Raw genomic sequence first — 461,373 nt, forward strand, 5'->3', positions numbered from 1 at the left:
TCTGATACTAATGAAGTTGCTATTCCTATTTGATTTCCATATGAAGCATAACCACTCGCTGCTCCAGTTGTTATTTTTCTTTGTGTTAACTTTCCTTTTAATGTTTCCTCAACACTTTCTAAAGGATTCCCAGAACCTGTAACTCTTATAGCTTGATATACATATGCTCTTCCAGATAATGGATCTCTTATGGCTCCTCCTAAACAAGTAGATGCTCCTCCAAAAGGTTCTATTTCTGTTGGGTGATTATGAGTTTCATTTTTAAACATCAATAACCACTTTTCAATACCTTTTTTACCTTCAAAATCTTCAACTTCGACATCTACATATATAGAGCAAGCATTATTTTCATCAGATATTTCTAAATCATCTAATTTACCTATTTTTCTTAAATGTTTTGCAACTATAGTTGCCATATCCATTAAAGATACATCTCTTTTTTGAGATACATCTTTTTTTAATTCTAAGTATTCATTAAACTCTTTCTCAACTAATCTACCAAATTCAGAATCTGGAAAACTTACTTTATTTATTTTTGTCTCAAATGTTGTATGTCTACAATGATCAGACCAATAAGTATCTAAAACTTTTATTTCAGTCTCAGTTGGATTTCTAAAAATTTTTCTAAAATGTTCTTGTATAAATTTAAAATCCTCAAAGCTCATTGATAGACCTAATTCATCTCTCATATTTCTTAATTCAACTTCTGTTAAAGCAGTAAAATTATCATATACTGGAACTTCTAAATTAAAAACTGTATTTTCTTTTTCTAATTTTGATAAATCTTTCTCTCTTGTTTCAATAGGATTTATATAGAATTTTTTTATTTTTTCTAAACTTTCAAGGCTTAAATCATCATTGAATATAACAATTTTTGATGTTAAAACTTCAATATTTTTATTTTCATCAGTAACTATATCAATACTTTGCTTTGCTGAATCTGCTCTTTGATCAAATTGTCCTGGCAAATATTCAATAGCAAAATATTTTTTGTTTTTTAAATCAAACTCTCTTGTTATTTTATCTGTAACTGGTTCAGATAAAACCATTTTTTCGATTTTTTTGATATTATCTTCATCTCCAGAAAGATTAAAAATATCATAGCAATTAATTAATCTAACTTCTTTTAAATCATTGATAGATAATTCCTCTCTAAATTGTTTTCCCAACCTTTTTGCTTCCAAATCAAAATTATTCTTTTTTTCAACAAAAAATCTTAAATTCAGCATATACCCTCCAAAATATTTTTTATAATAAATAAAGTCTCTTGACAGCCGTATAAATTATACGAGCTCAATGAACACAGGCTCTTCGAACTAATACGGACGTCAGAGACTAATTTTCATTATTTGATTTTATAATTTCCTATAGAATAAAAAAATCTGAGTAAATTATACTCAGATTACACTTCAAACATATATTTATAAGAATTCGCAACTATCCCAAGAAAAATAGTGTTTTTTTTTCTAGATTTTACCTTATTTTCTTTATTTAATCTATTCATTGTATCCTCCAAAAAATTATAGCATACAAAAATAATAACCATACAAAAAAATACAGTAAAATATTTTCGTAGCTGATTGATTTACGGTCAACCGTAGGGACGCTCTTCCTTATTTTGAGCTTATACGAATCTTTATTTTTTCTATGTTTCTATAATACACTATTTTTTTTATTTTGTAAATAGTAGATAAAAAATATTTTTTATTATTAAAATTATTTCTATAAAAATAAATTTTAATTTCCCAAAAGATAGCCCCGATGTCCGTATTAGTTCGAAGAGCCTGTGTTTATTGAGCTCGTAGAACTCATACGGCTATCAGGGGCTATAATAAGGTTGACAAATTGAAATTTATAAGATTGTAATATAAGAATAAGTGTGATAAGATAAAAATAGAATATATGATATAACTAATAAATTTTAGAAAGGAAAGAAAAAATGTTTACACAAGAATTATTTTATAGCACTATTTATATAGCTGGGATTTTATCGTTTTTTTCTCCATGTATTTTCCCGGTTATACCTGTTTACTTATCAATATTAAGTAATGGAGAAAAAAAATCTATTAGTAAAACCATAGCATTTGTCATTGGACTTTCAACAACATTTGTTATATTAGGTTTTGGAGCTGGAATTATAGGAGAAATATTTTTCAATGAAAAAGTAAGAATTATTGCTGGTATAGTAATTGTTATCTTAGGACTATTTCAAATGGAAATTTTAAAATTGAAATTTTTGGAAAAAACTAAAATGATCGAACATAACACAGAAAAAACTTCAATTTTTTCAACATTTTTATTAGGGCTAACATTTAGTTTAGGTTGGACACCTTGTGTTGGGCCAATATTAGCTTCTATACTTGTTGTTGCAAGTTCATCAAACGATGTAACTAAAAGTATCTTATACATGCTTGTTTATGTGTTAGGAATGGCAACACCATTTATTATATTCTCACTTGCTTCAAAAATTTTATTCAAAAAAATGTCATTCATAAAAAAATATTTGCCTCTTATCAAAAAAATTGGAGGCTTACTAATTATTATTATGGGTATATTATTAATCTTTAATAAACTAAACATTATTTTAACTATTTAAGAAAGAAGATGATTTTATGGAAATATTAAAAAAAGTATTAATTCCATTATTTTTTATATTAATTTTAGGAACTTATTCCTTTGCTAGAATAAGTCACAATCAAAAAAATATTTCAAAAGGAGAAGATATTTCAAAAATGGAAAATATAAAAGAAATATATTTAGCTGGGGGTTGCTTTTGGGGCGTTGAAGAGTATTTTTCTAGAATAGACGGTGTTGTGGATACTGTTTCTGGTTATGCAAACGGTTCTTTTGATAATCCAAGTTATGAAGATTTAGTTTACAGAAATTCTGGACATGCAGAAACTGTTCAAGTAATTTATGATAGTTCTAAAATTTCTTTGGATACTATTCTAAGATATTATTTTAAAATCATTGACCCCACAAGTTTAAATAAACAAGGCAATGATACAGGTGTTCAATATAGAACAGGAATATATTATGTTAATGATGAAGATAAAGAAATAGCTCAAATTCTTCTAAAAGAAGAACAAAAAAAATATTCTAAACCTATCGTTGTAGAATTAATAAAATTAAAAAGATTTGACAAAGCAGAAGAATACCATCAAGATTATTTAAAAAAGAATCCTAATGGTTACTGTCATATAAATTTAAATACAGCTAACGATGCATTAATAGATGAAAGCAAATATTCTAAATTAGAGGATAATGTATTGAAAGAAAAACTAAGTGATTTAGAATATCAAGTTACTCAAAATGCAGCAACTGAAAGAGCATACACTCACGAATACTATAATAAAGATGAAGATGGGATTTATGTTGATATTACCACAGGAGAACCTTTATTCAGCTCAAAAGATAAATTTGACTCAGGTTGTGGTTGGCCAAGTTTTACAAAGCCTATTGCAACTGAAGTTATAAACTATAAGGAAGATCACTCATACGGTATGGATAGAGTTGAAGTTAGGAGTAGAGTAGGTAAAGCTCACTTAGGTCATGTTTTTGAAGATGGACCTAAAGCAAAAGGTGGACTTAGATATTGTATCAACGGTGCTTCTTTAAAATTTATTCCTTATGATGAAATGGAAAAAGAAGGGTATGGAGATTTAAAAAAATATGTCAAATAACCAAATAATAATTTGATAATTTATAGTAGTAGTGCTATAATATTCCCTATAATAAAAAAATTAGGAGGTTATAATATGTCATATACATCTAGTTTAGATATATTAGAAACAGAGATTGCTATAAAAAAAGTTAAAGACTTTTTTGAAAGTCATCTATCAAAAGAATTAGACTTATTAAGAGTTTCAGCTCCATTATTCGTTATTCCAGAATCAGGACTTAATGATAATTTAAATGGAACAGAAAGACCTGTATCATTTGATACAAAGAGTGGAGAAAGAGTAGAGATTGTACATTCTTTAGCAAAATGGAAAAGAATGGCTTTATATAGATATAATATTGAAAATCACAAAGGTATTTATACAGATATGAATGCTATAAGAAGAGATGAAGATACAGATTTCATACATTCATACTATGTTGACCAATGGGATTGGGAAAAAATTATTGCTAAAGAAGATAGAAATGAAGAATATTTAAAAGAAACTGTAAGAAGAATATTTTCTGTATTTAAGAAAACAGAAGACTATATAATTAGTGAATATCCTCAACTTAGTAGAAAATTACCTGAAGAAATAACTTTCATTACTACTCAAGAATTGGAAGATAAATACCCAAATCTAACTCCAAAAAATAGAGAACATGCAGCAGCAAAAGAGTTTGGTGCAATATTCCTAATGAAAATTGGAAACAAACTTAACTCAGGTGAAAAGCATGATGGTAGAGCTCCTGATTACGACGATTGGGATTTAAACGGAGATATTATCTTTAATTATCCACTTCTTGGTATAGGATTAGAATTATCTTCAATGGGAATTAGAGTTGATGAAAATTCACTTGAAGAACAATTAAAAAAATCTAATTGTGAAGATAGAAGAACTTTACCTTATCATCAAATGATACTTAATAAAGTTTTACCTTACACTATTGGTGGAGGTATTGGACAATCTCGTATTTGTATGTTTTTCTTGGATAAATTACATATAGGAGAAGTTCAAGCTTCAATTTGGTCTCAAGAAGTTCACGAAATTTGTAGACAAATGAATATAAAATTATTATAAAAATTAAATAAAGTCTCTTGACAGTCGTATGAGTTCTGTGAGCTGAATAAACACAGGCTCTTCGAACTAATACGGACGTCAGAGACTAATAATTAATTTAAATTTTTACTTTCCTATAGAAAAATACTTTATCTAATCCTATTAAAAATCTAGTAATAATTCTTTCAATTTTAACATTTCATCTCTAACTTTTATAGCTTCTTCAAAATTTAGTTCTTCAACTAATTTTTTTATTTTCTTTTCCATTTTTTGTATTTCTTTTTCAATATCAGATTTATTTTTAAAAACTTTTTTTGTTTCACTAAATTTTTTCTCTTCTATCCCATAATCTAAATTAACTAAATCTTCAGATATTTCTTTAACTATACTTTTAGGATCAATGTTATTATAACTGTTGTATTCATTCTGAATTTTTCTTCTTCTTTCTGTTTCAATAATAGCTTCTTTCATAGAGTCAGTCATAATATCTGCATATAAAATAACCCTCCCTTCAACATTTCTTGCTGCTCTACCAATAGTTTGAACCAATGATCTTCTACTTCTTAAGAATCCTTCTTTGTCAGCTTCAAGTATTGCAACTAAAGAAACTTCAGGTATATCTAAACCTTCTCTTAGCAAGTTAATTCCAATGATGACATCTATATCTCCTTTTCTTAACTCTCTAATAATTTCAATTCTCTCTAAAGTGTCAATATCAGAATGCATATATTTTACTTTGACACCTAATTCTATGTAATAATCTGTCAATTCTTCTGCTAATTTTTTTGTTAAAGTTGTAACTAAGATTCTTTCTTTTCTAAGAACTCTTTTTCTAATTTCTTCAAGTAAATCATCAACTTGATTTCTAGTTTCTCTAATTTCAATTTCAGGATCTATTATTCCAGTTGGTCTAATTAATTGTTCTGAAATATTATCTCCCGAAACTTCTATTTCAAAATCACCAGGTGTAGCAGAAATAAATACTGTCTGATGAGATTTTTCCCTAAATTCATCAAATCTAAGAGGTCTATTATCCAATGCAGACTTTAGCCTAAATCCATTTTCAACCAATGATTCTTTTCTTGCTCTATCACCGTTATACATTCCTCTAACTTGAGGAACAGTTATATGTGATTCATCTATAAATATAATAAAATCATCTGGAAAATAATCAAATAATGTATCTGGTGTTTCACCAGGGGCTTTTCCAGACAAGTATCTTGAATAATTTTCTATACCCTTACAGTAACCTATTTCTGTTATCATTTCAATGTCATAATCTGTTCTTTGCTTTAATCTTTGTGCCTCCAAAAGCTTTTTATCATCTTCAAATTTTTTAACTTCAATTTTCAAATCAGTTTTTATTTCTTCTATTATTTTATCTTTATTATCATCATCAGTTAAATATTGTGTTGCTGGATAAATAACAATTCTCTCAAGATTTTTTTTAACCTTTTGACCTGTTAAAGTATTAATTTCAGAAATTTCTTCTATTTCATCTCCCCAATATTCAATTCTAAAAGCATTGTTCATATAGCTTGGATAAATATCAACAACATCTCCTTTTATCCTAAAAGTTCCTCTTTCAAAAGCAATATCGTTTCTATTGTATCTTAAAGAAATTAATTTCTCTATCAATTCTTTTCTTAATATACCAGTTTTTTTATCAATAGGAATAGTCTTTTTTCTATAAGTAACAGGAGAACCTAAACCGTAAATTGAAGATACAGAAGCGACTATAATAACATCATTTCTATGAATTAAAGCAGCTGTCGCTGCATTACGAAGTTTATCTATTTCATCGTTTACGGAAGAATCTTTTTCTATATATGTATCTGTAGTTTTTATATAAGCTTCTGGTTGATAATAGTCATAGTATGAAACAAAATATTCAACTGCATTATTTGGAAAAAATTTTTTATATTCAGAATAAAGTTGTGCAGCTAAAGTTTTATTAGGAGCAATAATTAAAGCAGGTCTTTGTACTTTCTCAATAACATTCGCAATAGTAAATGTTTTCCCAGAGCCTGTAACACCAAGTAAAACTTGATCTTTTACTCCATTATTTATATTTTTTACAATACTTTCTATGGCAGTAGGTTGATCTCCCATAGGTCTATATTCAGAATGTATTTTAAATAAATTTTTATTCATAAACCTTTCCTTTTTAATATTTAATCTGAACCTCTTATGAATAAAGTTTCGAGTGTTCTAGTATAATTTATAAATAAAGTCTCTAACGTCCGTATTAGTTTGAAGAGCCTGTATTCATAGAGCTCGTAGAACTCATACGGCTGTCAAGAGACTAATTTTAATATTTGATTTTATATTTTCCTATAGAAAAATAAAAATCCCTAACGTCCGTATTAGTTCATAAGCCTATGTTTAACTCATACAGCTGTTAAGAGATTCTTAATTGACTATGATGTTATATAATTTCCATTCCTTTTTTTACAGCTTCAATTTTTTCTTTATTAAAAAATTGTTCAGCTATTTTAAAAGAAAAATCTAAAGATTTTCCAGCACCAATAGCTGTAATAATCTTATTATCTACAAATACAGATGTTCCAATATAAACATAATTTTCAGTAAAGTCATCTTTAGTTGAAGTATGAGCAGTTAATTTTGTCCCGTATGCTAACTTATTAAATGGAAATATAGTTGGCCCTCCACAAATAGAAGCAATATACTTATTGTTACTCAAATAATATTTTACAATATCAACAACTTTTTGATTTTCTCTTAAATTAATATAACCAGGATATCCACCTGGAATAATTATTAAATCAGCAGTTTGATATTGTAAGTCATCTATCATAATATCAGCTTTGACTATATTTTTTTGTGAACTAGCCACAAATAAATCTTTTTCAGTAGAAACAGTTATAACTTCTCCTCCACATCTTTTTAAAACATCGACAGGAGTAAAAGCTTCTAACATTTCAAACCCATTCGCTAAAAAAACATAAGTCTTCATAAAAGCCTCCTAAAAGTTTTTAATTTCTTATTACTTTCTTTCAATTTTTCCATTATCTATTAATGAAATAATATATTGATGAGCATCAACAATGGCATTGCAATAAGCAGATTTTACTTCCCCTTCATGAAAAGAATTTAAAAGTATTTGTTGTTGCTCAGATAAATTAATTTTTAATTGTTCAATACTAATTTCTCCATTTAGATATTCAGCTTTTAAGGCATCAAACATATCACTAAAAGTTTCATCATATAATTCTTCAGCCCAGTTTTCTAACATATTTATCACTCCATTTCTTTGTATTTTTCCTTAATTAATTATCTATGTTTGTATATTTTAGATAATATCATTCATTACTAATAATGTCAACTTTATTTGAAATAGATTATATTTTTTAATTATAAGGAAAGTATAAAATTAAATAACAAAAACTAGTATTTGATACCCGTATTAGTCAGAAGAACCTCTATTCATTGAGTTTGTAAGACTCATACTGCTGTCAAAAAACTTTATTTAATAAAAAATAATTTTCTTGAAGGATAATAGAAAAAAGAATTTTTAAGTTTTCATTCTTAAAAATTCTTTAATTCTCTTAATTATAATAAATTACAATCTAAACTTTCTCATTAACACTATTCTGATAAATCTTCTATTTACTTATAACTGATTCTCTTGGAGTATAGTTTCCTGCTTTATTAAATATTTCTCTTATCAGTTTTGTTGTTGGATATTCAAAATTGCTTTCATCTTTTTCTTCAGTTTTAGTATAAATCTTTTCTAATTCTTTTTTATATTCCTCTACTTCTTTACTACTTGCTTCTTGTACTGGATATTTTTTTAAATTTGGATATTGTACATCAAGTATAGAGTTCCATTCATCAATTTGTTCTTTGAAAAGTGATAAAAACTTATCTGCATTTTCAGAGAATTTTATTTCTTTTACTACATCTCCTCTTTCTAATTTTCTAAGTTTTAAATAATCAGCTTCTGATCTAACTTCTCCAAAGATTGTATGTAATCCATTTAACATATCAGCTGGAGAATATGTGAAAAAGAATTGAGAACCTCCTGTATTAGGTCCTGCTGTAGCCATAGCTAACATTCCATGTTGATAGAAATCTAACCAACCAACAATTTCATCAGGTATTGTATACCCAGGTCCTCCTGTTCCTGTTTCAGTAGGATCTCCTCCTTGTATAATAAAATTATCAACATAACGGAAAAATTTTGTATTATCATAATATCCTCTTTTTCCTAAGTTTATAAAGTTCGCAACAGTATATGGTGCAGCATCTGGATATAAGAAGAAACTTATCTCTCCTTGAGTAGTTACAAATGTTGCTTTGATATTATTGTAATGATGTGGATCTTTAAAAATTTCTTTTGCAGATTTAACAGAACTTTTCACTGAAGCACAACTTACAAAAATAGCAAATAAGCTCAAAGTTATAAATATTTTAAATAATTTTTTCATTAAAACCTCCTAAATAACTCTTATTTTTTCTTTCTTATAAATAAAGTCTTTTATTGTAAGAAATTTTTTTGTAATTTTTTTGTAGACAATGTTAAAAGTATTGAAATACCTATTAACAAAACTGATAAGGCATTTATTACTGGTGATACTCCCAATCTTATCATTGAGTATATTCTCAATGGTAAAGTCGAAGACCCTGGTCCTGATACGAAGAAAGTAATAACAAAATCATCAAATGATAATGTTAATGCCATTAAGAATGCCGATATAATAGCAGGTAAAAGTAAAGGGATTATTACCTTTGTCAATGTTTGCTTATTAGTAGCACCTAAATCATGGGCAGCTTCAACAACAGAATAATCAAATTCTTCTAATCTCGATAGAATTATAAATAAAACATAGGGTATGTTAAATGTTGTGTGAGCTATAAATATTGTTGTTATTCCTAACTTAAATTTTACTGTTGCAAACATTATTAAAAGAGATACTCCAATAATAATATCCGGAACCACTAAAGGTAATATACTTAAATTTTTCAATAACTTTTTTCCTTTAAAATCATACCACTTCAATGCTATTGCTCCAAAAGTTCCAATAATAGTTGAAGTCACTGAAGACATTAAAGCAATTATTATACTATAATAAAAAGCTTTCCATATATTGTCAGAATACTGAAATAATTCTTTATACCATCTCAAAGAAAAGCCATTCCATATCATTCCTTTCCCATCATTAAAAGAATAAATTGTAAGTACAATAAGTGGTAAATAAAAAAATATCATTGATAATACAAAAATTACAAAAGATGTTTTTCTTTTATCTAATCTATTAGACACTTTTTTCACCTACTTTGTTATATTTTTCTTCATATTTTGAAAAAATCCATACTACTATACTAGTTAAAACTATCAAGGCACCAGAAATAGTCGATGCTAAAGGCCAGTTTCTTGTAACAGTTAAATGTTGTGCTATAACATTTCCAAGCATTAAAGAATTTGTACCACCAACTAACTTAGGAACAGCATACGAACCTAAAGCAGGTATTAAGGTAAAAATAATTGAAGTTACTATCCCTGGTTTAATACTAGGAATAAATACTTTTCTAAATGCTTGAAATTTTGTTGCTCCTAAATCTCTAGCTGCATCTAGTAATGAAAAATCAAATTTTTCAACAACTGCATATAGAGGCAATATAGCAAAAGGTAAGCTAGTATAAACAGAAATAATTACAACAGCCGGAATATTATATAGCATTTTTATTGGCTCATCTATTATATGAAATTTCATTAGAAAATAGTTTATAAAACCATTATTTCCTAAAAGAGCTATCCAAGAATAAATTCTAACTAAAAAGTTTGTCCAAAATGGTATAATTATCAAAAATAGTAGTTCTTGTTTATGCTTTGACCTAGCAATATAGTAAGATATTGGTATAGCCAATAAAACTGTAAAAATAGTTATTAAGATAGAGATATAAATTGTATTTAACAATATTTGAATAAAAACCTTATCCAAAAATATATTAAAAGTTTCAAATGATAATTTAAACTCTACTCCACCATAAGTTCCTCTTTTAAAAAAGGAATACGATAATATAATTAAAATAGGTATTAGAAAAAACAGAATAAGCCAAATATTTATTGGCAAAGAATATCCCAAACCTAATTTGCTATTTTTTTTCACTTTCCACCTCCACTAGATAGCCATCAAAAGCATCCCAAGTGATATAGGCATCTTCGTCCCACCATATAGCTTTATCATCATTGTCATCGAAGAAGGCAGCATGTTGTAAAAATATTTTAAATTTTAAATCATTACTATCTTTCAAATGTACATAATATTTACTTTGGAAACCGGAATATATATACTCATCTACATAAACTGCTAAACTGTTTATAGAATTTTTTGAGTTCTTTATTTCATTCTTTGATAATCTTATTTTTTCAGGTCTAAGAGATATAGTTACTTTATCTCCAAGTTGCACTTTTTTATCTTGTTCTATTATAATTTCTCCAATACCATCTACCTGAATTTTAGCTAATTCTTCATTTATAATTTCAGTTACTTTTCCTCCAAAGAAATTATTTTCTCCTAAAAAATCAGCTACGAATGTATCAGCCGGAGCTTCATATACTTCTGCTGGTGTTCCTACTTGTAATATTTCTCCTTTATTCATAACAGCAATCCTATCTGAAATTGATAATGCTTCCTGTTGATCGTGAGTGATAAATATAAAAGTTATTCCAACTTCATCGTGAATTAAATCAAGTTCTATTAATAAATTTTGTCTTAATTTTGCATCAAGAGCTGATAAAGGTTCATCTAATAGTAGAACACCAGGCTTATTAATTAAAGCTCTTGCTATTGATATTCTTTGCTGTTGCCCTCCTGATAATTGAGTGATTTTTTTATTACTATGTTCCTCCAAACCAACAAGTTTCAAATATTTCATTACTTCTTCTTTAATTACATTTTCTGAAACTTTTTTTAATCTTAAAGGAAAAGCTACATTCTCAAAAACATTTAAATGTGGAAAAAGAGCATATTTTTGAAATATTGTATTAACATTTCTTAAATTTGGTGGTAAATCTATAATGTTTTCATTTCCAAGATAAATAGCTCCACTATCTGGAGATATGAAACCAGCTATCATTCTTAAAAGTGTTGTCTTTCCACAACCTGATGGACCTATTATTGAAAAAAATTCTCCTTCTTCTATTTTCAAATTTATATTTTTTAAAATTTGTATTCCATCAAAACTTTTATTTACATTAACTATATTTATATCTTTTTTTTCCAACTCCTTTTAACCTCCATTTTATTCGAATTTACTTATAATTTTAACATTATTTTTTAATAATTTCAAGATGTCAGAGACTAGCTTTCACTATTTAAATTTATACTTTCTTTATAAATAAATAAAAATAAATAAAGTCTCTTGACAGCCGTATGAGTTCTACGAGCTCAATAAACACAGGCTCTTCGAACTAATACGGACGTCAGAGACTAATTTTCTTTATTTAATTTTATACTTTCCTATAAATTAAAAACTAAAGTCCTTTGACAGTTATACAATTTTTAAAAGCTCAATAAATAGAGATTTTTAAATATATATTTTAGTCAAAGGACTTTAGTTAATTTTTATATAAATTTTTAAATTAATATTAAATTATTTTTTTGCTCCAGGATAAAATTTTGGATTAGAAAAATAATCTTTAGTTTGTTTTCTAACTTGAGGGAATAAAATAATTAATGCTATCAAGTTAGGTATTATAACTAATCCCATAGCTATATCTTGTACAGTCCAAACTAAACTTATTTTATTAAGAGATCCAACTATACATAAAAATGGGAATACGTATTTTACTTTATCTGTAACTTTTGTTCCAAAAGCATAGTTAAAACTTTTTGCAGCATTAAACCATTGTCCCATTAAAGTTGTAAAACAGAATAGTAATAAAGCTATTGTTGCTAGATGTTTTAATGGAGCCCATACAGTTCCAAATGATTCTAATGCCATAACAGCCGGACTTAAATCAGTTTTATAAATTCCTGTAACACCTATAACTATTGCAGTTATTGAACAAATAATAATAGTATCTAAGAAAACTTCTGTAACTCCTGTAATTCCTTCTTCACATGGATGATCAACTATTGCAGAACCATGTGCAAATGGAGCTGTTCCTTCTCCTGCTTCATTTGAATACATTCCACGAGTAATACCATATTGTAAAGCTCTAGCCATTACATATCCTCCAGCTCCTCCAGCTGCAGCTTGCATTGAAAATGCTTGAGTAAATATTTCAGAGAATACTGCTGGAACTTGTCCTATATTTAATACTATAACTAATAATCCTACAAGTACATAAAATATTGACATAATTGGTACTAAAGAAGTAGCAATATTTGCAACTCTTTTTAGTCCACCTAAAACTATACACATTAAACAACAAATTAAAATTATTCCTGTTATCCAAGTTGGAACATCATAATTTGAGCTTAAAACTCCAGCTATTGTATTTGATTGAACTAGATTTGCTCCCATCATTTTTGTACACATTAATACTGCAATAACAATTCCTAGCCATGGAGCTTTTAATCCATCTCTAATATAATACATAGGTCCACTTAAAATATTTCCATCTTTATCTCTACCATTATACATTTGAGATAACACTATTTCACCATATTTTAAAGCCATTCCAAAGAATGCAGCAACCCACATCCAAAAAACTGCTCCCATACCTCCACTAGCAACAGCTGTAGCAACTCCAACAACATTTCCTCCACCAACATTTCCAGCAAGAGTAACCATCATTGCTTTAAATGTTGAAAGTGATCCAGAACCTTTATCCTCATTTCTTGATTTAAATGAGTCGATAAGAGTTTTCTTCATAATAAAATTAAAATGTCTAATTTGAATAAAACCATTAGTAAATGTGTATAAAACACCTAAAGCTAAAAGTACATATACTAACCATCTTCCCCATAAATATTTGTTCACTGTCGTTAAAACCAATTCCAATTGTTCCATAAAACTATCCCCCTATTTATTTTCATTGATTATTTTTCTAGTTAGATCTGGAAAATTACCTATTAAAATATCAACTTTTTTATTAATTAAATCTTTAATATCTTCTTCTTTATTAACTGTCCAAGTATTAATTTCTAAACCATTTTCTTTTAATTCTTTCACTACTTCTGGTATTAAATTATTAAATCTTGGATGATAACATTCAACTCCATGAGAAGCTGTATATGCTCCTGCATTAATTATCCAATCTTCAGATAAAAATCCATATTTTAATTCTGGAGCTATCTTTTTCATTCTTAATACTGAAAAGTGATTAAAGCTTGAAATGATAACTCTCTTTTCTAACTTATATTCTTTTATTAAATTATGAACTTTTTCTTCAATTCCTAAATATTCATTGATTCCTGTTTTTAATTCAATATTTGTAATGAAATCTAAATTTTTTATAAGCTCAAAATATTCTCTTAAAGTTGGAATTTTATTAAACCCCAGTTTTCCTGTATAAATATAGGAAGCATCAAATTTTGAAAGTTCTTCATAAGTATAATTCACAACATATCCTTTCCCATTTGTTGTCCTATCGATAGTTTCATCATGAATTATCACAACTTCTCCATCTTTTGTAAGCTGAACATCAAGTTCGGCTCCATCTGCTCCTGCTTCAATAGCTTTTTCAAATGCTAACAAAGTATTTTCAGGAAACTTTCCACTGAAACCCCTATGAGCAAAATTTTTAACCATTTTAAACACCTCTTTAAAAACCTATCTTCTAGCACACTTGTGCTTTTAACGTTTTTTATTATACAATTAACTTTTATAAAATTTCAAGTTTTTTTTAATTTTTTTTATATAAATTCTCTATTTTAGAAACTATAGTTTATTTTTCACACATTTATAAAATGAGCTTTTTTTGATTTTTTTTGGATTATATACAATCTGAAACTTTATTATTTTTTTTATTTATTCAATATATTATCAACTAGCTTTTTTGAAAAACATTTGTTATAATACGTGTGTTCTTTTATAGAATAAATTATTATTTAATAAATAAAATATAAAACCATGGAGGTATTATGAAAATAATAACTGATAAGAAAAAGGTAGCATTATATTATAAGGAGAATGAAATTAGTTATAAAGACTTTATTTCAAATACAAAAAAAATAAAATTTTTTTCAAAAATACAACAATTTACAAATAATATGATTTATATGGAAAATAGACCTGAATTACTATATAGCTTTTTTGCTACTTGGGATTCTAGAGCAACTTGTGTTTGTATTGATGCATCTTCAACAAGTGAAGAGTTAGAATATTTCATTGATAACTCAGATGTTGTTAGAATTTTCACTTCAAATGAACAATTAGAAAAAGTTGAAACAGCCTTATCTAATTTAAAAAAGGATGTAGAAATTATCAATGTTGATAAAATAGATTTTTCAAAAATATCTATTGATGAAAATTTAGAGGAAAATACTTATATCAACTCTCCAGAAAAAGATGATACAGCCCTTATTTTATACACATCTGGAACAACAGGAAAACCTAAAGGTGTTATGCTAAGTTTTGACAATATCTTAGCTAATATCGAAGCTCTTGAAGTACACAATATGTTTGAAGAAAAAGATATAACTGTTGCTCTTCTTCCAATGCATCATATTTTACCTCTTTTAGGTACTGGTGTATTACCACTTATGAGTTCTTCTACTATAGTTTTCTTAGAAGAAATCTCCTCTGCTGCTTTAATAGAAGCTATGAAAAAATATAAAGTAACTATGATTATTGCTGTACCTAGATTATGGGAAATGATGCATAAAAAGATTATGGATACTATAAAATCAAAAGGAATAACAAGATTCATATTTGCTCTTGCTAAAAAAGTAAACTCTCTAAAATTTAGCCGTATCCTATTCAAAAAAGTTAGTGAAAGTTTTGGAGGAAATATTAAATTCTTTGTTTCAGGAGGTTCTAAATTAAACGGTCAAATAACTGAAGATTTTTATACTCTTGGAATTAAAGTATGTGAAGGCTATGGAATGACTGAGACTTCTCCTATGATTTCATATACTCCTAAAGATGATATAGTTCCAAATTGTGCCGGAAAAGTTATAAAAGATGTTGAAGTTAAAATTGCTGATGACAATGAAATACTTGTTAAAGGTAGAAATGTAATGAAAGGTTACTATAAAAATCCTGAGGCAACTGCACAAATTATTGATGAAAATGGTTGGTTACATACTGGAGATTTAGGAAGATTAGATGGTCAATATCTATATGTTACCGGTAGAAAAAAAGAAATGATAGTTTTATCAAATGGGAAAAATATTAATCCAATTGAAATAGAAGAAAAAATTTCTTCTATGACAAATCTGATTGCTGAAATTGTTGTTACTGAGTACAATTCAATTTTAACAGCAGTTATTCACCCCGATTTTAATAAAATTAAAGAAGAAAAAATTGATAATATATTAGAAAAATTAAAATGGGATATAGTTGATAAATACAATCAAAAAGCTCCTGATTACAAAAAGATTTTAGATGTTAAGATTGTAAATGAAGATTTTCCTAAAACTAAAATTGGAAAAATAAAAAGATTTATGATAGCCGATATGTTAAACGGAAAAATTCAAAAAAAAGAAAGAGAAGCTGAGCCTAATTTTGAAGAATACAATATTATTAAAAAATATCTAACCGAGATTAAAGAAAAAGAAGTTTATTTTGATTCTCATATTGAAATAGACTTAGCAATGGACTCTCTTGATATAGTTGAATTTTTACACTTTTTAGAATTAAACTTTGGAGTTAAGGAAGAAAATTTAATTTCTAGATATTCCACTCTTTTAGAATTAGCAAATTATATAAAAGAAAATAAAAATCAAGAAAAAATAGGGGATTTAAATTGGAAAGAAATTATAAATAAAGATATACAAGCAGATATCCCTAGCTCAAGTATTTTTGCAAGATTTATTAAATTTATATCCTTAATTTTATTTAATACATATTTTAGAGTTAAAGTTAGTGGCAAGGAAAAACTAAGTGATAAACCTTGTATTTATATTGCTAATCACCAAAGTTTCTTAGATGGTTTTTTATTTAATTATGCTGTTCCAAATAGAATTTTAAGAAAAACATATTTTTTAGCAACTGCTGTTCACTTTAAAAGTTCTTTTAGAAAAAAAATGGCTAATCTTTCAAATGTAATTTTAGTTGATATGAACAAAGATATTGCAGAAGTTATGCAAACATTAGCTAAACTTTTAAAAGAAGGAAAAAATGTTGCTATTTACCCTGAAGGTTTAAGAACTCGTGATGGAAAATTAAATAAATTCAAAAAATCTTTTGCTATTATTGCAAAAGAATTAAATGTAGATATCCAACCTTATGTTATAAAAGGTGCTTATGAAGCTTTTCCAATTGGAAAAAAACTTCCTAAAATGTCTAATATTTCTTTAGAATTTTTAGATAGAATTGAAGTTACTAACTTAACTTATGATGAAATTGTAGAAAAATCTTATAATGTTATAAAAGATAAATTAGATTAATAGACACTTTATAATCTCTCTTGACAGCCGTATGAGTTCTACGAGCTCGATAAACACAGGCTCTTCGAACTAATACGGACGTCAGAGAATAATTTTTGCTATTTAAATTTATACTTTCTTATAGAAATATAAAATTCCCTGATAGCCTTATCAGTTCTTTGAACTAATAAAAACTTCAGGGAATATTTTTAATTTTCTAGAATATTATCTTCACTACTTGATTTTTCTTCTTTTATAGGTTCAGAATCTTCTCTAAGCATAATTCTTTCAAATTCATCTCCCATAATAGTCTCTTTTTCAAGTAAAATTCTAGTTACTTCTTCTAATTTATCTCTATTTTCCGTTAAAATTCTAACTGCCATTTGATATCTTTCATTGATAATACTTCTAATCTCATCATCAATTTCTTTTCCTGTTTGCTCTGAATAATATTTACTTTGGAACATGTCTCCTGGTTGAGTCCCATCAAGTAAAACAGGTCCAAATTTTTCACTCATTCCTAATTTTGTAACCATTTGTTGAACCATTCCAGTTGCAACTTGTATATCATTACTTGCTCCAGAAGTTATATTTTCTTTTCCAAAAATTATTTCTTCTGCAGCTCTTCCACCAAAATATATTGCTATTTCATCCATAAAATACTTTTTAGAATATACTAATTTTTGTTCTGCAGGAAGAGATAATGTGTATCCTCCAGCTTGACCTCTAGGTATCATAGTTATTTTATGAACTTTATCTTCTCCACCAACAACAAAGTTTACAATGGCATGCCCAGACTCATGATAAGCAACTATTTTTTTATCAGTATCAGATACAACCTTTGATCTTTTTTCAGGTCCCATTTGAACTTTTTCAGAAGCTTCTTCTAAATCTGCCATATTTATTTCAGTTCTACCAGATCTTGCTGCTAAAATTGCACCCTCATTTAAAATATTAGCTAAGTCTGCCCCAGCCATTCCAGCAGTTTTTTTAGCAATTATCTTGAAGTCTACATCAGAAGCAAACTTTTTATTTTTTGCATGCACTTTTAATATTTCTTCTCTACCTTTTACATCAGGCATATCAACAATAACTTGTCTATCAAATCTACCCGGTCTTTTCAAAGCTTTATCCAATACATCAGCTCTGTTTGTTGCTGCTAAAACAATTATAGTTTCTTCAGTACCAAATCCATCCATTTCAACGAGAAGTTGGTTAAGAGTTTGTTCTCTTTCATCATTTCCTCCACCTTGTCCTGTTCCTCTTTTTCTACCAACAGCATCTATTTCATCTATAAATACTATACAAGGTGCATTTTTCCTTGCTTTTGCAAATAAATCTCTTACTCTTGAAGCTCCAACTCCAACAAACATTTCAACAAATTCAGATCCTGACATACTAAAAAATGGAACTTTAGCTTCTCCAGCAACAGCTTTTGCAAGTAATGTTTTACCAGTTCCTGGTTCTCCTAATAATAGAACTCCTTTAGGTATTTTAGCCCCTATTTTTCTAAATTTTTCTGGTTCTTTTAAAAAATCAACGACTTCTTTTAATTCTTGTTTTGCTTCATCAATACCAGCAACATCTGAGAAAGTTACATCTGAAACATTTTCTCCATTTTCTTTTGCTTTTGATTTTCCCATATTGAATATTTGTGGACCACCACTACCTTTATTTATTCTTCCCATCATAAAGAAAAGTATAAATATCATAAGTAACATTGGTGACCACGATATTAATAATGAGACTAAAAATGGCATTTGAGCTGCTTCAGATGATTCAATTATAACTTTATTATTATTTATAACATTCATAAGACTTTCATCTTGACCAAGTCTTGTAGTTATAAGTCTTGCTTTATAACTATCATCTAGAGTTTTATCTGCATTTTCTTTAGTATATCCATAGATATATCCTTCTTTTTCTTCGACTCTCTTAATCTCTTTCTTTTCTATATTTTCAATAAAAGCAGTATAAGTTATATCATTAGTTTTTCCTTTTCTATTTTCTTTCATTATAGTTGGAATATAAAAGAATAAACTAACAATAAATATAAGCATCAATAAACCTTTGAAGTTAAACTTAAATCTAAAAGATTTCCCAATAGTTTTTTTCCCATCATTATTTTTATTATCTTTTTTTGAAGAAAAATTTGAATTTTTTAAAAATTCTTTTATTTTTTTATCTTCTTCTTTTTCTTCTTTATTTTCATCTTTTTTATCTAAATTTTCTTCTTTATTTGTTTGAGCTTCTGCATCATGGCTATCATTTAATTTTTCTTCAGTATTAACTTCTTTTTGCTCATGAAGATTTTCATTATTATCTTTCTGAATATCTTCATCTTTTAATTGATCATCTTTCAAATTTGTACCTCCTCAACAGTAATTAAAATATTAATAAGTTTTTGTTTAAAACAATCACTTTCTCTAACTTTTCCTTTTAATAATCCGTATATCCAAAATACTTCGTCATCAATTAAAAAAATAGGTATAAAATCTCTTTTCTCTTTTTCTATCTTTTTATTAATAAATACTTCTTTTATTTTTTTTGAATGAGTTCCTAGAAAAATTTTATCTCCATCTTTTCTAAATCTTATCTTTACTTTTCCACTATTAAAAGTTTCTTCAGCAATAACAAGTAAATATTTATCTTTGGATTTTATATCAGAATCTTTTAAATTTTGAACAATATCTATATTTATTTTAAATTTATTAAAGAAAATGAAGTTTTTATTTTTTGATGATATTTCTATTTCATTATCATTAGTTAGACTTATTTTTTTTTCTTTTAGTTGTTTTTGTTGAAAGTATATTTTATCGTAAGTTTTTATAAGTTCATATTCATTATCTAAATCTATTTTTTTACTTCCATTTTTTGTTATTAAATCAAGTATGTTATTAATTTTTTCTCTATTTATTTGTATATTTTTTTTATTTAAAATATAAGCAAATAGATTTTTTAATTGATTTTCTGATAATTTTTTAAGTTCTTCTAGTTTTAAAGAATTATTATTTTTTATAAACTTACTATAATCTAAAAGATTATTTTTATTATTCTCCCTAATTTCATTGATAATAGAAAACACCTTATCTTTAAATTTATTATTATACCTTTCTTCAATAAAAGGTATTAAATCTAGTCTTATACTATTTCTTGTAAATTCATTTTCAAAGTTTGTTTTATCTATTCTATATTGAATTTGATTTTTATTCAAGTAGTCTAATATATCTTTTTTATAAATCTCTGAAATAGGTCTAACTATATTTTCTCGTTTAGGATTTATTCCTTCTAAACCCTGTAAAGTTGTTCCTCTTATTAATTTAAATAAAAAAGTTTCAATTTGATCGTCTTTATTATGAGCTGTAGCTATTTTATTTGCCCCTGTTTCTTCTAAGACTTCTGAGAAAAGTTTATATCTTTCTTCTCTGCCAACTTCTTCCAAAGTTTTTCCTTTTTCTTTTGCCAAACTTTTTATATCTATTTTTTTATGAAAAATTCTTAAATTATATTTTTTAGCATATTCCACACAAAAAGTTTCATCATCATCTGCATCTTTCCCTCTTAACATATGATTAATATGTACCAGTAAAAAATTAAATTTAATTTTTGCTTGCATTAATTTTAATATTTCCGAAAGAAAAACAGAGTCTGGTCCTCCAGAAAAACCAACAACAACAGTATCACTATTTTCTATTAGACTATATTTTTCATTAATTTCTAATACTTTTTTTAACAATTCCATAATTCCTCTTCAATATACTATTCTTATCTAATTAGGAAATCACTAAATAATAATAAATTATTTAGTTTTTTGGAAATCCAAATGTTCCTTATATGTTTTACTAAAAAAGTGTGCTCCTCCACCTTTTGTAACAAAAAACAAGTAATCTGTTTTTGCTGGTTTATATGCAGCTTCAACTGAACTTACAGTTGGATTAGATATAGGAGCTGGAGGTAAGCCTTTATTTTTATATGTGTTATATGGAGAGACTATTTCTAAATCTTTATAATAGATTCTCTTCTTTTCATAATTATACAAAAAATTTACTGTTGAATCTGCTGATAATGTCATATTTTTCTCTATTCTATTGTAGAAAACAGATGCCATAAGAGGTTTTTCACTATCAAGTGCAGCTTCTCTTTCTAAAATTGATGCCATTATCAGTTTTTTATAAAAATCTTCTTTATCTGGATATTTATCTTCTGGAAATTTCTTTAAAAATTCATTTAAAAACAATTCTAAAGTAGATTTTTCATCATATTTTTCAGGTATAAAATAAGTTTCTGGATAAAAATAACCCTCATAGTTCTTATTTGGTGTTAGATAAGGAAATTCTATTTCATTTAAAGCACTTAAATATTTTTCTCTTTCCCCTATCCCGTTTGCAACTAATTTATCAATAACATTTTTTACTGTATACCCTTCAATGATAGTAAACTTATATCCCTTGGATTTCCCACTTTCTAAAATAGAAATCAAGTCTTTTATATTATAATCTCCATTTATTTCATAATATCCTGCTTTTATATTTTTTCCACCATTATTTAATTTAAGATAAATCTTAAAAAATACACTCTTTGCTATTGGTAAAGTTTCTAAAGATTTTCTCAAAGGTTTAGAACTATCTATTTCAAGAATAAAATTATCATACTTAGTCTTTTTTTCTATTTGATAATAACTAAATCCTAAAACCACAATAATAACCGTTAAAAAAAATATAATTTTTTTCATTTTTACCTCATTTCAATTACTTTCTATTTTTTGCTTTTTCTATTAATGGTTTTTTCCCTTTTCTATTTTCTGCAAAAGCTTCAACAATTATTTCAGCTTCTTTAAATGGAACTGATATAAAAGAAAAACTTTCGTACACTTCAGCATTTTTTATATATGCTGACTTAACTTTAGATTTTTTTATTACAAAATCTACTAATTTCTTAGGTGTCATTCCATCATTTCTACCCATAGCAATAAATAATCTTGTTTTCCCTGTATCATCCATTTTAACTGGAGATATTTCAGAATAATTACTTTCATCTAAAACATCACTAAAAGTTAATTTTAAAAGAGCAGCTACTACATTTTCAGTTTCTTCCATTTTTAATAAATCTTTAGCCATTTTTTTAAATTTCTCATAGTCATTATCTATTAAAATTTGAGCAACATCATCTCTAATTTTAAACTTTTTGGCTTGAATTATATCCTTTATTTCAGGTAAACTTTCTTTTCTTATTTCTTTTTTTACAGCCTTTTGAATTTGAAGTAATCTTCTATATTCTTGAGGAGTTATAAAAGTTATTGCTGTTCCTTCTTTCCCAGCTCTACCAGTTCTTCCTATTCTGTGAACATAGCTTTCAACTTCTTGAGGTATAGCATAGTTTATAACATGACTTAAATCATTAATATCTATACCTCTTGCAGCTACATCAGTTGCAACTAATATATTTATTTTTTTAGATTTAAATCTTTTTAATGTTACTTCTCTATAATTTTGCCCAATATCACCATGTAGACCCTCAGCATCGTATCCTCTGTCATTTAATCTTCCTACAATTTCATTAACATCTGTTTTTGTTCTACAAAAAATTATTCCATAAAAATCAGTTGTCAAATCAATTATTCTACACAAAGCCTCAAATTTATCTCTTTCATTAACTTCAAAATATATTTGTTCTGTTAAATCTGTTGTAAGTTCTCTACTCTTTACAGATAAAATTTCGTATTCTTTCATATGCTCTTTTGCAATTTTCATAATTTCTGGTGGCATAGTAGCTGAGAAAAATAATACTTTTTTATCATCGTTTGTAAATGTTAATATTTTTTCAATATCTTCGATAAATCCCATATTCAACATTTCATCTGCTTCATCTAAAATAAAGTATTTTAATTCTTTTATTTTTAATAGTTTTCTTTCAATTAAATCTATAACTCTTCCTGGAGTCCCAACAACAACATCTACTCCATTTTTTATAAGTTTTCTTTGAATATCTATTGATTGTCCCCCATAAACAGGAATTACTTTCATTTTTTTACTAGCACTCAAACTATTCATTTCTTCAGCAACCTGTAGAGCTAACTCTCTTGTTGGTGTTAAAACTATAGCTTGAATATGATCCTCATGTTCAAATTTTTCTATTATTGGTAATGAAAAAGCTGCCGTTTTCCCTGTTCCTGTTTGAGCTTGTCCTATTATATCTTTATCACTATTCAATAAAGCAGGTATTGTTAATTTTTGTATAGGTGTAGGAGACTCGTATCCTTTCTTTGATAACATTTTTAATACTTTCTCACTAAGCCCTAATTCTCTAAATTCTTTTAATTTTTCTAATTTTTCTAATTGTTCCATTATTCACTTCCTTCTTATTAATTCTTTTATTATATCATACTTTTATAAAATCCTTTAATTTTTATTGTAATATTTTTCTGAATATGTAATAATGTAATAAAGATATGGAGGGATTAAATTGAATAAAAAAATTTCTGTGTTATTAATTACGATTTTGGTATCAACAAATTTGTTTTCAAATTCTACTGAAGTAACAAAAAAAGATTTAAAAATTATTGATAAAATATATTATTTAAAATCAACTAATGAAATTTTTTCAGGAAAAGTAACTGAAGGTAGAGATAGATTTTATTATCTAGATGGCAAACCTGAAGGAAAATGGTTGGAGTTTTATAAAAATGGAAATCTGAAATCAATTATTAATTGGAAAAATGGGAAACTAACTGGAAAATATATTGTTTATGATAAAAATGGTAAAAAATCTACTGAGGCTATTTATAAAGATGGTAAAGAAAATGGAAAATATTTTTTATATTACTCTAACGGCAATATAAGAACAAAAGGAGAATATGAAAATGGAAAACCTATCGGAGTTTGGGAATACTTTGATAAGGATGGAAAATTAACTGGAAAGGCTGAAACTAAATAATCCGGTTAACTATAAGGTAGGAGATGATAATATGAATAAAAAAAGCTATTTTGGAGACTTAACATTATTACTTGCAGCTTTTATTTGGGGAACTGCCTTTGTTGCTCAAATTGCAGGAATGGACAGAATTGGTCCTTTCACTTTTAACACGTCTCGTTCGGTCATTGCAATTCTATGTTTAGGACTTTATTTATGGATTAGTAAAATTAAATTTCCTGAAAATAAAGTTGAACTATTAAAGGCTGGAGTGATTTGTGGATTTTTAATTTTTGTTGGAACTTCTTTACAACAAATAGGTTTACAATACACAACTGCTGGTAAAACTGGTTTTATAACATCTTTTTATATTTTAATAATTCCTTTTTTAGGAATATTTTTAAAGCATAAGATTGATTTATCTATATGGATTAGTGTAATTATAGGATTCATCGGACTATATCTATTAGCTGTTCCTAGTTTAACTGATTTTTCTGTAAATAAAGGAGATTTTATTGTTTTCTTGGGTTCATTTTGTTGGGCTGGACATATTTTAGTAATAGACCATTATTCTAAAAAGTTCAATCCTATCTGTCTGTCATTTTTACAATTTGTTGTTTTAACAATATTATCAGCTATTTGTTCATTTGCTTTTGAAAATGAAACCCTTACTTTATATAATATAGCTGCCTCTTGGAAAGCTATTGCATATGCTGGTTTTATGTCTTCAGGAATAGCTTACACTCTTCAAATGATAGGTCAAAAATATACCAACCCTGTAGTAGCTTCTCTAATCTTAAGTTTAGAAGCTGTATTTGCTGCATTATCTGGATATCTAATTTTAGATGAAGTGATGACTAATAGAGAATTTTTAGGTTGTGTCATAGTATTTATTTCAATCATTTTTTCTCAAATACCTAAAGATATTTTTAAGAAAAAATATGTTAATTTAAAATAACTATATTTAAAAATAGTCTCCGACATCCGTATTACTCTGGAGAGCATTTCTGTGAGCTCGAAAGAGTCATACGGATGTTAGGAGACTTTTTTATTGTATAGGAAAGTATAACAAATAAATAGAGAAAATTAGTCTCCGACGTCCGTATTAGTTCGAAGAGCCTGTGTTCATTGAGCTCGTAGAACTCATACGGCTGTTAGGGGAGACTTTATTTATTTTATAAATTAAATTCAATATATTTCAATTCTATATCATAATCTTTTAATTCTGGGAACTTCTTTAACAGAACATCTCTATAAGTAATTAATTGTGTTTCATTTATTCTTCCTGTTTTATAATCTACTATATAGACTTTACCCTTTTCATTTTCTCTAGGTTCTCTTATCATCAGTCTATCTATTCTATACTCTTTTTGATTTTCTAAGTCATAAACTTCATATTCAGAATAAATATAATCCCAATCTTTAGAAAATATTTTTGTATCCGTTTTTAAATATTTATTTATATTTTCTTTTGAAAAAATTATATTCATTTTTTCTTCTCCAAAATATGATAAATATTCTTTATAGCACAAAGCCTTTGAATACTCTATTTCACTTTCTTCAGCATATTTAATATTTTCAAAAAATGAGTGTATTAAAAGACCAATCATTCTTTTTTCTTCTGTTTCTAATAGAAATTTACTCCTATTTATTTCAATTCTCTTTTCTTCTATTTTAACTTTTTCTTTAAATATATTAACCATATTTTCCAAATCTAAAATCTCATTTTTTTCTTCAACAGCTTTTAGAGAAGAAAGATTTTTTACATAAGTTTCTGAAAATTTCCCAATAAGCTCTTTTGTTTCTATTGAAGTTTCAATCTTTTCTTTAGCATTTTTTCTCTCGATTTTTATTGTAGCATCAATAATTATCATATTATTTTTTGCCCTTGTCAGAGCAACATAAAGATTATTTATTTCTTCTTCCTCATACTTCTTATTATATCTTTCTACAACATTAGGAAAACATTTTTCAACTATTTTTCTATACTTTGGCTTATAAAAAAGAGAAAAGTCTATGTCATCATATTTTGAGTTCATTTCAAATAAAAATCCTTCATTTTTTGAAAAACCATTTTTCTGACTTCCATTTATATTTATAAAAAATACTGTCTTATATTGTAACCCTTTTGATTTATGTATTGTTATAAGCTCAATTCCTTGCTTTTCTTTTTCTTCAGAAAGTGAAATTTTATTATTTTTATAATCATTTAATAAATCAATTAGTGAATTATATTTTGAACTTAACAAATAAAATTCAGAAATATTTTTTATTTCTTTTTCCTTATTAAAATAGTCTGTTATTTTAAATTTTTCTATTATTTCATAAATCAAATCTTGAATACTTAAACTTTTATAATTTTTCTTAAAATATTTAATTTTATCTAAATATTCTATTATTTTTTTATTTATTGAATTTTGAATAATTTTATTTTCATCTTCTAAAAGTATGTAAGAAATCAAAGGATTCTTATTTGTAAGTAATTTTTTTAGCTCATTAGTTCCTATTTCACTAATCTCACTCGACAAAAAATTATAAAGAGATAATTCTGTTCCACAAACTAAATAATTTATAAGTTCACAACATTCATAAATTCCCTTATATTCATCTAAATTATTACTTCCACTTCTAATATAAGGTATTTTTTCATCTTCTAAGACACTTGCTATTTCTTTTAGAGTTTCATTTTTTCTAGAAATTATTGCTACATCTTCATAAGAATTATATTTTTTTATTTCATCTATTAAAGTTTTATAGATTATTTTTTCATCGGAACCGTTACATATTATCTCAATTTTTTTTACAAATCCTTCTTTTTTTGAATTTGCTGTTATTGGTTCAAATTTCCAATCATTTTCTACTTTTTTCTTCATAAAATAATTGTTTGTATAATCAACAATATTCTTATCACTTCTATATGAAATATTTAACGATTCTGGTTCTGTTCCTAAAATATTCCCTAAATTTTCAAAAAGTCTTTTTTCTCCATCTCTCCAACCATAAATACTTTGTTTATCATCTCCAACACATATAGCCCTATTAGCTTTTTTTATAATTTCATAAAGCATTTTCCATTGTAGTACACTAGTATCTTGAAATTCATCTATAAAAACTGTATCAATTTTCATATCAAGTGCTTCATAAAATTCATCCTTTAAGCCATCATTATCAATAAAAGAATTAGTTTCATCAAATAAAGTCATATATGTGTATGTTGAGATATCATTAAAAGTAAATTTTCTATCTCTCATTTTATGATAGTCGTATATTTTATAGATATTTTTGCATAAATCTATAATTCTTTCTTCATATGGAATAACTAATTTATCAAATAATTCTTTTGCTATTCCTTCTTCTAATTTTTCTTTTAATTCTGCCATATACAATTTTTCTTGTTCTTTTCCTTTAAAGCAATATCTACCGTCATATAAATTTGCACTACCTACAATTTTTTCAAGATTTTCTATTTTAAGCAGATAATCTTCTATCTCATCATCTGATAAAGACAAAGCTCCTATTAAAGAACTACTTACAAACTTTTCTTCATACAATTTTCCCGTATTTTTCTCATCTTTTATGTAGTTTATAGCTTCATGAAATATTTTTACAATATCTGTATTGTCATTAAACTTTTCTTTAACAATATAGTTAGCATTTCTATCTAAAGAAAATAAATACTTCCATCTTTCTGATATTAATTTTTTCATAATACTTAGAAAATTATCTATATTTTTTTCAGCATTATCTTTAAAAAACTCTTTATATTCTGAAAATACTTTTTTATTTGCAAATACCTCTTCAAGAACTAATTTATAGTATTTTTCATTTTCTTCTTCATCAATCATAGAATATTGTTTTATTTTCAATATATTAGTAGCTAAATTTTTAAAGATAACATTTATAAAGGCATCGATAGTGTATATTCTTAGTTTTTCTTTATTTTTTAAAATTTCATTGTAAATTAAAGATAATTTTTTTAAAATAGCTTTATTTATTAAAAGTTTCTTAGATTTATCTAAATTTTCTAAATTTTTAATTAAACTTAAATATTCTTCCTTTTTTTTCTCATCTATTGTCATATTTGAATTTAATTCTTCTTGAACAGTTTTATTGCTATCTTTTATATAATCGTATATTTCTACAAACTTTGAAACTTTAGAAAGTACCTCTATTTTAATTTCAGAAGTGGCTTTTTTTGTAAATGTCATAACTAATATATTTTTATAGTCAGTTCCCATACAAAGTGAATAAATGTATTCTAATGATAATCTATAAGTTTTCCCTGTTCCTGCACTTGCTTTTACAACTAAATATTCTTTATTTTTCATTATTATCACCTATTTTTTCTAAAGGAATTAAATTTTTATAATTATAATATTCTTTAAAATCATAAGCATTTTTCTTCAATGCTTTTTTCTTTGGAAGTGTATAATATTCTCCTCTTATAAATTCTGTTAGTTTTTCTTTAAACTTATCAGCCTTTTCTTTTATACTTTCTTGAATATACTTAGAAAAGTCAAAATCCTTTGTTTCATCTGATTTTGTTTTATTTTTATCTTTATTTTTTGGTTGCTCATCTATCCAAAAATTATAAGAAGCACTATAGACTGGTAAAGTTTCACTTTCATAGAACATAATAGCATAATATTCAAGTTGTTTTTCGTTAACTCCTCCAGTTTTGAAGTCTATAATATACTTTGCTCTGTCAGTTTCAATTATTAAATCTGCTCTTCCAGTTAAGATAATATCTATTCCATCAACATCATAAAAAACTTTTTCTTCATTTTTCTTTAAAGATTTTTCAGTTTCTACTCTAATGATTTTTTTATCTTTTAATTCTTCGTATAAACATTTAAAAAACTTTTCTATATTTTTTGATAATCTTTCTAAAATGATATCGTATACATAAGCATTTAAAAATCTTTCTATTTTTAATTCTTCTTTTTTGATATTTCTTTTTATGTATGGTTTTATATCCTCATCTTTTATTAATAACCTTTCTCTATCATTTAAAATATCTTTCCATTTATCTTTAAAAATTTCTTCCATAGATTTATGAACTAAAATTCCTAATATTCTTGCAGATATACCATTTTCCAATTCTGCTTCATTTGAACTTTTAACACCACAGATTTTATCTAAAAAGAAAAAAGTTTCATTCTCTTCAAGTTCAATATAATCATAGGCTCCTATATATAGTTTATTATTCACAAAATCTGTTTTTTCTTTCTTGTATGGACTATACTTTATTATATTTTTCTCAATATTTTCCCTTTTATTTTTTAAATAAATTGATTTAAAAAATTTATTTAAATTTATTTTTTCCTGTTCTACATAACTATATTTATTGATAAGTTCATATATAAAAGGAGAGTAATCAATATTTTCATCTTCATTTTTTAAAGAATAAATATTCATTTCTTCTAAGTTTAATATATTTTGGAAAAACCGATATTTTTGTATTAAAATTTCTTCCTCTCTTGTTATGATAGACAATTTCTTTTTTTGACTTTCTGTAAATAAATTGATATTAGCTTTGACTTTAGGTAAAGTTTTATTATCAGCATAAATTATAGATGGAACAGAGTCAAATTTATCATTTGACAGCATTTTCAATGTATATAAATCTTTTAAAAATGGTTTATCTTCTTTTTTTTCTTCATTTGAGTATAGAGTAATATTATTCAAAGCATTAAAGAATACTGAGAATATATTTTTTCCTAAATTATCTTTAAATATTTTTCTAAAATCTTTAAAAAATTCAACACTTTCATTCGAAGATAAAAGACCCAATATTTCATAAATTTTATCGTATATAGTTTCAAATTTCCCCTCTGTAAAATATTGTATATTTTCTTCAGTATTAAAGAAATTTAAACACAAAAATTCATTAAGTTCTAAAATGTTTTTTATTGTATTTATTTTTATTAACAGTTCAAAAATTGTTTTTAACTTAAGTTTTAAATTCATATTTTCTTCAAAAAACTTAGTAAATTGACTTGTTTCAATCAATTCCAAAGAAAGATATCTATACTCATCTTTTAAAATAGTATTTAATACTCTTATATCTTCTCCATCTAAACCAAAAAATTCCATAAATGAATTTTTAAAAATATTCTCTCTTATTAAAACTATATCTAAATAATTTTTATTTTCTTCTTTTGAAGCCAAAGAAAGATTTAATAAACTTTCTATAATTGTATAGAATTTTGTGTCATTAAGAATGTATTTATTTGAATTATCAAAAATCTTATAATCGTGATTTTTATTTTTATCTACAGCGAAATAAGTCTTAGTAGTAGATGATAAGACTTGAACTTGTAAATCTAAATCATCTGTATATGATATTAAATTTAATTTTATATTTCTATTAGGCAGAGAAATTTTTTCTAGTAAAAGTTCTTTCTCATTTATATCATTTTTTTCTATTTGAAAAACGAATTCAATTTCATTTTTTTTAGCTATTTCTTTTAATATAGATTTAAAATTATGTGGGAAATCAACTATATCATAAAATATAATTTTCTTAAATTTTTTCAAATAATCAAAATTTAAATTTTCAATTCTATCTAACCAGTCTTCTAAAATATAATTATTCTCATCTAAAAAATTATCTAGTTTATTTTTTAAATTAAAAAATAAAGAAAACTTTTCTTCTTGCCATTTAGATAAAACAACTTTTTCTAGTTCCTCTTTTTTTTCTATATATTTAAAAAATTCAAAAAAATCATTAGCAAGCTCCATTGAATCAAAGTATGAGCTAATATTATATTTTTTCTTTATTTCATCATCTAATAAAGAATAAAAAACAAAATATTTTTTTATATCTTTTAAATTTTTTCTTTTTGAAATAAAGATATAATCCCAGAACTTATCAAACGAAATAATACTACTTGTTCTAATCATTTTTTTGCTGTTGATATAAGAAAAATAAAATTTTTGTACAAAATCATTTTCAACTACGATTAAATTTTCACTATTATCGTAATTAAAAATATTTGAATAAAGTTGATTTTCTTTTTCATTGTATGGCATATAATTAAACTTTATCATTTCTTCCCCCTATATAACTAATAAAATTAAACAGTTAAATATTTCCATTTACCTCTTTTAAATACATAAAGCAATGCTAAACTTCTTACAAATAAATCTATCGTCATTACAATCCAAGCTCCAGACAATCCTAGTTTTAAAACATACAAAAATAAATATGTCGTTGGTATTCTTACCAAAAATATTCCTACAAAAGTTATAAATAATACAGACTTTGTATCTCCTGCTCCTCTTAATGCCCCACTTAAAACTAATGACATAGCAGAAAATGGTTGACATATAGATACAAGTCTTAAAGCAACAATTGATAATGCAACTACATTCTCATCTTTTGAAAATAAAGAAACTAATAAATTTGGAGCCACTAAAAATATTATTCCCATAGTTGACATCACTATAACAGCTATTATCGTACATATATAACCTTTTTTTAAAGCCTGTTTGGGAGAATTTTTCCCCAGTTCTTGCCCTACTAATGCAGTAGCTGCAAAAGAAAAAGCAAATCCTAAGTTGAAAGAAAAACTTTCTCCAACTAAAGCAATCTTGTGAGCTGCATAACTCAAATTTCCTAGTGATATAACCATCATTTCAAATATAAGCATTCCAAATCTTAAGCCTAATTGTTCTATTGCTGCTGGTATAGCTACCTTTAAAATTCTTTTTGATAAATGATAATCAAATTTCATTTTCTTTATATCTAAAGATATCCACTGATTTTTATTAATAAAAATCAAATATACACTCAAAATTAAAACAGATAATCTTGCAAAAGTAGTTCCCAAGGCTGCTCCAAATACTCCCCATTTAAATATGTAAATGAATAGATAATTACATACTAAATTTACTAATAAAGCCAATGTATTCCCCATCATCGGAATTTTATTTTGTCCCAAAGCTCTAAAAGCATAAAATGTTACTATACCGACTGTTAAAAATGGAAAACTTAAAGCAGTAATATTTTGATATATTATAGCTTCTTTCAAATTCATATCTTTAGTGTTTCCTATTAAATTTATTATCTGTTCTGAGAAAAGTAAAAATAAAAGCATCAAAAATATTCCTAAAGGCAATGCAATATAAAAACTTTGTGCAAAAGCCTTTTTTCCTTCTTCTTGATTTTTCGCTCCATATGCTCTGCTTAAAAGAGCTGCTGTCCCAGTTGTAACTGATATTAAAGCTGGTATTAAAGCATACATAGCAGCTGAACCAACTCCGACAGAACTTATAGCAGTGGCTCCCAAACTTCCAACCATTATCATATCTGTTGTAGCTATTAATGTCTGTGCCAATAAATCTAATACAGATGGAATTGCAATTTTAAATATTTTTTTTATAACTTCATTATTATTTTTTATTAATTCTTTTATCATAAATTATACCTTTTTTCCTTTAAATATTAGTATTTTATTATATCATAAAAGAAATAAAATTTATACTTTCCTTACAAATAAAAAAAGCCAATTATAGATTTTTAATAGAATCCTATAATTGACTTTCTTAATATTATATTTCTAATATAATTAAATACTATATTTCGAATTTTAAATTTGAAACAAAGGAAAAAAACTACTATTTATTTTGTAATTGTTCTCCAGTATAAATCCAATCAAATTCAACATTTTGAGTTTTGAAAAATTCTTCTGCTGCTTCTTTTCCATTATCTCTAGCTGCTGGTACTCCAGTTTCTGAGTCCACATGTAATAAGTAATCAGTAGGTGCTTTAATTTCAAGTTGTAATTTATATTTTCCAACTGGGATTAATCCTTTTTTAACATTGATTCCATAGTGTGCTCCATCATCAGCATTCATTGGCATAAAAGTTCCTGAAGTTATTTCAGTTTTTCCATCTTCAGATAATACTTTATAATTTACTGTTAAATAAGCTGGCCATATATCTTGTCCTTCTCCAAATCCATATTTAACTGCAGCTTCTGGTAATAAGTGAATATCTGCTTCTAAGTGCATATCAGATTCAGCTGCTGAAGGTTGTTTTCCTTCAGGTATCATATCAACTGCTTGGAAATATACAGCTGCTACTTGATAAGGTCCAACTACTTTTTCTTCACCAATAGGTGTTTCAGCAAATCCAGATTCTCCTGGTTTTTCAGCAGGTGCTGCTTGAGCTTCAGCTGCTGGTTGTTCTGCAGGTGCTGCTGCCTCTTCTTTCTTTTCTCCACATGCAACAAGCCCCAATGCAAGCAATGCTGCTAATAAAAATTTTAAATTTTTCATAAAAAATACCTCCCTAAATTTATAATAAAATATAAAAAACTTTGTAAACTAGTTATTTTCTGCTTCTTTTTTAGCTTTTTTTTCTTTTAACGAATTATTTAGCAACATCCAGCAAGAAGCAATTACCAACATAATTTGTGGTATTAATGTTTCAGCTCTATCATATATATTAAGCCATGTATTTTGATATCCATTCATTGCTGGTATAGTTGTACTTCCTGATATAACTCCTGCTTCAGTAAGTTCAACAACACCTTTTCCCATAAACGAAATACATAACAAGAATAATAAGATACTTGTAAATTTAAAAAATGGTTTTAATGGTAATCTAACTGTAGTATATCTAAATATAACATAAATTGCTATCAAAACTACAGTTCCTACTAAAAATCCATAAAAAGCAAACATCTTATTAGTTTGACCTCCAGTTAACATAGCTTTATAGAACAGTACTAATTCTGCCCCTTCTCTTAAAACAGCTAAAAAAGCCGAAAAAATTAAAGCTCTCCCACTGTTTTGGTCTATTGATTTTTGAACTTGAGATTTTATATATCTTGACCATGCTTCTTCTTCAGAACGAGATAAAATCCAGTTACTTACCCAGAATAAGACAGCAACAGCTAGAAACATTGTTATCCCTTCCATCATTTCTTGTCCTACTCCACCAAGTAGAATATCTATTAAAAATGCTAATATGAATGAACCTATAACTCCTGCTCCCATTCCATAATACACTTGTTTGCACAACTTTTCATTTCCTGTTTTTACTAAGTACGCAATAATAGCAACTACTACTAATATAGCTTCTAATCCTTCTCTCAAAAGTAGACCAAAAGAAGCTCCAAAAGATTTTAGTTTTATTGTTGTTTCATCTCCAGTTACCACAGAGCCACCTTTAAATAATATTTCTCCAACTGAATCTGGAGAATCTTTTGCTACAGCTCCGTCCAACACCATAGCATCTCTATAAACTTTAACAGCTAATAAATCAATTTCATCATCAAGTTCTTTGACATTTCCTTGAAGATTTCCTTTTAGTACATGCTTAATTCTACGAAATGTAGCTTCAATTTCATTAACTCTTTTTGCTGCTATATTTACCATAACATTTTTCTCGAAACCTTGTACTTCATAATAACCAAAATAAGCTCTGTTCATTGCATCATATGCTTCATCATTATTCCCAGTTTCAATTGCTTTTTTAGCAGCTTGAAATTCAACATTCATATCTTTGGCTACATCTTGCCAAGTATCATATTTTTTCTTTTGAGCTGCTTCAACATTAAGCGATGAAAATGAAACTAATAAAGAAAATATAATCCCGAAAACAAATGACATTTTTAAAAATTTCTTCACATTTACTCACCTCTAATAAAGTATTTATTACTTATGCATTCATTTCTTACTATGATATATCAATTAGTTTAAACTGTCAATATGTTTTATATACAAAATATTTATTTTTGTATTAAAATATGTTAAAATAAGTTTAAATTAATATCTATTAAGAGGTGAAAAATGAAAAAAATAAATTTTTATATTCTAATTATAATTTCATTATTTTTCTTATCATGTTCAAAAAAAAATGATGAAAATTCAAATTTAGAAAACAAACAAATTCTCTACACAGTTATGCCTAAAAATGATTATACTTTACAGATAAATAATTACTCTTCTAATGAAAGAGCACTAATATCTCAACTTTGGGAAGGTTTAACTGAATTAAAAAATAATGGCATTAGAATGGTTAGTGTAAATAAAATAGAGCATTCTCCTGATTTCAAAGAATGGACTTTTTATCTAAGAGATGATTTGAAATGGTCTAACGGAGAAAAAATTTCAGCAGATACTTTTGCTAAAAGTTGGATAGATACCTTAACAAAAGAAAATAGTTCTGATGAAATTTACAGAATGTTTGTTATAAAAGGTGCTGAAGATTTTCATAATAAAAATACCAATATTTCTACTCTTGGGATAAAAGCAGATGGAAATATTTTAAAAGTTATCTTAAATAAAAGTGTTGATAATTTTGATGAATGGGTAAGTAATCCTATATTTTATCCTATCTATGATAGAAACAAAAATTTACTTCCAACTGAACTTGTTGTAAACGGTCCTTTTAAGATAAAAGATTTTTCTAACGAACAAATTATTTTAGAGAAAAACAATCAATACTGGGATAATGTAAACACCAGATTAAAAGAAATTGTAATAAATTTAGTTGAAGACGAAATAATGGCATATGAAATGTTTTCACGTAATGAAATTGATTTTTTTGGAGCTCCTTTTTACAGTATCCCTTTTGATAGATTAAATCAAGTTAATTCTCTTCCGGAAAAAATTGTTGTTCCTATTATGAGATATCTATACATTAGTATGCCAAATATAAAAAATGAGAAAATCTTTAGTAAGAAAGAAATTAGAAAACTTATGTATGATGTTACTGACCCTGAATTTATAGGGGACTCTATTTTAAAAAATAATTCTCCTGCTATTTTTGAGCATCCTCATCCTAGTTCTTCAGTTTTAAGTGATGCAAAGGAAAAATTTGAAAAAATTAAAAATATAAACAATTTTAAAATAGAAGATCTAGTGTTTGTTGCTCATTTTAATGAAAATAATAAAATAGAAAAAAGAATACTTTTATCTACTGTAAAAGAATGGATTAGTTCTTTTAAATTTCCTATAAAAGTTACATCTAATGCAAAAAATGATGAAATTACTTTTGATATAAAGGATTACCTTGTTGGAACAAATAAGAAGGAAGATTTTTATTATTATTTAAATAAAAAATTTAATTTAAGAATTGAAAATGAAAATGATTTTTTAAATGATTTACCGGTTATACCCATTTTACAAAAAAATGAAACAATATTATTACACTCAAATGTTAGAGGATTACTCGTAAGTCCTAATGGAGATATTTATTTTAAATATATAAATATTGATTGAAATAAACAAAGTCTCTGACGTCCGTATTAGTTCGAAGAGCCTGTGTTCATTGAGCTCGTAGAACTCATACGGCTGTCAAGAGACTAATTTTAATATTTAAATTTATACTTTCTTATACAATAAAAATAGCTCTAATATTCGTATTAATTTAGAGCTTTTATTAAGCTTTTGAAATTAATACTGGTATTAGGGCTTTACTTTATTTATATAATTTTATTTTTCAAGTTTATTTTCTTTTTTATAATAACAAACATATAATGATAAACCAATAAATAACCCTCCAACTATATTTCCAAGAGTTACATAAAATAAATTATAAAAAATACCTGCATATGTTATTGTAGGATTAAACATTTTAGCTACATTTAAATAGAACATATTTGCAACCGAGTGATCATAACCAATTAAAACAAAAAGCATAATTGGTAACCATGCACCTACTAATTTCCCAATAGTATCTCTTGACATATAAGCTAAAATTACTGCCGAACAAACTAAAACATTGCATAGTATTCCTTTTAAGAAAAGAACATAAGCTGATGCTTCTATTTTACCATGAGCCATAGCATCTACAAAAGCTTGTGAATCTGGGTTGAATGCTCCTGTTTTTGCTGTTATATAAGCAATTATGACACTACCAACATAGTTAAAAATATAGACAATTACCCAATTACGAAGTAATGATTTTAGGTTGATATTTTTATTTACAAAACCTACCCCCATCAACACATTTCCTGTAAATAATTCTGTTCCTAAAGTTACAACTAAAATAAGTCCTACAGGGAACACCGATGCTCCTAGAACTTTTGCAGCTCCTGGGTCACTTTTCAATAAAGTGGAACTTGATACTATGTTTGCAACTCCTCCTAATGCTATAAGTGCTCCAGCAAATAATCCTAAAATTGCTAGTTTAAAGCACTCTTTTTTTCCCTTTTCTTCAGCTACCGTCAGTAAAAAATCTACTAACTCACTTGGTGTTTTGTGATGTACACTCATTTTTTCCCTCTCTTTCAAAATTTTATATTGATTATTATACTAAATTTTTTTTATTTTGAAAAACACTTTTTTTATTTTACTAGAAAAAATAAATTTAAAAATTAAATTCCAGAAAAAAGTACATATTAATCTAAATAGTCTATTTTTTAACTCATCTAACTCAGATATTTTAAATAAAATTATTGAAGGCATTTGAAACAATATTCTTTTAATTTTTATTTGTTAAGCAAATAAAAAAATATTTAAAGTTTATTTTTCTATTTTTTATTTTATTTTTTAATTCAAAATTTCTTTTACTTTTATTAAAAATATGCTATACTTATAAAACAATCAAATTCGTGAACATCGAAAAATTTAACTTACAAAAGAAAGAGGTGATAAAAATTAATACACATATTGTTAAACCACTTAGCTCAAAAAAAGAAAATCTATTTCTTATTTTGACTTTTTTTATTCTACTTTTAATTGCTGGTATTTCTTTGAAATTAACACATAAAGATGAATTTAAAATTGATTTGAAAGAAGGAGAAATAATTTCTTTTGATACTTTAAACAGTATTGAATTAGGTCTTTATTCTGATATTAAAAACTCTTTAACTGATATGTCACAGTTAAAAGAAGAAAGTGGAGAACTTCCAACTTTAAAAACTTTAATAGAAGAAGAAATTCCACCTTATTACAAAGATCTCACTTGGGAACAAAGAGGAGCTGTAGAGTGGAAAGAATTAAAGCACGACGGAGAAACTTTTTTACTTGGAGTAGGTAGTAATAAAGTGGGAATTTTCATAATTAAGTTAAATGAAAATCCTGAAAACAGTGATGTTTTTTACCTTCATGAAAAAGTTAGTCTTGAGAAATTAGAAACAAATTTTGAAAAATATGAAAGTCTTGCAAAAAAGGTTATTCCTTATACAGGAGGAGATGAAAGACAAAAGTTTGTTGGTAAAGAATAGTATGAAAATGATATTAGGAGGTTAAAATGAAAAAAATATTAATTTCTTTTCTATTCATATTATTTAGTAGTTTTTCCTATTCACAAGAAAAATTAAAAATTGGAATTACTTTATTGCCCTATTATAGTTTTGTTAAAAATATAGTAAAAGATAGAGCTGAAGTTATTCCAGTTGTAAAAGCAGAATCTTTTGATTCTCACACATATCAACCTAAAGTAGAAGATATTCAAAGAGCATCTACTTTAGATGTTATTGTTGTAAATGGCATAGGTCATGATGAATTTATATTTAAGATTTTGAATGCCATTGATACAAAAAGAAAAATAGTTGTTATAAATGCTAATAAAGATGTAGCTCTTATGCCAATTGCAGGAACATTGAACGATGAAAAGATTATGGATTCTCATACTTTTATCTCAATTACCGCTTCTATTCAGCAAATACATAACATTACAAGAGAGTTGATGAGATTAGATCCTAAAAATAAAGATTTCTATCAAAAAAACTCAAGAGATTATGTTAAAAAATTAAGAAAACTAAAAACAGATGCTTTAAAAGAAGTCCAAAATATAAATGGAGAAGAAGTTAGAATTGCAACTTTTTTAGGTGGATATAACTATTTGTTATCTGAATTTGGTATTGATGTTAAAGCTGTTATAGAGCCAACTCATGGTTCTCAAGTAAACATGGCAGCTCTACAAAAGATGATTGAAAAAATTAAAAAAGATAAAATTGATATCATTTTTGGAGAAAAAACTTATAGTGATGAATATACTAAAATTTTACATAATGAAACAGGAATTGAAGTTAGAAAATTAGAACATCTAACAACAGGTAAGTATACTGCTGACAGCTTTGAAAAATTTATAAAAATCGATTTAGATGAAGTTGTTAAAGCTATAAGAGATATACAGAATAAAAAAAGTAAAAATTTTAATTAAATTAATAATAATTACAAGTAGTATTTTCTACTTATAAAACAAAATGAAAAACAAAATTAGGAGGATAAAATGTTTAAAAAAATAATGGCATTTCTTATGATTTTATTTAGTTTTACTTCTTTTGCAAAAGATAAATTAAAAATAGGTGTTACTTTACAACCTTATTATAGTTTTGTTGAAAATGTTGTAAAAGATAAAGCTGAAGTTATCCCAGTAGTAAGATTAGATTTATATGATTCTCACAGTTATCAACCAAAACCTGAAGATATTAAAAGAATTAATAATCTAGATGTATTAGTTGTAAATGGTATAGGACATGATGAATTTATTTTTGATATTTTAAATGCTGCTGATAGAAAAAAAGATATTAAAGTTTTATATGCAAATAAGAATGTTTCTCTTATGCCAATCGCTGGTTCTATAAGAGGAGAAAAAGTTATGAACCCTCATACTTTTATTTCTGTAACTACTTCTATTCAACAAGTATATAACATTGCAAAGGAATTGGGTAATATCGATTCTGCTAATAAAGATTTTTATTTAAAAAATGCAAGAGATTATGCTAAAAAGTTAAGAAAATTAAAATCTGATGCCCTAAATGAAATTAAAAATTTAGGAAATGTTGATATAAGAGTTGCAACTTTACATGGTGGATATGACTACTTATTATCTGAATTCGGTATCGACGTTAAAGCTGTTATAGAACCATCACATGGTGCTCAACCAAGTGCTGCAGATTTAGAAAAAATAATTAAAATTATAAAAAAAGAAAAAATTGATATTATATTTGGAGAAAAGAACTTTAACAATAAATTTGTTGAAACTATTCATAAAGAAACTGGTGTTGAAGTAAGATCTTTATCTCATATGACAAATGGCCCTTACGAAGCAAATGGCTTTGAAAAATTTATAAAAATAGACTTAGACGAAGTTGTTAAAGCTATAAAAGATGTTGCTAAAAAAAGAGGAAATAAATAATGAATGGAATTGAAATACAAATAAAAGATTTAAATCTTATTTTATCGGGAAGTGAAATTTTAAGAAATATTAATTTAACTGTAAAATCTGGTGAAATCCATTGTTTGGTTGGTCCTAACGGTGGAGGAAAGACTTCTTTTTTAAGATGTGTTTTAGGACAAATGCCTTTTTCAGGATCTATTAAAATGAATTATGAGGAAGATAAAATTATTGGTTATGTCCCTCAAGTTTTAGACTTTGAAAGAACTTTACCTATTACAGTTGAAGACTTTATGGCAATGACATATCAAACAAGACCTTGTTTTATGGGAATTTCAAAAAAATATAAAGATGAAGTTGATAATTTGCTAAGAAAGTTAAACGTGTTTGAAAAAAAGAAGAGATTACTAGGAAATCTATCTGGGGGTGAAAGACAAAGAGTGTTATTAGCTCAAGCTCTTTTCCCAAAACCTAATCTTTTAATATTAGATGAACCTCTAACTGGAATAGATAAAATCGGTGAGGACTATTTTAAAAATATTATAAAAGAATTAAAAGAAGAAGGAATCACAATTCTTTGGATACATCACAATCTGGCACAAGTTAGAGAACTTGCCGATACTGTAACTTGTATAAAAAAAGAAGTTATTTTTAGTGGAGATCCAAAAGAAGAGTTAAAAGAAGATAAAATAATGAGAATTTTTGAATAGGAGAAATTATGCTAGAAAATTTTAGAATTTTTTTAATAAGTTTAGCAGAAAAAGGAGATATTCCTTCCTCTTTTAAGTATGGATTTGTTATTAACGCAATGATTTGTGCTTTATTAATTGGACCTATACTTGGTGGAATAGGAACTATGGTTGTTACTAAAAAGATGGCTTTCTTTTCAGAAGCAGTTGGTCATGCTGCTATGACTGGGATAGCAATAGGTGTTTTATTGGGGGAACCTTTTTCAGCACCTTATATATCTTTATTTACTTATTGTATATTATTTGGATTAATTATTAATTATACTAAAAATAGAACTAAAATGGCTTCGGATACCTTGATAGGAGTCTTTCTAGCAATGTCTATTGCTTTAGGAGGTTCTCTACTTATTTATGTATCAGCTAAAGTAAACTCACATGCTCTTGAAAGTATATTGTTTGGTTCTATCTTAACAGTTAGTGATATAGATATTTATATTTTAGTTGTTTCTGCTATTATAATTTTATTTGTGCTAGTACCTTATTTAAACAAAATGTTACTAGCAAGTTTTAACCCTAGCTTAGCTATTGTAAGAGGGGTTAATGTTAAATTAATAGAGTATATTTTTATAATAATAGTAACTATTATTACTATTGCTTCTGTAAAAATAATAGGTTCTATTTTGGTGGAAGCTCTTTTACTTATACCTGCTGCTGCTGCTAAGAATCTATCAAAATCTATAAAAGGATTTGTCTATTACAGTATATTTTTTGCTTTAGTTAGTTGTTTATTAGGTGTGTATTTACCAATACATTTTGATATATCTATCCCATCTGGTGGAGCTATAATTTTAATATCATCTGCTATATTCGTAGTAACTGTTGTTATTAAAATGATATTTAAAAAATTTGCTGAAGGAGAATAAAATGAAAAAAATATTATTTGCTATTATGTTAGCAATGTTTTCAACATTAGCTTTTGCTGAAAATATTGTTATTACATCTATACAACCTTTGTATTCATTAACTAGTTATTTAACTAAAGGAACTGATATAAAAGTTCACTCAGTATTCTCTTCTGATATTTCTATGACTATGTCTAAGGATTCTATAAGAGAAGAAGATTTCGATATATCTGTTGCAAATAAGGCTCAAGCCGTTGTTGATATTGCTAAGATTTGGCCTGAAGATGTTATCTATGGAAAAGCTAGAATGACAAAATTAGGAATTTTAGAAATTGATGCTAGTCACCCTTATGATGAAAAAATGACTAATGTATTCTTAAATGACTATTCTAATGGTAGTGTAAATCCATATATTTGGACTGGTACAAAAAATTTAGTTAGAATGGCTAATATTGTTGCTAGAGACCTTGAAAGATTATATCCTAAAAATAAAGCTCAAATAGAAAAAAATGTAAATAACTTTACAAATGATTTATTAAAACTTGAAAATAATGTCAATGAAAGATTACTTTCAATAAATAATTCTGAAGTTATTTCTCTTAGTGAAAATTTACAATATTTTCTAAACGATTTAAATATTTATGCAGACTATCTTAATTATGATGATATAACTGCTGAAAATATTGAAAAAATAGTTACAGAAAAAGGTATAAAGGTTATAGTTTCAGATAGATGGTTAAAGAAAAATGTTATAAAAGCTCTTAAAAATGCTGGTGGAGAATTTGTAATTATAAATACATTAGATATTCCAGTTGATAAAGATGGAAAAATGGATCCTGAAGCATTATTAAAAGTTTATAAAGAAAATACTGATAATTTATTAGATGCATTATCTAAATTTTAATTTGTCAGCCTTATCATAGCCCCTGATAGCCGTATGAGTTCTACGAGCTCAATAAACACAGGCTCTTCGAACTAATACGGACATCGGGGCTATCTTTTGGAAATTTAAAAAATAAGTGAGTTATTTTTCCAGATTTTAGATTAAAAATCAAATAGAGTGAGCCGAACAAATCTTGGCGTGTCTGAGCTAACTTGTTAGCAAGTTAGGGAGTTTTGCCAAATTTGTAGCGAACTCTTGATTTTTAATCGTTAAAAAATCTGGTTATAACGAACTATTTTTAATTAATAAATTAAATTTTTTTATATATTACAAGGAGGATTTTATGAAAAAAAGAATGATACTTATTATGGGACTATTAATGTCTTCACTTGCTTTTGCACATGCTCCAATAATTTCTGTTGATGATAACGGAGATGGAACTGTTTATGTTGAAGGTGGATTTTCTAATGGTGCTCCAGCTGAAGGTGTTGAAATAATAGTTGTAAAAGATAAACCTTACAATGGACCAGAAGATACATTTAAAGGTAAAGAGATTATATACAAAGGAAAATTAGGTTCTGACAACAGTATTACTTTCCCTAAACCTGCAACAGATAAGTATGAAGTATATTTTAATGCCGGTGAAGGTCATGTTATTGGAAAAAAAGGTCCTGCTTTAACTGATGCTGAAAAAGAAAAATGGAATAAAGCTGTATCAGGATATAATTTTGGAGATTGGAAAGACTTAATGATGGAAAAATAAAAATTATAAAAAGGTTGGAAATGATACTAAATAAAAGTTAATAACTATTATAAATAGTTAAAATATAATACGGAGGTATCAATATGAAAAAAAGTTTAGTTTTAATTGGTAGTATTTTATTAGCAGCGAATTTATTTGCTCACGATCATTTTCTTTATACATCTAACTTAGATGTAACTGGACAAAAAGAAGTTAAAATGAAAGCTACGTTGGGACACCCAGCAGAAGGTCCAGAAGCAGAACCAATTAGTATAGGAACTGTAGATGGAAAAACTACTCTACCAAAAGCATTTTTTGTTGTGCATGATGGAGTAAAAACAGATTTAACTTCAAAAGTAAAACCTGGAAGTATAAAAGCTAATTCAGAACATGTGGCTTTTGATGCAACTTTCACTATGGAAGATGGATTAAAAGGTGGAGGAAGCTGGGTATTTTTCATGGATAGCGGAAATACAAAAGACTCTGGATTTATGTTCAATCCAACTGAAAAACTTATTGTAACTAAAGATAATGCTGGATCTGACTACAACCAAAGAGTAGCTCCAGGATACAATGAAATCGTTCCTTTAGTTAATCCAGTTAATGCTTGGAAAGAAAATGTTTTCAGAGCAAAATTTGTAGATAAAGATGGAAATCCTATAAAGAATGCAAGAATAGATGTTGACTTTATAAATGGTAAATTAGATATGACTAACAACACTTGGAAAGCTAATCCAGAAGCTCCTAAAACAAGTTTAAGAGTATTTACTGATGATAATGGAGTATTTGCTTTTGTTCCATCTAGAAGTGGACAATGGGTAATCAGAGCCGTTGCTTCTATGGATAGAGTAAATAAAGTTGTTCATGACTCTTCATTAGTTGTACAATTTAACTAATTTGTAAATTAAATTTATAAAACAGAATAAAATAAGTCCCTAAAGTCATATAAGTTTCTCAATTTTAAAAAATACTTTTGAGAACTCATGTAAGCATTAGGGACTTTTTTTGCTCTATAGGAAAGTCTAGAATTAAATACTGAAAATTAGTCTCTGACGTCCATATTAGTTCGAAGAGCCTGTGTTCATTAAACTCGTAAAACTCATACGGCTGTCAAGAGACTTTTTTATTTAAGTTTTGAAGATTTTATTTACTTGTTATTTAAATCTATAACAGATTTAAATGATTCTAACATTTTTAAATTTGAATTTCTATCTTTTACTGCGACTCTTATATAGCTTTCATTTAGAAATTTAAAATTTGCAGCATCTCTCACTAAAATATTATTCTCTATCATTTTTTCTCTAAATTCATTTGATTTAAAAGTGAAAAGTTTAATTAAAAGAAAATTGCATTCTCCTTTAAAAACTTTAATATTTTCTACTTTTGATAATTCATTATATAAAAATTTTTTTTCTTCCAATATCCATCTTTCAGATTTATCTATATATTCTTTATCATCTAACATAACAAGACCTGCTAAATTAGCAAATGTATTAACTGACCATGGCTCTTTCTCTTCCAACATTCGCTCTTTTAAATCATCATCAAAAATTATTCCATAACCTAATCTCAGGCCTGGTATAGCAAAAAATTTTGTAAATGCTCTCATTATAAAAATATTTTTATTTTTCAACAAACAAACCGTTTTATTTTTCCAATCTTCTACAAATTCAATAAAAGCCTCATCAACAAAGATTTTTGTATCTTTTTTATTACAACTTTCAATAATTTTTTCTATATCTTCCAATTTTATGAATTGACCAGTTGGATTATTAGGATTACAAAATAGTAATAAATCATAATTATTATCTTCTATCTCTTTTTTTAAATTTAAAATATTAGGATAAAAATTATCTTTTTCTTCTAATTTAAAATATTCTATTTTGGCCTCAATCGACTTTAAAGCTCTTTCATATTCTGCAAAACAAGGTGCTAGTATTAATACTTTTTTAGGCTTTAAAGCTCTCATATACAAAAAAAGTATTTCAGTTGCTCCATTCCCGACGATAATATCATCTGATTTTATTGAATTAAATTTAGCTATTTTTTCTCTTAACTCAATATAATAAGGATCCGGATAGTTTACTAAATTATTAAAACTTTCTTTTGCTATATCTATAAATTTTTGTGGTACTCCCAAAGGGTTAATATTAGAACTATAATCTAAAATATTGCTTTTTCCTTCTCTCTGAAACTTATAAATATTTCCTCCATGTAAATCTTTACTCATTTTATTACTCCAATAATATTAATTAATATAAATGTTATAGTTGCTATGAAAGATACAACATATAAGATATTGACTGCTTTTTTTATATCTTCATATTCAAATTCTTTAGTTTTATCCCCTATAGTTGGTTTTTCATAATCTTTACCAAAATAACTAATTTTTCCTCCAAATTGTATTCCTAAAGCACCTGCATAAGCTGATTCACTCTGACCTGAGTTTGGACTTGAATGTTTATTTCTGTCTCTAAAAAATATTTTTAAAGAGTTTTTAAAATTATATCCTAATATAAAACTTGCTAAAGGTATAAATATTAAACCTGTAAGTCTTGCTGGAATAAAGTTTGCAACATCATCTACTCTTGCAGAAACTTTTCCAAAATCTATATATCTTTCATTTTTATACCCAACCATAGAATCTAAAGTATTTATTGCCTTATATGTCATAGCAAAAGGTAAGGCAAGAGAAACATCTTTTCCAAATATTGAAATTGAAAAAAAACTTCCAATAAAAGCATAAAATGCAGGAGAAGCAAAACCATCCACTGTATTTTCTGCTATTGTTTCAACTACACTCATAATAATTTTATCTAACGATAAAGTATTTGTATCTCTACTAACAAGATACGATAACTCTTTTTTAGCCTTTTCAATATCCCCTGACTTTAAAATATTATAAACTTTTTTCCCTTCATCAGCTAAACTTTTAGTTGCAAGTGTTGTCCATATAAATATTATTTCTATAATATATCCTAGTCTTGCTAATAATAATGATACAAAAAAAGTTATTCCTAAAGTTAAAATATTTAAGATAGCTCCTGTAAATATCTTATTTTTAAATTTATACAAAATTTTTTCTAAAAAACTTATTAATTTTCCTATTATTATAACAGGATGATATAGCCATCTTGGATCACCTAATATCAAATCTATAATATAAGCTATACCAAATTTTATTGTAAAGTATTCAAACATTTTTTTCTCCATTTAAAAATTACTAAATTTATTTTTTATTTATAACACTTCTCATCGACTTTTATTTTAATCAAGTATCTTATATATTTCATCTATATCAACAGATTCTCTAACTAATTTTTCTAATTTATCAAATTCTTTTAACTTATACTCTTCATAAGAAATATTATTATTAATCTCATTCAAACCTTTTCTTCTTCTAATTTCATTTAAAAGAGTATCTGTAAATTCTTTATTATCAAAAATTCCATGTAAATAAGTTGCAATAATATTATCTCTATTTACAAAAATAGTTCTATCATCGGTAGTTAAATTTTTTTCATTTCCTTCTGTAATACCTTGGTGAATTTCATAGCCCTTTATATCTAAAGTATTTAATTTTTTTAGAAATCCATTATTAACAACTAATTTCCCTTGATATTGAACCATAGTTTTTTCATTTTCCATAATAGTTTCTAAATCTAAAAGTCCTAAACCATTTAATTCTTCTATATCTCCCTCAATATGATGAGGATCTTTAACTTTATTTCCTAGAATTTGAAAACCCCCACAAATACCAAAAATAATAGTTTCAGTTCTAGCTCTTTTTATTATTTCTTCTGCAATTCCACTTTCTTTAAGCCATTTTAAATCATCTATGGTATTTTTAGAACCTGGTATTATTAATAAATCTTCATTTCCTATTTGACTTCTTTCTTTTACAAATTGTATTTCAACATCTTCAAAAATTGATAGAGCATCAATATCCGTAACATTTGAGATATGTTTTAACTTTATTACAGAAATTTTTATTTTATTAGAATTTTTATTTAACTTAAAACTTTTATATTTTTCTGTAAGACTATCTTCATCTTCTATATCTATGTCTGCATAAGGAATAACTCCTAAAGTTTTAATTCCTGTTAATTTCTCTATTATTTCAAAGCCTGGTTTTAAAACTTCCTTATTACCTCTAAATTTATTTATAACTATCCCTTTAACTCTTTTTCTATCTTCCTCTTTTAAAAGCATAATTGTTCCATAAATCGAAGCAAAAACTCCTCCTCTATCTATATCTGCAACTAAAATTACAGGTGCATCAGCTATTCTTGCCATAGCAAAATTCGAAATATCCTCTTCTTTTATGTTTATTTCTGCTGGGCTTCCTGCTCCTTCAATTACAACTATATCATTTTTACTATCTATTTTCTCATAAGTTTCTTTTAAAATTGGAATTAAATTTTTTTTATATTGGTTATATTCAACTCCAGACATATTTCCTATAGATTTTCCATTTACAATTATTTGTATTTTATTCATTGTAGAAGGTTTCAAAAGAATAGGATTCATATTAACATCAGGTTCTAAACCACTTGCTTCAGCTTGAACAACCTGTGCTCTTCCCATTTCCTTACCATCTTTTGTAATATATGAATTAAGTGCCATATTTTGTGACTTAAAAGGAGAAACTTTATATCCATCTTTATAAAAAATTCTGCACAAAGCTGTTACAAATAAACTTTTCCCTGCTCCTGATGATGTACCAACAACCATTATATTTTTATTATTCATTATTTTCACTCCATTAAATATAATATATAAAATTATTTTTATTAACTTTATATATTATACTGTAAAATTAATAAATATTGCAAATTAATATTAAATAAAGTCTCTGACGTCCGTATTAGTTCGAAGAGCCTGTATTTATTGAGCTCGTAGAACTCATACGGCTGTCAAGAGACTAATTTTGTACTTTCCAATAGAATTAAAAATGGGACTCAAATATTCTATTCTATCAATAGTAGTATATTTGAATCCCTTATTTTAAAATATATTTAAGAATTTTATACTATTTAGTTCCAAAAATTCTATCTCCACAATCTCCTAGACCTGGATAAATATAACCTTGTTCATTTAATCCTTGGTCTATTTTAGCTGTATAAATAGGAACATCTGGATGTTTATTTAATAATCTTGCTATTCCATCTGGAGCAGATACTAAACACATAAATACTATATCAGTAACCCCTTGAGATTTTAAATAATCTATTGCATAAACAGCAGATCCTCCTGTTGCAAGCATAGGATCAACAACGATTACTTTTCTGTTAGCTATATCTGTAGGTAATTTACAATAGTAGTAAACTGGTTCTAAAGTTTCTTCATTTCTATATACTCCAATATGACCTACTTTTGCAGTTGGAATTAAATCTAATATTCCAGCTGTCATTCCAAGCCCTGCTCTTAATATAGGAACAATAGCAACTTTATCTTGTAGAGTATATGCTGTTGTCTTCATTAATGGAGTAGTAACTTCTGTAGTTTCTAATTTTAAATTTTTAGTTGCCTCATAAGTCATAAGTTTTGCAATTTCATTTAAATTTTCTCTGAATGATTTTGTATCAGTGTCAACACTTCTAAGTATAGTCATTTTATGTTCTATTAAAGGGTGATTTACTTCGATTACTGCCATTTTTAATACCTCCGTTTTAATATTTTTTCTAAATAAAGTCCATTGATAGCAATATAAGTTTTATGAGCTCAATAAACAAAAACTCTTCAAACTAATACGATCATCAAGGTCTAATTTTACTTTTAATTTTATACTTTCGTGTATAATAAAAACCCATAAAAAAACAGGATAAAAATCCCGTTTTTCTAAAGTATTATTTTCCCAAGTTGAATTTTTTATTAAATTTGTCAACTCTTCCAGCTGTATCAACAAATCTTTGTTCTCCAGTATAGAATGGATGAGATTTTGAGCTAACAGCTACTTTTATTACAGGGTATTCTTTCCCTTCGAATGTTGTTGTTTCAGCAGGGACTTTTGTAGATCTAGTCAAAAATTGATGCCCAGCCATATCTTCAAAAACAACTTCTTTGAATTCAGGATGTATTCCTTTTTTCATTTTATCACCTTCCTAAAATTTATCTGATATCTCAATAATCATACCATATAAAGTTCTATATTGCAATAGCTAATTTTTAGATTTTATACAATTTCATAATTTAAAATCTTACTTTTTTCTATCAAGATATTATTTCATTTATATATAAAAAATTAAAAAAATATGTTAAAATAAAAATAAAAGATAAGGAGACTAGTTATAAAATGTCTTTAGAAAATATGAAAAAATTTATTTTTGATATAGAAATTTATCCGAATTATTTTTGTGTAGTCATAAAAGAATTTGAAAAAAATAATATTTTTGTATTAGATAGCTCTAACTTTCATAGTAAAAAAAATGAGATATTTGAACTTTTAAAAAATTCACTATTAATTTCCTATGCTGGAAATAGTTTTGATGATAAAGTTTTGAATTATTTATTCACATTTAAAAATATAAATAAAATTTCTATGAAAGAAATTCATAATAACATAAAAAATATTAATAAAAATATTCTTGTTCCTACTACAAAAAGATTTTTTTCATTTGATATTTATAGAGAATATGACTGTACTGTTGGAATTAAAGGATTTAGTTTTAATATTGGGGAAGCTATTGTGGAACCTAAAGAAAACTTTGAATTTCCAGTTGATAGAAAAAAAACTCAAACAATTATTGATTATTGCACTAATGACGTACTTGTCACAGAAAAGCTATTTATTCATATGATAAAGAATAGGGATCTTATATCTGAAAAAGAGAATATTATAAAAAAGATTTTAAGAAAAGAAAAAATTGATAACAGTGAGCTTTTTAAATATTTAAAATACACTATTAATGAGCTAATTGTAATATTTTTAACAAAAAATAATAACAAAAATTTTAAGAAAAAAAATTCTCCTTCATATTTAAAATATAATAAATATGATAATATAAAAACTTACTTTGATAATGTTAAGAGTTCTAAAGTTTGTATATTTGAACTTGAAAATACTTATTTTTATAAAATAATTAAAAAACTTTATGAAGTTAAAAAACTTAGATTAAAAGTTTTGAACTATGAGAAAATTGCTTCTTTAGATGAAAAATATTTATCCGATATTTTTGAAATTATAACCACATCAGAAGTAAGTGTTTTAAAGAAAACTGACGCTCTTTATTTTAAAAAAATAAAAACTATTTTCTTAAAAAAAATTGATTTATTTATTGAAAGAAATAATGCTAAATTACTAAAATTCAATAAAAATAAAATTTTTATTGAATTTTCAGATAATAATGAAAGACTTTCTTCTATTATTGCTTCGTATTTTAATTTATTAGGTATTGACTTTAATATTATTTTTCCACAAAAGTTTCTTAGACTAAATGATCATAAGAAAAATTTTATATATGAATACGATAATCAATTATACTTTAGTAAAAAATTTAACTATGATATTACTATAAATCCTAAAGACCATAAGTGGTTAGCAGAAGTTTTGAAACTTCACTATTTAGAAAAATTAGATATAAAAAAAGCTATAAAAGATATTTATAAAAATAATCCTGACTATTTTTTTATGTACTACACTGCTAGTTCTCAAGTATTTAAATGCTCTGAAAAAGGAAAAATTTTAAATTCAAAAACTTTATCTTCCGGAAAAAAATACAGAGTTTACTATTCAAAAACTGGAGTATTTAAACCTATTGATTTTAAGAAACTTTCCAATGATGAAACTGAAAGTTTAAAATATAAAAGTAATTTTGCTTTTGGAGAACTTGATAGTCCTTATTACAAATTAAAAACTTTTGATGATAATTTAGAAAAGTTTTTAGATTATGATGACTTTGATTTAGAAAGCTATTACCTTTATGCTAAAGAATATATAAAAAATGATGAAAATAAAGATTTAGATGTCGGAGACTAATTTTTATATTAAATTTATACTTTCCTATAAAATAAAAAAGTCTCTGACGTCCGTATTAGTTCGAAGAGCCTGTGTTCATTGAGCTCGTAGAACTCATACGGCTATCAAGAGACTATTTTTTTATATTTATTTTTATACTTTCTTATAGAATAATAAAAACCCTTAATATTCTTATGATAAACATACAAATATCAAGGGTTTTTATTTGTAAATATAATTTTTTATTATACAAATTCTTTTTTTACTTCATTTATCCAATCTTCAATTCTTTTTGGTGTTAAATCTGCTTGATTTTCTTCATCAAGAGCAAGTCCAATGAATTTTCCATTTTCAATAATTTCTGTTTCTTCAAAATGATATCCATCAACACTTGTAAATCCTACAACTTTTCCACCTTTTCTTTTTACTATATCATATAGATATTTTATACCTCCACAAAAAGATTCACCAAAAGCAAATTGATTTCCTAAACCAACAAGTCCTATAACTTTTCCAGTAAAATCAATTTCTTCTAATTTTTTTAAGTTGTTCATCCATGCTGCATGAGCTTCTCCAACTTGATAAGTAGGAGTTACTAATATAAGATTTTGAAAATTTTCAATTTCTTTTATAGCACTTTTTACATTAAATGTCTTAAAATCATCTTTTCTTAAAAAAAATTCAATCTCATCAACAACTCCAGTTGTAGTTTTTGTAAGTGTTGCATAAAAAATTCCTATCGTTTTCATATAAATTCCTCCATTAAAGTTTACAAATATCTTTTATAACTTCCCCAGCCAATATATATCCAACAACTGGTGGAACAAAAGAAATGCTTCCAACATTTTTATTTTTTTCACGACTTCCAGTAGTGTTTAAAGGTTTTTTTGGTAACTCCTTAGAATATACAACCTTTAGTTTTTTAATTCCTCTAGCTCTTAATTCTTTTCTAACAATTTTAGCTAAAGGACAAACAGATGTATTCTTAATATCAGCTACTTCAAAAGATGACGGATTCAATTTATTTCCAGTACCCATAGATGATATTATAGGTATGCCTAAATTATTAGCCAATTCAATTAAGTCAAGTTTCGGAGTAACTAAGTCAATAGCATCTATAATATAATCGTATTTTTTATCTTTAAAAAATAAATCTGAATTATCTTTTAAAAACTTTTCATGATACACAGTTAAATTTATATCTTCACTTATTGAAAGTGCTCTATTTTTTGCAACTTCTACCTTAGGAAGACCTATCGCATCACGAGTTGTAATGATTTGTCTATTAAGGTTAGTCACATCTACATTGTCAAAATCAACTATTGATAAATTTCCAATACCTGCTCTGACCAATGCTTCAAAAGCAGTACCTCCAACTCCTCCAAGACCAAAAATAATAACATTAGCATTTTTTAAAATTTCTAGATTTTCTGAGCCTATTAAAAGCTCTGTTCTTTGAGAAAACATGTCATCTCCTTAATTCCTTACTATAATAATAAATAATATCACATATTTAAAAAATTGTAAACTCAGAAAGTCAGATTTTATATTTTGTTTTTTTGTATGAACAAAGTCTCTCGATAGCCATATGAGTTCTACAATCTCAATAAAAAAGTCTCTTCAAACTAATACAGACATCAGAGACTAATTTTCATTTATCATGTTTTTTAATTATTTTATATCTAAATAAAAATAAATAAACAATCAAAATTTAATAGTAGAATTTTTATTTGAATAATTGACTTTTTTAAATAAGTACTCTATAATGTACGTATTAAAGGAGGAGATTATCTATGACAAATATAAATGCCACAAATTTAAGAAAAAATCTATTTTCTTACTTGGATTCAACAATAGAATATAATGACATTGTTAATATTAATACAAAAAAAGGAAATGTTATTATGATAAGTGAAGTTGAATATAATGGTTTGCTTGAAACTTTATATCTAACTTCTATTCCTAGTATGAAAAAAAGATTTGAAGAAGCATTAAATGCTACTAAAGAAGATTACGAGGAATTTGAATGGTAGAAGAATATAAGGTTTTCATATTAAAAAAAGCAAATAAAGATAAAGAAAAGATTAAACAATATCCAGCACTAAAAACTAATGTTGAGAAATTAATTAATCTTATAAAGCAAGATCCCTTTAAAGTCCCTCCGTCTTATGAGGCATTAGTTGGAAATCTAAAGGGCTATTATTCACGAAGAATAAATCATCAACACAGACTTGTATATGAAGTTATTGAAGAAGAAAAGAGAATAAATATAATTAGTATGTGGACGCATTATGACTTTTAAAAAAGAGAAACTCTATTATATGAATACTGGATATTTTTATTTTCTTGAAAGTCTCTTCCAGCTAATACAAATGTCAGAGACTAATTTTTACTTTTATACTTTCCTATAGAAAAAAAGGCTAGTAATTTATACTAGCCTTTTTCAGTTATTTAGTTAATTATAATAATTCGTCTTTTACTTTATTTTCTAACCAATCTTCAACTTTAGAAGTAATTTCATCTGTATCGAATGAAGCATCTATAGCTAATCCCATAAATTTATCTCCATCAATAACTGCTTCAGAAGCTTCGAAATCATATCCATCAGTAGAAGTAAATCCTACTATTTTTGCTCCTTTAGGTTCTACAGCATCATAGAAGTGTTTCATTGATTCTACATAGTTACCTCCAAATATTGCAGCATCTCCTACACCAACAAATGCTACAACTTTTCCAGAGAAATCCATGTCTGCAACTTCATCTATAACAGAAGCCCAATCATCTTGTAATTCTCCCATTCCATAAGTTGGAGAAGCTAATATAATGTTGTCGAACATTTCTATTTCATCAACACCGTTAGCTACATCAAATACTTGTGCATCTCCTAATTGAGAAGCTATAATATCTACAACTTCTTGTGTTTTTCCTCCTGTAGTTCCAAAAAAGATACCAACTGTCTTCATTAAAAATACCTCCTTAAAATGTTATTACTTAATTTTATAATTTTAGCTAATTATTGTCAAGTACTTTCAAAAAAAATAAAAAAATATTTAATTTTTAAACTTTTTTCTATTTTTTTTAGTCTATATAAATGTTAAATTCTAATAAAAATTTGATTTTATAAGACTTCATGTTATAATGTGACGTTATTTACTCTATAGGAAAGTATAAAATTAAATAATGAAAATTAGTCTCTGACGTCCGTATTAGTTCGAAGAGCCTATGTTTATTGAGCTAGTAGAACTCATACGGCTGTCGAGAGACTTTATTTATACATAAATTAATTAGGGGGAAATTGTGAAAAAGGCATCAATTATTACTTATGGATGTCAGATGAATGTAAATGAAAGTGCTAAAATAAAAAAAATATTTCAAAACTTAGGTTACATTGTTACTGATGAAATAGATGATTCTGACGCAGTGTTTTTAAATACTTGTACAGTCAGAGAAGGAGCAGCTACTCAAATATTTGGTAAATTAGGAGAGTTAAAGGCTTTAAAAGAAAAAAAAGGAACAATTATTGGAATTACAGGTTGCTTTGCTCAAGAACAAGGTGAAGAATTAATAAAAAAATTTCCAATAATAGATATTGTAATGGGAAACCAAAATATAGGTAGAATCCCTCAAGCAATTGAAAAAATAGAAAATAATGAAAGTTCTCACGAAATATACACAGATAACGAAGATGAATTACCTCCAAGATTAGATGCAGATTTTGGTTCTGATCAAACAGCATCTATATCTATAACATATGGCTGTAACAACTTCTGTACTTTTTGTATAGTTCCTTATGTTAGAGGGCGTGAGAGATCTGTTCCTCTAGAAGAAATTGTTCGTGATGTCGAGCAATATGTAAAAAAAGGAGCTAAAGAAATAGTTTTACTAGGTCAAAATGTAAATTCATATGGAAAAGACTTTAAAAATGGAGATTCTTTTGCTAAGTTATTAGATGAAATTTGTAAAGTTGAAGGAGAATTTATCGTTAGATTTGTATCTCCACATCCAAGGGATTTTACTGACGATGTTATAGATGTTATAGCTAAAAATGATAAAATATCTAAGTGTTTACATCTTCCATTGCAATCTGGTTCTACTCAAATATTGAAAAAAATGGCTAGGGGATACACTAAAGAAAAATATTTAAATTTAGTTGAAAAAATTAAAGATAGAATTCCTAATGTTGCTTTAACTGCAGATATAATAGTTGGTTTTCCTGGAGAAACAGAAGAAGATTTCTTAGATACTATTGATGTAGTAAAAAAAGTTAGTTTTGATAATTCTTATATGTTTATGTACTCAATAAGACAAGGAACTAAAGCTGCAACAATGGATAATCAAATAGATGATAATACAAAAAAAGAGAGATTACAAAGATTAATGGAAGTTCAAAATGAGTGCTCATATAACGAAAGCAAAAAATATATGGGAACAACCGTTAGAGTTTTAGTTGAAGGTCCAAGTAAAAAAAATAAAGAAGTTTTATCAGGAAGAACTTCAACTAATAAAATAGTATTGTTTAAAGGGGAGCTTGGATTAAAGGGAACTTTTGTCAATGTAAAAATAAATGAGTGTAAAACTTGGACTCTATACGGAGACATAGTATAAAATTAAAAACTATTCTTTCCGTATTTTAAAGTAAGGGGATAAAATGGAAATACTAGATAAGCTACTATTAAAAGAATTAGTAGAAATCACAAAAACTTTAGAGATAGAAAATATCTCTGGTCATAAAAAAGAAGATTATAAAAATGCTATAACAAGTTTTTTAAATGATTATGATACAGAAATCGTATTTGGACTTTTAGAAATAGCTCCAGATGGATATGGCTTCATCAGACAAACTACAAATGGAAAAGACGCTTATGTTTCAGCATCACAAATTAGAAAATTCAAATTAAGAAGAGGAGATTCTTTACTATGTGAAGTCAGAAAACCTATTGGTGATGAAAAAAATTATGCTCTAAGAAGATTAATTAAAGCTAATGGTGTTGATCTTGAAACTCTTGAAAATAGAGTTCCTTTTGAAGATTTAACTCCTTCATATCCAAATGAAAAATTTGAATTAGGTCTTGAAAAAACTAATATTTCAGGTAGAATTTTAGATTTAGTTGCACCTATTGGAAGAGGTCAAAGATCTCTTATAATAGCTCCTCCAAAAGCTGGTAAAACTACTTTTATAAGTTCTATTGCTAATTCTTTAGTAAAAGGAAAAAAAGCTGATGATGTTTGGATCTTACTTATAGATGAAAGACCTGAAGAAGTTACCGATATAAAAGAAAATGTCGAAGGAGCTCAAGTATTTTCATCTACGTTTGATGATGATCCTAAAAATCATATAAAAGTTACTGAAGAACTACTTGAAAAGGCTAAAACAAAAGTTGAGGATGGACAAAATATTGTTATATTATTAGACTCATTAACTAGACTAGCAAGAGCATACAATATTGTTATGCCATCTAGTGGAAAATTGCTATCCGGTGGTATAGATCCAACTGCACTATACTATCCTAAGAATTTTTTTGGTGCTGCAAGAAATATTAGAGGTGGAGGAAGTCTTACTATCATTGCAACAATACTTGTTGATACTGGCAGCAAAATGGACGATATTATTTACGAAGAATTTAAGTCAACTGGTAACTGTGATATCTATTTAGATAGACAACTAGCTGAACTAAGGATATTTCCAGCTATTGATATAACAAAATCTGGAACAAGAAAAGAAGAATTACTTTTAGATAAAAAACAAATAGATAACATTTGGAAGTTGAGAAGAGTTTTAAATGATTTTGACAATAAAATGAATGCAACCTCAGCACTAATAAAAGCAATGAAAATAACTAAGGACAATAATGAGTTACTGAATAATATTCCAAAAATATTATTTTAACTAGTATGGAGTAATTTTATGAATAAAAAAATAAAAAAAATTATATCTTATTTACTAATATTGCTTATAGTAATATTTAGCTTTAGGTTATATATAAATTCAGATAGAGAAATAGTAAACTATGAAAACTTTACAGATTACTTCCAAGCTGGAGAAGCAGATAACGGTGGACTAGAAATTGCCGATTCAAACTTTACAACTTTTACTAAAGACTATACTTTCATTAAAAAAGAGGAAGAAAAAGTTGAAGAAGAAAAGAAAAAACCAGTAAAAAAAGAAGTAACAACTGTTCAATACAAAGTACAAAAAAGAGATAATGTTGCTAGTATTGCTAAAAAATTTGGTGTTAGTCAAGATACTATAAAAATGAATAATACTGATGTCATGAATGGTCGATTGAAAGTAGGTTCTACTCTTACATTCCCATCTCAAAATGGTCTTTACTATAAAATACAAAAAGGAGAAACTCTTTCAAAAATAGCTAAAAAATATGGTATAAGTGTAGTTGATATTGTTGATAATAATAATATTAACCCAAAAAGATTAAAACCTGGTACAACTCTATATCTGAAAAATGTAAGTCTGAAAAAGTTTCAAGATGTTGAAGAAAGATTAATAGCAGCTAGTAAACCTAAAGAAAAAGTTAAAGAAAAGGATAAAGAAAAAGTAAAGGGGTCAAAAAAGGACTCCCACCAAACAACTGATACATCTATTCCTACAACACATGAATCAAAAGCTTCTAAAGAAACAGCTGTTGAGGAAGAAAATGACTATACACCTCATGAAAGTGAAAGCTTTGCTTTCCCTGTTAGGTATGCTGGAGTATCAAGTCCTTTTGGTAACAGATATCACCCTGTTTTAAGAAGATATATTTTACATACAGGTGTCGACTTAAATGCTAAATATGTTCCATTAAGAGCAGCTAAAGATGGTGTTGTTACTTTTGCTGGTTATATGAGTGGGTATGGAAAAATTATTATTATAAAACATGCCAATGGATATGAAACTAGATACGCTCATTTAAGTGTTATATCTACAAATGTTGGAGAACATGTTAATCAAGGAGATTTAATCGGAAAAACAGGTAATTCAGGTAGAGTTACTGGTCCACATCTACATTTTGAAATAAGATACAATGGAGTTCCAAAAAATCCAATGAAATATTTAAGATAATTAAAATAAGGTAAAAATAACTAATTTACATCTTAGTAATGAAGTATTTTTACTTTATTTTTATTTCTATAGGAAAGTATAAATTAAAATAGCAAAAATAGTTTTGATGTCCGTATTAGTCTAAAAAACCTATGTTAATTGAGCTCGTAGAACTCATACGGCTGTCAAGAGACTTTGCTTAATAGGAGAAAAAATGAGAAAAAATACTCGTGTAATTAATGTGAAAAATTTAAAAATTGGTGGTAATAATCCAATTATAATTCAATCTATGACAAATACCAATTCAGCAGATGTTGAAGCAACTGTAAGGCAAATTAATGAATTAGAGCTTGCAGGTTGCCAGTTGGTAAGAATGACTATAAACAATACAAAAGCTGCTGAGGCCATAAAAGAAATTAAAAAAAGAGTAAATTTACCTTTAGTGGCAGACATCCACTTTGACTATAAACTTGCAATTTTAGCTGTTGAAAATGGCATTGATAAATTAAGAATTAATCCAGGAAATATTGGTTCTGATGAAAATGTAGAAAAAGTTGTAAAAGTTGCCAAAGAAAAAAATATTCCAATAAGAATCGGTGTAAATTCTGGCTCAATTGAAAAAGAAATTTTAGAAAAATATGGAGCTCCTTGTTCTGATGCATTGGTCGAAAGTGCACTTTACCATGTAAGACTACTTGAAAAATTTGATTTTCACGATATAGTCATTTCTTTAAAAGCTAGTAATGTAAAAATGATGGTTGATGCTTATAGAAAAATTAGTAATATTGTTGACTATCCTTTACATTTGGGAGTAACTGAAGCTGGAACTAAATTTCAGGGAACTGTTAAGTCTTCAATAGGTATTGGTGCTTTATTAGTTGATGGGATTGGAGATACATTAAGAGTGTCTTTAACAGAAAATCCAGTTGAAGAAATAAAAGTTGCAAAAGAAATTTTGAAAGTATTAGATCTATCAGATGAAGGAGTAGAAATTATTTCTTGCCCAACTTGTGGTAGAACTGAAATAGATCTTATAGGACTTGCAAAACAAGTTGAAAAAGAATTTGAAAATGAAAAAAAGAAATTTAAAATAGCAGTTATGGGTTGTGTTGTAAATGGACCTGGAGAAGCTAGAGAAGCTGACTACGGTATTGCAGCTGGAAGAGGAATTGGGATACTATTTAAAAAAGGAAGTATTATAAAAAAAGTTAAAGAAACTGAGTTACTTGATGAACTGAAAAAAATTATTAAAGAAGATATAAAAGTTTAAACTTTTTAGATATTTTCTTCGTCTAATTTAATAAAATAACATAATGAGGTATAAAATGGATTTTGATAACATTTATGAAGAATATTTCGATAGAATCTATTATAAGGTCTTGAGTGTTGTCAAAAATGATGATGATGCTGAAGATATCTGTCAAGAAACATTTATAAGTGTATATAAAAACTTATCTAAATTCAGGGAAGAAAGTAATATATATACTTGGATTTATAGGATTGCTATTAATAAGACCTATGATTTTTTTAAAAAAAGAAAGTTGGAGTTTGAGATAAATGAAGATGTTTTATCTCTTCCTGAAGATATCAATTTTGATACTTCTTTAATCTTAGAAGAAAAATTAAAACTTATCCCTGAAAAGGAAAAAGAAATAGTATTAATGAAAGATATTTATGGTTATAAACTAAAAGAAATAGCTGAAATCAAGAATATGAATTTATCTACTGTTAAATCAGTTTATTATAAGGCTATTAAAGATATGGGAGGAAATTAATATGTCACCTAAAGAGAGAGTAAGAGCAAATGTATATAAAGCTCTTTTAGAAGAAGAAAAAAGAAGAAACAAAAAAATGTCAATATTTTCTGTTGGATTATTTTTTGTTGGAATGGTAACAGTTTCTACTTACAATTTATTTTTAGATAAACCTAATACATTGAATAACACTTCATCTGTTGCTTCTATGGTTCAGGTTGATAAAGAGGAGTTAATATCTAGTATGTATGATAATAACAATATCGTATCTAAGAAAAATGTAGAATTAAATCCAGATGAATTATTTATATACAATACACAAATTTAATTAGGGGGATAGTTTAATAATGAAGAAAATTTTTACAATGTTATTCCTTTCTTTTTCTTTATTCTCTTTTGCTTCGGAAGAAAATGGATTAGGAATAGTAGATGATGCTGACCTAAAAGCTGTTGGTGTCAAAGTTGAAAATATTAAAAAAGCTAAGGAGCTTATGAATCAAGTTTCTAGTAATTATCAATTAAAGGTTTTAGAAAGAAGACAACTAGAACTTCAAATTAATAAATATGTTCTTGATGGACCAGAAAAATATATGAAGCAAATTGATGATATGTTTGATAAAATTGGTGCTATAGAAGCTACAATTCTTAAAGAAAGACTAAAAAGTCAAATTCAAATGAAAAAATATATTACTACTGAACAATATATGAAAGCTAAAGAAGTTGCTTTAAAGAGATTAGCTAAATAATTATTATATGTTATAAAAACTATTGTTTTTTATACTATTAGTGAAAAACAATAGTTTTTTTTATTCTGTAAGAAAAAGTATAAATTTAATATTAAAAAAGTCTCTTGACGTCCGTATGAGTTCTACGAGCTCAATGAACACAGGCTCTTCGAACTAATACGGACGTCAGAGACTAATTTTCTTTATTTATAATAATAGATTTTATTTATTGGAGATGATTTTGAGTGATTTATAATCTGAATATCCTAGGATTTTTATTAATAATTTTAGCATTCTTTTTAGGAATAAAATTACCTGATTGGGATTTTAAATTAAGATTAAAACATAGAAATATTTTAACTCATAGTCCTTTTTTGACTTTTATCTTTATTTCTTTATATGAATTAAAGACTGCTTATTTTTTTAAATATTTCATAGTTGGGTTTTCTAGTGCTATTGCAGTCCACATAATATTTGATTTATTTCCTAAAAAATGGAGTGGAGGAGCATTATTAAAAATTCCAATTTTTAGTATTAGTTGCTCTAAAAAAACTACAATTTATTTTTTTTGGATAACTGTTATTTTAAGTGAATTCTTAGCTGTATTTTATATAACTGATATCAATGAATTTATATTTCTTTCAATTTTAGTTATTTATACTTTTATAAAAAAAATAAGGTATGAGAAAGTATTTTTTAGACCAACTTTAATATTTTTTACTTTATATATTGCTTTAGGTATGTTAAAATTTAATGTAATGTATAGTTACTTAATTTATTTATTAAATTAAATAGCTATAAAGGAGGATAATAAAATGATAAAAGTCGGAAAAAGACAAAAATTAGTTATAAATAACTTTTCAAATGTAGGAGCATACCTTTTTGCTGGAACAGATGATGATAAAGACAATATATTATTGCCTAACAATGAAATTGAGGGTAAAGATTTAAAAGAGGGAGATGAAGTTGAAGTTTTAATTTATAGAGATTCTGAAGATAGACTGATAGCTACCTTTAGAAAAACTGAAGCATTAATTGGAACTTTAGCTAAATTGGAAGTTGTTGATAACAATCCAAAATTGGGTGCTTTTATGGATTGGGGACTTAATAAAGACTTAATGTTACCTAATTCTCAAAAAGAAACTAAGGTTGAGATTGGAAAAAAATATCTTGTTGGTCTTTATGAAGATAGCAAAGGTAGAATATCTGCTACAATGAAAATTTATAAGTTCTTAATGCCTTCTTCTAGTATATCTAAAGGAGATATAGTAAATGCCACTGTTTATAGGATAACAGATGACATTGGTGTTTTTGTTGCTGTTGAAGATAGATATTTTGGACTTATTCCTAAATCTGAATGTTATGATGAAACTTATAATGTTGGAGATGAGTTAGTCTTAAGAGTTATTCGTGTTAGAGAAGATGGTAAAATAGATTTAAGTCCTAAGAAAATTATATCTGAACAAATGGAAAAAGATGCTGAAAAGATTTTAAGTAAAATGAAAATATTAAAAGATAAATTTTTATTTAATGATGAAAGCTCACCAGAAGATATAAAAGAATACTTTGGAATTAGTAAAAAAGCATTTAAAAGAGCCATTGGAAATCTATTAAAGAATGGTCATATAGAGAAAAAAGAAAACTACTTTATAATAAAAAAATAATTATTGAAACTGTATAATAGGGGGTATTTTATGTATTCTACAATGAAAGAAAGATTTTTTAGATATGTTAAATTTGAAACTCGTTCAGATGAAAATAGTCAAACTATTCCATCAACAGAAACTCAACTTAAATTTGCAGAAATGTTAAAAAAAGAGTTAGAAGATATAGGTTTAGAAAATATTTTTATTAACAAAGCATGTTTTGTTAATGCTACTTTACCTTCTAATATTGACAAGAAAGTTCCTACCATAGGTTTTATTGCTCATATGGATACTGCTGATTTTAATGCTGTTGGAGTCAATCCTCAAGTTATAGAAAATTATGATGGTAATGATATTGTTTTAAACAAAGAAAAAAATATTATTATGAAAGTTGATGAATTTCCTAATTTAAAAAATTATATTTCTAAGACACTTGTAACAACAGATGGTACAACTCTTTTAGGAGCTGATGATAAGGCTGGAATAACTGAAATAGTTGAAGCTATGAAATATCTAATAGAACACCCTGAAATAAAACATGGAACAGTTAAAGTAGCATTTGGTCCAGATGAGGAAATTGGAAGAGGAGCAGACTATTTTAATGTTGATGAGTTTGGAGCTGATTTTGCTTATACTATGGATGGTGGTCCTTTAGGAGAATTGGAATATGAAAGTTTTAATGCAGCACAAGCAAGTTTTAAAATAAAAGGTGTTAGTGTACATCCTGGAACAGCAAAAGGAAAAATGATTAATGCCAGTCTTGTTATAAATGAAATAATAAATATGTTCCCTAAAGATGAAGTTCCTGAAAAAACTGAAGGATACGAAGGCTTTTTCTATTTAGTTGAAGTAAAATCAACTTGTGAAGATGGAGAATTAATTTATATTATAAGAGATCATAGTAAAGAAAAATTTGAAAATAAAAAAGAATTTATTAGAAATATAGTTAAAAATATAAATGACAAATATGGAAAAGAAATAGTTACTGTCGAATTAAAAGATCAGTACTATAATATGGGAGAAATCATAAAAGATCATATGTACGTTGTAGATATAGCTAAGGATGCTATGGAGAATTTAGGTATAAAGCCTATTATTCAACCTATTCGTGGAGGTACTGATGGTTCAAAAATATCATTTATGGGCTTACCTACTCCTAATATTTTTGCAGGTGGAGAAAATTTCCATGGAAAGTATGAATTTGTTTCTTGGGAAAGTATGAAATCTGCAACTGATGTAATTATAGAAATAATAAAATTAAATGTTTTAAAAGAATATAAATAAATTTTAATTTGTTGATTTAAAAATAGTTCGTTATAACCAGATTTCTTAACGATTAAAAATCAAGAGTTCGCTACAAATTTGGCAAAACTCGCTAACTTGCTAACAAGTTAGCTCAAACACGCCAAGATTTGTTCGGCTCACTCTATTTGATTTTTAATCTAAAATCTGGAAAAATAACTCACTTATTTTTAAATTATCCAAAAGATAGCCCCGATGTCCGTATTAGTTCGAAGAGCCTGTGTTTATTGAGCTCGTAGAACTCATACGGCTATCAGGGGCTATAATAAGGTTGATAAATTAAAATTTATTTTACTTTCAGAAGGGATTGATATATGAAATTTTTACCAACAACAAGAGAAGAAATGAAGCAACTAGGTTGGGACAGCATAGATATTTTACTTATATCTGGAGATACCTATCTTGATACTTCATACAATGGAAGTGCTTTAGTTGGAAAATGGTTAGTTAAGCATGGCTTTAAAGTTGGAATTATTGCTCAACCTGAAGTTGATGTTCCAACTGATATAACTCGTTTGGGTGAACCTAATTTATTTTTTGCTATTTCAGGGGGTTGTGTAGATTCTATGGTGGCAAACTATACTGCTACTAAAAAAAGAAGACAACAAGATGACTTTACTCCTGGGGGAATAAATAATAAAAGACCTGATAGAGCTGTTTTAGTTTATTCAAATATGATAAGAAGATTTTTTAAGGGTACAACAAAAAAAATAGTTATAAGTGGTATTGAATCAAGTCTTAGAAGAATTACACATTATGACTACTGGACTAACAAATTAAGAAAACCAATTTTGTTTGATGCTAAAGCTGATATTTTATCTTATGGTATGGGAGAGATTTCCATGCTTTCTTTAGCTAAAGCTCTTCAAAATAATGAAGATTGGACTAATATAAGAGGTCTTTGTTATTTATCAAAAGAGCCAAAAGCTGAATACATATCTATACCTTCTCATGCTGAATGTCTAGAAAGTAAAGATGCCTTTAGTAAAGCTTTCCATCATTTTTATCTTAATTGTGACCCTATTACTGCTAAAGGGCTTAATCAGAAATGTGATGATAGATATTTAATACAAAATCCTCCTTCAGAAACTTATTCTGAACAAATTATGGACGAAATTTATTCGATGGAATTTGCAAGAGATGTTCACCCTTATTATAAAAAAATGGGTATGGTTAGAGCTTTAGATACTATTAAATATTCTGTAACAACTCATAGAGGTTGCTATGGGGAATGTAATTTTTGTGCCATAGCAATTCATCAAGGAAGAACTGTTATGTCTAGAAGTCAGAAATCTATTATTAACGAGGTTAAAGATATATCAAATATTCCAAAATTTCATGGAAATATTTCCGATGTAGGTGGACCTACGGCTAATATGTACAATGTTGAATGTAAGAAAAAATTAAAATTAGGTGCTTGTCCTGATAGAAGATGTCTTTATCCTAAAAAATGTCCTCATCTACAAATAAATCATAATCAACAAGTAGAACTATTAAAAGAGCTTAAAAAAATTCCAAAAATAAAGAAGATTTTTATTGCCTCTGGTATAAGATATGATATGATACTTGACGATAATAAATGTGGACAAATGTATTTAAAAGAAATTATTAAAGACCATATATCAGGTCAAATGAAAATAGCACCTGAACATACTGAAGATAAGATATTAGGATTAATGGGAAAAGATGGAAAGTCTTGCTTAAATGAATTTAAAAATAAATTTTATCAAATTAATAAAGAACTAGGGAAAAAACAATTTTTAACATATTATCTAATTGCTGCTCACCCTGGTTGCAATGAAAATGATATGAAGGATTTAAAAAGGTATGCTTCTCAAGAATTAAAGGTTAATCCTGAGCAGGTACAAATATTTACTCCTACTCCATCAACATATTCTACATTAATGTATTATACCGAAAAAGATCCTTTTACTGGAAAAAAATTATTTGTTGAAAAAGATAATGGAAGAAAACAAAAACAAAAAGATATTGTTACTGATAAAAAAAATAGTAAAAATTTTAGGAGTGACATTAATTTTTGATTTAAAATAATAAATTGAGAGTGTAAAAATTATTAAGCAACTCTAATTATAAAAAAAGTTCACAGTCTCTAATAAAGCCTCTTGACAGCCGTATGAGTTCTACGAGCTCAATGAACACAGGCTCTTCAAACTAATACGGACATCAGAGACTAATTTTCATTTTTTAATTTTATATTTTTCTACAAAAAAAAGCTGTTACAAATGTAACAGCTTTTCTATTTTATTCAAAATTATTTAAAACTATTTAGTAGCTTTATATTTTTTGATTTCTTCAGTTAAGATAGGTAAAATTTTATGTAAATCTCCAACTATTCCTAAATCTGCAACTGAGAATATAGGTGCAAATCTATCTTTATTTATAGCTATAATAAATTCAGATTCTTCCATACCTGCAACGTGTTGGATAGCTCCAGAAATTCCACATGCAAAGTAAACTTCTGGTCTAACTGTTTTACCAGTTTGTCCAACTTGTCTATCATGAGGCATATTTCCAGCATCAACTTGAGCTCTTGAAGAAGAAACAATACCACCAATTTCTTTTGCTAAATCTTCTAGTAATTCGAAGTTTTGTTTTGCTCCAACTCCTCTTCCTCCAGAAACAAGTATTTTAGCTTCAGAAATATCTACTTTATTTCCTCCTTCTTTAACAACTTCAAGTACTTTTACTTTTAATTTAGAAGTATCTAATTCTACAGAGAAATCAACGATTTGTCCTTCTCTTCCTTCTAATTTAGCTATTTTTTTCATAACTCCTGGTCTAACAGTAGCCATTTGTGGTCTATGATCTGGAGAAACTATTGTTGCCATTAAGTTTCCACCAAATGCAGGTCTTGTCATACCAAGTTGTCTTTCTTTATCTTTTAGTAATTCAAGTTTTGTACAGTCTGCTGTAAGTCCTGTTGCTAATCTTGAAGATACTCTTGGTGCTAAATCTCTTCCTAAAGTAGTTGCTCCAAATAGAACTATTTCAGGTTTTTCAGTTGTAATAACAGAGTTTAAAACTTGAGTATAAGCTTCAGTATCAAATAATTTTAATTCAGGTCTATCTACTACTAAAACTTTGTCAGCTCCAAATTCTACTAGTTCTTGAGCAAGATTTTTTACATCATGTCCAATTAATACAGCAGTTACTTTTGCTGCATCTGGATGATTAGCTTTTATTCCAGCAATTTTTGCTGTCATTTCTTCATCTTCTTCTAAAGTAGCTGCTACAACATCTATTGTATTAAATGCAGTTTCTTGTTTACCAGAAAATTCTGATAATTCATCTCCAGATTCTTTTAATGCTAATTGTTTATTAATATCGTGTGCTAATTCTGTTGCTTTTCCTAATAATTCTAATCCTACATTTTGTAGTACACCTTCTCTTTGTTCAGCATACACTAGGATTCCTTTATAATCATTTAAATTCATATTATTTTCTCCTTTGTCAATTAGATTAGATTATAAATTTTTCTTTTAATTTTTCTAATATAATATTTGCTGCTTCTTTAGCATCAACTTCATGTAATACTCCAGGTTCTTTAACTCCCTTAGTAAATGATTTATTTACTTTTGTTGGTGATCCAGCTAATCCAATTTTTGCAGGATCTACATCTATATCATCAAATGTCCAAGTTTCTATTGGTCTGTCAAATACATCAACTATAGCTCCAACATTCATATATCTTGGTTGGTTAGCTTCAGCAAGAACTGTTACTAATCCAGGAGTAGGTAATTCTAATAAGAAGTATCCATCTTCAGTTGCTCTTTTTATAACAAATGATTTTGTATCTTCTTTATATTTCATTTCTTTTACATAAGATACTTGTGGTAATCCTAAGTGTTCAGCAATTTGTGGTCCTACTTGAGCAGTATCTCCATCTATTGCTTGTCTTCCTGCAACTATTAAATCTATATTTTCTATTTTTCTAATTGCAGCTGCTATTGTATTAGAAGTTGCTAAAGTATCAGCTCCTCCAAATTTTCTATCTGTTATAAGGATAGCTCTGTCAGCTCCCATTGCATAAGCTTCTCTTAATATAGCTTCTGCTTGAGGTGGTCCCATTGTTATAACTATAACTTCTGCTCCATGTAAATCTTTTAATTTTAGAGCTTCTTCTAGTCCACCTTTATCATCTGGGTTCATAATACTAGGAACTCCATCTCTGATAATTGTTCCTTTTACTGGATCTATTTTAACTTCAGTTGTATCTGGAACTTGTTTTATACAAACTACTATTCTCATCTTTATTCCTCCACATGTAATTATTTTATAATATTAGCTGCTATTACCATTCTTTGAACTTCTGAAGTTCCTTCATAAATTTCTGTAATCTTAGCATCTCTCATCATTCTTTCAACTGGATATTCTCTTGTGTATCCATATCCACCGAATATTTGAACAGCTTTAGTTGTAACTTCCATAGCTGTTTCTGCAGCAAATAATTTAGCTCTTGCAGCATCTACTGAATATGGTAATCCATTTGTTTCTCTGAATGCAGCTTTATATACTAATAATCTTGAAGCTTCTACTTTTACATCAAGATTAGCTATTTGGAATTGAGTATTTTGGAATTGAGCTAATGTTCTTCCAAATTGTTTTCTTTCTTTTGCATATCCTATAGCTTCATCTAAAGCTCCTTGAGCTATTCCTAATGCTTGAGAAGCAATTCCTATTCTTCCTCCATCAAGAGTCATCATAGCAATTTTAAATCCTTTACCTTTGTCACCTAATAAGTTTTCTTTAGGTATTCTACAGTTTTCAAATATCAATTCACAAGTTGCAGAACCTCTGATTCCAAGTTTCTTTTCTTTTTTACCAATAGAGAAACCAGGTGTATTTGCTTCAACTATGAAAGCTGATATACCTTTTAATCCTTTAGATTTATCTGTCATTGCAAATACTACATATACATTAGCATACCCAGCATTTGTTATAAATATTTTAGAACCATTTAAAATCCATTCTCCAGTTTCAGGATCTTGAACAGCCATAGTTTGTTGTCCAGCAGCATCAGTTCCAGCATTTGGTTCTGTAAGTCCGAATGCTCCTATCCATTCTCCACTAGCCATTTTTGGTAAGTATTTTTGTTTTTGTTTTTCATTACCAAATTTTAAGATTGGCCAAGTTCCTAATGATGTATGTGCAGATACAATAACTCCAGTAGTTCCACAAGCTCTTGATAATTCTTCAACAGCCATAGCATACATTAAGTAATCTCCTCCAGCACCTCCATATTGTTTAGGTATAGGGATTCCCATTATTCCAATTTTAGCCATTTTTTCAACAGTTTCAACTGGAAATCTTTCTTCTTCATCTACCTCCGCAGCAATAGGTTTTACTTCTTTTTCAACAAATTCTCTAATCATTTGTCTAAAAAGTTCATGTGTTTTAGGTACATTAAATTCCATTATTTTCCTCCTCATTATGGATTTTATAAAAACTTTGTTTTAATTCTACATTTTATTTATACTTATGTCAAGTATTTTATATACTATTACATACTTTTTTAAAAACACTAGACATATTGTTTGTATATTGAACTTTAATATATAATTTTATTATTTTAAAATAAATATGATATAATATTACACACAAAGGAGTGATTAAATTATTATGAACAACAATCTTGAGAGTGTTATTCCTCTTTTAAATAAAAAATTAAAAATTATACAAAGGAGTGATTATTTTAACTTTTCTATTGATTCACTACTTGTTTCTGAGTTTGTATCTATAAAAAAAGATACAAAAAATATCATAGATTTAGGAACAGGTAATGCTGTTATACCCCTTTTTTTATCTAAAAAAACTTCAGCAAAGATATTTGGTATGGAAATACAAAAAATATCTTTTGAACTTGCTCAGAGAAATATTAACATTAATAATTTAAATGAACAAATATATATAATATATGATGATATGAAAAATTATAAAAAATATTTCTTAAATGGTAGCTTTGACATTGTAGTTTCAAATCCACCATTTTTTAAATTTAATGGAAATAAAGAATTATTAAATGATTTAGAACAATTAAGTATTGCACGACACGAAATAGAGATTACTTTAGAAGAATTAATACAAACTGCTTCTCTTTTAGTAAAAGATAGAGGATATTTTTATCTTGTTCATCGTGCTGATAGATTAACTGAAATTATTTCTGCTTTACAAAAATTCAATTTTGAAGCAAAGAAAATAAAATTTTGTTATACAACCGAAAATAAAAATGCTAAAATTGTTCTTATTGAAGCTATTAAAAGTGGTAAAGCTGGTTTAACTATTTTACCACCATTAGTTATTAATAAGAATAATGGAGAATATACCGAAGAAGTATTGGAAATGTTTAAATAGAGGTGAAATATGGAATATGATGTTTATGTCATGAAAATATTAACAACAGCAAATTTGATTGGAAAAATTTTACTTACAAGTGGTGCTGAAACATATAGAGTTGAAGAAACTATATCTTTAGTTTGTAAAAGATTTGGTTTAAAATCTGAGTCTTTTGTTACTATGACTTGTGTTTTAACTTCTGCTAAAAAATCTAACGGAGAAATCATTACAGAAGTTAATAGAATTTACACAATATCTAACAACCTTGATAAAATAGATAGGATTCATAAAATAATTTTAAATATTAATAATTACACTTTAGAAACCTTACAAAAAGAGATAAATATATTACAAACACAGACTATTTATAAAAATAGAACTATATTGATTTCTTATTCATTAGCCGCAGCTTTTTTTGCTCCACTTTTTGGTGGTGATTTTTATGATGCTATAATTGCTGCATTAGGTGGAGTTATTGTTTTCTATATGACAAAATTTGCTAATATATTAAAAGTTAATAACTTTTTTATAAATACATTAGGTGGCTTTCTTATAACCATATTTTCAATTTTAGCTACAAAAATAGGCTTTTTAACATCTCCTTCTTATTCTGCAATAGGAATACTTATGCTTTTAGTGCCTGGTCTAGCTTTAACAAATGCCATAAGAGACTTGATTAATGGTGATTTAATAGCTGGAACATCTCGAACTATGGAAGCCTGTCTTGTTGGTTCAGCTCTAGCTATAGGTACTGGTTTTGCTTTATTTACTATGTCTAAAATTTCTTAGGAGGAGAATATGTTATATTTACAAGTTTTATATGCTTTTTTCTCAACAGTATTTTTTGCAATAATTTTTAATTTAACTGGTAGGAAAATTTTATATAGCAGTATCAACGGTGCTTTAGGTTGGTTTACCCATCTTTTTTTCTTCTATGAATTAAAGTATACAAAAACTGCTTCATATCTTATTGCAGCTATTGTTATAACAATTTTTGCAGAAGCAGTTGCAAAAAAGGAAAAAAATACTGTAACTTCCACTTTAATTCCAGCATTAATACCCTTAGTTCCTGGTGGTGGAATATATTATACGATGTCTAATTTTGTTGAAAATAATCTTGTTCAGGCTTTTGCCAAAGGAAAAGAAACATTATTTTTAACTGTTGCTTTAAGTGTTGGAATATTTTTAGTTTCAACTTTTTCTCAAATTTTCTACAGAACTTTAAAATATAGTAAAGTTATAAAAAAATATCCTTATTTAAAAAATAAAAATAAAGTCTCTTAATAGCCATATGAGTTCTAGGAGCTCAATTAACAAAGTCTCTTCGAACTAATACGGATGTTAGAGACTAATTTTTATTTAAATTTATACTTTTCTATACAATAAAAAAGAGAATTTTTAAGTTTTTATTCTCAAAAATTCTCTCAATTATGCTAAGTCATAGTCTAAACTTTTTCATCAATACTATTTGATAAATAATATATTATCATAGCTATTTCTTAAAAAATCTCTTGGTTCTTTTACACATCAAACTTTTTAAACTCCTCAAGAATAAAGAAAAAAGATTTAGTAGTTGAATTAAAATTCAACTACTAATTTTTTTAAAAATTATAAATTATTAATTTTAACTATCATTCTTCTATATGGATCTTTTGGTAATGATATAAATTTTTTCCATCCAATTAACGCTTTTTTATACTCAATAGTAGGACATTCCCAATCTTCCCAATATCCTTGATTTTGCTCAAATTTTACTACATCCTTATATATCAAACATAGTAATTCCTCCTTCTGATACTTCTATTTCATTATTTTCTAATTTTCTTATATCTTCGAGAATAGAAATGGTTCCACGTAAAGATAAAAATCGTACTGTATTCGCAAAATATTTAGAGTAAAAAATATTATATCTTTCTGGATCTTTTATTCTAGCCACTGGCCACATAAGACTATTATAGGAAAATATAACTTTCATATTAAATACCTCCATTATAAAGTGGAAAAGCTGTAACTTTACTTTTATTTACATAACCTTTTATCTTTACTTGTATTATAAATACACAAAGTATTATCTATATAACCTCCTTATATAATAATATATTTAGATTGATAAAGGCAACCTATAATCTTTTCAATAACCCTTTACCATATCTCTTACTGCTTCTTTTAAGTCTTCTTCATTAATTGTTCGAGCTTTAAACTGTCTACCTAGTTCTTCCATTCTTGAGCCTGTTACATTATAGAAACTTGTACTCCATCTTTGTGCTCTTAGATTTTCAAATACATTTCTTTTATCTTCTCCTGGTAGATTTACAGTATTTTTTACTACATTTCCTATATCTGTAATTTCATTTTTAGCTTTTTGTAAATCTTCTTTAAAGGCTTCTGGATTTAAAGCATATTTAATAGTTTGAGATTCAATAAAGCTATATAAATAATTTTCAATTTATATAGTTTTTCTTTAAATTATTTAATTATATATTCTTTTCTTTCTGGCAAGAAGCCTTTTGTTTAAGTTCCGTTGTCAATACTTTATTTGATTCTTTTAACTTCTTCAGTTATATTTGTTATTTTTACTATCTCTTCTGAAAGATTTAAAAACTATTAAAAGAAAAATAAAAATAATCCCATAATATACACTAATACTGCTGTAATATATTGAAAAAAATAAATAAAAGTAGAAATTAGACCTATCTTAAAAATCTCATCAATTATATTTTTCCAATTTTTTATCTTTATTTTAATTTTATGAATAAAAATAAACAAAACTTCAATTGAAAGAAAAACTATAACTATAACTATTTTTCTACTTGAATAGAAAAAAAGTGGTTCTTTAGATACATAAAAAAATATTATTATTAAATTTGTTAAAATAAAATATTTTTTTAATTTATACTCTATTTTAGTTTTAAATTTTTTTTTACAAAACAGAAGTATAATATTATAAAAAATTATTAATAAAGCATAAAACATTTCAACATAGATAAATACATCTGAATAATGTAAAAATCCTACATTTTTTTCAACTAATAACTTCAAATCTAAATTTATATATATATTTCTTAATATTATTATGATTGTAGCTACTACAAAAATTTCATTAAAACTGTAACAATTCTTTTTAGTCATATATAGTAACTCCTTTTTCTTGCATAAAAGTCTCTACATTTTTTAGTATTATTCCTTTTTCAATTATAATATCTTTTGAAGAACTATAACTAAATTTATTTGTTTTTTTATCTAAAATATAATAATTTTCCTCTTCTTTTTCATCTTCAAAAGATAAAAAGAAAAATGCAAAATAACTATTATTTTCTCCAATTTTTTCTAAATTTTCAAATTCATATTCAAGAAAAATTAATTTATAGTTTTCTCTAAAAGTTTTTTCTAAAATATATTCAGTAATTTTATTTTCATCTGTAAATTTATAAATTTTTTTTTCTTTTATTATCATAAAAAATGAAGTTATTGAATAAACTAGAATTAAAATTAAAAATAATTTCTTATTTTTTAGAATTTTCATATGTATTTCCTTTACTATTAGCTTTTTTTATCTCACTTGTTATCCCAAAAAAACTTATTTCATTTAAGTTACTAACTTTTTTATTAATCTCTATTTCTTTAACTTCTGTTTCAAAATAAAATCCTTTTCCTCCTTTAAATTCTTTTTTTCTATCTTGCTTAGCATTTGATAATGGATTAATATTTTTAACATCATCAAATTTATCTTTATACTGAAATAATATTTTTATATTTACATCATATTTTCCATCTTTAGTTTTAGTAATAGTTCCATAAGTTGATTGAAATAAGGTTGTAGTACCAAATGCATAAAAATTCTCTATCTTTAGTAAAATTAACAGCATTCCTCATTTTTTCTCTATTATCATAATCTAGTGTAAAAGTTTCATTTTCATTCATTTGTTTTTCCCAATATTTAACAATTTGATCAATATTTTTTGTAGTTTCTCTTCTTAAGAAAAGTAAATCTATTTTTTTATCTGAAACAATATCATCTAATACTAATACTTCTCTTGTTTCTAATTTCTTTTTATTTTTTATGTTTACCTCTTCTTCCCTTGTTTTTAAAACTAAACTTCTAATTTCAGGAGAAGCACCATATATTGAAAGTAAATTTTTTGAGACTTCAGAAATCATAGTGCTTGTACTTATTTCTTTAGACATCTCTTTGACCATATTTCTTTTTGCATTTCTTTCATTTTCCTCTTTATTTAGTTTATACTCTCCTAATTCTAAATTTTCTTGATAAATTTCTTTATATTTTAAAATATTTTCTTTATCTTTTAATATTTTAAAATCTTTTTCCATTTTTTCAGCATTAAAATCTGCTATAGTATCAAAAATCACTTCTACTTTATCTATTTTAGGAAGTCCTTCTTCTCTATAGTATTTTTTAAATTTTAAATCTTCAGGACTTATATAATCTCCAACATTTTCCCCAAAATCAACATTAGAATAATCTTTTCCATCACTCTTTAATTCTATGGCTTTATCATTCTTACTATATTGTTTCTTAAAGTAATCATTTGTTGGCTTTCCTAAACTTTCTAAACCTTTTTGACTTCCATCTGGAACTACTTTTTGTCTTCCTTCTTTCTTTCCTATTACATGGCTTTGCTCTTCAGCTATTGTTCCTATTACTCCTGCTTTTGTACTATTAGCTGGTGATTCAGTATTTACTAGAATATATCCTATTCCTGTTTTCTTATCTATATAAGCTGTTCCATCTTTTATATATTTATTTCCATTTTTATCTACTCCAATTAATTGTGGAGAGTTACTTGGGTCTGTATAGATTACCTTTACCTTATAATCTAAATCTTCTGATACTCCTTCAAAGGCTTTTGCGATATCATCTTGATTTTCTGCTATATCTAATCTTGAATCTATTACATTTAATATTACTTTAGCCTGTCTTACTTCTCCAAGTTGTTCTAATATATTTCTGTCTTCTTTTCCTTGTAAATTTACTGTACTATCTACTGCATGGTAAATATCATGTATTTCATTTTTAGCTTTTTGTAAATCTTCTTTAAACTTTTCAGGATTTTTTATATAGTTAATTGTTTGAGATTCTATATTTATATCTGTTTTAAAATCTCTATCTTTTGTTATTTCTGTCATAGAGCCTAAATCTTTATTGATTTCATCTCCAGAAGATTTTCCTATTTCTACATTACCTATTACTGTATTCTTTGTTATTCCTTCTTGTTTTCTATCAGAATAATTTACTCCTAGACTTGTTATTCCAGAAGTTGATACTCCTACTGAACCACCTACTGTTTTTAATTTATCTACATTTTCTAAGTTATGTCCTACATATTCATCTATTGATAGTTTTCCATTTCCACTTGTACCTATCGCAGCAGCTGTATTTTCTACCTTTTCTACTTTTAAATTACTTCCATCTCCTATTATGAAAGTACTTGCATTATCTACAACTCTTCTTTCTCCATTTGTTTGTGAATAGTTTGCACTTCCTGATGGCATTCCATTTGGTGCTATACTTAGACTTCCTCCTACTGTTCTTCCTTTTGTTATAGATGTATTTTGTTTACTTTCAATAGTTAGATTTTCTATATTTCCACTAACTGTTCCACCTTCTTGATTAAATCCAGAAAGAGTCATATTTTTTGTATTATTATGTACTTCATCTACATTTACAAATCTACCATTTTGGTAAGTAGTTCCATTGGTATTCATTTTTGATTTAGAAGCTGAAATACTTACTCCATTTCCTTCAGTTTGTATTCCATCTCCATAACCTATAGTTACTCCTGTTGATATTCCACTACTTTTGCTACTTGATGAAGAATAGTTATTTAATTCAACAGCTGTCTTATTAATATTTTCTACATTATTATAGATAATTTTAGTATCTTGTGCTTGTGTTCCAACATATTCAACATTCTTTACATTTTTCTAACAGTTCATTTTCATAATAGGTATCTCCTAATCTTTTCACCCTATCCCATTTTTCTTCATAGCCTACTCTTTTTATGAAGTAATCACTTCCATAGAAACTATCTTGATTTATATATTTAAGTCTAATTTCCATAATTTAGAAAATGTAAGTAATAGATAGCCTAAAATCTTTAAGCTATCTATTCCAAACTACTACTAAAATTACATTGAAAATGATTTTAGTCCAGCACTTTCATAATAAATATGTATATTGTCTCTTTTTATTATTAAACTTTTATTTGTCTTTAAATCTTTTATATAGATATCTATATAAAATCTTCCATCCTCTAATGAATCATAAACTTCTGCATTTTTTCCTAAAATTCTTAAAAATTCCTTTTGTAATGGATAAATCTTTCTAATAATTTTTTCTTTTGTTTTTTCATCAATATAGGGTTCTGCAAAATCTTCTAATTCATTTAAATTTTTATTTATTTCTGCTATTCCTATTATTTCATCATTAAAACGAAAATTAATTTTTTTTAATTCTAAATTTATTGGTTCTGTATATTTTATATATAAATCTGTACTATACATAAAACTAATTTCTTTTAATTCAGGGTAATCTTTTAATTTTACTTTACCTGTTTGATCTAAAATACTATAATTATTTTTAGGAACTATATATGTATATTGTGATATAAAAGCTATGAAACCTAATAATAAAATTCCACTTATAGAAAATATCCATATTAATTTTTTTTTTAATTTCATTCTTCTTTCTCCTAATTTATAAACTATTTTTAGTTTATCATTTTATAAATTTCGTTTTTTCTTTTATTTTCAGCTGTTTCTTCAATTTTATTTATAATTTCTTTTAATTCATTAGATGAAACACTATCTTTTTCTCTTGTATTTAATTCCTTTTCTATTTCTCTATAATATTTTTGAATTTTATACCCAAATATAAAACCTCCTATTTCTTCTCTTTCTTCTCTTGTTGTTGGATCATTTGGACCTGTCCCATACTTTTTCCACAAATTAATATCTTTTACATGACTTACAAAATCTATTGGATTTTTTACTACACTTTTATATGTATGAAAATTGTAAGTTCCTGCAACTACTGGGTCATATACTGGTTTATTACTTTGATCTAATATTACTTCATAACCATCTTCATTTACATATTTTTTATAACGAGTTTCTTCACTAAAAATAAAATATATTATTCCATTTTTCTTCTCAATATTATGATAGATAGCCTGATTAGCCTCTATTTCTTTTAATCTTAATTTTTCTCCATTATCTCTTGTAATTTCAATATAGCCTTTTCCTATTTTATCAATAGTCTTTGCTTTTACAAAGTGTTTAGCTTGATAAAAATAATAATTTGTTTGTTCTCTATATTCATAATCTTCGTTATATTTTTTCCAATCAACCTTATATAATTTTTTTTCATCAATTTTATTGATAGTTTCCTGTATTTCTTTTTCTGTATATGGTTTATCTGTAAATTTTAGATCACGAGTTCCAATACTATCTTCATTTATTCCCAATCTTAAATCATATCTAAACAGTTTGTATCCTTCATTAGCTTTATCCCCAACTTTTTCTCCAACATCAGCATTACTTAAATCTATTCCATCTGTTGCTAGTTTTATCTTACTGTTGTTATCTTCTCCAAACTTTTTCTTTACATATTCATTTGCTGGTCTTCCTAAAGTTTCTAAACCTTCTTCATCATTTGAATTATCTTCTGCTACTTTCTTATCTTGTCTTCCTTCTAAAGCATCTTTTCCATGAGCTACTTCTTCTGTTACAGTTCCTAATAATTCCTTTATGTCTTCTATTTTATTTACATCTATTGGTATTAATACTTTCCTATTTTTTCTATCTACTATATAGGATGAACCTGTACTTCCCTTAGATTTTTTTGGCATTGTAAATTCATCTAAGTATGCTACTTCAAAGTCTATTCCTATATCTTTTCCATAGCCCTTTACTATATCTCTTACTGCTTCTTTTAAGTCTTCTTCATTAATTGTTCGAGCTTTAAACTGTCTACCTAGTTCTTCCATTCTTGAGCCTGTTACATTATAGAAACTTGTAACCCATCTTTGTGCTCTTAGATTTGCAAAGATAGTTTATATAAAAAGCTATATAAATATTTTTCAATCTATATAGCTTTTTCTGATTTTAATCTACTTCTATTATTTCTTCATATTCTTCATAATTTTCTGGAATTTTTTTCTTTCTAAATTCTATCCATTTTTTCATTAATTTTAACATACCTTTTCTTGATATTTCTGCTTTTCCCTCCTCATTATCTGGATCAAACACCCAATAAATATGAACCTTATCTTTAAGAAAATCTGCTCCCCATACTTGACCATCTAATCCTGAAGATTTTCTTTTATCTAACTCTCCACATATTTCAGTTAAATTACTTTCAAAATTACTAATATCATCTATATAACATCCTATAATAATTTCATTTTGTGTTTTATTAATAGGAGCACAAATTAAATCAATTTTTTCATGTACAGTTTTTTTTAAAATTTTTTCATAACAGAATTTAAACTTCATTTTTCCTCCTGATTAAATTATTTATTTTTATTGTAAAGGGTAAACTGTTGTATTAGGATATAGAAATCCTCTTACTTCGATTCCTGATGGAGTAGTTCCTTTCCATACATTAGGCTTAGAGTGTGAGATAGTCTTATTTTTATAAGCAAAATCTACTTCTACTTTTATTCTATTTGGTGTCCAATATTCTGGAAATAATGTCGTTTCTTGTGGTGTTATCCCATTTTTTTTACTTTTAATATCCATTGATTAGTATTCTGATCAAATACTGAAATATCCGCTGTACGCACTCCATTAGAACTTACCGAATGTAAACGTTCAATTCTAACATTATTATTGACTCCTGCTGTACTATGTCCCCCTACTGCTAATCCCCTAGCATTAATTTCTCCATTTATAATGTGTCCATCAAAATCTATAGGAGCTGTTACTTGGTTTACTAACTTATCAGCTTGTAAGTTAACATAATGCTCCTTTCCTCTAGTATTTATTACATTATTTAAGTCCTTATTTCCTGTTTTTGTCCCAACAATATTTTTAACAGGTTTTATTTTTGGAGTTTCTACTTCTATTTTTGGAATTGAAGTATTTGTAGATGAAATAATTTTTTTAGTATTATTTGTACCTCTTATGGTATCATCAACATTTATTGTAAGCCTAGTTCCATCTGCAAATACAGCTTCCACTTTTCTTGTAGGTGTTAGTAATTTTATTCCACTTCTACCAGTCTTATAAATATCATCAAAAACTGGAATAATTCCCATCGTTCTTGTAACTAATTCAAGCTTTTCTCCAGTTATTGTATCATACCCCAGTATAGCCTCTGTAATACCCTTTGCAATACCCAAAGGTGAAAAATCTAATCCTATACTTAAACTATTATTTAGAAAATTTTGATAACTTTCATTATATGGTAATACTTTATCTCTATAATTTTTCTTAAATTTTAAATCTTCAGGGCTTATATGATCCCCAACATTTTCCCCAAAGTCAACATTAGAATAATCTTTTCCATCACTCTTTAAGCCTATGGCTTTATCATTCTTACTATATTGTATCTTAAAGTAATCATTTGTTGGCTTTCCTAAACTTTCTAAGCCTTTTTCACTTCCATCTGGAACTACTTTTTGTCTTCCTTCTTTCTTACCTATTACATGACTTTGCTCTTCAGCTATTGTTCCTATTACTCCTGCCTTAGTACTATTAGCTGGTGATTCAGTATTTACTAGAATATATCCTATTCCTGTATCTTTATCTACATAAGCTGTTCCATCTTTTATATATTTATTTCCATTTTTATCTACTCCAATTAATTGTGGAGAGTTACTTGGGTCTGTATAGATTACCTTTACCTTATAATCTAAATCTTCTGATACTCCTTCAAAGGCTTTTGCGATATCATCTTGATTTTCTGCTATATCTAATCTTGAATCTATTACATTTAATATTACTTTAGCCTGTCTTACTTCTCCAAGTTGTTTTAATATATTTCTGTCTTCTTTTCCTTGTAAATTTACTGTACTATCTACTGCATGGTAAATATCGTATATTTCATTTTTAGCCTTTTGTAAATCTTCTTTAAACTTTTCAGGATTTTTAATATAGTTAATTGTTTGTGATTCTATATTTATATCTGTTTTAAAATCTCTATCTTTTGTTATTTCTGTCATAGAGCCTAAATCTTTATTGATTTCATCTCCAGAAGATTTTCCTATTTCTACATTACCTATTACTGTATTCTTTGTTATCCCTTCTTGTTTTCTATCAGAATAATTTACTCCTAGACTTGTTATTCCAGAAGTTGATACTCCTACTGAACCACCTACTGTTTTTAATTTATCTACATTTTCTAAGTTATGTCCTACATATTCATCTATTGATAGTTTTCCATTTCCACTTGTTCCTATCGCAGAAGCTGTATTTTCTACCTTACCTACTTTTAAATTACTTCCATCTCCTATTATGAAAGTACTTGCATTATCTACAACTCTTCTTTCTCCATTGGTTTGTGAATAATTTGCACTTCCTGATGGCATTCCATTTGGTGCTATACTTAGGCTTCCTCCTATTGTTCTTCCTTTTGTTATAGATGTATTTTGTTTACTTTCAATAGTTAGATTTTCTATATTTCCAGTAACTTTTCCACCTTCTTGATTAAATCCAGAAAGGGTCATATTCTTAGTATTGTTATGTACTTCATCTACATTTACAAATCTTCCATTTTGGTAAGTAGTTCCATTGGTATTCATTTTTGATTGAGAAGCTGAAACTTTAACTGCATCTATTGATGTTTGTGTTCCATCTCCATAACCTATAGTTACTCCTGTTGATATTCCACTACTTTTGCTACTTGATAAAGAATAGTTTTTTAATTCAACAGCTTTTTTAGTAATATTTTCTACATTGTTATAGATAAATTTAGTATCTTGTGCTTGTGTTCCAACATATTCAACATTCTTTACAGCATTGTAAGTTATACTTGAATTTTCATCTTTTCCCTTTATTGTTGTTACAACTGCACTTTCACTATGGGAGTTTGATTTAGAACTTGATTTATTAAATCCTAAGTTTACACCTATATTCGCATAGAAATTATTATTTGCTTGTGCTGCTTTTAGATTATCTTTTCCAACAGTATTAGTTTGATTATTTTTATCATCATCATCATCGTCATCATCATTAGAATTATTTTTATTAACAGCACTTGTAGGAAGTTTTGTTCCTTGATTAGAAGCAAGTCCACTAACTATTCCTGTGACAGTGTTAGTTGTTGAAGCTATCCCTCCAAGTATATCTCCTGACTTCATTTGATTAAATGAATCTATTCCTTGTTTTGCTCTATCTAAGGCAGGTGATTTTATTCTTACTGATAGATTTATTCCACTGCTCTTTGATGATGTTTCTATATCTCTTGTATCTTTTCTTGCTCCATAAGTAATATTTCCATTATTTATTTCAATATTACCATGTTTGAAATTTGTTGCTGTTATTTCTGCACCCTTATTAAGAGTTACATTATCTCCTAATACTAGATTAGATTTAGCATTTGTTAAATCTTTTTCTTTTAACTTACTTTCTGATTTTCCATATCCAACAGAAAATCCTCCACTTCCTATACTTCCACTAAATCCTTTTTTACTTTCTTCATAGGAATATGTGCTATTTAAAGCTATTGAATCTGTTGTTAATTTACCTAAAACTTGTGAATTATCTCCCAATATTAAATTAGAACCTACAACATCAATATCTTTTGTGATTATTCCTTGATTCTTTACATAAAGATTGCTCGCTGAATTTTCTTCATCGTGGACTTTTTCTTTTTTAGATTTTGAACTCAAGAATCCTTTTTGTTTACTTCTACTTTCTCTATCCTCTGAATCAACTTCAGATTTTACTAGAACTTTTGCATCAATTAAAGCATTATCTGCTATTACTGTTGAACCTAAAATATTTAAATTATCAGCAGAAATACTTAGATTTTCAGTTTCTAATTGAGAGCCTACATTTCTTACAAAAGCATAGGAATTAAAGTTATTATCATCTTTTCCAAACTTTTGCTCTCCACTTAATTTTAAGCCTTCAATATTTACATTAATAGCTTCTATATTTGTATTTATAGCTCTAGTTATAGCTGCTATACTTGAATAATTTTTTGCAAAAATATTTAAGTTGTTTGCGCTTATTTCTGAAATATTTTCTAGCTCCGTATGTCTTGTTCTGTTAAGTTCTCCAAAATTGTAATTAAAACCTTTTATTGTAGTTCTATTAAAAATATTTTCATTTGAAATTAAATTCAAATTATTTCTCGCAAATATTTTCGAACCTTGATTTATTATACTATTTTTTCCTATTAACTCAACATCAAAACCTTTTATTTCTGCTTGGCTATTTCCTATACTTTTATTTAAGATTTCATCTGCTTCTAAATATGTTTTTCCACTTCCACCAATAATTCCTGCATTATCAATCTTATTAGCAACTATTGTTGTTTTTTCTATTCCGGCTATTCTATTTTTCCCACTAGAGTTAATATTATTTAAAGTATCTTTTGATAAGTAAACTCTTGGCGCTAAAACATTTAAATCATTTACTTTTTGATACTCATACCAAAGTATATCTCTTTCTAAATTAGCTATCTGTTCTCTTGTTAAAGGACTTCCAATAGTTAAATTTTGTTTTTTGCTTTCAATTTCTGCATTATCAATTAATTCTTTCATTGAAAATGCTTTTCCATTTAAAAATCTTGTTCCAAGTTTTTCAAATAAGGTTTTTTCTACTAATTGATTTTCATAGAAAGCATCTCCAAGTCTTCTAACATTGTCCCACTTATCTTTATACCCTATTTTATTTAAGAAATAATCGCTTCCATAGTAATTGCTTTTAGAAATATATTTAAGTCTTGTTTCTAAAATATATTTTGATGTAGGATTTGTACTTTCAACAAATAGAGCTGATGGAATGTTTGATATTGGTTCAATTTTCCCAGTATTTATTATATTTTGAATCTCAGACATATTACTAACAACTTCAATTTCTCTATTTATATTCTTGTCAGTAATTTCTAATTCGTTATTTATAATAGAATTGCCTTGAGCAACAGTTTCTTTTTTCATTTCAGGAATAATGACAGGTTTATTTTCCCTTTTTCTTCCATTAGCTTCATCTATTGCTTGAACAACTTCATTTTTTACTTTTATATCTAGAGATTTACCCTCAATTACGCTTGGTTGACCTGTTACATAACCATATCTTCCTATGTATATTCTTTCATAAGGAACTCTTACTCTAATGCCATCATCTAAATAAGTATAGTTCTTTTTTTCTACACTTCTTTCTTTTCTTCCATTTGGGAAAGTATACTCATAAACGTAATCGTTTTGAAAATCTCTTACATAAGAAATACTATCTGTCGTCTTATGATAAGGCTTCCTTGCATTAGGACTTCTATGATTTTCAGATAAACTTAAACTTTCTTCTCCTGTTTTAACTTTTATCTTACCACCAGAAGTACTTACTAGATTTTCTAATTTATCTGCATTGATGGTTACAATCTCTTTTGTAGAAATTATTGAATCTTTATTCAAAATTTCTTTTGCTTCAATATCAATATTATCATTCGCTAAAATCTTTCCATGATGAGTCTTAGCTTTACTTATCAGTCTCTCTTTTAATGCAGTTTTTTGTATATCAGCTGTTCCTGTTCCTGTTGTATTATTTCCACCCCCTAAATCTTTTCGCATTTTTGCATCATATTTTTGAAACAATAATGATGGATGTGGATTTTCAATCATTCTTTTAGCTATTTCTTCATATTTTCTTTTCTGATTTCTTCTTGGAGCTCTTTTTGAAGAACTCTCAGTGAGACTTCTTTTTGAATATGAACTTGAAATATTTTCTTTCCACAAATTATTTACTTCATCTAAAGTTAAATAATCCACATCCCAAGTTTCATAAAAACTTTCATAACTATTGTAATCATCTACTTTCCCAATGTTCTCTACAATATCGGACTTAATTCTTAGCTTATTTTCTGCTTGAATAGTTCCAATATTATTTGTTAATTTCTTACTTTCAATGAAAATATTATTTGCTAATATTTCGCCCTCTTGGTTTTCAATAATATTTCCTGTTATATCCAAATTCTTACCGGCATAAATTGTTTTAGCCTTTTGATTTTCTATTTTTCCTAAAGAATTTATTTTCAAATCATTTTCACTTGCAAGTAAATCTTTATTTACCAAATCTTTAGTTTTAATATCTACATTAGTCCCACTAAGTATAGCTTTATTTTCTATTTTTTCATTAGCTTTTAATTTTAGATCTTGAGCTGATAAATCTTTTTTGTTTGTAAAATTTCTACTATCTATTGAAATTAAATTCTTTCCTGTTGTTTCTCCATCATTTACAACATCTTTAGCTTTTATTGTAAGGCTATTTTCTCCGTGTAATTTTGAAACTAAATTTACATCTTGACTTGTTGTTAAGATTACATCTGTTCCTGTAATTTCTCCAGTATTTGAAAAATTTTTTAAATCTTTCATTTCAATAGTATTTGAAGCTATCTTTCCTGTATTTGCCAAATCTGTTTCATTTAACTTTATTTCTTTATTTGAAACTATTTCACCGGAATTTTTTAACTCATTATTATTTGCTTCAATTTTATTTAATGCCTTAATATTTTTTGTATTAGTTAATTTATTCGTTGTTAGAACTATATTATTTAAAGCTAGTAAATCGCCTGTATTTTCAACTGTATTTACATTAGCCATTATATTATCAACTTTAATTAATGAATTATTTCCATTGTTTTTTAATTCATTTCCAATAATATTTAGATTTCCTGTTTCAATAGTATTTTCATTTATTACAGAACCTTTAGTTGTAATATTTTTAGCATGAACAATCCCTTTATTTTCTATAGCTCCTGAACTTATATCATCTTTAACAAAAATATTTTTTGTATTTTTAATATCTTTTGCTACTAATGATGAATTAGTTAAAATATTTCCACTGTTAGTTAGATTATCAATATTAATTTTTTCTTTAACTTTAATATCTCCACTATTGATAGTATTCTTTCCAGTTAATGTTAAATTTGTTGAGATATTACCTGTATTCAATATATCAGAAAAAACTTTAATACTTTTTTCAACTTCTATATCTTTAGTATTTTTTAGACTTCCAGCTATATCTAATTTTCCTTCGGTTGCAACTAATCCCTCATTTGTTAAATTTCCTACTGCAATATTTTCTTTAGCTAATAATTTTTTTGTTGTTTTTGTATCTTTAGCTGTAAAACTTCCACCAGTTACTATCTCTCCAGTATTTTCAGCATTTCCTGTAATCTTTATATTTCCACTTGCTTGAATATCTTTAGTATTATTTAATTTCCCATTTATATTAAGTGTAGAACTTGTCCCAACTACTCCAGAATTTTCTAAATTCTTAACTGAAATATCGCTAACTGCAACTAATTTATTTGTTGTTTTTACATTATCTGCTGTAAATTTTGAATTAGTAACAATTTCTCCTGTATTATTTACATTGTTAACCTTTATATCTTTTAATGTAGCTACATTTCCACTATTTATTAAATCTTTAGTTTCTAAAAATTCTTTTGTATATATATTGGCTGAATTTTCTACATTACCTTTTAATACTATTTCTTTTTCAGCTTGAGTTTTATCTCCAGCAAGTTTTATTTTTTGAGCATCTATTTTAATATTGTCTTGTGATAGTCCAGAATTAGTTTGTTCATATTCTTTGGCTTTAATATCTATTCCATTTCCTTGAACATTTTTAACTTTTACCTTACCCTCAGCTGTTATTTCTAAATTTTGTTTTAATGCAAAAATTCCACCCATATTAAGTAGAGAATTTTTGTCAGTCAGATGGATTTTAATTTGATTGGCATACATACTTCCTGCTCCAATCATATCTCCACTGATAACTAAGGTCCCACCTTTTTTATCTTTGTTTCTAATATGTTCTTCCATATCAAAAGTATGTTCGCCAGTTACTAAATCTAATTTTTCTCCAGCAACTAATTTACCTTGTATTTCTAGCAATTTAGATAAGATTTGAGATTTATCTGTACTACTTAAATCAAAACCTTTATCTCCAATTAGAATTTTTCCTTTTTCAACATCAAAATTTTTAACATTACCATCAACAAAATTTACTTTTCCTGTTGTTGCTGTGAAGTTTTTGATATTGATAGTTCCTGCTCCATTTAAGTAAATTCCATTTTCATTACTTAAAATCACATTTAATTTTTCTCTACTTAGAGCTTCAATATATCCTTCTATATCGGATCTATTCGCTCCTTTTACTTGGATAACTGCAAGATTTGCTGCTTGGTGTGGTCCTAGATTGGGATTTGAATTAATTAGTCCAGCTAGATGAGATCTTCCGATATTGTCAGCATTATTAAGAACTTGTCCTTCTTTACCGACATTGTATTCCAAAAAATTATTTACACTAACGCCTCTATGATTAGGAGTAGCAATATTTACTATTGGAATACCTGTTTGAGATTTATCTAAACTTGTATTTTGATTTGAGTTTGGATCTAAAACTAGATTAGCAGAAAAAATATTCCAACTTAGTAGAAACTGAAAAAATATAGATATTAATCTTTTGTTTTTCATTTATACTTCCTTTCGTTAAAATTTTACTTTTAATGATGTAGCAAAATATATTTCGTGATTTTTAGGTTTCAAATAGCTTGAATGTTTATGAGCTCTTCCATAACCAAAATCTATGTCTAAATATTTTGCGCTATATCTCATTCCTATTTGTATTCCTGTCGCATAGCCTGTTCCATACTTTGATTTATCTCTGTTATTTTCTATAGCTCCGTATGAATAAGATAAATATGGGCTTAAAGTTCCTAAATTTTTAGGAATTTTTATATTATATGCTAACTCTGTTCCTATATCTATTGCTTTATCTCCCATTAAATTATCACTTCTGTGATATCCTGGAACACTTCCTATTCCACCTATTGTTTGTCTTTCTGACGAATAAAGCACATCAGATGAATATGAAGCTTGTATATTTGTTCTTGAAATTAAGTTATGTGTTAAAGGTTTGTAATACATGGCTGAAAAATTATACTTTTTGAATTGAGCTTTTGGTGTTTTATCTATTTTGTTTTTATCTATCTCAGCTCCAAAATTTTTAAGTCCTTTTTCATATTGAAATCCCAAACTTAAAATTCCTTTTTTTATAGCTGTTGTGTAGTTTAATCCTATACTCGCAATAGATAATCTTCTATTTATCAATGTTGCTTCTTCTAAATAGTTTTCATTGTGCTTAGTTTTTATCCCAGCTTCAATGCTAAGTTTACTTTGTTTATTTCTCCAAATTATTTTTTCTATGTCAAAACCTACTGTGTTGTTAATTGATTGCATGTCGTATATTGTATTAAAAGTATAAAAACTACTATCTTTTACACTTTTACTTGTTGAGAATTTAAAATTGTAATCTTTGTATCTTAATATATATCTAAAATTATACATATCAAGCTGTCTTTTATATGGTAGTACATCTCCCTTGCTTGGGTCATATCCAGGAGGTCCTATTGGTAATATTCCACCTGCTGGAAGTGTATCTGAACTTTGTTTCCAGCTTCTATCTGGATTTTTCTTGTGAACAGTCATATATGAAAAAAATAGATTATCGCCAATTCCTAATGGACTGTCAATATTTAATGATATTCCTCCTCTCCAAAAGGCATTTTGATAATCTTCTCCATAGTTATTTGTATTTAATGAAAGAGTAAATTTTTCTTTCATTTCATTATTAACTTTAATTATCCAATAATTAGGCTTAGTGCCTTCAACTATATCAACTGACACATTATTTGCTCCTAAAGAATTAAAATTCTCAACAACTGTATCAATTTTTGTATTATCTAAAACATCTCCATTTTTTAAAGGAAACATAAAAAACTTTTTTAATTTATCAAGATTAGTTTCATCATTAAAAACTATATTTTCAACTCTACCAGCAACAAAATCTATCTTTAAAAGCCCAGCTAATACATCGCTATTATCAGAAATTTTAGCATAGCTTGTTACATAGCCTTTAGAAATTAATTGATTAGTTAATTCAGAAAGTAAATTTTCTAAATCATTAGAGTTTAAATCTTTATTAATATATTTTTTTACAATTTTTTCTTCTAGCAAGTCATTTAAAAGATTTTCAGAGTCAGATATTTCTATTTTTGAAATATGATATTTAAGTGTGTTCATTTTTTCTTCATTCAAAATACTTTTATTTAATTTTTCGATTTCTTCGGAAGAAAAATTTAAGATTTCAGAATTTTTAAGATTTCTTTCATTAATTCTATTTTCTTGTTCAAAATTTTGAACATCTCTTTCAATAAGTCTATCTAAATTTTCCGTGGCAAAAGAAAATGAACTAAGTAAAAGTATCAAAAAAGAAATTAATATCTTCATTATTTTTACACCTCCTTGTAATTTAATTTTGTTAAGTATACTATACTTTTTTTATGTTTGTCAAGAGATTTTTTATTTTTTTCTTTCTTCCCTAAATTGCAATAGTAAGTATCGCACTAATAATTTTTTTAGTTTAGAACTAATTTTGCTATTTAAATTTATACTTTCTTATAAAAAAATCAGAAAATAAAAACTATTTCCTGATTTTTTTCTATTTTTTATTTTAATTATTTTGCTTCTATCCAAAGAACTGCATCTTGTGATAATTCTTTTCCGTTTAATTGCATTTCTCCACCAGCACCTAGAGCTGCAAATCCCCAGTATCCTTTATGAACAGGAACGAATGAGAAATAACCATTCATATCTGCATATATAACTGTTGCAACCTTATCTTCTTGTAATTTCCCTTCAAATTTAGAATCTTTTATATTAGAATTTAAATATTCAATTTCAATTTCAGCATTAGGTACAGGTTTTCCTTCCTTATCCACTACTTGAGCTCTAAATATTTCTCCAACCCAAGTTATTGGATTACTTAAAGGTAATATTTCTGGATAACCTTCAGCTAATCTATTATTCCAATCTGTTGCTAACTCATCTTTATTTACTAAAACTTTTGTTACTTGTTGGATATATGATTCTTCAGCAGCTTCATAATAAGGAGCAGGTACTACAACTAATCCCCAATCTCCTCCACCTTTTAAACCAGTAGTTTTATCTAAATTAAATGTATATGATGTAACTTGTTTTGGAGCTTCCCCAAATTTTGAAGGTTTTAAAGCAGCTTTTAAATCTTTCTTTTCTCCATTATGTACTGAGAAAAATTCTACTACAGGATGAATTTTCCCTTTTTCATCTTTTCCGATATCCATGCTATGAGCTTCAACACCATCTGATGGATGTGTAAAAACTAATTCAAATGGTACTGAAGTTTTTCCACTAATATTACTATCAGCAGTATGTATCATTTGAAAGTGTGCAAACGAAGTCATTGATACTGACATAGCTAAACCAGCTATCATTAATTTTTTTGAAAACATTGTATACCTCCTAATATTATTTTGCTAAGCAAAGTTTTATAATATTATTATATCAGTTATAATTTTAAAGGTCAAACTATTTCTACCTTTCATTCCTACACTTTGAAAAATAAATAAAGTATTTTAACAGCTATATGACTTATTCCAAACTCAATGAACTCGGAATCTTTGACTAACAGCTCATTTTCGTTATTTAACTTTCTTTTCATATAAAATAAAAAATATTATAATTTTAAAATTTTATATGCTTTGTTTTAAAAGCTCTCTTATTTTTTTGTAATCAGGCATAAAACTCTGAACTAATGCCCAAAACTCCTTTTGATGATTCATATGAAATATATGACATAATTCATGTAAAACAACATATTCTATGCATTCTATATTTTTCTCAATAAGTTCCGAATTAAAAGTAATATAATTTCCTCTTCTATGATAAATTCCCCAAGCAGATGTCATTTTTTTTATCATAAAATAATCTATATTCTTTCCTAATAAAATTGAATATTTTTTTATATATTCTTCTAATAAATTTTTTAATTCATCTTTTTTCCATTCATTTATAACTTTTTCTATCTCAACGAAATCTTTATTTGAAGTATATAAAAATAAAATTTTTTCTGTTTTTTTTATCCTAAATAATTCAGAATCTATTATTTTTAAATTCAATATTTTTCCCAAAAACTTTATTTTCTCTTTTGAATTATTTTCATTTTTTATTTCTTGTATTTTTTTTATTTTTGAAATTGTTTTTTCTATCCATTCCTTTTTGGAATCTACAAATTTTTCTATATCTATATCTGATGTTCTAAGAGGAACAGAAACTACCACCTCTAAATTAGGATAAATTCTTAGTATAAAATTTTTAATTTTTTTTCTTTTCACTAAATATTTCAATATTTTCCCCTTATTTTTTTAATAAAATCTTGATAGCCATGAGTTCTACGAGCTCAATAAACACAGGCTCTTCGAACTAATATGGACATCAGAGACTAATTTTATTATTTAATTTTATATTTTTCTATAAATATATATAAGGGCTGTTATAAATTAAAATTTTATTAAAATATAACAACCCCTAGTATTTAATTATCACTTATCAAAGTTTTATTTATTCATTTCATATAAAGTGTAAAGTCCTTTTAGACTTAAATTTGCATCATACTCATCAATTTCATCAATTTCTGCTGATAAAATTTTCCCTAATCCTCCAGTAGCAAGAACAAATATATTTTCATCAAGCTCCTCTTTAATCTTTTTAATAATATGCTTTATTTGTCCAGCATACCCAAAGAATATAGCTGCTTGAATTTGTTTCATAGTATCAGTTCCTAAAACACTATTAGGAGTTGTAAATTTTACTCTAGGAAGTTTTGCTGTATTTCCATATAATGCATTTATTGACATATCAATCCCAGGTAAAATACCTCCACCTATATATACTCCTTTTTTTAATACATCATAAGTTGTTGCCGTTCCAAAATCAAAAATAACTAAGTTTTTATCCGGATATTTTTTCATTGCTTCGGTAATATCAATTATTCTATCAGCACCAAATCCACTATAATTCATTCCTTCTGCAAAAGTGAAAGGAATTTTTTTTTCTATGTCAACTACTATTGCTTCAACATCAAAATACTTTCTAGCAAAAAATTGAAAAATTATAATTATATTAGGTACAACTGATGATATAAGTATAGCATCAACTTTTTTTATAGAAATTTCATTATACTTTGTAATAGTATTAAAATAAGAAAAATATTCATCTTCTGTCATTTTATCGTTTGTTGCTAATCTAAAAGTAGATATAAGCTTTCCATTATCATCATATATTCCTGTAACTATATGTGTATTTCCAATATCTATTCCAATAATCATTTTATTCTCCTCTTGATAACGTAATAATATATGTTGCCTAATTATATAGTTATATTTATTTAATGTCAAGAAAGAAGAAAACAAATAAAGTCTCTTGATAGTCGTATGAGTTCTATAAACTCAATGAATACAGGCTCTTAGAACTAAAAACTAATTTTTGCTATTTAATTTTATACTTTCCTATAGAATAAAATATAGATATAACCATTAGTTTAAATCTAATCTAAATTTAACTTTTAAAAATAATGCACATTTATTTAAAAAAACAACTTGATTTTTATTTTTAAACTATGTTATATTTCCAATATAATAGTAGTAGAAAAAAGGAGAACATTATGACATTAACCGAAAGACAACATAGAATATTAGAAATTATTAAAAAAAAATCTCCTATTTCTGGAGATGAAATAGCAGAGCTATTATCCCTTTCAAAATCGGCTTTAAGAACTGATTTCTCTATTTTAACGAAATTAAATTTAGTAATTTCTAAACAAAATAAAGGGTATATTTTTAATAATAAATGTACATTATTAGAAGTGAAAAATTATATGAGTCCCCAAAATTCAATAGATATTAAAACTACTGTTTATGATGCAATTATACATTTATTTAATTTTGATTTAGGAACTCTTGTTGTCGTTGATAAAGATAAATTAGCAGGAATAATTTCTAGAAAAGATTTATTAAAATCTGTTTTAAATAATAAAAATATTGAAAAAACTCCTGTTAGCATGATAATGACAAGAATGCCAAATATCGTTTACTGTTTTGAAGATGATAGTGTTTTAGAAGCAACAAAAAAATTAATAGATCATGAAATTGATTCTTTACCTGTACTAAGAAGAGAAAATGGTAAAATTTCATTAGTTGGTAGATTTACAAAGACTAATGTTATGAAACTATATTATCAAGAGTTAAAAAGTAAAAATATTTAGGAGGAAGATATGAAGCAAGTTTATGAATTTAAAGATGGTGGAAAAGATATGTTATCAATACTAGGTGGAAAAGGAGCTAACCTAGCCGAAATGTCTAAAATTGGACTTTCAATTCCTAACGGAATAATTATTTCCACAACAGCCTGCAATAAATATTTTGAAGAAGATAAAAAGATAAATAATATATTAGAAGAAGAAATTTTTAGTAAACTTCGTGTTTTAGAATATGAAACTGGAAAAAAATTTCAATCTGAAAATCCTTTATTAGTATCAGTTAGATCAGGAGCACCTGTGTCTATGCCAGGAATGATGGATACAATATTAAATTTAGGTTTTAATGACTATGTTGCCGCAAAATTAATACAAATAACAAAAGATGAAAAATTCGTTTATTCTTCATATCTAAGATTTGTGCAAATGTTCTCAGAAATTGCCAAAGGTATAGATAGAAAAAAATTCTTACACTTGAAATCTACATCTTACATTGAACAAATAGAAGAAAGTAAAAAAATATACACAGATGAATGTGGGGAAATTTTTCCTGAAAATTTTCAAAATCAAATTTTAATAGCTGTAAAATCTATTTTTGATTCATGGAATAATGAAAGAGCTATACTATATAGAAAATTACACAATATCGATGATAATATGGGAACTGCAGTCGTTATTCAAGAAATGGTTTTTGGAAACTATAATGATAAATCTGGAACTGGTGTTCTTTTTACAAGAAACCCATCGACAGGTGAAAATAAAATTTTTGGTGAATTACTATTAAATGCACAAGGAGAAGATATTGTTGCTGGAATTAGAACTCCTGATAATATTGAACTTTTAAAAGAAACTATGCCAAACATTTATGAAGAACTTTCAGAAACAGCTAAAAAATTAGAACAACATAATAAAGATATGCAAGATATTGAATTTACAATTGAAAATGGAAAATTATTTATATTGCAAACAAGAAATGGAAAGAGAACTGCAGAAGCTTCATTAAAAATTGCAATGGATCTTGTTAAGGAAGGAATATTAACAAAAAAAGAAGCTATAATGAAAGTTGATCCAAGTTCTATTAATAAATTATTAAATGGAGATTTTGATGAGAATCATTTAAAAAATGCTACATTATTAACAAAAGGACTTGCTGCCTCTTCTGGTGTTGCCGTTGGTCGTATAATGTTTAATGCTAAAAAAGCTAAAATAAGAGAAAAAACAATTTTAATAAGAGAAGAAACATCTCCAGAGGACTTAAAAGGAATGGCTCTAGCTCAAGGAATTGTAACAGTTAAAGGTGGAGCTACTTCTCACGGAGCTGTTGTTGCCAGAGGAATGGGTAAATGTTGTGTTACTGGTTGCTCTGAAATAAAAATTGATGAAATAAATGAAACTATGACTATCGGAAATAGAGTTCTAAAAGAAGGAGACTTTATATCAGTTAATGGACATACTGGGGAAATTTTTTTAGGTAAAATCCCTTTAAAAGAAAATAGTTTTTCTGATGAGTTAAAAGAATTTGTTTCTTGGGCAAGTGAAATAAAAAGAATGACAGTTAGAATGAATGCAGATACTCCAGAAGATGTAGCTCAAGGAAAATCTTTTGGTGCAAAAGGGATAGGACTATGTAGAACCGAGCATATGTTTTTCAAAGAAGATAAAATATGGGCTATAAGAAACTTTATCTTAAGTGATAGAGGAGAAGAAAAGAAAAAATCCCTTACTAAACTTTATGAATTACAAAAAAAGGATTTTTTAGATATATTTGAAATATTAGATGGTGATGTTGCTAATATTAGACTTCTTGATCCTCCTGTACATGAGTTCTTACCAAAAACTTCAGAAGATAAAGAAAAAATGGCTAATATTTTAAATATTTCACTAGATGATCTTGAAAAAAGAACTCATAAGCTAAAAGATGAAAATCCTATGTTAGGACATAGAGGATGTAGACTTGGAGTTAGTTATCCTGAACTTTATAGAATGCAAGCTAAAGCTATCATAGAAGCAGCTTATGAAATTTCTAAAAAAGGGATAAAAACTTATCCAGAAATTATGATACCATTCATAATGGAAGCTAAAGAACTTGCTTATTTAAGGAAAGAAATTGAAACTGAGATTGAAAATTTATTTATTCAAAACAAAGAAAAAATAGAATATAAGTTAGGAACTATGATTGAAATTCCTAGAGCTTGTCTATTAGCAGATGAAATAGCTGAATATGCCGACTTCTTTTCATTTGGAACAAACGATTTGACACAAATGTCAATGGGACTTTCAAGAGATGACTCTGTTAAATTTTTAGATGATTATAGAGAAAAAGGAATTTGGGAAGGAGAACCTTTTTATTCCATAGATAAAAAAGCAGTTACTAAACTTGTTGAAATAGGAGTTGAAAACGGAAGAAGAGTAAAAAGTAATATAAAAATTGGTGTTTGTGGAGAACATGGTGGAGATCCAAAAAGTATAGAATTTTTTGAAAAAAATAATTTTGATTACATAAGTTGTTCTCCATTTAGAATACCAACTGCCATACTTGCTGCTGCTCAATCATATTTGAATAGAAAGGAATAAAATGAATACAGAAATTAAATATTTAGAATTATTATCTAAAAGTTTTAAAAATATTGCTGAAACATCTACAGAAATTATAAACTTACAAGCAATAATGAATTTACCAAAAGGAACAGAACATTTTATGACTGACATTCATGGAGAATATGAAGCTTTTAATCATGTTCTACGAAATGGCTCAGGTACTATTAGAATGAAAATAGATGATATTTATGGAGATACCTTATCTGAAACTGAAAAAAAAGAATTAGCTACTGTTATTTATTATCCAAAAGAAAAAATTGAACTTATATTAAAAAGAGATAATTTCAATGTTGAAAAATGGATTACAAATACTATTTATAAGCTAATTGAAGTATGTAGATTGGTATCATCAAAATATACAAGATCTAAAGTAAGAAAAGCTATGACTAAAGATTTTGAATATATTTTACAAGAACTTTTATATGAAAAAAAAGAGCTTCCCAACAAAAAAGAATATGTTGAATGTATTGTTGACACTATTATTTCTATTGATAGAGGAAAAGAGTTTATCATTGCAATTTCAGATTTAATCCAAAGATTAAATATAGATCATTTACATATAGTTGGAGATATATATGACAGAGGACCTAGTCCACATCTTATAATGGATAGATTAATAGAATATAATAATGTTGATATTCAATGGGGAAATCACGATATTTTATGGATAGGTGCTGCTTTAGGAAATAAAGCTTGTATAGCAAATGTTATAAGAATATGTTGTCGATATAACAATAATGATATTTTAGAAGAAGCTTATGGAATAAACTTACTTCCTCTTGCAACTTTTGCAATGAAATATTATTCTAACGATCCATGTAAAAGATTTAGACCTAAAGAGGGAATAGATAATGATCTAACTGCTCAAATGCATAAAGCTATAAGTATTATCCAATTCAAAGTTGAAGGACTTTATTCTGAAAGAAATCCTGAACTTGAAATGAGTTCAAGAGAATCCTTAAAATACATAGACTATGATAAGGGAAGTATAAATTTAAATGGAATAGAATATCAATTAAACGATTTAAATTTTCCAACTATAAATAAAAATAAACCATTGGAGTTGTCAGAAGAAGAAAGTGAACTTTTAGATAAATTAAAAATATCTTTTATGAGTAGTGAAAAACTACAAAGACATATACATTTATTATTTTCAAAAGGTTCTATGTATCTAAAACAAAATTCAAATTTATTATTTCATGCTTGTATTCCTATGGAAGAAAACGGAGAATTTAGTGAACTATACTTAGAAGACGGTTACTATAAAGGAAAAGCCTTAATGGACAAGATAGAAAATATTGTAAGGCTTGCATATTATGATAGAAAAAATGTTGAAGTAAATAAAAAATATAGAGATTTCATTTGGTATCTATGGGCTGGAAGATTATCTCCACTTTTTGGAAAAGATATTATGAAAACTTTTGAAAGATATTTTATAGATGATAAAACAACACATAAAGAAAATAAAAATCCCTATCATAAATTAATAAACAATGAAGAAATATGTAATAAAATTTTTAAGGAATTTGAAATGAATCCACAAACATCACATATAATAAATGGTCATATACCAGTAAAAGTAAAAGAAGGAGAATCTCCTGTTAAAGCTAATGGTAAATTACTTATAATTGATGGTGGTTTTTCTAAAGCATATCAAACTACTACTGGTATTGCAGGCTATACTTTAACTTACAATTCCTATGGAATAAAATTAGCCTCACATCTTGCTTTCAATTCTAAAGATGATGTCATAAAAAATGATTCTGATATGATATCTTCTCATATTGTTGTTGAACATAAAATCAAAAGAATGAAGGTAAAAGATACTGATAAAGGTAAAGAAATTCAAGCTCAAATAAATGATTTAAAAAAATTATTAAAAGCTTATAGACTTGGATTAATAAAGTCTAATTAAATTGTTTCCTTATTTTTCTTTTTTATAGAAACTGTCATTTTTGGCAGTTTCTTTTATTTTTATTAGCAAAGTATAAATTTAATATGAAAATTAGGCTCCGACGTCCGTATTACTCTGGAGAGCATTTCGGTGAGCTCGGAAGAGTCATACGGCTGTCAGGAGACTTTATTTATTCTGTAGGAAAGTATAAAATTAAATAGCAAAATTAGTCTCTGACGTCTGTATTATTTTGGGGAACTTGTATTTGTTAACTTCCTAGAATTTATACGACTAGGATATAAAGGTAACTATTTTATCATCTAAAGTTATAATAAAAAATAAATATAATGCTCAATCAGATAAAAAATCTATAATAAAAGTTTGACAAATAAAAATACATTTGTTATATTATAACTGTTATTTTATATGTATGTATTCAAGGAGGAAATAAAATGAAAAAACTTTTATTATTATTGTCAATAATTTCTACTGGAGCTTATGCAGCTTCAATAGACCATATACAAACTTATTCACCAGATTATTTGGCTAACCAGGCTCAAACTGGTATTACACAAGCGGGAGCAAATAATTATAACCCAGCAGGGACTACAAGATGGGATAAAGGGCAATATGTGCATGTTGGATTACAATTTGCTACTGGATATGAAAAAATGGAATATAAAGGAATTCAACACAAGGCTCAATTAAGACAAGCTATACCTAATGTAGCTTTAACATCTGTTGATGACAACGGAGCATACTTTTTTAACTTTGGTGGAATTGCCGGTGGTGGAAAATTAAAATATGATGGTGTTTCTGGGCTTGATGTTTTAGGAGACACAGATAAACTTGCTGGAGTTGGAGTTTATGATAAAGGTTCTGAAGTAAAAGGTTCTAACAAATATGAACAAATTACTTTAGGTAGAGCTTTTAAAGTTGATGATAAATTATCATTCTCTGTTGCTGGAAGAGTTGTTCATGGAACTAGAAATTTAAATGGAAACTTAAATGTTGGAATTAAACCTAGTCAAGAATATATGCAAAAGAAGGGTATGGAAATAGCTAAGGTTGTTGATGCTAAAACTAAGGGACTAAATTTACCTAGTGAAAAAATAGTTGCCATGAAACAACAAGCAATTGATGCAGCTAAAAAGGAAACAGCCTATGCAGTTGTTAAAGGACTACAAGGTGAGCTTGATGCAAAAAGAGAAGCATGGGGATATGGTTTCCAATTAGGTGTAAACTATAAAGCCACTGATAAATTAAATTTAGCTGCTAGATATGATTCAAGAATAAAAATGGATTTCAAATCTAAAGGACATGAAAATAAATTACCTACTGAAAAACTTTTAGGAACTGATTTAGGTTTATCTACTTTCTATCCACAATATACACCTGGAACAAGAACTAGAAGAGATTTACCTGCTATCTTATCAGTTGGTGCTTCTTATCAAGCTACAGATAATTACTTAGTATCTTTTGCAGGAAATTACTATTTTAATCGTCATGCAAAAATGGATAGAGTACAAGCTTATGGTGGAAATGAACACGGTTATGATTATAAAAATGGTTGGGAACTTGCTTTAGGAAATGAATATAAAATTAATAATAAATTCACTGTACTTGGAAGTGTAAACTATGCCAGAACTGGAGCTAAATCTTCATCATATAATGACACTGAATATGCTTTAAATTCTTATACTTTAGGAGCTGGAGTAAAATATAACTATGATGAAACATTAGCTGTTACAGCTTCAGTTGCTCATTTTATATATGATAAAAAAGATGGAGCATTTACAGAAAAATTCAAAGGTGCTAATGTAGAAAATCAAAAATATAGAAAATCTATAACAGCTGTAGGTCTTTCTGTAACTAAAAAATTCTAAATTATTTTTTATTTATTAAAGAAAGTATAAGTCTCTGATGTCCGTATTAGTTCGAAAAGCCTGTGCTCATTGAGCTCGTAGAACTCATACGGCTATCAAGAGACTTTATTTATAAAATTTTGTTAAAATAATATTAAGAATAAATTAGTTATAATTAATAGGAGAAATGTATGCCAAAGAAAATTTTATTTTCAAGAGAATTAATTATTGAAAAATCTTTTGAATTATTTAAAGAAGAAGGAATAGATGCAATAACTGCAAGGAATGTTGCTAAAATATTAGAGGCTTCTCCAGCACCAATATACAGTTCTATTGGTTCAATGGAAATTTTAAAAGATGAGTTAATAAAAAAATCTGAGAAATTATTTATGGAATACTTAACTAAAGATAGAACAGGGATAAAATTTTTAGATATTGGTATGGGAATTGCAATTTTTGCAAGGGAAGAAAAAAAATTATTTTCAAAAGTTTTTTTGAGAGATAATATTGACACATCTCTGCTAGATGGGTTTTTAAATTTAATTCAATCTGAAGTTTCTAAAGACAATAGATTTGCTTCTATCAATGAAGAAATGCAACAAGAATTATTAATTAGCTGTTGGGTTTTTGCTCATGGTTTATCAACTTTGATAGCCACAGGTTTTTTTAAAAATCCAACTGATGAATTTATTGAAAAAACTTTAAGAGATAATCCAGCTAAACTATTTTACGAATATTTAGAAAAATATTCAAAGTAAAAAATAAAGCCTCTTGATAACTGACATCAGGAGACTTTTTTACTCTATAGGAAAGTATAAAATTTGAATAATAAAAGTTAGTCTCTGACGTCCGTATTAGTTCGAAGAGCCTATGTTTATTGAGCTCGTAGAACTCATACGGCTGTCAAGAGACTTTATTTATTATCTTTTATCTTTTAAAAGGAAGTATTTCTTCTTCTTCATTTCCTTCTGAATATAATGAAGAAACTCTTGAGCTAGACACCTCAGTTTGAGTTTCATTCAAATATTGTTTTTCTCTTGGAATAGAACAGAATACTTTATTTCCAACATTTACTATCTCTGCTCTAGTAATAAAAATAGCTCCAGAAATATAGTCTAATACTCTTCTTGAATCTTTATCATCTAATTGACTTAAATTCATATTTACTATTTTATCTGCTTTAATATACTCAGCACATTTTACACAATCTTCAAATTTTGTAGGTTTTAAAAAAACTATTTCAACATTTTTTACATCTACTGACATTGATTCTAATCCTCTCTTTCATTTTTATTATAAAATACTATTTTTATTAAATAAATTCAAGATTTTTTATACTATATCAATCTTAATTTTATCTATTATAACCGTTTTTTGATTGTTATATATAACAAATCCTGCTTTTGCACCATTTGGTTTAGATACATTTTTTCTTAAAGTATAGTCTACTGATAGTCTATCTCCTACAAGTCCTTTAGAAAAATGAGCTGCTATCTGAGCTGCTTCCATGATTATTTCATCTGTTAATCTATCAGTTTTAACTATGACATGTGAACTAGGAATATCTTTCACATGAAACCAATAATCAGACTTTGAAGAAACTTTAAAAGTTAAATTATCATTTTCAATATTATTTCTTCCATATAAAATAATATAATTATCCTTTTCTATTATTCCATAATTTATAGATTTTTTTAATTTATTTTTTTTCTTTATATTTTCACTTTTTAAATATTTATAAGATATTAATTCTTCCTCTATCTCTCTTAATGCAACTACATCTGAAGCAGTTTCTATAAACAATAATGTACTTTCTAAGTACTTTATTTCATTCATTATCTCTTCTTCTCTTCTAAGTGCATTAACTAAACCTCTTTTAGTTTTATTATATTTTTTATAAATTCTATCTAAATTTTCTTTAGGACTTATTAAAGGATTTAACTCTATGTCTATTTCTTTATTATTATAAAAATCATATGCTTTTATATTAGACATACCTTTTTTTACATTATATAGAACAGAAGCTAAAATATTCCCTTGATTTTTTATATTTTCCATATTCTGAGACTCTTCTATATCTTTTTTTATCATAGATATAATTTTTTCTAATTTTTTTATTTTTTTATCTAACGTAGTTTTTAATTTATTTTTTAATAGCATAAAACTAGTTGCTTTATATTCATAATCAATAAAAAAATTAATCATATCAAAATATGTTTCAAATTTTTTTACTTCATCAAAACTAACAGGAGCTAAATCTAAAACTGTCGCTAATTTAATGATAGAATTTTCAAAATAAATTGTAGGTTTGATTTCATCTTTTAATATATTTTCAAAAATTTCATAATTTTCAAGTTTGCTTACTAATATCTTTCCAAGACCTTCAATATCCATCAATTTATTGTTTTTTTGTTTTTCATCAAATTCTTCTTTTTGAATTTCAAAAGGAGAAATTTTACTTTCAAATTTAGGTCTTTTATACTCTTCTCCTAAAAATAATGTTCTGTCACTTGTTTCTGATAAATGAAACTTTTTCAAACTATCTATAATTTTGTTATCAGCATCTGTAAAAATTATATTTGCTAATTTCCCTAAACATTCAAAATATATTTTATGTTTTTTTATTTCTCCTAGTTCATTTATTTTTGAAAAATGAAAAACTAAAATTCTATCAAGTCCTAATTGTTCTATATTAACAAGACTCGAATTCATTAAATACTTTCTCAAATTAGAAATAAATGATGAAGCTATATCTAAAATTGGTTGCTCTTTATTTTTAGTTATATAGCATATTGGCAAAGTTGGTATACAAGAAAATAAAAGTTCTATTTTACCAAAATGAAGAGATACAGAATACTCATTATTTTTAAAAATTCTATTAACTCTTTTAGACAACAAGTCTTTCTTCAATTCTTCCTTTATTTTTGAAATTGATATACCATCTATATATAGCATATTAATCAGCCTTTACTCCAATAAGATTTTTAGCATCTAGTATATCTAACATTAAAACTTCTCCATCTTCTTTTTTTATTTTAAATTGTGATTTATCTCCAGAATTTAAAACTGTTAAAAGACTGAAATTTTCAATTCCATGGCTTAAAAAATAATTTTGAACAATAGGAGTTCCTTTTATTTCTACTATAGATACTTTTGTTCCCACTTGGAAATCTGTTATTGTCATAGGTTTAAAATAGTCTGTTTTATTTCTTAATGATTCTAAAATAACTTCAAATATATTTACAAATTTTTCTAAATCATCAGCCGGAATATTTTCAGTTATAGATGCCATTATCATTTTGTGATAATTGTTATGATAAGTTAAAGCATCTATTCCTTTTTTTGTAAGAGATACAAATACTTTTCTTCTATCAGTAGTCGATCTAGCTCTATCAATATACCCTTTATCTGATAATTTTGAAATTGCAACAGTGGCTGTACCCATAGTTATTCCAATTTTATCAGCCAATTCATTCATTGTAAGCTGAGTATCTTCTCCTATTGATTCTATTATGTGTAATTCTGTATGTGTTAAAGCTTTTATTCCTCTTTTTAATGCCATATCTTCTGTTTTGTAAAATAGTTTGTAATATTCCTCTAAAACATCATTTACTCTTTCAATATTTACTGTCATTATTTCCCTCCCTTAGATTTCAATAAATCAATTCTTTCTTTATAATCTCCTGAAAACACATAAGAACCAGCTACAAATACATTAGCTCCTGCTTCTACACAAACTTTTATAGTTTCATCTGTAATTCCACCATCAACTTCTATATCTATATCAGCTCTCATTTCTCTAATTTTCTTTATTTTTTCTACAACAGCCGGAATAAATTTTTGACCTCCAAAACCTGGATTTACACTCATAACTAACACCATATCTAAGTCATTTATTACATATTTTAATACTTCTTCTGATGTTGATGGGTTTAACGAAACTCCTGCTTTTACTCCTAATGCTTTTATTTGTTGTATTACTCTATGTAAATGAATAGTTGATTCAGCATGAACAACAACTATATCAGCACCTGCTTTTACAAAATCTTCTATATATCTTTCTGGTCTATCTATCATCAAATGCACATCAAAAACTAGATCTGTATATTTTCTAACGCACTTAATTACAGGGGGACCAAAAGTTAAATTTGGCACAAAATTCCCGTCCATAACATCTATATGTACATAATCTGCACCTGCCTTATCTATAGCAACAATCTCTTCTCCTAATTTAGAAAAATCACTTGATAATATAGATGGTGCTATTTTAATTTTATCAGTCATATTTATTCCACCTTTCTTTTAATAACTCTAAAGTTTTTTTATAAAAATTATATCTCTCTTCTGATATTATATTTTCTTCTACAGATTTTTTTATACTACACCCGGGTTCGTGAATATGATTACAATCTAAAAATTTACAAGCTCCTTTTCCTGAAAACTCTGGAAATAAATCTATTAATTCCTCTCTATTTTTTATGTCAGGTAGGTCTATTGAAGAAAATCCAGGAGTATCTATAATATAGCCTCCACTTTTCATTTTCATCATATTTGAATCCCTTGTTGTATGTTTACCCCTTCTTAATCTTTCACTTATTTCACCAGTTTTTAACTTTACTTCACTTTGTAAAAAATTAATAAGACTAGATTTCCCAACCCCACTAGGTCCTCCAATCACAGTAATTTTTCCTTTAATGTATTCCTCAACTTCTGTAAGTCCTATTTTCTCTTGGCAAGAAATCATAAAAAAAGGAACATCTATATTTTTTAAAAAAAGTAACTTTTCTTTTATAACTTCTAATTCTTCTGTTGTTAAATAATCAATTTTATTTACTATTACAATAGGTTTTACATTAAAATAAAATGCTGTTAATAATAAAAAATTTATTCTATCATAGTCTATTTGAGGATTTTTTGCAGCAAATTGTATTGCTAAATAGTCTACATTTGAAACAATAGGTCTGATTAAGAGATTTTTTCTCTCTTTTATTTCTTCAATAGCATTATCTTCTGAAACTTCAACTATATCTCCTACAACACAATTATATTTATTATTTTTCTTTTTCAATACTCCTCTTAACTTACATTCTAAAACTTGGTTTTCTATTTCTACATAATAAAAACCTTGTATTTTATTTATAACTACTCCTTGTATTTTATTCATCTCCTTATTATTCTAATCCATTACTTACTAAAAATACAAATTTTTGCCCTTTTGATACAGGTTCTCCACTTTTTGGAGATGTTGCTATTACTTGACTTATAGGTAACTCAGATTTTATTCTTTTTACCTCTTGAACAGACATTCCATTTTTTTCTAATACAGCTGTTGCATCAAGATAATTCATTCCAATTAAATCATCTAAAAATACAGATGGTTCATCTTTACTTACCCATATTTTTATGTTTCTATGTCTTTTTACTATTTCTCCTTCTTCTGGCTCTTGTACAGCGACTGTTCCATAAGGTAAATCTGAATAAATTTCTCCCATTTCCCTTATGTTTAAGGCTGATCTTGATATAGTTTTTTTAGCTTCTTCTAAACTTAGACCTACTAAGTTAGGAGTTTTATAATAAAATTCATTAAAGTAAATTCTTATAAATAGACGTGAGCCTAAAAAGAATATCAACAGCAATAGAATAGCATTTACAATTATCTTAGATGTTTTTATTCCTTTTTCTTCCTTTATATTTTTTGACATTTTCATCACCTATAATTATTATTATTTAAATTATTTATTTTTGCAATAGTAATTTTAATAATATTTACTCCTTATAAAATAAAAAAATTATATTTTCATAAATATATTATCTACAAATTAATAAATTATTTTATTTAATTTTATCATATTATTATAGACATAACAAGTATATTTTTCAAAGTAATTTATTTTTTAATAGTAATTTCAGTTAAAAATTATTTTGAAAGTCAAAAATATTTTTTAATGATAGATATTAGAACAATATGGAAAAGTATGAGTATAAGAATATTATTTTTTTTTAATTCTTCCCAATATTTATTTGATACAGATTAATCTTGTACATACAATTTTTTATAGTTTCTAGCATACCTATCACCTCTTAGCTAAATTTGACATTAAATTAAGTTAAAAAAGAACGAGTTACTATATCTTATTTTTCAAGAAATGGTCTATGCTTTTTCACTTTCATAACTCATAATTAAGATCGATTTAAGAATAACTTTTTTAGAGAAATTTCAATATGGTTTTACATCAATTAAAGAAGATATAAATTTGAATACTAGCTCTTTAGAAAATTTAAATTCCAATATGGTTTTACATCAATTAGCTATTGCTTATGCTGAGGTATTAATTTCACAATTTTAAATTCCAATATGGTTTTACATCAATTGTTGAACAAAAAGTAGATTTCTCTCAATATGTTCCTGGTTTTAAATTCCAATATGGTTTTACATCAATTTTAGTAGTATTTGAAAATACAGAGCTTCAAGTGATTTTAAATTCCAATATGGTTTTACATAAATTAAAGCTATCAATGATGATGGAACACCACTAGATGAATTTAAATTCCAATATGGTTTTACATAAATCTCTATAAAAATGAAAATGCTTTAGTTGTAAGTGACATTTAAATTCCAATATGGTTTTACATAAATGAAATGATTAGAAAGAATACTTTAAAAGCAGTAGTATTTAAATTCCAATATGGTTTTACATAAATAAATTAGAAACAGAAGTTAGAAGAACTAAAGCAAATTTAAATTCCAATATGGTTTTACATAAATGTTCATTGATGCTTCTCCATACTTTATTTTAGTATCATTTAAATTCCAATATGGTTTTACATAAATTGAAAACGTTCATGTGAAAATGAGAAGAAGAAAGACATTTAAATTCCAATATGGTTTTACATAAATAAAATTCCCTCTAAAAATAAGTCATCTTCATTGCTATTTAAATTCCAATATGGTTTTACATAAATAGAAGAGAACAGGTAAGAGAAGTTCTCTAAGAGGTACATTTAAATTCCAATATGGTTTTACATAAATAAAAATAATGAAGCTAAGGAGTTAGCGACTAATTTTAATTTAAATTCCAATATGGTTTTACATAAATCTGAAAAACCTACCCAAACAATATCCCCAACTTTACGATTTAAATTCCAATATGGTTTTACATAAATAAAACTTCAAGAAACATATAAAGATTTATTTAATCCATTTAAATTCCAATATGGTTTTACATAAATCTTGTAGATAAGGATTGTTAATTAATCTCTGCGTACATTTAAATTCCAATATGGTTTTACATAAATTTGTCATCATCATGAAATTTTGCAATACTACCATTATTTAAATTCCAATATGGTTTTACATAAATAAAATAAAATTGAATTAATACAAGGTTTAAAAATAAATATTTAAATTCCAATATGGTTTTACATAAATAAGATTAATTATTTTTTATTTTCAAGGGGGGATTATTTATTTAAATTCCAATATGGTTTTACATAAATTCAAAAACTACAAAGCATTAGCTTATGCAAGTGATAATTTAAATTCCAATATGGTTTTACATAAATTTGATTGAAGAAGGAATAGAAGTTCAATTAAATCAATTTAAATTCCAATATGGTTTTACATAAATTCTGTAGAGGCTGCAAGGATAATGAAAAGATTTTCAATTTAAATTCCAATATGGTTTTACATAAATAGGCATATTAAAAACTCTTTAATATAAAATATCTTTTTTATAGTTTTTTGTCAATCTAAAACTAATAAAAAAAATTTAAAAAAATTAAAAAATCTTAATTTTTTAATTTTATTAAATCCATTTGTAAATAAAGACTTCTATCCTTTTTTCAGGATTGATATAATGTTCCACTTGTTTAACTAAAAGCTGTCCTGAAACATTCATTTCTCTTGGATAAAAACTTCCTGTATAAAAAGTATAGTAATTAAAAAAATGTATTGGGATACCAAATTGTGATATATAATTGATAAATTTAGTATTAAAATTCATTTCAGACATAATATAAAAATCATCAATCATTTCAATAGGGATATCTCTTTTTTCATCTTGTTCATTGATAAATGTTATCGTATTATCTTTTCTTTTTAAAGTTCCATTAGTGTAAAGAAAATAACTTCTTTTCATATTTGTTCCCTCCTATACAAAGCATAAATCAAAATAAGCACATTTTTTACAAATACTCTTTTTCTCTAATATAGGAGGGCTTTCTTTACCTAAAATTTCTTTAATTCCTATTATTATATTTTCTAAGTTTTCTTTGTCTTTATCAGTTAAATTAACTTCAACTGTTTGTTTTAATAATGGATAGTCTAAAATACCTTTTAACCCAACTAATCCCTTTTTTTCTAAGTAATACAAATAATATTGAACCTGTAGTATTGAAGCTGGTTCTATTGAACTACTTTTTTTATTTCATGTAATATTTTTTTTGAACGAATAAAATCAATATTTATAACCCCATCTATATTAATTTTTTTCTCATCTCTAGTATAACTATTTTCTTCCAATAGTTTCCCTAAAATAACATTTGAGTTATTTTCTTCAAGTTGAATGTCATTGGTAAAATACCATAGTTTTCTTTTACATACTTCATAATAATAAACCATCAATCCCGTTATATCCTTATCCATAATATCTATCTCCCCATAGTTTAATTGATAAAGTTTTACTTTTATGTAGTTAAAATTATTTTGAATTAATTAAATAAATTCATATGTTGGAAGCCCATCTTTGAAATCTTTTGCACTAAAGCCTAGTTCTTTATCATAGTTAGCTTCCATAATTGTTATTTTTTCAAATTTATTTATAGATTCAGATTTATATTTATTTGCATCAGCTTTTCCCTTTAAAATTTCTCCTATATATTTACTTAATTGATAATATTGAATTGAAAGAGTTTTCTTTAAAAGTTCAGTTTTAGCTTTCTGCCTTTCCTCTAAACCAAGATTTGTATCTTCAATTTTTTTTATAAGTCCCTTTATATTTTCTTCATTTTCTTCATAAATATTATATGGGATTACAGTAACACTTTGAATATCTCTAAGTTTTAAATCATCTTGTGAATTTTTATCACTATTTAAAATCATTTGATATTTAGCATAAGCTTTCTCAAATTCGTCAACAAAAGAGCTATCTTTTAAGTTTTCAAAACTTAAATTTTCTTCTATGAGTTTTATCTTATCTCCCTCATTAATTTGTTTAGAATAATTTTTAAATAATTCATTGTAGTCTTCAGAATTATCTAATTCGGTTTTAGATATAACTTTACAGTAATTTTCTAGACCTTTTTTTGAATTTTTATAAATATCTTTATCTATAAATCCATATTTTGAATCTTTTTCTTTCAAATATTTATCTTCAATTTTTAAATAAATAAAACAATTAGCTTTATCCACTGATTTTTTACCTTTACGGTTACATCTTCCAAATCTTTGGAATAGTGAATTTAAATCCTGTAGTTCTGTAAATAAATAATCAAAATCAATATCTAGTGAAGCTTCAACAAGTGAAGTTGATATCCAAATACCTTCTCCATTAAATTCAGTTTTTCCAAAATTTAAAATTTCTTGTTCTTTGCTTTCTCTATCCTCACGAATAAAGTTTGAATGTAACATGTTAATTTTATTTTTTAAATCAACTTCTTCTTTTAATTTTAAATAAATTTCTTGAGCTTTTTTTATGGTATTACAGATAACTAAAATCTTATTTGATAATTTTTTTTCTTTTCTATTTTCTCTAAATTGCCATAAAATTTGCTCTATTCCAATTTCATCATCAATAAGTACTATATTATGTCTTATTTTTTGATTGTTAGTAAATTTCTTTTTTATAAAAAGAGCTTCTTCTGTAGTTTCTTCTGGCTTATCTAAATTTTTTATCACATTTTGATTATCTTTCATCAAGTATTTATTTAAAAAATACTCAATTATTGGTGGAAAAGTAGCTGTAACAATAGCAATTTTACCTCCCATTTCTATAATTTTAGTAATTCCAAAAATTACAGCAGCCAGTAAATTTGCATCATACATTTGCATTTCATCTAAAATTATTTTTGAATAAGAAAGAGTAGCTAGTTTTGATTCATAACCTTTATATTTTAGAATAAAGTTAAATATTTGGTCTGGAGTACAAATAGTTACAGGTAGAGATAAATGTTTACCTCTTTTATTGTATTCTAAGATATCCATTTCCTTTTCATCATTATCATCGATAACAAGCTCTTTTTTATTATTCAAATAATATTCAAGAGAATTTGAATGCAATAAACCTACTCTTTCTTCTTTATTTTCTCCTTTTATTATAACTTCATTAAATCTCTTATACATTGCATTAATAGCTGTTCTAAGGGGAAGAACAAAGAATATCTTATTATTTCCTCCCCAAAGAAAGCCTCCTTCAGTTTTACCCATTCCTGTGTCTGCTATTGCAATTATATTTTTATGACTGTTTTCCTTACAAAATTTTTGCATATCATTCCAATCAGCTGATTTATCTTTTTCTTTAAATTCGTTCAACAAATTATTTAGAGCAGGTTCCAAAAAGTCATTTGGATATTCAATTTGATATCCACCACTAGCTGAATGGTCACATTTTATAAGTAAACCTAGTAATTTTATATTTTCTATTGTATTTAAATCTTGATAAGTTAAGTCAAGAGGGATAGAATCCTCATAAGTGATTATTTTCTTTGGTAAATTGCTTTTTAATAATTTATCTAAATTTTGAAAAATTTTAAAATTTATAGTACTAATTGCATCCGAATACCTATGATGAAAAATAACTGAATAAAGAACAGATAAATAATCATCTTCTGAAATAAAATCTTCAGAATTTATTAGAAAAGCTGAGATAATATTATGTTCTACTTCATTCTCCTTATCAAACTTTAAATATTTAGAGTCATATTTTTCACCATTAATTTTTTTTATATTTTCTTCTATTCTTTTTTGAAATTTAAAATTAATTTTTCCAACATCGTGATAATCAATGGCAGAATTTAAAAGTAATATTTTCTTCTTATCATTAAGATATCCTAGATTTATTAAAATGTTTTTTTGCTTTTTTAAATCTAAATTATGTTCAAAAATATTTCTATCGGGTTTTGCTTTATATTTTTTTAAAAGTTCTTCACTCAGCATTGGTGTCTCCTACATTAATAAAAATATTTAGCTAGAAAATTTTAAAACTTTCTAGCTAAATATATAATTTTTTAATTAAAGAAAATTAACTAAAATCTCTTGTTTTTCATTTTGACCTAATATTTCTAAATAATCTAATTTTACGTTATCACTACTATTTTTTGCACCAACAGCATTACAATACACAGCAGGAATTTTTATAAAGATCCTTTTATTTTTTTCAAGTTTGTAATTTTTATCTAAATAATATTTAGTTCCTCCAGCTTTGTGATCTTCATCAACAGATAGTGGAAGAATTTTTTTCGTTGTTACATCATCATTTTTTAGATACATAGAAAAATTATAAAGTCTTTTATTTTTTGAAAACTCTTGTAATTCAACTATTTTACATTCAATAACTTCAACAAAATCTTCACTTCTTCCTAAAGATTGTAAATTGAAGATATTATTTTCTATATCTTTTAAAGTTTCTTCATCAGCTTTTACATGTAAAATTAGAAAAATATCATTCAAAACTTCATAACTTTTTAAAGAGGTAACAAGATTTTGAAAATGACTATAAGGTTTAGTGTAGTTTTCATATTCAAATTTTTTAAAATCTTCTTTGTATTTTTCTTCTTCATATTTAATTTTCTTTTCTTCCTCTGAAAGCTCTTTAAATACTTTTGATTTTTTATCTTCTTTTTTCTTTTTATCAGCTATTTCTTTTTTTAAAACTTTAAATTCTTCTAATTTCTTTTTATATTCACTATTTTTTAGTTCTTCAATTTCTTTACTTTTCTCCTTTAAATCACAGTATTCTTGTAGCAATTCTTCGTTATGAACTTGAATCGTGATTCTATCTTTAAAGCTATTTCCTTGACTTTTTTTTGCTGAGGCAACTTTTATAAATGCTCCTGAAAATGCATCAGGATCAACTACTTTTACCAAATTTCCTCTATCATCTAAAGCAGAATTTAAAAAACAATAATCAGTGTAAACTTTTCTTGATAGAGAAGTAAATTTACCCTGTATGCTTACATCCATAGAGTGATATTCTGTATATCCACATATATTGTGTAATGCACCTATTATTGTTGATGGTATAGGTAAAGGATAAGTCATTTTATTATCAATTGTTCCAGCTTTTCTATAATTTGCTGAACTTTGTTTTAAGATAATTCTTAAGGCTTCCATAATATGCCTCCTATGCTCCATAATAATTTTTTACATCTTCAATTAAAGATTTAAAAAATTCTCTCATAGATGCTGGTTGTAATTCTTTGACTATTTCAGCTTCATTTGTAAAAATATCTCCTTTTAATAAAGCACAGTTAAATCCATCTTCTTTCTTTTCTTTTAGAGCTTCTCCTAAAACTAATGCTCCTTGTTCAACTCTAACTACATTTTCAAAATAGTGAGTTTTTCTTAAAGATAAACCTCCAATAGCAAAAACAGGCTCAGCATTATCTAAGTTTCCTTTTACTATTAAGCTTAAGTTTTCAATAGCTTCTAGAATAGATTTTACTCTTTCAAACTTTTCTTTATTATCAGCTTCTTTATCAGGAAAATTAGGATCTTTTCCCACTTTTTCTAAATCTATTGTTAAGCTATATACTTTTAATGATTTTTCATATTCATATTGATAAGGCATTAAACCAACTTTACCTGCATCTTTTTGAACATTTAAATTATTAGCATTGGCAAAATTAGTTGCTAAATATAGGTTATTATGAAAACGAGTTTCATTTATAAAGCTTTCTGTTGAAATTGCATCTGTTAGATAGAAAGAACTATTTCTTACATAAGTACTTTCTTTTGTATTCATGTATCCACCTTCTAAAGCACGACAGTTTGTAGCATTTAAATTTTCATCAACTTTTTTTTGTGTAGCTCCATTTGCTTCAGTTTCTAAGTCTTCATACATTCCACTTTGTACCATGATTGCATTTTTTAAACTTTCACGACTACGGATAGCATATACATTTCTATCTCTATAAATTTTTTGAACACTTGAAATATTTCCTAATCCTTCAGAATAATTTGATGTCATATTTGCTACTATTGTGATTGTTAATGCATTTTTTTTCATTTTTTCTCCTCCCTATTCTTGATCTCCATTTTCTTTATTTTTTTTACTTTCTAATCTATTTTGTTCTAATTCTAAGATAAAATAATGTATTATATCTTCATTTTGAGTTTGATTTTCTATATAATCAAAAGCAAAGCTAAAATATACTCCTGAGTATACTGATAATTGAGTTAAAACATCTAAAATCCTTTTATGATTTTTAGCAACAACTGAACTTAACAATTTTTGTCTGTATGATGCTAACTTATTTAAAGAATTATCTTTTATAAATCTTCTTACAACTTCACTTGCACAAGCTTTTATAGAACTTTTTAGATTCTTATCCATTTCTTTTCCCCCATTTCTTATTATTCGATTTACTTTAATTAATTGATTAATAGCATAGTTGTATTTAAAAAGTTTTGTTAAATTTTCCCTAGTTACATCTATTTTTATAAAACTTTCTCTATCTTTTAATAAATATAAAATACTATTTGTTAATAAACTTAGATTTAAAATAGCAGAGAACACTTCATCAAGAAGATTAAAATAATATTTATCAGTAATTTTTATTCTGATATCCAATTTTGAAAAATCTTCAATCTCTTTTAATACTTTTATACTTTCATTTCTTAAATACCAAGTTTCAAAATATTCTTTATCCCTATTTTTATAAATTATTTCCATTCCATATTTGATATAGTCAACTTTTTTTTGTAGGATATTTAAAAATAATTTTTTTAAAGGTACAGAATTTTGATTTCCTTCTGTTTCTTCATTTTTTTTCTCTTTAATTGCTTTTTCTTGTTTAAGACTTTTTAGTCTTTCTGTTTCATTCTCTTTTTCCTCAGAAAAATATTCTCTTAATTTATAATTCATATTTTCTAATATTTCTAAATCTAAATTATCATTTAAAAATATAGTTTCAAAAGGACTTCCAGTAAAAGCAAATGGGATAAAATCAAATATTTCATCATCAAAGTAATCTACACTACTAGAAACAAAGTTATAACCTGTTGCCTTAGACTTTCTATTAGGGTCAAAATAATAACCTTTGAGCCTACAAGGACTATTGTCTCCTTTTTCTAAAAGTCTACTTGTTTGACAATAATTATCATATAAATCCTTTTTATTTCTAAAAGTTTCTTTTATAATTGAATGTCTATTTTCATCAAGTAACTTCAATACTTCATCTTTATTTGTTCCATCAAATTTTGTTTTTGAAAATACTTTTTTTAAAACTGTGTTTGCTGACATATTTTCTTTTATGCTTTTTATAATTTCTGTGGTAAATTCTTTTGTATGCTTTAATTGATTTTCTAATTTTTTATGTGCCAATGCCTCTTCTGAGTAAAATCTTTCAATAAAATCTAAATAATTTTCTTCATTGATATCTTCTTTATTATATAGTAAATAACTATCAGTAATTTCATCAATAATTACCTTTTTTATCTCATATTTCTTTTCTAATTCTTTAAAATAATAAATTAATCCTGTAATAGCTGCTGAATATTTCCAATCAGAAGCAGATATTGCAGTATCAAAACCATATTCATTCTTATCAATATCATACTTCATCTTTGATCTCACCACCTAGATACTCTAAAAGTCCAAATCCTTGTGATAAACGACTACCCATACCTGTTCTATATATTTCTTCTAATAAAATTTTAGGAGCTTTTACTTTAAATCTTCCAGTTGTCACAGGAAACTTTAAATCAAAATGTTTAACAACTATTTTTCTTCCTTCTAATAGTTCACAACTAAAATCTTTAAAAATATCTTCAGGATATCCTAATCTTTTAAACCTTTCTTTCATTAACCAATTTAAAACTTCTTCAAATCTTTTATTTCCCACTGAATAGTAGATATCTTTGTTTTCTTCTTTATTATGTTCTCTTACTACAACTCCTCCACCTATTGTAGTTTGAAAAATAGCCTCCTCCCCTTTAATAATTTTTTCTTCAATTATTCTGACATCTTTTAAAATCATATGAGTATCTTTAGGTAAAGGAAATTTTTTATTTCTTTGTGATAAAAATACATTTACCAACAAGAAACCTATATTATTTTTTTCTGAACAAGATACTACAACTTTCATTTCAGGTCTTTTTAAATAAATTTCTTCTCCAAAATATTTATCCAAAGGAAAAATTACAGAAAATGAATAATCTTTTATTTGAGTTCCTGTAAAAAATTCTGGATAATATTTTGAATTATGTGCCTCTGTTAAAGACTTCTTAAAGAAACTTATAACAGTTCTTCTGATTTCTATTGGAAGTCTAACAGTACCTAATTCAAAATCTAAAATAAACCTCATTGCTCTCCTCCTTTTTATTTATTTTTATTAACTTTTAATGTATTTTTTTAACAACTTATAATTTTTAATTCCATATATTTTAGCTACTTTATTTCTTTTAATTAATTGACACACTGTATGATATAGTGTTTTAAATTGATAATTAGGATTTATATTTTTTATAAAATAAATTATTATTAATATAGAACTGAATATTCTATCATATCTGTTTAATATATTTGAAAAATCAGTATTCATTTTAGGAATAGTTCTCAATTTTAGATGAATGATAGACATATTATGAGCACATAAATTTCTAACTAATTTTATATTGTTCACATAAGAAGTAAATTCATCAACTTTAAGATTATAAGTACGAGCAATAGATACCTTATTTTTTTGTGACATCATCTCAAAAAGATATAATACTTCCCCAAAAGTTAATACTTCTGACAATCTCCAGATACTTAAATAAGTTTCAGTTGGATTATTTATAACAAAATCTTTAATAATAGAATTATCTGAAAATAATTTCATTTTATTCTGAATTTTCTTTTTAAACTTTGATTCTTCATTTTGAATTTCTTGTTTGGGTCTAGTCCTATCACACCAACTTGAAAAGTTTAAATAACCAAATGCTCCATATTTAACTCCTAAAAGATATGCAATTTTATTTTTTATTGACAATTCAATTTTTTCTGAACATTTTAAAAATTCCATTCTTAAATTTTTATCAAAATAAAAATTTTGAATTACTGCTTCAAAAGAAGTATTTTGTTTATAATTTCCACTATTGTCCATAAAAAATGTAGAAAACTGTTTAATTTTATAATAACTTATATGTTTTAATCTTTCAAGAGCTTTCTCCTTGTTTTTAACAAGCATTCCTCTACTTATAAATTTATTTAATTGTTGCTCGTAACTTAAATGGATTTCACTACAGCTCATATTAAAACCTCCATAAAGAAAAAAACCCCTGCATCGGACGTATCCGTGTCATATTGACAAGCAGGGGTATTGATCTCTTATTTATGTACTTGTATTTTAAACTATTTTATTTGCTTTGTCAATTAGAATATTATTTTGAAATTATAAAAATCTAATTTTATATTAGTATTAAAAATCTTATTTTTATCCATTAGAAATAATTATATTTTAAATTATTATAATATATTTTATGTTAACATAACTTCTCTTTTTTTTCAAGTTTATATTTTAATTATTAATAAAAATTAATATTAAATAGAAACAAAGGTGCTTCTATAATCTAGATTTTTTTAATTTTTATTTGATTTTTTATTTTAATCATAATAAAATATACAATGTATCTTCTAAATTAGAATTTAAATTTAGATATAATCTATTTTAAATATTTTTTTACGTTTTTCCAAATTGGAAGAAATCAGCAATTCATATTTACTTATTAAAAAAATAATAAGTAGAATATGAGTTGCTTTTTTTATTATTATGTTATAATTGAATAAAAATGCTAGGTGATTAAATTATGTTAAAAATTGAAAAAATAATACTTAAAAATAAAATTGTACATAAAGATAATTATTTTGAAATTGGTTATTGTGAAGAATTAAAAATTTATATGATACATATTTTTGTTTCTTGGATTGCTACTTATTATAGATATTACAAAATAGATGAAGAAGATTACAACTTATATAAAAATAATCCTCAATCATTCTATAAAAAATATGAAAATGAAATCAAACAAAATAATAATGCTTATACAGAAAACTTTATAGGCTCTTCAGCACTTAGAGATTATGATGGAGTTAAAGATTTTCAATATTCTTATCCTACAAAAAATAGAATTATAAATCCATTTCAAAATTATGTTTATATAGAAGGTATTTTATTTGGAAGAATAATATGGGAGATAGGAGAATTTTTAATTCCACCATTTCAAAAAATTATTAGAAAAGATGGAAGTTATAAATTTCCATTGAGAGAAATTTGTGAACTAAAAAATGATAGTTCAGAAAATTCTTTATGCTATTACTTTGCTTATTGATGAAAAAAAATACTTGCATAAAATTAATTATTAAGTTATTTATGTATTGATATTAAAAGATAAAATAAACTGTACTTTTTAAATTGCTCCACTATTGCACTTAAAAGATAGTTTGATAAAAAAATAATTTTTATATAAGGGATATGATACCAGTAATTAAAAGGGGTTATCTAGTGGATAAGGAAGTAATAAAAAAAGCCAATTGCAGATTTTTAAAAAAATCTTTTGCAATTGGCTATCTTTTTCTGTAAAATTTATTTGGACTAAAACATACAGAAAGGACTAATATCTCATGATTAAAGAAATGCTATCCATAGCAGATTTATCACAAATCTTAAATTTTATCAAGCCTTTTTTAACTCACAACCATTTGGAGTACATTAAAACCTCTATCAATAAGTTTATGCTTTGTCGCGATACTAAAGCTGGTTTCATTAAATATACTTGTACTGAGTGTGGGCATTATCATACTATTCCTATTACCTGTAAATCTAGACTTTGTCCTTCTTGTGGATTTAAATATTCTGCTACTTGGACACAAAAGATGACTAATGATATTCTTAATGTTTCTCATAGACATATTCTTTTTACTATTCCTGAAGAGTTAAGACCTTTTTTCTTTTACGATAGAAACTTACTTTCTAAACTAGCTACTGCTGTCAATGAAACCATGGAATATCAATTTCATAATCTCTACAAGAAAAATAATAGAAAAAATAACCTTCCTAAATCTTCTTCAGATTATTTCACTAACTCTGATATCCTTCACTATGGACTTATCACTGTTATTCATACTTTTACTTTTGGTAGAGATTTAAAATGGAATCCTCATATTCATGCGCTTGTTTCTCTTGGCGGATTTACTAAAAATTTTACTTTTAAAAAATTAGACTACTTCCATGTACCTTCTATTGCTGGACAATGAAAGTATCATGTACTTGATATTGTTAAAAATGGTAATTATCCTAATCCTAAAATTAAAAATTTAGCACTAAAAACTGTTTCTAAACTATATAAAGAAAACAAAAGATTTTTCTTTAATGTAGGCTCTTGTAATGTTAATTCTCCTAAAGGAATTATAAAATATTTAGGAAAATATCTCGCTCGTGCACCTATTGCTGAATACAAAATTATCAATTACGACAATAAAAAAGTTACCTTTTTCTTTAATGATTTAGCTGATAATAAAAAGAAAAAATATGTAACTATGGATATAGATAAATTTGTTCAACAAGTTCTTATTCATTTACCACCCAAAAATTTTAAGATGATTAATAGATTCGTTTTTTATGGGCGCAATATCACAACAAAGTTAAAAGATACAATTAAAAAGTACAAAAAAAGATTTTCTAAATCTGAATATTCTTTTTTTGTAAAACAATCTATTGAAACATTTGATGTACACCCTTTTATGTGTCCTCACTGTAAAATTATGATGGATAAACAAGAAATCTATGTAAGCGCTAATTGGTATGGTCGAACCATACATAAAATTTATTTCTAATACTTCTCTAATGACCATTTTCATTAGAGCTTTTTGTCGTGCAATTTTTTTAATTATTTTAAATATTTCTATAAATATTATCTTTTTACTTAAACCGATATCTTCACATTTCTTTTTTTATTTGACCTCTTTAAATTTATACTTTCCTATAGATTAAAAAAAGATTATTATTTATTTTATTTTTCACAAAATAATTAATAATCTTTCTCCAATTTATTTAATTTATTTTTTCTTTTATTTTCTTCTATTTACTAAGTATACAAATACATCACTTTCTTTTAAAGCAGTAGCAGAAATTCTTGCTTCTCCTTTAAAATTTAAAACTTTTTTAGGTTGTAACACATGTGTTTCTTCTTCATTTAAATAAACTTCAACTTCTCCATCAACAACTGTAAAAAATATTTCTTGTCCTGGATGATCATGAGGTTGAATTTTTTGTCCAGCTTCTAAATGTAAATGTACAACCATCAAATCATCTGAATTAAATACTGGTCCATATTCTTTTATTTCTTTTCCTAACATAGTAACACTCCTTTTATTTTTATTGTTTACAAAAATTATAAACTTTTATTTAAAAAGTGTCAACTTATTTTTGTAAAAAAGCACTTAGTTAAATAACTAAATGCTTTTTTTATCCCAATATATTTATAAAATTTTAGTCTAAATTTTCGTCAACAGAAATTTTAGATTTTTGATGTGTTAAATCATAAAAATTTACTTTTTCTAAATTATTTAAAAAGTTATTTTCTATTTTTTCTAAAGCTTCAAATATAACAGAACAACTAGTTTGTCCTGCTAAACAAGCCTTATCTTTTATAATAATTTCTGTTTCTATCGTTTCAACAGCATCTTTTAAAGTAATTTCTTTAGGATCTCTATTTAATTTATATCCTCCATTTGCTCCTTTAAATATTTTTAAAAGACCTTTCTTTTCCATTTTCTTTAGTACTCTTATACTAAATAAGTGAGGAATATTCTCATTTTCTGCTATTTCAGTTGATGTTACAACTCTATCTTTACCTTGCAATGATAAGTAGTTTAAAATTCTAAATACATACTCTATTTCATTTTTTAATTTCATTCTTTATCTCTCCCTTTTATTTTATTCGAAAACTTCCTTTGCATTTGTCACTTCATATCCAAGAGAAACTTTTATAGCAACTATAGCTACTTCAAGTTCACTTAAATCTGGTTCTCTAGTTGTAATTTTTTGTAAAGCTAAACCTGGTAATGAGATTAATTTTATAAATGGATTATTTAAATGACAACTACTATATTTTTGTAATTCATAAGATAAACTAGCTATCACTGGCATAAGAACAACTCTCAATACAACTTTTGATAAGAACTTTGCAAATATGCTTGTTGGTATAGGTAATAAAAAATCTATTACTGAAAATACAATTATTGCAATAAACATAACTATAAACAAGAAACTTGTTCCACATCTTGGATGTAATGTTGTAAATTTCTTTGCATTTTCTGGAGTTAATTCCATATCATTTTCATAAGCATAAATTGATTTATGTTCTGCTCCATGATATTCAAATACTCTTCCTACTTCTTTGGAAAAAGATATTGCCCAAATATAACCTATAAAAATTATTAATCTTAAAAATGCTTCAAACAAATTAGCATACATTCTATTATCAGAAAACAAAAAATTCCCTAATACAGAAGGTAAAACTATAAATATTCCTATCCCTAATCCTAAAGAAAAAATAGTTGTCATAACTGCTTCTTTATCACTTAATTTTTCTTCTTCCTCTCCTGATTGGTTTGCTGAGAATGTTAATTCTTTGACTCCTATTACAAGAGATTCAAATAACATCAAAACTCCTCTTATAAAAGGCTTTTTCAAAAATTCATTATTTTTTCCTATTAATTTTGTTTTTTTATAGACTATCTCTCCTGAAGGTCTTCTAACAGCAGTAGCTAAAAATTCACTACCCCTCATCATTACTCCTTCTATAACAGCTTGTCCTCCTATTGATGGTTTATTCATATATCACTCCTTCTCTATGTTATTTTATTAGTTTTAAAATAACAAAAGTTATATCATCTGATTGTTCATAATCTTTTCTGAAACTTTCTATTTCTGATAAAATTACATCTTTAATTTCTTCTGCAGAAAGCTCCTTAACTCGATATAATATTTCTTTTAATCTTTCTATTCCAAATAATTCTCTTTTACTATTTTCACATTCTATTATACCATCTGTATAAAAAACTACAATATCTCCGTTTGTAAGTTCAACATTATTTTCTTTATACAAATAATTATCTATAAATCCTATTGCTACTCCCTTAGTTCCTAATAATTCTACTTTATCTTCATTCTTCTTATAAACTAATAAAGGATTATGTCCAGCACTAGAATATGTCATAATTGATGTTTCCATATCAAACTTTGCATTCATCATAGTTATAAACATATCTTCCGTTATATCGTTATATATAATTTTATTAAATAAATTTAATTCTTTAGATGGTCCAATATTTGATACATAATTTATAGTTTTTAACATTGATCTTGATAGTGCCATTAAGAAAGCAGCTGGTATCCCTTTCCCACTAACATCAGCAATAGTAATAGATAAATTATTATTTCTTATAGAATAATCATAATAATCTCCCCCTATTTCTTTTGCCGGAGAAAAATAAGTTGATATATCTACATTTTCAATCTTTCTCAAAGTTTTTGGTAAAATTTGTTTTTGAATTGTGGAAGCTAGTTCCAACTCTTTAGAAATTCTTTCTTTTTCTAATAAATATTTATAAGTTGATGCATTGTCTATTGAAATTGAGGCCTGTATTCCTAATGCTGAAATCATCTCATTATTTATATCTAAAATCTGATCCGTATTTTGAATTAAGAAAATAACCCCTAAGTGTTTTTCTTTTACTTTTAACGGAACTATTATTACTTTTTCTCCATTTAGTATAAATATTTTTCTTGAAACATCATAATAAATTTTATTGTAATCAGAATTTGTAAACTTTTCTAATAATTCTTTTGAATATTCCAGTGGATGAATAGGACTTATATTACCTTTTACTTTTTTTGTTATCAACTTTCCATCTTCCCACAAACAAATTGCAACTCTTGTTGTTGTAGTAAGAATAAAAAAGGCATCAGCTATTGTTTCTACTATTCTATCAACATTAAACATCGATAGAGCCATTTTTGATATGTGATTCAAACTTGATAAATTTTTAACTCTTTTTTCGAGCATGTTATTTGTATATTCAAGTTGAGATGTTTTTGATACTAAAGTATTGTAGGTAGTATCCAATTCTTTTCTATACTCTTTTAATTCATTCAATGAGTTATTTAGTTCATTTTCTTGTTTTATTACTTTTTCTAAAGTTTCTATATACTCAGTTTTGATGTTATCCGGAAGTTTTTCTAATCTTTCTTTATTTTTAAGTCCAGATATGATTTTTAATTCTTCATTAGTATAATGATTTACCATTCTTTTTATATATACATATGTAAAAAATATATATATTAAAAAGGCTATAATCATATAAAAAGCGATAATCATACTGTGTCCTCCATGAAATTACCTTTTTAAACTTTTCATTACATTATATCATAAATCCAGTAATTTAAAATCTTTTTTTTATGTTCTCAGCTATTTTCTCTGGAACGATTTCTTTCAATTCTTCAAAAGTAGCATTTTTTATTCCCTTTACAGAGCCAAACCTTTTTAATAAAGCCGTTCTTCTTACTTCTCCAATACCTTCTATTTTATCTAACTCTGATGAAATAATTCTTTTGCTTCTAAGTTTTCTATGAAAAGTTATTCCGAATCTATGTGCTTCATCTCTGACCCTTTGAAATATTTTTAACGCTTCCATATCCTTGCTTAAACTATACGGAACACTTTCTCCATATTTATATATTTCTTCATCCCTTTTTGCTAAACTCAAAAGTTCACTTAAATGAATTTTTCCCAGTCTTTCTAAAATTTCTCCAGCAGAATTTATTTGTCCTAATCCACCATCTATTAATATTACATCAGGAAAATCTTTATCTGGAAGTTTTGAATATCTTCTTTCTATTACTTCTCTCATCATAGAAAAATCATCGGGTGTATCTTTACATTTGATTTTAAATTTTCTATATTCCTTTTTTGCCGCTTTTCCCTCAATAGAAACACTCATAGAAGCAACAGCATCTTTACCTTGAATATTAGAAATATCAAAACATTCTATTTTTCTAGGGTATCTTCTTAATTCTAATATGTCATGTAAATCTTTTATTCCTTTTTCAATAGTTTCTTTTTTAGAATAAAAAATCTCTATATCTCTTTCCAAATTTTTATAAGCCATTTCTAATAAATCTTTTCTTCTGCTTTTTATTTTTGGAAAATAAAATTCTTTTTTTTGCTTATTTTCAATAGAGATTGCTTTTACAACATTTTCTAATTCTCTTTCATATTTTTCATCTAAAACTAAACTTTTTGGTAACATATGTTTTGAATAATATGTCATAAATATTGCTTCATAAATATTATCGTATACCTTATCTTTCAATTCTATTGAAGTCGACATCTTTCCTAAGATTTTTCCATCTCTCATATTTAAAACACAAATAAATACTTTATCTAACATTTTTTTAAATACAAAAATATCTTCGTCTAGTTCTCTTTCGTACTGAATAATTTGTGAATTATCTATATTTTTTAGCTCTTTTATTTGTTCTCTATATACAATAGATTTTTCAAAGTTCATTTGTTCTGCCGTATCTAGCATAAGTTTATTTAATTTATTTATAAGTTCTTTTGTATTCCCTCTTAAGACTTCTCTTAAATTATTAATCTCATTATTATATTCCTCTTTTATATCCTTATATACACAAGGTCCTGTACAACTTTTCATATAATACTTCAAGCAAGGTCTTGGAGAAATTTTTTTCATATCCCTATTACAATCTCTTATTTTAAAAAGTTTCATAAATGTTTCTTTTAATTTCCATACACCAAAAGGGTAGGGTCCAAAATATTCTCCATTTTTTAAATCTAGTGCCCTAGTTGTTCTCACAATTTTTATACTAGGAAAATCTTCTTTACTAATTTTTATAAAAGGATAAGTTTTTTCATCTTTTAAAAGAATATTATATTTTGGAGAATATTTTTTTATTAAATTATTTTCTAACAATAAAGCATCTAATTCTGAATTAGTTAAAAAAAACTCTATATCTTCTACATTTCTAACAAGCTCATTAGTCTTTTCATTTTCATGAACTCTATTAAAATATGAAGTTACCCTATTTTTTAGATTTTTTGCCTTTCCAACATAGATAACTTTATTATTTTTTTTCATCAAATATACTCCAGGTGATTCCGGAATATTAATTTTACCAATGTCCAAATTCATTCTCCCTGTGACTTGTATAAATATTTACATTTTCTAATTTTGATAAATCCTGAGCCAATCTATTTACAAAACTTACAGATCTATGTTGACCTCCACTACAACCTATTGAAATAGTTAAATGTTTTTTCCCTTCTTTTATATAATTTGGAATTAAAAAATCCAAAAAAGGAAGTAATTTATCATAAAAATCATTGCTTTCTTTTTGAGAAAATACGTATTCTTGTACTTCTTTATCAAGTCCACTCTTACTTCTTAATTCTTTAATATAATAAGGGTTAGGAATAAATCTTACATCAAACATTAAATCACTATCTAAAGGTATTCCATATTTATAACCAAAAGATTGAATATGAATATTCATACTTATTTTTAAATTAAAATCTTTTTTACTTTTAATAAATTCTTTTATTCTTTTTTCTAAGTCTATTGCTTTGATACTTGTTGTATCTATTACCAAGTTAGCAATATCTCTGATAGGCTTAATAATTTCTTCTTCTTTTTTTATACTTTCAACAAGAGTATTTTCTTTTAAAGGGTGAGCTCTTCTACTTAAATTATATCTTCCTAATATAACTCCTTCTTGTGCTTCAAGATAAATTATATTCGTTTTTATTGAAGAATTTCTTAAAAAATTAATAAATTGAAAAAAATCTTCAGTCTTTTTAAAAGTTCTAATATCAATCCCAACTGCTAGATTTTCTATATCGGTTTTTATTAAAGATTTTTCAAAACCCAATGGTAGATTATCAATAGTATAGAAATTCATATCTTCTAAAATATTTAATGCTGTAGTTTTTCCAGCCCCACTTAAACCAGTTACTATTATTATATGTTTATTCATATTTTTACCTCATGAAATAAAAAATTATAAAATCTTCTAGTCATTTAAATTTTAGCTCATATATAGGCCTATTAGATTATATATTTATATTTTAAGAACTTATATTTTACTTAGCCACATTTCCTGCTACATTCATAATATCCCAAGTTGTTGCAAATGGAGGAGCATATAAGAAATCCATATTTGCTAATTCTGATATTGTCATTTTATTTTGAATTACTACTGCAAGAGCATCCATTCTAAGAGCAGCTCCTCTTTTTCCCGCTATTTGAGCTCCTAAAATTACTTTTGTCTCTGCATGATATATCAGTTTCAAATAAACATCTTCTTGTCCAGGATAGTAATCAGCATGGTCTACTCCTTCAACAAAAACTGTCTTATAATTAATATTATTTGCTTTAGCTTCTTCTTCTGTTATACCTGTTCTTGCAGCTTCAAATTCTAATACTTTTATTGCTGCTGAACCTAATGTGCCTATAAACTTTTTATTATTTCCAGTTATATTTTCTCCTATTAATCTTCCTAATTTATTTGCAGTAGTTGCTAAAGGTATATATACATTTTTGTCTAATACAGTATGATAAACAGTTGCACAATCTCCTGCTGAATATACATTATCTATATTTGTTCTTCCGTATCTATCTATTTCTATTGCTCCATTAGCAAACAATTTAATATCAGTATTTTCTAAAAAATCTGTGTTAGGTTTTACTCCTGTTGCAACGATAACTAAATTTGCAACATATTCTTTCTTAGAAGTCTTCACTCCTATGACTTTATTTTCAAAAGTCATAATCTCTAAAGGGCTTTCGTTTAGATGTAATGATACTTTTTTATGTTCATTTATATGATTTTCTAAAATATCAGTAATTTCTTTGTCAAAAGTTTTATTTAATATTCTATCTGAATGTTGGAAAATTCTAACATTTTTTCCTAATTTTGAAGCTGCTTCTGCAATTTCAACTCCTATATATCCTGCTCCAATTATAATTATGTTTTCATTTTCTTTTTTCATGATTTCTTTTTTTACTATTAATCCATCTTGAAAAGATTTTAAATTATAAACACCATCAGCTTCAATGTTTTTTATATTTTTTGGATTAGTAGCTCTTGCTCCTGTTGTAATAACAAGTTCATCATAAAAATCTTCAAAAACTTCATTTTTTACTAAATCTTTTACAAGAAGCTTTTTATTCTTAAAATCGACTTTTTCAACTTTATGTTTTAATTTTACATTTATTCCCTCTTTTAAAAATTCTTCATAAGTTCTAGCTATCATTGTTGAGCTATCTTCATAAAAATTTCCAACATAATAAGGTAAGCCACAAGCTCCCCATGAAATATCTTCCGTCATTTCATAGACAGTTATATCTAAACTCTTATCTAATCTTTTTGCCTTTGATGCTGCACTCATTCCGGCAGCAACTCCACCAATAATTATTATTCTTTTATTCATAATTAATTCCCTTCTCTCTACTTTTTAGTTTTATATTAAATAAAGTCTCTTGACAGCCGTATGAGTTCTACGAGCTCAATAAACATAGGCTCTTCGAACTAATACGGACGCCAGAGACTAACTTTTATTATTTAAATTTATACTTTCCTATAGAGTAAAAAAATAGTATAATCTAATTTTTAAATTATACTATTTATTATTTGTTTTGTAAAGTTTTCTTATCACAGGTAAAATGAAATTTTTAAGCTCATTATTTTGATTTTTTTAAAATTTTTGCAATATACTTTCCAGTATAACTTTTTTTAGACTTTGCAATTTCTTCAGGTGTTCCTCTTGCAACAACTGTTCCTCCATTTTCCCCACCATCAATTCCTATATCAATTATATAGTCAGCAGTTTTTATAACATCTAGATTGTGTTCAATAATTATTACTGTATTTCCTTTTTCTAAAAGTCGATTTAATACCTCTAATAATTTTTTAATATCTTGAAAATGTAAACCTGTTGTTGGCTCATCTAAAATATAAATAGTGTTTCCTTTGCTCATCTTTGAAAGCTCTGTTGCAAGTTTAATTCTTTGTGCTTCTCCACCAGATAAAGTTGTTGCAGGTTGCCCCAATTTTATATAGTCTAAACCTACATCTATTAAAACTTTTAATTTTCTTTCTAGTGAAGGAATATTTTTAAAAAATTCATAGGCTTCAAGCACACTCATTTCTAATACATCGTAAATATTTTTTCCTTTATAATAAACATCTAAAGTTTCTTTATTATATCTTTTACCCTTACATACTTCACACTCAACATAAACATCTGGTAAAAAATTCATTTCTATTTTTAGTATTCCTGCTCCCTGACAAGCCTCACATCTTCCACCTTTTACATTAAAAGAAAATCTTCCTTTTTGAAAGCCGTGCATCTTTGCATCTTGAGTTTCAGCAAATATGTCTCTTATATCATCAAAAAGTTTTGTATATGTTGCAGGATTTGATCTTGGTGTTCTACCTATTGGAGTTTGATCTATATTTATAACTTTTTCTACTTGCTCAAGTCCCTCTATTTTTTTGTATTCTAAAGGATATAGCTTTCCTTTATTCAGTTCATTAAACAAAATTGGATATAGAGTTGAATTGACTAATGAAGATTTACCACTTCCACTTACTCCAGTTACAACAGTCATAACTTCTAAAGGAAATTCTACATCAATATTTTTTAAATTATTTCCTTTAGCACCATAAAGTTTTATAGATTTAGTCCATTCTCTTCTAGTTTTTGGGATTTCTATTTTTTCTTTTCCACTTAAAAATTTACCAGTAACAGAATTTTTATCTTTCATAATTTCTTTTGGTGTTCCAAAAGCCACAACATATCCACCAAAAGTTCCAGCTCCCGGACCTATATCTAAAATCTTATCAGCTTGTATCATAGTATCTTCATCGTGCTCAACAACTATTAATGTATTTCCTAATTCTTTTAATCTATTAAGTGTTGCTAATAATTTATCATTATCTTTTTGATGTAAGCCTATACTTGGTTCATCTAAAACATAAAGTACCCCTGTAAGACCTGAACCTATTTGAGTTGCAAGACGTATTCTTTGTGATTCCCCACCTGATAAGGTTTTAGTTTCTCTTGAAAGTGTTAAATAATCTAAACCTACATTAGTCATAAAAGTTAGTCTTTCTCTAATTTCTTTTAGAATTTCTTTAGCAATTTTTTCTTGCTTTTCAGTTAAGTTTAAATTCATAAAGAAAGATAATGAATTTTTTATACTCATATCACAAATTTCCATTATATTTTTTTGATTAATAGTTACAGCTAAAACTTCCCCTTTTAACCTTTTCCCACCACAAACTTTACAAAGTTTTTCTACCATATACTTATTTTCTATTTCTTCTTTTTGAGCCTCTGAAAAACTTTCATAGTATCTTCTTTCAAGATTTTTTATTGCTCCTTCATAATCTTTATAGCCATGAAAATCAAATTCTCCTCCTGTGTAGTCAAATTTAAACTTTTTTTCATAGCCATAAAATATTATGTCTTTTTCTCTCTTAGTTAAATTTTTCACAGGTTTTGTAAGATCAATTTTTGCATCGTTTGCCATAGCCTTAAATATTTCCCAACTGTATCCCTTTCTAGCCATAGCTCCTGGAATATATATTCCACCTTCTTCAATAGATAATTCAATATTTTCAATTAGTTTATTTTCATCAACTTCTAATTTTTTACCTAGACCTTTACACTCTGAACAAGCTCCATAAGGTGCATTAAATGAAAATAGTCTTGGATTTAATTCCGGTATACTTACTTCTTCATGATTAGGACAAGAATAATTTTCACTATATAAAAAATCTTCTTTACCATCGTTTACAACTAATTTTCCATTAGATAATTCAACAGCAGTTTCTATGGATTGACTAAGTCTACTTTCAAAGTCTTTATCATTTTTTTTCAAAACTAATCTATCTACAACAGCCTCTATATTATGTTTTTTATTTTTGTCTAAAGTGATTTCATCTTCTAAATATAGAATTTCTCCATTTACTCTAGCTCTAACAAAACCTTTTTTAAATAAATTTAAAAATATATTTTTATGTACTCCCTTTTTATCTTTTACAACTGGTGCAAGTAATATAATTTTACTTCCTTCTTCAAATTTTGATAAAATGCTTTCAACTATTTCATCAATACTTTGTTTGTCTACAGCAGTATGACAAATTGGACAGTGAGCAGTACCTATGTGAGCAAATAAAAGTCTCAAATAATCATAAACTTCCGTTATTGTCCCAACTGTTGAACGAGGATTTCTATTTGTAGTCTTTTGTTCTATTGAAATTGCTGGAGATAGACCTTCTATACTATCAACTTCAGGTTTATTCATTTGACCAATAAATTGTCTTGCATATGCTGATAAACTTTCAACATACCTTCTCTGACCTTCAGAATAGATGGTATCAAAAGCTAATGAAGATTTTCCACTTCCACTTACTCCAGTTATTACAATAAATTCGTTTTTGGGCAATTCTATATCTATATTTTTCAAATTATGTTGCCTTGCTCCCTTTATAGTAATTTTATCTATCATTCCTTAATCCTTTCTTTTAAAATTTAAAACTTTCTCTTTATCTTCTTTACTAACCCTCAATGATTCTCTAATTTTTTGAATAGTTTTATTAATAGTCCATTTATCTAAATTTGTTTTTTTCAAAAACTTGTATGTTTCTTTTTTAAATTTTATAAAACACATTGATAAAAGCCATGCTTTAGCCATTTTTACATAATACTCTTCGCTTTTTATGTCTTCACAAATCTTAAAAATTTTATCTATGTTCTCATTATCAATATAAAAATCAAGTAACATTACTAAAACAAATCTTTGTTCCCACATATTTTCTGAATTTATTTTCGTACACAAATATTTATAAAATTCTTCTTTATTGTTAGCTATAAATTTAAAACTTGAAGGAGCTAAATCACAAATTGCCCAATTATCAATAATAGAAATATAAAAATTTATCTTCTTTAATTTTTCTTCAAATTCTTCTTTATATGAACCTAAAACTAAAGTATAAATAGCTTTTTCTTCATAATATTCTATTTTATTTTCAGAAAATAATTTTTCAAAAATTTTCAAAAAATTCTCTGCTGAATTTTTAGTTATCACTTTTGAAATTTTTCTCAAAACTTGACTTCTTATTCCTATTATATCTGTAGTTGTTGGAACTACAATTTTCAAGTTAAACTCCCTATACTTTGTATCTTTAAGTGTTCCAAGAAAATTTAAAAAATTTTCATAATCTCTCTCTGTTTCAATTTTTATATTTTCGATATCCATTCTTTCCTCTATTACCATACATTATGAGCATGACTTGTAAATCCAGAAGATGTAGAAAAATATTTTGCATCAATAGGTTGTCCATCATAAGTTAATATTTCATCTTCTGTTTCTTTTATAGCTTTTGTTGCATCATCATTTTCTACTTGATTGTTATAAACTTGACTTTCTACTGTATCTTTTATATGAAAACCATCTTTTGAATATTTTCCTTTCAATATATCACTAACAGCATAAGTACGAGCTGCAACAGCTTGAACTTTTAAAGCTTCTACTCCAAAGCTTCTAGGCATTTCACTAGGAACTACTTGTAATAAATATTTTTCTATATCTAAAGTATTTATTACTCTTAAATTTTGACCATTTGGACTCAATGTCAAAATTCCTCTGTATTTAGGACTTATTGTATGTCCTTTTTTTATAGGACTTATAGTTGTATATTCTCCCTCAGTAGCAAAATTTAAAGGTTTACTTGTTGTCATAACTTTTCCATTTTCTAAAACTAAATTTACAATTCCAGATATACTTTTCACTTCAACTTTTTCATTTTCTCCAACAGTTATATCAAAATCATCATTATAAATTCTTAGTTTTCTATCTGAAAATAAAGTTAGTCTGCTATGTTCTAAACTACCAGCACTTGTTATTCCGACTTTTATTTGTTTTTTGTCTCCTAATATATCAGCAACTTCTCCTAATTTTGCATTATAATAATATCTACTTAATATTTTTTTGTAATCTAATCCATCTTTTACTAATGTTGAAGCTGCATATTGAGACATTCCAACTCCATGACCATAGCCTCCACCATAAATATTTATGTAATCTCCATCAAATTCCAAAGCTAAATATGCTGAAGGTAATGATACTACATTAGGAACTATTGGTTTAGCTGAATATTCCCCTTCTGTTCCCTTTGCCCCATAAAGTGCAGTATTTGTAGATAACAATTTTCTTACATTAAATTCTTTTGCAATCAAAAATTTATTTTGGTCTGTTACTACTAAAAAATGTGTAATTATTCCTGATTCTCCTCTTGCAGCCACTATAATATCTTTTACATTTCCTATATTTTTTAAAGGAACTTGTTTCCACTCATCTCCTACTAAAGTCATTACATTCTTAGGATTATTTTTATACATACTTATTAGTCTATCTGGGATTTTACTAAATAATTCTCTTTTACCAATTCTTGTTTTCCATCTCCAATATGCAGAATTATCTCCATGACCTCTTAAATTTAGATTTTTAAAATATTTTAAAGCTTTAGCTTCATTATATTCTTCAAACACATCAAAATCTTCTTGTTTATTATCATTTATAGGAACTAAATATGGAATTTCACTCCCAAAAGTATTTTGAGGTATAGGTAATTTTAATTCTTTAAAGGCCGAATTTTTTAACTTTATTTTTTCTCTAACTTTTCTATTTTCATTTATTTTTATTTCCTTTATATCATTTCCTTTTACATTTTTTCCACTATAAACTTTTACATTTCCATTTGAACAAGATATCAAAAGTAATGCTGATACTAATACTAATCCTAGTTTCTTTTTCATTTTTTTCCCTTTCCATTACATTTATTAATCTATTTTTATTTTATTTTCTTCTATATATTTTATTGCTGCTTGTAAATCTTCAATAGTGTCTACTCCTATAAGTCCATGAGGAGTTTCTAAAACTTTTATCTTATACCCATTTTCTAAAACTCTAAGTTGTTCTAAAGACTCTGTTTCCTCTAAAGGAGTGCTTTTCATTTGTGAGTACTCAATTACAAAACTTCTTTTATATCCATATATACCAATATGCTTATAATAATTAGCTTTTTCTTCTTTTCTTGGATAAGGTATTACAGACCTTGAAAAATATATTGCAAAATCATTTTTATCACATACAACTTTTACATTATTTGGATTTTCAATTTCGTCTTTATTCTCTATTTTATGTTTTAAAGTAGCCATAACTAAGCTGTTATCCTTGTTAAAGCTATCTATCAAAGAATCTATCATTTCATGTTTTATAAGAGGTTCATCTCCTTGAATATTAATCACTACATTAAAATCTGACATTTTTTGACAAACTTCTGCTATTCTTGCTGTTCCATTTTCATGATTTTTATCCGTCATTATAGCTTGACCACCAAATCTTATAACTTCATTAAAAATTCTTTCATCATCTGTTGCAACTACAAGTTGATCAAGTTTTGATTTTTTAGCTCTTTTATACACCCATTCAATCATAGTATGCCCACATATATCTTTTAAAGGTTTCCCTTCAAGTCTAGTTGAAGAATATCTAGCTGGAATTACTCCTAAAAATTTCATATTTTACCTCCATTTTAAACTTATTTTACATATCAATCAAAATCTTGTATAATGTAAAATAAAAAATAAAATAATACTATTAATATTTTATTATAACAAAATATAAGGAGGTGTTCAATATATGGAAATTTATTTTGTTAGACATGGTCAAACAATTTGGAATACAGAAAAAAGATTTCAAGGTTTTTCTGATTCTCCATTAACAGAACTTGGAATAGAACAGGCTAAACTTTTAGGTAAAAAATTAGAAAATATCGAATTTGATAAATTTTATTCTAGTCCTTTAAAAAGAGCTTACGATACTGCTAATTATATAAAAGGAAATAGAGCACAAGAAGTTGAAATTTTTGAAGATTTTAAAGAAATTTCAATGGGTAAAATGGAAGGAATGCAACATGATGAATTTAAAAAATTACATCCTCAACAATTAAAAGACTTCTTTTTTGACCAAGCTCACTACGATCCAACTCCTTACAATGGAGAAAGTTTTATTGAACTAAGTGAAAGATTAAGAAAAGGATTAGAAAAATTTGTTGAATTAAATAAGAATTATAAAAGAATTTTAGTTGTAAGTCATGGTGCAGCTTTAAAAACTTTATTACATTATATAAAAGGTGAAGGTATTGAAACTTTGAGTGAGGAAGATATACCTAAAAACACAAGTTATACTATTGTTAACTATGACGGTAAAAATTTTAAAATAACTGATTTTTCAAATACAAGTCATTTGGAAAATTTATAAATAAAATAAAAAAGGAGGTTTAGCTGATACTAAATTTATATACTCTTTAAACTTATAAAAATTTATCGTGTATATATTTTAATATCTGACTTAATCATGAATATTGTTTTATATCAACCTGAAATTCCATATAACACTGGAAATATAGGAAGAAGTTGTGTTCTTACTAATACAACTCTTCATTTAATTAAACCCTTAGGTTTTTCTCTAGATGAAAAACAAGTAAAAAGAGCTGGTATGGATTACTGGCATTTAGTAGATTTAAAAATTTGGGGATCATTTGAAGAATTTTTAGAAGCTAACCCAAATATTAGATTATTTTATGCAACGACAAAAACTAAACAAAAATATTCTGATGTCAAATACGAAAAAAATGATTTTATTATGTTTGGTCCAGAATCAAGAGGTATTCCAGAAGAAATTTTAAACAAAAATCCTGAAAGATGTATTACTATTCCCATGATACCTATGGGAAGATCTCTTAATCTTTCTAATTCATCTGCTATTATATTATATGAAGCATATAGACAATTAGGATTTGAATTTTAAAATCTATAACTATATTAGGGCTTAAATCAAGTTTTTTATTCTATAGAAAAATATATAAATAAACATTAAAAATTAGTCTCTGACGTCCGTATTAGTTCGAAGAGTCTGTGTTTATTGAGCTCGTAGAACTCATACGGCTGTCAAGAGACTTTATTTATTCTATAGGAAAGTATAAATTTAAAGAGGTCAAATAAAAAAAGAAATGTGAAGATATCGGTTTAAGTAAAAAGATAATATTTATAGAAATATTTAAAATAATTAAAAAAATTGCACGACAAAAAGCTCTAATGAAAATGGTCATTAGAGAACTATTAGAAATAAATTTTATGTATGGTCCGACCATACCAATTAGCGCTTACATAGATTTCTTGTTTCTCCATCATAATTTTACAATGAGGACACATAAAAGGATGTACATCAAATGTTTCAATAGATTGTTTTACAAAAAAAGAATATTCAGATTTAGAAGATCTTTTTTTGTACTTTTTAATTGTCTCTTTTAATTTTGTTGTGATATTACGCCCATAAAAACCAAATCTATTAATCATCTTAAAATTTTTAGGTGGTAAATGAATAAGAACTTGTTGAACAAATTTATCTATATCCATAGTTACATATTTTTTCTTTTTATTATTAGCTAAATCATTAAAGAAAAAAGTAACTTTTTTATTGTCGTAATTGATAATTTTGTATTCAGCAATAGGTGCACGAGCGAGATATCTACCTAAATATTTTACAATTCCTTTAGGAGAATTAACATTACCAGAACCTACATTAAAGAAAAATCTTTTATTTTCTTTATATAGTTTAGAAACAGTTTTTAGTGCTAAATTTTTAATTTTAGGATTAGGATAATTACCATTTTTAACAATATCAAGTACATGATATTTTCATTGTCCAGCAATAGAAGGTACATGGAAGTAGTCTAATTTTTTAAAAGTAAAATTTTTAGTAAATCCTCCAAAAGAAACAAGAGCATGAATATGAGGATTCCATTTTAAATCTCTACCAAAAGTATGAATAACAATGATAAGTCCATAGTGAACGATATCAGAGTTAGTGAAATAATCTGGAGAAGATTTAGGAAGTATATTTTTTCTATTATTTTTCTTGTAGCGATTATGAAATTGATATTCCATAGTTTTATTGACAGCAGTAGCTAGTTTAGAAAGTAAGTTTCTATCGTAAAAGAAAAAAGGTCTTAACTCTTCAGGAATAGTAAAAAGAATATGTCTATTATGTTTTAGTCCAAATAAATTTTACAGAAAAAGAGAGCCAATTGCAAAAGATTTTTTTTAAAATCTGCAATTGGCTTTTTTTTATGCTATAAACTATTTATTTCTTTTGTGAAATAACATGCAACTTGATGTTTGTCCTGAACATTTTCTAAAATAGGCTTTTTAGTTTTACATTCATCTTTCACATAAGCACAACGCCCTTGGAAAACACAACCTGTTGGTAGATCGATAGGGCTTGGAACATCCCCTTCAATACTTGCAATTTTTTCAGAAAAATCCATATTGATAGAGAATAAAGAATTTAGAAGAGCTTTTGTATATGGATGATAAGCATTATCTTTTAACTTTTCACCTGGTAAAATTTCTAAAACATTACCTAAATACATAACAGCTACTTCATGAGCAAATTTTTGTATTAAAGCTATATCGTGACAGATAAAAACTATACAAAGATTTCTTTCTTCCTGTAATTTAACTAAAAGTTCAATAATATTTTTTTGTATAGAAACATCAAGAGCTGATGTTGCCTCATCACAAACTAAAACTTCTGGTTCAAGAGATAAAGCTCTAGCTATTCCTACTCTTTGTCTTTGACCACCACTCATATTTTGAGGATATTTATCTATGAAACTAGCTGGTAAGTCAACCATTTCAAGTAATTCAATAGCTTTTTTTTCTTTATCTTCTTTTTTTAATCTTCCGTAGTTTATTAAAGGCTCTGTTAAAATATCAACAACTTTCATTCTCGGATTGAAAGATGCTCCTGGATCTTGATAAACCATTTGAATATGTTGTCTACTTTCCCAAATCTCATTTTTAGAAAATTTATTAATATTTTTCCCTTTATAATAAATTTCTCCAGAAGTAGTTTTTTCTAAATTCATTAACATTCTTAAAAATGTAGATTTTCCACAACCAGACTCTCCAACAATTCCTAAAGTTTTTCCTCTAAACATACTTAAATTTATATTGTCACAAGCTGTTAAACTATTTCCTCCAGAAACTGCGAATTTTTTTGTGACATTTTTTGCTTCCATTATTAATTCATGATTTTTAGACAAATCTCTCACCATCCATTTCAGGTATAGCTTTTAACAATTTTTTAGTGTAATCACTTTTAGGATTATTTATAACGTCTTCTCTTGTTCCACTATCAACTACAACTCCATTTTGCATAACTATAATTTTATCTGCCATATATGCAGCTACTCCCATATTATGAGTAACTATAATTATACCAGTATGAAATTCATCTCTTAGTTCCATCATTTGTTTAACAATTTGAGCTTGTGTTGTAACATCAAGTGCTGAAGTTGGCTCATCAGCTAAAACAATTTCTGGTTCAAATGTAAGTGCCATAGCTATCCCAACTCTCTGTTTCATTCCACCAGAGAGTTCATAAGGATAACTTTTCATAATATTTTCTGGTTCAGGCAATCTTACTTTTCCAAGCATATTAATTGCTTTTGCTTCAGCCTCACTCTTACTCATGCTAGAATGAGAATTGATGTATTCAACATATTGTGATCCAATTTTTCTAATAGGATTTAAAGTTCCACCACAGTCTTGAGCAATCATTGAAATAACAGGACCTCTAAGTCGACGCCATTCATCGTTAGAAAGGTTTAACAATGATTTTCCATTGAAATTTATCTCACCAGCAGTAACTTTTCCCTGTCCCAATAGTCCACCTAATATAGAACGAAGAACGGTAGATTTTCCACTACCAGATTCTCCAACAATACTTATAATTTCTCCTTTTTTCATAGAAAGGGAGAAATTTTTAACGACAGCATCTTTTTCTCCATATTGTATCGTTAAATCCTTAATTTCTAACATTTTGTCTCCTTTTATTCAGTAATTGTAACATCTTTTGTTAGCCAATAGTAATCCATTGGGAACATTTTTAAATTTTGAACTTTATTATTTGAATATAAGAAAGTTGTTTCATATCCAAAGAATACTGTTGCTGCATCGTTCATTATTAGTTGTTGAATTTCAATTGCTAATTCTTTTCTCTTTTCAGGATCAAATTCAGCATTCAATTGATCTAACAATTCATCAACTTTTGCATTTTTATATCCAGATTTATTTGAAGCAGAACCACTATCCCAGTTTTCATATAAATATTTTTCAGGGTCTCCTGTATTTGCAGCAAGAACGTTCCAAATTAATAAGTCAAAGTTTCCATTATCTCTCATATCTAATAGAGTTTCATAACTTACTGTTTTTAAAGTCATTTTTATTCCGATATCTTTTAAGTTAGATTGAGCTGCTTGAGCATAAACTTTTAATTCTTCTCTACTTGTGTAGATAACAAAATTCAAGTCTAATTTTTTACCATCAGGAGTTTCAACAAATCCATCTCCATCTATATCTTTGTATCCAGCTTTTGCAAGTATTTCTTTTGCACTTTCAGGATTATAAGCATTTTCATCTTTTAATTGATCGAATCCAAAATCCAATGTAGGAGGAATTGGTGCTTTACCTGCAGTAGCTGCTCCACCTAATAAGTTTTCAACATAAGCTTTTTTATCAAGACCTCTAAGTAAAGCTTGACGTAGAGCTAAATCTTTTAAAACTCCATTTTGATTCATGAAAGCATAAGTTGATCTCAAAGATTTTAATTCTTGAACATTAATATTTTTTTCTCCTTCAAAATCAGCTTTATTTTCTATTTTCAAGTTATATGCTACTCCAATTTCTCCAGTTTTTAGAGATAATGCACGAGTGCTTTGATCGTTGATACATTTAAATGTAACTTTAGCTAAAGCAGGAGTTCCATTCCAGTAGTTAGGGTTTCTTTCAACGATAGCATATTCAGTTGGAACAAATTCTTTAAATACATAAGGACCAGTACAAATTGGTGCATTTGTTGTATATTCTTCAACGTTGTCAGATGTATCAATGATTAAGAATAAAGGATCTGCTAAACATTGAGGTAAAATTGCAACTGGTTTATCAGTAGTTATTTTTAAAGTATCTCCTTCTGCAACTATAGAAGCTGGTTTGAAGAATCCTTCTGCTCTTTTACTTTTTCTAAATGTTCTATCAAATGAAGATTTAACAGCTTCAGCAGTTAAAGGATTTCCATTTGAGAATTTAACATCTTTTCTAATTTTAAATTCCCAAGTTAATTTATCATCACTTATTTGCCAACTTTCTGCTAGCATTGGTTGCAATTCTCCATGTTCATCAAAACGAACTAAATTTTCTCCAACACCATAACGAGTAATAACCCAGCTAAAATATTGTTCAGTTGGTTCTAAAGTATCAGCAAAACTTGTAACCCCTATAACAAGCTCTCCGTTTTCAACAGGTTTTCCTGTAGCTTCTTTTTTCTCGCCACCACAAGCTACTAAAGTAAACATCATTAAAATTACCATTAGAAAAGAAAAACTTTTCTTTGTAAAAAATTTCATTAAAATTTTCCCACCTTTCATAATTTTTTGTATATTAAAATTTTATTGCAAACTATTAAAAATCTTCCTCTTTGATATCAATCAAATCTTTTATACTATCTCCTAACATATTAAATGTTACAACAACTATAACTATTGCAATTCCCGGATATAACATAAGCCAAGGAGCTTTTGCAAGATAAGTTCTTCCTTCATTTAACATAGCTCCCCATTCTGGAGTTGGAGGTTGAGCTCCGAAACCTAAGAATGATAGAGCTGCTATTTCAAGCATTAATGCTCCAATATCTGATATTGCAGTAACTAGCATAAGTGTAAACATATTAGGTAAAATATATCTTGCTAGAATATGTCTGTCTGTACTTCCTGTAAGTTTTGCAGCTTCAACATATAATTCTTTTTTTATTTTTAAAACCATACTTCTTGAAAGTCTTGCATACTTAGTCCAAGTAACAGCAGAAATGGCAATAATTGCATTTGTCATACTTGGACCTAAAAGTCCAGCTATTGCTATTGCAAGTATAAGCCCAGGAAATGAAACCATCATATCAGCAAGTCTCATGATCACCATATCAACAATTCCACCAAAATATCCTGCTATAAGTCCCATAAGAGTTCCTATGACAAATACTACAGCCACTAATGCTAAAGTCATAAACAGCGAATATCTAGTTCCATAAATAATACGAGATAATATATCTCTTCCTAAAATATCTGTCCCCAATAAATTTATATTATCTGGTGCTTTCAATGGTTTTGACATTACAGCAGCTAGAGGATCTTTAGGAGCAATTGACTTTGCAAAAAAAGCTATTAAGACAATAATAATTGTTAAAATTAGAAAAAAAGTAAATTGTTTATGTGTTTTCATAAACTTTATAATTTTCAATTAGTTTACCCCCTCAACTCTCTTGTCTAAATATTTGTAAGAAATATCAACTATTAAATTTACTACCAAGTAAATTAAAGCTATTAATAAAACATAGGCTTGAACTAAAGGATAATCTCTAAATGAAATTGCTTTTATAGCCATATTTCCCATTCCAGGATAATTATAAATAATTTCTATAACTGCAGTTCCTCCTAAAAGGCTACCAAGAGATAGTCCTAATAAAGTTATTAAAGGAATTAAGGCATTTGGTAAAACATGTTTTACTAAAATCGTACTCTCTTTTATTCCTCTCATTCTAGCACCAACAACATAGTCTTTATTCAACTCTTCAATAACAGTATGTCTTACCTGTCTTATATATTTTGCTGACATAGCAAATCCTAAAGTGAAAGCTGGTAGTATCATTGATTTAAAATCAGCTTTTCCTCCAGAAACCGTTACCCAACGAAGCATAACTCCAAAAATACTCAAGAATATCAATCCTAACCAAAAACTTGGAATAGAAAGTCCTGTGAAACTTATTGCTCTTACAAAATAGTCTTGCCACTTGTCCTTTTTAACTGCTGCTAAAACTCCAAGAGGTATTGAAATTACTATCATAAATGTTAAAGATAATAATGATAGTTTTAATGTTGGGAAGAAAGCTGTTTTTATTTTATCTACAACGGGTACTCTTAAAGAATAAGATTTCCCCATTTCCCCTTGTAATACATGACCTGCCCATCTGCAATATTGTTCTGCGAAAGGTCTATCGAGTCCTAATTCTGCTCTTGTTTGTTCTAGTAATTCTGGTGTGGGAAGGTTTCCACATTCTGTTAGCATTATTTCTGCAGGATCTCCTGGAGATAAATAAGTCAAACTAAATGTAAAGAAACTAATTCCAAATAGAACTAACAAAATTTGTAAAGCTCTGTTAACGTAATTGTTTTTAATCACTTTGCCTCCTTTAAAATTATAGTTTATACATTTTTTTATTTAAAATTTTGCAAAAAGCAAAAATAAAAACTATTGCTGTCAGACACCATGTCATTGGATAAACATAGGCAACTGATTTAAAATCTAAATTAAATTTTGATATTACATATAGTAAGGTAACTCTAAAACCACAAAGGCAAATCATAGTTACATACATCGAAACTATCGAATATCCCATTCCTCTCAGACATGAACCTAATACTTCAAGTATTGTGTACAATATATAAAAAGGGAAAGTTGTTAAAGCTATTTGTGAACCTAAATAAATAATCTCTTCGTTTTTTATAAAAATTCTCATAAAAGTATAAGAGTTTGTTAATATTATTGTTGCAATAAATATATTTATTGCTCCTGATAAAGCTATAGAAACTAAAGCTCCTTTTTTAACTCTTTCGTAATTTTCTGCTCCAACATTCTGTCCTGTAAATGTCATACTCGCTTGTCCTATTGCAACAACTGGCATCCAAATAAAATTTTCTAATTTGAAATATGTTGCATAAGCTGCAACTGCATCTCCACCATAACCATTAATATAATATTGAACTATAATATTTGATAAGGTGATAAGCATTGATTGCAATCCTGCTGGTAAACCAAAATATAAAATTTGTTTTAATAGATGAAAATCTATTTTTAAATTCTTTAAACTAAATTTTATTACAGTTTTATTTTTAAACAAATAAGTCATCACAATTATTGCAGTGACAGTCTGAGAAAAAGTTGTTGCTATGGCTACACCCGCAACTCCATTTTTTAAAAGAACAATAAAAATATAATTTGTTATTACATTTAAAATTCCACCGAATGCTAAAATATAAAATGGTGTTTTAGAATTTCCTGTTGAACGAATTATTCCTGATCCAATATTATATAAAATCATTGGTAACATACTTAAAAAATATATTTTTAAGTAAAGAACAGAGTCATCCATTATCACTTCTGGTGTATTTAAAAGCTTTAGTAAAAATTCTGACGAAAAAACTCCTAAAATAGTAAGAAAAATTCCACCAATTATTCCAAAACTTATTGCTGTATGAGAAATTTTAGAAGCTGTTTCAAAATCTTTAGAACCTATCTTTTGTGAAACTGCAACTCCAACCCCAATGGATACCCCTGTAGAAAGTCCAATTATACAAGTAAATATTAAACTACTTGCTCCTACTGCTGCCGTTGCTTCTTTACCTACAAAGTTTCCAACAAAAATCATATCAGCAGTATTATAAAGTTGTTGAATTAAACTTGCACCTAACAAAGGTAAGGAAAAAAATAATAAAATTTTCCAGATAGATCCTTTGGTCATATCTTTTACTTTATTTTTCATATAAAAAAATTCACCTACATAAATTATTAAATCTAAAATTTTTATTTAGAAATTATTTATTTATTCTATCATATATATATTAGCTTTTCAATAAAATTATTTTGCTAAACTTAATAAAATTATTAAAAAATCTGCAATTGGCTTTTTTTATTTTATTTTTTTCTTGACTTTTAAATTTTAAAAGAATATAATTATAAAAAATAAAATTTTAAGGAGGAAAGTTATGCTAAGGAGAATAATGATAAGGAAAGAAAAACAATTTAATATGTAGCCTTATCTATTTATATATTAGCCTAACTTTGCCATTTTGGTAAATAGTAAATTTAACACAGATAGCTAGTATATCTGTGTTTTTATATTTTAAAATATTGATAAGGAAGTTCTTAGATGTATTCAGTTAAAATCTGATATATCTTAATTTCCTTTTTTTATTTATAAGAAAATATAAAAGTAAATAGAAATAATTAGTCTCTGACGTTCGTATTAGTTATAAGAGCTTGTGTCCATTGAGCTTGTAGAAGTCTGCAGCTGTCGAGAAACTTTATTTATTACATAGAAAATTATAAATTTAAAAAACAAAAAAATTATAGTTTAATATTTATATTTAATTGAAAGGGGTTAGAATGGAATATTTAGAAATTTTAAAAGATACCTTTTTAACAGACGATAGATATATGTATATCGTCGATGGGCTTATCTTTTCAGTCGGAATTACATTGTTTTCAACAGTTATAGGAATTGTATTGGGACTTTTATTAGCAATAATGAAATTATCTCATTGGTATCCTTTAAAAAGGATAAAAGGTTTTCAAAACTTCAATCCTTTATCTAAAATTGCATATATTTATATTGATATTATAAGAGGTACCCCTGTTGTTGTTCAATTAATGATACTTGCAAATTTAGTTTTTGTTGGTTTTTTAAGAGAAACACCTGTATTAATAATTGGTGGAATAGCATTCGGATTAAACTCTGGTGCTTATGTTGCAGAAATTATTAGAGCTGGAATAGAAGGACTAGATAAAGGACAAATGGAAGCTGGAAGAGCTTTAGGTTTAACTTATTCACAAACAATGAAAAAAATAATCGTTCCTCAAGCTATTAAAAATATTCTTCCTGCTCTTGTAAGTGAATTTATAACTTTATTAAAAGAAACTTCAATTATAGGTTTTATTGGAGGTATAGATTTATTAAGAGCAGCTAGTATTATCACAAGTCAAACATATAGAGGAGTCGAACCTCTACTAGCAGTTGGTTTCATCTATTTAATACTTACTTCTATATTTACAATGTTTATGAGAAAAGTTGAAAGGGGGTTGAAAGTAAGTGATTAATATTGTTAATTTATCTAAAAATTTTGGAAATTTAAAAGTTTTAAAAAATATTTCAACTACAATCAATAAGGGAGAAATCATATCAATTATAGGTCCTTCTGGAAGTGGAAAATCAACTTTTCTTAGATGTATCAATAAATTAGAAGAAGCAACTGATGGGCATATCTATATTGATGGTATGGACTTAATGGATAAAAATACTGATATAAATAAAATAAGAGAAAGAGTTGGAATGGTGTTTCAACATTTCAATTTATTCCCTCATATGACAGTTTTAGAAAATTTAACACTTTCTCCTATGTTAGTAAAAAAAGAAAATAAAGAAGAAAGTGAAAAATATGCCCAATATTTATTGGATAAGGTAGGATTATTAGATAAGGCTAATTCATATCCAACTCAGCTTTCTGGAGGTCAAAAACAAAGAATTGCAATAGCTAGAGCTCTAGCTATGAAACCCGAAGTAATTTTATTTGATGAACCTACATCTGCTCTTGACCCAGAAATGATAAAAGAAGTTCTTGATGTTATGAAAAATTTAGCTGATGAAGGAATGACTATGCTTATTGTTACTCATGAAATGGGATTTGCAAAAAATGTTGGAAATAGAATTTTCTTTATGGACAATGGGCAAATTATCGAAGATTGTTCTCCTAAAGATTTTTTTGAAAATCCAACTAATGAAAGAATTAAAGATTTCTTAAATAAAGTTTTAAATAAGTAATTGTGTATCTAATTTTTATAAATTTTAAAAGGAGTGGTTTGTATGAAAAAAATTTTTAAATTAATGATGTTGGTAGTTTTATCGGTTGTTTTTTCTATTTCTCTTTTTGCAAAAGATGTTGTTTATGTAGGAACTAATGCAGAATTTGCCCCATTTGAATATCTTGAAAAAAATCAAGTAGTTGGTTTTGATATTGATTTACTAAATGCAATTTCAAAAGAAACTGGAATTGAATTTAAAGTTAAAGATATGGCTTTTGATGGTTTACTTCCAGCTCTTCAAACAAAAAAAGTTGATATGGTTATAGCTGGTATGACAGCAACTCCTGAAAGAAAAAAAGCCGTTGTATTCTCTAAACCTTACTTTAAAGCTAAACAAGTTGTTATAACTAAAGGTGTAGATAAATCTCTAAAATCATTTAATGATTTATCTACTAAAAAAGTTGGAGTAATGTTAGGATTTACTGGAGATACTGTTGTTAGTGCTATTAAAGGAGTTAAAGTTGAAAGATTTAATGCTGCTTATGCTGCAATAATGGCTCTTGCTCAAAATAAAATAGATGCAGTTGTGCTAGATTCTGAACCAGCTAAAAAATATACAGCTAATAGTAAACAATTCTCTATTGCTAATATTCCTGCTGCTGAAGAAGATTATGCAATAGCATTTAGAAAAAATGATACAGCTCTTGTTCAAAAAATAAATTCTGCTTTAGATAAAATTAAAGCTAACGGAGAATATGATAAAATCTTAAAAAAATATTTCAAATAGTGATAATAATTATTAATAACTTTTTTCATTAGAGATAGTACACTTTTAAAAGTGTACTATCTCTATTTTATTCTATAGAAAAGTATAAATTTAAATGATTATTAGTCTCTTGACAGCCGTATGAGTTCTACGAGCTCAATGAACACAGGTTCCGTCAGAGACTTTTTTATTCCATAGAAAAGTGTAAATTCAAAATAAGTTGTTAAAACTCGAACTTAAAATCTAATAAAACTTTAATTTCAATAAAATATAGAGTAAAAAATAGAACCTGTGAAAAGAAAAATGGTTTTATTGCAGAAAAAATGCTCAAATGATAGAATCTTTACATATTAAATAAAGAATAAAATCATACTTTGGATTTTATTAACCTTAAGATTGGAGTAAAAAATGGATTGGGAATTTATTACAGAACACACATCAGAATTCATACATGCTGGAATATTAACATTAAAAATAGGCTCGATTGGAATAGTCCTTTCCATCATTGTAGGAATTATTGGAAGTTGGATATTATATGAAAATTTTAAATTTTTTAAATCAATAGTAATATGCTATATAGAATTAAGCAGAAATACACCTCTTTTAGTACAATTATTTTTCTTGTACTTTGGTTTACCTAAAATAGGCTTAAAGTTTAGTCCGGAAATATGTGGAATAATAGGTCTTACGTTTTTAGGCGGAAGCTATATGATAGAAACATTTAGAAGTGCCTTAGAAACTATAGATAAGATTCAAAAAGAATCTGCAATAAGCTTAGGACTAAATAAATGGCAAACAATGAGATATGTAATTTTACCTCAATCATTTGTTATCAGCTTACCTGGAATAACAGCTAATATAATTTTTCTATTAAAAGAAACATCGGTATTTAGTGCAATAGCATTAGTAGATATGATGTTTATTACAAAAGATTTAATCGGACTTTATTATAAAACAGAAGAATCGTTATTTATGTTAGTGCTTGGATACTTGATAATATTATTACCTCTTTCACTTTTTGGTGTATATTTAGAAAGGAGGTTAAAATATGTTGGATACAGTAATTAGTCTACTGTCTAAAGGAACAAACTTTGAAAGACTTCTTTTAGGATTGTGGATAACTATAAAACTAAGTATAATATCTTCTTTATTATCAATATTTTTAGGAATACTATTTGGACTTTTTATGACAATAAAAAATAGATTCACAAAAATAATATCTCAGCTATACTTACAAACTATAAGAATAATGCCTCCATTAGTATTATTGTTCATAGCATACTTTGGAGTAACAAGAATATATGGTATACATATTTCACCAGAAACAAGTGCAATAATAGTTTTTACTATATGGGGAACAGCAGAAATGGGAGATTTAGTTAGAGGTGCTATAGAAAGTATACCTAAAGGTCAAATAGAAAGTGCTGTTGCATTAGGATTTAATAAAATACAAATAAATATTTATATTATTATCCCACAAATTATTAGAAGACTTATTCCTTTGTCTGTTAATTTAGTTACAAGAATGATAAAAACAACTAGTTTAGTTGTACTAATAGGAATAATAGAAGTTCTAAAAGTTGGGCAACAAATAATAGATACAAATAGATTTGAATATTCTAATGGTGCAATTTGGATTTATGGAGTAATTTTCTTACTATATTTCTTAACTTGTTGGCCATTATCCATATTAGCAAAATACTTAGAAAAGAAATGGAGTAAAATATGAAAGAATTAAATAAAGTCGTATTATCAGCAAAAAATATTATAAAAAATTATGGAAATTTAGAAGTTTTAAAAGGAATAAATTTAGATATTCATAAAGGAGAAGTAGTTGTAATAATAGGTGCTTCTGGTTGTGGGAAAAGCTCGTTTTTAAGATGTATGAATGGTCTTGAAGATATACAAGGTGGAGAAATTATTCTAGATGATGAGATAAAATTTTCTGAGTTAAAAGAAGATATGACAAAAATTAGACAGAAAATTGGAATGGTATTTCAAAGTTATGAATTATTTCCACACTTAACTATATTAGATAATATATTATTAGCTCCTTTAAAAGTTCAAAAAAGAAATAAAGAAGAAGTTAAAAAACAAGCTTTAAAATTACTTGAAAGAGTAAATTTATTAGATAAACAAAATTCTTATCCAAGACAATTATCTGGTGGTCAAAAACAAAGAGTTGCAATAGTAAGAGCTTTGTGTATGAATCCTGAGATAATGCTATTTGATGAAGTTACTGCAGCATTAGATCCAGAAATGGTAAGAGAAGTATTAGATGTTATGCTAGAGCTTGCTAAAGATGGAATGACTATGGTTATTGTTACCCATGAAATGCAATTTGCTAGAGCAGTAGCTGATAGAGTTATATTTATGGATAAAGGATATATTGTTGAAGAAGGAGAAGCTGAAGAATTTTTCTCTAATCCTAAAACAGAAAGAGCTCAAAAATTTCTAAATACATTTAGTTTTAAGAAATAATTGCTATATATCTGTTTATTGTATTCTTAGAACTTATACAACTATTGGAATATTATAATAAGTATTATTAATTTAAATTAAAATAAAAATAAATATGGAGGTAAAAAATGAAAATTTGGAAAAAAGTTTTAAAATTAGCAACAGTAGGAGTGGCAGTTTTTGCCTTAGCAGCTTGTGGAAATAAGACTGAAAATAACAGTCAATCTCAAGAAACAACAACTGCAAAAGCAAGAACTGTTCAAGAAATTAAAGATAGTGGTGTTATAAGAATAGGGGTATTTACAGATAAAGCTCCTTTCGGATATGTTGATGAAAATGGAAAAAATGTAGGATTTGATATCTACTTTACAGATCGTTTAGCAAAAGATTTAGGTGTTAAAGTTGAATATATTTCTCTTGATCCAGCAAGTCGTGTTGAATATGCTGAAACTGGAAAAGCAGATATAGTTGCAGCTAACTTTACTGTAACTCCTGAAAGAGCTGAAAAAGTAGATTTTAGTTTACCATATATGAAAGTTTCTTTAGGAGTAGTTTCTCCAAATGGAGCTGTTATTAAAAGTGTTGAAGAATTAAAAGATAAAACATTAATAGTAAGCAAAGGAACTACTGCAGAGTATTATTTTTCTAAAAATCACCCAGAAGTAAAATTACAAAAATATGATGCTTATACTGATGCATATAATGCTTTACTAGATGGAAGAGGAGATGCTTTCTCAACAGACAATACTGAAGTTTTAGCTTGGGCTACTTCTAATCCTGGATTTACTGTTGGAATAGATTCTCTTGGAGATGTTGATACTATAGCTGTAGCTGTACAAAAAGGAAATAAAGATTTATTAGATTGGATAAATAATGAAATTGTTGAATTAGGAAAAGAAAACTTTTTCCACGAAGCATATAAAGCTACTTTAGAACCAATCTATGGAGATTCTGCTAATCCAGATTCAATAGTTGTTGAAGGTGGAAAATTAAATTAATTAAGTTATAATCCCTCATTATAATAAATAAAATCTCTTGACAGCCGTATGAGTTCTACGAGCTCAATAAACATAGGCTCTTCGAACTAATACGGACGTCACAAGGGATAATTTTTTATTTTATCAAGAAATTAATTTTAAATAATTTTTATAAATTGTAAAATAAAGTGCCACATCTAAAATAAATAAGATTTTTTTAGAATTTTTTTAATAAATTCTCTTTTTGTGGTATACTTATAAAACATATCATTAATATAGAGGTGGAAAAATGGAAAAACAAATTGGAACTATTTGTGTTCATGGACAAAAAGATAGAAGAAATATAGATAATACAGGAGCAATTAGCTGTCCTATATATCAATCAGCAACTTTTGAACATCCAGCATTTGGACAATCGACAGGTTTTGATTATTCAAGATTACAAAATCCGACAAGAGAAGAATTAGAAAGAGTAGTTTGTGACTTAGAAAATGGAATAGATGCTGTAGCATTTAGCACTGGAATGGCAGCTGTCACAACCTTAATAGAAATATTATCTCCAGGAGATCATATTGTTGCAACTGATGATTTATACGGGGGAACTATTAGATTATTGGAAAATATTTCTAAAAAAAATGGCCTTTCTACAACTTTTATTGAAAGTGATAACATTGAAAATGTAAAAAATGCCATCAATAAAAATACAAAAATGATATACATTGAAACTCCAACAAATCCAATGATGAAAGTTACAGATTTACAGGAAGTAGCTAAAATAGCAAAGGAAAATAACTGTATATTAGTTGTAGACAATACTTTTTTAACCCCTTATTTTCAAAAACCTCTTGACTTAGGTGCAGATGTAGTTGTTCATAGTGGGACAAAATATTTAGCTGGTCATAATGACACTTTAGCTGGATTTTTAGTTACAAACTCTGAAGAACTTAAAGAAAAAATAAGATATATTTATAAAACAACAGGAGCTTGTTTAGCACCATTTGATTCTTGGCTTGTATTAAGAGGTATAAAAACTTTACATATAAGAATGGAACAACATCAAAAAAATGCTACTAAAATAGCTGAATGGTTGAAAACTCAAAAAGCTGTTAAAAATGTTTACTATACAGGTTTGGCAGAACATCCATCAATAGAAATTTCTAAAAAACAAAGCAAGGGCTTTGGTGGAATGGTATCTTTTCATGTAGATAGTCCAGATAGAGCAAAAAAAATACTAAAAGATGTAAAAATAATAAAGTTTGCTGAAAGTTTAGGTGGAATTGAAAGTCTAATAACTTATCCTATGTATCAAACACATGCTGATGTTCCTATGGATGAAAGATTATCTAGAGGTATAAATGAATGCTTATTAAGATTATCTGTTGGAATAGAAGATGTTGAAGATTTAATAAAAGATTTAAACCAAGCTATAAATGATTAATTCTCTATAAAAAAAAATCCTTGATATCTGCTGTCAAGGATTTTTTATATTCTAAAAGTATAAATTTAATTAGAAAATTAGTCTCGAGGCTGTGAACTTTTTTCTGTAAATTTTATTCTTCTATGATTAAAATTACTTAATTAAGTTTAACATATTAATATAATATTGAGCCTGTTTTATTGAGCTCGTAGAACTCATACGGCTATCCAAAGACCTTATTTATTTTAAATTCAACTTATTTTTTTTGTAAAAGATAAATCTACAATTTTTATACCATCAACTGCAGCACTCATTATTCCACCAGCATAACCTGCCCCTTCTCCTATTGGAAAAAGTCCTTTTATACTTATAGATTCTCCTTTTATATCTCTCAATATTTTTACTGGAGCTGATGTTCTAGTTTCTGGACCTATAAGATTAACTCTTCTTGAAATAAATAAATTATTTTTACTCCAATTTTCAAAAGCTGTTTGTAAATTTCTTGTAATATAATCAGGAAAAAATTCATTCATATTATATGAACATAGTTCCATTTTATAACTACTTTCTATTTCAAAACTAGTCTTTTTATTTTTCATAAAATCTATAATATTTTGGTAAATAGCTCCGTATTTACCAACGATTTCATAATTTCTTTTTTCAATTTCTTCTTGTAAATGCATTCCAGAAAAAATTTGATTTCCATAATCTTTTTCAGAGATTCCAACTACTATTGCAGAATTTGAAAATTTCCCATTTCTTGTTGAATAGCTCATACCATTTACCAATGAGCCTCCAATTTCAGAAGTGGCATTAACTATTTCTCCACCAGGACACATACAAAATGAAAAAGTTCCTCTAGTTTCTTTTTTATTGTTAAAAGCCATATTATAAGTTGCAGCTTCTAAAAGAGGATTTTTCACAGCTTCTCCATATTGCATTTTATCAATATCTTCTCTAAAATGTTCTATTCTAACTCCTATAGCAAAAGGCTTATTTTCTATTGCAACTCCTCTTTTATATAACATTTTATAAGTATCTCTAGAAGAATGGCCTATTGCAAAAATGGCCTTATCTATTGGATAAGTATAGCTATTATTAGTATTTACATCTAAAATTTTTAATCCTACTAATTCTGAATTTAATACTTCAATATCTTCTACCAAAGAATTAAAATAAAATTTTCCACCCATAGACTTAATCTTTTCTCTCAAATTTTTTACTACAGTTCTTAATACATCAGTTCCAATATGAGGTTTATAATTCCAAAAAATTTCTTCTTGAGCACCGCAATCGATTAAATCTTTAAAGACTTTTTCTATATATTCACTTTTTATTCTAGTATTTAATTTACCATCTGAATATGTCCCTGCTCCACCTTCTCCAAATTGTATATTTGAATTAGGATTTAATATTCCAGTTTTTATAAAATTGGCTGTTGTTTTGTTTCTTTTATCTACTTCTTCTCCTCTTTCAAAAACAATGGGAATATATCCATATTCAGCAAGTCTTAATGCAGAAAAAAGTCCAGCTGGTCCTGTTCCTACAACTGCTATTTCTCTTTTTGGATAAAGTGGTAACCTTTTATCGTATATTTCTTCTTGTGCAATAGAAAGTTTTTTATATTTCTCAATATTTATATCTTTTTTTAAATCAATTTCTAAAGTATAAATAAATTTTATATCTCTCTTATTTCTGCTATCTATAGATTTTTTTAGATACTTCAAACTTTCAATATTATTTTTATTTATTCCATTTTTTTCAAGTTCCATATATATTTCTTTATTTTGATCTTTATTTATAGAAACTATTATATTATTAATATTTATTTTCATTCTAATTACCTTTTCTAATTATCTTAATCAGCTAAATCATTTAAATACTGAATATTAAGATTAATTTTATCAATATATGAATTAAATACTTTTAATTCTTCAATTTTTATATTTTTTCTAGAATTTTTTATTTTTTGTGTTTCATTTTTCATTTTTTCAAATTTTTCTAAAATATTTTTTCTATCCTTATCATTTATTGGATTTTCTAATATTTTAAAATATTCATCTGATAAAACTTCGTATTTTAACTGTAATTTTTCTTCAATTTCTTTTATAGGTGTATTATCATCTATATTATTTAAAAAAGAACAAGCATTAAAAAATGCTGTTAATACAAAAACATATAAAATTTTTCTCATTTTCCCCTACTTCCAAAGATTCATTTCTATTTTTTTATCTCTTAACATAAGTTCATTTACAGCTTCTTTTGCATTTTTATTTTCAAAAAGAACCTCATAAATTTGTTCAATGATAGGCATTTCTACATTATACTTCTTAGCAGCTTCATATGCCGCTTTAGCACTATAAACACCTTCAACAACCATATTAACTTCTTTTATTGCATCTTCCAATTTGTAGCCTTTTCCTAATAAAATTCCAGCTTTTCTATTACGACTATGTAAACTAGCACAAGTTACGATTAAATCCCCTAGACCTGTTAATCCATAAAAAGTTGACAAATCTCCTCCCATAGCAACTCCTAGGATAGAAATTTCTTTTATTCCTCTTGTTATTAAGGCTGCTTTTGTGTTGTCACCATATCCCAGTCCATCTGCTATTCCTGCAGCTAAAGCTATAACATTTTTTAATGCTCCACCTATTTCTATTCCCCTCGTATCTTGGCTTGTATAAACTCTAAAATTTTGATTCATAAAAATATTCTGTAAATATTCTACTGTTTTTTTATCATGTGAAGATACAACACATGTCGTAGGTATCCCTCTTCCAACTTCTTCAGCATGACTTGGTCCTGATAAAACTGCTACTTTAACATTGGATTTTTGTATTTCTTCTTCTATGATATCAGTCATAGTATTTAAAGTATGTTCTTCTAATCCTTTAGATACATTTAATATAATTTGCTCATCATTAATTAAATCTTTTATATTACTTGATATTTTTCTTATAGCAGATGATGGAACAGCTAGAATAACTATATTTTTATCTTTAATAGCCTCTTCTAAATTATGTGTTATAAAAATTTCTTCTGGTATCTTTATATTAGGTAATTTAGTCTTATTTTCTCTAATTTCTTTCAATTCTTCTACTTCTTTTTTATCATAAGACCAAATAGTAATTTTATGTCCGTTAGTATTTAATAAAATAGCTAAAGCTATTCCCCATCCACCTGAACCAATAACTGCAATTTTTGTCATGAGTTTTCCTCCGATATATAGTAATTCTCTACTTCCAATTTTACTTTTTTTCCTTTTACAGCTTCAACAAACATAATAGATGATATACTTTTTTCAGGATAAATGAATACTATCTTTTTTATTGAAAAATTATATTCATCTAACTTTTTTATAATTTCAACGAGTCTATGTGTTCTATGAACAAAAAACAATGTCCCAATTGGCTTTAAAAATTTTTTTGCCAAAGATATAAATTCATCTAAGTTTAGTTGAATTTCGTGTCTTGAAATTGCTCTGTGTAAATTATCGTTTATTTTTTTCCCATTTAATTCCATATAAGGTGGATTGGATATTACATAGTCAAAATAATTTCCTTTTTTGTATTCTTTTACATCTAAATATTCAAAAGTTATATTTTTTTCTATATTATTTATTTTTAAATTTTTCTTAGCTCTCTCTATATTTTCTCCTTGAATATCAATTCCAATTATTTCATTCAAATATTTATTTTCAGATAAAAACAGAGGTAATACTCCATTCCCTGTTCCAATATCTAATATTTTTGAATTACTTTTATTAATAGATTTCTCAGCTAACTTAAATAATACTACCGTATCTATTCCAAATTTAAAACCATCTTTTTTTTGAATAATTTTTTTCCCATCTAAATCTTCTAAAATCTCATCTTCTCTTAGCATTTTATTCTTTCTCTAAAATTCTATTTTCAATTTCTTCTTTTGATTTCATATTTTTTAAAATACTAGCTTCTTTTCTATTAAATTTGATATCTTCTATATTAAACCTTGAAATTCCCTTATCTTGTACATCTATATAAAGAAAACCATTAAGAGGACTAATACTAACTACTTTCCCTTCTCCCATCTGAGTTCCAACACTTTGATTTACAGCCGGAAAGTCTTTTAATGCTTCTTCATATTGAGCATATTCATAATTTATACAACATAGAAGTCTTCCACAAACTCCTGATATTTTTGTAGGATTTATAACTAGCCCTTGATCTCTAGCCATTTTTACAGATACAGAATCAAATCTATTTATAAAAGTTTTACAACAAAGCTCTTTACCACAAGGTCCTATATTTCCTAATATTCTAGCTTCATCTCTAACACCTATTTGTCTTAATTCTATTCTTGTTCTAAAAATTAGGGCTAAATCCTTTACAAGTTCTCTAAAATCTATTCTTCCATTAGCAGTAAAATAGAAAATCAACTTTGATTTATCAAAAGTATATTCACTTGTTATCAATTTCATTTCAAGTTGATGTTTTGATATTTTTTCTTTACAAATCTTAAAAGCTTCCTCAGCTTCTAATTTTTGTTCTATATAAGTTTCAACTTCTTTATCACTTGCAAGCTTTAAAACTGGTTTTAAAGGTAAGACTAAATCTTTTTCCTTCATCATAATCGGATTACTTGAAGCTATACCTATTTCTTTACCTCTTATAGTTTCAACAATAACCTTATCATTTTTTTTATATTTTTCTTCTCCTAATACCTCAAAATAATATCTCTTTTTTGTGATTTCAAAGGTTACTACAAGAACTTTATGTAATCTCTCAGGATCCGTACTTATAATTACTTCTTTTTCTGTTAAATTCTCTTCTATAATATTTTCCATTTATTATTTTTTCTCCAATCTATATTAATCCTTCTTCTAAAAAACTAAAATAAGAATTTTTTGTTATAATAATATGCTCTATTAATATTGCACCAAAATTTTTTAATCCCTTTGCAATCTCATTAGTTAAATCTATATCAGATTTTGAGGGATTGATATTACCTGATGGATGATTATGAGCTAAAATTATTGACTTAGCATTTAATTTTATCACATTTTTATATATCTCTCTAGGATAAACAGAACTTCTATCTAAAGTTCCTGATGAATTTTCCTCAAATTTTATTACTTCATTAGAGCTCGATAGATAAATTACATAAAATTTTTCTATATTTCCAAAAGCTATTTTACTTCTTAAATATTTTAATAACATATCTTTATTTAAAATTTTTTCTTCTGATGAGTATTCAACCGGTTTTTCTTTTATACTTTGTTCATATAAAACAGTTGAAACATCTCCTATTAATTTTAAAAAAGTTATTGAATTTTCTCCTAATCCCTTAATATTCAAACTTTTTATATCATTGTAGTCTGCTTTTAAAACTGCATTAACAGTTTTATATTTTTTTATTAGCTCTTTTGCAATAACTTTTGTATCTTTTCTAGGTATACTATATGTCAATAATAATTCTAAAATTTCATAGTCCAAAAATGTTTTTATTCCATTTTCTAAAAATTTTTGTCTTATTCTATTTCTATGTCCCAAGTTAATATTCTCATCCATATTATCACCTATATTATCAATTAATTAAATAACTTATACACCTCTTCAGGAGATTTCATTGTATTAATCATTTCTATAGCACATTCTATCATAGGATAAGCAAATACTGCTCCTGTTCCTTCTCCTAATCTCATATTCATATTTAAAAATACTTTTTCATTAAGATGATTTAAAATTAAATTTACACCCGGTTCTTCACTTTTGTGAGTAAATAACAAGTAATCTTGTATTAATGGATTTATTTTACAAGCAAGTAAAGCTGCAACAGATGATATAAAACCATCAACTAACATTAATTTTTTATTTAATGCACAACCTATATACATTCCTACCATACAAGCTATATCTAGACCTCCAACTGATGAAATCATATCTACAATATCCATATCGAAAGTATTATATTTTTCACAGGCTTCTTTAATAACTTTTTTCTTTTTATTTAATCCTTCTTGACTAAGTCCACCACCAAGTCCTACAACTTCATCTATATTTTCTTTTAATATTGAATATAAAAGAGCTGAACTTGTAGTAGTATTAGCTATTCCCATTTCTCCATTTGAAAAAATATCGAATTCTTTTGCTTTTTTATAAATAATGTCTATTCCTATAAAAATTGCTTGTAAACATTCTTCTTCAGACATAGCTTTTTCTTTATAAAAATTATTAGTTCCTCTTCTTATTTTCTTATTAAAAAAATTAGGGTAAGTTCCTTTTATATCATTTTTTATTCCTACATCGATTAAATTAAATTCTATATTTAATTGATTTGTAAATATTCCTATTGCTGCAATTTTATTAAGCATAGCTTCTGAAACAATAGCTGTATACTCTATAGGACATGAAGAAACTCCTTCCTCTATAACTCCATTGTCAGCTGCTGCAACAATATGGCATTTTTTTTCTACTTTTTTTAATGGATACCCATATATTCCAGCTATTTTTTTACATATTTCTTCCAATATTCCCAAACTTCCTGCTGGTTTCATTTTTCTATTTAATTCATTTTGAGCTTTCTTTATATTTTCTAAATTTACCTTTTCTATACTATTAGTTAAATCAAATAAATCTTTTTTTGTTTTAAGTTCTATTTTCATATTATCCACTTTCTAAAATTATTTAATCTAATCTTGTAAGATAACAAAAATCTAAATTACCTTCAAGCACTACAACTGAACCATTTTTTATATCAAATTTCCAATAAACATCCATATTCCCAGCTATTAAATAAGCTAATATTGAGTTTATGATTCCCCAATGAGCAACAACCAAATTATCTTTTGAAAAATCTAATCTTTTTAAAAATGAAATTACCCTTTCATACATTTGAAAAGGACTTTCTCCTGTTTTATAATTAAAATTTTTCCAATCTTTTTCCATAAGTTTAGCTTCTTCCGGATATTTTGCTAAAATTTCTTCATATGTTAGTCCTTCAAAAATTCCAAAATTAAGCTCCTCTATATCCTTATCAAAAATTATATCTTTTTTTAAATGATTACAGATTTCAGCAGTTTCTTTTGCTCTTTTTAACGGACTTGAATAAATATTATCGTAAGAAATATTTAAAAGTTTTTTCTTAGCCATATTTGCTTGTTCTATTCCTAGTTCATTTAAAGATGGGTTTAATTTACCAAAAAAAACTTTATTATAATTCAATTCAGTTTGACCATGTCTTACCAATATTAATTTCCCCATTTTTTACTCCTAATATTTAATAAAGGAAAAAAGAAGGAAGATACAATATTAAAAATAAATATAAAAGAGATGTAAGTTCAACTAAAGCTCCTAAAGTATCTCCAGTTATTCCTCCAATTTTTCTTTCAATTAATTTTGAAAAACCATAAGATATAAAAATTAATATTAAAATTATAATAAAATTTATTAGCATAATTTTTTTATCAATCAAAGAGACAAAAATATAAGCCACTGTTAAAATAAAAGCAATAATAACATCAAATAACTTTGTATTATCAGCAAACATTTTCCCCATTCCTGTTGCTCTTGCATAAGGTGCAGAGGCACAACTAACAACGCTACATAGTCTAGATGCAACTGGATAAGTTAATACAGCAAACATTAAGTATTCTCCACCATATTCACTTGCAATTGAAAATAATAACACAAATTTTATTAAAAAATAAAGAATAAGTGCTAAAACTCCATTACTTCCTATTCTAGAATCTTTCATTATTTCTAGCATTTTTTGTTTACTTCTGTAACTAAAAATCCCATCAAAAGTATCTGCTAATCCATCAAGATGTAAGCCCCCAGTTATTACAATATCAACTAATATTATTACAATAACTGTTAATGGTAATACCGATACTGTTAAATTTTTTGATAAATATGAAATTCCCAATGTAAAAACTAATAATATAAATCCTATTATTATTCCTACTAATGGAAAAAATTTCATTGATTTTCCTAATTTTTCTTCCTCATATTTTAAATTAGGCATAGGTAATCTTGTCATAAATGACAAAAGTAATAAAAAGCCTTTCATTATATTCCTCCTATTATTTTTTTATTTTATTTTTACTTTAATTCCAGATATAGCTAAATATGCTTCATCTGAATAACTAGCTACAATTTGATTTATTCTTCCACAGATATCTCTAAAATATCTACCCAAAGGATACTCTGGAACAAGTCCAAAACCAACTTCATTTGTTACAAATACACAGTCTATTTCTTTTGATTTTAAATATTCTAAAAATTTTGTTATTTCAACCACAATTTCAGTTTCTATTTTATTTACGACATCTATATTCACATTGTCCCAATCTACTTCTCTATCCATTATCATAAAATTCGTAACAAAATTTGTTATGCAATCAAATAAAATTACTTGAGCTTCTAAAATATATTTATCTAAATTTGAAACCAAATTTTTATATGCTTCTATTGTTATCCAACTTTCTCCTCTTCTTTCAATATGTTTTTTTACTCTATCTTTCATTTCTTCATCAAAAGGAATTGCTGTTGCAAAATAGATTTTTTTTTCATATTTTTTTTCTTTTATATATTCTTCAGCAAACTTACTTTTACCACTCCTTGCTCCACCAGTAAAAAATATAATTTTTCCCATTTTTCTCCTTAAAAAAAGTTATAATATTTTATTTATTATACCATATTTTTTAAGAATATAAAAAATACTATTTTTAAAGTATAAAATTAAATAAAAAAAATAGTTTCTGATACCGTATTAGTTCGAAGAGCCTGTGTTTATTGAGCTCGTAGAACTCATACGGCTATCAAGAGACTTTATTTATATTATTTATATATTATTTAATTTTAAAAATATTTTTAAAATAAATTACTTGACTTATAAAATAATATGGTGTACTTTTAGGTTGATTATCAAATTTTATTTTATTTAGGAGGTTATATGTTACATTATTTAGAAGTTGGAGGTTCAATTTTATGGGTACTAGTACTTATATCAATTGGAGCATTTGCAGTAGTTTTAGAAAGATTAGTATTTTTCAGTAAGAATGAAAAAGGTGTTGGAAAAACTTTTAAAGATGATATTATCAATTTAATTTCTGAAAAAAAATTTTTAGAAGCTGAGAATCTTTGTGATACAAAAAAAAGTTGTGTGTCTAGTGCTATTAAAAGATTTATACAAAAAGTTAAAAATTTAAATAAAGAATCAACTGAAGTTCAATATTATGAGTATATTCTAAAAGAAATTGTCATAACAGAGACTGCTCCTTTTGAAAGTAAATTAAACTGTTTATCAAGTATAATAAATATTTCTCCTATGCTTGGACTTTTAGGTACTGTTACTGGTATGATAAAGGCATTTACAAACATTTCTAAATTCGGTTCTGGTGATGCAACAATAGTTGCTGATGGTATAGCTGAAGCTCTTTTAACAACTGCAGCTGGTCTTATCATTGCTATTCCAGTAATAGTTTTCCATAGTTATCTAAATAGAAGATTGGAAAAAATGGAAAATGAAATAGATGATATTGCCACTAGTATAATTAATATATTAATGTTTGGGAGATAATTATGAGTAAATATAGAAAAAGTAGATCTTCAGCTAAACCTGATTTGACACCACTTATAGATGTTGTATTCCTTTTAATTATATTCTTCATGGTAACTACAACTTTTAATAATTTTGGTTCTGTTCAAATAGATTTACCAAGCTCTACAATTCAACAAACTGAAAAAAATAAAAGTATTGAAATTATTATAGATAAAGATGGAAAATATTTTGTATCTGATAATGGTAAAATAAATCCTGTAAACTTTGATGAATTAGATGGATATTTAAAAACAGCTAAAGAAGCAACAGTTTCTGCAGATAAAGAATTAAAATACCAAATTATTATGGATGTTGTAACAAAAATAAAAGAAAATGGTGTAGATAATTTAGGTTTAAATTTCTATGAATAGGAGGTATTATGAAAAAATATATTTTAATATCTCTTGCAATTCACTTATTTTTTATTTTTGGATTTGGTTTTATGCAATTGAATGATTTTGAAAATGAGAAGTTAAATCCTGTGGTTCCGATAACATTTGTTGCAAAAAATGTTTCTGCTAATCCAGGATCGAATGTTCTAGCTGATAAAGAACATGAAGAACAAGCTGAAAAACCTAAACCTAAAAATCAAGAAATCAAAAAAGTTGAAGAAACTAAAGAACCTAAAAAAATTGAAAAAGAAATTGAAAGTAATATTTCAAATAAAAATGCAAAAGATATGAAACATGAAGAAAATACTACTAGTCAGCCTGCTTCTACTAATGAAAACTCTGGAGCTTCTTCTACTGGAAGTGGTTCTGGTTCTTCTGATAGTAATGGAGGTTTTGGTTCCAATTTTATTTCAGATGGGGATGGAGGGTATATAGCTCTAAGCTCTAAAGGAATTAATTACCAAATTTTAAATGAAGTTGAGCCTGATTATCCAGAACAAGCTGAAAATATAGGCTACTCTCAAAAAGTTACTGTTACTGTCAAGTTTTTAGTTGGTTTAAAAGGAAACATAGAGAAAACTGAAATCGTAAAATCACATAAAGATTTAGGCTTTGATGCAGAAGTTATGAAAGCTATTAGAAAATGGCGTTTTAAACCAATATATCATAATGGTAAAAATATTAAAGTTTATTTTGTTAAAGATTTTGTTTTTAATCCTCGATAATTAAACTTTTCTAATGATTAATTAAATTATAAAATATATTAATATTTTGTTATAAAAAAGTCTCTTGACAACCGTATGAGTTCTATGAACTGAATGAACACAGGCTCTTAGACTAATACGGACGTCAGAGACTAATTTTTTTACTATTTAAATTTATACTTTCCTACATATTGGTTTTTTAAGTTCAAAAAGCTCTATAAACTAATATATTCATTTAGAAGTTTAACTAAATCTCTTTACTTATCTTCTTTTACATCTCCGCCATTTTTAATAATTGCTTAACAAATTCATTTTTAGGATTAGAACAAATATTTTTAGGTATATCATATTGTTGAATTTTCCCTTTATCCAACACTAGAACCTTTGTCCCCAATTTTAAAGCCTCTGTTATGTCATGAGTTATAAAGACAATGGTTGACTCTGTCTTTTTATGTAATTCTTTTAAATCTTTCTGTAATTGATATCTTGTTATAGCATCTACTGCTCCAAAAGGCTCGTCCATTAATATTATATCAGGATTTGCTACCAAGGCTCTTGCTATTCCAACTCTCTGTTGTTGACCACCTGATAACTCATCTGGTAATCTATCTTTTAAATTTCTTGAAAGATTTAACATATCCATTTTTTCATCTACAATTTTTTCAATTTCCTTTTTATCATATTTTTTTAAATTTAACACATAAGCAATATTATCAAAAACTGTTAAATGTGGAAATAAAATATTCCCTTGAATTACATAACCTATTTTTCTTCTAAGTTCTATTAAATCTTCATCTTGAATATTCTTATTATTTATTAAAATTTCTCCCTTGTCTGCTTTTATAAGACCATTTATCATCTTTAAAATTGTTGTTTTCCCAGAGCCTGATGAACCTATGATAGTTAAAAATGTTCCACATTCAATAGTTAAATTAAAATCTTTTATTACTTCTTGTTTTCCATAATTCTTACTAATATTTTTAAATTCTATCATTGTTTCACCTCCAATAAACCTTTTTCTTGTAAATATTCTCTTGCTACATCTTCTGGTTTCTTTCCTTTACTTTCAACTTGATAATTTAAATCTGCCATTTTTTTATCATCTAAAATATTATTTAATTTTTCTAAAACTGGTTTTAACTCTGGATATTCAGATAAAATCTCACTTCTTACAACTGTTCCTGCCCTATATGACGGGTACATCTTTTTATCATCTTCTAAAACTATTACATCAGATATTGCGAGTTGACCATCTGTTGTAAATATTACCATAACATCAATTTTCTTTTCTTTCATGGCCTGATATTTAAGTCCTATATCCATATCTATTTGTTTTTTAAAATTCATATTATATACTTTTTCTAATTCTTTATAGCCATCTTCTCTTTCAAAAAAATCATATTCTGCTCCAAAAATTAAGTCATTTGAGACTTTTGCTAAATCACTATATGTTTTTAATTTATATTTTTCTGCTATATCCTTATTTACTGCTAAACCATAAGTATTATTAAAACCGTATAAATTTGTCCATTGAAGATTAAATTTTTCTCTATACTCTTTTTGAAGCTCTCCGAATTTACTTTCATTATATGCTTCATCTTTTTTTAGTACAGTCTCCCAAGAAGTTCCTGTGTATTCAGGATACAAATCAAACTCTCCCTTAACTATTGCAGGGTGTATATTAGAAGTTCCACCACCAACTCCATTTGTGATATTAACTTTTAAATTTGTATCTTGTTCAATAAGTTCAGTTAGCATTTGACCTAAAATATAGCCCTCTGTCATAGGTTTTGTTGCAATATTTATAATTTTTTCTTTCTTTGAATTTAAAGAAAAATATAGTCCAAATATAATTATAAAAAGTCCTAAAATTATTAATTTTAGATTTATTTTATATTTTACTCTTTTATGATTAGTCATTCTTTTTTCTATAAGTCCCAATATAAAATCAAAAATTAAAGCTAAAATTGCTATAAGTAAACTCCCTAGAAAAGTCATAGCTGAATTATTAGTTGTTATTCCTCTATAAATTGCAACTCCTAAGCCTCCTGCTCCAACAAATGAAGCTATACCTGCAAGTGCTATCGTCATTGTAACCATATTTCTAATACCTGACATCAAAACTGGTAATGCTAATGGCAATTTAACCTTGAATAGTTGTTGTAATTTTGTACTTCCCATTCCTTCAGATGCTTCTATTATTAGGGGATTTATAGTTATAATCCCTGTATACGTACTTCTTATTATTGGCAAAAGTGCATATATTATTAAAGCAATAAGTGCCGTTGTATTTCCAACTCCTGTGATAGTAATAAAAAATCCTAATAGTGCTATTGAGGGTATAGTATAAAGTATATTAACAGTTCCCAATATCAAACCTGAAAACTTCCTATATTCACTAATTATTATTCCTAAGATAATACCCAATAAACTAGCAATGGTTATAGCTAGTAATGAAATCAAAATATGTTCTATTGTTAAATTAAGAAAAAAGTTAAAATTCTCTTTTAATAATTGTATTACTTGATTTATCATTATCTATCTCCTTTCTATTTTTTTATTTAATTTTATACTTTCCTATAGAGAATGAAAAACTCTCGAATCTTATTAAAAAGTTCGAGAGTTTAATTTGGCCTATATTTTCATGACATATTCTATTATATTATAAGTATGATCCATAATTCTTCTATAGAAATTTATAATATCTAGATATCCAGTATTTACTTTTGGTGAAATTGTTTCCGAACTAGAAAAATGCTCTTTTTTTACTTCTTTATAATATGCTTTTGCTAGTTGATATTTTCTAATTCCTGTAGAAAAGAGTTCTTTTTCTCTATTTTCAGTCCCTTTACTTATATCTGAAAATAACTCAACAGTTAAACTATGTAATTTAAATAACATTGTTTTTCTTTTTTCATCTAGTTCAATAGAATTTTCAAATATCATATATAATCTATTAGCTATTCTATTTTGATAATCTCCTATAGTTTCATACTCATCACAAGCCAATAAATTCATTCTTGTATCTTCAATAAGATTTTGACTTAATGATTTACTTAATAAAGAAAAATTTGAATCATATATTTCTTTTTCATATAAATCTAATTTTTCTTCAGCTTCAACTATTTCTTCATTGTATTTTTGAATCTTATCCCTATCAATTAAACTTTCCTCTAATTTCAAAAATACATTTTTTATAATATCAGCCATAGATTTTACTTCTATTTTTGTCTGATCTATAATTAAATTTGGTAATGTCATTTGTAAAGAAGCTAGTTTTGTTACTCTTGTTTCATCTGTTTCTGTGTCTTTTACTATATACAATAAAAATTTATCTATAAAAGAAACAAATGGAGTTAAGACAATCACGTTTGTAACATTAAATATTGTATGAGCTGCAGCTATTGCTGGCCCAATATGCTCTTTTGAATCAATAAATATATCTAAAAATTGTAGATAATATCTAAAAATTGTTGTAACCCAAATTACCCCTATCAAATTAATTAAAGTATGAGCATAAGCAGCTCTCTTTGCATTAGGCTTAGCTCCTAATGAAGCAAGTAGTGCTGTTACTGTTGTCCCAACATTTTCTCCTAGAACCAAAGCAACAGCAGCTTGATAATCTATAAGTCCCTGTGTTGCAAGAGCTATAGTTATTCCAATTGTTGCTGCAGAAGACTGAATCAAACCTGTTATAATTGCACCAACAGCTGTAACTTTTAATAATCCAAAATACGAATCTACCTTAAACATTTTAAAAAGGTTAATTATCTCTGGTAAATCTTTTAAAGGACTTAGAGCTTGACTCATAAGTTGTAATCCAAAAAATATTAAACCTACTCCAATTATTGCACTTAAATTTATTCTTGACTTCTCTTTTTTTGTGAACATCAAAAGAATACTGGCAACTCCAACTATTGGTAACCCATATTTACCTATGTCTAATACAAGTAACCAACCAGTAATAGTTGTCCCTATATTAGCTCCTAATATCACACCTAATGCTTGTTTTAATGTCAAAAGTGAAGCATTTACAAAACCAACTGTCATAACTGTACTCACAGATGATGATTGAACTAAAGCAGTTACAATTATTCCAACTAAAATTCCTAAAATTCTATTATTAGTTAGGGAAGCTAAAATTTTCTTTAGCTTTGGTCCTGCTATTTTTTGCATACTTGAAGACATGTGTTCCATACCGTATAAAAATAAGCCTAATCCCCCAATAAGTTGTAATAATATTTTTAAATACATAATCCTCCTATCTAGCTTTAGCTAGGTTCTTTGTTATTAGTTTTCTATACTATATTTTTTTAATAAATACAAAGGTTTATATGACATCTTTGCTTCTCTTAACCCTTCATCTCCAAAGTCATCTTCTCTATTTACATACTCAATATTTTCCCATTCTTTTTCTAAATAAAACATATTTATTGCTTGATAACTTCCAACATAATCAATTAATGCCTTTTCTATATGGATAAGTACAGTATTTTGAGTTATTTTTTCTCCTAAAGTATATGCTATCACTTCATTATTTACCTTTAAAAGCCCGCCTTTGATATTTAATTTATCCCAATTATTTAAAATTTCAAGTATTCCTGTATTTTCATTTCTTAATATTTCTTCATTTGAATCAGAATAAAGATCAAACCATTTTTTTTGAAATTTTATAACTTCGTGAATATTTTCTTTTGTTATACTTTCGTATACAAAGTCATAATTTCTTTTAAAATTAGCTACTCTGTTTTTTTTCTTAGAATAGTGTCGTCCTTTTAAAGTAGATAAACTCTCAAAAGAATAAATATAGTCTTCATAATCTCTTTTTTCTTTTAAGCAAGGAAAATCATCTTTTAATTTTTCATACCAATATTCATTAAAATAATGAATTGGTACTTTTTTATCAATAAGTTTATTTATCTTTCTTTTCATCTCTTCAATATTTTCAGTGGTTTCTTCTTTAGGAAGTGGCATAAAGTAATATTCTTTTCCTTTATAAAAACTTCTTATAGTCAAAACATTATTTTCAATCTCATATTCTGTATTTTCTCCAAAGCTCCACAAAAATAAATTTGTAAAACTTAAATCACATATCTCATATCTATTTTTAGTATATTCTTCAATAGAATCTTTTGATTCTATTGTTAATTTACTCTGCATAATTTCTCCTAACTATTTTGCTAACTTATAAATTGCTTCTACATAAATTTTTAATAATGTATCTATTTTTGAAATTTCTAAATATTCATCTCTTTGATGCATTCTATCTTCTTGTTCTGGAAGTAATGCTCCAAAAGCCACAGCATTTTTTGCATATTTTGCATAAGTCCCTCCACCAATAGCTACTGGTTTTGCATCTATATCTCCTGTCATATCTTTATAAATATTCATTAAAGTTGACACTAAGAAACTATCTCTATCGACATATAGAGGTTGAGTATTAGAATGTAAAACAAATTCATATCCATAATCCTCTATATTTTTCTTTATTGTTTCTATAATATCTTCATTTTTTATTTTTACAGGTATTCTCATATCTAGCCAAATTTCAAGTTCATTATCTTCTAAAATTATTTTTCCTAGATTCAAAGTTAAATCTCCAGTTTCTCCATCAGTACATTTAACCCCAAAAGACTTTCCATCAGTTTCCATTTTTACAAATTTATCAAAAAATGAAACCAAACCTTTTAATTCTTCATTTTTTATTTCTAAACCTTTAAAAACTTCAAATAATGCTGATACTGCATTATATCCCTTACTTGGATAGGCTCCATGAGCTGGGATTCCTGCTGAATATATTTTATAAAAATTTCCTTCTTTTGAAAATTCTACTTTATTTTTATTTTCAACTGTCTTAAAAAATTCCACTGGTACTGTTGCATGAGCTTCATTCGGAACAGAATTAAATGCATTTCCACCTTTTATTACTACATCTTTTAAAGTATTAAATTTTTTCTTTATTTTTACTCTAACACTACCTTTTTCAGCATAAGTTACTGGAAAACTAGAGTCAGGTGTAAAAGCTATATCAGGGTAAGGCATTTTTAATTCACCAAAATAATACTTTAAACAAGCACTTCCACTTTCTTCATCTGCACCTAAAATCATTCTAACTTTTTTATTTAATTTTATACCAGAGTCTGCTATTGCTTTCATTGCAAAAAGTGATATTATTGCCGGACCTTTATCATCTAATGTTCCTCTTCCAAAGATTTTACCATCTGCTATAGTTCCTGAAAATGGAGGATAAGTCCAACTATCTCCCTCAGGGACAACATCAACATGTGCAAGTATTCCTAATGTTTCTTTTCCTTCTCCCATATCTATATGCATTGCATAATTATCAAATTTCTCAGCTTTAAATCCTAATTTTTTAGCCAAATCCATAAAATGATCTAATGCTTTAGCTGGACCTTCTCCAAATGGCATTCCAGGCAGAGGTGCTTCTTTTACACTTTTAACTCTAATTGCATTTTGTATTTCTTTTACTACTTCTTCTTTATACTCTAGCACTTTTTCTTTTAAATCCATATTCTTTCCTCCTTATTTTTAAAATATCTCTTTTCTTGTTTCCTCTTGTAACATTCTATATTTACTATATAAATATCTAACATACTCATATTCAAATGGAGAACTTGTTCCATAATATTCAAACGGAACACTTTTTCTTTTATCTACGCCTTTAAGTGTAGTCATTCCTATACTATTAGTATTAAATAATTCCATACTTTTATAAAAATCTGTATATCTTGAAACTCCTGTATCAACAGCCATTCCAACTCCATCTCTTAAATAACTAGGTCCAAATAAAGGTAAGACTATATATGGACCTCTCCCTACTCCATAATGAGCTAGAGTTAGTCCAAAATCTTCATAAGGCTTAGGCATTCCCATTTTAGAAGCTACATCGAACATTCCACCTAATCCTAAAATAGTATTTATACTCAATCTCCCTAAAGCTTTCATAGATTTTCTACCTTTCATTTGTAAAGTAGAATTAACTAAAGTATTTAAAACTCTAGTATTTTTAAAGAAATTTGTTACTCTATCTTCAACAAAATCAGGTGTTATATATCTATATGTATTTATAACTGGACTAACCACAATTTTTTCTAATTGATGGTTTAAATAATACATTTTTCTATTAAATGGTTCCCACGGATCTGGTTCATTAGCTATAAAATTTTGTACTTCAAGAATATTAATATTCTCTGGTTTTATTGTTTCATTATAACTGTTCTCTTCAGTATTAATTTGATTATTACTACAAGCTATAAAAATTAATGAAAATAGGAATATTGAAGATAGTTTCTTAATTTTCATATTTAAACACCCCATTTTTTATATAATTTACCATAATATCAACATTTTCTTTATAAAACATATTTCCACAATGTCCACCCTTTGGATATATTATAATTCTATCTTTAAATGTATTTTTTAAATATGTAAAATCTTCTTCACTCAATATTAACTCATCTTTATTTGTTACAGCCACAATTTTATCTGAATTTCTTAAATATTCATCTATAATATTTAGATTTGCTTCTTTTTTTAAACCTTCGAGATTAAAATTTCCATCTCTTAATTTATTATAAAATGGATAGCCTATTTTTTTTACATAATCCTCAAAATTTGCAAAATTTATTTCACTATAATAAGGTTTTAAATTTGTAAATTTATTTATACTTTCTGGATTTTTAGTGTACACTCTACTTTTAGTAAATATATCAGATATAAAATTTAAATCTATAGAGCTCAATCTAAATGCAAGTCCTATAAATGCTTTTTTTTCATCTGTTGATAAAAAATCTCCTTTTACTATTTCATAAATAGCGTCAGAGTTTAATTTATTATTTTCTCCTTGCATTAATCCTTTAGCTTTTACTAAAGTACCTTCTATTAAGTTTTGTATTCCAAGAGATTTCTTATCAGTTAAATCATCTAAATATTTATCTAATTTTACTGCTGAACTATATAAATCAACAGCTGGATTTACTAAAAATACTCTTTTAAAATTAAAGACTTTTTCATTTTCATCAATAAAAGATACAATAGCAGAGTTTGTTGCACCTAAACTATAACCCATAATATAAAATTCTGAAACATCTATTTGATTTTTTATTTTATTATAAGCAGCTTTCATAGCATTATATATATCTTCTCCATCATTTAAAAGTAAACCAGGTGCAACATTTTTTGATGCAGATATTAAAAATTGAGCACTCATAGGTGAACTAATTGACAAAGTATGATAACCAGCTGTATAAAATATTTTTTCCATATTTTTTACTCTAACTGATTTATAATCAGAACCTGTTCCTGCTAAAATAAAAATTAAAGGTGCCTTTTTATTTTTTTGCTTTGTAAAAGAAAATTTAAAATCTTTTGCATACCAAAAAACATCTGGTATATCTTTTTCATCTTTTAGTTTAACATCATAATACTTTGTTGGAATTTTTTCTTTTATTCCCGGTGTCATAAGCGTTGAACTTCCTATTATTGTTGCCGAATAAGGATTATCTATTGGAAAATTATAAGCACTTATTCCAAATGACACTATAAAAAATAAACTTACCATTAAAATTACTTTCCTCAAATCTTCCTCCTTTAAAATAATGAAATTTGATTCGTTTCATTTAAAGTAGCAATTGCTCCAATAGCTTTTAATTTATCTGCTACTGTCTGTGACATCTTTGTTCTTCTCTTTAAATCTTCAACAGAAATAAATTCTCCGTCTTTTCTTTCATTTAAAATGTTATCTATAACTGCTCCTCCAAGACCATTTACTCCTATTAATGGTATTCTAATTTTACCATCTTCAATAGTAAATTTTTTACCTTCAGACTTATAAATATCCACTGGAAGTAGTTCTATTCCTCTTGCTTCCATTTCAATTATAATTTCACAGATTGCCTGTTCTGTTTTCTGTTTAACATCTAATTTTTTCTTTTCTTGAATAATTTTATCTAATTCTTCTAATTTATTTTTTGCTAGAACTCCCTTACTCATAATTTCCATATCAAAATCATCAGCTTTTCTTGATAAAAATGCAGCGTAAAAAGCTAGTGGTTGATGAACTTTAAAATATGCTATTCTCATAGCCATCATTACATAAGCAACTGCGTGACCTTTAGGAAACATATATTCTATTCTTCTGCAAGATTCTATATACCATTCTGGAACTCCTTTTTCTTTCATAAGTTCAGAATGTTTTTGCCAACTATCTGGTTCCTTTTTAGGTTTTCCTTTTCTAACAAATTCCATTATTTTAAATGCAGTTCCCTTTTCTATTCCTTGATCTATTAGATAGTTCATAATGTCATCTCTAACAGTTATTATTTGGGATAAGGTTGCTTGTCCATTTTTAACAAATTCTTGAGCATTATTTAGCCATACATTTGTTCCATGAGATAGCCCAGATATTCTCACAAGTTCTGCAAATGTTGTAGGTCTTGTTTCTATAAGCATCTGCCTAACAAAACCTGTACCAAATTCTGGTATACCATAAGTTCCTATTTCACTTCCTATTTGCTCTGGAGTTACACCTAATGACTCTGTTGATGAGAATATCTTTAAAGTATCTTTATCAGCAAGAGGTATATCTTTAATTTCAATATTTGTATATTCTTGAAGTAATTTTATTGTTGTTGGATCATCATGACCAAGTATATCAAGTTTTACTAATTGCTCATCCATAACATGATAATCATAATGAGTTGTTGTTGATTCACTTGTTTCATCGTTGGCAGGTCTTTGAACAGGACAAAATTCATAAATCGAATTTTCTTTAGGAACAATTACCATTCCTCCTGGGTGCTGACCCGTTGTCTTTTTAGCTCCTTGACATAATCTTCCCAATCTCATAATTTCTGCTTTAGCTTGGCTTATATTATGATCTTCAAAAAACTTTTTCACATATCCTTCAGCATTTTTTTCAGCCAAAGTTGAAATAGTTCCTGCTTTAAAGACATTTTCTTTACCAAATAGTTCCTCACAATATCTATGAATTTCAGATTGATATTCTCCTGAAAAATTTAAATCTATATCTGGAACTTTATCTCCATTAAATCCCATAAAAACTTCAAAAGGTATAGAATATCCATCTTTTCTAAGCTGTTGGTTACATTTTGGACAAATTTTATCAGGTAAATCTATTCCAACTCCTTCTCTTTCTATGAACTCAGAATGTTTACAGTCTGGATTATCACATATATAATGTGGATATAAAGCATTAACTTCTGTTATCCCCATCATAAATGCTACTAAAGAAGAACCAACTGATCCTCTTGAACCAACTAAATATCCATTATCCAATGATTTTTTTACTAATTTTTGTGCTGATAAATATAGAACTGAAAATCCATTTCCTATAATTGCATTTAGCTCTCTTTCAAGTCTGGCTTTAACTATCTCTGGTAAGTTTTCACCATATATCCTGTGAGCTTTCTCATAAGTCATAGTTCTTACTATTTCTTCTGCATTATCCATTTTTGGAGGATAAAATCCGCTTGGAATCGGCTGTACATCTTCTATCATTTCTGCAATTTTATTAGTATTTTCTATTACAATTTCTTTTGCTACTTCTTCACCTAGATAACTAAACTCTTTTAGCATTTCTTCTGTAGTCCTAAAATAAAAACCGTTATCTATTCTATATTGATTTTCTCTATAAACAGTTCCACTTCCATATAATAATATCGATCTAATAATATCTTCATATTCTTCAAGATAATGTACATTTGAACTTGCAGTAACCAAAACTTCATTTCTTTTAGCTACTTCGTAGAAATATTTATTCATTTCTTCAACTTCTTCATACGAACCTAAAGCTCCTGTATTATCTTTTTCTATAACTTCATTATATGTTGATTTAGGTAATAATTCTACATAATCATAAAATTTAATATTTTCTTCTATTTTTTTTAAATCATTTCTCAAATAAAGATCAACTAATTCTCCAGTATTCATAAAATGAGCTGATAAAGAAGTTCCTATTAATAAACCTTCCCTATTTTCTTTTAATACTGATTTAGGTATTCTAGCTTTTTTATTACCGAAGTATTTTATATGAGCTTCAGAAACTAGCTTATACATATTTTTTAATCCAGATTGATTTTTAACAAGAGTTATGATGTTTTTCAAACCTTGTTTCTTTCTATTTACTTCAAATCCATTATTTATATCTTTTAAATATTCAAATCCTTGTTCTTTATATTTTTCTAAAAATATAATAAACATATTAGCTGTTGCTTGAGAGTCATCGACAGCTCTATGATGATTTTCCAATGCTAGACCTAATGTTTTATTTAAATCTCCAAGACCATATTTTTTTAAATCTGGGAATAAATCTCTTGCCATCTGCAAAGTATCTATCACAGAACATTCATAGTCAAGAGCTAGATATTTTTTTATATCTCTTTTTATAAATCCAATATCAAAAGGAGCGTTATGAGCAACCAAAACAGCTTCTCCAATAAAGTCCACAAATTCTTTTATAACTACATCAATCTTTGGCATATTTGCTACTTGATCATCTGTTATAGAAGTTATATTTGTAATATGTTCAGGAATATGTCTTCCTGGATTAATCAATTGAGAGTATCTATCTAATATTCTACCAGCTTTTATTTTAACTGCTCCAATTTCAATAATTTCATGAGTGTGAGAGTTTAATCCCATTGTTTCTATATCAAAAACAACAAACTCTTCTTCATCTATTTTTTTATCTTTTGGATTTGTTATCATAGGAGCCAAATCATCTACCATATACATTTCACAACCAAAAATTATTTTCATTTTATCTTCTTCTGTTGAAAGTTTTTTAGCAGTTTTATATGCTCCCGGAAAAGAATGAACTACAGAATAATCAGTTATTGCAACGGCTTTATGCCCATATTCTTTGGCTCTTTTTATGATATCTTCTATATCAGTTACTCCAACCATTTCACTCATTTTTGAATGTGTATGTAACTCTACCATTTTTTCTTCAGAATTATCTTTTTTATTTTTCCCAGTTTTTTCTAAAATATTTATTGTATTTATCATTATTATTTTTTCATTTGGAACAGAGTAAGTATCTGTTGAAACTTTTCCACTTATTTTTACATTAACTTCATCATACAAATCGAATTTTTCATCAGCTTCACTAAAAAATTTAGCTGTAATAGAAGTTGTTCCATCTGTTAATCTTAAAGTTCTTAATATTTTTCCTGTTTTTGTAGTTAATTCATCAGTTGAAAAAATTTCTCCTTCCACAACGCAAGATTCTCCATCATACAATTGATAAAACTCTTTCATAGAGATAGAGTTTTCTTTAATTTCTTTTGTCTTAGATCCTCTTCTAAAATCAGATTTTGCTTTAAACACTTCTTTTGTTTCAACACTTTGATTAACTGGAAGATTTTTTGCTACTTCTTCTTGAAACTCTTTTTCATTTTTTTTGATATCTTCTTTTATTTTTTCTTTAAAATCAACAACTTCTTTTGATAAATCTCCTGTTTTAAATGATACTCTATAATTATTTAAACCATATTCATTTAAAAGAATTTCAATTTTCCCTGCAATTCCCATTTCCTCTAATATATTTTTATGACTAAAGTCATTTAATTCAACAATTATAAGCTTTTCTTTGATATGTAGTTTATAAAAACGCAAAAAGGCTTTAGAGGTTGAATTTTTTACTTTCAATCGTTCTATAGCCCTATTTATAATTTTTTTTATATCCTCTTCAGTTTCCAAGTTTAAATTTTTACTTTCCGTTACAAATTCAATATCTAATTCAGAACCAAATTTTGATAAAATATCATTATATATCAAATCTATATCATTTATACAATCTAACGAAGAAACAGAGCAATTAAAAATAATTTTTTTTGCTCTTTTATTTAAAATAATACTATTAATTTTAATACTATTTAATCCTAACCTAGAAAAAAACTCTATATTTGGTTCTATAAAAACTTGTTCACTCATAACCTTTTCCTTATTCTAATTTTAAAATTATTTTTCACCAAATAACCTATCTAAAATTATTGCAACAGCTGCTCTAACTGACAAATGATTGTATTTTGAATTTCCTCTAATCGGTTCAAGTATATAATCAGACATCTCCATAACTTCATCTGTCAATCCCCAACCTGTACCAAATAACAATAAGTATGGTTTGTCATCTTCATAAATTTTCTTTGATAAATTTTCATAACTAATGCTGTTATTAAAAATTCTAGCAGATGTTGTTATAACTAAAGGTTTTTCCCCTTCTACTCTTTCAATTTCAGCAATTACAGCTTCTATACTTTCCATTACATCTGTACTTCTAAAAGCTTTTTCTCTATCCTTATTGTATTGACCTCCTGTCCCATCTTGCCAATAACCTATTATTCTTTCTGTTAATTTTTTTTGTGCATCTACTGGCACAACTAATCTATATCCTTTTATTTCATATGTCCCACAAGATCTTGAAATATCATGTATATCAAAATTAGTTACTGATGTACATACTACATCTTTATTTCTATTGTATACTGGATAATGAACTAAACTCAAATAAACTTTATTTCTCATTATTTTGTCCTTCCAATTCTTTGATTATTTCATTTAGAATTTTTCTCTCAGAATTACTTAAATCTTTTTTTTCTAACAAATCTTTTCTTCTTATATAAGTTCTTTTTAAACTTTCTCTTATTCTCCACTCTTCTATTTTTTTATGATTTCCAGATATTAAAACATCAGGTACTTTTATTCCATTAAAATCTGCTGGACGAGTATAATGTGGATAATCTAACAAACCATTAAAAAACGAATCATTTTCATAGGACTCTTTTTTTATAACATTAGGTAATAATCTAATTATAGCATCTGCTATTATCATTGCTGGTAGTTCTCCTCCAGTTAAAACAAAATCTCCTATCGAAATTTCCATATCAACTTTGTGCTCTACAATTCTCTCGTCTATTCCTTCATAATGACCAGCAATAATGGTTATTTCTTTTTCTTCTGAAATTTCTTTAACAAGTTGTTGATTTAATTTTTGACCTTGAGGAGAAGTATAAATAACTTTTCCTTTAACATCTTCCAAAGCTCTGAAAATAGGTTCTGGTTTCATTACCATTCCGTTTCCACCACCAAAAGGTATATCATCAGCTTGTTTATGCTTATCATAACAATAGTTTCTTATATCCACTATATTAAATTCAACTACTTCAGATTTTATAGCTCTAGCAATTATACTTTCACTTATAAATCCTTCGAACATTTTAGGAAATAATGTCAAGATATTTATTTTCATTTTTTTACCTTAGGTTCCTTCATACCGTCTATAGTATCAACTAAAATTTTCTTATTGTCAAAATCAATTTTCTTTATAAAAACATCAACATCTGGAATCATTGTTTCAAATTCTTCACTTTCAACAATATAAATATCATGAGCTGCTGTTTCCATAATTTCAACTAAATCTCCAAGGCACTCATTTTCTTTCACATCATACACTTTAAAACCTATCATATCACTTACTAAATACTCATCTTCTGCTATTCCTAAAATATCTCTTCTAACTTTTATCTTAGCATTTCTTATTTCAGTAGCTGCTTGTTTATTGTTTATTTCTTCAAATGAAAATATCCATTTATTAGCTACAAATTTATCTATTTTTTTGACAGTAAATATTTTTTGTTCGTCTGTTTCCAATTCAAGAAGAACTTTATTTCCCACCAGCAAATCAACATTGATTAAATCTGATACTACTTTTACTTCTCCTTTTAAATGATGAGAGCCTAAAACTTTTCCTGCTACCAAAAGTTCCATATTATCTCCTAATCTAAAAATTCAACATTAACATTTAATTTATCTTTAACTCCTGCAGCTTGCATAACTCCTCTTATAGCATTAGCTGTCAATCCATTTTTCCCTATGATTTTTCCCATTTCACCTTTTTCAACCATTACTTTAAAAGTTACAGTTGAATCTAAAATTTCATAAGTTATATTTACTTTTTCTTTTGTTTCAACTAATTCTTTTACAATATAATTAATTAAATTTTCTAAATTTTCCACAATATCCTCCATTATAGAGTACCTCTCCAAGCACCCTCTTCAATTATCTTCAACTCAACCCATTTTTGACCCAAATCAATCAAAATATCTCTCATAAAATCTTTGAAGTCATCAGTAGAAATAACACTAATTATCCCCTTCACAGGATCCAGTGTTCTCACAACTCCGGCACCTTCATAGGCTTCTACTATTTTATTTATAAAATCTATATCTTCTCTTTTACTCTGAATTAAAAATTCATAACTTTTATTCACAAAAAATCATCTACCTTCAAAAACATTAATTATTTGTATAAAATCTTCTATCGACACATTTTCTGCTCTTTCATTTTCAGAAATATTTACTTTATTTAGATATTCTTTCACAATATCTTTAGAATACCCCATTGTTGCAAAATTATTAACTATATTTTTTCTTTTATTTGAAAATGCAGCTTTTATATATTTAAAAAATAAATCTTCATTAATTAATTTTTCATATCTTTTATCTTTATAAAACTTTATTGAAATAAAAGCCGAATCTACATTTGGAACAGGTGTAAAGTGTTCTTTAGAAATAGTGAATAGATACTCTGCTTCTCCTAAATATTCAATAGCTAAAGTTAATACACTTCTTTCTTTCCCTTTTGTTGCACAAATTCTTTCTCCTACTTCTTTCTGAACCATTATATAGGCTTCATCAATTAGTTCTCTATATTTAGCAATCTTATTAATAATAGGAGAAGTTATATAGTAAGGTATATTTGCAACCACCTTTGTTGATTCTTCAATATATTTTTCAAAATCAACCTCCAAAACATCTCCCATAACTAATTCAAAATTTTCTTTATTTGAAAACTCTTTTCTTAAGAAATTTTCTAAATCTCTATCTATTTCTATACAAGTAACCTTTTTGGCTTTTTCTAATAACAACTTTGTTAAAGCACCTTGACCTGGTCCTATTTCTAAAATTTTACTCTCAGAATTTATGTTAGAAACTTCAATTATTTTATTTAAAACTTCATTTCTATCATTCAAAAAATTTTGACCATACTTTTTCTTATGTTTATATTCCATTTTCTCTCCTATTCAGGAATAACTACAGCTATATATGGTAAATTTCTATACTTTTGATCATAGTCTAGTCCATACCCTATTATAAACTTATCTGGAACTTCAAACCCTATATAATCAACATCTACTTGAACTCTTCTTCTGTCAGGTTTACTTAATAATGTACAAGTTTTTATAGTCTTAACTCCTTTAACTTTCTTAAAATAATCTATAACATATTCTAAAGTTAATCCAGTATCGATAATATCTTCAACAATTAATACATTTTTTCCTCTTAAATCTAAATCAGTGTCTTTTAGTATTTTAACGTCTCCGCTACTTACAGTTTCACTTCCATAACTAGATACATTCATAAAATCAATAATAACAGGAGTTTCTATTTCTTTTACTAAGTCACTTAAAAAAATTACTGAGCCTTTTAAAAGACCAACACAAACTACTTCTTCACCTGCATAATCTTTTTCAATTTCTTTTGCTAATTCTTTTATTCTGCTTTCAACTTTTTGTCTATCGATCAAACTTTCTATTCTATATTTCACAATAGCCTCCTAATTTATTTAATTTTGTAAATTTTAACATTTTAAATTACTTTTAGCAAGTAATTAAATTAAAAAACTACTTAAAATATTTTTAATATTAAGTAGTTTTATTTCTCTATAGTAAAGTAAAAATTGAATAAAAAATAGTCTCTGACATTCGTATCAGTTTGGAGCCTATGTTTATTGGGCTCGTAAAACTCATACAGCTATCAAGAGACTTTTTTATGAGATATTATTTTTCTATATTTTCTGAATTTTCATTTTCTTTTGACTCTTCAACTTTTGGAATAGGTCTTCCAAACATCCATTCAATATGTCTTCTCATTCCAGTCATATCAAATTTCTTACCTTTTATTTCTATGATATTATCTTCCGGTAATGCAATATGACCATCTGCTAATGGTAAATCTTTATCTAGTGAAATCTGAAATTTTATAGGTTCTACTGTTTCATCATTAGCAAATTCTAAAGGCTTAAATTCGGTTTTCACAACTCTTATCAAATTTTCATTTTCTAGAATTTCTTTTATTTCATCTTCTGAAAATTCTCTTTTAGGTGGATAATCAGCATTAAATAATCTCTTTGTCTTTAAAAATTTTAATTTTTTATCAGCACATAATTCAAATACATCTATTGTATATTTTCCTCTTTCTGTCACCAAAAAACTTCCAGTATTTAAAATTTTTCTTCCATATCCATATTCATCAGGTAATACTCCAAAACTTCCTTTTGTTATTAATTCATCACTTGGCGAATTTACTCTTATTTCAAACATTGTTGGTCCTTCTAATTCTGCAAAAGAAAGAATCATAGCTATATTATCTACTGGAAAAGGAAAAACAGGTTGAACCAAATTATCAAATATACCTAATGCATCAATTCCATTCGGTACATTTTGGCTAATATCTGCTCTAAGAGCTGTTTCTACATTTCTAAGTTTCATTTTGGTCTCCTTTTTTATTTCATACAAAATTTAATTTTTTTATAATATATCATAATTTAAATTAAAAAACTATATTTTATTTTAAAATAAAATTTAAAATAAAAAATTATATTCTAACTATTTGTGATATAATAAATAAAATAAATAAAAAATCGAGAGGTAATTTTATGAAAAAAGCTGTACTTTTAGATGTAAGTGCAATAATGTACAGAGCATATTTTGCAAATATGAATTTTAGAACTAAAAATGAACCCACTGGGGCAGTCTACGGATTTATCAATACATTACTCACTATAATAAATGAATTTCAACCTGATTATATGGCTGCTGCCTTTGATGTTAAGAGATCTTCTTTAAAAAGAACTGAAATTTTTAAAGAATATAAATCTAATAGACAGTCAGCTCCTGAAGATTTGATTCTTCAAATTCCCAGAATCGAGGAAGTGTTAGATGCATATAATATTAAAAGATATAAAATTGATGGCTATGAAGCTGATGATGTGTTAGGGAGTTTAGCTAAAAAACTCGCTAAGGAAAATATAGAAGTTGTTATAGTTACTGGAGATAAAGATTTAGCTCAATTAGTGGAAAAAAATATTTCTATCGCCTTATTAGGAAAAGGTGAAAAAGGTGAAAAGTTTGGAATTTTGAAGAATTCTGAGGACGTTATAAATTATTTAGGTGTTATACCTGAAAAAATACCTGACCTTTTTGGACTTATAGGAGATAAAAGTGATGGAATTCCAGGTGTTACTAAAATTGGAGAAAAAAAAGCTCTTGCTATTTTTTCTAAATATGATAGCTTAGAAAAAATATATGATAATTTAGATGAATTAAAAAGTATTGCTGGAATAGGTGCTTCTCTTATAAATAATATTACTAATGAAAAAGACATAGCATTTTTAAGTAGAGAACTAGCTACCATATTTACAAATCTTGACTTAAATTTCGGTATAGATGATTTAAAATACTCTTTAAATAAAGATAAGTTATATAGACTTTGTAAAATTTTAGAGTTTAAAATGTTTATAAAAAAATTAGATTTAGAGATTTCAGACAACGAACAAACTTTATTCCCAAAAGAAAATATTTTAGAAAATAAGTTTGATGAAACTAAAAAAGAAATAACTTATATCAATAATAATGAAGTAAATTTAAAATTAGATAATAGAGAACTTCTAATAATTGACAATATAGAAAAATTAAATAACATAAAAGAATATTTTGAGAAATACACAAAAATAGCTTCTATTTATTATGAAAGCAATGGCGTTGCCATTTCTACAGAAGAGAAAGATTTTTATTTTCCTCTTTTCCATAGTGGTTTATTAAGTAGCAATCTAGATAAATTAGTTTTTTCTGATTTTATTAAAACTTTAACTTTAAAATTCATATCTTATAATTTTAAGTCTTTAATAAACTTAGGAATAGAATTTAAAAATATGTACCTTGATATGATGATTGCATATCATCTTATAAGTTCTCAAACAAAAATTGATCCTATTCTTCCTATTTCAGAATATTCAAATTTAGAGGTTAAAGATTATAAGACATTATTTGCTAAAGCTCTACCAGAATCTTTAACAAATGACGAATTTGCTCCTTATATTACTGATATAAGCAAAGGTATTTTGTTTATATACAACGAAATAAATACCTTATTGCATGAAAATGACTTGTATGATGTTTTAATGGAAACAGAAATGCCTCTTATACCAGTTTTAGCACTTATGGAGAGAAATGGAATAAAAATTGATTCTAATTACTTTAAAAACTATTCTTTAGAATTAGAAAAAGAAATAAATGAAGTTGAAACTAAAATTTATGAATTGGCTGGAGAGATATTTAATATAAATTCTCCAAAACAATTAGGAGAAATTTTATTTATTAAATTAAACTTACCTAGTGGAAAGAAGACTAAAACAGGATATTCAACAGATGTTATGGTCTTGGAAGATTTAGAAAGTTGGGGATACGAAATAGCTTCTTTACTTTTAAATTATAGAAGACTCAATAAACTTAAAACAACATACGTTGATACTCTTCCTTTATTAAAGGACGAAAATTCAAGAGTGCATACCACTTTAAATCAAACAGGGACTGTTACTGGTAGACTTTCTTCATCTGAACCAAATTTACAAAATATACCGGTAAAGACTGAAGAAGGAATTAAAATTAGAGAAGGATTTATAGCTGAAAAAGGAAAAGTTCTAATGAGTATAGACTATTCCCAAGTCGAACTAAGAGTATTAACTTCTTTGTGTGAAGATCCAAATCTTATAAAAGCTTATAAAGAAGACAAGGATTTGCATGACCTTACTGCTAGAGGAATTTTTAATCTTTCAGATGATGAAGATGTTTCAAGAGAGCAAAGAATAATAGCTAAAATTATAAATTTTAGTATCATATATGGAAAAACTCCTTTCGGACTCGCTAAAGAATTAAAAATTCCGGTAAAAGATGCATCTGAATATATAGATAGATATTTTAAACAATATCCTAAAGTTACAGTATTTGAAAGAGAAATCATTGAAGAGACAGAAGAAAAAGGTTATGTGACAACACTTTTTGGTAGAAAAAGATTTATTGCCGGGATCAACTCAAATAATAAAAACATAAAATCTCAGTCAGAAAGAATGGCTGTTAATACAGTTATTCAAGGTACAGCTGCTGAAATTATTAAAAAGGTAATGATTGAAGTTGCAAAAAATATAAAAGATAAAAACGATATATCTTTACTTTTGCAAGTTCATGATGAACTTATATTTGAGATTGATGAAAATAGTATTGAAAAATATTCGACGTTTTTATCTGATATAATGACTAATACAATAAAATTAAAAAATGTTGATTTAAAAATTAACATAAATGTAGGCTCAAATTGGGCTAAAGCAAAATAAAATTATAGAAAGGAGTGATGTTCCTGTGTCATATAGCTCAAATGTGAAACAGGAGATTACTAAAAAAAATCCTGTTACTAATTTAGAATGTTTGGCAGAATTATCAGCTATTTTTGAAATAAAGTCTTTTTATTTAAAAGATAAAATTGATATAAAAATGGAAAATTCTATTTTAGCAAAAAGAGTTTATTATCTTCTAAAAAAAGTTGTTGATTTAAAATTTGGAATAAAATACTCTGTTTCTAAGAGATTTTCAGAACATACAATATACACAATTTCTTTATATTTTCAAAAAGGTTTAAAAGAATTTTTAGAATCTTTAAAATTTAGCTTTTTAGATATAATTCAAAATGAAGAAATATTCAGAGGTTATATAAGAGGGTTTTTCTTAAGTTGTGGTTATATTAAAGATCCTAAGAAAGAATATTCTTTAGATTTCTTTTTGGATAATGAAGAATCAGCTGACAAATTATATGAACTTTTATTTTCTAAAAATAAAAAAGTTTTTAAAACAACTAAAAAAAGTAAAATTCTTGTTTATTTAAGAAATTCAGAAGATATTATGGATATTTTAGTCTTAATAGATGCTATTCAACATTTTTTTGAATACGAAGAAACAACTATAATAAAAAACTTAAAAAACAAAACAATTAGAGAAATGAATTGGGAAGTAGCAAATGAAACTAAAACTTTAAACACTGGTAATCATCAAATAAAAATGATAAACTTTATTGATGATAGAGTAGGTTTAAATAGTTTAAGCTCTGCTTTAGAAGAAGCAGCTAGACTAAGATTGAATAATCCAGAAAATTCTTTACAAGAATTAGCTGATATAATTAACATATCTAAATCTGGTATAAGAAATCGTTTTAGAAGAATAGAAGAAATTTATAATTCTCTTTTATCCGAAGAAAATAATACAATTATTTAAAAGTTAGGAGCATATTTAACAATGATAGTAATAAATGATATCTTATCAACAAATTTAAATTTTAAAGATACCTATGTTGCAATAGGAAACTTTGATGGAGTTCACTATGGACATAAAAAACTTATAAAAGAAACTGTTCATGCAGCTCATGAAAAAAACTGTCAAGCAGTAGTTTTTAGTTTTGAAAATCATCCATTAGAACTTTTGCAACCAGATAAAAAATTTAACTATATAAATACCACAGAAGAAAAATTATATCTTTTAGAAAGTTTAGGAGTAGATATTGTAATTACACAAAAATTAGATAAAAATTTCTTAGACTACACTCCATTGGAATTTGTTAGAATCCTTAAAAACAAATTAAAAGTAAAGGAAATTTTTGTTGGTTTTAATTTTTCTTTTGGAAAAGGTGGTGTTGGAAAAACTGAGGACCTTGAATACTTAGCTGAATTACATAATATAAAAGTTACAGAAATGCCACCTATTACTGTTAATAATGAGTTAGTTAGTTCTAGTATCATTAGAAAAAAAATACTTGAATCTGAATTTAATCAAGTTATCGCTTTTTTAGACCATCCTATGTTGGTAATAGGTGAAGTAATCCATGGAAAAAAAATAGCAAGAAAATTAGGTTTCCCAACTGCAAATATAAAAATGGATAACCGATTATATCCTCCTTCTGGAATTTATGGAGCATATTTACAGGTAGGAGATAAAAATTCTAAAATTGAATATGGTGTAGTTAATGTCGGTTTTAACCCTACATTAAAACAAGAAATGAGTTTAGAAGTACATATATTAGATTTTGATAAAGAAATATATGGAGAAAAATTATATATACAAATCGTTGAATTTATAAGAAAAGAAAAAAAATTCGATTCAATAGATGAGCTGAAAGAAAATATTCAAGATAATGTAAATTCTTGGAAAAAGCATAAAAGAGAGATGGAAAATGGAAGTAGTTTTAAAATTAAGTAATTTTGAAGGTCCTTTTGATTTGTTACTGAATTTGATTGAAAAAAAGAAAGTTAATATCTTTGATGTAAATATATCACAATTAATTGATGAATATCTTGAAGTTTTAGAACAATCTCAAAAAGAAAATGTTGAAATTAAGTCTGATTTTTTAATTATAGTTTCTGAATTATTAGAAATAAAAACTTTAAACTTGCTAAACATTGATGTTGACAAAGAAAAAGAAAACTCTCTTAAAAGAAGATTGGAAGAGCATAAATTATTTAAAGAAATTATTCCTAAAATATCCGATATTGAAAATGAATTTAACATATCCTATTCTAGGGGAGAAAGTAAAAGAACTATAAAAAAAATTGCTAAAGATTATGATTTAACAGAAATTACAAGTCAAGATATTTTCAATATTTATAGAGCTTACTTTAACGAAGTTGAGCTTAATGATATTATGGAGTTAAATTTAACAAAACAATACGATTTAAAAGATGTTATGGATGATATACTCATAAAGGTTTTTACAAACAATATATCTATGGATAATCTTTTTTTAGAAGCTGAGAACAAATTGCATTTAGTTTATATTTTCTTAGCAATCTTGGAACTTTATAAAGACGGTAAAATCAATATTATTGATGGAGAGATAATAAAATGTTAAAAAAATCAATACATACGATGATAATAACTATGATAAGTAGAGTATTAGGACTTTTTAGAGGAACTTTAGTTGCTTATTTCTTTGGCTCTTCTGTACTTACTGATGCTTATTATAGTGCATTTAAAATAAGTAATTTTTTTAGACAATTATTAGGAGAAGGAGCATTAGGAAATACCTTTATTCCTTTGTATCATAAGAAGAAAAAAGAAGAAGGAACTAAAAAAAGTGAAGAATATATATTTTCTATTTTAAATATAACTTTTATTTTTAGCTTTTTTATAAGTATTTTAATGATAATTTTTTCAAGCTATATCATTGATTTTATTGTAGTTGGTTTTTCTGACGATTTAAAAATTATAGCTTCAAGATTATTAAAAATAATGTCCTTTTATTTTTTATTTATATCACTTTCAGGTATGATAGGTTCTGTATTAAATACTTTTGGATATTTTGTTATACCTGCTTCAACGTCAATTTTTTTTAATTTATCAATAATTTTTTCTGCTATGTATCTTACAAAATATTTTAGTATAGATGCCCTTGCATATGGAGTATTAATTGGAGGAGTTTTACAATTTTTAGTAGTATTTTTCCCTTTTCTTAAGCTCTTAAAAAAATATTCTTTTAAAGTTAATATGAAAGATACCTATGTAAAATTATTAGGAATAAAATTAATCCCTATGCTTATAGGAGTTTTTGCAAGACAAATAAATACAATAATAGACCAATTTTTTGCTTCATTTTTAGTTGCTGGTTCTATTACAGCACTTGAAAATGCAAGTAGAGTTTATTTATTACCAGTTGGAGTTTTTGGTGTTACTATATCAAATGTATTGTTCCCAAGCATTTCAAAGGCTGCCGCTAATAATGACAAAGTTGATATTAATAGAAGATTGGTCGGAGCTATAAATTTTTTAAACTTTTTAACTATTCCAAGTTTACTAATATTGGTATTCTATTCAAAAGAAATCATTAGACTTATTTTTTCTTATGGAAAATTTGGGGAAGAAGCGGTTAAAATAACTTCAGAAGCTCTACTTTTTTATTCACTAGGACTTATTTTTTATGTTGGAGTACAATTAGTAAGCAAAGCATACTATGCTGTTGGTGATAATAAAAGACCTGCAAAATTTTCTATTTTATCAATTATTATGAATATAGCATTGAATTTTATCCTAATCAAAAATTTTAAACACTGTGGTTTAGCATTAGCTACTTCAATTTCATCCGGATTAAATTTTTTCTTGTTACTTTTCATTTATAATAAATTATATGTTAAATTAGATTTGAAAAATATAATTATTTCTTTTATTAAAATATCTATATCAGCATTAATAGCACTGTTTATTTCAACATATTTTAATAATATATTCTTAAAATTAATAATTTTTTCAATAATCTTTTTAGCTTTATGGATTTATCCTATGTACAAATATAGAGAGAAAGTTTTTTATAAAAATTAATTATCTTATTTTATTTTTTATGTTATAATCATAACGAAATATAAAACTTAGGGAGGAGTTTAATGGCACTAGATTTTCTATTTAAAGAAAAAGAAGAAAAATACTTGAAACAAATAGAAGAAAAAACTTCATTACTTGAAAAAAAAGAAAAGGAAATTAAAAACTTAAAAATAGATTTAAAAGAAGTTACTAATTTGTTTAGAGAGCTAGAAAAAGAAAATGACGAGTTAAAAGTTGAACTGGAAAAGGTAAAAAATACTTTCAGTCCAAAACAACTTGAAATTTTTGAAAGAAATCTTAAAAAAAACATGGAAGATGTAAAAAAATATAAAGATCTTCTTGCTGTTTATAAGATTAATCCAGACAAACAACCTACAAAATATAGAATCGAAGTAAAAAAACTCTTTTCTGAAAAAAAGTATGAGGATATTGTAAAAAAACTTAGCGAAAATAATATTTCTTTTGTTGATGAATTGTTTCCAATAGATTTTTATACACTTTTAAAAGATGAAAAAAATATTGATGAAGCCAAAAAAATACTTGATAACTATAAAGTTGGAAAATACAACTGGGATATAAACACTGCTTTAAATAAAGGGATAAAACTTTCAAAGATATTTTCTTCTAAAAAATTATTAACTGTTTTTTCTGAACTTAATTTAGAGTTTGCAGATGATATTAGCGATTTTGATTTCTCTATACTTAAAGAATATGGATTTAAAGACTCACAAATAAATGATTTCTTAAGTAAAAGAGAAGAATACTATACAAACTTTAGAATTGTTGAAGAGGTTAAATAAAATGAAAAATATTTTATTAGGAGTTACTGGAGGAATTGCTGCCTATAAATCAGCTGGTATAATTAGCCTTTTGAAGAAAAAGGGATATAATGTTAAGGTTATTATGACAAAAAATTCTACACAAATAATTACTCCCTTAACACTAGAAACACTATCAAAAAATAAAGTTTATGTGGATATGTGGGATACTAATTCACATTATGAAGTTGAACATATTTCTTTAGCTGATTGGGCAGATATTATACTTATAGCCCCAGCAACTTTTAATATCATTGGGAAAGTTGCTAATGGAATTGCAGATGATATGCTTTCTACTGTCTTATCTGCAGTATCTGTAAGAAAACCTGTATTTTTTGCATTAGCAATGAATGTTAATATGTATGAAAATCCAATTTTATTAGAAAATATTAAAAAATTAAAATCTTACGGTTATAAATTTATAGATGCAGATGAAGGTCTTTTAGCATGTGATTATGTTGGTAAAGGAAAAATGAAGAGTGAACTTGAAATTGTTGAAGAACTTGAAAAATTTTATATTTTAAGTAGAATAGCTTCTTCTCCAAAAATGCTAAAAGGAAAAAAAATATTAATAACTAGTGGTAGAACTAAAGAAAATATAGATCCTGTTAGATACCTATCTAATAATTCTAGTGGAAAAATGGGATATTCTTTATCTCAAGCTGCCATTGATTTCGGAGCTGAAGTTATTCTTATTAGTGGTCCTACAAATTTAAAAATTCCTAATGATCTAAAAGAATTTATTCAAGTTGAATCTGCTTTAGAAATGTACGAAGCTGTAAAAAGAAAATTTAAAGATATTGATATCTTTATTTCTTGTGCTGCTGTTGCAGATTACAGACCTAAAGAATATCAAAATAAAAAAATAAAAAAATCTGACTCTGATTTAGTTATAGAGCTAGTTAGAAATCCAGATATATTGTTTGAAATGGGTAAAATTAAAAGCAAGGAACAAATATTAATCGGTTTTGCTGCTGAAACTAATGATATAAAAGAAAATGCTTTAAAAAAATTAGAAAAGAAAAACCTTGATTTAATTGTAGCTAATGATGCAAGTACTATGAGTAGTGAAACTGCTGGTGTTGAAATTATAGGAAAGAATAATTTCTCTAAAAAATTAGAAAGCAAAAACAAATTAGAAATTGCCTATGAAATTATTAAAGAAATAACTGATTTTATTTATAAAGGAACAATTTAATGAATAGAATTTTAGAAATTTTTATATTATTTTTTAAAATAGGTGCATTTACTATAGGAGGTGGATATGCTATGCTATCTCTTATAGAGGATGAAATCGTTAATAAGAAATCTTGGCTAAGTCAAGAAGAATTTTTAGATGGTATGGCAATAGCACAATCTACCCCAGGTGTACTTGCTGTTAATATATCCGTTATAACTGGATATAAAATAGCCGGTTTTCCTGGTATGATAGTTGGAATGTTAGGTGCAGTCTTACCTTCTTTTTTTATAGTTTTATTTTTAAGCCAATTCTTATTAGCCTATGGAAAAACAAATATAGTTCAAGGAATGTTTAATGGAATAAAACCAGCTATTACTGCTTTAATTGTTATATCTGTATACAAAATAGGAAAATCTGCTAAAATAAATAGTAAAAATTTTATTTTCCCTATAATTGTAGCTGTACTAATAAGATTTTTTAATTTTTCTCCAATATATATTATTATTCTAACTATGATATTAGGTAATTTATATTTTAAAATTAAAGAAAAAGAAGCTGATAAAAAATGATATACTTAAAATTATTTTATATTTTCTTTAAAGTTGGACTTTTTAGTTTTGGTGGTGGTTATGCTATTCTTCCACTTATGCAACATGAAGTTGTAGATGTAAATAATTGGATTAGTTTTCATGATTTTATGGAGATAGTTGCAGTTTCTCAAATCACTCCTGGTCCAATTTCCATAAATTTAGCTACACATGTTGGCTATAGAATAGCTAATACTCTAGGTTCTACAATTGCTACGATAAGTGTTATATTACCTTCTCTAATTATAATTACTTTAATAGTTATTTTCTTAGAAAAATTTAGTGATTTGCCAGTAGTAAAAAGAATATTTAAGGCATTGAGAATTACAATCGTTGGATTAATCTTAGCTGCTGCTATTGCTCTTTTTGTAAAAGATAATTTTATTGATTACAAGTCATACATAATTTTTGTTGCTACTATAATTGGAGGACTTTTTTTTAATATTGGTAGTATAAGTCTTATAATTTTATCAGCTTTAGCTGGTATTCTTCTATATTATTAACTTTATGAAAGGAAAAAAATGGCAAATATTTTTACAGATTATAAAATTAAAAATATACATATAAAAAATAGAATTGTTTTACCTCCAATGGTTAGATTTTCTCTTGTTTCTGATGATGGCTATGTAAATGATAACTTGATAAAATGGTATGGAATGATAGCTAGAAGTGGTGTTGGTCTTATAATAGTTGAGGCATCTGCAGTTGAAGAGAGTGGAAAATTAAGAAAAAATCAAATCGGTATTTGGGACGATAAATTTATGGATGGACTTAGTAGAATTGCAAAAGAAATACATAAATATGATGTTCCTTGTATGATACAAATTCATCACGCCGGTTTCAAAGAAGAAATTAATAATGTTCCAGAAGAAGAATTAGATAGAATACTAAAATTATTTGAAGTAGCTTTTGTGAGAGCCAAAAATTGTGGATTTGATGGCATAGAAATTCATGGAGCTCATAAGTACTTAATATCTCAATTAAATTCAAAAATTTGGAATAAAAGAACAGACAAATATGGTGAACATCTATACTTTTCAAGAAAATTAATTGAAAATACTAAGCATTTATTTAATGATAATTTTATATTAGGATATAGAATGGGGGGAAATGAACCAGAACTTGAAGATGGAATAGAAAATGCCAAACTTTTAGAAAGTTACGGTATAGATATACTTCATGTATCTAGTGGAGTTCCTAATCCAGACTATAAAAATCAATTAAAAATTAATTCTTATCCAAATGATTTTCCTGAGAGTTGGATAATATATATGGGAACAGAAATTAAAAAATATGTAAATATTCCTGTTATAGGAGTAAGTAAAATAAAAAAAGAAAAACAAGCTAGTTGGCTTGTCGAAAATGATTTATTAGATTTTGTTGCTGTTGGTAAAGCAATGATATCTCAAGATAAATGGATGGAAAAAGCAAGAAAAGAGTATAATAGAAGAATTATAGAAAAAGAAAAGGAGAAATTAAAAAATGAATAATATTTTAAATTATTGTATAGTCGTAAAGCAACAAGAAAATGGGAAATTTTTAATTACTTATCCAGATTTTGAAGGTATTTCAAGTATAGCTGAAACAGAAAAAAGTATACAAGACATTGCTAAATCAACTTTAAAATTAAAATATGAAGAATTAAAGAAAAATAATCTTGAAATTAAAGAACCTTTAAAAATATCTGAACTATCTAGGAATTTAAAAAGTGGGGAATTTATAATGAATATTTCTTTTCAACCTAGTTTTGATTTTAAAAAATTAGCTGATAGCCTAAAAGATACTCAAGTTGTTAAAGAAAAAGTTAAAAATGTTATTGATGGAGATATTAAAGAAAAATTTAATAATACCCCAGTAAGAACTTTAGGTATTACAGCCGGAGTAATTTCAATACTAAATACACTACTTTTTTCTTTAGTCGTAATTAAAGTCCCATTTTTTGGTAATTATAGTGTCAACTTCTTTAAAGGTCTAGGAGAGCTAGCTCAAATTAGTAGCGATATCAAAAAACTTAACATTTTGTTATTACTATCTGGTTTTATATTCCTTGCTATAGCAGGGCTTATAATTTTTTCTAGTTTACAATCTAAAAAAAATATTTTTAAGTATTCAACTTTTTCTCATATAGCTTTTTTTATATTATTTTATATAGTTTTATTTATAAAGATTCCAAATGATGCTAGTAAATTTATTTCAATTTCAGCTTTAAAAATATTTATTTATATAATTTCTTCTGGATTAGCATTTTATACATACAAGAGAATGATGAAATATGAAAAATAAAATGTTAGGTAAAAAAAAATTTATAGGATTTTTAGCCTTATTTTTAATTATTTTTATTGCTTTTATTTATTATAAAAATACTAGCTCATACTCACAATTTATTGAAGAAAAAGATAAACAAGTAAAAAGGACTGAATGGAAAAATTCTATTCTTGAAAGTATCAAAAAAAATGATTTTGCCCAAACTGATAAAAAATCATTATATGAACAAGTAATATCTCTTATTACAAAAGAAGAATTCTATCACTTTAAATCTAAAGTTGATGATGATAGGACTATAATAGTTGAAACTAAAGATAATACTTTAAGACAACAAGTTTTTGTTGATGATAAAATAGCTATATTATTAGAATTTACTGCTAATAAAGATTTTAGTGATTATAATTTGCTTATCACAGACTATAATACAAATAAAATTGAAACTTATAACAATTTAACTAGCAATAGTGGTACTGGACTTATTGAATTTAAAAATGGAAATAAAATAGAATTTTTACACAATAAGGGAATTATTAATGGAGAAGCGAAGCTTTATTTTACAAATGGGGATATAGAAATTTTTAATTACTTTCATGGAGAAAAAATAGGAAAAGCTATTAAATTCTATAAAAATGGAGATAAAGAAATATATAGTTACTCAAAAAATGAAACAAAAAATGGAAAATCTGTGTATTATTATTCAAACGGAGATATAGAAGAAGTTAATTATTATAATAGTGTCTTAAATGGACTTGCTAAATATACTTATTCAGATGGTTTTACTGAAGAATATATGTATGTAGATGGAAAAAGAGTAGAAGAAGATAAAGAAAAAAAGAAACTTGAAATAGAGGAAATTGAAGGAAAGGAAGTTGAAGAATCTTATGAGATTAGATAAATTTTTGGTTGAATGTGGACTTGGAACTAGAAAAGAAGTAAAAAAAATGATTTCTTATAAAGAAGTTTCTGTTAATGATTCTTTTAATGTTAAAGCTGACCAAAATATAGACGAAAATACAGATATCGTTAAATATCTTGAAGAAACTTTAACTTATAAAAAATACAGATATTACATTTTAAATAAAGAAGCCGGATATATTACAGCTACTGAAGATGGAAGAGATAAAACTGTTATGGAACTACTTCCTGAATGGGTAATAAGAAAAGATTTAGCTCCTGTTGGTAGACTTGATAAAGACACTGAAGGACTTCTACTACTTACAAATGATGGACAATTAAATCATAAATTATTGTCTCCTAAGAACCATGTAGAGAAAGTCTATTATGTTGAAGTTGAAAAAGATATAAAAGATGAAAGTATTCCTTTATTAGAAAATGGAATTGATATTGGTGGATATATAACTCAACCTGCTAAAGTAAAAAAACTAACTAATAAAAGTCTAGAACTTACGATAAAAGAAGGTAAATTTCATCAAGTAAAAAGAATGTTAGAAGCTGTAGAAAACAAGGTTGTATATTTGAAAAGAATAAAATTTGGAAAAATTGAACTAGAAAATCTAGAATTAGGAGAAGTTAAAGAAATTAAAAAAGAAGAAATTTTATAAAAATATCTTAAATAAGAGAAAGGAAGATAAAATATTATGAAAAAAATTTATTTATTACTTTTGGCTACCGTAATACTAGGTAATGCATGTACTATTGGTTTAGGAACTTCTTTTGGTTTAGGTGGTAGTGGTATCTCTATTGGAACATCTGCTAGTAAAAATATAAGTTTAAACAATAAAAAAGAAACTAACAAAAATGATGAAATAAAAGAAATTAAAAAAGAAGAAGCAAATATATCTGAAAATATACAAAATGAAAATACTCATGCAAATATTAATGAATCTAATGACATAAAAAGTGAAAACAAAAAAAAAGAAAATAAAGAAAATATTGTCAATAAAAGTTCAAAATCAATAAAAGAAGATAATATAAAAAAAAGACATAAACAAGAAAGACAAAATTAAAAATGAATATAAATAGTGTTGATATTTTTTGTGAAGTTATTGATAATTATGGAGATGTTGGTGTAGCTTATAGGTTTGCAAGAGAATTATTTAGAGTTTATCCAAATAAAAAAATTAGATTTATTGTAAATAAAACATCTGAAATAAATTTAATAAAGAAATCTGATTACATTCCAATTTTTACTTTTGATGAAATTAAAAGTCTTAACAAACCTGCTGAGCTTGTTATAGAAACTTTTGCTTGCAATATTCCAGAAAATTATATGAGTAAAATAAGAAATTCTAAAAAGAAAACTTTAATCATTAACCTTGAATATTTTTCTTGTGAAGAATGGGTGGATAGTTTTCATTTACAAGAATCTTTTATGGGAGAAAATATAAAAAAGTTTTTCTACATTCCAGGTTTATCTGAAAAAAGTGGTGGTCTTATTTTAGATAAAGAATTTTTGGAAAGAACTCAAAATGCTAAGAAAAATAAAAAAAATATCTTGTTAGAACTAGGTTTTAAAGATGATTATGATATCATTGGTTCAATATTTTCTTATGAAAAAAACTTTGATATTTTTATTGAGTATTTAAAAAAATTAAATAAAAAAATTCTATTATTTATTTTAAGTGAAAAAACTCAAAAAAATTTTATAAAATATTTTGATAATAATGATTATTATGATAAAATAGAATTTGTTAAATTACCTTTTCTCACTTATGATAAATACGAAGAACTTTTAGCTATATGTGATTTTAATTTTGTTAGAGGTGAAGATAGCTTGGGGAGAGCACTATTGTTAGGAGTTCCATTTTTGTGGCACATCTACCCTCAAGAAGAAAATATACATCTACAAAAATTAAATAGCTTTTTAGAATTATATTGTCCAAATGATATGAAATTGAAAAAAGAATTTTTAGATTATAATTTAAATAAAAATAATTTTTCATATTTTTTTGAGAATTATGATAAAATAAAACATCATAATATAGAATATAGCAAGTATTTAATAAAAAACTGTAATTTAATAGATAAATTTAAAACATTTATAGAAAATATAGGAGGAAATTAATAATGAAAATTGCACAAGAATTAAGAGCAGGAAGTACAATTAAAATAGGAAATGACCCTTTCGTTGTACTTAAAGCTGAATACAACAAGTCAGGAAGAAATGCTGCTGTTGTAAAATTTAAAATGAAAAATTTAATATCAGGAAATATGACAGATTCTGTTTATAAAGCTGACGACAAAATGGACGATATTAAATTAGACAAAGTAAAAGCTATTTATTCGTATGAAAATGGAGGATCTTATGTATTCTCTAACCCAGAAACTTGGGAAGAAATTGAATTAAAAAGCGAAGATTTAGGAGATGCCCTAAATTATCTTGAAGAAGGAATGGAATTAGAAGTTGTTTACTATGAATCAACTCCAGTTGCAATAGAATTACCAACTTTCGTTGAAAGAGAAATTACTTACACTGAACCTGGATTAAGAGGAGATACTTCTGGAAAAGTTATGAAACCTGCTAGAATTAATACAGGATTTGAAATTCAAGTTCCTTTATTCGTTGAACAAGGAGAATGGATTAAAATAGATACTAGAAACAACGAATATGTTGAAAGAGTAAAGAAATAATAAAAAATATCTTATCTAAAGAGGGATTTTTAACCCTCTTTTTATTTTTTTATAAGGAAAGATAGCTAAAATTAGTCTCTGACGTCCGTATTAATTCAAAATACCTGTATTCATTGAACTCCTAGAATTTTTTATTTATCAACAAATTTTATTTATGATTAAAAAATGTACAAAAATAGATAAAAAAAAATCAAATTTTATATCTTAATATATTGACACTTTAAAATATGTATGATAACATTAAAATGATGTATTAAAAGCATATCTTTTGAATAAAAAGTGTTTTTAATATAATTAGATATAAAATTATAATAGGGAGGATTTTATGAAAAAGATTTTATCTTTAATTATGCTTTCAACTGTCTTATTACTTTTAGTTGCTTGTGGTGGTAAAAAAGAAGGTGAAAAAAAAGAAGCTAGAGTTATTAAAGTTACTACAAAATTCGTTGATGATGAACAAACAGCAAAATCTTTAGTTAAAGTTGTTGATGCAATCAATAAAAGAAGTAATGGTAGCCTAGAACTTCAATTATTTACTAGTGGAACTTTACCTATTGGTAAAGATGGTATGGAACAAGTTGCAAACGGATCAGATTGGATTTTAGTTGATGGAGTTAATTTCTTAGGAGATTATATTCCTGATTACAATGCTGTTACAGGACCTATGTTATATCAATCATTTGAAGAATACTTAAGAATGGTTAAAACTCCATTAGTTCAAGATTTAAATGCTCAAGCTCTTGAAAAAGGAATTAAAGTACTATCTTTGGATTGGTTATTTGGTTTCAGAAATATCGAAGCTAAAAAACCTATAAAAACTCCTGAAGATATGAAAGGACTTAAATTAAGAGTACCTACTAGCCAATTATACACATTTACTGTTGAAGCTATGGGAGGAAACCCTGTTGCTATGCCTTATCCTGATACTTACGCTGCATTACAACAAGGTGTTATAGATGGACTTGAAGGGTCTATTTTAAGTTTTTATGGAACTAAACAATATGAAAATGTTAAAGAATATTCTTTAACTCGTCATTTATTAGGTGTTTCAGCTGTATGTATCTCTAAAAAATGTTGGGATAGTTTAAGTGATGAAGAAAGAACTATTATTCAAGAAGAATTTGATAACGGTGCTCAAGACAATTTAACTGAAACTCAAAAATTAGAAGATGAATATGCTCAAAAATTAAAAGACAATGGAGTTACTTTCCATGAAGTAGATGCTGAAGCATTCAACAAAGCTGTTGCTCCTGTATATGGAATGTTCCCTAAATGGACTCCAGGAATTTATGACAAAATTATGGAAAACTTAAAACAAATTAGAGAAGACATTAAAAACGGAAAATAATATTAGTATCAATAACAGAATATGATAATAAATACTAGGGCTGTTGTTATAACAGCCCTTTTCATAAATTAAGGAGTACATATGAAAGATTTTTTAAAAAAGATTGAACTATATATCGGTAGTATATTTATTAGTGTTACAACTATCGTTGTAATAATGAATGTATTTACAAGATATTTTTTAAAGTTTACTTATTTTTGGACTGAAGAAATTGCTGTTGGTTGTTTTGTCTGGACAATATTTTTAGGAACTGCAGCTGCTTATAGAGAAAAAGGTCTTATAGGGGTTGAAGCTATTGTAATTCTTTTACCAGAAAAAATAAGAGATATAGTAGAATTTTTAACATATATTTTACTAACTATTCTAAGTGGACTTATGTGTATATTTAGTTTTACTTATGTAAGTAGTTCTTCAAAAATTACTGCTGCCTTGGAACTTTCTTATGGCTATATTAACTTTGCAATTGTCATTAGTTTTGCTCTTATGACACTTTATTCTATCATTTTTACGATAGAAAGTTTTAAAAAAGCATTTCTAACAAAAGCTAATCAATAAGGGAGGAAAATATGGAAGCATTATATCCAGTTGTAGTATTATTCGTTTTATTCTTTTTAAATATTCCCATTGCTTTTGCTTTAATGGGATCAGCTTTATTTTATTTTATATTTTTAAACACAACAATGTCTATGGACATGGTTATTCAACAATTTGTTACATCCGTTGAATCTTTCCCATATCTAGCAGTTCCTTTCTTTATAATGGTTGGTTCAGTTATGAATTATTCAGGAATAAGTGAAGAGCTTATGAATATGGCAGAAGTTTTAGCTGGTCATATGAAGGGAGGTCTTGCACAAGTAAACTGTCTTTTAAGTGCTATGATGGGTGGAATTTCTGGTTCAGCAAATGCAGATGCTGCTATGGAATCAAAAATTTTAGTTCCAGAAATGATAAAAAAAGGATTTTCTAAAGAATTTTCAGCTGCTGTTACCGCAGCTTCATCTGCAGTAAGTCCTGTTATCCCTCCTGGAACAAACTTAATATTATATGCTTTAATTGCCAATGTTCCAGTTGGAGACATGTTTTTAGCAGGATATACCCCTGGAATTTTAATGACTGTTTCTATGATGATAACAGTTTATATTATTTCTAAAAAAAGAGGCTATGAGCCTTCAAGAGAAAGAATGGCAGGTCCTATTGAAATAGCTAAACAAACAATAAAATCAATTTGGGCTTTAGCTATACCATTTGGAATCATAATGGGTATGAGAATAGGTATATTTACTCCTACTGAAGCAGGAGGAGTTGCTGTTTTCTTTTGTTTCTTAGTTGGTTTCTTTGTTTATAAAAAATTAAAATTACATCATATACCAATAATTTTAATGGAAACTGTAAAAAGTACTGGTGCTGTTATGATAATAATAGCTTCTGCTAAAGTTTTTGGTTATTATATGACACTTGAAAGAATTCCTCAATTTATAACTCAAGCATTAATGGACTTTACAGATAATAAATTAGTTTTATTAATGGTTATAAACTTACTTTTATTATTTGTTGGAATGTTTATAGAAGGAGGAGCAGCACTTGTAATACTTGCTCCATTATTGGTTCCTGCTGTAAAAGCATTGGGTGTAGATCCTTTACATTTTGGAGTTATATTTATAGTAAATATTATGATCGGAGGATTAACTCCACCTTTTGGTTCTATGATGTTCACTGTATGCTCTATTGTTGGCGTACGCTTGGAAGAGTTTTTAAAAGAGGTATGGCCTTTTATAGTTGCTCTTCTTATAGTATTATTCGTTGTAACTTATTCAGAATCAATAGCATTATTTATCCCAAATTTATTTAGATAAGATTAGGAGAAGTTATGAAAAATCTACAAAATATAAAGTGTTTTTTACTAGATATGGACGGAACTATTTATCTTGGTAATGAACTAATTGATGGTGCTAAAGAATTTTTAAAGACTTTAAGAGATAAAAATATAAAATATATTTTTTTGACAAATAACTCATCAAAAAATAAAGATAAATATGTTGAAAAATTAAATAAATTAGGCATAGAAGCTAATCGAGAAGATATTTTTACTTCTGGAGAAGCAACTACTATATATCTTTCGAATATTAAAAAAAATGCTAAAGTTTTTTTATTAGGAACTAAAGATTTAGAAGAAGAATTTGAAAAAGAAGGATTCCAACTTATTAAAGATAGAAATCAAGAAATAGACTTTGTTGTTTTAGGTTTTGACACTACTTTAACTTATGAAAAATTATGGATAGCTTGTGAATATATTGCTAATGGTGTTCAATATATTGCTACTCACCCTGATTTTAATTGTCCTTTAGAAGGTGGAAAGTTTATGCCAGATGCCGGTGCTATGATGGCATTTATAAAAGCTTCAACAGGAAAAGAACCTGTAGTGATTGGTAAACCTAATAGACATATAATAGATGCTATTATTGATAAATATTCTTTGAAAAGAGAAGAATTGGCTATGGTCGGAGATAGACTTTATACTGATATCAGAACAGGAATTGATAACAATTTAACTTCAATTTTAGTTATGAGCGGTGAAACTGATGAAAAGATGTTAAAAGAAAGCCCTTATATTCCTGATTTTATTTTTCAATCAGTAAAAGAACTTAAAGAAAAAATTTAATATTCTCTTATTATAAATAAAGAAATCTCTTGATATCTGTATGAGTTCTACGGACTCAATAACACAGGTTCTTTGAACTGATACGGACGTCAGAGACTAATTTTACTATTCATATTTATACTTTCCTTATAAAGTAAAAATGGAGTATCTATTCTAGATACACCATTCATATTTATTAAATATATTTTTTTATAATTCCAACAATTTCACAAACTTTTTCTTCAGACAAATTTAAACTTTTAAATTCATCAATCATTTCTTCTATTCTAATTAAATTTCCTACTTTACTTCTAACTTCATCTTTTTTCATTTCTATAACATTTTCTATATAACTATCTAATATCTTTTTCATTTTATTCTCCTCAACTTAAATTTATAAAAGTAAAATAAAAGAGCATGTCAAAACAGATTTTTAATAATAAAAATCTAGAACATAAGCAACTTATTCTACTATCAGTAATGATAAAACTACACTTCAGTACATTTATATTACTTTCAATCTAAGTCAATGAATAAAAATAAATATTCCCAAGACAGATGTGTACATCTGTTTTATTTGCAGTCAAATTTTTATTACGGATTAAGAACATTTAACACATCTCCCTTCTTCTGTTGATATATTCATATTATATAGTATAAGATTATAAAAATCAATAGTAAAAAAGTCTCTCTTGACGTCCGTATGAGTTCTACGAGCTCAATAAACACAGGCTCTTCGACTAATATGGACGTCAGAGACTAATAAGCATTTAAATTTATACTTTCCTATAGAATTAAAAACTCTTATATATCGACTATTTATCTATTTTTAAAGCTCTAAATGAATTTAAAACAGCTATTATTGTTACCCCTACATCTGCAAAAACTGCCATCCACATATCTGCAATCCCTAAAGCACTTAGTATTAAAGCAAGAACTTTTACTCCAAAAGCTACTAACATATTTTGGTTTGCTATTTTTATAGTTTTTCTAGCTAATTTTATAGCTGTTATTATTTTACTAGGTTCATCATTCATAATAACAATATCAGCTGCTTCAATAGCTGCATCAGAACCCATAGCTCCCATTGCTATACCAATATCAGCTCTAGCTAGAACTGGTGCATCATTTATTCCATCTCCAACAAAAGCGATCTTACTTTTAGAGTTATTTTTTGATATTATTTTTTCAAATATATCTACTTTATCTTGAGGTAGAAGTTCTGAATAAATCTCATCTATTTCTATATCATTCCCAATATAATTAGCTATATTTTTCCTATCTCCAGTAAGCATAATAGTCTTTTTTATTCCAATTTTCTTCAAATCTCTTATAGTTTCTTTAGTATCTTTTTTTAATTCATCTGATATTAATATGTACCCTATAAAAAGTCCATCAATTTGAATGTACAAAACTGTTCCTATTTCTTCATTCAAAAAATTATTTGGAACGGAAATTAACTTCTCATTCCCTATCATAACTATTTTATTTTCTATACTTGCTTCAATACCCTTTCCAGATACTTCCTTTACTGAATGTATTAAACTTTTATCAATTTCTTTATTATAATATTTTACAATAGACTTTGCTATTGGATGATTAGATGAGGACTCAGCAAAAGCTACTAATCTTAAGGTTTCTTCTTCTGTGTACTTATCATTATACAGAACTATTTTTTGAACTTTAAAAATTCCCTTAGTTAAGGTTCCTGTCTTATCAAATACAATTCTATCTACTTTTGATAGACTTTCTAAATAATTTCCACCTTTTATTAAGATTCCAGCCCTTGATGCTGCTCCTATACCACTAAAAAAGCTCAATGGAATAGATAAGACAAAAGCACACGGACAAGAAACAACAAGAAAAGCTAAAGCTCTAAAAATCCACATTTTAAAATTGTAATCTCCTAATATTATTGGAGGAAATATAGCCAATAATATAGCTAAAATTACAACAATAGGAGTATAGACTTTTGCAAATCTTGTCATTAATCTTTCTGTTTCTGATTTTTTTGCAACAGAGTTTTCAACTAAATCTAAAATTTTGTTTACAGTAGAGTCAAAATATTCTTTAGTTACTTTTGCTTTAATGACACCATTAATATTTATACAGCCACTTAAAATTTTGGTCCCTTCTCTAGCTTCTAAAGGTATAGATTCTCCTGTCAATGGAGATGTGTTAATTGTTGTTTCCCCTTCAATAATTTCTGCATCAAGTGGAACTTTTTCTCCAGGTCTTATCTCTATAATATCTCCTATTTGAACTTCATCTGGCTCAACTTGCATTATTTCATTATTTTTATACAAATTTGCATACTCAGCTTTAATATCCATTAACTCTGCAATAGATTTTCTTGATTTTCCAATTGCATAACTTTGAAATAATTCTCCAACTTCATAAAATAACATTACAACAACAGCTTCAGGGTATTCTCCTATCATAAAAGCTCCTAGCGTTGCTATCGTCATTAAAGTATTTTCATCAAAATAATTTCCTCTTTTTATATTATTCACAAATTTAAAAATAACATTTTTTCCAATAATTACATAACTAATTATAATTAATATAAGCTGTAAATATTGATTTGAATTTCTTAATAACATTGAAATAGAAAATAATACTGCTCCTAAAACAAGAGTTAATTCTTTCTTCTTCATTTTTTTCTCTCTTTCTACTATGCTTTTATTATATTTATATTTGGTTCTATATCTTTTACAAGTTTTTTAACTTTTTCTACAACTTCTTCCATATTTTCACTTTCTAAAGTTAATTTAGTTGTCATAAAATTAACTATAACAGATTTTACACCCTCTATTTTTGCTATTTCTCCTTCTATTTTAGAAGCACAGTGTGCACAATCCAAACCTTCTAATTTAAATACTTTTTTCATATTATTCCTCTCCTTTTTTTTCTTGAATATGTATCAATCCTTGTTCAAATATTTCTTTAACATGATTATCTGACAAGGAATAAAAAACTTCTTTTCCAGATTTTCTAAATTTAACTAAATTTGCCTCTCTTAATCCTCTTAATTGATGTGAAACTGCAGATTTTGTCATATTTAATAGGTTTGCAATATCACATACACACATTTCATTAGAATCTAAAGCCCAAAGTATTTTGATTCTGGTTCCATCTCCAATAACTTTAAAAAAATCTGATAAATCTCCTAAAAGTTCATCCTTCGGGAAATTTTTTCTCGTTTTCTCAACAATTTCAGAATGGACACAATCACAATCACAACTTGCAGTATTTTTTGCCAATATTTTCACCTCTTATATTAAATAAAGTCTCTTGATAGCCGTATGAGTTCTACGTGCTTAACAAAAACAGGCTCTTCGAACTAATATACAGACGACAGAGACTAATTTTTGCTATTTTAACTTATACTTTTCTATGGAATAAAAAAGTCATTTAAATTTTATAATTGAATATCTATTCAACTGTATATATTATAATTGAATATGTACTCAATTGTCAAGTTTTTTTATAAACTTTCTACTTAACAATATTTAAAAAAATTTTAAAATGTATTATAATATAGAATATAAAATATTTTAGGAGGTTTTTATGGATTTATTAAAATTAATAGGTAACAGATATAGTTGTAGAAGATACTCTACTCAAGAATTAAATTCAGAAGTTCTTGATAAGGTTTTAGAAGCTGGTAGACTTGCTCCAACTTCTCACAATAATCAACCTCAAAGAATTTATGTTGTAAAAAGTGAAAAAGCTAAAGAAAAATTAATGAAAGATTTTGCTTATGACTTTAAAGCTCCTTGTTATTTAGTTTGTGGATATAACAAAGATGAAGTTTGGAAAAATGATTTTAACGGAGATAAAGAAAGTGGAGAAATTGATATTTCTATCGTTATGACTCATATGTTGTTAATGGCAGAAGAATTAGGGCTTGGAGCTTGTTGGATTGGTAGAATGAATCCAGAAACAGTTAAAAAAAATCTAGAAATATCAGATAATGTCGAAATTGTTGCTGTTTTAAGTTTAGGATATCACAGAGAAGATGATAGACCATCTAAACTTCATCAAATTCGTAGATCTAACAATGAATTAGTTAAAATTTTATAAAAAATGATTTTTTTATTCTATAAGAAAAGTATAAAATTAAACAGCAAAATTAGTCTCTGACGTCTGAGTTAGTTCGAAGAGCCTATATTCATTGAGCTCGTAAAACTCATACGGCTCTCAAGAGATTTTTTTATTTTTATAATATTATAAACATAGGAGGTTTTTTATGGTAACTGTAAGTGCATTAGGTGCTATAATTGGTCTTGTCGTTGCAATAGTTCTTATAATGAGAAAGGTTAATCCTGCATACTCTCTAATTTTAGGTTCTATTGTTGGAGGGCTTGTTGGTGGAGCTAATATAACAGAAACTGTTGGACTTATGATTTCTGGAGCTCAAGGTATGATTCCTGCTATTTTAAGAATTATTACTGCTGGAGTATTAGCAGGAGTATTAATTGAAACAGGTGCTGCAAAAAAAATTGCAGAGACTATAGTTAGTAAATTAGGAGAGTCTAAAGCTGTAATTGCCATAGTTATTTCTGCAATGATTTTGACTATGGTTGGTGTTTTTATAGATGTTGCAGTAATCACTGTTGCTCCAATAGCAATGGCAATAGCTAAAAAAACAAATTTATCTAGAACAGCTGTTTTAATTGCGATGATTGGAGGAGGAAAATCTGGAAACATTATGTCACCTAACCCAAATGCAATAGCTGCTTCAGATGCTTTTAGCCTTCCTTTGACATCTGTTATGGCTGCAGGTATAATTCCTGCTATTTTTGGTATTATCGTTACAATAATTATAGCTAGAGCCCTTACAAAAAAAGGTAGTGAAATTAAAGAAAATGAAATTAATATTAGCTCTGAAGGTGACGAAGGTCCTAGTTTCTTTGCTGCAATTTTAGGTCCTTTGGTTGCTATTATAATTTTATCACTAAGACCAATAGCAGGAATAGTTATAGACCCTTTAATTGCTCTGCCTTTAGGTGGTTTTATCGGTTGCTTATTTATGGGAAAATTAAAACATTTCAATGAATATTGTGTTTTTGGACTTGGAAAAATGATTGGTGTTGCTATATTGTTACTTGGAACTGGTACTATATCTGGAATTATAGCAAATTCTGACCTAAAAACTGTATTAGAAAACTTCTTATCATCTACTGGTGCTCCAGCATTCTTGTTAGCTCCACTTGCTGGAATACTAATGTCAGGTGCTACTGCATCTACAACGGCTGGAACTGCAGTTGGAAGTAAAGTTTTTGGTCCTAGTTTACTTGATTTAGGGCTATCTCCAATTAGTTCAGCTGCTATGATACATTCTGGTGCTACTGTTTTAGATCACTTACCTCATGGAAGTTTTTTCCACGCAACTGGTGGAAGTGTAAATATGGATATGAAAGAAAGATTAGCACTAATTCCATTTGAATCTATAGTTGGTCTTACTTTAACTATTGTCTCAACTATTATTTATGGTATTATTTTTTAATGGAGGTTTAATATGAAAATTGTAATCGCTCCAGATTCTTTTAAAGAAAGTATGACAGCTCATGAAGCTTGTATTTCAATTGAGAAAGGTATGAAAAAAATATTTCCTAATGCCGAATATATAAAAGTTCCTATGGCTGATGGTGGAGAAGGTACTACTCAATCTCTTGTCGATGCTACAAATGGAAAGATTTATTATGTTGAAACTACTGATCCTCTAGGAAATAAAATTCAATCTAAATTTGGAATATTAGGTTCTAATGATATTGCTATTTTAGAAATGGCTAGTACAAGTGGATTAGAATTAGTTCCTAGAGATAAAAGAAATCCAATGATTACTACAACTTATGGAACTGGTGAACTTATAAAAAAAGCTATGGATATGGGAGTTAAAACTATATTAGTAGGTATTGGTGGTAGTGCAACCAACGATGGTGGGGCTGGTATGCTTCAAGCTTTAGGTGGAAAATTATTAGATAAAAACAACAAACAAATAGGTTTTGGTGGAGGAGAACTATCTAAAATAACTAAAATTGATCTTTCTGAAATAGATAGTAGAATAAAAGATGTCAATTTTATCGTTGCTTGTGATGTTCAAAACCCTTTAACTGGAGAAAATGGTGCTTCTAATATTTTTGGCAGACAAAAAGGTGCTTCTGAAGAAATGGTTAAAATATTAGATGAAAATTTAAGACATTATGCCAAAATTATAAAAGAAAATTTGAATATCGATATTGAAAATGTTCCAGGTTCTGGAGCTGCTGGTGGATTAGGAGCTGGACTTATGGCTTTTCTTTCTGCTAATTTAAAAAAAGGTATTGATATTGTAATAGAATATACAGATCTAGATAGAAAAATGAAAAATGCAGATCTTGTAATAACTGGAGAAGGCAGTATTGATGCTCAAACTCGCTTTGGAAAAACTCCCTATGGAGTTATTACAGTAGCTAAAAAATATAATATCCCCAATATCACTCTTGCTGGAAATGTTGGGAAAGATATAGAGATATTATATGATTATGGTTTTGATGCTATTTTTTCAATTATGCAAGGTGTTGATACGTTAGAAAATGCTCTAAAAAATGGAAAAGAAAATCTTGAAAAGACTGCTGAAAATATTGCTAGATTTTTTAAATTTTCTTTAAGAAAATAATTTTTTAGATAAAAAAGCTGTTGCTCTTCATTGAACCTTGCAACAGCTTTTTTCATTCTATAAGAAAGTATAAATTTAAATACTTATTAGTCTCTGACATCCGTATTAGTTCGAAGAGCCTGTGTTTATTGAGCTCGTAGAACTCATACGGCTGTCAAGAGACTTTTTTATTATAAATTTTTTTTAAAATCTATCTTAGATTGAAAAATTTTTATATTTTTTTCAATCTTTTTCTTTTCTTCAGCAGAAGCCTTTTCTAAAAAATTCTTTTGATTTTCAAGTTCAGCTTCTTCAAATTGAAGATCAATTTCATCAGATGTAAAAATTTCATCAGCTATTATTGTTGCCTCATTATTTGAAATTTCTAAAAAACCACCTGTAATAAAATATGCATCTCTTTTAGTTTTATCAGGACTTTCTATTTCCATTTTTCCATAAGAAAGCTCTGCAACAAAAGGAGCATGATTAGGAAGTATTCCAATATCTCCTTCCGATGTTCTCAGTCTTAGATATCCAGCTTCCTCTTCTAGCACTTTCCTAATTTGAGTTACAACACTCACTTTTAAACTAGGCATCAGTCCCTCCTTATTTAGCTAATTCTTTTGCTTTAAGAACAGCCTCTTCAATTGTTCCAACATATAAGAATGCTTGTTCAGGAATATCATCATGTTTTCCTTCTAATATTTCTCTGAATCCTCTTATAGTTTCTTTTACTGGAACGTATTTTCCTTCCATTCCTGTAAATTGTTCTGCAACTGAGAAAGGTTGTGAGAAAAATCTTTCAATTTTTCTTGCTCTTGATACTGTTAATTTATCTTCATCAGACAATTCATCCATACCAAGTATAGCTATAATATCTTGAAGTTCTTTATATCTTTGTAATACTTCTTGTACTTTTCTCGCAACTTCATAGTGTTCTCTTCCAACTATATCTTCTGATAAGGCCTTAGATGTTGAATCTAATGGGTCAACAGCTGGATATATTCCTAATGAAGCTATATTTCTTGAAAGAACTGTTGTTGCATCCAAGTGTGAGAATGTTGTTGCTGGTGCAGGGTCAGTCAAGTCATCTGCAGGTACATAAACAGCTTGAACAGATGTTATAGATCCTGATTTTGTAGATGTTATTCTTTCTTGTAAAGCTCCCATTTCTGTTGCAAGGTTAGGTTGATATCCAACGGCTGACGGTATTCTTCCTAATAGTGCTGAAACTTCTGAACCAGCTTGAGTAAATCTAAATATATTATCTATAAATAGAAGTACGTCTTGACCATCTTTATCTCTAAAGTTTTCTGCAACTGTAAGACCAGTTAAAGCAACTCTAAGTCTTGCTCCAGGTGGCTCATTCATTTGACCATAAACTAGAGCTGTTTTTGAAATAACTCCTGATTCAGTCATTTCTCCATATAAGTCTCTTCCTTCTCTTGTTCTTTCTCCAACTCCTGCAAAAACTGAAATTCCTCCATGTCCTTTAGCAATGTTGTTGATAAGTTCCATTATAAGAACTGTTTTTCCAACTCCTGCTCCTCCAAATAGACCTATCTTTCCCCCTTTTATATATGGAGCTAATAAATCTATAACTTTTATTCCTGTTTCAAAAATTTCAGTTTCAGTTTCTAAGTCATCAAACTCAGGAGCTTCTCTATGAATAGGTAAGAATGTTTCTGCATTAAGTGGCCCTTGATTATCAACAGGTTCCCCTAAAACATTCAATATTCTTCCTAATACAGCTTTTCCTACTGGTACAGTTATAGGTTTTCCTGTGTCTATAACTTCCATTCCTCTTTTTAAACCATCAGTTGAATCCATAGCAACTGTTCTTACAACATTATTCCCTAAGTGTTGTTCAACTTCAAGTACAAGTTCTTTATCATCTAATTTTACTTTTAAAGCATTATATATTGCAGGCAACTCATCTTTAAAAGCAACGTCCACAACGGCACTTATAATTTGTGTTATAGTTCCTTTGTTCACTTACTATTGCCTCCTTACTCACATTATTTATTTAAAATTTTTATAAAGCAGATGCTCCTCCAACTATTTCAGTTATTTCTTGAGTTATTGCAGCTTGTCTATTTCTATTATATTTTATATCTAAAGTTTTTATCATTTCATCTGCATTATCAGTAGCACTACTCATAGAATTTTTTCTAGCTGAATGTTCGCTTGCAGTGTTATTTAAAATAGCTTGATATACTTGTAAATTTATAAATCTTGGTAAAAGCGAAGATAAAATGTAGTCAGTATCTGGCTCAAATATATATTCACTATTTACACTTCCTTCTATTCTTTTGATAGGAATTATTTTTTCACAAGTTAAATCATATCTTAAAGCTGAAATAAATTTATTATAGATTATATGAATTTCATCAAATATATCCTTATTATATTTATCTACAACTTCTTCTGAAATATTTTTAGCTATTCTATTCATTTCTTCAGGTGCTATTTTTGAAAAAGACTCTGAAAAATCATATTTCTTTTTACTAGCATGGTCTATGGCTTTTTTCCCTATTGGAATTATTGTTATAGTTTTATCTTTGTTTTCTGAAACTAATCTTTCTAGTGCTTTTAAAGTTGAACTATTAAAACTTCCACAAAGACCTCTATCTGAAGTAATAACTATTACTGCAATATTTTTAACTTCTTTTTTACCATCAAACAATGGATGTTTTTCATACTTTACACCAGAAGCTATATTTCCTAAAATTTTTCTCATACTTTCTTCATAAGGTCTTGATTCTACAACTAATTTAGAATACTTTTTAAATTTTGTCGTAGAAACAATTTCCATAGCATTAGTAATTTGACGAGTAGACTGAACACTTTTTATTCTACTTTTTATTTCTTTCATTCCAGCCATAATTTTACTCCTTAATTAAAACTTTTTTTGAAAGTAGCTATTTCAGATTTTACTTTTTCTTCTAAATCCTTATCCAATGCTTTTTTCTCTGCTATTTCAGTTAAAATGTTAGTATTAGATTTTAAATATTCTAGTAATTCTTTTTCAAATCTTCTAACATCTACAACTTCAATATCATCTAAATGTCCATTTATAACTGCATAGAAAGAGATTACTTGTCTTTCAACAGTAAATGGTTGATATTGTGGTTGTTTTAAAATTTCCATTATTCTATGTCCTCTTTCAAGTTGAGCCTTAGTTGCTTTATCTAAATCAGACCCAAATTGAGCAAATGTCAATAACTCTGTGTATTGTGCAAGCTCCAGTTTTACTTTTGAAGCAACTTGCTTCATAGCTTTTATTTGAGCAGCTCCTCCAACTCTTGATACAGATATACCTGCATTTATTGCTGGTCTAAATCCTGAGTTAAACAATTGTGACTCTAAGAATATTTGTCCATCTGTAATTGAAATAACATTTGTAGGTATGTATGCTGATACATCTCCTGCTTGTGTTTCAATTATAGGAAGAGCAGTTATAGAACCTCCACCTAATTCATCAGATAGTTTAGCTGCTCTTTCAAGTAATCTTGAATGTAAATAGAATACGTCCCCTGGATAAGCTTCACGTCCAGGTGGTCTTCTAAGTAGTAAAGACATCTCTCTATAAGCTACTGCATGTTTAGATAAATCATCATAAATTATTAAGACATGCTCTCCTTTTTCCATAAAATATTCCCCTATTGCTACACCAGAATAAGGTGCCATATATTGCAAAGGAGCTGCTTCAGATGCAGTTGCAGCAACTATAATTGTATAATCCATACATCCTAAATCACTTAATTTTTTATATATTTGTGCAACAGTTGATCTCTTTTGACCTATTGCAACATAAATACATTTTACATTTTGACCCTTTTGATTAATTATTGTATCAATAGCAATAGCTGTTTTACCTGTTTGTCTATCTCCAATTATAAGTTCTCTTTGTCCTCTTCCAATAGGTACCATACCATCTATTGATTTAATACCAGTTTGAAGTGGCTCAGTAACCGGTTGTCTTGATATAATTCCAGAAGCCTTTCTTTCAATAGGCATATACTTATCTGCAACTATATTCCCTTTTCCATCTATTGGCTCTCCTAGTGAATTGATAACTCTTCCTAATAAATTCTCACCAGCAGGAACAGAAACAACTTTACCAGTTGCTCTAACTTCATCTCCCTCTTTTATAAGAGAGGCATTACCAAGGATAACGGCTCCAACATTATCTTCTTCTAAGTTTAAAGCCATTCCCATTACTCCATGGGGAAATTCAAGAAGCTCTCCAGACATAGCATTACTCAAACCATATATTCTTGCAATACCGTCTCCAACTTCAAGAACAGACCCAGAAGTTTTTATTTCCAATGTTTTTTTGTAACTATCTATTTCTTTTTTTATAATAGAACTTACTTCTTCTGGTCTAATTTTCAAATTATTACACCTCCATTAAAGACCTTAACTTTTTTTCCAGTTATTTAATTCTCTACGAATAGAGCCGTCAATAACCCTATCTCCAATTTTTAGAATTCCTCCACCTAGAATATTTTTATCAATTTTTACATCTAAGTTTATTTCTTTTCCAGTTTTTTGAGATAGTTTTTCTATAAGTTTTTTCTTTTGTTCTTCCGTTAATTCTTTTGTAAAAGTTGCTTCAACATTTAAAATTCTATTTTTTGCATAATATATTTTCAAATATTCACTAACAATATATTTAATACAGTTTATTCTTTTTTTATCTAAAATATAAAGTAAAATATTTAGATTATCTTCATCAGAATTTTCAAAAATTTCACGTAACACAACTTTCTTTTTTTCATTATCAATTAAAGGGTTTATAATAAAATTTTTAAACTCAATATCTTTTTTATAAAGCTCCATAGCTGAATTTAATAATTCATATATTTCCTTTATTTGATTTTTTGCTTCTGCAATATCAAATATTGCTTTTGCATATCTTTTTCCAACTTGACTTTTTATCATTTATCTTCGCCTACCTCTTCTATAAACTTGTCAATAAGCGAATCTTCCTGTTTACTGTCAATTCTTTCATTTATTATTTTTTCTGCTAATTCAGCAGCTAAAGCTTTAACCTCATTGCTTAATTCAGCCTTAGTATCACTTTTTATTTTCTCAACTTCTAATTCAGTTGCTTTTATAATATTTTCTCTATTATCTCTAGCTTCTTTTATTAAAAGATGTGCTTCTTCTTCCGCTTTTCTCTGTGCATTTCTAACAATTTCACTAGCTTCTTTTCTTGAAGAGCTAATTTGTTCCTCAGCTTCTTTCAAAAGTTTTTCAGCTTCATTTTTATTTTTAGTTGCTTCAACTAGTTCAGTTTCAATTTTTTTCTTTCTTTCACTTATAATTTTTCCTATAGGTTCTTTAAAATATTTTTTTACAATAAATATAAGTACAAAAAAGTTTATTATTTGCCAAAAAAAAGTAGTATCAATAGATATTATTGGCACAATATCCTACCTCCTTTCATCAGTTTAAATGATAAAAATATTATCCTAATTGGCTTAAGAAAGGGTTAGCATATAATAAGATTAATGCTATAACTAATGAGTAAATACCAGTAGACTCTGCTACTGCTTGTCCTAATATCATTGTAGATATTATAGTTCCTCTTGCTTCAGGTTGTCTTGCAACAGATTCAACTGCTTTACCAGCTGCATATCCTTCTCCAATCCCTGGTCCTAATCCTGCTATCATAGCAAGTCCTGCACCTACTGCTGAACATCCTAATACTATTGTTTTTGCTGTTAATAAATCCATATTTATCCTCCTAATTTTTTATTAATTATTTAAGCTTCTATGTATTCTTTGTCTCCAATAGACCCTTGAACATATACCATAGAAAGAGTTACGAAAACAAAACTTTGTACCAATCCTGCAAATAAATCAAAATATAAGTGTAGAGCTGCTGGAACAAAATAAGGTACTGCCATATATACAAGTCCCATTATAACTCCCCCAGCAAACATATTACCAAACAATCTCATAGAGATATTCAATGGTTTTGCAAGTTCTCCTACTATATTTAATGGTAGCATTACTGGTGTTGGATCTGCAAATCCTTTTAAATATCCTAGTATCCCATTATTTTTTATATTTATAGAAATAAACATAACTGTAGTTATCATAGCTAAGCACACAGTTGTATTTAAATCTGCTGTTGGGGATCTAAATGCTGGATAAATCACTAATACTCCCTCTTGAACTCTAGCCCAAGGGACAGGGAAAAATGCAATTATATTTGACAAAAATATAAACATAAATAGTGTTGCAAAATATGTATAATATTTTTTCTTCCAAGCTCCTAATATTTGCCCAATAGTAGAGTCTAAAAATTCATATATTCCCTCTAATATAGATTGAAATTTCCCTGGTACTAACTCTAATTTTTTTGTTCCTAATTTAAAAATAAGAAAAAATATAAAGAGTATAATCCAAGTAGTAACTACGGTTGAAGTTACTGGAAGTCCAAATACCGAAAAAATTATATCCGGTCCTGAAACTAGAGAGCTTTCTGTAAACTCTATTGGTCCTAATATCATTCTTACCTCCTTTCATTAATCAAAAAATTGATTAATTACTTTTACTTTAAATATTTTTTTATTTTTTCAAGTACATTCATAAAATAAATAGTAAGTTTTACATTTAAAGTTCCTATAAATCCACTTAAAAAAAGTTTAAAGTCATTAGTTAAATATAATAGCAAGCCTAAAAAAATCATATGTAAAAAATATCTTCTGGCATAACCAAAATATGCTATTTTTTTTGCTGCTCTAATATCATTAGTATAGGCAATAGCTTTACTATCCAATGCTAACAAATAGAATGATAAAACAGAAATAATACAACCTCCTGACATTCCTAAAAACAAATACTTACTTTGAAATATCAGACCAATTAGAAAACAAATTATAGTGTTAATTATTACTATTTTAAAAATTTTCTTTATGTTTTCCATTATTCTTTTCCTTTTTTATTATTCTCACTTTTATAGAATATAAGTTTATATACTCTATAAAAACCATTCACTATTCCTAATATTATCATAAATATAAAAAAATGCCAACTTTTAAATAAATATTTTTCTACTATTTTATATAAATATATTGATATTGCTACATTTATGAAAATTGTTAAGCCTATTTGTGAAAATAAACCTAAGTATCTAAAAAAATCTTTATCGAAATAATTATTCCATTTCATTCTTTAATTTAGTTCTTTTTCAATTAAATTTGAAATATCAATTGCTAATTTTTCTACAAGTTCTGTATTTTCTCCTTCAGTCATAACTCTAATTAAAGGTTCAGTCCCTGATTTTCTAACTAATATTCTAACTTCATCTTTATATTTATTTTCAATTTCAGAAATAAAAGTTATTATATTTACATTTTTATCCCATGTATTTTTTTTCATGTTATCCACTTTAACATTTATAAGTTTTTGTGGTGCATCTTTAACTAAAGTTGCCATTTGATCTAATGTTTTTTTAGAATCTCTTAATGCTTCAACTAATTTTATAGATGAAAGTATTCCATCGCCAGTAGTTGCATACTCTTTTAAAATTATATGCCCAGATTGCTCTCCACCAATTGAAATATCATCTGCTAACATTTTTTCTAGGACATTTCTATCTCCAACATTAGCTCTTAATAATTCTATTCCATTTTCTTTTAAATATTTTTCAAAACCTATATTACTCATTACAGTTGTTACAACTTTATTGTGATTCAATTCACCTCTGTTTTTCATAGCTGTTGCAAGTATAGCTATAATCTTATCTCCATCAATAATTTTCCCAAATTTATCAACAGCTATAAGTCTATCGGCATCTCCATCATAAGCAAGTCCTAAGTCAGCTTCATAACCTACTACTACTTTAGATAATATTTCTGGATGTGTTGACCCACATTTAACATTAATATTTCTTCCATTAGGAGCATCATTTATAACAACAAGTTCTGCTCTTAAATCTAAAAATACATCTTTAGCTGCTCTATATGCTGAACCATTTGCTGTGTCTAAGACAATTTTCATATCTTTAAAATCCCCTTTAACACATTGAGATAAATAATTTTTATATAAAAAATATTCATCTTCAGCATACTTAAACTTTCCAACTTTATCTCCAGGTAACGGATCAGATAATATCTTATCTACATTATCCATATAATCCTCTATTTCATTTTCTATTTCATCAGAAAACTTATATCCTAATGAACTAAATAATTTTATTCCATTGTCTTTTGCTGGATTATGTGAGGCAGAAATCATTATTCCAGCAGCAGCTTGCTTTAATTTAGTTATATAGGCAACTCCAGGAGTTGGAATAACTCCAACGAAATCTATATATATTCCCATAGATGTTAAACCAGCTGTAAGAGCTGATCTTAGCATATATCCAGATATTCTCGTATCACTTCCCATTATAACTTTTATTTTTTCATTTGTATTTTTTGATTTTTTTCTTAAGAAATGTCCTAAAGCATACCCAAGTTTTAATGCCTTATCGACTGTTAGTTCTTTATTTGCTTCTCCTCTAATACCATCTGTACCAAAGTATCTCCCCATTGAAAAGTTCCTCCCCTATTTTTATATTTTTATTTTTTTTAAATTTAATTTTGTTGCAATAACTCCGGTGATAATTCCCATTAAAACACCAAGAGCTAAAAAAAATGTTATAAACAATATTATTGATTTACTATTTAAAGATATATTTCTAAACATTAAAAAATAAACAACTATTAACTGCAATAAATTATGTGTAAATGCTGATATACAACTTATCGCAACCAAAGATAAGTAAGCTCTAAATCTATATAAAATTATCATAAATAAAGTACTTATAAGTCCTGCACTAAAACTTATCATAAATCCTGGTGTGAAAAGTGTTCCTAACATTAATGCTTGGATAAATATTCTAAAGAATACAACTTTTATAGCCATTCTAGAGTTAAATTTTTCAAGAGCTATTAAAACCGATATATTTGAAAGTCCTATTTTCATCCAAGGAAATGGTTTTGGTATAATATTTTCAAGTAGTGACAAATAAAGCCCCAACAACACTAAAGCTATTAAATATTTTTCTTCTCTATATTCTTTAGTTTGCACAAAACCACTCCCTTATATTTTTTATTCTATAGAAAAAATTAAATAGTAAAATCAGTCTCTGATATTAGCATAAGTTTAAAGAGCCTATTTTTATTAAGCTCCTAGAACTCAACTATCAAAAAACTTTATTTATACCCATTTAATTATTACTAAACCCTTAAATCTGAATTCATTCCAATTAAATCTTTATATTTTTCTAAAATTGGTTTTATCTCAACACTTATAAACTTTTCTGTTTGTTGTGGTGCAAAACCAACAAAATTCTTAGGTTCTAATAATGATAACAACTTTTGTTTATCTAATTTAAAATAATCATCATTTACTATTCTATCAATTAAATCATTATCTTTACCTTCAATTTTTACTTGTTTTCCAGCTTCCATAGAATGAACTCTTATTCTTTCATGAAGTTCTTGTCTATCTCCACCGGCTTTTACACACTCCATAATTATATATTCCGTTGCCATAAATGGTAACTCACTCATTATTCTTTTTTCAATGATTTTATTATAAACTACCAAACCTTCCATTATATTGTTCCAAATAATTAAAATTGCATCTACTGCTAAGAATGCTTGTGGAAGTGCTAATCTTTTATTAGCTGAATCATCAAGAGTTCTTTCAAACCATTGAGTTGAAGCTGTCATAGCCGTACTTTGTTGCAATGCTATTACAAATTTTGCAAGTGAAGATATTCTTTCACTTCTCATTGGATTTCTTTTATATGCCATAGCTGACGAACCAATTTGACTCTTTTCAAAAGGTTCTTCTATTTCTTTTAAATGTTGTAATAATCTTAAGTCATTAGTAAATTTATGAGCTGATTGGGCTATATTTGAAAGTAAATTCATTATTTCAGAATCAACTTTTCTGTCATAAGTTTGACCTGTTACACCAAATCTTTTAGTGAATCCCATTTTCCCTGACACAAGGATATCTAGCTCTTCAACTTTTGAAAAATCTCCTTCAAACAAATCTTTAAAACTTGCTTGTGTTCCAGTTGTTCCTTTAACTCCTCTAAATCTTAAAGTGCTTTCTTTAAATTCTAATTCTTCCAAATCTAACAATAAAGATTGTAGCCATAAAGTTGCTCTTTTACCAACAGTTGTTAATTGTGCTGCTTGAAAATGTGTAAAACCTAAAGTTGGAATATCCTTATTTTCTAATGCAAACTTAGATAAATTATTCATAACGTTTATAAGTTTTTTCTTAAGAATAGCAAGACCTTCTTTTATTTGGATAAGGTCTGTATTATCTCCAACAAAAGCACTTGTTGCTCCTAAATGTATTATTGGCATAGCAAGGGGTGCTTGTGTTCCAAATGTATGAACATGAGCCATAACATCATGTCTGAACTCTTTTTCTTTTTTACTAGCTAACTCATAATCAATGTTATAGATATTTTTTTTCATTTCATCTATTTGCTCTTGGCTAATATTTAATCCTAACTCTTTTTCAGATTCAGCAAGAGCTATCCAAAGTTTTCTCCAAGTTGAAAATTTCATATCCGGAGAAAAATTATACATCATTTCTTTTGAGCTATACCTTTCACATAATGGGTTTGAGTAGATTTCGTTATTCATTGTTTACCTCCAATTTCATTATTATTGCATCTTCCGTTGGTTCTGAGTAATATTTTTTTCTTATTGATATTTGTTTAAAATTATTCTTTTTATAGAAGTTAATTGCCGAGAGATTACTTTCTCTAACTTCTAAAAATATATCTTTATTTTTTATTTTATCTAAAAGCTTTTGAGCACATTGTTTATTTCTATATTCAATAGCTGTGGCTATTGAGATTACTTCATAAACATCTATACTGTCTAAACTTACAAGGTATGAGCAAACATTATCATCTATAATATAAACATACACCGTATAATTTTTATCATCTAAAATACTATGTAAACTTTTTTCAGATATAGCACTATCTTTAAAGATTTCTTTTTCTAATCTTAATAATTGAGAAATATATTTTTCATCATTTTTTTTTAAAATCTCTATCATTTTTACCTCATCAATTATTTTACTATTCCTATTCTATTTAAAGGCCAAAATCTCAAAACAGCTTTTCCTCTAATTCTATTTTCAGCAACAAATCCCCACATTCTTGAGTCAAAGCTATTATCTGTATTATCTCCTAGTGCTAAATAATAGTCTTTATCTAAAATTACTTCCACTTCATTCCCATTGATTAGTTCAGATAATACTTTTTTATCATGAATAAAATCTAATATTTTCCCTGTCTCTTTTCCGTTCAAAATAAATTTTAAATTAGGTAAGTAAGCTTCTATTGCCATAGAATTTGTTTTTAATTCCTCTTGAATTTTTGCAATATCGAGAGAATATGCTTTATAAGCCTCTGTGTAATTTCCGGCTGGAATAATTTTTAGTTTATCTCCTTTTTTAGGAACAACCCATTCTTGATTTTCTATACCCAAATTACTATAATTTCTTTCTTCAATAGCTTTTCCATTGATATATAATTTTTGATTTTCAAATTTTACAGTTTCTCCTGGTAATCCCATAGCTCTTTTTGTATATAAAACTTTATTTTGAATAGGTTCTTCAAAAACTATAATTTCATTTCTTTCTGGTTTCATGAATTTGTATTTTATCATATTACCAAAAACTCTGTCTCCAACTTCTATTGTTGGTATCATTGAACCTGTTGGTATCTTAAAATTCCCTATATAAAATCTTTGTATAACAACTACTAAAACTCCAGCTACAACTATTGTTTCTATATAATTCATTGTTTTTCTTAATATTTTTATTTTTTTCTCATCTACAATTAAGAACTTCTCTACAATTTTTTCTAACCATCTCTCTCTACGAAGCTCTGCTTTTTGTGCTAATTTTTTTTCTTTTACAAAAATATAAACAAAAAATGCTGTTAATATTAAGTAAAATATCAAGTAGCCTAAGAATTTTAATGACATTTTTACCTCCAAATTTTCAACTATTTTATAATTTTATGTGATATTAATATATTCAAAATTATATAAAATTACTGCTCTTAATTATATCATAATTTATAATAAATGTATTCTTTTTATTTAGTTTAAAAATTTATATTTTTTTTGATTAAATATATTGTTTTTTGTTTCAAAAAAATATATAATAATAAAATATTAAATATAACTATATATAAGGAGGCATATTATGGAAAAAAAAGGAGATTTCTTAATTCTGAAATTAATTATCGGTGTTATTGTTGGTTTAATAGTAGGTTTTGTTGCAAACGAACAAGTTATTTCTGTTATTCTTCCAATTAAATTTTTTCGGTTGTATACTAAATGGTGTTGATAGAAAAAATTTCTATTAATGCCATTTTTTAATAAAAAAAAAATTGAGACAATGAAATTTTCCTGTTAAAATTAAATCGCTCAAAATAACCATAAAGGAAGTGATTTCATTGTCTCCATCTGATTTTATCAAAAATATCTTAAATATTCAAGATAATAATATTTCTTTTCCAGAAGAAAACTATTTTCAAATTATTAAAAAAAACGATTTCTTTATTAAAGTTTTTAAAGGATTTCTTAAATCTAATCACTGTGCTTGTCCACATTGTAACTCTAAAAATATTGTTAAAAATGGTTCAAGAATTCGTAAAGTTAGGTATATTCCTTACCAGAATTACAATATTGAACTTGAGCTTACTATACAAAGGTATATTTGTAAGGATTGTAAAAAAACTTTTTCACCTTCCACTAATGTTGTTAGTAATAATTCTAGTATATCTAATAATCTTAAATATACTATCGCGCTTGAACTTCAAAAAAATATTTCTCTTACATCTATTGCTAAGAGATATAATATTTCCGTCTCTTCTGTGCAAAGAATTATGGATACCTGCTATTCTAATTTTAAAGTTAATAGAGAACATTTACCAGAAACTATTTGTATTGATGAATTTAAATCTGTTAAAAATATTGATGGCGCTATGTCTTTTGTTTTTGCTGACTTTCAAAGTAAGAGCATTATCGATATAGTGGAAGATAGAAGACTTCCTTCTCTTACAGAATATTTTTCTAGATTTTCTTTAAAATCTAAAAATAATGTGAAATATATTTGTATGGATATGTATGCTCCATATATTAGCTTAGTTAAATCTATCTTTCCTAATGGAGAAATAGTTTTAGATAAATTTCATATTGTTAACCTTATTAACAGAGCATTTAATCAAACTAGAATATATATTATGAACTCTATTCAAGATCCTTCTTTAAAAAGAAAATTAAAGAGATTTTGGAAGTTATTATTAAAATATTACCCTGACCTTTGCGAAATAAAATACTACTGTCAAAGTTTTAAGTACAAATTAAGTAGTAAAGATAAAGTAGATTATATTCTTGATAAAATACCTGAATTAGAAATTAATTTTAATATATATCAAGATATTATCCAAGCAATTAAACATAATAATTTTAAAAAATTTGAAGGAATAGTAGAAAAATATCTTGGAAGTAAAGAAAAAATTTCTGAGAAAATGAGAGTTGCTTTAAAAACTCTTAAAAAATATATGGAATATATTAAAAATATGTTTGAAACTAATATTACTAATGGAGTAATAGAAGGTTTAAATAATAAAATTAAATCAATAAAAAGAACTGCATTTGGATATTCAAAATTTAGCAATTTTAAAAAGCGTATATTAATTCAAGAAGGAATTGTTTCAATTAATGCCTAATTTTTTTATGCAATAATGAATTTTAGTAACAATAAAAAAAGAGAATTTTCAAGTTTTTATTCTCAAAAATTCTCTTAATTATGCTAAGTCATAGTCTAAACTTTTTCATCAACACTATTTGACAAATAGCCATTTTTTCTAGGTCAAGTTATTTTCTTTGTTGTACCACTTATCATAATTGGTTTTATTGCTCCTGCAATAACTCAATTAAAATCAAATGCTAGTAAAATGTTGTTAACTATGTTGGGATTATCTTATATTTCTTCAGTAGGTGCTGCACTTTTTTCTGCAACTGCTGGATATATTTTAATTCCTAAATTAAACATTCTTTCTAATGTTGAAGGTTTAAAAGAATTACCTCAAATACTATTTAAAGTAGAAATTCCACCTGCAATTTCAGTAATGGGAGCTTTAGTTTTAGCATTACTTTTAGGACTTGCAGTAGTTTGGACTGGTTCAAAAAGAACTGAGGAACTTTTAAACGAATTTAACAATATTATGTTAATGGTTGTAAATAAGATAGTAATTCCTCTATTACCTATATTCATTGCAACAACTTTTGCTGGACTTGCATACGAAGGAAGTATTACTAAACAATTACCTGTATTTTTAAAAGTTATTTTAATTGTTTTAGTAGGACACTATATTTGGATATTCATACTATATAGTATCGGAGGGCTTGTTTCTGGTAAAAATCCTTGGTCTTTATTAAAATTCTATGGTCCTGCTTATTTAACAGCTGTTGGAACTATGTCATCTGCTGCAACACTTCCTGTAAGTTTAAAATGTGTTAAAAAATCAGGAGTGTTAGATGAAGAAATAACTAACTTTGCTATTCCTTTAGGAGCTACAACTCATTTATGTGGTTCTGTATTAACTGAAACTTTCTTTGTTATGGTTGTTTCTAAAATATTATATGGTGCTGTTCCTCCTGTTGGAACTATGATATTATTCATTGTTTTATTAGGTGTATTTGCAGTTGGAGCACCTGGAGTTCCTGGTGGAACTGTTTTAGCATCTTTAGGATTAATTATATCTGTTTTAGGATTTGATGAAGCTGGAACAGGTCTTATGATAACTATATTTGCTTTACAAGATAGTTTCGGAACTGCATGTAATATAACAGGAGATGGAGCTTTAGCACTTATTTTAAATGGAATTTTTAAAAGAAAATAAATTTAGAACATTTACAAAATTTTAATTTGTTGATTTAAAAATAGTTCGTTATAACCAGATTTCTTAACGATTAAAAATCAAGAGTTCGCTACAAATTTGGCAAAACTCGCTAACTTGCTAACAAGTTAGCTCAAACACGCCAAGATTTGTTCGGCTCACTCTATTTGATTTTTAATCTAAAATCTGGAAAAATAACTCACTTATTTTTAAATTATCCAAAAGATAGCCCCGATGTCCGTATTAGTTCGAAGAGCCTGTGTTTATTGAGCTCGTAGAACTCATACGGCTATCAGGGGCTTATATAAGGTTGATAAATTAAAATTTAAATAATAAAAATTAGACTCTGGAGTATATATTAGTTTGAAGATAATCTATTTATCAAACTTGTAAAACTAATATATCTATCTAGAGTCTTTTTTTATATTTTTTTCTTTAAACTTTGTAATTATTACAATTTTTTTAAATTTTTCTATTTTTTTCAAAAATATTTTTATTTTTTTATTTGACATTATAGTTTGAAAGTGATAAAATACTTTCGAACTATAATTAATATTTTGATAAATATTTTTGTTAAGAAAAAGGAGAAAGATACGATATGGATTTAAAAGGAAGTAAAACTGAAAAGAATTTATGGACAGCATTTGCTGGTGAATCTCAAGCTAGAAACAAATATAATTTCTATGCTAACCAAGCTAGAGAAGAAGGATATGCTCAAATAGGAGAGCTTTTTGACACAACTGCTCATAATGAAAGAGCTCATGCTAAACTTTGGTTTAAAGCTTTACATGAAGATACTATACCTGATACTTTAACTAACCTTGCTGATGCAGCTGCTGGTGAAAACTATGAATGGACTGATATGTATGCAACTTTTGCTAAAGAAGCTAAAGAAGAAGGATTCTTAAAAATTGCTAAACAATTTGAAATGGTAGCTCAAATCGAAAAAGAACACGAAGAAAGATATAGAAAATTACTTGCAAACATTCAAAATAATGAAGTATTCCATTCTGATGAAAAAGTAGCATGGGAATGTATGGAATGTGGATATATTCACTATGGAACTGATGCTCCAGGTAAATGTCCAGTTTGTGGAGTTGAAAAAGCTAACTTCAAAAGAAGAGTTGTTAATTACTAATTAAAAAAGTCTCTGACGTCCTATTAGTTCGAAGAACCTATGTTCATTGAACTCGTATAGAACTCTCATATGGCTGTCAAGAGACTAATAACTATTTTAAATTATACTTTTCTATGAAATTAATAAACCTATCTGTTTAACAGATAGGTTTTTATTATTCTATAGTAAAGTATAAAAATAAATATCAAAAAATAGTCTCTGACGTCCGTATTAGTTCGAAGAGCCTGTGTTCATTGAGCTCGTAGAACTCATACGGCTGTCAGAAGACTTTATTTATTTTCTATAAACTATACCAACACCATCAGAGATTGGTAATAAGACAAAATCATAATTTTCATATAAATAATCAATGAACTCATCTAATCTTTTTACAATGGTTTTAAATCTTTTTGGACTTTCTTTATATAGATAACCCCTGAACATTATATTATCTATAAAAATAAGTCCATTCTCATTCAATATTTTATAGGAATCTTCAAAAAATTTTTTATACTGTCCCTTAGCAGCATCTATAAAAATAAAATCAAATTTTTTATTTAATTTTTCTATTTCTTCTGTTGCATCTCCAAAAATCTGAGACACTCCTTTCAAATTGGACTTCTTAAAATTTTCTTGAGAAATTTTAAATCTATCTTCATCAATCTCTATTGTTGTTAAAGTTCCTTCTCTATCTTGTACCTCCTCCAACATAGTTATTCCTGAATAGCCTGTTGCAGTTCCAATCTCTAAAATATCCTTTATATTTTTATTAGTCTTTATTATAAACTTTAAATATTGTCTAATTTCTTTACTTATTATAGGAACATTATTTACCTCTGCATCTTTTTCTAATTCCTTAAATAATTCTAAATTTGGATTTTTATATTTGTCTATTTTTGATGATATATATTCGTTCGCTTCTTTTAATTCCTCTAACATTTACCCTCTTTTCTCAATTTTATTATGTAAAAATTATCCATTACTTCTTCTTTATAATTTATAGAAAAACCTCCAAACTTATCATAATCTCCTTCTACATTTTCAGGAACAAATAATTTTTCTACCTTAAAATCTTTTCTTTCATTTAAAAATTTTTCAATATTTCTTGTATTTTCTTCATAAGTTATAGTACATGTACTATATATCATTTCTCCATTTTCTTTCAATATATCTGCTGCTGAATTTAAAATTTCTAATTGTAAATTAGCTAACTCTTCAACATTTTCTCTATTTTTACTGTATAATATTTCAGGTTTTTTCCTTATTACACCATATCCACTACAAGGAACATCAGCTAATATTTTATCAAATTTTCTTCCTTGTTTATTAACATTTCTAGCATCCATCACAATAGGTTTTACAATAGTTATTCCCAACTTTTGCATATTATTTTCTATTAATTTTATTTTATGCTGATGAATATCTATTGCAATAACTTCTCCTTTATTTTCCATTGTTTCTGCTATTACAGCTGTTTTTCCTCCAGGTGCTGCACATATATCAAGAACTAAATCATTAATATTTGCATTTAAATTTAATGCTGCTAAATATGAAGACCCGTCTTGTGCTATTATTTTCCCAGTTTTAAATTCTTCGGAATTTATTATAAATCCAGAATTTATATAATATACTGTTCCAACTTTTTTAATTATTTGAATATTATTCTTGACTAAAAATTCTTCAAATTCCTCCTCAGAATACTTTAATTTATTAACTCTTACAGAAAGATAAGGTACTTTCTTTAAACTTATAATAGCTTTTTTTAAATTTTCCTCTCCATATTGTTTTAAGAGAACTTCACAAAACCATTTTGGAACCGAATATAGTAGCTCGTACTTCTTTTCTTCTTCTAATTTTTGTATTTCCTCATCTTTTATTCTTATATAGTTTCTTAAACTTCCATTAATAAATTTAGAAATCGGTAAACTATATTTTTTCTTAGTAAGTTCTGTTGCTTCCCAAACAACTCCTTTATTATCACTATTCATAAAAGTTATTTGATAAATTGACAATCTTAAAATATTCCTAAGCCATTCTTTTTTTATTTCTTTAGTTATTTTAGATATCATATAATCTAAAAATTCTTTGTTTCTAATAACACCGTAAAATATTTCTGTAATAAATGCTTTTTCTTTTGAATTTATATCCAAAGCTTTAAAAGTTTCATTTAAAACTATATTTGAATATCCTCCTTTATCTACCTGTGTTATAAGATTTATTGCTACTTGTTTAACATTCATATCTTCACCTTAATTTTATGAAATTAATCTTTTAATTCAAATCTATACTTTTGTTTTATATTAGGATACTTTTCTCTATCCACTTCCGAAGCAAACATATCATAAGGTCTAGCATATATTCCAAAGTCTCCATATAATGCTTGATAAACAACTAACAATTCTCCTGTTTCTGTATGTTTTGCAATATTTAAAACCTTGTATTCTTTTCCTTTAAAATGTTTATAAACTTTTTCTGTAAATATTTCTCTCATTTTTCCTGCCTATTTCTATCTAGCTATATATATTCAATAACTTTTCCAGATTTTAATGTTTTTTGTATGTCAATAACTCTTTGATTAGAACTTCCTCTCCACTTAAGATTTAAGTCTTTTAATTCGTCAACAAATTTCCCATCAATCAGGACATCACATTCTTTTATTAAAGAAATTCTAGCATCATCTTCTAGAATTTCCTCCCAAGTAAAACCTGACCAAATCCAGATATCTTTTTCTTTAAATTCTGCTTTAAATTTTTTTATAAACTTTAAAAGAGGTTCAATGTTTTTAGGATAAGTTGGGTCTCCTCCTAATATAGAAAGTCCTTTTACTATAGTCGAATATTTTCTAAAATAATTTAGAATCTCATCTTCTTCTTTAATTGTGAAAGTTGAACCATAATGCTCATTCCAAGTTTCCATATTAAAACAATTCTTACAACAATGAGTACAACCACTTACAAATAAACTTACTCTTATTCCTTTTCCATTAATCATATCTGCATATTTTATACCTGAATAATTCATTTTTATTAACTGTGTTTTACTCTATGCATTATTTCCTCTTGTTTACCTTTATTAAAAGGTCTAGCATTAGGTTGAGATAGATATCCACATACTCTCCTTATTACACTCATTTCATTTCCATCATGATTTCCACATTGTGGACAAGTGAAGCCATCTTTTGTTGCTGTAAATTCTCCTTTAAATCCACATATATGACACTTATCAACAGGTTGATTTATCCCCATATAATGTATCCCAACATTTTTTGCATATCTTAAAATATCTGGTATAGCTTCTAAGTTTTTAGTTAAAGAATCTGTTTCTATATAACTTATGTGTCCTCCCTTTGAATATTTATGCCCCAGTGCTTCCATTCTTAATTTTTCAAAAGGACTAATATTAATTCTTGAAGATACATGGAAAGAATTATCATAGTATCCTTTATCTGTGATGCCTTTAATATCCCCAAATTCAGATTTATCCACTCTTGCAAATCTATCACATAGAGATTCTGAGGGAGTTCCATATAATGCAAAACCTAAATTATATGTTTTTTTATATTCTTCAACTTTTTCTGAAATATATTTTAGTATATTAAATGTCTTTTCATAAATTTCTTCTGATTCAGAAAAATCTTTTCCATATAAAAGTTGAGATACTTCACTTAAACCAATATAACCAATTGATACAGTTGAATATCCTCCCCATATCAAATCTTTAATAGTCTCTTTTGCATTTTTTTCAGCCAATGCCCCAGACATCCAAAGTATTGGAGCTACTTCTGCCGTAGTATTTTCTAAATAATGTGCTCTAAAAATAGAATTATCTTTGCAAATTTCTAAAACTCTATCTAACTCTTTGTAAAATTCTTTTTCATTCCCTCTATTTTTTATTGCAATCCTTGGTAAATTTATAGTTGTTGCTCCTATATTAAATCTTCCAGCATATTTTTCTTTCCCCTTTTCATCTTTCCAAGGAGATAAAAAGGCTCTACACCCCATAGGATAAACCACTGTTTCTTCTTTTAACTGTTCTTTTGTAATAAATAAAATATCTGGATAAATTGATTTAGTCATACATTCAAAGGCAAGTTGTGAAATATCCCAGTTAGGATCTCCCTCATTTAAATTTAAATCTTCACACATTGCATAAACTATTTTAGGAAATATAGCAGTTTCTTTTTTAGCTCCAAAACCTGCCATTCTAGTCTTAAAAACATATTTTTGAACTAATCTTCCTTCCCATGATATCTCAGTTCCTATTCCTATTGTTGTAAAAGGAGTTTGTCCATTTACTGTTGATAAAGAGTTTATCTCGTATTCAAGTCCTTGCATTGCTTGTTTTACTGATTCTTCTGTCATATCAACTGTATAAGCAAAGGTTCTCGGATATTTATTTTTTAATTCTTGATTTGAATACTCTATATTTTTGTCTTTTAAATTTTCTATTTCTTCTTCACTTAAATTATCTATATATTTTATTCCTCTTAAAAAATGTTTCTTAAAGGTTTTTTTTATATACTTTACTAAAGCTCTATCTAAATATGGAATTGAACAGCCTCCAAAAGTATTAGATGATACAGAAGCTATAATTTGTACTATATGTCCAACTGCAACATCAACCGAATTTGGCTCAAGCATTTTTGCATTTCCTATATTACATCCACCACTTAGCATAGTTTCTATATTTACAAGTTCACAATTAGTTTCTCTGAATAAAAGATAATCTAAGTCATGAAGATGTATTTCCCCTTTAATATGAGCTAATTTTATATGTTTAGGTACTATTTTATTTAAGTAGTAGTCTCTTGATGATATCCCGGCTAATAAATCTCTTTGAACTGATATTGTCTTAGCATCTTTATTAGCATTCTCAGATAAAAGTTTTTCATTTGAAGCATCAACTAATTCTGCAATCTGTCTGTATATACCTTTTTCTTTTTCTCTAATTTCAGTCTTTATCGTTCTATAACTTTGATAGTCCATAGCAATATCTTTTTCAGAAGAAGCCATTAATTTTTTAACAACGATATCTTGAATTTCTTCAACCGATAATATTTTTTGTTCCATATTATCAATTTGATTTGCTATTTTTTCAATCAATTTTAAATTAGGTTCTTTTGAATTTTTTTCAAAAGCTTTTTTTATTGCATTCTCAATTCTACTACTATCAAATGCAACTATTTCCCCATCTCTTTTAATTACTCTTTTCATACTTTTTCTACTTAAATAATTTCAAAGTAGCCCTCCTTACTTCCAAATACTTATCTTTGTTAATTTTATCATTTTTTAGCGTTTTTTACAATATATAGTATTTGTATATTTTTGTTATACTATATATTGTTGGTATAACTTCTAGGAGGTATGATTTTTTCTTGTTTATCCATCTATCCCTTCATCTTCTTCTATTAAATAATTAATTTGTTGCCAATCATAAAATTCAACTAATTTATATGGTATTGTATTGTTTTTATGGGCTATAGCAATTATTTCATCTTGTTCAAGTTTATACACAATATGGTGTTCTTCAAAATCATCTAATAACATTTCTTTATACTCTTCATATTTTCCATTTTCTTTTAATTCTTTTATAATTTTTTTTACTTCTTCATAATCTAATCTTTCCATCTAAAATTCTCCTTTATATTGATATATAATTATAACATTTTTTTATTTAATTATAAAATTAATAAACATATGCTCTTCGAACTAATGTGGGAGTCAGAGGATAATTTTTTTACTATTTAATTTTATACTTTCTTATAACTTGAAAAAAGAGAATTTTTAAGTTTTTATTCTCAAAAATTCTCTCAATTATGCTAAGTCATGGTCTAAACTTTTTCATCAATACTATTTGACAAATAACCAATTTTTCCTATCATGATTAATATATCATATCTTTAAAGTATTATTCTTGATCTTAAAGTTATTGTTTTTTTGAAGTACATTCAATTATATTTCCATCATTTCAAGATTTATACCAATTTTACTGGTACTTCTTTCAGACTAATAATTATTATTTTATCTCACTTCTATGTTTAAAATTAATTAATAAGTATACTCATTATTTGTTAAATATTTTTTCATAAATTTTATCCATTTTTTTAAATTTCTTTTATATTCAGCATATTGTTTACCAACTTCTTCTCTTTCTTCAATTTTTTTAATAAGTTCCTCCTCTCTTTTTGGGGTATTTACTTTTTCTCTTCTTAAAATTTCTAATTCATCTAAATATTTATAATACTCTCTTCCTCTTTTTTTAAGTTCTTCTAATTTTTTATTTTTTTGGTTAATTATATCTATATGTTCTTTCTTGATATTTTCTTTTGTCCATATTATTTCATTATCCAAGTTTCTTATTTCATCAGGATAATTATAGATTGAAATTTCAATTACCAAACACCCATCCCAATCCTCAAATTCTCCACATTTCAAATCATCTTCTTCTATTTTACTAAGAACCTTGTAAACAACTGAATCATAACCTATTTCAGGCAAATCAAAAGGTTCTTCATTACTGTAATTACTTTCTTGTTGTTCCTGGTACTTTCCTATTATTTCAATCTTTTTTTCTTTCCATATAAATTTTAAAATTTCTTCTTTACATTTATTTAAAAAAATGTATAGCTCAGTATCTAAAAATTCATCTAAAAAAACAAATGTATCATCGTTCATTTATATACCTCTTTTCTATTTTGGATTTGGATTCGCTGGAACTATATGTGCAGTTCCTTTTGAATCATAATGTATTGTAAATCTACTTGTTATACTTCTTTGTCCTGTATCTTTGTCAATAAATATACCATTATATTTTCCTTGTGTATCCACTATTTCTTTAACAATTTTTCCATCTCTTTCAATTTTTTGTCCTGTACCTTGAAAATCATTAAGTATATTACTAGCTGTTTGCATATCTACTTCGCCCTTTCCTTGTTGAAAGTTATTGTGTCCAACTACATGTTTCCCTTGTTTTCCCTCATGTAATTTAACATTTTGTGATTTAACGGTAGTTGATAATTTTCCATTAGCTTCATTTAGTTCATTATTGGTAATATTATTTGGTTCCAATCCATTTTTCACTAAATTTCCTTCTGTAGATGTTACTCGATTAGGTATAAATTTACTTGCTCCTTTATACCCAAGTTCAAATCCTACTATATTAGCAAAAAATTTCATATCTTCTTTATAAAGCTTCTTATCTAAAGTTGGAGTTGAGTCATAATAATTTTTTATATCTCTTAAAATTGCTTTATCCATCTTCTCTGCTTGATTTCTAGGAATATTTATTCCATTTTTGTAGTTAAGATCACTAATTACTGTATATTCTGCTCCTTTTTGTTTATAATATTCTGGAAATCTACTACTCATATATAAATCAGTTTCTGCAGATATTCTCTTTCTTGGGTCTTTCTTAGGCTCAACTAAACCTAAAGTTGTTGGATCTGGAGCTCCTGCATCTTCTGACCAAAAGAAAAATCCTCCTATTGCCATTGAACTTACACTAGCTGTTCCTGTTATTATTTTTTCTGCTAGTTTATATCCAGCACCAGTTACAGCTCCTTCAGTAATACCTTCTTTAAAGCCATCTTTATATGCTACAGTTATATCCTCTCTATATTCTTTTGTTGTATCAATATTTCTTCTTAAGTACAAATATCTACTTTTATATGCAGCTTTTTCTAAAGTATAAGCACTACTATTCATTAATTCAAATTGAAGGGGTACTTCTTCTCTAGCATATTTTTCATATTCTCTTACAACTCCAATTTTTTCATTAATTTTTGCAATTTTTCTATCTTTTTCTATTCTTGCTTGTTCTTTTTCTTTGGCAATTTTATCCATTTCCTTTGGAGTAAGACTAGAGACAAACTCGTATCTATCAGCTATCTCTTTTAGCTTCTTTCTATATTCAGCTTCTGCTTTTGCTATATCATTTTTAGCTTCTAACTCTGCTCTATAACCATCAGCAGTAACCTCACTATCAGGATTCATTTGTGCATTATCTAGTTTAGCTATATCTATTGGATTTGCCTTATTTTTTGCTATTCTCTTTTGTATTTCTTCATAAGCTATTTCTCCTGCTACTGTTGAACGTAGTTGTCCTTTATCATTTGCTTTTCCTTTGTTATCTATTAAATCTTCTCTTATCTTCCATTCTCTTGCAAGTGACGGTCTTACTTCTTTATCTTTTGCATTTTGGTTTATAAATATCTTTTTAGTTACTTTATCATAAAAAGCTACTATTTCTTTTCCTTCTGCTTTTAACTCATCTATTCTTTCTTTTACTTTTTCTGATAATGTTGGGTCATTTGGATCAAATTTTTCTATTTCTACTCCAAGCTCTTTTTGTACTTCTTTTCTTTCTAATTTTCCTTTTGCAATAATATCCATTGCAGGTGCTGTTTGAACTCTAACTATTGCTTCCTTTATTTCTATTAGACTTCTTCTTTCTGCATCCCCTATATCTTGGCTCTTATTACCATTTATCATATTATCTATTGTTTTTACTACTGTTCTTCCTGTTGCTTTTCCTTCTATTAAAGCAATTTGAAGATCTTCTTTAAACTTTTCAGGATTTTTAATATAGTTAATTGTTTGAGATTCTATATTTATATCTGTTTTAAAATCTCTATCTTCTGTTATCTCTGTCATTGTATCTAAATCTCTATTTATTTCATCTCCAGAAGATTTTCCTATTTCTACATTACCTATTACTGTATTCTTTGTTATTCCTTCTTGTTTTCTATCAGAATAATTTACTCCTATACTAGTTATTCCAGAAGTTGATACTCCTACTGAACCACCTACTGTTTTTAATTTATCTACATTTTCTAAGTTATGTCCTACATATTCATCTATTGATAATTTTCCATTTTCACTTGTACCTATCGCAGAAGCTGTATTTTCTACCTTACCTACCTTTAGATCACTTCCATCTCCTATTATGAAAGTACTTGCATTATCTACAACTCTTCTTTCTCCATTTGTTTGTGAATAGTTTACACTTCCTGATGGAAGACCATTTGCTGATACACTTAAGCTTCCACCTTTTGTACTTCCCTTTGTTGTAGATGTATTTTGTTTACTTTCAATAGTTAGATTTTCAATATTACCAGTAACTTTTCCACCTTCTTGATTAAATCCAGAAAGAGTCATATTCTTAGTATTGTTATGCACTTCATCTACATTTACAAATCTACCATTTTGGTAAGTAGTTCCATTACTATTCATTTTTGATTGAGAAGCTGAAATACTTACCCCATTTCCTTCTGTTTGGAAACCATTATTGTAGTTAATAGTTACACCAGCTGATATTCCACTACTTTGGTAAGTAGTTCCATTACTATTCATATTTGATTTAGAAGCTGAAACTCTAATTGCATCTACTTCTGTTTTGGAAAGTATTTATATGGGAATTATTGCTTACTTACTTTTTATTTTTAAACTATATAAAAGCTGAATAAATATATTTCTATCTATTCAGCTTAACTTTATTTATTCTGCCATAATATCATACTATCTTTTATATATTTTTTTAATCATTTTTATCATAAATTTTATATTTTGAAATAATTACATCCTTTTATGTGCATTTTTTATATATACTTTCAGTTTCAAATAAAAGATGAGATAATTCTGTATCAAATGAATAACTATCAATTAGAGGATAAGTATAACTAGGCATATATTTATTTTTATCTAGTACTTGCATCATTATTTTTATTTGTCTTTTTGCTTCCTTTAAAATACCTCTTGGAACCTCATCAAAATTTCTCATTTCTATATCATAAGGAGTTAATTTGGGTTCTGGTTTTAATAATTCTTCTTCTATTCTATCTAATGTTTTTTGACATTGTTGTATAACTTTTTCTAAATTTTTTTTTCTTATGCTCATTTTCTAATTCCTTTCCTTATTTTTAAGGTTCTAATAATGTCTTATATTTCCAAGGTTGATAAATAAATATTTGCTCAGCTCCTCCTGGATAAATATAATGTGCTTCATCTAATTTCTGTGAATTTGCTATTCCTTTAAGTATTATTGTTCCTGGTTCAATTTGCCATTGTTTTATTCCTGTCATTTGATTCCAAGATGGAGGTAATGCTAAACTTTCTCTATTTGTATATGAACTAAAAATTTTAAATAAAAATCGAATCAATTTATTAGTTTTAAGATGTCTAATTCTTTATATTACTTTATCTGTATCAATTTTCTTTTACTACTACCTACTCTACATTTCATCTTTATATGGTAGTCGAACTATATTTTTAAAACATTCTTCTGAAGCTCCAAACAATTTATAATTTTTCCTAGCTGTATTTAATGACACTCTATTCGGTCCAATAATTTCATCAGGCTTCTCCTCTGACACTTTATCATATTGCCAATAGCAAACTTCACAAATATCTACAATTACTTCATCTACATTATTTATTGTTAAATAACCACAACATGGACATCTTTTTCTTTTCATAGTTGGTCTCCTTTAATTTTTATTTTGGTGCATATTTTTCAATTTGTTCTAATCAATATAATTTCCCATTCTCTGGTTTATAATAAAAAATTTTTTTCTTGTATTCATTTTCTTATTTTTTCTCTCTATTATTTTCTAATATTATTTATTTAAATTATTTTTATTCAATGACTACTATATCCTTACAATATGAATTAACTGTTTTAGTTTATATATTTTATAATCCATAGATTAGAAATTCTTTTAATCATATAAAACTGTACAATATTTTGGATTTATTTTATTTAAAATTCTTCTTAAAATTATTGCATCTTGAGGAAATTTTTCTTTTATGTCATTCCAATTATGTAAAATAATTTTTTTAGGAAGAATAGTATCATAGATAAAATCTTCAATTGCATCCCAATTATTACCACAATGTTGAGGAAGATTCAAAGCTTTTTTGATAGAAAAAATTAATTCTAATTTATTATTGGTATTGTAAAAATTTATAAAAACTTCTTCTTTTTGTTCATATCTCTTTTTTAAAATATCTATAACTACATTATCTTCATTAGAATTAATTAAATTTTCTATATATGCATCACTTATTTCATCATATATTGATTTATAATTCTTTAACATATAATTATATAAATATGTATTTATAGTAATTATATCTTCCTTTTTATTAAAGTTTGAAGATAAAATATTCCAATACACTTCTTCTTCTAAGGCATTCTGAAAACTATCTATGTCTTGATAAAAAATATTTTCAAACTGTTTATCTGAAATATATTTTTTTAAATATAAACAAATAATCCTAATATACTTCATAATTTCTCCTTTTTTTAAATAATTAGTTATTTATAAAAATCTTTTTAATTATATAAATATAGAGCTTTAAAGTTAAAACTACATTTATAACTTTCCTCTAAAATTTTTATAAAATCATATTTTATATTTTAAAACTTTTATAAATATAAAACATTAAGGCAAAATAGGAAATACTGTTTTATAGTGATCATATGTTCCATATATCAAGCCATCACTTGAATATAGAATTCTATAACCTGGATTTTTAAAATTTGAACGACTCATTATGTAGTTAATTCCCACATCAGCTTCATACCATATTCTTCCATTTTTTATTGCTAAAATCCCAGTAGAATTATTAAAAATATCTCCTCCAATAGCCTTTCCAGGTGCATAATTATTTAATGCTTTTCCTTCCGACCATCCCAATACTTTTGCTTGAGCTTTAGTAATATAATTATTTGGCAATCTTCCTGTTTTAGTAATACTATCTACTGCATCATTAGCTAATTCACTAACTCTATATTGTTCTTTTAATCTAGCATAGTTTGTTACATTATGAGCAGGATAATTCAATTCTTTTAAAGAATTATTTAATTTATAATTTGTATATATTTCCTTTCCTTTAGAAATACCTGCTCCTACTGTTTTCATTACCATAGGAATTACTACTATATCTGTTGCTGATTCAACAGAACCTCTTATAAATTCTTGTTTTCCTTCTACCTCTTCTTTTGTTCCATATTGAGTACTTCCCTTTCCTACTCTTCCAGCTTCATCTCCTAATTTAGAACCAAATCCTAAGGTTGCAGATTTAAATAGACTGTTTACTGTTGCAAATCCTTCACTTACTGCACCTTTCATATCTGAATTAAAAAATTTATCTCCTGCTTCAAGTAAATGAAGTGAAACATTTCCTATTTCATCTAAACTTTTTTTAAGATGATATCCATAAGATTTTGCTCTTGGATTACTTTCAATAACAACCTCTTTTTTTATACCATCTATTCTTTTATAATATTCTCTATCTGAATTATTTTTATTTAATGAATCTACTATAGGATCTGCTATTGCTATTTTTTTCTTTCCTTCTTTACTTTCTGCATAGATTAAATGTATACTCTTAACATGAAAATCTGGTCTAAAAATAAAGTCTTCAATTTTACCTTTATCTCCTCTCATTTCTTTTAAAATTTTAGGATTCTTTTTCCAAGCACCATTACTCATTGCTTCTATGTATTTAAGTGTATTAAAATATTGAGCTTCAACATCTTTATCTGCTAAATCTGCTGTGACCTCACTATCTTTATCCATCTTTGCTACATCAAAACTTGATGCACTTATTGGATTTTTATCACCTTTCTTTAATCTATCCTTTATCTCATCATAGGCTATCTCTCCTGCTACTGTTGAACGTAGTTGTCCTTTATTATTTTCCTTTCCTCTTCCTAGCTTTAAGTCTTCTTTTATCTTGTATTCTCTTGCTATGGAAGCTCTTACTTCTTCATCTTTTGCATTTTGGTTTATAAATATCTTTTTAGTTACTTTATCATAAAAAGCTACTATTTCTTTTCCTTCTGCTTTTAACTCATCTATTCTTTCTTTTACTTTTTCTGATAATGTTGGGTCATTTGGATCAAATTTTTCTATTTCTACTCCAAGCTCTTTTTGTACTTCTTTTCTTTCTAATTTTCCTTTTGCAATAATATCCATTGCAGGCGCTGTTTGAACTCTAACTATTGCTTCCTTTATTTCTATTAGACTTCTTCTTTCTGCATCTCCTATATCTTGGCTCTTATTACCATTTATCATATTATCTATTGTTTTTACTACTGTTCTTCCTGTTGCTTTTCCTTCTATTAAAGCAATTTGAAGATCTTCTTTAAACTTTTCAGGATTTTTAATATAGTTAATTGTTTGTGATTCTATATTTATATCTGTTTTAAAATCTCTATCTTCTGTTATCTCTGTCATTGTATCTAAATCTCTATTTATTTCATCTCCAGAAGATTTTCCTATTTCTACATTACCTATTACTGTATTCTTTGTTATTCCTTCTTGTTTTCTATCAGAATAATTTACTCCTATACTAGTTATTCCAGAAGTTGATACTCCTACTGAACCACCTACTGTTTTTAATTTATCTACATTTTCTAAGTTATGTCCTACATATTCATCTATTGATAATTTTCCATTTTCACTTGTACCTATCGCAGAAGCTGTATTTTCTACCTTATCTACCTTTAGATCACTTCCATCTCCTATTATGAAAGTACTTGCATTATCTACAACTCTTCTTTCTCCATTTGTTTGTGAATAGTTTACACTTCCTGATGGAAGACCATTTGCTGATACACTTAAGCTTCCACCTTTTGTACTTCCCTTTGTTGTAGATGTATTTTGTTTACTTTCAATAGTTAGATTTTCAATATTACCAGTAACTTTTCCACCTTCTTGATTAAATCCAGAAAGAGTCATATTCTTAGTATTGTTATGCACTTCATCTACATTTACAAATCTACCATTTTGGTAAGTAGTTCCATTACTATTCATTTTTGATTGAGAAGCTGAAATACTTACCCCATTTCCTTCTGTTTGGAAACCATTATTGTAGTTAATAGTTACACCAGCTGATATTCCACTACTTTTACCAGTAGATGAATATGAATTATTTAATTCAACAGCTGTCTTATTAATATTTTCTACATTATTATAGATAAGTTTAGTATCTTGTGCTTGTGTTCCAACATATTCAACATTCTTTACAGTATTGTAAGTTATACTTGAATTTTCATCTTTTCCCTTTATTGTTGTTACAACAGCTCTTTCACTATGCGAGTTTGATTTAGAACTTGCTTTATTAAACCCTAAGTTTACTCCTACATTTGCATAGAAGTTATTATTAACTTTAAAATCACCATCTTTAATATCTTTTAAAGTTGCTTTACTTCCATCTTTTTTAGTAATATTACTACTTAAACCTTGAACTAAACCTGTAACAGTGTTAGTTGTTGAAGCTATACCTCCAAGTATATCTCCTGACTTCATTTGATTAAATGAATCTATCCCTTGTTTCGCTCTATCTAAGGCAGGTGATTTTATTCTTACTGATAGATTTATTCCACTGCTCTTTGATGATGTTTCTATATCTTTTACATCTTTTCTTGCTCCATAAGTAATATTTCCATTATTTATTTCAATATTACCATGTTTGAAATTTGTTGCTGTTATTTCTGCACCCTTATTAAGAGTTACATTATCTCCTAATACTAGATTAGATTTAGCATTTGTTAAATCTTTTTCTTTTAACTTACTTTCTGATTTTCCATATCCAACAGAAAGTCCTCCACTTCCTATACTTCCACTAAATCCTTTTTTACTTTCTTCATAGGAATATGTGCTATTTAAAGCTATTGAATCTGTTGTTAATTTACCTAAAACTTGTGAATTATCTCCCAATATTAAATTAGAACCTACAACATCAATATCTTTTGTGATTATTCCTTGATTCTTTACATAAAGATTGCTCGCTGAATTTTCTTCATCGTGAACTTTTTCTTTTTTAGATTTTGAACTCAAGAATCCTTTTTGTTTACTTCTACTTTCTCTATCCTCTGAATCAACTTCAGATTTTACTAGAACTTTTGCATCAATTAAAGCATTATCTGCTATTACTGTTGAACCTAAAATATTTAAATTATCAGCAGAAATACTTAGATTTTCAGTTTCTAATTGAGAGCCTACATTTCTTACAAAAGCATAGGAATTAAAGTTATTATCATCTTTTCCAAACTTTTGCTCTCCACTTAATTTTAAGCCTTCAATATTTACATTAATAGCTTCTATATTTGTATTTATAGCTCTAGTTATAGCTGCTATACTTGAATAATTTTTTGCAAAAATATTTAAGTTGTTTGCGCTTATTTCTGAAATATTTTCTAGCTCCGTATGTCTTGTTCTGTTAAGTTCTCCAAAATTGTAATTAAAGCCTTTTATTGTAGTTCTATTAAAAATGTTTTCATTTGAAATTAAATTTAAATTATTTCTCGCAAATATTTTCGAACCTTGATTTATTATACTATTTTTCCCTATTAACTCAACATCAAAACCTTTTATTTCTGCTTGGCTATTTCCTATACTTTTATTTAAGATCTCATCTGCTTCTAAATATGTTTTTCCACTTCCACCAATAATTCCTGCATTATCAATTTTATTAGCAACTATTGTTGTTTTTTCTATTCCAGCTATTCTATTTTTCCCACTAGAGTTAATATTATTTAAAGTATCTTTTGATAAGTAAACTCTTGGCGCTAAAACATTTAAATCATTTACTTTTTGATACTCATACCAAAGTATATCTCTTTCTAAATTAGCTATCTGTTCTCTTGTTAAAGGACTTCCAATAGTTAAATTTTGTTTTTTGCTTTCAATTTCTGCATTATCAATTAATTCTTTCATTGAAAATGCTTTTCCATTTAAAAATCTTGTTCCAAGTTTTTCAAATAAGGTTTTTTCTACTAATTGATTTTCATAGAAAGCATCTCCAAGTCTTCTAACATTGTCCCACTTATCTTTATACCCTATTTTATCTAAGAAATAATCACTTCCATAGTAATTACTTTTAGAAATATATTTAAGTCTCGTTTCTAAAATATATTTTGATGTAGGATTTGTATTTTCAACAAATAGAGCTGATGGAATATTTGATATTGGTTCAATTTTCCCAGTATTTATTATATTTTGAATCTCAGACATATTACTAACAACTTCAATTTCTCTATTTATATTCTTGTCAGTAATTTTTAATTCGTTATTTATAATAGAATTACCTTGAGCAACAGTTTCTTTTTTCATTTCAGGAATAATGACAGGTTTATTTTCTCTTTTTCTTCCATTAGCTTCATCTATTGCTTGAACAACTTCATTTTTTACTTTTATATCTAGAGATTTACCCTCAATTACACTTGGTTGACCTGTTACATAACCATATCTTCCTATGTATATTCTTTCATAAGGAACTCTTACTCTAATACCATCATCTAAATAAGTGTAGTTCCTTTTTTCTACACTTCTTTCTTTTCTTCCATTTGGGAAAGTATACTCATAAACATAATCGTTTTGAAAATCTCTTACATAAGTTGTTGTATTATTTGCCTCATGATAAGGATGAAAAGGATCTACAAGACTAAAGCCCTCAAAACTTTCACTTAATCCTAAAACTTCTTCTCCTGTTTTTACTTTTATTTTGCCTCCAGAAGTACTTACAAGATTTTCTAATTTATCTGCATTGATGGTTACAATTTCTTTTGTAGAAATTATTGAATCTTTATTCAAAATATTTTTAGCCTCAATATCAATATTATTATTAGCTAAAATTTTTCCATGATGTGTTTTCGCTTGATTTATTAGTCTTTCTTTTAAAGCAATTTTAGGTGTTTTTGAACTTCCGGTTTTTATGGTATTATTTTCTCCTAAAAAACCTCTCATATAGTCCGGGTATTTAGAAAATAAGTAAGATGGGTAAATATGATTTACCATAATATTTTTTAATTTATCAAAATGTCTTTCTTGACCTTCTCTAGCCTCATCTCTTGCTCTTCCACCACTACTAATACTTTCCCCATGAAAGTCTGAACTTTCTCTATTTCTTTTCCACAAATTATTTACTTCATCTAAAGTTAAATAATCCACATCCCAAGTTTCATAAAAACTTTCATAACTATTGTAATCATCTACTTTTCCAATGTTCTCTACAATATCAGATTTAATTCTTAGCTTATTTTCTGCTTGAATAGTTCCAATATTATTTGTTAATTTCTTACTTTCAATGAAAATATTATTTGCTAATATTTCGCCCTCTTGGTTTTCAATAATATTTCCTGTTATATCTAAATTCTTACCGGCATAAATTGTTTTAGCCTTTTGATTTTCTATTTTTCCTAAAGAATTTATTTTCAAATCATTTTCACTTGCAAGTAAGTCTTTATTTACCAAATCTTTAGTTTTAATATCTACATTAGTCCCACTAAGTATAGCTTTATTTTCTATTTTTTCATTAGCTTTTAATTTTAGATCTTGAGCTGATAAATCTTTTTTGTTTGTAAAATTCCTACTATCTATTGAAATTAAATTCTTTCCTGTTGTTTCTCCATCATTTACAACATCTTTAGCTTTTATTGTAAGGCTATTTTCTCCGTGTAATTTTGAAACTAAATTTACATCTTGACTTGTTGTTAAGATTACATCTGTTCCTGTAATTTCTCCAGTATTTGAGAATTTTTTTAAATCTTTCATTTCAATATTATTTGAAGCTATCTTTCCTGTATTTGCCAAATCTGTTTCATTTAACTTTATTTCTTTATTTGAAACTATTTCACCGGAATTTTTTAACTCATTATTATTTGCTTCAATTTTATTTAATGCCTTAATATTTTTTGTATTAGTTAATTTATTCGTTGTTAGAACTATATTATTTAAAGCTAGTAAATCGCCTGTATTTTCAACTGTATTTACATTAGCAACTATATTATCAGCTTTAATTAATGAATTATTTCCATTGTTTTTTAATTCATTTCCAATAATATTTAGATTTCCTGTTTCAATAGTATTTTCATTTATTACAGAACCTTTAGTTGTAATATTTTTAGCATGAACAATCCCTTTATTTTCTATAGCTCCTGAACTTATATCATCTTTAACAAAAATATTTTTTGTATTTTTTAGACTTCCAGCTATGTCTAATTTTCCTTCGGTTGCAAGTAATCCCTCATTTGTTAAATTTCCTACTACAATATTTTCTTTAGCTAATAATTTTTTTGTTGTTTTTGTATCTTTAGCTGTAAAACTTCCAGCAGTTACTATCTCTCCAGTATTTTCAGCATTCCCTGTAATCTTTATATTTCCACTAGCTTGAATATCTTTAGTATTATTTAATTTCCCATTTATATTAAGTGTAGAACTTGTCCCAACTACTCCAGAATTTTCTAAATTCTTAACTGAAATATCGCTAACTGCAACTAATTTATTTGTTGTTTTTACATTATCTGCTGTAAATTTTGAATTAGTAAGAATTTCTCCTGTACTATTTACATTATTAGCCTTTATATCTTTTAATGTAGCTATATTTCCAGTATTTATTAAATCTTTAGTTTCTAAAAATTCTTTAGTATATATATTGGCTGAATTTTCTACATTACCTTTTAATACTATTTCTTTTTCAGCTTGAGTTTTATCTCCAGCAAGTTTAATCTCTTGAGCATCTATTTTAATATTGTCTTGTGATAGTCCAGAATTAGTTTGTTCATATTCTTTGGCTTTAATATCTATTCCATTTCCTTGAACATTTTTAACTTTTACCTTACCCTCAGCCGTTATTTCTAAATTTTGTTTTAATGCAAAAATTCCCCCCATATTAAGTAGAGAATTTTTGTCAGTCAGATGGATTTTAATTTGATTGGCATACATACTTCCTGCTCCAATCATATCTCCACTGATAACTAGGGTTCCACCTTTTTTATCTTTGTTTTTAATATGTTCTTCCATATCAAAAGTATGTTCGCCAGTTACTAAATCTAATTTTTCTCCAGCAACTAATTTACCTTGTATTTCTAGTAATTTAGATAACATTTGAGATTTATCTGTACTACTTAAATCAAAACCTTTATCTCCAATTAGAATTTTCCCTTTTTCAATATCAAAATCTTTAACATTACCATCAACAAAATTTACTTTTCCTGTTGTTGCTGTGAAGTTTTTGATATTGATAGTTCCTGCTCCATTTAAGTAAATTCCATTTTCATTACTTAAAATCACATTTAATTTTTCTCTACTTAAAGCTTCAATATATCCTTCTATATCGGATCTATTCGCTCCGTTTACTTGAATAACTGCAAGATTTGCTGCTTGGTGTGGTCCTAGATTGGGATTTGAATTAATTAGTCCAGCTAGATGAGATCTTCCGACATTGTCAGCATTATTAAGAACTTGTCCTTCTTTACCGACATTGTATTCCAAAAAATTATTTACACTAACGCCTCTATGATTAGGAGTAGCAATATTTACTATTGGAATACCTGTTTGAGATTTATCTAAACTTGTATTTTGATTTGAATTTGGATCTAAAACTAGATTAGCAGAAAAAATATTCCAACTCAGCAGAAACTGAAAAAATATTGCAATGATTTTTTTGTTTTTCATTTTACTTTCCTCTCTTTAAAATTTTATCTTCAATGCGCTAGCAAAATATATTTCGTGATTTTTAGGTTTCAAATAGCTTGAATGTTTATGAGCTCTTCCATAACCAAAATCTATGTCTAAATATTTTGCGCTATATCTCATTCCTATTTGTATTCCTGTCGCATAGCCTGTTCCATACTTTGATTTATCTCTGTTATTTTCTATAGCTCCGTATGAATAAGATAAATATGGGCTTAAAGTTCCTAAATTTTTAGGAATTTTTATATTATATGCTAACTCTGTTCCTATATCTATTGCTTTATCTCCCATTAAATTATCACTTCTGTGATATCCTGGGACACTTCCTATTCCACCTATTGTTTGTCTTTCTGACGAATAAAGCACATCAGATGAATATGAAGCTTGTATATTTGTTCTTGAAATTAAGTTATGTGTTAAAGGTTTGTAATACATGGCTAAAAAATTATATTTTTTGAATTGAGCTTTTGGTGTTTTATCTGTTTTGTTTTTATCTATCTCAGCTCCAAAATTTTTAAGTCCTTTTTCATATTGAAATCCCAAACTTAAAATTCCTTTTTTTATAGCTGTTGTGTAGTTTAATCCTATACTCGCAATAGATAATCTTCTATTTATCAATGTTGCTTCTTCTAAATAGTTTTCATTGTGCTTAGTTTTTATTCCAGCTTCAATGCTAAGTTTACTTTGTTTATTTCTCCAAATTATTTTTTCTATGTCAAAACCTACTGTGTTGTTAATTGATTGCATGTCGTATATTGTATTAAAAGCATAAAAACTACTATCTTTTACACTTTTACTTGTTGAGAATTTGAAATTGTAATCTTTGTATCTTAATATATATCTAAAATTATACATATCAAGCTGTCTTTTATATGGTAGCACATCTCCTTTACTTGGGTCATATCCAGGAGGTCCTATTGGTAATATTCCTCCGGCTGGAAGTGTATCTGAACTTTGTTTCCAGCTTCTATCTGGATTTTTCTTGTGAACAGTCATATATGAAAAAAATAGATTATCACCAATTCCTAATGGACTGTCAATATTTAATGATATTCCTCCTCTCCAAAAGGCATTTTGATAATCTTCTCCATAGTTATTTGTATTTAATGAAAGAGTAAATTTTTCTTTCATTTCATTATTAACTTTAATTATCCAATAATTAGGCTTAGTTCCTTCAACTATATCAACTGACACATTATTTGCTCCTAAAGAATTAAAATTCTCAACAGCTGTATCAATTTTTGTATTATCTAAAACATCTCCATTTTTTAAAGGAAACATAAAAAACTTTTTTAATTTATCAAGATTAGTTTCATCATTAAGAACTATATTTTCAACTCTACCAACAATAAAATCTATCTTTAAAAGCCCAGCTAATACATCGCTATTATCAGAAATTTTAGCATAACTTGTTACATAGCCTTTAGAAATTAATTGATTAGTTAATTCAGAAAGTAAATTTTCTAAATCATTAGAGTTTAAATTTTTATTAATATATTTTTTTACAATTTTTTCTTCTAGCAAGTCATTTAAAAGATTTTCAGAGTCAGATATTTCTATTTTTGAAATATGATATTTAAGTGTATTCATTTTTTCTTCGTTCAAAATATTTTTATTTAATTTTTCAATTTCTTCGGAAGAAAAATTTAAGATTTCAGAATTTTTTAGATTTCTTTCATTAATTCTATTTTCTTGTTCAAAATTTCGAACATCTCTTTCAATAAGTCTATCTAAATTTTCCGTGGCAAAAGAAAAAGAACTAAGTAAAACCATCAAAAAAGAAATTAATATCTTCATTATTTTCACACCTCCTTGTAATTTAATCTTGTTCAGTATACTACACTTTTTTTATACTTGTCAAGAGATTTTTTATTTTTTCTTTCTCCTCCTAAATTCTAATAGTAAGTATCACACTAATAAATCTCTTTAGTAAGTTCTTCATTAGAACTAATTCTCACTATTTAATTTTATACTTTCCTATTGAGAAATAAAAAAGCTGTTGTAATTTAATGATAAAATTATCAATTTACAACAGCTCACTGCAAACATTTAAGTCTAATTTTGATGAACTCAAAGCCTTATGGCTTCTAGATTTTAAAAAAGCAAGTGCTTTAAAAAATTTTTTTCAAGAAGTGAACCCTATATTAATTTTATTTTTTTTAATTCTTCCTCTAAAATATCTAGTAACCTATCAAATTCTTTTGCAACCGAAATAAAAGCTTCTTTGTTTGATAAATCTACTCCAGCTAACTTTAATTGTTCCATTGGATGATTATTTCCACCAGATTTTAAAAGTTTTAAATATCTTTCTCTACTATCAGGATTTTTCTTTAAATTTTCATACAATTTAGCTGATGAAGCAAAAGAAGTTGAATATTGATAAACATAAAACGGTGAATTGAAAAAATGTGGTATTCTTGACCAAATTATTTTTTGTAATTCATCTATAACAACTGTGTCTCCAAAATACTTTTTAAATAAAGTTTCCATTATTCCATCTAAAATATCTGGTGTTATAGCTTTTCCTTCTTCAATTAATTTATGTGCTTCATATTCATAGTTAGCAAATAAAGTTTGAATATAATAAGTTCCAACTATATTTCCTAAAGATTGTTCTAATAAAGCTATTTTTTCAAGACTATCATCAGAATTTTCTAACATATAATCCAAAAGCAATCTTTCATTAAAAGTTGAAGCAACTTCCGCTACAAAAATTGTATAATCAGCTGTAGGATAAGGTTGATTTTCACTAGATAACATACTATGTAATGTATGTCCTAGTTCATGAGCTAATGTGAATACATCATCCATAGTTTCTTGATAATTTAAAAGCATATAAGGGTGTACATCATAAATATTTAATGAATATGCTCCACTTCTTTTATTCTTAGTTTCAAACACATCTAGCCAACCTTCACTTATGGCTTTTTTTAATTTTTCTTGATAATCTTTTCCTAAAGGTTCAACAGAATTTAAAACCATATTTTTAGCAGTATCATAATCAAATGTCTTATTATAATCAACAATATTTATACTATTATCATAGTAATGATATTCTTTTAATTTTAATGCTTTTTTTCTAAGCTCTATATACCTTTTTAATGGAGCTACATTTTCTTGACTTGCCTCCAAAAGTGATAAAAATACTTCTCTTGGAACATTTTTATTCTCTAAAGCAACATCTAAACAAGACTCATAATTTCTAGCTCTTGAAGAAGCTACATTCTTTTGAACAATGGCTCTATAAATTGCAGCAAAAGTATTTTTACTATTTTCATAACTTTTATACAAAGCTTCAAAAGCTAATCTTCTATCGTCTTGATTTCTATTTGTAGATAATATTTTTGAGTAAACTCCATTTGAAACTGCAAGTTCCTCTCCAGTTGAAAGTTTAACAGTATTCCATTTGATATCAGATATTGAAAGTTCTGCATAAATATCTGAACTTGACCCCATAAATTGCCCATAATGTGAAAGCAATTGTTCTTTATCTTCTGATAGAATATGCTTTCTCAATCTATACATTTCACTTATAGGAAATTCTCTTATTTTTAAAATTGGATATTTTTCTATCCATTCTTTCATAGTTTCTTCTGAAACTTCTAAAAGCTCAGGTGCTATCCAAGCTGTATCTACTGCATAATCAGTATAAGCCATTTCAATTTCTTGCATTTTTACAGAAGCTATTTCATCTGTTGAATCTAAGTCTTTCAACATATATGGATATAAATATAGTTTGTCCAACACTCTAGAAATTTCTTCTATTTTTTCTTCTAATTCAATATAAGCTTCTGCTTTTTTCTTTGCTTGACCTTTAAACTTTGGAATTTCTTTCACAAGTTCTTTAAATCTTTTTAAGTCTTTATCCCATTCGTCCCAAGATAAATAAATATCCTTTAAATTCCATTTATATTTATCTTCAATTAAATTTCTATCTTTCATATTTTCCTCTTTCTAAAATCTAATTAATCAGGATAATTCAAGTTTTCCTCTTTTATATTCTTTAAAGTTTCCTCTAAAAATTTTTTAGATTCATATCTTGCCATTGGTAAATTTTGATCTAAATAATTTCCACATTCAACTTCAGTTGCTCCTGGAATTTCTCCTTCATATTTAGAAATAAAATCAAACATTTCTTTTATAAGTTCAACTATATCTATTGATTTTAGTTTTCCTTTTAATATTACGTAAAATCCTGTTCTACAACCCATAGGTCCAAAGTAAATTACTTCATTTTTCCATACTTCATGATTTCTTAAAAATGTTGCTCCTAAGTGCTCCATTGTATGCATTTCTGCTATATTCATAACAGGTTCTCTATTAGGTAATTTTACTCTTACATCAAATGTTGTTAAATAGTTGCCGTTTATTTCATCAAGTCTAGATACATAGATCCCTCTATTTAATTTTTTATGATCAACTTGAAAGCTAGCTATTCTTTCCATACTTCGTTTCCTCTCTATTCTTTTTAATTTATTTTATTTATCTTCAGGTAAGATTTTATTTAATACTATACCAACAAAAGCAGCAAGAGCTAATCCAGATAAAGAAACTGTTCCCCATATAGTAATATCTCCTATTGCAATTCCTAGTACAAATATTAATGAAGCTATTATTAAATTTCTTGAATGAGAAAAGTCTAATTTTGCTTCAACTATTGTTCTAGCTCCAACAGCTGCTATCATACCAAATAATATTATTGATACTCCTCCCATAACTGCTGTAGGTATTGTTTGTAATATTATTCCAAATTTTCCTATAAGCCCTAAGATTATTGCAATACAAGCTGCTATTCTTAAAATTGCAGGATCATATACTTTTGTTACAGCTAAAACTCCTGTATTTTCACCATAAGTAGTATTAGCAGGTCCTCCTAAAAATCCTGCAGCCATAGTTGCAAGACCGTCTCCTAATAAAGTTCTGTGTATTCCTGGATCTTTAAAGAAATCCTTTCCTACAACTGCTCCATTAGTTGTAATATCTCCAATATGTTCTATAAATACAACTAAAGCTATAGGAGCTATAGCTAAAACTCCTGAAAGAGTAAACTTTGGAATAGCTGTAAATGATACCCATGCATCATCTGATAGCCCTATCCATCTTGCATCTGATATTTTTGTTAAATCTACATCTCCCATAAAATAAGCTATTATATATCCAACAGCAACTGATATAAGTATTGGCACCAATCTAAAAAATGATTTTTTCAAAATACTAATTGAAATCATAGTTATAACGACAGCCAAAGCAATTATTAAGCTATCTGTATTAAAAGTATTATTTGAATATCCAGCCATATTTAACGCAACCGGACTTAATCTTAGTCCTATAACCATTATTATAGGTCCAACTACTACTGGCGGGAAGAAAGATTTTATTCTTTCCACTCCAAACTTTAAAACAACCAAAGACATCACAACATACACAAGACCAGCTGAAATTATTCCACCTTTCAAAATTTCAATACCTTGAGCTTTTAAAACTAAGGCAGTCGCTCCTATAAATGCAAATGATGAACCTAAAAATACTGGTACTATACCTTTTGTAACACTGTGAAATATCAAAGTTCCAACACCAGCACAAATTAATGCTATTGATGGATTTAATCCAGTTAAAAACGGAACTAGCACTGTCGCTCCAAACATTGCAAGCACATGTTGAATCCCTAATACAATCTTTGTTTGAAAATTAAGTTTTTCCATTAAAAAAATCCTCCTAAAATCTATTATTTATTTCTAAGTTTTTCATAAAATTTTTCTGTATCAATTATAAATCTTGTGTGATTTCCACTTCCAACAACAACACCATCTTCTAATACTTCCACATTGAACACTAATCTTTTTCTATCTATTTCTGTTAAAACTGATGTAATCTTAACTGTTTTTCCAACTAAAGTTCCTTTTAAATGTTTAATATTTACTTCTGTTCCAACAGTTGTAAATCCTTCTTCTAACTCTTTTTGAGCTAATTTCAAAGAAACTTCTTCCATCCAAGCTATCATTACAGGCGTAGCTAAAACTTCTACAGACCCTGATGCTGCTTTTGCAGCTGTATCATTTTCACTAACAACTCTTTCTAGCTCTAATTTCATTCCAACTTCTAACATAAAAACTCCTCCATCTTTTTTATTTTATATGAAAGTATAAAATTAAATAGTAAAATTAGTCTCTGATGTTCGTATTAGTTCGAAGAGCCTGTGTTTATTAAGCTCGTAGAACTCATACGGCTATCAAGAGACTTTTTTTATTCTTTGACTAATTTTATAATAAATAAATATAACTGTCAATTTTATTGCTAATTTATTTTAATTTTCTATAACACACAATAATTCTCCAGTTTCTAAACTTAAAATAGCCTCATCTTTTATTATGATATTACTCATTAACCTAGCTTGATATTTTTTTATATATATTTCTCCGGTTTCATACTTAAATCCTTTTAAAAAATTTATCATAACTTCACTTGTTAAAGGAATAAATGAAATTTTTTTATCTTTCATATTTTGAAATTTATAATCTTTCATTAAACTTCTTTCTACTTTAAATAATTTTTCTTTTTCTGTTAAAAAAATCATTTTTTCATATTTTGAAAGTAAATTTATATTCGAGAGTTCGTGTCCAATTTCTCCTCCAAGTCCTCCAATACAAAATATTTTTTCATATTTTTTATAAATCTCTTCTAATATTAATTCAGTATCTGTATAATCTTTTTCAGGCTTAAATTCTTTAAATAGTACTTTTTTTTCTAAATAGTATTCTTTCACTTCTCTCTTTATAGAATCTAAATCTCCCCAGACTTCCTTTGGTATCAAGCCTAATTCATAACATAAATTTGCTCCCCCATCTGCACAGTATAAATCTCCTTTATTTTCTTTCAAAAAGTCAATAAAAAATTCTTTATCTCCTTTAAGTTCTCCATTTAAAAATAGGTATGCTATTCTCATCTTTTTAATCATCGTCCTTTAATATATCTACAACAATAAATACTGGTATATGGTCAGATATTATTTTTCTCATAAGTTTAGGATTTTTTTCTGAAAAATCTAATGCTCCACTAGAGCCTGTAAATTCTTGTGTATACTTTGTACTCAAAAAGAAATTATCATACGAATTTGCTCTTCCGTTTTGACCTATTGTCGTTTTTATGGCTGGGTCAATGGCATATGTTATTTTATCTTTATGTTTATACATAGGTTGGAAAGATTCATCTAAAGCATAAAGATTAAAATCTCCAGCAATCAAAATATCATTTTCTTTCCTATCTTTATCTTGAAAATAATCATAAACATCTACCATTTTAAAATTCTCAGCTTTTCTTTTAGATTCACTATCTCCATAAATTGTATGAACTAGTATAAATGTAAAATCAAAATTTCCTATTTTAAAAGTAGCACCATACGGTTCTCTTAAAAAAGAACTTTTCCCGTTCTTATAAAAACCTTCTGACTGCAAAAATTTTACCTTATTTTTCTTATAAACATAAGCAAAATACTCTTTATATCTAGTTGACCCAACAGAGAAAGGAGAAATATGATAATCCCATTTATCATTTCCTTGTTTATTTAATTCATCTACCAATTCTTCCAAACCATCTCTATTTATAACTTCTACCAATCCAACTATATCAAAACCTTGTAAAAGTTTTGCTGTTTGAACAAAATCTTTTTTTGATTCCCCTAGCCTTAAGATGTTAAAACTTGCAATATATCCTTCTTTACTAGCAAAAGTATTTATTGAGTTAAAAAATAAAATTCCTATTGAACAGACTACAAATAATATATATTTTTTAATTTTAAAATACATTTATTACCTCCAATTAATTTTTACTATTTAAATTTATACTTTTCTATAGAATAAAAAAGTCTCTGACGTCCGTATTAGTTCGAAGAGCCTGTGTTCATTGAGCTCGTAGAACTCATACGGCTGTCAAGAGACTAATAAGCATTTAAATTTATATTTTCCTATAGAATAAAAAAAGCTGTAAAAACAGCTTTTATTTTTTTATTAACGAGTCAAGTAAAGTAATAAAGAACATACTATAAATAAAAAAGCTACAGCCTCTGTTGCTTTTGCAAGTGGTCCTCCATCTTTATTTACTCCAAATATTGTATTTGATGCTCCTAATCCCATACTAGCTGTCATTCCATGACTTCTATCCGGTTGTATTAATACTAAAACTATTAATACAAAAGCTGATAAAAATAAAAGAATATTCAATAGTGTAGACATAAATCCTCCTTACACATGACACAAAATTTTTATTAATCAATGAATTATAACATTTTATTTATTTTTTTTCAATTAAGTATTTCTTACATGTTAAAATATTTTACCAAAATAATAACCAACACACACTAAAACAAGTGAGACTAATACACTTGCTATTGCATATATCAATGCTTCAAAAAAATTATTATTTTTTAACAGGTTAAAAAACTCCAAAGAAAATGTAGAAAAAGTTGTAAAACCTCCACAAAGTCCTGTTATTAAAAATAATTTTAAAGTCCCATTAAACTGAGTGTATTTTTCAAAAAATGCAGACAAGAAGCCTATTAAAAATGCTCCAATTAAATTTATATAAAAAGTTTTTATATAAGGCAAAGGTAAATAATAGAATGAGTATCTAAGAATAGAACCAAGCATTCCACCTAAACCAACCAATAATATTTTTAGCATATTAATCTTCTTTCAATACATAAGGTGTATTTTGATAAACATAAAAATTTAACCAGTTTGCATATAAAGTATTTGAGAAACCTCTCCAAGTCAATGTTGGTCTTGTAGTTTCATCATCATTTTCAAAATAATTTACTGGTTTTTCCGGATTAATTCCCTTATTAACATCTCTAAAATACTCATTACTTAAAGTAAGTCTATCATATTCAGGGTGTCCTTGCACAAAAATTTGACTTCCTTTTAAATCCATTACTAATAATACTCCTGCTTCTGGACTTTCAGCTACAATTTTTAAATTCTCATTTTTTTCTATATCTGCCTTCATGCATTCTGTATACCTTGAATGAGGACAATTTACGTAGTCGTCCATACTTCTAACAAGTGGAATTTTTCTATCATTTATCTTATGTTTATATACTCCAGATAATTTTTTATCCATCATATGTTTATCTATTCCATAGTGATAAAATAATCCTGCTTGAGCTCCCCAACATATATGTAAAGTTGATGTTACATGTGTTTTTGACCATTCCATAATAGTTGAAAGTTCATTCCAATAATTAACTTCTTTAAAAGGCATTGTTTCAACCGGAGCTCCAGTTATTATCATACCATCAAAAGTTTTATTTTTTATATCATCAAAATAAATATAAAATTTATTTAAATGACTTTGACTTGTATTTTTACTCTTATGTGTACTTAACATTAAAAAAGTACATTCGACTTGCAAAGGTGTATTCGACAACGCTCTTAACACTTGAGTTTCAGTTTCTTCTTTAACTGGCATAAGATTTAAAATTAAAATTTGTAAAGGTCTTATATCTTGAGTTGTTGCTCTCTCTTCATCCATGACAAAGATATTTTCTGACTCAAGTATATTTCTAGCTGGTAAATCTTTTTGTATTTTTATTGGCATAAAATTTCTCCTAATTATTTTCTATCTATGTACATTCTTTCGTAATATTTTTGATAATCTCCACTTGCTACTTCATTTACCCAATCTTGATTTTCTAAAAACCATTTTATAGTTTTTCTAATTCCTGTTTCAAAATCAGTCTCTGGATACCAACCCAAATCTTTTGCAATCTTACTTGGATTAATAGCATATCTCATATCATGCCCTAGTCTATCTTGAACATAAGTTATTAAATTATAATTAATATTTGATAAATCTGTTTTTAAAACTTTTTTATAATCATCATTATTCGATATTTCTTCTTTCATTAAATCTATAACTAACTTAACAATGTTTATATTTTTTTCTTCATTATATCCACCTATATTATAGATTTCTCTAATTTTTCCATTTCTTAAAACTAAATCTATTCCTTTACAGTGGTCTTCTACATAAAGCCAATCTCTTACATTTTCACCCTTTCCATAAACAGGTAATTTTTTCCCCTCTAACACATTTTTTATCATAAGAGGAATTAATTTTTCTGGAAAATGATATGGCCCATAGTTATTAGAACATCTAGTTATATTTATTGGCATTTTATATGTTTCTCCATAAGCTATAACAATATGATCAGCTCCAGTTTTTGAGGCAGAATAAGGACTTCTCGGGTCAAGAGGAGTTTCTTCTGTAAAGAATTTTTTCCCATATGTTTTTAAATTTTTTCTATTTTTTACAACTTCTCTTACTGCTTCATCATCTATAACAAGCTCAATAGCTTCATCGTAGTCTTTTATTAAACTACCGTAGACTTCATCTGTCGAAACTTGAAGATATTTCACTCCCTCTTTATATAAAGGATATCCATTTTCATCTTTTTTTATAGTCCAAAACTTTTTAGCATTTTCTAACAAATTCTGTGTTCCTAAAATATTAGTTTCTAAGAATATCTCAGGATTTTCTATTGATCTATCTACATGAGACTCTGCAGCAAAATTTACAACATAATCTATATTATTTTCAGAAAAAATTCTTTCTATTTCTTTTTTATCTCTTATATCTACTTTTTCAAATTTTACTCTCTTATCTTCTAGCTCTTGTTTTATTGTTCCTAAATTTCCGGCATAAGTCAAGCTATCAACTACTATTACTTTTATTTCTTCTACTTTATCATATTTTTTCAATATATATTTTAAAAAATTTGACCCAATAAAACCTGCTGCTCCAGTAACTAGATATGTTTTCATACTTTACTCCTTTTTTATTATCTTCTTTTCTTTTCCTATACATTATATCACAGTTATACCTCACAAAAAATTATTTATTTAGATATTTTTCTAATTTTTCTATTTCTTTTCTTCCTTTTTCTAAACCTTTGTTATATATTTCCTTTATTTTTTCTTTATTTGTTTCTAATCTTCCAATATCCAAAACTTCATCAGGTCTTATTACAAAAATTTCTCCTTTATCCTCAAGTTCAATAATTTTTTTTAAAGTTTTTTTGTAATCATTTTCCATATTTACCAATCTTTCTACAAGTTTAGGATATTTTTTATATACTATTTTAAATAACCAATTTAATTTATCTTCTTTATACTTACCCTTAGGTCTTGTAAGTACAACTATAAGCTTATCACAACCCATTTTTTTACAATAATCTATCGGTACAGGATCTGTTATCCCACCATCTAAGTATTTTTTACCATCTATTTTTATAATTTTTGAAGCAAAAGGTAGTGCAGAAGTTGCTCTAAGATATTCCATTTGATCAAATACATCTTTTATTAAAATATACTCTGCTTTTCCTGTTTCAATATTTGTTAAAACAATATAAAAATTAATATTAGATTCAGAAAATTTTTTCTCGTCAAAAACATCTAATTTCATAGGAAGATCATAATATGCAAATTTTTTATCTAATACATTTCCAGTTTTGAACCAATTTTTTAGACTCATGTACCTTTTATCACCAGCAAATTTTATATTATATCTAACAGCTCTTTCTTTTTGTTGAGATACATAATTTACTCCAAATAAAGCCCCCGCTGAAACAGAAACCATGGTATCTATACATAAACTTTTTTCAAGGAAAGCATCTAAGACGCCAGCTGTAAATAAGGCTCTCATTCCTCCCCCTTCTAAAACCAAACCATTTTTCTTCATAAAATAACTCCTTAGTAAAAACTTTTCAATTATTATAACTAAGTTTAAAACTTTATTCAAGCTTGAAAATTTTAACTATAAAACTTTACCTAATAAGTAAAAAATTGATTTTTCTTTAAATTTATGTTAAAATTAAAGAAAAATTAGGAGGAAATAAATTTTTATGGAAAAAACAAAAATTATATTTTTTGACATTAAAGAATACGATAAAGAATTTTTTAAAAAATATGGAGTAAATTTTAATTTTGAAATGACTTTTTTGAAAGTAAAATTATCTGAAGAAACTGCTAATTTAACAAAAGGCTATGATGTAGTTTGTGGATTTACAAGTGATGATATAAACAAAGAAACTATTGATATTATGGCTAATAATGGAATAAAATTATTAGCTATGAGATGTGCCGGTTTTAACAATGTTTCCCTTAAAGATATTCATAATAGATTTAAAGTTGTTAGAGTTCCTGCATATTCTCCACATGCAATAGCTGAATATACTGTTGGACTTTTAATGTCTGTTAACAGAAAAATACATAAAGCATATGCTCGTACAAGAGAAGGAAATTTTTCAATAAATGGTCTTGTTGGATTTGATTTATATAAAAAAACTGCTGGTATTATCGGTACAGGAAAAATTGGTCAAATACTAATAAAAATCTTAAAAGGTTTTGATATGAATGTTGTTGCCTATGATTTATTTCCAAATCAAAAAGTTGCCGATGAGTTAGGTTTTGAATATGTAAGTCTTGATGAACTTTATGCAAAATCTGATGTTATTTCTCTTAATTGTCCTTTGACAAATGAAACAAAATATATGATTAATAGAAATTCAATGAAAAAAATGAAAGATGGAGTTATCATTGTAAATACAGGAAGAGGTGCTTTAATTGATTCTGTTGATTTGGTTGAAGCATTAAAGGACAAAAAAGTCGGAGCTGTTGCACTAGATGTTTATGAAGAAGAAGAAGATTATTTCTTTGAAGATAAGTCTACTCAAGTTATAGAAGATGATATTTTAGGAAGATTGCTATCTTTTTACAATGTATTAATAACATCACATCAAGCATATTTTACTCATGAAGCTCTAGAAGCTATTACACTTACAACATTAAACAATATACAAGATTTTATCGATGGAAAAGAACTTATAAATGAAGTTCATCAAAATTAATTTCCTTTTTTAATTTTATATTCTTATAAATAAAGTCTCCTGACAGCCGTATGACTCTTCCGAGCTCACCAAAATGCTCTCCAGAGTAATACGGACGTCGGAGTTATTAAACTTATACTTTCCTATAGAATAAATAAAGTCTCTTAATAGCCGTATTAGTTCTATGAGTTTAATGAACATAGGCTCTTCAAACTGATACGGACATTAGAGACTTCTTTTTTTATTTAATTTTTATTTAATTTTTATTCTTTTCTAATTCTTTATATTCATTATTTCTAAAATTTTCTTTCTATAAAGCACTCTTTGAATTTCTAAATCTTCATTTTTATTCATATCAATTTTTATTTCAGCTATAATTTTTCCTGGTTTACCATCTAAAATATAAACTCTATCACTTAGAAAAACTGCTTCATCAATATCATGAGTAATTAACAATGTGCTTAGTTCAAATTCTCTTTTTAAATTCAAATACCATTTATGTAGCTCTTTTTTTGTAATACTATCCAAAGCTGAAAATGCCTCATCTAAAAGAAAAATTTTCTTTTTAAACATGTAAGTACGAATAAGAGCAACTCTTTGTCTCATTCCACCACTCAACTGCTTAGGGTATTTTTTAGCATATTTTTCCAAATTAAATTGTTTTAATATTTCCATTCCCTCTTCTATTGCTTCTTTTTTTAAAACTCCATTGATAATCAAAGGTAAAACAACATTATCTATAACTGTTTTATGCTCAAATAATAAATCTTTTTGCAACATATATGCAACATTACCTTGATTTTTTTCACTATCTGATATATGTATATCTCCACTTTGTTTATCTAAAAGTCCAGCAATAAGATTAAATAGTGTTGACTTTCCTGCTCCACTACTTCCTACTATAGAAACTATTTCATTCTTTTTTACTTCAATATTAATATTATCTAAAATTTTATTATCTGAAAATGAATATGATAGATTTTTAACAACTAATATATTTTCCATTGCTATCTCTTTTCAAAAATTAATTTTCTAAATATTGGTTATCAAAACCTGTATTTTCTGGAATAGCTTCTTTTACTAATCCTTTTTCATTTACCCAATTATAGAAAGCATTCCAACGAATAGGGTCTATATATCCCCATTTTTCTTTATCTGTTGCATATTGTCCTGCTAAATATTCTTGAGAAGCAACTACCATTTCTTTTTTATTTTCTAATTCAGGTGCATATTTTATTAAAATTTCAGCAGCTTCCTTTGGATTTTCTATTGCATATTGATACCCTTTTTTTATTGCTTTCAATATTTTTTTAACTTCATCTTTATTTTCTTTTAAATAATCATTGTTTGCTATTATTACTGGAGAATAAAAATTCAACTCTGGAGCATAATCTCTATAATAGAAAAAGTTTGTTCCTATACCTAAATTATCTGCCATAACTTTATCCCAAGCATAATATACCGGTGCTGCATCAAAAACTCCATTTGAAATTGGTGTTATTGAATTATCATCAGTATTTGGTACTAATTCTACCTTAGATAAATCTCCTCCATCTTTTTGCATAATGAAAGATAACATCTCTTTTTCTATTGGTATATCCCATGTTCCATATCTATGTCCTTCTAAATCTTTAGGACTATTTATATTCAAGTTTTTATTTGTGATAATACCTGAAGTATTATTTTCTATAATAGCTGCTATTGCTGTTATTGGAGCTCCTTTAGCTAATTTTGAAGTCATATAATCTTGAAAATATACTCCCATAGGTGCTTTATTATTAATAATTAAATCTGAAGTGCTTTCATTTGCTGGTTGTTTAATATCTAAATCTATTCCTTCTTCAGCAAAATATCCTTTTTCCTTAGCAACAAAAAGACCTGTGTGGTTTGTATTTGGAACCCAGTCTAATAAAAAATCTACTTTTTTAAGCTCAGAAGTTTTTGCTTCTTCTTTTTTTTCTCCACAAGCTACAAGTATAAATATTGAAACAACTAAAAATAATAAATAATTAATCTTTTTCATTTATTTTCCCCTCCTCAATATATTTCCATTTAATAATTCTTTTTTCACTTCTTTTTACTATTTCCATGCTTAATAAACTTATAATAGAAACCAAAATAATTATTGCAAACATTGTATCGTAATCAAAGGCTTTTTTTGCTCTTGTCATAAACACTCCCAATCCTTCAAAACCTCCTAGCCATTCTGAAACTACAGCCGATATAAAGGCATAAGATACACTCACTCTAAGACCTGCATAAAAATAAGTTAGAGCTGTTGGTATTTTTAAATGATACAATATTTGCCATCTATTTGCTTTCATTAATTTTAGAAGATTGATTGCATCTTTATCACAATTCCTGAAACCATCTAATATACTTATTACAATAGGAAAAGTTGTAGTAAGCACAATTAAAACTATCTTTGGTGTCATATCATAACCCAACCATAATACAAGTATAGGAGCTAATGCTATTGTTGGTATCGTTTGAGTAAAAACTAATAAAGGATAAACAATTTTATTAACAAGTTTAAAGCTATCCATAATTATTGCAAGTATTGTTGCAATAGCTATTCCTAGTCCTAATCCTATTAAAGCTTCCAGCATTGTTATTTTAAAATGGAACCAAAATAATGCTCTATCTCTTATAAAAGCTCTAACTATTTCTAAAGGACTAGGAAAAATAAACTTAGGCAAGAAATTTAAATTCCCACATATTTGCCAAATAATTATCAATATAAAAATACTTATGAAACTTATATATTTATCTATAATTTTTTTCATAATTCCTCTTTAAATATACAATTCAGCTATCATACATCTAGCTGAACCTCCACCATATTTTTCTATAGTTTGAACATCAACCGGTACTATTACATCATATTTTTCAAGTGTAGCCTTTTGATTTTCTGTCAAAGCATTATAAGCTGACATAGACATTACACACACATTAACATCTTCATTATTTCTAAGTTCTAATGTATTTCCAAGAAACTTTTCAACTTGTTCTTCAGTTATAAAAATAATTTCTTTACCATCTAGTTTCAATTGATTTATGACCTCTTCTTTTTCTCTTCCACTGTCTATGCTATCAGCACATAAAATAGCATATTTTTCTCCAACAGACATCATTACATTTGTGTGATAGATTGGTTTTCTAATTTCTCCAACGGTTTGATATGAATGAAAAGCTACTTTTTTGTACCCTGCTTCCTCACAAAAAATATCTAATAATTCTTCATTAGCTCTTTCTGATAAAGAGCAATATGCTTTTTTATTTTTCCTATCTAAAACAAGTGAACCTGTTCCTTCTAAAAATATATTTTCTTTTTCTAAGTATGAATAATCAACAATATTTAAAGTATCTATATCATCAAAAAAAGTATATAAATTTTCTGTTCTTTCAAGTCTTCTATTTTCTGCAAACATTGGATAAAGAACAACTGTGTTATTATAATGAGTTGAAAACCAATTATTTGGGAAAATACTATCAGGAGTATGAGGAACTTTAGTATCTTGCATTACTTTTACGTCTATTCCAACTTTCTTCAATTTCTCAACCATTTTATCAAATTCATATAATGCCAAATTTTGAATTTCTTGAACTGGCTTATTATCTTTTTTTTGGTAATGGTTATTGATAGCCGTTTCTTCATTGAAACCAAATAAAGCTGGTCTTACCATTAAGATTTTATTTGTTATATTCTTTTTCATAATTTCCTCCATTTATTATTAAATCTTTCAATATAGTTTATTATTTTTGATAGAAAAAAGCAATAACTATTTTAATATTTTACTTTTTTGCTCAAATAATTAAAATAAAGTCTCTTCTCAGCTTTAAACCAATAAATATATTCCCCTCATACTACATTTTAAGTTTTTTTCTTTTTTTTATAAAAGCACTTGAAATACTTAAAATTTTATGGTATAAAATATACTACAATCGTATTTTATTTTATTAGGAGGCTTAAAAAATGACAAAAAAAGAATTTGCAAAATTATTATTTGAAAAAGGAGTTTTTAACACTAAAACTAAAGCTGAAGAAAGCGTAGATGTTATATTTGATTCTATCGAAAAATTATTACTTGAAGGAGAAAGTTTAAGTATAATTAACTGGGGTAAATTAGAAGTAGTTGAAAGAAAACCTAGACTTGGAAGAAACCCTAAAACTGGTGAAGAAGTTAAAATAGGAACTAGAAAATCAGTTAAATTTAGACCAGGTAAAGCATTTTTAGATAAATTAAACTAATACTTATTTAAAGACTAATTTTTAAAATTTTAACAAACTATTACATTATTTGTAATAGTTTTTTTATTTATAAGGAAAATATAATCTCTAATGTCCATATTAGTTCAAAGATCCTATGTTTATTGAGCTTGTAGAACTCATACTGCTACAAATAAATAAATAAAAAAAGTCTCCTGACAGCCGTATGACTCTTCCGAGCTCACCGAAATGCTCTCCAGAGTAATACGGACGTCGGAGACTAATTTTCATATTAAATTTATACTTTCCTATAGAATTAAAAAAGAGCTATTACTACATAATAGCTCTTTATTTTTAATTATTTGTTTATTTTACCATCCACGACTTACTATAAAGTTTGCAAATGATTGAATTACAGCTGCATTACAGAAATCTATAAATAATGATCCAACTATTGGTATTATAAAGAATGCTTTTATTGAAGGACCGTTTGCTGCTGTAAATGTTTCCATATTAGCCATAGCATTTGGAGTTGCTCCTAATCCAAATCCACAGTGTCCTGAAGCCATAACTGCTGCATCGTAATCTCTTCCCATAATATTGAAAGTTACGAAGTAAGCAAATATTGCCATTAATACTGTTTGAACTAATAAGATAGAAACTAATGGTCCAGCAAGTGCTGCAAGTTCCCATAATTTCATTGACATTAATGCCATTGATAAGAATAATGATAGAGAAATATTTCCAACTATACCAATTTCATTAAATGGTAATTCTTTTTTCATTCCATCTACTATATTTCTCATAATAGCTGCTATAACCATACAAGCAATATACATTGGTAAAACTATTCCGTGTTCTTTTAATATAGGATTTATACTTGTTCCTATTCCCATTGCAATTCCAACATAAACCACTGCAGAGAAAATTCTATCTTCACTTATTGGATGGTCTTCACCTAAAAGAGAAGCATCCATTCCATTTGCACCTTCTGTAGGTTTTAAATTATTTTTAATCATAAGTCTTCTAGCAATAGGTCCACCTATTAAACATCCAGATATTAATCCATATGTTGCTGATGCAACTGCAACAACTGTTGCTCCTGTTGCTCCTAAATCTTCTAAGTAAGGACCAAATGCTCCAGATGTTCCATGTCCTCCTGTTAGAGGGATAGATCCAGCTGCTAGACCTAATAAAGGATTTATTCCAAACATTTTTGCCATTGATACTCCTAAAATATTTTGAAGTATAACTAGAATAACTGCTGCTAATAGGAATAATGCTACCCCTACTCCACCTTTTTTAAGTATTCTCAAACTAGCTGAAAATCCAACTGTTGTAAAGAAAGCTACCATTAATAAATTTTTTATTCCAGAATCAAATTCTATTGTAAAAGTTTCACTTGTATGTCCATATAATAACAAAAGTGAAAATAATGTACCTCCGATTACTGGCGCAGGTATAAAGAATTTTTCAAAGAAAGGTACTTTTCTTTTAATCCATCTTCCAATCAACAATAAAATAATTGCAAATCCTATTGTTTGTTCCATTGTAAACTTTAGTTCTAACATATAAATCCTCCTAAACTAACAAATAATTTTTATTACAAACTAATAATACAACAAAAAAGATTATTAGTCAATATTTAGTTGTTAAAAAAAACTAATAATTACAAAAAAAATACTATTAATTCAAAAAACAAACAATAGTATTTTTTATGTTTTTTATTTTTTTATTTTTATGCTCCTATTAAACGAATTACTCCATCTACTCCAATAGGAAAACCACTTACAAACCATATTACTAAGAATAATGTCCATCCTATTAAGAAAGTTATTGAATATGGTAGCATTACAGATATCAAAGTTCCCATTCCTGATTCTTTATCATATTTTTGCATAAATGCAACTATCATTGCAAAATATGTCATAAGAGGAGTAATTATATTTGTTGATGAATCTCCCACTCTATACGCTAACTGAGTAAATTCTGGACTATATCCTAATTGCATTAACATAGGTACAAATACTGGAGCCATTATAGCCCATTTTGCTGAAGCTGAACCCATAAATAAATTTATAAAAGCTGATACCAACACAAATAAAATTACTAAAGGAATACCTGTCAACCCTATACTTTGAAGTATGTCTGCTCCTTTTACCGCAACATAAGTTCCTAAATGTGTGTAAGAAAAATATGCAACGAATTGTGAAGCAGCAAAAGCTAAAGCTAAATAACCTCCCATTGTTGCCAATGATGAGCCCATCATTTTTGCAACATCTTTATCATTTTTAATTGTTCCAGAAACCTTCCCATAAACTATTCCTGGAATTAAGAAAAATAACATTAAAGTTGGAACTAAGCCATCATGGGTCCATTGTTTTAATTCTCCATCAACTCTTAAAATTCCATTTTTAGGAAATGCCATTATCCCTATAACTATGCAGAATATTACTAAAGAAATGCCAGCCCATCTTAATGCTTTTTTTTCTTGATTTGTTAATTCATTATGGTCTACTTTTATTTCTCCTTTATACTCACCTAATCTAGGTTCAACTATTTTTTCAGTTACAAAAGTACCTAGAATAGTTATCAAAAATGTAGAGGCAGCCATGAAATAATAATTTGAAGCTGGATTTACAAAATAATCTGGTCTTAATAATTTTGCAGCTTCTGTTGTTATTCCAGAAAGTAATGGATCAGTTGTAGATAGTAACAAGTTTGCAGAAAATCCACCAGAAACTCCGGCAAAAGCTGCTGCAAGTCCTGCTATGGGATGTCTTCCAAAAGTTAAAAATACAACTGCTCCTAAAGGAATTAGTACAACATAACCAGCATCTGATGCAATATTTGACATTACTCCGGCAAGAACAACAATAGCAGTCAAAGCTTTTTTAGGTGTGGCTGTAACAACTTTTTTCATTGTTGCTCCCATAAGACCACTTCCTTCTGCCACTCCTATCCCTATAAGTGCAACTAAAACTGTTCCTAGTGGTGCAAATCCTGTGAAGTTTTTTACCATAGAAGAGAATATGTATCTTATTCCTTCTGCATCCAATAATGATTTTATTACCAGTGTAGTCTCTTTTATTACTCCTTCTTTTTTATCAAAGGCTTCATATGTAATCGAAGCTCCAGAAGAAGCAGCAATAGCAGATATTATTGCTATTACAAGACAAAATATCCAGAATAATGTTAATGGATGTGGTAATTTATTACCTCCTTTTTCAATAAAGTCTAAAAATCTCTGTATTCCTTTTTTCTTTTCTTTTTCCATAACTCCTCCTTAAAAATTTTATTTTATATGTTATTTATATTATTAAATTTATCTATTGATTGATTTATTTTTGACGGTATAGTTTGAATATAGAAAAATTTGCATTATTTTTTTAGTTGGTATATTTACTATAATAATATAAAAAAGAATAAAAAGCAACTTTTTATTCTTTTTTTATTTATAAGGAAAGTATAAATTTAAATGTTTATTAGTCTCTGACGTCCGTATTAGCTCGAAGAGCCTGTGTTTATTGAGCTCGTAGAACTCATACGGCTGTCAAGAGACTTTTTTTATTATATATAAAATTATAAATTAATAATAATTAATGGTCTCTGACATCCATATTAGTTCGAAGATGCTATGTTTATGGGCTCATAGAACTCATATGACTTTGAGACTTTTTTATAAAATATATTAAGAAGTGTTACATCTTTTTATCTCATTTACACAATTTGTTTCCCGTGAAATTCATCAGAGCTAATTAAGCTAGATAATTCACTTAGATTCTCTTTTGTAACTTTTCCAGCAACAACAATTTTTAATTTCTTATTAGATTTTCTTATCATATCATTTATCAGATCTTTCCCTTCAAGTGCTGTTGCTTTTCCACCAGAAGTTAAAATTCTTTTTATACCTATATCTATCAAAGCATCGATATAATCTAAAGGATTAGATATTTCATCTATTGCTTTATGAAAGGTTACTTCCATAGGATAAGCCAAGTCAACCAATTCTTTTGTAGTTTCTAAGTCTATCTTATTATCATTCGTTAAGCAACCTAAAACAATTCCTTTTACTCCTATTTTTTTAAATAGTTTTATATCTTCCTTCATAATCTCTATTTCATCTTTTGAATAGTTAAAATTTCCTCCTCTTGCCCTTACCATAGGGAAAATAGGAATATTTAATTTTTCTAGACATATTTTTACTGTACCATACGATGGAGTAGTTCCTCCTACAGCTAAATTTTCACAAAGCTCTATTCTATTTGCTCCTTTATTTTGAGCTTCTAATGCTTTTTCAAAAGATTCTACACAAGCTTCTTTTATCATTTTATCACCTCTATACTAAAAATTTTAAAATTGGAGCCCATACTAATGTTAAAATTCCTGCAAAAACTATCGATAATGCACTCATCGAACCCTCTATTTCCCCAATTTCCATTGCTTTTGATGTACCAACTGCATGACTAGATACTCCTATACCTATTCCCACAGCTACTGAATGTTTTATTCTAAATATTCTACTAATTAAAGGAGCACTTACATTACCTGTTATTCCTGTTACTATGATACCTACAACTGTTATAGCAGGTATTCCTCCTATCATTGTACTAACTTCAATTCCTATCGGTGTTGTTATTGATTTTGGCATAAGTGAAAATATTAAACCATCGTTAATTCCCATTAGTTTTCCTAATATAATAACTGTTATTATTCCGACAAATGAACCTGCAACAGCTCCAACTAGCACCGGTATAAAATAAATTTTAAATAAGCCCCATTGCTTATACAATGGAACTGCTAAAACTACTGTTGCTGGGGATAAAAGCATAAGTATTGTGTCTCCCCCTCTAGCATAATTTTCTGTTGGTATATTAAAGAAATATATAGTCCCTATTACAAAAATTGCAGCAACTAGAAATGGGTTAAAGATTGGAGATTGTGTTTTTTTAAATAACCATTGCCCTATTTCAAAAGCAATTAATGTCAAAATTATACCAAAAAACACATTATTGGTTAATATCTCTTTCATTTTTCTTTTTCTCCTTTCTTTCTAAATGTTCTATCATAAATTGAACAACTTTCCCTGTAACTCCCATTGTTATGACAGTGGATACAATTATTAAAACAACAAATTTTATAAAATTTCCTTGTAATAATTGATATGAATCCATTATTTTAACTGTCGGTGGCATAAAAAAAATTGTCATATTAGCTAATAAAAAATTTGCTACATTTTCTATCATATTTAATTTTATAATTTTATAGTACAACAATACAAATAACAAAAGCAGACCTATAATTGTCCCAGGTATAGGTAAAGCTAAAGTTTTCGATATAATAGTACCTATATAATTTATTATAAAAATTATAATAAATTCTCTTAACATAATTCCTCCGTATCTAAATAAAGTCTCTTTATAATCATACAAGTTCTACGAGCTCAATAAATACAAGCCCTTAAAACTAATATGAACTTCAGAGACTAATTTTCATTATTTAATTTTTATGCTTCATATAAAATAAAAAAAAGCTAAGATTTCACACATCAGAGTTAAGAAAAACTCTGTACTGTGTGTTAAATCTTAGCTCATCTAAAATTTATTAATCTCTTGGTTTCATTTGTGGGAATAAAATTACATCTCTTATTGATGGTGCACCTGTAAGTAACATTACAAGTCTATCTATTCCTATTCCCATTCCCCCTGTAGGTGGTAACCCATATTCAAGAGCTTCTACGAAACTTTCATCTATTTCTGGTGTTGCTTCATCATTTCCACGCATTGCTTCTTCAACTTGTGCTTCAAATCTTCCTCTTTGATCTGCTGGGTCATTTAATTCAGTAAAAGCATTTGCATATTCTCTTTTATTAATAAATAACTCAAATCTATCAGTAAAATTAGGATTTTTTTCATTTCTTTTAGCAAGTGGAGAAATTTCAACTGGGTGTCCATAAACAAATGTTGGTTGTACAACTCTTTCTTCACATTTTTGTTCAAAAAATTCATTTATAATATGTCCAACACTATCCATATGATCTGCAACTTCAACATGATGTTCTTTAGCTATTTTTTTAGCTTCTTCAAAAGTCATTTCTTTCCAGAAATCTACTCCAGTAACCTCTTTAATCATGTCAACCATATGTACTCTATTGAATTTTTTTAGTGATAATTGAACTCCATCATATTCTATTTCAGTAGTTCCATTTACCTCTTGACATACAGTAGATATTATACCTTCACATAAGTCCATCATATCATTAAAGTCTGCATGAGATTGATATAATTCTATCATAGTGAATTCTGGGTTATGTCTTGTAGATATCCCTTCATTTCTAAAGTTTCTTCCTAATTCATAAACTCTTTCAAATCCACCAACTATTAATTTTTTCAAATATAGTTCCGGTGCTATTCTTAAAAATAAATCTAAATTTAAAGTATTATGATGAGTAATAAAAGGTTTAGCAGCTGCTCCTCCTAAAATTGGGTGCATTAAAGGAGTTTCAACTTCTAAGAAATTCTTATCATCTAAATATTTTTTTACAGCTTTTATAATTTGAGTTCTTTTTATAAAAACTTCTCTAACTTCTGGATTCATAATCAAATCTACATATCTTTTTCTGTATCTGATTTCAACATCAGTAAGACCATGATACTTTTCAGGTAACGATCTTACATTTTTAGTTAAAAGAGAAATTCCTTTTACTCTCAAAGTTAACTCTTCAGTGTGAGTTACAAACAATTCTCCTTCTACACCTATTATATCTCCAACATTTAACATTTTAACTATATGATCAAATTGTTCTTCTCCAAGTTCATCTTTTTTAATATATACTTGGATTTTCCCAGATTGGTCTTCTATATGAGCAAAATAAACTTTTCCTTTTCCTCTTAAAGACATTATTCTTCCAGCTGTTTTATATGTTAAATTTTCTTCTGGATTATGTTTTAAAACATCTCCTACCATAAATTGTTTATCATATTTTTTTCCAAAAGGTTTTACACCATAGCTTTCTAATTCTTCAATTTTTTTCCATCTTTCTGCAATTAAAGGCTCCTTTTCTAACCTGTCAAAATATTTTTCCATATTTAGTCCTCCCAAAATTCTTATTTTATAAGTGTTTCAACTTTTTTTATCCATTTACTATCCGGAAATTCTTGTTTTAACAATTTTAAATACTTAGTCGCTTCAACTTTATTCCCTTGTTTTGCATATAAACTTGCTATATTATAATATATTTCTGACTTTTTGTCTCCTGATTTTTCTGTTGACAATGCCTTTTTTAAATTATTTATTTCTTGCTTAGGATCAGATGATACATTCTTTATTATTTTTTCAAAAAAACCGTCTTTTTTTGAATTACTTCCAAGTTCCCCAACTAAATTACTCATACTATCTTTTAATTTGGTTTTTAATTCTACTGTTGCCTCAACAGCTTGTTCTTTTAAATCCTCTAAAGTTGGCTCTGTCTTATTACCAATGTAATTATCCAATGCTTTTTTTAACTCATGATTTGTTGTATTATACATTGATGAAGGAATTACTATGTCCTTTTCTAAAGTTTTTGCAAGCTTTAAAATATAAATTTTTTCATTATCAGTAAAAGAAGTAAAATTATTTCTGATTGCTACAAAAGCTTCATTAATCACCATATCATTTTTATTTTCATAACCATATTTTAATAAAAGATAATTTACATCTTTATAATATTTCCCTGTTGGGTATAACATTTTATATAAAGTTATTGAATTTTCTAAATTTTTATTATTTTCTTTAGAATTTTTGATTATTATATCATAAATTTCATTTTCAGAAAAATTATATTTTGATTCAACTAAAATACTAATTTTTCTAGCTAATTCATTATTTAGATAAGTTGTTATTACATAATTTCCTTTATATATACTTCTAAAATTAATTTTTTTATTGGAAATGCTAGCTTTACTTATTGCATTTCTAGGTACTGAAGTTACCTTCAAACTATTTTCATTTTGAAGTGGGATAACTAATGTCTCTCCCATATAAACTATATAATTATTTTTAATTTCATCTTGGACTGATTGTACTTCAGTTTTTAAATTTGTTTTTATTTCACCTAAGTATTCATTTATACTTTCATTTGTAGTTTTCTTACTTATTGAACTGAAATCTTGTTTCTTTACAACTTCTTCTTTTTCTACTTTTTGATTTTCTATTTTTTTACTATTATTTTCATCTCCGTATGGACTATCATTTAAAGTTTTTATTTCTTTAACAGGACCTGTGCTTTGTTTATTTAGACCAAAATCTAAATTTGTACAAGCTCCTAAAAATAATGCCGAACAAAAGATTAATATTTTTTTTATTGACTTCATATAATCTCCTCCTCACTATTTTAAATGTTTTATTGACATTTTTATTGTATTAATCTCATTTTCATTACTATCATACAGTTTATAGGAAAAAAACAAGATATTATTTTTTTCATCTATTGAAAAATCTTCTCCAAGCACATAAAAATTATATTTAAAATCATTATCTTCATAAACAAAATCTTTTTTTTCTCCTAAAAAATTTATACACAAATTATTCTTTTTACTAGTTTTTCTTTCTATATAAATTTCATTGCTTTTAAATTGAATCCTATATTCATTTTTATCTGAAAACATATTTATAAAAAAACTTTCTATATTTTTTTCTAATTTTCCTATTAATTCACCGCTCAATTTCTCAAAAGTTTTTTCTCCATAACTATCTTCAAATTTTAAAATAAATCTGTCTTTAATAAGCTACCTCCTACATACCTCTTTATTTTATTTATGATACTTTATATTATTAGAAATAGAAAACCATCTATATATTTGTTCCATAAGTATGAGTCTCATTAATTGATGTGGAAATGTAAAGTGTGAAAATTTCAATTTCATATCCACTGAATCTTTTAAATTTTGACTAACTCCGTCAGAACCACCAATAATAAAGTTTATAGTACTAATCCCCGTATTTTTTAATTTTTCTATATAGTCTGACATTCCTTTTGAATCAATTTCTTTTCCTTTTAAGTCCAGTAAAATTGTATAAGTATTTTGTTTGGAGATTTTTTTCAATATCTCCTCACTTTCTTTTTCTATTGATAGTTGAATATTTCCTTCTTTTGTAAACTCTTTAACTTCAATTATTTGAAGATTGGAAAAGGCTGTCATTCTTTTTTGAAATTCAGCTATTCCATCGTTTATATACTTGTCTTTTATTTTACCAACACAAATAATATTTATATTCAATTTTTCTCCTAAAGTTTTCTTTTAAACATTTTTTCTAAGTCTGTCAAAGACATTTTAACTATTATAGGTCTTCCATGTGGGCATGTATATTCTCCAACCTCATGTAACTTTGCCACCATACTATACATCTCTTCCATTTTTAATTTATGATTAGCTTTTATTGCTCCTTTACAAGACATTGATACTATTATATTTTCTCTAATATCTACATCTTTATTTTTTGAAAGATTATTCAAAATTTCTTTTATAATATTTTCATAACTATCTCTCAAATCCATAATAGGAGTAGCTCTAACCAAAATTTCATTTTTATCAAAGTCGTCTATATCAAACCCAAAACTAGAAAAAATTTCTGTGTTTTCTAAAGCTAACTGTTTTTCTCTGGGATCTAATTCAAATCTTAATGGAACCAATAAACTTTGTTTTGGAATAGATTTATTGTAATATTCCTGTTTTAATTTTTCATACAAAACTCTTTCGTGTATTATATGCTGATCATAAATTTCAAACATTCCTTTTCTTTCAACAAGTATGAATGTATCAAAAATTTGTCCTATAACTTTAAAATCTATATTTTTTAATTCTGAAAAGTCATCAAAAACTTTTCCTATCCTAATCTCTTTTTTATTAAAATCATAAACTTTTTTTTCTTCACTAACTTCTAACTTTTCTGTATTAAAATTTGTAGGTTCTGTATTTTTTTTATCATCAAAATATTTTTCATTTAAGCTATATTCTTTAAATTTATTATTAATTCCTTCTTCAACCAATATACTAGGTTTTATCATTTCTTCTCTATCTATGACAGATAATTGATCTACTTTTTTATAGACATTATTTTCTTTACTTATTTCCTCTTTAAAATCTTCAATATTCAAAAGATTTAAATTATTTTTCTCTTTTAATTCTTCAACTTTTTGGTTGAAATTATTATGGTATGTCTCTCTTTCTTGTTCTGTATCTTCAACTTCTATATGTGGAGATATAAAGTTTTCATCATCGATAAAATATTTATCTATTTCTCCTTTTACTAGATCATAAATAGCAGATTGATTAGCAAATTTTACTATTTTTTTTGATGGGTGAACATTTACATCAATCTCTGTAGGATCGACTTCTATAAAGACTATGGCTGTGGGATACTTTCCTTTCATTAATTTTGTATGATAAGCATCAATTATTGCAGTCTCTATTATTTGAGATTTTACAGAACGACCATTTATAAATACAAAAATAGAGTCCTTATTTGATTTATATAAATTTGCATTTCCTAAAAATCCTAAAGAAAACTTTGATAAATTTTTCAAATGATTTTTTCCAAAAATTTCTAGGATTGTATTTTCTATTCCATTTCCACTAGTTTTTATACTAGTTTTCCCATCAATATTTAACTCAAATTTAGTATTATAATTAGCTAAAGCCTCTTTTAAAAATATATCTTTTATATGCACATATTCTGTGCTTTCTTTTCTTAAAAATTTTTTTCTTGCAGGTGTATTATAAAACAAATCTTTTATTTCTATTTGAGTTCCAATATTTTTTTGTACATCTTTAAGATTTGTTACTTTTCCACCAAGAACATTCATTTGGACTCCATTTTCCATTTCTTTTGTTCTTGAAGATATTATCATTTTTGAAACAGCACTTATAGAAGATAAGGCTTCTCCTCTAAATCCATAAGTTTTTATATTAAATAAATCATCTTTTGTAAAAATTTTACTAGTTGCATGTCTTTCTATTGAAAGAAGTAAATCTTCTTTTTGCATACCATGTCCACTATCACTAAGAGATAAATCTAAACCACCATTCCAAACCTCAAGTTTTATATCTTTTGCCCCTGCATCTAGTGAATTTTCTAATAGTTCCTTAATCATACTAGTAGGATTTTCTACAACTTCTCCGGCTGCTATTGCATTAGAAACACTTTCATCTAAAATTCTAATACGTCCCATATTTACCTCCAGTATTCACTTTATAACATTTGAATATTATCTATACCTGTTCTTTCTTTTATTGTCATTATTAAAGCTTGTAGTAAATTATCTGAAATATTTTTATCACTAAGCTCAAGAAAAATAATATTATCCCCATAATAAATATTTATCAAATCCAAACTTGAAGAATATTTTTTCACGATATCTGTTATTAAATTTTTTAGCATATTTTCATCTGTATCAGTTTTCATTTCCAGTTCATAAGCTTGAGGTTGACTTGAATCATTTTCCACAAAATACCCACTTATTTTTTGTAAATTTTCCTCTTCCTTTTCTATTTTCCTAACTTTTACTTCTGAAATCTTTTCCTTTGATGGCAAAACAAGATTTCCCAACCCCAGTAATACAGTTAGTGCCAATAAAATCAATGTACTATTTTTTTTATTAACTTTTATTTTTCCCAAAGTAATCACCTCGTTAAATATTCTCTTATTGAACTAGCTATTTCATCTGCTATTATTTCTTGATAATTAGAGTCTGTTAAAATAGATGAATCATATTGATTACTCACAAAACCTAATTCTATTAATACCCCAGTTCCATTAAATCCTCTTAAAACAGCAAAATTTGCACCATGAACTCCACCATTTTTTAAATTTACTCCAGTTGCAATACTAGAAGCTATTTTTTTTGCTAATCTTATAGAATTTTCTTGATTTTTCTTATAAGCTAACTCACCTGAAATTTGAACTATTTTATCACTACTTTCTCCGTATTTTTCACCTATACTATTTTCAAAATTAGCAATTCTTTCAGCATATGGAGATGATTTTTTTGAAAAATAGAAGACTTCTACTCCATTAGCACTAGTATTTTCTGAAGCATTTGCATGAATACTTACAAATAAGGCTGCTTTATTTTTATTTCCTATTTTTGGTCTTTCACTAAGAACAACAAAAAAATCAGAATCTCTTGTCATAATTACATTAAAATCCTTAGCAAGTCTATCTCTAAGATTTTTACCAACAGAAAGAACAATATCTTTTTCTCTTATATTTCCTCTCATTGCTCCTGGATCTTTTCCACCATGTCCCGGATCTAAAATTATTAAATGCTTATTTTTTAATGCTTTTTGCAAGGCTAGTTCTATTTTTTTATTATTAGAATCCATAGTATAAGCAACTTTAGTAGCTAATTGTAGAGTAATAGATACCGAATTCTTATCTTTTTCAATCATTACTTCTTCAAACAAATTAGAATTTTTCATATCTTCTTTTAATGATTCTGTAAATAATTTAAAAGACTTGTCATCTATATTTTGAATTTCAACATATATTAGTCTTGAATCTTCATCTGCACTAACTAAAGTTTCATTATCGTTTGATGCAAAATTTATTGAAAAAAGTCCATCTGTAAATTTTACATCTTTTAATTTAGCTGAGTAAGAAAATAAAGAAGTCATCAAAAATGTCGCTATAATTATTATTTTTCTTATCATATTTTTCCTTTATAATTCATTATAAATTTTTATACTTAAATTTTAATTTATCAACCTTATTATAGCCCCTGATAGCCGTATGAGTTCTACGAGCTCAATAAACACAGGCTCTTCGAACTAATACGGACATCGGGGCTATCTTTTGGATAATTTAAAAATAAGTGAGTTATTTTTCCAGATTTTAGATTAAAAATCAAATAGAGTGAGCCGAACAAATCTTGGCGTGTCTGAGCTAACTTGTTAGCAAGTTAGCGATCTTAGAAGCTTTTAATGAACTTGTTCATTTAGAGCTTCTTACTGATGCCAAATTTGTAGCGAACTCTTGATTTTTAATCGTTAAAAAATCTGGTTATAACGAACTATTTTTAAATCAACAAATTAAAATTTATGCTTTCCCAATATAATTAAAATAAATAAAAACGACAAAAATGCCGTTTTTATTTTCATTAGTTGTTTAATACAGTTGCGATAGCTGACTTTCTGAATGTCATTTTAACACCCTTATCAACTCTTACTTCAACATACTCTTCCCCAACAAATGCAATAGTTCCTTTTATTCCTCCTATAGTAACAATTTCTGTACCTTCTTTTAAAGAATTAAAAAGTTCTTGTTGTTGTTTTTGTTTTTTCTTATTAGGTCTAAGTATTAAAAAATAAAATATTGCTACCCAAACAACTACTATTATTCCTGTACTTCCATATTTAGCAAATAATTCTTGCATATTTCCTCCTTAACTACTACGTAAGATATATTTTTTAGTATAACATGAATAAAGTTCTATTGCAAATTATAAATTTTAACTTATTTTTATATTTTTCATACTAATTACTACTTTAAGTACACCTTTCCTTCTGCTATTATTTCAACTGGTCCATCTATATAAATTTCATCATTTTCAATACTATACTCTAACCACCCATTAGGTTGATTAATTCTAGCTCGATCCATTTTTTTATATTTTTTTAAATAATAACCAACTGCAGTTGTCCCAGAAGCACAACTATTTTCATATACTCCGCTCTCTACTTCTTTCACATATACATAAGGTTTCATAAATAATTTTTTATCATTAAAAAACATTATACCAAAAGCTGAATAATCTTGATCAGTTAAATACTCTTTAACTAGATCTATAATTTTTTTAAAATCTATTTCTCTACTATCTTCTATATTAAAAATAAAATGACTTATTCCAGAAAATCTAACAAGTCCTAATTTATAGCCCTCTAAATTAATTTCTTCAATACTTTTAAATTTAGGCATCTTTATCCTAGCTAAAAACTTATTTTTAGTTTCTCCTTCTCTTACATCTATATCTATTTTTTTTGTTTCACCAGAACAAGTTATACTATAATTTTTCTTTTTAGAAAAATCTTTATCTCTAAAAGCCAGAAGACTTGCAAAAGCTCTACTTGCATTTCCACAAAATTCTCCCCCCATCATTTGAAGATGATTATCCTTTATAAATCCTACTTGTTCAGCATAAAGATTTGTTTCTTTCATGATTTCTTCTGATATTTTTGGAATGTTTTTGTCCAAAATATCAAAATTATCAATAAGTATTGTAACATTTCCAGCAGGATTAATCTTAATAAAATCTAAAACTTGCACTTTTTTTTCCATAAAAATTTCCTCCTTAAAATTGTTTTTTATTATTTAATTAGTATAACATTTTTTATTTTTATTAACAAAAAAAATCTTATTTTTATGTAACATTTGTTACTGACATTTTTTTAATAATAATTTATAATATTAATAAATTTTAAATTAATTTGGAGGTAAAACTATGCACGATGGTTGTTCTGGAAAATTTGACGATGGAATGCAAATTCTAGCAAAATTAAAAATGATGGGATTTAGTGATCAAAACATGCCTTTCCCTTTAACTTTTGCTTGTAAAGAATGTGGAAAAGAAATAACAATGACTACTTTTGCATTTGAATGTCCACATTGTGGTATGATACATGCTGTTACTCCTTGTCATGCTTTTGATGCTGAAAATGTTTTAACAGCCGGAAAAAATAAGTAATATTTATAATCTATAAAGAAGATACAAACTAAAAAATCAAAAATTAGTCCCTGATACCCATATTAGTTAAACAATTTTTATTGAGCAACTATATGACCATCAAGGGACTTTATTTATTTACAAAATTTTAATTTGTTGATTTAAAAATAGTTCGTTATAACCAGATTTCTTAACGATTAAAAATCAAGAGTTCGCTACAAATTTGGCAAAACTCGCTAACAAGTTAGCTCAGACACGCCAAGATTTGTTCGGCTCACTCTATTTGATTTTTAATCTAAAATCTGGAAAAATAACTCACTTATTTTTAAATTATCCAAAAGATAGCCCCGATGTCCGTATTAGTTCGAAGAGCCTGTGTTTATTGAGCTCGTAGAACTCATACGGCTATCAGGGGCTATAATAAGGTTGATAAATTAAAATTTAAGTAGTGAAGCTATTTATTTGAAAAACTATAATTTTTGATAAAATATAGAAAAAATGTTATAATAAAAAAGTTCTAAATAAAAATAAAAGAGAGGTACATAATTATGGTAAAGAAAAAATATATAGCTCCTAATTTAATAACAGCCGGTAATATGTTTTTAGGTTATCTAAGTATAACTGAATCAATAAAAGGAAATTTTAATACAGCAATTTTATTTATATTACTTGCAATGGTCTGTGATGGTTTAGATGGTAAAACAGCAAGAACACTAGATGCTTTTAGTGAATTTGGAAAAGAATTTGATTCATTTAGCGATGCTATTTCATTCGGATTAGCTCCATCTATGTTAATATATTCAATTTTATCATCGAAAGTTCCCTCAAGTCCATTTATAGTCCCAGTTTCATTTTTGTATGCTTTATGTGGTGTTATGAGACTTGTTAAATTTAATATAATTAATATTGCATCAAGTGAAAAAGGTGACTTTAGTGGTATGCCAATTCCTAATGCAGCAGCTATGGTTGTTTCATATGTTATGATTTGTAATGTAGTTTATGAAAAATTTTTAATAAATTTATTTGATATTAAAGTTTTCATAGGTATTTCAGTTATATCTGCAAGTTTAATGGTAAGTACTATACCTTTTAAAACTCCAGATAAAACTTTTTCATTTATTCCTAAAAAAGTTGCTTTAGGACTTATTTTAGCTCTTTTAATCACTATGTACTGGACTTTAGATTACAGTGTATTTATAATTTCATATTTATATGTTTTATTAAATATAATTTCATACTTTAATAAAAGATTTTTAAGCAACGAAAATGATACTTCTGTTGATGAATTTATAGAAATTGAAATTGATGATGAAGAAAAAGGAGAGTAATATTTATGTTTTCACAAAATGATAATATAAATATCTTAGTTGTAAGATTTAAAAGAATAGGAGATGCTATATTAAGTCTACCTTTATGTCATTCTTTAAAATTAACTTTTCCAAATTCAAAAGTGGATTTTGTTTTATATGAAGATGTAGCTCCTCTTTTTGAAAATCATCCATATATAGATAATGTGATTACAATAAAAAAAGATGAACAAAAAAATATTTTTAAATATTTCAAAAAAGTCTATAATGTTACAAGAAAAAAATATGATATTGTAATAGATATTATGTCTACTCCAAAAAGTGAACTTTTTTGTGCTTTTTCAACTAAAAGTACATTTAGAATTGGTAGATATAAGAAAAAAAGAGGTTTCTTTTATAATTATAAAATGAAAGAAACAGAATCTTTAAATAAAATTGATAAATTTTTAAATCAATTACTTCCTCCATTTGAGAAAAATGGATTTAAAGTTATCAAAGATTACAGCTTTGAATTTAAATCAAGTGAGGAAGAAAAAAAGAAATACAATAATCTTTTAATTGAAGCTGGTGTTGATTTATCAAAACCAGTTGTTGCTTTCTCAATTTTTTCAAGAGTTGCTCACAAAATATACCCTATAGAAAAAATGAAAAAATTAGTTGAACACTTAATTGCAAAATATGATGCCCAAATTATATTTTTCTATTCTCCTGACCAAAAAAATGATATACAAAGTATTCATAAAGAGATGGGAAATAATAAAAACATTTTCTCTTGTATTGAAACTACTACAATTAAAGATTTAGTTCCACTATTAGAGAACTGTGACTACTATATAGGAAACGAAGGAGGAGCTAGACATCTAGCTCAAGGTGTAGGTATTTCTACTTTTGCAATATTTAATCCTAGTGCAGATAAAAAAGAATGGTTACCTTTCCCTGATAAAAAAAATACTGGTATTTCTCCTTATGATATGATTAAAATAAAAAATACATCAGAAGAAGATTTTATTAAAATGACAGCTGAAGAACAATTTAATTTAATAGATGTTGATACTATTATAAAAATGGCTGATGAACTATTTGAAAATAATAAAAAGAAATAAAGGAAGTTTTTAATGAATACAAAAATAATATCTTACGTTATATCTAATTTATTTAGAATTTTAATGTTCTTATTCCTTTTCCCCTTAGCTATAAGCATATACTATAAGGAAGGTTTAAGGATATCTATTTCTTATATAATACCAATTATAATACTGTGTATTTTTAGTTATTTTTTAGCTCAAGAGCCTCCAGAAGAGCAAAGTTTCTTTTCAAAAGAAGGATTTTTTATTGTTTCTTTATCATGGTTACTTATTTCAATATTTGGTGCTCTTCCTTTCATTATTAGTGGAAGTATCCCAAATATAATTGAAGCTATTTTTGAAAGTGTTAGTGGTTTCACAACAACAGGAGCTACAATATTACCGGAAGTAGAACATTTAAGTAAATCCATACTTTTTTGGAGAAGTTTTACTCATATTGTTGGAGGAATGGGAGTTTTAGTTTTAGTTTTAGCTATTCTTCCTAAAGGAAATAACCAGTCTCTTCATATTATAAGAGCCGAAGTTCCAGGACCAGTTGTTGGTAAGATGGTTGCTAAAATGAGTTACAATTCTAGAATTTTATATATAATTTATATTGCTATGATTATAATAATGATAATTCTTTATGTTTTGGGGGGAATGTCACTATATGATGCCTGTATCCATGCCTTTGGTACTGCTGGAACAGGTGGATTTAGTTCAAAAAATGCCAGTATAGCTTTTTATAATAGTGCTTATATTGATTATGTAACAGCTTTTGGTATGTTAGCTTTTGGATTAAACTTTAACTTATTTTATCTTTTAATTTTAGGAAATATAAAACAAGTTTTTAAAAGTGAAGAAGCTAAATATTATTTTTCTTTTATAATTATATCTACATTATTAATATGTTTAAATATATCAAATATGTATGACTCTGTCTCTCAATTAATAAGAGATGTATTTTTTACTGTATCATCAATTATTACATCTACAGGATATACAACGGCTAATTTTAATTCTTGGCCAACTTTTTCAAAAACTATACTTCTATTTCTAATGTTTGTTGGAGGTTGTGCTGGTTCTACAGCTGGTGGATTTAAAGTTTCAAGAGTTATTATTATTTTTAAACAAGTAATTCGTGAATTTAAAAAAGTAGGACATCCCAACAAAGTATTAAATATGAAACTAGAAGGAAAAACTATTGATAAAGAAATGATAAATGGAGTTAATTCGTATTTTGTTCTATACTTTTCTGTTTTTATAATTTTGTTATTACTTGTTTCATTGGATTCTTCTACATTTTTAACAGCTTTCTCTTCTGTACTATCTATATTTAACAATATAGGACCTGGATTAGATGATACAGCTGCAAACTTTTCAGTATATAGTAATTTTACAAAATTTGTTTTATCTTTAGGAATGTTATTAGGAAGATTAGAAATAATTCCACTTTTAATATTATTCTCTCCTAGTATTTATAAAAAAATTGATTAAATAAAATAACCTAATAGTTGTATTAGTTTTACAAGTCAATAAAACAGGCTCTTCGAACTAATACGGACGACAGAGACTAATAACCATTTAATCTATACTTTTCTATAGAATGAAAAAAGAGACTATTTCATATATAATAGTCTCTTTCTTTATTCTTTTATTTCATATAATACTTATTTATTTTCATAAGTAGACTTAATAAATAATTCATCTAATTGCTTATCATCAACAATATTAGGAGCTTCTGTCATTAGACATTGTCCTTTATTTGTTTTAGGGAATGGAATTACATCTCTTATAGATTCTTCTTTTAACATAACCATAAGCCATCTATCAATTCCAAAAGCTAGTCCACCATGAGGAGGAGCTCCATATTTGAAAGCATCTAAGAAGAATCCAAATTTATTTTTTGCTTCTTCTTGTGAAAGACCTAATCTATCGAATACCATAGCTTGTATTTGAGGATTAAATATTCTTATAGAACCTCCACCTATTTCAGAACCATTTAACACCAAATCATAAGTGTTAGTTCTAATATCTTCTGTTTGTCCACCTAAGAATTTTTCTAAATCTTCAGCTTTTATTGAAGTAAATGGGTGATGTTCTGCTTTATATCTTTGTTCTTCTTCATCATAATCAAACATTGGAAAATCTACAACCCATAAGAATTTGAAATCATCTTTATTAATTAACTCTAAATCTTTTCCTATTCTTAATCTTAATGCTCCTAAAGCTGAATGTACAACTTTTTTCTTATCAGCAACTATAAAAATTACATCTCCTGTTTTAGCTTCTGTTTTTTCTATTATTGCTTTCATTTCATCTTCTGATAAGAATTTAGCAATAGGAGAGCTTATTCCTTCTGCTGTAAGTTTTATGTAAGCAAGGCCTTTTGCCCCAAAATATGTTTTTACATATTCTTCATATTCAGAAATAACCTTTCTTGAGAATTTTTCATTTGCATTAGGTGCAACAACAGCTTTAACTAATCCCCCATTTTGAACAGTAGAACTAAAAGCATTAAAACCACAATTTTTAACTAATTCTGATAAATTTTTAAGTTCAACTCCAAATCTTAAATCTGGTTTATCTGAACCAAATCTATCCATAGCTTCTGCATAAGGCATTCTTTGGAAAGTATAATTTGCTTCTTCTCCAGTTACATTTTTAAATACATATTTTGCTAAACCTTCAATTTCATTCATTACATCTTCTTTTTCAACAAATGACATTTCAATATCAAGTTGAGTAAATTCTGGTTGTCTATCTGCTCTCAAATCCTCATCTCTAAAACACTTTGCTATTTGGAAGTATTTTTCAACTCCACCTATCATTAAAAGTTGTTTAAAAAGTTGTGGAGATTGAGGTAAAGCATAGAATGTTCCTGGGTTCGTTCTACTAGGAACTAAGAAGTCTCTTGCTCCTTCTGGTGTAGATTTTGTAAGTATAGGAGTATCTACATCTAAGAATCCAGCTTGATCCATATAATTTCTTATAGACATTATCATTCTATGACGCATCTTTAAATTATTTAACATCTTGCTTCTTCTTATATCAAGATATCTATAAGTCAGTCTCATATTTTCACTTAAATTATCATCTACTCCAGAAATTTGAAATGGAAGAGTTTCACATGAGTTTAATACTTCTATTTCTTTTACAAATACTTCTATTTCTCCAGTTGGAATATTTAAATTTTTATTAGATCTTTCTTTAACTTCTCCTAATACTTTTATAACAGATTCAGATTTTAATTTTTGTACATCTTCAAGTACTTTTTCTGGTAAATTTTCAGTATTAAAAACTAATTGAGTTTTTCCTTCTCTATCTCTTAGGTCAATAAAAGTCAAACTAGTACTAACATTTCTTTTCGTATCTACCCAACCAGATAGAGTTACAGTTTTTCCAATATCTCCTATTCTTAATTCTCCCAAATTATGAGTTCTATAAAGCATCTTACTCTCCTTTTATTTCTTTTATAATATTTTCAAAAGCAATTTCTTTTTGTTCTCTAGTTAAAAAGTCTTTTATTAAAACTACACCTTTATTAAGTTCATCTTCTCCTATTATTACACAGTATCTAACTGATAGTCTATCTGCTTTTTTCATATGTGCCTTCATTCCTTTAGAAGAAAAATCTATATGAACCTTTAAATTATTTTTTCTCAAATTTTCTGTAATATTCATAGCCTGTTCTATAGTATTTTCTCCAAGCCAAGCAACATAAACATCTGGATTATTTTTAGGATAATCTTCAAGTAACATCATTACTCTTTCAACTCCAGCAGCAAAACCTACAGCTGGAATATCCTTATCTCCTAATTCTTTTAGAAGATTATCATATCTTCCTCCCCCTAAAACAGTTCCTTGTGATCCTAATTTATTTGTAACAATTTCAAAAACTGTACTTGAATAATAATCAAGTCCTCTAACAAGAGTTGGATCTTCTGTAAATTTTACTCCAAAAATTGTTAGGTATTTTTTTACTTCTTCATAATGTTTTCTTTCATCTTCAAATAAATAATCAATTATACTAGGAGCTGACTTATAGTAATCCTTTCCACTATCAACTTTACAATCTAAAAGTCTTAACGGATTTCTATTAATTCTATCTTTACAATCTCCACACATATCATCTATATGACTTTGAAAATGTTCAATTAACTTTTCTCTATATATAGTACGAGATTCCTTTGAACCTACAGAATTTATTTTAACTTCTAAATCTGTTATTCCCAATTGTTTTAATAAGTTATATCCCATCGCTATGACTTCTGCATCAAGTATAGGAGATTTTTCCCCAAAAACTTCCACTCCTATTTGGTTAAACTCTCTTTGTCTTCCAGCTTGAGGTCTTTCGTATCTGAACATAGATCCTATATAATAAAATCTACTAACATCTTCTTTTGCATATAAAGAATTTTCTAAATAACATCTAACCATAGATGCTGTATTTTCCGGTCTTAATGTTAAAGATCTATCTCCTCTATCTTTAAAAGTATACATTTCTTTTTCAACAACATCAGTTGCTTCACCTATTCCTCTTTTAAACAAATCTGTTTCTTCAAAAATTGGAGTTTTTGCAAAGTTATATCCATAATTTTCAAACAAATTTTGAACCGTATTAGAAATATACATATATTTTTTTGCATCTTCCCCTATTATATCTTTTGTTCCTCTAACTGCCTTTATCAGTTGCATAAGTCCTCCTATTTATTCCCAAATTTTATTCAATTTCTCTGCTATCTTTTTTTCATTTTTATTATTTCCTGGGATATAGTATTTTTTCTTTTTATTCATATATTTTTGTTTTATAAAATTATCTGGATAGTCATGTGGATATTTATATCCAACATTATCATGACAAATATTTATTGGAACTTCTTGTACATTTCCATCTTTTATGTCTTTCAATACTGTATTTATAGCATTGTAAACAGAGTTTGATTTTGAAGATATTGCAAGATAAATCGTTGCATGAGATAAAATTATTCTAACTTCTGGCATACCTATTCTCTCACAAGCATTCATTGCTGCATTTGCAATAAGTAATGCTTCTGAATTTGCCATTCCTATATCTTCACTCGCTTCAATAAATAATCTTCTTGCTATATATCTTGGATCTTCACCACCATCAAGTAATCTCCCTAGCCAATAAACAGCAGCATCAGGATCACTGCCTCTAACGGATTTTATAAAAGCTGAAATCATATCATATTTATCTTGCTTTTTATCAAAAGAAAGTTGTCTTTCTTTAAAAATATTATAAATTTCAGCTTCTGTCATTTGAGAATAAATATTATTATACATTTCAACATAATTTAAAGCTATTCTCGAATCACCTTGAGAAATGTCAGTAATAATTTCTCTTATTTTATCTGGGACTTCTATTTTTAAATAATCAGAAGCTTTTTTTATTATTTTATCTATATCTTTATGAGATAACTCTTTAAATTCAAATATCATAACTCTTGATAAAAGAGCATTATTAATATTGTAGTAGGGATTTTCTGTTGTAGCACCAATTAAAGTTAAAGTCCCATCTTCAGTATAAGATAATAAAGCGTCTTGTTGAGTTTTATTAAATCTATGTATTTCATCTAAAAAAAGTATAGTCCTTTTCCCATATAACTCAATATTTTTTCTTGCTTTTTCTACAATTTCCCTTATATCACTAATACTTGCAGTCGTAGCATTCAATTTTTCAAAATTACAATCAAGTGTATTTGAAATGATTTGACCCAGACTACTTTTTCCACAACCAGGTGGTCCATAAAAAATAGAGTTAGATAAAGTTGAATTTAAAATTAATTTTCTTATAATCCCATCTTTTCCTAACAATTTTTCTTGACCTACAAAATCATCTAAAGTTTTTGGTCTCAATTTATATGCAAGTGGTTCTACATTTTTATAATTTCCTTGAAATAAATTCATAACAATTCCCCAAATCTTTTATTTTATATTTTAACATAAATTTAACAATAATAGAATATTTATAATTTAATCATTAGGAAAGCATAGATTTAAACAGTAAAAATTAATCCCTGACGTCCGTATTATTTCAAAAAGTATTTTTTGAATTTAAAACCTCATACGTCTGTCAAGGGACTTTATTTGCTATTCAATTTTTACTTAAATTTCATATCAAGTTCTCTTTGAACTTCTTCAATTCCTTTATTAGAGCCAAAGTTTGTTTTTACTTTTTTTAAAAAAGTCCCCATCTCATCTGCTGATCCAACTATACGATTAAATATAGCTAAATATTCTGTTATAATCGGATTATCTACATCATAAGGATATCTCATGATATGGTCTATCTCACTCCAAGCTTCTTCAAAAACTGTCCTAACTTGAATTTCAACAGAAATATTTATAAGTTTTGTAAGATCTATTCCAACAAGATAATGTACAGAACGATATCCATGTTCTCTTATAATTATTTCACAATCAATGTCTTTTATACTTTCTCTAAGTTGTTCAATATTATAATCTCCTCTCCTAATATTTACTTGAGGAGTTTCTTTCGTATCCCAAAGATTTAAAATTTCATGATGAATACTTTGCCAATCATCTTTAAAAAGATGTAAAACTCTAATTCCAATTAAATCTGTAACTATCTCTTTATAATTATCTACACTTATATTTCTATCCTTATACTTCTTACCTTTTCTAATTATTTTTTCAATTAAATGAGTTGCTTTCTTAACTCTTCTTCTAACTGAGTGAACAGCGGGTATATCTATTAGTTTTGACACAATATGCTCAGCTTCCTTTTCCAACAAAGGAACAAGTTTAACATAGTCTTCATATATCAAAACTAAATCATCCCAATTCAAGTCAGTAGATAAAAAATAGTCTTCATCAATAGAAAAGTCTTTAAAAAACTTTTCTTTATTCAACTTATCCACTGTAAGTCCTCCTCATTTTTATATTTTATTATATCTTAATTTTACTCTTCTTTTATTTATATCCACATAGCCATCTTTAAAATTTGCTTCAGTCAATGGATTATTCAATTCTATCAATTCTTCTACATCAAAAGACTGCTTTGAAAAATTCATTTTATAGACTTTTCTCAAAGTAAGGATATCTCCAACTTTTAAATCCTTTCTAGTTTTAATTTTTCCATTTATCCAACTATCTTCTTCTTTATTTTTTAAAGATTTATACATAATTTCTACATCATAAAATTGATTTTCTAAACCAGATAAATTTTTATACTTGTACAACTTTAATTCTTCTACAACGTTTTCATAAGACTTTAAAATATCTTTCAACAAACCAAACTTTAAACTTTCTATACCATTAGAAAAATTAAGCTCATACTTATCTTCAGAAAAATAAAATTTTATTGTAGTACCATTAAAAATATTTATAAATGTATCTATTATAGTTCTTAGTCTATTATTCTTAGTATTTGCATATATTTCGTATTCAAACATACCATTAGCACTTAAAGGATATGTGTCTTCGTGTGTTATCCCAATACCAAATTTAAAATCTCTTTTTCTAAATTCAACAATCTTAAATCTTGTATATTCTATAATTTTAACTGTTACAGCTTCCATTACTTCAAAACCAAAATCAACATTAGTTACTCCTAACGATTTTATTTTTATTGGCTTTAGTAGTTTTGAGAAATTTTTAAATTGAATAGGAAATTTATTTAGAAATAATGTTTTATATCTAATTTCTGAATTAGTTTCAACAAAGTCTTCCTCTAAAATATCAACAGTTATATTTCTAGTTTCTACCGGAACATCTTCATTATTTTTTCCTATTTCATTTATTTCTTCTAAGTTTTTATTTTCTTCAGTAGAGATATTTTCAACTATTTCTTCTTTTTTTTCTACTTTTGATTCAAAAATTTTTATAATTTTACTATCTTCTTTTTCAATTTCTATATTTTCTTCATTTGTTTTAATTTCATTATCTTGTTCTTGAGGATTTTGTTTATCCTCAAAATTCAGGCATAGTTCTGATCGGCATCACCAGCCTTGGTGTCTTCTTTAAAAAATATAGAATTTATCCTTGATAAAAATTCAGCATCTTCTCCTCTTATTATCTCAAAAGAATATTTCTTTAAAAAATTGTCTATATGCTCTTCATTGTTAAAAATTTTATATGTTTCAGTATCAGAATAAAAGTAAAACTTTGTTTTTTTAGAATAAGTATTATTTAAAATGAAATTTAATAAATCAACTAAATGTTTATCTTTTAAATTAAGACCTAAAAATATAGTTGGCCTTTCTTGTAATTCACTTTTTATTTTATTCCAGAACTCTTTATAAAAACTTAATGCCTTTATTCTCTTTAAGTCTTGTGTCGATATTACAAACTTATCTACTGTCTTGTAGTCTCCAAAAATTTTATAGAATGGCATTTTTGAAGACTCATCATCAGAAATTTTGAAAGGTGTACTCTTTTTTATATATTCTGAAAAATTATCTTCTAAAACACAATCATAATTTGTACTTATTATAGATGAAAAAATTTTATTTTCAAATATTTCTTTATAGAAGCCTAAATCATACTTTGTTTTTCCTGTAAATATTTTATTTACTTTTTCAACTATCTCACTTTTATCGTACAATACTGCATCTAAAAATTTTTGCACTAATTCAGGCAGAGATAAATTATTATTAATTATTACAAAATCTTTATCAATAGTCGAACACAATGATTTCTTTATATCATTTATAGATGGTGCTGATATTATTTTTGAAAATTCATCACCAATAAAAAGATTAAATTTTTTTATTTCTTTTTCTTGATTTTGTGACATCTCTATCCTCCTAAAAAAAATACAATTACTCATTTTAATTTTAACATAATTATCAATTTTAAGCTACTTTATTTAAAAAAATTTTTGAAAATTTTTGAAAAAATGTTATTATAATCTAATTAGAATATTTTTAAGAAATTAGGTGTTTTTTATGTATGATATTCAAAATATAATTTTATCTATAGTTCAATATTTTTTTGACTATATTTGGATTGCTAATCTAGCTTTTATTATAATTATTATTCTAATAGAAAGAAAAAATCCTTTGTATACAATTTTATGGATATTTTTACTTATATTAGCTCCATATATAGGGTTTTTTATTTTTCTTTTTCTTGGAATAAGTTTCAAAAAAAGGAGAGTTGCTAACAAAATATATAACTTAAAAAAATTAAAAAGTAGAAAAGAAATAAAAAATGATTATTCCGAACTTAATCGTTGGAAAAGTTTAATAACATACTTAGAGATGAGTTCTCAAAATTATATAAGTATTGATAATTCAATTCAAACATTTTTTGAGGGCAAAGATTTTTTTACAGAACTGAAAAAATCTATACAGAATGCTAAAAACACTATCAATATGGAGTATTATATTTTCAAATTAGATAAAATAGGCAAAGAAATTATAGATTTACTAATTGAAAAAGATAAAGAAGGGGTTAAAATAAATATTATTATTGATGGAGTTAATTCACATAACTCTAAATTAAAAAAATATTTAAAAAATACAGGAATAAATTTATCTTTATTCTTTAAGACCTATATTCCTTTTTTTAATCTAAGAATAAATTATAGAGATCATAGAAAAATCACAATAATAGACAATGAGATAGCTTTTATTGGTGGAATGAATATTGGAGACGAATATCTTGGTGAAAGTAAAATTGGTTTTTGGAGAGATACTTCTGTAAAAGTTTGTGGAGACATAGTTTATTCTTTAGAAAAAGAATTTTACTTTTCTTTAAGTATTGTACAAAATAAACTTGTTAGTAATGAAAATTTAGGTAAAATTTCTAATAAAGCTCTTAGTTCTAGTATAAAGAAAAATAGGACTTCCCTACAAGTTGTTAGTTGTGGCCCTAATTACGAATTTCCAGTTATAAGAGATAATTTTATTAAACTTATACAGGAAGCTAAAAAAACAATTTTAATTCAAACACCCTATTTTGTACCAGATGATCTGTTACTAGATACATTAAAAACAGCAATAATATCTGGTATTGATGTAAAAATAATGATACCATCTAAAGCTGACCATCCATTTATTTATTGGGTAAATCAATTTTATGCCGGAGAATTATTAAGATTAGGAGCAAATATTTATAGGTATGAAAATGGCTTTATTCACTCTAAAACTTTAAGTGTAGATGATGAAGTTATTTCTGTTGGAACTTGTAATTTTGATTATAGAAGTTTTTACCTTAATTTTGAAATAAATATAAATATATATAATAAAGAGATTGCAACTGAGTTTAAAAATCAATTCTATAGAGATATTTCTTATTCTCAAAAAATAACTTTAAAAAAATTTAAAAAAAGAGATATCTTTATAAAAGTAAGAGAATCTGTTTTTAGATTGCTCTCACCTTTACTATAAGAATAGGAGAAAAATGAGCGTTTACAATAATTTAACTAATTTTGAAAAAGAATTTATTGAAGATATATATTCTATTTCAATAAAAAAAATTGAAAATATAAATAGTGGTATCCTTAATTCCAATTTTTATATTTTTACAGATAACAAAAAATATGTTCTTAGAATCTTTGAAGAAACTAGAGACTATAAAGAAGATGAACAAGAGCTTATCTTATTAGAAAAATTAAAAAATATTATCCCAGTTTCTACTGCAATTAAAAATAAAAAAGAAGAATATATTTCTGTTTTAAATAATAAAAAATTTTCTCTTTTTGAGTATATTAATGGAGAAAGCATTAAAAAAACGAATCAATTTTTAATAAGGGAAATAGGAAGATATTTGGGAAAATTTCATGGATTTACTGCAAATATAAAAGCAGAAGATTTTAACAGAAGTACTAGAATTAATTTTGACTTTTACTATAAAAAAATTAAAGAAGCTAATATAAACTTTGAAAATAAAAATCTTATTTTAGAAGAAGCTAAAAAAATTGAAAATATAAACTTTTCTGATTTACCATCAGGAATAATTCACTCTGATATTTTTCCAGATAATGTACTTATGGAAAACAATAAAATAAATGCTATTATAGATTTTAACGAAAGTTACTATGCTCCTTTTATTATAGATTTGGCAATAGTTATAAATTTTTGGATTAAAATATTTGCATTTGATAAATTTGAAGAATTAGAGTTAATTAGAGATTTCTTTAATAATTACTCTCAATTTAGAAAAATCACTAAAGAAGAATTAAAAAATATGGATTTAGCTTGTAAAAAAGTAGCTTTAACTTTTGTTCTTTTAAGAGCATATAAAGAAAAAGTAGAAAAATCTTACGATACTGCCGTAAATATTGAAAAAAAATCCTATTTAGATTTGATAAAATTAATATAAAAATATTACTACAAATTTTAATTTGTTGATTTAAAAATAGTTCGTTATAACCAGATTTCTTAACGATTAAAAATCAAGAGTTCGCTACAAATTTGGCAAAACTCGCTAACTTGCTAACAAGTTAGCTCAGACACGCCAAGATTTGTTCGGCTCACTCTATTTGATTTTTAATCTAAAATCTGGAAAAATAACTCACTTATTTTTAAATTATCCAAAAGATAGCCCCGATGTCCGTATTAGTTCGAAGAGCCTGTGTTTATTGAGCTCGTAGAACTCATACGGCTATCAGGAGCTATAATAATGAAGTATTTCAAACATATCATTATATTTTTTTGTAAATTTCTATATATTTCTTTGCTGACTTATTCCAAGAATTATCTTTTTTCTTGGCATTTTTTATAATTTTTTGCCATTTTTCAGGCTTATGATAAATTTCAATAGCATATTTCAAACTGTTTAACATATCAGCTGAATTTAGCTGTTTAAATCCAAATCCATCTCCCTCTTCTGTATATTCATTGTAAGGTATAACAGTATCTTTCAACCCTCCAGTTTCTCTTACAAGTGGAATAGACCCATATCTCATTGCTAACATTTGAGATAAACCACAAGGTTCAAACACTGATGGCATTAAAAAGATATCAGAACCTGCATAAACATCAATAGATAGTTCTTGATTAAAACCTATATATGAGCAAACTCTTCCTGGATAAGCATGTTCTTTTTCTCTAAAGAAATTTTCATAATGTTTTTCTCCACTTCCAAGTAGAACAAATTGAACTCCCAAACTTAAAATTTCATCGAATCTTTCAACTATGAAATCTATTCCCTTTTGTCTATCAAGTCTTGAAATTATTGAAATAATAGGTGTATTTTCTTCTAAATTTAAACCTAATTTTTCTTGTAATTCGTGTTTTAAAGTTTTATGACTTTTTTTTGTCAAAGGATAAGATTCTTTATCTATTCCATTAACTACACCTTGCAATTTATAACTATATTTCTCAAATAATCCATGAATACCTTCTCCATATTCAACTGTTTTAATTTCATTTGCATAGCTTTCACTAACTGTGGTAATATAATTCGAATATACAACCCCAGCTTTTAAAAACGAAATCATATCATAATATTTTATTCCATCATCGTGAAAATAATTATCTCTATTTATTTCTAATAATTTTTCTATTACATCATTATAGAAAAGACCTTGAAATCTTAAATTATGAATAGTAAATATAGTTTTTATATCAAAAATATTTCTTTCTTTTAAATATATTGGAACTAGACCTGTTTGCCAATCATTACAATGGATTATATCTGGTTTAAACCCTGTTATATCCATAGTTTCAACTATAGCTTTTGCAAAAAATAAAAATCTTTCACAATCATCATATTCACCATAAATATTATCTCTTTTAAAATATCTCTCATTATCTACTAAATAATAGATATTTCCTCCATATTCTATTTCTTCTATTCCAACATATTCATTGTGATGTGCAACCCAAATTTCTTTATGACCTAAATGTTTTGCATTTTCAAAATATTTATTTTGAATTTTACTATACTTAGGCAAAATAATTCTTACATCTATTTTTTCATTTTTTAATGCTTTTGGTAATGAATAAGCTACATCTCCTAAACCACCAGTTTTTATTAAAGGATATGCTTCACTTGCTGCAAATAGAATTTTCATTTTTCCCTCCTATAATTTCTAAGTTTATTTATCACATACAAAATATGCAACTTTATAAGTTAGTTTTTTATCTTTAAAACTTCTAATTTTAGAAACAGAATTAACTTTTTGAAAGCCTGTTACTCCAGTATACTTCAGATGTTTTAATAAAGACATAGGACTATCAAATTCAAGAATCATTTCTTCATCATAAAAATTAACATTTGAGAAATATTTTTTTAAAACATCTTTTATAAAATTAACATCATGGTAATCTAAAGAAATTCCAAAATGATTTTTTATCTCTGCTAAATTTCCAGTAATATATATAGAAAAACAAAAATTATTACTCGAATTAGCTATTTTTTTTACTAACTTTTCAAAATCTTTTATCCATTGTAACACAGAACTTGAAACTATTAAATCCACTCTTGGTATTTTTATTTCTTCTATATCACCACAAATGAAATCATTGTAACTATAATTTTCAAAAAATTCTTTAGTATTAAATATATCATTCAAAAAAATCTTACTTTCTTTAAATAATTCCATATATTTTTTTGTAAAAATTCCTGTTCCACAACCTATTTCAAATATAGTTTCAATCTTTTTATTCTCTATTCCTGAGTTTTTTATAAAATTTGATAAATTCTCAGCTACTTTTTTTTGTACTATTGAGTAATTATCATAAACATTGTAATATTTATCAAATTTCATTTTTTTCACCATCCACAATATCACTAATATCTTTAAAATAAGAAAAAGGATAATGTCCACATTCTATATTTTTATAATTTATATTTTTTTCTTTACAAAATTTTTCTAATTTTAAAGCTGGAATTATTCTATCTTTTACTCCAATAAAATAAAAATCAATAAAATTTTCTTCTAATTCAACATAATTTTTTTTAAAATATTCCAATTCATATTTTATACTTTGAAATTCTTTTTGACTTTTATTAAAAGTTTTGTCTATATCCATATTTATCAAAAATTTTTCTAAATTTTCTTCTGACAATGTATTTAACGTCATATTAAACATTTTTTCATTTATGCCATATTTACCAATAATTAATGGCAGTCCATTTATTGCTATAGACTTTTTATATTTTAAATCTCTATTTGATGATAAAAATTTATTCAAATAATAAACTCCAAAAGACCAAGAAACTAATATATCATCTGTGTTTATTTGACTTTTATCAATTGTATAAGGAAAATTTATTTCAATAATTTCATATCCCTCTATGTTTTTTAATGGTTTTAAAATATTTTTATCCATACCCCAACCATTAAAGAAAAATATCTTACTCATTTATAACACCTATTTTCATCATTTCATCAGCTAAAATCACAAAAAACTTATCTAAATCTTCTTTTTCCATATCTGCCGTTAAACTAATTCTTAATCTAGCTGTATTTTTAGGAACTGTTGGTTCTTTTATAGAATAAGCTAAATATCCTTTTTCTTTCAATTTTTCAGAAAGATTTATAGTTTTCAAATTATCCCCTATAATTACACTTATTATATGAGTATCAGAAACCGTTTTTATTTTTAATTCTTTCATTTTTTTTAGGGAATAACTAACTAATTCATCTAATTTCTGAATTCTATCAGAAAAATCTAACATTTTATTTAATATAAACAAATTCCAACTATGATTTACTGGTGGTAAAGCTGTTGAGTAAATAAACTTTCTATTTTTATTAATCATATATTTTTTATAAATCTCATCACAAATAATATAAGCTCCCATTGAAGCTCCTGCTTTACCTAAAGGTATCACTAGAAAATCTACTTCATTTACTAATTTTTCATTGTAAACTATTCCATAGCCTTTCACTCCATAAGAATGTGCTTCATCTACCATCAATAAAAATTTATACTTTTCTTTTAATTTTACAATTTCTTTTATATTAGCACAATCCCCGTCCATACTGTAAATTGTTTCAGTCACTACCAATATATCTTCATATTCTTTTGTATATTTTTCTAGTAACTTTTCTAAAGCAAAGTTATCTAAATGATTGTATCTTAAAATTTTAGCTCCAGAGTTAACACAACCCTCATAAATACTAGCATGATTTAGTCTATCTGTTATAATTAAAGATTTTTTATCAAAAAAAGTTTCTATCAAAGAAGAGTTTGCATCAAAACCAGAATTAAAAACAAGGCATGATTTTTTATATATTTCTTCTACTCTTTTTTCCAAGTTCATAACAGTTTGATAAGAACCATCTATCAATCTTGATGATGATGACGATAGCTTATATTTAGTATAATCCGCTTCCTTATTAGAATAAAATTCTTTCAATAATTCTTTATTGTTAGCTAAACCTAAATAATCGTTTGATGAAAAATTAAAAAGATTCTTGTCATTAGTTTTTATAGTTCTAAATCTATTTTCAGATTTAAATTGTTCTAACTCTTTTAAAATTTCTTCCTTTAACATTTTAATTCCTTTCACAATAAGAATAAAGTATTTAATATTAATTCTTATTAAATAAAGTCTCTTGATAGCCGTATGAGTTCTACAAGCTCAATGAACACAAGCTCTTCGGACTAATATAGACGTCAGAGACTAATTTTCTTTATTTATTTTTATACTTTCCTATATAAAAAAAATTTTAAAATAGCGAACCTATATCAAATAATATTTCGGTTCGCTACATTTTTTTATTCGTTTATATAATTTTCTGGAAACATTATTCTTTCAACACCTTCAATAATAATATGAAGTATCATCATGTGTATTTCTTGTACTCTATCAGATGTTTTTCCTGGGATTATAAATTCATAATCACACATTCCCTTTAATTTTCCACCATCTTTTCCAAGTAAAGATACAGTAGTTAATCCTTGTTGTTTAGCTTGTTCTACTGCTTTAATAACATTTCCTGAGTTTCCACTTGTAGATATTCCTATAAACATATCTCCTTCTTGTCCGTATGCTTCAACCCCTTTGGAAAAAATATAATCAAAGCCATAATCATTTCCAACACAAGTGATGTGAGATGGGTCTGATATAGAGATAGCCGGCAAAGGTCTTCTTTCTTTTCTAAATCTTCCTGTAAATTCTTCTATAAAATGCATTGCATCACAATTACTTCCACCATTTCCACAAATAAGAACTTTTTTCCCTTTTGAGAAAATATCTGCTAATTTTTCTGCAACCCTTTCTGTCTCTTTTCTTTGTTCTTCTTCCTCTATAAATTTCTTTAATAACTCTAATTCTGTTTTGTATGAAGAAATTAAATTCATATTTTACCTCCTCTATCCATACTTATACTTAAATCTTATATTCTTATCTATGAGATTCCATAACAATTTTATGTGATTTCACTAATTCTACAAATTTCTTTATTTGAGATAAATCTTTTTTATCTTTAGTGTAAACTAATTCATATCCATCTTTTACTTCATCAATTTTACTAATTATTTTTAAATTTCCTTTTTTTATATCTTTATAAACAGCATAGTAAGGAAGAATTACATTCCCAATTCCTTCATATACCATTCCTTTAATTACTTCTAAATTTCCTGCTATATCAATTTTAGAAGTAAAAGAAATTCCATATTTATCTTCAATAGTTTCTATAACTTTATTATTATTAGGCACAGCACTTCTAGTTATTAAAGGATCATTTTCTATATCTTCTACATTTGCATATTGTTTTGAACTCACTAAAACATAAGGGCCTTTTTCTATAAAGATAATCTCTAAATTTGTATCGTTTATATGTTCACTGTCAATTATAATAACATCTAATTCACCTTCTTTTAAAAGTTTTAAAAGATGATTTTTATTTGAAATTATTATGCTATATTCTATTTCTTGATGGGTCATTGAAAATTCTTTCATTAAACTAGGTAATAATGGTTCTGCAATTATTGAAGAAGCTCCTATAGAAATCTTAGCTTTATCAACTTCTATGACTCTTGAAATTTCTTTTTCAGCTCTTTTTACTTTTTCAAAAATCTCTTCTGCCATTTTATATAAATTTTCTCCGACATAAGTCAATTTTATTTTTTTTGAACTTCTATCAAATAATTTTACTTTTAATATATCTTCAAACTTTTTTACTTGAATAGATACAGCTGATTGATTAATATATAGCTTTTCAGCTGCTTTTGTGAAACTTTTTGCTTTTGCAACCTCATAAAATATTTCTAAATAATGTAAATCCAAAATTATCACTTCCAAGTCTAAATATAGTATATTAATAATTTTAACATATTTTTTTTATAATTTCTATAAATTTTTAATATTAATTTTATATATAATTTTAAATAAATTTTTCTTGACTTTTATCCATCATAATTATAGAATACATAGTATTTTAATTTATAGGGAAAATATAAAATTAAATAGAAATATTAGTCTCTGACGTCCGTATTAGTTCGAAGAGCCTATATTTATTGAGCTCGTAGAACTCATACAGCTGTCAAGAGACTTTATTTAAAATAATACAATAATTTATATACATTTTACAATATAAAAGGAGGTAGATATATGTCAAAATTAGATCAAAATAAAACACCTTTATTTACTGTTTTGAAAGATGAATATGTTGGAAGAAACATTTTGCCTTTTCATGTTCCAGGACACAAAAGAGGTAAAGGGGTTGATCAAGAATTTTATAACTTTATGGGAGATGGTCCATTTTCAATGGATGTAACAATTTTTAAAATGGTAGATGGTTTACATCATCCAAAAAGTTGTATAAAAGAAGCTCAAGAATTAGTTGCAGATGCCTATGGAGTTAAACATAGTTTTTTTGCTGTCAATGGAACTTCTGGTGCAATCCAAGCTATGATTATGTCTGTTGTTAAAGCTGGAGAAAAAATCTTAGTTCCTAGAAATGTTCATAAATCTGTTTCTGCCGGAATTATATTATCAGGTTCTGAACCAGTTTATATGAACCCTGAAATTGATGAAAATTTAGGAATTGCTTTAGGAGTTAAACCTCAAACAGTAGAGAACATGCTAAAACAAGATCCTGATATAGCTGCTGTACTTATAATTAATCCGACTTATTATGGAGTTGCTACTGATATTAAAAAGATTGCTGATATAGTTCATAGCTATGACATACCTCTTATTGTAGATGAAGCTCATGGACCACATTTGCATTTCCATGAAGATTTACCTGTATCAGCCGTTGATGCTGGAGCTGATATCTGTACTCAAAGTACTCATAAAATACTTGGAGCTATGACTCAAATGTCTCTTATACATGTTAATTCAGATAGAGTTGATGTTGAAAAAGTAAAACAAATTTTAAGCTTATTACACACAACTTCTCCTTCATATCCTTTAATGGCATCTCTTGATTGTGCAAGAAGACAAATTGCTACTCAAGGTAGAGAATTACTTACAAAAACTATTGAACTAGCTAGATATTTTAGAAGAGAAGCTAATAGAATACCTGGAATATATTGTTTTGGAGAAGAACTTATTGGAAAGGACGGTTTCTTTGCTTTTGACCCAACAAAAATTACTATTTCTGCCAAAGAATTAGGACTAAAAGGTGGAGAATTAGAAACTTTACTTGTTGATGATTATAATATTCAAATGGAACTTTCTGATTACTATAACACTTTAGGACTTGTAACTATTGGAGATTCTGAAGAAAGCATTAATAGACTTCTTGATGCACTAAAAGATATTAGCAAAAGATATTTTGGTAAAGGAAAAACTTTAGAAAAGAATTTTATAAAATTACCAGAAACTCCTGAATTAGTACAAATGCCAAGAGAAGCATTTTATAGTGAAAAAAATAAAGTTTTATTCAAAGAAAGTGTGGGAAAAATCTCTGGTGAAATGATAATGGCTTATCCTCCTGGTATCCCAATAATTATTGCAGGGGAAAGAATCACTCAAGAAGTTATTGATCATATTGAAGAATTAAAAGAAGCAGACTTACATATTCAAGGAATGGAAGATCCTGAACTAAAATATATTAATGTTATTGAAGAAGAAGATGCTATTTATTTATATACAGAAAAAATGAAAAACATTTTAATTGGAGTTCAAACAAATCTTGGGGCCAATAAAACTGGTACTGAGTTTGGTCCTGATGAACTTCTTCAATCTTACCCAGATACTTTTGATGAAATGGAATTAATTTCAGTTGAAAGACAAAAAGAAGATTTTAATGATAAAAAATTAAAATTCAAAAATACTATTTTAAATACTTGTGAAAAAATTGCTAAAAGAGTTAACGAAGCTGTTATCGATGGATATAGACCTATACTTATCGGAGGAGACCACTCTATATCTTTAGGAAGTATTGCTGGTGTTTCTCTTGAAAAAGAAATTGGTGTATTATGGGTAAGTGCTCATGGAGATATGAATACTCCTGAAAGTACATTAACTGGAAATATCCATGGAATGCCTCTTGCTTTAGTTCAAGGTCTAGGAGATAGAGAACTTATCAACTGTTTCTATGAAGGAGCTAAAATTGATAGTAGAAATATTGTTATTTTTGGTGCTAGAGAAGTTGAAATAGAAGAAAGAGAAATTATAGAAAAAACTGGAGTAAAAATTGTTTATTATGATGAAATTTTAAGAAAAGGAATAGATAATGTTTTAGATGAAATTAAAGATTATCTAAAAGTTGACAATCTTCATATCAGTATAGATATGAATGTTTTTGACCCTGAAATTGCTCCGGGTGTTAGTATGCCTGTTAGAAACGGTATGACTTACGACGAAATGTTTAAATCATTAAAGTTTGCATTTAAAAATTATTCTGTAACATCTGCTGATATAACAGAATTTAACCCATTAAACGATATTAATGGAAAAACTGCTGAACTTGTTGATGAAATAGTTCAATATATGACTAACCCTGATTATTAAAATTTATAAAATTATAAAGTCTCTTGACAGCCGTGTGAGTTCTATGAACTCAATAAATACATGTTCTTCAAACTAATACGGATGTCAGAGACTATTTTTTTGTTATTTATTTTTAAATTTTAAATATGAATTTTAGGCACATTAGAATTTATCTTATTTACAATATCAACAATTTTTTCTAAATCATTCCTATCTGTAAAAATATTATCAATTGATTTCCCTAAAATATCATTTGAAAGTTTAGGAATTTCACTTTTAGAATAAGCACCATATTTCACTATGTTTTCAATTATTAAATTAATTAATTCAATTTGGTTAGAGTTAAATTTTTCCTTATTTAAAAATTCAGAAAATTCTTTATTAATAGCTTCTCTATCTAAACCAATAAGTGAACGAATAAAGATTCCAAAACCTTCATTTTCTCCATAAAGACTAGATATTTTTTTCAATTTCTGAATTATTTTCGTTCTTTAAAACTTCAAGATTAACTTCCTCATTACTATATAGAAATTGTTTTAGTTCTTTTAAATCTTCATTATCTAGCTCTATATTGTTTCTTAATTTCTTTATAGAAAGCAGTTCCTTATTTTTATCTAAGTATTTTTGAAATTTCGCTTTAGAGTTAATCAGAAAGTTTTATTTTTTGGAATTACAAAATTTTCTATTGGATATTGAATAAAAAAAGAAAATAGAGATACCCAAGCAAATTGTAATACTCCTAGAGCTGTTGGGTTATTATTTTTTACGATTCTTTCAGTCAATATTATATGAAATGTAAAAAGAGAAGTACAAATTAGACAAAGGATATCTCCAATATGAAATTTTAAATTTTTATCTAATGTTAATAGTATAATTCCAATAAGTGAAATAATAAGAACAATAAAAATACTTTTCTTAGGTCTTTCTTTATTAAGAAACCAAGAAAAAAAAGGGATAAGAATAACTGATAAACTTATTAAAAAGCTTGCATTGGTTGCAGTAGTATATTTTACTCCAATAGTCATTGTAACAAAAATTAGAAACAATAATGCTCCCAAAAAAAGAGAATAAAAAAATACTTTTCTTTTTATTGGAAATATCTTTTTATATAAAAAGACTAATGAAACTACGAATGCTATTAAAAATCTAAAACTTATTATATGAAATTCTTTTGTATAATTTAAACATATTTTAGTTAATACATAAGTCATTCCAAAAAAGATAGTGACAACAAACATGTAAATATTATATTTATAATTTTCTTGCATTCTCACACCTCTTTAAAATTTTTTATATTTGACATACATCTATCCATTCAATGTAATTTGAAGCTTTTTCAAGTTCTTCTAAAGTAAGTTCAATAGCACTGTTTGGAGTTCCACAAGCTGGTAGCATAGTTTCAAATCTTTTCATTGATTCATCAAGATAAACTTTAACATTATCCTTAATACCAAAAGGACAAACCCCACCAATAGGATGACCTATTAACTTTTCAACATCACTACCTGCTATCATTTTAGCCTTAGTTTTAAATTTAGCTTTAAACTTTTGATTATTAATTTTTGCATCTCCTGCAACAACTATAATAGTCGGAACATCATTTATTATAAACGATAAAGATTTAGCTATTCTAGCAGGTTCACATGAATTAACTTTGGCTGCTTCTTCAACTGTTGCCGTAGACTCTGTAAATTCTCTTATTTTGCTATCTAAACCATATTTTTCTAAATGTTTTCTAACTGCTTCTATTGACATTTTTATTCCTCCTAAGTCATACTATAATATATTTTCATCAAGTAGAAAATCTACTAATCTTATGATTTTAATTCCATCATGTACTCCTAGATAGCTTTCATCATTAGTGATTATTATTTTTTCAAAGTTATCTTGAATTTTATAGAATGGAGCTAACTCTCTTTCTCTTGTGCTAGAGCTAGCAATATTTTCAGTTACTTGTATGTAGATTTTTGTATTTGCATTTGTAGCAATGAAATCTATTTCATTATCTCCAATTTTACCTATTGCCACATCATATCCACGACGTAATAATTCAAAATATACTATATTTTCAATAATATGTCCTATGTCTCTATTTCTAAATCCTAATAGATAATTTCTTAGTCCAATGTCTACTATATAATATTTTCCTAAAGTTTTTAAAAATTCTTTACCTTTGATGTCAAATCTTTTTATTTCATAAAAAACATATGCTTCAAGAAGAGTTGCCACATAAGACTGTACCGTTTGAACAGCAGGTTTAGTTTCAATTAATTTTTCATTTAACAAAACATTAGAAATGGAATTAATAGAAGTATTATTTCCAATGTTATCTGCTAAAAACATTATAATTTTTCTTAGTAGACTTGAATCAGTTACCTGTCTTCTATCTTTTTGTTTTTCACGCTCTAAGATATCTCTTATTACTACACTTGAATAAATTCCATCAAGAATAGTTAGAGCCTTATCTATTTCTAAAGGAAGTTCTGTAAGACTAGGCATACCACCAAAAGTGATATAAGCATCAAAAAGTTCTTTTATTTCATATACTTCACCATTTTCATTTTCAACTTTTCTACTTATCCCTCCAGTTAGACTTTTCTTTTCAATAATTTTATATCCATGAAAGTCAATAAATTCAATAAAAGATAAAGGATAAACTTTAATCTCAATACTTCTTCCTGCTAAGTAAGTTGCATACTCACTTGATAGTAAAAAAGCATTAGAACCAGTTATATAGATATCACATTCAAAATCAACTCTAAATGAATTTATAGCATCTTGCCATTCTGGAATTTTTTGAATTTCATCAAAAAACAAACAAGCTTTTTTATCTTTAGGTAAATTACTTTTAACATAATTATATAGATCTTCAACAGTCATTCTTTTGAACTCCATTGATTCAAAATTTATTTGTATAATTTGATTTTTTTCTATACCATTATCTAAAAGATGTTTTATCATTAATTTTATTAGACTTGATTTTCCACAACGGCGAATACCAGTGATAATTTTAATAAAATCAGTATCTTTGAATTCAATTAGTTTTTCTAAGTAGTGACTACGATTTTTTAATTCACTTTCTTTTTTTAACATGAATTTCACCTCTATACAAAGTATAACATAAAATTCAATATTTTAAAAGTTTTTAGTATTGATACTAAAAAAATAAAATTTTAAAAAGTTTTTAGTATTAATATTAAATTTTTATAAAAAATGATATATTATTGATTATATATTTCATTTACTTTAATTAAAAGAAGTTTATAATAGTTATCTTACACTTTATTTTTATTAATAACTAAATTATAAACTTCTTAATTTTTTATAAATTCTTATTATAGAATTGAGTTAATCTTTCACTTATTTGTTTTACATATTCTGGTTTCCAATATGTTTGAATATGAGTTGCACCTTTTACTAAAAATAATTCTTTATTATTTGTTCCAGTTGCATTTTTAAAAACTTCTTCTGTCATATATAAACTATCAGCTTTATCACCAGCTATCATTAATAATGGCTGATTTATTAAATCTACATTAGTATTAACATCAAAAGACATTAAATCTAATAAGCTACTAACTGTATTATTAGTTTGAGAATTTGGATGTTTATGAGTTACTCCATAATATTCATAACCTTCTCTATATAGTTCAAATGGTAATGCTGCTATTTCTTCTTTTGTCATTCCATCTGCAAAAGCTGGTGTGTATCTAACTTCTCCACCTGCTGCTTCTTGTGCTCTTGCATCTGAAGCATCTTTTAAACGAGCTTGTATAGTATCCATTTGTGTACGATTATATCCATTACGTCTAACATCACCTGTATTAAACATACTTACAGTCGCTACAGTTTTAAATCTTTTATCTGTTTGTGCTACTTTTATTGAGTAGCCACCTCCACCACAAATTCCTAATAAACCTAATCTATTTTTATCTACACCAGGATATTGAGTTATGAAATCAGCTGCAGCTCTTATATCTTCCATACGATTTGCAGGTTTATCTACATAACGAGGTTTTCCTCCACTTGCTCCTTGATAAGCAGCATCAAAAGCTATTGTAACATATCCTTGTTCTGCTAATTTTTGTGCATATAACCCTGCAACTTGTTCTTTAACTCCACCATTTGGATGTGCTACCACTATTGCTGGAAATTTACCATTTGAAATATAATTTGCAGGTTTGTATACATTAGCTACAATATCTATTCCATTAATCTTATAACTTACTGTTTCTACATTTACTTTTCCTTTTTCATTTTTTGTAATTGCTCCATCATATACAAAGGTAAAAGGATTATTTCTATAATTTACTGTCATTACAATACCTCCTAATATTTTAAAAATTATAGTCAGTTGCTAATAATTTCATTAACTCCTCATCATGTTTATATTTAACTTCTGACTTATCATCAAAAATCATAACTGCTCCATTTTTAGTATTATATGGTAACCACTTTGGTAAGCCTTTCACATTAGGATTTCCTATTCTTGCAAAATTTATCCAAGCTTGACTTACTTTATCTGCTAATTTATAAGCTTCTTTTTCTCTACCTTTTATAAGTCCTTCAATCTTATCTATATTATTAAATACAAATGGAATTTCTGCTGTGTGGAAAGACATTGCCATACCCTCAACCATAAGTTAGTCACTTTTCATATCTTACACTTTGCTTTTCCCAAAATTTTATAGCACTATCTATCCAATTTTCTGCTGAAGTTCCAATGCCTAATCCAAAGCCATGCTCTACATTTTTATATTTATGAAATTCTACTTTTAAGCCTGCTTTTTTCATTTCATTAAATCTATTTTCAACAACTCTTGGATTAGCAATTCTATCTCTGTCGCCAACTGCCATAAATGTAGGAGGATCATTTAGTGTAAAACTAGCTAATCCTGTGTAAAGCATAACTATTGTATTGGGTTTAGTATAATTTTTTTCTCCAAAAGGAACTAAACCTCTTGAGCCAATTGCTGCAACCATCCTAGCTCCTGCTGAACTTCCCCATAAAGAGTAATTATTTATATTAACTTCAAATAAATCTTTATTTTCAATTATATATGATATTGCTCTTGCTAGGTCCTGAGTTGCCCTATAACCATCTTCAACTCTATATTGTAAAACAAAAGCATTATAACCTCTTTTATTTAATTCTATTGCATAAGGAAAACCCTCATGTATAGAACCAACATAGGAAAAGCCTCCACCCGCATTGATTATAGCAAAAGGTGCATTTTTATTTCCTTTAAAGAAAAATATTCCTGTATTTGCTTTGCTCTTATCTTCTTTTATTTCTTTATCGGTATAAATTTTATAGAATATCTCTTCACCCTTTTCACTTCTATCAATTATATAATTAATACTCTTCAAAGTTGTATCAGTATTTATATTATTATGATATGGTAATAAATAAGCTATATCTTTTAATTTTGAGTTTGGATTGTAACCATTTTCAAGAGGTAAAATAAATTTTGAAAACTCTTTTATACTTGGATAAGTTAAAAGGTCTTTTATTGTACTATCTTTATTTAAGTATTCTTTGTTTAACATTTTTTCTCCAACACTTGCTTCTATACTTTTTATATAGAAAAAGTTAATAATAATTAAAATTAATATACTCAGCCTTCTTATAATATTTTAGAAATTATAGTCAGGTGCTAATAATTTCATTAACTCCTCATCATGTTTATATTTAACTTCTGACTTATCATCAAAAATCATAACTGCTCCGTTTTTAGTATTATATGGTAACCATTTTGGTAAGCCTTTCACATTAGGATTTCCTGTTCTTGCAAAATTTATCCAAGCTTGACTTACTTTATCTGCTAATTTATAAGCTTCTTTTTCTCTACCTTTTATAAGTCCTTCAATCTTATCTATATTATTAAATACAAATGGAATTTCTGCTGTGTGGAAAGACATTGCCATACCCTCAACCATTGGATTATCCCAAGCAAAAATATAACTATATACAGGAGCTCCATTTTGCTCTGCTTTCAATCTAGTTGTTTTAAATGTTTGTTTTCTTAATAAGCTTTCAACATAAAGTGCATCTGTTTCTTTTCTATTAGGGTAAGCCTTTTTAAATTCTTTTGCTATTGCTTCTGCTCTATCACCATATTTTTCTTCCATTTTTTTTCTTAATTCTGTATTAGTCATCTTATTTTTATTTTCAACTTTATTATTTGATAGTACAAATGGCATTGTTTCCCATTCAGTTAAGTTAGTACCTATCAATAAAGGAATATCTCTTGATTGTTCTGAATATTTTTCTCCAACAGGTTCTACAGGAATATAGCTATCCAATTTAGGTGCCCAGCCAAGTCCTGGTTGTCCTGTTAAAACATTTTTATAACCTTGTTCTTCAGCAGTTTTTGATAATGCTTTATTTGTTGCTTCCATAAGTTTTTCATAAGGTATTTTTTGAATTTCATCAATATTTGAAGCATTTAATCCTAAATTTTCTAAAGTTAATTCTGCAACTCTTCTAGTAGCTTTTTCTGGTAAAAGTGTCATTCCCATTTTTTCTACTGCTCCACTTTCAGATATAGCTTTGTGGAATAAACCTTTTGCAGCTGGTGTTGCCATAAGAGTTAAAACTTTTGCTCCTCCTCCTGACTCTCCAAATATAGTTACATTATTAGGATCTCCTCCAAATTCTTCTATGTTATCTCTTATCCATTCAAGAGAAGCAACTAAATCCATAATTCCAGCATTGGCAGAATTTTTATATTTTTCTCCATAAGCTGATAAATCTAAGAAACCTAGTGAATTTAATCTATGATTTACAGAAACTACTACTACATCTCCTTTTTTACTTAAATTTTTTCCATCAAAAATATAATTTTCAGCAGATGAACCGCTACTAAAACCACCTCCATGTAACCATACCATTACTGGTCTTTTCTTTCCATCTTTTATACCAGGAGTCCATATATTTAAGTTATGAGAATTTTCACTCATCTCTAATTTAGGTCCTGTAAACCAACCTCCACTTGAAACCATACTCTCACCTTGTGAAAAATATGTTCCAAAAGTTACAGTTTGTTTAATACCATTCCATTTTTCTACTTTTTTAGGTGCCATAAATCTTTCGGCTCTTGCATAAGGTACACCTAAGTAAGTATATATTTCATCTTGAATAAATCCTTGTATTTTTCCACTTTCTGTTGTAGCTATTGTATTAGTATTTTGATTTACAGTATTTTCAATTTTTTTAACTACATTTTTATTTTCATTTGTTTCAGAAAATAATAAATTTCCAGTTCCAATTTGTAATAAAAATAAAGCTACTAATAACATTTTTTTCATTTTTCAACAACTCCTTTTAATCTATTATTCAATTTATTATTTTATGTTAAAATTTTTAAGCCAACTTAAAACTTCTCTTTCACTATAACTACTTGAAAATCTTTTACCTAAAAGCCATCTACCAGTACCTGCTAATTTTTCTAATCTTTTACTACTTTCTCCTGATCCTGTTGATATTGACGTAGCAAATGCTATTACTCTCTTTCCTGTAAAATCATTTTTTTCAACAAACTCATCTACCACCCAAGCGGCTTCACTCCACCAGATAGGATAACCTATAAAAACAGTATCATAAGTATCAAAATTCTTTATCTTAGCATTTTTTAATTCAACATGTACTTTATCAAGATTTTCGTGTTCTTTTACTACTCTACTATTTTTATCTCTCCAATTTAAATCTGCTTCTGTATAAGGAATTTTAGGTTCTAATTTAACTAAATCACCATTAGTTTCTTTTGCTATAATTTTAGCAACTCCTTCTGTTGTTCCTGTATCTGAATAATATACTACCAATGTCTTTTTATTATTTGTTGCAAAAGCATTATTTCCAGATATTCCAAATCCTAATAAAATTGCTATACTTAATATTAATTTTTTCATCATAATTATTCCTCCTTATAAAATTATTTTATTTTTTTCTTAACTCAGTATAACAAGAATATTAGTTTAACAGAAGTCTGTATTAGTTAGTAAGTATAAACTTTTAGTTCATACAAAAAAAGAATTTATTTCTCAATAGATTCTTTTTATTTTTTTATTATTTTTGTAATTGCATTTAAAAAATTCTCTACATTTTTACTTGGATTAGGTGAATGTAAAATTCCATATGGAGTTTTAAAATTCCAATTAACTTCAACATTTTTTAATAATGGATGTATTACAAATTGTTTATTCATACCTATTAAAATACTATTAGTGTTCTCAGCTTGATTGAATACATCTAAATTGAAAAAATCAAAATCTACAATATTAATTTGAGAATGATTTTTTTCAATTTCATCTCTCAAATTATCCATAACTAAAAAGTTTCCCCTATTTAATAACATTATATTTTCTCCATAAAAATCTTCTATATTTAGAATATTCTTATTTATTAATTTATGATTTAAAGGAATAGCACAAGACAATTTTATAGTTTCTAAATAAAATGCAGAACATCCTGCTTTTTTCAACATTTTATTATCATATATTCCTGCAACTATATCTATTTTTTCTCCAAAATTCCCTAAAATCTCTTTTGCATTTTCAGGAGTATTTTCAAAAGGAATTAATTGCAGTTTTAAATTTTCTTCTTTAATTTTAAGGTTTGCCCATAAATCTATTATAGAAGTTTCAGGTGTCATTGGTGAAGTCCCAACTCTTATAGTATTTTGTATTTTTTTTTGTATGTTTTGAGCCTTTTCAATAGCAATTTTTGAAAATTTAATAATCTGTTTAGAATCTTTATAAAAAGATTTACCAGCTTCAGTAAGTTTTAATCCTCTATGTGTTCTTATAAAAAGTTTTATTCCTATTCTGTCTTCAAGAATATTTATTTGTTTTATAATTGCAGTTGGGCTGATATATAGGATTTCTGCTGCCCTTGTAAAACTTCCACTATCAGCAACTTTTAAAAAAGTATTAAGTTGTAAATTATACATTTTATTTCACTGATCCTTTTTCTAATCATAAAATAATTACTTTATTTTATTATAAATAAAATATAATGTTAAGAGTATTATTAAAATTTTTAACATTAAAAAGAAAGAAAATTGATATCTTTTTAAAGATAAAAGTTCTCTTACTAAAGTTTTAAAGTAACTTAGGTACATTAGAGTTTATTTTATCTATAATGTCAACTATTTTTTGTAAATCATTCCTATCTGTAAAAATATTATCAATTGATTTCCCTAAAATATCATTTGAAAGTTTAGGAATTTCACTTTTAGAGTAAGCTCCATATTTTACTATATTTTCAATTATTAAATTGATCAATTCAATTTGATTAGAGTTGAACTTTTCAGTATTTAAAAATTCAGAAAATTCTTTGTTAATAGCTTCTCTATCTAAACCAACCAAAGAACGAATAAAAATACCAAAACTTTCATTTTTACCATAGAGATTAGATATTTTTTCAATTTCAGAGTTATTTTCATTTTTTAGATTTTTAAGACTAACTTCTTCATTACTATATAGAAGTTGTCTTAGTTCTTTTAAATCTTCTTCATCTAATTCTATATTGTTTCTTAATTTCTTTATAGAAAGAAGTTCTTTATTTTTATCCAAGTATTTTTGAAACTTTTCTTTAGAATTAATATATGCAGAAGCAAAAATATTTATATCTTTTACTTCTGTAGAGATATATGCATCCTCAAAATCTCCTACAACATAATTTAAATGTTTTCCATCAGTATCTAAAAATATTGTTAATGGTTCAATAATATCCTTTAAATTTTTTAATTCTAAAATATCAATATTTTTTAGATAATTTTCCTCTTTTATTATTTTCATAATATAGTTAGCATTCTTTTGAATTTCTTTTATAGTTCCCTTCTTTGCCAAACCTTTTGCAATATCAGAAATCTCCATTTTTTCATTTTCTACTTTTTTATTATCAAATAATTTAAGTTGAATTTTTAAAATGAGATTTTCAAATTTCTTCTCCATCTCAGTTTTTTCTTTAAGAGAGAAAGGCAAAGAGCTTAGATTTTTTATAATTTCATCAACATCTTTTTCTTCTAAATTTTTTAAGACATCAATATTTTTATATTTTTTTACATAAGAAATTTTAGTTCTTACTGAGATATTCTCTTCATTTAAAGAAGCTATTAAATCATATATTTCACTCACTAAATCTTCCCAAAGTTTTTTATAGTTTTCATCCATTTGATATTCTAAATTTTGAAGTTTGTAAATCATTTTAATTTTATTTTCAAAAATTCTGCTAGATAATGATTTTCCTAATTTTGTATTATCTTCATCAAAGCTATCTTTCATTTCAAAATATGAGAAATTTCTACAAAAATCCAAAATTAAAAAATCCTTCTTGTCTTGACCAACTCCATATATATCTTTACACTTTCTTGTACCTCTACCTATCATTTGCCAAAATTTAGCTTTTGATTTAACTTTTTTATAAAAAACTAAATTTAATATTTGGGGAATATCTATCCCTGTATCAAGCATATCTACAGATACAGCTATTTGAGGAAGACTATTAGGATTAACAAATCTTTCTATTAATGTTTGTGCTTTTTCAACTTTTGTTGTTATCTTTTGACAAAATTCTCCATCAAGATTTTTATATAATTTATTAAAAGTTTCTACAATATGCTCAGCATGTTTATCGTTTTTAGCAAATATTATAGTTTTTCCTAATTTATCTCCAGATTCAATTTTATAGCCTTCTTCCATAAGAGTAGTAAGCACTTTACTGGTTGTTCCTTCATTAAAAAACCACGAATTTAAACTATCTCCAGAAATTTCTTCCGGTATATTATCTTCTTCATCAAAAAGACTTTCATATTTTTCTTTTTCTTCTTCTGAAAGTTTACTATAAACTATTCCATTTTCAGGATAATTTAAAGATATTTCTCTAATGTTAGGCAATAATAAAAACTCATCTTTTGCTGCTTCAAATAAATCATAAGAGTCTGTAGGTTCTTTTGAATTCATATCAAAAACTTTAAATGTATTTCTATCTATTTCATTTTTTGGAGTTGCAGTAAGTCCTAAAATTAAGCTATCAAAATATTCAAATAAATCTCCGTATTTTTGATAAATACTTCTATGTGCTTCATCAACGATAATTAAATCAAATGCTCCTACTCCATATTTATTAGTTCCATCCTCTCTACTTTTTTCTGATTCCGTCATCATTGTTTGATAAGTTGAAAATACAATTTTTGCATTATCTCTATCTTTTTCTGATACTAAATCAACAAAAGTATAGTCAGGTAAAGAATTTTTAAAACTATTTAATGCTTGTTTAACAAGAGCTACTCTATCCGCTAAAAATAAAGTTCTTTTAACCATATTTAATTTTGACAAACAGTCTACAACTGAAATAGCGACTCTTGTTTTCCCAGAACCTGTTGCCATAACAAGTAAAGATTTTCTATTCCCTGAAATATAATTTTCTATCGCTTTTTTTACAGCTCTCTCTTGATAATATCTATTTATTATTTTTTCATTTATAGAAATATCATTTGAAGTAATCTTTTTATTCCTTCTAGCTACAATTTTTAAAAGTTCTTCTTTTCTATAAAAACCATATACTCTTCTAGGGATTGAATTTTTATTCTCATATATAAAAATTTCAAAACCATTAGTAACAAATCTTATTGGAAAGAAATTGAATTTTTTCTCTAAGGCTTCTGCATATTCTAAAGCTTGAAATTCTCCTTTTTTTGCATTACATGAAGTTTTTTTAGCTTCTATTATTGCAAGTGGAAAAGTAGAGTCTCCCCATAAAATATAATCTACATTTCCTTTTCCAGAGCCTGTACTTTTTAATCCTTCAACCTCATATTCAACCATATTCCTATCATTTACATTCCAACCTGCTTTCATAAGCAAGAAATCTATAAACAATTTTCTAGTTTCTTTTTCAGAAAAGTTACTATTGTTTATTTTTGTATTACGTTTTTTAATAGGTACTTCCTCTATTTTTTCGATATTATTTTTTACATCATCATCTGTTATCTTAATATCATTTATGTTTTCTTCTTTAAATGATGAATTTATAATATATTTTTCATCAAATTTTATATCATCACTTTTTAGAGTATTTCCATAACAATAAGCTATCCAAATTGTAAAATCAAAAATTCCTTTTAAACAATTTAAAGCAATATCTTTGCTTAAAGATAGGTTTTTATTTGTATCAGTAATTATATTTTTTAACATATGAGCAGCATCATTACCAAATTTTCTAATAAGATTGAGACCTGCTACTTGACTATCATTTTGAAATAAATCTTTAAATTCTCTTTTATTGATAAGTTCATTTAAAGAAAGTCCAGTATATGAAGTCTGAATATTTTCAAATTTATATACTAGGGCAACACAAAATTCAAGTGCCAATCTTGAGTAAATAGCACTTGTCCTAGGCTTGATATAACAATTTTTTTCAGCTTCTAAACACAGTTCATATAAATCTACAAACTCATCTTTTAAAAAATCAAAATTACTCATTAATTTTGTTCCCCCTCTTGATGTTTTAAATAAATTTATTTGAAATTGAAGAAACATTTTAACTTAACAACTTAACCAATATATTTTCTATGTGAAATTTTTACATTATTTTGGCTAACCATTGCATATTGCAAAGTAGTATCTATTTTTTGATGTCCTAATAATTGTTGAACTTGTTCTATAGGCATACCCTTATCTATTGCTTTTGTTGCTAAAGTTCGTCTAAATTTATGTGGGTGTACCTTAGTAATATTTAATTTTTTCCCAAGTTCTCTAAGCATTATTTCAACACCACTAATTTGCAATCTTTTATGTGGCTTTAAAAGAGAAACAAAAAGTGCAGAATTATCATCATCTCTTGTTTTCAAATAATTATGCAGATGAATTTTAGTTCTTGCATCAAAATATACCTTTCTTTCTTTATCTCCCTTTCCAAATACAACACATTCTCTTCCTTCAAAATCAATATCTTCTATATTTAATTTTACCAATTCTCCAACTCTCATTCCTGTTGAAGCTAAAATATCAATAATAGCTAAATCTCTCAAAGATTTACAATTATCTCTCATAATTTCCATTGCTTCATCAGAATAAGTTTCTTTTACTACTGTTCCTGTTTTTACTTTATGTATTCTTCTAACAGGGCTTTTTAAAATATAGTCTTCCTCTTCAAGCCAAGCAAAAAAGCTTGAAAAAATTCTTCTAATATTATCTATTGTTATTTTACTTGCATTTCCTTCTTTTTGATAATTATCTAAATATTCTCTTAAATCATTTGTTGTAATATGTTTAATAGACTTCTCTATTTTTTTAAATAAGTTTTCTATTGTTGCCTTATAGTATTTTAATGATTTTCTTGAACAACCTTCAACATGTTTAGCTGATAAAAAAGCTTCTAAATATTCAATATTTTGCTTTTCATCTATATCAGCACCTTCTTTTTTTACAATTTCTAAATCATATAAATAATGTGCAAGCACCTTATGTAATTTTTCCATTTGACCATTTGTTAATGTTGAAGACATAGCTTGTTTTATGTCTAAAATTAAAGTATCTACCATTTTTATTCCTCCTAAAATATTATACTTTAATTTTATCATATTCATATTTGTAAATTTGATGAATTTTTAAATCCTAAAATTCTCTTTTTTTCTTCCTCTATCAATGGTTCTACTAAAGATATGAAAGTTTCAATATCTTGATTTCTTAAAATACTCATATATTTTGCTCTATTTTCTACTGTAATAACAAAAGGAGTTAAGTTATTTTCTAACATTAAAGCAAGCATAATTAATCTTCCTGTTCTTCCATTCCCATCAGAAAAAGGATGTATTCTCTCAAATTTTATATGATATTCAAGAATTATTTTTAATTTTTCTCTATCAGAATAAGATTTTTTCAATTGAAAATTCATATTTTCAAACCATTCATTCATTTTATATGGAGTTTCACTTGGACTTGCTGTTTCAAAATTTGCTCCTCTTATATAGTTATAATCAGTTTTAAAATTTCCAGCATTATGATTTAATCTATTCAATAAAATTTTGTTAATTTCTTTTATCATATAAATATCTATTGTATTATTCTGTAATTCAGCTAGTAAAAATTTTAAAGCATCTGAATGTTTTAAAACTTCTAAAAATTCTCTCTTAGACATTGCATTGGGAATAATATCATCTAAAATAATAGTTGCAGTTTCATTTAATGTTAATGTATTTCCTTCAATTGCATTTGAATGATAAGTTATCCTTATATTTAAATCTTCTATATAGTCTTTAAAGAAGTTAGTTAATAAATTAAACACCTTTAACTCCTTTATTTATCGTAGTTTTATAAGGTTTTAAAATAATTGCTGAAATGATAAATTTCAATAAGTAGTGGAGTCTTTTTGAAATATTTTTATGAAAAATTAATTATCAAAATATTTAGATATTAAACTATCATATAAATTTTGAGCTATTTCTATAGATTTTTCAATTTCAAATTTCAATTTTTCAATTTTTTCTACTTTTTCAGCAAATTTATTTTGTAATTCTATTGGAGGTAATATTATAGAAAAATCTTCTAATTCTTTTGCATTAATATTTGCCATTCCAACAATATTTTTAGCTTTATTGTATAATAGTTTTTTCATAAATTCACTATTCATAAAAAATAATAAAAATTTAGAATGAATTAGATTAGAAGGTTTTATTCTTATTAGATAACCAGCAAAAGCCATAGGAATATCTAAATTAAATAAACCTGTCTTTCCTACTAACTCTTTACTGTTAGTTCTATTAAATAATAATTCCCCTTTTTTTAATAAAAATTTTTCTTTTTCACTATCACTAAGTTCTATATATTTTAAATCCTTATAATCCATTTCACCAGAATATGTTATATTATTCATTCTTAAAATAGGAAATTCACCTACTATAGAAGTTGCCTTTTTACTAGTTCCATATTGAGTTTGTACGACTTCTCCTAATTTTTTAATTTCCCAATTTTTATCATTAGTTTTTATATCACCAAACATCATAGTAAATAAAGATTTGTTAAAATTAGATAAAAGATTTATTTTTTTTTCATACATATCTAAAACTTCTTTTAAAGTATCTAGTTTCTTAACAATTTTATTTTGGATTTCTATTGTTGGTAAATCTAAAACAGGATTTATAAGGTTTTCTAATTTTATGTATTTTATTACTCCACCTATTGATACAGAACGCAAGGTTTCTAAATATTTATCTAAAAAATAGTAAATATATTTTATATTAACTTTTAGATTTTCTTTTTTTGTTAAAATATATGTTCGTTGATAGGCATTAAATTTCCCATAAAAATATTTTACATTTAAATTTCCATTCCCAGCAACTAAAACTGCTTCATCATCATAAGCATATGTATCTATTTTAAAAGTTTCTTCTGATGTTGTAAAAAATGGATATTTTCCTTTGTTATTAGCAGCATTAGCATCTAACTTTCCAGTTTTTATATTTACTAGTTCACCTAATTTTACTTTATTCTTCATCTAGCATCACTTTTAATTCTTTCAACTTTTCATCAATAGATTTTGAAAGTTCTTCTAATTTTTCTAAAATAACTTTAGGTTCTTCATATTCAACTTTTTCATAAACAATTTCTTTATATTTATTAATTGATAAATCATAGTCATTATCAACTATTTCTTGTTTAGAAACAAAGAAAGATTTATCAGTTCTTTTTCTATCTTTTTCACTTTCTAAGTTAGTAAATCTTTCTATAATATCTGGAATATCATTTTCTTCAACAGGATTTCTTTTATCATCAAGTGAATATCCATCAGCTGTCATATCATAAAACCAAACATTATCTGTTCCACCATTTCCAGTTTTAGTAAAAATTAAAATACCTGTTGATACCCCAGCATAAGGTTTAAACACTCCACTTGGCATAGAAATAACAGCTTCTAATTGATTATTTTCAATTAATTCTTTTCTTAAATTTTTATGTGCATTTGAAGCTCCAAACAATACTCCATCAGGAACAATAACAGCTCCTCTTCCTCCTATTTTTAAAAGTCTTAAAAATAAAGCAATGAATAATAATTCTGTTTTTTTAGTTTTTACTACTCTTGTTAGTGTATTAGAAAGTAGAGATTCATCAACACTTCCCTTAAATGGTGGATTAGCAAGGATTAATGTATAATCATTTTCTTCACTATAATCTGTTGAAAGTGAATCTATTCTTTTTAATTTAGGTGTTTTCATATCATGAAGTAATAAGTTCATTGCTGAAATACCTAACATTGTTGCATCGGTATCATTTCCATGTATCATAGAAGTTGAAAAATATTTCAAAATCTCTGGAGAAGTTGCTAAAATATCTCTGAAATTTTTCTTTATATATTCTATTGAACTTACTAAGAATCCAGATGTTCCACAAGCAGGGTCGATTATTTTATCATCAACAGTTGGTTTCATAAGTTCAACCATCATATTTATAATATGTTTAGGTGTTCTAAATTGTCCATTTTTACCAGAAGTTGATAATTTAGAAAGTAAATATTCGTATAAATCCCCTTTAGTATCTTTATCTTCAACCATTTGAGGATTATTAAATATTTCTTCAATAGTATCCATTGTATTTTGTAAAACAGCTGGTGTAGGAACTTTAAAAATAGCATTTTCCATATATTGAGAAAACACACTATCTTTATCTTCATCTAATTTTTTTATAAATTCAAAAGCTTCATTTCTAACCTTATCGTATAATTGTTTAGGGTCACCTAATTGTATAAGATTACTCCATCTAATATCTTGATGTTTTTCATCGAAAATAAATTTTTCATCAATATTTCCAAAAATACTTGCAAGTTGTTTTTCTTTTTCTTTTCTTTGTTCTTCTTGATCTAATCTCTTCATAAAAATAAGATAGGTAAGTTGTTCTATTACATCAACAGGGTTTGTTAAACCGCCAACCCAGAAATACTCCCACATTCTATCAACTTTGTTTTTAATTTCGCCAGTAATCATTTATCCCCCTCCATATTATCAATTTTAATAGTTTGACAAATTATTAAAATTTACTTTATTTTTATATAAAATAATAAAGTCTCTGACGTCCGTATTAGTTTGAAGAGCCTGTGTTCATTGAGCTCGTAGAACTCATACGGCTGTCAAGAGACTAATTTTTGCTATTTAATTTTATACTTTCCTAAAATAAAAAGAAACACAATAAACAAATTTAGTAAACTAAAATTTATCTATTGTGTTATATTATAACATAAATTAAAAAATATCTAAAATATTAATATACAAATATTTTTTTATATTTTCATAAAAACTTTTATCTATCTTTATTTTTACAATCACCTTATCTAAAAAAGATTTTTCTACATTATCAACCTCATAATCTTCTAAAACTTTTTCAAATTCAGATAATTTTTCATAAGGCAACTCTAACATAAGATTTATTTTTTCAACAAAATCAACTATCTCACTTTCACTTATAGAAAGTTTAGCTCCTTTTGCATAATTTCTTACCAGTCCTCCAGCTCCTAACTTTATTCCACCAAAATACCTTGTTACAACGACAACCAAATTAGTTACTCCCATATATGTTATTATTTCTCCAATTGGTTTTCCTGCTGTTCCACTAGGCTCTCCATCATCATCAACCTTAAAAAATTCTAAACCATTGTTAGTTATCTTATATGCCGAACAGTTATGAGTTGCATCTTTATGTTTGTTTTTTATATAATTTATAAAATCTTCTGCTTCTTCCTTAGTTTGTACTGGTTTTACATACCCTATAAAGCGAGATTTTTTTTCTTCAAATTCTATGTTTGTTTCATTTTTTATTGTTTTCATTTATTCACCTTTTGATATTTTTTAACTATAATTACAATACTTATTAATATATAAACATATAGCAATTTTGGGTTGGAGTAAGTTAGAGACATATACGGAACATCTGAAAATACTTTTATTAGATACTCCAATATATAATACAAAACTTTTATAAAAGGACTTAAAATAAAGCCTAAATAAAAATTTTCTAAAAATAATGCTATATAATTTAATGAAATATAAAATGTTGCTAAAGGTAGTATTAATAAGTTAGAAAAAATTGATAAGAATGGAATAGTTTCAAAATAATATACTGTAATTGGAGCTAAAAATAATTGTATACTGAGAGTAAAAATGAGATAATCTAATACTTTAAATCTTTTTAAATTTATCTTTCTAGCAATCGGATATATGTAAATAATAGAAATCATTGCTAAGTAAGATAATTGAAATGAAATTGAAAAAATAACTGTTGGATTTATCATAGCAGAAATATAAGCACTAATAAAAAGTGTCTTTTCCATATCCACTTTTTCGTATAATATTTTTCCAAAAATATAAATAATAACCATTATATATGCCCTAGTAAACGATGGACTTTCCTTTACTGAAAAATAGTATATCGTTGTTGTTATCAATAAAACTATTTCTATTATTTTTTTATTATTAAAAAATTTTTTAAAGAAAAAATAAAATATACTCACAACTAAGCCAATATGTAAACCAGACATAGCAAACATATGAGAAAGTCCAATATATCTTATTTTTTCCTGTAAATCTTTTTTTATTCGAGTGTTATCTCCCAATAAAATTGCCCTATTCATATTTTTTATGGAATAATAATAATTTTTTTCTAGTCTTTCAAAAACATTTGATAAATACTTTTCAAAAAAATTTCCTTCTATTTTTTGTGATTTTATTTCTTCTAAATTCAAAAAACTTAAATCGTTATAATATTTTATAGATTGAATCTGATAATATCCTAAATAATGACCATTTTCTTTTAAATTTATTCTGGCATAATATTTTTTTAAAGGATACTTCCCATTAATTTTTAAAATTTTAGCTTTTCCATCTTCTACATTCAATTCTATTTTATAAACTTCTTTCTGAAAAATTTCTGTTATTCTAATTGCTGTAGAAAATCTAAGCATAAAAGCAATAGATAAAAACATAATTATAAATAACTTTTTCATAATCAGTCTCCTGTTTTATTTTTTTTCTTCATATTTATAATAAAAAATAAAAGAAATCACAAAGAAAAATACAGAGCTCAAAGCAGATAAATAAATTCCACTTTTTTCAACTTTTGAAACTCCACTAGTTATTGCAGATAGAATGTTAACATCATTTCCCATAACTAATATTATAGGTAAACTTACTATTGAAATCAAAAATGACATCTTCATAAAGAAACCTTGTATTCCAAAAGATATACCTTCTATTCTAGCTCCACTTTCTTCACTTATTTGACTACTTATTTCACTAAGCATAGCAGGTGGAAATATAAAAGCTGCTCCAGCTAAAGGTATTCCCATCAGACCAAATAAAACAAATCCAAAACTTTCTGGAATAATTTTTCCTAAAAAATATAATAAAAATGTTACAACTATAAGCATAGCTAAGCAATACAACATAATTTTTCTGTATCCATATTTTTTAGATAATTTATTTGTTGGATAAAAACAAAGTGCTGACATTCCAAATAGTATTGCAGATGCAAGTGTTATTGCTTGTTTCCCATAACCCATAATATCTTCAACATAATAATTCATAATTGCTCTTAAATTATTAAATCCTATAAAGAAAAATAACATTCCAAATAAATATAAAATAAAATTTCTATTTTTTAAAATAATTCCTATTGTATCTTTAAAGCTGACATTTGAAACTTCTCCCGTTGAGTAATCTCTCTCTTTAACAGTAAAAACAGTTATAGCAAGTCCTATAAAAACTATTACACAAAGAGCTAAAATCATTCCCCTTATTCCAAATTGAACATCATTACCACCAATAGCTTTGATTAACATTCCTGGAAGTATTATAGCTATTGCTGTATATGACAATCTAAATACAGACTGCCAAGTTGATAAATTTAATCTATCCTCAGCTGTTCTTCCTATTTCTGGAATCAATGCATTATATGGTGCTCCAACAATAGTATAAAATGTAAAGAACAAAGATCCAACTATCATCAAATAATAAAAACTTGCTGTATCATTACCTCTTGGTGGATAAAAGAATGCTATTGTTGACAATATTAAGGGAATTGTCCCTACAGCAACAAAAGGAATTCTTCTTCCATACTTGCTATTAAACTTATCAGAAAGAAAACCAACCAAAGGATCTGTTATCATATCTACAAATCTAGAAATAGCTAAAGCTAATGAAATAAAAATTGGTGCCATTACTGGCTTTAATCCTGAACTTTCCGGTGGTAAATAAAAATACAGTATCCACTGTGCAAAAATTTGATCTACTATGGCATAGCTCACTCCTAAAGCATATAGAATTTGTATTTTTGTTGTAAGTTTTTTCATAATCACTCCTTGTCAATAATTATCGGATAAGAAATAGATTTATAACTACTTTTTATCTGATAAATATTAGAACACATTTCATTGTACTCAAATAATTTTAATTCTTCATCACTTAAAATTTCTTTTATATTTCTATTTGATGTAAGAATTTTATTATTTTTATAGACATCTTTTTTCTTTAAATAGTTTAAATATTCTTGTCCTTTTTGAGAAAATCCTAAAATTTTTACAAAAGGAATATCTTTTTTTACTCTCTCAGTTATATTTTTATCTAATTTTAATAAAATATGAATTAAAATTCTTTGTAATCTTGATACAGTTAATCTCTTTGTAAGAACTTTATTAAAAAATTCATCGAAAGACAAATTTTCTAAACAACACTTATAAATTCTATTTTCTAAACCAACTTCCATATCTTGAATATCCTTTAGAGAATCAAAATCTGTTAGAATTTTATATTTTATAATATCATAAAATTTTTTTAAATCTAAAATTTTTTCTATATTTTCTTTTAAAACTTCAAAAGAATATATAGGCATAAGCTTTTTTAAATTCTCTAATTCTTCTTTTATTTCTATATTGTTATCTTCTGAAAAAAATGAAAATAATGTCTTTCTAATATAAGAAGCACTTGCTAAATTATCTATTTCTCCATCATAATAACCAACTTTTTCTCTTTTTATTGTATATGGAACTATTTTAGAATTAAAAAAGTCTAACGACCTTAGATACTCAAGACCTAAAATGTCGTTGGACTTTAAATTCAAGTTATTAATTGCATTTGAAAAAGCATTTGGGTATGATAATCCTTCCTTCAAAAATGATTTTATTTTTTCTTGAAACTCCTTACTATCAGTTTCATATTTTATAGCCATTAATTTTTGAATATCATTATTTTCTGAACCAAATACTAATTTATTACAAAAAAGTTTATCTAGAGTTCCAATAGCTCCTCTTGCAAAGAGCTCAGCACTCTGAGTTGAATAAAAAACTGGTAACTCTACTACAATATCTAGTCCTTGAGATAAAGCTATTTTTGTTTTCTCAATTTTATTAATCAAAGATGGCTCTCCTCTTTGAACAAAATCTCCACTCATAACTGCAATTTTTATATTATTTTGAAAAAGTTTGTTAATCTCGTTAATATGATGTAGATGCCCATTATGAAAAGGATTATATTCAACCACTAAGCCAACTACATTTTCAAACATATTAACTCCTTGTTATTTCTTTAATTCTTTATATATTCTAATAGCTCCTTGAATATATGCTTTTTGTGATGTATAGTCATTAGGATATTCTGTTCTTGCATACTCTTGGATTTTTTCTAACTCTTTTTGAGCTATTCCAGATTCAGAAACTATATTTTCTATTTCTTCTTTATTCTTCTTATTTTCGTTTTCAATTTTTTGTTGAACTGCAAGTTGTTCTTCTTTTATTCTGGTAACTAAATTTTGATAATCTGCAATTTCATCATTAACTCTAGATAATTGTTTAGGATAGTTTGCTCCATACATAGAAGTTAATCTTTTTACAATTACCTCTTTATCTGTATTAGGTATCCCAGATTTATCTAATCTTTCCATCATCTCAAAATAAGAATCTTTATACCAATCATAGTTGTCTCTTCTATCTGAACCTGAATAAGTAGAAACAGCTCCACGAATAGCTCTGTCAACATTATCTGGTAGATTTTTTGTTTCCGAATAAGTTAAGCTCCCTATAACTAAGAAAGTTGTCAATAATAACTTTTTCATTTTTATACCTCTCTTTAAATTAGAATAATTCAGGTGCTTTTAAAACTTTTAAATCTTTATCTATTTCAAAAACTAATGGTTTTCCAGTAGTTAAATTTAAGTTTAGTATTTCATCATCAGATATATTTAATAAATATTTTATTAATGCTCTCAAACTATTTCCATGAGCAGCAACTATAACATTCTTTCCAGCTTCTAAACTTTTAGAAATATCTGAATGCCAATAAGGTAATACTCTTGCTATAGTGTCTTTTAAACTTTCTCCCATAGGAATTTCTGCATCAGGTACATCTGCATATCTTCTATCTGACTTTGGATAATATTCACTGTTTTCATCTATTGCTGGTGGATTAATATCAAAACTTCTTCTCCAAATATGAACTTGTTCATCTCCATATTTTTTTGCAGTTTCAGCTTTATTCAATCCTTGTAAAGCACCGTAGTGTCTTTCATTTAGTCTCCAAGATTTATTTACAGGAATATATAATTCATCCATTTCTTCTAAAACATAGTTTAAAGTTTTTATAGCTCTTTTTAAGTATGAAGTATAAGCTACATCAAAAACTAATCCCATTTCTTTTAAAGCTCTTCCAGCTGCTTTAGCTTCTTCTGTTCCTTTAGGGCTTAAATCTACATCTTTCCACCCTGTAAATCTATTTTCTAAATTCCATTGACTTTCTCCATGACGAATTAAAACTAATTTCATTATTGCCTCCTAAAATTTATTTTTTATTAATTTAAAATATTTTACTATATATACTATAACATTTCAAATATTTTTTAATCATTATTTATTTATGATTTTTTATTTCTCTATTTTGATAAATAATTTTTCTTTTTTTGCACTGTAGCTAAAATCTTATCTATAGAATAAATAGAATCTCCTGACAGCGCTTTTAGTATTTAATTTTATACTTTCCTAAAATAAATAAAGTTGACGTCCGTATTAGTTCGAAGAGCCTGTATTCATTGAGCTCGTAGAACTCATACGGCTGTCAAGAGACTAATTTTAATATTTAAAATTATACTTTCTTATATAATAAAAAATCAATTTATAATGTTGCACTTAATATAAATATATACAAAATAATATCTAATTTATTTAGTTGACTTTATATATTTAAAGTATTATAATAAACTCAATAAGTAAAGTTTTTTTGAAACTTATTTTTAATTCAATTTTACTGTTTGCTTTTAACACAATTATTTGTAATTTTTTAACTATATTTAAGGAGGTTTTTATATGTTATTTAAGACGACTGAAGAACATGAAACACTTCGTATGCAAGTTAGAGAATTTGTTGAAACAGAAATTAAACCTATTGCAGCAATACTTGACAAAGAAAACAAATTCCCACACGAAGCGATTAAGAAATTTGGAAAAATGGGATTTATGGGCTTACCTTATCCAAAGGAATACGGTGGAGCAGGAAAAGATATTTTAAGTTATGCTATAGCTGTTGAAGAACTATCTAGAGTTGACGGTGGAACAGGAGTTATTCTATCTGCTCATGTATCATTAGGTTCATATCCTATATATGCTTTTGGTACAGAAGAACAAAAGAAAAAATATCTTACACCATTAGCTAAAGGGGAAAAATTAGGAGCATTCGGTTTAACAGAACCTAATGCTGGTTCAGATGCTGGTGGAACTGAAACAACTGCTGTCAAAGAAGGAGATTACTATATATTAAATGGTGAAAAAATCTTTATAACAAATGCTGATGTTGCAGAAACTTATGTAGTTTTTGCTGTTACTACTCCTGATATTGGAACAAAAGGTATAAGTGCCTTTATTGTTGAAAAAGGTTGGGAAGGATTTACATTTGGAGATCACTATGATAAATTAGGTATCCGTTCATCTTCAACTTGTCAATTATTATTTAATAATGTTAAAGTTCCTAAAGAAAATCTTTTAGGAAAAGAAGGAGAAGGATTTAAAATAGCTATGTCTACTCTTGATGGAGGACGTATAGGTATAGCTGCACAAGCACTAGGAATTGCACAAGGAGCTTTTGAACATGCTCTTGAATATGCAAAAGAAAGAGAACAATTTGGAAAACCAATAGCTTTCCAACAAGCTGTTTCATTTAAACTTGCTGATATGGCAACTAAACTAAGAACAGCTAGATTTTTAATATATAGTGCTGCTGAATTAAAAGAACACCACGAACCTTATGGAATGGAATCTGCTATGGCTAAACAATATGCTTCTGATATAGCTCTTGAAGTAGTTAATGATGCATTACAAATATTTGGAGGTTCTGGATACTTAAAAGGAATGGAAGTAGAAAGAGCATACAGAGATGCAAAAATCACTACTATTTATGAAGGAACAAACGAAATTCAAAGAGTTGTTATAGCAGCTCATTTAATAGGAAAAGCTCCTAAATCAGATGCAGTAGCAGTTGCTAAAAAGAAAAAAGGCCCAGTTACAGGACCTAGAAAGAATATAATTTTTAAAGATGGATCTGCTAAAGATAAAGTTGTTGCACTAGTTGCTGCACTAAAAGCAGATGGCTATGATTTTACTGTTGGTATTCCTCTTGACACTCCAATTGGAAAATCTGAAAGAGTTGTAAGTGCCGGTAAAGGAATTGGAGATAAGAAAAATATGAAGCTAATTGAAAAATTAGCTCAACAAGCAGGTGCTTCAGTTGGCTGCTCTAGACCAGTAGCAGAAACATTACAATATTTGCCACTTGATCGTTATGTAGGAATGTCTGGACAAAAATTTATGGGAAATCTTTATATAGCTTGTGGAATTTCAGGGGCTTTACAACATCTAAAAGGAATTAAAGATGCAACAACAATCGTTGCTATAAACACAAATGCAAATGCACCAATATTCAAAAATGCCGACTATGGAATAGTTGGAGATGTAACAGAAATTTTACCTTTACTTACAAAAGAATTAGATAATGGAGAAGCTAAAAAAGATGCACCTCCTATGAAAAAAATGAAAAGAAATATACCTAAGGTTACATATAACCCTCATGTGTATGTATGTAGTGGTTGTGGTCATGAATATAATCCTGAAATAGGAGATGAAAATTCTGATATCAAACCAGGAACTAGATTTAAAGATTTACCTGAAGATTGGACTTGTCCTGACTGTGGAGATCCAAAATCTGGATATATAGATGCTAAATAGATAAATATAATTGAGGAGGATATCTTATGTATAATGTTAGAAAAATAACTAAAGATCTTTATTGGATTGGAGCAAACGATCGTCGTCTTGCACTTTTTGAAAATATACACCCTATCCCAGAAGGAGTGTCATATAATTCATATATGCTACTAGATGAAAAAACAGTAGTTTTCGATACTGTTGATTGGTCTGTAACAAGACAATATATTGAAAATATAGAATATTTATTAAACGGTAGAGAATTAGACTACTTAGTAGTACATCATATGGAACCTGATCATTGTGGTTCAATTGAAGAGTTAACTCTTCGTTATCCAAATTTAAAAATAATCTCTTCTGAAAAAGGATTTATGTTCATGAGACAATTTGGATATAAAAGCATAAATAGTCATCAATTAATTGAAGTAAAGGAAGGAGATAAATTCAATTTTGGTAAACATGAAATTGTGTTCCTAGAAGCTCCTATGGTTCACTGGCCAGAAGTTTTAGTAAGTTTTGATACAACTAATGGTGCTTTATTCTCAGCTGATGCCTTTGGTTCATTTAAGTCTCTTGATGGAAGATTATTTAATGATGAAGTAAATTGGGATAAAGATTGGTTAGACGAAGGACGTCGTTATCTAACAAATATTGTTGGAAAATATGGACCTCATATACAACTTTTATTAAAAAAAGCAGCTCCCATTGTAGATAAAATTAAATTTATATGTCCTTTACACGGGGTAGTTTGGAGAAACGATTTTGGATATTTAATTGATAAATATGATAAATGGAGTAGATATGAACCTGAAGAAAAAGGGATTGTAGTTGCTTATGCATCAATGTATGGAAATACAGAAAATGCTGTAGAAATTCTAGTATCTAAATTGGCAGAAAAAGGAATTACAAATATAAAAATGTTTGATGTATCTAACACTCATGTTTCTTATTTAATTTCAAATGTTTTTAAATATAGCCATTTAGTTATAGCTTCTCCTACATATAATTTAGGAATTTATCCAGTTATCCATAATTTTGTAATGGATATGAAAGCATTAAATTTACAAAATAGAACAGTTGCAATAGTTGAAAATGGTTCTTGGGCAAGAAAATCTGGAGATTTGTTACAAGAATTCTTTGAAACTGAAATAAAAGAAATGACTGTTTTAAATGAAAAAGTTGGATTAACTTCTGCAGCTAACAATGTTAACCTTGAAGAAATAGATACACTTGTTGATGCTTTGGTTGAATCTTTGAATAAATAATTATAATTTAAAATGCACTCTTATTCTTAAAAAAGAATAAAAGTGCATTTTTTTATTTTATAGGAAAGCATAAAATCAAATAACAAAAATTAGTCTCCAACGTCCGTATTAGTTCGAAGAGCCTGTGTTCATTGAGCTCGTAGAACTCATACGGCTGTCAAGAGACTTTTCTTATTTAATATATTATCTGCTCCATCTATCTAATGGGGATAAATATTGAGGATATGCTAAATACATAGCTTTAGAATTTATATTGTTTAGTTCTAACTTTGTCTTATTTTCTTTTTTAGATAAATTATCTAGTTGCATAACTCTATCAGAAACTTCTACTTGATACCATGTATCTGCATTAAAAAAGTTTGGTCTTTTCATAAAAGATGATAAAAGATTTCTTAATTTTTTAACATCTTTTTCTTTTAAATCATCTTTTTTAGAAAAATTCACAATTTTTTCCCATTCTTCTTTATCAGCAACAACTTCTTTTATATATTTTGAGGGATTATCTAAACGTGAATTTGAAGACATTACCATATATCTTACTAATCCTATCGGATCTTTGATATTTGTTTCTTCTAAGAAAAATTTTCTAGGCATTCTTTTTACATATCCATTCATTATTTCTACAAAATGATCAAAGTCTTCATCTGACATTTGTTCAGCAGGTATTTTTGATAATGCATCTAAGAAATAATACTCTTTTTCAGTCATTCTTCCATGTCTTCTTAAATTTAATATAGGATTTTCTTCTCCATACCAATCTGGTAATTTAGCTTCAGAAACCATAACTTGAGATATAGTTACATCCCAATTGTGAGCAGCTTCTTTAGTTATAGAGTATTTTTGTACTAAATTTTCTTTAGTTTTTGTTGAACTACAAGATGCAAAAGTAAAAACTATTGCTAAAATAAATAATATTTTTTTCATTTTACCCCCCTTATAATCTTCCACAACATTTATCATAAGCTTTTCCACTACCACAAGGACAACTATCTCCTTCATTTACAACTTCATTAACTTCTTCTTCATCTTCGTTGTTTTCTATTTTTTCTTCTTCAGAACTTACCATAACTTTAAACATAAATGATGAAACTTGCTCTTGAATATTTTCTATCATTACTTCAAATATTTCACTTGATATTAATTTATACTCAGTTACAGGGTCTCTTTGTCCATAAGCTCTCAAATAGATACTTTCTCTAAGACCATCTAAAGATTTTAAGTGTTCTCTCCATCTATTATCAACAACTTCGAATAAAATATACTTTTCTAGTTTTCTCATAAAATCTGAACCTATTTGAGCTTCTTTTTCATTGTATCTATTTTCTAAAATAGTATAAATTCTTTCTGCATATTCTTCTTTAGTCATTCTTAGATATGCTTTATCATCTTCTTCTTCATAGTTATAGTAATCTTTTAAATATTCATTTAATCCATTAATATCCCAATCTTCTCTCATTTCTGTAGAGAATCTAGCAAAAACTTTTTCTGTAACATTTCTCTTTAACATTCCTAAAATTCTATCTTTTAAATTAGATATAGCTAAAGCTTCATTTCTACTTTGATATATAGCCGTTCTTTGCTTATTCATAACATCATCAAATTCAAGTAAGTTCTTTCTTATACCAAAGTTTCTAGCTTCTATTTTCTTTTGAGCTTTTTCTATAGCTGAATTTATCATTCCATGAGTTATTGGTTCTCCTTCTGGAAGTTTTAATTTATCCATCCAAACCATTACTCTCTCTGAACCGAATAATCTCATTAAATCATCTTCAAGTGAAAGATAAAATTCTGATTCTCCCGGGTCTCCTTGTCTACCAGATCTTCCTCTTAATTGGTTATCTATTCTTCTTGATTCGTGTCTTTCAGTTCCTAATATGAATAATCCTCCAAGAGCCAATACTTTCTCTTTTTCTTCTTTACATTGCTCTTGATATTTTTCTAATACCTCTGTATAATTTTCAGCATCTCTTGAACCAACTTCTGCTATTGCCATAAACTCAGCATTTCCTCCAAGCATAATATCAGTTCCTCTACCTGCCATATTTGTTGCTATTGTTACAGATTTATATCTTCCAGCTTGAGCAACAATTTCAGCTTCTTTTTCATGATACTTTGCATTTAATACATTATGAGGTATATTCTTTTTCTTTAATAATTCTGATAATTCTTCTGAACTTTTTATAGAAATTGTCCCTACTAATACAGGTTGTCCTTTTTCATATAATTGAACTATTCTGTCAACTATTGCATTTATTTTTTCATTTTTTGTCTTATAAACAAGATCTGCATCATCTTTTCTTTGTACAGGTAAATTTGTTGGTATTACGATAACTTCAAGACCGTAAGTATGCATAAATTCTGTTGCTTCTGTTTCTGCTGTACCTGTCATTCCAGATAATTTTTCATACATTCTAAAATAATTTTGAAGTGTAATTGTTGCTAATGTTTGGTTTTCTCCGGCAATATTTACTCCCTCTTTAGCTTCAATAGCTTGGTGTAAACCATCAGAATATCTTCTACCTTCCATAGCTCTTCCAGTAAATTCATCAATTATTACAACTTCTCCATTTTCTCTTACTAAATAATCTCTATCTCTTTTAAATAACTCTTTAGCCTTTAAAGCTTGATTTAAATAATGAGTTAATTCTACATGTTCTGGAGAGTATAAATTATCTATTTTCAAGATTTTTTCTACGTTCTTAACTCCCTTTTCTGTAAAAACTATAACTCTCGATTTTTCATCAACTTCATAATCTCCCCATTTTTCATCTGGTATATCCATTGCTTTCTTTTCTTTTATATTTTTTATTTTTTCAGTTTCATAGCTTCTCTTAAGCATTGAAACAACTTGGAAAGAAATTTGATACCATTTTACTTTATCTTCAGCAGCTCCAGATATTATAAGAGGAGTTCTTGCTTCGTCTATAAGTATAGAGTCAACTTCGTCAACTATACAAAAATTTAAAGGTCTTTGAACTTTTTTATCCAAAGAATCAACCATATTGTCTCTCAAGTAATCAAAACCAAATTCTGAGTTTGTACCATAAGTTATATCAGAATTGTATGAGTTTTTTCTTTGTTCAGTTGGTAATCCGTTTAAAATAACTCCTGATGTCAATCCAAGAAAACCATATAATCTTGACATTTGATCTCTGTCTCTCTTTGCTAGATAGTCATTTACTGTAATTACATGAACACCTTTTCCAGCAAGAGCATTTAAATAAACTGCTGAAGTTGCAACTAAAGTTTTCCCTTCCCCAGTTTTCATTTCTGTTATTTTCCCTTGATGTAAAACTATTCCACCAATCAATTGAACATCATAATGTCTTAATCCTAAAACTCTCTTAGAAGCTTCTCTTACTGTTGCAAAAGCTTCAACTAAAATATCATCTAAAGTTTCTCCATTTGCTAGTCTTTCTTTAAAAATATTAGTTTTATTTTTTAGCTCCTCATCTGAAAGTTTTTCGTATTCTGGCTCCAAATCATTAATTTTTGCCACTATTTTTCTTAAGTTTTTTACTTCTCTATCATTTTTAGTACCAAAAATCTTTTTTAGTAAGCTACTAATCATTCTAAATCTCCTTTTTAGTTTATTTTTTATACTCTAACATAATTTATAACCTTAGTCAAATTTTATCTTTTAAGTCAATAAATTCGTCTTCAGTTAAAATTTTTATTGTTTCTATTTCTTGTGCTTTTTTTAGTTTACTTCCTGCTTTTTCTCCAACAATCAAATAATCTAAGTTTTTACTAACTGCACTAAGATTTTTTCCTCCAAGCTTTTCTATTTCCTCTTTTATTTGATCTCTTGTGAAGTGTTTTAAAGTTCCGGTAAATAAAAAAGTTTTTCCAGAAAAATTTGAATTTATACTTTCTTCAGTTTTACTTTCACTTAATTCAAACTTTAATCCTTGTTCTTTTAAACCCGATATAATTTTTTGAGATTTTTCTTTTAGAAAAAACTCTATAATTTCTTTAGCTGCTATTTCTCCTATTCCTTCTATTTGAATTAATTCTTCAAATGTCATAGACATTAATTTATCTATATTTTTAGAATTTTTAGCCAAAATTTTTGATGCAACTTTACCAATAAATGGTATTCCTAAAGAATATATTACTTTATCATATTCTCTTGCTTTACTACTTTCAATAGAATTTAAAAGATTATCTATACTTTTTTTACCCATTTTATCTATTTGTTCTAAATCATCTCTATGATTTTTCAAATTAAAAATATCAACAACAGTCTTTATATAGCCCAAATCTATGAACTTTTCAACTATTTTTGAGCCTAAACCCATAATATTTAAAGCATCTCTTGAAACAAAGTACTCAATTTCTCCTTGAATTTTTGCTGGACACTCATCATTGACACATTTTATATCAACTAAACCTTCTTCTCTTTCAAGTTTATGAGAACAAACTGGACATTCAGTAGGTTCTTCTATTATTTTTTCAGTTCCAACTCTTTCTTCTTTTATAGCTTTAACAACTTGTGGTATAATTTCGGCTGCTTTTTCTATAAAAACCCTATCTCCTATTCTTATGTCTTTTCTCTCTATTTCATTTATATTATGTAAACTTGCTCTTTTTACTTTGCTTCCTGACAATTCAACTTCTTGAAGTTCTGCAACGGGGGTTAATTTACCTGTTCTACCGACTTGCCAAGTTACCCCTTTTAAGAGAGTTGAAACTTGATGTGCTGGAAATTTATAAGCTATTGCCCATCTAGGTGTCTTACTCGTATAGCCTATCTCTTCCCACAAATCTATTTCATCAACTTTTATTACTAGACCATCAGTTTCATAAGGTAAATTTTCTCTTTCTTTTCCCCAATACTCTATTCTATTTTCAATCTCTTTAGAATTTTCTAAAACTTCAAAAATTCCAGTTGTTTTAATTCCTAAACTCTCTAAATATTTTATACTTTCACTATGAGAATGTAAACCTAACTTTTCTGCTTCTACTAAAAAATAAAAATAAGCATCTAAGCCCCTTTCTCTCACAATATTTGAATCAAGTTGTCTTAGTGTTCCACTTGCAGCATTTCTTGGATTAGCAAAAACTTCCTCTCCTTTTTCTAATCTTTCTTTATTTAGTTTTTCAAAGTTTACCAACGGTAATACAACTTCTCCTCTTATCTCTATATCTATTGGTTCAGACAAAATTTTCATAACACTTTCAATTTGCATTATATTTTCAGTTACATCTTCTCCAACAAAACCATCTCCACGAGTAACTGCTTTTATAAGTTTTCCTTGTCTGTAAGTTAGACTGATAGAAAGTCCATCAAGTTTAACTTCTAAACAATATTTTAACTCTTTTTTTTCAGAAATTCTTTTTTTTATTCTTTCTATAAAGTCTACAATCTCTCCAGTATTATAACTATTTGCTAGACTTAACATTGGATGTTCATGTTCCACTTTTTTAAATTTATTTTCTCTAACACTTGCTCCAACTGACATTGTTGGAGAAAATAAATCCATACATTCAGGATTTGCTTTTTCCAATTCATTTAATTTTTCTAATAACTTATCATATTCATAGTCAGAAATTAAACTTTCGTTCTCATTATAATAGCTTTCACTATATTTTTTTAAAAGTTCTCTCAAATCTCTAATTTCTTTTTTTATATCCATAGTTTCCCCTAATTTATTTTTGTTTTATTATACCATAAATTTAAAAATGCACCTTTACTTTTTTAAGGTGCATTTTATTCATTCTACAGGAAAGTATAAAAATAAACATCAAAAATTAGTCTCTGACGTCCGTATTAGTTCGAAGAGCCTGTGTTCATTGAGCTCGTAGAACTCATACGGCTGTCAGGAGACTTTTTTATATTTTGAAAAAAACTCTTTTTATTCTTTTTATAAATTTTTATACACTTAATAAAAATTTTACTTAAATTTTTATTTTAAAGTAACTTTTAAAATTGGTTCTCCAATTTTTACAACTTTTCCAAGTGATAATACTTCTATTTTTTCAACTCTATCCATATTATTAATTATAACTGGAGATTTTGTAGATGGAACTTTTTGACTAATTAAATCAAGGTCGTATTTTATAATTGCCTCTCCTTGCTTTATAGCTCCAGCATCTCTAAGTTTTGTGAATCCTTCTCCCTCTAATTTTACTGTGTCTATCCCAAAATGTACTATCATTTCTAACCCTTCAACAGATTCAAAAATAACTGCATGGTTAGTTGGAAATACATTCATTAACTGTCCGTTGATAGGAGAACATATATTTCCTTTATCTGGCTCTATAGCACACCCATCTCCTACCATTTTTTGAGCAAAAGCTTCGTCTGGAACCTCACTTAAAGGTATTACTTTTCCATTAAGTGGTGAATATACAATAACTACTTCACTTTCTTTTTGTTTTTTAAAAAAATCAAATAATCCCATAACATTTAAGACGATTTAAATCTTCTTCAATCGTCTTTTCCTCCTTTACTATTTTTTTCTTTTTATTTCTTGAACTTCTTCTTTAGCATTTACATCTTTAAATTCTAATTTAAAATCTTCATTAGAAATTAAAATTAATTTATCTCCCTCTAATTTTATACTTTTGTTATCTTTTAAAATAGTAAGAAATTTTAATTCTAAAATCATATCTTGTTCTTTACCATCCATCTTAGTTGTTCCCATATTTTCTATAACTAATTTCCCACCATTTATTTCATATTGACCAAAATATCTATTAATACCACTGTATCCAAAAAATCTATCTCCTTCAAAACCTATGCTAACTTCTTTGTTATACTCATCTCCAAGTATTTTAAATTCTCTTCCATTTAGTTCTTGTTTTAAATTTGGAAGTATTGTATCTGTAACTTTACTAACTCCTGATTTCAAAGATGATATTTTATCACTTATTTCTGCTGTCGTACAAGCAGTTAATGCTAATACTAGAGTGCTTAATATCAAAATTTTTTTCATTTGCTTTCCCCCTAATTATTTTTCTTCTAATTACTTCTGATTTATTATACAATATTTTTTTGAATTATGATAGTATAGTATTTTTGTTTTTATATGATAGAATATAAAATAATAAGTATTAACCTTAATAAAGATTAAGTTTTGGAGGATTTATGATTTATTTTATTTATGGGAATTCTCCCACTATAGAATTTGAAACCGAAAAGATTACTGCTGAAATTTCTAAACAACTAGAAGGAATTAGTCCTGTTTTTTTTGATTGCTCTCAAAAAGAAGAAGAAAATTTTATAGAAACCATTCAAGTGAACTCAATTTTTTCAACTACAGATTTTTTAATTTTAAAAAGAGCAGAGTTACTAAAAAGTTCAGGTATTCAAAAACTTTTTAAAAGTATGAAAAATTTTAATTTAGATAGAAAAGAAATAATCATCACGTACAATGTTCCTATTCAGTATAATAAAGTTGTTTCTGAATATGAGCTAACTAAAGCTACTATAAAAAATATAGAAGAACTTGCTAACTTTAAAAATTTTTTAGTTTTAAACTCTGAAAATTTAGTTTTAGATTACATTAAGAAAAAACTAACTATTAATGAAAAAGACAGTAAGCAATTAGCTGAACTTTTAGGAGATGACTATTATCATATAAAAAATGAAGTTGATAAGATAGTAACTTTTTTAGATGGAGAAGAATTTTCATTAGATAAAATTAAGAATATAGTAAGTTTTGATAAAGAACATAATTTAAAAGAATTAATTGATAATTTTTTTAAAGATTTTGATTGTAAACCTATTTTAGATTTTTTAGAAAAAAATAAAGATATGTATCTTGCATTTATTTATGCTTTTAGTGAAGAATTAATAATATTTTTAAAACTAAGTTCTCTTATTAATGATGGTAAAATTTCAAAGTCTATGAATTATAATGTTTTTAAAGAAATATACGAAGATTTTTCAGATATTTTTATTGGAAGAAACTTTAAAGTTTCTCACCCTTATACTGTGTATTTAAAACTTTCTAATTTTCCTTATAATTTTCCTTATAATTTTAATATCAATTTTTTAGAAGAAAAATTAAAGGAACTTTTATATATAGAATATTTTATGAAGAGTGGAGAAAAAGACATTGACATTGAAGTTGAGCTTTTTTTAAAATGCTTTATAAAATAGTTAAATTTATTTGTGTCTTATTATTTCTATTGTGTTCTGTTTTAGTGTTTTTTAGAAATACTTTCTTTCTTTTTTTCTTTTTGATATAATAAAAATATAAAATATTTTTAAGGAGGTTTTTTATGAAAAAAGTTTTATTAGGATTATTTGTACTAGCTTCAGTTTCTGCTGTAGCAGCTGAAGGAGTAAATGTATACGGAAGATTAGGACTTGATGTTTATTCTCATTATAATAAAATTGTAGATGAAGATAATGGCGAAACTATGTTAAAAGCTAAAGGAAAACTAGCTCCTAGTATAGCGGTGGAAGTAACTAAAGATTTAGGTTCTAATTTTGAAACAGGACTTGGATTAGGATATGTATGGCATGGTAAAAGGGATTATAAAATCAATAATGTAGTTGGAGATGATGGAAATGAATATGAAGAAGATAGGGGAAAATATCCAGCAATAAATTCTATTCCTTTATATGTTACTGGTAAATATAAATTTGATACTGGTTCAGATATAAAACCTTATGTTAAAGTTGACTTAGGATATTCTTTCAATAAAATGAAAAAATCTATGATAGGAACTGGAAAAAATCTTACTACTGGAGATACTGGAACAGTTACAGTAGAAGGATTAAAAGCTAAAAATGGTCTTTATGCAGGAATAGGGGTTGGACTTGAATACAATAATGTAACTGCTGATTTATCTTATGTATTTACTGGAGCAAAATATAAATATACAGATGAAAGTGATGCAGATAAAGCAAACAACAGTGCTGTAAGATTAACTGTTGGTTATAAATTCGCATTCTAATTCTTAAAATAGAATAAAAAAATTAAGTCCTTAGTATTTGTATTAGAAATTTTTATACAAATGCTAGGGACTTTGTTATTATTTATTTAGTCTCTGACGTCTGTATTAGTTCGAAGAGTTTATATTTATTGAACTAGTAGAACTCATGCGGCTGTCATGAGACTTTATTTATTATCTTTATTATGTTTATTGTGTTTAATGTATTTAATATGTTCTGTTTTCGACTTTTTTATAATATTTATTCTTAAATGCTTGTTTTATTTTGTTTTTTTTGATACAATAAAAATATAAAATATTTTTAAGGAGGATTTTTATGAAAAAAGTTTTATTAGGATTATTTGCATTAGCTTCAGTTTCTGCTGTAGCAGCTGAAGGAGTAAATGTATACGGAAGATTAGGTCTAGATGTTTATTCTCATTATAATAAACTTGTAGATAGAGAAGATGGACAAACTTTATTAAAAGCTAAAGGAAAAGTGGCTCCTAGTATAGCACTTGAAGTAACTAAAGATTTAGGTTCTAATTTTGAGGCAGGGCTTGGATTAGGATACGTATGGCATGGTAAAAGAGATTATAAAGAAACTGATGACAAAGATGAATACACTGCAAAATTTCCAGCAATAAATTCTATTCCTTTATATGTTACTGGTAAATATAAATTTGATACTGGTTCAGATATAAAGCCTTATGTTAAAGCTGACTTAGGATATTCTTTCAATAAAATGAAAAAATCTATAGCAGTAACAGAAAAAGACCTAACTACTGGAGAAACTGAAACAGTTACAGCAGAAGGATTAAAAGCTAAAAATGGTCTTTATGCGGGAATAGGAGCAGGGGTAGAATACAATAATGTAACTGCTGATTTATCTTATGTATTTACTGGAGCAAAATATAAAGATATAGATGGTGATACAGCTAAAGCAAACAAAGGTGCTTTAAGATTAACTGTTGGTTATAAATTTGCATTCTAATTCTTAAAATAGAATAAAAAAATTAAGTCCCTAGTATTTGTATTAGATACCTTATACAAATGCTAGGGATTTTATTTATTAGGAAAGTATAAAATTAAATAAAAAAATTAGTCTCTTGACAGCCGTATGAGTTCTACGAGCTCAATGAACGTAGGCTCTTCGAACTAATACGGACATCAGAGACTTTATTTGTGTCAAGAGACTTTATTTACCCCATATTAGAGAATCTTTCTATAGACTTTGCAAATTTTTCTATAGTTTCATCTAATTCTCCGTTTTCAATTCCATCTTTTATACAATGTTTTATATGACCTTCAAGAATTATTTGTCCACATTTATGTAAAGCAGACTTTGCTGCATTAATTTGAGATAGAATATCTTCACAAGGAACATCTTCTTCTATCATTCTCTCTATAGCTTGTACTTGTCCACCAATTTTTCTAAGTCTTCTATGTAAATTATTAGAATCCATACATTGTTTCATAATATCTCCTCCTTATTTCAATTTAATTTTTTATTAGGTATTCTATAAATGTCTATTTCTCTCTCCAATATTTTTTCTACGATTGCTTGAAAATATTTACTTTCTCCTGTTACAAAAAATATTAATTTTCCCTTTTCAGATTTTGTATTCAATATATTTAGACTTTTTAAAGTTCTTTTTACTTCCTCAACTGCTTGAAAAGCAGGGTCTACTATTTTTATGTTCGTATGTTGTTCTATCACATCTCTAATAAGTGGATAGTGTGTACAACCTAAAACTAAAGTATCTGCGTTTTCAGGAATTTTTGAAAGATACTTATTTAAAAGCTCTTCAGAATTGCTAAAAGTTTCCCAACCTTTTTCTATCATATTAGGAAATTCTTTACAAGCAATCTCTGTAATATTTAAATCACTATCTAAATTATCAGCCTGTTTTTTGTAACCATGAGCTTCAGCTGTAAACTTTGTAGAGATAACAGCTACATTTTTATTTATTGTATTTTTTATAGCTCCCTTTACCCCTGATTCAATTATACCAATTATTGGTAAGGAAAAATTTTCTCTCAAATATTCAATGGCAGCTATAGAAGCAGTATTACACGCAACTACAACTAATTTACAATTATTCATTAAGAAAAATTTTAATATTCTTTCACATAATTTTTGTAAATCTTCTTTTGTTTTTCCAGAACCATATGGAAAATTTCCATTATCTCCATAATAAATATAATCTTCATTAGGAAGAGCTTTTATAAGTTCTCTTAAAACTGTTGTTCCTCCTATTCCTGAATCAAATATACCAATTTTTCCACTTTTATCGTTCATTTTTTCTTCCTTTTTTTATAAATTTAGCTTAGTTTTTATTTATAGAATATTATAAATTTAAATATCAAAAATTAATTCCTAACATAGAAACTCATACAACTACTTAGGAACCTTATTATAATAACATAATTTTCATATAATAGCAATTTATTATCTTATTCTGTTCTAAGTGCATCAATAGGATTAAGTCTTGCCGCTCTTCTTGCCGGACTAACTCCAAATATAACTCCTACAATAACAGATATTCCCATAGATACTACTATTGATACTAAAGAGAAAACAGGTTTTATTTGAATTATAGCTCCTATTAAAAAACTTAATAATATTCCTATTACTACTCCTGCAATACCACCTATAACTGTCAAAAAAATTGCTTCAAATAAAAATTGTTTTAAAATATCCCTATTTTTTGCTCCCAATGCTTTTCTTATCCCAATCTCTTTCGTTCTTTCTACTATAGTTACAAGCATAATATTCATTACTCCAATACCACCGACTAAAAGAGATACACTTGCTGCTAAAGTAACAAATAAACTAAGTGTTGATAAAACTCTATCAAAAGACTCAATGTCACTAGATAATGCATTAGTTACATATAAGTTTTTATTATTTTTATAAAATTCAAGTATTGATTTTGTTTCGAGCATAGCTTTACCTAATTCTCCACCATCTTTTACTTCAATTATCAAAGTATCAAATACATCTGGATCTTGATTAAATGAATTAGAATAAGTTTTATATGGCATTCTCAAACTAATAGCAAAATCTTCATCTTCTCCAAATAATTTCCCAAATGATTCATATGGATTTCTATACACACCGACTATTTTATATTTATATCCTGCTTTTTTTCTATCTTTACTCACCTCAAGATATTGACCTAAGGCTTTTTTTTCTTCTCCATAAAGGTTCTTAGCTGAAAGATTATCAATTATTATTACTCTTTCATTACTTGCATATTCAAAAGGTAAAAAATTTCTACCAGCAATTATTTTAACTGGAGAAATTTTCTCAAAATCTTCCGTACTTATATCTCCAAAAGCAAATCTAGGTCTGTTATCTTTTGTTACTCTAAATCTTTCTTCAATGCTTACTGCAACACTCTTAAATTTATTTGTTTTTTTCAGCATATTTACTGTTTCTTGAGTAAAATAATCTTTGTATTTAAAATTTTCAGATCTAAAGTCTATAGTTACAGTAAATTTACCATAACCTATTTTTTTTAAATCTCCTAAAATATTATCTCTTCCACCATTTCCTATTGCCCACATAGCTATAACTGACGATATGCCTATTATTATTCCAAGCATAGTCAACATCGTTCTTAACTTATTGCCTTTTAGTGTAAGTAAACTATCTTTTAAAATATCTAGAAAACTCATATTATCTCACCATCTTTAAAAACTAATTTTCTTTGAGCACTTTCTCCTATATTAGGTTCATGAGTTACAACAATAATAGTTTTCCCTGATTTATTTAATTCTTTCAATATTTCCATAACTTCTTCTTCAGATTTACTATCTAAATTCCCAGTTGGTTCATCTGCTAAAATTATGCTTGGTTCATTTATTAATGCCCTAGCTATTGCAACTCTCTGTCTTTGACCCCCAGAGAGTTCATTAGGTCTATGATGCAATCTTTCTTTTAAGCCCACCATTTCTAAAAGTTTTACAGCTCTTTCGTATCTTTCTTTTTTAGGAACAGATGAATATAGTAAAGGTAATTCAACATTTTCAACTGCTGTTAATTTAGGCAACAAATTAAATGTTTGAAATATAAAACCTATTTTCTTATTTCTTATTTCACTCAATTCATCTTCTGAAGATTTAGATATGTCAATATTATCTAAAATATATTCCCCTTCATATTGATTATCTAAGCAAGCTAAAATATTCATCATAGTGGATTTTCCACTACCACTACTTCCCATTATTGCTAAAAATTCACCTTTTTGCACTTGAAAGGAAATATTTTTTAATGCCTGCAATTCCATTGTACCATTTTTATATTTTTTATTAATATTATTAATTTTTATTATTTCCATTCATTTTCCTTTTTTATTTACTGTACCAATTTCAATCCATCTTTTAGTTTATCATCTGGAGTTACTATCAAATTTTCTCCTACTTCAAGACCAGAAGTTATTAAAATATTTTCTCCTACTACATTTTTTATTTCTACTTTTTTCTCTCTCACAATATTTTCCTTGTCCAAAACATAGACATAATATTGTCCATCTCTATTTTGTAAAGCTATTTTCGGTATAATTATATTCATACTATCTGATTTTATATCCAAAACAGCTTTTATTTTAAACCCAGGTGTAAGATTAGGAATTTCTTCTTTTGTTTTAACATCTGCTTCCAATACATTTTCAGAAGTTAAAGTAGATGCTGTTGAAAGTTTTGAAATTTTAACTATCTCTCCATCATAAAACTTATTATCTTCAGAAATATCTTGTCTTACCCTTATACTTTGTCCAACTTTTACAACTTCCGAATTATATTCAGGTATTTCAATAACTATTCTCAAATTAGAAGAATCTATAATTTCTAAAAGAGAATTATCTGTGTCAACTAAGTAATTAGCTTGAGCTTTTAAATTAGACACAACTCCATCAACAGGGCTTCTAACTTCTTTTACAGTCTTACTCAATACTTCGTTTAATTCCTCAATGTTTAATTCAGAAATTCTATAGCTATCCTCTAAGTTTTTTATTTCATCTTTACTAGCTCCACCTATTTTATATAATTCTCTAGTAGTGTTCAAATCTCTTCTTATTTTTGATAAATTTATTTGTTCTTTTTCAATGTTTCTATACAGTTTATTTTTTTCATCATCATCAAATGTCATTAATACTTGATTTTTTTGAACAAAATCTCCATTTTTTATAAAAACTTCTTTAACTTTTAATTTCTTATCAACAAATATCCCTATTGGATTATTTGCAGTAATTCTTCCATTTAGATTTAGTGAACCTATGTTATCGCTTTTTTCAGTTATCATATATGAATAATCTTTTACACTAACTTTTTCTTTTGAACTTTTACCAAAAAAATAATAAAAACAAATCAAAACTATTGTCACTATAACTACATATATTTTTTTACTTTTAAATATTTCTTTCACTTCAACTCTCCACTAATTTCTTATTTTAACTTTATACATAAAAGCATTTAAATCATTTTTTACTTTTTTTGTTGCAATTCCTTGAGATAAATACTTATTATATTCATCAATAACATCTAAATAACTTGCTCTATTAAGTTCATATTCCTTTTCTTTAATTTTATATTTTTTATATAAATTTTCCAACTTTTTATCACTAATAGAAGCTAATTTTTTCAACTCTACATATTCAGCTTTTAATTTCAATTTTTCATCTTTTATTTTTTTTGTTTTTTCTTTTAATTCATTTTCAATTTTTTCTACTTCTAATTTATTTGTTTTATATTCACTATCAGTTGAAAATAATTTTTTTGAGAACTTTATAAAACCAGTATCTTGATTTCTGTAATATCTATCCTCTCTTAAATTCTTATCCACTCTCTCATAACCTAAATATAAATCTGGCATAAATCTATCATAATTACTGTATTTCTCTTTTTCTTTTGCCACTTTCAAGCTATTTTCAAGTTCTTCAATATCAGTTTGCATATAATTCTTTAATAAGTCTTCAAAATTTTCTTGTAGACTTTCAAATTCTCCTAAACTATATTGATTAAAGTCCACATTATATTGATTTTTTGCTATCTCATACAAACTTTTTATTTTTTCTTCCAATATATTTATTCTAATTTCAGCCTCTTCTACTTCTAACTCTATACTTTCAACATTTATTTTTGGACTTGCTCCTAATTCATAAGACTTTTTAAGTTTTTCAAATTCCAATCTATAATGCTCATAAGAAGATTTCCTATATTCTAACTCATCTTTTGCATTCAAAATATCTTGATATAAATTAACCAATTCAATTTTTTTATTTTGAATATTTTTTTTGTAAGATAAGTCATTTAAGTTTAAATTCAGCTTATTAATTTTTAAATCACTATCATACTTAGAATAAAATAAATCTTTTAAATTTTTTTCAACTCCATAGCTTACATAAGAATTGTCTTTTTCAACAAAATTGTAGTTCACAAAAAAATTACCATAAGTCATTCTATTTTGAATGCTTTTATCGTATTTTTTAATTTTATCCTCAAAAACATTTTCAGAAACATTATAAGTACTTGTAATTGTTACTCCGTTATAATCTCCTAGTTTATCATCTTTTATTCTTACATTTATATTATCTTGTGTATTTTTAAAATTTTTATATTCGTAGTTTTCTCTATCATTTTCAATTTTTGTTAACAAGCTAGAAAAATTTAAACTGTTTTCTGTTGCAAACACCAAATTTGAACTTAATAGAAAAAATAAAATAGTTTTTTTCATAAATTCCTCACATTAATTCTCTTTTAATTTTTTTAAAGCATTTTCATATCTTTCAATAAACCAATCTTTCAATTCCTTAGGCTCCAAGATTATAGCATCGTCAAAAAAATATGAAAAATATCTTTTTACTTGTTCTTCAGATGCCTCAAATTCATAAATATTATTTTCTGACGAAATTAATTTTGGTCTATTTACTTTTATTGATTTTAATAATTTTTCTCCATTTTTACTCAACCAAATTTTTATATTATTTCCTTTTGATAGAAAAGGGTCAAAATTTTTAATAACATTTTCAATATATTCTTTATCTTTCCAATTTCCATTTTCTGATATAGTATAGACTTGCTTCAAGTAATTTAACTTATAATTTTTATATTTTCCCTCTAAAACATCATAACAAAATATATAATTAGCTATTTCTAAATCAGAACTTCCTATATAATAAGGAGTTATTTTTACTTTTCTATCGTCATTAAAAGTTATATAAACATTTTTTTTATCTTTTATGGCTAAATTCAATCTCTCAAAAAATTCTTTAAAAATAAAAAGCTCTCTTTTATTTTTTGGATTTGTTGCATATCTTATAAGTAGAGACCTCATAAATTCAGATTCATTTTGAGCATTATTTTCTCTCAAAACATCATAGTAAATCAAACTATTCTGTTTATTTAAATTAAATTGTATGCTCTCTTTTTTCTGTTCTTCTTCCACAAGATGAGGATTTCCCTTTAAATCTTTATACTTATCATTTAAGTTAAAAAATATAAAGTTCATGAAATAGTTACTTGTCATATTAAAATCTTCAATATCATTTTTGACTATTTCATAAATATTTTGTGGTAAGGTAACTTTTATCTTTTTACTCAAATTTTTCCTCCAATTTTTGTGCTTTCCTATAAATTAAATAAATTCTCTTGACAGCCGTATGAGTTCTACAAACTCAATGAACACAGACTTTTTCGAACTAATATGGACGTCAGAGACTAATTTTGCTATTTAATTTTATACTTTACTATAAAAATATAAAATACAATACTTACTAAAATTTATTTAATTTATGAAAGAATATATTTCCCCAACAAATTATATTCTTTTTCATTTAATATTACTTCAATTAATATTCCATTATCTGCATACTCTTCACTTTTTACTATTGCATTTCTGTGTAACATAGCCACCAAATCCGTATTTGAATAAGGTATTAAAACTTTACAATTATAAGAAGTCATAGGTAGATATTCTTGAATCAAATCTATTAATTCTCCTAAATTTTCTTGTGTTACTGCACTTGTAACTATGATGTGATAATTAGGATATTTTTCTTTAATTTCATTTATTCTTTCATCAACAATATCTTGTCCTTTTCCCTCTATAGCTTTATCTATTTTATTTAAAACTAATATTTTCACTTTGTCCAAGCACTTTAATTCAGTCAATACATTTTCAACTGCCTCAATTTGTTCAAATATATCTTGAGATGCTAGGTCTGCTACATGTAATATTAAATCTGAAAATATGACTTCTTCCAAAGTCGATTTAAATGATTCTATTAAATCATGAGGCAACTTTTGAATAAATCCAACTGTATCGGTTAGAGATATAACCCTCTTATCTTTTAATGCTATTGTTCTTGTAGTTGTATCAAGTGTTGCAAAAAGCATATCCTTTGATAATACTTCTTCTTTTTTTAAATTTTTATCACTAGGATACAAGTCTACTAATATATTTCTAAGTGTAGATTTACCAACATTTGTATAACCAACTAAAGATACTTTTGGCATTCCAGAATCTTCTCTTTTTTCTCTTTGAGTTGCTCTTATCTTTTTAACGGCTTCCAACTCATTTTTTAAGTAAGTTATATTTTTTTTGATAATTCTTCTATCAATTTCAAGTTTCTTTTCCCCTGGTCCTTTTGTTCCAACTCCACCACCAAGTCTTGACATTGTTATTCCAAAACCTATAAGTCTATTTGCTCTATATTTTAACTGAGCTAACTCAACTTGTAGTTTAGCTTCTCTTGTTCTTGCTCTTCTTGCAAATATCTCTAAAATTAATGTAGTTCTATCTATAACTTTGCAACCCGTAAATTCTTCTAACATTTTTAATTGTAAGCCACTTAATTCTTCATCAAATATTATTAAATTTGCTTTTCTTATTTGCCTAACCAATGAAAGCTCTTGAACTTTACCAGAACCTATCAAAAAAACAGGGTCAACTTTTTTTCTTTTTTGAAAAAATTTCCCTACAACTTTAACATCACAAGCATAAGCAAGCTCTTCTAATTCGTCCAAATACTTCTCTTCATCTATTCCAACTAAAATAGCATATTCTGAATCATCTTCTTTTATTTCTCTTTTTCTTAAAAGCTCTTCAACTTCTTTTATCTCATCTAAATAGTCAAAACTATTTAAATCAGTTAAAGGAGTTCTGTCATAACTAAGTTCATCATTTACTATACTACAAATGGCAACTTCATATCCAGTTATTCCATTATCAGATACACCTATTGACACTATGCAATCTAGTTTTAATTTTATTAAAGCAGAGACATCTACTGAAGATAGATGTGGATTTCCTCCAGGGTGAGTATGAACTATTCTAACTCCAGATAATTTTTTATCATATACTGGAATTAAGGGTAAATTAACTGTACTACTATCCCCTATTGAAATATCTATAACATTTCCATTTCTATCTATAGCAATATTGATTTCTCTATTTATTTTATTACTAATCTCACTTATATAATTTGCCGTTTCCTCGTCAAGAATCTTACCTTTTTCTATTTTCTTTTCATAAATTTTCTCCAAATTTTCAAGTACATAATCTTTTAATCCAGAAATATTACCATTTATCATAATATACCTCCTTGCTAAGAAACAATGTATTTTTCTTTTATTTTAGTTATAGTTTCATAAATATTTGTATTACTGTCTATATCTATTATGCAATCTGCTGACATCATATATAAAAATTTTCTTTTCTCCAAAAGTTCTTCTATTAATTTTCTTTTATCTTCACTATCATTTAGTATCGGTCTTGTTGTATTATTTTTTAATCTTAAATAAAGACAATCTATTGTTGCATTCAAAAAAACAATGAAAGATGTTTCTTTAAGTCTTTTAACATTTTCATTGTCTAATATAGAACCTCCTCCTGTTGCTATAACACAATTATTTCTTAAAGCTTCTTGTGAAATTACTTCTCTTTCTAAATCTCTAAAATAAATCTGCCCTTTCTCTTCAAAAATTTTTGCAACAGATTTTTTTTCATGAGCTTCTATAACTTTATCTATATCTACAAATTTCATTTCCATTAATTTTGCTAATGCTTTTCCTATGGTTGTTTTTCCACTTCCCATAAATCCTATTAAAGTTATATTATCCTTCATATTTTTCCTTCAGATTTTTAAATTTGATTAATTATGTTTATTATATCATAAAATTTTAATAAATAAATAAAATCCATTGACAACAGTCTGAATTTTACGAGCTCAATGAACATAACCTTTTTTACTATTTAATTTTATACTTTCCTATAAATAATAATCAAAGACTCCTGACAGCCGTATGACTCTTCTGAGCTCACCGAAATACTCTCCAGAATTAATATGGACGTTGGAGACTAATTTTCATATTAAATTTATATTTTTTTATAAAATAAAAACTGTATCCAAAATTTTTAAATAAAATTTTAAATACAGTTTAAATTAATATTTTTTATTTTTATAATTAATTATTTGTTAGCAAATTTTTTTAATCTAACATCTGGTTCAGCTGGTAATTTGAATAAAGGTATAAGTCTATCAAGACCAGTTAATGTCAGAATTAACATACTAAATACAGCTATCATAGCTATAAAATTATATTTTATAATATCAATTGGAACAAATGTATGTAATGGATAAACTATTGAAGCTATTCCTACATAAAATCCTATGTATACATGCCAAGGAATAAGTTGAGAACCAAATACACCCATAGCATCACTAAATGTGGCATTTCTTAATTTTAACACATAAATATCTTCTGGTTTCCCATCAACATTGTTATCAACCATTTCTCTAATAATAGGTCCTATTGTAACTATTTGTGCCATTTCATCTGCAAGGGCAGCATTTCCAAATATACATAGAAGTCCATTGTAAAACATTAATTGTCTTACACTTCCAGAAATTTTAGATAATAATTTAGATATAGGTTCAAATGCATTCATACTTTTCATAATACCACCAAAAGCAGCAACCCACATCATCATAACAATTACCCAACCTCCAGCTGAAGCAAAACCACTCATCATCATATTTAGATAATCCATAGTACTTGTAACTGTTCCTGCCATTAATCCAAACAAGTAAGCAAAAAATAATCCTGAGAATAAACAAATAAATGTTTGATATCCCATAAATGCTAATATTAAAACTATTAACAAAGGTACTGCCATATATAAAGGAACCCCTGCCTTAACTTGTTCTAATAATTTTACAGCAGATTCTCTTTTTTCAGCAAGTGCTGTCCACACATCAGCAGGAATACTATCTATAGCTTGCTTAGGGTCTCCTATTGTAGATGGTAAATCCATACTAAATCCTACAACTGCAAATAAAATTATTCCAGTTAATAAAACTAATCCTGACCAAACACCTTGGTGTCTAACTCTTTTAATAACTTCAACTTTTTGAATCCCTGAACTTACTATTGTAGTATCTGAAATAAGACCTATGTTATCTCCAAAACAAGCTCCCCCAGCTATTGCTGCTGTTGTAAGTAAAACATTTCCACCAACTATATGATTTAACCATAAGAATATAGGTGCACAAGCTGCAAATGTTCCCCAACTTGTTCCTGTTGCTATTGAAAGTATAGAAGTAACAACAGCTCCAACTACTGCAACAGTTTTAGCTGTAATTCCAATTTTTAAAGCTATCAAAATAAGTGAAGCACCAACACCAGTTGACATAAATGCTTCTGCCATTGCATAAGCTGCCATCAATATAAATAATGCAACTTGAATTTCCTTAACATTATCTATTGCATGATCTATAACATTAGAAAATTTTTCTTTTGAAAAAACCATTGCAATAATACACGCATAAATAGTAGCAAGTGGTGCAGCAAGTAGAGCATCAAAACCTCTCATCATAAGTATCGCCAGCAATAATACTGGACTTAGTTTAAAAAAAGCCTTCATACCAAAACCTCCATAATATAATTTATTTTTCATCTTGTCATACAGTGAGAAATAAAAAAACTTTGCCTTTAAAACAGCAAAGTTAAAAATCATATTACAAAAATATATATTTAGCCTTTGATGTTCTAAGATAAGCTCAACTTTGTAATTATTTTTACAAAGACAGTTATATGCTTGTTCAACATATCCCCAGCAAATTTTTTGACAAATTCACTTCGGCATCTTTCCCTTTCCTTAATCTTCATAGACTTTCGGTCTCCAAATAAGTACTATTGATTAATGCAACCTCTTTTCTCAAAAACAAGTTTACTAATATTAACATATTTTTTTTAGTATTGCAACTATTTTTTCTTTGCTATTTTATTTTTTATTTCCAACCATATCCCTTATAATAAATTCTTTTAAAGCCTTATAACAAATACCTTTTCTTATTTCATACCTCTTTGAACCATTTCTTTTAAAACAAATGTAGCTACATCATCTGCATATTTCCCAGGACCAAAACCTGCATCATAACCTAATTCTTTGGCAAGATCATTAGTTATTCTAGCTCCTCCAGCTATTAAGATTATTTTGTCTCTTAGCCCTTCTGCTTCTAATAATTCAACTAAGTTAGTCAAATTTTCTATGTGAACATCTTTTTGAGTAACTGTTTGTGATACTAAAAGTGCATCAGCTTTAAGCTCTATTGCTTTTTTAATAAAATCTTCGTTCGGAACTTGACTTCCTAAATTATAAGCTCTAACTCCTTTATATCTTTCAAGTCCATAATGTCCAGCATAACCTTTCATATTCATAATGGCATCAATACCAACTGTATGAGCGTCTGTTCCTGTACTTGCTCCAACCATTACTACTTCTCTACCAATATTTTCTTCTATATATTTTTCACATTCATGCATATCCATAGTATCTATTTCTAATGCTTGAACTTTTATCGAAGTATAATCTACACTAAAAGAAGTTGCTCCATAAACTACATAAAATGAAAATTCTTTATCAAGTGCTTCAGAAAATGCTACAGCAGGATTTATAAATCCCATTTTTCTAGCAAGTTGCAAAGCCGCTTCTATTCCTTTTTCATTACAAGGAACTGGTAAAGTAAAACTCATTTGAATTTTACCATCATTCATTGTATCTCCATAAGGTCTAACTTGAGTCAAATCAAGTGTTGTATCAAAATCTCTTTTTTCTGTTGAATATAAACCTGAACTCATTATTTATCCCCTCCTAACATCAATGGAATGAAAGGATTAAAATATGTACTATCTTTTTCAAATACACCAGCAAGACCTTTTCCACCATCTATAGGTCTTCTAACCCCACCAAATATACCTTTTTCTATTGTTTTAAATATTCCTATGCTTTCTATTGTTTTTAATAAATCAGCTGCTTTTTTAAGAACTTCTTGAGCTCTTGTATTCATTATTCCACCTTTTTTAAATTCTATATCATTTCCAAAATCTTTTAAATTATTGAAAATATATCTTGCATTTTCTATAGATAATGCTCTGTCAGACATAAAAGGTGTATGAATTGCTTCTGTAAGCATTCCTAATAAGTGAACTTTTTGTCCTGTTGTTATTGTAACAATATTAAATAAAGCATCTTGTATATGCCCTTTAAATATATTTCCTGTCATAAATTTTGTAGGTGGCATATATTTTAAAGGTGCTTTAGGGAATATTTCTCTTGCCATTTGTGCTTGAGCAAGTTCTAATAAAAATCCGTTTTCAGTTCCTGGTTCCATTTCAAAAGCATGTCCAAGTCCCATTTGTTCTTCAGGTAAACCAGCAATCAATGCAAATTGCTCGTTGATAAATTGAGAAGCTAAAACTGTATGAGCTTCTTCTATTGCATCAGCTGTTGTTAAATAGTTGTCTTCCCCTGTATTTATAATAACTCCAGCAAATCCATTAATAATTCTTGAGAAGAATTGATCAACCAATGTTCTTTTCATATTTATATCTCTAAATAGTATTCCGTATAAAGCGTCATTTAACATCATATCAAGTCTTTCTAATGCTCCCATTGCTGCTATTTCTGGCATACAAAGTCCAGAGCAATAGTTGCATAGTCTTATGTATCTTCCAAGTTCAACTCCAACATCATCAAGGGCTTTTCTCATTATCCTAAAGTTTTCTTGAGTTGCCATTGTTCCCCCGAAACCTTCAGTTGTTGCTCCAAATGGAACAAAGTCTAGTAAAGATTGACCTGTTGTTCTAATAACAGCAACAACATCTGCTCCTTGTCTAGCTGCTGCAACTGCTTGAGTAACATCTTCATATATATTTCCTGTTGCAACTATAACATAGATATAAGGTCCTTTTTTATCTCCACCAAATTGTTCTAAATAATTTTCTCTAGCCTTTCTATTAGCCTTTATTCTCTCTACTGTACTATGAGTTATATCCTTTAAGGCTAACTTGATATCAAAATCATCATGCCAACTAAATTTTGTTATATCCAATTCTTTTTTTGCAATTTTTTCAGCTATTTCTTGAGGTTGTAGCTTAGTTTCTATCATAGCATTCCCAATATATTTTGCTACTCCTAGACTTATATTTCCATTGTCTTTTATGAAATCTACAACAACATTTGGTAAAGGAACACCAAACTCATCTACACCATCTATTCCTAATAATCTACAAATTGTTCTTTCTACTGTAACTGTACTATGTGCATCAATAAAAACTTGGGCATCAGCTGCTATCTTTTTTGCAGACTCACGAGCTTCTTTAACTAAACCCCAGTCAAGATCCAATTTCGCCATTATTTTCCTCCCATTCATACTCTCTATAAATTACTTCCGATATATCGTCATCCAACCCTATTAATTTTGCTATATTCAAAGCATCTTTAGGAACTTCAGTTTCTACACTTTCTTCCAAAGTAAAGTCCATATTATCTTGAATTAACTCTAAAGAATTATTTACCTTCAATTTATTTTTTAAACTTTCAAAATCTATATTTTTTAAACCTACAACTTGATAATGTTTCATATTTCTTTCAACAACAGAATCAAAATGTGTAGTTATAATAGAAATACTTGTTTTATCATTAAGATATTTTGCCAAAGCTCTAACGAACTTTTGTCCTTCTTTTGGATTTGTTCCTCTTGCAAACTCATCAAAAACCACAAGCCCAGTTCCATTTTTTATATATTCATTTACTTCTTTTAATTTTATTATTTCCGCTCCAAAAGTACTAAGCCCTTTTGATATATCTTGCATATCATCTGATACAAAAAATACAAAATCTAAAAGAGGTATACTTGAATATTCTGCAAAAACAAAAAATCCCATTTGAAAAAGTAACACATTTTCTGCTATTGTCTTCAATGCAACACTTTTCCCACCCATATTAGCTCCCGTAATCATAGTTGTTCCCGTATCTAATTCTACACTTATAGGAGTATACTTTTTATTTTTTGTTTCTAGATATTCTCTAACTTCTATATTTACTGCATTTTTTAAGATTATTTTTTTTTCTTTTGAAACTTTTGGCTTTACTCCCCCAAATTCTCTTGCAAATTTAACCTTTCCTAAAATAAAGTCTAAATCTCCAATTTTCTTTATATTTTCTAAATAATCTTCTGCATATTTTTTCAAAGTTTCACATAAATTTTTTCTGATTTTAAATTCTTCTTTTTCTTCATCAACCAAGATAGATAATCTTTCATCTTTTAATCTTTTTATAACATCATAGTCATTTTCAGAAAACAATCTATTTTCTACTTCTTTCTTTTGTCTACGAATTTCTTTTAAAATCACAGAATATTTTTCATAAATATAAAAAGTTGCTACTTTTTCATCATTAGGATCTAAAATTCTATTTAACTCATCTAATTCCTTAGGAATAAAATCAAAAAATACTTCGTTGTATTCTTTTAAACAAACCGATAAGTCTTTCATAGATAAAAGTTGTGCTTTTATCTCAAATAAATCTACTGTATCCAAAACTATATCATTCATAGAATTTTCAACTATTTTTCTTATATCTTTGAATCTATGTAAAATAGTTTCTATTTCTAAAGTAGCTTTTTTATTTTCTGAAATGAATTTATAAATTCTTTCCATTTTTAAAAACTCATTATTTAATTCTTCTTCCTCACCTATTTTAAAATTTTTTATACTATTTAATCTATTTTTCCCATAGGCTGATAATATTTCAATTTTTGATAACAAGCCCTTAAAATTTAATCTATTTAAAGTATTTTCATCTATAAATTTCATTTTAATCTCCTAAAACATTAATAACTGGAATAGATAGTCCATTTTCTAGTCTTAGTTTAAAGTCATCTTTATTAAAATCTATACCTAATGGAGAATGAGGATTTATCGTTACAAATAATAAATTTATCTTATTTAAAACTTTAAACTCTATTCCACATAATTTAGCTTTTTTTAACAATGAACTATCTAAAAAGAACTTTGTTCCATCTTCAGCTAAAAGAATCATATTTTTATAATTTCCTCTGTTATCTATAAAAGTTTCAATTATTTTAGGTGTTATTGCTCCTTTTATATAAAAATATTCTAAATCTTCTCTCAAATATTCTTTTAAAACCTTAGATAAATCTATTGAATTTGTAACATTTAAAATTTTAATTTCATTATTTTTATAAAATAATATTGCTTTTTCAGAATTATATTTATTTACTTGTGATTTTATATTCTCATCTACTTCTTTTAGCTCTAAAAAATAAACTGTTTTTTTTGTTTCTTCAATAACTTTTAACATATCTAAAGATAAAGCTGCACCTGTAGATAAAATCGTTGCATCACTTACTTCACTTATAGCTGTACTCTTTCTTCCTAAAGCCCCATCTACTATTGAAATTTCACTTCCAAATTTTTCCATAAGCTCAACAACAAATTTTACCTGTTTATTATAAGATGGTCCTGCTACATCTACATAGCCATCTGATAATGCTCTGACTATCACTATATCTCCCATAGGAGTGGTAAAGTCTGTTACATATAAAATTTCTTTTGTTATATCACATCTGTTCAAACAATCTCTAGCTGTTGCAACAATACTTCCTTCTCTCACATATATTCTTGGTTTATCTGTACTTGTAACAACGTCAACATCTTCACCATCTCTACCTATGGAAGTCAGACCTAACTTTTTCTTTTTACCAATATCTGTTATAAGTTTATTTAGGAGAGTCGTCTTCCCGACATTTTTTTCCATGCCAATTATAGATATTCTCTTATACTTTTCAATAAACTTATAAGTATCTAACATTTCTTATTTTGCTCCTTCAGCTTCAGCTCTCTTTCTATTTCTTTCATGTCTTGCTAAGTGGCTAGGTTCAAGTGCCATTTGTTTTCCTTCATCTAGCATATAAACTCCACTTACTTCATACATTTTTTCAAATTTTTCTTCATCATAACAAGGTTCATGAACATAATCTGTAGGTTCAGTATAAGTTGTTATAACTCCTTCAAAATTTCTCAAAACTACTCTTCCAGGAGCTTGAGAAATTACATATTGAGGCATTACAGGAGTCTTTCCTCCTCCACCTGGTGCATCAACAACAAATGTTGGTACTGCATATCCAGAAGTATGTCCTCTTAAACCTTCAATTATTTCTATACCTTTAGAAACTGGTGTTCTAAAGTGTTCAAGTCCCATAGATAAATCACATTGATAAATATAATAAGGTCTTACTCTCATCATTACTAAATCATGCACAAGTCTTTTCATAACAGGAACACTATCATTAATTCCTCTTAGTAATACTGTTTGGTTTCCTAAAGGTATACCAGCATCAGCTAACATTTCACAAGCTTTTTTAGCTTCTGGAGTTACTTCTTGTGGGTGATTGAAGTGAGTATTCAACCAAATTGGATGGTATTTCTTCAACATATTACATAATTCTGGAGTAATTCTTTGAGGTAAAACAACTGGTGTTCTACTTCCTATTCTTATTACTTCAACATGAGGTATAGCTCTTAATTTTTTTATTATTCCTTCTAATTTTTTATCAGATACAAGTAAAGCATCTCCTCCTGATAACAACACATCTCTTACTTGAGGAGTTCTTGCTATATATTCTATAGCTTTATCTATTCTATCCATAGGCATTGCATCATCACTTGAACCAGCAAATCTTCTACGAGTACAATGTCTACAATACATAGAACACATATCTGTTATTAGTAATAAAACTCTATCTGGATATCTATGAGTTAACCCTGGTACTGGAGAATCTTCATCTTCATGTAATGGGTCTAACAAATCTGCATCTGCTTGATGTATTTCTTGAATAGTTGGTATAGCTTGTTTTCTAACAGGACATCTATCACTGTCCATATCTATTAATGAAAAATAATATGGAGTAATAGCCATTCTTAATGTTTCAAGAGTTTTCTTAACTCCTTCTTCTTCTTCTTCACTTAAATTAACATATTTTTTTAAATCATCAATTTTTTCTATCCTATTTTTTACTTGCCATGTCCAATCATTCCACTCTTCATCTGTTACATTTGGAAAAAACTTAGCTCTTGTGTTAACAGTATTCATAATATCATCTCCTTATAACCTTACAATAAATAATAAATTTTCCTTATTAAATTCATTTCTTACAATTTATAATTCTCACACCAATTTTGAATATCTTCTACTTATTATTTTTCTTATAAATATAGTTCATTGAAAATTTCTCTTAATACTGAACTTTCTCTTAATTCTTCTAAAGTTATTGCTGCATGGTCTACTGTATATCCATTACCAACTATCATAGTTATATCTTTTCCTACTCCTTCAGCACCTAATGCAGCTTTAGAGAATCCAGTTGCCATAGAGAAGAAATAAGCTATTCCAAATTCTTTAACTGGTAAAATTGTTGACATTTCTGTGTTTGTAACATTTACACAGTTTATAGCTACATCTACTTCTTTACCGTTATTAGCTTCAAGAACTGCATTTAATACTTCCATAGGTTTTGTAGCATCTGCTATAACAACTTTTACTTTTGAGCTTACTCTTTCAAGTAATGCCTTTTCTTTTTCATTTCTTACAACACCTATAACTTTTCCAGTAGGTCCCACTCTCTTTACTGCTTCATAAGCACAAAGCATTCCAGATTTTCCTGCCGAACCTAAAATTGCAACTGATTGACAAGGTTTTACAAGTTTTGCAACTTGTGCTGGTGCTCCTGCAACATCAAGTGCTGCTAAAGCAAGATTTTCTGGCATATCTTCTGGTAATACTGCATATATTCCACTTTCAAATAAAATTGCTTTACCCTTGATTTCTACTCTATCTATTGCAGGTTTAATATCTATTATTTCATCTATTCTTAATGGAGTTAATGAAAGTGAAACTAAAGTTGCTATTTTATCTCCAACTTTCAAATCAGTCTCTCCAACTAAATCATCACCAATTTTTTCTATTTTCCCTATTAACATTCCTCCAGAACCAGTTACTGGATTTTGCATTTTCCCTCTTTCAGCAACTATTTCTTTTATTTTATTTTTTATCTTTTCTACATCATGCCCAGCTTCTTCTTCTATTTGAGTGAAAGATGCTGAATCTATATTAAGAGCAATTACATCTATTAAAATTTCATTTGAGAAAATTTCCATGTCATTTGATATTTTTAAAGCTGGTTGTGGTAAAACTCCAGCAGGTTCAATAACCCTATGTGTACCATATTTACACCCTTTCTTCATATTAATCATTCCTCCCTTAAATTTTAACTTATTTTTTTAAACTTAATATTTCTCTTGCTTCATCAGGTGTTGCAATTTCTCTACCTAGCTCCTTTGCTAGTCTTACAACTCTTTCAACAAGTTCTCCATTTGATTTTGCTAAAACTCCTTTGTCTATATATACATTATCTTCAAATCCAACCCTTACATGTCCTCCCATAACTATTGCTAAGGCAGCCATTTGGAATTGATGTCTTCCTACACCTGCAACAGTCCAAGTAGAACCTTCTGGTATGCTTTCAGACATAAATACTAAATCTCTTGCAGATGCTGACATTTGTACACCTAATACAAAATCAAAATGCATTGGTTTTTGTATAAATCCTTGTTTTTGATATCTTATAGCATAATCTATCATACCTTTATCAAAAACTTCTATTTCTGGTTTTACTCCTCTTTCAATAAGAATTTTTCCAAAATTTTTAATTGTATTTTCTGTATTTACAAAAACTTCATCTCCACCAAAATTACAAGTTCCACAATCTAACGTTGCCATTTCTGGATGCAACTCTGTAGGTTGTAATCTTTCTAAATCTGTCATTCCTACAGCTCCACCAGTAGATGGTTGTATTATTACATCAGGACATTTTTCTCTTATTGCATCTATACATTTTTTAAATCTTTCTTTATCTTGAGTTGGAGTTCCGTCGTCTTCTCTAACATGTAAATGAATTATACTGGCTCCAGCTTTATATGCTGACTCTGCTTCTCTTGCTATTTCTTCAACAGTATAAGGAACGGCAGGATTATGTTCTTTTGTTACCTCAGCTCCACAAATAGCTGCTGTTATTATTAATTTTTCCACTTATACCCTCCTCAATCAACTTTTTTATTTTTTACCTCTTTGTTTGTTTTTAGGTGTTACACAAGTTCCTGTTGCTCTACAAACAACTATAGGTTCTGCCAAAACATCAGCAGCTGATTCAGAAATATCTGGTCTTGGAACTATAACTTTTCTTGCTTCAAACACCATTTTTCTTGAGCTATTTCCTACATTTACTATTTCACCAACAGCTTCAATATAGTCTCCAGCAAAAACAGGAGCCATAAATTCAACACTGTCATAGGCTTTAAATAATCCTTCATCTCCATCTAATTGAATTAAAAGCTCAGTTGCTACATCTCCAAAAAGTTGTAACATTCTTGCTCCATCAACTAAATTTCCACCATAATGTGCATCGTGAGAACTCATTCTCAATCTGATTAATGATTTCATACCATCCTCCTTAAAATAAACCTAACCTAATAATAAAAATAGAGGTATACATGGTTTGCCCAATCCTATTCTGTATCGATTAAAGAAAAACTATAAAATAGCTCTCCATACTCAAAAAGAATATGACAGTCAATGTTCGTTTACATTGACCAAGAAACTTAACTATAAGCAGTTAATGTTCTTTCGGCAACTATGCTCTTCGAAACAAAGTATCGAGGCTTATCTCTTAACAACTTTGCTCTACCTTACATACATGCACCTCTATTTTTCATTATTTATTTAATTGTATTTTTGTATGGACACTATCTATCCCTCTTTTAATACTTAAATTATATTATTTAAAAAAATAATGTCAAACTATTTTTTAAAAAATAGTAATATTTTATAAAAAATAAAACTATAAGTTCTAAAATAAAACATTTATAATTTATTTATTAAAAAAGTAAAGAATTAAAATTTTATTAAATCTATATAAAAAACTATGATATTATTAGGTTAATATCATAGTTTTAGAAGATCATATGGAACAAAAAGAGACTCTAGATAAAAATAAAGCAAAAGAAATAATTTTTACTAAAGAGTATATGAGACTTATACCTAAGGAATTTGAGGATAAAAAAGAATTTATTTTAAATATTATTGTGAAAGAAATAAAAAAAGTCTCTTGACAGCCGTATGAGTTTTTACGAGCTCAATGAAATACTCTCCAGAGTAATACGGACGTCGGAGACTAATTTTTATACTAAATTTATACTCTCCTATAGAAAAAAATAAGAGATTCTTAATTGAATCTCTTTTAATTTTGTCTGTTGTAATTTTTATATTTTATATAATTTTGTAAAAGCTTATTAATCTTTCAACAGTTTGAACTTATGATTTTAAGTAACTTTAAGATTTTATAAAACTTTACTAAATAATATGGTGCCTGAGGCGGGACTCGAACCCGCAAGGTACAAATACCGGCAGATTTTGAGTCTGCTACGTTTACCAATTTCGTCACTCAGGCTTGCTAGATAATGATACACTCTTTTAATAAAAAAGTCAATATAAAATTTTCATTACCCTCCATTTTTTCGTCTCTATTATTAGATATGAATTATAAATATTTAAAATTTTAAACTAATTTGAAGTATCAATTTTTTTTCTATTATGAAAATATAAGAAAATAGCTGTTGTTATTATCATTGTCCCACCTATAAAACTGAATAAATCTGGAATAGTTGTAAATAATACATAATCCATTATCATACTCGTTATTATAATTACATAGTTATAAATAGAAACTTCCGATGCTGGAGCAAATGTATACGCATATGTAAGTCCGAACTGTCCTAATGCTGCTGAAATACCTATTCCACCTAATAATATCATAAATTCTACTAAGGAAGGTTTTACAAAATTTGATATCATCATTGGAAAAGCACAAATGACAGATAGTAATGAAAAATAAAACACATTTATTTCTGATTTAACCTTACCATTAAGATATCTTATTATAGTATAAGAAAAACCAGCTAAAACAGCTGAAAACAAGCCCACTAAACTAGGAATAACTGCTGGTGAAATACTAGGTTTTATTACAAAAACTACAGCTATTAACATTAAAATTATTCCTATAATTTGTTTTTTATCAACTTTTTCTTTCAAAAATATACAAGCACAGATTGTCACAAAAACAGGAGATAATTTGTTCAACATATTTGCTTCTGCCATCGTTAAATTCTCAAGAGCATAAAAATTAGCTACCATTCCAACGAAACCAAAAAAAGATCTCCCAAAAACAAATGGTATATTTTTTTTCTCAACTTTTATAGTTTCATGTTCTTGAAACAAGACAAAAGCTGACACTAAAAAACTTACAGAATTTCTAAAAAATACTTTTTCATATGTTGGTATATTTGGTAAATATTTTACTGCTATCCCCATAAATGTGAATCCAATTACAGATATTAACATCCAAAATATACCTTTAGTTTTTTTACTTATTGTCATACTACTGTCGCCTCACTTTGCATAATAATAGTATTAGTATCTTAAAAATAAAAAGAGTCTCTTGACAGCCGTATGAGTTCTACGAGCTCAATAAACACAGGCTCTTCGAACTAATACGGACGTCAGAGACTAACTTTGTTATTTGATTTTATGCTTTCCTATAGAATAAAAATTAGAATGTATATTTCAATCCCAATCCTGTTTTATTTATTAATTTATTTTCAACTATTGGAGATTTAGTTACCTCTGATCCATATTTTGTAACATCTATAAATGCAAAAGCCGAAAGTGATTTTGTAAAATAAAACTCTCCATATAAGTTTGCTGAAACTGAATAAGACATTTTTGGTGAGTATTCCTTTGTTATATTTCCACCTATCTCATTTTTATCAACTCCAAAATAATAATCAGTATATTTTTCTGAATAAATATTTGAACTTACAGATGGAACTATAACTAATCTTTCTACTGGCATAAAGAATGTAGATAACTTAGCTCCTCCAATTGCTCCTCTTTTTCCCAAACTAAAATAAGGACTTAAAGTTACATCTTTTGAGATTATTTTAAGTTTTATATCAGCTTTTAGACCAATAGATTGTTGAAAACTTCTTCTATTTATAGTGGAATAACCCGGATTCATTCTTGAACCTTTTATTGAATGTCCATCTTGAAGTTGAGCAAAAACAAAAGCATCAAAATTATCTTTATCTAAAAATTTTGCTCCAATTTCACTTCCTTGTAAATATAAATTTTCATATTTTAAATTAGCCCAAATTGGAAGAGGAAGAATTTCTCTTCCTTTATAAAGTGAATCCCTCTTACTTATCATTGTAGAAACAGATCCCTTAACTTCAGAAGCTACTGAATTTATCGATAATAAAGCTAAACTTAGCAATAAAATTTTTTTCATAAATATCTAATTCTCCTTATTTTTCTTTTTTTCTCTTTTTATTTTTTTAAAATTATAATTTCCTGCAACTTTTCTTTTAAAACTAAATAGATTAGTATTAGGAAATATTGCTATCCTTCTTATTTGATATAAATCATCTGAAAGACAAACTGAACCCGAATCAGTTGAAACTGTAAAAGTATAGCCTGCTTCCCTTGCCATTTTTTTTGCATAGTCATTTAAAATACCATAAGGATAGGCAAAAGTTATAATTTCTTTTTCAATTTTTTCTTCTAAAGGTTTCTTTACATCTACAATCTGATGTCTTATTCCTTCTTCTGATAATTTATTTAATTTTGGATGATTAAATGTATGAGCTCCGAATTCAATTCCATAATCTTGCATTTCTTTAATCATAAATTTATCCATAAGCTCGAACTTTTTTTCTCCTCCAGCATTAACGTCCCATTCATTATAAGTAGACTCCCCCATTAAAAATATGGTAGCTTTAAAACCAAATTCTTTTAATATTGGAAAAGCTAAATTATAGTTATCGACATAACCGTCATCAAAAGTTATCATAATATATTTTTTATTTCTTTGAAATCTATTTCTCCAACCAATTTTATTTAAATCTTCAAATGTAATAACATCGAAGTTATTATCTTTTAAATATTGCATATGTTGTCTAAAAATATTTTCATAGATATATGTTCCATATATTCCCTCATTTTCTGAATTATTTATAACTCTGTGATACATTACAACTGGAACTTCATATTTTTTCTTATCTACATACAAAGAGAAATATTTCTTTTCAATTTTGTCAACTATATGTTTCAAATTAGTTTTTAAAAATACCTTGTTTTTTAATTTTTCTTTCTCTTCTAATCCTAATTTTAAGGCTTTTTCTAAATCATTTAGCACAATATTTTTATCTATTATAGGATATTTCATAGAACCTATATCTCCAAAATTTGATGTAAGAGCAAGGTCTATATTTTGAGAGTCTATACAACCTATATATTCTGTTTCTCCTACTGCTATCACTGGTCTTTTATTTAATATTGATTCAAAAGCTACTCTTCCCGCTCCAATAACAACATCAGCTTCTAAAAATTTTAATTGTAAATCATTTACATATCCTAAAAATTCTATTCCCTTTTCTTTAAATTTTAAAAATTTTTCTGGAATATCTTTTCCACCAATTAATTTTATTTGGAAGTTTTTCAAAATTTCATCTTGAGCTAAAATTTCCAACAAATCGTAAGCTACATCACCTTTAGGTCCTGATAATCTACCTATAATAGAAATATTTTTTTTTGAATTTTCATCTTTTTTAAATTCTTTTTCAACAAAATTTATCGGATTTAAAATAACAGAAATTTTATTTTCATTGTATCCTATGTCATTTACCATATGTTTTTTTATATTTTCACAAACAGCTATTGAATAATCTCCAAATGCCTTTATTAATTTTCTACTAAAATGTACAGGTTGTCTACCATGGGTTGTTGTAATCAAAGGTATTCCAGCTAATTTACAAGCAATTTGACAACTCCATGAAGAGGCTCTTGAATTAGCATGAACTATATGTATATCTTTTTCTTTAATTATTTTATATAATTCTTTTATATGCTTTATTCTTTGTAATAAACTTCTTTTATTAAATTCTAATTTTATATATTCAGCTTTTGTTGGTATCGTTAAAGTATCAGAAACAATAAAAACATTATTTCCTCTTGCAATAAGTTCATCTGCTATTGTTGCTGCATATACTTCAGCTCCAGTTATTTCAAGCTGAGATAAAGCCATAAGTATATTCATAAGCTCTCCTTTTTAAAATTCACACTTTTCTATAAATTTATAAAAATCTATAATTATTTACATTGATAGCTTCATTCTCTATAGCATAATCAATTTCTTTTATCATTCTTGGGATATCCTCAGGTAAATTTCCCTTTAAATTTAAGTAATTTGAAGCATGATTAGCCCTAAAAATTATCGGACTTGTTATTTTAGAAATATCCATATTTGAAAGTATTAATTTCATTTCTTTTAGAACATCAATACCTTCCATATAGTCATATTTTCCTTCTTGCATAAGTTTATATAATTCTGTTCCTTCATATAATCTTAAATTTAAAATACTTGCATATTTTGGAGATATGTCTACTATAATTTTTGCTGTATTTATTGCATGCATCTTATTATCTTGATATTTCCCTAGTAAACCTGCTATCAAAGTTATAGATAAATCTATTCCTACACTCATAATTTTTTTTGAAAGTTCAACTATTTTTTCAGCTTTAATTCCTTTTTTAATAAACTTTAAAGCTTCATCATCTCCACTTTCCACACCTAAATATACTAGAGTTAATCCTTTTTCGTATAAAAGTTTTAATTCCTCAATAGACTTTTGATGAATAGCTATAGCTGTTCCATAAACTGAAACTCTCTTACATTCCGGAAAAACTTCTTTTATATAATCTAGTATCTCAACAAGAATTTTTGTTGGAACTACTAGTGCATCTCCATCGGCTAGGAATATTTTTTCCACTTCTCTATTTCTATACATTGCTCTAAAAGCATCTATATCTTCTTTTATTTTTTCTATCGGTTTTATAACAAATTTTTTATCCTTATACATACTACAAAAAGTACATCTATTATGTGAACACCCCAAAGTTATTTGAATAATCAAGCTATATGCTTCACTTGGTGGTCTGTATAATGGAAAATCATATAAATCGTACATATTTTTGTATCCTTCCTTTTATATTTCAAAAATCTCTTGCAATTTTTTCCCTATTGCATCTTCATTATTATTACCAATTACTTCTACATTTGGTAAACTTTCAATCAATCTCTTATTTGCATTTCCCATAATAAAAGGTTTCCCAACAAAACTAAGCATTTCATAGTCATTCATGCTATCTCCAAAAGCAATAACTTCATTTGGACTTATATCCAATATTTTTAAAACTTTTTTTAATGTCTCAGCTTTATTAACACCTTTTTTCATAAATTCTAAGCAATATGGAGATGATATTGTAATACTTAAATCATTTTCTAAATCTTTCACTAATTTTTTTTCTAATTTTTCTAAATCATTTTCCTCTGCTAAAAAAAATATTTTTGTAACAGCTCCATTTTTAAATTTATCTAAATCTGTTATCTGAAATTGAAATCCAGATTCCTCATGAAATTCTCTAAGTCCCTCAATTTCATATTCAATAAACCAATCATTGTCTAAATAAATATTTCTATGATATTTTTTTCTATCTAAATCATAGGATAACAATTTTTCTGTAAATTTTTGTGGTATATCTTCTGCAACAATAACTTCATTTTTTTCATTATGGGCTCTAGCTCCATTTGATGTTATTAAAAATGAAGATAAATTTAAAGTATCTCTATAGTGTTTTGCATCTAAAAATGGTCTTCCAGTAGCTATTAAAAATTTTACTCCTTTTTTTTCAATTTTTTTTATAATATCTGCTGTGTAATCAGAAATTCTATGTTGAGATGTAAGTAATGTCCCATCCATATCACATACAACTAATTTATAACTCATTAATAACTCCTTAAAAATAATAATTTTATTATATCATAAACACGAAATAAAAAAAGACCATTGTAATTTTGAATATAAAAGATAAAAGTCAAATAAATTACTAGCGTAGATTTTATATAAAACCAAAGTAAGTAAATCATATAAATTTTGGCATGTTTGAGTATAATAAGTTTACCAAATTTAGAATAAATATTGTTTTTATCATTAAAAATCCACTCAGTAATAAATTATTTTTTTATTTTTTACTAAACTACAACAGCCCCTCTATTATATTTGATGTAATATGTAAGATTTAATCTTAACCCTCGGTATTAAAGAAATTTTCTTCAACCAAATTCCTTAACGCAGAAATAAAGTTTTTTAGATTATTTTCTACAGTTATTTCATCTTCTCCCTTTACATTAATTTCTTTATTTTCTACTTTTTTCTTTAATATTCCATATATATCATCATCTGTTTTTGTCCCATCAAACAATGATACTATCATGAAAATTTTAAATTTCATATCCTCAACTTCGTATGTTAAACCTAATATATTTGAAAAAGAAATAATCGGATTCTTTGAAGTAGCAAAATATTCCAAATATCTTTTATATTTTGGTATAATATTCAATTTCTCCTGTCTTTCTAAAATCTTTTTCTTATTAAATATTTCAATATCTTGTGAATAAATTAATTCCAAAATTAAAGTTGCTACTTCTTTTAATTCTATTTTATTGTTTAATTTTTCTACAATCTCATCTAAACTTAAAGTTTCTGGATATATATTACTTAATAAGTCCAATATTTCTTCTAAATGGCTATTATTTGTCAATTTTATCTTATTTGAAAGTAAATATTTTCTATCTTCATTTTTAAAATATCTCCCTCTATAAAATAATTCTTTTAAATTAGAAATTTTTATATCTTTAGAAATATTTATATTCTTTAAATTATCAGCATGTGTAATAATACTACTTCTAAATTGGGTATCATTTATATAGTCATAATATTGCTCTTTTGCAATATAATCCTCTCCACATTCATTATTTATCTTTTTTTCTACCTCTTCATCTAAAAGTGGAAATGACTTCATAAATTGAGAATCTACAACGTGAACTAATTCATATTCTTTTAATTTTTCTGCGAAGTTATAAATATATAGTGGTTTATTATATAATTCAAAATATTCATGAAGAATATAATAATCATTTTTATTTAAAATTTCTTTAATACTTTTTTTCACTCTATCATTTTGCTGAGAATGATTAAGTATAAATTCTATAGCTCCCTTTCCAAAAGACACTCTATTTTCATTTGTTACTTCTACTCCTTTTTTTGATAAATATTTATCTCTAAAAGTCATAATATCCTTTGCTATTTCCATATTTTTCCATCCTGGATAAACATTATATGAAATCACAGCAACTCCATTTTTTGATAGAGATTTTTTTATTACATCTAAGATAGCATTTTGAACCTCTTCTGGAACCCAACTATAAACTCCATGGCAGATTATATAATCAAATTCTCCAAATTCTCCTTTATAATCTACAATATTTTTCTGATAAAGTTTTATATTATCTGCTCCTAAGCTATCTATCAATTTATTACCTTCATCAACTTGTACTTTCGATAAATCTAATCCTATTACTTTTGATTTTGGATTAGCTAAAGCAAAAGGGATTATATTTCCCCCAAATGAACAACCTATTTCTAATACCCTTGCTGTTTCTGTATCTGGTGTTTCAAAATTCAGTAATTTAAGATTCGATTTTAATTTATTTGGTTGTGTATTATAAAAAGTTTTTGATATATAAGGAACTTCATCATAACTCATTTCTAATTTTTTCGTATTTTCTATCATATTTTTCTTCCTCCAAAAAGTTTTTTCATTACATAAGAAAGTACAACTTAAAATACTAAAAATAGTCTCTGGCATCCATATCAGTTAAAAAAATCATATATTTATCAAGCTATAGGGATGTCAAGAGAAATTTATTTAATAAATAATAGTGATTATTTTTATCCTAAGTTTTTATAAAATAAAAATTAAATTTTAATACAAACTTCTAACTATAATTTATTAAACTAATATTTTTTCTACTCTTTTATCTTCTTTATTTTCTTCTTCTTTAAACATATCATTCATATTATTACCTTTTCTTTTGTTTAGTAAATAAACTATTGGTGTTGCAACGAATATTGAACTATATGTACCAGCTAAGATTCCTATTAAAAGAGTCATTATAAAAGTTTTTAAACTTGCTCCTCCAAAAACTAATATTGCTACAACCGAGAATAATGTAGTTATTGATGTATTTAAAGATCTTACCATAACTTCATTTACCGAATCATTCATAACATCTTCGAGAGAACCACCAGTTTTAGCTTTTCTTCTTAAATTTTCTCTTATTCTATCATAAATTACTATTGTATCATTTATTGAATATCCAAGTATCGTTAATATTGCTGCTATAAATGGTGTATCCACTTCATAACCCATAAGTGCTATAAATCCAACAGCTATTATAATGTCATGTAATAAAGATAAAATTCCTCCAATAGCAAAGCTAAATTCAAATCTTAATGTTATGTATAACACTATCAAAATAGAACCTATCACAAGTGAATAAATTGCAGCTTTTTTCAAGTCATCTCCAACACTAGCACCAACTTTTTCTTCTTTATCAAGTGTATAAGTCCCTAATTTTTGTAAATTTTCCATAACTTTATCTTGTTCTGCTTTAGTTAATTCTGGAACTCTTATAATTACTGTTCCATCATCTGAAATTTGAACCTTTCTACTATTTGAATTAACTTGTGGTAATTCTCCTGATAATTCATCTAAATTTTCATTTATTTGTGGCAATGTCATAGCAACATCATTATATTTTAATTGAAATAAATTCCCTCCAGAAAAATCTATACCATAATTTAAGCCTTTTGTAAAAAATATTACTATTGATAAAGCTACTAAAACTATAGATATTGAAAGATATATTTTTATATTTTTTATAATATTTAAATTAGTTTTCATTATTTGCCTCCTTTAAAGATACTCCAAACAATTTAGGATCTTTAAAATTAAACATACTTACAAATGTTAAAAGTAATATTTTAGTTGCTGTAATTGCTGTAAACATAGATGCAAGTGTACCTATTGCAAGAGTTACTGCAAATCCTTTTATTGGTCCTGTACCAAAAACAAATAATATTGCTGTAATTATTAAAGTAGTTAAATTTGAGTCAAATATTGCAACAAACCCTTTATTAAATCCAGATTCTATTGAATTTTTTATCGTATTTCCAAATCTTAATTCTTCTTTTATTCTTTCAAAAATAATAACATTAGCATCTACTGCCATACCAAGTGATAAAATAAATCCTGCTATACCTGGTAAAGTTAAAGTTGCATCTATAAAATTCAAACAAGCAAAAGTTATAAATCCAAATAAAATTATTACTAAATCTGCTATAATTCCAGGAAGTCTATAGAATATCAACATAAATACCCATATTAAAATTATTGCTACCATACCTGCATTTTTACTTTGAGCTATTGATTCATCTCCAAGTGTAGCTCCTACAGTTCTAGTTTCTACTATTTCTGCTTTTATTGGTAATGCTCCTGCATTTAATAATGCTGCTGTTCCCTTAGCTTCTTCAACAGAATAATTTCCAGTAATAGCACCATTTCCACTAGGAATTTCTGTATTTATTTTTGGTGCTGTTTGAACAACTCCATCAAGAGTTATTGCAAGTTGTCTTCCTATATTCTCTCTTGTTATCTTTGCAAACTCTTGAGCACCTTCTGCAGTCATTTCAAAGGAAATTTGTGGTCTACCTAAATTATCATATGAAACATCAGCTTTTTTTAATGCTGAACCTGTAAGTAAAGTTTCTCCTAAAGTACCATCTTCATTCATTATTTTAAATTCCATAAGAGCAGTCTTACCTATCAAATTGATTGCATCCTCCGTATTTTGAAGACCTGGTAATTCTATAATTACTCTATTATCTCCAGCTTTTTGTATTGAAGACTCTGCAACTCCTATTCCATTAATTCTTCTGTTTAAAACTTCTATCAATCTATTCATAGCTTCATTATCTATTTTTGTTTTTCCATCATCTACGGCTTCAAGCACAACATAAGCTCCACCTTTTAAATCTAATCCCAATTTAATAGGTTTCATTAAGCTAAACCATAAAGATACAGCAAAAATTCCAATAACTAAGAACAATCTTAAAACTAGTTTCTTACTCATCTTTTCCTCCATCTTTTATTTTTTCATATCTAAATATGTTTGTAATATAATTGAGGCAGCAACTTTATCAACTACCTTTCTCTTTTCAATAGCTCCCTTTGTATTAAGCTCAGTTAATATATTATCAGCTATTACTGTTGAAAATCTCTCATCAACTTCTATTATTTCAGCATTAGGTATTTCTTTTTTTATCTTTTCTATATATTCTCTTACCTTCTCAGCTTGTCTTTTTTCTTCTCCGTTTAAGCTTTTCGGTATTCCTACAACTATAGATTCTGTATTATTTTCTTTACATATTTCTACTATTCTTTTAACGGATTTTACTTTTTTTCTATTAATAGTTTCAAGTGGAGTAGCTATTATACCCATAATATCAGATCTTGCTACTCCTATTCTTACATCTCCAATATCAAGAGCTATATATCTTTTCATTATACCTCTCTTTTATTTTATAACTTATATTTTTAATTGATTTTCTATAATAGTTCTAACTTCTGCAAAAGCATCTAAAAGTTTAGTTTCATCTTTTCCACCAGCTTGAGCAAAATCAGGTCTTCCTCCACCTTTTCCACCAGTTATTTCAGCTAATTTTTTAACTAAATCTCCAGCTTTTAATTTATCAGTTAAATTTTTTGTAACTCCAACAGCAAAACCTAGTTTTTCTTGTGTTGTTGCAAGAACTACTACTGCTTTTTCATAACTATCTTTGATAGTATCTATCATAGTTCTTAAATCTTCAGATGATTTATCTTTGAATGCAGCTATTAACACTTTAGTTCCATTTACTTCTTCCATTCCAGTTAACGCAGCCTTTGTTTCAAACAAAGCAAGTTTTTGTCTTAAAGTTTCTAATTCCTTTTCAGTTTCTTTTAAACTTTCTAAAGTTTTTTCAACTTTATCAACTAAATTAGTAGTATTAGCTTTCAATTTCTTTTCAATTTCTCCTAAAACATTAGCTTCCTCTCTTTCTAACAAGTAAGCTCCGAATCCTGTTTTAGCTTCAATTCTTCTAACTCCTGCTGCAATACCACTTTCAGATGTAATTTTAAACATTCCTATTTTTCCTATGTTATCTATATGTGTCCCTCCACATAATTCTGTTGAAAATCCTGGAACATCAATAACTCTTACAACATCTCCATATTTGTCACCAAATAACATCATAGCTCCAAGTTTCTTTGCTTCTTCTATACTATGATGACTAATTCCAACATCTATTCCCTCTCTTATTTTTTCATTAACAATCAATTCAATTTTCTTTAATTGTTCTTCTGTTAATGCTTCATAATGACTAAAGTCAAATCTTAGTTTATCTGGTTCTACAAGTGATCCAGCTTGTTGAACATGAGTTCCCACAACTTCTCTTAATGCTTTGTGTAATAAGTGAGTAGCAGTATGATTTTTAGCAGTGTCTAATCTTCTAAGAGCATCTATTTCTAAAGTATACTCTTGATTTTCAATAGCTTCTCCTTTTTCAATTTCAACAGTATGTATAAAAATATCTTTTTGCTTTTGTACATCTAAAACTTTTGCTGAAAAATTGTTTGAATAAATTTTTCCTTGGTCTCCAACTTGACCACCAGATTCAGCATAAAAAGGAGTTTTATCAAATATTAATAAATATTTACCATCTTTCCCTTCTCTACTACTTAAAAGTCTTCCATTATCTTTTATATTAAAATAACCTGTAAATTCAGTAATACCATGTTTATCATAAAATTCTTCTATAAAGCTATCTTGCCCTTTTTCCATTACAACTTCTCTAGCTGATCTAGCTTTTTCTTTTTGTTCTTCCATTTTAGCTTCAAACTCTTCTTTTAAAACTACTATTCCTCTTTCTTCAGCTATTTCCTCAGTAAGTTCGTAAGGGAATCCATAAGTATCATACAATTTAAAAGAGATTTCTCCACTTAATTTATTTTCTTTTTTTGCAATTAAATTATCTATTTCTTGATTAACAAGTTGTATACCTTGATCCAGTGTATATGAGAATTTTTCTTCTTCAATTTTTACAATTTTTTTAATATTTTCAATATTTTTCTTTAAATCTGGATAAGCATTTCCAAAATGTTCAACAACAGTATCAACCAATTTATACATAAATAAATTTTTGTATCCTAGAAGTCTTCCATGTCTTACAGCTCTTCTTAAAATTCTTCTTAATACATAACCTCTTCCTTCATTTGATGGAATTACACCGTCATTCACTAAGAAAGTTACTGCTCTTACATGATCAGTTATAACTTTTAATGAAAAATTTACATCTTTATTTTCCCCATATTTTCTTCCTGTTATTTCTCCAGCTTTTTCTAAAATTGGAAATAACAAATCTGTTTCAAAATTATTAGATTTTCCTTGGACAACAGCAGCTATTCTTTCAAGTCCAGCTCCTGTATCTATATTTTTTTTAGGTAATGGTTGTAAACTTCCATCTTCCATTTTATTCCATTCAGTAAACACTAGGTTCCAAATTTCTATAAAACGATCATCAGTTCCTTCATCTCCAATTTTTGTGTTTTCATCTCCACCATATTCAACACCTAAATCCACATGAATTTCAGAACAAGGTCCACAAGAACCAGTAGGCCCTGCTGACCACCAGTTTTCACTTTCCCCCATTCTAACTATTCTTTCTTTAGGAAAATTACATTTTTCTATCCATATTTTTTCTGCTTCATCATCTGTAGTAAATACAGTTACCCAAAGTTTATTTTTATCTAATTTTAAAACCTCTGTAACAAATTCCCAAGACCACATAATAGCTTCTTCTTTAAAATAATCTCCAAATGAAAAGTTTCCTAACATTTCAAAGAAAGTATGATGTCTTGCTGTTCTTCCAACGTTTTCTAAGTCGTTTGTTCTTATACATTTTTGATAAGTTGTAACTCTTGGACAAGGAGCTTCTTTTTGTCCTAAAAAATATGGTTTAAATGGTACCATCCCGGCAACTGTTAAAAGTAGAGTTGGATCATCTGGAATAAGTGATGCACTTTCAAAATGTTTATGTTGTTTTTCCATAAAAAACTCTATAAATTTTTCTCTAATCTCATTTCCTGTTAACATTAATTTCCTCCTAATTAATCTAATTTAAATTTTTCTCCTAAATATATTCTTTTAGCTTCTTCATTATTTGCTATTTCCCTAGCAGTTCCTTCTATAAGAACTTTCCCTTTTGACATAATATAAGACTTATCTGTTATACTCAAAGTTTCTCTTACATTATGATCCGTTATTAAAATTCCTAATCCTCTTTTTTTCAAATATCTTATTATATTTTGTATATCTTCAACAGCTATAGGGTCAACACCGGCAAAAGGTTCATCAAGCAAAATAAAACTAGGATTGTTCGCAATTGTTCTTGCTATCTCAATTCTTCTTCTTTCTCCACCTGACAACGAATAACCTAAAGAATCTTTCACATGCGTTAATTTAAATTCTTCAAGCAATCTATCCACAGTTTCTTTTTGCTCTTTTTTTGAAATATTTTTCATCTCAAGTACAAGCTCTATATTTTCTTCCACAGTTAAATTTCTAAAAACTGATGGTTCTTGAGCCAAATACCCTATTCCCATATTAGCTCTCTTGTACATAGGTAATGTCGTTATTTCTTGTTCTCCACAAATAACTTGCCCCTCATCTGGTTTTACTATCCCTGTTATCATATAAAAAGTTGTCGTTTTTCCAGCACCATTAGGACCTAAAAGTCCAACTATTTCACCCTTATTTACCTCTAAGCTAACCTTATTTACAACCTTTCTATTTTTATAGCTTTTTACAAGATTGTTAGCACTCAAACTAATCATTATTTAGCTCCTTTTTTACTATTCATTGCATCATTTAAACTAGTTCCTATAGATTTAGCTGTTACATAATCAACATGAACATTTCCTTTTGCTTTAATTTTTCTAGTAGTCATATCATAGTGCCCTTCATTTGCTATCATTACTGCATCTTTAGTAACTACTTTTACATTTCCATAAACATCAGCTATAGTTCTTGTAACACTTCCTCTATTAGCTGTCAATACTGTCTCTTCATTTTTTTCATTTATATCTCTTATATGAACATCTTTATTTAAATTTATAAGCTCTTTATCTATAAATCCTGTTACACTTTCAGATTTTACAACAGTTTTCCCCTTATTAGCGTTATCTATTGTTAAAACGGGAGTATTCTTTGCATAAACTTCATTTTTAACTAAATCTAGTTCTATATAATTTGAATCAATTCTCTTATTAGTTTGAGTAAATACTGATTTATCATTTACTATAACTTTTTTAGCTTTATAAGAGCCTCCTTGTTTTTCTAAATACAAGTCTGCTTTATCTCCTTTGAAAGTTACATCTCCTTCTTTTTGTTTTGCTTTTCCTTTCACATCTCCAGTGAAACGAATTAAGCCATCATTTATATTTCCCTTCGTTTGATTTGCTTGAAACTCATTTCCATCAGTAGATACAACTTTAGAATTTTTAGAAAAAATTTCTCCTGTCTCTTTATTAACTTTTCCATAGCTTGTATTTAATGTGTATTTATCATATTTTATAACTCCACTTGATGGAAGTTCTGCATCTTTACTATCTAAATTATATACAATCTTAGGTCCTGTGACACTGTCTTTTCCTGAACTCAAATAAGCATTTCCAATCAATTCCAAAACTTTTGTCTTATTATTCATAATCACAGTATTTCCTCTAGCACTTCTATTTGTTTCTTTCATATTAAAAGAATTTCCTTTAAATACAGAAGTCTTAGGATCATATGTTGCATTACTTACACTTCCTACCATACTTCTTGATGGATCTGATAGTTTTATAGGTGTATCTGAATGCATTAGTTCATCTTTATATGAATATCTTGCATTAGCTAAAGCTATTTTCATATTATTTTGTTTTAAATCTATCGGTCCTACTAAAGTAACATGATCTCCTCTTTTTATTTGAATTTCTTTAGCACTTCCAGACATATTATCTGTTTTATTTTCAAGAGTAATAGGTCCTTCTAATTTACCTAAAGATGTCAAATTATTATAAGTTAAATCGTGCCCTCTCATAATTGTACCTTTAGAATTTAAAATTATATTTCCAGGGCTTACAAGTTCCCCTGTCTTTTTATTATAAGTTATACTATTACCATTAATAATTGTAGTTTCATCAGAAGATTTTATAACATATGGTTCAGGGACATTTAAAATGCCTGTTTCTTCTACATAAGTTACATTTTTGCTTGTTAAACCATAATCTTTACTTTTTACAGTTATTTCCTCTTTAGATGAGAAATTTTTAGTAGAAAGATTGTATAATAAGTTTGTTCCTGTTACTCCTTCTCCTTTATCATTCCAAGAGTTAAAATATTTATTTGTACTTAAATCCTTAGTTACTGTATTGTAGTGAATATACTCAGCTTCTAAATTATTAGTTGGTGATGTATACAAGATTTTATTACCATACATATCTATTTCTTTTGTTTCACTAGAATAGATGAAATTATCTACCAATAATTTCTCTCCTTTTTGTGATGTTGCTTGTACATTATTAAATATTCTGAATTTTTTATCAGTCATATTATATTCAGCATTATCTGCTTCTAGTTTATATTCTGGGTTTCCACCTTTTATTTTTCCATAAACATTGATTAAGTCACTATTAGGTGTTTTTTCAATATAGTTTACATCAAACACATAATCTTGATACGTAAATTGAACATCTCCTGTAACTTTAAAACTTTGAGTCTCTTCGTTAAGTACTATATCCTTTCCTTTCAATCCTACATCAGAATATTTCATTTCAAAACCATCAGTTGCATAAATATTTTTTTCATCTACATTAAGATATAATTTTGAAAAATTTCCTGATATCTCTCTATTTTTCTTAGTACTTTCTGTGTCTTTTTCTTTAGAACTATTTGTTATTTTAATATTCCCATCTAAAAATATTTTTTTATCCTTGTCGTTATAATTAGCTCTGTCAGCTAATATAGAAAAATACTGATTCTTTATTACAACATTTCCTTCAAGACTTATATTGTCCATTGCAACTGTTGTCTTAAAAGTATTTCCTGATATTTCTATCCCTTTTTCTTCATTAATTGCTGACAATGGTTGTGTTGAAATAAGTTCTTCTGTTTCTCTGTTATACTTCAATTCACTTGCATTTATTTTCCAACCATTAGGGCTAATTCCAACAATATTAGAATTTAGTAACAAATTTCTAGCTTTATCTAAAAATACATTATCTCCACTTAAAAGCATTCCTTTTATTTTAGCCTTAGCTTTTTCAAACTTACTTTCTTTTTCATCGATATAGTCTATTTCTTTTTCTGCCTCAACATAATAATCTTCATTTTCATAAACAGCATTAGTTGTTTCCATTATTTTCTTTACATTTCCTATATCTTTGTCTGAACCAAAATAGTTGAAATATCCTAAAATCACTGCAGCTATTCCAATCCCTGTGTACAACATTTTCTTTTTATTCATTATTTCCTCCAGTAAGAATTTTTTTCATCTCACTCAATTTTAATAAGCTTTCTAAAGGACTCATCGAATTTAAATCCATTTCTTTAAGTATTTCTAAAACTTTATTTTCTTCTTCTGAAAAATTTTCTATGATTGTTTCTTCAACTTCTTGCTCATCAACCTCAGAGAAATCTCCAAATAACATCATCTGTTCTGCTTTTATCTTACTTTCTATTAAATTCTTTCTATTTTCTAATTTCTTTAGTATTTTTTTTGAACGATTTAAAACTTCATTAGGTACTCCAGATAATCTAGCAACTTCTATTCCATATGATTTATCTGCTCCACCTTTTACAATTTCTCTTAAAAAAACTATATTTTTCCCATTTTCCTTCACTTCAACTCTAAAATTTACAGCTTTTTCCAACTCTTTTTCAAGCTCAGTTAATTCATGATAATGAGTTGCAAATATAGTTTTAGCTCCAATATTGTTGTGTATATATTCTGTTATTGCCGTTGCAATAGAAATCCCATCATATGTAGATGTGCCCCTTCCTATTTCATCTAAAACAATAAAAGACTTTTCTGTTGCACTATTTAATATACTTGCAACCTCCGTCATCTCTAACATAAATGTAGATTGACCACTTATCAAATCATCACTTGCTCCAACTCTTGTAAAAATTTTATCTATAATGGGTATCTTTGCATAATCCGCTGCTACATAAGAACCAATATGAGCCATAATAATATTAAGTGCAATTTGCTTCATATATGTTGATTTACCTGACATATTTGGTCCTGTTAAAATTATTAAATTTTTTTCATTGTCTAAGATTACATCATTTTTAACATAATCTCCACTTGAAATTAATTTTTCTACAACAGGATGTCTGCCACCTTTTATTTCTAAAATATTTTCTTTTGTCATTTCAGGTTTTACATAAGAATTTTTAACTGCTATATGAGCAAAATTTGAAATCACATCTAAATTAGAAATATTTTTTGATAAACGATAAATACTTTCAATCTTTCCTTTTATTTCAGAAGAAAGTTTTTTAAAAATTTCATATTCTAAGGCTTCTATTTTACTTTTAGCCGTAATAACTTTTTCTTCATATTCCTTTAAATCTTGAACTATATATCTCTCACTATTTACTAAAGTTTGTTTTCTAATATAATCCTCTGGCACTAAATCTTGATTCGCTTTTGTTATTTCTATAAAGTAGCCAAACACTTTATTATATTTAATTTTTAGACCTTTTATACCTGTTCTTTCCCTTTCTCTTTGTTCTATTTCAAGTATAAAATCTTTTCCCAATTTGGAAATTCTTCTTAATTCATCTAATTCTTGACTAAAGTTATCTTTAATAATTTCCCCTTCTCTTATTGAAAAAGGAGCATTTTCATCTATAGTAATTTCTATCTTGTTATAAATATCTAGTAAAGTTTCTAAATCTAACTCAAATATATCTTTTATATCTTGATGTTCTTTCAAAATTTTATATATTTCTATCGATTTTCTTATTGATTCTTTTAAAAATAGAAGGTCTTTTCCATTTTCAGTACCGTATATTATTTTCCCTGCTATTCTTTCAATGTCGTATATTTCTTTTAGCTTTTCTCTTACACTTTCTCTTAAAAGAACATTTTTGAAAAAATAATCAACATAAAATTGTTTTTTTCTTATTTTATCTATATCTAAATAAGGGTTTTTTATTATTTTTTTTAGTTCTCTACTACCTATTGATGTCATACAATCATCAAGAACTCCAAAAAGCGTTCCTCTCGCTTCCTCATTTCTTTTAGGAACTAAACTCAAATTATTTTGAGTGCTTATATTTAATTCCATTATATCTTCAATATTTTTGTATTTTATCTGCTTAAAAGTTAATTCATTTCCCTTTTGTAACTCATCAACATATTTAAGTAAATTTGCTGAAGCTGAAATCGATATTTCTTTATTCTTTAAAGCAAATGTCTCTGTTGAAATAATATTAAAATGATTTGTTATGTACTCTTCAGCCTTTCTTACATTTATTATTTTTGTAAATTTTACTCCTGCCAAAGAAGTTCTATCTTGTAAATTAGCCTTGTATTCATCGTAAGTTTTTTCATCTAAAACTATTTCACTAGGAGCAATTTTATTTATCTCTCCCAAAGTTTTTTCAAAGAAATTTTTTCCATTTATTTGAAAAACAGAAAATTCTCCGGTTGTTATATCCGCATAAGAAATTCCCACTAAATTTTCTGCTGTATTTATTTTTATACAAGCTATATAATTATTATTTTTTTTATCTAGAAAATCTGTGTCTATTATTGTTCCAGGAGTTATTACTCTTGTCACTTCTCTTTTTACTATTCCAACAGCTGTTTTAGGATCCTCAACTTGTTCACAAATAGCTACACTGTATCCTTTCTCAACAAGTTTTGCTATATATGATGCTACACTGTGATAGGGAACTCCTGCTAAAGGCACATCATAGTCTTTTTCTCTATTTCTTGTCGTAAGGGTAAGTCCTAACTCTTTCGCTGATATCTTTGCATCTTCAAAAAACATTTCATAAAAATCTCCCAATCTAAACATCAGGATTTCATTTTTATATTCTTCTTTAATTTTCTTATATTGTTGCATTAAAGGTGTATCAGCAGACATTTTTTCCCCTTTCTTTGTTTTATTTATATTTTTAATAATAAAAACATTTTTACATCATTATATTTTACCAATAATACAACAAATGTCAATGAATTTTTATATACTTTTGCATATGAGTAAATTGAAATTTTAAAAACTGATACTAACTTTAAAAATCTAATTTTGATTTGTAAATTTTAATTTGTCAACCTTATTATAGCCCCTGATAGCCGTATGAGTTCTACGAGCTCAATAAACACAGGCTCTTCGAACTAATACGGACATCGGGGCTATCTTTTGGATAATTTAAAAATAAGTGAGTTATTTTTCCAGATTTTAGATTAAAAATCAAATAGAGTGAGCCGAACAAATCTTGGCGTGTCTGAGCTAACTTGTTAGCGAGTTTTGCCAAATTTGTAGCGAACTCTTGATTTTTAATCGTTAAGAAATCTGGTTATAACGAACTATTTTTAAATCAACAAATTAAAATTTATCTGACTCGTAAAACTCATACAACTGTATAAATCTTTATTTAAATAAAAAATATAAACTTGATTTCTAATAGAAAAAAATTATATAATAATACAACAAAGAACAAATCACATTTTTTTAAAGGAGATACAAAATGCTTTTTATTTGGTTATTAATATTAAGTTATGTTATAGGTGCTATTCCTACTGGAGTATGGTTAGGAAAAATTTTAAAAAATAAAGATGTTAGAAATTATGGAAGTAAAAATAGTGGTGCTACGAATTGTTACAGAGTTTTAGGAAAAAAAATTGGTATAGCAGTATTAGTTGGAGATGTATTAAAAGGTTTTTTACCTTTGCTTATTGCTTCAAAATATCTACCTAATAAAAATCTATTAATAATTTTAGGTCTTGTTTCAATATTAGCTCATACTTATTCTGTTTTTATTGCATTCAAAGGTGGAAAAGGTGTTGCAACAAGTTTAGGAGTTTTCTTGTATTTTATACCAAAAATTATCATATTACTTGTAGCTATTTTTGCTATGATAGTTTATTTCACTAAATATATATCACTAGGTTCTGTAACCGTTGCAATTTTACTACCTGTTTTTGTTTTCATGATGAATGATAATTTTTATTTATTCTTATTATCATTAATAGTATCTATTTTTGTAATATACAGACACAAAGAAAATATATTAAGATTACTTAATGGAACTGAAAATAAATTTAATTTATAGGAGGGGCTATGCATATAAAAGTTAATAGACAAGATTTTTTAAACTCTATAAGAATTGTTGAGAAAGCAATAAAAGAAAGTAAAATAAAACCGATTATTTCTTGTGGATATGTAAAAGTAAAAGATAATAGGTTGTATTTTACAGGAACAAATTTAGAAACTACAATAAAAACATCTATTTTTGTAGAAGAAGTGTATACTCCTGGGGAGATAGTTTTTTATCCGTCTATTATAGATGAATATATAAAAGAAATAAAAGATGAGTTTATCACACTTAAATTATCAAATAATAATGTGTTATCTATAGAAACTCAAGATTCTGTGACAGAATATGATGTTTTTAAAAGTGATGACTATCCAAATACATTTGAAAATATTGTGTTAGATAGTAAAAACTTTGTTTTTCAATTTAAAAGTGAAGAACTAGTTAGTATATTTGAAAAAGTATTGTTTTCTGCAGATACACCTGACAATATAGGTTTAAATTGTATTAGAATTGAAAGCATAGATAATAACTTACATTTTGTCTCTACTAACACTTATAGATTAACTTTTCTAAGAAAAACAATTGATAAGAGTATTGATAATTTTCAAGTTAGTGTGTTAGCTGAAACTGTCTCATATCTAATAAAAATAATAAAAGGTCTTCCTAACGATGATATAAGTATTTATAACGAAGGTGGCCATCTATATTTTCAATATAGAGATACTACAATAATTAGTAAATTACTAGAATTAAAATTCCCTGATTATGCTGGAATTTTTGAAAATATAGTGTATGACAAAAAATTAACTATAAAAAATGAAATATTGTTAAATCTATTAAAAAGAGTACTTATTTTTTCAAGAACTAATATGGAATCAAAATATTCATCAACTTATGATTTTAAAATCAGAGCTAATGGTGAGAAAAAACTAACTCTTTCTGCTTTAAATGAAGTTGCAAGAATAAACGAAGTTATAGATGTTGAGTACGAAGGAGAAGACTTAAAAATTTCTTTAAACTCTAAATACTTACTTGAATTTATACAAAATATTCCTAGAGACAAAGAAATTGAGTTAGAACTTAGATACCCTAACTCAGCAGTAAAAGTAACAGAAAAAGGTAATAATGATTATGTATACATCATAATGCCTTTAGCATTAAGAGATTAACTAGAACAAATATTAAATATAAATTTGGGGTGAATTATGGAAGAAAATAAAATAGAAAAAGTTCTTAGAATTTTAGAAGAAGAAATAATTGCAGCTGAAGGTTGTACTGAGCCTATCGCTTTGTCTTATGTTGCAGCAAAAGCTAGAAAAATTTTAGGTAAAATCCCAACAAAAGTTAATGTATTTTTATCTGGAAATATAATCAAAAATGTAAAAAGTGTGTTAATTCCTAGTAGTAATGGAATGGTTGGAATTGAAGCAGCTATTGCTATGGGGCTTATAGCTGGAGATGATGAAAAAGAATTAATGGTTATAAGTAATGTTAACCAAGATGATTTAGTAGCTGTACAAAATTACTTAGATAAAAAAATAATCAAAACTTCTTTAGAGCCTGGGGATATCAAATTATATATCAGACTAGAAATTTCTGAAGGTTCTGATGAAGTAGTGCTTGAAATAAAACATACTCATACAAACATCACTAAAATAACAAAAAACGGCAAAATTCTGCTAGAACAAGTTTGTAACGATGGAGATTTTAATTCATCATTAACAGACAGAAAAGTTTTATCTGTTAAATTTATATATGATTTAGCAAAGAATATAGATATTGATTTAATAAGACCTATTTTTAAAAAAGTTATTACCTATAACTCAGCTATAGCTGAAGAAGGTCTAAAAGGAAAATATGGTGTCAATATCGGAAAAATGATACTTGATAACATTGAAAAAGGTATTTATGGAAATGACATTAGAAATAAAGCTGCTAGTTATGCAAGTGCAGGTAGTGATGCTAGAATGAGTGGTTGTGCTCTTCCTGTTATGACAACTAGCGGTAGTGGAAATCAAGGTATGACTGCCTCTTTACCTATTATAAAATTTGCTGCTGAAAAAAATTTATCTGAAGAGGAATTAATAAGAGGTTTATTTGTTTCTCATTTAACAACAATACATGTAAAGACAAATGTAGGAAGACTATCTGCATATTGTGGAGCTATTTGTGCAGCTGCTGGTGTTGCAGCTTCTCTTACATACTTACATGGTGGTAGTTATGAAATGGTCTGTGATGCTATTACAAATATTTTAGGAAATTTATCAGGAGTTATTTGTGATGGAGCTAAAGCCTCTTGTGCTATGAAAATATCTTCTGGAATTTACTCTGCCTTTGATGCTACAATGCTTGCTTTACATAAAGATGTTTTGAAATCAGGAGATGGTATTATTGGTGTTGATATTGAAGAAACAATAAAGAATGTTGGAGAACTTGCTCAAAATGGAATGAAAACAACAGATACAAAAATTTTGGAAATTATGACAAAATAAAAAAGTAAGAGGGTGTAAAAAATGTTAAAAAAGTTTTCAGAAGCACAAAAGTTAAATTATAACTATATGCTTTTTATTGAAATAGGAACTTTAAGCTCTGAAGATGATATTTCTAGTTTACAAGTTAAAGCTGTTACAATAGAAGGTTATTTTGAAACAATTAAACAAATTTATGATTATATCGAAAGTATGGAATTTATTTCAACTGAGAAAATAGATAATAAATGGGAATGTGAAATTTCAAATATCTATGATGTTAGTAGAAAAATATATTTCATAAAAAATGAAGGAGTTACTTTTAACGAAGTTGATGATACAGATATTGTTGATAGAATAGTCAATAGAGGTCCAAACAAATTAGTTAATAAGAGTAAAGAATATTTAGAGGCTAGGGTCTAAAATGAAAAGATTTCAAAATTCTACAATAGAGTATTCTTTAGAAAAAAATGAATTAGTTATAAGAGATGCTAACACTAATGGTATTTTTTTTGCAATAGATTTTTTTAATGACAAGCAAATAAAAAGAATTTTCTCATTATATCCAGTGAATGTTGAATTACAATTTGATGATAATCTTGAGTTGAAATTCTCTATTGAAACAAAAAACCATGAGCACAATGTTTTAACCTTGCTTTTCAACTTAAAGGAACTAACAGCTGATAAAAAATCAGTAATTAATATTCCTGATGAAGATGTAAATAATATTACTTTTAACTAATAAAAACTAGTAAACTATATTCAGATATATTATTTTTAATTTTATCACTTTATAATATCTATAAATGCTATTGTTCAAAATTTAACAATAGCATTTTTTATTCTAAAATAAAGTCTTTTGATAGCCGTATGAGTTCTACGAGCTCAATAAACATAGGCTCTTCGAACTAATACGGACGCCAGAGACTAACTTTTATTATTTAAATTTATACTTTCCTATAGAGTAAAAAAACTTTTTTTAAATTTTATCTTAGAAGTCATTGATTGATTTCAATAACTATGATACAATAATACCTAACAAATTAAATTAAGAATTAAATTTATGGAGGAAACAATGTATAAATATAAAAAAATATTATTAGGGTTTTTTCTTTTAGTTTCTACTCCTATTTTAACAAAAGCAGCATCTTTTGTTGAAACTTTAAACAATGATAAAATAGAAGTAATTGCAACTTATGATAATAAAATGCCTAGTGCTATAGAAAATATATATAAACCAAAATATACTATAGAAAAACCTATGTATTTAGATTATGTTTTTATTACATCTAGAGTGGCTAATTTAAGAAAACAACCTGATACTAATTCAGAAATTTTAGGAAAATATACTTATGACAACAAACTAAAACTTTTGAAGAAGATAAAATATGAAGGTAATATCTGGTATCTTGTAGAAGATGAAAATGGAGTACAAGGATATATAGCAGCTAGTGTTACTAAAAAAAGAGATTTTAGATTTCAAATGGCTGTAGATAAAATACATGATTTAGAAAACTTTATATCTTCTTCTCTAGATCAAGGTTATAAACTATCTACAACTCATACTTACATCCCAAATCCAAGCAATGCTAATGCACAAAGACAAAAAGATAAGTATGGTACGAGTTTAGATCAAAATTTACTTGGTATAAGTGCAAAAGGAGAAGAAATAATAATTCCTGACAGATCTGTAGTAAAAATTCTTGAAGATAGAGGTGATAAAGTTCTAGTTAAAGCTCTTTCTATCCCAGAAGAATTAGAGATACCTAAAGCTAGATTAACTAATTATCCTACTGTTAAAAAAGGATTTAGAAAGGTCGTAGCAATAGACATAGAAAATCAAAATTTTATGGTTTTTGAAAAATCTAAATCAACAGATCAATGGGAAATGATTAGTTATGTTTACACAAAAACCGGTATTGATAGTGAGTTAGGATATGAAACTCCAAGAGGTTTCTTTAATGTTCCTACTGTTAAGTATGTTATGCCTTACACAGACGAAACAGGTCAAAAACAAGGTTCAGCAAGATATGCTATAAGATTCTGTGGTGGTGGATATCTACATGGTACACCTATAAATGTTCAAGAAGAAATAAATAAAGAATTTTTTATAAAACAAAAAGAATTTACTCTTGGAACATATACAGGAACAAGAAAATGTGTTAGAACAACTGAAGAACATGCTAAATTTTTATTTGATTGGCTAGTTAAAAATCCAAATAAAAATTCTAATGAACAAAAACCAACTGAAGATATCTATTTTATAGCTTTTTAATCCTATAATATAGATAAAAAAGTCTCTTAACAGCCGTATGAGTTCTACGAGCTCAATAAACACAGGCTCTTCGAACTAATACGGACGTCAGAGAATAATTTTTGCTATTTAAATTTATACTTTCCTATAGATTAAAAAAATGGAGGATTTATGAAAAAATTAATTATATTAGGGCTTTTAGGAATATTAGCTACAGCTTGTAGTAGTACAAAATCTTATGATAACATCAAGAGTTTAGGTGTTGACTCAAATAGTGACTATTCTCTTGAAGATACTGGAAGTCAAAAGAAAAAATTAGAAGATATTATAGTTTTCAATGAAAAAGGTGTTTCAATTAGAAGAGAAGGAAATAATCTTATTTTATCAATGCCAGAATTAATCTTATTTGACTTTGATAAATATGCAATAAAAGATGGAATAAAACCATCACTTTCTACTTTAGCTAAAGCATTAGAAGAAAATAAAGACATACATATTAAAATTGATGGTTATACTGATTTTATAGGTAGTGAAGGATATAACTTAGAATTATCTGTTAAAAGAGCTAGAGCTATAAAAGATTATTTAACATCAAAAGGAGCTATTGAAGATAATATTTCAATAGAAGGTTATGGAGAACAAAATCCAACTGCTGATAATAGCACTGAAACTGGAAGAGCTAGAAATAGAAGAGTTGAATTTATTATCTCTAGAGGATAAAATATAAAAACAAATTATAGCTCCAGAACAGAAATGAATATATTTCATAAAGCTGGGGCTTTTTTGATACAACAAATTAGCTTTATTTAAAAATTTAGGAGGAAATATGTTAGCAAAAAGGTATACAGGGAAGAAATTAATCGATAATATTTTTACAACAAGTAGGAAAGCTAAACAAGCCATTGCAAAGTTTGGTAAGGAAAATGTTATAAATGCAACAATAGGGTCTCTGTATAATGAAGATGAAAAATTAGCAGTTTATAGTGTAGTGGAAGAAGTTTATAGAAATTTAGCTCCTGAAGACTTATATGCTTATTCTACAAATGTTATAGGAGAAGATGAATATCTTGAAGAAGTTATAAAAACTTTATTTTCTGAAAATTATACTGAAGAAATGAAAGGTATGCATATAGCTTCTATTGCTACTCTTGGTGGTACTGGTGCTATATCAAACACTATAAAAAACTACATGGATACTGGAGATAAAGTTTTATTGCCTAATTGGATGTGGGGAACTTATAAAAATATCGCTATTGAAAATGGTGGAAATTTCGAAACTTATGAACTTTTTAATGAAAAGAGAGGTTTTAATTTTGATAATTTTAAAACTAAAATTTTAGAACTTGCTAAAACTCAAACAAATGTAGTTGTAATCATAAATGAGCCTAGTCATAATCCAACAGGATTTAGAATGACTTATGAAGAATGGGAAAATTTATATAGTTTCTTTAAAACAATAAAAGATACTAATATAATTTTAATAAGAGATGTTGCTTATTTTGAATATGATGATAGATCAGAAGAAGAAAATAATAAAATTAAGGCTTTACTTTTAGATTTACCTAAAAATATCCTTGTTATTTATGCTTTCAGTTTATCTAAATCTTTATCTATCTACGGTATGAGAATGGGGGCTCAAATTGCTGTCTCTACTGATGCAGAAGTTATCCAAGAATTTAAAGATGCTACTTCATTTTCTTGTAGAACAACTTGGTCTAATGCTCCTAAAGGTGCTATGAAGTTATTCTCAACTATAATGAAAACTCCTGAACTAAAAGAAAGATTTCTAAAAGAAAAACAAGAATATATGAATCTATTAAATGAAAGAGCTAATATTTTCTTAAATGAAGCTAATGAAATTGGACTAGAATATTTACCTTATAAAAGTGGATTTTTTATCACTTTACCTGTGGGTGAAATAGTAGATAAGGTAATAGAAGATTTAGAAGAAAAAAATATATTTGTTATAAAATTTGACACAGGTATAAGAATAGGTTTATGTAGTGTTCCAAAAGTAAAAATAAATGGTCTTGCAAAAAAATTAAAAGATTCTATTGATAAATTTAAGAAATAATGGGAATTAAAAAACTTTTGGAAAGAAACCCTGTTATACCTGCTGTTAAAGATAGTATAACTCTTGAAAAGGCCTTATGCTCTAGTAATGAAATAGTTTTCATTATTATGTCAAATATAATAAATATAAAAGATTACTGTGAAAAATTAAAACTAAAAGGAAAAAAGGTCTATATACACATAGACATGATAGATGGTCTAAACAGTACTAACAATGGGATTGACTATATTGTTAATTCTGTAAAACCTGAAGGAATTTTAACTACAAAATCAAATGTTGTGGCTCATGCCTATAAAAATAACATAAATGTTATTCAAAGGTTTTTTATCTTAGATAGCCTTTCTTATGAAAAAGCTCTACAAAATATAAAAGAAAATAAAATAGTTGCTGCTGAGATTATGCCAGGTTTAATGCCTAAAATTATTAAAAAAATCTCTTCTCAAACTAATGTTCCAATTATAACTGGAGGTCTTATCAAAGAAAAAGAAGATATTATTAATGTAATCAATGCTGGAGCTCTATCTGTTTCTACAACAGAAGTTGAATTATGGGATATATAAAGTCTCTTGACAGTCGTATGAGTTCTACGAGCTTAATGAACACAGATTCTTCAAAATAATATGGATATCAGAGAGTAATTTTAGATATTTAATTTTATACTTTTTTATAGAATAAAACTGAGGATTAAAAGTCCTCTTTTTTATTTAGAAATTTATTTCAAAAAATGTTATAATTATAAAGTTAAAATAATAAAATGTAAATAATTTATTAATTTTATAAAGTCTTATAAATGAATAAAAATAACTGGAGGTCTAAATGCTAAGAGAAGATGGAAGAAAATTTAATGAAGAAAGAAAAATAAAAATAACAAAAGATGTTAATATTTATGCAGAAGGTTCTGTTTTAATTGAAGTTGGAAATACAAAAGTTATCTGTACTGCAAGTGTTAGTGAGAAAGTTCCTCCATTCTTGAGAGGAACAGGTAAAGGTTGGGTAACTGCTGAATACTCTATGTTACCGAGAGCAACAGGTGAAAGAAATCAAAGAGAAGCAAGTAAGGGAAAACTAAGTGGTAGAACCGTTGAAATTCAAAGACTTATTGGTAGGGCTTTAAGATCTGCTATTGATTTAGAGAAATTAGGAGAGAGATTAATTACTATTGACTGTGATGTTATACAAGCTGATGGTGGAACAAGAACTTCATCAATAAGTGGTGGTTATGTTGCCCTAGCTCTTGCTATAAAAAAACTATTAAAAGAAGGTATTTTAGAAGAAAATCCAATAATCTCGAATGTTGCTGCAATTAGTGTTGGAAAATTAAATTCAGATTTAATTGTTGATTTAAAATATTCAGAAGATTCAGCAGCTGAAGTTGATATGAATGTTATTATGAATAAAAAAGGAGAGTTTATTGAAATTCAAGGAACTGGAGAAGAAGCTACTTTTTCAAGAAAAGAATTAAATGGACTTTTAGATTTAGCTGAAAGTAGCATAAATAGAATTATAGAATTACAAGATAATATTATTAATGATGATGAATTAAAAATATTTTTAGCCACAGGAAATCAACATAAAATAGATGAAATAACTAAAATTTTTTCTGATATAAAAAATGTAAAAATTCTTTCAACTAAAGATGGTATATCTATTCCAGAAGTTGAAGAAGATAGAGATACTTTTGAGGGAAATTCTCAAAAAAAGGCTTTAGAAATTGCTAAGTATCTTAATATGATTGCTATTGCTGATGATTCAGGGCTTTGTGTTGATGCTTTAAATGGTGAACCTGGTATTTATTCTGCAAGATATAGTGGTACTGGTAATGATTTAGATAATAATAACTTATTAATCAAAAATTTACAAGGTAAAAATGATAGGAATGCTAAATTCGTATCAGTAATAAGTCTAGCTAAACCAAATGGAGAAGTTTACTCTTTTAGAGGAGAAATTGCTGGAAAAATTATAGATGAACCTAAAGGTAATACTGGATTTGGATATGACCCTCATTTCTTTGTTGGAGAATTTCAAAAAACTTTAGCAGAATTACCTGAACTTAAAAACAAAATAAGTCATAGAGCTAAAGCATTAGAAAAACTAAAAAAAGAATTAAAAGAAATTTTATAATTTTATAAATGATATTTATTTAACTTTATATTTTTCTGTATAAAGAAAGTCTCTGACGTCCGTATTAGTTCGAAGAGCCTATGTTCATTGAGCTCGTAGAACTCATACGGCTGTCAAGAGACTAATTTTTCTATTTAATTTTATACTTTTCTACAGAATAAAAAATCTAAATCACATATTATTTGATAATAAAAATAATTGACTTTTAACTATATTTAGTATATGATATTAGATATTATAATACTTAGGAGGTCTAATTATGAAAAAATATTTACTATCATTCTTACTTTTAAGTTCTATTTCAGCTGCTGCTGCACAATATGCTGATGGAACTTATAGAGGACTTTATATTTCTAAACAAGAAACTGAAGTTGAAGTTCAATTTGATCTAAAAGACGATGTAATTACTAAAGCTACTTACAGAGCATTACATTACAAAGGAAATGACTGGTTAAAAGATCCAGAATATGTAGCAAAAAATGGTGGATATATAAAACTTCTTGATGAAATAACTGGTAAAAAAATTCAAGCTGTTTTACCTACTCTTTACAACACAGAAGAAATTGAAACAGCTGGTGCTACTGTAAGAGAAACTAAAGTTAGAGCCGCTTTACAATATGGACTTAACCTTGGACCTTTTAGATTACCAAAAAAAGCTAAATAAAATTTTTTAATTTTTTAATACAACACCCCTCTAACTAAAAGTATGAGGGGTGTTGTATTTTTATTCTATAGGAAAGTATAAAAATAAATAGCAAAATTAGTCTCTGATGTCCATATTACTCTGGAGAGCATTTCAGTGAGCTCGGAAGAGTCATACGGCTGTCAGGAGACTTTATTTATTAATCCTAGTATAATCCTTCCAGTAATCTTATTATTTCATCATAATCATCAATCTGATTTATTTTTCTCTTTGCTTCTGTTGAGTTTTCTAGACCTTTTAAATACCAAGATATATGTTTTCTAACATCAAAAACAAATTTTTCATCATTATCAAGTCTAGTTCTTTTCAAATGTTCTATTGCCATTTTAATTTTATCTTCTTTTGTAGTTGGAGTTTTTATTTCTCCATATTCTAAAATTTCTCTAATATCTTCAATAAGCCAAGGATTTCCAAATATTCCTCTAGCTAACATAACTCCATCAACATTAGAATAAGATATTTTTTCAAGAGCATCTTCACCAGTAAAAATATCTCCATTTCCTATAACTGGGATAGAAATATTATCTTTTACTTCCTTTATATATTGCCAATCAGCTTTCCCAGAATATAGTTGTTCTCTAGTTCTACCATGGACTGTTATATGATCACAACCAATTTCTTCAGCAATCTTTCCAATTTTAATATAATTTTCTGGCTCTTTATAACCTATTCTAATTTTTATAGAAATTTTTGTGTCGTCTTTTAAACATGATCTCAATTCTGATAAAATAGTCCTTATTTTTTCTGGTTCTTTTACAAGAGCTGCTCCATAACCACAATTTACTATTTTTTTCATGGGGCAACCACAATTTAAATTGATATGTTTAACTCCTAAATTTTCAATATATTTTGCACTTGATTTTATTTTTTCAATATCTTCTCCAAAAATTTGAACAGCATTTCCTTCTCTTAATCTTAAAATTTTTGAAATTGTCTTATCATTCAAAACAGAAAGTGCATTTACACTGACCATTTCTGTAAAAATTAAATCTGGTTTAAATTCTTCTAATATTCCTCTAAAAGTATAATCTGTTACTCCAGCAATGGGAGCTATATATATTTTTTTCATATTTTCTCCGTTCTTATATAATAAATAAGATTAATTTTATCATATTTTTTATAAAAAATCTAATAATTAAAGTCTCTGACGTCCGTATTAGTTCGAAGAGCCTATGTTCATTGAGCTCGTAGAACTCATACGGCTGTCAAGAGACTAATTTTCATTATTTAATTTTATACCTTCCTATAAAATAAAAAAACTTTTTTAATTAATGTACATTATTTATGGATTTTAAAAAATTAAGTTTGCCTTTATTTTATTATTTATGATAGAATAAAAGTAGAAATTATTTAATAATCTAAAATATTGATTTAAAATGAGAGGAGACAAAATGAAAGATATTAGTTTTTTAAAAGAAAAAGCTAAAGAAATTAGAAGATCTATTGTTTCTATGATAGCTGAAGCAAAATCAGGACATCCAGGTGGTTCTTTATCTGCAACTGATATACTTACTGCTTTATATTTTTCTGAAATGAATATAGATCCTAATAATCCAAAAATGGAGGGAAGAGATAGATTTGTTTTATCAAAAGGACATGCTGCTCCTGCAATCTATTCTACTTTAGCTGAAAAAGGATATTTTTCTAAAGATGAACTATTAACTTTAAGAAAATTTGGAAGTAGATTACAAGGTCACCCTGATATGAAAAAACTTCCAGGTATTGAAATTTCTACTGGTTCACTAGGGCAAGGGTTATCTGTTACTAATGGTATGGCTCTAAATGCAAAAATTTATGATGAAAAATACAGAACTTACATCGTATTAGGAGATGGAGAAATACAAGAAGGTCAAATTTGGGAAGCTGCAATGACAGCGGCTCACTATAAACTAGATAATCTATGTGCTTTCCTTGATCATAACAATCTACAAATTGACGGTAACGTTTCTGAAATTATGGGTATTGAGCCTGTAAATAAAAAATGGGAAGCTTTTGGTTGGAACGTTATTGAAATAGATGGGCATAACTTTGAAGAAATTTTATCTGCATTAGATAAAGCTAAAGAGTGTAAAGGTAAACCTACTATAATTATTGCTAAAACAATAAAAGGTAAAGGAGTTTCATTTATGGAAAATGTTTGTGGTTTCCATGGAGTTGCTCCAACAGCAGATGAATTATCAAGAGCATTGGCTGAATTAGTTTAAATTTAAATTTTAGGAGGATTATTATGAGTAAAAAGTCTACAAGACAAGCCTATGGAGAAGCCTTAGTAGAACTTGGTAAAATAAATAATGACATAGTAGTTTTGGATGCTGATTTAAGTAAGTCTACAAAAACAGATTTATTTAAAAAAGAATTTCCAAAAAGACATATAAATATAGGAATTGCAGAAGCAGATTTAATAGGTACAGCTGCTGGACTTGCAACTTGTGGAAGAATTCCATTTGCATCAACATTTGCTATGTTTGCTGCCGGAAGAGCATTTGAACAAATAAGAAATACTGTTGCTTATCCAAAATTAAATGTTAAAATAGCTCCAACACATTCAGGAATATCTGTTGGAGAAGATGGTGGTTCTCACCAATCAATAGAAGATATTTCTCTTATGAGATCTATCCCTGGTATGATAGTACTATCTCCTTGTGATGCTATAGAAACTAAAAAAATGGTTTTTGCTGCTGCTGAATATAATGGACCGGTTTATTTAAGACTTGGAAGATTAGATGTTGAAACAATATTAGATGATAACTATGATTTTCAAATTGGTATAGCTAATACTTTAAAAGATGGTAAAGATGTAACTATTATCTCAACAGGACTTCTAACTCAAGAAGCAATGAAAGCTGCTCAAGAACTTGAAAAAGAAAATATTTCTATTAGAGTTATAAATATGGGAACTATAAAACCATTAGATGGAGAAACTGTATTAAAAGCTGCTCAAGAAACTAAATTTATAATAACTGCTGAAGAACATTCTGTTATTGGTGGTTTAGGTTCTGCTGTTTCTGAATTTTTATCAGAAACTCATCCAACTCTTGTAAAAAAACTTGGAGTTTATGATAAATTTGGACAAAGTGGTAAGGGAGCTGAAATGCTTGAAAAATATGAACTTACTGCAGCTAAATTAATTTCTATGGTTAAAGAAAATTTAAAATAAAAATTTATATTTTTTCTATAAATAAAGTCTCTGATGTCCATATATTAGTTCTATGAGCCAATAAATAAGCTCTTAAATTAATATGAATGTCAGAGATTTTTTTATTCTATAGAAAAGTATAAATTTAATATGAAATTAGTCTCCGACATCCGTATTACTCTGGAGAACATTTCGGTGAGCTCGAAAGAGTCATACGGCTGTCAGGAGACTTTATTTATTTAAATCAACATTTGATTTTTAAAGAAAAATAATATATAATGAACAAAAATAGTATTTAATAAATATATGAGAGAGGAAGCTTATGTATAGGAAATTTATTTTATTATTTTTATCTGTGTTTTCATTTACTTATGCAGTAGATGAAATAGAAAATAAATATATTGAAAATGGATATATTACTACAAAAGTTGGACTTGATATAAGCAAGTCTGATTTTGAAATTGGTAAGATATCCATTTTTGTTTTAGAAGGAAAAATAGCTAAAGTTATATATGGAAGAGGGGCTATTTTAAATAACTCTAGAGGTTTAACACAAAGTCAATTAGAAAAACTAAGTGAAATAGGTTCAAAATATATAAAAGATCCTATTTTTCAAAATATATACAAATTCAAAAGGAGGAAAACTAACTGAAAGTTATATCATAAGTATCTTAAAGGAGGAGGCATATCGTGAACAATTTTAGTGAAAATTTTATGTATAATTTAAAATATTTTTTAACTTTAATAACTACTATAGATCTATCTATTTCAGAATTTTTCCTTGTTTATTATATAATATTTTCATTTTGTATTATAAATTTTCTCCAAATAAAATTTTGTAAGAAACTTTATAATGAAGTAAAAATTGAAATAATATTATTACCTAAGTTAACTTATTTAATTCCAGGTATATACAGAATATACATGTATATATTAGGAATATTTATATTAATAATTTTAAAAATAAAGTATAAGAAAAATATTAAAGAAGTTTTTTTCTTTTTTTTAATATATTATGAAACTTTATTAGTGAATGCTGTAGTTGTTTCAATTGAGTTAATATATTATCTGTTTAATCAAGAACTTTTCATTGATGCGATTAATGAAAATTTTGAGTTATATAAAAATATGTCATTAGAATTTTATTTTTAAAAAATTAAACAAGTATCAGTAATGATAAGTTATTAAATGATGTACTAAGAGCAAAAGTCTATAAAGAACCAGATATAAAAATGGGACTAACAAATAAGATCCAAACAGACATAAACATGATAATATCGGATATAATGAGGATAACTACAATTTAAATAGACAATCAGGTATATATAAAAGAAAAACAATAAAAGCAAGAATAAAGGGCAAAGAAGAAAAGATAGCAGTACCAAATTATGAATATAAAATAGGCGAAATGGATGGAAAAGATATGAGAAGTATAATAGAAAGATGGGAAGATAAAAGAGTCCAAGAAAGAAGGTATGGAGGTAAATAATGAAAAAAATATTTATAAGCTTAGTGTCTTTATTAGTTTTTACATCATGTATATTACATGTGTATAGTTATTATCCAATTAGTAGTTATGGAATTGATAAACTTTCTATATCAGCAGAATTGATAAATCATGAAGATGAAAATTCCCCAATTAAATATATAGGGGTATCAGATGTTAGAAGTAGTGTTAATACTCCTCATAAGGTTAAGATATTATCTTCAACAATAAAAATAGTTGATAACAAAAATAAGGAATATATAGTAAAAACTAACTCAAATAGTGGATATATACATACATATAAGCAAGGAGTAGTAATAACAGATGATTTTAAAGCTTATATAGGAAAAGTCCAATTAGATGATGGAACAATAATAGATATACCTCCACTTTCATTTAAAAAAAATGTCTATGTAGAAAAATATAGTGTAATTTTGGATACAATAAATGCAGGAGCGCGAGCAAAAATATTATTTAATGGAACAATAGAAGAATATAAAGAATACAAGAATCTAAAGGAATAAGTAATAATTAATAATTAATTTTTTATAGGTAGTCTAAGAAATTAAACTTAAAGGAGAAATTTTTCTAAAAAATCTGAAAATATCACAGGTAATGATGTAAATATAAATGTAGCAAATTTACATCTTGAAAGTTTATAAGATAAAGAGAAATCAAGACATAATAGTTTCAATGTTTCAGTTGGAAATTTAGGTTGTATACTAAATGGTGTTGATAGAAAAGAATTTCTATTAATGCCATTTTTTAATAAAAAAAAATTGAGACAATGAAATTTTCCTGTTAAAATTAAATCGCTCAAAATAACCATAAAGGAAGTGATTTCATTGTCTCTATCTGATTTTATCAAAAATATCTTAAATATTCAAGATAATAATATTTCTTTTCCAGAAGAAAACTATTTTCAAATTGTTAAAAAAAACGATTTCTTTATTAAAGTTTTTAAAGGATTTCTTAAATCTAATCACTGCGCTTGTCCACATTGTAACTCTAAAAATATTGTTAAAAATGGTTCGAGAATTCGTAAAGTTAAATATATTCCTTACCAGAATTACAATATTGAACTTGAGCTTACTGTACAAAGGTATATTTGTAAGGATTGTAAAAAAACTTTTTCACCTTCCACTAATATTGTTAGTAACAATTCTAGTATATCTAATAATCTTAAATATACTATCGCGCTTGAACTTCAAAAAAATATTTCTCTTACATCTATTGCTAAGAGATATAGTATTTCTGTCTCTTCTGTACAAAGAATTATGGATATCTGCTATTCTAATTTTAAGGTTAATAGAGAACATTTACCAGGAACTATTTGTATTGATGAATTTAAATCTGTTAAAAATATTGATGGCGCTATGTCTTTTGTTTTTGCTGACTTTCAAAGTAAGAGCATTATCGATATAGTGGAAGATAGAAGACTTCGTTCTCTTACAGAATATTTTTCAAGATTTTCTTTAAAAGCTAAAAATAATGTGAAATATATTTGTATGGATATGTATGCTCCATATATTAGCTTAGTTAAATCTATCTTTCCTAATGGAGAAATAGTTCTAGATAAATTTCATATTGTTAACCTTATTAACAGAGCATTTAATCAAACTAGAATATATATTATGAACTCTATTCAAGATCCTTCTTTAAAAAGAAAATTAAAGAGATTTTGGAAGTTATTATTAAAATATTATCCTGACCTTTGCGAAATAAAATACTACTGTCAAAGTTTTAAGTACAAATTAAGTAGTAAAGATAAAGTAGATTATATTCTTGATAAAATACCTGAATTAGAAATTAATTTTAATATATATCAAGATATTATCCAAGCAATTAAACATAATAATTTTAAAAGATTTGAAGGAATAGTAGAAAAATATCTTGGAAGTAAAGAAAAAATTTCTGAGAAAATGAGAGTTGCTTTAAAAACTCTTAAAAAATATATGGAATATATTAAAAATATGTTTGAAACTAATATTACTAATGGAGTAATAGAAGGTTTAAATAATAAAATTAAATCAATAAAAAGAACTGCATTTGGATATTCAAAATTTAACAATTTCAAAAAGCGTATATTAATTCAAGAAGGAATTGTTTCAATTAATGCTTAATTTTTTTATGCAATAATGAATTTTAATAATAATAAAAAAAGAGAATTTTCAAGTTTTTATTCTCAAAAATTCTCTTAATTATGCTAAGTCATAGTCTAAACTTTTTCATCAACACTATTTGACAAATAGCCGAAATTTATCAATAGAGGAGCTGATAAAAATGATAAAAAATAGTTTTAAATTTATAATTTCGATTATTTTAATTATGACTACTAGTGCTTGTTCTAGTAATAATTTTTGGGGATTATTTAAACCACATTTTTTAACTGGAACCTATATAGATGCTTATGCAATAATAGAGGATGGTAAGATAAATAGAATGGGAATACCTAAAGAAGATATAGATAAAATGGATAATATAATAAATAATAAATATGGAATTCGATTTATAAATGATGAGCGAATATACGCCCTTAAAGGAGGTGATGAAAATTATGAAATAAAATTTTATAATGACTTTAAAATGACAGTAAATGGAAAAGAATACATAATGCCTAAAGAAAAAATAAGAGAATATTCTGATAATAATTATTTCTATGATTTACCAATAGAAATAACAAATACAGAGTATAATGAATATATATTAGATATAGGAGAAATAGAAATTATTGATACAGATGGAAAAATAATAAGACCAAGAACTAAAATACCACCAATATTATTTAAAAAAACTATTTTTAGAAGATTTGTAAATGACATAAATGGGAATAATTATGATGTGTATTATAGAGGTTGGGCAGAAGATTATCCAAAGGATCCAAGTACTTTAAAAAAGATATATAATAATCTTGAGAAAAATTATGGTAATTTAAAAATTATAAAAAAATAAATAGTTTAATTTTTGAGGAGACTGTGAACTTTTTTTCGAGACTGTGAACTTTTTTCTGTAAATTTTATTCTTCTATGATTAGAATTACTTAATTAAGTTTTAACATATTAATATAATATTTTTTATCTGTCAAGATTAAGGTATTCATTTTTGGGTACCTTTTTCTTTTTATGCTCCAAATCTACCTTCATACATTATACTAAATTCTCCTAAGCAAAAAATAATGAACACTTTTTAAATAACCATGTACATAGAAATATCATTAAAATTACACTTAAACAACCACAAGTAACTTTTCCTAAGTAATAGATAATAACCCCTGCTATTACCCCCCATATTACTAACATCACTAAACCAAATAAAATATCATCCATAATATCACATCTTTTTATATAATCTTACACCATTTCTGTTTGTGTAAAAACTTGCTATTCTTTTTGTTTCTACTTCTCTTTTTACAGAATTATAAAAATCTCTGTATAAATATTCTCCCATACAGGCTTGAACTGCTAATAAATCTTCTAAAGCAAATTCAATTCCTTTTGTGTATCTCATTTCAATTTCAGCAATAGCTTTTGCTACTTGACCTTTCATATCTCTTATCATTTTAAAGCAACTCCTTTGCATTAAATATTATTTAAGACTATTATATTTGAAAAAAATTATATTTTCAATTCTTTTTACAGAAAAATCTGCTGTATTTTACTTTACAACAGATTTTCTATGAATTATTTTTTTATTTATAAATAAAGTATAAATTTAATATAAAAATTAGTCTCCGACGTCCGTATTACTCTGGAGAGCATTTCGGTAAGCTCGGAAGAGTCATACGGCTATCAAGAGACTTTATTTATAAAGTTAAAATTAATCTACATATCTTTTGTTACAACAACATCTGCCCCTGTTCCAAAGACATCTTTAATTACAATATCTCCTCTTTTTACTGGAGCTACAAGTTCAACATTTTTTAACTCTTCCATAAGTTTAAAATTCATTTCTTTTGGTATAGCCTTATTAGTCTTTATTGGACATCTATGGTCTAAAGCATTTTTTATTTTTACAGTTGAAGTTACAACTCTTTTAGGAGCTGTTAATTCTTCTTTTCCATAAACTGCCCCTCTAGGACAAGAATTTCCTTTTACTTCGTAAGTTTCTGTGTTAACTTTTATATGACAACCAACAGGACAAACTATACATATCATTTCCTTTTCCATTATTTATCCCCCTCTACAACTTCTACAACGATTTTATCAGAATCAATTTTTCTTAAAATAGTTTTAGATAAAGTAATTTTTTCCATTTCTCCAGGAGCCATATGAGCTTTTTTAACTGAATGAATTACAAAGTCATTTGACTTCACAACTATTTTTACATCTTTATATATTTGTCTAACTCTCATAGAAAGTTCAAGATTTTTTTCTATATTTTCCATTCTAAACTTTTGTGGAACAGTATAACCTATGCCATTTCCTGTTTGTACTTCTATATACTTACCATCTGTAACTTCACCTTTTATATATCTTGCAGCAGCTTTTCCAGCTTTTCTTGATTCGATACTAACAAAGTCTACAAGGTCATGAACATGAACAACATTTCCAGATGCAAATATTCCTTCAATACTTGTTTCCATAAGTTCATTTACTATTGGTCCATTTGTTCTAGGATCTATTTTAATTCCTGTTGCTCTTGATATATCGTTTTCTGGAATAAGTCCAACAGATAAAAGTAAAGTATCACATTCATATTCAATTTCTGTTCCAGGTATAGGTTTTTTATTTTCATCAACTTTAGCTATTATAACTTTTTCAACCCTATCTTTCCCTATTATATCTACAACAGTATGACTTAAGTATAAAGGAATATTATAGTCTTCCAAACATTGAACTATATTTCTCATTAGTCCTCCAGAGAAAGGCATAAGTTCTGCAACAGCTAAAACTTTTGCACCTTCAAGTGTAAGTCTTCTTGCCATTATAAGTCCAATATCTCCAGAACCTAAAATAACTACTCTCTTCCCAACCATATATCCTTCCATATTGATATATCTTTGAGCTGCTCCAGCTGTAAATACTCCAGCAGGTCTGTCACCAGGAATAGCTATTGCTCCTCTTGTTCTCTCTCTACAACCCATAGTTAAAACAACAGATTTTGCTTCAATTATCATATATCCATCAACAGAGTTTATAGCTTGAACTATTTTATTTTCAGATACTTCCAAAACCATTGTATCTAATTTATATTCAATATTTAATTCAAATAATTGATCCATAAATCTTTGAGCATATTCAGGACCTGTTAATTCTTCTTTAAATTCATGTAGACCAAAACCATTGTGAATACATTGTTGTAAAATTCCACCTAATTCCTTAGCTCTTTCTATAACAAGTATACTATCTACTCCATTCTTTTTTGCTTCTATTGCAGCAGCAAGACCTGCAGGGCCTCCTCCAACAACAACTAAATCATATTTCATATTCATATCGTTCCCCCTATTTAGTCTTTCCTGTCAAAATGTATGAGTCTTTTTGTTCCATAACTATATCTTCCAAGTCTTTTCCTAATTCTCTTGCTAATATTTCTTGTACACGAGGTCCACAGAAACCTCCTTGACATCTTCCAGCACCTGGTCTGACTCTTCTTTTAATTCCGTTTAATGTTCTACCTCCACATTTTCTATGGATAGCATCTACAATTTCTCCCTCTGTTATATTTTCACATCTACAAATTATTCTTCCATATCTAGGATCTTTTTCTATAACTTTAGCTTTTTCTTCTGGAGATAAAGTTATAAAATGTATCATTTTTCTATTTTTAATAAAGTTTTCTTTTTTCTTAACATTTCCAAAACTATCCACAACCATTTTTGCTAAATCAACAGCCATAGCTGGTGCAGATGTAAGTCCTGGAGATTTAGTTCCTGCCATATTAAAGAAACCTTTCACATCTTCAGCTTCTCCTAAAATAAAATCTCCTGTGTCTGCTTCGGCTCTAAGACCAGCAAAATTTCTTATATTATCTCTAAAATTAACATCTTTTATACTTTTTACAGCAAACTTTCTAATTGTTTCAAAACCTTCTAAAGTATCTCCAACATCGTCTTTATCTTCAACATCTGAAGCTGTTGGACCAGCTATTATATTTCCATGAGCTGTCTTAGCTACTAAAATTCCTTTCCCCATTTCAGTTGGACATTGGAAAATTACACTATCTGTTAAATATCCTTGAACTTTATCAAGTAAATAATATTCTCCTATTCTTGGTGTAATTTTGAATTTTTTATTAGATAACATATTATTTATAAAATCTGCATAAACTCCAGCAGCATTTATAACCTTTTTAGTTTTTATTATTTCTCCACTTTTTAATTTTATTTCAAAACTATCATCAATTTTTTTTATATTTTCAACTTCTGCATTAAGTTTTAATTCTACTCCATTTTCCATAGCATTTTCTACAAGTTTTATAGCAAATTCCCATGGACCTGTTATTCCAGCAGTACCTGCATATAGTGCTGCAACTGCTTCTTTACTTACATGTGGTTCTCTTCTTTGAATTTCTGCTGCATCTATAATTTCCATTTCTGGAACTCCGTTAGCAATTCCTCTTTTATAAAGCATTTCTAAATGTTCTTTTTCTTTTTCAGAAAATGCTAATACATAAGAACCAACTCTTCTAAATGGAGCGTCAACTTCCTTACATAAAGCTTCATACATTGCATTTCCTTCAACATTGTACTTTGCCATAAGAGAACCCTCTTTTGCATCATATCCAGCATGTACTATAGCTGAATTTGCTTTTGTTGTTCCACAAGAAACATCGTTCTCTTTATCTAACAACAAAATATTCAATTCGTATTTTGATAATTCTCTTGAAACTGCTGCTCCCATTATTCCAGCACCAATAACAACTACATCAAACATATCGTTCCTCCTTTTATATTCCCCTTAAAATTAGTGTTTCTAAATAAAAAAGTCACGAAAAAACCACAGAATCTCTTCTGCTATTTTTCATGACTCACTCTTCACTAGTCTAATATTCTATTATATTAACATTATATATATTTATCAAATAACTGTCAAGTGTAATATTATTTGAAATATCGTTCTATTTGTGTAATAAATACAGTCTCTTGACAGCCGTATGAGTTCTACGAGCTCAATGAACACAGGCTCTTCGAACTAATATGGACGTCAGAGACTAATTTATGTTTTCTACTACTAATTCTTTTAAATATTTTTTTATTTCTTCTTTAGTTTCTTCATTTCTAAGACCAAATTCAATATTAGCTTTTAAAAGCCCTGATTTACTTCCAATATCATATCTCTTTCCAGAGAAATTATAAGCCAGTACCTCTTCTTCATCTTTCATCATAGCAAGTATTGCATCTGTTAATTGAATTTCTCCATTTTTACCTGGTTTTGTGTTTTCTAAATATTTAAAAATCTTTCCTGACAATAAATATCTTCCTAAACAAGCCATTCTAGATGGAGCATCTTTTTCTGACGGTTTTTCTAAGAAATCTGACATTTTAAAAGTTACATCATCTAAAACTCCATCTAATTTTGCTATACCATATTTAGAAACATCTTTAATATCAACTTCTTGACAACCTATTAAGCTTTTCCCATAAGCATCATATTTTTCTATCATTTGTTTTGTTACAGGTTTTTCAGGATTATAAATTATGTCATCTCCTAATGCAATGACAAAAGGTTCATCACCAACAAATGATTTTGCCTTTAAAATGGCATGTCCAAGTCCTAAAGGTAAATTTTGTCTTACATAACAAATATTTGCCATATTTGAAATATGAGAAACCTTATTTAACAATTCTATTTTACCATCATTTTTTAAAGTGTTTTCTAATTCATAAGAAAAATCAAAATGGTCTTCAATAGAATTTTTATTTCTACCTGTTACAATAACTATATCTGTAATTCCAGATTCAACTAATTCTTCAACTATATATTGTAAAGACGGTTTATCAACTATTGTTAACATTTCTTTGGGTAGTGCTTTTGTTGCTGGAAGAACTCTCGTTCCAAGTCCAGCAGCGGGAATAACAGCCTTAGTAACTTTTTTCATAAAATAAAATCTCCTTTCATTATTCTATAGGAAAGTATAAAGATAAATAGCAAAATTAATCTCTGATGTCCGTATTAGTTCGAAGATTCTGTATTTATTAAGTTCTTAGAACTCATACGGTTATCAAGAGACTTTTTTTATTTTATAATAGCTCCAGACTCAACACTTTTATCTATTTTAACTAAAGAAATTCCATTTTTATCTTCAGTTGTTAGTAACATACCTTGTGATAGTTCACCTTTCAACTTAGTAAATTTTAAATTAGCTACAGCCATAACTTTTTCTCCAATTAATTTCTTATATTCCGGATAATATTTAGCTATTCCTGATATTATTTGTCTTTCAAATTCTCCATCAAAAACTTTAAATTTTAGAAGTTTATCTGCTCCTTCAACTTTATCAACATCTAAAATTTCAACAACTTTTATTTCTACCTTATTAAAATCTTTTATGTCAATAGGATTTTCTATTTTTAATTCTTTCTTAGTTTCTTTTTCTTCTTCTTTTTCTATTTCAATTCTTGGGAATATAGGACTAGCTTCTCCTAATTTATGACCTTCTTTAAATATATTCCACTCTTTTATTTCTTCATATTGAAGTTTTGTAACATCGTTTTCAAAACCTAATTGATTAATTATTTTTTGAGAAGATTCCGGCATAAATGGTGCTATCATAAATGCAATTTTATATAGTCCTTCACATAAAATATTCATTACTGCTGCCAATCTTCCTTTTTTAGCTTCATCTTTAGCCAAAGCCCAAGGTTCATTTTCATCTATATATTTATTAAGTCTTGAAACAAATTTCCAAATAGTTTCCAATGCTTTAGAAAACTCAAAATAATACATATAATTCTTAACATCTTCTATTGTAGATGTAAACATAGTTTTAATTTCATTATCAATAAATTGTTCTTCTTGAGATGAAACAACAACTCCAGAAAAATATTTTTTATACATTCCTAAAGTTCTGTTTAAAAGATTACCTAAGTCATTTGCTAAATCTGAGTTTAATCTTCCAACAACTCCTCTTGTTGAATAATCTCCATCTGTTCCAAAACTAGCCTCTCTCAATAGATAATATCTAAATGCATCAACTCCATATTTTTTAATTTCATTGTAAGGGTCAACTACATTTCCTTTAGATTTAGACATCTTTTCTCCTTCTGATGTCCACCAACCATGAGCCACTATGCTATCTGGTAATTTTATTCCAGCAGACAATAACATACAAGGCCAAATTATAGCATGGAATCTAATTATATCTTTTCCTATTAAATGAACAACTCTTGATTTATTCCAAAATTTATTAAATTTTTCTTCATCATTTTCAAATCCGGCAGATGTTAAATAGTTAGTTAAAGCATCAAACCATACATAAGTTATATGACCCGGTGCAAAATCTATTGGTATTCCCCATTTAAAAGTATTTCTTGATATAGATAAATCCTGAAGACCTTGTTTTATAAAAGAAATTACTTCATTTCTACGAGAATGAGGTAAAATAAAATCTGGGTTTTCATCTATATGTTTAAGTAATTCATCTGCATATTTCGACATTTTAAAGAAATATGATTCTTCTTTTAAAATTGTAAGTTCTTTTCCACAATCTGGGCATTTATTACTACCATTTAATTGATTTTCTGGGAAAAATGTTTCACAAGAAATACAATATTTCCCTTCATATTCTCCTTTATAAATATCACCTTTTTCATGAACTATATCTAATATTCTTTTTACAGCTTTTTTATGTCTATCTTCAGTTGTTCTTATAAAATCATCATATTTAATATCTAAAGCTGACCACATATTTTTAAAATTAGGTGTCATTTTATCTGTCCATTGTTGAGGTGTGTAACCATTTTTTTCCGCTGCTTGTTCAACTTTTTGACCGTGTTCATCAAGTCCAGTCATAAAATGAGTATCTTGTCCCATAGATTTCCAATATCTATTAATTACATCAGCTGCTATTGTTGTATATGCACTACCAACATGTGGATCTCCGTTCACATAATAAATCGGTGTACTAACAAAAAAGTTTTTTTTCATTTTCCTCTTCTTCTCCTTTTTTTTATTAAATAATATTACAATTAATATTTTAATCTACATAGCATCTTTTGTATAGTTGTTCAAATTTTTTATCAACTTTGTTTGCAATATTATTTAATTCTTGCACTTTATTTTCAACAATTTCTGTAAATTCATCTAAATTATTTTCTTCTTTTACTTCTATAGGCTCTCCTAAAATAACTCTTACAATAGAAAATGGTTTTGGAATTTGAAATTTATCCCAAGTTTTTTCTAAAATCCATTTTTTACTATAAGCAATACCTACAGGTATCAAAGGAATAGCTGTCTTTTGTGAAAGATATAAAAGTCCTTTTTTTGTTTTTTCTCTTGGACCTTTTGGACCATCTAAAGGTGTTCCCATAGAATAACCCTTCTTCAAATATTTTAAAAGTGTTATAGTACTAGAAATTTGATTTTTATCTGATGAACCTCTCACTAAAAGATAACCCATTTTTTCAAGAGGGACACTTATTAACTCTCCATCTTTTGTTGGACTGGATAAGGCTACTTTTTTTTCAACATTTTTAAAAAAGATAGGAGTTATAAAAAGTTTACTATGCCAAAAACCATAGATATAAGTTTTTCTCATATCTACTTTACCTTCATTTACAACTTCAATTTTTAAAGTTGAAGCAATAATTCTTAAAATAAAATAAAGTAGAGTTCCTAAAATTCTATATTTTTTATTATCTTGTTTTTCCATTTATTTTCTCCATTAATTAAAGTCTCTTGACAGCTGTATGAGTTCTACGAGATCAATAAACACAGGCTCTTCGAACTAATACGGACGTCAGAGACTAATTTTTCATATTTAATTTTATACTTTCCTGTATAATTAAAAAAATACTCAAGAGAAAATAAATCTCTTGAGTCTAATTTTCTCAATCTTTTTAAGACTTAGAATAATCCTGGAATATTAATTCCACCTGTTACTTTAGACATTTCACTTTCAGCAAGTTCTTCAGCTTTAGCCATAGCATCTTTTATAGCTGTAAGAATTAAATCTTCTAACATTTGTTTATCGTTAGCAGCATCTTTTATTACTTCATCTGACAATTTAATTTCAATAATTTCTTTTTGTCCATTAGCTTTAACAGAAACTGCTCCCCCACCAACAGATGATTCAACTTCTTTAGTTTTTAATTCTTCTTGAATTTGTAACATTTGTTGTTGCATAACTTGTGCTTGTTTTACGATATCAGCTTGATTTCCAGCTGGTTTTGAACTTTTTAGTTTTCTAACCATTTTAATCCTCCTAAAAGTTTTACTTACTGCTTTATTATACACAGTTTTTTCTAATAATTCAATATAATTTTATTTCATATTTAATCTAATAAATCATAAGGTAAATATGTTACAGGTTTATTATACAAATAATTATCAAATAAAATCTCTTTTATCAATTCTTTTTTATCAATTTTTAAATATTTAGAATATTTTTTATATATATTATTAATATTAAAATTATCCTTACTTATCACAACTGCATAATTATCCCAACCATTATCATCAGCCAAAGTAAAAATAGTCTCGTTCAAACCTGCTATTCCATCTGCTAAACCATTTTTAATAGCTTCTTCCCCTGTCCAAACTCTTCCTTCAGCTAAAGTTTTTAATTTTCCTAAATCAATTTTTCTTCCCTTAGATACAACATTTAAAAAATCTTGGTATACTTTTAAATTTGAATTATATATTTTATTATATTTTTTTTCATTAAAAGTATTAGCTGAATATAAATCAGAATATTCTCCTTGAGAAACGCTTTCAATATTTACTCCATTTTCTTTTATTAATTTTGAAAAATCTGGCATAATACTTACAACTCCTATTGAGCCTGTTATAGTATTTCTATCAACAAAAATAGCATTAGCATTTGCTGATATATAATATCCTCCTGATGCAGCAACCCCTGACATAGATACATAAACCGGCTTTTTCTCTGATAGCTCTTTAACTTTCTTAGCAATTATATCAGATGTAAGAGCTGAACCTCCAGGAGAGTTAATTCTTAAAACAACTCCCTTAATCTTTTTATTATTACTTGCTTTTTCTAATTTATCTATAGTTTCATTGACATTTATTTCAGAATTATTAGATAAAATTTCAGTTTGACTATCGACAATCTCTCCCTCTAAAGGAATAACATATATTATATTTTCTGAGCTATCCATATTGTCTTCTATTAATGAGTTATCAGCATATTCTTGAATAGATACCATCTTGTCTTTTCCTATTAAATTTTCAAAGTCAGACCAATAAAAATATTTGTCTATCATTTTATTTTCTAATAAATCTACCGATGAAGCTGCTACTAAATCTCCACTTTGTATAATTTTATTCAAATTATCTCTGTCTATTTTTCTGTTAATAGAAACAATATCTAAAAAATTATTGTAATTTTCTTCAAAAATTCTAGTTTTATCTTCTCTTGCTTCCTTAGACATATTTTCATTATTTAAATTTTCCATATAACTTTTATAGTTTCCAACATGGATTACATTAAATTTTACTCCTAACTTATCAGTTAATCTTTTCCAATAAAAATCCTCTGTAAAATAGGGATAAATATTTACATTTGTTGAATTTGCACTAGGCATGTATATCTCAGTTGCATATGAAGCTAGATAATAATTTTTTCTATTCACATTTTCAAAATATGCCACAACTTTTTTATCATTAGCTTTTAATCTTGATATTTCTTGAGCTAACTCTTCACTCTGAGCATAGCTTAAAGTATCTCCATCAAGTTTTAATATAAGCCCATCTATTTTATCATCATAAGAAATATTTTCTACTGCTTTTAGTAGTGAGTAAAAGTTTAAACTATTTTCCTCAAATGGATTAGAGTTTATTTGTTTCTCATTAAACTTAGTTGCTAAATCTAATACAACATAGCTTTTATCTTTTATATCAATCGTTGGTTTTTGATTATATTTAGAAAAAATTGCACCTATAAAAATAATAAAAATTAATAAAAACAAAAAAAACTTTATGAAAAAAGAAATGATTTCTTTCACTACAAATAATAAAGCTCTTTTTAAATACTGTAATACTAACATCAAAAATCCCCCTAACAAATAAAAATAAAAAGCTGTCTTATATTTTATAATATTTCTTAAAATTTATCAAATAATAAAATAAAGTCTCTTGACAACCATAAGTTCTATGAGCTCAATAAACATAGGCTCTTCAAACTAATACGGACGTCAGAGACTCATTTTAAATTTATACTTTTCTGATTAAAACAAAGTTTTAAAATATATTATTTTTTATATTGTTTCATCACTAACCATTAAACTTGCAACACCATTTAAGTCTAAATCAGCAAAAACTTCTTCTTTATTTTTTGCATTCATTAATTTATAATAACCTGCTTGAGCTATCATAGCAGCATTATCTGTACATAATTTCATACTTGGATATATAACTTTTATCCCTTTTTCTTCTGCCATTTTTGTTAATTGACTTCTTAAAAGGGAATTAGCTGCAACTCCTCCAGCTATCATAATCGTTTTTACATTTTTTTCTACTGCTGCACCAACTGTTTTTTCACATAATATATCTACAACTGTTCCTAAAAATGAAGCTGCTAAATCTTCTTTTTTATACTCTTGATTTTTCATTTTCATATTATTATCAAAATTTATAATAGCTGTTTTTATTCCAGAAAAACTGAAATCATATTTTGAAACTTTTGGTTTAGTTATCTTTAAAAAATTTCTATCCCCTTGATAATACATCTTATCTATCACAGGACCTCCTGGATAACCTAAACCTAGAACTCTTGCAACTTTATCACAACTTTCTCCCACTGCATCATCTAGTGTTTCTCCAATATTAATAAAATTATGTTCCTTATCAATATAAATTATATTTGTATGCCCTCCAGAAACAACTAGAGAAATACAAGGTAATTCAACATCATGCTCTAAAAAGTTTGCATACATATGTCCTTTTATATGATGTACAGGTATTATTGGAATATTCTTAGCATAAGATAATCCTTTTGCAAAAGAAATTCCCACTAATAATGCTCCTATAAGACCAGGTGCATATGTCACTGCTATATAATCAACATCATCTAAAGTTATTCCTGCTTGTTCTAAGCTTTCTTCAAGAACAGTTGCTATATTTTTAATATGTTGTCTTGAAGCTATTTCAGGAACAACTCCTCCATATTCTTTATGTATCTCTATTTGAGACGAGATATTATTAGATAAAATTTCTTTTCCATCTTTTACAACAGCTATAGAAGTTTCATCACAAGAACTCTCTATACCTAATATTATCATTCTTCCTCCTCTTCTAATAAAGATATTGCTTCCTTAATATCTTTGTATAAGAACCCTTTCCTTAAAAGACTTTCTATTTTTTTTCTTTCTTCTCTTTCTCCTAATTTAAGCCATAGTGCTTTTATTCTTTCTATTTCCTCATCTTTTTCATCTTCCAAAATTTCAGAAATAATATCTCTATCTATTCCCATTTGATAAAAAATATATGATAATTTTTTCGCACCATAATTAGGATGTTGTTCAGCATATGATTTAGCTTTTTCATAATCATCAAGATAACCTTTTTTAGATAATTCATCAATGACATTATCAACTATGTTAGGAAAACCTATTTTCTCTATTAACTTATCTCTTAATTCTTTTGTAAAATATTCTCTTTTTATAAGTAAATTATATGCTGATAATTTAATTCTAAAATATAGAATTTCCTCAAGTAAGTTATCTTCAATTATTTTTTTATCTTTTAAATCAAATCTACTTATCATTTCTTGAGTCAAATAAATTAAAGTGCCATCTTCTAAGAAAAGCTTATTTCCTTTAATTATTATCTTCTTCACTTTCTTCACTCATCATATCTTCATCAAATTCTAAACCAATATCTGGAATATCATTATCTTGTTCTTCATCATCTTTAGATGCCTTCTTAGATTTTTTACCTTTTTTCTTTTCAACAGGTCCTTTTGCTATTGCTTCTTTTAATTTTTCTTCAATTTCAGCTAACAAAGTTGGATTATTTTCTAATTCTTTTCTAACATTTTCTTTACCTTGAGCCAGACTTGAGTTGTTGTAATTATACCAAGAACCAGCTTTTACTAAGATTTCATTAGCTTCAGCTGCATCTATAATTTCTCCAATTCTTGAAATTCCTTTTCCATATAAAATCTCAAATTTTGCTTCTTTAAATGGAGGTGCAACTTTATTTTTTGTTACTTTTACAACAGTTTCATTTCCTAAGATTTCTTCTCCTTGTTTTACAGCTCCTATTCTTTTCACTTCTAATCTAACTGATGAATAGAATTTTAAAGCTTTTCCCCCTGTTGTTGTTGTTTGAGGCCCTCCATAACTTGGCATTCCTCCTATTTTTTCTCTTATTTGGTTAATAAACACAAGAGTTGTCTTATACTTATTAAGATTTCCTGTTAATTTTCTAAGTCCTTTTGACATAAGTCTTGCTTGTAATCCCATTTGTTGATCTGTCATTCCAGCTTCTATTTCTGTTTTTGGAACTAATGCAGCAACTGAGTCTATAACTATTAAATCTATTGCTCCTGATCTAACTAAAGTATCAGCTATTTCTAATGCTTGTTCTCCATAATCTGGTTGAGAAATCAATAACTCATCAACATCAACACCTAAAGCTCTAGCATAAACTGGATCTAGTGCATGTTCAGCATCTATAAAAGCTACTATTCCTCCTTTTTTTTGACATTCAGCAATAATATGTAATGAAAGCGTAGTTTTCCCTGAACTTTCTGCTCCATACACTTCTATAATTCTTCCTTTAGGTATTCCACCTATTCCTAATGCCATATCAAGATTTATACTTCCTGTTGAAATAGATTCAACATTCATTACAGTTCTTTCTCCCAATTTCATTATCATTCCATTACCGAATTCTTTAGTAATTTTTCCCATTGCTTCTTCTACTGCATTTTTTTTTGCTTCCTTATCCGTTATCTTAGTTTCAGCTGTTTTTTCTTTTTTTGCTGCCATATTACTTCTCCTCCCTTTCTACTATTAAATCAAAAATATATTTATAACTCAATTCTTCCATACACTTAAAATGTTTTTTAGGACAATCTTTATCTCCATGTAAACTGCACGGAGAACATCTTACATCTCTATTATACACAAGTATTTCATTCTCTGCAAACTCAAACATTTTAGGACTTGTAGGTCCAAAAATAACATAAGTTCTACACGAAACTCCTCTTGCAATATGAAAAGGTCCTGAATCATTTGTCACTAAAAATTTTGCTCTTGAAAGCAAAGCTCCTGTTTCTTTTAGTGAAAGTTTCCCTGATAAATCTATAACTGAATTTTCACTTATTTCTTCTATCTTTTTACATCTATCTATATCTTCTTTTCCACCTATAAGTATAACTTTTTTATTATATTTTTTATATAATTCTTTTGCTAAATTTCCAAAACCATTTACAGTCCATTTTTTTGTTTCTTTAGATGCCCCAACAGCAAATACAGGATAATCTACATATTTTTCAAATTTATCTTTTAATTCTTCTTCAAATGAAAAATTTAACTTTTCTCCTTTGTATTCAAGCTTAAAATCCTTAAAAGCTGAAAAATAATTTTTTACTATTGTATTATCAACTTCATATTTTATAAATTTCATATTTACTAACAACGATTTCCAAAAAGCTCTCTTCTTATAACTGAAAGTCTTTATATGATAAATTTTTTTTAATACAAATGTCAGTATTTTAGAACGAAATTTTGAATGTATATCAAAAACATAATCATATTTATTCTTAGAAAGCATTTTAGAATATCTAATTAAATTTACTATACCATCATTTTTTTTCTTATCAAAGACTAATAAATTATCAACATAAGGAGATAATCTTATGGCTTCCTGAAATTTATCCATAACTAAAAAATCTATTATAGAATCTGGATATTTTTCTTTAAAAGCCCTTAAAACTGCTGTTGAAAGTATGACATCTCCTATTGAACTCAATCTTATAACCAATATTCTCAACTTATCTTCTCCTAATTATATTTTTAATTTTTGAAAAAAATGTCAAATAATTTCTAAATGCTAAAGCCATTTTATAATAAAAAGAATTTCTATCAAGCTCTATTTTAAAACCTAAACTATCTTCAAGATACATTAATTCAAATATCTCTCCAAACTTACCATATTTATTTTTTTGAAATTTAGAATCTATTATATATACTATCTTCTCACTTTTATCAGATATTAAAAAATTATCTAAATGAGAATCCCCATGTAAGTATCCTAAAGAATGTATTTTTTTCAATTCTTCAACTACATTATTAACTTCATCTAAGTCCGGTTTATGTCCCTCAATAAACTCATAAATTAAAAATTCTTTTTCAAAGTAAATTGGAGTAGCTGTTTTCAATCCTAACATATTTATTTTTTTCATTTGAAAAAATTCTCTTTTACTTTCACTACCTCTAAAAAAGTTTAAAAATTTTTGCCATTTTCTATTGTTTTTTTCTTTAGGTTCTTTATATACATATTTTTTATTATCTAGTTCAAACATATATACATAACTTCTGTGGTCATTTTTTAAAACTTTTAGTATTTTTTTGTCTCTAGTTGGTTCTTCTAAAAATTTTTTTATATTTTCTGTTACATTAATCATATTAATCTCCAACTTTACTTCTAATATTTTCTAAATATTTTAAAATTTTTTCTTCCACAAATTCTGGTAAAATTTCTTTCATACATCTAAAATGTTCTTCAGGGCATTTTTTACCCCCATGAATTGCACAAGGGCGACAATACAATCCATTTACTTCTAAGACCTCACTATTAATCGACCAAGGAAAAAATCCAAATTCTCTTACTGTTGGTCCAAATATCCCCAAAACTCTAGTCTCCCTAAAAGCTGAAGCTATATGTATTGGAGCCGAATCATTTGAAACAACTATTTTTGCTCTTTTACACAACTCAGCCAAATCCAATAAATTTATCTCTCCTCTTAAATCTAAAGTATTTTTGGGTAGCTCTAATTCTATCTCTTTTTCTTCGTTTCCACCTGTTATAACTAATAAAATCTCATCTCTTAAAGAAAGATTTTTTATTAATTTTTTAAAATATTCAGCTGGCCATTTTTTAGTATGCCATTTGCTACCTGGAGCTATAACAATTAGTTCTTTATCCCTATAATCTTTTAAAAAACTATCTATTTTTATTTTATTCTCTTCAACTGGATAAAGCTCTAATTCATATCTTTCATTTTCAGTAGAACATTTATCATCAATAAAAGATAATAATTTTTCTACTTCATGTTTGGTTTTATCATATTTAATTTTCTTATTATATATAAATGATAAATTAGCAATATCATAACCTATTCTTATTTTTGCTCCACTAAAAAATGTTAATAAACTACTTCTTAAATATCTGTGTGGAGTTATGCATACATCTATTTTTAAAGCTCTTATATCTTTTATCATTCTAAAAAAAGCTTTAATTCCTTTGTCTTTTTTATTTTTATCATAAACTATAATATCTTTTATCTTAGGATTATTTTTTAATACTTCTTTTCCTAAAGGTGTCGTTAAGAAATATATATTTGAATCAGGATATTTATTTTTTAATTTCGATACCAAAGCCGTTGCTAAAACAATATCTCCAATAAAAGCAGTATGAACTATTAATATATTCATTGAAGCCCCTCTACTAAATAGTTTACAGTTTTCTCTATCCATTTTTCATCAAAATTATCAAAATATTTATTTTTGTAATTTTCTTTAGGATTATCTTCATCAGGAATTACATATTTTACATTATCGTTGTTTAATACTCCCCATCTAGTTGGACTTTGTGTGTTTTTTCTAGGATATATTGCCACAATTTTCTTTCCTAAGGCTCCAGCTATATGAGTTGGTCCTGTAGATCCTCCAAAATATAAATCTGCTCTCTCTATTATACTTGCTGTATTTAAAATACTAGCCCCATTAGCAAAAACAAATACTTTGTCACTTCCTATAGATTGTTTAAGATTTTCTGCTCTCTCTTCATCTGAGATATGACAAGTTATTATAATATTTAAATTTTCAACTTTTTGTAAAAGAATTTTTAATACTATTGAATATTCATCATCACTAATGTTTTTAGCTGATCCTCCCATAAAAGGATTAACCACTAAGACTTTTCCAACTATCTTGTTTTCTTGAAAATATAAACTTGCTACTTTTCTATTTTCTTCAGTTAGCTCAATTTTTGTATTAAGTTCAAATAATTTTTTATATAATTCACTATCTAACTTTTCAATTAAATCTAAATTATATTCTCCTTCATTTTTAATTGACTTAGATCTTTTTTGAATAATCCCTTTATTATATGTAAAAAAAGAACATAATTTTGAAATTGGTCCTATCTTTATTTTAGCTTTACTTGCTTTAGCAAGTAATGATATAAAACTATCATTATATAAAGCTATGAAAACATCTGCCTTAAAATATTCTATTTTTGTTAAAAGCTCTGCTTTTGTGTAATCATCAATTTTTATAACCCTATCTATATATGATAAATTTCTCACAATATCTGCATTGTAATCTCTAACTAAAACTACAAGTTCTGCATTAGGATACATCTTTTTCAACATAAAAAAACTTGGTATTGATAATACTAAATCTCCTATTTTATCTGTTCTTGAAACTAAAATTCTTTTAATTTCCATTTTTTTCTTCCCTCTTTATATAGCTATTATTCTTATATATTTCTCTTAATTTGTAGTATTTTACCATTGTATATAGTGAACTCGTTATTGCTAAAATAAATCCCTCTAGTCCATCTAAAAATCCTAATCTTAAAATATACATTCTTAAAAATTTATATATTGGACTAAAAACTATAGATAATATTCCAGCTCTTTTTTTCTTTTTATAGTATTCTATAGCTCCTAATGTTGTATACTTATTAAACTTCTCAAAATAATCTGCTAAATCTGAATAACTATGATGATAAATATACTCTTTTATCTTTCCAATTTCTTCTTTTGTAACAAATTCTTCATGTACATTGTTTTCATTAAATCTTCCTGATGATTTTTTAAATAATCTTATCCTGTATGTATTACTCCAACCACCGTGTTTTATTTTTTTTGAAAAACACACAGACATAAAATTTATTTTATACACAGAAAATTTAGTCTTATTTTCTTTTATATTTATTATTTCTTTAGCTAGTTCTTCAGAAATTTCTTCATCAGCATCTATATTTAACACCCATTCAGAATTAGCTAAATCTATAGCTTTATTTCTTTGTGGACCATATCCAAGCCACTTTTGATACACAAAATTAGCCCCAAAAGATTTTGCTATATCTTCAGTCTTATCAGTAGAACCACTATCGACAATTACTATTTCATCAGCAAAACTTTTAACAGAGTTTAAAGTTCTCGCCAAATTTTTTTCTTCATTTAAAGTTATAATCGAAACTGTTAAAGTCATATTTACCTCGTTTTTAATAGAATCTTAAAACATTTTTATTTTAAGATATCCACCCATATATTTTCCCTAAAATTAAATTTCTTGCTATCAATAAATTTAATAAATATTTTCTCTTAGTATATTTTCTAAGTTCTATTCTTCTTATCATATTCCAATCAGGATGAAAAGAATTAGTCCCTTTTTTAGTAGATATAAAACCTGCTACTCCTATCTTTTTTAATATTTCAATACTTTGTTTACTTCTATGTCCCCAAGGCCAACAGAAAAATTTTACATGATTTTTTAGATTATTTTCAATAAGTTTTTTGTTTTCAAAAAAATCATTTTTAATTCTTTGTTCGTATTCTTGATTAGTTTCTTCTCTATAATACTCTTTATTATTATCAATAAACTCTTGAGCTATTTTCTCTATTTCTTTTTCACTTATTTCTTTATTCTTAATTTTATCTTCAATAAATTTTTTAAATAATTTAAAAAACTCTTTTTCTATAAGTATTGCTTTTCCTGTATATTCTCCTCTTTTATCAAAAATAGGGAAATTATCCTCTAGTTCTCCATATAGATATAAGTCAGGTGCTTCCATTTTTTCTTTTTTAGTCAAACCTTTAAACTGAGTATTTGTAAACATTGCCATATGCTTATGAGAATGAGCTTGAAAATCAACTAATCCACTTTCATACATTTCTTTTATTTCTTCCCAAGACATATATTGACTAATTGTTGCACTCCCTGTTTCAATATATCTTTTCATAGCTTCTAAATTTACTGTATTATTATCTCTAATTTTTGGTTCTTCTAATCTTTCATCAGCTATATATAAAGTATTTAAAAAGATTGTTGCTTTCATACCATATTTTTTTAAAAGTGGAAATACATATTTATAGTTATCATAATATCCATCATCAAAAGTTAGAAGAATAGAATTATTTTCAACTTTATCTGAGTAATATTCTGTAATTGTAATAGTTTTCATCTTCAATTTTTTTATGATTTTTAAATGTTCTTCAAACAATTCTGGAAAAACATTTGAAAGTGGATTAACTTGATGATATAAAAAAATTGGAACTGCTCTTTTGTTAAAAATCAACAATAAAATTAATAATAAAATAATTATTAATAAAAACATTATCTACCTCCTTTTAATCTTTATCAGAATATTCATTATACCATAAATAAGCAAAAAATTCTTTCTTATATTTTAACACAATTTTGCATTTTTAATAAATTAAATATAAATTTTTCAAACTAATACAAATGTCAGAGATTATTTTAGTCTCTTGACAGCCGTATGACTCTTCCGAGCTCACCGAAATGCTCTCCAGAGTAATACGCGGACGTCAGAGACTAAATTTCATTATTTAATTTTATACTTTCCTATAAAATAAAAAAAGTGTGAGAAAAAATAAAAAAATTCTCACACTTTTTCTAATTTTATAAAAAATTTAAAACTTTAATTCCACACCTAATTTATAAACTGGTTTTGTTTCTGAGTACATAAAATTTTGCATATCTCTTTGTGTATCTTTAAATTTAAATATATCATATCCTACTCCAGCTACAACATTAACTTCTTTATTTCCACTTCTGTATAAATTATAAGCTCCTGTCAAAGAAGTTTCTAAAGATGATTTTATACTATCATGTGGAATATGAGACATTGCATCTAATTTTACAGAAAAGTCATCATTAACTTTGTAAACAGCTTCTCCTCCAAGTCTTATCCCTCCTGCTCCAAATGCTCTCTCATCATTATTTATAGTTGTACTTCCTGTAGAAGAAAACTTATATGAAAATTGTAAAAGAGAAAATTCTGCTTTTGGAGTAATAGTAAATTTAGGGTTCACATTAAAATCATAAGAAAGTCCTAACCCATAAAAAGCATATAAATGTTTACTAGATATATGATCTCCTTTTCTAAGTTGAATATTGTGAGTTTTTAAATCTTCATTTAAAGTTGCACTTCCATTAAATGATTTATATTTCATTCCATAATAAACTCCCCAATTATCCCATTTAGCACCTACAAATAATTCTGGATAATTAATATTTTTTATATTTAGTTCATCAAAAGTTGGTCTTCTTTCTGAAGTAGTATTGAACTGTCCTCCTTGTGGTATTTGTACAAAGCCATCAATTTTACCAAAATTATGAGTATATCTTACTGTGTAAGACTTTGGTAATTCTGCTTTCATGGCTAAAGCTGATGTTGAAATTGCTACAAGAGATAAAACTGTCAAAATTTTTTTCATATAGTTCCTCCTAATTTTTATAAAATAGTTATTTTTTATTTTCCTCTATTTTTTGATCGATCTTTTTTATTTTTTTATCCAATTCATTTATTCTCATTTCAATAGAATTTAATATCCAAAATTGAAAATGCATTGATTTTTGTGCCTGTTGCAACATCCATATTATTTTAAAAGTCGCAATTAAAATTAAAATTAAGAGTGTTGTGGTTGGAGATAATCTTCTTAGAATTATTCCTGTCACAAATATAACTAGTACAATACCTGCAAAAAGAGTTGTTACTAATTTATATTGTCCATTACTAGAACCTCCAATTTTCCCAATAATATCTCTCAGTTCTTCTTTTCTATTTAAAAATTCGTTTAAATCGTCCTTCAAATGATTTTCCATAAATACCTACCTTGTTATTTTAGCAATAAGAGGCATTTTTCTCTTATACTCACTTCTACTTATTCTTTTAGTAATATTTTCAATTAACCCTTTATCAAAACCTTCACTTATTATTTCTTCAACAGTTTTATTTTCTTCAATTAATCTAAATAATATTTTATCTGCCTCTAAATAAGTTATTCCCATTTCTTCTTCATCAGTTTGACCTTCCCACAAATCAGCACTAGGTTTTTTATCTATAATTTCTTGTGGAACTTTTAAATATCTTGCTAAATTCCAAATATTAGTTTTATATAAATCCCCTATTGGATTTAAAGCACATGCAGAATCTCCAAATTGAGTGCTATATCCTAAGAAAATTTCTGTTTTGTTTGATGTTCCAACAACAAGAGCATTTTCTTTAGATGAATTATCAAATAAAATTGACATTCTTTCTCTAGCCATTTTATTGCCTTTTCTAAGTGATGATGGATTTTCTTCATTTTTAAAATATGCATCTATCATATCTGTTATTTCAACTACTTTTGAGTTTATTCCTAAATCTTTTACAACCAATTCAGCATGTAATAAGCTATTTTTATTTGAAGTTTTATAAGGCATCATTATAGCATAAACATTTTCTTTTCCTAAAGCGTCTCTTAATAAATAAGCAACTAAAGCAGAATCTATACCTCCGGATAAACCTAGTACAGCTTTCTTAAACCCATTTTTCTTAAAATTATATCTTAAAAATTCCACTAATTCTTCATGTACTTTTTTCAAATCTAAATCTAATTTATTCATTCTTTCTCCTATTTTAATTTTTTATTTTTTTTACTATTTATTATTTTTTTATTCTTTTTTGAATTTTCTTCCTTTAGTAATTTACCATTTTCATCATAATATTTTTCATAATTACTTCCTTTTTTATAATCATAAAATATATCTTCAGCTATTTTCCCATTTTCATGATAGGCTTTCCTTACATATGTTTTGTCAACATCATTTAATATAATTTCAACTTTTAAATCCCCATTAGGATAGTATTTTTTTTGAAATTTTTTTTCATTTTCCCCTACTATTTCTACTTCTAATTTGTCATTTAGATATGCTTTTATTTCAGTATTATTATCATCAAAAATTTTTGTGTAAATTTTTCTAATTTCTCCATTTTCTCCGTATGCTGTCATTATTATTTCATTATCTTTTTCTTCTTGGATTAATTTTAATTTACCATTTTCATATACCTTACTTATTCCACTTTGTATATAACTTTTATATTTATTTAAAATTTTATCCACATCTTTCATAGAAAGAATTTCTTTTTTCTCTGCCTCAGTTAGTTCTCTTTTTAAAATAATTTCGTTTATTGTGTTTATTTTATTTTCTTCATCTCCCATTGTCATTTCTTGAAACAGTTTTATCTTTCCATCTTTTTTTGTAATAGTCATTTTTGACTTGGCATCCATAAATAAATCTAAAAATTTTGATGCCTCTTCTTTTTGAGCTTCATCAGAATTAGAAATTATTATTTCAGACATTTTTAGCATAACTAACATTTCATCAGGTAATTTTTCAGAATATAAAACTTCTTGATTTTCTGATAGAATTTCAACTTTTTTATTTTTAGTATTTATTTTTCCGAAATATACTACTTCCCCTTTTTTAGAAAGATTGTCATTTATGTAATCGAAAAACTTTTTATAGTTTGGAACATTCTTTTTTTCTTCTTGCAAAATACCCATCAATATTTTAATATTGTCACCAATTTTAAGCTTTTTTTCACCTAAAGGAATAGTATATTTTTCATTTAAAGCTGAAAAACTAAAAACACTACACAAAATAAAAATCAGCATTAATAATTTCTTCTTTATCATAGTTGGTCTCCTTATATAATTTCATCTAAACAAAATTTTCCAAGTTTTGCTGCTCTGTAATCTCTAAGTAATGTATAAGCTGCCTGTAAAACATTAGGCTCACTACCTTTATTTAGCATAGACATTCTAATGGCAATACTAGATAAAATTTTTTCCATTATTTCGTCTTTATCTTCATCTAAAAGTTTATACCTTTGCTTTAACACATCCCATTTCCCAAGTTCTAGAATCTTTTTTAAAAACTCACAAGCAACATCTTCTATTGGTAAAATTTCATCTCTTATGGCTCCACTTATAGCAAGATTTACTCCGACAACATGACTTTCAAATTTAGGCCATAAAATTCCAGGAGTATCTAATAATTCTATCCCCTCTTTTATTCTTACCCATTGTTTACCTCTTGTAAATCCAGGTTTATTACCAACAGCAGCACTATTCTTACCAACTATTCTGTTTATAAGTCTTGATTTACCAACGTTTGGAATCCCTAAAACTATTATTCTTGTGCTAACTTTCTTCAATCCTTTTTTCATTAGCTTTTCTTTTCTTTCTTTAGAAACAAACTCAATAGCATCATAAAGTTTCTTTACATTAAAGCCTGTCTCAGCACTCATTTCTACCACTTCATCAGCTAAATCCTGCTCCTTAAAATATTTTTTCCATTTTTCTAGCTCTGGTTTTAATACTAAATCCGCTTTATTTAAGACTATTATTCTTTTTTTCCCTTTTGATAATGTTGCTATATTAGGATTTCTACTCGAGAGAGGAATTCTTGCATCAACCATTTCTAAAACGACATCTATCAACTTTAGATTTTCTTCTATTAAATCTTTAGTTTTTTTCATATGCCCTGGATACCAGTTAATCTGTGTCATCGACATACTTGTTTCCTCCTTTTTGTATTGGCTCTATTAACAATACAATTTCTCCTTTTATAGGTTTCTTTTCTAATTTTTCTATTAATTCTGTTGTAGTTCCTCTCAAAATTTCTTCATAAATTTTTGTTATTTCTCTAACAATTACTACTTCTCTTACGCCTATAAAAGTTTCTATATCTCTTAAAGTTTTTTCAATCCTAAAAGGAGATTCATATATAACTATTGTTCTTTCTTTTTCCTCAGCAAGTTCCTTCAAAAGCGTTTGTCTTCCTTTTTTCTTTGGAAGAAACCCCTCAAAACAAAATCTTCTCATACTTATACCAGCTACTGAAGCAGAAGCTGTTAAAGCACTTGCTCCTGGAATTGCAACAACTTTTATATTTTCTTTATGTGCAGCATCTACAACCTCATAACCCGGATCTGAAATACAAGGTGTCCCTGCATCTGTAACTAAAGCTATATTTTTATCCTCTTTTAATAAATTTATAATATTAGCTACTTGATGTTGTTTTGTATGTTCATCATATCTATAAACAGTATTTTTTATTTCGTAGTGATCTAAAAGTTTTTTAGTAACTCTTGTATCTTCAGCAAAAATATAGTCTACTTCTTTTAAAGTTCTTATGGCTCTAAAAGTCATATCTTCCAAATTTCCTATAGGTGTTGCCACTATATATAACATTATTTACCCTCTTTCAAAAGCAGTGCTTTTAATATTCCTTTAGCAGATTCAAGTTGAATATCTTTATGTTTATCAACTTCCTCTGCAGCCTTTTCTCCTTTGGCACTTTTTATTAATTCTTTTTTATTTTCTTTTTGCTCTTTTTCATTGACATTAGTTATCATACTATCGGAAATCAAATAATATTCTTTATCTTCTATTTTTACATCTGGTTCTATTCCAGTTCCATCAATACTAATGTCATTTGGTGTATAATATTTGGCAATAGTTATTTTTAATCCGTCTCCATCTGGAAGAGGTAATAAAGTCTGAACACTTCCCTTTCCAAAAGTTTTTTCTCCGACAAGTGTGGCTCTCTTATGATCTTTCAAGGCTCCAGATACAATTTCAGAAGCAGAAGCACTACCTCCATTTACTAATACAACCATTGGAAATTCTCCAAAATACTTTCCTTCTCTCATATAAACTTTTTCTTTTTCTTTTCTTTGTTTTGTGCTAACTATTCTTCCATTTTGAATAAACATAGAAGCTATTTTTACAGATTGACTTAACTCTCCACCAGGATTACTTCTCAAATCTAAAACAAGAGCTTTCATTCCTTTTGCCTGCAATCCTTCTAGAGCTTTTTTCATGTCATCATAAACATTATCTCCAAACTGAGTTAATCTTAAATAACCTATATGTGATTCTAGCATTTTGCTCTTAACATATTTTAATTCTATGACTTCTCTTTTTATTTCAAAAACTTTTGTTGTATTATTTATTTCTCTAAAAACTTTTATTTTTACAGTTGTATTTGCTTTTCCTTTTAATCTCTTTGTACTTTCTTCTGAAGTTAAACTATATGTAGATTTCCCATCTATTTCTGTAATTTTATCTTTTGGTTTTACTCCTACTTTATATGCAGGACCATCTTCTATTGGAGAAACAACAACTATCGGCTCATTAGCCTTCTTTTGAATTACCATTCCAACTCCAACATATTTTCCTTTTATATCTTCTTGAAAACTTTTTAATTCCTCTTTTGTAAAATATGTTGAATGAGGATCATCTAAAGATTCTACCATACCTTTTATAGCACCTTGCATAAGAGATCTTCTAGTTAAAACACTAGGTTTTTTAGGTTCTGTTGTATTTTTTATATCATTCTTCTTTTTATTTGTTTTTTTATTTTGGCCATCAACTTTTTCTTCTTTTTCCTCTCTTTGTTTTTGTGCATTAGCATTCTCAACATAACTTTCTTGAATTAAATCCATAATATCTGATATTTCTTTTAACTCTCTTAAATTATATAAAAAACCTGTTCTATCTGTATCCTTTGCAACAGATGAAGAGAAAAGTGTTAGCATCATTACGGCTACTACTTTTTTTAATTCTAATTTCACTTTATATGCCTCCTTACATTTATAAGTAAAGTCTCTTGACAGCCGTATGAGTTATACGAGCTCAATAAAGACAGGCTCTTCAAACTAATACGAACATCAGAGACTAATTTTCATTATTTATTTTTATACTTTTTTGTAAATTAAAAATAATATTTTTTATCTCATCTAGTCCAATCTCTTTTTTATCTCTAGAAAATTTAGCTAAATATTCTGTATTTCCTTTAGCTCCTTTTATAGGAGAAGTAGTGAAATTGTTTAGAAACAAATTCATCCTCTTTATATGTTCAACAATTTCTATTATAATTTTTAAATGAACATCTAAATCTCTTACTATCCCCTTTTCTATCTCTTCTTTATCAGCTTCAAACTGAGGTTTTATCAAAAATATTGCCTCTGTATTTTCATTCATCAATTCTACTATTTTATCTATAACTTTCTTAATAGATATAAACGAAATATCCATTACAATTATATCTATACTCTTATCTAAATCACTCTTTTCTAAGTCATTTATATGTTTGTTTTCTATACTTTTTATTTTTAAATTATTTCTTAATTTCCAATCTAACTGATTGGTTCCCACATCTACAGCATATACAAAACTAGCTCCATTTTGAAGTGAACAATCCGTAAAACCTCCAGTAGATGCACCAATATCTAAGACTACTTTATTTTTAAAATCCATTTTAAATTCTTTTATAGCTTTTTCTAATTTTAAGCCCCCTCGACTTACATAGGGAATATCTCTTTCCTTTATTCTTATCTCTCTTATCTTATCAATCGAAATAATTTCTCCAGGTTTATCAATTTTCCTTTCATTGACAATTACATTTCCTACCATTATTTGCCTTTTAGCAAATTCTATATTTTCAAAATAGTCTTTAAGGCATAAATATTCATCTAGTCTCATTTTCTTCTTCAAAGATTTTTCCATCTATCATATACTCCATAAGTGGATTTTGCATAAAAAGATTATAAAAACCTTTCTCATCCACATATTTTTTTAATTTTTTTGTTTCTTCAGATCTCAATACAAAGAATTTATCTCCTATTGGAACTCTTCCCTTCTCTTTAAAAAGTTCTACAAGTTCTGCAAAAGTTTTTACTTTAACTTCTGATTTTGCCCTTTTTATCCTGTCTTTTATAACACTTTCAGAGCAATCCAATTTTTCTGCAATTTGTTTCAGCCCTAATCCTTTTACTGTATATTTCAAAATATCATTAGCTTGTATAGGATTTATTCTATGGTACTTAGCTGACTCCATATCAGCTAAATAAACTATTTCTGCTTCTTCAGTTTCTGGTTGAATTTTTCCCCATTTTCCATGATGAGATAAAACAATATGACCTATATTTCTCTTTATTTCTTTTTTTAACTTATGATTTATTTGTTTCTCTATCAAAGCTAATACTTGATATACTTCTTTTAAAATATATTCTGGATTTTTTATCATCATTTGAGAATGAGATAAGTTTTCATCATTTCTCTTCAAACTAGATTTACTTATATCATGTATTATTATCCCAACAGTTATCACAAAGAAATCTATCTTTTCTTTTGCATTATCAAATGTTTTATATCTCCCTAAAATCTTTTTTCTAGAGATATTCAACACATCATATGTGTGTGTAGTAACTTTAACTCCTTGATCATCACATAACTCAAGATTTTTTACATCTTTGTAATTTAAGAGTTTATCAATAAATTTTTTAGATTTTTCGTTCTTCACTAGCATAAAAAAGTTCCTCTATTCTTTCTATTAAACTTTTTCCTTTCAGTCCTTCTTCTTCCAATAATTCTTCTCTTTTTCCATGTGGTATAATAGCATTTTTTAGACAAATTCTATGTATAATTTTATTGATACCATTATCATTTAAAAATTCAAGAATAGAAGTTCCAAAAGAATTTCTCATATAACTTTCTTCTAAAACATAAACATTATCGTATTCCCTAATATAGTTTAATAGATATTCTTCATCAAGAGGTCTTACAGAGGCTGCACTTACTATAGTTCCTTCAATTCCTTTACTCTTTAATTCATCGTATATAGTAAGTAATTCCTTCAACATCGTTCCTGTTACAATAAATAAATTTTTACTTCCTTTTTTTATTTCTTTCCATTTTCCAATTTCTAGTCTATTTTCTTCTTCTAAATCAAACACATTATCTTTAGGTATTCTTATTACTAAAGGAGAATTAAAGTTTTTAGATATATCTAGCGCCTGTTCTAATTCTTTTGCAGTAGTTGGGCATAAAACTGTAAAATTTTGAAGTGTTAAAAATATAGACATATCGTAAAACCCATTATGAGTTTTTCCATCTTCTCCTACTATTCCGCTTCTATCAATTATAAATTTAACAGGTAAATTTTGTATTGATACATCATGTATTATTTGACTTACTGCTCTTTGAATAAAAGTTGAATACACACATACATAAGGTTTTTTACCTGATTTAGCAAGTCCAGCAGCAAAAGTCACTAAAAAACCTTCTGCTATTCCTGTATCTATACATCTATTAGGAAGCTCCTTTGAGAACTCTCCTAAACCTGTTCCTTTAATCATTGCTGCTGAAAGTGCATATATGTCATTGTCTTCTTTTGCTATTTTTAGTATTTTTTCTCCAAAAACTTCAGAATAAGTTTTATTTTTTTTATAGGTATTTCCCGTTTCTATATCAAATGGAGAAATCCCATGAAATTTTTCTTTGTTCGCTTCTGCAAAACAATACCCTTTTCCTTTTTCGGTCTTTACCAATAAAATTGTAGGTTTTCTTTGAATTTTTGCTTTTTCAAAAAGTGAAATTAATGAACTTATATTATGTCCATCTGCTAAACTAAAAAATTTAAATCCAAAATTTTCTACAACATAAAGTGGTGTCACATAATTCTTTAAGGAATTCTCAAGTCTTCCTAAGGTTTTTTTAACTCTAATAGCATTTATTTTTTCAAAAAATACTTTTATTTCTGATTTAAAATTTTGATATGTTCCACTTGATATGACTCTTTTTAAAAATTTTGATATAAACCCAATATTCTCTCCGATAGACATCTCATTATCATTTATGATAATTATTAGGTTTTCAAGCTTTTTAGAACCAATATAATTTAAAGCTTCTAAAGAATGTCCATTTGATACCGAAGCATCCCCTACAATAACTATAACTTTTTTATCTGGATTTGCCATTGCAAAACCGACTGCAGCAGGTAAGGCTGTTCCTGCATGTCCAGATATAAAATGATCATAACTACTTTCAGATGGATCTTGAAACGGAGATAATCCATGTCTTTTCCTTAAAGTTTCTATTTTATCTCCCCTATCAGTTAAAATCTTATAAACATAAGCTTGATGACCAACATCAAAGAGTAAAATATCTTCTTTAAAATTAAAAACCTCATTCAAACATACAGTTAATTCAACTACACCTAAATTTGGTCCTAAATGTCCTCCATTTTTACTTGTAACATCTATCAACTTTTTTCTTATTTCTTCACATCTATTGATAAGTTCAGTATTCATAGCTTAATTTCACCAATTTCTATTATATATTTTTCCATTCTAAAGATATACTAGGGTTTTCTTTGTTTTCTTTAAAAATAATTATAGTTCTTCCAACTATTCCAACTACTTCAAACTCTTTAATATCCATCAATTTAGAATAAATAACTCCCTTTTCTTCTTCACAGTTCTGTAAAATTTTCACTTTTATAAGTTCTCTTGAATTTATCGCTTCCAAAATACTTGTTATTATATTTGAATTTAATCCATCTTTTCCTATTCTAACTAAAGGTTCTAAATTATGTGCTTTTTTCTTTAAAAAAGCTCTTTTTTTACTGTTCATTTTCTCTCCCATTTTCTCTTATATTTCTAATAACATAGGTAATATAATTGGATTTCTTTTTAATTTTTCATAGAAAAATCTCGATAATAAATCTCTCATATTTCCTTTTAAATCAGCCCAATCTCTACCTTCGTAAGTTTCTGAATAACTAATTTTTGATTTCAACAAATCTAAAGCCTCTTTTATTGTATCCTCTGAATCTTTATAATAAACAAAACCTTTAGTTGAAATTTCAGGCCCTGCTAAAATTTTACCAGTTTTCTTATCTACAGAATAAGCTACAATCACAATTCCATCTTCAGATAGTTGTTGTCTATCTTTTATAACTTTACTTCCTATATCTCCTACTCCAAGTCCATCAACTAAAACTTCTCCTGAAGTTACTTTTCCATTTACTTTAGCATATTCTTTTGTTACTTCTACCTTATCTCCGTTTTGAGTTAAAAGTATTTTATCCTTGGGAACTCCTGTTTCTATTGCTGATTTCATATGTGCTTTAAGCATTCTATATTCTCCATGAACGGGCATAAAGTTCTTAGGATTTATTAAATTAAGCATAAGTTTTTGTTCCTCTTTACTTCCATGACCAGACACATGTATTCCAGCAACTTTCTTAAAAACTAAGTCAACATCATATCTTAATATATTATTAATATTAGTTGAAACAGCTTTTTCATTTCCAGGTATTGGTGTTGAAGATATAATAACTGTATCCCCTTCTCTCAATGTTATGTGTTTATGCATAGTCTTTGCTATCCTTGAAAGAGCTGCCATTGGTTCCCCTTGAGTTCCTGTACATAATATAACTACTTCATCATCATTATATTTTTCTACTTCCGATATAGGAATCACTAAATTTTTAGGTATATTTAAGCAACCAACAGTAGGTGCTATTTCAAAAACTTTTATTAAACTTCTTCCATCAATAGCTATCTTTCTCTTGAATTGAGTTGCTATATCTACTATTTGTTGTATTCTATGCACATGTGATGCAAAAACAGCTATAATAATTCTTCCACTAGCTTTTTGAAATTCTTGTCTAAACGCATCTCCGACACTTCTTTCTGATGGAGTAAATCCTTCAACCTCAGAGTTTGTTGAGTCAGATAGCATTAAATCTACTCCTTCTTCCCCTAATTCAGAAAGTCTTACAAAGTCAACTTTTTCTCCATCAACCGGAGTTAAATCTATCTTAAAATCTCCTGTAAAGAATACATGACCTGCTGGTGTTTTTATTGATAAACAATAAGAATCTGCTATTGAATGTGTTACTTTTACAAATTCAACAGTAAAATATTTCCCAGCATTAACTTTGCTTCTTGAAGATACTTCTATCATCTTAGGAACTTTTTTCTTTTTACCAAAATTTTCAAATTTTGATTTTATAAGTGCATTTGTTAATTTACCACTATATATAGGAGTATCCTTTTCTATTTTTTCATATAAATAAGGTATTCCTCCAATATGATCTTCATGTCCATGAGTAACAAATAATCCTTTTATCTTTTCTTTATTGTTTTCTAAAAAAGAATAATCTGGTATGACTAAGTCTATCCCTGGTAAATTTTCATCAGGAAAAATTGCTCCTGCATCTATAATTATTATCTCATCTTTATACTGAACGATGCTACAATTTTTACCTACTTCTTCAAGACCACCCAAAGGAATAACATACATTTTATCTAAATCTTTCTTACTCTTTTTAGTTTTATTTTTCGTAGATATTTCTTTATTCTCTTTTTTTATTATTTCAAGCTCAGAAACTTCTTCCAAAACCTCTACGTTTTTATTTTCTTTATTTTTTTTGACAGATTTTCTTTTTTTATTATTTTTTTTATTTTCTTTTATATCCAATACATCATTTTTAATATTTTTTATTTTGTCTTCTATACTAATTTTATTCTCCTTCATTTCCAATTGTCGTTTCTCTTGACTCGTTTTCTTCATTTCTCACTTCTCCTATTCTCTCTCCTTCTTCAATTATATTTTGTCCATCAGAAATAGTAGAATTTCTAGGTTCTATCGGTATATGTGATACTGGTTTTATTCCTTTTTCTATTTCAAGGTATTTATTTAAAAATCTTCTTGTCATTCCACCAGCTACAGCTCCTCCACCTCCAGCTCCTTCAAGTAAGCACACAAAAACAATTTCTGGTTCTTGATCAGCTGGAAAATAACCAGCTACCCAAGCGTGTGTTAATTTTGAATGTGGATTTTGAGCTGATCCACTCTTTGCAGCTACTTTTACATATGGATTTTTTAAAATTCTAGTTGTCCCATTTACTTGCTCTACAGTTGCTATTAAAGCATCATTTATTATTTCATAATATGAATTTTCATAATCCGTTACTCTTGTAATATTTGTTTTTATATCTATTTTTTTACCAGTTTGTAAATCTTCAATTTTTGAAACTACATGAGGCTCATATGCCCATCCTTTATTTGCTATCATAGAGTACATCTTTGCTATTTGAATAGGTGTAACTAATGTATACCCTTGACCTATAGATAAAAGTATAGTATCTCCTTTAAACCACCCTGTTTTAATTTTTTTCTTTTTCCAATTTGCATCAGGAATTATCCCCTTCTTTTCTCCTGGGATATCTATACCACTTTTTTCTCCTAGAGAAAAATCTCTTGCAGCTCTTATTATAGGCTCTGCCCCTATTTGATCTGAATATTTATAATAATAGGGGTTAGCAGATTCAACCAAAGATTTTTTCATATCTGTTGCACCATGGCCTCCTCTTTTCCAAGCTCTCCATTTCCATTTCCCTATTTGATAATATCCAGTGTAATCATAATATTTTTCTTTTGGATCTATACCTTTTTTTAAAAAAGCCATAGCTGAAATTACTTTAAAAATAGATCCAGGTGGATATTCTCCAGCAATACTTTTATTTGTTAAAATCTTTCTTGGGTCATTTGAAATTCTTGCCCAATCTTCTTTTGAAATTTGTGAACTAAACATGTTTAAAGAATAAGTCGGATAACTCACTATAGTTATTATTTCTCCATTTGATGGTCTAAGTGCAATAAAAGCTCCACTTCTACCATCTTTTTTAAATTCTTCTTCCATATACTGTTGCAATTCCATATCTATACCCATATACAAATTTTTCCCTGCAACAGGAGTTTTTACTCTATCTACATCTCTTTGCCTTCTATTTAAAGCATTTACTTCTATATATTCGTATCCACTTTTCCCTCTTAAAATATCATCATAGCTTTTTTCTATACCAGATTTTCCTATAACATCTCTCGGACTATACCCTTCTTCTTTTAAATTTTCATATTCTTTTTCAGATATTTTTTTTATATACCCTATAGTATGAGAAGCAACTGAATCATATAGATATTTTCTTTTAGAATAAATTTGTACTTCTAAATAAGGATAATCATTTGCTATCTCCATTATCTTATGTGCTTTTTCTTCTTCTAAATCTTCCAATATAACATTGTCTTTAGAATATGGAAATATTTCTCCATTTTTTATTCTCTTTGAAATATATTCTTCTGTTCTATCTGTTAACTTTGCTATTTCCCTTATATAATCTAAATTTTGCTCTCTCCCTAAGGAATAGATAAGTCTATACCCTGTTCCATTAGTTACTACCATTCTATCTTTAGAATCAAAAATTTTCCCTCTAGGAGATTCTATTTTTATTAATTTGTATTGATTTCTTTCAGCTAAGTATGAATAATCATTTCCTCTTATAACTTGTAAATAAAAAAGTCTTAAAAGTAAAATTGAAAAACATAATAAGATTAATATTTTAAATATCACTTCTCGTTCTTGACTTTTTTCTCCTAATGTTGGTTTTTTTTCTCTTCTTCTATCAAACTTCATTTACTTATTTCCTTTTATTTCTCTAGATCTGGCAGTATAAATATAATTGAAAATTATAAAAAATATTATATTTACCAACAAATATTCTATCTCAAAATTTCTATAAGAATATAAAAAATAAAATATTATATCCATTATTGGTAAATAAAGAGATATCTTTCTACTATATTCTATAAACCTAAAAATAAAAAAATTTACTCCACAAAATAGTGCTAACATAAAAAAATTAAAAAAATATCTATCCGATTGCAATGACATAAAAACATATACTAGTAATATAAGAAGTAAATTTTTCTTTTTTCCTAATATAAATGATAAATATGGCAAGCTAATCCCAACCAAAATACTGTTTACTGATATACTATTTTCTATAAATATTAAAATTAAAGATATTAAATTTACTATCATTTTTCATCTCTACTTTATTGTTATATTAACTCTATTTTCTAAATCATTATTTTCTACCATGTCTTCAATTTTAAGTACTTTAGCTATTTTTTGTGCTATAAAATAATCTTCCTTATTATATTCAACAATACTTTTCTCCATATCTTTTTCTGATTTTTGATTTATGGAATTATATCCAGCTTTCTTTAAAGCATTAGTAGCTTTTTTTACATTCTCTTCTGAAGCGAATATATCAATTTTAAAATCTATCTTCTTCTCACTACCTAAAATTACGACAACATTTGCCAATGTAGGAATAGATGATTTATTTTTAATTTTAAAATATTTTTCTGGTAACTTATCTATAATTTCAGCTGCCTTTTCTTTTGAAATATCATTCAGTATGATATAGCTTTGATCTAATTGATTTTCATAGTTAGCTGCATTGTATTTTACTCCTAGAGAATTTTTTAAACTATCTCCTGCTTTTCTAGCATAGCCTCCAACTCCGTTTGCATTCAATATATCTACTAATATATTTGAATTTACTTCTTCGACTCCATTTTTTTCATGGTATAGTTCCTTAAACATCGAATATAAACTTGAAGTCAATATAAATCTTTTTTCTTCTATATTTGTTTCTGGAATATTTTTTTCATTATCAACATCTAATTTCATTTCTCCGTTTTTTATAACTGCATATCTAGTTAATTTTTCTGGAACTATAGAGTTAATTTTTTCTAAAACTTTCTCATAGTTATGAGTATCAACTAGATCTTTTATTGTTTCATCATTATCTAAATATAACTCAAAAGGTATTTTTATAGCTAGCTTATCTTCATATACTGCAAACAAATTTTGCTTTCCTATTATTAAAACTTTTTCGTCTTTAGTAAGTTTTAAACTAGATGCTCTAAAATTAAAAAATAATAAAATTGCTAAAATAGCTGTTAAAACTATTATCAATATTGGAGCACGACCTCTTTTTTTAGTTTTTTTATTTATTGACTTCTTACTCATTGTTAGTATTATCCTCCTTACCTATTAAAATTTCATCTTCTATTTCTATTATTTTTATTTTTACCAAACTATTTAAGAGTTCTTTTTTTTCAGATTTAAATCTCACCCTAAGATAATTATCTGTATATCCTAAATACTCCCCATTTTTTTCTTCTTCTACCAACACTTCAAGTATTTCACCTAGATATTTTTCTCTAGTCTCTTTCATCATAACATGTTTTAGGGTACTTAATCTATCTGCTCTTTCTTTCTTAATATTATTTGGAACTTTCCCTTCCATATTATTTGCAATAGTTCCTTCTCTATCTGAGTATTGGAAAATATGAAGTCCAGAAAATCCTATTTCCTCTATAATTTTATATGTGTTTATAAACATTTCTTCTTCTTCTTTTGGAAAACCTACTATAACATCAGCTGTAAACTCTATATTTTTTACTTCTGATTTTAATTTTAAGAGACTTTCTCTTATAAGTGAACTTCCATAGCTCCTTCTCATATTTTTAAGAACTGTATCATCACAAGATTGCAAAGATATATGTAAATGTGGCATTAAATTTTTGTTTTTAAATAATTCAATAAATTTATCTGAAATTTTATCCGGATACACCGAACCTATTCTAATTCTTTTCAATCCGTCTATTTTCAATATATCTTCCAATAAAGTTTCAAAAGTTTCTCCACTTTCAAAATCTTCTCCATAAGCACCTAAATTTATCCCAATTAAAATAACTTCTTTAAATCCATCTTCAATTAGCTTTTGAATTTCATTCAATATATTCTCTTTTTTTCTTGATCTACTTTTCCCTCTTGCAAAAGGAATTTTACAGTATGAGCAGAATTGATTACAACCATCTTGTATTTTCACATAAGCTCTTGTCATTTCTCTCAAAGTTGCAAATTCGTATTCTTGATATTCTTTTTCTTGAAAAATATTTCCATTTTTTTCTCTTTCAAAACTTATATCTTCTATAGCTCCAACAAAGTTTACTATATTACTTTTATTTTTGTTATCAATAACAAAATCTACATCTTCTATTTCTAAAATTTCCCTACTATTTGTTTGAGCATAACAACCTGTAACTATAACTTTAGCTGCAGGATTTATTTTTTTTGCTCTTCTAAGCATATTTCTAGTTTTTCTATCTGCTATACTTGTAACTGTACAAGAGTTAATTATATATATGTCTGACGATTCTTCAAAAGAAACCTCTTCATACCCTTTTTTTAACAGTTGATTTTTTATACTTTCTGTTTCATATTGATTAACCTTACACCCCAGAGTGTGAAAAGCAACCTTTTTAGAAAAACTCATTTATTATAACTCCTCCCGTAACTATGGCTGCTGTCTCAGCTCTTAATATTCTATTTCCTAAACTAATTATTTTAGCTTCTCTTTTTTTTAAGAGTTCTATTTCTTCGTTTTCAAATCCACCTTCTGGTCCTATTATATATAAAATATTCTTAATTTCTTTGTCCTTGTTTTTTAAAATCTCTTTTATATAAATATTTTTTTCACTTTCATATGGAACAATAATCAAATCATATTTTTCAAATTCTAACTCATTCATTTTTTTAATATCATCAATAATAGTTGGATTAACCCCTTGACATTGTTTAAGAGCCTCTTTTGAAATATTATCCCATCTATCTTTTTTCTTATCTAATTTAACAACACATCTATTAGCTAAAATAGGTATAATTTTATTAATACCTAATTCTGTCAACTTTTGAATGGTTAAATCCATTTTATCTCCCTTTAATATAGATATTCCAGCATCAATTTTTATATTAAGGGAAAATTTATCTTCTTTTTTTTCAATTATTTTTAACTTTATATGTTTTTCATCTATTTCTTCTATTTTGCAAAAATATTCATTTTTTCCGTCAACCGCTCTTAGCTTGTCTCCAATATTTTTTCTAAAAACATTTTTCACATGATTTATATCTGATAAATCAAGAATTTCTATATAGTCCCCTTGAATTTCTGACACAACAACACTTAACAACTTTTTCTCCTATATTCTTTTTCCATTTTTTATAAAATCTTGTAATGTAGTTTCAGATAATATTTTTGTCATAGCATTATCAAGTTTACTCCAAATGCAAGTTTCCCCACAAGCATCTTCTAAGCAATTATGCCCACTTTTATCCATTTCATTACAATCTATAACCTTTTCTTCATCATCTAATATTTTATATATAGTATATAAATTTATTTCTTCTGGAGCTAGTGCCAATTTATACCCTCCACTAGGTCCTCTTTTCCCTTCAATTATATTTTCATTTTTTAATTTAAATAGTATCTGCTCCAAATATTGAACAGATATATCTTGTTCTTCTGATATTTCTTTAATTCTCACCAACTTACTTTCATTAGAATTTTCAGAAATATAGGCTAATGCTCTTAATCCATATCTAACTTTCGTGTTAATTTTCATTTCTTTCCTCTTTCTTTCTCAAAATGCTCATAAGCTCTTGGAGTTACAACTCTACCTCTATTAGTTCTTTTTAAAAATCCCATCTTTACTAAATAAGGTTCGTATACTTCTTCTAAAGTTCTCCTATCTTCTCCTAACAATAAAGATAAAGTTTCTATCCCAACAGGTCCTCCATCATAGTTTTCAATAATTGAATTTATAATATTCCTATCCAACTCATCTAAACCAAAACTATCTATACCCAACATATCCAATGCTTTCACTGCATCAATCTCATTTATATTTCCATTTCCTTTAATTTCACAATAATCCCTAACTCTTTTTAACAATCTATTTGCTATTCTTGGTGTTCCTCTGCTTCTTTTAGAAATTTCATTTGCTCCATCTTCTGTTATTCCTATTCCTAAAAGCTTTGCTCCCCTTTTTACTATGGATTTTATTTCATCGTCTGTATAATATTCCATTTTGTGACTAACACCAAATCTATCTCTAAGTGGAGCACTTAAAAGTCCAGCTCTTGTTGTTGCTCCTATTAATGTAAATGCTTGTAACTCTATTCTAACAGATTTTGCTGATGGCCCTTTTCCTATCATTATATCCAACTCTCCATCTTCCATTGCTGGATATAATATTTCTTCTACCGAATTATTTAATCTATGTATCTCATCTATGAAAAGTATATCATTTTCTTCTAAAGAAGTTAAAATAGCAGCTAAATCTCCTGCTTTTTCCAATATTGGCCCCGATGTTATTCTTAAATTTGCTTTCATTTCATTGGCTATTACTCCTGCTAAAGTTGTTTTCCCTAGTCCAGGTGGACCATATAGAAGAATATGATCAACAGTCGTATTTCTCTTTTGAGCAGCTTTTATTGAAATTTCCATTTTTTCTTTTAGTTTTTCTTGTCCAATATATTCTTTAAAGGTTTTTGGTCTTAATGATTTTTGAATTTCCACTTCATTTTGAAACTCAAACTCACTTAATATTCGTTCCATAAAATACCCCTTTCTCTCTAAATTAAAACTTAAATAAATCTAAAAATTAGGTATTCTACCAAACCTATAATTCCCCCTAATATTCCCCCAATAACTTCTATGTGTTTTAATTCTTTTTTAGCTAATTCTATTATTATTTTTTCTAGCTTATCAAGTGAAAAACTAGAAATTTTTTCAGATATAATAAGTGTAAATTTTATATTATCCTCTGCATAATTTGAGAAAACTTCAATTATCTTGTCCTGATTTTCCATAACAACGTTCTTAATAGTAGAACTTATTTCAGACATAACATTGTCAGTTAAAAAAAATTGCATTAATGGAAACATTTCTTTAAGTTTTGATTTTAAGTTTTTTTGTAAAATTTGGTCAATTAATTCTTCTAATTTCAAAGAAAATTTATCCCTATCAATATTTTCAATAACATCCTTTACTGAAATCAGTTCTTTCTCTATTACATTTGCAATACCTTGTCCAATTTCTGCTCGTCTTCTAGGAATCAAACCTTGTATCTTAAAAAGTCCCAAATTTATTTCCTTATATGGTCTAAATAACATTTTTATAGCTAGATAATTTGTTATCCAACCAATAATTGCTGATATTAATACTATCAAAATTAATTCTTTCATTACTTTCACCCATTTAACATTATTCGCCTTATATTTTATCATAAATTGCAATAAATTAAAATCTTTAATTTTTTGATAAAGAAAAATATTTTTTGAATAGTAATTTTTTTAATTTCATTTTATTTTTGATTTACTACTATACTTGAGATATTTATACTATATATTTTTTGTATATAAAATCTATAATATAGAACCTTTTATTAGAATTTATTTTTTAAAATAAATATTTTTTTAATATTTTATAGAACTTTTATTATTGTTATTTGAGTTCTATTATTATTTAAAACTTTATTATAAAATTACTTATCAAGTATTTAAAAATATATAAATTTAGGAGGAAGTTATGTTAGCAAATTCTGTTATTGATCTAATTGGTAATACACCATTAGTAAAAATTAATAATATTGATACTTTTGGAAATAATATTTTTATAAAAATGGAAGGAGCTAATCCTGGAAGAAGTACAAAAGACAGAATTGCATTAAAAATGATACAGGAAGCTGAAAAAGAAGGATTACTAGATAAAGAAACAGTTATTATAGAAGCTACTAGTGGAAATACTGGTATCGGTCTTGCTATGATTTGTGCTATTAAAAATTATAAATTAAAAATAATTATGCCTGATACTATGAGTGTTGAAAGAATACAACTTATGAGAGCTTATGGAACTGAAGTTATTCTAACTAAAGGTGCTTTAGGTATGAAAGGTTGTTTGGAAAAATTAGAAGAAATTAAAAAAAATGAGAAGAAATTCTTTGTTCCAAACCAGTTTAAAAATATGAACAATCCAAAAGCTCACTATGAAACAACTGCTGAAGAAATTTTAAAAGATTTAGATAATAAAGTTGATATTTTTATTTGTGGAACTGGTACTGGAGGAAGTTTCTCTGGTACTGCAAAAAAATTAAAGGAAAAACTTCCGCATGTAAAAACTTTTCCTGTTGAACCTGCATCATCTCCTCTTCTTTCTAAAGGATATATTGGGCCTCATAAAATTCAAGGTATGGGAATGAGTATTGGAGGAATTCCTGCTGTTTATGATGGAAGTCTTGCTGATGGAATTTTAACTTGTGAATGCGATGATGCTTTTAATACTATGAGAGAATTAAGTCATAAAGAAGGAATTTTAGCAGGAATATCAAGTGGTGCAACTCTTCATGCTGCCCTTGAATATTCAAAAGAAAATATGAATAAAAATTTAAACATAGTTGTTCTTGCAACTGATTCAGGAGAAAAATACTTATCAAATATTTGTGAATTATAAATAAAGTCTCTGACGTCCGTATTAGTTCGAAGAGCCTGTGTTTATTGAGCTCGTAGAACTCATACGGCTGTCAAGAGACTAATTTTTATATTAAAATAAAAAATACTTTTATTATATATCTGACATACCTCTAGAAGAAGCAGATGAAAAACTATTGGTATAAAGAAATTAGTTGTTTTATTTAACAAATAAATTTACTTCAATAACACTTAAAATATACCTAATATCTTTTGCAACAAAATATCTATAAGTCCGATACATACCCAACAAGAAAACCCTAATACTAAAGGTTTTACTCCTGAACCTATCAATTTTTTTACATTAGTATTTAAACCAATTGCCGTCATAGCCATAACAATAAAAAATTTACTTAAGCTCTTTAAAATATGAAATAAATTTTTTATGTATTCTGATATATCAACCGATATTAATCCAATTTCAAAAAAGTAATTAAAAATTGTAGTAATTATTGAAGCACAAACAAAGTATGCAATAAACATAGGAAAAATTTTCCCTAGTGAAACTTTATTTTTACTAGAATTTTTCTTAGCATTGTAGAATGCTAAAGTTAAAGTTATTGGTATTATTGCAAGTGTTCTAGTCAATTTTACTATAGTTGCTCTATCTAAAACCATAGTTCCTGTATGGTGTAGTAAATCCCAAGCTGTTGCTGTTGCTGTTACAGATGATGTATCATTTACAGCTGTACCTGCAAAAATTCCAAATCCTTCATTTGAAAATCCTAGTATTTCTCCAAGAGTTGGAAAAATTAAGGCTGCCAACACATTAAATAAAAATATAACAGATATACTTTGAGCTATTTCATCGTCTTTTGCTTCAATAACCGGAGCTGTTGCTGCTATTGCTGAACCTCCACATATTGATGAACCCACTCCTATTAAAATTGCTATATTTTTAGAAATTTTTAATGTTTTTGATAAAATATATGCAACTAAAAGTGCAATACTTATAGAACTTACTATTATTGGAAGTGATGTTTTTCCAACAGATATTACAGTCTGTAAATTAAGTCCAAACCCTAATAAAATAACAGCATACTGAAGTACTTTTTTTGATACAAATCCTATGCCTTTATCTAATTTTTCTCTTTTTTTTAAAAAAGAACTCAAAACAATTCCAATTAATATTCCAAAAACTGGACTCCCCACTATTGGAAAAGATTTCCCTAAATACCAAGCTGGAATAGCTAAAATTAAACACAATAAAACTCCATATAATTTACTGGAACATTCACTTTTCTCCATTACATAACTCCTTTTTTATTTATTTTTAATATATTCAGAAATATTATAGCACAAAGTTTATAAAATATAGTATTTTAAAATTTCTAATTTTTATATTTTCCTATATAAATAAAGTCTCTTGACAGCCTTATGAGTTCTACGAGCTCAATGAACACAGGCTCTTCGAACTAATTCGGACGTCAGAGACTAATTTTGCTATTTAATTTTTATACTTTCCTGTAGATTAAAAAAAGCCAATTGCAGATTTTAAAAAAATCTTTTGCAATTGGCGTTTTTTAGTTTATATTTTTACATTTGTTGATATAACTTTATTTTTTCATCTAACTTTTCTAAATTAACTACATCAACTTCAACTTCTTCTCCATTAAGTATAAGTTTAACTTTTTCTTTTCCTTTTACTTTGGAATATCTTGAGAAAAGATTTTTTGCAAATTCTGTTTCTTCATCGGTTAAAATTGTGTTAGCTACCATATGTGGACCTGGGACTCCATTACTGTAAATGTAGCAACTCAAATTCTCTTTTCTTCTCATATCATCTATTGTTTCATTAGATTCAAAATTTCTTCCTACAAAAAGATATCTAGCTTTAGATAATCTAAAAAATCTAGCCTCTTTTATTAATTTAAAAAGCCAAGCATGTTCTTCTTCCAAAAGTCCATCTTCTTCCAAAACTTTTAACCTACTAGAGTATCCTGGATCTGTTAGTAAACACCCTCCACCAGGACTAGGATACTCAACAAGACCATAATAATCCATAAGCTCCATCTGTCTATGTCTAGATCTTCCATTTATATCTAATAATCCTTCTCGTTTTATCCAACCTTCCCTTTCAGCTTTACTAGGTGGTAAAAGTTTCCCAGATAAAGGTCTTAATATTAAATCTTCCATTCCAGATAATTTTTTAACTTTCTCCAAAGCTTGTGGATTTTGTGACATAGGTCTTTGCCCTAAAACTTCACCAGATATAACAAATTGAGCATCGTACTCTTCCAACAATTCTCCAGCTATTTTAAACATAAGAGAATGGCAATCTATGCAAGGATTCATATTTTTCCCTCTTCCATAAACTGGATCTTTAACAACTACTGTATGTCTCTTTTTAAAATCTATATATTCTAGTTTAATTCCTAACTGCTTTGCCATATTTTCAGCTTTTTCATTTTTTCCACCAAAAAAATGTGAAACAAAATTAAGTGCAATAACTTCTACTCCTTGTTCTTGAACAACTTTAATTGCTAATGCACTATCTAAGCCTCCTGAAAATAATGCCAATGCTCTAATTTTTTCTCTCAATTCTTTCCCCTTTTTCTAAATCAATTAATTTTTTTTCTCTTTTTTTCCCTTCATAAAATACTTTCATATTTTCAGGTACTATTGTATACACATTTTTAGCTATTTGAGCAAAACTTGCATTTTTTATTTCCATAGCTCCCGCTAGAAAATCCATTATTCTTTGAGCTACATTTGGTCCAACATTTTCTAAATTTATAGTTATCATTTTCCCTTTATCTATAAAATTTGCAATTTTTTTACAATCTTCAAATTGTTTTGGATCTATAAATACAGTACTATAATCACTTTCTTCCTCAAAGTTTTCTTCATCGTACTCTTCATCTTCTTCTTTAATATTTTTTTTCTTTTTTCCTAATAAAGATTTTGATATTTTATTCTTTTTTGTTTCTTTTATCTCTTCTTCTTCATAATCTTCATCATATTCTTCATTGTATTCCTCATCATCAACACTATCTACACCTATTAATTCTTTTCCTTCTTTTATTATTTTAGAAAATAATTTCATTTTGTCCTCCTATTTTATTTATTTAAAAATCTTTGTTCCAACTCTAATAAAGGTACTTCCTTCTTCCAAAGCTATTTTATAATCATTTGACATACCCATTGACAATTCTGTCAAACTTCCAAAAAAATACTTTTCATTTAATTCATCTTTTACTTTTCTTAAATCTGAAAAAACTTTTCTTAAAACTTTTTCTTCCTCAATAAAAGGTGCCATAGTCATAAGCCCAGTTATATTTAAATTTTTTAATTTTTTTAGTTCCTCTATATCCTTTTCAAAGTCTTCCAAATTATATCCTTGCTTACTTTCTTCACCAAAAATATTAATTTCAATTAAGACATCTTGGATTTTATTTATTTGCTCTGCTTTTTTATTAATTTCTTGAGCTAAAGCCAACTTATTTACAGAATGAATTAAATTTACATCTTCTATTATATATTTAACTTTATTTTTTTGCAAATTTCCAATAAAATGCCATTCTACTTTTTTTTCTTTCTCTTTAAAGTATTCTATTTTTTCTTTTATTACCTGAACTTTATTTTCTCCACAAATATTTTGACCAGTTGTTAAAAATAAATCAATATCTTCAACTGGAGAATATTTTGTCACAGCAACAAGTTTTACTTTTTCTGGATAAGGAGAACATTTTTTTATATCTTCTAATATTTCCTCAACATTTCTTTTTATATCCATAACAACCTCTTTTTATATTTCTAACAACTCTGTCATAACATCGTTAAAAACCATCAACCCTTTATGACTTAACACATAGCCTTTATTTTTTGAGTTTAAATAGCCATCTAGGAAAAGTTTTTTACATTTTCTCTGATACTTTCCTCGAGGAATAATTTCATCGTTTAGTAATCTGAACCCTACTAAATATCTATACACTTCTGTATCTTCTTCTGTTAAAATTTCTTTTTCTTCTACTGGTAAAATATCCTTATCTAATTTTTTATAATAATCTTTTAAATTAAAAAAATTCTTGTATCTTTCATTAGCTAAATATCCAGCAGAAGATAAGCCTATACCTAAATAATTTTTATTTTCCCAATATATTGAATTATGTTTTGCTTGAAAACCAGGTTTACAAAAGTTTGAAATCTCATAATGAATATAGCCTTTTTCTACTAAAAAATTTATTATATATTCATACATTGTTGCTTCTAAATCATTATCTGCTTCCTGTAATTTACCAGCCTTTAAATCTCTATAAAATTTAGTTCCTTCTTCCCAAATCAAAGAATAGATTGAGATATGTTCCGGATTTAATTCAATAACTTTTTCTAAATCATATTTTAACATTTCTAATGTTTGATTAGGTAGAGCAAACATTAAATCTACACTCATATTTTTAAAGCCTATATTTCTAGCTAGTTTATAAATATTTATAGCCTCTTCACTACTATGTATCCTTCCTAAAAGTTTCAATTTTTCTTCATTAAATGTTTGTATACCAATACTTAATCTATTTATTCCTAATTCTTTATAAGCAATCAATTTATTTTTATCAACAGTTTTAGGATTAACTTCAATAGTCAACTCCGTATTTTCATCAAAATAAAATTGAGATAATATTTTTTTTAAGTTTTCAATAGAAAGGAGAGACGGCGTCCCTCCTCCAAAATAAATAGTTTTTTGCTTTTCTTTTATATCAACTTTTCTTTTATAAATTTCTAGTTCTTTTAACAAATATTCAATATACTCGTCTATTTTTTGCTCAGTTGATGTAATTGAAGTAAAATCACAATAATTACATTTCCTCTCACAGAAAGGTATATGAATATAAGTATTATAGACTTTCAACATAACTTAAAAATTCTTTCTCCATATTTTGTAATTTTCTTTCAGCAACTTCTTTGTTATTATCAACAACAGAAATATAGAATTTAATTTTGGGTTCTGTTCCAGATGGTCTAACAGTTAAATATGTTTCATCTTCCAATATAAATTGAATTACATCTGCTTTAGGTAAAGTCCCTATACCATTTTTATAATCTAGATATTCTTTTACTTTAATTCCTGCTATCTCTGTGTGTTTATGTTCTCTTAAAGATTTCATAATTTTAGAAATTTCTTCTAATCCATCTTTTCCTTTTTTAGTGATTGGAATAGTATTTTCAAGTCTCCAACCATATTTCTCATAAATTTTAATTAATTCTTTATACAATGTTGAATTATTATTTTTATAATGAGTTACCATTTCAGCCATAATCATACTAGCAACAACGGCATCTTTATCTCTTACATGTGTTCCTACTAAATACCCTATTGCTTCTTCAAACCCAAATAAAAAAGTTCCATCTAATTCTTTATTTTCAAATTGTCTAATTTTTTCTCCTATATATTTGAAACCTGTTAAAGTTCTAAAAGATTTTTTATTATTTTTCTTTACAATAGTATCTAAAAGAGGTGTAGAAACTATTGTTGTTATCATAGTTCCATTTTCTGGTATATTTTTTTTATTCATTAGAATATACTCAGCAAATAAAATACCTATTTGATTTCCATTTGGATAAAACCATTCTCCTTCATTATTACGAATAGCAATTCCAACTCTATCTCCATCGGGGTCATTTGCTATACAAATATCTGCCCCTATTTTATCAGCAAGTTCTGTACTTAATTTAAATACAGAAGTATCTTCAGGGTTGGCATAATCACAAGTTGGAAAATTTCCATTTGGTTCTTCTTGTTCTTTAACAGGATGTACATTAGAATATCCCATCTCTTTTAGCACTCTTTCAACCGGTCTTGCTGCAACTCCATGTAAAGGAGAATAAACTATTTTAAGATTTTCTTTATTTTCCACATTTGGATTAATTGCATTTTTTTTAACTTCTTCTGTATATTTATCATCTAAATCTTTTCCAACATATACAAGTAAACCTTTTTCAATAGCTTCTTCTTTCGACATTAACTTTATTCCATTAAAAATATCTACTGCTTCAACTGAAGAAACTATACCTTTTGCTTGAGGATCAACTATTTGAGCTCCATCTTCCCAGTAAACTTTGTATCCATTATATTCTTTAGGATTGTGTGAAGCTGTTATCATTACACCTGCTTGAGCTTTTAATTCTCTAGTTGCAAATGAAAGTTCTGGTGTAGAATGTACACTATCAAATAAATAGCTTTTTATTCCATTACCTGCCAAAGTCATTGCTGTATTTTCTGCATTTTCAACTGAATCTAATCTAGAATCATATGCAATAGCAACCCCTTTATTTTTACCAACTTCTCCTGTATGTTCTATAATATAGTTTGCTAATCCTTGAGTAGCTTTTCTTATATTGTATTTATTCATTCTATTTTTACCAATACCTCTAACCCCTCTCATTCCAGCTGTTCCAAAGCTAAGATTTTGATAAAATCTACTCTCGATTTCTTTTTCATTATTCTCAATACTTCTTAATTCTTCTTTTTCTTCTTGAGTTAAAACATCAGAGTTTAACCATTTTTTGTATTCATCTAAAAACATAATTTACTCCTTTTTTTTAAAATATTCCCCCAACTACTCTTCCTAATTCATCTTCTAATACTGGAACAGCTTCATTGAAGTCTAAGTTTATTTTATTAGCTATACTTAGAACTCTTGTTGAATACTTATCCATATTAGTTTGTTCTGTAGATGTTGATGTTCTACTTCCTGAACTTCCTTGTTTTATACTATTTTTTGTTGCAACATTAACGGTTTTTTCTGTCTTTTCTGTTATTAAAATATCTGTTATCATTGCATACTTAACATCTTTTACTAAGGCATCTGCAATTGTTGCAACAGCAGATGCTGCTAACCCCCAACCTACAGCAGTATAAACTCCTCCTGATCTTTGTCCTCCTAAGAAAGCTCCAACTCCTCCCGCAAGAACTGCATCAGAAAAACCTCCTTGATTATCCCCAGTTAAATTTATTTTATCTACTTTTAAAATATTAGCCTGTAACCAATATTTTGCTTGACTTGGATCTTCTACTATTTTATAACCTTTTGATACTAAAGTTGTCTTTATTTTTTGATCAATATTCAAATTTTTTCCGCTTGTATTTTTTATTTCAACAAAGACAGTTTTTTGAGCTGGTGCTGCTGGTTCTAACCATATAGTATCAGACATTTTAGTCTGTACATCTAAATTTCTTTTCGATACTACTGTATGCACTGTCGAACAAGATGCAAATACAAGTATCACTCCTATTGATAATAAAATTATTTTAAAATATTTTTTCATTTCCATACCTTCCTTCTTAATTTGTATTTTGTTTAATTTGTAAATAAAGTCTCTTGATAGCCGTATGAGTTTACGAACTAATAAACATAGGCTCTTCGAACTAATACAAACATCAGAGACTAACTTTTACTATTTAATTTTATAGTTTCCTATAGAATAAAAAAAATTTATTTTTATTCTATCATATTTTTTTTATTTTTTAAATAAATTTATACTTTTTACTTTATAATTTATTTTTTTATTTTCCTAACTTTTAAGATTGCTTTTTAAGAAAATAATGTGTTATAATTATTTGAAAATAAAATGGTGAAAATATATTATATTTATTTAGGAGGATTTAATGTTTGATGAAAAAATTATGGAGTTCGAATTAGCAGGAAGAACTCTTAAAGTTTCAACTGGAAAAATTTCAAGACAATCTAGTGGAGCAATAATGATACAATACGGAGATACAGTTTTATTATCTACTGCAAACCGTAGTAAAGAAGCTAGAAAAGGTGCTGATTTTTTCCCTTTAACAGTTGACTACATAGAAAAATTTTACTCAACTGGAAAGTTTCCAGGTGGATTTAATAAAAGAGAGGCTAGACCTTCAACAAATGCTACACTTATAGCAAGACTTATTGATAGACCTATAAGACCTATGTTTCCTGAGGGATTTAATTATGATGTACATATCGTAAATACAGTTTTATCTTATGATGAAATCAATACTCCAGATTATCTTGGAATAATTGGTTCATCCCTAGCTTTAATGATTTCTGATATTCCTTTCTTAGGCCCTGTTGCTGGAGTTACAGTTGGATATATTGATGGGGAATTTATTTTAAACCCAAGCCCAGAACAATTAGAAAATAGTGAACTTGATCTATCTGTTGCCGGAACAAAAGAAGCTGTAAATATGGTTGAAGCAGGAGCTAAAGAACTTGATGAAGAAACTATGCTTAAAGCTATTATGTTTGCACATGAAAATATTAAAAAAATATGTGAATTCCAAGAAGAATTTGCTAAACTATACGGTAAAGAAAATATAGAATTTGTTAAAGAAGAAACTTTACCACTTGTTAAAACATTTATAGACACTTATGGTCACGAAAGATTGCAACAAGCTGTTTTAACTACTGGAAAGAAAAATAGAGAAGAAGCTGTTGATAGTTTAGAAGAAGAATTGCTTGAAAAATTCATTCAAGAAAACTATCCTGAAGTCGCTGAAGAAGATTTGCCTGAAGATGTTATTCTTGAATTTAAAACTTATTATCATGATTTAATGAAAAAATTAGTAAGAGAAGCTATTCTTTACCACAAACATAGAGTTGATGGAAGAACTACTACTGAAATAAGACCTCTTGATGCTCAAATAAATGTATTACCTATACCACATGGATCAGCATTATTCACAAGAGGAGAAACTCAATCTTTAGCTATCACTACTTTAGGAACAAAAGAAGACGAACAACTTGTAGATGATTTAGAAAAAGAATACTATAAGAAGTTCTACTTACATTATAACTTCCCTCCATATTCAGTTGGAGAAGTTGGAAGAATGGGATCTCCTGGTAGAAGAGAATTAGGTCATGGTTCTTTAGCAGAAAGAGCATTAAGATATGTTATTCCTAGTGAAACTGATTTCCCTTATACTATAAGAGTTGTTTCTGAAATTACTGAATCTAATGGTTCTTCATCTCAAGCATCTATTTGTGGTGGTTCTTTATCATTAATGTCAGCTGGAGTACCTATAAAAGAACATGTAGCTGGTATTGCTATGGGACTTATAAAAGAAGGAGAAGAATTTACTGTTTTAACAGATATAATGGGACTTGAAGACCACTTAGGAGATATGGATTTCAAGGTTGCTGGGACAAAATCTGGAATTACTGCTCTTCAAATGGATATAAAGATTACTGGAATTACTGAAGAAATTATGAGAATTGCTTTAAATCAAGCTCTAAAAGCAAGACTTGAAATATTAGAACTTATGAATAATACTATTTCAACTCCTGCTGAATTAAAACCTAATGTACCTAGAATAAAACAAATAACTATTCCAAAAGATAAAATAGCTATTTTAATAGGTCCTGGAGGTAAAAATATTAAAAGCATCATAGAAAAAACTGGTTCTACTGTTGATATTACAGATGATGGACTTGTTTCTGTTTTCTCTAAAAATATTGATGTGTTAGAAGAAACTTTAAAACTTATCGACTCTTATGTTAGAGAAGTTGAATATAATGAAGTATATGAAGGTCGTGTTGTATCTATTATGAAATTTGGTGCATTTATGGAAATTTTACCTGGAAAAGAAGGTTTATTACATGTTTCTGAAATTTCTAAAGAAAGAGTAGAAAATGTTGAAGATGTACTTTCTATCGGAGATGTCTTTAAAGTAAGAGTTATCTCTATGGAAGGTGGAAAAATTTCTTTAAGTAAGAAAAAAGTTTAATTATTTACCGGAGGATTTATCATGAACTTACCTAATAGATTAACAACTATAAGATTTCTATTAGCTATACCATTTATTATATTCTTACAAGAATCCGAATCAGGAAAATATGAATTAATTTTTAGAATGATAGCCTTAGCTATTTTCATAGTTGCTTCACTCACAGATTTTTTTGATGGGTATATTGCAAGAAAATATAATTTAATCACAGATTTTGGTAAAATTATGGACCCTTTAGCCGATAAAATTTTAGTAATCTCTGCTCTGGTTATATTTGTACAACTAAACTATATTCCAGGTTGGATGTCAATTGTTGTTTTAGCTAGAGAATTTTTAATAAGTGGTATTAGAATTATGGCTGCTGCTAAAGGTGAAATTATTGCAGCAGGAAATTTAGGTAAATATAAAACTACCAGTCAAATGATAGTTGTTATTATAGCCTTAATCATTGGACCTGTTTCTGTAAATATTTTAGGCTTAGATTTCACTGTAACTGAACTTTTAATGCTTATTCCTGTTATACTTACTATTTGGTCGGGTTGGGAATACACATTTAAAGCTAAACATTATTTTATTGGATAAATTTATTTATAAGAAAGGAGATATTATGCCATTCTTATTTAGTGGTTTAGGATATAACTTATATAATATAATTGTGACAATTGAGAGAATTGTTGAGATTTTAATAATTATTAGAGTTCTTTTATCGTGGGTTAATTTCAGTAACTCTCTTGCAGATATTGTCTACACACTAACGGAACCATTATTAAAACCTTTTAGAAATTTATTGTACAGTCTTTTAAATTTACCTATAGATTTATCTCCTGTACTTTTCTTAATAGTGTTTAGAACTTTTATTAGATTTTTATTAAAAATATTGTTTTTTTAATTATTATATTAAAAGAGACTATTGTATTTATTTGATTTAATATAGAGTTAGTATTATCATTTACTAATCTTATTCTACTTACAATAGTCTCTTTCTATATTAAAGGAGAAAATAGATGGAAAATATTGGAAATGAATATCATATTCCAGTTTTATTTTATGAAACACTGGATAATTTAGTTATAAATCCAGATGGTATATATATCGATTGTACTCTTGGTGGTGGTAGTCATTCAGAAGGTATACTTCAAAGACTATCAGATAAAGGACTTTTAATATCAATAGATCAAGATATAAATGCAATAGAATATTCAAAAAAAAGATTAGAAAAGTATTCTTCAAAATGGAAAGTTTTTAAAGGAAATTTTGAGACTATTGATACTATTGCATATATGGCTGGTGTTGATAAGGTCGATGGTATCCTTATGGATATAGGTGTTTCCTCTAATCAACTAGATGAACCAGAAAGAGGATTTTCTTATCGTTATGATGTAAAACTTGATATGAGAATGAATCCAGAACAGGAGCTTTCAGCCTATGATGTTGTAAATAACTATTCAGAAGAAGATTTATCAAAAATTATTTTTGAATATGGTGAAGAAAGACATGCAAAAAAAATTGCAAAACTTATTTCTGAAGAAAGAAAAAAAGCACCTATAACAACTACTTTTGAACTAATTTCTCTTATAAAAAGAGCATACCCAGAAAGAGCAAATAAGCATCCAGCTAAAAAAACATTTCAAGCTATAAGAATAGAAGTCAACAAAGAGCTTGAAGTTTTAGAAAAAGCAATGGATAAAGCTATTAATCTTCTAAAACTAAATGGAAGATTAGCTATAATTACATTTCACTCATTGGAAGATAGAATCGTTAAAAATAAATTTAAAGAACTTTCAACTGCTTGTAAATGTCCTAAAGACATTCCTATCTGTATGTGTGGTGGAATCAAAAGATTTGAAATTTTAACAAGAAAGCCTATTATTCCAAATGATGAAGAAATTAAAAATAACAACAGAGCCCATTCTTCAAAGTTAAGAGTGCTTGAAAGGATTGATTTTTAAATGAAATATATTATTTTTTTCTTTACTATTATTGTCGTCGGATTTTGGGTATATAATCCCATAACTCTAAATAAAGTTTCTAAAGCCGAAAAAGACCTTAAAATTGCTAATGATACTTTAGAAGAACTTCAAAAAGAATTGGATAGAAAAATGATATACTATGATACAAAATTAGACTTGAGTGCTATAAAATTAGAAATGGAAAGTAAAGGTTTTAGTATGGCAGATAATATTATTTATTTTGAAATTGAGGATTAAAATGTTAAAAATCAAAGATATTATTACAATAAAAATTGAAAAAATTGTTTTTGGTGGGGAAGGTCTAGGATATTTCAATGATTTTGCTGTTTTTGTGCCTATGTCTGTTCCTGGAGATACTGTAGAAATTGAAATAATATCTTCAAAAAAGACTTATGCTAGAGGACTTATCAGAAAAATAATTAATCCTTCATCTGAGAGAATTGAAGATACTAGCAAAATTTCTTTTGAAGATTTCTATGGTTGTGATTTTGCAATGTTAAAATATGAAAATCAACTTAAATATAAAAAAATAATGGTTGAAGATGTAATGAAAAGATTAGCTGGCCTTGATAATTTCCCTATTGAAGATGTTGTTCCCAGTGACAATATATATCACTATAGAAATAAAATTATTGAACCTTTCTCTTTCTATGATAATAAAATCATTACAGGATTTTTTAAAAGAAAAAGTCATGATATTTTTGAAGTTGAAGAAAATATTTTAAATTCGGTTCTAGGAAATAAAATTATTAAATCTTTAAAAGAACTTCTTAATGAATATAAAATTTCTGTTTACGATGAAATTAATCACAAAGGACTTTTAAGAAATGTTATGATAAGAACAAATTCAAATAACGAAGCTATGCTTGTTCTTATTATAAATTCTAATAAAGTTAATGAAAAGATTAAAGATATACTTTTAAAATTTAAAGATAAATTTTCTGAAATCAAATCAATATATATTTCTTTAAATTCAAAAAAAGTAAATACTGTTATTGGGGAAAAAAATATCTTAATATACGGTGCTAAAACAATTAAAGAAAATATTAATGGTATTGATTTTCATATATCACCAACATCTTTTTTCCAAATTAATATTGAACAAACAAAAAAATTATACAATATTGCACTTGAACTATTTTCAGATATTGAAAATAAATATATAGTCGATGCTTACTCTGGAACTGGTACCATTGCTATGATAATGTCTAAAAAAGCTAAAAAAGTTTACTCTATTGAAATAGTAAAATCTGCTTCTGAAGATGGAGAAAAAACAGCTCTTGAAAATGGAATAAACAATATAGAATTTATCAATGGTGCTGTTGAGGATAAATTAGATTTTCTTATAAAAAATTCTAAAAAAATTGATACTATTATTTTTGACCCACCTAGAAAAGGTTTGGATTCATCTATTATAGATAAAGTCAGTGACTTAAACTTACAAGAAATTGTATATATTTCTTGTAATCCATCAACTCTAGCTCGAGATATCAAACTTTTCAAAGATAAGGGATATTCACTTAAAACCCTAAAAACTGTCGATATGTTTCCTCAAACGAGCCATATTGAATGTGTTGCATTAATATCACGTATATAAATTATTAGAAATATAAAATTTATTGTTTTATTATAAGAATAAAAATTAGTCTCTGACGTCCGTATTAGTTCGAAGAGCCTGTGTTTATTGAGCTCGCAGAACTTATACGGCTGTCAAGAGACTTTTTTAATATCTTTATCTTTAGAAAAATACAATTTCCCCTTTATTTTTCTATTCTCTTCCCAAAAAGTTTCTTCATAACGTAAAGCTGTCTTTCTGTGTATATTTTTGGTTTTTCTACAAAACTTTCTCTTATTTCATCTAAAACTTGATAAAATTTCTTATACTCCTTTTGAGCTTCTGCTATATCAATTTTAATAAAATTAATCTTATCATTTGGTAAAACTTGAGCAAGTTTTGGAAGATCTGCTTTTATAACAGTTCCTATTTTTGTATAACCTCCAGTTGTTTGTCTATCAGCAAGAAGTATTATAGGTTGTCCATTTCCTGGAACTTGAATCGAACCAAATACTGCAGCATCTGAAATTATATCTGCTTTATCTTTGTGTTTTATAACTTCTCCATTCAATCTAATTCCCATTCTATCAGCATCTTTAGTTACTTGATAAGAGCTTAAAAATAGCTTTTCTATACTTTCTTTTTCAAAATAATCATCTTGAGGTCCTAAAACTATTCTGACATCTATTTCATGTTTGTATTCTGGAATATATTTTCTTTCTAAATTTTTTCTCTTAGTAAGTGTTCTTGGATTTTTAATCTTGATAATATCCCCTACTTTAAGTTGTCTCCCTTCAAAACCTCCTAATTTAGATTTTAAAAGTGTTGATTTACTTCCCATTACAACTGGAACGTCTATTTCTCCTGCAATAGCTAAATAAGATCTAAAGCCACCTTTTGCACTACCAATTTCTAATATATCTCCTTTTTTTACATTTATACTTTGCCACATAGAAACATCTCTATCATTTATTTTTACTTGTATTGTTGCACCTGTTATTGCAATGCTCACATCAAAATCAAATTGTAAACTAGGTCCCATAAATGGTATTTCAAAAACAGCATTATTCTTATCATTACCAAGAATATAATTTGCTACCGTAAAAGCATACTCGTCCATAACTCCTGATACAGGTATCCCAAATTGTTGATATCCAATTCTTCCTATATCTTGAATCGTAACACATAAACCAGCTTTAAGAACTTTTATATCAGACATTTAGTTCACCTCTTTTTACTCTACGAATATTTATTTTATACTCATCATTTTCAACCTTTTTTAAAATTTCATTATATTCATCTTGAGAAATTGAAACATATCTAATATAGTCTCCAGAGCTTATATAAACAGGAGTTTCTCTATTAGGATTATACAAATTCAAAGGTGTTCTTCCTATTATTCTCCAACCACCTGGTGACATTGATGGATACATTCCTGTTTGTTTTCCTGCTATTCCAACTGAACCTGGGAATATTTGTAATCTAGGACTTTCTAATCTTGGAGTAGCAATTTTCTCAGACATTCCCCCAAGATAAGTAAATCCTGGCATAAACCCAAGCATATAAACTAAATAGTCTGTTCCTGTATGAATTTTTATAACTTCTTCTTTGCTTAACTTATTATACTCAGCAACATAAGATAAATCAGGCCCACATTCATCATTATATAAAGTTGGAATTTCTACTAAAGTTACTTCTTCTGTTTCTGTTACCTCATTTTTTACTTCTAATAGCTTTTTTAATTTCTCAATTAAAATATCGTATTCTATTTTTAAAACATCATAATTTATTAATAATGAACAATAAGTTGGAACAAGTTCTACTATCCCATCTATATTTTCTTTTTTTATATTGTCCATCATTTTTCTAATTTTTTTATTTATTTCAGGTTTAATTTCACTTCCAAATTGAATTACAAGAGCTGAATCACCTGAAAGCAAAAATTTCACTTCTTCCATTAAAACCTCCTATAAATACAGTATCTTGACAACTATATAAGTTCTACAAACTGGGTAAACATAGACTCTTTGAACTCACACAGACATCAGAGATTAATTTTCACTATTTAATCTATACTTCTATTTTTTTATTTTTATATCCAAAAAATAATATTATGCAAATAATTTAGTTAAACTTGATAGAGACTGTACTCCAATATATGCAGTAACAATTACAACTATCCACCCCAAATAAAATAATATATTTGAATGCTTGTAACTTCCAACTATTGAACTTTTTTTACTAGCTATTAATGTTATAGCTAAAGTGATAGGTAATATTATTCCATTTAATGAACCTGCCAATATTAATAGTTTTACAGGTTTTCCTAAGAAAATTAGTATTAATGTTGAAGTTACAATAAATCCTATAATAAATAAATTTTCATATTTTGCCACAACTTTAAATAAAGTCTTTAAAAAAGATACACTTGTATAAGCTGCTCCGACAATAGATGTTAACGCTGCTGCTAAAAATACCAAACCAAATATTTTATATCCAACTACCCCTGCTGCTATTTTAAAAGCATCTGCTGCTGGATTTCCTGGATCTAATTCATTTCCTAAAGTTACAACACCTAGAACAGCTAAAAATAAGAAAATTCTAACTACTGTTGCAACACCCATTCCTAACATAGCAGATTTATTTACTTCTTTTAAATTTTCTTCTCCAACTATACCTGCATCAATAAGTCTATGTCCTCCTGAAAAGATTATATATCCCCCAACAGTCCCACCTATTAAAGTTATAATTGCCATTAAATTTACACTTGATGGAACAAAAGTTTCTTTAACTGCTGCACCTACAGGTGGATTTGTAGAAAAAGCAACATAACCTATAAGTAAAATCATTAAAGCACCTAAAACTTGAGTTAATTTATCCATAAGTTTCGAAGCAGATTTAAAAGAAAATATTATTACTCCAACTGCTCCACTTATAATAGCAGCTAATTTTAAATCTATATCAAATAAAACTTGAAATCCTAATGCTGCTCCACCAACATTACCTATGTTAAATGCAAGTCCACCTAAACATACTAAAAATGTAATTACATAACCAAGCCCTGGTAAAATACTATTTGCTACGTCTTGTCCTCTCATTTTTGATACTGCTAAAATTCTCCAAACATTTAATTGAGCAACAAAAGACATTATAACTGATATCAATATAACAAAAGCAAATGTTGGTCCCATATCTTTAGTAAATACAGCTGTTTGTGTCATAAATCCAGGTCCAATAGCTGAAGTTGCCATCAAAAATGCTGCCCCTAATAAAACTGATAAATTTGATTTTTTATCCATATAAACACCCCTTAATATTATTTTATAAATTCATCTAAAGATTTTACTTCTATTCCATTTTCAATAAGAGATTTTCTTATTCTATCTACAAATTCTATAGCTTTTGGATTATCACCATGAACACAAATAGAATCAGCATTTATATCGATTTCTTCGCCGTTGACAGCTGTAACTTTTTTAGTTTTAACCATTTTTATAACTCTGGCTATTGCTTCTTCAGGGTCTTTAACAAAAGCTCCTGGCAAAGCTCTATTAACCAAAGTTCCATCTGCATTATATCCTCTATCTGCAAAAACTTCTTCTGCAACTCTCATACCTCTTCTTTTAGCTTCTTGAGCCATATAACTTCCACTTAAAGTCATAACAATAATATTTTTATCAAACTCTTCTATTCCATCTAATACAGCATCTGCAAGATTTTTTTCTACAGCAGCCATATTATAAAAAGCTCCATGTAATTTCATATGTTGAATTTTCTTACCGTTTGTTTTTGCAAAAGCTGATAAAGCTCCTAATTGATATAACATATAAGCTTTTGCTTCTTCAGGAGTTACTACCATTTTTCGTCTTCCAAAACCTAACAAATCAGGATAACCTGGGTGTGCTCCAATAGCAACTTCATTTGCTTTTGCTATTTTTATAGTTTTATCCATTATTAATGGATCTCCAGCATGCCAACCACATGCAATATTAACACTTGTAACACACTTCATTATCTCTTCATCCATTCCCATTTTATAAGCTCCGTATCCTTCTCCAATATCAGAATTTAAGTCAACAAAAAACTTCATATAACTACCTCCTAATTTTTAATTACAGTTAGTCTATAATACTTTATTTTTTATTTTTTGTCAATAAATTATTTTATATGCCTTATATTAAACCGTTTTGTATAATTTTAATCTTAATTATATTTTTTATTATAAAATGTTTTTTTCTTTTCTATTATATTTTTTATTGAAAAATACTCATTTTTTAAGTATAATATTAATACACACGCATCTATAGCTCAATTGGATAGAGCATCTGACTTCGGATCAGAGGGTTGTGGGTTCGATTCCTACTGGGTGCGCCATTTTCAACTTGATTTTTTTCAAGAAATTTGTTATACTTTTAAAGTTATTGCACCCATAGCTCAATTGGATAGAGCGTCTGACTACGGATCAGAAGGTTGCGGGTTCGATTCCTACTGGGTGCGCCATTCATTATTTTGATTTTAAATATCATTAAAATAATAGGTAAAAATATAAAAAATGTCAGCAAGTTTTTTTACTGACATTTTTATTTTATTTACAAGAAAAATTATAAATAACTAAAGTCTCTTGACAGCCGTATGAGTTCTACGAGCTCAATGAACATAGGCTCTTCGAACTAATACGGACGTCAGAGACTAACTTTTATTATTTAATTTTATACTTTCCTATAGAATTAAAAGACAAAAATTAAAGTGTATATCTCATTCCTAAATTAATTTGCCATTTTTGTTTAATTCTATGTTTTGATGACTTTTGAATTTCTAAATATATCTGTCTTCCTTTTTCCTTATTAATATTAGTTAAGCCAAGTCCATATGTAAACCAATGATCTTTATTTCTAACTTCTTCCATTCCTGACTCGTTAAAATGATGTCTAACTTTTCCCAAAAATTCTTTTTCATACATTAATTTTATATAAGGGTTAATACTTTCGTTAGCAAAACTATCCAATCCTGCTCTAAATCCAATTCTTCCTATTAAACTATCTAAGTCTTCTGTTCTAACTTGTAGACCATTAGATAAATTTAAGTTATACCCATTTGTAAATTGATATTTCAATTGAGCTTCAGGTTGAATATAATATTCTTTTTTCTCACTTTGATTTAAGAAAATTCTCTTTCCAGCTTCAACAGACAATAAATACGATTTTATACGAGCTTTATTTGAACTAACTTTTTGTTTAGAATAATTTTCTATATCATATTGACCTTTATATCTAGTCGCTTTAGCTACAAAATCATAATACACATTATTTTCTTTATTTAACCAAGTTGAATATAAGCCAAGTTCTTCTCCTGCAATTTTACTCTTACCAGGATAGCTTCCAAATTTAGCAGAAGATTCTATATGTCCAAATAATAAGCCATTATAATTTATCCATTTTTCTCTTGCTTTTACCCAATCATATCCAACTTCCATTCCCCAATAACGATGTCTATATTTACCTGTTCTTAAATTCTCTCCACTATATTTCCCATTTATATGTTTTATCCAAACATTATTATTTTTTATAATATCTTTGTCAAAATGGACTTCTCCTAATCTTTGAACTAGAGTTTCTATAGAAACTAAGTTTAATTGATAAATTAAATCGTTAAAAATCAGACTTGTTTCGGCACCAGGTGTTAATTTCCCTGGCTTATCATCAATAATTTTAGGAGATTCCCCTGGCTTTATTTTTTCTTCTTCTTTATATGGATATAAATACCAGTTATTTTTATTCTTATCTCCAGTATCTACTACTTTTGAATCAGTTGCTCTTCCTAAAGCATAAAGATATGCTCCTCTTTCAATAAGTGCTCCAGGATTTATAGGTTTACTATTATCTTCTGGTATATCAACTCTATCATTCGGATTTTTTAATTTGAATGTAGCATTATTATCCACTTCATTTCCCAAACTTTCTACAAGTTTTAAAACTTCTGTCCCACTAGATTTTGCTCCAGCCATATTTTCAAACTCTATATAGTGATTTCCTTTACTACTATTTTTTATAGACAATAAGTCTGTTTCTCCAGTCTGAACATTTCCCTGCATTTTAAATATTCCACCATTACCTTTTAAATTATCAACAGACAATGTTACAGGACTTTCTGCATCTAAAAAATCTATTGTACCTTCAGAAGAAATATCCAATGTATTTATTTTTGAGTCATCTGTCATTAACCAATGACTAGAATTAGCTAATTTTGTGTCTATAATCCCAGTAGAATTATTATTAGCAAGTCCTATTAAATGAGAATTTTCATTTAATAAATTCAAGCTAACTTTTCCTTTATTTGATGTAAAAATATTTCCTAATATATTTACATCATCTTTACCTGCAACAGTTATTTCAGCATTTTTTCCACTAGAGACTAATGCAGGATCCGTTGGAGCTCCAACAATATTTAATTTCTTATTAAATGTTATTGTACTTTTTGAGTCATCTGTTACATTTTCTGGAGCTACATTGTAAACTGCTATTTTTTTATTTCCGTTACCATTCATAGTTATAGAGACATCTCCATTGAAAGTAGTCTCAGTTTTATTAATGGATTCTGTATGAATTTGAGAAATTCCATAACCACTAGCTTCAGTATTAATTCTTATATTTACATTAGAATCTTTATCTGATGTAATAGTAGTTCCCTTACCTATATTAGCTCTATCTTTTTCTATTCTAATTCCATAAGCATTAGATAAAGCCTTTGAGTAAATATTATTATTTCCTTTAAAATTTATAGAATTTTCTCCTTTTCCATCACTTTCGCTATTACTTTGTAAATTAATTCCATAAGAGTATTGCCCCTCTGTTTCAATAGAAGTATTTTCTAATTCAAAATTATTTTTACCAAGGTTTTCATCAGCTATATCAATATTTCTTGCAACATAATTAGAATTAGTAGTTATATTAGTATTTTTTAACTTGATATTATTTTCTCCATCTGTAGAAGTAGCTTTAATCCCATACACCCAAGCACTAGTTCCTTCATTACTTGTCTCTATTTTATTTTTTTCTCCATTAAATTCTAAAGTGTTTTTACCATTATCTCTTGCATCAAGAAATATTCCATAAATACTTCCACTCTTATTTAAAGTAATTAAATTCATATTTGAATTAAATAAAAACTTACTTTCTCCATTTGTAGTAGTTTTCGAATAAAAATTAAGACTATTAGCTTTATCCTCAGAAGTATTTACTATTTTTGAAGTAAAAGTTTTTCCAGCTTTATTTGTAACTTTTACTCCACCACCAAATTGTGTATTACTTAAAAACCACAATTTTGTTGTTGTATTTCCAGTCATCACACTATCCACATTTCCATTAAAAGTAACTGTTGACCCTCCATTTTCTTTGTCAATAGTATCTTTAGTGGAAACTGTTTTAAAACGATTTTCTCCATTATTTTCCAATCGAAATGCAGTTATTTGTAAATTATCTGTAGTGGATTTTGTTAGCATGGACAAATCATCATTAAATGTTAAATGAGTCTCTCCTCCAGTATCAGATTGATTAAAAAATACATTAACTCTTTTTTCATAATCTTTCAAACCACTTGGATTAACAGTTTGAATTTCATTTTTCATACTTACTTTTTTTAAAAAATTTATAGTTGAAACAGGTTTTGTAACATTACCTGAAGCACCTTCCCCAACAATCTTTACTACATTATAGATAAGATAATAATTCCCTTTATATTTTTTATGTGTCTTAATATTAAAATCTGCATTCGTATCAAAATTTAATATTGTTTCTGATCTATCAACCATGTTAGAATTAGAGTTATACACATGTACTCCAACTTGCCAATCAATAGGTTTATCATCATCAACATGTATAAGATGTAATGTTCCATCAGATGATATTGTTGTTTCTGTAATAGGTTTTACCAACTCTCCACCATGTATATTTTTGCTCTCAATAATATTATCGACTGTATTTGCATTTGGAATATTTTTACTTTTTGTTCCAATTACATCTCCGTCTAGGTAAGAATAATTAAATTTTACTTTATTTTCACTTTTTTCAATATTACTACTCTTATTTGTTTCAATTGTTTTCCAATCATTCTTAGTAATTGTATTTTCATTATACTCTTCTGCTTTTGTTACTAAAGAAACAAGTAAAAAAAATAATATAATTTTTTTATTTTTCACTTTTTCCCTCCTTTTATTTCTTATTCAGTACATTTTCGAGTTTTTTTGTTATATATTTCTATTATATAACTAAAAAACAAATTTTACAAGTTATAATATATACAATATATATAAGTATTCATTTAAATATTAATGTTTTTCCTGATTTTTACTTTATACTTTTCCATATAAATAAAGTCTCTGACGTCCGTATTAGTTCGAAGAACCTGTGTTTATTGAGCTCGTAGAACTCATACGACTGTCAAGAGACTAATTTTTGCTATTTAAACTTTTTCTTTCTTTATAAATAAAAAAGCAGATAAGATTTATAAAATAATCCTATCTGCTCATTTTTCATTTTCAAGTCCAACACTTTTAAAAGTTATTGGTATTATTGATTTAAATATATCTTAGCTATTATACTAATTCTATTATAGCCATTTCTGCTGAGTCACCTTTTCTAACAGATGTCTTTATTATTCTAGTGTATCCACCATTTCTTTCAGCATATTTTGGAGCTATTTCATTGAATATTTTAGCAACAGCTTCTTCATCTCTTAAGAAAGCAAAAGCATTTCTTCTAGATGCTAAAGTATTTTTCTTTCCAAAAGTAATCATTCTTTCAGCAAATTTTCTTAATTCTTTAGCTCTTGTAACCGTAGTTTCTATTCTTTCAGCTTTAACTAAAGATATAGTCATATTTTTTAGCATAGCCTTTCTATGATCGGCTCTTCTTCCTAACTTTCTATATGATTTATTGTGATTCATTAGTAGAATTTCCTCCTCTTACAAGTTTATTCAGGAGATCCATTTTTTTCAAGATCATATCCTAAATCTTTCATCTTTTCCAAAATCTCATCTAAAGATTTTTTTCCCAAATTTTTAATTTTTAATAATTCATTTAAAGATAAGCTTGCTAATTGAGATACATCTTCTATCCCAGCTTTTTTCAAGCAATTAAAAGATCTAACTGTTAAATCTAATTCTTCTATCTTCATGTCATGAGACTTTTCATCTACAATTTGGACAGTTATAGATTCTTCAATATCTTCATCTATTTCTTCTCTTAAATTTTCCATTCTATTTCCAATTTCTAAGAAAGGATCTAAATGTAATTTTAAAAGCTCAACAGCATAAGAAATTGCATCTTTTATTTCAATACTACCATCTGTTTCAATGCTAAGAGTTAGTTTATCAAAATCAGTCATTCCTCCAAACATAGTATCTTGTACTTCATAAGATACTCTTTTAATAGGAGTATATATAGCGTCTACTGCTATAAAATCTACTGCCCAATCTTTTCTATCTATTTCTTCAGATACTACAAAACCTTCTCCAGTATCTACAATAAACTCCATATCTAAAGTTCTATCTGTTGTTACATTGCAAATAACTTGATCTGGATTTACTATCTCTATTCCAGCATCTGGAATTATATCTGAAGCTTTAACAACCCTAGGTCCTTTAACAGAAAGAGTCATCTTTCTTTCTCCAGTAGTTTCAGCTTTTACTACAATTTCTTTTACATTTAATATAATTTCAGTAACAGCTTCTTTTATTCCATCCATTACTGTAAACTCACTTAAAACACCATCTATTCTAATAGCTTTTATTGCAGCTCCAGGTATAGATGAAAGTAAAACTCTTCTTAGAGCATTTCCTAATGTATTTCCATATCCTCTATATAATGGTTCTACAACAAAGTTACCTTTATAATTGCTTTCTTTATTTTCTGTAATTTTTATTGATTTAGCCTGCTTTTCTATTTTTAACATTATATCAACTCCTATCAAAAGGATTACATTATCTTGAATAAAATTCAACTATTAAAGATTCGTTTAATTCAAAATCCAAATCCTCTTTTGTTGGGTTTTGAAGAACCTTTCCTGAAAATGCAGCTCTATCTAATTCTAACCATGCAGGAGTAGTTGCATCTTCTACTGCTGATTTTATTAGTTCTACATTTTTAGAGTTTTCTATTACAGATACAACATCTCCAACTTTTACTCTGTAAGAAGCTATATTAACTCTTCTTCCATTTACAGCTATATGTCCATGAGATACTATTTGTCTTGCTTGTCTTCTAGTTTTAGCAAAACCTAATCTGTAAACAACATTTTCTAATCTTCTTTCTAGGTATTCTATTAAAGTTAAACCTGTTACTCCAAGTTTTCTTGCTGCTTCTTCATATATTTTTCTAAATTGTTTTTCCATTACATTATATATAAATTTTGCTTTTTGTTTTTCTCTCAATTGAATTGCATATTCAGTTGGTTTTTTATTTGCATTTGGTCTAATTCCTCTGTTTGAAGATTTATTAACTCCTAGGATAACTGGATCTATTCCTAAAGCTCTACATTTCTTCAAAATAGGCTGTCTATTTCTTGCCATTCTTTAATATTCCTCCTTTATATTTTATACAAATATATGATTACACTCTTCTTCTTTTTGGTGGTCTACATCCATTATGAGGTACAGGAGTTACGTCAGTTATTTTAGTAACTTCTAATCCTGCAGCTTGAAGTGATCTGATACAAGCTTCTCTTCCTGAACCAGGTCCTTTTACTTTAACTTCAACCTTTCTCATTCCATTTTCCATAGCAATTTGAGCTGCTTGTTCTGCTGCTATTTGAGCTGCGAATGGAGTTCCTTTCTTAGTTCCTTTGAAACCTGAAGTTCCACCAGATTTCCAGCTTACAACCTTACCATCTACATCAGTTATTGCAACTATTGTGTTATTAAAAGTTGAATGTATATGAGCTACTCCGTTAGGAATATTCTTATTTTTCTTTTTTATCTTAGCTACTGTCTTTTTAGCCAATTTAGCTACCTCCCTTACTAAGTCTTTAAATATCTAAAATACGCTTATTTTTTTATAGGTTTTTTAGGACCTTTTACAGTTCTTGCATTAGTTTTTGAACTTTGTCCTCTTACAGGAAGATTCATTTTATGTCTTAATCCTCTGTAACATTTGATATCCATAAGTCTTTTTATAGATAATCTTACTTCTTTTCTAAGATCTCCTTCAACTTTGATATCTTTTATTATTTCTCTGATTTTATTTACTTCTTCTTCAGTTAAGTCTTTAACTCTAGTGTCAAAGTTTACTCCAGCTTCTTTTAATATTTTTTGAGAAGTTGGTCTTCCAATTCCATAAATATATGTTAGAGCTATTTCAACTCTTTTGTTTCTTGGGATATCTACTCCTGCTATTCTAGCCAAAATTTTTCCTCCTCTTTTAAAATGAAATTTTAAAGGTTATATATTATGTTGGTAACTTTCCCCAACTAATACTTTCATCGACATGTCCCATTCTGCAATTATGGAGATGGTCCTACGACTCACCATGTCTTTACAGTACTTCATTATCTTAATAAAATTAAAATCCTTCTGTACTTTCTCTTACTACAAACTATCCTTGAACTTGTTTATGTTTAGGATTTTCACAGATTACTCTTATTTTTCCATGTCTTTTAATAATCTTACACTTGTCACAAATAGGTTTTATTGATACTCTTACTTTCATTTCTTCCTCCTTTCTCGATCTAGTTTTTCTTTCTGTAAACTATTCTACCCCTCGACAAGTCATAAGGAGAGATCTGTACAGTTACTCCATCTCCAGGTAAAATTTTAATGTAATTCATTCTCATTTTCCCAGAAATGTGGCCAAGTATAGTATGCCCATTTTCTAATTCTACTTTAAACATAGCATTAGGTAAGGCTTCTACTATAGTACCTTCCAATTCGATAACATCTTTCTTTGACATTTTTCCTCCCATCGAACAGAAATTCATATCATTTTACCATATTAATCAAAAAAAATCAATACTGTATTTTTTTTTACTACAATTTTTTTTATAAAATAATTAAAATAAAATATAAAATTCAAAATTAATCTAACTCACTTAAAATAACTGGTTTGCCATCAATAATTGCAATGCTATGTTCAAAATGGGCTGATCTTTTACCATCTCTTGTTACAACTGTCCAACCATCTGGCATAATAGCAACTTTATATGTCCCAACATTCACCATTGGTTCTATTGCTAATACCATACCGTTTTCTATTTTTAGACCTCTACCTTTTCTTCCATAATTAGGTATCATTGGTTCTTCATGTAAAGCCAAACCTACCCCATGACCAGCAAAATCTCTTACAACAGAAAAACCATTTTTTTCTACATAATATTGAATAGCATGCCCTAAATCTCCTAGTCTATTTCCAACAACTGCTGCTTCTATTCCAATAGCTCTTGATTTTTCAGTTACTTCTAACAATCTCTTGCTTTCTTCATCTATTTCTCCTATGGCAAAAGTTTTTGCAGAATCCCCATAAAATCCATCAAGTTCTGTTACTATATCAAGGCTTACAATATCTCCATCTTTTATTACTCTATCCCCTGGCACTCCATGAACTACTTCTTCATTGACAGAAATACAAGTTGCTGCTGGAAATGGGCCATAGTATCCTTCAACTCCAATACAAGCTGGTCTAGCTCCACAACTTCTTATATAATTTTCAATTATTTTGTCTATTTCTCTTGTTGTAATTCCAGCTTTTAAATATGGTGGAATTACATCTTCATAAATCTTTGCTATTATTTGATTAGCTTTTTTTATTCCTTTTATTTCATCTAAAGTTTTTATTAATCTCATTTTTTCCTTCTTTCTAAAATAAATAAAGTCTCCTGACAGCCGTATGACTCTTCCGAGCTCACCGAAATACTCTCCAGAGTAATACGGACGTCGGAGACTAATTTTCATATTAAATTATACTTTCCTATAAAGTTAAAAAGGTTGTCACAATAAAAACACCTTGCAACAACCCCAAAAAACTATTATCCTAATATTTTATATATATCATTAGTAATATCTTCTAATTTTTTTGTTCCATCTATTTCAGTTACTTTGTTTTGTGCTTTATAATAATCTAAAACAGGTGCTGTTTGACTATGATAAGTTTCTAATCTTTTTACAACAACTTCTTCAGTATCATCTGCTCTTTGAACAAGATCTTCCTCTTTTTCATCAACTGGTGGATTAAATTTAATATGATAAATTTTCCCTGTTACTTTTGATGTTCTTCTTCCTGTAATTCTTTCAATAATATCTGCATCAGGTACATTTAAAGCTATTACTTTTTCTATTTTCTTTCCTAATTTTTCTAATATTTCATCTAGAGTTTTAGCTTGAACAACTGTTCTTGGAAATCCGTCCATTATAAAACCTTTTTCACAATCTTTTTCAGCTAATCTTTCTGCAACTAATCCATTAACTACTTCATCTGGAACTAATTTTCCTGCGTCCATAAAACTTTTAGCTTCTAAACCTAATTTTGTTTTATTAGCTATAGCAGCTCTTAATATATCTCCTGTTGAAATTTGAGGAATCCCATATTTATCCACAATAAACTTTGCTTGAGTTCCTTTTCCAGCTCCTGGTGCTCCAAATAATACTATATTCATTTTACTATACCTCCATTTTATTATTTTATAATTTCATATATATTATACATCAGTTTTTACAAAAACAAAATTTTATTTCATTTTTTTACTTTTTATTTTTTCAACTTCTTCAGTCATAATCTATTCCTCTAAATTTTATATGATTTATATAAAAAGTCTTGACGTCCGTATTAGTTCGAAGAGCCTGTGTTCATTGAGCTCGTAGAACTCATACGGCTGTCAAGAGACTAATTTTTATATTAAATTTATACTTTCCTATAGAATAAAAAAGGACAATTGAAAAATAACATATTTTATGTTAGTATTTAAGTAATTATATTTTTTAAATTTAGGAGATGAATATGGATAATAATGTATTACATGAAATTTTATTAAGAAAAGCTAGAGCAGCTGAGTACACAAATTTTGAAGTAGAACAAATTAACATTCAGTCGGAAGCTCTTTTTATTAGATATTTTTTAGAAAGAGAAACTGACAAAATTTTAGAAAGTTCTACTATTGAGGAAGAAACTATAAAAAAATTCTATGAAGACAACAAAAGTATTTTAAAGAAAGAAAAAGAAGTTAAAATAGAAACTATTTTTATTAGAGATTTAAAAAAAGCTGAAAAAGTATTAAATGAAATTAATCAAAAAAACTTTAAAACATTAAAAAAAGAAAACGATGAAAAAGTAAATGTTTTAGAAAATGACGAGTTTATTGGTATTAGTAGAATACATCCTCAAATAGCTGAACTTATAGGAAAACACAAAAAAGGAATTATTAAAGAACTTGCTTATATTGAAGATGGTGCTCATATAATTTGGATTAAAGATATAATCGAAGAAAGAGAAGCTACTTATGAAGAAAGCAAGGAATTTATAACAATTGAACTAAAAAAATCTCTATTCAATCAAATATATGAAAATTTAATAAATAGTATAATAAACGAGAAAGTAAGTTTAGATAATACTTCCGCTGAAAAAGAAAACAAATAAGGAAAAATCCCTTGACAGCCGTAGCTTTTCGAACTAATACGGACGTCAGAGACTAATTTTTGTTATTTATTTAATTTTCACATAGAATAAAAATAAGTCCCTAATATCTGTATATGAAATTTATTCTAATACAGATATCTAGGGACTTTATTCGTTATATCATTTTTGTTACAACAACATTAAAAACTACTATGCCTAGAACTCCCCAATAAAGTCTATCCATCTTTTTTCTTTCTGAAGTAGTTAAGCCTTCTTTCTTTTCCTTTTTACTTAATTTTCTAAGTGACAGTAAAAGATACAACAATACCACAACATTGATTATAACCAAAATTTGATCTGCAACACTTACAGCCATTTTACGCTCCTAACTTTATTTTTCTTCAATATAGCCCATTTCTTTTAAGAAAGGTTTCTTTTTTCTCCATTCATCTTTAACTTTTACCCAAAGTCCTAGATAAATCTTTTGATCTAACAATCTTTCTATCTCATTTCTTGCTTCTGTCCCAATTTCTTTTAACATTTTTCCATTTTTTCCTATGATAATTCCTTTTTGTGAATCTCTTTCAACATAGATATTGATATTAAATTTATCAACTTTCCCCTCTTCTCTTTTAACCTCTATTATCTCAACAGCAACAGAATGAGGTATTTCATCTCTAGTTTTTAAAAGAATTTTTTCACGAACTATTTCAGTAATTATTCTATAAGTTGACATATCTGTATACATGTCATCTGGATAATATTTTACACCTTCTTCTAAGTAAGGATTTAAAGTCTCTAAAAGATTACTAAGACCAAAAGCATACATACCAGAAGCAAAAATTATTTTATCAAATTTTCCTAATTTTTCTTCAATCTCTTGTAGTTTCTCTTCTTTTTGAATATCTGTTATTAAATCCACTTTATTAACAAGTAAAATTCTAGGTTTTTTAGAATTTTCTAATATTCTTTCCATAACAAACTGATCTCCAGTTCCTATTGGTTTTGAAGCATCAACTAAAAACAATATAACATCTACATCTCTGAGTATCTTAACAGCGATATTCGTCATATATTCTCCCAAAAGATGTTTTGGTTTATGTATACCTGGAGTATCTATGAAAATATATTGATCATCTTTTACATTTAAAATTCCCTTAATATTATCTCTTGTTGTTCCAGCTTTATCTGAAACTATTGCAACTTTTTCAGCCACAAGCTTATTTATAAGTGTTGATTTCCCAACATTTGGTCTTCCAACAACAGCTATGAATCCAGCTTTCATTTTTTATCTCCTATTCCTATATTAAAATAAAGTTCTCTTATCTTAGCTTGAATATCATTATCTTCTTCTTCCAAACTTTTCTTTAATTTTCTTAAATTTACATTATATTTTTTCATATCATTATTAAAACTTGCCTTGCTGTATGCACCAAATAAAAATCTTTTCTCAATTGCATATTTTTTATAGTAAGAGCTTAGCAATTCTTCAAACTCTTTTTCTAAATCGTAACTAATAATTTTTCTATTTTTTCTAATAATTACTTTTTTAAAATCGTATTTCAATAAATCATTAATTTGAATTTCAAAAATATTAGTAAGATTTATATTGCACTCAATCACTAACCTACAAATCAATTTTATTCTTAACTCATTTAAATTTTCACTTAATTGATTCAAAAATTCTTCATAGGAAATTTCTTTTTTTTCAAAAACACTACTATCTTCACTATTATTACTTGACACAGATGTTTCTTCTTGAAGTTTATTTTCAATAAAGTCATAAGAAAAAATATCATTTACATATCTATTTTTAAATAAAAATTTATAAAAACCTCTTATGATACTATATTTCTTTCTAAGACTTGTTTTTTTATATTTTTTTTCAAGTTCGATAAAATATTCATCAAAAACATTCTTTTTTACTTCTGTAATATTTTCTCCATTTTGCTTTAAAAACAAAAGATAATCTTCTATTTGATTTTGATATGCTTCTATTGATAATTCAGATAAATTTTTCTTATTTCTTAACTCTTCCAAATACAATTCTAATAAATCCACATTAGCCCTCATTCAACATGCTGTTAGCAATTTCTAAAACATCTTCTGTTACTTTTTCTCCTACTAACATTCTTCCAATTTCTTTTACTCTTTCTTCAAAATTTAATTTTTTAACCCTACTTATAGTTTTTTCATTTTCAACAGATTTTTCAATATAGAACTGTTGAGATGCTTTTGAAGCTATAACTGGAGAGTGAGTTATAGAAATTATTTGAGTACTTTTTCCAATCTCTTTTAGCTTTAATGCTATTTTTCTAACAGTTTCTCCACCAACTCCAGTATCTATTTCATCAAATATTAAAATTGGTATTTTATCAACCTTAGAAAATATAACTTTTAATGCTAGCATAACCCTACTAACTTCTCCACCAGATGCAATTTTAACCAACGATTTCAAACCCTGACCAATATTAGTTGAAATTAAAAATTCGACATCATCATTTCCCTCATCAGACATTCTATCTTCTTTTTTTATCATAATTTTTAATTTTGCATCTTCCATATTTAAAAATTTTAATTCTTTACCCAATTCATCTTCAATTTTACTTGCAACTTTTTCTCTTAACTGAGTTAATCTCAATGCTTCTTTTTTATATTCTTCCCCAATTTTTTGAAGTTCTTTTTTTAATTCTTTTGTTTTAAAATCTCCACTGTCTAAACTGTCTAATTTTTCTTTCAAATTTTCTCTATATTCAATAATTTCTGATATTTCTCTTTTATATTTTTCTTTTATTCTTTTTAAAGTATTAAGTCTGCCTGCTATTTTGTCTAAATCTCCCTGTTCTGTACTAATTTCTCTAGACATATTTTGAATATCCTCTGCACAATCTTCTAAGTCATAGTAAATAGTTTCTAGTCTATTGGCTATTTTCCCATATCTTTCGTCATATTTTTCCAAATATTCCATATCTTCTTTACTTGTTATAATCAAACTCAATGCAGAGTCATCATCGTTTTTTAGATAATCTAAACTTTCAAATACTCTTTCTCTTATTTTTTCAGCATTAAATGCTCTTTTATATTCACTTTCTAAAATCTCATCTTCTCCTTTTTTCAATTTCAATTTCTCTATTTCTTCTAATTGATATTGAAAAAATTCTTTTTTTTCTAAAGTTTCATTTTTTATTTTTTCTATATTTTGAATTTTTATTTCAATTTCTTTGTATTTTTTTAAACTTTCAGCTAAATTACTCTTTATCTCCTTAGCTTCCTTAGGTAAAAAACTGTCTAATAACTTTATATGATTAGATTTATTTAATAGCATTTGATGTGAGTGCTGTCCAACTATATCAACTAAAGTAGCAGCAATCTCTTTCAAATCTGTCATAGAAACTCTAGTATTATTAACAAAAATCTTAGCTTTCCCATTCCTATTTAGATATCTTCTAATTATTACTTCATTATCTGGTGTCTCTATTCCAAGTTTATCTAATTTTTCCTTTTGCTCCTCATCAACATCGAATACTCCTTGAGCTACCAAGTTTTCTTCTCCATCTCTTATCATATCTACATTAGCTTTTTCTCCGATTAAAAGGTTTATTCCACTTAAAATAATAGATTTTCCAGCTCCTGTTTCTCCAGTTAAAACAATAAATCCTTCATCAAACTCAATATCTAGTTCATCTATAATAGCTAAATTTTCTATTTTTAGTTCTCTTAGCATAAGTTTTCTCCCCATTTCAACTTTTCTCTCAAAACATTATAATAATTTCTATCTTCTGGAATAACTAGCTTTAAAGTATCGTTAGCATAACTTATTTCAATTTCATCTTCAATTTTTATTTTTTTATGTGTATTCCCATCTATATTTAGATATCCCATTTCACTTGGTTTTACTAATTTTAATACGATTTTTAAATTACCAGATATTATTATAGGTCTAGTGTTTAAATTATGTGAAGCTATTGGAGTAATTAAAAAAACTTTTAATTCTGGAGTTATTATAGGACCTCCTGCAGAAAGTGAATATGCAGTTGAACCTGTTGGAGTTGAAATTATAACTCCATCTCCTTTAAATTTCCCTAAAAATTTATTATCCACATAAATTTCTGTAGCAACAATGTTTCTTTTTATGTTTTCTCTAGTCAATAATACTTCATTTAAAGCACTATAAGAAGAATTATTTATTTTAACCTTAAAATAGTGTCTACTTTCTATACTTATTTTTCCTAACAAAATATTTTCAAAAATTTCTCTATACTTATCTTTTCTAATTTCTGTAAGGTAGCCTAATGTTCCTGAGTTTATTGCTATTACTTTGACTTTTTTATTTTTTAAAATTTTAAAACTTCTAAGTAAAGTTCCATCTCCACCTATAATAACAATATACTCTGCCCTAACAAAATCTTTAGTTTCTACTACTTCAAATTTTTGATTTGATAGTAAATAAGATTTTAATTCTTTATATATTTTTATAGCTTCTTCTTTATCTGAATTGTATATTATCCCTATTTTTATCATAAAATTTTACCTTTTCACTTTGTATTTTTTAAAATGTTGGCATTGGATCTATTGGTTTTAAATTTACTCTTAATTCATAGTATAAGTTAGGCTCTTTTTCACTTGATAAACCTAATACTCCTATTGTTTGTCCAGCACTTACACTTGAACCTCTTGAAGCCTTAACGGCAAGCAAATTACCATAAACTCCAATAATACCACTTCCATAATCTATCATAACTACTTTTCCTAAGCCTTGGAAATTATCGGCATAAATTACTACTCCAGATTTTGCAGCTACAACTTGAGCTCCTAATTTCCCTCTAATTTCTATACCATTACTTTCAACAACTCCAGCTTTCTTTTGATTAAAATATACAACTACTGGACCATTTATAGGCATAATAGTTTTCCCAACTCTTCTATAGGCTTCTGGATTAGATATCTTTTGTATAACTGGTTCTTTAACTATTACTTCTTCTGTTTCTTCTTCTACTTTTTTATTTGAATTTTTAGTATTTTTCTTAGAAGCATTTCTCTTTTCCTTTTCTTTTCTTGCTCTTTCAGCAGCTTCTCTTGCAGCTTTTTCTGCTGCTCTTCTAGCATTTTCTCTAATTATTCTTTCTATCTCTCTAGAAATTCTTATTTTTTCTTTCTTTAATTTTTCAATAGAAGATTCGTGTCCTTTTTTCTCTATTCCCAATTTTTCCTTTAGTCTGCTTTGCTCTGCTCTCTTCGCATCACTTCTCTTTAAATTTTCTCTAAGATCTGCTTCAAGTTTATCTAGTTTTCTTTTTTGTTCTTCTATTTCTTCTTTTACTTCTTTAATATCTCCAGTAATTCTTTCAATATGATCCATTCTTTTTAGATCTCCATGTAAAACTTCTCTATAATTTTTATTAAGAATTACCTTATCTCCTACTTCATTTGGATGAAGCTTTTTATACTTATCCCAAGCAATTATTTTAGCAACTAACTCTAATTCTTTTTTATTATGTTCAACCTCAGAAATTTCTAAGTTTTTATTCCCATAGTCAATATTTTTTTTAATTGTATTTATATCAGATTCAATTTCTTCTCTTTCTTTTTCATTCTTTTTTATTTCTTCTTCCAAATCTTTTATCATTTTTTCGATTTTAGAAGTTTCTGTATCTATCGCTTTGATTCTAGTATTTTTCTTTTCAATCTCTTTATCTATATTTTTTAATCTTGTATTCATATCATTTACTGATGAAGAATAACTAGAAACAGAGAACAAAAGAAACAGAAAAACTAAGTTATTATATTTTTTAGTTTTCATCATCAAAATTAATAATTTTAAAAAGTTTATTTTCTCTTTCATCTTTTTCTCCACTTTCATCATCATCAAATTCATCATCAAAATCTTCATCAAATTCATCATCATACTCTGCTTCTTCTTCATCTTCATACTCAATTCTTCCTACGTTTGCCGGCATTAAATAAACTATTGCATTCACTATAAAAATTACTAGTAAATGCCAAAGTATTATTTCCTTAAACGATAATAAAGTATGTTCAAATTTAATTCCTGATATATATTTTCTAAAATAAATATATAAATTAAAAAATATAAGAGTTCCTATTACAGTTGCTGATGAGAATAGAAATAAACCTCTTTTTTTAGATTTTTTTATATTTTTAGCATAATCAAATCCTGTATTAGCCGAATTTAAAAACTCTATTCCAACTCCAAGATTAAATAAAATTATAGTTATTAAAGCTATAAAAAAAGCAATTACCCCACTTCCTGTTTTAACCATAGAGAATACTAAACCTTGTTTTTCTGAAAGTTTTAAGTAAGAATCATCTCTGTACACTTCTTTAATCTCTTCTTTTTCTTCCAATTTATCTTGAATCAAATTTAAATTTTCAATATTTTTTACATATATAACCAAAGAATCTGAAAGAGGGTTACTAGATTCCGGTATTGATATATTCAACTCATTTTGCAAATTTTTAAAACTTTCAGATTTATCCATATATCTTACTGCCTTTACCGAAGCTATCTTGTAGACTTCTTTCTCTAAATTATTTTTTTGTTCGTTTGTTAGATTACTTTGTAAATCAGCAACAATAACTGAATTATATAAAGTTTGCTCTGATATACTTTTCAAATTTAGTGAAATATTTACAAAAATATTTAATGAGATTATGGTTATTATTATTGAATAAAAAACTCTATTTTTTAATCTTTTTATATAAGGAATATCCTTTAATCCATAGCCAAATAATTTATACATAAATAACTCCTCTTTTCTTTTTTTTATTTCTAGTCTTATCTTATTATTTTAACATAACTTTATTTTTTTTGTGCAATTTTTTTTATCTATTTATTAAAATACTAAGAATGCCATTTTATTTTGTAAAATTAAAAATATTTGATAAAATATTTTTGGTGAGAATAAAATGAAAAAAAAATCAACTTTATCATTAATCTTTAAATATGCTTTCCCAAATGTTATATCTATGTGGATTTTTACTCTCTACACTATTATAGATGGAATTTTTATTGGAAAATTTGTAGGAGCTACTGCTTTAGCTGGTGTTAATTTAGTTTTTCCTCTAATCAATCTTATATTTTCAATATCAATAATGATAGGAGTTGGAAGTTCTACGATTATAGCAATAAAATTTGGTGAAAATAAAATTGAAGAAGGAAATAAAATTCTAACATCAGCAGTGTTTATAAATTTTATTTTTAGCATTGCTATTACAACTGCTATTTTA

General features: G+C 26.8%; 418 protein-coding genes, 3 tRNA genes, 9 pseudogenes, 1 CRISPR repeat array and 3 riboswitches (2 of these 434 running past the window's edge). Of the genes and pseudogenes, 123 read left to right on the forward strand and 307 right to left on the reverse strand.

Annotation, left to right across the window (positions count from 1 at the left end):
• Positions 1-1,229: the 5' end (the start) of a phosphoribosylformylglycinamidine synthase gene (locus BQ2505_RS06315; protein WP_083232325.1), read on the reverse strand. The gene continues 2,512 nt to the left of window position 1, outside the view; only the first 1,229 of its 3,741 coding nucleotides appear in the window; it begins with the start codon at positions 1,227-1,229; its stop codon lies beyond the left edge, outside the window.
• Positions 1,230-1,553: 324 nt separating this feature from the next.
• Positions 1,554-1,652, reverse strand: a riboswitch (purine riboswitch).
• Between the two features lie 287 nt (positions 1,653-1,939).
• Here BQ2505_RS06315 and BQ2505_RS06320 point away from each other — a divergent pair.
• The 3 genes and pseudogenes from BQ2505_RS06320 to asnA all read left to right on the forward strand — a co-directional run bounded on the left by BQ2505_RS06320 (position 1,940) and on the right by asnA (position 4,742).
• Positions 1,940-2,596 carry a cytochrome c biogenesis CcdA family protein gene (locus BQ2505_RS06320; protein ID WP_074016924.1) on the forward strand — a complete coding sequence of 219 codons (657 nt, stop codon included), beginning with the start codon at positions 1,940-1,942 and terminating at the stop codon, positions 2,594-2,596.
• 88 nt (positions 2,597-2,684) lie between these two features.
• Positions 2,685-3,683: pseudogene (gene msrAB, locus BQ2505_RS06325) on the forward strand (bifunctional peptide-methionine (S)-S-oxide reductase MsrA/peptide-methionine (R)-S-oxide reductase MsrB); the annotation flags it as partial.
• Positions 3,684-3,758: 75 nt separating this feature from the next.
• Positions 3,759-4,742 carry an aspartate--ammonia ligase gene (asnA, locus tag BQ2505_RS06330; protein WP_074016925.1) on the forward strand — a complete coding sequence of 328 codons (984 nt, stop codon included), beginning with the start codon at positions 3,759-3,761 and terminating at the stop codon, positions 4,740-4,742.
• A 141-nt stretch (positions 4,743-4,883) separates the two neighbouring features.
• On the opposite strand, the gene uvrB is transcribed toward asnA, so the two are convergent.
• The 9 genes from uvrB to BQ2505_RS06375 form a co-directional block, all read right to left on the reverse strand.
• Positions 4,884-6,875 (reverse strand): excinuclease ABC subunit UvrB, encoded by a 1,992-nt coding sequence (gene uvrB / locus BQ2505_RS06335; protein ID WP_074016926.1) that lies wholly within the window; start codon positions 6,873-6,875, stop codon positions 4,884-4,886.
• 274 nt (positions 6,876-7,149) lie between these two features.
• Complete coding sequence (locus tag BQ2505_RS06340; RefSeq protein WP_074016927.1) at positions 7,150-7,698, reverse strand: DJ-1 family glyoxalase III; 549 nt, start codon at positions 7,696-7,698, stop codon at positions 7,150-7,152.
• A gap of 30 nt (positions 7,699-7,728) precedes the next feature.
• Positions 7,729-7,977, reverse strand: a complete 249-nt coding sequence (locus BQ2505_RS06345) for a hypothetical protein (RefSeq protein ID WP_074016928.1) — start codon at positions 7,975-7,977, stop codon at positions 7,729-7,731.
• A 370-nt stretch (positions 7,978-8,347) separates the two neighbouring features.
• A complete protein-coding gene (locus tag BQ2505_RS06350) occupies positions 8,348-9,172 on the reverse strand; it encodes a peptidylprolyl isomerase (RefSeq protein ID WP_074016929.1) in 825 nt (274 codons plus the stop codon).
• Between the two features lie 50 nt (positions 9,173-9,222).
• Complete coding sequence (locus BQ2505_RS06355) at positions 9,223-10,008, reverse strand: ABC transporter permease (RefSeq protein ID WP_074016930.1); 786 nt, start codon at positions 10,006-10,008, stop codon at positions 9,223-9,225.
• Positions 10,001-10,855 carry an ABC transporter permease gene (locus BQ2505_RS06360; protein WP_074016931.1) on the reverse strand — a complete coding sequence of 285 codons (855 nt, stop codon included), beginning with the start codon at positions 10,853-10,855 and terminating at the stop codon, positions 10,001-10,003. Before BQ2505_RS06360 ends, BQ2505_RS06355 begins: the two co-directional genes overlap by 8 nt.
• A complete protein-coding gene (locus BQ2505_RS06365; protein WP_074016932.1) occupies positions 10,842-11,972 on the reverse strand; it encodes an ABC transporter ATP-binding protein in 1,131 nt (376 codons plus the stop codon). Before BQ2505_RS06365 ends, BQ2505_RS06360 begins: the two co-directional genes overlap by 14 nt.
• A gap of 369 nt (positions 11,973-12,341) precedes the next feature.
• The gene (locus tag BQ2505_RS06370) at positions 12,342-13,706 is read right to left on the reverse strand and encodes an alanine/glycine:cation symporter family protein (RefSeq protein WP_074016933.1); all 1,365 of its coding nucleotides are present in this window, start codon (positions 13,704-13,706) and stop codon (positions 12,342-12,344) included.
• 12 nt (positions 13,707-13,718) lie between these two features.
• On the reverse strand, positions 13,719-14,447 hold the full coding sequence (locus BQ2505_RS06375) for a glycerophosphodiester phosphodiesterase (RefSeq protein ID WP_074016934.1): 729 nt from the start codon (positions 14,445-14,447) through the stop codon (positions 13,719-13,721).
• A 332-nt stretch (positions 14,448-14,779) separates the two neighbouring features.
• On the opposite strand from BQ2505_RS06375, the gene BQ2505_RS06380 reads away from it, so the two are divergent.
• Positions 14,780-17,248: an AMP-binding protein gene (locus tag BQ2505_RS06380; RefSeq protein WP_074016935.1), complete on the forward strand. Its 2,469-nt coding sequence runs from the start codon at positions 14,780-14,782 to the stop codon at positions 17,246-17,248.
• A 188-nt stretch (positions 17,249-17,436) separates the two neighbouring features.
• On the opposite strand, the gene ftsH is transcribed toward BQ2505_RS06380, so the two are convergent.
• From ftsH to BQ2505_RS06400, 4 genes are read right to left on the reverse strand one after another with little or no spacing between them, the layout of a single operon-like run.
• Positions 17,437-19,590, reverse strand: coding sequence for an ATP-dependent zinc metalloprotease FtsH (gene ftsH / locus BQ2505_RS06385; protein ID WP_074016936.1), 2,154 nt, complete (start codon positions 19,588-19,590; stop codon positions 17,437-17,439).
• Complete coding sequence (tilS, locus tag BQ2505_RS06390; RefSeq protein ID WP_074016937.1) at positions 19,587-20,969, reverse strand: tRNA lysidine(34) synthetase TilS; 1,383 nt, start codon at positions 20,967-20,969, stop codon at positions 19,587-19,589. The genes ftsH and tilS overlap by 4 nt, the downstream gene beginning before the upstream one ends.
• A gap of 57 nt (positions 20,970-21,026) precedes the next feature.
• Positions 21,027-21,959, reverse strand: coding sequence for an endolytic transglycosylase MltG (gene mltG, locus BQ2505_RS06395; protein WP_074016938.1), 933 nt, complete (start codon positions 21,957-21,959; stop codon positions 21,027-21,029).
• 16 nt (positions 21,960-21,975) lie between these two features.
• Entirely contained in the window at positions 21,976-23,571 is a 1,596-nt protein-coding gene (locus BQ2505_RS06400) for a DEAD/DEAH box helicase (protein ID WP_074016939.1), read from the reverse strand.
• A gap of 118 nt (positions 23,572-23,689) precedes the next feature.
• Here BQ2505_RS06400 and BQ2505_RS06405 point away from each other — a divergent pair, with 118 nt between their 5' ends.
• Both BQ2505_RS06405 and BQ2505_RS06410 read left to right on the forward strand, forming a co-directional pair.
• Entirely contained in the window at positions 23,690-24,160 is a 471-nt protein-coding gene (locus BQ2505_RS06405) for a toxin-antitoxin system YwqK family antitoxin (RefSeq protein WP_074016940.1), read from the forward strand.
• 31 nt (positions 24,161-24,191) lie between these two features.
• Entirely contained in the window at positions 24,192-25,094 is a 903-nt protein-coding gene (locus tag BQ2505_RS06410) for a DMT family transporter (RefSeq protein WP_074016941.1), read from the forward strand.
• Between the two features lie 217 nt (positions 25,095-25,311).
• Here the strand turns inward: BQ2505_RS06410 and BQ2505_RS06415 are convergent, their stop codons facing one another.
• From BQ2505_RS06415 to BQ2505_RS06435, 5 genes are all read right to left on the reverse strand, one after another.
• A complete protein-coding gene (locus BQ2505_RS06415; protein WP_074016942.1) occupies positions 25,312-28,464 on the reverse strand; it encodes a UvrD-helicase domain-containing protein in 3,153 nt (1,050 codons plus the stop codon).
• Positions 28,454-31,189, reverse strand: a complete 2,736-nt coding sequence (locus tag BQ2505_RS06420) for a PD-(D/E)XK nuclease family protein (RefSeq protein ID WP_074016943.1) — start codon at positions 31,187-31,189, stop codon at positions 28,454-28,456. The genes BQ2505_RS06415 and BQ2505_RS06420 overlap by 11 nt, the downstream gene beginning before the upstream one ends.
• Before the next feature lie 26 nt (positions 31,190-31,215).
• On the reverse strand, positions 31,216-32,559 hold the full coding sequence (locus BQ2505_RS06425; RefSeq protein ID WP_074016944.1) for an MATE family efflux transporter: 1,344 nt from the start codon (positions 32,557-32,559) through the stop codon (positions 31,216-31,218).
• Between the two features lie 199 nt (positions 32,560-32,758).
• Positions 32,759-33,421 carry an iron transporter gene (locus BQ2505_RS06430; protein ID WP_074016945.1) on the reverse strand — a complete coding sequence of 221 codons (663 nt, stop codon included), beginning with the start codon at positions 33,419-33,421 and terminating at the stop codon, positions 32,759-32,761.
• A 48-nt stretch (positions 33,422-33,469) separates the two neighbouring features.
• On the reverse strand, positions 33,470-34,759 hold the full coding sequence (locus BQ2505_RS06435) for an FTR1 family iron permease (protein ID WP_143403595.1): 1,290 nt from the start codon (positions 34,757-34,759) through the stop codon (positions 33,470-33,472).
• A gap of 180 nt (positions 34,760-34,939) precedes the next feature.
• Here BQ2505_RS06435 and BQ2505_RS06440 point away from each other — a divergent pair, with 180 nt between their 5' ends.
• Positions 34,940-36,373 carry an ABC transporter substrate-binding protein gene (locus BQ2505_RS06440; protein ID WP_074016947.1) on the forward strand — a complete coding sequence of 478 codons (1,434 nt, stop codon included), beginning with the start codon at positions 34,940-34,942 and terminating at the stop codon, positions 36,371-36,373.
• A 213-nt stretch (positions 36,374-36,586) separates the two neighbouring features.
• On the opposite strand, the gene BQ2505_RS06445 is transcribed toward BQ2505_RS06440, so the two are convergent.
• Positions 36,587-37,369: a formate/nitrite transporter family protein gene (locus BQ2505_RS06445; RefSeq protein WP_074016948.1), complete on the reverse strand. Its 783-nt coding sequence runs from the start codon at positions 37,367-37,369 to the stop codon at positions 36,587-36,589.
• Positions 37,370-37,743: 374 nt separating this feature from the next.
• Here BQ2505_RS06445 and BQ2505_RS06450 point away from each other — a divergent pair, with 374 nt between their 5' ends.
• The 8 genes from BQ2505_RS06450 to BQ2505_RS06485 all read left to right on the forward strand — a co-directional run bounded on the left by BQ2505_RS06450 (position 37,744) and on the right by BQ2505_RS06485 (position 44,332).
• The gene (locus BQ2505_RS06450) at positions 37,744-38,322 is read left to right on the forward strand and encodes a DUF6162 family protein (RefSeq protein WP_074016949.1); all 579 of its coding nucleotides are present in this window, start codon (positions 37,744-37,746) and stop codon (positions 38,320-38,322) included.
• Positions 38,323-38,348: 26 nt separating this feature from the next.
• The gene (locus BQ2505_RS06455; protein WP_074016950.1) at positions 38,349-39,263 is read left to right on the forward strand and encodes a metal ABC transporter solute-binding protein, Zn/Mn family; all 915 of its coding nucleotides are present in this window, start codon (positions 38,349-38,351) and stop codon (positions 39,261-39,263) included.
• 69 nt (positions 39,264-39,332) lie between these two features.
• A complete protein-coding gene (locus BQ2505_RS06460) occupies positions 39,333-40,241 on the forward strand; it encodes a metal ABC transporter solute-binding protein, Zn/Mn family (protein WP_074016951.1) in 909 nt (302 codons plus the stop codon).
• Positions 40,241-40,930, forward strand: a complete 690-nt coding sequence (locus BQ2505_RS06465; protein WP_074016952.1) for a metal ABC transporter ATP-binding protein — start codon at positions 40,241-40,243, stop codon at positions 40,928-40,930. The genes BQ2505_RS06460 and BQ2505_RS06465 overlap by 1 nt, the downstream gene beginning before the upstream one ends.
• 8 nt (positions 40,931-40,938) lie before the next feature.
• Positions 40,939-41,832 (forward strand): metal ABC transporter permease, encoded by an 894-nt coding sequence (locus BQ2505_RS06470; RefSeq protein ID WP_074016953.1) that lies wholly within the window; start codon positions 40,939-40,941, stop codon positions 41,830-41,832.
• 1 nt (position 41,833) lies between these two features.
• Positions 41,834-42,715, forward strand: coding sequence for a metal ABC transporter solute-binding protein, Zn/Mn family (locus BQ2505_RS06475; RefSeq protein ID WP_074016954.1), 882 nt, complete (start codon positions 41,834-41,836; stop codon positions 42,713-42,715).
• Between the two features lie 322 nt (positions 42,716-43,037).
• Entirely contained in the window at positions 43,038-43,457 is a 420-nt protein-coding gene (locus BQ2505_RS06480; protein WP_074016955.1) for a hypothetical protein, read from the forward strand.
• Between the two features lie 83 nt (positions 43,458-43,540).
• Positions 43,541-44,332 (forward strand): DUF4198 domain-containing protein, encoded by a 792-nt coding sequence (locus BQ2505_RS06485; RefSeq protein WP_074016956.1) that lies wholly within the window; start codon positions 43,541-43,543, stop codon positions 44,330-44,332.
• Positions 44,333-44,583: 251 nt separating this feature from the next.
• Here the strand turns inward: BQ2505_RS06485 and BQ2505_RS06490 are convergent, their stop codons facing one another.
• The 5 genes from BQ2505_RS06490 to BQ2505_RS06510 form a co-directional block, all read right to left on the reverse strand.
• The gene (locus BQ2505_RS06490; RefSeq protein ID WP_074016957.1) at positions 44,584-45,666 is read right to left on the reverse strand and encodes a pyridoxal phosphate-dependent aminotransferase; all 1,083 of its coding nucleotides are present in this window, start codon (positions 45,664-45,666) and stop codon (positions 44,584-44,586) included.
• Positions 45,663-46,637, reverse strand: a complete 975-nt coding sequence (gene cbiB, locus BQ2505_RS06495; RefSeq protein WP_074016958.1) for an adenosylcobinamide-phosphate synthase CbiB — start codon at positions 46,635-46,637, stop codon at positions 45,663-45,665. The genes BQ2505_RS06490 and cbiB overlap by 4 nt, the downstream gene beginning before the upstream one ends.
• Before the next feature lie 66 nt (positions 46,638-46,703).
• The gene (locus BQ2505_RS06500) at positions 46,704-48,188 is read right to left on the reverse strand and encodes a cobyric acid synthase (RefSeq protein WP_074016959.1); all 1,485 of its coding nucleotides are present in this window, start codon (positions 48,186-48,188) and stop codon (positions 46,704-46,706) included.
• A gap of 280 nt (positions 48,189-48,468) precedes the next feature.
• Positions 48,469-49,092 (reverse strand): uracil phosphoribosyltransferase, encoded by a 624-nt coding sequence (gene upp, locus BQ2505_RS06505; RefSeq protein WP_074016960.1) that lies wholly within the window; start codon positions 49,090-49,092, stop codon positions 48,469-48,471.
• 193 nt (positions 49,093-49,285) lie between these two features.
• A complete protein-coding gene (locus BQ2505_RS06510) occupies positions 49,286-49,528 on the reverse strand; it encodes a type B 50S ribosomal protein L31 (RefSeq protein WP_074016961.1) in 243 nt (80 codons plus the stop codon).
• A 203-nt stretch (positions 49,529-49,731) separates the two neighbouring features.
• On the opposite strand from BQ2505_RS06510, the gene BQ2505_RS06515 reads away from it, so the two are divergent.
• Complete coding sequence (locus BQ2505_RS06515) at positions 49,732-51,414, forward strand: hypothetical protein (protein WP_074016962.1); 1,683 nt, start codon at positions 49,732-49,734, stop codon at positions 51,412-51,414.
• A 224-nt stretch (positions 51,415-51,638) separates the two neighbouring features.
• Here the strand turns inward: BQ2505_RS06515 and BQ2505_RS06520 are convergent, their stop codons facing one another.
• Both BQ2505_RS06520 and BQ2505_RS06525 read right to left on the reverse strand, forming a co-directional pair.
• Positions 51,639-52,142, reverse strand: a complete 504-nt coding sequence (locus BQ2505_RS06520) for a flavodoxin (RefSeq protein WP_074016963.1) — start codon at positions 52,140-52,142, stop codon at positions 51,639-51,641.
• A gap of 13 nt (positions 52,143-52,155) precedes the next feature.
• Positions 52,156-52,860 (reverse strand): tRNA threonylcarbamoyladenosine dehydratase, encoded by a 705-nt coding sequence (locus BQ2505_RS06525; RefSeq protein WP_074016964.1) that lies wholly within the window; start codon positions 52,858-52,860, stop codon positions 52,156-52,158.
• 326 nt (positions 52,861-53,186) lie between these two features.
• On the opposite strand from BQ2505_RS06525, the gene BQ2505_RS06530 reads away from it, so the two are divergent.
• Both BQ2505_RS06530 and BQ2505_RS06535 read left to right on the forward strand, forming a co-directional pair.
• Positions 53,187-53,426, forward strand: a complete 240-nt coding sequence (locus tag BQ2505_RS06530) for a type II toxin-antitoxin system Phd/YefM family antitoxin (RefSeq protein WP_074016965.1) — start codon at positions 53,187-53,189, stop codon at positions 53,424-53,426.
• Positions 53,420-53,695, forward strand: coding sequence for a Txe/YoeB family addiction module toxin (locus tag BQ2505_RS06535; RefSeq protein ID WP_074016966.1), 276 nt, complete (start codon positions 53,420-53,422; stop codon positions 53,693-53,695). Before BQ2505_RS06530 ends, BQ2505_RS06535 begins: the two co-directional genes overlap by 7 nt.
• A gap of 157 nt (positions 53,696-53,852) precedes the next feature.
• Here BQ2505_RS06535 and BQ2505_RS06540 read toward each other — a convergent pair whose 3' ends face one another.
• Entirely contained in the window at positions 53,853-54,356 is a 504-nt protein-coding gene (locus BQ2505_RS06540) for a flavodoxin (protein WP_074016967.1), read from the reverse strand.
• Positions 54,357-54,690: 334 nt separating this feature from the next.
• On the opposite strand from BQ2505_RS06540, the gene miaB reads away from it, so the two are divergent.
• The 11 genes from miaB (at position 54,691) to BQ2505_RS06595 (ending at position 65,901) form a co-directional block, all read left to right on the forward strand.
• Positions 54,691-55,998: a tRNA (N6-isopentenyl adenosine(37)-C2)-methylthiotransferase MiaB gene (miaB, locus tag BQ2505_RS06545; RefSeq protein ID WP_074016968.1), complete on the forward strand. Its 1,308-nt coding sequence runs from the start codon at positions 54,691-54,693 to the stop codon at positions 55,996-55,998.
• A 43-nt stretch (positions 55,999-56,041) separates the two neighbouring features.
• Complete coding sequence (gene rho, locus BQ2505_RS06550) at positions 56,042-57,280, forward strand: transcription termination factor Rho (protein ID WP_074016969.1); 1,239 nt, start codon at positions 56,042-56,044, stop codon at positions 57,278-57,280.
• Between the two features lie 18 nt (positions 57,281-57,298).
• Positions 57,299-58,453: a peptidoglycan DD-metalloendopeptidase family protein gene (locus BQ2505_RS06555; protein ID WP_074016970.1), complete on the forward strand. Its 1,155-nt coding sequence runs from the start codon at positions 57,299-57,301 to the stop codon at positions 58,451-58,453.
• Positions 58,454-58,646: 193 nt separating this feature from the next.
• Positions 58,647-59,702: a flavodoxin-dependent (E)-4-hydroxy-3-methylbut-2-enyl-diphosphate synthase gene (ispG, locus tag BQ2505_RS06560; RefSeq protein WP_074016971.1), complete on the forward strand. Its 1,056-nt coding sequence runs from the start codon at positions 58,647-58,649 to the stop codon at positions 59,700-59,702.
• 55 nt (positions 59,703-59,757) lie between these two features.
• Complete coding sequence (locus tag BQ2505_RS06565; RefSeq protein WP_074016972.1) at positions 59,758-60,207, forward strand: RNA polymerase sigma factor; 450 nt, start codon at positions 59,758-59,760, stop codon at positions 60,205-60,207.
• 1 nt (position 60,208) lies between these two features.
• On the forward strand, positions 60,209-60,514 hold the full coding sequence (locus BQ2505_RS06570; RefSeq protein WP_074016973.1) for a hypothetical protein: 306 nt from the start codon (positions 60,209-60,211) through the stop codon (positions 60,512-60,514).
• A 19-nt stretch (positions 60,515-60,533) separates the two neighbouring features.
• Complete coding sequence (locus tag BQ2505_RS06575; protein ID WP_074016974.1) at positions 60,534-60,932, forward strand: hypothetical protein; 399 nt, start codon at positions 60,534-60,536, stop codon at positions 60,930-60,932.
• 224 nt (positions 60,933-61,156) lie between these two features.
• Positions 61,157-61,702 carry a hypothetical protein gene (locus BQ2505_RS06580; protein WP_074016975.1) on the forward strand — a complete coding sequence of 182 codons (546 nt, stop codon included), beginning with the start codon at positions 61,157-61,159 and terminating at the stop codon, positions 61,700-61,702.
• Positions 61,703-61,726: 24 nt separating this feature from the next.
• Positions 61,727-62,575, forward strand: a complete 849-nt coding sequence (locus BQ2505_RS06585; protein WP_074016976.1) for a CvfB family protein — start codon at positions 61,727-61,729, stop codon at positions 62,573-62,575.
• Positions 62,576-62,605: 30 nt separating this feature from the next.
• Entirely contained in the window at positions 62,606-63,841 is a 1,236-nt protein-coding gene (pepT, locus tag BQ2505_RS06590) for a peptidase T (RefSeq protein WP_074016977.1), read from the forward strand.
• A gap of 332 nt (positions 63,842-64,173) precedes the next feature.
• Positions 64,174-65,901, forward strand: a complete 1,728-nt coding sequence (locus BQ2505_RS06595; protein ID WP_074016978.1) for a YgiQ family radical SAM protein — start codon at positions 64,174-64,176, stop codon at positions 65,899-65,901.
• A gap of 240 nt (positions 65,902-66,141) precedes the next feature.
• On the opposite strand, the gene BQ2505_RS06600 is transcribed toward BQ2505_RS06595, so the two are convergent.
• From BQ2505_RS06600 to BQ2505_RS06610, 3 genes are read right to left on the reverse strand one after another with little or no spacing between them, the layout of a single operon-like run.
• Positions 66,142-67,314, reverse strand: coding sequence for an electron transfer flavoprotein subunit alpha/FixB family protein (locus BQ2505_RS06600; protein ID WP_074016979.1), 1,173 nt, complete (start codon positions 67,312-67,314; stop codon positions 66,142-66,144).
• A 25-nt stretch (positions 67,315-67,339) separates the two neighbouring features.
• Positions 67,340-68,128, reverse strand: coding sequence for an electron transfer flavoprotein subunit beta/FixA family protein (locus BQ2505_RS06605; protein WP_074016980.1), 789 nt, complete (start codon positions 68,126-68,128; stop codon positions 67,340-67,342).
• Between the two features lie 20 nt (positions 68,129-68,148).
• On the reverse strand, positions 68,149-69,294 hold the full coding sequence (locus BQ2505_RS06610; RefSeq protein WP_074016981.1) for an acyl-CoA dehydrogenase: 1,146 nt from the start codon (positions 69,292-69,294) through the stop codon (positions 68,149-68,151).
• 205 nt (positions 69,295-69,499) lie between these two features.
• On the opposite strand from BQ2505_RS06610, the gene BQ2505_RS06615 reads away from it, so the two are divergent.
• Genes BQ2505_RS06615 through BQ2505_RS06625 form a run of 3 tightly spaced genes read left to right on the forward strand, consistent with a single transcriptional unit; the run spans position 69,500 to position 71,497 of the window.
• Positions 69,500-70,231, forward strand: coding sequence for a tRNA1(Val) (adenine(37)-N6)-methyltransferase (locus tag BQ2505_RS06615; RefSeq protein ID WP_074016982.1), 732 nt, complete (start codon positions 69,500-69,502; stop codon positions 70,229-70,231).
• 9 nt (positions 70,232-70,240) lie between these two features.
• A complete protein-coding gene (locus BQ2505_RS06620; RefSeq protein WP_074016983.1) occupies positions 70,241-71,002 on the forward strand; it encodes a threonine/serine exporter family protein in 762 nt (253 codons plus the stop codon).
• Between the two features lie 9 nt (positions 71,003-71,011).
• Complete coding sequence (locus BQ2505_RS06625) at positions 71,012-71,497, forward strand: threonine/serine exporter family protein (protein ID WP_074016984.1); 486 nt, start codon at positions 71,012-71,014, stop codon at positions 71,495-71,497.
• Between the two features lie 324 nt (positions 71,498-71,821).
• Here BQ2505_RS06625 and BQ2505_RS08725 read toward each other — a convergent pair whose 3' ends face one another.
• From BQ2505_RS08725 to BQ2505_RS06705, 17 genes and pseudogenes are all read right to left on the reverse strand, one after another.
• Entirely contained in the window at positions 71,822-71,986 is a 165-nt protein-coding gene (locus BQ2505_RS08725) for a hypothetical protein (RefSeq protein ID WP_154662207.1), read from the reverse strand.
• Positions 71,976-72,188 carry a hypothetical protein gene (locus BQ2505_RS06630; protein WP_074016985.1) on the reverse strand — a complete coding sequence of 71 codons (213 nt, stop codon included), beginning with the start codon at positions 72,186-72,188 and terminating at the stop codon, positions 71,976-71,978. Before BQ2505_RS06630 ends, BQ2505_RS08725 begins: the two co-directional genes overlap by 11 nt.
• Before the next feature lie 159 nt (positions 72,189-72,347).
• Positions 72,348-72,635, reverse strand: a pseudogene (locus tag BQ2505_RS09105) (hemolysin); the annotation flags it as partial.
• A 182-nt stretch (positions 72,636-72,817) separates the two neighbouring features.
• A complete protein-coding gene (locus tag BQ2505_RS06635) occupies positions 72,818-73,342 on the reverse strand; it encodes a hypothetical protein (RefSeq protein WP_074016986.1) in 525 nt (174 codons plus the stop codon).
• Positions 73,335-73,736 (reverse strand): hypothetical protein, encoded by a 402-nt coding sequence (locus tag BQ2505_RS06640; protein ID WP_074016987.1) that lies wholly within the window; start codon positions 73,734-73,736, stop codon positions 73,335-73,337. The genes BQ2505_RS06635 and BQ2505_RS06640 overlap by 8 nt, the downstream gene beginning before the upstream one ends.
• Entirely contained in the window at positions 73,717-74,079 is a 363-nt protein-coding gene (locus tag BQ2505_RS06645; RefSeq protein WP_235817378.1) for a hypothetical protein, read from the reverse strand. The genes BQ2505_RS06640 and BQ2505_RS06645 overlap by 20 nt, the downstream gene beginning before the upstream one ends.
• Positions 74,080-75,253: 1,174 nt before the next feature.
• A pseudogene (locus BQ2505_RS09110) lies at positions 75,254-76,153 on the reverse strand (hemagglutinin repeat-containing protein); the annotation flags it as partial.
• Positions 76,137-76,292 carry a hypothetical protein gene (locus BQ2505_RS08730; protein WP_154662208.1) on the reverse strand — a complete coding sequence of 52 codons (156 nt, stop codon included), beginning with the start codon at positions 76,290-76,292 and terminating at the stop codon, positions 76,137-76,139. The gene BQ2505_RS08730 and the pseudogene BQ2505_RS09110, both read right to left, overlap by 17 nt.
• Positions 76,293-76,360: 68 nt before the next feature.
• A complete protein-coding gene (locus BQ2505_RS06655) occupies positions 76,361-76,912 on the reverse strand; it encodes a hypothetical protein (protein ID WP_074016988.1) in 552 nt (183 codons plus the stop codon).
• A 29-nt stretch (positions 76,913-76,941) separates the two neighbouring features.
• Positions 76,942-78,219, reverse strand: a complete 1,278-nt coding sequence (locus BQ2505_RS08955) for a hypothetical protein (protein WP_235817379.1) — start codon at positions 78,217-78,219, stop codon at positions 76,942-76,944.
• A gap of 118 nt (positions 78,220-78,337) precedes the next feature.
• Complete coding sequence (locus tag BQ2505_RS06665; RefSeq protein WP_074016989.1) at positions 78,338-78,727, reverse strand: DUF5376 family protein; 390 nt, start codon at positions 78,725-78,727, stop codon at positions 78,338-78,340.
• A 27-nt stretch (positions 78,728-78,754) separates the two neighbouring features.
• The gene (locus tag BQ2505_RS06670) at positions 78,755-78,973 is read right to left on the reverse strand and encodes an EndoU domain-containing protein (RefSeq protein WP_074016990.1); all 219 of its coding nucleotides are present in this window, start codon (positions 78,971-78,973) and stop codon (positions 78,755-78,757) included.
• Positions 78,943-86,877 carry a two-partner secretion domain-containing protein gene (locus BQ2505_RS08960; protein WP_083232327.1) on the reverse strand — a complete coding sequence of 2,645 codons (7,935 nt, stop codon included), beginning with the start codon at positions 86,875-86,877 and terminating at the stop codon, positions 78,943-78,945. Before BQ2505_RS08960 ends, BQ2505_RS06670 begins: the two co-directional genes overlap by 31 nt.
• Before the next feature lie 15 nt (positions 86,878-86,892).
• Positions 86,893-88,692, reverse strand: coding sequence for a ShlB/FhaC/HecB family hemolysin secretion/activation protein (locus BQ2505_RS06690; protein ID WP_074016991.1), 1,800 nt, complete (start codon positions 88,690-88,692; stop codon positions 86,893-86,895).
• Positions 88,693-88,919: 227 nt separating this feature from the next.
• Positions 88,920-89,732 (reverse strand): DUF4198 domain-containing protein, encoded by an 813-nt coding sequence (locus BQ2505_RS06695; protein WP_074016992.1) that lies wholly within the window; start codon positions 89,730-89,732, stop codon positions 88,920-88,922.
• A 240-nt stretch (positions 89,733-89,972) separates the two neighbouring features.
• On the reverse strand, positions 89,973-90,626 hold the full coding sequence (locus BQ2505_RS06700; protein ID WP_074016993.1) for a M48 family metallopeptidase: 654 nt from the start codon (positions 90,624-90,626) through the stop codon (positions 89,973-89,975).
• A gap of 210 nt (positions 90,627-90,836) precedes the next feature.
• Positions 90,837-91,607 (reverse strand): type III pantothenate kinase, encoded by a 771-nt coding sequence (locus BQ2505_RS06705; RefSeq protein ID WP_074016994.1) that lies wholly within the window; start codon positions 91,605-91,607, stop codon positions 90,837-90,839.
• Positions 91,608-91,942: 335 nt separating this feature from the next.
• Here BQ2505_RS06705 and BQ2505_RS06710 point away from each other — a divergent pair, with 335 nt between their 5' ends.
• From BQ2505_RS06710 to BQ2505_RS06730, 5 genes are all read left to right on the forward strand, one after another.
• Entirely contained in the window at positions 91,943-92,542 is a 600-nt protein-coding gene (locus BQ2505_RS06710; protein WP_074016995.1) for a helix-turn-helix transcriptional regulator, read from the forward strand.
• Between the two features lie 9 nt (positions 92,543-92,551).
• Complete coding sequence (ppdK, locus tag BQ2505_RS06715; protein WP_074016996.1) at positions 92,552-95,107, forward strand: pyruvate, phosphate dikinase; 2,556 nt, start codon at positions 92,552-92,554, stop codon at positions 95,105-95,107.
• A gap of 1 nt (position 95,108) precedes the next feature.
• Positions 95,109-97,046 carry a fructose-1,6-bisphosphatase gene (locus BQ2505_RS06720; RefSeq protein ID WP_074016997.1) on the forward strand — a complete coding sequence of 646 codons (1,938 nt, stop codon included), beginning with the start codon at positions 95,109-95,111 and terminating at the stop codon, positions 97,044-97,046.
• A gap of 431 nt (positions 97,047-97,477) precedes the next feature.
• A complete protein-coding gene (locus BQ2505_RS06725) occupies positions 97,478-98,911 on the forward strand; it encodes an OmpP1/FadL family transporter (RefSeq protein ID WP_074016998.1) in 1,434 nt (477 codons plus the stop codon).
• A gap of 170 nt (positions 98,912-99,081) precedes the next feature.
• The gene (locus BQ2505_RS06730; RefSeq protein ID WP_074016999.1) at positions 99,082-99,648 is read left to right on the forward strand and encodes a TetR/AcrR family transcriptional regulator; all 567 of its coding nucleotides are present in this window, start codon (positions 99,082-99,084) and stop codon (positions 99,646-99,648) included.
• A 169-nt stretch (positions 99,649-99,817) separates the two neighbouring features.
• Here BQ2505_RS06730 and BQ2505_RS06735 read toward each other — a convergent pair whose 3' ends face one another.
• From BQ2505_RS06735 to BQ2505_RS06800, 14 genes and pseudogenes are all read right to left on the reverse strand, one after another.
• Positions 99,818-100,156 (reverse strand): cell division protein SepF, encoded by a 339-nt coding sequence (locus BQ2505_RS06735; RefSeq protein WP_074017000.1) that lies wholly within the window; start codon positions 100,154-100,156, stop codon positions 99,818-99,820.
• Between the two features lie 66 nt (positions 100,157-100,222).
• Entirely contained in the window at positions 100,223-101,845 is a 1,623-nt protein-coding gene (locus BQ2505_RS06740; protein WP_074017001.1) for an Rqc2 family fibronectin-binding protein, read from the reverse strand.
• A 1-nt stretch (position 101,846) separates the two neighbouring features.
• The gene (locus tag BQ2505_RS06745; RefSeq protein WP_074017002.1) at positions 101,847-102,524 is read right to left on the reverse strand and encodes a MarR family winged helix-turn-helix transcriptional regulator; all 678 of its coding nucleotides are present in this window, start codon (positions 102,522-102,524) and stop codon (positions 101,847-101,849) included.
• The gene (gene rpe / locus BQ2505_RS06750; RefSeq protein WP_074017003.1) at positions 102,524-103,174 is read right to left on the reverse strand and encodes a ribulose-phosphate 3-epimerase; all 651 of its coding nucleotides are present in this window, start codon (positions 103,172-103,174) and stop codon (positions 102,524-102,526) included. Before rpe ends, BQ2505_RS06745 begins: the two co-directional genes overlap by 1 nt.
• Positions 103,167-104,054 carry a ribosome small subunit-dependent GTPase A gene (gene rsgA / locus BQ2505_RS06755; protein ID WP_074017004.1) on the reverse strand — a complete coding sequence of 296 codons (888 nt, stop codon included), beginning with the start codon at positions 104,052-104,054 and terminating at the stop codon, positions 103,167-103,169. Before rsgA ends, rpe begins: the two co-directional genes overlap by 8 nt.
• Before the next feature lie 7 nt (positions 104,055-104,061).
• Positions 104,062-104,592: a PASTA domain-containing protein gene (locus BQ2505_RS06760; RefSeq protein ID WP_235817380.1), complete on the reverse strand. Its 531-nt coding sequence runs from the start codon at positions 104,590-104,592 to the stop codon at positions 104,062-104,064.
• 506 nt (positions 104,593-105,098) lie between these two features.
• Positions 105,099-106,584: a CRISPR direct-repeat array (repeat unit 30 nt; unit sequence ATTTAAATTCCAATATGGTTTTACATAAAT).
• Positions 106,585-106,695: 111 nt separating this feature from the next.
• Positions 106,696-107,028: a CRISPR-associated endonuclease Cas1 gene (gene cas1, locus BQ2505_RS06765; RefSeq protein WP_235817381.1), complete on the reverse strand. Its 333-nt coding sequence runs from the start codon at positions 107,026-107,028 to the stop codon at positions 106,696-106,698.
• Positions 107,029-107,040: 12 nt separating this feature from the next.
• Positions 107,041-107,534: pseudogene (gene cas4, locus BQ2505_RS09035) on the reverse strand (CRISPR-associated protein Cas4).
• Between the two features lie 69 nt (positions 107,535-107,603).
• A complete protein-coding gene (locus BQ2505_RS06775; RefSeq protein WP_074017006.1) occupies positions 107,604-110,042 on the reverse strand; it encodes a CRISPR-associated helicase/endonuclease Cas3 in 2,439 nt (812 codons plus the stop codon).
• 75 nt (positions 110,043-110,117) lie between these two features.
• A complete protein-coding gene (cas5, locus tag BQ2505_RS06780) occupies positions 110,118-111,218 on the reverse strand; it encodes a CRISPR-associated protein Cas5 (RefSeq protein WP_074017007.1) in 1,101 nt (366 codons plus the stop codon).
• Between the two features lie 10 nt (positions 111,219-111,228).
• Entirely contained in the window at positions 111,229-112,113 is an 885-nt protein-coding gene (gene cas7i, locus BQ2505_RS06785; RefSeq protein ID WP_074017008.1) for a type I-B CRISPR-associated protein Cas7/Cst2/DevR, read from the reverse strand.
• Between the two features lie 12 nt (positions 112,114-112,125).
• The gene (gene cas8a1, locus BQ2505_RS06790) at positions 112,126-113,670 is read right to left on the reverse strand and encodes a type I CRISPR-associated protein Cas8a1/Csx8 (protein ID WP_074017009.1); all 1,545 of its coding nucleotides are present in this window, start codon (positions 113,668-113,670) and stop codon (positions 112,126-112,128) included.
• On the reverse strand, positions 113,660-114,412 hold the full coding sequence (gene cas6, locus BQ2505_RS06795; RefSeq protein WP_074017010.1) for a CRISPR-associated endoribonuclease Cas6: 753 nt from the start codon (positions 114,410-114,412) through the stop codon (positions 113,660-113,662). The genes cas8a1 and cas6 overlap by 11 nt, the downstream gene beginning before the upstream one ends.
• Positions 114,413-114,439: 27 nt before the next feature.
• A complete protein-coding gene (locus tag BQ2505_RS06800) occupies positions 114,440-115,339 on the reverse strand; it encodes an Abi family protein (protein ID WP_074017011.1) in 900 nt (299 codons plus the stop codon).
• 556 nt (positions 115,340-115,895) lie between these two features.
• Here BQ2505_RS06800 and BQ2505_RS06805 point away from each other — a divergent pair.
• Together BQ2505_RS06805 and BQ2505_RS09040 are read left to right on the forward strand one after the other, a co-directional pair.
• Positions 115,896-116,417: a hypothetical protein gene (locus tag BQ2505_RS06805; RefSeq protein WP_083232328.1), complete on the forward strand. Its 522-nt coding sequence runs from the start codon at positions 115,896-115,898 to the stop codon at positions 116,415-116,417.
• A 304-nt stretch (positions 116,418-116,721) separates the two neighbouring features.
• Positions 116,722-117,921: pseudogene (locus BQ2505_RS09040) on the forward strand (IS91 family transposase).
• 234 nt (positions 117,922-118,155) lie between these two features.
• Here the strand turns inward: BQ2505_RS09040 and BQ2505_RS06820 are convergent.
• From BQ2505_RS06820 to kdsB, 11 genes are all read right to left on the reverse strand, one after another.
• Positions 118,156-118,443 (reverse strand): cupin domain-containing protein, encoded by a 288-nt coding sequence (locus tag BQ2505_RS06820; RefSeq protein ID WP_074017014.1) that lies wholly within the window; start codon positions 118,441-118,443, stop codon positions 118,156-118,158.
• Positions 118,444-118,576: 133 nt separating this feature from the next.
• Positions 118,577-119,002 carry an Rrf2 family transcriptional regulator gene (locus tag BQ2505_RS06825; protein WP_074017015.1) on the reverse strand — a complete coding sequence of 142 codons (426 nt, stop codon included), beginning with the start codon at positions 119,000-119,002 and terminating at the stop codon, positions 118,577-118,579.
• A 21-nt stretch (positions 119,003-119,023) separates the two neighbouring features.
• On the reverse strand, positions 119,024-119,926 hold the full coding sequence (locus BQ2505_RS06830; RefSeq protein ID WP_074017016.1) for a DUF1385 domain-containing protein: 903 nt from the start codon (positions 119,924-119,926) through the stop codon (positions 119,024-119,026).
• Between the two features lie 19 nt (positions 119,927-119,945).
• Positions 119,946-121,469 carry a PP2C family protein-serine/threonine phosphatase gene (locus BQ2505_RS06835; RefSeq protein ID WP_074017017.1) on the reverse strand — a complete coding sequence of 508 codons (1,524 nt, stop codon included), beginning with the start codon at positions 121,467-121,469 and terminating at the stop codon, positions 119,946-119,948.
• A gap of 64 nt (positions 121,470-121,533) precedes the next feature.
• A complete protein-coding gene (uvrC, locus tag BQ2505_RS06840) occupies positions 121,534-123,300 on the reverse strand; it encodes an excinuclease ABC subunit UvrC (RefSeq protein WP_074017018.1) in 1,767 nt (588 codons plus the stop codon).
• Positions 123,287-124,147, reverse strand: coding sequence for an RNase adapter RapZ (gene rapZ / locus BQ2505_RS06845; protein WP_074017019.1), 861 nt, complete (start codon positions 124,145-124,147; stop codon positions 123,287-123,289). The genes uvrC and rapZ overlap by 14 nt, the downstream gene beginning before the upstream one ends.
• A gap of 106 nt (positions 124,148-124,253) precedes the next feature.
• Positions 124,254-125,603 (reverse strand): CoA-disulfide reductase, encoded by a 1,350-nt coding sequence (locus tag BQ2505_RS06850; RefSeq protein ID WP_074017020.1) that lies wholly within the window; start codon positions 125,601-125,603, stop codon positions 124,254-124,256.
• 250 nt (positions 125,604-125,853) lie between these two features.
• Positions 125,854-128,688: an excinuclease ABC subunit UvrA gene (uvrA, locus tag BQ2505_RS06855; protein WP_074017021.1), complete on the reverse strand. Its 2,835-nt coding sequence runs from the start codon at positions 128,686-128,688 to the stop codon at positions 125,854-125,856.
• Positions 128,689-128,691: 3 nt separating this feature from the next.
• Positions 128,692-129,438, reverse strand: coding sequence for a DNA alkylation repair protein (locus tag BQ2505_RS06860; RefSeq protein ID WP_074017022.1), 747 nt, complete (start codon positions 129,436-129,438; stop codon positions 128,692-128,694).
• An 11-nt stretch (positions 129,439-129,449) separates the two neighbouring features.
• Positions 129,450-130,997, reverse strand: a complete 1,548-nt coding sequence (locus BQ2505_RS06865; protein WP_074017023.1) for a SpoIID/LytB domain-containing protein — start codon at positions 130,995-130,997, stop codon at positions 129,450-129,452.
• 24 nt (positions 130,998-131,021) lie between these two features.
• Complete coding sequence (gene kdsB / locus BQ2505_RS06870; protein WP_074017024.1) at positions 131,022-131,762, reverse strand: 3-deoxy-manno-octulosonate cytidylyltransferase; 741 nt, start codon at positions 131,760-131,762, stop codon at positions 131,022-131,024.
• A 121-nt stretch (positions 131,763-131,883) separates the two neighbouring features.
• Here kdsB and BQ2505_RS06875 point away from each other — a divergent pair, with 121 nt between their 5' ends.
• Positions 131,884-132,504 (forward strand): histidine phosphatase family protein, encoded by a 621-nt coding sequence (locus BQ2505_RS06875; RefSeq protein WP_074017025.1) that lies wholly within the window; start codon positions 131,884-131,886, stop codon positions 132,502-132,504.
• Positions 132,505-132,600: 96 nt separating this feature from the next.
• Positions 132,601-133,053, forward strand: coding sequence for a tRNA (cytidine(34)-2'-O)-methyltransferase (locus BQ2505_RS06880; RefSeq protein ID WP_074017026.1), 453 nt, complete (start codon positions 132,601-132,603; stop codon positions 133,051-133,053).
• A 311-nt stretch (positions 133,054-133,364) separates the two neighbouring features.
• On the opposite strand, the pseudogene BQ2505_RS08860 reads toward BQ2505_RS06880, so the two are convergent.
• The 7 genes and pseudogenes from BQ2505_RS08860 to BQ2505_RS06920 form a co-directional block, all read right to left on the reverse strand.
• A pseudogene (locus BQ2505_RS08860) lies at positions 133,365-134,192 on the reverse strand (IS91 family transposase).
• Between the two features lie 185 nt (positions 134,193-134,377).
• Positions 134,378-135,364, reverse strand: coding sequence for an ABC transporter ATP-binding protein (locus BQ2505_RS06895; RefSeq protein ID WP_074017029.1), 987 nt, complete (start codon positions 135,362-135,364; stop codon positions 134,378-134,380).
• Complete coding sequence (locus BQ2505_RS06900) at positions 135,345-136,130, reverse strand: ABC transporter ATP-binding protein (RefSeq protein ID WP_074017030.1); 786 nt, start codon at positions 136,128-136,130, stop codon at positions 135,345-135,347. Before BQ2505_RS06900 ends, BQ2505_RS06895 begins: the two co-directional genes overlap by 20 nt.
• A gap of 11 nt (positions 136,131-136,141) precedes the next feature.
• On the reverse strand, positions 136,142-137,713 hold the full coding sequence (locus tag BQ2505_RS06905) for an ABC transporter substrate-binding protein (RefSeq protein ID WP_074017031.1): 1,572 nt from the start codon (positions 137,711-137,713) through the stop codon (positions 136,142-136,144).
• A gap of 55 nt (positions 137,714-137,768) precedes the next feature.
• Positions 137,769-138,599, reverse strand: a complete 831-nt coding sequence (gene nikC / locus BQ2505_RS06910; RefSeq protein WP_074017032.1) for a nickel transporter permease — start codon at positions 138,597-138,599, stop codon at positions 137,769-137,771.
• Entirely contained in the window at positions 138,600-139,538 is a 939-nt protein-coding gene (nikB, locus tag BQ2505_RS06915) for a nickel ABC transporter permease (RefSeq protein WP_074017033.1), read from the reverse strand. It abuts the gene before it with no gap.
• 16 nt (positions 139,539-139,554) lie between these two features.
• Complete coding sequence (locus tag BQ2505_RS06920; protein ID WP_074017034.1) at positions 139,555-140,898, reverse strand: MATE family efflux transporter; 1,344 nt, start codon at positions 140,896-140,898, stop codon at positions 139,555-139,557.
• Positions 140,899-141,521: 623 nt separating this feature from the next.
• On the opposite strand from BQ2505_RS06920, the gene BQ2505_RS06925 reads away from it, so the two are divergent.
• The 8 genes from BQ2505_RS06925 to BQ2505_RS06960 all read left to right on the forward strand — a co-directional run bounded on the left by BQ2505_RS06925 (position 141,522) and on the right by BQ2505_RS06960 (position 148,575).
• A complete protein-coding gene (locus BQ2505_RS06925) occupies positions 141,522-142,232 on the forward strand; it encodes an amino acid ABC transporter permease (protein ID WP_074017035.1) in 711 nt (236 codons plus the stop codon).
• Positions 142,225-142,953 carry an amino acid ABC transporter ATP-binding protein gene (locus BQ2505_RS06930; RefSeq protein WP_074017036.1) on the forward strand — a complete coding sequence of 243 codons (729 nt, stop codon included), beginning with the start codon at positions 142,225-142,227 and terminating at the stop codon, positions 142,951-142,953. The genes BQ2505_RS06925 and BQ2505_RS06930 overlap by 8 nt, the downstream gene beginning before the upstream one ends.
• 42 nt (positions 142,954-142,995) lie before the next feature.
• On the forward strand, positions 142,996-143,721 hold the full coding sequence (locus BQ2505_RS06935) for a basic amino acid ABC transporter substrate-binding protein (protein WP_074017037.1): 726 nt from the start codon (positions 142,996-142,998) through the stop codon (positions 143,719-143,721).
• Between the two features lie 387 nt (positions 143,722-144,108).
• Complete coding sequence (locus BQ2505_RS06940) at positions 144,109-144,768, forward strand: amino acid ABC transporter permease (RefSeq protein WP_074017038.1); 660 nt, start codon at positions 144,109-144,111, stop codon at positions 144,766-144,768.
• Positions 144,749-145,429: an amino acid ABC transporter permease gene (locus BQ2505_RS06945; RefSeq protein ID WP_074017039.1), complete on the forward strand. Its 681-nt coding sequence runs from the start codon at positions 144,749-144,751 to the stop codon at positions 145,427-145,429. Before BQ2505_RS06940 ends, BQ2505_RS06945 begins: the two co-directional genes overlap by 20 nt.
• Positions 145,426-146,181: an amino acid ABC transporter ATP-binding protein gene (locus BQ2505_RS06950; protein ID WP_074017040.1), complete on the forward strand. Its 756-nt coding sequence runs from the start codon at positions 145,426-145,428 to the stop codon at positions 146,179-146,181. The genes BQ2505_RS06945 and BQ2505_RS06950 overlap by 4 nt, the downstream gene beginning before the upstream one ends.
• 107 nt (positions 146,182-146,288) lie before the next feature.
• Complete coding sequence (locus BQ2505_RS06955; protein WP_074017041.1) at positions 146,289-147,158, forward strand: cysteine ABC transporter substrate-binding protein; 870 nt, start codon at positions 146,289-146,291, stop codon at positions 147,156-147,158.
• Positions 147,159-147,426: 268 nt separating this feature from the next.
• The gene (locus tag BQ2505_RS06960; RefSeq protein ID WP_074017042.1) at positions 147,427-148,575 is read left to right on the forward strand and encodes a trans-sulfuration enzyme family protein; all 1,149 of its coding nucleotides are present in this window, start codon (positions 147,427-147,429) and stop codon (positions 148,573-148,575) included.
• A 230-nt stretch (positions 148,576-148,805) separates the two neighbouring features.
• Here BQ2505_RS06960 and BQ2505_RS06965 read toward each other — a convergent pair whose 3' ends face one another.
• From BQ2505_RS06965 to cobU, 10 genes are read right to left on the reverse strand one after another with little or no spacing between them, the layout of a single operon-like run.
• Positions 148,806-150,389, reverse strand: coding sequence for an NAD(P)/FAD-dependent oxidoreductase (locus BQ2505_RS06965; RefSeq protein ID WP_074017043.1), 1,584 nt, complete (start codon positions 150,387-150,389; stop codon positions 148,806-148,808).
• A gap of 23 nt (positions 150,390-150,412) precedes the next feature.
• Entirely contained in the window at positions 150,413-150,748 is a 336-nt protein-coding gene (locus tag BQ2505_RS06970) for a hypothetical protein (RefSeq protein WP_074017044.1), read from the reverse strand.
• 6 nt (positions 150,749-150,754) lie between these two features.
• Entirely contained in the window at positions 150,755-151,765 is a 1,011-nt protein-coding gene (locus BQ2505_RS06975; protein WP_074017045.1) for an NAD(P)H-dependent glycerol-3-phosphate dehydrogenase, read from the reverse strand.
• Complete coding sequence (locus tag BQ2505_RS06980) at positions 151,762-152,442, reverse strand: tRNA1(Val) (adenine(37)-N6)-methyltransferase (protein WP_074017046.1); 681 nt, start codon at positions 152,440-152,442, stop codon at positions 151,762-151,764. The genes BQ2505_RS06975 and BQ2505_RS06980 overlap by 4 nt, the downstream gene beginning before the upstream one ends.
• Position 152,443: 1 nt before the next feature.
• Positions 152,444-153,382 (reverse strand): PSP1 domain-containing protein, encoded by a 939-nt coding sequence (locus BQ2505_RS06985; protein ID WP_074017047.1) that lies wholly within the window; start codon positions 153,380-153,382, stop codon positions 152,444-152,446.
• Between the two features lie 19 nt (positions 153,383-153,401).
• Entirely contained in the window at positions 153,402-154,106 is a 705-nt protein-coding gene (locus tag BQ2505_RS06990; protein ID WP_074017048.1) for a JAB domain-containing protein, read from the reverse strand.
• 20 nt (positions 154,107-154,126) lie between these two features.
• Positions 154,127-155,200 carry a nicotinate-nucleotide--dimethylbenzimidazole phosphoribosyltransferase gene (gene cobT / locus BQ2505_RS06995; protein ID WP_074017049.1) on the reverse strand — a complete coding sequence of 358 codons (1,074 nt, stop codon included), beginning with the start codon at positions 155,198-155,200 and terminating at the stop codon, positions 154,127-154,129.
• A gap of 22 nt (positions 155,201-155,222) precedes the next feature.
• The gene (locus BQ2505_RS07000) at positions 155,223-155,798 is read right to left on the reverse strand and encodes a histidine phosphatase family protein (RefSeq protein ID WP_074017050.1); all 576 of its coding nucleotides are present in this window, start codon (positions 155,796-155,798) and stop codon (positions 155,223-155,225) included.
• A gap of 16 nt (positions 155,799-155,814) precedes the next feature.
• Complete coding sequence (gene cobS, locus BQ2505_RS07005; protein WP_074017051.1) at positions 155,815-156,606, reverse strand: adenosylcobinamide-GDP ribazoletransferase; 792 nt, start codon at positions 156,604-156,606, stop codon at positions 155,815-155,817.
• Positions 156,607-156,627: 21 nt separating this feature from the next.
• A complete protein-coding gene (cobU, locus tag BQ2505_RS07010) occupies positions 156,628-157,191 on the reverse strand; it encodes a bifunctional adenosylcobinamide kinase/adenosylcobinamide-phosphate guanylyltransferase (protein WP_074017052.1) in 564 nt (187 codons plus the stop codon).
• A gap of 300 nt (positions 157,192-157,491) precedes the next feature.
• Between cobU and BQ2505_RS07015 the strand changes: the two genes are divergently transcribed.
• From BQ2505_RS07015 to BQ2505_RS07025, 3 genes are read left to right on the forward strand one after another with little or no spacing between them, the layout of a single operon-like run.
• Positions 157,492-158,118 (forward strand): MotA/TolQ/ExbB proton channel family protein, encoded by a 627-nt coding sequence (locus BQ2505_RS07015; RefSeq protein WP_074017053.1) that lies wholly within the window; start codon positions 157,492-157,494, stop codon positions 158,116-158,118.
• Between the two features lie 2 nt (positions 158,119-158,120).
• A complete protein-coding gene (locus BQ2505_RS07020; RefSeq protein WP_074017054.1) occupies positions 158,121-158,510 on the forward strand; it encodes an ExbD/TolR family protein in 390 nt (129 codons plus the stop codon).
• A gap of 8 nt (positions 158,511-158,518) precedes the next feature.
• Positions 158,519-159,256: an energy transducer TonB gene (locus BQ2505_RS07025; RefSeq protein WP_074017055.1), complete on the forward strand. Its 738-nt coding sequence runs from the start codon at positions 158,519-158,521 to the stop codon at positions 159,254-159,256.
• Between the two features lie 250 nt (positions 159,257-159,506).
• On the opposite strand, the gene BQ2505_RS07030 is transcribed toward BQ2505_RS07025, so the two are convergent.
• The 16 genes from BQ2505_RS07030 to BQ2505_RS07105 all read right to left on the reverse strand — a co-directional run bounded on the left by BQ2505_RS07030 (position 159,507) and on the right by BQ2505_RS07105 (position 176,825).
• Positions 159,507-160,229: an ATP-binding cassette domain-containing protein gene (locus BQ2505_RS07030; protein WP_074017056.1), complete on the reverse strand. Its 723-nt coding sequence runs from the start codon at positions 160,227-160,229 to the stop codon at positions 159,507-159,509.
• Positions 160,226-161,770, reverse strand: coding sequence for an ABC transporter permease/substrate-binding protein (locus tag BQ2505_RS07035; RefSeq protein ID WP_074017057.1), 1,545 nt, complete (start codon positions 161,768-161,770; stop codon positions 160,226-160,228). The genes BQ2505_RS07030 and BQ2505_RS07035 overlap by 4 nt, the downstream gene beginning before the upstream one ends.
• Before the next feature lie 99 nt (positions 161,771-161,869).
• Positions 161,870-163,489 carry a Na/Pi cotransporter family protein gene (locus BQ2505_RS07040; RefSeq protein WP_074017058.1) on the reverse strand — a complete coding sequence of 540 codons (1,620 nt, stop codon included), beginning with the start codon at positions 163,487-163,489 and terminating at the stop codon, positions 161,870-161,872.
• Between the two features lie 36 nt (positions 163,490-163,525).
• Positions 163,526-164,395, reverse strand: a complete 870-nt coding sequence (locus BQ2505_RS07045) for a DUF2156 domain-containing protein (RefSeq protein ID WP_074017059.1) — start codon at positions 164,393-164,395, stop codon at positions 163,526-163,528.
• A gap of 12 nt (positions 164,396-164,407) precedes the next feature.
• Positions 164,408-165,766 carry a dipeptidase PepV gene (gene pepV, locus BQ2505_RS07050; RefSeq protein ID WP_074017060.1) on the reverse strand — a complete coding sequence of 453 codons (1,359 nt, stop codon included), beginning with the start codon at positions 165,764-165,766 and terminating at the stop codon, positions 164,408-164,410.
• Positions 165,767-165,784: 18 nt separating this feature from the next.
• On the reverse strand, positions 165,785-166,558 hold the full coding sequence (locus tag BQ2505_RS07055) for an MlaA family lipoprotein (RefSeq protein WP_074017061.1): 774 nt from the start codon (positions 166,556-166,558) through the stop codon (positions 165,785-165,787).
• Positions 166,548-167,834, reverse strand: a complete 1,287-nt coding sequence (locus BQ2505_RS07060) for a serine/threonine protein kinase (protein WP_074017062.1) — start codon at positions 167,832-167,834, stop codon at positions 166,548-166,550. Before BQ2505_RS07060 ends, BQ2505_RS07055 begins: the two co-directional genes overlap by 11 nt.
• An 11-nt stretch (positions 167,835-167,845) precedes the next feature.
• Complete coding sequence (locus tag BQ2505_RS07065; protein WP_074017063.1) at positions 167,846-172,210, reverse strand: PolC-type DNA polymerase III; 4,365 nt, start codon at positions 172,208-172,210, stop codon at positions 167,846-167,848.
• A 27-nt stretch (positions 172,211-172,237) separates the two neighbouring features.
• A complete protein-coding gene (locus tag BQ2505_RS07070) occupies positions 172,238-172,801 on the reverse strand; it encodes an RNA methyltransferase (protein WP_074017064.1) in 564 nt (187 codons plus the stop codon).
• Complete coding sequence (trmD, locus tag BQ2505_RS07075) at positions 172,791-173,525, reverse strand: tRNA (guanosine(37)-N1)-methyltransferase TrmD (protein WP_074017065.1); 735 nt, start codon at positions 173,523-173,525, stop codon at positions 172,791-172,793. The genes BQ2505_RS07070 and trmD overlap by 11 nt, the downstream gene beginning before the upstream one ends.
• Positions 173,522-174,043, reverse strand: a complete 522-nt coding sequence (gene rimM / locus BQ2505_RS07080; protein WP_074017066.1) for a ribosome maturation factor RimM — start codon at positions 174,041-174,043, stop codon at positions 173,522-173,524. The genes trmD and rimM overlap by 4 nt, the downstream gene beginning before the upstream one ends.
• Positions 174,044-174,051: 8 nt before the next feature.
• The gene (locus BQ2505_RS07085; RefSeq protein ID WP_074017341.1) at positions 174,052-174,291 is read right to left on the reverse strand and encodes a KH domain-containing protein; all 240 of its coding nucleotides are present in this window, start codon (positions 174,289-174,291) and stop codon (positions 174,052-174,054) included.
• Between the two features lie 11 nt (positions 174,292-174,302).
• On the reverse strand, positions 174,303-174,545 hold the full coding sequence (locus tag BQ2505_RS07090) for a DUF4911 domain-containing protein (protein WP_074017067.1): 243 nt from the start codon (positions 174,543-174,545) through the stop codon (positions 174,303-174,305).
• Between the two features lie 6 nt (positions 174,546-174,551).
• Positions 174,552-175,346, reverse strand: coding sequence for a 16S rRNA (adenine(1518)-N(6)/adenine(1519)-N(6))-dimethyltransferase RsmA (gene rsmA / locus BQ2505_RS07095; RefSeq protein WP_074017068.1), 795 nt, complete (start codon positions 175,344-175,346; stop codon positions 174,552-174,554).
• Between the two features lie 8 nt (positions 175,347-175,354).
• Positions 175,355-175,882: a hypoxanthine phosphoribosyltransferase gene (hpt, locus tag BQ2505_RS07100; RefSeq protein ID WP_074017069.1), complete on the reverse strand. Its 528-nt coding sequence runs from the start codon at positions 175,880-175,882 to the stop codon at positions 175,355-175,357.
• A 232-nt stretch (positions 175,883-176,114) separates the two neighbouring features.
• Positions 176,115-176,825, reverse strand: a complete 711-nt coding sequence (locus BQ2505_RS07105) for a hypothetical protein (protein WP_074017070.1) — start codon at positions 176,823-176,825, stop codon at positions 176,115-176,117.
• Positions 176,826-176,992: 167 nt separating this feature from the next.
• Here BQ2505_RS07105 and polA point away from each other — a divergent pair, with 167 nt between their 5' ends.
• The 20 genes from polA to BQ2505_RS07205 all read left to right on the forward strand — a co-directional run bounded on the left by polA (position 176,993) and on the right by BQ2505_RS07205 (position 196,194).
• Positions 176,993-179,725, forward strand: coding sequence for a DNA polymerase I (gene polA, locus BQ2505_RS07110; protein ID WP_074017071.1), 2,733 nt, complete (start codon positions 176,993-176,995; stop codon positions 179,723-179,725).
• A gap of 25 nt (positions 179,726-179,750) precedes the next feature.
• Positions 179,751-180,656 carry a DNA-binding protein WhiA gene (whiA, locus tag BQ2505_RS07115; RefSeq protein ID WP_074017072.1) on the forward strand — a complete coding sequence of 302 codons (906 nt, stop codon included), beginning with the start codon at positions 179,751-179,753 and terminating at the stop codon, positions 180,654-180,656.
• A gap of 21 nt (positions 180,657-180,677) precedes the next feature.
• The gene (locus BQ2505_RS07120) at positions 180,678-181,634 is read left to right on the forward strand and encodes a bifunctional riboflavin kinase/FAD synthetase (protein WP_074017073.1); all 957 of its coding nucleotides are present in this window, start codon (positions 180,678-180,680) and stop codon (positions 181,632-181,634) included.
• Positions 181,609-182,283 carry a segregation and condensation protein A gene (locus BQ2505_RS07125; protein WP_074017074.1) on the forward strand — a complete coding sequence of 225 codons (675 nt, stop codon included), beginning with the start codon at positions 181,609-181,611 and terminating at the stop codon, positions 182,281-182,283. The genes BQ2505_RS07120 and BQ2505_RS07125 overlap by 26 nt, the downstream gene beginning before the upstream one ends.
• Positions 182,277-183,746: a murein biosynthesis integral membrane protein MurJ gene (gene murJ, locus BQ2505_RS07130; protein ID WP_074017075.1), complete on the forward strand. Its 1,470-nt coding sequence runs from the start codon at positions 182,277-182,279 to the stop codon at positions 183,744-183,746. The genes BQ2505_RS07125 and murJ overlap by 7 nt, the downstream gene beginning before the upstream one ends.
• Before the next feature lie 62 nt (positions 183,747-183,808).
• The gene (locus BQ2505_RS07135) at positions 183,809-184,546 is read left to right on the forward strand and encodes a hypothetical protein (RefSeq protein ID WP_074017076.1); all 738 of its coding nucleotides are present in this window, start codon (positions 183,809-183,811) and stop codon (positions 184,544-184,546) included.
• 1 nt (position 184,547) lies between these two features.
• On the forward strand, positions 184,548-185,762 hold the full coding sequence (coaBC, locus tag BQ2505_RS07140) for a bifunctional phosphopantothenoylcysteine decarboxylase/phosphopantothenate--cysteine ligase CoaBC (protein ID WP_074017077.1): 1,215 nt from the start codon (positions 184,548-184,550) through the stop codon (positions 185,760-185,762).
• Complete coding sequence (locus tag BQ2505_RS07145; RefSeq protein WP_074017078.1) at positions 185,762-186,313, forward strand: chromate transporter; 552 nt, start codon at positions 185,762-185,764, stop codon at positions 186,311-186,313. The genes coaBC and BQ2505_RS07145 overlap by 1 nt, the downstream gene beginning before the upstream one ends.
• Positions 186,310-186,834: a chromate transporter gene (locus BQ2505_RS07150; protein ID WP_074017079.1), complete on the forward strand. Its 525-nt coding sequence runs from the start codon at positions 186,310-186,312 to the stop codon at positions 186,832-186,834. Before BQ2505_RS07145 ends, BQ2505_RS07150 begins: the two co-directional genes overlap by 4 nt.
• A gap of 18 nt (positions 186,835-186,852) precedes the next feature.
• Positions 186,853-187,821 carry an NADH:flavin oxidoreductase gene (locus BQ2505_RS07155; RefSeq protein WP_074017080.1) on the forward strand — a complete coding sequence of 323 codons (969 nt, stop codon included), beginning with the start codon at positions 186,853-186,855 and terminating at the stop codon, positions 187,819-187,821.
• A complete protein-coding gene (locus BQ2505_RS07160) occupies positions 187,814-188,614 on the forward strand; it encodes a type II toxin-antitoxin system HicB family antitoxin (protein ID WP_074017081.1) in 801 nt (266 codons plus the stop codon). Before BQ2505_RS07155 ends, BQ2505_RS07160 begins: the two co-directional genes overlap by 8 nt.
• A complete protein-coding gene (locus BQ2505_RS07165; RefSeq protein WP_074017082.1) occupies positions 188,604-189,491 on the forward strand; it encodes an MORN repeat-containing protein in 888 nt (295 codons plus the stop codon). The genes BQ2505_RS07160 and BQ2505_RS07165 overlap by 11 nt, the downstream gene beginning before the upstream one ends.
• A complete protein-coding gene (locus BQ2505_RS07170; RefSeq protein ID WP_074017083.1) occupies positions 189,478-190,158 on the forward strand; it encodes a pseudouridine synthase in 681 nt (226 codons plus the stop codon). Before BQ2505_RS07165 ends, BQ2505_RS07170 begins: the two co-directional genes overlap by 14 nt.
• Before the next feature lie 36 nt (positions 190,159-190,194).
• A complete protein-coding gene (locus tag BQ2505_RS08735) occupies positions 190,195-190,563 on the forward strand; it encodes a hypothetical protein (RefSeq protein ID WP_074017084.1) in 369 nt (122 codons plus the stop codon).
• 2 nt (positions 190,564-190,565) lie between these two features.
• A complete protein-coding gene (gene earP / locus BQ2505_RS07180; protein ID WP_074017085.1) occupies positions 190,566-191,621 on the forward strand; it encodes an elongation factor P maturation arginine rhamnosyltransferase EarP in 1,056 nt (351 codons plus the stop codon).
• A gap of 2 nt (positions 191,622-191,623) precedes the next feature.
• Positions 191,624-192,187, forward strand: a complete 564-nt coding sequence (efp, locus tag BQ2505_RS07185; protein ID WP_074017086.1) for an elongation factor P — start codon at positions 191,624-191,626, stop codon at positions 192,185-192,187.
• A gap of 325 nt (positions 192,188-192,512) precedes the next feature.
• Complete coding sequence (locus tag BQ2505_RS07190) at positions 192,513-193,535, forward strand: C4-dicarboxylate TRAP transporter substrate-binding protein (RefSeq protein ID WP_074017087.1); 1,023 nt, start codon at positions 192,513-192,515, stop codon at positions 193,533-193,535.
• A gap of 81 nt (positions 193,536-193,616) precedes the next feature.
• A complete protein-coding gene (locus BQ2505_RS07195) occupies positions 193,617-194,090 on the forward strand; it encodes a TRAP transporter small permease (RefSeq protein ID WP_074017088.1) in 474 nt (157 codons plus the stop codon).
• An 11-nt stretch (positions 194,091-194,101) separates the two neighbouring features.
• Positions 194,102-195,388 carry a TRAP transporter large permease gene (locus BQ2505_RS07200; protein ID WP_074017089.1) on the forward strand — a complete coding sequence of 429 codons (1,287 nt, stop codon included), beginning with the start codon at positions 194,102-194,104 and terminating at the stop codon, positions 195,386-195,388.
• 14 nt (positions 195,389-195,402) lie between these two features.
• Entirely contained in the window at positions 195,403-196,194 is a 792-nt protein-coding gene (locus BQ2505_RS07205) for an HAD-IIA family hydrolase (RefSeq protein WP_074017090.1), read from the forward strand.
• 175 nt (positions 196,195-196,369) lie between these two features.
• On the opposite strand, the gene BQ2505_RS08740 is transcribed toward BQ2505_RS07205, so the two are convergent.
• The 4 genes from BQ2505_RS08740 to BQ2505_RS07220 form a co-directional block, all read right to left on the reverse strand.
• Complete coding sequence (locus tag BQ2505_RS08740; RefSeq protein ID WP_154662209.1) at positions 196,370-196,546, reverse strand: hypothetical protein; 177 nt, start codon at positions 196,544-196,546, stop codon at positions 196,370-196,372.
• 442 nt (positions 196,547-196,988) lie between these two features.
• On the reverse strand, positions 196,989-198,830 hold the full coding sequence (locus BQ2505_RS07210; RefSeq protein ID WP_074017091.1) for a heavy metal translocating P-type ATPase: 1,842 nt from the start codon (positions 198,828-198,830) through the stop codon (positions 196,989-196,991).
• Between the two features lie 17 nt (positions 198,831-198,847).
• Positions 198,848-199,063: a heavy-metal-associated domain-containing protein gene (locus BQ2505_RS07215; protein WP_074017092.1), complete on the reverse strand. Its 216-nt coding sequence runs from the start codon at positions 199,061-199,063 to the stop codon at positions 198,848-198,850.
• 1 nt (position 199,064) lies between these two features.
• On the reverse strand, positions 199,065-199,436 hold the full coding sequence (locus BQ2505_RS07220; protein WP_074017093.1) for an ArsR/SmtB family transcription factor: 372 nt from the start codon (positions 199,434-199,436) through the stop codon (positions 199,065-199,067).
• A gap of 307 nt (positions 199,437-199,743) precedes the next feature.
• Between BQ2505_RS07220 and BQ2505_RS07225 the strand changes: the two genes are divergently transcribed.
• The 3 genes from BQ2505_RS07225 (at position 199,744) to BQ2505_RS07235 (ending at position 202,837) form a co-directional block, all read left to right on the forward strand.
• On the forward strand, positions 199,744-200,259 hold the full coding sequence (locus BQ2505_RS07225; RefSeq protein ID WP_074017094.1) for a nitroreductase family protein: 516 nt from the start codon (positions 199,744-199,746) through the stop codon (positions 200,257-200,259).
• Between the two features lie 166 nt (positions 200,260-200,425).
• Positions 200,426-201,685, forward strand: a complete 1,260-nt coding sequence (locus BQ2505_RS07230) for a GntP family permease (protein WP_074017095.1) — start codon at positions 200,426-200,428, stop codon at positions 201,683-201,685.
• A 12-nt stretch (positions 201,686-201,697) separates the two neighbouring features.
• Positions 201,698-202,837, forward strand: coding sequence for a glycerate kinase family protein (locus BQ2505_RS07235; protein WP_074017096.1), 1,140 nt, complete (start codon positions 201,698-201,700; stop codon positions 202,835-202,837).
• Positions 202,838-203,007: 170 nt separating this feature from the next.
• On the opposite strand, the gene atpC is transcribed toward BQ2505_RS07235, so the two are convergent.
• From atpC to lepB, 15 genes are all read right to left on the reverse strand, one after another.
• Positions 203,008-203,412, reverse strand: coding sequence for an ATP synthase F1 subunit epsilon (gene atpC / locus BQ2505_RS07240; RefSeq protein WP_074017097.1), 405 nt, complete (start codon positions 203,410-203,412; stop codon positions 203,008-203,010).
• A gap of 10 nt (positions 203,413-203,422) precedes the next feature.
• Complete coding sequence (gene atpD / locus BQ2505_RS07245) at positions 203,423-204,811, reverse strand: F0F1 ATP synthase subunit beta (protein ID WP_074017098.1); 1,389 nt, start codon at positions 204,809-204,811, stop codon at positions 203,423-203,425.
• 40 nt (positions 204,812-204,851) lie between these two features.
• Entirely contained in the window at positions 204,852-205,700 is an 849-nt protein-coding gene (gene atpG, locus BQ2505_RS07250; protein ID WP_074017099.1) for an ATP synthase F1 subunit gamma, read from the reverse strand.
• Positions 205,701-205,711: 11 nt separating this feature from the next.
• Positions 205,712-207,214, reverse strand: a complete 1,503-nt coding sequence (gene atpA, locus BQ2505_RS07255; protein WP_074017100.1) for a F0F1 ATP synthase subunit alpha — start codon at positions 207,212-207,214, stop codon at positions 205,712-205,714.
• Between the two features lie 24 nt (positions 207,215-207,238).
• Entirely contained in the window at positions 207,239-207,763 is a 525-nt protein-coding gene (gene atpH / locus BQ2505_RS07260; protein WP_074017101.1) for an ATP synthase F1 subunit delta, read from the reverse strand.
• The gene (atpF, locus tag BQ2505_RS07265; RefSeq protein ID WP_074017102.1) at positions 207,760-208,251 is read right to left on the reverse strand and encodes a F0F1 ATP synthase subunit B; all 492 of its coding nucleotides are present in this window, start codon (positions 208,249-208,251) and stop codon (positions 207,760-207,762) included. Before atpF ends, atpH begins: the two co-directional genes overlap by 4 nt.
• A gap of 40 nt (positions 208,252-208,291) precedes the next feature.
• Positions 208,292-208,561, reverse strand: a complete 270-nt coding sequence (gene atpE / locus BQ2505_RS07270; RefSeq protein WP_074017103.1) for an ATP synthase F0 subunit C — start codon at positions 208,559-208,561, stop codon at positions 208,292-208,294.
• Between the two features lie 29 nt (positions 208,562-208,590).
• Positions 208,591-209,343 (reverse strand): F0F1 ATP synthase subunit A, encoded by a 753-nt coding sequence (gene atpB, locus BQ2505_RS07275; protein WP_074017104.1) that lies wholly within the window; start codon positions 209,341-209,343, stop codon positions 208,591-208,593.
• Positions 209,344-209,384: 41 nt separating this feature from the next.
• Complete coding sequence (locus BQ2505_RS07280; RefSeq protein ID WP_074017105.1) at positions 209,385-209,759, reverse strand: ATP synthase subunit I; 375 nt, start codon at positions 209,757-209,759, stop codon at positions 209,385-209,387.
• Entirely contained in the window at positions 209,759-210,004 is a 246-nt protein-coding gene (locus BQ2505_RS07285; protein ID WP_074017106.1) for an AtpZ/AtpI family protein, read from the reverse strand. The genes BQ2505_RS07280 and BQ2505_RS07285 overlap by 1 nt, the downstream gene beginning before the upstream one ends.
• A 3-nt stretch (positions 210,005-210,007) precedes the next feature.
• On the reverse strand, positions 210,008-211,369 hold the full coding sequence (gene glmM, locus BQ2505_RS07290) for a phosphoglucosamine mutase (protein WP_074017107.1): 1,362 nt from the start codon (positions 211,367-211,369) through the stop codon (positions 210,008-210,010).
• A gap of 21 nt (positions 211,370-211,390) precedes the next feature.
• Entirely contained in the window at positions 211,391-211,909 is a 519-nt protein-coding gene (locus tag BQ2505_RS07295; protein WP_074017108.1) for a Gx transporter family protein, read from the reverse strand.
• Between the two features lie 149 nt (positions 211,910-212,058).
• Complete coding sequence (purB, locus tag BQ2505_RS07300; RefSeq protein ID WP_074017109.1) at positions 212,059-213,492, reverse strand: adenylosuccinate lyase; 1,434 nt, start codon at positions 213,490-213,492, stop codon at positions 212,059-212,061.
• A complete protein-coding gene (locus BQ2505_RS07305; protein WP_074017110.1) occupies positions 213,485-213,916 on the reverse strand; it encodes a GNAT family N-acetyltransferase in 432 nt (143 codons plus the stop codon). The genes purB and BQ2505_RS07305 overlap by 8 nt, the downstream gene beginning before the upstream one ends.
• 14 nt (positions 213,917-213,930) lie before the next feature.
• Positions 213,931-214,851 (reverse strand): signal peptidase I, encoded by a 921-nt coding sequence (lepB, locus tag BQ2505_RS07310; RefSeq protein WP_074017111.1) that lies wholly within the window; start codon positions 214,849-214,851, stop codon positions 213,931-213,933.
• Positions 214,852-215,074: 223 nt separating this feature from the next.
• On the opposite strand from lepB, the pseudogene BQ2505_RS08700 reads away from it, so the two are divergent.
• The 4 genes and pseudogenes from BQ2505_RS08700 to rbr form a co-directional block, all read left to right on the forward strand.
• Positions 215,075-215,194 (forward strand): annotated as a pseudogene (locus BQ2505_RS08700) (dicarboxylate/amino acid:cation symporter); the annotation flags it as partial.
• A gap of 124 nt (positions 215,195-215,318) precedes the next feature.
• Positions 215,319-216,605 carry an ISL3 family transposase gene (locus BQ2505_RS07315; RefSeq protein ID WP_083232296.1) on the forward strand — a complete coding sequence of 429 codons (1,287 nt, stop codon included), beginning with the start codon at positions 215,319-215,321 and terminating at the stop codon, positions 216,603-216,605.
• 132 nt (positions 216,606-216,737) lie between these two features.
• Positions 216,738-217,781: pseudogene (locus BQ2505_RS07320) on the forward strand (dicarboxylate/amino acid:cation symporter); the annotation flags it as partial.
• 595 nt (positions 217,782-218,376) lie between these two features.
• Positions 218,377-218,916: a rubrerythrin gene (rbr, locus tag BQ2505_RS07325; protein WP_074017112.1), complete on the forward strand. Its 540-nt coding sequence runs from the start codon at positions 218,377-218,379 to the stop codon at positions 218,914-218,916.
• Positions 218,917-219,189: 273 nt separating this feature from the next.
• On the opposite strand, the gene BQ2505_RS07330 is transcribed toward rbr, so the two are convergent.
• From BQ2505_RS07330 to BQ2505_RS07455, 26 genes and pseudogenes are all read right to left on the reverse strand, one after another.
• Entirely contained in the window at positions 219,190-219,834 is a 645-nt protein-coding gene (locus BQ2505_RS07330; protein WP_074017113.1) for an O-methyltransferase, read from the reverse strand.
• Positions 219,828-221,135 carry a 16S rRNA (cytosine(967)-C(5))-methyltransferase RsmB gene (rsmB, locus tag BQ2505_RS07335; protein ID WP_074017114.1) on the reverse strand — a complete coding sequence of 436 codons (1,308 nt, stop codon included), beginning with the start codon at positions 221,133-221,135 and terminating at the stop codon, positions 219,828-219,830. Before rsmB ends, BQ2505_RS07330 begins: the two co-directional genes overlap by 7 nt.
• A gap of 23 nt (positions 221,136-221,158) precedes the next feature.
• A complete protein-coding gene (locus BQ2505_RS07340) occupies positions 221,159-221,386 on the reverse strand; it encodes a DUF1653 domain-containing protein (RefSeq protein WP_074017115.1) in 228 nt (75 codons plus the stop codon).
• Between the two features lie 23 nt (positions 221,387-221,409).
• Complete coding sequence (nrdG, locus tag BQ2505_RS07345; RefSeq protein WP_074017116.1) at positions 221,410-221,916, reverse strand: anaerobic ribonucleoside-triphosphate reductase activating protein; 507 nt, start codon at positions 221,914-221,916, stop codon at positions 221,410-221,412.
• Between the two features lie 5 nt (positions 221,917-221,921).
• Entirely contained in the window at positions 221,922-224,108 is a 2,187-nt protein-coding gene (gene nrdD / locus BQ2505_RS07350) for an anaerobic ribonucleoside-triphosphate reductase (RefSeq protein ID WP_074017117.1), read from the reverse strand.
• A gap of 165 nt (positions 224,109-224,273) precedes the next feature.
• The gene (locus BQ2505_RS07355; protein WP_074017118.1) at positions 224,274-224,522 is read right to left on the reverse strand and encodes a hypothetical protein; all 249 of its coding nucleotides are present in this window, start codon (positions 224,520-224,522) and stop codon (positions 224,274-224,276) included.
• A gap of 420 nt (positions 224,523-224,942) precedes the next feature.
• Positions 224,943-225,569, reverse strand: coding sequence for a hypothetical protein (locus BQ2505_RS07360; RefSeq protein ID WP_074017119.1), 627 nt, complete (start codon positions 225,567-225,569; stop codon positions 224,943-224,945).
• Between the two features lie 15 nt (positions 225,570-225,584).
• Entirely contained in the window at positions 225,585-226,736 is a 1,152-nt protein-coding gene (locus BQ2505_RS09115; RefSeq protein ID WP_392389520.1) for a polymorphic toxin type 50 domain-containing protein, read from the reverse strand.
• 105 nt (positions 226,737-226,841) lie between these two features.
• Positions 226,842-228,281 (reverse strand): annotated as a pseudogene (locus BQ2505_RS09120) (hemagglutinin repeat-containing protein); the annotation flags it as partial.
• Positions 228,282-228,477: 196 nt separating this feature from the next.
• Positions 228,478-228,789: a hypothetical protein gene (locus tag BQ2505_RS07375; protein ID WP_074017120.1), complete on the reverse strand. Its 312-nt coding sequence runs from the start codon at positions 228,787-228,789 to the stop codon at positions 228,478-228,480.
• Between the two features lie 22 nt (positions 228,790-228,811).
• A complete protein-coding gene (locus BQ2505_RS07380) occupies positions 228,812-229,051 on the reverse strand; it encodes a hypothetical protein (RefSeq protein ID WP_235817386.1) in 240 nt (79 codons plus the stop codon).
• Between the two features lie 72 nt (positions 229,052-229,123).
• Positions 229,124-229,366, reverse strand: a complete 243-nt coding sequence (locus BQ2505_RS07385; RefSeq protein WP_020788880.1) for a CPCC family cysteine-rich protein — start codon at positions 229,364-229,366, stop codon at positions 229,124-229,126.
• A 243-nt stretch (positions 229,367-229,609) separates the two neighbouring features.
• A complete protein-coding gene (locus BQ2505_RS07390; RefSeq protein WP_074017121.1) occupies positions 229,610-230,182 on the reverse strand; it encodes a barstar family protein in 573 nt (190 codons plus the stop codon).
• A gap of 153 nt (positions 230,183-230,335) precedes the next feature.
• A complete protein-coding gene (locus tag BQ2505_RS07395; RefSeq protein ID WP_074017122.1) occupies positions 230,336-238,357 on the reverse strand; it encodes a two-partner secretion domain-containing protein in 8,022 nt (2,673 codons plus the stop codon).
• Positions 238,358-238,372: 15 nt separating this feature from the next.
• On the reverse strand, positions 238,373-240,172 hold the full coding sequence (locus BQ2505_RS07400) for a ShlB/FhaC/HecB family hemolysin secretion/activation protein (protein ID WP_074017123.1): 1,800 nt from the start codon (positions 240,170-240,172) through the stop codon (positions 238,373-238,375).
• Between the two features lie 342 nt (positions 240,173-240,514).
• Positions 240,515-242,317, reverse strand: coding sequence for an oligoendopeptidase F (gene pepF / locus BQ2505_RS07405; protein ID WP_074017124.1), 1,803 nt, complete (start codon positions 242,315-242,317; stop codon positions 240,515-240,517).
• 23 nt (positions 242,318-242,340) lie between these two features.
• Positions 242,341-242,820, reverse strand: coding sequence for an S-ribosylhomocysteine lyase (locus BQ2505_RS07410; protein WP_074017125.1), 480 nt, complete (start codon positions 242,818-242,820; stop codon positions 242,341-242,343).
• A 33-nt stretch (positions 242,821-242,853) separates the two neighbouring features.
• A complete protein-coding gene (locus BQ2505_RS07415; protein ID WP_074017126.1) occupies positions 242,854-244,077 on the reverse strand; it encodes a uracil-xanthine permease family protein in 1,224 nt (407 codons plus the stop codon).
• A 23-nt stretch (positions 244,078-244,100) separates the two neighbouring features.
• A complete protein-coding gene (locus tag BQ2505_RS07420) occupies positions 244,101-244,481 on the reverse strand; it encodes a thioesterase family protein (RefSeq protein ID WP_074017127.1) in 381 nt (126 codons plus the stop codon).
• A 198-nt stretch (positions 244,482-244,679) separates the two neighbouring features.
• Positions 244,680-245,318, reverse strand: a complete 639-nt coding sequence (locus BQ2505_RS07425) for a thiamine diphosphokinase (RefSeq protein WP_074017342.1) — start codon at positions 245,316-245,318, stop codon at positions 244,680-244,682.
• Between the two features lie 4 nt (positions 245,319-245,322).
• Positions 245,323-246,177, reverse strand: coding sequence for an endonuclease/exonuclease/phosphatase family protein (locus BQ2505_RS07430; protein ID WP_074017128.1), 855 nt, complete (start codon positions 246,175-246,177; stop codon positions 245,323-245,325).
• A 201-nt stretch (positions 246,178-246,378) separates the two neighbouring features.
• A complete protein-coding gene (gene secG / locus BQ2505_RS07435) occupies positions 246,379-246,603 on the reverse strand; it encodes a preprotein translocase subunit SecG (protein ID WP_074017129.1) in 225 nt (74 codons plus the stop codon).
• Between the two features lie 90 nt (positions 246,604-246,693).
• On the reverse strand, positions 246,694-247,050 hold the full coding sequence (gene crcB, locus BQ2505_RS07440; protein WP_074017130.1) for a fluoride efflux transporter CrcB: 357 nt from the start codon (positions 247,048-247,050) through the stop codon (positions 246,694-246,696).
• 1 nt (position 247,051) lies between these two features.
• A complete protein-coding gene (metA, locus tag BQ2505_RS07445) occupies positions 247,052-247,966 on the reverse strand; it encodes a homoserine O-acetyltransferase MetA (RefSeq protein ID WP_074017131.1) in 915 nt (304 codons plus the stop codon).
• A gap of 14 nt (positions 247,967-247,980) precedes the next feature.
• Complete coding sequence (locus BQ2505_RS07450) at positions 247,981-249,192, reverse strand: dTDP-glucose 4,6-dehydratase (protein WP_074017132.1); 1,212 nt, start codon at positions 249,190-249,192, stop codon at positions 247,981-247,983.
• Positions 249,193-249,262: 70 nt separating this feature from the next.
• Positions 249,263-250,108, reverse strand: coding sequence for a patatin-like phospholipase family protein (locus tag BQ2505_RS07455; RefSeq protein ID WP_074017133.1), 846 nt, complete (start codon positions 250,106-250,108; stop codon positions 249,263-249,265).
• Between the two features lie 163 nt (positions 250,109-250,271).
• On the opposite strand from BQ2505_RS07455, the gene BQ2505_RS07460 reads away from it, so the two are divergent.
• On the forward strand, positions 250,272-251,276 hold the full coding sequence (locus tag BQ2505_RS07460; RefSeq protein WP_074017134.1) for a 2-hydroxyacid dehydrogenase: 1,005 nt from the start codon (positions 250,272-250,274) through the stop codon (positions 251,274-251,276).
• A gap of 252 nt (positions 251,277-251,528) precedes the next feature.
• Here the strand turns inward: BQ2505_RS07460 and BQ2505_RS07465 are convergent, their stop codons facing one another.
• From BQ2505_RS07465 to ctlX, 4 genes are read right to left on the reverse strand one after another with little or no spacing between them, the layout of a single operon-like run.
• A complete protein-coding gene (locus tag BQ2505_RS07465; RefSeq protein ID WP_074017135.1) occupies positions 251,529-252,260 on the reverse strand; it encodes an ABC transporter ATP-binding protein in 732 nt (243 codons plus the stop codon).
• A 19-nt stretch (positions 252,261-252,279) separates the two neighbouring features.
• On the reverse strand, positions 252,280-253,278 hold the full coding sequence (locus BQ2505_RS07470) for an ABC transporter substrate-binding protein (protein WP_074017136.1): 999 nt from the start codon (positions 253,276-253,278) through the stop codon (positions 252,280-252,282).
• Entirely contained in the window at positions 253,265-254,041 is a 777-nt protein-coding gene (locus tag BQ2505_RS07475) for an ABC transporter permease (RefSeq protein WP_074017137.1), read from the reverse strand. Before BQ2505_RS07475 ends, BQ2505_RS07470 begins: the two co-directional genes overlap by 14 nt.
• Before the next feature lie 9 nt (positions 254,042-254,050).
• Positions 254,051-254,971 carry a citrulline utilization hydrolase CtlX gene (gene ctlX, locus BQ2505_RS07480; RefSeq protein WP_074017138.1) on the reverse strand — a complete coding sequence of 307 codons (921 nt, stop codon included), beginning with the start codon at positions 254,969-254,971 and terminating at the stop codon, positions 254,051-254,053.
• 260 nt (positions 254,972-255,231) lie between these two features.
• Here ctlX and BQ2505_RS07485 point away from each other — a divergent pair, with 260 nt between their 5' ends.
• Positions 255,232-255,507, forward strand: coding sequence for an HU family DNA-binding protein (locus BQ2505_RS07485; RefSeq protein ID WP_074017139.1), 276 nt, complete (start codon positions 255,232-255,234; stop codon positions 255,505-255,507).
• Positions 255,508-255,836: 329 nt separating this feature from the next.
• Here the strand turns inward: BQ2505_RS07485 and gltS are convergent, their stop codons facing one another.
• From gltS to hisR, 14 genes are all read right to left on the reverse strand, one after another.
• Entirely contained in the window at positions 255,837-257,036 is a 1,200-nt protein-coding gene (gene gltS, locus BQ2505_RS07490; protein WP_074017140.1) for a sodium/glutamate symporter, read from the reverse strand.
• Between the two features lie 167 nt (positions 257,037-257,203).
• On the reverse strand, positions 257,204-258,742 hold the full coding sequence (locus BQ2505_RS07495; RefSeq protein WP_074017141.1) for an AbgT family transporter: 1,539 nt from the start codon (positions 258,740-258,742) through the stop codon (positions 257,204-257,206).
• 443 nt (positions 258,743-259,185) lie between these two features.
• Entirely contained in the window at positions 259,186-259,794 is a 609-nt protein-coding gene (locus tag BQ2505_RS07500; protein WP_074017142.1) for a copper homeostasis protein CutC, read from the reverse strand.
• A gap of 10 nt (positions 259,795-259,804) precedes the next feature.
• A complete protein-coding gene (locus BQ2505_RS07505) occupies positions 259,805-260,497 on the reverse strand; it encodes an LrgB family protein (RefSeq protein ID WP_074017143.1) in 693 nt (230 codons plus the stop codon).
• Complete coding sequence (locus BQ2505_RS07510; RefSeq protein ID WP_074017144.1) at positions 260,475-260,855, reverse strand: CidA/LrgA family protein; 381 nt, start codon at positions 260,853-260,855, stop codon at positions 260,475-260,477. The genes BQ2505_RS07505 and BQ2505_RS07510 overlap by 23 nt, the downstream gene beginning before the upstream one ends.
• Before the next feature lie 214 nt (positions 260,856-261,069).
• Positions 261,070-262,551, reverse strand: a complete 1,482-nt coding sequence (lysS, locus tag BQ2505_RS07515) for a lysine--tRNA ligase (protein ID WP_074017145.1) — start codon at positions 262,549-262,551, stop codon at positions 261,070-261,072.
• Between the two features lie 20 nt (positions 262,552-262,571).
• Positions 262,572-263,819, reverse strand: a complete 1,248-nt coding sequence (locus BQ2505_RS07520; RefSeq protein WP_074017146.1) for a tetratricopeptide repeat protein — start codon at positions 263,817-263,819, stop codon at positions 262,572-262,574.
• A gap of 15 nt (positions 263,820-263,834) precedes the next feature.
• Complete coding sequence (locus BQ2505_RS07525) at positions 263,835-264,170, reverse strand: hypothetical protein (RefSeq protein WP_083232330.1); 336 nt, start codon at positions 264,168-264,170, stop codon at positions 263,835-263,837.
• A gap of 87 nt (positions 264,171-264,257) precedes the next feature.
• Positions 264,258-264,725, reverse strand: coding sequence for a 23S rRNA (pseudouridine(1915)-N(3))-methyltransferase RlmH (locus BQ2505_RS07530; protein ID WP_074017147.1), 468 nt, complete (start codon positions 264,723-264,725; stop codon positions 264,258-264,260).
• Between the two features lie 8 nt (positions 264,726-264,733).
• Positions 264,734-266,677 (reverse strand): DNA mismatch repair endonuclease MutL, encoded by a 1,944-nt coding sequence (gene mutL, locus BQ2505_RS07535; protein WP_074017148.1) that lies wholly within the window; start codon positions 266,675-266,677, stop codon positions 264,734-264,736.
• 20 nt (positions 266,678-266,697) lie between these two features.
• Positions 266,698-267,123: a hypothetical protein gene (locus BQ2505_RS07540; RefSeq protein WP_083232331.1), complete on the reverse strand. Its 426-nt coding sequence runs from the start codon at positions 267,121-267,123 to the stop codon at positions 266,698-266,700.
• A 5-nt stretch (positions 267,124-267,128) separates the two neighbouring features.
• Positions 267,129-268,157, reverse strand: coding sequence for an N-acetylmuramoyl-L-alanine amidase family protein (locus tag BQ2505_RS07545; RefSeq protein ID WP_074017149.1), 1,029 nt, complete (start codon positions 268,155-268,157; stop codon positions 267,129-267,131).
• Positions 268,158-268,603: 446 nt separating this feature from the next.
• Positions 268,604-268,879, reverse strand: a complete 276-nt coding sequence (gene yajC, locus BQ2505_RS07550; protein WP_074017150.1) for a preprotein translocase subunit YajC — start codon at positions 268,877-268,879, stop codon at positions 268,604-268,606.
• A gap of 107 nt (positions 268,880-268,986) precedes the next feature.
• Positions 268,987-269,781, reverse strand: coding sequence for a histidine racemase (gene hisR / locus BQ2505_RS07555; RefSeq protein ID WP_074017151.1), 795 nt, complete (start codon positions 269,779-269,781; stop codon positions 268,987-268,989).
• A 163-nt stretch (positions 269,782-269,944) separates the two neighbouring features.
• Between hisR and BQ2505_RS07560 the strand changes: the two genes are divergently transcribed.
• From BQ2505_RS07560 to BQ2505_RS07575, 4 genes are all read left to right on the forward strand, one after another.
• On the forward strand, positions 269,945-270,187 hold the full coding sequence (locus BQ2505_RS07560; RefSeq protein WP_074017152.1) for a hypothetical protein: 243 nt from the start codon (positions 269,945-269,947) through the stop codon (positions 270,185-270,187).
• Positions 270,188-270,714: 527 nt separating this feature from the next.
• Positions 270,715-271,494, forward strand: coding sequence for a CDP-diacylglycerol--serine O-phosphatidyltransferase (gene pssA / locus BQ2505_RS07565; RefSeq protein ID WP_074017153.1), 780 nt, complete (start codon positions 270,715-270,717; stop codon positions 271,492-271,494).
• Positions 271,495-271,499: 5 nt separating this feature from the next.
• Positions 271,500-272,576 carry a glycosyltransferase family 9 protein gene (locus BQ2505_RS07570; protein ID WP_074017154.1) on the forward strand — a complete coding sequence of 359 codons (1,077 nt, stop codon included), beginning with the start codon at positions 271,500-271,502 and terminating at the stop codon, positions 272,574-272,576.
• Between the two features lie 12 nt (positions 272,577-272,588).
• On the forward strand, positions 272,589-274,034 hold the full coding sequence (locus tag BQ2505_RS07575) for a TrkH family potassium uptake protein (RefSeq protein ID WP_074017155.1): 1,446 nt from the start codon (positions 272,589-272,591) through the stop codon (positions 274,032-274,034).
• A gap of 173 nt (positions 274,035-274,207) precedes the next feature.
• Here BQ2505_RS07575 and aspS read toward each other — a convergent pair whose 3' ends face one another.
• From aspS to BQ2505_RS07605, 6 genes are all read right to left on the reverse strand, one after another.
• Entirely contained in the window at positions 274,208-275,989 is a 1,782-nt protein-coding gene (gene aspS, locus BQ2505_RS07580) for an aspartate--tRNA ligase (RefSeq protein WP_074017156.1), read from the reverse strand.
• A 1-nt stretch (position 275,990) separates the two neighbouring features.
• On the reverse strand, positions 275,991-277,235 hold the full coding sequence (gene hisS, locus BQ2505_RS07585; RefSeq protein WP_074017157.1) for a histidine--tRNA ligase: 1,245 nt from the start codon (positions 277,233-277,235) through the stop codon (positions 275,991-275,993).
• A gap of 12 nt (positions 277,236-277,247) precedes the next feature.
• The gene (locus BQ2505_RS07590; RefSeq protein ID WP_074017158.1) at positions 277,248-278,468 is read right to left on the reverse strand and encodes a replication-associated recombination protein A; all 1,221 of its coding nucleotides are present in this window, start codon (positions 278,466-278,468) and stop codon (positions 277,248-277,250) included.
• A 194-nt stretch (positions 278,469-278,662) separates the two neighbouring features.
• A complete protein-coding gene (locus BQ2505_RS07595) occupies positions 278,663-279,442 on the reverse strand; it encodes a nucleotidyltransferase family protein (protein ID WP_074017159.1) in 780 nt (259 codons plus the stop codon).
• 18 nt (positions 279,443-279,460) lie between these two features.
• Positions 279,461-280,102: a hypothetical protein gene (locus tag BQ2505_RS07600; RefSeq protein ID WP_083232332.1), complete on the reverse strand. Its 642-nt coding sequence runs from the start codon at positions 280,100-280,102 to the stop codon at positions 279,461-279,463.
• Between the two features lie 398 nt (positions 280,103-280,500).
• On the reverse strand, positions 280,501-281,319 hold the full coding sequence (locus BQ2505_RS07605) for an SIR2 family protein (RefSeq protein WP_074017161.1): 819 nt from the start codon (positions 281,317-281,319) through the stop codon (positions 280,501-280,503).
• A gap of 151 nt (positions 281,320-281,470) precedes the next feature.
• On the opposite strand from BQ2505_RS07605, the gene cls reads away from it, so the two are divergent.
• Entirely contained in the window at positions 281,471-282,916 is a 1,446-nt protein-coding gene (gene cls / locus BQ2505_RS07610; RefSeq protein WP_074017162.1) for a cardiolipin synthase, read from the forward strand.
• Between the two features lie 13 nt (positions 282,917-282,929).
• A complete protein-coding gene (locus BQ2505_RS07615) occupies positions 282,930-283,850 on the forward strand; it encodes a homoserine kinase (RefSeq protein ID WP_074017163.1) in 921 nt (306 codons plus the stop codon).
• A 322-nt stretch (positions 283,851-284,172) separates the two neighbouring features.
• Here BQ2505_RS07615 and BQ2505_RS07620 read toward each other — a convergent pair whose 3' ends face one another.
• The 6 genes from BQ2505_RS07620 to BQ2505_RS07645 form a co-directional block, all read right to left on the reverse strand.
• Positions 284,173-285,546 (reverse strand): glycogen synthase, encoded by a 1,374-nt coding sequence (locus BQ2505_RS07620; protein WP_074017164.1) that lies wholly within the window; start codon positions 285,544-285,546, stop codon positions 284,173-284,175.
• Between the two features lie 24 nt (positions 285,547-285,570).
• Positions 285,571-286,242: a methyltransferase domain-containing protein gene (locus BQ2505_RS07625; RefSeq protein ID WP_074017165.1), complete on the reverse strand. Its 672-nt coding sequence runs from the start codon at positions 286,240-286,242 to the stop codon at positions 285,571-285,573.
• Positions 286,232-286,840, reverse strand: coding sequence for a pimeloyl-ACP methyl esterase BioG family protein (locus BQ2505_RS07630; RefSeq protein ID WP_074017166.1), 609 nt, complete (start codon positions 286,838-286,840; stop codon positions 286,232-286,234). Before BQ2505_RS07630 ends, BQ2505_RS07625 begins: the two co-directional genes overlap by 11 nt.
• A complete protein-coding gene (locus BQ2505_RS07635; RefSeq protein WP_074017167.1) occupies positions 286,833-287,978 on the reverse strand; it encodes an aminotransferase class I/II-fold pyridoxal phosphate-dependent enzyme in 1,146 nt (381 codons plus the stop codon). Before BQ2505_RS07635 ends, BQ2505_RS07630 begins: the two co-directional genes overlap by 8 nt.
• Before the next feature lie 224 nt (positions 287,979-288,202).
• Positions 288,203-288,787, reverse strand: coding sequence for a D-sedoheptulose 7-phosphate isomerase (gene gmhA / locus BQ2505_RS07640; protein WP_074017168.1), 585 nt, complete (start codon positions 288,785-288,787; stop codon positions 288,203-288,205).
• Between the two features lie 43 nt (positions 288,788-288,830).
• Positions 288,831-289,715 carry a LysR family transcriptional regulator gene (locus BQ2505_RS07645; RefSeq protein WP_074017169.1) on the reverse strand — a complete coding sequence of 295 codons (885 nt, stop codon included), beginning with the start codon at positions 289,713-289,715 and terminating at the stop codon, positions 288,831-288,833.
• A gap of 324 nt (positions 289,716-290,039) precedes the next feature.
• On the opposite strand from BQ2505_RS07645, the gene BQ2505_RS07650 reads away from it, so the two are divergent.
• Positions 290,040-292,391: an aminotransferase class I/II-fold pyridoxal phosphate-dependent enzyme gene (locus BQ2505_RS07650; protein WP_074017170.1), complete on the forward strand. Its 2,352-nt coding sequence runs from the start codon at positions 290,040-290,042 to the stop codon at positions 292,389-292,391.
• 119 nt (positions 292,392-292,510) lie between these two features.
• On the opposite strand, the gene BQ2505_RS08995 is transcribed toward BQ2505_RS07650, so the two are convergent.
• The 21 genes from BQ2505_RS08995 to gpmA form a co-directional block, all read right to left on the reverse strand.
• Positions 292,511-292,840, reverse strand: coding sequence for a type I restriction-modification enzyme R subunit C-terminal domain-containing protein (locus tag BQ2505_RS08995; RefSeq protein WP_074017171.1), 330 nt, complete (start codon positions 292,838-292,840; stop codon positions 292,511-292,513).
• 177 nt (positions 292,841-293,017) lie between these two features.
• The gene (locus BQ2505_RS07660) at positions 293,018-293,638 is read right to left on the reverse strand and encodes a DMT family transporter (RefSeq protein WP_083232334.1); all 621 of its coding nucleotides are present in this window, start codon (positions 293,636-293,638) and stop codon (positions 293,018-293,020) included.
• Between the two features lie 22 nt (positions 293,639-293,660).
• Positions 293,661-294,125 (reverse strand): YbaK/EbsC family protein, encoded by a 465-nt coding sequence (locus BQ2505_RS07665; protein WP_074017172.1) that lies wholly within the window; start codon positions 294,123-294,125, stop codon positions 293,661-293,663.
• A 21-nt stretch (positions 294,126-294,146) separates the two neighbouring features.
• On the reverse strand, positions 294,147-295,463 hold the full coding sequence (locus BQ2505_RS07670) for an ATP-binding protein (protein WP_074017173.1): 1,317 nt from the start codon (positions 295,461-295,463) through the stop codon (positions 294,147-294,149).
• Positions 295,464-295,692: 229 nt separating this feature from the next.
• On the reverse strand, positions 295,693-296,688 hold the full coding sequence (locus BQ2505_RS07675) for an alpha/beta hydrolase (protein ID WP_074017174.1): 996 nt from the start codon (positions 296,686-296,688) through the stop codon (positions 295,693-295,695).
• A gap of 19 nt (positions 296,689-296,707) precedes the next feature.
• Positions 296,708-297,010, reverse strand: a complete 303-nt coding sequence (locus tag BQ2505_RS07680) for a carboxylesterase family protein (protein ID WP_074017175.1) — start codon at positions 297,008-297,010, stop codon at positions 296,708-296,710.
• A gap of 7 nt (positions 297,011-297,017) precedes the next feature.
• Complete coding sequence (locus tag BQ2505_RS07685; RefSeq protein ID WP_083232335.1) at positions 297,018-297,920, reverse strand: alpha/beta hydrolase; 903 nt, start codon at positions 297,918-297,920, stop codon at positions 297,018-297,020.
• 87 nt (positions 297,921-298,007) lie between these two features.
• Positions 298,008-299,681, reverse strand: a complete 1,674-nt coding sequence (locus BQ2505_RS07690; protein ID WP_074017177.1) for a carboxylesterase/lipase family protein — start codon at positions 299,679-299,681, stop codon at positions 298,008-298,010.
• A gap of 36 nt (positions 299,682-299,717) precedes the next feature.
• Positions 299,718-300,284: a flavodoxin gene (locus tag BQ2505_RS07695; protein WP_202613311.1), complete on the reverse strand. Its 567-nt coding sequence runs from the start codon at positions 300,282-300,284 to the stop codon at positions 299,718-299,720.
• 143 nt (positions 300,285-300,427) lie between these two features.
• Positions 300,428-301,321, reverse strand: a complete 894-nt coding sequence (locus BQ2505_RS07700) for a LysR family transcriptional regulator (RefSeq protein WP_074017178.1) — start codon at positions 301,319-301,321, stop codon at positions 300,428-300,430.
• A gap of 151 nt (positions 301,322-301,472) precedes the next feature.
• Positions 301,473-304,856, reverse strand: a complete 3,384-nt coding sequence (locus BQ2505_RS07705; protein WP_074017179.1) for a DEAD/DEAH box helicase family protein — start codon at positions 304,854-304,856, stop codon at positions 301,473-301,475.
• A gap of 71 nt (positions 304,857-304,927) precedes the next feature.
• Positions 304,928-305,917 carry a site-specific tyrosine recombinase/integron integrase gene (gene xerA / locus BQ2505_RS07710; protein WP_074017180.1) on the reverse strand — a complete coding sequence of 330 codons (990 nt, stop codon included), beginning with the start codon at positions 305,915-305,917 and terminating at the stop codon, positions 304,928-304,930.
• Between the two features lie 41 nt (positions 305,918-305,958).
• Positions 305,959-306,660, reverse strand: coding sequence for a Fic family protein (locus tag BQ2505_RS07715; protein ID WP_143403580.1), 702 nt, complete (start codon positions 306,658-306,660; stop codon positions 305,959-305,961).
• A gap of 105 nt (positions 306,661-306,765) precedes the next feature.
• On the reverse strand, positions 306,766-307,869 hold the full coding sequence (locus BQ2505_RS07720) for a restriction endonuclease subunit S (protein WP_074017182.1): 1,104 nt from the start codon (positions 307,867-307,869) through the stop codon (positions 306,766-306,768).
• Positions 307,859-309,352 carry a type I restriction-modification system subunit M gene (locus BQ2505_RS07725; protein ID WP_074017183.1) on the reverse strand — a complete coding sequence of 498 codons (1,494 nt, stop codon included), beginning with the start codon at positions 309,350-309,352 and terminating at the stop codon, positions 307,859-307,861. Before BQ2505_RS07725 ends, BQ2505_RS07720 begins: the two co-directional genes overlap by 11 nt.
• A 255-nt stretch (positions 309,353-309,607) precedes the next feature.
• Positions 309,608-310,189: an IMPACT family protein gene (locus BQ2505_RS07730; protein WP_074017184.1), complete on the reverse strand. Its 582-nt coding sequence runs from the start codon at positions 310,187-310,189 to the stop codon at positions 309,608-309,610.
• Positions 310,186-311,364 (reverse strand): ComEC/Rec2 family competence protein, encoded by a 1,179-nt coding sequence (locus BQ2505_RS07735; protein WP_074017185.1) that lies wholly within the window; start codon positions 311,362-311,364, stop codon positions 310,186-310,188. The genes BQ2505_RS07730 and BQ2505_RS07735 overlap by 4 nt, the downstream gene beginning before the upstream one ends.
• Before the next feature lie 15 nt (positions 311,365-311,379).
• A complete protein-coding gene (locus BQ2505_RS07740) occupies positions 311,380-312,708 on the reverse strand; it encodes an MFS transporter (RefSeq protein ID WP_074017186.1) in 1,329 nt (442 codons plus the stop codon).
• 2 nt (positions 312,709-312,710) lie between these two features.
• Positions 312,711-313,919: a tRNA(Met) cytidine acetate ligase gene (locus tag BQ2505_RS07745; RefSeq protein ID WP_074017187.1), complete on the reverse strand. Its 1,209-nt coding sequence runs from the start codon at positions 313,917-313,919 to the stop codon at positions 312,711-312,713.
• A 12-nt stretch (positions 313,920-313,931) separates the two neighbouring features.
• Positions 313,932-314,465 carry a hypothetical protein gene (locus tag BQ2505_RS07750; protein WP_074017188.1) on the reverse strand — a complete coding sequence of 178 codons (534 nt, stop codon included), beginning with the start codon at positions 314,463-314,465 and terminating at the stop codon, positions 313,932-313,934.
• A 19-nt stretch (positions 314,466-314,484) separates the two neighbouring features.
• A complete protein-coding gene (gene gpmA / locus BQ2505_RS07755) occupies positions 314,485-315,171 on the reverse strand; it encodes a 2,3-diphosphoglycerate-dependent phosphoglycerate mutase (protein WP_074017189.1) in 687 nt (228 codons plus the stop codon).
• A gap of 537 nt (positions 315,172-315,708) precedes the next feature.
• On the opposite strand from gpmA, the gene BQ2505_RS07760 reads away from it, so the two are divergent.
• Entirely contained in the window at positions 315,709-317,619 is a 1,911-nt protein-coding gene (locus BQ2505_RS07760) for an acyl-CoA dehydrogenase family protein (RefSeq protein WP_074017190.1), read from the forward strand.
• Positions 317,620-317,645: 26 nt separating this feature from the next.
• Positions 317,646-318,863: an FprA family A-type flavoprotein gene (locus BQ2505_RS07765; RefSeq protein ID WP_074017191.1), complete on the forward strand. Its 1,218-nt coding sequence runs from the start codon at positions 317,646-317,648 to the stop codon at positions 318,861-318,863.
• A gap of 183 nt (positions 318,864-319,046) precedes the next feature.
• On the opposite strand, the gene BQ2505_RS07770 is transcribed toward BQ2505_RS07765, so the two are convergent.
• The 5 genes from BQ2505_RS07770 to BQ2505_RS07790 form a co-directional block, all read right to left on the reverse strand.
• Positions 319,047-319,787: a hypothetical protein gene (locus tag BQ2505_RS07770; protein ID WP_074017346.1), complete on the reverse strand. Its 741-nt coding sequence runs from the start codon at positions 319,785-319,787 to the stop codon at positions 319,047-319,049.
• Between the two features lie 10 nt (positions 319,788-319,797).
• Positions 319,798-322,434 carry a preprotein translocase subunit SecA gene (gene secA / locus BQ2505_RS07775; protein ID WP_074017192.1) on the reverse strand — a complete coding sequence of 879 codons (2,637 nt, stop codon included), beginning with the start codon at positions 322,432-322,434 and terminating at the stop codon, positions 319,798-319,800.
• Between the two features lie 55 nt (positions 322,435-322,489).
• Positions 322,490-324,502 (reverse strand): NAD-dependent DNA ligase LigA, encoded by a 2,013-nt coding sequence (ligA, locus tag BQ2505_RS07780; protein ID WP_074017193.1) that lies wholly within the window; start codon positions 324,500-324,502, stop codon positions 322,490-322,492.
• A 270-nt stretch (positions 324,503-324,772) separates the two neighbouring features.
• Positions 324,773-325,270, reverse strand: coding sequence for a PTS sugar transporter subunit IIA (locus BQ2505_RS07785; RefSeq protein ID WP_074017194.1), 498 nt, complete (start codon positions 325,268-325,270; stop codon positions 324,773-324,775).
• Between the two features lie 48 nt (positions 325,271-325,318).
• On the reverse strand, positions 325,319-325,804 hold the full coding sequence (locus tag BQ2505_RS07790) for an META domain-containing protein (protein WP_074017195.1): 486 nt from the start codon (positions 325,802-325,804) through the stop codon (positions 325,319-325,321).
• A gap of 152 nt (positions 325,805-325,956) precedes the next feature.
• Here BQ2505_RS07790 and BQ2505_RS07795 point away from each other — a divergent pair, with 152 nt between their 5' ends.
• From BQ2505_RS07795 to BQ2505_RS07805, 3 genes are all read left to right on the forward strand, one after another.
• Complete coding sequence (locus tag BQ2505_RS07795) at positions 325,957-326,973, forward strand: DNA polymerase III subunit delta (RefSeq protein WP_074017196.1); 1,017 nt, start codon at positions 325,957-325,959, stop codon at positions 326,971-326,973.
• A gap of 122 nt (positions 326,974-327,095) precedes the next feature.
• Positions 327,096-327,776, forward strand: coding sequence for an outer membrane beta-barrel protein (locus BQ2505_RS07800; RefSeq protein WP_074017197.1), 681 nt, complete (start codon positions 327,096-327,098; stop codon positions 327,774-327,776).
• A gap of 313 nt (positions 327,777-328,089) precedes the next feature.
• The gene (locus tag BQ2505_RS07805) at positions 328,090-328,746 is read left to right on the forward strand and encodes an outer membrane protein (protein WP_074017198.1); all 657 of its coding nucleotides are present in this window, start codon (positions 328,090-328,092) and stop codon (positions 328,744-328,746) included.
• Positions 328,747-328,954: 208 nt separating this feature from the next.
• On the opposite strand, the gene BQ2505_RS07810 is transcribed toward BQ2505_RS07805, so the two are convergent.
• From BQ2505_RS07810 to kal, 18 genes are all read right to left on the reverse strand, one after another.
• A complete protein-coding gene (locus BQ2505_RS07810; RefSeq protein ID WP_074017199.1) occupies positions 328,955-329,230 on the reverse strand; it encodes a metal-sensing transcriptional repressor in 276 nt (91 codons plus the stop codon).
• A gap of 17 nt (positions 329,231-329,247) precedes the next feature.
• Positions 329,248-330,054 (reverse strand): glutamate racemase, encoded by an 807-nt coding sequence (gene murI, locus BQ2505_RS07815; RefSeq protein ID WP_074017200.1) that lies wholly within the window; start codon positions 330,052-330,054, stop codon positions 329,248-329,250.
• A gap of 155 nt (positions 330,055-330,209) precedes the next feature.
• Complete coding sequence (locus tag BQ2505_RS07820) at positions 330,210-331,436, reverse strand: ABC transporter permease (RefSeq protein ID WP_074017201.1); 1,227 nt, start codon at positions 331,434-331,436, stop codon at positions 330,210-330,212.
• A complete protein-coding gene (locus BQ2505_RS07825; protein WP_074017202.1) occupies positions 331,433-332,098 on the reverse strand; it encodes an ABC transporter ATP-binding protein in 666 nt (221 codons plus the stop codon). Before BQ2505_RS07825 ends, BQ2505_RS07820 begins: the two co-directional genes overlap by 4 nt.
• 17 nt (positions 332,099-332,115) lie before the next feature.
• Entirely contained in the window at positions 332,116-333,183 is a 1,068-nt protein-coding gene (locus BQ2505_RS07830) for an efflux RND transporter periplasmic adaptor subunit (RefSeq protein ID WP_074017203.1), read from the reverse strand.
• A gap of 12 nt (positions 333,184-333,195) precedes the next feature.
• Positions 333,196-334,491: a TolC family protein gene (locus BQ2505_RS07835; protein ID WP_074017204.1), complete on the reverse strand. Its 1,296-nt coding sequence runs from the start codon at positions 334,489-334,491 to the stop codon at positions 333,196-333,198.
• 12 nt (positions 334,492-334,503) lie between these two features.
• Positions 334,504-335,358: a WYL domain-containing protein gene (locus BQ2505_RS07840; protein WP_074017205.1), complete on the reverse strand. Its 855-nt coding sequence runs from the start codon at positions 335,356-335,358 to the stop codon at positions 334,504-334,506.
• Between the two features lie 188 nt (positions 335,359-335,546).
• Positions 335,547-337,349 carry a GTPase HflX gene (gene hflX / locus BQ2505_RS07845; protein WP_074017206.1) on the reverse strand — a complete coding sequence of 601 codons (1,803 nt, stop codon included), beginning with the start codon at positions 337,347-337,349 and terminating at the stop codon, positions 335,547-335,549.
• Between the two features lie 14 nt (positions 337,350-337,363).
• A complete protein-coding gene (locus BQ2505_RS07850) occupies positions 337,364-337,882 on the reverse strand; it encodes a shikimate kinase (RefSeq protein WP_074017207.1) in 519 nt (172 codons plus the stop codon).
• A 344-nt stretch (positions 337,883-338,226) separates the two neighbouring features.
• Positions 338,227-339,681, reverse strand: coding sequence for a Na+/H+ antiporter NhaC family protein (locus BQ2505_RS07855; protein ID WP_074017208.1), 1,455 nt, complete (start codon positions 339,679-339,681; stop codon positions 338,227-338,229).
• A gap of 124 nt (positions 339,682-339,805) precedes the next feature.
• A riboswitch (Lysine riboswitch) is annotated at positions 339,806-339,980 on the reverse strand.
• 129 nt (positions 339,981-340,109) lie between these two features.
• Entirely contained in the window at positions 340,110-340,898 is a 789-nt protein-coding gene (gene kamE / locus BQ2505_RS07860) for a lysine 5,6-aminomutase subunit beta (RefSeq protein ID WP_074017209.1), read from the reverse strand.
• Positions 340,898-342,454, reverse strand: a complete 1,557-nt coding sequence (gene kamD, locus BQ2505_RS07865; protein WP_074017210.1) for a lysine 5,6-aminomutase subunit alpha — start codon at positions 342,452-342,454, stop codon at positions 340,898-340,900. Before kamD ends, kamE begins: the two co-directional genes overlap by 1 nt.
• On the reverse strand, positions 342,435-343,916 hold the full coding sequence (gene kamC, locus BQ2505_RS07870; RefSeq protein WP_074017211.1) for a lysine 5,6-aminomutase reactivase ATPase KamC: 1,482 nt from the start codon (positions 343,914-343,916) through the stop codon (positions 342,435-342,437). The genes kamD and kamC overlap by 20 nt, the downstream gene beginning before the upstream one ends.
• Position 343,917: 1 nt before the next feature.
• On the reverse strand, positions 343,918-344,934 hold the full coding sequence (kamB, locus tag BQ2505_RS07875) for a lysine 5,6-aminomutase reactivase subunit KamB (RefSeq protein ID WP_074017212.1): 1,017 nt from the start codon (positions 344,932-344,934) through the stop codon (positions 343,918-343,920).
• 3 nt (positions 344,935-344,937) lie between these two features.
• Positions 344,938-346,215: a lysine 2,3-aminomutase gene (kamA, locus tag BQ2505_RS07880; protein ID WP_074017213.1), complete on the reverse strand. Its 1,278-nt coding sequence runs from the start codon at positions 346,213-346,215 to the stop codon at positions 344,938-344,940.
• Between the two features lie 113 nt (positions 346,216-346,328).
• Positions 346,329-347,366, reverse strand: coding sequence for an L-erythro-3,5-diaminohexanoate dehydrogenase (kdd, locus tag BQ2505_RS08775; RefSeq protein ID WP_074017214.1), 1,038 nt, complete (start codon positions 347,364-347,366; stop codon positions 346,329-346,331).
• 28 nt (positions 347,367-347,394) lie between these two features.
• On the reverse strand, positions 347,395-348,210 hold the full coding sequence (gene kce / locus BQ2505_RS07890; RefSeq protein WP_074017215.1) for a 3-keto-5-aminohexanoate cleavage enzyme: 816 nt from the start codon (positions 348,208-348,210) through the stop codon (positions 347,395-347,397).
• A gap of 24 nt (positions 348,211-348,234) precedes the next feature.
• A complete protein-coding gene (kal, locus tag BQ2505_RS07895) occupies positions 348,235-348,621 on the reverse strand; it encodes a 3-aminobutyryl-CoA ammonia lyase (RefSeq protein WP_074017216.1) in 387 nt (128 codons plus the stop codon).
• 90 nt (positions 348,622-348,711) lie between these two features.
• Positions 348,712-348,893: riboswitch (Lysine riboswitch) on the reverse strand.
• 249 nt (positions 348,894-349,142) lie between these two features.
• On the opposite strand from kal, the gene BQ2505_RS08745 reads away from it, so the two are divergent.
• Positions 349,143-349,289 (forward strand): hypothetical protein, encoded by a 147-nt coding sequence (locus BQ2505_RS08745; protein ID WP_154662210.1) that lies wholly within the window; start codon positions 349,143-349,145, stop codon positions 349,287-349,289.
• A gap of 251 nt (positions 349,290-349,540) precedes the next feature.
• Here BQ2505_RS08745 and BQ2505_RS07900 read toward each other — a convergent pair.
• The 14 genes from BQ2505_RS07900 to mutS form a co-directional block, all read right to left on the reverse strand.
• Positions 349,541-349,627 (reverse strand) — tRNA-Leu (locus tag BQ2505_RS07900).
• 113 nt (positions 349,628-349,740) lie between these two features.
• Entirely contained in the window at positions 349,741-350,613 is an 873-nt protein-coding gene (locus BQ2505_RS07905; RefSeq protein ID WP_074017217.1) for a DMT family transporter, read from the reverse strand.
• A 172-nt stretch (positions 350,614-350,785) separates the two neighbouring features.
• Entirely contained in the window at positions 350,786-351,523 is a 738-nt protein-coding gene (locus BQ2505_RS07910) for a MipA/OmpV family protein (protein WP_074017218.1), read from the reverse strand.
• A gap of 6 nt (positions 351,524-351,529) precedes the next feature.
• The gene (locus tag BQ2505_RS07915; protein ID WP_074017219.1) at positions 351,530-353,329 is read right to left on the reverse strand and encodes a bifunctional glycosyltransferase family 4 protein/polysaccharide deacetylase; all 1,800 of its coding nucleotides are present in this window, start codon (positions 353,327-353,329) and stop codon (positions 351,530-351,532) included.
• A 37-nt stretch (positions 353,330-353,366) separates the two neighbouring features.
• Positions 353,367-354,260, reverse strand: a complete 894-nt coding sequence (locus tag BQ2505_RS07920; protein ID WP_074017220.1) for a B12-binding domain-containing radical SAM protein — start codon at positions 354,258-354,260, stop codon at positions 353,367-353,369.
• Positions 354,261-354,278: 18 nt separating this feature from the next.
• Positions 354,279-355,079 (reverse strand): Cof-type HAD-IIB family hydrolase, encoded by an 801-nt coding sequence (locus tag BQ2505_RS07925; protein WP_074017221.1) that lies wholly within the window; start codon positions 355,077-355,079, stop codon positions 354,279-354,281.
• A 298-nt stretch (positions 355,080-355,377) separates the two neighbouring features.
• Positions 355,378-356,925 (reverse strand): methyltransferase regulatory domain-containing protein, encoded by a 1,548-nt coding sequence (locus tag BQ2505_RS07930; RefSeq protein WP_074017222.1) that lies wholly within the window; start codon positions 356,923-356,925, stop codon positions 355,378-355,380.
• Positions 356,926-357,144: 219 nt separating this feature from the next.
• On the reverse strand, positions 357,145-358,098 hold the full coding sequence (gene secF, locus BQ2505_RS07935) for a protein translocase subunit SecF (RefSeq protein WP_074017223.1): 954 nt from the start codon (positions 358,096-358,098) through the stop codon (positions 357,145-357,147).
• Positions 358,088-359,326 (reverse strand): protein translocase subunit SecD, encoded by a 1,239-nt coding sequence (gene secD / locus BQ2505_RS07940; RefSeq protein WP_074017224.1) that lies wholly within the window; start codon positions 359,324-359,326, stop codon positions 358,088-358,090. Before secD ends, secF begins: the two co-directional genes overlap by 11 nt.
• A gap of 15 nt (positions 359,327-359,341) precedes the next feature.
• On the reverse strand, positions 359,342-359,758 hold the full coding sequence (gene ruvX, locus BQ2505_RS07945; RefSeq protein WP_074017225.1) for a Holliday junction resolvase RuvX: 417 nt from the start codon (positions 359,756-359,758) through the stop codon (positions 359,342-359,344).
• Positions 359,759-359,782: 24 nt separating this feature from the next.
• Positions 359,783-362,389 (reverse strand): alanine--tRNA ligase, encoded by a 2,607-nt coding sequence (gene alaS, locus BQ2505_RS07950; RefSeq protein WP_074017226.1) that lies wholly within the window; start codon positions 362,387-362,389, stop codon positions 359,783-359,785.
• A gap of 14 nt (positions 362,390-362,403) precedes the next feature.
• Positions 362,404-363,129 (reverse strand): LPS export ABC transporter ATP-binding protein, encoded by a 726-nt coding sequence (gene lptB, locus BQ2505_RS07955; protein ID WP_074017227.1) that lies wholly within the window; start codon positions 363,127-363,129, stop codon positions 362,404-362,406.
• Positions 363,129-365,801, reverse strand: coding sequence for an LptA/OstA family protein (locus BQ2505_RS07960; RefSeq protein WP_074017228.1), 2,673 nt, complete (start codon positions 365,799-365,801; stop codon positions 363,129-363,131). Before BQ2505_RS07960 ends, lptB begins: the two co-directional genes overlap by 1 nt.
• Positions 365,794-368,436: a DNA mismatch repair protein MutS gene (mutS, locus tag BQ2505_RS07965; RefSeq protein WP_074017229.1), complete on the reverse strand. Its 2,643-nt coding sequence runs from the start codon at positions 368,434-368,436 to the stop codon at positions 365,794-365,796. The genes BQ2505_RS07960 and mutS overlap by 8 nt, the downstream gene beginning before the upstream one ends.
• 604 nt (positions 368,437-369,040) lie before the next feature.
• Between mutS and plsY the strand changes: the two genes are divergently transcribed.
• The 11 genes from plsY to BQ2505_RS08020 all read left to right on the forward strand — a co-directional run bounded on the left by plsY (position 369,041) and on the right by BQ2505_RS08020 (position 379,191).
• Positions 369,041-369,625 (forward strand): glycerol-3-phosphate 1-O-acyltransferase PlsY, encoded by a 585-nt coding sequence (plsY, locus tag BQ2505_RS07970; protein WP_074017230.1) that lies wholly within the window; start codon positions 369,041-369,043, stop codon positions 369,623-369,625.
• Between the two features lie 8 nt (positions 369,626-369,633).
• The gene (gene dnaN / locus BQ2505_RS07975) at positions 369,634-370,779 is read left to right on the forward strand and encodes a DNA polymerase III subunit beta (protein ID WP_074017231.1); all 1,146 of its coding nucleotides are present in this window, start codon (positions 369,634-369,636) and stop codon (positions 370,777-370,779) included.
• A 36-nt stretch (positions 370,780-370,815) separates the two neighbouring features.
• A complete protein-coding gene (locus tag BQ2505_RS07980) occupies positions 370,816-372,102 on the forward strand; it encodes an L-cysteine desulfidase family protein (RefSeq protein ID WP_074017232.1) in 1,287 nt (428 codons plus the stop codon).
• A gap of 21 nt (positions 372,103-372,123) precedes the next feature.
• Positions 372,124-372,501 carry a hypothetical protein gene (locus BQ2505_RS07985; RefSeq protein ID WP_074017233.1) on the forward strand — a complete coding sequence of 126 codons (378 nt, stop codon included), beginning with the start codon at positions 372,124-372,126 and terminating at the stop codon, positions 372,499-372,501.
• A 1-nt stretch (position 372,502) separates the two neighbouring features.
• On the forward strand, positions 372,503-372,820 hold the full coding sequence (locus tag BQ2505_RS07990) for a hypothetical protein (protein ID WP_074017234.1): 318 nt from the start codon (positions 372,503-372,505) through the stop codon (positions 372,818-372,820).
• Positions 372,821-373,153: 333 nt separating this feature from the next.
• Positions 373,154-374,353: a L,D-transpeptidase family protein gene (locus BQ2505_RS07995; protein WP_074017235.1), complete on the forward strand. Its 1,200-nt coding sequence runs from the start codon at positions 373,154-373,156 to the stop codon at positions 374,351-374,353.
• Between the two features lie 150 nt (positions 374,354-374,503).
• Positions 374,504-375,052 (forward strand): OmpA family protein, encoded by a 549-nt coding sequence (locus BQ2505_RS08000; RefSeq protein WP_074017236.1) that lies wholly within the window; start codon positions 374,504-374,506, stop codon positions 375,050-375,052.
• Between the two features lie 106 nt (positions 375,053-375,158).
• The gene (locus BQ2505_RS08005; RefSeq protein ID WP_074017237.1) at positions 375,159-376,406 is read left to right on the forward strand and encodes a pyridoxal phosphate-dependent aminotransferase; all 1,248 of its coding nucleotides are present in this window, start codon (positions 375,159-375,161) and stop codon (positions 376,404-376,406) included.
• Positions 376,406-376,966 carry a glycerol-3-phosphate responsive antiterminator gene (locus tag BQ2505_RS08010; protein ID WP_074017238.1) on the forward strand — a complete coding sequence of 187 codons (561 nt, stop codon included), beginning with the start codon at positions 376,406-376,408 and terminating at the stop codon, positions 376,964-376,966. The genes BQ2505_RS08005 and BQ2505_RS08010 overlap by 1 nt, the downstream gene beginning before the upstream one ends.
• A gap of 256 nt (positions 376,967-377,222) precedes the next feature.
• Complete coding sequence (rph, locus tag BQ2505_RS08015) at positions 377,223-378,527, forward strand: ribonuclease PH (RefSeq protein WP_074017239.1); 1,305 nt, start codon at positions 377,223-377,225, stop codon at positions 378,525-378,527.
• Positions 378,528-378,786: 259 nt separating this feature from the next.
• Positions 378,787-379,191 carry a hypothetical protein gene (locus BQ2505_RS08020; RefSeq protein WP_074017240.1) on the forward strand — a complete coding sequence of 135 codons (405 nt, stop codon included), beginning with the start codon at positions 378,787-378,789 and terminating at the stop codon, positions 379,189-379,191.
• A gap of 184 nt (positions 379,192-379,375) precedes the next feature.
• On the opposite strand, the gene BQ2505_RS08025 is transcribed toward BQ2505_RS08020, so the two are convergent.
• Positions 379,376-380,299, reverse strand: coding sequence for a tRNA dihydrouridine synthase (locus tag BQ2505_RS08025; RefSeq protein ID WP_074017241.1), 924 nt, complete (start codon positions 380,297-380,299; stop codon positions 379,376-379,378).
• A 322-nt stretch (positions 380,300-380,621) separates the two neighbouring features.
• Between BQ2505_RS08025 and BQ2505_RS08030 the strand changes: the two genes are divergently transcribed.
• From BQ2505_RS08030 to BQ2505_RS08060, 7 genes are all read left to right on the forward strand, one after another.
• Positions 380,622-381,434: a transketolase gene (locus BQ2505_RS08030; RefSeq protein ID WP_074017242.1), complete on the forward strand. Its 813-nt coding sequence runs from the start codon at positions 380,622-380,624 to the stop codon at positions 381,432-381,434.
• Between the two features lie 23 nt (positions 381,435-381,457).
• Entirely contained in the window at positions 381,458-382,387 is a 930-nt protein-coding gene (locus BQ2505_RS08035; protein WP_074017243.1) for a transketolase family protein, read from the forward strand.
• Between the two features lie 301 nt (positions 382,388-382,688).
• Entirely contained in the window at positions 382,689-383,018 is a 330-nt protein-coding gene (locus tag BQ2505_RS08610) for a POTRA domain-containing protein (RefSeq protein WP_083232336.1), read from the forward strand.
• A 38-nt stretch (positions 383,019-383,056) separates the two neighbouring features.
• Positions 383,057-383,518, forward strand: a complete 462-nt coding sequence (locus BQ2505_RS08045; RefSeq protein ID WP_074017244.1) for a hypothetical protein — start codon at positions 383,057-383,059, stop codon at positions 383,516-383,518.
• Between the two features lie 336 nt (positions 383,519-383,854).
• The gene (locus BQ2505_RS08050; RefSeq protein WP_074017245.1) at positions 383,855-384,376 is read left to right on the forward strand and encodes a hypothetical protein; all 522 of its coding nucleotides are present in this window, start codon (positions 383,855-383,857) and stop codon (positions 384,374-384,376) included.
• Positions 384,377-384,688: 312 nt separating this feature from the next.
• Positions 384,689-385,975, forward strand: coding sequence for an ISL3 family transposase (locus BQ2505_RS08055; RefSeq protein WP_083232337.1), 1,287 nt, complete (start codon positions 384,689-384,691; stop codon positions 385,973-385,975).
• Between the two features lie 160 nt (positions 385,976-386,135).
• Positions 386,136-386,804 (forward strand): hypothetical protein, encoded by a 669-nt coding sequence (locus tag BQ2505_RS08060; RefSeq protein WP_074017247.1) that lies wholly within the window; start codon positions 386,136-386,138, stop codon positions 386,802-386,804.
• A gap of 209 nt (positions 386,805-387,013) precedes the next feature.
• Here the strand turns inward: BQ2505_RS08060 and BQ2505_RS08750 are convergent, their stop codons facing one another.
• From BQ2505_RS08750 to BQ2505_RS08250, 39 genes are all read right to left on the reverse strand, one after another.
• Positions 387,014-387,178, reverse strand: a complete 165-nt coding sequence (locus BQ2505_RS08750; protein ID WP_154662211.1) for a hypothetical protein — start codon at positions 387,176-387,178, stop codon at positions 387,014-387,016.
• A 4-nt stretch (positions 387,179-387,182) separates the two neighbouring features.
• On the reverse strand, positions 387,183-387,410 hold the full coding sequence (locus tag BQ2505_RS08065; RefSeq protein ID WP_074017248.1) for a hypothetical protein: 228 nt from the start codon (positions 387,408-387,410) through the stop codon (positions 387,183-387,185).
• A 263-nt stretch (positions 387,411-387,673) separates the two neighbouring features.
• Positions 387,674-388,018, reverse strand: coding sequence for a DUF1667 domain-containing protein (locus BQ2505_RS08070; RefSeq protein ID WP_074017249.1), 345 nt, complete (start codon positions 388,016-388,018; stop codon positions 387,674-387,676).
• A complete protein-coding gene (locus BQ2505_RS08075; protein WP_143403582.1) occupies positions 388,018-389,283 on the reverse strand; it encodes an NAD(P)/FAD-dependent oxidoreductase in 1,266 nt (421 codons plus the stop codon). Before BQ2505_RS08075 ends, BQ2505_RS08070 begins: the two co-directional genes overlap by 1 nt.
• A 10-nt stretch (positions 389,284-389,293) precedes the next feature.
• Positions 389,294-390,724: an NAD(P)/FAD-dependent oxidoreductase gene (locus BQ2505_RS08080; RefSeq protein WP_074017250.1), complete on the reverse strand. Its 1,431-nt coding sequence runs from the start codon at positions 390,722-390,724 to the stop codon at positions 389,294-389,296.
• 277 nt (positions 390,725-391,001) lie between these two features.
• Entirely contained in the window at positions 391,002-391,889 is an 888-nt protein-coding gene (galU, locus tag BQ2505_RS08085) for a UTP--glucose-1-phosphate uridylyltransferase GalU (protein WP_074017251.1), read from the reverse strand.
• A 137-nt stretch (positions 391,890-392,026) separates the two neighbouring features.
• Positions 392,027-393,973, reverse strand: a complete 1,947-nt coding sequence (gene metG / locus BQ2505_RS08090; protein ID WP_262360295.1) for a methionine--tRNA ligase — start codon at positions 393,971-393,973, stop codon at positions 392,027-392,029.
• Positions 393,974-393,986: 13 nt separating this feature from the next.
• A complete protein-coding gene (locus tag BQ2505_RS08095; RefSeq protein WP_074017253.1) occupies positions 393,987-394,661 on the reverse strand; it encodes a lysophospholipid acyltransferase family protein in 675 nt (224 codons plus the stop codon).
• A 194-nt stretch (positions 394,662-394,855) separates the two neighbouring features.
• The gene (locus BQ2505_RS08100) at positions 394,856-395,203 is read right to left on the reverse strand and encodes a YbaB/EbfC family nucleoid-associated protein (RefSeq protein WP_074017254.1); all 348 of its coding nucleotides are present in this window, start codon (positions 395,201-395,203) and stop codon (positions 394,856-394,858) included.
• 80 nt (positions 395,204-395,283) lie between these two features.
• Entirely contained in the window at positions 395,284-397,017 is a 1,734-nt protein-coding gene (sppA, locus tag BQ2505_RS08105) for a signal peptide peptidase SppA (RefSeq protein ID WP_074017255.1), read from the reverse strand.
• Positions 397,018-397,227: 210 nt separating this feature from the next.
• Entirely contained in the window at positions 397,228-398,250 is a 1,023-nt protein-coding gene (gene tsaD, locus BQ2505_RS08110; RefSeq protein WP_074017256.1) for a tRNA (adenosine(37)-N6)-threonylcarbamoyltransferase complex transferase subunit TsaD, read from the reverse strand.
• A complete protein-coding gene (locus BQ2505_RS08115) occupies positions 398,247-398,807 on the reverse strand; it encodes a regulatory protein RecX (protein ID WP_074017257.1) in 561 nt (186 codons plus the stop codon). Before BQ2505_RS08115 ends, tsaD begins: the two co-directional genes overlap by 4 nt.
• Entirely contained in the window at positions 398,788-399,963 is a 1,176-nt protein-coding gene (gene recA, locus BQ2505_RS08120; protein WP_074017258.1) for a recombinase RecA, read from the reverse strand. The genes BQ2505_RS08115 and recA overlap by 20 nt, the downstream gene beginning before the upstream one ends.
• A 1-nt stretch (position 399,964) precedes the next feature.
• The gene (locus BQ2505_RS08125) at positions 399,965-400,969 is read right to left on the reverse strand and encodes a glycosyltransferase family 9 protein (RefSeq protein ID WP_074017259.1); all 1,005 of its coding nucleotides are present in this window, start codon (positions 400,967-400,969) and stop codon (positions 399,965-399,967) included.
• Between the two features lies 1 nt (position 400,970).
• Positions 400,971-401,603 (reverse strand): lipopolysaccharide core heptose(II) kinase RfaY, encoded by a 633-nt coding sequence (locus tag BQ2505_RS08130; RefSeq protein ID WP_074017260.1) that lies wholly within the window; start codon positions 401,601-401,603, stop codon positions 400,971-400,973.
• A 1-nt stretch (position 401,604) separates the two neighbouring features.
• Positions 401,605-402,633 carry a glycosyltransferase family 9 protein gene (locus BQ2505_RS08135; RefSeq protein ID WP_074017261.1) on the reverse strand — a complete coding sequence of 343 codons (1,029 nt, stop codon included), beginning with the start codon at positions 402,631-402,633 and terminating at the stop codon, positions 401,605-401,607.
• Positions 402,630-403,649 (reverse strand): glycosyltransferase family 9 protein, encoded by a 1,020-nt coding sequence (locus tag BQ2505_RS08140; RefSeq protein ID WP_074017262.1) that lies wholly within the window; start codon positions 403,647-403,649, stop codon positions 402,630-402,632. The genes BQ2505_RS08135 and BQ2505_RS08140 overlap by 4 nt, the downstream gene beginning before the upstream one ends.
• Positions 403,639-404,421, reverse strand: coding sequence for a glycosyltransferase family 2 protein (locus BQ2505_RS08145; protein ID WP_074017263.1), 783 nt, complete (start codon positions 404,419-404,421; stop codon positions 403,639-403,641). Before BQ2505_RS08145 ends, BQ2505_RS08140 begins: the two co-directional genes overlap by 11 nt.
• A gap of 40 nt (positions 404,422-404,461) precedes the next feature.
• The gene (locus tag BQ2505_RS08150) at positions 404,462-405,547 is read right to left on the reverse strand and encodes a polysaccharide deacetylase family protein (protein ID WP_074017264.1); all 1,086 of its coding nucleotides are present in this window, start codon (positions 405,545-405,547) and stop codon (positions 404,462-404,464) included.
• A gap of 316 nt (positions 405,548-405,863) precedes the next feature.
• Positions 405,864-406,670: a hypothetical protein gene (locus BQ2505_RS08155; protein WP_074017265.1), complete on the reverse strand. Its 807-nt coding sequence runs from the start codon at positions 406,668-406,670 to the stop codon at positions 405,864-405,866.
• Between the two features lie 28 nt (positions 406,671-406,698).
• Positions 406,699-407,058 carry a hypothetical protein gene (locus BQ2505_RS08160; protein WP_074017266.1) on the reverse strand — a complete coding sequence of 120 codons (360 nt, stop codon included), beginning with the start codon at positions 407,056-407,058 and terminating at the stop codon, positions 406,699-406,701.
• A 6-nt stretch (positions 407,059-407,064) separates the two neighbouring features.
• On the reverse strand, positions 407,065-407,841 hold the full coding sequence (locus tag BQ2505_RS08165; protein WP_074017267.1) for an NAD+ synthase: 777 nt from the start codon (positions 407,839-407,841) through the stop codon (positions 407,065-407,067).
• Between the two features lie 8 nt (positions 407,842-407,849).
• On the reverse strand, positions 407,850-408,914 hold the full coding sequence (locus tag BQ2505_RS08170; protein WP_083232338.1) for a toxin-antitoxin system YwqK family antitoxin: 1,065 nt from the start codon (positions 408,912-408,914) through the stop codon (positions 407,850-407,852).
• Between the two features lie 11 nt (positions 408,915-408,925).
• Positions 408,926-409,795 (reverse strand): ribosome biogenesis GTPase YlqF, encoded by an 870-nt coding sequence (gene ylqF / locus BQ2505_RS08175; protein WP_074017268.1) that lies wholly within the window; start codon positions 409,793-409,795, stop codon positions 408,926-408,928.
• Entirely contained in the window at positions 409,776-410,474 is a 699-nt protein-coding gene (gene rsmI / locus BQ2505_RS08180) for a 16S rRNA (cytidine(1402)-2'-O)-methyltransferase (RefSeq protein ID WP_074017269.1), read from the reverse strand. Before rsmI ends, ylqF begins: the two co-directional genes overlap by 20 nt.
• The gene (locus tag BQ2505_RS08185; protein WP_074017270.1) at positions 410,474-411,859 is read right to left on the reverse strand and encodes a S41 family peptidase; all 1,386 of its coding nucleotides are present in this window, start codon (positions 411,857-411,859) and stop codon (positions 410,474-410,476) included. The genes rsmI and BQ2505_RS08185 overlap by 1 nt, the downstream gene beginning before the upstream one ends.
• A gap of 103 nt (positions 411,860-411,962) precedes the next feature.
• The gene (locus tag BQ2505_RS08190; protein WP_074017271.1) at positions 411,963-412,793 is read right to left on the reverse strand and encodes a TlyA family RNA methyltransferase; all 831 of its coding nucleotides are present in this window, start codon (positions 412,791-412,793) and stop codon (positions 411,963-411,965) included.
• The gene (locus BQ2505_RS08195) at positions 412,756-413,595 is read right to left on the reverse strand and encodes an HD domain-containing protein (RefSeq protein WP_074017272.1); all 840 of its coding nucleotides are present in this window, start codon (positions 413,593-413,595) and stop codon (positions 412,756-412,758) included. The genes BQ2505_RS08190 and BQ2505_RS08195 overlap by 38 nt, the downstream gene beginning before the upstream one ends.
• Positions 413,570-415,378, reverse strand: coding sequence for a 1-deoxy-D-xylulose-5-phosphate synthase (gene dxs / locus BQ2505_RS08200; protein WP_074017273.1), 1,809 nt, complete (start codon positions 415,376-415,378; stop codon positions 413,570-413,572). The genes BQ2505_RS08195 and dxs overlap by 26 nt, the downstream gene beginning before the upstream one ends.
• Positions 415,379-415,400: 22 nt before the next feature.
• Positions 415,401-415,700 (reverse strand): ribosome assembly RNA-binding protein YhbY, encoded by a 300-nt coding sequence (gene yhbY, locus BQ2505_RS08205; RefSeq protein ID WP_074017274.1) that lies wholly within the window; start codon positions 415,698-415,700, stop codon positions 415,401-415,403.
• Between the two features lie 18 nt (positions 415,701-415,718).
• Positions 415,719-417,611, reverse strand: coding sequence for a ribonuclease J (locus BQ2505_RS08210; protein WP_390887601.1), 1,893 nt, complete (start codon positions 417,609-417,611; stop codon positions 415,719-415,721).
• A complete protein-coding gene (gene mrdA / locus BQ2505_RS08215; protein ID WP_074017276.1) occupies positions 417,598-419,550 on the reverse strand; it encodes a penicillin-binding protein 2 in 1,953 nt (650 codons plus the stop codon). The genes BQ2505_RS08210 and mrdA overlap by 14 nt, the downstream gene beginning before the upstream one ends.
• Complete coding sequence (locus tag BQ2505_RS08220; RefSeq protein WP_074017277.1) at positions 419,551-419,958, reverse strand: hypothetical protein; 408 nt, start codon at positions 419,956-419,958, stop codon at positions 419,551-419,553.
• A 9-nt stretch (positions 419,959-419,967) separates the two neighbouring features.
• The gene (locus BQ2505_RS08225; protein ID WP_074017278.1) at positions 419,968-420,957 is read right to left on the reverse strand and encodes a LytR C-terminal domain-containing protein; all 990 of its coding nucleotides are present in this window, start codon (positions 420,955-420,957) and stop codon (positions 419,968-419,970) included.
• Positions 420,950-422,269, reverse strand: coding sequence for a tRNA (N(6)-L-threonylcarbamoyladenosine(37)-C(2))-methylthiotransferase MtaB (gene mtaB, locus BQ2505_RS08230; protein ID WP_074017279.1), 1,320 nt, complete (start codon positions 422,267-422,269; stop codon positions 420,950-420,952). Before mtaB ends, BQ2505_RS08225 begins: the two co-directional genes overlap by 8 nt.
• Positions 422,256-422,963: an RsmE family RNA methyltransferase gene (locus BQ2505_RS08235; RefSeq protein ID WP_074017280.1), complete on the reverse strand. Its 708-nt coding sequence runs from the start codon at positions 422,961-422,963 to the stop codon at positions 422,256-422,258. Before BQ2505_RS08235 ends, mtaB begins: the two co-directional genes overlap by 14 nt.
• 9 nt (positions 422,964-422,972) lie before the next feature.
• A complete protein-coding gene (locus BQ2505_RS08240; protein WP_074017281.1) occupies positions 422,973-423,395 on the reverse strand; it encodes an RrF2 family transcriptional regulator in 423 nt (140 codons plus the stop codon).
• The gene (gene ruvB, locus BQ2505_RS08245) at positions 423,392-424,390 is read right to left on the reverse strand and encodes a Holliday junction branch migration DNA helicase RuvB (protein WP_074017282.1); all 999 of its coding nucleotides are present in this window, start codon (positions 424,388-424,390) and stop codon (positions 423,392-423,394) included. The genes BQ2505_RS08240 and ruvB overlap by 4 nt, the downstream gene beginning before the upstream one ends.
• Positions 424,391-424,419: 29 nt before the next feature.
• Positions 424,420-425,019 (reverse strand): DUF445 domain-containing protein, encoded by a 600-nt coding sequence (locus tag BQ2505_RS08250; RefSeq protein WP_074017283.1) that lies wholly within the window; start codon positions 425,017-425,019, stop codon positions 424,420-424,422.
• A 343-nt stretch (positions 425,020-425,362) separates the two neighbouring features.
• Between BQ2505_RS08250 and cysK the strand changes: the two genes are divergently transcribed.
• Positions 425,363-426,283, forward strand: coding sequence for a cysteine synthase A (cysK, locus tag BQ2505_RS08255; protein WP_074017284.1), 921 nt, complete (start codon positions 425,363-425,365; stop codon positions 426,281-426,283).
• Between the two features lie 209 nt (positions 426,284-426,492).
• Here the strand turns inward: cysK and BQ2505_RS08260 are convergent, their stop codons facing one another.
• From BQ2505_RS08260 to BQ2505_RS08290, 7 genes are all read right to left on the reverse strand, one after another.
• Entirely contained in the window at positions 426,493-427,548 is a 1,056-nt protein-coding gene (locus tag BQ2505_RS08260) for a YeiH family protein (protein ID WP_074017285.1), read from the reverse strand.
• A 288-nt stretch (positions 427,549-427,836) separates the two neighbouring features.
• Complete coding sequence (locus BQ2505_RS08265) at positions 427,837-428,841, reverse strand: 7-cyano-7-deazaguanine synthase (protein ID WP_074017286.1); 1,005 nt, start codon at positions 428,839-428,841, stop codon at positions 427,837-427,839.
• Positions 428,825-429,346, reverse strand: a complete 522-nt coding sequence (locus BQ2505_RS08270; protein ID WP_074017287.1) for a cell division protein SepF — start codon at positions 429,344-429,346, stop codon at positions 428,825-428,827. The genes BQ2505_RS08265 and BQ2505_RS08270 overlap by 17 nt, the downstream gene beginning before the upstream one ends.
• Positions 429,347-429,364: 18 nt before the next feature.
• On the reverse strand, positions 429,365-430,036 hold the full coding sequence (locus tag BQ2505_RS08275; protein WP_074017288.1) for a YggS family pyridoxal phosphate-dependent enzyme: 672 nt from the start codon (positions 430,034-430,036) through the stop codon (positions 429,365-429,367).
• A gap of 12 nt (positions 430,037-430,048) precedes the next feature.
• On the reverse strand, positions 430,049-431,152 hold the full coding sequence (gene hemW / locus BQ2505_RS08280; protein WP_074017289.1) for a radical SAM family heme chaperone HemW: 1,104 nt from the start codon (positions 431,150-431,152) through the stop codon (positions 430,049-430,051).
• Positions 431,136-432,824: a phospho-sugar mutase gene (locus BQ2505_RS08285; protein WP_074017290.1), complete on the reverse strand. Its 1,689-nt coding sequence runs from the start codon at positions 432,822-432,824 to the stop codon at positions 431,136-431,138. The genes hemW and BQ2505_RS08285 overlap by 17 nt, the downstream gene beginning before the upstream one ends.
• 16 nt (positions 432,825-432,840) lie before the next feature.
• Complete coding sequence (locus BQ2505_RS08290) at positions 432,841-433,566, reverse strand: complement resistance protein TraT (protein WP_074017349.1); 726 nt, start codon at positions 433,564-433,566, stop codon at positions 432,841-432,843.
• A 340-nt stretch (positions 433,567-433,906) separates the two neighbouring features.
• On the opposite strand from BQ2505_RS08290, the gene pnp reads away from it, so the two are divergent.
• From pnp to rlmD, 6 genes are all read left to right on the forward strand, one after another.
• Positions 433,907-436,006: a polyribonucleotide nucleotidyltransferase gene (gene pnp / locus BQ2505_RS08295; protein ID WP_074017291.1), complete on the forward strand. Its 2,100-nt coding sequence runs from the start codon at positions 433,907-433,909 to the stop codon at positions 436,004-436,006.
• A 21-nt stretch (positions 436,007-436,027) separates the two neighbouring features.
• Entirely contained in the window at positions 436,028-436,588 is a 561-nt protein-coding gene (gene pgsA, locus BQ2505_RS08300; RefSeq protein ID WP_074017292.1) for a CDP-diacylglycerol--glycerol-3-phosphate 3-phosphatidyltransferase, read from the forward strand.
• Between the two features lie 25 nt (positions 436,589-436,613).
• The gene (locus BQ2505_RS08305; protein ID WP_074017293.1) at positions 436,614-436,895 is read left to right on the forward strand and encodes a YggT family protein; all 282 of its coding nucleotides are present in this window, start codon (positions 436,614-436,616) and stop codon (positions 436,893-436,895) included.
• A gap of 115 nt (positions 436,896-437,010) precedes the next feature.
• Positions 437,011-437,955, forward strand: a complete 945-nt coding sequence (gene rsmH / locus BQ2505_RS08310; RefSeq protein ID WP_074017294.1) for a 16S rRNA (cytosine(1402)-N(4))-methyltransferase RsmH — start codon at positions 437,011-437,013, stop codon at positions 437,953-437,955.
• Positions 437,956-438,213, forward strand: a complete 258-nt coding sequence (locus tag BQ2505_RS08315; RefSeq protein WP_074017295.1) for a hypothetical protein — start codon at positions 437,956-437,958, stop codon at positions 438,211-438,213.
• 1 nt (position 438,214) lies between these two features.
• Positions 438,215-439,573, forward strand: coding sequence for a 23S rRNA (uracil(1939)-C(5))-methyltransferase RlmD (gene rlmD / locus BQ2505_RS08320; protein ID WP_074017296.1), 1,359 nt, complete (start codon positions 438,215-438,217; stop codon positions 439,571-439,573).
• Between the two features lie 163 nt (positions 439,574-439,736).
• Here rlmD and BQ2505_RS08325 read toward each other — a convergent pair whose 3' ends face one another.
• The 4 genes from BQ2505_RS08325 to BQ2505_RS08340 all read right to left on the reverse strand — a co-directional run bounded on the left by BQ2505_RS08325 (position 439,737) and on the right by BQ2505_RS08340 (position 443,621).
• Entirely contained in the window at positions 439,737-440,750 is a 1,014-nt protein-coding gene (locus BQ2505_RS08325) for a 5-oxoprolinase subunit C family protein (protein WP_074017297.1), read from the reverse strand.
• Positions 440,743-441,489 (reverse strand): 5-oxoprolinase subunit PxpB, encoded by a 747-nt coding sequence (gene pxpB / locus BQ2505_RS08330; RefSeq protein ID WP_074017298.1) that lies wholly within the window; start codon positions 441,487-441,489, stop codon positions 440,743-440,745. Before pxpB ends, BQ2505_RS08325 begins: the two co-directional genes overlap by 8 nt.
• Before the next feature lie 153 nt (positions 441,490-441,642).
• Entirely contained in the window at positions 441,643-442,830 is a 1,188-nt protein-coding gene (locus tag BQ2505_RS08335) for an NRAMP family divalent metal transporter (RefSeq protein WP_074017299.1), read from the reverse strand.
• Between the two features lie 17 nt (positions 442,831-442,847).
• On the reverse strand, positions 442,848-443,621 hold the full coding sequence (locus BQ2505_RS08340) for a LamB/YcsF family protein (RefSeq protein ID WP_074017300.1): 774 nt from the start codon (positions 443,619-443,621) through the stop codon (positions 442,848-442,850).
• A gap of 207 nt (positions 443,622-443,828) precedes the next feature.
• On the opposite strand from BQ2505_RS08340, the gene BQ2505_RS08345 reads away from it, so the two are divergent.
• Positions 443,829-443,905 (forward strand) — tRNA-Arg (locus BQ2505_RS08345).
• 49 nt (positions 443,906-443,954) lie between these two features.
• Positions 443,955-444,031: transfer RNA gene (locus BQ2505_RS08350), tRNA-Arg, on the forward strand.
• A 241-nt stretch (positions 444,032-444,272) separates the two neighbouring features.
• Here BQ2505_RS08350 and BQ2505_RS08615 read toward each other — a convergent pair.
• The 10 genes from BQ2505_RS08615 to BQ2505_RS08400 form a co-directional block, all read right to left on the reverse strand.
• The gene (locus BQ2505_RS08615) at positions 444,273-447,725 is read right to left on the reverse strand and encodes an autotransporter outer membrane beta-barrel domain-containing protein (RefSeq protein ID WP_083232339.1); all 3,453 of its coding nucleotides are present in this window, start codon (positions 447,723-447,725) and stop codon (positions 444,273-444,275) included.
• 396 nt (positions 447,726-448,121) lie between these two features.
• Complete coding sequence (gene rplQ / locus BQ2505_RS08360; RefSeq protein ID WP_022819895.1) at positions 448,122-448,472, reverse strand: 50S ribosomal protein L17; 351 nt, start codon at positions 448,470-448,472, stop codon at positions 448,122-448,124.
• A 26-nt stretch (positions 448,473-448,498) separates the two neighbouring features.
• Positions 448,499-449,479, reverse strand: coding sequence for a DNA-directed RNA polymerase subunit alpha (locus BQ2505_RS08365; RefSeq protein ID WP_074017351.1), 981 nt, complete (start codon positions 449,477-449,479; stop codon positions 448,499-448,501).
• A 28-nt stretch (positions 449,480-449,507) separates the two neighbouring features.
• On the reverse strand, positions 449,508-450,095 hold the full coding sequence (rpsD, locus tag BQ2505_RS08370) for a 30S ribosomal protein S4 (protein ID WP_074017301.1): 588 nt from the start codon (positions 450,093-450,095) through the stop codon (positions 449,508-449,510).
• A gap of 40 nt (positions 450,096-450,135) precedes the next feature.
• Positions 450,136-450,525, reverse strand: a complete 390-nt coding sequence (rpsK, locus tag BQ2505_RS08375) for a 30S ribosomal protein S11 (RefSeq protein WP_032847211.1) — start codon at positions 450,523-450,525, stop codon at positions 450,136-450,138.
• A 44-nt stretch (positions 450,526-450,569) separates the two neighbouring features.
• Positions 450,570-450,926 carry a 30S ribosomal protein S13 gene (gene rpsM, locus BQ2505_RS08380; RefSeq protein ID WP_074017302.1) on the reverse strand — a complete coding sequence of 119 codons (357 nt, stop codon included), beginning with the start codon at positions 450,924-450,926 and terminating at the stop codon, positions 450,570-450,572.
• Between the two features lie 190 nt (positions 450,927-451,116).
• Complete coding sequence (gene rpmJ, locus BQ2505_RS08385; protein WP_005896200.1) at positions 451,117-451,230, reverse strand: 50S ribosomal protein L36; 114 nt, start codon at positions 451,228-451,230, stop codon at positions 451,117-451,119.
• A gap of 19 nt (positions 451,231-451,249) precedes the next feature.
• Positions 451,250-451,471, reverse strand: a complete 222-nt coding sequence (gene infA / locus BQ2505_RS08390; protein ID WP_005899265.1) for a translation initiation factor IF-1 — start codon at positions 451,469-451,471, stop codon at positions 451,250-451,252.
• 124 nt (positions 451,472-451,595) lie between these two features.
• Positions 451,596-452,360 (reverse strand): type I methionyl aminopeptidase, encoded by a 765-nt coding sequence (gene map, locus BQ2505_RS08395; RefSeq protein WP_074017303.1) that lies wholly within the window; start codon positions 452,358-452,360, stop codon positions 451,596-451,598.
• A 182-nt stretch (positions 452,361-452,542) separates the two neighbouring features.
• Positions 452,543-453,169, reverse strand: a complete 627-nt coding sequence (locus BQ2505_RS08400) for an adenylate kinase (protein WP_074017304.1) — start codon at positions 453,167-453,169, stop codon at positions 452,543-452,545.
• Between the two features lie 341 nt (positions 453,170-453,510).
• Between BQ2505_RS08400 and BQ2505_RS08405 the strand changes: the two genes are divergently transcribed.
• Entirely contained in the window at positions 453,511-454,146 is a 636-nt protein-coding gene (locus tag BQ2505_RS08405; protein ID WP_074017305.1) for a peptidyl-prolyl cis-trans isomerase, read from the forward strand.
• Between the two features lie 154 nt (positions 454,147-454,300).
• Here BQ2505_RS08405 and BQ2505_RS08410 read toward each other — a convergent pair whose 3' ends face one another.
• From BQ2505_RS08410 to BQ2505_RS08440, 7 genes are read right to left on the reverse strand one after another with little or no spacing between them, the layout of a single operon-like run.
• On the reverse strand, positions 454,301-454,501 hold the full coding sequence (locus BQ2505_RS08410) for a hypothetical protein (protein WP_074017306.1): 201 nt from the start codon (positions 454,499-454,501) through the stop codon (positions 454,301-454,303).
• A 15-nt stretch (positions 454,502-454,516) separates the two neighbouring features.
• A complete protein-coding gene (era, locus tag BQ2505_RS08415; RefSeq protein WP_074017307.1) occupies positions 454,517-455,410 on the reverse strand; it encodes a GTPase Era in 894 nt (297 codons plus the stop codon).
• On the reverse strand, positions 455,407-456,186 hold the full coding sequence (locus tag BQ2505_RS08420; protein ID WP_074017308.1) for a site-specific integrase: 780 nt from the start codon (positions 456,184-456,186) through the stop codon (positions 455,407-455,409). Before BQ2505_RS08420 ends, era begins: the two co-directional genes overlap by 4 nt.
• A 1-nt stretch (position 456,187) precedes the next feature.
• The gene (recN, locus tag BQ2505_RS08425; RefSeq protein WP_083232342.1) at positions 456,188-457,864 is read right to left on the reverse strand and encodes a DNA repair protein RecN; all 1,677 of its coding nucleotides are present in this window, start codon (positions 457,862-457,864) and stop codon (positions 456,188-456,190) included.
• Positions 457,843-458,646 (reverse strand): NAD(+)/NADH kinase, encoded by an 804-nt coding sequence (locus BQ2505_RS08430; protein ID WP_074017310.1) that lies wholly within the window; start codon positions 458,644-458,646, stop codon positions 457,843-457,845. The genes recN and BQ2505_RS08430 overlap by 22 nt, the downstream gene beginning before the upstream one ends.
• A gap of 28 nt (positions 458,647-458,674) precedes the next feature.
• Complete coding sequence (locus BQ2505_RS08435; protein WP_074017352.1) at positions 458,675-459,925, reverse strand: murein hydrolase activator EnvC family protein; 1,251 nt, start codon at positions 459,923-459,925, stop codon at positions 458,675-458,677.
• Positions 459,915-460,886: a permease-like cell division protein FtsX gene (locus tag BQ2505_RS08440; RefSeq protein WP_074017311.1), complete on the reverse strand. Its 972-nt coding sequence runs from the start codon at positions 460,884-460,886 to the stop codon at positions 459,915-459,917. Before BQ2505_RS08440 ends, BQ2505_RS08435 begins: the two co-directional genes overlap by 11 nt.
• Before the next feature lie 166 nt (positions 460,887-461,052).
• Between BQ2505_RS08440 and BQ2505_RS08445 the strand changes: the two genes are divergently transcribed.
• Positions 461,053-461,373, forward strand: partial view of an MATE family efflux transporter gene (locus BQ2505_RS08445; protein ID WP_074017312.1) — the 5' portion only. 984 nt of this gene lie beyond the right edge of the window; 321 of the gene's 1,305 nt are visible here — the first part of the coding sequence; its start codon is at positions 461,053-461,055; its stop codon lies off the right edge, out of view.

Source organism: Fusobacterium massiliense (assembly GCF_900095705.1).
GTDB classification, from domain to species: Bacteria; Fusobacteriota; Fusobacteriia; order Fusobacteriales; family Fusobacteriaceae; genus Fusobacterium; species Fusobacterium massiliense.

What these genes read in the sequence shown, in the direction of transcription:
- BQ2505_RS06895 (WP_074017029.1), bottom strand. Translation starts at nt 135,364, where the DNA reads ATGGTGAGAGATTTGTCTAAAAATCATGAATTAATAATGGAAGCAAAA.
- rbr (WP_074017112.1), top strand. Translation starts at nt 218,377, where the DNA reads ATGGATTTAAAAGGAAGTAAAACTGAAAAGAATTTATGGACAGCATTT.
- BQ2505_RS07410 (WP_074017125.1), bottom strand. Translation starts at nt 242,820, where the DNA reads ATGGAAAGAATAGCTAGCTTTCAAGTTGATCATAAAAAATTAAATAGA.
- BQ2505_RS07695 (WP_202613311.1), bottom strand. Translation starts at nt 300,284, where the DNA reads ATGATGAAAAAATTAATATTAAGTATAGCAATTTTATTAGGATTTGGA.
- BQ2505_RS07735 (WP_074017185.1), bottom strand. Translation starts at nt 311,364, where the DNA reads ATGAAAAAGTTATTTATAATTATGTTTTTATCTATTGCTTTTATGCTT.
- kamE (WP_074017209.1), bottom strand. Translation starts at nt 340,898, where the DNA reads ATGAGTTCAGGTTTATATTCAACAGAAAAAAGAGATTTTGATACAACA.
- atpC (WP_074017097.1), bottom strand. Translation starts at nt 203,412, where the DNA reads ATGCCTAGTTTAAAAGTGAGTGTTGTAACTCAAATTAGGAAAGTGCTA.
- secF (WP_074017223.1), bottom strand. Translation starts at nt 358,098, where the DNA reads ATGAAAACTAATTTAAATATTATAAAAAATATAAAAATATATCTTTCA.
- BQ2505_RS06465 (WP_074016952.1), top strand. Translation starts at nt 40,241, where the DNA reads ATGAATGGAATTGAAATACAAATAAAAGATTTAAATCTTATTTTATCG.
- BQ2505_RS07045 (WP_074017059.1), bottom strand. Translation starts at nt 164,395, where the DNA reads ATGCAGAGTAAATTAACAATAGAATCAAAAGATTCTATTGAAGAATAT.
- BQ2505_RS07520 (WP_074017146.1), bottom strand. Translation starts at nt 263,819, where the DNA reads ATGAAGTCAATAAAAAAAATATTAATCTTTTGTTCGGCATTATTTTTA.
- polA (WP_074017071.1), top strand. Translation starts at nt 176,993, where the DNA reads ATGAAAAAAGCTGTACTTTTAGATGTAAGTGCAATAATGTACAGAGCA.
- BQ2505_RS07205 (WP_074017090.1), top strand. Translation starts at nt 195,403, where the DNA reads ATGAAAAATCTACAAAATATAAAGTGTTTTTTACTAGATATGGACGGA.
- BQ2505_RS06990 (WP_074017048.1), bottom strand. Translation starts at nt 154,106, where the DNA reads ATGGATGAGAATATTAACTTGGGACATAGAAATAGAATAAGACAAAAA.
- BQ2505_RS07800 (WP_074017197.1), top strand. Translation starts at nt 327,096, where the DNA reads ATGAAAAAAGTTTTATTAGGATTATTTGTACTAGCTTCAGTTTCTGCT.
- BQ2505_RS06850 (WP_074017020.1), bottom strand. Translation starts at nt 125,603, where the DNA reads ATGAATAAAAGAATAATAATTATTGGTGGAGTTGCTGCCGGAATGAGT.
- BQ2505_RS07460 (WP_074017134.1), top strand. Translation starts at nt 250,272, where the DNA reads ATGGAAAAAACAAAAATTATATTTTTTGACATTAAAGAATACGATAAA.
- pgsA (WP_074017292.1), top strand. Translation starts at nt 436,028, where the DNA reads ATGAACTTACCTAATAGATTAACAACTATAAGATTTCTATTAGCTATA.
- murI (WP_074017200.1), bottom strand. Translation starts at nt 330,054, where the DNA reads ATGAACGATAAAAGTGGAAAAATTGGTATATTTGATTCAGGAATAGGA.
- BQ2505_RS08070 (WP_074017249.1), bottom strand. Translation starts at nt 388,018, where the DNA reads ATGGAAAAGGAAATGATATGTATAGTTTGTCCTGTTGGTTGTCATATA.
- recN (WP_083232342.1), bottom strand. Translation starts at nt 457,864, where the DNA reads ATGGGGAGAAAACTTATGCTAAGAGAACTAAAAATAGAAAATTTAGCT.
- BQ2505_RS06585 (WP_074016976.1), top strand. Translation starts at nt 61,727, where the DNA reads ATGATAAAAGTCGGAAAAAGACAAAAATTAGTTATAAATAACTTTTCA.
- BQ2505_RS07390 (WP_074017121.1), bottom strand. Translation starts at nt 230,182, where the DNA reads ATGAAGTATATTAGGATTATTTGTTTATATTTAAAAAAATATATTTCA.
- BQ2505_RS07450 (WP_074017132.1), bottom strand. Translation starts at nt 249,192, where the DNA reads ATGAAAACATATCTAGTTACTGGAGCAGCAGGTTTTATTGGGTCAAAT.
- BQ2505_RS06345 (WP_074016928.1), bottom strand. Translation starts at nt 7,977, where the DNA reads ATGTTAGAAAACTGGGCTGAAGAATTATATGATGAAACTTTTAGTGAT.
- BQ2505_RS06610 (WP_074016981.1), bottom strand. Translation starts at nt 69,294, where the DNA reads ATGGAATTTAATGTACCTAAAACACATGAACTTTTTAGACAAATGATT.
- BQ2505_RS07770 (WP_074017346.1), bottom strand. Translation starts at nt 319,787, where the DNA reads ATGAAAAAAATATTATTTATTTTAGCAATAGTTTTTACTTTTGCATCT.
- ctlX (WP_074017138.1), bottom strand. Translation starts at nt 254,971, where the DNA reads ATGAAAAAGAATATAACAAATAAAATCTTAATGGTAAGACCAGCTTTA.
- BQ2505_RS06670 (WP_074016990.1), bottom strand. Translation starts at nt 78,973, where the DNA reads ATGGATATTAAAAGTAAAAAAAATGGGATAACACCACAAGAAACGACA.
- BQ2505_RS06805 (WP_083232328.1), top strand. Translation starts at nt 115,896, where the DNA reads ATGTTAAAAATTGAAAAAATAATACTTAAAAATAAAATTGTACATAAA.
- BQ2505_RS06575 (WP_074016974.1), top strand. Translation starts at nt 60,534, where the DNA reads ATGAAGAAAATTTTTACAATGTTATTCCTTTCTTTTTCTTTATTCTCT.
- BQ2505_RS07605 (WP_074017161.1), bottom strand. Translation starts at nt 281,319, where the DNA reads ATGTCACAAAATCAAGAAAAAGAAATAAAAAAATTTAATCTTTTTATT.
- BQ2505_RS07305 (WP_074017110.1), bottom strand. Translation starts at nt 213,916, where the DNA reads ATGATAGAGATTTTAAAAAAAAATGATGAAAAATATATTTCTCAATTA.
- BQ2505_RS08020 (WP_074017240.1), top strand. Translation starts at nt 378,787, where the DNA reads ATGAAAAAATATTTACTATCATTCTTACTTTTAAGTTCTATTTCAGCT.
- BQ2505_RS08080 (WP_074017250.1), bottom strand. Translation starts at nt 390,724, where the DNA reads ATGTTTGATGTAGTTGTTATTGGTGCTGGAATAATGGGAGCAGCAGTT.
- BQ2505_RS07570 (WP_074017154.1), top strand. Translation starts at nt 271,500, where the DNA reads ATGTTTTCACAAAATGATAATATAAATATCTTAGTTGTAAGATTTAAA.
- BQ2505_RS07560 (WP_074017152.1), top strand. Translation starts at nt 269,945, where the DNA reads ATGCACGATGGTTGTTCTGGAAAATTTGACGATGGAATGCAAATTCTA.
- rho (WP_074016969.1), top strand. Translation starts at nt 56,042, where the DNA reads ATGGAAATACTAGATAAGCTACTATTAAAAGAATTAGTAGAAATCACA.
- secA (WP_074017192.1), bottom strand. Translation starts at nt 322,434, where the DNA reads ATGATTAGTAGCTTACTAAAAAAGATTTTTGGTACTAAAAATGATAGA.
- BQ2505_RS06380 (WP_074016935.1), top strand. Translation starts at nt 14,780, where the DNA reads ATGAAAATAATAACTGATAAGAAAAAGGTAGCATTATATTATAAGGAG.
- BQ2505_RS07760 (WP_074017190.1), top strand. Translation starts at nt 315,709, where the DNA reads ATGTTATTTAAGACGACTGAAGAACATGAAACACTTCGTATGCAAGTT.
- BQ2505_RS06880 (WP_074017026.1), top strand. Translation starts at nt 132,601, where the DNA reads ATGAATATTGTTTTATATCAACCTGAAATTCCATATAACACTGGAAAT.
- BQ2505_RS06935 (WP_074017037.1), top strand. Translation starts at nt 142,996, where the DNA reads ATGAAAAAAATTTTTAAATTAATGATGTTGGTAGTTTTATCGGTTGTT.
- gltS (WP_074017140.1), bottom strand. Translation starts at nt 257,036, where the DNA reads ATGTTAGAACTAAAGTTTACAATGGAACAAACAATAGGATTTGCAATT.
- BQ2505_RS08275 (WP_074017288.1), bottom strand. Translation starts at nt 430,036, where the DNA reads ATGGATATAAAAAGAAATGTTGAGGAAATATTAGAAGATATAAAAAAA.
- BQ2505_RS07980 (WP_074017232.1), top strand. Translation starts at nt 370,816, where the DNA reads ATGGAAGAAAATAAAATAGAAAAAGTTCTTAGAATTTTAGAAGAAGAA.
- hisS (WP_074017157.1), bottom strand. Translation starts at nt 277,235, where the DNA reads ATGCAACTGATAAAGGCAGTTAGAGGAACAAAAGATATAATAGGGGAA.
- rsmI (WP_074017269.1), bottom strand. Translation starts at nt 410,474, where the DNA reads ATGTTATATATAGTGGCAACACCTATAGGAAATTTGGAAGATATGACT.
- BQ2505_RS08035 (WP_074017243.1), top strand. Translation starts at nt 381,458, where the DNA reads ATGAGTAAAAAGTCTACAAGACAAGCCTATGGAGAAGCCTTAGTAGAA.
- secD (WP_074017224.1), bottom strand. Translation starts at nt 359,326, where the DNA reads ATGAGTAAGAAACTAGTTTTAAGATTGTTCTTAGTTATTGGAATTTTT.
- mrdA (WP_074017276.1), bottom strand. Translation starts at nt 419,550, where the DNA reads ATGAAGTTTGATAGAAGAAGAGAAAAAAAACCAACATTAGGAGAAAAA.
- rpsD (WP_074017301.1), bottom strand. Translation starts at nt 450,095, where the DNA reads ATGGCAAGAAATAGACAGCCTATTTTGAAGAAATGTAGAGCTTTAGGA.
- BQ2505_RS06600 (WP_074016979.1), bottom strand. Translation starts at nt 67,314, where the DNA reads ATGAATTTAAATGATTATAAAGGAATCCTAGTGTATGCTGAACAAAGA.
- BQ2505_RS07470 (WP_074017136.1), bottom strand. Translation starts at nt 253,278, where the DNA reads ATGAAAAAGATTAATTATTTATTATTTTTAGTTGTTTCAATATTTATA.
- BQ2505_RS06485 (WP_074016956.1), top strand. Translation starts at nt 43,541, where the DNA reads ATGAAAAAAAGTTTAGTTTTAATTGGTAGTATTTTATTAGCAGCGAAT.
- yajC (WP_074017150.1), bottom strand. Translation starts at nt 268,879, where the DNA reads ATGCAAGAATTATTTGCTAAATATGGAAGTACAGGAATAATAGTAGTT.
- cbiB (WP_074016958.1), bottom strand. Translation starts at nt 46,637, where the DNA reads ATGTTTGAATACTTTACAATAAAATTTGGTATAGCTTATATTATAGAT.
- BQ2505_RS07820 (WP_074017201.1), bottom strand. Translation starts at nt 331,436, where the DNA reads ATGAGTTTTCTAGATATTTTAAAAGATAGTTTACTTACACTAAAAGGC.
- lysS (WP_074017145.1), bottom strand. Translation starts at nt 262,551, where the DNA reads ATGGAAAAATATTTTGACAGGTTAGAAAAGGAGCCTTTAATTGCAGAA.
- BQ2505_RS06525 (WP_074016964.1), bottom strand. Translation starts at nt 52,860, where the DNA reads ATGTTTTCTCAAAGAACAGAGCTTTTAATAGGCTCAGAAAATCTAGAA.
- BQ2505_RS06520 (WP_074016963.1), bottom strand. Translation starts at nt 52,142, where the DNA reads ATGAAAACGATAGGAATTTTTTATGCAACACTTACAAAAACTACAACT.
- rsmA (WP_074017068.1), bottom strand. Translation starts at nt 175,346, where the DNA reads ATGGAATATAAACATAAGAAAAAGTATGGTCAAAATTTTTTGAATGAT.
- rplQ (WP_022819895.1), bottom strand. Translation starts at nt 448,472, where the DNA reads ATGAATCACAATAAATCATATAGAAAGTTAGGAAGAAGAGCCGATCAT.
- BQ2505_RS07210 (WP_074017091.1), bottom strand. Translation starts at nt 198,830, where the DNA reads ATGAAGAAGAAAGAATTAACTCTTGTTTTAGGAGCAGTATTATTTTCT.
- BQ2505_RS08100 (WP_074017254.1), bottom strand. Translation starts at nt 395,203, where the DNA reads ATGGTTAGAAAACTAAAAAGTTCAAAACCAGCTGGAAATCAAGCTGAT.
- BQ2505_RS06570 (WP_074016973.1), top strand. Translation starts at nt 60,209, where the DNA reads ATGTCACCTAAAGAGAGAGTAAGAGCAAATGTATATAAAGCTCTTTTA.
- BQ2505_RS06530 (WP_074016965.1), top strand. Translation starts at nt 53,187, where the DNA reads ATGACAAATATAAATGCCACAAATTTAAGAAAAAATCTATTTTCTTAC.
- BQ2505_RS08405 (WP_074017305.1), top strand. Translation starts at nt 453,511, where the DNA reads ATGGATAATAATGTATTACATGAAATTTTATTAAGAAAAGCTAGAGCA.
- BQ2505_RS06430 (WP_074016945.1), bottom strand. Translation starts at nt 33,421, where the DNA reads ATGAAAAATTTAAAATTTTTATTAGCAGCATTGCTTGCATTGGGGCTT.
- BQ2505_RS08270 (WP_074017287.1), bottom strand. Translation starts at nt 429,346, where the DNA reads ATGAAATTATTTTCTAAAATAATAAAAGAAGGAAAAGAATTAATAGGT.
- BQ2505_RS07030 (WP_074017056.1), bottom strand. Translation starts at nt 160,229, where the DNA reads ATGATAGAATTTAAAAATATTAGTAAGAATTATGGAAAACAAGAAGTA.
- BQ2505_RS08335 (WP_074017299.1), bottom strand. Translation starts at nt 442,830, where the DNA reads ATGGATAAAAAATCAAATTTATCAGTTTTATTAGGGGCAGCATTTTTG.
- BQ2505_RS07120 (WP_074017073.1), top strand. Translation starts at nt 180,678, where the DNA reads ATGATAGTAATAAATGATATCTTATCAACAAATTTAAATTTTAAAGAT.
- BQ2505_RS06540 (WP_074016967.1), bottom strand. Translation starts at nt 54,356, where the DNA reads ATGAAGACAGTTGGTATCTTTTTTGGAACTACAGGAGGAAAAACACAA.
- mutL (WP_074017148.1), bottom strand. Translation starts at nt 266,677, where the DNA reads ATGGGACGTATTAGAATTTTAGATGAAAGTGTTTCTAATGCAATAGCA.
- BQ2505_RS08410 (WP_074017306.1), bottom strand. Translation starts at nt 454,501, where the DNA reads ATGGCTGTAAGTGTTGCAGATCAAATTTTGGTTATAATCAATGTTGTG.
- BQ2505_RS07690 (WP_074017177.1), bottom strand. Translation starts at nt 299,681, where the DNA reads ATGAAAAAAATGTTATTAGTAGCTTTATTTTTATTACAAATTGGAACT.
- BQ2505_RS06965 (WP_074017043.1), bottom strand. Translation starts at nt 150,389, where the DNA reads ATGAAAATAAATATTAATAATATAATAGTTTCTATAAATAAAGATCAA.
- BQ2505_RS07015 (WP_074017053.1), top strand. Translation starts at nt 157,492, where the DNA reads ATGTTACATTATTTAGAAGTTGGAGGTTCAATTTTATGGGTACTAGTA.
- BQ2505_RS07990 (WP_074017234.1), top strand. Translation starts at nt 372,503, where the DNA reads ATGAAAAGATTTCAAAATTCTACAATAGAGTATTCTTTAGAAAAAAAT.
- atpB (WP_074017104.1), bottom strand. Translation starts at nt 209,343, where the DNA reads ATGATATTAGGACCAATAGAGTTTACAGAAAGCTCTCTAGTTTCAGGA.
- BQ2505_RS07925 (WP_074017221.1), bottom strand. Translation starts at nt 355,079, where the DNA reads ATGAGTTATAAATTAGTTGTATGTGATATGGATGGGACATTACTTACA.
- BQ2505_RS08210 (WP_390887601.1), bottom strand. Translation starts at nt 417,611, where the DNA reads ATGAAGGAGAATAAAATTAGTATAGAAGACAAAATAAAAAATATTAAA.
- earP (WP_074017085.1), top strand. Translation starts at nt 190,566, where the DNA reads ATGAATATAAATAGTGTTGATATTTTTTGTGAAGTTATTGATAATTAT.
- rsmB (WP_074017114.1), bottom strand. Translation starts at nt 221,135, where the DNA reads ATGAATGTTAAACAAGTAGCAATAAATCTTATAACACAGGTAGATAAA.
- BQ2505_RS06630 (WP_074016985.1), bottom strand. Translation starts at nt 72,188, where the DNA reads ATGAAAGTTATATTTTCCTATAATAGTCTTATGTGGCCAGTGGCTAGA.
- BQ2505_RS07230 (WP_074017095.1), top strand. Translation starts at nt 200,426, where the DNA reads ATGGTAACTGTAAGTGCATTAGGTGCTATAATTGGTCTTGTCGTTGCA.
- BQ2505_RS07750 (WP_074017188.1), bottom strand. Translation starts at nt 314,465, where the DNA reads ATGAAAAAGTTATTATTGACAACTTTCTTAGTTATAGGGAGCTTAACT.
- metA (WP_074017131.1), bottom strand. Translation starts at nt 247,966, where the DNA reads ATGCCAATAAAAATACAAAAAGATTTACCAGCTAGAAATATACTTGAG.
- dxs (WP_074017273.1), bottom strand. Translation starts at nt 415,378, where the DNA reads ATGAATACTGAACTTATCAATAGATGTGAAGAAATAAGAAAAAAGTTG.
- BQ2505_RS08145 (WP_074017263.1), bottom strand. Translation starts at nt 404,421, where the DNA reads ATGACTTTAACAGTTTCGATTATAACTTTAAATGAAGAAAAAAATTTG.
- BQ2505_RS06615 (WP_074016982.1), top strand. Translation starts at nt 69,500, where the DNA reads ATGAACAACAATCTTGAGAGTGTTATTCCTCTTTTAAATAAAAAATTA.
- BQ2505_RS07720 (WP_074017182.1), bottom strand. Translation starts at nt 307,869, where the DNA reads ATGAAGAATAAAGTAAAATTAGGTGAACTAGTAAATATAAAAACTGGA.
- BQ2505_RS07170 (WP_074017083.1), top strand. Translation starts at nt 189,478, where the DNA reads ATGAGATTAGATAAATTTTTGGTTGAATGTGGACTTGGAACTAGAAAA.
- BQ2505_RS06745 (WP_074017002.1), bottom strand. Translation starts at nt 102,524, where the DNA reads ATGACAGTAAATATTGAAAGAGTAAATGATGTTTTAGAGGAATATTAC.
- BQ2505_RS06440 (WP_074016947.1), top strand. Translation starts at nt 34,940, where the DNA reads ATGAAAAAAATAAATTTTTATATTCTAATTATAATTTCATTATTTTTC.
- asnA (WP_074016925.1), top strand. Translation starts at nt 3,759, where the DNA reads ATGTCATATACATCTAGTTTAGATATATTAGAAACAGAGATTGCTATA.
- kamB (WP_074017212.1), bottom strand. Translation starts at nt 344,934, where the DNA reads ATGTTAGATACTTATAAGTTTATTGAAAAGTATAAGAGAATATCTATA.
- BQ2505_RS08150 (WP_074017264.1), bottom strand. Translation starts at nt 405,547, where the DNA reads ATGTTTTTATTAATAATTATTTTATTATTAATTTTATTGTTGATTTTT.
- BQ2505_RS08250 (WP_074017283.1), bottom strand. Translation starts at nt 425,019, where the DNA reads ATGAAAGAATTAATTTTGATAGTATTAATATCAGCAATTATTGGTTGG.
- BQ2505_RS08365 (WP_074017351.1), bottom strand. Translation starts at nt 449,479, where the DNA reads ATGTTAAAAATAGAAAAGCAGGCTAAATCAATAAAAATTACAGAAAAT.
- era (WP_074017307.1), bottom strand. Translation starts at nt 455,410, where the DNA reads ATGAAAGCTGGATTCATAGCTGTTGTTGGAAGACCAAATGTTGGGAAA.
- BQ2505_RS06320 (WP_074016924.1), top strand. Translation starts at nt 1,940, where the DNA reads ATGTTTACACAAGAATTATTTTATAGCACTATTTATATAGCTGGGATT.
- BQ2505_RS08025 (WP_074017241.1), bottom strand. Translation starts at nt 380,299, where the DNA reads ATGAAAAAAATATATATAGCTCCCATTGCTGGAGTAACAGATTATACT.
- BQ2505_RS07280 (WP_074017105.1), bottom strand. Translation starts at nt 209,759, where the DNA reads ATGGAAAACATAAAGAAAATTTTTAAAATAGTAATAATTAACACTATA.
- atpH (WP_074017101.1), bottom strand. Translation starts at nt 207,763, where the DNA reads ATGATAAAAAGTCAAGTTGGAAAAAGATATGCAAAAGCAATATTTGAT.
- BQ2505_RS07615 (WP_074017163.1), top strand. Translation starts at nt 282,930, where the DNA reads ATGAGCGTTTACAATAATTTAACTAATTTTGAAAAAGAATTTATTGAA.
- BQ2505_RS08165 (WP_074017267.1), bottom strand. Translation starts at nt 407,841, where the DNA reads ATGAATAAATTAGATTTAGATTTGAAAAAAGTACATGAAGAATTAGTG.
- BQ2505_RS08010 (WP_074017238.1), top strand. Translation starts at nt 376,406, where the DNA reads ATGGGAATTAAAAAACTTTTGGAAAGAAACCCTGTTATACCTGCTGTT.
- BQ2505_RS06730 (WP_074016999.1), top strand. Translation starts at nt 99,082, where the DNA reads ATGCCAAAGAAAATTTTATTTTCAAGAGAATTAATTATTGAAAAATCT.
- BQ2505_RS06400 (WP_074016939.1), bottom strand. Translation starts at nt 23,571, where the DNA reads ATGGAACAATTAGAAAAATTAGAAAAATTAAAAGAATTTAGAGAATTA.
- BQ2505_RS07825 (WP_074017202.1), bottom strand. Translation starts at nt 332,098, where the DNA reads ATGGAAATAATAAAAATTAATAATATTAATAAAAAATATAAAAATGGT.
- atpG (WP_074017099.1), bottom strand. Translation starts at nt 205,700, where the DNA reads ATGGCTGGAATGAAAGAAATAAAAAGTAGAATAAAAAGTGTTCAGTCT.
- BQ2505_RS06425 (WP_074016944.1), bottom strand. Translation starts at nt 32,559, where the DNA reads ATGATAAAAGAATTAATAAAAAATAATAATGAAGTTATAAAAAAAATA.
- BQ2505_RS07920 (WP_074017220.1), bottom strand. Translation starts at nt 354,260, where the DNA reads ATGTACGATTTATATGATTTTCCATTATACAGACCACCAAGTGAAGCA.
- crcB (WP_074017130.1), bottom strand. Translation starts at nt 247,050, where the DNA reads ATGCTAAAAATATTATTGGTTGGTTTAGGTGGAATGCTTGGTTCTATT.
- BQ2505_RS08160 (WP_074017266.1), bottom strand. Translation starts at nt 407,058, where the DNA reads ATGGAAAATCATTTGAAGGACGATTTAAACGAATTTTTAAATAGAAAA.
- BQ2505_RS06975 (WP_074017045.1), bottom strand. Translation starts at nt 151,765, where the DNA reads ATGACAAAAATTGCAGTTATTGGTTCAGGTGGATGGGGAATAGCTTTA.
- BQ2505_RS08960 (WP_083232327.1), bottom strand. Translation starts at nt 86,877, where the DNA reads ATGAAAAACAAAAGATTAATATCTATATTTTTTCAGTTTCTACTAAGT.
- BQ2505_RS06985 (WP_074017047.1), bottom strand. Translation starts at nt 153,382, where the DNA reads ATGGAAAATATTATAGAAGAGAATTTAACAGAAAAAGAAGTAATTATA.
- BQ2505_RS07510 (WP_074017144.1), bottom strand. Translation starts at nt 260,855, where the DNA reads ATGTTAAGAGAATTTATTATAATTTTTATAATAAATTATATAGGTACT.
- BQ2505_RS08220 (WP_074017277.1), bottom strand. Translation starts at nt 419,958, where the DNA reads ATGATAGTAAATTTAATATCTTTAATTTTAATATTTATAGAAAATAGT.
- mtaB (WP_074017279.1), bottom strand. Translation starts at nt 422,269, where the DNA reads ATGAGTTTTTCTAAAAAGGTTGCTTTTCACACTCTGGGGTGTAAGGTT.
- BQ2505_RS08730 (WP_154662208.1), bottom strand. Translation starts at nt 76,292, where the DNA reads ATGGAAATTAGACTTAAATATATAAATCAAGATAGTTTCTATGGAAGT.
- gmhA (WP_074017168.1), bottom strand. Translation starts at nt 288,787, where the DNA reads ATGAATTTAATTTCTTCATACAAAACAGAATTAGAGTTATTAAAGAAA.
- BQ2505_RS07145 (WP_074017078.1), top strand. Translation starts at nt 185,762, where the DNA reads ATGAATAGAATTTTAGAAATTTTTATATTATTTTTTAAAATAGGTGCA.
- BQ2505_RS07375 (WP_074017120.1), bottom strand. Translation starts at nt 228,789, where the DNA reads ATGAGCATAAGAAAAAAAAATTTAGAAAAAGTTATACAACAATGTCAA.
- BQ2505_RS06970 (WP_074017044.1), bottom strand. Translation starts at nt 150,748, where the DNA reads ATGAGAAAAATTTTATATGTTTTTGTATTAACAGCATTTTTTAATGCT.
- BQ2505_RS07000 (WP_074017050.1), bottom strand. Translation starts at nt 155,798, where the DNA reads ATGGGGAAATTAATATTGGTAAGACATGGTCAAACTGAATTGAATTAT.
- BQ2505_RS08440 (WP_074017311.1), bottom strand. Translation starts at nt 460,886, where the DNA reads ATGTATAAATTATTTGGCTATGGATTAAAGGATATTCCTTATATAAAA.
- BQ2505_RS06690 (WP_074016991.1), bottom strand. Translation starts at nt 88,692, where the DNA reads ATGAAGATATTAATTTCTTTTTTGATACTTTTACTTAGTTCATTTTCT.
- BQ2505_RS07705 (WP_074017179.1), bottom strand. Translation starts at nt 304,856, where the DNA reads ATGAGTAATTTTGATTTTTTAAAAGATGAGTTTGTAGATTTATATGAA.
- glmM (WP_074017107.1), bottom strand. Translation starts at nt 211,369, where the DNA reads ATGGGGAGATACTTTGGTACAGATGGTATTAGAGGAGAAGCAAATAAA.
- BQ2505_RS07995 (WP_074017235.1), top strand. Translation starts at nt 373,154, where the DNA reads ATGTATAAATATAAAAAAATATTATTAGGGTTTTTTCTTTTAGTTTCT.
- BQ2505_RS06460 (WP_074016951.1), top strand. Translation starts at nt 39,333, where the DNA reads ATGTTTAAAAAAATAATGGCATTTCTTATGATTTTATTTAGTTTTACT.
- BQ2505_RS06510 (WP_074016961.1), bottom strand. Translation starts at nt 49,528, where the DNA reads ATGAAAAAAGGAATACATCCTGAATTCAAAGAAGTTGTTTTTGAAGAT.
- cls (WP_074017162.1), top strand. Translation starts at nt 281,471, where the DNA reads ATGTATGATATTCAAAATATAATTTTATCTATAGTTCAATATTTTTTT.
- BQ2505_RS07420 (WP_074017127.1), bottom strand. Translation starts at nt 244,481, where the DNA reads ATGTTAGAAGTTGGAATGAAATTAGAGCTAGAAAGAGTTGTTAGTGAA.
- BQ2505_RS07150 (WP_074017079.1), top strand. Translation starts at nt 186,310, where the DNA reads ATGATATACTTAAAATTATTTTATATTTTCTTTAAAGTTGGACTTTTT.
- cas6 (WP_074017010.1), bottom strand. Translation starts at nt 114,412, where the DNA reads ATGAGGTTTATTTTAGATTTTGAATTAGGTACTGTTAGACTTCCAATA.
- mltG (WP_074016938.1), bottom strand. Translation starts at nt 21,959, where the DNA reads ATGAAAAAAATTATATTTTTTTTAACGGTTATTATTGTGGTTTTAGGA.
- BQ2505_RS07035 (WP_074017057.1), bottom strand. Translation starts at nt 161,770, where the DNA reads ATGATAAATCAAGTAATACAATTATTAAAAGAGAATTTTAACTTTTTT.
- cas5 (WP_074017007.1), bottom strand. Translation starts at nt 111,218, where the DNA reads ATGGAAGCCTTAAGAATTATCTTAAAACAAAGTTCAGCAAATTATAGA.
- pnp (WP_074017291.1), top strand. Translation starts at nt 433,907, where the DNA reads ATGTTTGATGAAAAAATTATGGAGTTCGAATTAGCAGGAAGAACTCTT.
- BQ2505_RS07135 (WP_074017076.1), top strand. Translation starts at nt 183,809, where the DNA reads ATGGCACTAGATTTTCTATTTAAAGAAAAAGAAGAAAAATACTTGAAA.
- BQ2505_RS07105 (WP_074017070.1), bottom strand. Translation starts at nt 176,825, where the DNA reads ATGAAACTTAGAAATGTAGAAACAGCTCTTAGAGCAGATATTAGCCAA.
- kdd (WP_074017214.1), bottom strand. Translation starts at nt 347,366, where the DNA reads ATGAAGAAAGGGTGTAAATATGGTACACATAGGGTTATTGAACCTGCT.
- BQ2505_RS07020 (WP_074017054.1), top strand. Translation starts at nt 158,121, where the DNA reads ATGAGTAAATATAGAAAAAGTAGATCTTCAGCTAAACCTGATTTGACA.
- BQ2505_RS06605 (WP_074016980.1), bottom strand. Translation starts at nt 68,128, where the DNA reads ATGAGAATAGTAGTTTGTATAAAACAAGTTCCAGATACAACTGAAGTT.
- BQ2505_RS08130 (WP_074017260.1), bottom strand. Translation starts at nt 401,603, where the DNA reads ATGATTAATGTAACAGAAAATATAAAAAAATTTTTAGAAGAACCAACT.
- BQ2505_RS07055 (WP_074017061.1), bottom strand. Translation starts at nt 166,558, where the DNA reads ATGAAAATTAAGAAACTATCTTCAATATTCCTATTTTCATTAATTTTT.
- BQ2505_RS07415 (WP_074017126.1), bottom strand. Translation starts at nt 244,077, where the DNA reads ATGGAAAAACTTAATTTTCAAACAAAGATTGTATTAGGGATTCAACAT.
- BQ2505_RS07785 (WP_074017194.1), bottom strand. Translation starts at nt 325,270, where the DNA reads ATGGGATTATTTGATTTTTTTAAAAAACAAAAAGAAAGTGAAGTAGTT.
- BQ2505_RS06655 (WP_074016988.1), bottom strand. Translation starts at nt 76,912, where the DNA reads ATGAAATTAAAAAAAAAATTAATATGGATATTTTCTATAAGTGGAATT.
- BQ2505_RS08060 (WP_074017247.1), top strand. Translation starts at nt 386,136, where the DNA reads ATGATAAAAAATAGTTTTAAATTTATAATTTCGATTATTTTAATTATG.
- BQ2505_RS07665 (WP_074017172.1), bottom strand. Translation starts at nt 294,125, where the DNA reads ATGTCAATAGAAGCAGTTAGAAAACATTTAGAAAAATATGGTTTAGAT.
- BQ2505_RS07680 (WP_074017175.1), bottom strand. Translation starts at nt 297,010, where the DNA reads ATGGTTGAGGGTATGGCAATGTCTTTCCACACAGCAGAAATTCCATTT.
- BQ2505_RS08190 (WP_074017271.1), bottom strand. Translation starts at nt 412,793, where the DNA reads ATGGAAAAATCTTTGAAGAAGAAAATGAGACTAGATGAATATTTATGC.
- BQ2505_RS06340 (WP_074016927.1), bottom strand. Translation starts at nt 7,698, where the DNA reads ATGAAGACTTATGTTTTTTTAGCGAATGGGTTTGAAATGTTAGAAGCT.
- kal (WP_074017216.1), bottom strand. Translation starts at nt 348,621, where the DNA reads ATGAAATCATTAATCAGATTGAGAATGAGTTCTCACGATGCACATTAT.
- BQ2505_RS06735 (WP_074017000.1), bottom strand. Translation starts at nt 100,156, where the DNA reads ATGTCAGTAGATGTAAAAAATGTTGAAATAGTTTTTTTAAAACCTACA.
- pepV (WP_074017060.1), bottom strand. Translation starts at nt 165,766, where the DNA reads ATGGATTTAAAAGAAAAAGTGCTAGAGTATAAAGAAGAAGTAGTAAAA.
- BQ2505_RS06645 (WP_235817378.1), bottom strand. Translation starts at nt 74,079, where the DNA reads ATGCTGTTAATTTTACTAAAGATAGAGAATTTTTATGCATTTGGTACT.
- BQ2505_RS06860 (WP_074017022.1), bottom strand. Translation starts at nt 129,438, where the DNA reads ATGGATATCGAAAATATAAAAATTGAAACAGAGAGAGATTATGAAAAT.
- BQ2505_RS06665 (WP_074016989.1), bottom strand. Translation starts at nt 78,727, where the DNA reads ATGAAGTTTAAATTCTGTTATGAAAAAATTTTAAAAAAAACTGTACAT.
- BQ2505_RS07600 (WP_083232332.1), bottom strand. Translation starts at nt 280,102, where the DNA reads ATGGAAGCTGTAACAGTTAAAATTATAGAATATACAAGATTTAAGATT.
- cas1 (WP_235817381.1), bottom strand. Translation starts at nt 107,028, where the DNA reads ATGAAAAGAAGTTATTTTCTTTACACTAATGGAACTTTAAAAAGAAAA.
- rpmJ (WP_005896200.1), bottom strand. Translation starts at nt 451,230, where the DNA reads ATGAAAGTAAGAGTATCAATAAAACCTATTTGTGACAAGTGTAAGATT.
- BQ2505_RS07855 (WP_074017208.1), bottom strand. Translation starts at nt 339,681, where the DNA reads ATGAAGGCTTTTTTTAAACTAAGTCCAGTATTATTGCTGGCGATACTT.
- BQ2505_RS06420 (WP_074016943.1), bottom strand. Translation starts at nt 31,189, where the DNA reads ATGATAAAGTTTAATTATATGCCATACAATGAAAAAGAAAATCAACTT.
- BQ2505_RS06720 (WP_074016997.1), top strand. Translation starts at nt 95,109, where the DNA reads ATGAATACAGAAATTAAATATTTAGAATTATTATCTAAAAGTTTTAAA.
- BQ2505_RS06490 (WP_074016957.1), bottom strand. Translation starts at nt 45,666, where the DNA reads ATGAGTAAAGATTTACATGGAGGAAATATTTATAAGTTTCAGAGAGAA.
- BQ2505_RS07330 (WP_074017113.1), bottom strand. Translation starts at nt 219,834, where the DNA reads ATGTTAGAGGAATTAAAAGAAGCGAACGAATATATATCATCAAAAATA.
- hflX (WP_074017206.1), bottom strand. Translation starts at nt 337,349, where the DNA reads ATGATAAATGGTAATATTTCTGGATTAAAAGATTATGTACTTGAAAAT.
- BQ2505_RS06960 (WP_074017042.1), top strand. Translation starts at nt 147,427, where the DNA reads ATGGAAAAACAAATTGGAACTATTTGTGTTCATGGACAAAAAGATAGA.
- kamC (WP_074017211.1), bottom strand. Translation starts at nt 343,916, where the DNA reads ATGAAATTTATAGATGAAAATACTTTAAATAGATTAAATTTTAAGGGC.
- BQ2505_RS07495 (WP_074017141.1), bottom strand. Translation starts at nt 258,742, where the DNA reads ATGGAAAAAGAAAAGAAAAAAGGAATACAGAGATTTTTAGACTTTATT.
- tilS (WP_074016937.1), bottom strand. Translation starts at nt 20,969, where the DNA reads ATGGAATTGTTAAAAAAAGTATTAGAAATTAATGAAAAATATAGTCTA.
- map (WP_074017303.1), bottom strand. Translation starts at nt 452,360, where the DNA reads ATGAGATTAATAAAAACTTTAGATGAAATAAAAGGAATAAAAAAAGCT.
- BQ2505_RS06435 (WP_143403595.1), bottom strand. Translation starts at nt 34,759, where the DNA reads ATGTCATTTGTTTTCGGGATTATATTTTCTTTATTAGTTTCATTTTCA.
- BQ2505_RS07040 (WP_074017058.1), bottom strand. Translation starts at nt 163,489, where the DNA reads ATGTATTTAAAAATATTATTACAACTTATTGGGGGATTAGGCTTATTT.
- BQ2505_RS07505 (WP_074017143.1), bottom strand. Translation starts at nt 260,497, where the DNA reads ATGAAAGAGATATTAACCAATAATGTGTTTTTTGGTATAATTTTGACA.
- BQ2505_RS08340 (WP_074017300.1), bottom strand. Translation starts at nt 443,621, where the DNA reads ATGAAGTTTTTTGTTGACTTAAATTCTGATATTGGAGAAGGATACGGA.
- ppdK (WP_074016996.1), top strand. Translation starts at nt 92,552, where the DNA reads ATGAAGCAAGTTTATGAATTTAAAGATGGTGGAAAAGATATGTTATCA.
- BQ2505_RS07810 (WP_074017199.1), bottom strand. Translation starts at nt 329,230, where the DNA reads ATGAAACAATGTATGGATTCTAATAATTTACATAGAAGACTTAGAAAA.
- BQ2505_RS06535 (WP_074016966.1), top strand. Translation starts at nt 53,420, where the DNA reads ATGGTAGAAGAATATAAGGTTTTCATATTAAAAAAAGCAAATAAAGAT.
- BQ2505_RS06725 (WP_074016998.1), top strand. Translation starts at nt 97,478, where the DNA reads ATGAAAAAACTTTTATTATTATTGTCAATAATTTCTACTGGAGCTTAT.
- kamA (WP_074017213.1), bottom strand. Translation starts at nt 346,215, where the DNA reads ATGAATACTGTTAACACAAGAGCTAAGTTTTTTCCAAATGTAACAGAT.
- BQ2505_RS08260 (WP_074017285.1), bottom strand. Translation starts at nt 427,548, where the DNA reads ATGGAGAAAAGTGAATGTTCCAGTAAATTATATGGAGTTTTATTGTGT.
- BQ2505_RS07545 (WP_074017149.1), bottom strand. Translation starts at nt 268,157, where the DNA reads ATGATAAGAAAAATAATAATTATAGCGACATTTTTGATGACTTCTTTA.
- BQ2505_RS07485 (WP_074017139.1), top strand. Translation starts at nt 255,232, where the DNA reads ATGACAAAAAAAGAATTTGCAAAATTATTATTTGAAAAAGGAGTTTTT.
- BQ2505_RS08195 (WP_074017272.1), bottom strand. Translation starts at nt 413,595, where the DNA reads ATGCTAGTGAAGAACGAAAAATCTAAAAAATTTATTGATAAACTCTTA.
- BQ2505_RS06455 (WP_074016950.1), top strand. Translation starts at nt 38,349, where the DNA reads ATGAAAAAAATATTAATTTCTTTTCTATTCATATTATTTAGTAGTTTT.
- BQ2505_RS08305 (WP_074017293.1), top strand. Translation starts at nt 436,614, where the DNA reads ATGCCATTCTTATTTAGTGGTTTAGGATATAACTTATATAATATAATT.
- galU (WP_074017251.1), bottom strand. Translation starts at nt 391,889, where the DNA reads ATGAAAAAAGTTACTAAGGCTGTTATTCCCGCTGCTGGACTTGGAACG.
- BQ2505_RS07025 (WP_074017055.1), top strand. Translation starts at nt 158,519, where the DNA reads ATGAAAAAATATATTTTAATATCTCTTGCAATTCACTTATTTTTTATT.
- hemW (WP_074017289.1), bottom strand. Translation starts at nt 431,152, where the DNA reads ATGTTGAAAGTCTATAATACTTATATTCATATACCTTTCTGTGAGAGG.
- BQ2505_RS07960 (WP_074017228.1), bottom strand. Translation starts at nt 365,801, where the DNA reads ATGAATAAAAAGAAAATGTTGTACACAGGGATTGGAATAGCTGCAGTG.
- BQ2505_RS08325 (WP_074017297.1), bottom strand. Translation starts at nt 440,750, where the DNA reads ATGTCTGATATAAAAGTTCTTAAAGCTGGTTTATGTGTTACGATTCAA.
- BQ2505_RS07500 (WP_074017142.1), bottom strand. Translation starts at nt 259,794, where the DNA reads ATGATAAAAGAAGCTTGTGTAGAATCTTTTGAAAAAGCATTAGAAGCT.
- BQ2505_RS06800 (WP_074017011.1), bottom strand. Translation starts at nt 115,339, where the DNA reads ATGAGCTGTAGTGAAATCCATTTAAGTTACGAGCAACAATTAAATAAA.
- BQ2505_RS08610 (WP_083232336.1), top strand. Translation starts at nt 382,689, where the DNA reads ATGTATAGGAAATTTATTTTATTATTTTTATCTGTGTTTTCATTTACT.
- BQ2505_RS06415 (WP_074016942.1), bottom strand. Translation starts at nt 28,464, where the DNA reads ATGAAAAATAAAGAATATTTAGTTGTAAAAGCAAGTGCAGGAACAGGG.
- BQ2505_RS07475 (WP_074017137.1), bottom strand. Translation starts at nt 254,041, where the DNA reads ATGAAAAAAATTATAGATAAATATATAAGTTTCATAAGTATTTTTATA.
- BQ2505_RS07200 (WP_074017089.1), top strand. Translation starts at nt 194,102, where the DNA reads ATGGAAGCATTATATCCAGTTGTAGTATTATTCGTTTTATTCTTTTTA.
- cas7i (WP_074017008.1), bottom strand. Translation starts at nt 112,113, where the DNA reads ATGAAAAAAAATGCATTAACAATCACAATAGTAGCAAATATGACATCA.
- BQ2505_RS07165 (WP_074017082.1), top strand. Translation starts at nt 188,604, where the DNA reads ATGAAAAATAAAATGTTAGGTAAAAAAAAATTTATAGGATTTTTAGCC.
- BQ2505_RS06830 (WP_074017016.1), bottom strand. Translation starts at nt 119,926, where the DNA reads ATGAATAAACCATCAATAGGAGGACAAGCTGTTATAGAAGGAGTAATG.
- BQ2505_RS09115 (WP_392389520.1), bottom strand. Translation starts at nt 226,736, where the DNA reads ATGGATAAAATTGCCAAAGAAAAAGAACAAGCAAGAATAGAAAAAGAT.
- BQ2505_RS07455 (WP_074017133.1), bottom strand. Translation starts at nt 250,108, where the DNA reads ATGAAGAAAAATGGTTTGGTTTTAGAAGGGGGAGGAATGAGAGCCTTA.
- BQ2505_RS06565 (WP_074016972.1), top strand. Translation starts at nt 59,758, where the DNA reads ATGGATTTTGATAACATTTATGAAGAATATTTCGATAGAATCTATTAT.
- BQ2505_RS07590 (WP_074017158.1), bottom strand. Translation starts at nt 278,468, where the DNA reads ATGAATTTATTTCAAGGAAATTATAAAAATGTAGAACCACTTGCATAT.
- BQ2505_RS06835 (WP_074017017.1), bottom strand. Translation starts at nt 121,469, where the DNA reads ATGATTATCGCTTTTTATATGATTATAGCCTTTTTAATATATATATTT.
- BQ2505_RS06710 (WP_074016995.1), top strand. Translation starts at nt 91,943, where the DNA reads ATGACATTAACCGAAAGACAACATAGAATATTAGAAATTATTAAAAAA.
- cobU (WP_074017052.1), bottom strand. Translation starts at nt 157,191, where the DNA reads ATGGGAAAAATTATATTTTTTACTGGTGGAGCAAGGAGTGGTAAAAGT.
- cobS (WP_074017051.1), bottom strand. Translation starts at nt 156,606, where the DNA reads ATGAAAGGCTTTTTATTACTTTTGTCATTTATGACAAGATTACCTATG.
- BQ2505_RS07070 (WP_074017064.1), bottom strand. Translation starts at nt 172,801, where the DNA reads ATGAGAAATAAAGTTTATTTGAGTTTAGTTCATTATCCAGTATACAAT.
- infA (WP_005899265.1), bottom strand. Translation starts at nt 451,471, where the DNA reads ATGTCAAAGAAAGATGTTATCGAATTGGAAGGTACTATAGTAGAAGCC.
- BQ2505_RS08065 (WP_074017248.1), bottom strand. Translation starts at nt 387,410, where the DNA reads ATGATAAGAGATATGAAAGGTCAAGTAGCAAAAGCTATTGCTGAAATT.
- BQ2505_RS07430 (WP_074017128.1), bottom strand. Translation starts at nt 246,177, where the DNA reads ATGTATTTTAAAATTAAAAAATATATATTATTTGTAGTCTGTTCAATA.
- xerA (WP_074017180.1), bottom strand. Translation starts at nt 305,917, where the DNA reads ATGGTAGATACTTTAATTTTAGACATAAAACAAGCTATGTCTTCAACA.
- BQ2505_RS07650 (WP_074017170.1), top strand. Translation starts at nt 290,040, where the DNA reads ATGTCAAAATTAGATCAAAATAAAACACCTTTATTTACTGTTTTGAAA.
- BQ2505_RS07235 (WP_074017096.1), top strand. Translation starts at nt 201,698, where the DNA reads ATGAAAATTGTAATCGCTCCAGATTCTTTTAAAGAAAGTATGACAGCT.
- BQ2505_RS08140 (WP_074017262.1), bottom strand. Translation starts at nt 403,649, where the DNA reads ATGGAAATTAAAAGAATTTTAGTTTCAAGAACAGATAAAATAGGAGAT.
- efp (WP_074017086.1), top strand. Translation starts at nt 191,624, where the DNA reads ATGAAAATTGCACAAGAATTAAGAGCAGGAAGTACAATTAAAATAGGA.
- BQ2505_RS06410 (WP_074016941.1), top strand. Translation starts at nt 24,192, where the DNA reads ATGAATAAAAAAAGCTATTTTGGAGACTTAACATTATTACTTGCAGCT.
- upp (WP_074016960.1), bottom strand. Translation starts at nt 49,092, where the DNA reads ATGGCAGTAATCGAAGTAAATCACCCTTTAATAGAACATAAAATGACT.
- secG (WP_074017129.1), bottom strand. Translation starts at nt 246,603, where the DNA reads ATGTCTACACTATTGAATATTCTTTTATTTTTATCAGCTTTTGTATTA.
- ruvB (WP_074017282.1), bottom strand. Translation starts at nt 424,390, where the DNA reads ATGGAACGAATATTAAGTGAGTTTGAGTTTCAAAATGAAGTGGAAATT.
- BQ2505_RS06900 (WP_074017030.1), bottom strand. Translation starts at nt 136,130, where the DNA reads ATGTTAGAAATTAAGGATTTAACGATACAATATGGAGAAAAAGATGCT.
- BQ2505_RS07985 (WP_074017233.1), top strand. Translation starts at nt 372,124, where the DNA reads ATGTTAAAAAAGTTTTCAGAAGCACAAAAGTTAAATTATAACTATATG.
- BQ2505_RS08225 (WP_074017278.1), bottom strand. Translation starts at nt 420,957, where the DNA reads ATGAGTAAGAAGTCAATAAATAAAAAAACTAAAAAAAGAGGTCGTGCT.
- BQ2505_RS06775 (WP_074017006.1), bottom strand. Translation starts at nt 110,042, where the DNA reads ATGCTGAGTGAAGAACTTTTAAAAAAATATAAAGCAAAACCCGATAGA.
- cobT (WP_074017049.1), bottom strand. Translation starts at nt 155,200, where the DNA reads ATGAAAATAGAACTTAAAACAAAAAAAGATTTATTTGATTTAACTAAT.
- BQ2505_RS08290 (WP_074017349.1), bottom strand. Translation starts at nt 433,566, where the DNA reads ATGAAAAAATATTTTAAAATAATTTTATTATCAATAGGAGTGATACTT.
- BQ2505_RS07685 (WP_083232335.1), bottom strand. Translation starts at nt 297,920, where the DNA reads ATGTTAAACAAAGAATACTTAAATAAAGATAGTACAATAAAAGACCTT.
- BQ2505_RS08745 (WP_154662210.1), top strand. Translation starts at nt 349,143, where the DNA reads ATGGAACAAAAAGAGACTCTAGATAAAAATAAAGCAAAAGAAATAATT.
- kdsB (WP_074017024.1), bottom strand. Translation starts at nt 131,762, where the DNA reads ATGAAATTTTTAGGAGTAATTCCAGCTAGATATTCTTCAACTAGACTT.
- plsY (WP_074017230.1), top strand. Translation starts at nt 369,041, where the DNA reads ATGCTTTTTATTTGGTTATTAATATTAAGTTATGTTATAGGTGCTATT.
- kamD (WP_074017210.1), bottom strand. Translation starts at nt 342,454, where the DNA reads ATGGCGAAATTGGATCTTGACTGGGGTTTAGTTAAAGAAGCTCGTGAG.
- BQ2505_RS07700 (WP_074017178.1), bottom strand. Translation starts at nt 301,321, where the DNA reads ATGTATAATTTACAACTTAATACTTTTTTAAAAGTTGCTGATAGTGGA.
- BQ2505_RS07765 (WP_074017191.1), top strand. Translation starts at nt 317,646, where the DNA reads ATGTATAATGTTAGAAAAATAACTAAAGATCTTTATTGGATTGGAGCA.
- BQ2505_RS07625 (WP_074017165.1), bottom strand. Translation starts at nt 286,242, where the DNA reads ATGAAATTTGATAAATATTACAATGTTTATGATAATTACTCAATAGTA.
- BQ2505_RS07425 (WP_074017342.1), bottom strand. Translation starts at nt 245,318, where the DNA reads ATGAGAATAGCATACCTATTTTTAAATGGAGAACTTAAAGGAGATAAA.
- BQ2505_RS07660 (WP_083232334.1), bottom strand. Translation starts at nt 293,638, where the DNA reads ATGCAAGAAAATTATAAATATAATATTTACATGTTTGTTGTCACTATC.
- BQ2505_RS08400 (WP_074017304.1), bottom strand. Translation starts at nt 453,169, where the DNA reads ATGAATATAGTATTATTTGGAGCACCAGGAGCTGGAAAAGGAACTCAA.
- BQ2505_RS08750 (WP_154662211.1), bottom strand. Translation starts at nt 387,178, where the DNA reads ATGGATGATATTTTATTTGGTTTAGTGATGTTAGTAATATGGGGGGTA.
- BQ2505_RS06925 (WP_074017035.1), top strand. Translation starts at nt 141,522, where the DNA reads ATGGAATATTTAGAAATTTTAAAAGATACCTTTTTAACAGACGATAGA.
- pxpB (WP_074017298.1), bottom strand. Translation starts at nt 441,489, where the DNA reads ATGGAAGAAGTGAAATTTTTGCTTTCAGGTGATTCAGCTCTTGTAATT.
- BQ2505_RS06475 (WP_074016954.1), top strand. Translation starts at nt 41,834, where the DNA reads ATGAAAAAAATATTATTTGCTATTATGTTAGCAATGTTTTCAACATTA.
- ispG (WP_074016971.1), top strand. Translation starts at nt 58,647, where the DNA reads ATGAGAAAAAATACTCGTGTAATTAATGTGAAAAATTTAAAAATTGGT.
- tsaD (WP_074017256.1), bottom strand. Translation starts at nt 398,250, where the DNA reads ATGATAATATTAGGTATAGAGAGTTCTTGTGATGAAACTTCTATAGCT.
- BQ2505_RS07065 (WP_074017063.1), bottom strand. Translation starts at nt 172,210, where the DNA reads ATGAGTGAACAAGTTTTTATAGAACCAAATATAGAGTTTTTTTCTAGG.
- nrdG (WP_074017116.1), bottom strand. Translation starts at nt 221,916, where the DNA reads ATGAATTATTCAGGTATAAAATATGCAGATATGATTAATGGAAAAGGA.
- BQ2505_RS07620 (WP_074017164.1), bottom strand. Translation starts at nt 285,546, where the DNA reads ATGAAAATTCTATTTGCAGCAAGTGAAGCATATCCTTTAATAAAAACT.
- BQ2505_RS06635 (WP_074016986.1), bottom strand. Translation starts at nt 73,342, where the DNA reads ATGACTAAAAAGAATTGTTACAGTTTTAATGAAATTTTTGTAGTAGCT.
- BQ2505_RS07190 (WP_074017087.1), top strand. Translation starts at nt 192,513, where the DNA reads ATGAAAAAGATTTTATCTTTAATTATGCTTTCAACTGTCTTATTACTT.
- BQ2505_RS06625 (WP_074016984.1), top strand. Translation starts at nt 71,012, where the DNA reads ATGTTATATTTACAAGTTTTATATGCTTTTTTCTCAACAGTATTTTTT.
- BQ2505_RS06875 (WP_074017025.1), top strand. Translation starts at nt 131,884, where the DNA reads ATGGAAATTTATTTTGTTAGACATGGTCAAACAATTTGGAATACAGAA.
- BQ2505_RS08285 (WP_074017290.1), bottom strand. Translation starts at nt 432,824, where the DNA reads ATGTTTTTAGATGAATACAAAAAATGGTTAAACTCTGATGTTTTAACT.
- BQ2505_RS06760 (WP_235817380.1), bottom strand. Translation starts at nt 104,592, where the DNA reads ATGTCAAAAAATATAAAGGAAGAAAAAGGAATAAAAACATCTAAGATA.
- BQ2505_RS07225 (WP_074017094.1), top strand. Translation starts at nt 199,744, where the DNA reads ATGGATTTATTAAAATTAATAGGTAACAGATATAGTTGTAGAAGATAC.
- lptB (WP_074017227.1), bottom strand. Translation starts at nt 363,129, where the DNA reads ATGATTAGTTTGAGTGCTAACAATCTTGTAAAAAGCTATAAAAATAGA.
- cas8a1 (WP_074017009.1), bottom strand. Translation starts at nt 113,670, where the DNA reads ATGAAGTATGATATTGATAAGAATGAATATGGTTTTGATACTGCAATA.
- recA (WP_074017258.1), bottom strand. Translation starts at nt 399,963, where the DNA reads ATGGCAGCAAAAAAAGAAAAAACAGCTGAAACTAAGATAACGGATAAG.
- BQ2505_RS06370 (WP_074016933.1), bottom strand. Translation starts at nt 13,706, where the DNA reads ATGGAACAATTGGAATTGGTTTTAACGACAGTGAACAAATATTTATGG.
- BQ2505_RS08095 (WP_074017253.1), bottom strand. Translation starts at nt 394,661, where the DNA reads ATGGAAAAACAAGATAATAAAAAATATAGAATTTTAGGAACTCTACTT.
- BQ2505_RS06350 (WP_074016929.1), bottom strand. Translation starts at nt 9,172, where the DNA reads ATGAAAAAATTATTTAAAATATTTATAACTTTGAGCTTATTTGCTATT.
- BQ2505_RS06905 (WP_074017031.1), bottom strand. Translation starts at nt 137,713, where the DNA reads ATGAAATTTTTTACAAAGAAAAGTTTTTCTTTTCTAATGGTAATTTTA.
- ligA (WP_074017193.1), bottom strand. Translation starts at nt 324,502, where the DNA reads ATGGATATAAAAAAAGAAATTAGAGATTTGAGAGAACTTTTAAAAAAA.
- BQ2505_RS06945 (WP_074017039.1), top strand. Translation starts at nt 144,749, where the DNA reads ATGTTGGATACAGTAATTAGTCTACTGTCTAAAGGAACAAACTTTGAA.
- BQ2505_RS07215 (WP_074017092.1), bottom strand. Translation starts at nt 199,063, where the DNA reads ATGAAAAAAGTATTTAAATTAGAAGGTTTGGATTGTGCACACTGTGCT.
- BQ2505_RS06595 (WP_074016978.1), top strand. Translation starts at nt 64,174, where the DNA reads ATGAAATTTTTACCAACAACAAGAGAAGAAATGAAGCAACTAGGTTGG.
- rpe (WP_074017003.1), bottom strand. Translation starts at nt 103,174, where the DNA reads ATGACTGATAAAATTAAAATAGCACCATCTATATTATCAAGTGATTTT.
- pssA (WP_074017153.1), top strand. Translation starts at nt 270,715, where the DNA reads ATGGTAAAGAAAAAATATATAGCTCCTAATTTAATAACAGCCGGTAAT.
- BQ2505_RS07740 (WP_074017186.1), bottom strand. Translation starts at nt 312,708, where the DNA reads ATGAAAAAACTTACAACAAAAATACAAATTCTATATGCTTTAGGAGTG.
- BQ2505_RS06375 (WP_074016934.1), bottom strand. Translation starts at nt 14,447, where the DNA reads ATGGTTAAAAATTTTGCTCATAGGGGTTTCAGTGGAAAGTTTCCTGAA.
- BQ2505_RS06980 (WP_074017046.1), bottom strand. Translation starts at nt 152,442, where the DNA reads ATGCTAAGAGAAGATGAGATTTTAGAAGATTTAGATGGGAAAAAAATT.
- BQ2505_RS08740 (WP_154662209.1), bottom strand. Translation starts at nt 196,546, where the DNA reads ATGAAAAAGATATTAGATAGTTATATAGAAAATGTTATAGAAATGAAA.
- BQ2505_RS08135 (WP_074017261.1), bottom strand. Translation starts at nt 402,633, where the DNA reads ATGAATATATTAATAGTTCATACTGCTTTTATTGGAGATATTGTTTTA.
- BQ2505_RS06695 (WP_074016992.1), bottom strand. Translation starts at nt 89,732, where the DNA reads ATGTTTTCAAAAAAATTAATGATAGCTGGTTTAGCTATGTCAGTATCA.
- rapZ (WP_074017019.1), bottom strand. Translation starts at nt 124,147, where the DNA reads ATGAATAAACATATAATAATAGTAACTGGTTTAAGTGGGGCTGGAAAA.
- BQ2505_RS07725 (WP_074017183.1), bottom strand. Translation starts at nt 309,352, where the DNA reads ATGATTACTGGCGAAATTAAAAACAAAGTTGATAGAATGTGGGAGTAT.
- rph (WP_074017239.1), top strand. Translation starts at nt 377,223, where the DNA reads ATGCTAAGAGAAGATGGAAGAAAATTTAATGAAGAAAGAAAAATAAAA.
- BQ2505_RS07160 (WP_074017081.1), top strand. Translation starts at nt 187,814, where the DNA reads ATGAATAATATTTTAAATTATTGTATAGTCGTAAAGCAACAAGAAAAT.
- BQ2505_RS07195 (WP_074017088.1), top strand. Translation starts at nt 193,617, where the DNA reads ATGAAAGATTTTTTAAAAAAGATTGAACTATATATCGGTAGTATATTT.
- BQ2505_RS08155 (WP_074017265.1), bottom strand. Translation starts at nt 406,670, where the DNA reads ATGAAAAAAATTTTGACAGTTTTATCTCTTGTAGCAATTTCAACATCA.
- rimM (WP_074017066.1), bottom strand. Translation starts at nt 174,043, where the DNA reads ATGGAACTTTTGGTAGCAGGAAAAGTTTTAGGCTCTCATCATTTAAAA.
- BQ2505_RS08050 (WP_074017245.1), top strand. Translation starts at nt 383,855, where the DNA reads ATGAAAAAAATATTTATAAGCTTAGTGTCTTTATTAGTTTTTACATCA.
- BQ2505_RS06740 (WP_074017001.1), bottom strand. Translation starts at nt 101,845, where the DNA reads ATGCTATATATAGATGGTATATCAATTTCAAAAATAAAGGAAGAATTG.
- BQ2505_RS07285 (WP_074017106.1), bottom strand. Translation starts at nt 210,004, where the DNA reads ATGAAATGGAATAATTATTTCGATAAAGATTTTTTTAGATACTTAGGT.
- BQ2505_RS06515 (WP_074016962.1), top strand. Translation starts at nt 49,732, where the DNA reads ATGTCTTTAGAAAATATGAAAAAATTTATTTTTGATATAGAAATTTAT.
- BQ2505_RS07850 (WP_074017207.1), bottom strand. Translation starts at nt 337,882, where the DNA reads ATGAAGGATAATATAACTTTAATAGGATTTATGGGAAGTGGAAAAACA.
- BQ2505_RS07465 (WP_074017135.1), bottom strand. Translation starts at nt 252,260, where the DNA reads ATGGAAAATATATTAGTTGTTAAAAATCTATCATATTCATTTTCAGAT.
- BQ2505_RS08075 (WP_143403582.1), bottom strand. Translation starts at nt 389,283, where the DNA reads ATGAATATGAAATATGATTTAGTTGTTGTTGGAGGAGGCCCTGCAGGT.
- BQ2505_RS08000 (WP_074017236.1), top strand. Translation starts at nt 374,504, where the DNA reads ATGAAAAAATTAATTATATTAGGGCTTTTAGGAATATTAGCTACAGCT.
- BQ2505_RS08735 (WP_074017084.1), top strand. Translation starts at nt 190,195, where the DNA reads ATGAAAAAAATTTATTTATTACTTTTGGCTACCGTAATACTAGGTAAT.
- BQ2505_RS06825 (WP_074017015.1), bottom strand. Translation starts at nt 119,002, where the DNA reads ATGAAATTAAAAAATGAAATAGAGTATGTATTTAGAATTTTAAACTAC.
- pepT (WP_074016977.1), top strand. Translation starts at nt 62,606, where the DNA reads ATGTATTCTACAATGAAAGAAAGATTTTTTAGATATGTTAAATTTGAA.
- BQ2505_RS06940 (WP_074017038.1), top strand. Translation starts at nt 144,109, where the DNA reads ATGGATTGGGAATTTATTACAGAACACACATCAGAATTCATACATGCT.
- BQ2505_RS07400 (WP_074017123.1), bottom strand. Translation starts at nt 240,172, where the DNA reads ATGAAGATATTAATTTCTTTTTTGATGGTTTTACTTAGTTCTTTTTCT.
- BQ2505_RS07915 (WP_074017219.1), bottom strand. Translation starts at nt 353,329, where the DNA reads ATGAATATACTTATGGCTTTATCTCAGCTTGAAATAACTGGAGCTGAA.
- rlmD (WP_074017296.1), top strand. Translation starts at nt 438,215, where the DNA reads ATGTTAAAAATCAAAGATATTATTACAATAAAAATTGAAAAAATTGTT.
- BQ2505_RS07340 (WP_074017115.1), bottom strand. Translation starts at nt 221,386, where the DNA reads ATGAGAGAAATATTTACAGAAAAAGTTTATAAACATTTTAAAGGAAAA.
- BQ2505_RS06445 (WP_074016948.1), bottom strand. Translation starts at nt 37,369, where the DNA reads ATGAGTGTACATCACAAAACACCAAGTGAGTTAGTAGATTTTTTACTG.
- BQ2505_RS08005 (WP_074017237.1), top strand. Translation starts at nt 375,159, where the DNA reads ATGTTAGCAAAAAGGTATACAGGGAAGAAATTAATCGATAATATTTTT.
- atpE (WP_074017103.1), bottom strand. Translation starts at nt 208,561, where the DNA reads ATGGATTTATTAACAGCAAAAACAATAGTATTAGGATGTTCAGCAGTA.
- BQ2505_RS07835 (WP_074017204.1), bottom strand. Translation starts at nt 334,491, where the DNA reads ATGAAAAAAACTATTTTATTTTTTCTATTAAGTTCAAATTTGGTGTTT.
- BQ2505_RS07930 (WP_074017222.1), bottom strand. Translation starts at nt 356,925, where the DNA reads ATGATAGAAAATACGAAAAAATTAGAAATGAGTTATGATGAAGTTCCT.
- uvrA (WP_074017021.1), bottom strand. Translation starts at nt 128,688, where the DNA reads ATGATAGATAAAATTACTATAAAGGGAGCAAGGCAACATAATTTGAAA.
- rsgA (WP_074017004.1), bottom strand. Translation starts at nt 104,054, where the DNA reads ATGAATAAAATACAAGGAGTAGTTATAAATAAAATACAAGGTTTTTAT.
- BQ2505_RS08170 (WP_083232338.1), bottom strand. Translation starts at nt 408,914, where the DNA reads ATGATAAAGAAGAAATTATTAATGCTGATTTTTATTTTGTGTAGTGTT.
- BQ2505_RS06955 (WP_074017041.1), top strand. Translation starts at nt 146,289, where the DNA reads ATGAAAATTTGGAAAAAAGTTTTAAAATTAGCAACAGTAGGAGTGGCA.
- BQ2505_RS07630 (WP_074017166.1), bottom strand. Translation starts at nt 286,840, where the DNA reads ATGAGTAAGATATTTTTCTTTAATGGTTGGGGTATGGATAAAAATATT.
- mutS (WP_074017229.1), bottom strand. Translation starts at nt 368,436, where the DNA reads ATGTCTGCTGATACACCTTTAATGCAACAATATAAGAAAATTAAAGAA.
- BQ2505_RS06480 (WP_074016955.1), top strand. Translation starts at nt 43,038, where the DNA reads ATGAAAAAAAGAATGATACTTATTATGGGACTATTAATGTCTTCACTT.
- BQ2505_RS06950 (WP_074017040.1), top strand. Translation starts at nt 145,426, where the DNA reads ATGAAAGAATTAAATAAAGTCGTATTATCAGCAAAAAATATTATAAAA.
- gpmA (WP_074017189.1), bottom strand. Translation starts at nt 315,171, where the DNA reads ATGAAATTAGTTTTAATTCGTCATGGAGAAAGTCAATGGAATTTAGAA.
- lepB (WP_074017111.1), bottom strand. Translation starts at nt 214,851, where the DNA reads ATGTCATTAAAATTCTTAGGCTACTTGATATTTTACTTAATATTAACA.
- BQ2505_RS08435 (WP_074017352.1), bottom strand. Translation starts at nt 459,925, where the DNA reads ATGAAAACTAAAAAATATAATAACTTAGTTTTTCTGTTTCTTTTGTTC.
- nrdD (WP_074017117.1), bottom strand. Translation starts at nt 224,108, where the DNA reads ATGAAAAGAGTAATTAAAAGAGATGGGGAAATAGTTGCATTTGATAGT.
- BQ2505_RS08030 (WP_074017242.1), top strand. Translation starts at nt 380,622, where the DNA reads ATGAAAGATATTAGTTTTTTAAAAGAAAAAGCTAAAGAAATTAGAAGA.
- BQ2505_RS07910 (WP_074017218.1), bottom strand. Translation starts at nt 351,523, where the DNA reads ATGAAAAAAATTTTATTGCTAAGTTTAGCTTTATTATCGATAAATTCA.
- BQ2505_RS07905 (WP_074017217.1), bottom strand. Translation starts at nt 350,613, where the DNA reads ATGACAATAAGTAAAAAAACTAAAGGTATATTTTGGATGTTAATATCT.
- sppA (WP_074017255.1), bottom strand. Translation starts at nt 397,017, where the DNA reads ATGTTAGTATTACAGTATTTAAAAAGAGCTTTATTATTTGTAGTGAAA.
- BQ2505_RS07385 (WP_020788880.1), bottom strand. Translation starts at nt 229,366, where the DNA reads ATGAAAAGAAAAAGATGTCCATGTTGTGGTTATTTAACAATAAATAAT.
- BQ2505_RS07575 (WP_074017155.1), top strand. Translation starts at nt 272,589, where the DNA reads ATGAATACAAAAATAATATCTTACGTTATATCTAATTTATTTAGAATT.
- cysK (WP_074017284.1), top strand. Translation starts at nt 425,363, where the DNA reads ATGTTAGCAAATTCTGTTATTGATCTAATTGGTAATACACCATTAGTA.
- BQ2505_RS08955 (WP_235817379.1), bottom strand. Translation starts at nt 78,219, where the DNA reads ATGGAAGAACTAGGTAGACAGTTTAAAGCTCGAACAATTAATGAAGAA.
- aspS (WP_074017156.1), bottom strand. Translation starts at nt 275,989, where the DNA reads ATGCTTTATAGAACTCATAATTTGGGAGAATTAAGAATAGGAGATATT.
- BQ2505_RS07635 (WP_074017167.1), bottom strand. Translation starts at nt 287,978, where the DNA reads ATGTTAAAGGAAGAAATTTTAAAAGAGTTAGAACAATTTAAATCTGAA.
- trmD (WP_074017065.1), bottom strand. Translation starts at nt 173,525, where the DNA reads ATGAAAATAAATATCTTGACATTATTTCCTAAAATGTTCGAAGGATTT.
- BQ2505_RS08240 (WP_074017281.1), bottom strand. Translation starts at nt 423,395, where the DNA reads ATGAAAATTAACACGAAAGTTAGATATGGATTAAGAGCATTAGCCTAT.
- BQ2505_RS07670 (WP_074017173.1), bottom strand. Translation starts at nt 295,463, where the DNA reads ATGTTAAAAAAAGAAAGTGAATTAAAAAATCGTAGTCACTACTTAGAA.
- BQ2505_RS06920 (WP_074017034.1), bottom strand. Translation starts at nt 140,898, where the DNA reads ATGAAAAATAAAGTAAAAGATATGACCAAAGGATCTATCTGGAAAATT.
- BQ2505_RS07795 (WP_074017196.1), top strand. Translation starts at nt 325,957, where the DNA reads ATGATTTATTTTATTTATGGGAATTCTCCCACTATAGAATTTGAAACC.
- BQ2505_RS07395 (WP_074017122.1), bottom strand. Translation starts at nt 238,357, where the DNA reads ATGAAAAACAAAAAAATCATTGCAATATTTTTTCAGTTTCTGCTGAGT.
- BQ2505_RS07125 (WP_074017074.1), top strand. Translation starts at nt 181,609, where the DNA reads ATGGAAGTAGTTTTAAAATTAAGTAATTTTGAAGGTCCTTTTGATTTG.
- ylqF (WP_074017268.1), bottom strand. Translation starts at nt 409,795, where the DNA reads ATGTCGATGACACAGATTAACTGGTATCCAGGGCATATGAAAAAAACT.
- BQ2505_RS06555 (WP_074016970.1), top strand. Translation starts at nt 57,299, where the DNA reads ATGAATAAAAAAATAAAAAAAATTATATCTTATTTACTAATATTGCTT.
- dnaN (WP_074017231.1), top strand. Translation starts at nt 369,634, where the DNA reads ATGCATATAAAAGTTAATAGACAAGATTTTTTAAACTCTATAAGAATT.
- ruvX (WP_074017225.1), bottom strand. Translation starts at nt 359,758, where the DNA reads ATGAAAAGATATATAGCTCTTGATATTGGAGATGTAAGAATAGGAGTA.
- BQ2505_RS08315 (WP_074017295.1), top strand. Translation starts at nt 437,956, where the DNA reads ATGAAATATATTATTTTTTTCTTTACTATTATTGTCGTCGGATTTTGG.
- BQ2505_RS06705 (WP_074016994.1), bottom strand. Translation starts at nt 91,607, where the DNA reads ATGATTATTGGAATAGATATTGGAAATACACATATAGTTACAGGAATA.
- rsmH (WP_074017294.1), top strand. Translation starts at nt 437,011, where the DNA reads ATGGAAAATATTGGAAATGAATATCATATTCCAGTTTTATTTTATGAA.
- BQ2505_RS06470 (WP_074016953.1), top strand. Translation starts at nt 40,939, where the DNA reads ATGCTAGAAAATTTTAGAATTTTTTTAATAAGTTTAGCAGAAAAAGGA.
- BQ2505_RS06865 (WP_074017023.1), bottom strand. Translation starts at nt 130,997, where the DNA reads ATGAAAAAGAAACTAGGATTAGTATTAGTATCAGCATTACTTTTGATA.
- BQ2505_RS07355 (WP_074017118.1), bottom strand. Translation starts at nt 224,522, where the DNA reads ATGGAAAGATTAGATTATGAAGAAGTAAAAAAAATTATAAAAGAATTA.
- murJ (WP_074017075.1), top strand. Translation starts at nt 182,277, where the DNA reads ATGTTAAAAAAATCAATACATACGATGATAATAACTATGATAAGTAGA.
- BQ2505_RS06620 (WP_074016983.1), top strand. Translation starts at nt 70,241, where the DNA reads ATGGAATATGATGTTTATGTCATGAAAATATTAACAACAGCAAATTTG.
- pepF (WP_074017124.1), bottom strand. Translation starts at nt 242,317, where the DNA reads ATGAAAGATAGAAATTTAATTGAAGATAAATATAAATGGAATTTAAAG.
- hisR (WP_074017151.1), bottom strand. Translation starts at nt 269,781, where the DNA reads ATGGAAAAAAAAGTGCAAGTTTTAGATTTTATTAAGATTAATCCTGCT.
- yhbY (WP_074017274.1), bottom strand. Translation starts at nt 415,700, where the DNA reads ATGAACAGTAAAAAAAGAGCTTTTTTAAAGAAAAAAGCACATAATTTA.
- BQ2505_RS06820 (WP_074017014.1), bottom strand. Translation starts at nt 118,443, where the DNA reads ATGTTAGGAAAAGAAATAAAAGAATATGGACCAGTATTTAATTCAGAT.
- BQ2505_RS07790 (WP_074017195.1), bottom strand. Translation starts at nt 325,804, where the DNA reads ATGAAAAAAATTTTGATATTAAGCACTCTAGTATTAGCATTAACTGCT.
- BQ2505_RS07675 (WP_074017174.1), bottom strand. Translation starts at nt 296,688, where the DNA reads ATGACAGTAAATTATAGAAATAATCCTTTTACCTTTGTATATGATGGA.
- BQ2505_RS07805 (WP_074017198.1), top strand. Translation starts at nt 328,090, where the DNA reads ATGAAAAAAGTTTTATTAGGATTATTTGCATTAGCTTCAGTTTCTGCT.
- BQ2505_RS07360 (WP_074017119.1), bottom strand. Translation starts at nt 225,569, where the DNA reads ATGAACGATGATACATTTGTTTTTTTAGATGAATTTTTAGATACTGAG.
- coaBC (WP_074017077.1), top strand. Translation starts at nt 184,548, where the DNA reads ATGAAAAATATTTTATTAGGAGTTACTGGAGGAATTGCTGCCTATAAA.
- BQ2505_RS06500 (WP_074016959.1), bottom strand. Translation starts at nt 48,188, where the DNA reads ATGAATAATAAAAATATAATGGTTGTTGGTACATCATCAGGAGCAGGG.
- BQ2505_RS07730 (WP_074017184.1), bottom strand. Translation starts at nt 310,189, where the DNA reads ATGAAAACAATAAAAAATGAAACAAACATAGAATTTGAAGAAAAAAAA.
- BQ2505_RS06640 (WP_074016987.1), bottom strand. Translation starts at nt 73,736, where the DNA reads ATGAAAATTCTAAAAAATAAGAAATTATTTTTAATTTTAATTCTAGTT.
- BQ2505_RS07155 (WP_074017080.1), top strand. Translation starts at nt 186,853, where the DNA reads ATGGCAAATATTTTTACAGATTATAAAATTAAAAATATACATATAAAA.
- purB (WP_074017109.1), bottom strand. Translation starts at nt 213,492, where the DNA reads ATGAATAACGAAATCTACTCAAACCCATTATGTGAAAGGTATAGCTCA.
- BQ2505_RS08430 (WP_074017310.1), bottom strand. Translation starts at nt 458,646, where the DNA reads ATGATAAAAATAGGGATAATATACAATTCAGATAAAGAAGAAGCTATA.
- uvrB (WP_074016926.1), bottom strand. Translation starts at nt 6,875, where the DNA reads ATGAATAAAAATTTATTTAAAATACATTCTGAATATAGACCTATGGGA.
- alaS (WP_074017226.1), bottom strand. Translation starts at nt 362,389, where the DNA reads ATGTTAACAGGAAATGAGATTAGAGAAAAATTTATAGAGTTTTTTATG.
- BQ2505_RS07745 (WP_074017187.1), bottom strand. Translation starts at nt 313,919, where the DNA reads ATGTTTGAAAATGTAGTTGGCTTAGTGGTTGAATATAATCCTTTTCAT.